435 protein-coding genes, 25 tRNA genes, 3 rRNA genes, 1 other RNA gene, 20 pseudogenes, 2 riboswitches and 4 other annotated features (2 of these 490 cut by a window edge) are annotated in these 461,373 nt (G+C 42.8%); of the genes and pseudogenes, 410 read left to right on the top strand and 74 right to left on the bottom strand.

The genetic code is table 11. The annotated features are described in order from the left end of the window. From LRC_RS07845 to trpX, 3 genes and pseudogenes are all read right to left on the bottom strand, one after another. A pseudogene (locus LRC_RS07845) lies at positions 1-448 on the bottom strand (ABC transporter ATP-binding protein) (it extends 318 nt beyond the left edge of the window). Further along, on the bottom strand, positions 445-1,341 hold the full coding sequence (locus LRC_RS07840) for an ABC transporter permease (RefSeq protein ID WP_014073897.1): 897 nt from the start codon (positions 1,339-1,341) through the stop codon (positions 445-447). Before LRC_RS07840 ends, LRC_RS07845 begins: the two are co-directional and overlap by 4 nt. Further along, positions 1,338-2,330: a tryptophan ABC transporter substrate-binding protein gene (gene trpX / locus LRC_RS07835; protein WP_014073896.1), complete on the bottom strand. Its 993-nt coding sequence runs from the start codon at positions 2,328-2,330 to the stop codon at positions 1,338-1,340. The genes LRC_RS07840 and trpX overlap by 4 nt, the downstream gene beginning before the upstream one ends. A 408-nt stretch (positions 2,331-2,738) precedes the next feature. On the opposite strand from trpX, the gene LRC_RS07830 reads away from it, so the two are divergent. The 4 genes from LRC_RS07830 to LRC_RS07815 all read left to right on the top strand — a co-directional run bounded on the left by LRC_RS07830 (position 2,739) and on the right by LRC_RS07815 (position 7,663). Further along, positions 2,739-4,130, top strand: coding sequence for a L,D-transpeptidase family protein (locus tag LRC_RS07830; RefSeq protein WP_014073895.1), 1,392 nt, complete (start codon positions 2,739-2,741; stop codon positions 4,128-4,130). 832 nt (positions 4,131-4,962) lie between these two features. After that, positions 4,963-5,332: a transfer-messenger RNA gene (ssrA, locus tag LRC_RS10700) on the top strand. Between the two features lie 100 nt (positions 5,333-5,432). Next, entirely contained in the window at positions 5,433-6,164 is a 732-nt protein-coding gene (locus tag LRC_RS07820) for a response regulator transcription factor (RefSeq protein WP_014073893.1), read from the top strand. Further along, the gene (locus LRC_RS07815; RefSeq protein WP_014073892.1) at positions 6,161-7,663 is read left to right on the top strand and encodes a sensor histidine kinase; all 1,503 of its coding nucleotides are present in this window, start codon (positions 6,161-6,163) and stop codon (positions 7,661-7,663) included. The genes LRC_RS07820 and LRC_RS07815 overlap by 4 nt, the downstream gene beginning before the upstream one ends. 235 nt (positions 7,664-7,898) lie before the next feature. Here the strand turns inward: LRC_RS07815 and LRC_RS07810 are convergent, their stop codons facing one another. Next, positions 7,899-10,103, bottom strand: a complete 2,205-nt coding sequence (locus tag LRC_RS07810; RefSeq protein ID WP_014073891.1) for an LTA synthase family protein — start codon at positions 10,101-10,103, stop codon at positions 7,899-7,901. Between the two features lie 250 nt (positions 10,104-10,353). Between LRC_RS07810 and LRC_RS07805 the strand changes: the two genes are divergently transcribed. From LRC_RS07805 to LRC_RS11275, 4 genes are all read left to right on the top strand, one after another. Beyond that, positions 10,354-11,217, top strand: a complete 864-nt coding sequence (locus LRC_RS07805) for a GRP family sugar transporter (protein WP_014073890.1) — start codon at positions 10,354-10,356, stop codon at positions 11,215-11,217. A 173-nt stretch (positions 11,218-11,390) separates the two neighbouring features. Beyond that, positions 11,391-12,743 (top strand): glucose-6-phosphate isomerase, encoded by a 1,353-nt coding sequence (locus LRC_RS07800; protein WP_014073889.1) that lies wholly within the window; start codon positions 11,391-11,393, stop codon positions 12,741-12,743. 207 nt (positions 12,744-12,950) lie between these two features. Further along, positions 12,951-13,640 carry a CPBP family intramembrane glutamic endopeptidase gene (locus LRC_RS07795; protein ID WP_243469552.1) on the top strand — a complete coding sequence of 230 codons (690 nt, stop codon included), beginning with the start codon at positions 12,951-12,953 and terminating at the stop codon, positions 13,638-13,640. Positions 13,641-13,743: 103 nt separating this feature from the next. After that, positions 13,744-13,896 carry a hypothetical protein gene (locus tag LRC_RS11275; RefSeq protein ID WP_167317001.1) on the top strand — a complete coding sequence of 51 codons (153 nt, stop codon included), beginning with the start codon at positions 13,744-13,746 and terminating at the stop codon, positions 13,894-13,896. Positions 13,897-14,180: 284 nt separating this feature from the next. Here LRC_RS11275 and LRC_RS07790 read toward each other — a convergent pair whose 3' ends face one another. Both LRC_RS07790 and LRC_RS07785 read right to left on the bottom strand, forming a co-directional pair. Next, positions 14,181-15,134 (bottom strand): Gfo/Idh/MocA family protein, encoded by a 954-nt coding sequence (locus LRC_RS07790; RefSeq protein ID WP_014073886.1) that lies wholly within the window; start codon positions 15,132-15,134, stop codon positions 14,181-14,183. Between the two features lie 165 nt (positions 15,135-15,299). After that, positions 15,300-16,037: an MIP/aquaporin family protein gene (locus LRC_RS07785; RefSeq protein WP_014073885.1), complete on the bottom strand. Its 738-nt coding sequence runs from the start codon at positions 16,035-16,037 to the stop codon at positions 15,300-15,302. Between the two features lie 278 nt (positions 16,038-16,315). Here LRC_RS07785 and cbpB point away from each other — a divergent pair, with 278 nt between their 5' ends. From cbpB to LRC_RS07770, 3 genes are all read left to right on the top strand, one after another. Beyond that, complete coding sequence (gene cbpB, locus LRC_RS07780) at positions 16,316-16,816, top strand: cyclic-di-AMP-binding protein CbpB (protein WP_014073884.1); 501 nt, start codon at positions 16,316-16,318, stop codon at positions 16,814-16,816. 23 nt (positions 16,817-16,839) lie between these two features. After that, the gene (dapD, locus tag LRC_RS07775) at positions 16,840-17,547 is read left to right on the top strand and encodes a 2,3,4,5-tetrahydropyridine-2,6-dicarboxylate N-acetyltransferase (RefSeq protein WP_014073883.1); all 708 of its coding nucleotides are present in this window, start codon (positions 16,840-16,842) and stop codon (positions 17,545-17,547) included. A gap of 65 nt (positions 17,548-17,612) precedes the next feature. Then, on the top strand, positions 17,613-18,752 hold the full coding sequence (locus LRC_RS07770) for an N-acetyldiaminopimelate deacetylase (RefSeq protein WP_014073882.1): 1,140 nt from the start codon (positions 17,613-17,615) through the stop codon (positions 18,750-18,752). A 65-nt stretch (positions 18,753-18,817) separates the two neighbouring features. Here the strand turns inward: LRC_RS07770 and LRC_RS11655 are convergent, their stop codons facing one another. Continuing rightward, complete coding sequence (locus tag LRC_RS11655) at positions 18,818-19,075, bottom strand: hypothetical protein (protein WP_014073881.1); 258 nt, start codon at positions 19,073-19,075, stop codon at positions 18,818-18,820. A gap of 148 nt (positions 19,076-19,223) precedes the next feature. Continuing rightward, positions 19,224-20,018, bottom strand: a complete 795-nt coding sequence (locus tag LRC_RS07760) for a mechanosensitive ion channel family protein (RefSeq protein WP_014073879.1) — start codon at positions 20,016-20,018, stop codon at positions 19,224-19,226. A 239-nt stretch (positions 20,019-20,257) separates the two neighbouring features. Between LRC_RS07760 and LRC_RS07755 the strand changes: the two genes are divergently transcribed. Together LRC_RS07755 and LRC_RS07750 are read left to right on the top strand one after the other, a co-directional pair. Further along, positions 20,258-20,668: a DUF948 domain-containing protein gene (locus LRC_RS07755; RefSeq protein WP_014073878.1), complete on the top strand. Its 411-nt coding sequence runs from the start codon at positions 20,258-20,260 to the stop codon at positions 20,666-20,668. 21 nt (positions 20,669-20,689) lie between these two features. Further along, positions 20,690-21,187, top strand: a complete 498-nt coding sequence (locus LRC_RS07750; protein ID WP_014073877.1) for a hypothetical protein — start codon at positions 20,690-20,692, stop codon at positions 21,185-21,187. Positions 21,188-21,697: 510 nt separating this feature from the next. On the opposite strand, the pseudogene LRC_RS12015 reads toward LRC_RS07750, so the two are convergent. After that, a pseudogene (locus LRC_RS12015) lies at positions 21,698-21,814 on the bottom strand (transposase); the annotation flags it as partial. Between the two features lie 73 nt (positions 21,815-21,887). Continuing rightward, positions 21,888-22,991: a M24 family metallopeptidase gene (locus tag LRC_RS07740; RefSeq protein WP_014073875.1), complete on the bottom strand. Its 1,104-nt coding sequence runs from the start codon at positions 22,989-22,991 to the stop codon at positions 21,888-21,890. 292 nt (positions 22,992-23,283) lie between these two features. On the opposite strand from LRC_RS07740, the gene ccpA reads away from it, so the two are divergent. From ccpA to LRC_RS07640, 20 genes and pseudogenes are all read left to right on the top strand, one after another. After that, on the top strand, positions 23,284-24,291 hold the full coding sequence (gene ccpA, locus LRC_RS07735) for a catabolite control protein A (protein WP_014073874.1): 1,008 nt from the start codon (positions 23,284-23,286) through the stop codon (positions 24,289-24,291). A 59-nt stretch (positions 24,292-24,350) separates the two neighbouring features. After that, positions 24,351-24,863 carry a VanZ family protein gene (locus LRC_RS07730; protein WP_014073873.1) on the top strand — a complete coding sequence of 171 codons (513 nt, stop codon included), beginning with the start codon at positions 24,351-24,353 and terminating at the stop codon, positions 24,861-24,863. Positions 24,864-24,943: 80 nt separating this feature from the next. Beyond that, positions 24,944-25,675 (top strand): YebC/PmpR family DNA-binding transcriptional regulator, encoded by a 732-nt coding sequence (locus tag LRC_RS07725; protein WP_014073872.1) that lies wholly within the window; start codon positions 24,944-24,946, stop codon positions 25,673-25,675. Positions 25,676-25,815: 140 nt separating this feature from the next. Next, a complete protein-coding gene (rbsK, locus tag LRC_RS07720; protein ID WP_014073871.1) occupies positions 25,816-26,730 on the top strand; it encodes a ribokinase in 915 nt (304 codons plus the stop codon). Positions 26,731-27,208: 478 nt separating this feature from the next. After that, on the top strand, positions 27,209-28,195 hold the full coding sequence (comGA, locus tag LRC_RS07715; RefSeq protein ID WP_014073869.1) for a competence type IV pilus ATPase ComGA: 987 nt from the start codon (positions 27,209-27,211) through the stop codon (positions 28,193-28,195). Next, positions 28,149-29,195 carry a competence type IV pilus assembly protein ComGB gene (gene comGB, locus LRC_RS07710; RefSeq protein WP_046921969.1) on the top strand — a complete coding sequence of 349 codons (1,047 nt, stop codon included), beginning with the start codon at positions 28,149-28,151 and terminating at the stop codon, positions 29,193-29,195. The genes comGA and comGB overlap by 47 nt, the downstream gene beginning before the upstream one ends. After that, positions 29,195-29,521: a prepilin-type N-terminal cleavage/methylation domain-containing protein gene (locus LRC_RS07705; RefSeq protein ID WP_014073867.1), complete on the top strand. Its 327-nt coding sequence runs from the start codon at positions 29,195-29,197 to the stop codon at positions 29,519-29,521. Before comGB ends, LRC_RS07705 begins: the two co-directional genes overlap by 1 nt. Continuing rightward, entirely contained in the window at positions 29,518-29,973 is a 456-nt protein-coding gene (locus LRC_RS07700; RefSeq protein ID WP_003691643.1) for a type II secretion system protein, read from the top strand. Before LRC_RS07705 ends, LRC_RS07700 begins: the two co-directional genes overlap by 4 nt. 116 nt (positions 29,974-30,089) lie before the next feature. Further along, positions 30,090-30,524, top strand: a complete 435-nt coding sequence (gene tnpA / locus LRC_RS07695) for an IS200/IS605 family transposase (RefSeq protein ID WP_014073866.1) — start codon at positions 30,090-30,092, stop codon at positions 30,522-30,524. Beyond that, on the top strand, positions 30,521-31,690 hold the full coding sequence (locus LRC_RS07690; protein WP_014073865.1) for an RNA-guided endonuclease TnpB family protein: 1,170 nt from the start codon (positions 30,521-30,523) through the stop codon (positions 31,688-31,690). The genes tnpA (LRC_RS07695) and LRC_RS07690 overlap by 4 nt, the downstream gene beginning before the upstream one ends. 171 nt (positions 31,691-31,861) lie before the next feature. After that, positions 31,862-32,149 (top strand): hypothetical protein, encoded by a 288-nt coding sequence (locus LRC_RS07685; RefSeq protein WP_014073864.1) that lies wholly within the window; start codon positions 31,862-31,864, stop codon positions 32,147-32,149. Further along, positions 32,112-32,618, top strand: a complete 507-nt coding sequence (locus LRC_RS07680; RefSeq protein WP_241480607.1) for a hypothetical protein — start codon at positions 32,112-32,114, stop codon at positions 32,616-32,618. The genes LRC_RS07685 and LRC_RS07680 overlap by 38 nt, the downstream gene beginning before the upstream one ends. Further along, entirely contained in the window at positions 32,596-32,910 is a 315-nt protein-coding gene (locus tag LRC_RS07675; RefSeq protein WP_014073862.1) for a CobD/CbiB family protein, read from the top strand. Before LRC_RS07680 ends, LRC_RS07675 begins: the two co-directional genes overlap by 23 nt. A 79-nt stretch (positions 32,911-32,989) precedes the next feature. Continuing rightward, positions 32,990-33,952 (top strand): class I SAM-dependent methyltransferase, encoded by a 963-nt coding sequence (locus LRC_RS07670; protein WP_258414281.1) that lies wholly within the window; start codon positions 32,990-32,992, stop codon positions 33,950-33,952. A gap of 163 nt (positions 33,953-34,115) precedes the next feature. Continuing rightward, positions 34,116-35,490, top strand: a pseudogene (locus LRC_RS07665) (amino acid permease). 459 nt (positions 35,491-35,949) lie between these two features. Beyond that, positions 35,950-37,533: an asparagine synthase B gene (gene asnB / locus LRC_RS07660; RefSeq protein WP_014073861.1), complete on the top strand. Its 1,584-nt coding sequence runs from the start codon at positions 35,950-35,952 to the stop codon at positions 37,531-37,533. An 80-nt stretch (positions 37,534-37,613) separates the two neighbouring features. Then, a pseudogene (locus tag LRC_RS07655) lies at positions 37,614-38,216 on the top strand (metallophosphoesterase). A 54-nt stretch (positions 38,217-38,270) separates the two neighbouring features. Continuing rightward, positions 38,271-38,867: a YutD family protein gene (locus LRC_RS07650; RefSeq protein ID WP_014073860.1), complete on the top strand. Its 597-nt coding sequence runs from the start codon at positions 38,271-38,273 to the stop codon at positions 38,865-38,867. A gap of 21 nt (positions 38,868-38,888) precedes the next feature. Continuing rightward, positions 38,889-39,662, top strand: a complete 774-nt coding sequence (locus LRC_RS07645; protein ID WP_014073859.1) for a TIGR01457 family HAD-type hydrolase — start codon at positions 38,889-38,891, stop codon at positions 39,660-39,662. Further along, the gene (locus LRC_RS07640; RefSeq protein WP_014073858.1) at positions 39,647-40,273 is read left to right on the top strand and encodes a TIGR01906 family membrane protein; all 627 of its coding nucleotides are present in this window, start codon (positions 39,647-39,649) and stop codon (positions 40,271-40,273) included. Before LRC_RS07645 ends, LRC_RS07640 begins: the two co-directional genes overlap by 16 nt. A gap of 40 nt (positions 40,274-40,313) precedes the next feature. Here the strand turns inward: LRC_RS07640 and LRC_RS07635 are convergent, their stop codons facing one another. From LRC_RS07635 to LRC_RS07625, 3 genes are all read right to left on the bottom strand, one after another. Next, a complete protein-coding gene (locus LRC_RS07635; RefSeq protein ID WP_014073857.1) occupies positions 40,314-41,582 on the bottom strand; it encodes an MFS transporter in 1,269 nt (422 codons plus the stop codon). A gap of 49 nt (positions 41,583-41,631) precedes the next feature. Beyond that, positions 41,632-42,288 (bottom strand): VTT domain-containing protein, encoded by a 657-nt coding sequence (locus tag LRC_RS07630; protein ID WP_014073856.1) that lies wholly within the window; start codon positions 42,286-42,288, stop codon positions 41,632-41,634. Between the two features lie 151 nt (positions 42,289-42,439). Further along, positions 42,440-43,447 (bottom strand): NAD(P)/FAD-dependent oxidoreductase, encoded by a 1,008-nt coding sequence (locus LRC_RS07625; protein WP_014073855.1) that lies wholly within the window; start codon positions 43,445-43,447, stop codon positions 42,440-42,442. A 198-nt stretch (positions 43,448-43,645) separates the two neighbouring features. Here LRC_RS07625 and LRC_RS07620 point away from each other — a divergent pair, with 198 nt between their 5' ends. The 31 genes from LRC_RS07620 to LRC_RS07470 all read left to right on the top strand — a co-directional run bounded on the left by LRC_RS07620 (position 43,646) and on the right by LRC_RS07470 (position 61,215). Continuing rightward, positions 43,646-44,230, top strand: a complete 585-nt coding sequence (locus LRC_RS07620; RefSeq protein ID WP_014073854.1) for a peptidylprolyl isomerase — start codon at positions 43,646-43,648, stop codon at positions 44,228-44,230. A gap of 5 nt (positions 44,231-44,235) precedes the next feature. Further along, positions 44,236-44,625: a CvfD/Ygs/GSP13 family RNA-binding post-transcriptional regulator gene (locus LRC_RS07615; RefSeq protein ID WP_041820054.1), complete on the top strand. Its 390-nt coding sequence runs from the start codon at positions 44,236-44,238 to the stop codon at positions 44,623-44,625. A 554-nt stretch (positions 44,626-45,179) separates the two neighbouring features. After that, a 16S ribosomal RNA gene (locus LRC_RS07610) occupies positions 45,180-46,742 on the top strand. A gap of 214 nt (positions 46,743-46,956) precedes the next feature. Beyond that, a 23S ribosomal RNA gene (locus LRC_RS07605) occupies positions 46,957-49,870 on the top strand. Between the two features lie 75 nt (positions 49,871-49,945). Continuing rightward, positions 49,946-50,062: ribosomal RNA gene (gene rrf, locus LRC_RS07600) — 5S ribosomal RNA — on the top strand. The 16S, 23S and 5S rRNA genes sit together here with 21 tRNA genes alongside, the layout of an rRNA operon. Next, positions 50,063-50,135 (top strand) — tRNA-Val (locus tag LRC_RS07595). 5 nt (positions 50,136-50,140) lie between these two features. Next, a tRNA-Lys gene (locus tag LRC_RS07590) sits at positions 50,141-50,213 on the top strand. Between the two features lie 80 nt (positions 50,214-50,293). Further along, positions 50,294-50,366: transfer RNA gene (locus tag LRC_RS07585), tRNA-Thr, on the top strand. Positions 50,367-50,369: 3 nt separating this feature from the next. Beyond that, positions 50,370-50,441: transfer RNA gene (locus tag LRC_RS07580), tRNA-Gly, on the top strand. Between the two features lie 28 nt (positions 50,442-50,469). Beyond that, a tRNA-Arg gene (locus tag LRC_RS07575) sits at positions 50,470-50,543 on the top strand. Between the two features lie 4 nt (positions 50,544-50,547). Further along, positions 50,548-50,621: transfer RNA gene (locus LRC_RS07570), tRNA-Pro, on the top strand. A 29-nt stretch (positions 50,622-50,650) separates the two neighbouring features. Continuing rightward, a tRNA-Met gene (locus LRC_RS07565) sits at positions 50,651-50,724 on the top strand. A gap of 20 nt (positions 50,725-50,744) precedes the next feature. Further along, a tRNA-Ile gene (locus LRC_RS07560) sits at positions 50,745-50,818 on the top strand. Positions 50,819-50,852: 34 nt separating this feature from the next. Continuing rightward, positions 50,853-50,942, top strand: a tRNA-Ser gene (locus tag LRC_RS07555). 9 nt (positions 50,943-50,951) lie between these two features. After that, positions 50,952-51,025, top strand: a tRNA-Met gene (locus LRC_RS07550). Between the two features lie 3 nt (positions 51,026-51,028). Continuing rightward, positions 51,029-51,101 (top strand) — tRNA-Asp (locus tag LRC_RS07545). Positions 51,102-51,118: 17 nt separating this feature from the next. Further along, positions 51,119-51,191 (top strand) — tRNA-Phe (locus tag LRC_RS07540). A 7-nt stretch (positions 51,192-51,198) separates the two neighbouring features. Beyond that, positions 51,199-51,269: transfer RNA gene (locus LRC_RS07535), tRNA-Gly, on the top strand. 14 nt (positions 51,270-51,283) lie between these two features. Continuing rightward, positions 51,284-51,357: transfer RNA gene (locus LRC_RS07530), tRNA-Ile, on the top strand. Positions 51,358-51,361: 4 nt separating this feature from the next. Continuing rightward, positions 51,362-51,449, top strand: a tRNA-Ser gene (locus LRC_RS07525). 11 nt (positions 51,450-51,460) lie between these two features. After that, positions 51,461-51,532: transfer RNA gene (locus LRC_RS07520), tRNA-Glu, on the top strand. A gap of 17 nt (positions 51,533-51,549) precedes the next feature. Further along, positions 51,550-51,623: transfer RNA gene (locus LRC_RS07515), tRNA-Met, on the top strand. A 3-nt stretch (positions 51,624-51,626) separates the two neighbouring features. After that, positions 51,627-51,699: transfer RNA gene (locus LRC_RS07510), tRNA-Asp, on the top strand. A gap of 43 nt (positions 51,700-51,742) precedes the next feature. Then, positions 51,743-51,815, top strand: a tRNA-Val gene (locus tag LRC_RS07505). Positions 51,816-51,863: 48 nt separating this feature from the next. Next, positions 51,864-51,936 (top strand) — tRNA-His (locus LRC_RS07500). Positions 51,937-51,965: 29 nt separating this feature from the next. Continuing rightward, positions 51,966-52,050 (top strand) — tRNA-Leu (locus LRC_RS07495). A gap of 222 nt (positions 52,051-52,272) precedes the next feature. Then, a riboswitch (SMK box riboswitch) is annotated at positions 52,273-52,362 on the top strand. After that, positions 52,360-53,553, top strand: a complete 1,194-nt coding sequence (gene metK / locus LRC_RS07490; protein ID WP_014073852.1) for a methionine adenosyltransferase — start codon at positions 52,360-52,362, stop codon at positions 53,551-53,553. (Overlaps the previous riboswitch by 3 nt.) Positions 53,554-53,793: 240 nt before the next feature. Beyond that, positions 53,794-55,971, top strand: coding sequence for a LysM peptidoglycan-binding domain-containing protein (locus tag LRC_RS07485; RefSeq protein ID WP_014073851.1), 2,178 nt, complete (start codon positions 53,794-53,796; stop codon positions 55,969-55,971). Between the two features lie 62 nt (positions 55,972-56,033). Continuing rightward, positions 56,034-56,240 (top strand) — a binding site (T-box leader). 55 nt (positions 56,241-56,295) lie between these two features. After that, the gene (gene leuS / locus LRC_RS07480) at positions 56,296-58,710 is read left to right on the top strand and encodes a leucine--tRNA ligase (RefSeq protein WP_014073850.1); all 2,415 of its coding nucleotides are present in this window, start codon (positions 56,296-56,298) and stop codon (positions 58,708-58,710) included. A 443-nt stretch (positions 58,711-59,153) separates the two neighbouring features. Further along, a complete protein-coding gene (locus LRC_RS07475; RefSeq protein ID WP_014073848.1) occupies positions 59,154-60,506 on the top strand; it encodes an amino acid permease in 1,353 nt (450 codons plus the stop codon). Further along, positions 60,493-61,215 (top strand): pseudouridine synthase, encoded by a 723-nt coding sequence (locus LRC_RS07470; RefSeq protein WP_014073847.1) that lies wholly within the window; start codon positions 60,493-60,495, stop codon positions 61,213-61,215. Before LRC_RS07475 ends, LRC_RS07470 begins: the two co-directional genes overlap by 14 nt. 76 nt (positions 61,216-61,291) lie before the next feature. On the opposite strand, the gene LRC_RS07465 is transcribed toward LRC_RS07470, so the two are convergent. Further along, positions 61,292-62,137, bottom strand: coding sequence for an NAD(P)H-hydrate dehydratase (locus tag LRC_RS07465; protein ID WP_014073846.1), 846 nt, complete (start codon positions 62,135-62,137; stop codon positions 61,292-61,294). Between the two features lie 117 nt (positions 62,138-62,254). Here LRC_RS07465 and pepV point away from each other — a divergent pair, with 117 nt between their 5' ends. Then, a complete protein-coding gene (gene pepV / locus LRC_RS07460; RefSeq protein ID WP_003698891.1) occupies positions 62,255-63,652 on the top strand; it encodes a dipeptidase PepV in 1,398 nt (465 codons plus the stop codon). A gap of 413 nt (positions 63,653-64,065) precedes the next feature. On the opposite strand, the gene LRC_RS07455 is transcribed toward pepV, so the two are convergent. The 3 genes from LRC_RS07455 to LRC_RS07445 form a co-directional block, all read right to left on the bottom strand. After that, entirely contained in the window at positions 64,066-64,431 is a 366-nt protein-coding gene (locus LRC_RS07455; protein WP_014073844.1) for a hypothetical protein, read from the bottom strand. 105 nt (positions 64,432-64,536) lie between these two features. Beyond that, positions 64,537-64,986 (bottom strand): universal stress protein, encoded by a 450-nt coding sequence (locus LRC_RS07450; protein ID WP_014073843.1) that lies wholly within the window; start codon positions 64,984-64,986, stop codon positions 64,537-64,539. Between the two features lie 48 nt (positions 64,987-65,034). Beyond that, a complete protein-coding gene (locus tag LRC_RS07445) occupies positions 65,035-65,346 on the bottom strand; it encodes a hypothetical protein (RefSeq protein ID WP_014073842.1) in 312 nt (103 codons plus the stop codon). A gap of 202 nt (positions 65,347-65,548) precedes the next feature. Here LRC_RS07445 and LRC_RS07440 point away from each other — a divergent pair, with 202 nt between their 5' ends. From LRC_RS07440 to LRC_RS07420, 5 genes are all read left to right on the top strand, one after another. Continuing rightward, on the top strand, positions 65,549-65,797 hold the full coding sequence (locus LRC_RS07440; protein WP_014073841.1) for a hypothetical protein: 249 nt from the start codon (positions 65,549-65,551) through the stop codon (positions 65,795-65,797). Between the two features lie 12 nt (positions 65,798-65,809). Beyond that, positions 65,810-66,091 carry a hypothetical protein gene (locus LRC_RS07435; RefSeq protein ID WP_003694594.1) on the top strand — a complete coding sequence of 94 codons (282 nt, stop codon included), beginning with the start codon at positions 65,810-65,812 and terminating at the stop codon, positions 66,089-66,091. Between the two features lie 63 nt (positions 66,092-66,154). Continuing rightward, positions 66,155-66,238 (top strand) — tRNA-Leu (locus LRC_RS07430). 354 nt (positions 66,239-66,592) lie between these two features. Further along, positions 66,593-67,168: a hypothetical protein gene (locus tag LRC_RS07425; protein ID WP_014073840.1), complete on the top strand. Its 576-nt coding sequence runs from the start codon at positions 66,593-66,595 to the stop codon at positions 67,166-67,168. A gap of 89 nt (positions 67,169-67,257) precedes the next feature. Then, the gene (locus LRC_RS07420) at positions 67,258-67,842 is read left to right on the top strand and encodes an LOG family protein (protein ID WP_014073839.1); all 585 of its coding nucleotides are present in this window, start codon (positions 67,258-67,260) and stop codon (positions 67,840-67,842) included. A 477-nt stretch (positions 67,843-68,319) separates the two neighbouring features. Here the strand turns inward: LRC_RS07420 and LRC_RS12290 are convergent, their stop codons facing one another. Beyond that, positions 68,320-68,484: an IS3 family transposase gene (locus LRC_RS12290; RefSeq protein WP_014073838.1), complete on the bottom strand. Its 165-nt coding sequence runs from the start codon at positions 68,482-68,484 to the stop codon at positions 68,320-68,322. Between the two features lie 145 nt (positions 68,485-68,629). Then, positions 68,630-69,172, bottom strand: coding sequence for a nucleotidyltransferase family protein (locus tag LRC_RS07410; protein ID WP_014073837.1), 543 nt, complete (start codon positions 69,170-69,172; stop codon positions 68,630-68,632). 225 nt (positions 69,173-69,397) lie between these two features. On the opposite strand from LRC_RS07410, the gene LRC_RS07405 reads away from it, so the two are divergent. Next, on the top strand, positions 69,398-70,603 hold the full coding sequence (locus LRC_RS07405) for an acetate/propionate family kinase (RefSeq protein WP_014073836.1): 1,206 nt from the start codon (positions 69,398-69,400) through the stop codon (positions 70,601-70,603). A gap of 35 nt (positions 70,604-70,638) precedes the next feature. On the opposite strand, the gene LRC_RS07400 is transcribed toward LRC_RS07405, so the two are convergent. Further along, positions 70,639-71,352, bottom strand: a complete 714-nt coding sequence (locus tag LRC_RS07400; protein ID WP_014073835.1) for a GntR family transcriptional regulator — start codon at positions 71,350-71,352, stop codon at positions 70,639-70,641. Between the two features lie 282 nt (positions 71,353-71,634). Between LRC_RS07400 and LRC_RS07395 the strand changes: the two genes are divergently transcribed. The 34 genes from LRC_RS07395 (at position 71,635) to trxA (ending at position 106,748) form a co-directional block, all read left to right on the top strand. Then, positions 71,635-71,838, top strand: a complete 204-nt coding sequence (locus LRC_RS07395) for a hypothetical protein (RefSeq protein WP_014073834.1) — start codon at positions 71,635-71,637, stop codon at positions 71,836-71,838. 609 nt (positions 71,839-72,447) lie between these two features. Further along, positions 72,448-73,242, top strand: a complete 795-nt coding sequence (locus tag LRC_RS07390; protein ID WP_014073833.1) for a TIGR00282 family metallophosphoesterase — start codon at positions 72,448-72,450, stop codon at positions 73,240-73,242. Positions 73,243-73,262: 20 nt separating this feature from the next. After that, complete coding sequence (gene mutS, locus LRC_RS07385; protein ID WP_014073832.1) at positions 73,263-75,890, top strand: DNA mismatch repair protein MutS; 2,628 nt, start codon at positions 73,263-73,265, stop codon at positions 75,888-75,890. A gap of 3 nt (positions 75,891-75,893) precedes the next feature. Further along, a complete protein-coding gene (gene mutL / locus LRC_RS07380) occupies positions 75,894-77,813 on the top strand; it encodes a DNA mismatch repair endonuclease MutL (protein ID WP_014073831.1) in 1,920 nt (639 codons plus the stop codon). 59 nt (positions 77,814-77,872) lie between these two features. Further along, positions 77,873-78,484, top strand: a complete 612-nt coding sequence (ruvA, locus tag LRC_RS07375; RefSeq protein WP_014073830.1) for a Holliday junction branch migration protein RuvA — start codon at positions 77,873-77,875, stop codon at positions 78,482-78,484. Between the two features lie 20 nt (positions 78,485-78,504). Further along, entirely contained in the window at positions 78,505-79,512 is a 1,008-nt protein-coding gene (ruvB, locus tag LRC_RS07370) for a Holliday junction branch migration DNA helicase RuvB (RefSeq protein WP_014073829.1), read from the top strand. Between the two features lie 14 nt (positions 79,513-79,526). After that, positions 79,527-80,570 carry a tRNA preQ1(34) S-adenosylmethionine ribosyltransferase-isomerase QueA gene (gene queA, locus LRC_RS07365; protein ID WP_041820049.1) on the top strand — a complete coding sequence of 348 codons (1,044 nt, stop codon included), beginning with the start codon at positions 79,527-79,529 and terminating at the stop codon, positions 80,568-80,570. Positions 80,571-80,587: 17 nt separating this feature from the next. Beyond that, a complete protein-coding gene (tgt, locus tag LRC_RS07360; protein ID WP_014073827.1) occupies positions 80,588-81,733 on the top strand; it encodes a tRNA guanosine(34) transglycosylase Tgt in 1,146 nt (381 codons plus the stop codon). Positions 81,734-81,819: 86 nt separating this feature from the next. Then, positions 81,820-82,164: a preprotein translocase subunit YajC gene (yajC, locus tag LRC_RS07355; protein ID WP_041820047.1), complete on the top strand. Its 345-nt coding sequence runs from the start codon at positions 81,820-81,822 to the stop codon at positions 82,162-82,164. Between the two features lie 813 nt (positions 82,165-82,977). Beyond that, on the top strand, positions 82,978-83,424 hold the full coding sequence (gene fabZ / locus LRC_RS07350; protein ID WP_014073825.1) for a 3-hydroxyacyl-ACP dehydratase FabZ: 447 nt from the start codon (positions 82,978-82,980) through the stop codon (positions 83,422-83,424). 77 nt (positions 83,425-83,501) lie between these two features. Next, positions 83,502-83,942, top strand: coding sequence for a MarR family winged helix-turn-helix transcriptional regulator (locus LRC_RS07345; RefSeq protein ID WP_014073824.1), 441 nt, complete (start codon positions 83,502-83,504; stop codon positions 83,940-83,942). Positions 83,943-83,959: 17 nt separating this feature from the next. Further along, positions 83,960-84,940 carry a beta-ketoacyl-ACP synthase III gene (locus tag LRC_RS07340; RefSeq protein ID WP_014073823.1) on the top strand — a complete coding sequence of 327 codons (981 nt, stop codon included), beginning with the start codon at positions 83,960-83,962 and terminating at the stop codon, positions 84,938-84,940. A 40-nt stretch (positions 84,941-84,980) separates the two neighbouring features. Continuing rightward, positions 84,981-85,226 carry an acyl carrier protein gene (locus tag LRC_RS07335; protein ID WP_003698835.1) on the top strand — a complete coding sequence of 82 codons (246 nt, stop codon included), beginning with the start codon at positions 84,981-84,983 and terminating at the stop codon, positions 85,224-85,226. Between the two features lie 11 nt (positions 85,227-85,237). Continuing rightward, on the top strand, positions 85,238-86,164 hold the full coding sequence (locus LRC_RS07330; RefSeq protein ID WP_014073822.1) for an ACP S-malonyltransferase: 927 nt from the start codon (positions 85,238-85,240) through the stop codon (positions 86,162-86,164). A gap of 14 nt (positions 86,165-86,178) precedes the next feature. Further along, positions 86,179-86,910 (top strand): 3-oxoacyl-[acyl-carrier-protein] reductase, encoded by a 732-nt coding sequence (fabG, locus tag LRC_RS07325; protein WP_014073821.1) that lies wholly within the window; start codon positions 86,179-86,181, stop codon positions 86,908-86,910. A gap of 14 nt (positions 86,911-86,924) precedes the next feature. After that, complete coding sequence (gene fabF / locus LRC_RS07320) at positions 86,925-88,157, top strand: beta-ketoacyl-ACP synthase II (RefSeq protein ID WP_014073820.1); 1,233 nt, start codon at positions 86,925-86,927, stop codon at positions 88,155-88,157. A gap of 2 nt (positions 88,158-88,159) precedes the next feature. Beyond that, positions 88,160-88,621 carry an acetyl-CoA carboxylase biotin carboxyl carrier protein gene (gene accB, locus LRC_RS07315; protein ID WP_014073819.1) on the top strand — a complete coding sequence of 154 codons (462 nt, stop codon included), beginning with the start codon at positions 88,160-88,162 and terminating at the stop codon, positions 88,619-88,621. Between the two features lie 2 nt (positions 88,622-88,623). Further along, entirely contained in the window at positions 88,624-89,052 is a 429-nt protein-coding gene (fabZ, locus tag LRC_RS07310; protein ID WP_014073818.1) for a 3-hydroxyacyl-ACP dehydratase FabZ, read from the top strand. Positions 89,053-89,070: 18 nt separating this feature from the next. Continuing rightward, positions 89,071-90,450 carry an acetyl-CoA carboxylase biotin carboxylase subunit gene (gene accC / locus LRC_RS07305; RefSeq protein ID WP_014073817.1) on the top strand — a complete coding sequence of 460 codons (1,380 nt, stop codon included), beginning with the start codon at positions 89,071-89,073 and terminating at the stop codon, positions 90,448-90,450. Then, positions 90,437-91,285, top strand: coding sequence for an acetyl-CoA carboxylase, carboxyltransferase subunit beta (accD, locus tag LRC_RS07300; RefSeq protein ID WP_014073816.1), 849 nt, complete (start codon positions 90,437-90,439; stop codon positions 91,283-91,285). The genes accC and accD overlap by 14 nt, the downstream gene beginning before the upstream one ends. Beyond that, a complete protein-coding gene (accA, locus tag LRC_RS07295; RefSeq protein WP_014073815.1) occupies positions 91,286-92,068 on the top strand; it encodes an acetyl-CoA carboxylase carboxyltransferase subunit alpha in 783 nt (260 codons plus the stop codon). It begins immediately after the preceding gene. Between the two features lie 18 nt (positions 92,069-92,086). Continuing rightward, a complete protein-coding gene (gene fabI / locus LRC_RS07290) occupies positions 92,087-92,851 on the top strand; it encodes an enoyl-ACP reductase FabI (protein WP_014073814.1) in 765 nt (254 codons plus the stop codon). A gap of 533 nt (positions 92,852-93,384) precedes the next feature. Continuing rightward, complete coding sequence (gene zwf / locus LRC_RS07285) at positions 93,385-94,845, top strand: glucose-6-phosphate dehydrogenase (RefSeq protein ID WP_014073813.1); 1,461 nt, start codon at positions 93,385-93,387, stop codon at positions 94,843-94,845. A 664-nt stretch (positions 94,846-95,509) separates the two neighbouring features. Next, complete coding sequence (gene dinB, locus LRC_RS07280) at positions 95,510-96,610, top strand: DNA polymerase IV (protein WP_014073812.1); 1,101 nt, start codon at positions 95,510-95,512, stop codon at positions 96,608-96,610. A 49-nt stretch (positions 96,611-96,659) separates the two neighbouring features. Continuing rightward, positions 96,660-97,616, top strand: coding sequence for a DHH family phosphoesterase (locus LRC_RS07275; protein WP_014073811.1), 957 nt, complete (start codon positions 96,660-96,662; stop codon positions 97,614-97,616). Beyond that, complete coding sequence (locus tag LRC_RS07270; protein WP_014073810.1) at positions 97,616-98,956, top strand: DEAD/DEAH box helicase; 1,341 nt, start codon at positions 97,616-97,618, stop codon at positions 98,954-98,956. The genes LRC_RS07275 and LRC_RS07270 overlap by 1 nt, the downstream gene beginning before the upstream one ends. A 283-nt stretch (positions 98,957-99,239) precedes the next feature. Further along, on the top strand, positions 99,240-101,882 hold the full coding sequence (gene alaS, locus LRC_RS07265; RefSeq protein ID WP_014073809.1) for an alanine--tRNA ligase: 2,643 nt from the start codon (positions 99,240-99,242) through the stop codon (positions 101,880-101,882). Positions 101,883-102,046: 164 nt separating this feature from the next. Continuing rightward, entirely contained in the window at positions 102,047-102,307 is a 261-nt protein-coding gene (locus LRC_RS07260; protein ID WP_041820043.1) for an IreB family regulatory phosphoprotein, read from the top strand. Beyond that, the gene (ruvX, locus tag LRC_RS07255) at positions 102,307-102,753 is read left to right on the top strand and encodes a Holliday junction resolvase RuvX (protein WP_004563438.1); all 447 of its coding nucleotides are present in this window, start codon (positions 102,307-102,309) and stop codon (positions 102,751-102,753) included. The genes LRC_RS07260 and ruvX overlap by 1 nt, the downstream gene beginning before the upstream one ends. 10 nt (positions 102,754-102,763) lie before the next feature. After that, positions 102,764-103,048, top strand: a complete 285-nt coding sequence (locus LRC_RS07250; RefSeq protein WP_003694544.1) for a DUF1292 domain-containing protein — start codon at positions 102,764-102,766, stop codon at positions 103,046-103,048. 136 nt (positions 103,049-103,184) lie between these two features. After that, positions 103,185-103,436: a cell division protein ZapA gene (gene zapA / locus LRC_RS07245; protein ID WP_014073807.1), complete on the top strand. Its 252-nt coding sequence runs from the start codon at positions 103,185-103,187 to the stop codon at positions 103,434-103,436. Beyond that, the gene (locus tag LRC_RS07240; RefSeq protein WP_014073806.1) at positions 103,433-103,972 is read left to right on the top strand and encodes a CvpA family protein; all 540 of its coding nucleotides are present in this window, start codon (positions 103,433-103,435) and stop codon (positions 103,970-103,972) included. Before zapA ends, LRC_RS07240 begins: the two co-directional genes overlap by 4 nt. A 19-nt stretch (positions 103,973-103,991) precedes the next feature. After that, positions 103,992-106,352 (top strand): endonuclease MutS2, encoded by a 2,361-nt coding sequence (locus LRC_RS07235; protein ID WP_014073805.1) that lies wholly within the window; start codon positions 103,992-103,994, stop codon positions 106,350-106,352. An 84-nt stretch (positions 106,353-106,436) separates the two neighbouring features. Continuing rightward, positions 106,437-106,748: a thioredoxin gene (trxA, locus tag LRC_RS07230; protein ID WP_014073804.1), complete on the top strand. Its 312-nt coding sequence runs from the start codon at positions 106,437-106,439 to the stop codon at positions 106,746-106,748. Positions 106,749-106,800: 52 nt separating this feature from the next. On the opposite strand, the gene LRC_RS07225 is transcribed toward trxA, so the two are convergent. Next, positions 106,801-107,280: a YslB family protein gene (locus tag LRC_RS07225; RefSeq protein WP_014073803.1), complete on the bottom strand. Its 480-nt coding sequence runs from the start codon at positions 107,278-107,280 to the stop codon at positions 106,801-106,803. A gap of 153 nt (positions 107,281-107,433) precedes the next feature. On the opposite strand from LRC_RS07225, the gene LRC_RS07220 reads away from it, so the two are divergent. The 5 genes from LRC_RS07220 to LRC_RS07205 all read left to right on the top strand — a co-directional run bounded on the left by LRC_RS07220 (position 107,434) and on the right by LRC_RS07205 (position 109,367). Beyond that, positions 107,434-108,030, top strand: coding sequence for an XTP/dITP diphosphatase (locus LRC_RS07220; RefSeq protein WP_014073802.1), 597 nt, complete (start codon positions 107,434-107,436; stop codon positions 108,028-108,030). A gap of 5 nt (positions 108,031-108,035) precedes the next feature. Further along, the gene (locus LRC_RS07215) at positions 108,036-108,566 is read left to right on the top strand and encodes a YfcE family phosphodiesterase (RefSeq protein WP_014073801.1); all 531 of its coding nucleotides are present in this window, start codon (positions 108,036-108,038) and stop codon (positions 108,564-108,566) included. Position 108,567: 1 nt separating this feature from the next. Further along, complete coding sequence (locus LRC_RS11575; RefSeq protein WP_014073800.1) at positions 108,568-108,732, top strand: hypothetical protein; 165 nt, start codon at positions 108,568-108,570, stop codon at positions 108,730-108,732. A 46-nt stretch (positions 108,733-108,778) separates the two neighbouring features. Beyond that, positions 108,779-108,851, top strand: a tRNA-Glu gene (locus LRC_RS07210). A 195-nt stretch (positions 108,852-109,046) separates the two neighbouring features. Continuing rightward, the gene (locus tag LRC_RS07205) at positions 109,047-109,367 is read left to right on the top strand and encodes a hypothetical protein (protein ID WP_014073799.1); all 321 of its coding nucleotides are present in this window, start codon (positions 109,047-109,049) and stop codon (positions 109,365-109,367) included. Between the two features lie 589 nt (positions 109,368-109,956). Here the strand turns inward: LRC_RS07205 and LRC_RS12285 are convergent. The 3 genes from LRC_RS12285 to LRC_RS07195 all read right to left on the bottom strand — a co-directional run bounded on the left by LRC_RS12285 (position 109,957) and on the right by LRC_RS07195 (position 111,172). Continuing rightward, complete coding sequence (locus LRC_RS12285; protein ID WP_144011404.1) at positions 109,957-110,079, bottom strand: transposase; 123 nt, start codon at positions 110,077-110,079, stop codon at positions 109,957-109,959. After that, the gene (locus LRC_RS07200; RefSeq protein ID WP_167317015.1) at positions 110,076-110,852 is read right to left on the bottom strand and encodes a transposase; all 777 of its coding nucleotides are present in this window, start codon (positions 110,850-110,852) and stop codon (positions 110,076-110,078) included. The genes LRC_RS12285 and LRC_RS07200 overlap by 4 nt, the downstream gene beginning before the upstream one ends. A 247-nt stretch (positions 110,853-111,099) precedes the next feature. Further along, positions 111,100-111,172 (bottom strand) — tRNA-Gln (locus LRC_RS07195). A gap of 200 nt (positions 111,173-111,372) precedes the next feature. Between LRC_RS07195 and tnpA (LRC_RS12280) the strand changes: the two are divergent. The 13 genes and pseudogenes from tnpA (LRC_RS12280) to manA all read left to right on the top strand — a co-directional run. Beyond that, positions 111,373-111,798, top strand: a pseudogene (gene tnpA, locus LRC_RS12280) (IS200/IS605 family transposase); the annotation flags it as partial. Between the two features lie 469 nt (positions 111,799-112,267). Further along, positions 112,268-113,206, top strand: coding sequence for a zinc ribbon domain-containing protein (locus tag LRC_RS10250; protein ID WP_014073795.1), 939 nt, complete (start codon positions 112,268-112,270; stop codon positions 113,204-113,206). A gap of 378 nt (positions 113,207-113,584) precedes the next feature. After that, entirely contained in the window at positions 113,585-114,244 is a 660-nt protein-coding gene (locus tag LRC_RS07180) for an amino acid permease (RefSeq protein ID WP_014073794.1), read from the top strand. Positions 114,245-114,275: 31 nt separating this feature from the next. Then, the gene (locus LRC_RS07175) at positions 114,276-114,494 is read left to right on the top strand and encodes a hypothetical protein (protein ID WP_014073793.1); all 219 of its coding nucleotides are present in this window, start codon (positions 114,276-114,278) and stop codon (positions 114,492-114,494) included. A 15-nt stretch (positions 114,495-114,509) separates the two neighbouring features. Then, positions 114,510-114,881, top strand: a complete 372-nt coding sequence (locus tag LRC_RS07170) for an acylphosphatase (protein ID WP_014073792.1) — start codon at positions 114,510-114,512, stop codon at positions 114,879-114,881. Between the two features lie 408 nt (positions 114,882-115,289). After that, the gene (locus tag LRC_RS07165; protein ID WP_014073791.1) at positions 115,290-116,738 is read left to right on the top strand and encodes an amino acid ABC transporter substrate-binding protein/permease; all 1,449 of its coding nucleotides are present in this window, start codon (positions 115,290-115,292) and stop codon (positions 116,736-116,738) included. After that, positions 116,738-117,478 carry an amino acid ABC transporter ATP-binding protein gene (locus tag LRC_RS07160; RefSeq protein WP_014073790.1) on the top strand — a complete coding sequence of 247 codons (741 nt, stop codon included), beginning with the start codon at positions 116,738-116,740 and terminating at the stop codon, positions 117,476-117,478. Before LRC_RS07165 ends, LRC_RS07160 begins: the two co-directional genes overlap by 1 nt. Before the next feature lie 89 nt (positions 117,479-117,567). Further along, a complete protein-coding gene (locus tag LRC_RS07155) occupies positions 117,568-117,831 on the top strand; it encodes a hypothetical protein (RefSeq protein ID WP_003698781.1) in 264 nt (87 codons plus the stop codon). A 118-nt stretch (positions 117,832-117,949) separates the two neighbouring features. Further along, complete coding sequence (locus LRC_RS07150) at positions 117,950-119,146, top strand: MFS transporter (RefSeq protein ID WP_041820041.1); 1,197 nt, start codon at positions 117,950-117,952, stop codon at positions 119,144-119,146. A gap of 53 nt (positions 119,147-119,199) precedes the next feature. After that, complete coding sequence (locus LRC_RS07145) at positions 119,200-119,529, top strand: hypothetical protein (RefSeq protein WP_014073788.1); 330 nt, start codon at positions 119,200-119,202, stop codon at positions 119,527-119,529. Positions 119,530-120,014: 485 nt separating this feature from the next. After that, positions 120,015-120,689 carry a histidine phosphatase family protein gene (locus LRC_RS07140; protein WP_014073787.1) on the top strand — a complete coding sequence of 225 codons (675 nt, stop codon included), beginning with the start codon at positions 120,015-120,017 and terminating at the stop codon, positions 120,687-120,689. Further along, positions 120,685-121,686, top strand: a complete 1,002-nt coding sequence (locus LRC_RS07135) for a serine hydrolase domain-containing protein (RefSeq protein WP_041820348.1) — start codon at positions 120,685-120,687, stop codon at positions 121,684-121,686. Before LRC_RS07140 ends, LRC_RS07135 begins: the two co-directional genes overlap by 5 nt. 87 nt (positions 121,687-121,773) lie before the next feature. Further along, complete coding sequence (gene manA / locus LRC_RS07130) at positions 121,774-122,739, top strand: mannose-6-phosphate isomerase, class I (RefSeq protein ID WP_014073785.1); 966 nt, start codon at positions 121,774-121,776, stop codon at positions 122,737-122,739. A gap of 390 nt (positions 122,740-123,129) precedes the next feature. Here manA and LRC_RS07125 read toward each other — a convergent pair whose 3' ends face one another. Continuing rightward, on the bottom strand, positions 123,130-123,834 hold the full coding sequence (locus LRC_RS07125) for a type 1 glutamine amidotransferase (protein WP_014073784.1): 705 nt from the start codon (positions 123,832-123,834) through the stop codon (positions 123,130-123,132). Next, positions 123,834-125,186 (bottom strand): Mur ligase family protein, encoded by a 1,353-nt coding sequence (locus tag LRC_RS07120; RefSeq protein WP_014073783.1) that lies wholly within the window; start codon positions 125,184-125,186, stop codon positions 123,834-123,836. The genes LRC_RS07125 and LRC_RS07120 overlap by 1 nt, the downstream gene beginning before the upstream one ends. Positions 125,187-125,343: 157 nt before the next feature. Between LRC_RS07120 and LRC_RS07115 the strand changes: the two genes are divergently transcribed. From LRC_RS07115 to sufB, 27 genes are all read left to right on the top strand, one after another. After that, positions 125,344-125,952, top strand: coding sequence for a thymidine kinase (locus tag LRC_RS07115; protein ID WP_039121705.1), 609 nt, complete (start codon positions 125,344-125,346; stop codon positions 125,950-125,952). After that, positions 125,945-127,027, top strand: coding sequence for a peptide chain release factor 1 (prfA, locus tag LRC_RS07110; RefSeq protein WP_003698768.1), 1,083 nt, complete (start codon positions 125,945-125,947; stop codon positions 127,025-127,027). Before LRC_RS07115 ends, prfA begins: the two co-directional genes overlap by 8 nt. Continuing rightward, the gene (prmC, locus tag LRC_RS07105; protein ID WP_014073781.1) at positions 127,020-127,859 is read left to right on the top strand and encodes a peptide chain release factor N(5)-glutamine methyltransferase; all 840 of its coding nucleotides are present in this window, start codon (positions 127,020-127,022) and stop codon (positions 127,857-127,859) included. The genes prfA and prmC overlap by 8 nt, the downstream gene beginning before the upstream one ends. An 18-nt stretch (positions 127,860-127,877) precedes the next feature. Further along, positions 127,878-128,897, top strand: coding sequence for an L-threonylcarbamoyladenylate synthase (locus LRC_RS07100; protein WP_014073780.1), 1,020 nt, complete (start codon positions 127,878-127,880; stop codon positions 128,895-128,897). A 348-nt stretch (positions 128,898-129,245) separates the two neighbouring features. After that, a complete protein-coding gene (gene upp / locus LRC_RS07095) occupies positions 129,246-129,875 on the top strand; it encodes a uracil phosphoribosyltransferase (RefSeq protein WP_014073779.1) in 630 nt (209 codons plus the stop codon). A gap of 288 nt (positions 129,876-130,163) precedes the next feature. Then, complete coding sequence (gene atpB / locus LRC_RS07090; protein ID WP_014073778.1) at positions 130,164-130,880, top strand: F0F1 ATP synthase subunit A; 717 nt, start codon at positions 130,164-130,166, stop codon at positions 130,878-130,880. A 31-nt stretch (positions 130,881-130,911) separates the two neighbouring features. After that, positions 130,912-131,136 carry a F0F1 ATP synthase subunit C gene (atpE, locus tag LRC_RS07085; protein ID WP_003694505.1) on the top strand — a complete coding sequence of 75 codons (225 nt, stop codon included), beginning with the start codon at positions 130,912-130,914 and terminating at the stop codon, positions 131,134-131,136. A 53-nt stretch (positions 131,137-131,189) separates the two neighbouring features. Next, positions 131,190-131,714, top strand: a complete 525-nt coding sequence (atpF, locus tag LRC_RS07080) for a F0F1 ATP synthase subunit B (RefSeq protein WP_003694503.1) — start codon at positions 131,190-131,192, stop codon at positions 131,712-131,714. Next, positions 131,701-132,243, top strand: coding sequence for an ATP synthase F1 subunit delta (gene atpH / locus LRC_RS07075; protein WP_014073777.1), 543 nt, complete (start codon positions 131,701-131,703; stop codon positions 132,241-132,243). Before atpF ends, atpH begins: the two co-directional genes overlap by 14 nt. A 21-nt stretch (positions 132,244-132,264) precedes the next feature. After that, positions 132,265-133,788: a F0F1 ATP synthase subunit alpha gene (gene atpA / locus LRC_RS07070; RefSeq protein ID WP_014073776.1), complete on the top strand. Its 1,524-nt coding sequence runs from the start codon at positions 132,265-132,267 to the stop codon at positions 133,786-133,788. 6 nt (positions 133,789-133,794) lie between these two features. Further along, complete coding sequence (locus LRC_RS07065; RefSeq protein WP_014073775.1) at positions 133,795-134,736, top strand: F0F1 ATP synthase subunit gamma; 942 nt, start codon at positions 133,795-133,797, stop codon at positions 134,734-134,736. A gap of 21 nt (positions 134,737-134,757) precedes the next feature. After that, a complete protein-coding gene (gene atpD / locus LRC_RS07060) occupies positions 134,758-136,161 on the top strand; it encodes a F0F1 ATP synthase subunit beta (protein ID WP_014073774.1) in 1,404 nt (467 codons plus the stop codon). Between the two features lie 14 nt (positions 136,162-136,175). Continuing rightward, positions 136,176-136,595 carry a F0F1 ATP synthase subunit epsilon gene (locus tag LRC_RS07055; RefSeq protein WP_041820038.1) on the top strand — a complete coding sequence of 140 codons (420 nt, stop codon included), beginning with the start codon at positions 136,176-136,178 and terminating at the stop codon, positions 136,593-136,595. A 240-nt stretch (positions 136,596-136,835) separates the two neighbouring features. Continuing rightward, positions 136,836-137,069 (top strand): DUF1146 family protein, encoded by a 234-nt coding sequence (locus LRC_RS07050; protein WP_003694492.1) that lies wholly within the window; start codon positions 136,836-136,838, stop codon positions 137,067-137,069. Between the two features lie 21 nt (positions 137,070-137,090). After that, positions 137,091-138,395, top strand: a complete 1,305-nt coding sequence (gene murA, locus LRC_RS07045; RefSeq protein ID WP_014073772.1) for a UDP-N-acetylglucosamine 1-carboxyvinyltransferase — start codon at positions 137,091-137,093, stop codon at positions 138,393-138,395. Between the two features lie 166 nt (positions 138,396-138,561). Beyond that, positions 138,562-139,554 carry a rod shape-determining protein gene (mreB, locus tag LRC_RS07040; RefSeq protein ID WP_014073771.1) on the top strand — a complete coding sequence of 331 codons (993 nt, stop codon included), beginning with the start codon at positions 138,562-138,564 and terminating at the stop codon, positions 139,552-139,554. Then, positions 139,554-139,838 (top strand): membrane protein insertion efficiency factor YidD, encoded by a 285-nt coding sequence (gene yidD / locus LRC_RS10665; protein ID WP_062370084.1) that lies wholly within the window; start codon positions 139,554-139,556, stop codon positions 139,836-139,838. Before mreB ends, yidD begins: the two co-directional genes overlap by 1 nt. Continuing rightward, complete coding sequence (locus tag LRC_RS07030; protein WP_014073769.1) at positions 139,838-140,062, top strand: DUF2969 domain-containing protein; 225 nt, start codon at positions 139,838-139,840, stop codon at positions 140,060-140,062. The genes yidD and LRC_RS07030 overlap by 1 nt, the downstream gene beginning before the upstream one ends. A 116-nt stretch (positions 140,063-140,178) precedes the next feature. Beyond that, entirely contained in the window at positions 140,179-141,390 is a 1,212-nt protein-coding gene (locus tag LRC_RS07025; RefSeq protein ID WP_014073768.1) for an FtsW/RodA/SpoVE family cell cycle protein, read from the top strand. A gap of 152 nt (positions 141,391-141,542) precedes the next feature. Then, complete coding sequence (locus LRC_RS07020) at positions 141,543-141,743, top strand: hypothetical protein (RefSeq protein WP_014073217.1); 201 nt, start codon at positions 141,543-141,545, stop codon at positions 141,741-141,743. Position 141,744: 1 nt separating this feature from the next. Then, the gene (tnpB, locus tag LRC_RS07015; protein ID WP_014073767.1) at positions 141,745-142,077 is read left to right on the top strand and encodes an IS66 family insertion sequence element accessory protein TnpB; all 333 of its coding nucleotides are present in this window, start codon (positions 141,745-141,747) and stop codon (positions 142,075-142,077) included. Between the two features lie 29 nt (positions 142,078-142,106). Continuing rightward, the gene (gene tnpC, locus LRC_RS10660; RefSeq protein WP_014073492.1) at positions 142,107-143,666 is read left to right on the top strand and encodes an IS66 family transposase; all 1,560 of its coding nucleotides are present in this window, start codon (positions 142,107-142,109) and stop codon (positions 143,664-143,666) included. Positions 143,667-143,871: 205 nt separating this feature from the next. After that, positions 143,872-144,651 (top strand): Fe-S cluster assembly ATPase SufC, encoded by a 780-nt coding sequence (sufC, locus tag LRC_RS07000; protein WP_014073765.1) that lies wholly within the window; start codon positions 143,872-143,874, stop codon positions 144,649-144,651. Between the two features lie 10 nt (positions 144,652-144,661). Further along, positions 144,662-145,948 (top strand): Fe-S cluster assembly protein SufD, encoded by a 1,287-nt coding sequence (sufD, locus tag LRC_RS06995; protein ID WP_014073764.1) that lies wholly within the window; start codon positions 144,662-144,664, stop codon positions 145,946-145,948. Further along, positions 145,929-147,167 (top strand): cysteine desulfurase, encoded by a 1,239-nt coding sequence (locus LRC_RS06990; RefSeq protein WP_041820036.1) that lies wholly within the window; start codon positions 145,929-145,931, stop codon positions 147,165-147,167. Before sufD ends, LRC_RS06990 begins: the two co-directional genes overlap by 20 nt. Then, entirely contained in the window at positions 147,154-147,615 is a 462-nt protein-coding gene (gene sufU, locus LRC_RS06985) for a Fe-S cluster assembly sulfur transfer protein SufU (RefSeq protein WP_014073762.1), read from the top strand. The genes LRC_RS06990 and sufU overlap by 14 nt, the downstream gene beginning before the upstream one ends. Further along, on the top strand, positions 147,612-149,012 hold the full coding sequence (gene sufB / locus LRC_RS06980; protein ID WP_014073761.1) for a Fe-S cluster assembly protein SufB: 1,401 nt from the start codon (positions 147,612-147,614) through the stop codon (positions 149,010-149,012). The genes sufU and sufB overlap by 4 nt, the downstream gene beginning before the upstream one ends. 97 nt (positions 149,013-149,109) lie before the next feature. On the opposite strand, the pseudogene LRC_RS06975 reads toward sufB, so the two are convergent. Together LRC_RS06975 and tnpA (LRC_RS06970) are read right to left on the bottom strand one after the other, a co-directional pair. After that, positions 149,110-149,424, bottom strand: a pseudogene (locus tag LRC_RS06975) (tyrosine-type recombinase/integrase); the annotation flags it as partial. A 386-nt stretch (positions 149,425-149,810) separates the two neighbouring features. Further along, positions 149,811-150,275, bottom strand: a pseudogene (gene tnpA, locus LRC_RS06970) (IS200/IS605 family transposase). On the opposite strand from tnpA (LRC_RS06970), the pseudogene LRC_RS06965 reads away from it, so the two are divergent. Together LRC_RS06965 and LRC_RS11260 are read left to right on the top strand one after the other, a co-directional pair. Beyond that, positions 150,265-150,666: pseudogene (locus LRC_RS06965) on the top strand (helix-turn-helix domain-containing protein); the annotation flags it as partial. The pseudogenes tnpA (LRC_RS06970) and LRC_RS06965 sit on opposite strands and share 11 nt — an antisense overlap. 110 nt (positions 150,667-150,776) lie before the next feature. Then, a complete protein-coding gene (locus LRC_RS11260; RefSeq protein ID WP_241531314.1) occupies positions 150,777-150,950 on the top strand; it encodes an EamA family transporter in 174 nt (57 codons plus the stop codon). A 145-nt stretch (positions 150,951-151,095) separates the two neighbouring features. Here the strand turns inward: LRC_RS11260 and LRC_RS06960 are convergent, their stop codons facing one another. Beyond that, the gene (locus LRC_RS06960; protein WP_476737626.1) at positions 151,096-152,250 is read right to left on the bottom strand and encodes an IS256 family transposase; all 1,155 of its coding nucleotides are present in this window, start codon (positions 152,248-152,250) and stop codon (positions 151,096-151,098) included. 217 nt (positions 152,251-152,467) lie between these two features. Between LRC_RS06960 and LRC_RS06955 the strand changes: the two genes are divergently transcribed. Beyond that, positions 152,468-153,187 (top strand): DMT family transporter, encoded by a 720-nt coding sequence (locus LRC_RS06955; RefSeq protein WP_241531249.1) that lies wholly within the window; start codon positions 152,468-152,470, stop codon positions 153,185-153,187. Between the two features lie 65 nt (positions 153,188-153,252). Beyond that, positions 153,253-154,098: a phosphotransferase gene (locus LRC_RS06950; RefSeq protein WP_014073758.1), complete on the top strand. Its 846-nt coding sequence runs from the start codon at positions 153,253-153,255 to the stop codon at positions 154,096-154,098. Positions 154,099-154,434: 336 nt separating this feature from the next. On the opposite strand, the gene LRC_RS06945 is transcribed toward LRC_RS06950, so the two are convergent. From LRC_RS06945 to LRC_RS06935, 3 genes are read right to left on the bottom strand one after another with little or no spacing between them, the layout of a single operon-like run. Further along, positions 154,435-155,385 carry a Ppx/GppA family phosphatase gene (locus tag LRC_RS06945; protein WP_014073757.1) on the bottom strand — a complete coding sequence of 317 codons (951 nt, stop codon included), beginning with the start codon at positions 155,383-155,385 and terminating at the stop codon, positions 154,435-154,437. After that, complete coding sequence (locus tag LRC_RS06940) at positions 155,385-157,541, bottom strand: RNA degradosome polyphosphate kinase (RefSeq protein WP_014073756.1); 2,157 nt, start codon at positions 157,539-157,541, stop codon at positions 155,385-155,387. Before LRC_RS06940 ends, LRC_RS06945 begins: the two co-directional genes overlap by 1 nt. Beyond that, the gene (locus tag LRC_RS06935) at positions 157,534-159,066 is read right to left on the bottom strand and encodes a hypothetical protein (protein ID WP_014073755.1); all 1,533 of its coding nucleotides are present in this window, start codon (positions 159,064-159,066) and stop codon (positions 157,534-157,536) included. Before LRC_RS06935 ends, LRC_RS06940 begins: the two co-directional genes overlap by 8 nt. 289 nt (positions 159,067-159,355) lie before the next feature. Here LRC_RS06935 and LRC_RS06930 point away from each other — a divergent pair, with 289 nt between their 5' ends. The 3 genes from LRC_RS06930 to LRC_RS06920 all read left to right on the top strand — a co-directional run bounded on the left by LRC_RS06930 (position 159,356) and on the right by LRC_RS06920 (position 162,776). After that, entirely contained in the window at positions 159,356-160,504 is a 1,149-nt protein-coding gene (locus LRC_RS06930; protein WP_014073754.1) for a D-alanine--D-alanine ligase family protein, read from the top strand. A 642-nt stretch (positions 160,505-161,146) separates the two neighbouring features. Further along, a complete protein-coding gene (locus LRC_RS06925) occupies positions 161,147-162,211 on the top strand; it encodes a glycerophosphodiester phosphodiesterase (protein ID WP_258414266.1) in 1,065 nt (354 codons plus the stop codon). Between the two features lie 10 nt (positions 162,212-162,221). Then, positions 162,222-162,776: a DNA-3-methyladenine glycosylase I gene (locus tag LRC_RS06920; RefSeq protein ID WP_014073752.1), complete on the top strand. Its 555-nt coding sequence runs from the start codon at positions 162,222-162,224 to the stop codon at positions 162,774-162,776. Between the two features lie 50 nt (positions 162,777-162,826). Here LRC_RS06920 and LRC_RS06915 read toward each other — a convergent pair whose 3' ends face one another. From LRC_RS06915 to LRC_RS06905, 3 genes are all read right to left on the bottom strand, one after another. Then, positions 162,827-163,309 (bottom strand): universal stress protein, encoded by a 483-nt coding sequence (locus tag LRC_RS06915; protein WP_003694453.1) that lies wholly within the window; start codon positions 163,307-163,309, stop codon positions 162,827-162,829. A 102-nt stretch (positions 163,310-163,411) separates the two neighbouring features. Next, on the bottom strand, positions 163,412-163,705 hold the full coding sequence (locus tag LRC_RS06910) for a hypothetical protein (protein ID WP_014073751.1): 294 nt from the start codon (positions 163,703-163,705) through the stop codon (positions 163,412-163,414). 283 nt (positions 163,706-163,988) lie between these two features. Further along, complete coding sequence (locus LRC_RS06905) at positions 163,989-165,263, bottom strand: replication-associated recombination protein A (protein WP_041820029.1); 1,275 nt, start codon at positions 165,261-165,263, stop codon at positions 163,989-163,991. Between the two features lie 121 nt (positions 165,264-165,384). Here LRC_RS06905 and LRC_RS06900 point away from each other — a divergent pair, with 121 nt between their 5' ends. After that, positions 165,385-167,442, top strand: coding sequence for a hypothetical protein (locus tag LRC_RS06900; protein ID WP_014073749.1), 2,058 nt, complete (start codon positions 165,385-165,387; stop codon positions 167,440-167,442). A 249-nt stretch (positions 167,443-167,691) separates the two neighbouring features. Here the strand turns inward: LRC_RS06900 and LRC_RS06895 are convergent, their stop codons facing one another. The 3 genes from LRC_RS06895 to LRC_RS06885 all read right to left on the bottom strand — a co-directional run bounded on the left by LRC_RS06895 (position 167,692) and on the right by LRC_RS06885 (position 169,519). Then, positions 167,692-168,138, bottom strand: coding sequence for a YueI family protein (locus LRC_RS06895; protein WP_014073748.1), 447 nt, complete (start codon positions 168,136-168,138; stop codon positions 167,692-167,694). 112 nt (positions 168,139-168,250) lie between these two features. Beyond that, on the bottom strand, positions 168,251-168,859 hold the full coding sequence (gene rpsD, locus LRC_RS06890) for a 30S ribosomal protein S4 (RefSeq protein WP_003694425.1): 609 nt from the start codon (positions 168,857-168,859) through the stop codon (positions 168,251-168,253). Between the two features lie 201 nt (positions 168,860-169,060). Then, entirely contained in the window at positions 169,061-169,519 is a 459-nt protein-coding gene (locus tag LRC_RS06885; RefSeq protein ID WP_014073747.1) for a GAF domain-containing protein, read from the bottom strand. A 111-nt stretch (positions 169,520-169,630) separates the two neighbouring features. On the opposite strand from LRC_RS06885, the gene LRC_RS06880 reads away from it, so the two are divergent. The 20 genes from LRC_RS06880 (at position 169,631) to LRC_RS06790 (ending at position 194,322) form a co-directional block, all read left to right on the top strand. Then, complete coding sequence (locus LRC_RS06880) at positions 169,631-171,334, top strand: septation ring formation regulator EzrA (RefSeq protein ID WP_014073746.1); 1,704 nt, start codon at positions 169,631-169,633, stop codon at positions 171,332-171,334. 119 nt (positions 171,335-171,453) lie between these two features. Then, positions 171,454-172,608: a cysteine desulfurase family protein gene (locus LRC_RS06875; RefSeq protein WP_014073745.1), complete on the top strand. Its 1,155-nt coding sequence runs from the start codon at positions 171,454-171,456 to the stop codon at positions 172,606-172,608. 19 nt (positions 172,609-172,627) lie between these two features. Beyond that, entirely contained in the window at positions 172,628-173,845 is a 1,218-nt protein-coding gene (gene thiI, locus LRC_RS06870; protein WP_014073744.1) for a tRNA uracil 4-sulfurtransferase ThiI, read from the top strand. Between the two features lie 60 nt (positions 173,846-173,905). After that, positions 173,906-174,113: a binding site (T-box leader), on the top strand. Between the two features lie 74 nt (positions 174,114-174,187). Then, positions 174,188-176,851, top strand: coding sequence for a valine--tRNA ligase (locus LRC_RS06865; protein WP_014073743.1), 2,664 nt, complete (start codon positions 174,188-174,190; stop codon positions 176,849-176,851). A 365-nt stretch (positions 176,852-177,216) separates the two neighbouring features. Next, on the top strand, positions 177,217-179,046 hold the full coding sequence (locus LRC_RS12200) for a restriction endonuclease (protein WP_338034074.1): 1,830 nt from the start codon (positions 177,217-177,219) through the stop codon (positions 179,044-179,046). Further along, positions 178,955-182,062, top strand: a complete 3,108-nt coding sequence (locus LRC_RS06860) for a type ISP restriction/modification enzyme (protein ID WP_338034073.1) — start codon at positions 178,955-178,957, stop codon at positions 182,060-182,062. Before LRC_RS12200 ends, LRC_RS06860 begins: the two co-directional genes overlap by 92 nt. 144 nt (positions 182,063-182,206) lie before the next feature. Further along, on the top strand, positions 182,207-183,520 hold the full coding sequence (locus tag LRC_RS06855; protein WP_014073742.1) for a bifunctional folylpolyglutamate synthase/dihydrofolate synthase: 1,314 nt from the start codon (positions 182,207-182,209) through the stop codon (positions 183,518-183,520). After that, positions 183,517-184,182 carry an HAD family hydrolase gene (locus tag LRC_RS06850; RefSeq protein WP_014073741.1) on the top strand — a complete coding sequence of 222 codons (666 nt, stop codon included), beginning with the start codon at positions 183,517-183,519 and terminating at the stop codon, positions 184,180-184,182. The genes LRC_RS06855 and LRC_RS06850 overlap by 4 nt, the downstream gene beginning before the upstream one ends. Before the next feature lie 51 nt (positions 184,183-184,233). After that, entirely contained in the window at positions 184,234-184,908 is a 675-nt protein-coding gene (gene radC, locus LRC_RS06845) for a RadC family protein (RefSeq protein ID WP_014073740.1), read from the top strand. Between the two features lie 18 nt (positions 184,909-184,926). After that, a complete protein-coding gene (locus LRC_RS06840; RefSeq protein WP_003698712.1) occupies positions 184,927-185,136 on the top strand; it encodes a cold-shock protein in 210 nt (69 codons plus the stop codon). A gap of 199 nt (positions 185,137-185,335) precedes the next feature. Beyond that, on the top strand, positions 185,336-186,340 hold the full coding sequence (locus tag LRC_RS06835; protein WP_014073739.1) for a rod shape-determining protein: 1,005 nt from the start codon (positions 185,336-185,338) through the stop codon (positions 186,338-186,340). A gap of 74 nt (positions 186,341-186,414) precedes the next feature. Next, positions 186,415-187,266: a rod shape-determining protein MreC gene (mreC, locus tag LRC_RS06830; protein ID WP_014073738.1), complete on the top strand. Its 852-nt coding sequence runs from the start codon at positions 186,415-186,417 to the stop codon at positions 187,264-187,266. Positions 187,267-187,276: 10 nt separating this feature from the next. After that, positions 187,277-187,798 (top strand): rod shape-determining protein MreD, encoded by a 522-nt coding sequence (gene mreD / locus LRC_RS06825; protein WP_014073737.1) that lies wholly within the window; start codon positions 187,277-187,279, stop codon positions 187,796-187,798. A gap of 20 nt (positions 187,799-187,818) precedes the next feature. Continuing rightward, positions 187,819-188,487, top strand: a complete 669-nt coding sequence (locus LRC_RS06820) for a septum site-determining protein MinC (protein WP_014073736.1) — start codon at positions 187,819-187,821, stop codon at positions 188,485-188,487. After that, positions 188,487-189,293, top strand: a complete 807-nt coding sequence (gene minD, locus LRC_RS06815) for a septum site-determining protein MinD (RefSeq protein WP_014073735.1) — start codon at positions 188,487-188,489, stop codon at positions 189,291-189,293. The genes LRC_RS06820 and minD overlap by 1 nt, the downstream gene beginning before the upstream one ends. Before the next feature lie 305 nt (positions 189,294-189,598). After that, complete coding sequence (locus LRC_RS06810) at positions 189,599-190,246, top strand: amino acid ABC transporter permease (RefSeq protein WP_014073734.1); 648 nt, start codon at positions 189,599-189,601, stop codon at positions 190,244-190,246. A gap of 11 nt (positions 190,247-190,257) precedes the next feature. Further along, positions 190,258-190,887: an amino acid ABC transporter ATP-binding protein gene (locus tag LRC_RS06805; protein WP_014073733.1), complete on the top strand. Its 630-nt coding sequence runs from the start codon at positions 190,258-190,260 to the stop codon at positions 190,885-190,887. A 36-nt stretch (positions 190,888-190,923) separates the two neighbouring features. Further along, positions 190,924-191,712, top strand: coding sequence for an amino acid ABC transporter substrate-binding protein (locus LRC_RS06800; RefSeq protein ID WP_420805676.1), 789 nt, complete (start codon positions 190,924-190,926; stop codon positions 191,710-191,712). A gap of 60 nt (positions 191,713-191,772) precedes the next feature. Then, positions 191,773-193,236, top strand: a complete 1,464-nt coding sequence (gene cls / locus LRC_RS06795; protein WP_014073731.1) for a cardiolipin synthase — start codon at positions 191,773-191,775, stop codon at positions 193,234-193,236. A 153-nt stretch (positions 193,237-193,389) separates the two neighbouring features. Then, complete coding sequence (locus LRC_RS06790) at positions 193,390-194,322, top strand: alpha/beta hydrolase (protein ID WP_014073730.1); 933 nt, start codon at positions 193,390-193,392, stop codon at positions 194,320-194,322. Between the two features lie 180 nt (positions 194,323-194,502). On the opposite strand, the gene LRC_RS10650 is transcribed toward LRC_RS06790, so the two are convergent. Then, positions 194,503-194,622, bottom strand: a complete 120-nt coding sequence (locus LRC_RS10650; RefSeq protein WP_014073729.1) for a DUF4044 domain-containing protein — start codon at positions 194,620-194,622, stop codon at positions 194,503-194,505. 195 nt (positions 194,623-194,817) lie between these two features. Here LRC_RS10650 and asnB (LRC_RS06780) point away from each other — a divergent pair, with 195 nt between their 5' ends. The 21 genes and pseudogenes from asnB (LRC_RS06780) to LRC_RS06680 all read left to right on the top strand — a co-directional run bounded on the left by asnB (LRC_RS06780) (position 194,818) and on the right by LRC_RS06680 (position 218,138). Further along, entirely contained in the window at positions 194,818-196,713 is a 1,896-nt protein-coding gene (gene asnB / locus LRC_RS06780; RefSeq protein ID WP_014073728.1) for an asparagine synthase (glutamine-hydrolyzing), read from the top strand. A gap of 16 nt (positions 196,714-196,729) precedes the next feature. Then, positions 196,730-197,926, top strand: a complete 1,197-nt coding sequence (gene dapG / locus LRC_RS06775; protein ID WP_014073727.1) for an aspartate kinase — start codon at positions 196,730-196,732, stop codon at positions 197,924-197,926. A gap of 10 nt (positions 197,927-197,936) precedes the next feature. After that, entirely contained in the window at positions 197,937-198,311 is a 375-nt protein-coding gene (locus LRC_RS06770) for a DUF3397 domain-containing protein (protein ID WP_003698700.1), read from the top strand. Between the two features lie 190 nt (positions 198,312-198,501). Further along, positions 198,502-198,933: a division/cell wall cluster transcriptional repressor MraZ gene (gene mraZ / locus LRC_RS06765; RefSeq protein WP_014073726.1), complete on the top strand. Its 432-nt coding sequence runs from the start codon at positions 198,502-198,504 to the stop codon at positions 198,931-198,933. Positions 198,934-198,944: 11 nt separating this feature from the next. Then, complete coding sequence (rsmH, locus tag LRC_RS06760) at positions 198,945-199,895, top strand: 16S rRNA (cytosine(1402)-N(4))-methyltransferase RsmH (protein WP_014073725.1); 951 nt, start codon at positions 198,945-198,947, stop codon at positions 199,893-199,895. Between the two features lie 15 nt (positions 199,896-199,910). After that, entirely contained in the window at positions 199,911-200,270 is a 360-nt protein-coding gene (gene ftsL, locus LRC_RS06755) for a cell division protein FtsL (protein WP_014073724.1), read from the top strand. After that, a complete protein-coding gene (locus LRC_RS06750; protein ID WP_014073723.1) occupies positions 200,271-202,427 on the top strand; it encodes a penicillin-binding protein in 2,157 nt (718 codons plus the stop codon). 15 nt (positions 202,428-202,442) lie between these two features. Then, on the top strand, positions 202,443-203,918 hold the full coding sequence (locus LRC_RS06745; protein WP_014073722.1) for a UDP-N-acetylmuramoyl-L-alanyl-D-glutamate--2,6-diaminopimelate ligase: 1,476 nt from the start codon (positions 202,443-202,445) through the stop codon (positions 203,916-203,918). Position 203,919: 1 nt separating this feature from the next. After that, positions 203,920-204,885 (top strand): phospho-N-acetylmuramoyl-pentapeptide-transferase, encoded by a 966-nt coding sequence (gene mraY / locus LRC_RS06740; RefSeq protein WP_041820025.1) that lies wholly within the window; start codon positions 203,920-203,922, stop codon positions 204,883-204,885. Positions 204,886-204,906: 21 nt separating this feature from the next. Next, a complete protein-coding gene (gene murD / locus LRC_RS06735) occupies positions 204,907-206,277 on the top strand; it encodes a UDP-N-acetylmuramoyl-L-alanine--D-glutamate ligase (protein WP_014073720.1) in 1,371 nt (456 codons plus the stop codon). Beyond that, a complete protein-coding gene (gene murG / locus LRC_RS06730; RefSeq protein ID WP_041820022.1) occupies positions 206,277-207,371 on the top strand; it encodes an undecaprenyldiphospho-muramoylpentapeptide beta-N-acetylglucosaminyltransferase in 1,095 nt (364 codons plus the stop codon). The genes murD and murG overlap by 1 nt, the downstream gene beginning before the upstream one ends. A gap of 22 nt (positions 207,372-207,393) precedes the next feature. After that, a complete protein-coding gene (locus LRC_RS06725; RefSeq protein WP_014073718.1) occupies positions 207,394-208,233 on the top strand; it encodes a cell division protein FtsQ/DivIB in 840 nt (279 codons plus the stop codon). Between the two features lie 144 nt (positions 208,234-208,377). Continuing rightward, the gene (gene ftsA, locus LRC_RS06720; protein WP_014073717.1) at positions 208,378-209,721 is read left to right on the top strand and encodes a cell division protein FtsA; all 1,344 of its coding nucleotides are present in this window, start codon (positions 208,378-208,380) and stop codon (positions 209,719-209,721) included. A 28-nt stretch (positions 209,722-209,749) separates the two neighbouring features. Beyond that, positions 209,750-210,966, top strand: a pseudogene (gene ftsZ / locus LRC_RS06715) (cell division protein FtsZ). A gap of 19 nt (positions 210,967-210,985) precedes the next feature. Then, positions 210,986-211,426 carry a cell division protein SepF gene (locus LRC_RS06710; RefSeq protein WP_014073716.1) on the top strand — a complete coding sequence of 147 codons (441 nt, stop codon included), beginning with the start codon at positions 210,986-210,988 and terminating at the stop codon, positions 211,424-211,426. Further along, positions 211,427-211,687 (top strand): YggT family protein, encoded by a 261-nt coding sequence (locus LRC_RS06705; RefSeq protein WP_014073715.1) that lies wholly within the window; start codon positions 211,427-211,429, stop codon positions 211,685-211,687. It begins immediately after the preceding gene. Positions 211,688-211,699: 12 nt separating this feature from the next. Continuing rightward, entirely contained in the window at positions 211,700-212,485 is a 786-nt protein-coding gene (locus LRC_RS06700; RefSeq protein ID WP_014073714.1) for a YlmH family RNA-binding protein, read from the top strand. 18 nt (positions 212,486-212,503) lie between these two features. Beyond that, a complete protein-coding gene (locus LRC_RS06695) occupies positions 212,504-213,244 on the top strand; it encodes a DivIVA domain-containing protein (RefSeq protein ID WP_003694364.1) in 741 nt (246 codons plus the stop codon). A gap of 301 nt (positions 213,245-213,545) precedes the next feature. Beyond that, positions 213,546-216,339, top strand: a pseudogene (gene ileS, locus LRC_RS06690) (isoleucine--tRNA ligase). A 258-nt stretch (positions 216,340-216,597) separates the two neighbouring features. Next, on the top strand, positions 216,598-217,578 hold the full coding sequence (dapF, locus tag LRC_RS06685) for a diaminopimelate epimerase (protein WP_014073713.1): 981 nt from the start codon (positions 216,598-216,600) through the stop codon (positions 217,576-217,578). Positions 217,579-217,595: 17 nt separating this feature from the next. Continuing rightward, complete coding sequence (locus LRC_RS06680) at positions 217,596-218,138, top strand: NUDIX hydrolase (RefSeq protein ID WP_014073712.1); 543 nt, start codon at positions 217,596-217,598, stop codon at positions 218,136-218,138. Positions 218,139-218,520: 382 nt separating this feature from the next. Here LRC_RS06680 and LRC_RS10645 read toward each other — a convergent pair. After that, positions 218,521-218,727 (bottom strand): annotated as a pseudogene (locus LRC_RS10645) (transposase); the annotation flags it as partial. Between LRC_RS10645 and LRC_RS10640 the strand changes: the two are divergent. The 8 genes and pseudogenes from LRC_RS10640 to recD2 form a co-directional block, all read left to right on the top strand. Then, positions 218,721-218,999 (top strand): annotated as a pseudogene (locus tag LRC_RS10640) (zinc ribbon domain-containing protein); the annotation flags it as partial. The pseudogenes LRC_RS10645 and LRC_RS10640 sit on opposite strands and share 7 nt — an antisense overlap. Before the next feature lie 171 nt (positions 219,000-219,170). Further along, complete coding sequence (locus LRC_RS06670) at positions 219,171-219,857, top strand: 5'-methylthioadenosine/adenosylhomocysteine nucleosidase (RefSeq protein ID WP_014073710.1); 687 nt, start codon at positions 219,171-219,173, stop codon at positions 219,855-219,857. Between the two features lie 12 nt (positions 219,858-219,869). After that, positions 219,870-221,024, top strand: coding sequence for a cysteine desulfurase family protein (locus tag LRC_RS06665; RefSeq protein ID WP_014073709.1), 1,155 nt, complete (start codon positions 219,870-219,872; stop codon positions 221,022-221,024). A 5-nt stretch (positions 221,025-221,029) separates the two neighbouring features. Continuing rightward, on the top strand, positions 221,030-221,371 hold the full coding sequence (locus LRC_RS06660; RefSeq protein ID WP_014073708.1) for a DUF1831 domain-containing protein: 342 nt from the start codon (positions 221,030-221,032) through the stop codon (positions 221,369-221,371). Between the two features lie 180 nt (positions 221,372-221,551). Continuing rightward, positions 221,552-222,679, top strand: coding sequence for a tRNA 2-thiouridine(34) synthase MnmA (mnmA, locus tag LRC_RS06655; protein WP_003694348.1), 1,128 nt, complete (start codon positions 221,552-221,554; stop codon positions 222,677-222,679). A gap of 134 nt (positions 222,680-222,813) precedes the next feature. Continuing rightward, positions 222,814-223,470 (top strand): histidine phosphatase family protein, encoded by a 657-nt coding sequence (locus tag LRC_RS06650; protein WP_014073707.1) that lies wholly within the window; start codon positions 222,814-222,816, stop codon positions 223,468-223,470. Between the two features lie 12 nt (positions 223,471-223,482). Continuing rightward, entirely contained in the window at positions 223,483-224,184 is a 702-nt protein-coding gene (locus tag LRC_RS06645; RefSeq protein WP_014073706.1) for a tetratricopeptide repeat protein, read from the top strand. Continuing rightward, positions 224,168-226,555: an SF1B family DNA helicase RecD2 gene (gene recD2 / locus LRC_RS06640; RefSeq protein WP_014073705.1), complete on the top strand. Its 2,388-nt coding sequence runs from the start codon at positions 224,168-224,170 to the stop codon at positions 226,553-226,555. Before LRC_RS06645 ends, recD2 begins: the two co-directional genes overlap by 17 nt. A 717-nt stretch (positions 226,556-227,272) precedes the next feature. On the opposite strand, the gene LRC_RS06635 is transcribed toward recD2, so the two are convergent. From LRC_RS06635 to LRC_RS06625, 3 genes are all read right to left on the bottom strand, one after another. Next, positions 227,273-228,262, bottom strand: coding sequence for a diacylglycerol/lipid kinase family protein (locus LRC_RS06635; protein WP_225354913.1), 990 nt, complete (start codon positions 228,260-228,262; stop codon positions 227,273-227,275). 126 nt (positions 228,263-228,388) lie between these two features. Then, positions 228,389-230,065 carry a ribonuclease J1 gene (gene rnjA / locus LRC_RS06630; RefSeq protein WP_014073703.1) on the bottom strand — a complete coding sequence of 559 codons (1,677 nt, stop codon included), beginning with the start codon at positions 230,063-230,065 and terminating at the stop codon, positions 228,389-228,391. 3 nt (positions 230,066-230,068) lie between these two features. Further along, positions 230,069-230,281: a DNA-directed RNA polymerase subunit epsilon gene (locus LRC_RS06625; RefSeq protein ID WP_003694336.1), complete on the bottom strand. Its 213-nt coding sequence runs from the start codon at positions 230,279-230,281 to the stop codon at positions 230,069-230,071. 165 nt (positions 230,282-230,446) lie between these two features. Between LRC_RS06625 and LRC_RS06620 the strand changes: the two genes are divergently transcribed. After that, complete coding sequence (locus LRC_RS06620; protein WP_258414254.1) at positions 230,447-230,986, top strand: hypothetical protein; 540 nt, start codon at positions 230,447-230,449, stop codon at positions 230,984-230,986. A 25-nt stretch (positions 230,987-231,011) separates the two neighbouring features. Here LRC_RS06620 and def read toward each other — a convergent pair whose 3' ends face one another. Continuing rightward, positions 231,012-231,566, bottom strand: coding sequence for a peptide deformylase (gene def / locus LRC_RS06615; protein WP_014073701.1), 555 nt, complete (start codon positions 231,564-231,566; stop codon positions 231,012-231,014). Positions 231,567-231,739: 173 nt separating this feature from the next. Between def and LRC_RS06610 the strand changes: the two genes are divergently transcribed. The 15 genes from LRC_RS06610 (at position 231,740) to holA (ending at position 248,362) form a co-directional block, all read left to right on the top strand. Continuing rightward, on the top strand, positions 231,740-232,030 hold the full coding sequence (locus LRC_RS06610) for a UPF0223 family protein (protein ID WP_014073700.1): 291 nt from the start codon (positions 231,740-231,742) through the stop codon (positions 232,028-232,030). Then, positions 232,027-232,809, top strand: coding sequence for an inositol monophosphatase family protein (locus LRC_RS06605; protein WP_014073699.1), 783 nt, complete (start codon positions 232,027-232,029; stop codon positions 232,807-232,809). The genes LRC_RS06610 and LRC_RS06605 overlap by 4 nt, the downstream gene beginning before the upstream one ends. Before the next feature lie 142 nt (positions 232,810-232,951). Then, on the top strand, positions 232,952-234,796 hold the full coding sequence (typA, locus tag LRC_RS06600) for a translational GTPase TypA (RefSeq protein WP_014073698.1): 1,845 nt from the start codon (positions 232,952-232,954) through the stop codon (positions 234,794-234,796). 279 nt (positions 234,797-235,075) lie between these two features. Further along, on the top strand, positions 235,076-235,366 hold the full coding sequence (locus tag LRC_RS06595) for an Fpa/YlaN family protein (RefSeq protein WP_014073697.1): 291 nt from the start codon (positions 235,076-235,078) through the stop codon (positions 235,364-235,366). Further along, positions 235,363-236,571: an FtsW/RodA/SpoVE family cell cycle protein gene (locus LRC_RS06590; protein ID WP_014073696.1), complete on the top strand. Its 1,209-nt coding sequence runs from the start codon at positions 235,363-235,365 to the stop codon at positions 236,569-236,571. Before LRC_RS06595 ends, LRC_RS06590 begins: the two co-directional genes overlap by 4 nt. Before the next feature lie 37 nt (positions 236,572-236,608). Then, entirely contained in the window at positions 236,609-240,037 is a 3,429-nt protein-coding gene (locus LRC_RS06585) for a pyruvate carboxylase (protein WP_014073695.1), read from the top strand. 16 nt (positions 240,038-240,053) lie between these two features. Then, positions 240,054-241,154, top strand: coding sequence for a CAP-associated domain-containing protein (locus tag LRC_RS06580; RefSeq protein ID WP_014073694.1), 1,101 nt, complete (start codon positions 240,054-240,056; stop codon positions 241,152-241,154). Positions 241,155-241,157: 3 nt separating this feature from the next. Next, positions 241,158-241,475, top strand: a complete 318-nt coding sequence (locus tag LRC_RS06575; RefSeq protein WP_014073693.1) for a YlbG family protein — start codon at positions 241,158-241,160, stop codon at positions 241,473-241,475. Further along, positions 241,472-242,062 carry a 16S rRNA (guanine(966)-N(2))-methyltransferase RsmD gene (gene rsmD / locus LRC_RS06570; protein ID WP_003694312.1) on the top strand — a complete coding sequence of 197 codons (591 nt, stop codon included), beginning with the start codon at positions 241,472-241,474 and terminating at the stop codon, positions 242,060-242,062. Before LRC_RS06575 ends, rsmD begins: the two co-directional genes overlap by 4 nt. Continuing rightward, positions 242,034-242,516 carry a pantetheine-phosphate adenylyltransferase gene (gene coaD / locus LRC_RS06565; protein WP_014073692.1) on the top strand — a complete coding sequence of 161 codons (483 nt, stop codon included), beginning with the start codon at positions 242,034-242,036 and terminating at the stop codon, positions 242,514-242,516. The genes rsmD and coaD overlap by 29 nt, the downstream gene beginning before the upstream one ends. Before the next feature lie 5 nt (positions 242,517-242,521). After that, the gene (locus LRC_RS06560) at positions 242,522-243,577 is read left to right on the top strand and encodes a SepM family pheromone-processing serine protease (RefSeq protein WP_014073691.1); all 1,056 of its coding nucleotides are present in this window, start codon (positions 242,522-242,524) and stop codon (positions 243,575-243,577) included. Positions 243,578-243,633: 56 nt separating this feature from the next. Then, on the top strand, positions 243,634-244,386 hold the full coding sequence (locus tag LRC_RS06555; RefSeq protein WP_014073690.1) for a helix-hairpin-helix domain-containing protein: 753 nt from the start codon (positions 243,634-243,636) through the stop codon (positions 244,384-244,386). A gap of 86 nt (positions 244,387-244,472) precedes the next feature. Then, positions 244,473-244,952: a ComE operon protein 2 gene (locus LRC_RS06550; protein WP_014073689.1), complete on the top strand. Its 480-nt coding sequence runs from the start codon at positions 244,473-244,475 to the stop codon at positions 244,950-244,952. Positions 244,953-245,200: 248 nt separating this feature from the next. Continuing rightward, positions 245,201-247,234 carry a DNA internalization-related competence protein ComEC/Rec2 gene (locus tag LRC_RS06545; RefSeq protein ID WP_258414253.1) on the top strand — a complete coding sequence of 678 codons (2,034 nt, stop codon included), beginning with the start codon at positions 245,201-245,203 and terminating at the stop codon, positions 247,232-247,234. A 120-nt stretch (positions 247,235-247,354) separates the two neighbouring features. Beyond that, positions 247,355-248,362 carry a DNA polymerase III subunit delta gene (holA, locus tag LRC_RS06540; protein ID WP_420805667.1) on the top strand — a complete coding sequence of 336 codons (1,008 nt, stop codon included), beginning with the start codon at positions 247,355-247,357 and terminating at the stop codon, positions 248,360-248,362. Between the two features lie 427 nt (positions 248,363-248,789). Here holA and rpsT read toward each other — a convergent pair whose 3' ends face one another. Then, on the bottom strand, positions 248,790-249,044 hold the full coding sequence (gene rpsT / locus LRC_RS06530; protein WP_003694299.1) for a 30S ribosomal protein S20: 255 nt from the start codon (positions 249,042-249,044) through the stop codon (positions 248,790-248,792). 309 nt (positions 249,045-249,353) lie between these two features. Between rpsT and rpsO the strand changes: the two genes are divergently transcribed. From rpsO to LRC_RS12000, 11 genes and pseudogenes are all read left to right on the top strand, one after another. Then, a complete protein-coding gene (rpsO, locus tag LRC_RS06525; RefSeq protein WP_041820020.1) occupies positions 249,354-249,623 on the top strand; it encodes a 30S ribosomal protein S15 in 270 nt (89 codons plus the stop codon). Positions 249,624-249,936: 313 nt separating this feature from the next. Continuing rightward, positions 249,937-250,809, top strand: a complete 873-nt coding sequence (gene dapA / locus LRC_RS06520; protein WP_014073684.1) for a 4-hydroxy-tetrahydrodipicolinate synthase — start codon at positions 249,937-249,939, stop codon at positions 250,807-250,809. 17 nt (positions 250,810-250,826) lie between these two features. Then, the gene (locus LRC_RS06515; RefSeq protein WP_014073683.1) at positions 250,827-252,599 is read left to right on the top strand and encodes a ribonuclease J; all 1,773 of its coding nucleotides are present in this window, start codon (positions 250,827-250,829) and stop codon (positions 252,597-252,599) included. Between the two features lie 93 nt (positions 252,600-252,692). Beyond that, a complete protein-coding gene (locus tag LRC_RS06510) occupies positions 252,693-253,541 on the top strand; it encodes a hypothetical protein (protein ID WP_258414251.1) in 849 nt (282 codons plus the stop codon). Between the two features lie 203 nt (positions 253,542-253,744). Next, positions 253,745-254,932 carry an elongation factor Tu gene (tuf, locus tag LRC_RS06505; RefSeq protein ID WP_014073681.1) on the top strand — a complete coding sequence of 396 codons (1,188 nt, stop codon included), beginning with the start codon at positions 253,745-253,747 and terminating at the stop codon, positions 254,930-254,932. Between the two features lie 163 nt (positions 254,933-255,095). Continuing rightward, complete coding sequence (tig, locus tag LRC_RS06500) at positions 255,096-256,391, top strand: trigger factor (RefSeq protein ID WP_014073680.1); 1,296 nt, start codon at positions 255,096-255,098, stop codon at positions 256,389-256,391. 155 nt (positions 256,392-256,546) lie between these two features. Further along, positions 256,547-257,779 carry an ATP-dependent Clp protease ATP-binding subunit ClpX gene (gene clpX / locus LRC_RS06495; RefSeq protein WP_014073679.1) on the top strand — a complete coding sequence of 411 codons (1,233 nt, stop codon included), beginning with the start codon at positions 256,547-256,549 and terminating at the stop codon, positions 257,777-257,779. Between the two features lie 101 nt (positions 257,780-257,880). Beyond that, entirely contained in the window at positions 257,881-259,305 is a 1,425-nt protein-coding gene (gene gndA / locus LRC_RS06490) for an NADP-dependent phosphogluconate dehydrogenase (RefSeq protein WP_041820018.1), read from the top strand. A gap of 226 nt (positions 259,306-259,531) precedes the next feature. After that, entirely contained in the window at positions 259,532-260,218 is a 687-nt protein-coding gene (locus LRC_RS06485) for a response regulator transcription factor (RefSeq protein WP_003694283.1), read from the top strand. Positions 260,219-260,232: 14 nt separating this feature from the next. Further along, positions 260,233-261,732: pseudogene (locus LRC_RS06480) on the top strand (HAMP domain-containing sensor histidine kinase). Between the two features lie 14 nt (positions 261,733-261,746). Beyond that, the gene (locus LRC_RS12000; protein WP_258414245.1) at positions 261,747-261,872 is read left to right on the top strand and encodes a hypothetical protein; all 126 of its coding nucleotides are present in this window, start codon (positions 261,747-261,749) and stop codon (positions 261,870-261,872) included. A gap of 264 nt (positions 261,873-262,136) precedes the next feature. On the opposite strand, the gene LRC_RS06475 is transcribed toward LRC_RS12000, so the two are convergent. Further along, on the bottom strand, positions 262,137-264,767 hold the full coding sequence (locus tag LRC_RS06475; RefSeq protein WP_014073676.1) for a YfhO family protein: 2,631 nt from the start codon (positions 264,765-264,767) through the stop codon (positions 262,137-262,139). 272 nt (positions 264,768-265,039) lie between these two features. Here LRC_RS06475 and LRC_RS06470 point away from each other — a divergent pair, with 272 nt between their 5' ends. From LRC_RS06470 to LRC_RS06440, 7 genes are all read left to right on the top strand, one after another. Then, positions 265,040-267,106: a peptidoglycan D,D-transpeptidase FtsI family protein gene (locus LRC_RS06470; RefSeq protein WP_041820017.1), complete on the top strand. Its 2,067-nt coding sequence runs from the start codon at positions 265,040-265,042 to the stop codon at positions 267,104-267,106. 160 nt (positions 267,107-267,266) lie between these two features. Further along, positions 267,267-267,416 carry a 50S ribosomal protein L33 gene (gene rpmG, locus LRC_RS06465; RefSeq protein WP_004563477.1) on the top strand — a complete coding sequence of 50 codons (150 nt, stop codon included), beginning with the start codon at positions 267,267-267,269 and terminating at the stop codon, positions 267,414-267,416. 66 nt (positions 267,417-267,482) lie between these two features. Continuing rightward, positions 267,483-268,067 (top strand): 5-formyltetrahydrofolate cyclo-ligase, encoded by a 585-nt coding sequence (locus LRC_RS06460; protein ID WP_014073674.1) that lies wholly within the window; start codon positions 267,483-267,485, stop codon positions 268,065-268,067. Continuing rightward, the gene (locus LRC_RS06455) at positions 268,051-268,710 is read left to right on the top strand and encodes a rhomboid family intramembrane serine protease (protein WP_014073673.1); all 660 of its coding nucleotides are present in this window, start codon (positions 268,051-268,053) and stop codon (positions 268,708-268,710) included. Before LRC_RS06460 ends, LRC_RS06455 begins: the two co-directional genes overlap by 17 nt. Before the next feature lie 34 nt (positions 268,711-268,744). Then, entirely contained in the window at positions 268,745-268,978 is a 234-nt protein-coding gene (locus LRC_RS06450) for a YqgQ family protein (RefSeq protein ID WP_003694266.1), read from the top strand. After that, a complete protein-coding gene (locus LRC_RS06445; protein WP_014073672.1) occupies positions 268,978-269,940 on the top strand; it encodes an ROK family glucokinase in 963 nt (320 codons plus the stop codon). The genes LRC_RS06450 and LRC_RS06445 overlap by 1 nt, the downstream gene beginning before the upstream one ends. Positions 269,941-270,089: 149 nt before the next feature. Further along, entirely contained in the window at positions 270,090-270,515 is a 426-nt protein-coding gene (locus tag LRC_RS06440) for a rhodanese-like domain-containing protein (protein ID WP_003694262.1), read from the top strand. Positions 270,516-270,554: 39 nt separating this feature from the next. On the opposite strand, the gene LRC_RS10630 is transcribed toward LRC_RS06440, so the two are convergent. Continuing rightward, entirely contained in the window at positions 270,555-270,731 is a 177-nt protein-coding gene (locus tag LRC_RS10630; protein ID WP_003694261.1) for a DUF3042 family protein, read from the bottom strand. Between the two features lie 167 nt (positions 270,732-270,898). Between LRC_RS10630 and miaA the strand changes: the two genes are divergently transcribed. The 4 genes from miaA (at position 270,899) to glnA (ending at position 274,951) form a co-directional block, all read left to right on the top strand. Then, positions 270,899-271,834 carry a tRNA (adenosine(37)-N6)-dimethylallyltransferase MiaA gene (miaA, locus tag LRC_RS06435; RefSeq protein WP_014073671.1) on the top strand — a complete coding sequence of 312 codons (936 nt, stop codon included), beginning with the start codon at positions 270,899-270,901 and terminating at the stop codon, positions 271,832-271,834. A 5-nt stretch (positions 271,835-271,839) separates the two neighbouring features. Beyond that, positions 271,840-273,102, top strand: coding sequence for a methionine gamma-lyase family protein (locus LRC_RS06430; protein ID WP_014073670.1), 1,263 nt, complete (start codon positions 271,840-271,842; stop codon positions 273,100-273,102). Between the two features lie 91 nt (positions 273,103-273,193). Beyond that, positions 273,194-273,580: a MerR family transcriptional regulator gene (locus LRC_RS06425; RefSeq protein ID WP_014073669.1), complete on the top strand. Its 387-nt coding sequence runs from the start codon at positions 273,194-273,196 to the stop codon at positions 273,578-273,580. A gap of 24 nt (positions 273,581-273,604) precedes the next feature. Then, positions 273,605-274,951, top strand: coding sequence for a type I glutamate--ammonia ligase (gene glnA, locus LRC_RS06420; protein ID WP_014073668.1), 1,347 nt, complete (start codon positions 273,605-273,607; stop codon positions 274,949-274,951). A gap of 259 nt (positions 274,952-275,210) precedes the next feature. On the opposite strand, the gene LRC_RS06415 is transcribed toward glnA, so the two are convergent. The 3 genes and pseudogenes from LRC_RS06415 to LRC_RS10620 form a co-directional block, all read right to left on the bottom strand. Beyond that, positions 275,211-276,347: an RNA-guided endonuclease TnpB family protein gene (locus tag LRC_RS06415; RefSeq protein WP_258414857.1), complete on the bottom strand. Its 1,137-nt coding sequence runs from the start codon at positions 276,345-276,347 to the stop codon at positions 275,211-275,213. 56 nt (positions 276,348-276,403) lie between these two features. Continuing rightward, positions 276,404-276,517 (bottom strand): annotated as a pseudogene (locus LRC_RS11255) (transposase); the annotation flags it as partial. Positions 276,518-276,660: 143 nt separating this feature from the next. Then, positions 276,661-276,804, bottom strand: a pseudogene (locus LRC_RS10620) (zinc ribbon domain-containing protein); the annotation flags it as partial. Positions 276,805-276,807: 3 nt separating this feature from the next. Here LRC_RS10620 and tnpA (LRC_RS06410) point away from each other — a divergent pair. Beyond that, positions 276,808-277,149: pseudogene (tnpA, locus tag LRC_RS06410) on the top strand (IS200/IS605 family transposase); the annotation flags it as partial. Here tnpA (LRC_RS06410) and LRC_RS06405 read toward each other — a convergent pair. Further along, positions 277,137-277,517 (bottom strand): hypothetical protein, encoded by a 381-nt coding sequence (locus LRC_RS06405; protein ID WP_014073666.1) that lies wholly within the window; start codon positions 277,515-277,517, stop codon positions 277,137-277,139. The pseudogene tnpA (LRC_RS06410) and the gene LRC_RS06405 overlap by 13 nt on opposite strands. A gap of 290 nt (positions 277,518-277,807) precedes the next feature. Between LRC_RS06405 and gmk the strand changes: the two genes are divergently transcribed. The 34 genes from gmk (at position 277,808) to LRC_RS06235 (ending at position 311,322) form a co-directional block, all read left to right on the top strand. Further along, a complete protein-coding gene (gmk, locus tag LRC_RS06400) occupies positions 277,808-278,434 on the top strand; it encodes a guanylate kinase (protein ID WP_014073665.1) in 627 nt (208 codons plus the stop codon). Next, the gene (gene rpoZ, locus LRC_RS06395) at positions 278,431-278,646 is read left to right on the top strand and encodes a DNA-directed RNA polymerase subunit omega (RefSeq protein WP_014073664.1); all 216 of its coding nucleotides are present in this window, start codon (positions 278,431-278,433) and stop codon (positions 278,644-278,646) included. The genes gmk and rpoZ overlap by 4 nt, the downstream gene beginning before the upstream one ends. An 88-nt stretch (positions 278,647-278,734) precedes the next feature. Beyond that, positions 278,735-279,925, top strand: a complete 1,191-nt coding sequence (gene coaBC, locus LRC_RS06390; RefSeq protein WP_014073663.1) for a bifunctional phosphopantothenoylcysteine decarboxylase/phosphopantothenate--cysteine ligase CoaBC — start codon at positions 278,735-278,737, stop codon at positions 279,923-279,925. An 11-nt stretch (positions 279,926-279,936) separates the two neighbouring features. Then, positions 279,937-282,354, top strand: a complete 2,418-nt coding sequence (priA, locus tag LRC_RS06385) for a primosomal protein N' (protein WP_041820013.1) — start codon at positions 279,937-279,939, stop codon at positions 282,352-282,354. A 17-nt stretch (positions 282,355-282,371) separates the two neighbouring features. Then, on the top strand, positions 282,372-283,319 hold the full coding sequence (gene fmt / locus LRC_RS06380; RefSeq protein WP_014073661.1) for a methionyl-tRNA formyltransferase: 948 nt from the start codon (positions 282,372-282,374) through the stop codon (positions 283,317-283,319). Next, the gene (gene rsmB / locus LRC_RS06375) at positions 283,319-284,662 is read left to right on the top strand and encodes a 16S rRNA (cytosine(967)-C(5))-methyltransferase RsmB (RefSeq protein ID WP_014073660.1); all 1,344 of its coding nucleotides are present in this window, start codon (positions 283,319-283,321) and stop codon (positions 284,660-284,662) included. The genes fmt and rsmB overlap by 1 nt, the downstream gene beginning before the upstream one ends. Before the next feature lie 9 nt (positions 284,663-284,671). Further along, on the top strand, positions 284,672-285,421 hold the full coding sequence (locus tag LRC_RS06370) for a Stp1/IreP family PP2C-type Ser/Thr phosphatase (protein WP_014073659.1): 750 nt from the start codon (positions 284,672-284,674) through the stop codon (positions 285,419-285,421). Beyond that, complete coding sequence (gene pknB / locus LRC_RS06365) at positions 285,418-287,427, top strand: Stk1 family PASTA domain-containing Ser/Thr kinase (protein ID WP_014073658.1); 2,010 nt, start codon at positions 285,418-285,420, stop codon at positions 287,425-287,427. Before LRC_RS06370 ends, pknB begins: the two co-directional genes overlap by 4 nt. A gap of 265 nt (positions 287,428-287,692) precedes the next feature. Continuing rightward, on the top strand, positions 287,693-288,580 hold the full coding sequence (gene rsgA, locus LRC_RS06360; RefSeq protein ID WP_014073656.1) for a ribosome small subunit-dependent GTPase A: 888 nt from the start codon (positions 287,693-287,695) through the stop codon (positions 288,578-288,580). A 15-nt stretch (positions 288,581-288,595) separates the two neighbouring features. Further along, positions 288,596-289,258: a ribulose-phosphate 3-epimerase gene (gene rpe, locus LRC_RS06355; protein ID WP_014073655.1), complete on the top strand. Its 663-nt coding sequence runs from the start codon at positions 288,596-288,598 to the stop codon at positions 289,256-289,258. Continuing rightward, positions 289,255-289,902, top strand: coding sequence for a thiamine diphosphokinase (locus LRC_RS06350; protein WP_014073654.1), 648 nt, complete (start codon positions 289,255-289,257; stop codon positions 289,900-289,902). The genes rpe and LRC_RS06350 overlap by 4 nt, the downstream gene beginning before the upstream one ends. 169 nt (positions 289,903-290,071) lie before the next feature. Next, complete coding sequence (gene rpmB, locus LRC_RS06345; protein WP_014073653.1) at positions 290,072-290,257, top strand: 50S ribosomal protein L28; 186 nt, start codon at positions 290,072-290,074, stop codon at positions 290,255-290,257. Between the two features lie 194 nt (positions 290,258-290,451). Next, a complete protein-coding gene (locus tag LRC_RS06340) occupies positions 290,452-290,814 on the top strand; it encodes an Asp23/Gls24 family envelope stress response protein (RefSeq protein ID WP_003694220.1) in 363 nt (120 codons plus the stop codon). A gap of 28 nt (positions 290,815-290,842) precedes the next feature. After that, positions 290,843-292,531, top strand: coding sequence for a DAK2 domain-containing protein (locus LRC_RS06335; RefSeq protein WP_014073652.1), 1,689 nt, complete (start codon positions 290,843-290,845; stop codon positions 292,529-292,531). A gap of 94 nt (positions 292,532-292,625) precedes the next feature. Continuing rightward, the gene (recG, locus tag LRC_RS06330; protein ID WP_041820011.1) at positions 292,626-294,668 is read left to right on the top strand and encodes an ATP-dependent DNA helicase RecG; all 2,043 of its coding nucleotides are present in this window, start codon (positions 292,626-292,628) and stop codon (positions 294,666-294,668) included. A gap of 19 nt (positions 294,669-294,687) precedes the next feature. Continuing rightward, complete coding sequence (plsX, locus tag LRC_RS06325; RefSeq protein WP_041820009.1) at positions 294,688-295,728, top strand: phosphate acyltransferase PlsX; 1,041 nt, start codon at positions 294,688-294,690, stop codon at positions 295,726-295,728. Positions 295,729-295,808: 80 nt separating this feature from the next. After that, entirely contained in the window at positions 295,809-296,054 is a 246-nt protein-coding gene (gene acpP / locus LRC_RS06320; RefSeq protein ID WP_003698607.1) for an acyl carrier protein, read from the top strand. 91 nt (positions 296,055-296,145) lie between these two features. After that, positions 296,146-296,838, top strand: a complete 693-nt coding sequence (gene rnc, locus LRC_RS06315) for a ribonuclease III (RefSeq protein ID WP_014073649.1) — start codon at positions 296,146-296,148, stop codon at positions 296,836-296,838. A gap of 16 nt (positions 296,839-296,854) precedes the next feature. Further along, positions 296,855-300,397 (top strand): chromosome segregation protein SMC, encoded by a 3,543-nt coding sequence (smc, locus tag LRC_RS06310; RefSeq protein ID WP_014073648.1) that lies wholly within the window; start codon positions 296,855-296,857, stop codon positions 300,395-300,397. 20 nt (positions 300,398-300,417) lie between these two features. Further along, positions 300,418-301,620 carry a signal recognition particle-docking protein FtsY gene (gene ftsY, locus LRC_RS06305; protein WP_014073647.1) on the top strand — a complete coding sequence of 401 codons (1,203 nt, stop codon included), beginning with the start codon at positions 300,418-300,420 and terminating at the stop codon, positions 301,618-301,620. A 6-nt stretch (positions 301,621-301,626) separates the two neighbouring features. Then, a complete protein-coding gene (locus LRC_RS06300) occupies positions 301,627-301,965 on the top strand; it encodes a putative DNA-binding protein (RefSeq protein WP_014073646.1) in 339 nt (112 codons plus the stop codon). Between the two features lie 16 nt (positions 301,966-301,981). Beyond that, entirely contained in the window at positions 301,982-303,427 is a 1,446-nt protein-coding gene (gene ffh, locus LRC_RS06295; RefSeq protein ID WP_041820007.1) for a signal recognition particle protein, read from the top strand. A gap of 140 nt (positions 303,428-303,567) precedes the next feature. Continuing rightward, a complete protein-coding gene (gene rpsP, locus LRC_RS06290) occupies positions 303,568-303,843 on the top strand; it encodes a 30S ribosomal protein S16 (protein WP_003698600.1) in 276 nt (91 codons plus the stop codon). 11 nt (positions 303,844-303,854) lie between these two features. Next, the gene (locus LRC_RS06285; RefSeq protein WP_014073644.1) at positions 303,855-304,103 is read left to right on the top strand and encodes a KH domain-containing protein; all 249 of its coding nucleotides are present in this window, start codon (positions 303,855-303,857) and stop codon (positions 304,101-304,103) included. A gap of 75 nt (positions 304,104-304,178) precedes the next feature. Continuing rightward, entirely contained in the window at positions 304,179-304,691 is a 513-nt protein-coding gene (rimM, locus tag LRC_RS06280; RefSeq protein WP_014073643.1) for a ribosome maturation factor RimM, read from the top strand. Continuing rightward, positions 304,691-305,437: a tRNA (guanosine(37)-N1)-methyltransferase TrmD gene (gene trmD, locus LRC_RS06275; protein WP_003694201.1), complete on the top strand. Its 747-nt coding sequence runs from the start codon at positions 304,691-304,693 to the stop codon at positions 305,435-305,437. The genes rimM and trmD overlap by 1 nt, the downstream gene beginning before the upstream one ends. Positions 305,438-305,680: 243 nt before the next feature. Beyond that, the gene (locus LRC_RS06270) at positions 305,681-306,544 is read left to right on the top strand and encodes a CvfB family protein (protein ID WP_014073642.1); all 864 of its coding nucleotides are present in this window, start codon (positions 305,681-305,683) and stop codon (positions 306,542-306,544) included. Positions 306,545-306,562: 18 nt separating this feature from the next. Further along, entirely contained in the window at positions 306,563-307,054 is a 492-nt protein-coding gene (gene fur / locus LRC_RS06265; RefSeq protein ID WP_014073641.1) for a ferric iron uptake transcriptional regulator, read from the top strand. Beyond that, entirely contained in the window at positions 307,020-307,922 is a 903-nt protein-coding gene (xerD, locus tag LRC_RS06260; protein ID WP_014073640.1) for a site-specific tyrosine recombinase XerD, read from the top strand. Before fur ends, xerD begins: the two co-directional genes overlap by 35 nt. 76 nt (positions 307,923-307,998) lie before the next feature. Beyond that, positions 307,999-308,379 carry a GNAT family N-acetyltransferase gene (locus LRC_RS06255; RefSeq protein ID WP_014073639.1) on the top strand — a complete coding sequence of 127 codons (381 nt, stop codon included), beginning with the start codon at positions 307,999-308,001 and terminating at the stop codon, positions 308,377-308,379. Further along, positions 308,366-309,142: a segregation and condensation protein A gene (locus LRC_RS06250; protein WP_014073638.1), complete on the top strand. Its 777-nt coding sequence runs from the start codon at positions 308,366-308,368 to the stop codon at positions 309,140-309,142. The genes LRC_RS06255 and LRC_RS06250 overlap by 14 nt, the downstream gene beginning before the upstream one ends. After that, positions 309,117-309,698, top strand: a complete 582-nt coding sequence (gene scpB / locus LRC_RS06245; RefSeq protein ID WP_174519767.1) for an SMC-Scp complex subunit ScpB — start codon at positions 309,117-309,119, stop codon at positions 309,696-309,698. Before LRC_RS06250 ends, scpB begins: the two co-directional genes overlap by 26 nt. Before the next feature lie 10 nt (positions 309,699-309,708). Further along, the gene (locus tag LRC_RS06240; protein ID WP_014073636.1) at positions 309,709-310,455 is read left to right on the top strand and encodes a pseudouridine synthase; all 747 of its coding nucleotides are present in this window, start codon (positions 309,709-309,711) and stop codon (positions 310,453-310,455) included. Between the two features lie 43 nt (positions 310,456-310,498). Then, a riboswitch (FMN riboswitch) is annotated at positions 310,499-310,618 on the top strand. 125 nt (positions 310,619-310,743) lie between these two features. Continuing rightward, positions 310,744-311,322, top strand: coding sequence for an ECF transporter S component (locus LRC_RS06235; protein ID WP_014073635.1), 579 nt, complete (start codon positions 310,744-310,746; stop codon positions 311,320-311,322). Between the two features lie 132 nt (positions 311,323-311,454). On the opposite strand, the gene LRC_RS06230 is transcribed toward LRC_RS06235, so the two are convergent. Beyond that, positions 311,455-313,032: an Nramp family divalent metal transporter gene (locus LRC_RS06230; RefSeq protein ID WP_014073634.1), complete on the bottom strand. Its 1,578-nt coding sequence runs from the start codon at positions 313,030-313,032 to the stop codon at positions 311,455-311,457. Positions 313,033-313,257: 225 nt separating this feature from the next. On the opposite strand from LRC_RS06230, the gene LRC_RS06225 reads away from it, so the two are divergent. The 15 genes and pseudogenes from LRC_RS06225 (at position 313,258) to greA (ending at position 328,322) form a co-directional block, all read left to right on the top strand. Beyond that, positions 313,258-314,301 (top strand): helix-turn-helix domain-containing protein, encoded by a 1,044-nt coding sequence (locus LRC_RS06225; RefSeq protein WP_014073633.1) that lies wholly within the window; start codon positions 313,258-313,260, stop codon positions 314,299-314,301. Continuing rightward, entirely contained in the window at positions 314,285-315,730 is a 1,446-nt protein-coding gene (locus tag LRC_RS06220; protein ID WP_014073632.1) for a RecQ family ATP-dependent DNA helicase, read from the top strand. The genes LRC_RS06225 and LRC_RS06220 overlap by 17 nt, the downstream gene beginning before the upstream one ends. A gap of 84 nt (positions 315,731-315,814) precedes the next feature. Continuing rightward, entirely contained in the window at positions 315,815-316,417 is a 603-nt protein-coding gene (locus tag LRC_RS06215; protein WP_014073631.1) for an SAG1386/EF1546 family surface-associated protein, read from the top strand. Between the two features lie 21 nt (positions 316,418-316,438). Beyond that, the gene (gene cmk / locus LRC_RS06210) at positions 316,439-317,107 is read left to right on the top strand and encodes a (d)CMP kinase (protein WP_014073630.1); all 669 of its coding nucleotides are present in this window, start codon (positions 316,439-316,441) and stop codon (positions 317,105-317,107) included. 76 nt (positions 317,108-317,183) lie between these two features. Further along, positions 317,184-318,376, top strand: a pseudogene (gene rpsA, locus LRC_RS06205) (30S ribosomal protein S1). A 116-nt stretch (positions 318,377-318,492) separates the two neighbouring features. Next, positions 318,493-319,803, top strand: a complete 1,311-nt coding sequence (der, locus tag LRC_RS06200; RefSeq protein WP_014073629.1) for a ribosome biogenesis GTPase Der — start codon at positions 318,493-318,495, stop codon at positions 319,801-319,803. A 170-nt stretch (positions 319,804-319,973) separates the two neighbouring features. Next, entirely contained in the window at positions 319,974-320,249 is a 276-nt protein-coding gene (locus LRC_RS06195; RefSeq protein WP_003694175.1) for an HU family DNA-binding protein, read from the top strand. A gap of 148 nt (positions 320,250-320,397) precedes the next feature. Continuing rightward, entirely contained in the window at positions 320,398-320,841 is a 444-nt protein-coding gene (locus LRC_RS06190; protein ID WP_014073628.1) for a hypothetical protein, read from the top strand. Between the two features lie 114 nt (positions 320,842-320,955). Then, complete coding sequence (locus tag LRC_RS06185; RefSeq protein ID WP_014073627.1) at positions 320,956-321,471, top strand: HD domain-containing protein; 516 nt, start codon at positions 320,956-320,958, stop codon at positions 321,469-321,471. Positions 321,472-321,539: 68 nt separating this feature from the next. Continuing rightward, complete coding sequence (locus LRC_RS06180) at positions 321,540-321,887, top strand: winged helix-turn-helix transcriptional regulator (protein WP_003698578.1); 348 nt, start codon at positions 321,540-321,542, stop codon at positions 321,885-321,887. A 48-nt stretch (positions 321,888-321,935) separates the two neighbouring features. After that, positions 321,936-322,137, top strand: a binding site (T-box leader). Between the two features lie 52 nt (positions 322,138-322,189). Beyond that, positions 322,190-323,236: a phenylalanine--tRNA ligase subunit alpha gene (gene pheS / locus LRC_RS06175; RefSeq protein ID WP_014073626.1), complete on the top strand. Its 1,047-nt coding sequence runs from the start codon at positions 322,190-322,192 to the stop codon at positions 323,234-323,236. A gap of 6 nt (positions 323,237-323,242) precedes the next feature. Further along, positions 323,243-325,658 (top strand): annotated as a pseudogene (pheT, locus tag LRC_RS06170) (phenylalanine--tRNA ligase subunit beta). 142 nt (positions 325,659-325,800) lie between these two features. Next, positions 325,801-327,093, top strand: coding sequence for an endolytic transglycosylase MltG (gene mltG, locus LRC_RS06165; protein WP_014073625.1), 1,293 nt, complete (start codon positions 325,801-325,803; stop codon positions 327,091-327,093). Positions 327,094-327,111: 18 nt separating this feature from the next. Then, on the top strand, positions 327,112-327,762 hold the full coding sequence (gene udk, locus LRC_RS06160) for a uridine kinase (RefSeq protein ID WP_014073624.1): 651 nt from the start codon (positions 327,112-327,114) through the stop codon (positions 327,760-327,762). 86 nt (positions 327,763-327,848) lie between these two features. Beyond that, complete coding sequence (greA, locus tag LRC_RS06155; RefSeq protein ID WP_003694161.1) at positions 327,849-328,322, top strand: transcription elongation factor GreA; 474 nt, start codon at positions 327,849-327,851, stop codon at positions 328,320-328,322. Positions 328,323-328,350: 28 nt separating this feature from the next. Here the strand turns inward: greA and LRC_RS06150 are convergent, their stop codons facing one another. Genes LRC_RS06150 through LRC_RS06140 form a run of 3 tightly spaced genes read right to left on the bottom strand, consistent with a single transcriptional unit; the run spans position 328,351 to position 330,448 of the window. After that, positions 328,351-329,109 carry a potassium channel family protein gene (locus tag LRC_RS06150; RefSeq protein ID WP_014073623.1) on the bottom strand — a complete coding sequence of 253 codons (759 nt, stop codon included), beginning with the start codon at positions 329,107-329,109 and terminating at the stop codon, positions 328,351-328,353. A 10-nt stretch (positions 329,110-329,119) separates the two neighbouring features. Then, positions 329,120-329,470 (bottom strand): hypothetical protein, encoded by a 351-nt coding sequence (locus LRC_RS06145; protein WP_014073622.1) that lies wholly within the window; start codon positions 329,468-329,470, stop codon positions 329,120-329,122. A gap of 18 nt (positions 329,471-329,488) precedes the next feature. After that, positions 329,489-330,448, bottom strand: a complete 960-nt coding sequence (locus tag LRC_RS06140; protein WP_014073621.1) for a nucleoside hydrolase — start codon at positions 330,446-330,448, stop codon at positions 329,489-329,491. 567 nt (positions 330,449-331,015) lie between these two features. Here LRC_RS06140 and LRC_RS06135 point away from each other — a divergent pair. The 15 genes and pseudogenes from LRC_RS06135 to LRC_RS06065 all read left to right on the top strand — a co-directional run bounded on the left by LRC_RS06135 (position 331,016) and on the right by LRC_RS06065 (position 344,254). Continuing rightward, the gene (locus LRC_RS06135; RefSeq protein WP_014073620.1) at positions 331,016-331,507 is read left to right on the top strand and encodes a DUF3013 family protein; all 492 of its coding nucleotides are present in this window, start codon (positions 331,016-331,018) and stop codon (positions 331,505-331,507) included. A gap of 14 nt (positions 331,508-331,521) precedes the next feature. Next, positions 331,522-332,415, top strand: coding sequence for a 50S ribosomal protein L11 methyltransferase (gene prmA, locus LRC_RS06130; protein ID WP_014073619.1), 894 nt, complete (start codon positions 331,522-331,524; stop codon positions 332,413-332,415). Then, a pseudogene (locus LRC_RS06125) lies at positions 332,415-333,171 on the top strand (RsmE family RNA methyltransferase). The gene prmA and the pseudogene LRC_RS06125 overlap by 1 nt, the downstream one beginning before the upstream one ends. A gap of 46 nt (positions 333,172-333,217) precedes the next feature. Next, a complete protein-coding gene (locus LRC_RS06120; RefSeq protein WP_003694142.1) occupies positions 333,218-333,544 on the top strand; it encodes a hypothetical protein in 327 nt (108 codons plus the stop codon). A gap of 97 nt (positions 333,545-333,641) precedes the next feature. Next, the gene (locus tag LRC_RS06115; RefSeq protein WP_014073618.1) at positions 333,642-335,861 is read left to right on the top strand and encodes a RelA/SpoT family protein; all 2,220 of its coding nucleotides are present in this window, start codon (positions 333,642-333,644) and stop codon (positions 335,859-335,861) included. A 12-nt stretch (positions 335,862-335,873) separates the two neighbouring features. Next, positions 335,874-336,320: a D-aminoacyl-tRNA deacylase gene (gene dtd, locus LRC_RS06110; RefSeq protein WP_003694139.1), complete on the top strand. Its 447-nt coding sequence runs from the start codon at positions 335,874-335,876 to the stop codon at positions 336,318-336,320. Positions 336,321-336,331: 11 nt separating this feature from the next. Next, complete coding sequence (locus tag LRC_RS06105) at positions 336,332-337,273, top strand: alpha/beta hydrolase (protein WP_014073617.1); 942 nt, start codon at positions 336,332-336,334, stop codon at positions 337,271-337,273. Positions 337,274-337,275: 2 nt separating this feature from the next. Next, entirely contained in the window at positions 337,276-337,899 is a 624-nt protein-coding gene (locus LRC_RS06100; RefSeq protein ID WP_014073616.1) for an HAD-IA family hydrolase, read from the top strand. Further along, a complete protein-coding gene (msrA, locus tag LRC_RS06095) occupies positions 337,899-338,429 on the top strand; it encodes a peptide-methionine (S)-S-oxide reductase MsrA (RefSeq protein ID WP_014073615.1) in 531 nt (176 codons plus the stop codon). Before LRC_RS06100 ends, msrA begins: the two co-directional genes overlap by 1 nt. Positions 338,430-338,440: 11 nt before the next feature. Next, positions 338,441-339,313, top strand: a complete 873-nt coding sequence (locus tag LRC_RS06090) for a YitT family protein (protein ID WP_014073614.1) — start codon at positions 338,441-338,443, stop codon at positions 339,311-339,313. A 10-nt stretch (positions 339,314-339,323) separates the two neighbouring features. After that, positions 339,324-340,250, top strand: coding sequence for a beta-1,6-N-acetylglucosaminyltransferase (locus LRC_RS06085; protein WP_014073613.1), 927 nt, complete (start codon positions 339,324-339,326; stop codon positions 340,248-340,250). Beyond that, on the top strand, positions 340,251-341,264 hold the full coding sequence (locus tag LRC_RS06080) for a glycosyltransferase (protein ID WP_014073612.1): 1,014 nt from the start codon (positions 340,251-340,253) through the stop codon (positions 341,262-341,264). It abuts the gene before it with no gap. Further along, on the top strand, positions 341,265-342,221 hold the full coding sequence (locus LRC_RS06075) for a glycosyltransferase family 2 protein (RefSeq protein WP_014073611.1): 957 nt from the start codon (positions 341,265-341,267) through the stop codon (positions 342,219-342,221). Between the two features lie 281 nt (positions 342,222-342,502). Beyond that, complete coding sequence (locus LRC_RS06070; RefSeq protein ID WP_014073610.1) at positions 342,503-343,273, top strand: hypothetical protein; 771 nt, start codon at positions 342,503-342,505, stop codon at positions 343,271-343,273. Positions 343,274-343,351: 78 nt separating this feature from the next. Next, a complete protein-coding gene (locus tag LRC_RS06065; RefSeq protein ID WP_014073609.1) occupies positions 343,352-344,254 on the top strand; it encodes a deoxyribonuclease IV in 903 nt (300 codons plus the stop codon). A 434-nt stretch (positions 344,255-344,688) separates the two neighbouring features. On the opposite strand, the gene LRC_RS06060 is transcribed toward LRC_RS06065, so the two are convergent. Then, positions 344,689-346,137 (bottom strand): APC family permease, encoded by a 1,449-nt coding sequence (locus LRC_RS06060; protein WP_014073608.1) that lies wholly within the window; start codon positions 346,135-346,137, stop codon positions 344,689-344,691. 448 nt (positions 346,138-346,585) lie between these two features. After that, positions 346,586-347,404 (bottom strand): pyruvate, water dikinase regulatory protein, encoded by an 819-nt coding sequence (locus tag LRC_RS06055; RefSeq protein ID WP_014073607.1) that lies wholly within the window; start codon positions 347,402-347,404, stop codon positions 346,586-346,588. A gap of 228 nt (positions 347,405-347,632) precedes the next feature. On the opposite strand from LRC_RS06055, the gene rpsU reads away from it, so the two are divergent. From rpsU to glyS, 9 genes are all read left to right on the top strand, one after another. After that, positions 347,633-347,818 (top strand): 30S ribosomal protein S21, encoded by a 186-nt coding sequence (gene rpsU / locus LRC_RS06050; RefSeq protein ID WP_003694124.1) that lies wholly within the window; start codon positions 347,633-347,635, stop codon positions 347,816-347,818. A gap of 22 nt (positions 347,819-347,840) precedes the next feature. Further along, the gene (locus LRC_RS06045) at positions 347,841-348,284 is read left to right on the top strand and encodes a GatB/YqeY domain-containing protein (RefSeq protein WP_041820003.1); all 444 of its coding nucleotides are present in this window, start codon (positions 347,841-347,843) and stop codon (positions 348,282-348,284) included. A gap of 191 nt (positions 348,285-348,475) precedes the next feature. Further along, on the top strand, positions 348,476-349,459 hold the full coding sequence (locus LRC_RS06040) for a PhoH family protein (RefSeq protein ID WP_014073605.1): 984 nt from the start codon (positions 348,476-348,478) through the stop codon (positions 349,457-349,459). A gap of 5 nt (positions 349,460-349,464) precedes the next feature. After that, entirely contained in the window at positions 349,465-349,944 is a 480-nt protein-coding gene (gene ybeY, locus LRC_RS06035) for an rRNA maturation RNase YbeY (protein ID WP_014073604.1), read from the top strand. Then, positions 349,928-350,341, top strand: coding sequence for a diacylglycerol kinase family protein (locus tag LRC_RS06030; protein WP_014073603.1), 414 nt, complete (start codon positions 349,928-349,930; stop codon positions 350,339-350,341). Before ybeY ends, LRC_RS06030 begins: the two co-directional genes overlap by 17 nt. A 26-nt stretch (positions 350,342-350,367) precedes the next feature. Then, positions 350,368-351,270, top strand: coding sequence for a GTPase Era (gene era / locus LRC_RS06025; protein ID WP_014073602.1), 903 nt, complete (start codon positions 350,368-350,370; stop codon positions 351,268-351,270). A gap of 58 nt (positions 351,271-351,328) precedes the next feature. After that, the gene (recO, locus tag LRC_RS06020; RefSeq protein WP_014073601.1) at positions 351,329-352,123 is read left to right on the top strand and encodes a DNA repair protein RecO; all 795 of its coding nucleotides are present in this window, start codon (positions 351,329-351,331) and stop codon (positions 352,121-352,123) included. Between the two features lie 282 nt (positions 352,124-352,405). Then, positions 352,406-353,323, top strand: coding sequence for a glycine--tRNA ligase subunit alpha (glyQ, locus tag LRC_RS06015; RefSeq protein WP_014073600.1), 918 nt, complete (start codon positions 352,406-352,408; stop codon positions 353,321-353,323). Beyond that, positions 353,323-355,401 (top strand): glycine--tRNA ligase subunit beta, encoded by a 2,079-nt coding sequence (gene glyS, locus LRC_RS06010; RefSeq protein ID WP_014073599.1) that lies wholly within the window; start codon positions 353,323-353,325, stop codon positions 355,399-355,401. Before glyQ ends, glyS begins: the two co-directional genes overlap by 1 nt. Before the next feature lie 129 nt (positions 355,402-355,530). Here the strand turns inward: glyS and LRC_RS06005 are convergent, their stop codons facing one another. Together LRC_RS06005 and LRC_RS06000 are read right to left on the bottom strand one after the other, a co-directional pair. Further along, on the bottom strand, positions 355,531-356,352 hold the full coding sequence (locus LRC_RS06005) for an IS3 family transposase (protein WP_041820002.1): 822 nt from the start codon (positions 356,350-356,352) through the stop codon (positions 355,531-355,533). A gap of 29 nt (positions 356,353-356,381) precedes the next feature. Then, positions 356,382-357,095 carry a helix-turn-helix domain-containing protein gene (locus tag LRC_RS06000; RefSeq protein WP_014073597.1) on the bottom strand — a complete coding sequence of 238 codons (714 nt, stop codon included), beginning with the start codon at positions 357,093-357,095 and terminating at the stop codon, positions 356,382-356,384. 132 nt (positions 357,096-357,227) lie between these two features. Here LRC_RS06000 and LRC_RS05995 point away from each other — a divergent pair, with 132 nt between their 5' ends. From LRC_RS05995 to LRC_RS05985, 3 genes are read left to right on the top strand one after another with little or no spacing between them, the layout of a single operon-like run. After that, complete coding sequence (locus LRC_RS05995) at positions 357,228-358,550, top strand: TrkH family potassium uptake protein (RefSeq protein WP_241531261.1); 1,323 nt, start codon at positions 357,228-357,230, stop codon at positions 358,548-358,550. Positions 358,551-358,568: 18 nt separating this feature from the next. Next, entirely contained in the window at positions 358,569-359,216 is a 648-nt protein-coding gene (locus LRC_RS05990; RefSeq protein WP_014073595.1) for a potassium channel family protein, read from the top strand. A gap of 51 nt (positions 359,217-359,267) precedes the next feature. Next, positions 359,268-360,014: a DUF975 family protein gene (locus tag LRC_RS05985; RefSeq protein WP_014073594.1), complete on the top strand. Its 747-nt coding sequence runs from the start codon at positions 359,268-359,270 to the stop codon at positions 360,012-360,014. 557 nt (positions 360,015-360,571) lie between these two features. On the opposite strand, the gene LRC_RS05980 is transcribed toward LRC_RS05985, so the two are convergent. Beyond that, entirely contained in the window at positions 360,572-361,300 is a 729-nt protein-coding gene (locus tag LRC_RS05980) for a deoxynucleoside kinase (RefSeq protein ID WP_014073593.1), read from the bottom strand. A gap of 255 nt (positions 361,301-361,555) precedes the next feature. Here LRC_RS05980 and purE point away from each other — a divergent pair, with 255 nt between their 5' ends. From purE to LRC_RS05960, 4 genes are all read left to right on the top strand, one after another. Next, positions 361,556-362,044 (top strand): 5-(carboxyamino)imidazole ribonucleotide mutase, encoded by a 489-nt coding sequence (gene purE / locus LRC_RS05975; protein ID WP_014073592.1) that lies wholly within the window; start codon positions 361,556-361,558, stop codon positions 362,042-362,044. Continuing rightward, entirely contained in the window at positions 362,037-363,158 is a 1,122-nt protein-coding gene (gene purK / locus LRC_RS05970; protein ID WP_014073591.1) for a 5-(carboxyamino)imidazole ribonucleotide synthase, read from the top strand. Before purE ends, purK begins: the two co-directional genes overlap by 8 nt. Positions 363,159-363,176: 18 nt before the next feature. Further along, positions 363,177-364,475, top strand: coding sequence for an adenylosuccinate lyase (gene purB / locus LRC_RS05965; protein ID WP_014073590.1), 1,299 nt, complete (start codon positions 363,177-363,179; stop codon positions 364,473-364,475). Positions 364,476-364,612: 137 nt separating this feature from the next. Further along, positions 364,613-365,545 (top strand): ROK family protein, encoded by a 933-nt coding sequence (locus tag LRC_RS05960; RefSeq protein ID WP_014073589.1) that lies wholly within the window; start codon positions 364,613-364,615, stop codon positions 365,543-365,545. Between the two features lie 390 nt (positions 365,546-365,935). Here LRC_RS05960 and LRC_RS05955 read toward each other — a convergent pair whose 3' ends face one another. Continuing rightward, entirely contained in the window at positions 365,936-367,315 is a 1,380-nt protein-coding gene (locus LRC_RS05955) for an amino acid permease (protein ID WP_014073588.1), read from the bottom strand. A 512-nt stretch (positions 367,316-367,827) separates the two neighbouring features. On the opposite strand from LRC_RS05955, the gene purC reads away from it, so the two are divergent. The 23 genes and pseudogenes from purC (at position 367,828) to LRC_RS05850 (ending at position 391,120) form a co-directional block, all read left to right on the top strand. Further along, positions 367,828-368,550 (top strand): phosphoribosylaminoimidazolesuccinocarboxamide synthase, encoded by a 723-nt coding sequence (purC, locus tag LRC_RS05950; protein ID WP_014073587.1) that lies wholly within the window; start codon positions 367,828-367,830, stop codon positions 368,548-368,550. Positions 368,551-368,552: 2 nt separating this feature from the next. Next, the gene (purS, locus tag LRC_RS05945) at positions 368,553-368,804 is read left to right on the top strand and encodes a phosphoribosylformylglycinamidine synthase subunit PurS (protein ID WP_003697995.1); all 252 of its coding nucleotides are present in this window, start codon (positions 368,553-368,555) and stop codon (positions 368,802-368,804) included. Continuing rightward, on the top strand, positions 368,804-369,490 hold the full coding sequence (gene purQ, locus LRC_RS05940) for a phosphoribosylformylglycinamidine synthase subunit PurQ (protein ID WP_014073586.1): 687 nt from the start codon (positions 368,804-368,806) through the stop codon (positions 369,488-369,490). The genes purS and purQ overlap by 1 nt, the downstream gene beginning before the upstream one ends. Beyond that, entirely contained in the window at positions 369,490-371,715 is a 2,226-nt protein-coding gene (gene purL, locus LRC_RS05935) for a phosphoribosylformylglycinamidine synthase subunit PurL (protein WP_014073585.1), read from the top strand. Before purQ ends, purL begins: the two co-directional genes overlap by 1 nt. Beyond that, positions 371,691-373,148 (top strand): amidophosphoribosyltransferase, encoded by a 1,458-nt coding sequence (gene purF / locus LRC_RS05930; RefSeq protein ID WP_014073584.1) that lies wholly within the window; start codon positions 371,691-371,693, stop codon positions 373,146-373,148. Before purL ends, purF begins: the two co-directional genes overlap by 25 nt. Beyond that, positions 373,145-374,182 carry a phosphoribosylformylglycinamidine cyclo-ligase gene (gene purM / locus LRC_RS05925; RefSeq protein ID WP_014073583.1) on the top strand — a complete coding sequence of 346 codons (1,038 nt, stop codon included), beginning with the start codon at positions 373,145-373,147 and terminating at the stop codon, positions 374,180-374,182. Before purF ends, purM begins: the two co-directional genes overlap by 4 nt. 11 nt (positions 374,183-374,193) lie before the next feature. Next, a complete protein-coding gene (gene purN, locus LRC_RS05920; RefSeq protein WP_014073582.1) occupies positions 374,194-374,796 on the top strand; it encodes a phosphoribosylglycinamide formyltransferase in 603 nt (200 codons plus the stop codon). Between the two features lie 3 nt (positions 374,797-374,799). Beyond that, entirely contained in the window at positions 374,800-376,338 is a 1,539-nt protein-coding gene (gene purH / locus LRC_RS05915; protein WP_014073581.1) for a bifunctional phosphoribosylaminoimidazolecarboxamide formyltransferase/IMP cyclohydrolase, read from the top strand. An 18-nt stretch (positions 376,339-376,356) separates the two neighbouring features. After that, entirely contained in the window at positions 376,357-377,622 is a 1,266-nt protein-coding gene (gene purD / locus LRC_RS05910) for a phosphoribosylamine--glycine ligase (protein ID WP_014073580.1), read from the top strand. Positions 377,623-377,738: 116 nt separating this feature from the next. Next, positions 377,739-380,282, top strand: coding sequence for a M1 family metallopeptidase (locus LRC_RS05905; RefSeq protein ID WP_014073579.1), 2,544 nt, complete (start codon positions 377,739-377,741; stop codon positions 380,280-380,282). Positions 380,283-380,477: 195 nt separating this feature from the next. Further along, positions 380,478-381,368, top strand: coding sequence for a LysR family transcriptional regulator (locus LRC_RS05900; protein WP_014073578.1), 891 nt, complete (start codon positions 380,478-380,480; stop codon positions 381,366-381,368). 123 nt (positions 381,369-381,491) lie between these two features. Further along, entirely contained in the window at positions 381,492-382,871 is a 1,380-nt protein-coding gene (locus LRC_RS05895) for an MATE family efflux transporter (protein ID WP_014073577.1), read from the top strand. A 104-nt stretch (positions 382,872-382,975) separates the two neighbouring features. Next, a complete protein-coding gene (locus tag LRC_RS05890) occupies positions 382,976-383,185 on the top strand; it encodes a hypothetical protein (RefSeq protein WP_014073576.1) in 210 nt (69 codons plus the stop codon). 47 nt (positions 383,186-383,232) lie between these two features. Further along, positions 383,233-383,303, top strand: a tRNA-Gly gene (locus LRC_RS05885). 251 nt (positions 383,304-383,554) lie between these two features. Further along, a complete protein-coding gene (argS, locus tag LRC_RS05880) occupies positions 383,555-385,252 on the top strand; it encodes an arginine--tRNA ligase (protein ID WP_014073575.1) in 1,698 nt (565 codons plus the stop codon). Positions 385,253-385,899: 647 nt separating this feature from the next. After that, entirely contained in the window at positions 385,900-386,034 is a 135-nt protein-coding gene (locus LRC_RS11985) for a hypothetical protein (RefSeq protein ID WP_258414232.1), read from the top strand. Then, the gene (locus tag LRC_RS11980) at positions 386,016-386,210 is read left to right on the top strand and encodes a hypothetical protein (RefSeq protein ID WP_225354869.1); all 195 of its coding nucleotides are present in this window, start codon (positions 386,016-386,018) and stop codon (positions 386,208-386,210) included. The genes LRC_RS11985 and LRC_RS11980 overlap by 19 nt, the downstream gene beginning before the upstream one ends. Continuing rightward, complete coding sequence (locus LRC_RS11975; RefSeq protein ID WP_225354868.1) at positions 386,161-386,487, top strand: ABC transporter substrate-binding protein; 327 nt, start codon at positions 386,161-386,163, stop codon at positions 386,485-386,487. The genes LRC_RS11980 and LRC_RS11975 overlap by 50 nt, the downstream gene beginning before the upstream one ends. Before the next feature lie 87 nt (positions 386,488-386,574). After that, positions 386,575-386,745 (top strand): hypothetical protein, encoded by a 171-nt coding sequence (locus tag LRC_RS11250; RefSeq protein WP_225354867.1) that lies wholly within the window; start codon positions 386,575-386,577, stop codon positions 386,743-386,745. A 291-nt stretch (positions 386,746-387,036) separates the two neighbouring features. Continuing rightward, positions 387,037-387,522 carry an arginine repressor gene (locus LRC_RS05865; protein WP_014073574.1) on the top strand — a complete coding sequence of 162 codons (486 nt, stop codon included), beginning with the start codon at positions 387,037-387,039 and terminating at the stop codon, positions 387,520-387,522. An 80-nt stretch (positions 387,523-387,602) separates the two neighbouring features. After that, positions 387,603-389,722 (top strand): annotated as a pseudogene (locus LRC_RS05860) (PBP1A family penicillin-binding protein). A 13-nt stretch (positions 389,723-389,735) separates the two neighbouring features. Further along, a complete protein-coding gene (locus tag LRC_RS05855; protein WP_014073573.1) occupies positions 389,736-390,077 on the top strand; it encodes a YlbF/YmcA family competence regulator in 342 nt (113 codons plus the stop codon). A gap of 83 nt (positions 390,078-390,160) precedes the next feature. Beyond that, positions 390,161-391,120: a 3'-5' exoribonuclease YhaM family protein gene (locus tag LRC_RS05850; protein WP_014073572.1), complete on the top strand. Its 960-nt coding sequence runs from the start codon at positions 390,161-390,163 to the stop codon at positions 391,118-391,120. 137 nt (positions 391,121-391,257) lie between these two features. Here the strand turns inward: LRC_RS05850 and LRC_RS05845 are convergent, their stop codons facing one another. After that, positions 391,258-393,423, bottom strand: a complete 2,166-nt coding sequence (locus LRC_RS05845) for a methyl-accepting chemotaxis protein (protein ID WP_014073571.1) — start codon at positions 393,421-393,423, stop codon at positions 391,258-391,260. Positions 393,424-394,036: 613 nt separating this feature from the next. Here LRC_RS05845 and asd point away from each other — a divergent pair. The 3 genes from asd (at position 394,037) to LRC_RS05830 (ending at position 397,461) form a co-directional block, all read left to right on the top strand. Continuing rightward, positions 394,037-395,128 (top strand): aspartate-semialdehyde dehydrogenase, encoded by a 1,092-nt coding sequence (gene asd, locus LRC_RS05840; RefSeq protein ID WP_014073570.1) that lies wholly within the window; start codon positions 394,037-394,039, stop codon positions 395,126-395,128. 178 nt (positions 395,129-395,306) lie between these two features. Further along, positions 395,307-396,221 (top strand): ABC transporter ATP-binding protein, encoded by a 915-nt coding sequence (locus LRC_RS05835; RefSeq protein ID WP_014073569.1) that lies wholly within the window; start codon positions 395,307-395,309, stop codon positions 396,219-396,221. Continuing rightward, positions 396,214-397,461: an ABC transporter permease gene (locus tag LRC_RS05830; RefSeq protein WP_041820000.1), complete on the top strand. Its 1,248-nt coding sequence runs from the start codon at positions 396,214-396,216 to the stop codon at positions 397,459-397,461. The genes LRC_RS05835 and LRC_RS05830 overlap by 8 nt, the downstream gene beginning before the upstream one ends. A gap of 92 nt (positions 397,462-397,553) precedes the next feature. Here the strand turns inward: LRC_RS05830 and LRC_RS05825 are convergent, their stop codons facing one another. The 4 genes from LRC_RS05825 to yidA all read right to left on the bottom strand — a co-directional run bounded on the left by LRC_RS05825 (position 397,554) and on the right by yidA (position 400,332). Further along, on the bottom strand, positions 397,554-398,570 hold the full coding sequence (locus LRC_RS05825; protein WP_014073567.1) for a LacI family DNA-binding transcriptional regulator: 1,017 nt from the start codon (positions 398,568-398,570) through the stop codon (positions 397,554-397,556). A 236-nt stretch (positions 398,571-398,806) separates the two neighbouring features. Then, positions 398,807-398,989 carry a hypothetical protein gene (locus tag LRC_RS10605; RefSeq protein WP_080876828.1) on the bottom strand — a complete coding sequence of 61 codons (183 nt, stop codon included), beginning with the start codon at positions 398,987-398,989 and terminating at the stop codon, positions 398,807-398,809. A 174-nt stretch (positions 398,990-399,163) separates the two neighbouring features. Then, positions 399,164-399,298: a DeoR family transcriptional regulator gene (locus tag LRC_RS10600; protein WP_080876829.1), complete on the bottom strand. Its 135-nt coding sequence runs from the start codon at positions 399,296-399,298 to the stop codon at positions 399,164-399,166. 218 nt (positions 399,299-399,516) lie between these two features. Further along, complete coding sequence (yidA, locus tag LRC_RS05815; protein ID WP_014073566.1) at positions 399,517-400,332, bottom strand: sugar-phosphatase; 816 nt, start codon at positions 400,330-400,332, stop codon at positions 399,517-399,519. Positions 400,333-400,463: 131 nt separating this feature from the next. Between yidA and LRC_RS05810 the strand changes: the two genes are divergently transcribed. Further along, a complete protein-coding gene (locus LRC_RS05810; RefSeq protein WP_041819998.1) occupies positions 400,464-400,955 on the top strand; it encodes a hypothetical protein in 492 nt (163 codons plus the stop codon). Between the two features lie 323 nt (positions 400,956-401,278). On the opposite strand, the gene LRC_RS05800 is transcribed toward LRC_RS05810, so the two are convergent. From LRC_RS05800 to LRC_RS05790, 3 genes are all read right to left on the bottom strand, one after another. After that, complete coding sequence (locus tag LRC_RS05800; RefSeq protein WP_014073565.1) at positions 401,279-402,175, bottom strand: peptidylprolyl isomerase PrsA; 897 nt, start codon at positions 402,173-402,175, stop codon at positions 401,279-401,281. A 131-nt stretch (positions 402,176-402,306) separates the two neighbouring features. Then, a complete protein-coding gene (locus tag LRC_RS05795) occupies positions 402,307-402,618 on the bottom strand; it encodes a hypothetical protein (RefSeq protein WP_014073564.1) in 312 nt (103 codons plus the stop codon). Positions 402,619-402,623: 5 nt separating this feature from the next. Next, entirely contained in the window at positions 402,624-403,049 is a 426-nt protein-coding gene (locus LRC_RS05790; protein WP_014073563.1) for an HIT family protein, read from the bottom strand. Between the two features lie 126 nt (positions 403,050-403,175). On the opposite strand from LRC_RS05790, the gene LRC_RS05785 reads away from it, so the two are divergent. From LRC_RS05785 to trmB, 4 genes are all read left to right on the top strand, one after another. Next, positions 403,176-403,910, top strand: coding sequence for an ABC transporter ATP-binding protein (locus tag LRC_RS05785; RefSeq protein WP_003698038.1), 735 nt, complete (start codon positions 403,176-403,178; stop codon positions 403,908-403,910). 1 nt (position 403,911) lies between these two features. Further along, positions 403,912-405,135, top strand: a complete 1,224-nt coding sequence (locus tag LRC_RS05780) for an ABC transporter permease (protein WP_014073562.1) — start codon at positions 403,912-403,914, stop codon at positions 405,133-405,135. A gap of 50 nt (positions 405,136-405,185) precedes the next feature. After that, positions 405,186-405,989, top strand: coding sequence for a phosphotransferase family protein (locus LRC_RS05775; protein WP_014073561.1), 804 nt, complete (start codon positions 405,186-405,188; stop codon positions 405,987-405,989). Between the two features lie 63 nt (positions 405,990-406,052). Beyond that, positions 406,053-406,691 carry a tRNA (guanosine(46)-N7)-methyltransferase TrmB gene (gene trmB / locus LRC_RS05770; protein WP_014073560.1) on the top strand — a complete coding sequence of 213 codons (639 nt, stop codon included), beginning with the start codon at positions 406,053-406,055 and terminating at the stop codon, positions 406,689-406,691. Positions 406,692-406,739: 48 nt separating this feature from the next. On the opposite strand, the gene LRC_RS05765 is transcribed toward trmB, so the two are convergent. Beyond that, positions 406,740-407,060: a hypothetical protein gene (locus LRC_RS05765; protein WP_014073559.1), complete on the bottom strand. Its 321-nt coding sequence runs from the start codon at positions 407,058-407,060 to the stop codon at positions 406,740-406,742. Between the two features lie 117 nt (positions 407,061-407,177). Between LRC_RS05765 and LRC_RS05760 the strand changes: the two genes are divergently transcribed. The 30 genes from LRC_RS05760 to LRC_RS05620 all read left to right on the top strand — a co-directional run bounded on the left by LRC_RS05760 (position 407,178) and on the right by LRC_RS05620 (position 432,343). After that, positions 407,178-407,498 (top strand): thioredoxin family protein, encoded by a 321-nt coding sequence (locus LRC_RS05760; protein WP_014073558.1) that lies wholly within the window; start codon positions 407,178-407,180, stop codon positions 407,496-407,498. Between the two features lie 44 nt (positions 407,499-407,542). Then, positions 407,543-408,190 carry a YtpR family tRNA-binding protein gene (gene ytpR / locus LRC_RS05755; protein WP_014073557.1) on the top strand — a complete coding sequence of 216 codons (648 nt, stop codon included), beginning with the start codon at positions 407,543-407,545 and terminating at the stop codon, positions 408,188-408,190. Positions 408,191-408,269: 79 nt separating this feature from the next. Continuing rightward, positions 408,270-410,411 carry a DNA translocase FtsK gene (locus tag LRC_RS05750; protein WP_041819993.1) on the top strand — a complete coding sequence of 714 codons (2,142 nt, stop codon included), beginning with the start codon at positions 408,270-408,272 and terminating at the stop codon, positions 410,409-410,411. A 77-nt stretch (positions 410,412-410,488) separates the two neighbouring features. Continuing rightward, positions 410,489-411,820, top strand: a complete 1,332-nt coding sequence (gene murC / locus LRC_RS05745) for a UDP-N-acetylmuramate--L-alanine ligase (protein WP_014073555.1) — start codon at positions 410,489-410,491, stop codon at positions 411,818-411,820. Positions 411,821-411,838: 18 nt separating this feature from the next. Next, positions 411,839-412,123 carry an AraC family ligand binding domain-containing protein gene (locus LRC_RS05740; protein WP_014073554.1) on the top strand — a complete coding sequence of 95 codons (285 nt, stop codon included), beginning with the start codon at positions 411,839-411,841 and terminating at the stop codon, positions 412,121-412,123. Positions 412,124-412,251: 128 nt separating this feature from the next. After that, the gene (locus LRC_RS05735; protein ID WP_014073553.1) at positions 412,252-412,743 is read left to right on the top strand and encodes a MaoC/PaaZ C-terminal domain-containing protein; all 492 of its coding nucleotides are present in this window, start codon (positions 412,252-412,254) and stop codon (positions 412,741-412,743) included. Then, positions 412,736-413,443 carry a Bax inhibitor-1/YccA family protein gene (locus LRC_RS05730; RefSeq protein ID WP_014073552.1) on the top strand — a complete coding sequence of 236 codons (708 nt, stop codon included), beginning with the start codon at positions 412,736-412,738 and terminating at the stop codon, positions 413,441-413,443. Before LRC_RS05735 ends, LRC_RS05730 begins: the two co-directional genes overlap by 8 nt. Positions 413,444-413,526: 83 nt before the next feature. Continuing rightward, a complete protein-coding gene (locus tag LRC_RS05725; RefSeq protein WP_241531262.1) occupies positions 413,527-413,820 on the top strand; it encodes a polysaccharide deacetylase family protein in 294 nt (97 codons plus the stop codon). 35 nt (positions 413,821-413,855) lie between these two features. Continuing rightward, the gene (gene polA, locus LRC_RS05720) at positions 413,856-416,513 is read left to right on the top strand and encodes a DNA polymerase I (protein ID WP_014073551.1); all 2,658 of its coding nucleotides are present in this window, start codon (positions 413,856-413,858) and stop codon (positions 416,511-416,513) included. Positions 416,514-416,522: 9 nt separating this feature from the next. Further along, on the top strand, positions 416,523-417,353 hold the full coding sequence (gene mutM, locus LRC_RS05715) for a DNA-formamidopyrimidine glycosylase (RefSeq protein WP_014073550.1): 831 nt from the start codon (positions 416,523-416,525) through the stop codon (positions 417,351-417,353). Further along, positions 417,350-417,940, top strand: coding sequence for a dephospho-CoA kinase (gene coaE / locus LRC_RS05710; RefSeq protein WP_014073549.1), 591 nt, complete (start codon positions 417,350-417,352; stop codon positions 417,938-417,940). Before mutM ends, coaE begins: the two co-directional genes overlap by 4 nt. A 157-nt stretch (positions 417,941-418,097) precedes the next feature. Beyond that, positions 418,098-418,583, top strand: coding sequence for a transcriptional regulator NrdR (gene nrdR, locus LRC_RS05705; protein WP_003693768.1), 486 nt, complete (start codon positions 418,098-418,100; stop codon positions 418,581-418,583). Positions 418,584-418,598: 15 nt separating this feature from the next. Continuing rightward, complete coding sequence (locus LRC_RS05700; protein ID WP_014073548.1) at positions 418,599-419,966, top strand: replication initiation and membrane attachment family protein; 1,368 nt, start codon at positions 418,599-418,601, stop codon at positions 419,964-419,966. A 5-nt stretch (positions 419,967-419,971) separates the two neighbouring features. Next, on the top strand, positions 419,972-420,913 hold the full coding sequence (dnaI, locus tag LRC_RS05695; protein ID WP_014073547.1) for a primosomal protein DnaI: 942 nt from the start codon (positions 419,972-419,974) through the stop codon (positions 420,911-420,913). Positions 420,914-421,243: 330 nt separating this feature from the next. Then, entirely contained in the window at positions 421,244-423,178 is a 1,935-nt protein-coding gene (gene thrS, locus LRC_RS05690; RefSeq protein ID WP_014073546.1) for a threonine--tRNA ligase, read from the top strand. A 56-nt stretch (positions 423,179-423,234) separates the two neighbouring features. Beyond that, positions 423,235-423,374, top strand: a sequence feature (ribosomal protein L20 leader region). Positions 423,375-423,420: 46 nt separating this feature from the next. After that, entirely contained in the window at positions 423,421-423,921 is a 501-nt protein-coding gene (gene infC / locus LRC_RS05685) for a translation initiation factor IF-3 (protein ID WP_003693776.1), read from the top strand. 30 nt (positions 423,922-423,951) lie between these two features. After that, positions 423,952-424,155, top strand: coding sequence for a 50S ribosomal protein L35 (gene rpmI, locus LRC_RS05680; RefSeq protein ID WP_003693779.1), 204 nt, complete (start codon positions 423,952-423,954; stop codon positions 424,153-424,155). Between the two features lie 102 nt (positions 424,156-424,257). Next, a complete protein-coding gene (gene rplT, locus LRC_RS05675; protein WP_014073545.1) occupies positions 424,258-424,617 on the top strand; it encodes a 50S ribosomal protein L20 in 360 nt (119 codons plus the stop codon). Positions 424,618-424,756: 139 nt separating this feature from the next. Continuing rightward, positions 424,757-425,290, top strand: a complete 534-nt coding sequence (locus LRC_RS05670; protein WP_014073544.1) for a YqeG family HAD IIIA-type phosphatase — start codon at positions 424,757-424,759, stop codon at positions 425,288-425,290. Continuing rightward, on the top strand, positions 425,283-426,401 hold the full coding sequence (gene yqeH, locus LRC_RS05665) for a ribosome biogenesis GTPase YqeH (RefSeq protein WP_003698076.1): 1,119 nt from the start codon (positions 425,283-425,285) through the stop codon (positions 426,399-426,401). The genes LRC_RS05670 and yqeH overlap by 8 nt, the downstream gene beginning before the upstream one ends. 12 nt (positions 426,402-426,413) lie before the next feature. Then, positions 426,414-426,725 (top strand): ribosome assembly RNA-binding protein YhbY, encoded by a 312-nt coding sequence (gene yhbY / locus LRC_RS05660; protein WP_014073543.1) that lies wholly within the window; start codon positions 426,414-426,416, stop codon positions 426,723-426,725. A gap of 32 nt (positions 426,726-426,757) precedes the next feature. Further along, positions 426,758-427,372, top strand: a complete 615-nt coding sequence (locus LRC_RS05655) for a nicotinate-nucleotide adenylyltransferase (protein WP_041820332.1) — start codon at positions 426,758-426,760, stop codon at positions 427,370-427,372. After that, a complete protein-coding gene (yqeK, locus tag LRC_RS05650; RefSeq protein ID WP_014073541.1) occupies positions 427,365-427,961 on the top strand; it encodes a bis(5'-nucleosyl)-tetraphosphatase (symmetrical) YqeK in 597 nt (198 codons plus the stop codon). The genes LRC_RS05655 and yqeK overlap by 8 nt, the downstream gene beginning before the upstream one ends. 13 nt (positions 427,962-427,974) lie before the next feature. Then, positions 427,975-428,331: a ribosome silencing factor gene (gene rsfS / locus LRC_RS05645; RefSeq protein ID WP_014073540.1), complete on the top strand. Its 357-nt coding sequence runs from the start codon at positions 427,975-427,977 to the stop codon at positions 428,329-428,331. Further along, a complete protein-coding gene (locus LRC_RS05640) occupies positions 428,331-429,065 on the top strand; it encodes a class I SAM-dependent DNA methyltransferase (RefSeq protein WP_014073539.1) in 735 nt (244 codons plus the stop codon). Before rsfS ends, LRC_RS05640 begins: the two co-directional genes overlap by 1 nt. A gap of 13 nt (positions 429,066-429,078) precedes the next feature. After that, entirely contained in the window at positions 429,079-430,227 is a 1,149-nt protein-coding gene (locus LRC_RS05635; protein ID WP_014073538.1) for a nucleotidyltransferase, read from the top strand. Positions 430,228-430,304: 77 nt separating this feature from the next. Further along, complete coding sequence (locus tag LRC_RS05630) at positions 430,305-430,859, top strand: YceD family protein (protein ID WP_014073537.1); 555 nt, start codon at positions 430,305-430,307, stop codon at positions 430,857-430,859. Positions 430,860-430,938: 79 nt separating this feature from the next. Further along, positions 430,939-431,115 (top strand): 50S ribosomal protein L32, encoded by a 177-nt coding sequence (gene rpmF, locus LRC_RS10595; RefSeq protein WP_003698087.1) that lies wholly within the window; start codon positions 430,939-430,941, stop codon positions 431,113-431,115. Positions 431,116-431,444: 329 nt separating this feature from the next. Next, positions 431,445-432,041, top strand: a complete 597-nt coding sequence (gene yihA, locus LRC_RS05625) for a ribosome biogenesis GTP-binding protein YihA/YsxC (protein WP_014073535.1) — start codon at positions 431,445-431,447, stop codon at positions 432,039-432,041. 2 nt (positions 432,042-432,043) lie between these two features. Further along, on the top strand, positions 432,044-432,343 hold the full coding sequence (locus LRC_RS05620) for a nucleoside triphosphate pyrophosphohydrolase family protein (protein ID WP_014073534.1): 300 nt from the start codon (positions 432,044-432,046) through the stop codon (positions 432,341-432,343). A gap of 87 nt (positions 432,344-432,430) precedes the next feature. Here the strand turns inward: LRC_RS05620 and LRC_RS11570 are convergent, their stop codons facing one another. Continuing rightward, positions 432,431-432,574 (bottom strand): SPJ_0845 family protein, encoded by a 144-nt coding sequence (locus tag LRC_RS11570; RefSeq protein ID WP_014073533.1) that lies wholly within the window; start codon positions 432,572-432,574, stop codon positions 432,431-432,433. A 191-nt stretch (positions 432,575-432,765) separates the two neighbouring features. Here LRC_RS11570 and LRC_RS05615 point away from each other — a divergent pair, with 191 nt between their 5' ends. The 5 genes from LRC_RS05615 (at position 432,766) to LRC_RS05595 (ending at position 439,176) form a co-directional block, all read left to right on the top strand. After that, a complete protein-coding gene (locus LRC_RS05615; protein WP_014073532.1) occupies positions 432,766-433,500 on the top strand; it encodes an amino acid ABC transporter ATP-binding protein in 735 nt (244 codons plus the stop codon). Between the two features lie 25 nt (positions 433,501-433,525). Continuing rightward, positions 433,526-435,310: an excinuclease ABC subunit UvrC gene (gene uvrC / locus LRC_RS05610; RefSeq protein ID WP_014073531.1), complete on the top strand. Its 1,785-nt coding sequence runs from the start codon at positions 433,526-433,528 to the stop codon at positions 435,308-435,310. A 211-nt stretch (positions 435,311-435,521) separates the two neighbouring features. Then, positions 435,522-435,845: a hypothetical protein gene (locus tag LRC_RS11970; RefSeq protein WP_014073530.1), complete on the top strand. Its 324-nt coding sequence runs from the start codon at positions 435,522-435,524 to the stop codon at positions 435,843-435,845. Positions 435,846-435,946: 101 nt separating this feature from the next. After that, positions 435,947-437,254 (top strand): GTPase ObgE, encoded by a 1,308-nt coding sequence (obgE, locus tag LRC_RS05600; RefSeq protein WP_014073529.1) that lies wholly within the window; start codon positions 435,947-435,949, stop codon positions 437,252-437,254. 23 nt (positions 437,255-437,277) lie between these two features. After that, positions 437,278-439,176 carry an acyltransferase family protein gene (locus LRC_RS05595; RefSeq protein ID WP_014073528.1) on the top strand — a complete coding sequence of 633 codons (1,899 nt, stop codon included), beginning with the start codon at positions 437,278-437,280 and terminating at the stop codon, positions 439,174-439,176. A gap of 45 nt (positions 439,177-439,221) precedes the next feature. Here the strand turns inward: LRC_RS05595 and LRC_RS05590 are convergent, their stop codons facing one another. Beyond that, positions 439,222-439,494 carry a hypothetical protein gene (locus LRC_RS05590; protein WP_003698105.1) on the bottom strand — a complete coding sequence of 91 codons (273 nt, stop codon included), beginning with the start codon at positions 439,492-439,494 and terminating at the stop codon, positions 439,222-439,224. Positions 439,495-439,657: 163 nt separating this feature from the next. On the opposite strand from LRC_RS05590, the gene rnz reads away from it, so the two are divergent. From rnz to LRC_RS05560, 7 genes are all read left to right on the top strand, one after another. Beyond that, a complete protein-coding gene (rnz, locus tag LRC_RS05585) occupies positions 439,658-440,599 on the top strand; it encodes a ribonuclease Z (protein ID WP_014073527.1) in 942 nt (313 codons plus the stop codon). A 2-nt stretch (positions 440,600-440,601) separates the two neighbouring features. Further along, a complete protein-coding gene (locus tag LRC_RS05580; protein ID WP_003693816.1) occupies positions 440,602-441,411 on the top strand; it encodes an SDR family NAD(P)-dependent oxidoreductase in 810 nt (269 codons plus the stop codon). Between the two features lie 17 nt (positions 441,412-441,428). Then, positions 441,429-441,716: a lipopolysaccharide assembly protein LapA domain-containing protein gene (locus LRC_RS05575; protein ID WP_014073526.1), complete on the top strand. Its 288-nt coding sequence runs from the start codon at positions 441,429-441,431 to the stop codon at positions 441,714-441,716. Positions 441,717-441,733: 17 nt separating this feature from the next. After that, the gene (locus LRC_RS11965; RefSeq protein WP_258414222.1) at positions 441,734-442,525 is read left to right on the top strand and encodes a single-stranded-DNA-specific exonuclease RecJ; all 792 of its coding nucleotides are present in this window, start codon (positions 441,734-441,736) and stop codon (positions 442,523-442,525) included. Then, positions 442,443-444,053: a single-stranded-DNA-specific exonuclease C-terminal domain-containing protein gene (locus LRC_RS05570; RefSeq protein ID WP_258414220.1), complete on the top strand. Its 1,611-nt coding sequence runs from the start codon at positions 442,443-442,445 to the stop codon at positions 444,051-444,053. Before LRC_RS11965 ends, LRC_RS05570 begins: the two co-directional genes overlap by 83 nt. A 32-nt stretch (positions 444,054-444,085) precedes the next feature. After that, positions 444,086-444,604, top strand: coding sequence for an adenine phosphoribosyltransferase (locus LRC_RS05565; protein ID WP_014073525.1), 519 nt, complete (start codon positions 444,086-444,088; stop codon positions 444,602-444,604). A 73-nt stretch (positions 444,605-444,677) separates the two neighbouring features. Next, positions 444,678-445,349, top strand: coding sequence for a potassium channel family protein (locus LRC_RS05560; RefSeq protein WP_014073524.1), 672 nt, complete (start codon positions 444,678-444,680; stop codon positions 445,347-445,349). 114 nt (positions 445,350-445,463) lie between these two features. On the opposite strand, the gene yidC is transcribed toward LRC_RS05560, so the two are convergent. Further along, the gene (gene yidC, locus LRC_RS05555) at positions 445,464-446,366 is read right to left on the bottom strand and encodes a membrane protein insertase YidC (protein WP_014073523.1); all 903 of its coding nucleotides are present in this window, start codon (positions 446,364-446,366) and stop codon (positions 445,464-445,466) included. A 69-nt stretch (positions 446,367-446,435) separates the two neighbouring features. Next, entirely contained in the window at positions 446,436-446,714 is a 279-nt protein-coding gene (locus LRC_RS05550) for an acylphosphatase (RefSeq protein ID WP_014073522.1), read from the bottom strand. Between the two features lie 142 nt (positions 446,715-446,856). Between LRC_RS05550 and LRC_RS05545 the strand changes: the two genes are divergently transcribed. The 11 genes from LRC_RS05545 to LRC_RS05495 all read left to right on the top strand — a co-directional run. After that, a complete protein-coding gene (locus LRC_RS05545) occupies positions 446,857-448,020 on the top strand; it encodes a hydroxymethylglutaryl-CoA synthase (RefSeq protein ID WP_014073521.1) in 1,164 nt (387 codons plus the stop codon). A gap of 61 nt (positions 448,021-448,081) precedes the next feature. Further along, on the top strand, positions 448,082-448,795 hold the full coding sequence (locus LRC_RS05540; protein WP_014073520.1) for a hypothetical protein: 714 nt from the start codon (positions 448,082-448,084) through the stop codon (positions 448,793-448,795). A gap of 137 nt (positions 448,796-448,932) precedes the next feature. Next, a complete protein-coding gene (locus LRC_RS05535) occupies positions 448,933-449,814 on the top strand; it encodes a hypothetical protein (protein WP_014073519.1) in 882 nt (293 codons plus the stop codon). 2 nt (positions 449,815-449,816) lie between these two features. Beyond that, the gene (locus tag LRC_RS05530) at positions 449,817-450,830 is read left to right on the top strand and encodes a hypothetical protein (protein WP_225354865.1); all 1,014 of its coding nucleotides are present in this window, start codon (positions 449,817-449,819) and stop codon (positions 450,828-450,830) included. Beyond that, entirely contained in the window at positions 450,830-451,294 is a 465-nt protein-coding gene (locus LRC_RS05525) for a hypothetical protein (protein ID WP_014073517.1), read from the top strand. The genes LRC_RS05530 and LRC_RS05525 overlap by 1 nt, the downstream gene beginning before the upstream one ends. 165 nt (positions 451,295-451,459) lie before the next feature. Continuing rightward, complete coding sequence (lepA, locus tag LRC_RS05520; RefSeq protein ID WP_014073516.1) at positions 451,460-453,289, top strand: translation elongation factor 4; 1,830 nt, start codon at positions 451,460-451,462, stop codon at positions 453,287-453,289. Between the two features lie 12 nt (positions 453,290-453,301). Next, entirely contained in the window at positions 453,302-454,000 is a 699-nt protein-coding gene (locus LRC_RS05515) for a tRNA (adenine(22)-N(1))-methyltransferase (protein WP_014073515.1), read from the top strand. Then, positions 453,993-455,108 carry a Nif3-like dinuclear metal center hexameric protein gene (locus tag LRC_RS05510; protein WP_014073514.1) on the top strand — a complete coding sequence of 372 codons (1,116 nt, stop codon included), beginning with the start codon at positions 453,993-453,995 and terminating at the stop codon, positions 455,106-455,108. Before LRC_RS05515 ends, LRC_RS05510 begins: the two co-directional genes overlap by 8 nt. A 30-nt stretch (positions 455,109-455,138) precedes the next feature. Continuing rightward, positions 455,139-456,377 carry a peptidase T gene (gene pepT, locus LRC_RS05505; RefSeq protein WP_003693831.1) on the top strand — a complete coding sequence of 413 codons (1,239 nt, stop codon included), beginning with the start codon at positions 455,139-455,141 and terminating at the stop codon, positions 456,375-456,377. 38 nt (positions 456,378-456,415) lie between these two features. After that, positions 456,416-459,931, top strand: a complete 3,516-nt coding sequence (locus LRC_RS05500) for a DEAD/DEAH box helicase (RefSeq protein ID WP_014073513.1) — start codon at positions 456,416-456,418, stop codon at positions 459,929-459,931. Positions 459,932-460,616: 685 nt separating this feature from the next. Next, positions 460,617-461,373 carry the start of a peptide ABC transporter substrate-binding protein gene (locus LRC_RS05495; protein ID WP_014073512.1) on the top strand. 884 nt of this gene lie beyond the right edge of the window, so 757 of the gene's 1,641 nt are visible here — the first part of the coding sequence; its start codon is at positions 460,617-460,619; the stop codon falls past the right edge of the window.

Raw genomic sequence — 461,373 nt, 5'->3', positions numbered from 1 at the left:
TGAAAGTGTTGAGCCTTTCTGAAAGCCCGTTTGGCAATTTTTTGGTCAGTTCGCTAAATTCAGGGAGCGCATTGTTCAGACCGCGCAGTTTCAAGCGGCGCTTTTGGCCGCGACGCTTTGCCAAAAGAAGATTTTCTGCCACCGTCATTCGTGGTGCCGTGCCTGCTTTGGGATCTTGGAAGACCTGCGAAATGAAGCGGGCGCGTTTGACGACTGAAAGTTTCGTGACGTCGTTTCCGGCAATTTTGAGCGAGCCGCTTCTTGGGGAAAGCGAACCGTTGATGACGTTTAAAAGAGTTGATTTGCCTGCCCCGTTCGTTCCCAATAAAGTAATGAAGTCGCCTCTTTTGACGTTTAGGCTGATATTTTTTAAGATTTCTTTTTCTTCGGAAGTTCCTTCATTGACGCAGGTCGTGACGTTTTGCATTTCTAAAATATTTTCGCTCATGGGCGCTCGACTCCTTTTTTCAAAATGATGCTTGTTTTGAATTTCTTTTCAAATAACGGAAGCGACAGGCAGATTGCAAGCACGAGCGCGGAAATCAGCTTGAAATCGTTCGTGCCGAATCCGAGTTTCAAAACGATCAGCAAAACGAAACGGTATAAGATGCTTCCGATGACGACGGCAATCAGGCGAACCGTCAAGCTGAGGTTTCCGAATGCGACCTCGCCAATGATGATTGCGGCAAGGCCGATGACGATCGTTCCGATGCCCATGTTGACGTCCGCATAGCCGTTGTTTTGCGAGATGATGCCGCCACAAAGCCCGATCAAGCCGTTTGAAATCATCAAACCGAGGATTTTCATGTCGTTGGTATTGATGCCTTGCGAAAGTGCCATTTTTTCATTGTCGCCGGTTGCGATCAGCGACTGTCCCAGCTCTGTATTTAAAAAGAGGGCAATCAAGATGATGACGATGACGGAAAATGCAGTGCCGACAAGGACCGACGGGAAGTTTTCAGGAAGGCTGGTCAAGAAGCTGCAGGAAAAAAGCGTCTTCTTGTGCAGCAAGCCGACCGTGGCCTTGCCCAAAACGCGCAGGTTGACGGAGTAGATGCCCGTCATGACGAGGATTCCCGAAAGAAGAATCGGAATGTGCAGCTTAGTATAAAGCAATCCGGTGACAAGCCCGGTCAAAAGTCCTGCCAAAAAGGCGAGCAAGGTGGCTTCGGCCGGGCCAAGGCCATGAGTGATCGCGCTGACGCAAACGGCAGCACCAAACGGGAAGGTTCCTTCGACCGTCATATCCGGGAAGTTCAAGATTCTGAATGTGATGAAAAGGCCGATTCCAAGCAAACCCCAGATCAGGCCTTGTCCGATTGCTGATACGATTAATGTCATTTGATGATGCTTCCTTTCTTTTGTGCTTGATTCAAAGCCGTCTTGGGAATGTCTAAGCCGAGTTCTTTAGCGTGCTTCAAATTGATGTGCGTTTGTCCGAGTTTGACATAGCGAAGCGCCATGTTGCCAGGCTTTTTGCCATCGAGAATTTCCGCAGCCATCTGCCCGGTCAGTTTGCCCAATTCGTACTGGCTGACGCTGACGGTGGCAATGCCTCCGTGCTTGATCATGGACGTGACTGAAGGAAAGACCGGAATTTTTTTGGCGTCGGTGTTCTTGACGACGGTCGAAAAGCCGGAGGCAACGGTGTTGTCCGTCGGAATATAGACGGCCTCGACTTCAGAGGCCATGGTCGAGCTTACCTGATCGATGTCGTTTGTCGAAGTGATCGTGTAGTCCTTGACCTTGATACCTTCTTTTTTGGCCAATTGTTTGAATTCTTTGAATTCGGCAGTCGACGAGTCGTCGCTTGAAGTATGCAGACCGCCGATGACCTTGACGTTTGGCATGATCGTCTTGATAAGTTTGACCTGCTGTTTGACCGGTTCCCTGTGAATGACGCCCGTAATGTTTGCACCGGGATGTTTGATGTTTTTAACGAGGCCGGCACCGATCGGGTCGCTGATGGCGCCCATGACGACGGGCGTTTTGCCGTTGGCAACGTTGGCAAGCGATTGAGCTGCCGGAGTTGCGATGCCGATCATGACGGCCGAATTTTCATTTTTGAAACGATCGCTCATCGTTTTCAGGCTGCTTTGGTCTCCTTCTGCATTCTGATAATCGAGCTTGATCGTTTTGCCGGGCACGTAGCCGTTTTCCTTCAAGGCGTCCACGATGCCGTGATGAATCGAATCAAGGGCGGGGTGCGTCATCAGCTGAAGGATGGCAACGGTCGGTTTTTCCTGTTTGGTTTCCTGCTTGCTTTCGTAAATGAAGGCATAGCCTAAAAAAATAACGAGTGCTGAAATTGCTGCGATAAGTCTTTTCATATTGTTTTTCCTTTCCTGATAAAATTCAGTTCGTCAGATCGGTCTGCAGAAAAAAATAAAACCCTGCATTTTCCATGCAGGGACAAAAAAATGCCTGCATGAACGTGTCAATCCATGCAGGCTATGCTGAAGAAACCGGCACAGATACGATCTGACGAGGTCGTATCTGCACAGACAGAAGCAACCTCAATTACCGGCTTTGCCAACGAGTATTCAAGTTGATTACTGATTCTGTCATAACTGTTCTTCCTTTCCGTTGATGTTGGTTCAATTATAGTTTGGTTAAATTACAATGTCAAGCATTAATTCAAATTTATCTTGTTTAATGAAAACCTGCAACTTGATATGAATGTGTGTTTGTTATATTATGGTACTTGTAATATTTCTGTAATAATTAAGGAGATATATATGGATAAGAGTACAAAAAAACTCCAGATAGGACTGTGGTCGATTGTCGCAGCGCTTGTGGTCGGCCTTTGCTGCATGTGGTATTATCAGGCGCATCATTTCAATGAGAATGTGACGATCAACGGCATCAGCGTGGGAAAAATGACGGCAAAAGATGCTGCCGATCACTTGAAAAACGTTACGCTGGATAACACGGTTTATGTTGGAAATGACGTGATTTATCGCGGCAAAAAGACTTCTGCAGGTTTTTCTTCAAAAGACGATGGCAAGATCGAAAAAATTTTGAAGAAACAATTTACGTTCGTTCCGTCTTCGGTTCAAAAAAATTACGAGGTTGCCCCAAGCAACGTCAGCGATTATCGAAAGAAGGAATTGAAAAAGAAAGTCAAGGACGCTTTGACCAAGGCAAACTTGAAAAGAAAAGCCGCGATCGACGCATATGCCGTCATGAAGGACGGCAAGGTTTCGATTGTTCCGGCAGAAAAAGGAACGCAGTACGACGTGCCGAAAATCATGAAGGAGTATGACAAGCATCTTGCTGATTCGACTCTGCATTTAAAAGAAAGAATCTTGCAGCCATTGGCGGCATCAAGCAAGGTTGTTCAAGCAGAAAAGCAAAAGCTCGATTCGCTTGCCAAAAAGGAGACGACCTATAACGTTCAGGGCAAGACTTACGAAATGAAGGCTGCCGAGCTGTTGAATTCCGCACGCGTCATCAACGGAAGATACAGCTATGACGACACGGGACTCAGAAACAAGATTGATGAAATCAATGCGGCACAGGCAACGCTCAACAAGCCGCTGGCGTTTAAAACGACCGGCGGAAGCACGGTCAGCGTTCCGGCCGGTACTTATGGCTGGGAAATCGGCAAGGATGATGCGGTCGACAGCATTGAAACTGCTTGGCAAAACGGCACCAAAGAAATCAAGGCCGAAAAAGACATTTATGGCAAAGGATACTATACTTACGGAACGGGCTATGCGACGACGCAAAATGGCGGAATTGGCGGAACATATGCCGAAGTTTCGATTTCGGAACAAAAGGTCTGGTTGTACAAAAACGGTCAGCAGGTTTATTCAGCGGACTGCGTGACGGGCAAGCAAAGCGCTAACGAAGGGACTCCGCGCGGCGTCTGGTACATAATGTACAAGCAAAGCCCGTCGGTTCTCAAGGGCAGCGAATCCGGAAAAGAAAACTATGAGGTCAAAGTCAAGTACTGGGCACAGTTTACCAGCAGCGGCTGCGGTTTCCACGATGCTTCGTGGCGCAGGAACTGGGATAAGAAAGCCTATATCAATGACGGGTCGGGCGGTTGCGTAAATCTGAAGGCTGATCAGGCCGCACCAATCTATAATCTCTTGGAGGTTAAAGAACCGGTCATCGTGTACTAAAAAATTTTGATGAATCGTTCGGACGTTTGGCGAAGATTTCATGGCGACGTCAGAAATAAGCAAAAAGAAAAGAGGCTGGGGAAAAAGTTCTGTTTTCCGCTTGAATTAAACGAAAAGACGAATGAAGGAGGTCGGGTTGCGACTGACTTTGTTCGTCTTTTTTAATTTTCAACGAAAAAACTGCTTTTTTCAAGCGGCAGTACTGCTCAACCAATCTATCCAAGATTTCACTCAAATTTACGGACAAAAGCTGCTTTTTGGAACGTTTGTCCGTAAAACCGGGTCCGAAACGAAACGTCTTAATTTTTAAGGACAACCGGCCATTTTTGTCCATTTTGTCCGTAATCGCCTTTTTTCGAGCAAGCTAATCACTGACAAAGGCTCCATTTTCATCGATGTATCCGTAAACGACGGTGATTTTGCCAACTGCAGCTCCTGTTCAATCAGCATGCTGAGCCATCAGGCAAAGTTACCACCAAATTATTTTTGGATATTTCCATCATGTCAGTTGCTTGTCACGCATACGCAAAACGCAGGATTAGATTTGCGCTTAATTGCAAATCATCCGGGGGTTTAATTTGAGGCAGATTTTTTCCAAGCCTCTTTTTTGATTAAAAGATATCTGTTGGCGCAAGTAGTTGTTTGAACCAATGTAAAAGAATAAGTAATTATTTTGATAATTTTTTTATGAAAATGAAGATGATTTATCTTCTTTTTGAAATTTGGGAAATTCGTGGAAATATTTTGTTGAGTTTTAAGTATAAATATGCTATTTTTGAATTTAAATAGCTTTCATTTATTGACATTTTATGCTATGATGAAGTTAATCAATGGGGATGTTTAGGATTCGACAGGTATAGGTCGGGCTCAAGTTGCGTCTGGTAGGTTGCGTCTACCCTAAAACGCTCAGTTAAATATAACTGCAAAAAATAACAACTATTCTTACGCTTTAGCTGCCTAAAAAACAGCGGGCGTAGATTCGCCCAACATCGTCCATGTGCTGTCAGCGAGTCTTAAATTAAGTGGACTTACGCTCAAGGCTCCCATCTGAAGCCAAGAGAAGAGAATAATCAGGTTAGTCAATCGTGTGTGCCTGGTTGCACGGCTTTGCTATTGATGAAACTTAAATAGTGTGACTATGGGCGTAGAAGCTTGAGTTGCGATATGCTTGGACGCGGGTTCAATTCCCGCCATCTCCATATGACGAACGTCGACGATGTGCAACTGACTGTATGTTGTCGTCGTTTTTATTTAAAAAAGTGTGCAATAATAAATTTTTACACGTGGGGAGCGGTTTTATCTATGAAATTGTTAATGATAGAAGATAACAAGTCAGTGTCAGAAATGATGTCGATGTTTTTCCGAAAGGAGAAGTGGGACGTTGAATATGCTTATGACGGACTTGAGGCAATTGACATTTTCAAAAAAGATCCGGAAAGCTGGGATATGATAACGCTTGACCTTAATTTGCCAGGAATGGACGGACTTCAGGTCAATGCCGAATTACGAAAGATTTCGCCAACTGTTCCGATTATTATTTTAACCGCCAGGGATTCCGAATCGGATCAGGTTTTGGGACTTGAAATGGGCGCTGATGACTATATCGTCAAGCCGTTCTCACCGATTACGCTGATTGCAAGAATCAAAGCGCTTCATCGTCGTGCAGAGATGCCACCGCTTGGAAAGAACGGCATCGTGGCTGAAGAAAGCAATGACGGCTACGATGTTGTGACGTCTCATTTCAAACTCAATTCAAAAACACGCGAAGCATATCTTTCCGGCAAGCCAATCAACGATTTGACGCCAAAGGAATTCGATCTGCTCAAGACGCTTGCGCAAAAGCCGCGTCAGGTATTTTCAAGGGATCAGCTGCTTCAATTGGTCTGGGATTATGAATATTATGGGGATGAAAGAACGGTTGATGCCCATATCAAGAAACTGAGACAAAAGATTGAAAAAGCTGGTCCGCAAGTTATTCAAACGGTATGGGGAGTCGGATATAAATTTGATGATTCTGGAGTATCTGATAAATGAAAATGTTCTATCAGCAGTTCTTGGCATTCTTCTTAATGATTACCATTACGCTGCTTACTTTGGGCATGACCTTTTTGGGGCTTTCTCGTTCCATGTTTTATCAGAATACCTGGGACAGATTACAAGATTATGCTTATGCGGTCAAGACTCAAGCAATGGACATCAGACAGGGAAAAGATTCGAAAGTCGTTGTCGATAAGAAAAAACTTGTGATTACGGAACAGATGCTTTCCGGGCGTCACATTAAAATCAGGATCTATACGGAACCTGATAAGCTCATTTTTCCTGATTCCAAGAAAGCAACGACCAAGATCAGTTCTAAATGCTGGTCCAAATTGAAAAGAGGCCAGTCCGTTCGAGCAAAAACGAGCGATTCGCGAGGATTTTTCAAGGACTCAAATCGTCAGCTGACAAACATCTATGAACCGTATCTTGATATCAAAGGAAATTTGATGGCGGTCGTTTCGGTTGGAACCGTGATGAATGGGATTGAGGAAAACTTAAAAGAAATCAAACGGAATCTGCTATATGCGTTCTTTACCGCAGTCGTGTTGGGAACGATTGTCATTTTTGTCTTGACGCATTATTTTACGAACAGAATCACTAAGATTCAACGAGCCACAAGACAGGTTGCCAACGGCGATTTTGATGTGCAGATTGATACATGTCATCATGATGAGTTGGATGATTTGGCTGAAGACTTTAACCTGATGACCCGGTCGTTAAAAGAATCTCAAGTCGAAATCGAGCGTCAGGAACAACGAAGACATGAACTGATGGCAAATGCAGCTCATGAAATGAGGACGCCTCTGACGACGATCAATGGTCTTTTGGAAGGGATGGCATATGGCGCATTGCCGGAAGAAGATCAAGAACAATGCATTAATTTGATGAGAAAAGAAACGACGCGTTTGATCAGGCTTGTGAATGAAAATCTTGATTATGAAAAGAGCAGGTCAGGCGAGCTTGTTTTGGCCAAGACCAATTTCGATGCGACGTCAGCCATTAATGACGTTGTCAGTCAGTTGCATAAAATGGCCGGAGACGTTGGCGACAGGTTCATCGTCAAACTTCCTCCGTTGCTTAACGTTTATGCCGATAAGGATCGTTTCATTCAAATCATCACGAACATCGGAAAGAATGCCGTGCAGTTCACAAGAGACGGCACGATTACGATTTCCGGAGAGAAGCATGGCAACGATACGATGATCAGCATTGCTGATACCGGAATCGGGATGACCGATGAGGAAATCAGCAATATGTGGGAGCGATATTACAAGGCCGATCCGTCTCGAAAGGTTGCCAAATATGGCGAATCAGGCATCGGCATGGCCATCGTTCACCAGCTTTTACAGCTTCACCATGCCAAAGTATGCGTTGACAGCGCACCGGGCAAGGGAACAACGTTTACCTTGCTGTTTCCTGGTGAGGCGATTGCAAGCGATGGCAGCGATCAGCCGCAAGATGACGGCAGCGTCGTTGTCGATAGTCGCGATTGAGATTTTGAGGCAGTCCCTCTTGATTAAACGAAACGCTGGACAAGGGAGTAGATTTAAGACTGCTTTTGTCCGGCATTTTTTTCAATTTTGATATCTGGGAACAGACTGCATTTAAAAAAGCTGGACGAATTCAGTCGCAAATCGACCGAATTCGTCCGGCTTTTCGTTTAACTCAAGGGATAAAAGAGACTTTTTTCCCAGACTCTTTTAAACTGAGGCATATTTTATTGTCAAATTATTTGGTTGAGGTTGCAACGCTCGTGTCTGATGATGCCGAGGACGACGAAGATGATGCCGCCGAAGGCAAATCCTCAGATGATGCTTTTTTATTTGCGCTTTCAAGGTTGGCTTTTTCAAAATCGCTGTTATCGACTTCCGGAGCATCGGTTTCATAATCGTTTAAAGTAGATTTGTCACCGTTTTGATGCCATAAGCTCTTGGAATTGTTGCCAAGAGTCTTTTCCAAATCTAAAAGCTTGCCATAGCAATTTTTGTAATTGTAGTCTGCCGGATTTACCGGCGTGAAACCTTCAGGAACGTAAAAACGCAAAAGATTTTGATTGTTGAGCGAGTCTGACAGCGCGAGTTTTTCGCTGACTTTCTTTTGAGCTCGGTCAATTTTTTCTTTGACTTCATCAGTCGGGTGGGTGACGACGTTGCCGGTTCCGTTTTCGTAAATGGTATTTCCGATAACGGTATAATGTGGAGTAATGAAGTTTTCATTGCGAAAGGCCACCGTTTGACTATGATCGGTTGAGAACAGGTCGGAACCAAACATCAAGTACTTTTTGGTGTCAATGCCGACAAGGTGAAGAAGCGTCGGCAAAACATCAATTTCACCACCATAGGTATCAAGAACCTTGCCGTCCGTCATGCCGGGAATGTGGATCATAAACGGCACGCGCTGAAGCTGAGCATTATCGTAGTCGCTCCACGTCGAACTGGATTTTCCAAGCAAAGGAGCAAGTTTCAAGTTGCGCGAATTGGAGATTCCGTAATGGTCGCCGTAAATGACGATGACGGAATTTTCGTACAGGCCTGATTTTTTCAGATAATCGAAGAATTCTTTAACGGCCTGGTCAAGATAATGCGCAGTCACGAAGTAATTGTCGACCGAACTGTCACCGGTATCGGCAGCCTTGAACGTTTTGTTTTGCGAATCAATCACGAACGGAAAGTGGTTGGAAACGGTAATGAACTTCGCATAAAACGGCTGCTGCAGATGTTCAAGATATTTAACGGAATCTCGGAAAAGCAGTTTGTCTTTGACACCGTACTCGGTCAAATTCTCCGAATCGGTATCATAATAGCTCGCATCAAAGAAATTTTGGTAGCCAAAGTTTTTATAAACGTTGTCGCGATTCCAAAACGAGCCTGAATTTCCGTGAAATACAGCGGAGGAATAGCCGCTTTGCTGGTTCAAGATGGCTGGTGCCGCTTCAAAGGTGTTGTCCGTTCCCAAAGCAGAGAATAGCGATCCTTGCGGCAGCCCGAATGCGCCCGTTTCAAGCATCGTTTCCGCATCCGAAGTTTTTCCTTGACCGACCTGGTTGAAGAAATTTGAAAAACTGTAGGTTTCCTTTCCGTTATACAAACTGTTTAAAAACGGCGTCACGGATTTGCCATTGAGTTTGTAGTTGATCAAAAACTGCTGAAAGCTTTCAAGGTGGATCACGATGATGTTTTTGTTTTTGGCAATTCCGAACATGCTTGGGTTAGGATGCGCATAATTTTTTTGCGTATAGGAAATCACCTTGCTCAAATCCGAGCTGTCAGCATTTGATCTTGCCTGGTTGTTTTTGGCTGTCTTAAGTCCGTCATAAACGGTAAAAGTATCGATTCCCAAATACTTTACAAGATAGTTGCGGTCGAACGTTCTCGTCAGAAGCTGCGGACGATCGATTTCTCCAAGCGTAATGTTCAGCATCAAAAAGAATAATGAAAACGACGTCATGGCGACAGCCTGTTTGCGGACAATCGGGCGTTCGTCAAGTTTGATTTTTTTAAGCAGGAGCAAGATCAAAACAACGATCAGATCCCCGATAATGGCAATATCCTGTGGTTTAATCATTGAAAATGAACTCGTGCTCAAGCCTTGAGAAACGGATGAGTAGCCGAAGATGACGTTGATGGTCATGAAATCGGTGAATTCACGGTAATAAATAACGGAAATCAAAAGCAGCACTGAATTTGCCGTATAAAGCAAAAACAAACACAGATATGCCGGCAATGTTCGCTTAATGTAAAGGGCAATCGAAAAAATCAGCAGAGTCGTCGCAATCGGGTTTATCAATAAAACGAAATATTGATAAATTCCGCTGACCCCTAAGTGGAAGTCGACCAAGTAAACAAAGATTGTTTTGGCCCAGAACAGGAATGCGCAGAGCGTAAAAAAGCCCCAGCGCGTATTCATGAAATTTCTAAATTTTGTCCAGCTCACAAACGCAAACCGTCCTTTCTTTGAGTCTAAACCTAAGATACAATTTTACTCCTAATATTTCGGGATAGTCAATCAAACGCTGATATCTTAGAAAATAGTTAACTTTAAAATCAGCCAGGAAAAGTTGATGATAGGAAAACTCATCAAAAGCACATAGACTTTCAAGAACATAATCTTGAAAATTAATAGATGTTATTGTTAAAATGTTATAGCAAAGAGAATTTTTTATATAAGAGAGGTAAAGAGAATAATGTGGATTGCACTTGTTCCCATGCTTGCATGGGGAAGCATAGGACTTGTCAGCGGAAAGATGGGCGGCGACGCTCATCAGCAGACGCTCGGAATGACGTTTGGCGCATTGATTTTTGCCATCGTCACGACGATTTTTTCATTTCAGCATTTTTTGCAATATAACTCGTTTAAGCTTTGGGCCGTCGGAATCGTTTCCGGACTTTGCTGGTGCTTGGGGCAAAACAACCAATTTAAGGCAATGAAGGCCATCGGGGTTTCTAAAGCAGTTCCGATTTCGACCGGTGCGCAGCTTGTGACGACGACAATTGCAGGCGCTATTTTTTTCCATGAATGGACGACGACAAGACAGCTCGGATTCGGTTTTTTGGCGCTTTTGTTCTTGGTTTTGGGCGTCGTATTTACGTCTTTGCGCGACAAGAGCAAAGCTGACGATGACGGAATCAAAGAAGATCGAACGGAAGGGGCAAAGACCATAATCATTTCGACGATCGGTTTTTTGCTTTATACCGTTGTGGTAACGCTTTTTAGCGTCAATACCCAGGCAATGATTTTGCCGCAAGCGGTCGGAATGGTTCTTGGCGGCTTCATCTTTTCATATCGCAAGAACTCGTTTGAAAAACCGATGTACAAAAACATGCTGACGGGACTTTTCTGGGGTGCCGGCAACTTTTGCATGTTCCAGGCAACGACATTGGTCGGACTTGCGATCAGTTTTTCGCTTTCCCAATCCGGAATCGTAATTTCGACGTTTGGTTCGATTTTCCTGCTTGGCGAAAAGAAGACCAAAAAAGAAATGGGTTATGTCACGATTGGATCGATTTTGGTAATCATCGGAAGCATCATTTTAGGGATGCTTAAATAATGGCATTTTAATTTTATGCTGGATATGTGAACACTGGATTTGACATAAACTTTACAAAAAATATAAGGATTTTTAAGTAAAAATCTTAAGATATCGGCGATTTTTACTTTTAAAAATCGAATAATATAGTATAATTGTAAGCGTAGATAAAATTTAAAAGGAGAGACTGGATAATGGCACATATTTCATTTGATAGTTCAAATTTGAAGAAGTTCGTTCAAGATAATGAATTGGGCGAAATGCAGGCAATGGTCACGGCTTGTGACGAAGAATTACGCAAAGGCACGGGTGCCGGCGCAGATTTTCGCGGTTGGCTCGATCTTCCCGTTGATTATGACAAGGAAGAATTCGATCGCATCAAGAAAGCTGCCAAGAAGATTCAATCCGATTCCGAGATTTTGATCGTTATCGGCATCGGTGGCTCATACTTGGGTGCACGTGCCGCAATTGAATTTTTGAATCATCAATTCTATAACCTGCTTCCTGCTGCAAAGCGCAACGCACCGCAAATTTTCTTTGTCGGCAACTCAATTTCCGGTTCATACGTTCACGACTTGCTGGATCTTGTTGATGACCAAGACTTCTCCGTCAACGTTATCTCCAAGTCCGGCACGACAACGGAACCTTCAATCGCATTCCGCGTCTTCAAGGAAAAGCTTATTGAAAAGTATGGCAAGGAAGGCGCAAAGGAACGCATCTACGCAACTACGGATCGCGCTCGCGGCGCTCTTAAGACGGAAGCGGACGCAGAAGGCTACGAATGCTTCGTAATTCCGGATGACGTCGGTGGTCGTTTCTCCGTTCTTACTCCGGTTGGCTTGTTGCCGATTGCCGTTTCCGGTGCAAACGTTGATGATTTGATGAAAGGTGCTGCAGATGCACGTGCCGACTATTCAGACTACGACCTTGAAAAGAATGAAGCATATCAATATGCCGCATTCCGCAACATTTTGTATCGCAAGGGCTACACGACAGAAATCCTTGAAAACTACGAACCATCTTTGCAATACTTCTCCGAATGGTGGAAGCAATTGATGGGCGAATCAGAAGGCAAGGATCAAAAGGGCATCTATCCTTCTTCAGCAAACTTCTCAACGGACCTTCATTCGCTTGGACAATACATCCAGGAAGGTCGTCGCAATTTGATGGAAACTGTTATTCACGTTGACAACCCGACGCATGATACGGACGTTCCAAAAGAAGCAGAAAATCTTGACGGCTTGAAGTATCTTGAAGGACGCACGATGAACTTTGTCAATGACAAAGCTATGCAGGGCGTTGTTTTGGCACATACGGACGGCAATGTTCCTAACATGATCGTCAATATTCCTGATCAAACTGCCTACACGCTTGGCTACTTGATCTACTTCTTTGAAGTTGCTGTCGGCATTTCCGGCTACTTGAACGGGATCAATCCGTTCAACCAACCAGGCGTTGAAGCATACAAGAAGAACATGTTTGCTTTGCTCGGTCGTCCCGGCTATGAAGAATTGACGAAAGAACTCAATGCTCGTTTGGATAAATAAGCATTTGTTCAAAAATGACTAAGATAAACAACCAAGGTTTCGACCTTGGTTGTTTTTTTGTTGTTTTGTGCGCGGTTACGGGCAAACCGGAAAAAATTGGTATTTTACGTAAATTTGGCAGCATGTTCGCTACATATCAAGCGATATGATATAATTGAAAGAAACATCAAATCTGATTGGAAAAAGGTGATGCGATTGAAAAATGCAGTGGCTAAAATAGAACTTTATGGTTGGCGCGCAATCAAACTATGCTTAATGTTAGGATTGATCGAGCTGCCGCAATTTGCGCTTTCTTTGCCAAAATTATTGCTTAAATACGTCAATGGGCCAATCGTCTATATTTTGACTTGGATGATTTTTATCGGAGGATACGTCGCAGTGACGTTTATTCTGTTTACGTATTTGCAACGACGACATCCTGAAAGAAAGATCATTTGGAGACCAAAGGGAAAAGAAATCAACACGATCATCATCGGATTCATCGTTCTGATGTCTGCCAAGATGATCATCGGATCTTTTATGACGCAGCAAACCGCAAACGATGCAGCAATTGAAAAGCTGTTCAAAATTTCGGTGAATACGAGTTTTGTGATGTTCTTTATGACTGCTATTGCTGCTCCGGTGGTTGAAGAATTGGTGTTCAGGGGATTTTTGATGGATTATTTCTTCACCGATCAGCCGATTTTTGCAATTTTATTGAGCGGATTGATTTTCGGATCGATTCATTCATCGACGAATTTCATCAGCTGGCTGATGTACGTGGTGATGGGAATTATTCTGGCGGCAACGTACAACAAGGAAAAAAATCTGGCAGCCAATATTTCGCTGCATTTCTTAAACAATTTGCTTCCGTCAATCGTTTTTCTGTTGTCCAGTCTGCATCAGATGCTGAAATAAAAGAGATTGAAAAAACTATGTCTCAATTGAAAATCCGGATGATTTGCAATTAATTGCAAATTCAATCCGGTTTTTTCGTATGCATCCCAATTTTTATTCTGTGATGGAATCAACTAAAAAGAGTCTGTCGGCAAACTCTTGGAGCACTGATTTAGCGGCGCTTCATTTGGCAAAATACATGTATCAAAAAATGCCGGACAAATCCAGTCAAAGTCGACTGCATTCGTTCGGCATTCAGTCAACCACCATCGGCTAAAGTCGATGGCTTGTGAGCAGACACCCTTATATTGAGTATCTGAACTACAATTTGCATAGATACAGATGGTTTGACCAAACAGCCGTAGTTGTTTGGTCAGTGACTATCCAATTACCAATGCCTTTTACATTCCCAGGTTGCCATAGGAATGATATATCAATAGTTGTTAGATATTGGTTCTTAGTGATGCAGTTACTAAGTCAATTACTAGCTACAAGTGTTATATCATAGTGAGCCTATCCATCCCATGACTAAAGTCACGGGATGGATAGGCATAATTAAAATCAGTTAAGCGGATCGCCATACCATTGACTATAAAGGCTGCTGATGATTTCAACGGTTTTGACCGTGATTTTTTTCGTGAGAACCGGACTTGACGTTTTTTGGGAAGAGATGCAGTCCGAAACGTGGTTAAGCACGTTGATGCCTGCATCAAGCTCATTTTGGTTCGTCAAGCGTTTGGTTACGTTTGGCGTCATCACGATGACGGCGTCCGGATCAAGGTAATTTTGAATGACGATTTTGCCATTTGTACCGACGATCGTCAATTTGTCGTCAAGGTCAAAGTCAAGACTGATGACGTTGTTGACCAAAACGTTTCCGCAACGAAAGTTCAAAGTGCAGCGGGTATCTGCTTCGCCGACCTTGTTGACGCCAAGTCCTGACCAGTCAGTCGGTTCAGTCTCCAAGAGAAACGGAATCAAGGTGAGCGGATAAGCTCCTCCGAGGTTTAATGCTCCGCCTCCTCGTTCAAGCGAGCGCGTCCAAGCAGCATCATATGGAAGGTGGGTGCGACTTTCAACGTAGCAGATTGTTCCGATTTCTTCATTTGCAATCATTTCTTTGATGCGGGCATAAGCCGGCAGAAAAACTGTCTGTTGTGCTTCCATCAAAAAGCAGCGCTGTCTTTCAGCAAGCAGAAACAATTCGTTTGACCCGACTTTGTGTTTGGTGAATGGGCTATCGATCAAAACGTGCTTTTTGTTTTCAAGCGCAAGTTTTGCTCCTTCATAGTGATTTGCGTTTGATGTCGGAACAAAAATTGCATCAACGTCGGGATTTTGGCAAAGTTCCGAATAGCTTTCAAAAACCGGGACATTGATGAGATTTTGCTTTGCCTTTGTTTTTTCGCAGGCAAGCGCAACAATTTCACTGTTCGGATTCGACGCTACCGCTTTGACGAACCAGCTCGAAGATTCAATTGGACCCAGGATACCATAACGAATTGACACGGTCATCACCTTCACTTTCAGTAATCATATTAATATTGTAGCAGAATTTTAACAGAAATTATAGCAAAACCCAATCATCACCATGTTGAAATGCAGAGAAACGGCAGTACTGCATTTAACAAAAAAAGAGACCGAGAAAAAATCTCGATCCCAGATGTCTGAATGTTAACATTAAAGTCCGAAGATAGCCTTATAAAGCAATGCACCGCAGATGCCGGCCAAAATAGGCGCAACGACCGGAATCCATGAATAATCCCACTGTGAGCTGCCTTTGTGCGGAATAGGCAGGAATTGGTGAACCAAACGCGGCGCAATGTCACGAGCAGGGTTCAACGCAGGACCTGTCGGGCCACCGAACGAAGTAACGATAACCATTACCAAAAGTCCGATGCCGATGAAGCCAGCGCCTTGGTTGCCGTGTTCGAAGATTGGCGCGTGCGTGATTGCAAGAGCACCGAAGACCAGGGTAAACGTTCCAAAGAATTCGTTGACAAAACCGTTGAGCTTGTTGCCCGTAGCATCGCTCGTCGAGAACGTGCCCAAAATGGCATCGGAATTTTCCGTCATGTCATAGTGAGGCTTGAAACAGATCCAGACGACCAATTGACCAACTGCAGCCCCGATTAATTGAGCTGCGATATATGGAAGTACTTCGTGCCACGGGAATGCGCCAGCAAAAGCCAAGCCAAGAGTAAATGCCGGGTTGATGTGGTTGCCTGAAACAGAGCCAAACATCAACGCAGGAATCATAACGGCAAAACCGTAACCGACAGAGATCGTGATCCAACCGCTTTTTGTTCCCTTCGTCCCCTTTAACTCAACGTCGGCAACCGAACCGTTGCCCAAAATAATCATGATAGCCGTGCCGAAAAATTCAGCGGCAAGTCTTGTTGCTAATGAAAAAGTCATTTCATCCTCCAAAATTTATAAAAAATAAGTGATACACTCTAACAATAATAATCATAGAAAAAACTATTGTCAATAAGGTTTTCAATGATTTTCAACAATTTTTGGCGAAAAATTTAAGAAAACGGAAAAGCATAATTAATATGCAATAAGATTGCCGGCTCTTTTGCATAAGGAAAAAGGCACTAAAATTATATCTTTACTAAGAATTCTCGTTATTGATGTTATTTTCGCCAAAATAAACTACAATGGTAATATAAACGAATTTGGGATGTGAAATTATGATCGCAAAAGCTGCACAGAGGATGATCGAAGAACGTGAATCCAAATTCCTGATTCCTTCTGAAATCGTTGCAAACGTTCAGGAAGACAATCACTTGGATCACGCTTTTCTCGTGCTTACCAAGGTCAAATATGCCAAGATTCCCGTTTTGGACAGCGAACAGCACTTCAAGGGCTTGCTTTCCTTGGCAATGATTACGGATACGATGCTTGGACTCAACGGAATCGATCCGAGCAGACTCAGCAGGATGAAAGTCAAAGAAGTGATGCAAAAAGACGTTCCGGTAATCACCTTGCCTTATAACATTGAAGAAATCATGCATCTTCTCATCGATCAACCTTTTTTGGTGGTCGTTGATGACGAAGGGTGCTTTACCGGAATCGTAACCCGTCGTGAGATCATGAAGAGCGTCAACTACATGATTCACAATCTTGAAAAACAATATTTGGTTGATGAAAAAATAGGCACAAAAGCAGATTTAAGTTATAATGATAAGTAAATGATGCAAAGGAAGTGGAATTGATGCCAAAATTAGATGCACGTGACATCATCAAAACAATTGCCGAATCAAAAAAGAAGACTCCCGTCAAGGTCTACGTCAAAGGTGACCTGGCCTCGCTTGAGGTTCCTGAAGAGCTCGATGCTTATTTTGGCGACAAGGCCGGCGTTTTGTTCGGCGACTGGAAAGATGCGGAAAAATTTTTAAAGAATCATTCTGAAATTACCGGATATCACGTTGAAAACGACGGACGCAATACCGGCGTTCCGTTGCTTGACAAGAAAAAATTCAACGCTCGAATCGAACCGGGCGCCATTATTCGCGATCAAGTCGAAATCGGTGACAATGCAGTCGTCATGATGGGGGCCGTAATCAACATCGGCGCAGAAATCGGACCGGGCTCGATGATCGACATGGGTGCCGTTTTGGGCGGACGCGCAATCGTTGGCGCAAACTGCCACATTGGTGCGGGAACCGTGCTTGCCGGCGTGGTCGAACCACCTTCTGCTCAACCGGTCGTTATCGAAGACGACGTTTTGATTGGTGCCAATGCGGTTGTTTTGGAAGGCGTTCGCGTCGGCAAAGGTGCCGTTGTCGGTGCCGGTGCCGTCGTGACGAAAGACGTTGCGCCGCATACGGTCGTAATGGGGATGCCCGCAAGGAAAGTCAAGGACGTTTCCGAAGTTAAAGAAGACAAGATCGAACTTGTCGATGATTTGCGCAAGCTCTGATATTTTTGAAATGCGGCCCCTGCAATGGGGCTTTTTTAGATATTTATACGGAAAAGGTGACGAAGATGGCACTTTCAGAAAAAGAATTAATTGAAATCAGAAGAAAATTGCATCAGATTCCTGAAATCGGAATGGAAGAATTTGAAACGCAAAAAATACTTTTGGCAATTATTGAAAAATTTCCACATGATTTCATGAAAATTAAAACATGGAAAACAGCGATTATCGTGCATTTGACAGGATCAAAAGGACAAACAACGATCGGATACCGGACGGATATCGACGGATTGCCGGTTGAAGAAAAAACCGGCTTGCCGTTTTCATCAAAGCATAAGGGGCGGATGCATGCTTGCGGACATGACATTCACATGACCGTCTGCCTGGGTATTTTGAGCTATTTTGCAGAACATCAGCCGAAGTGCGACATGACGTTTATTTTTCAGCCGGCAGAAGAAAATGCAAGCGGCGGCAAGCAGCTTTACGAAAGCGGGGCGCTTGACGAATGGATGCCTGATGAAATTTACGCATTTCATGACAACCCGCAGCTTCCGGCGGGAGCAATCGGCTGCTGCATGGGGACTCTTTTTGCCGGAACCTGCGAAATTCATGCCAAGTTCATCGGAAAGAGCGGACACGCTGCATTTCCGCATCTTGCAAACGATATGGTCGTTTGCGGCGCTCAGTTCGTAAATCAGATTCAAACGATCGTCAGCCGCAACATTGATCCGATTGAATCGGGCGTCGTGACTCTTGGTCACTTTGAAGCGGGAACGACGGGCAACGTGATTGCCGGATCATGTCAAATCGACGGGACGATTCGCGCTTTGACTCAAGTCAACAATTTGAAGATTCAAAAACGCGTGCGCGCGATTGCAGAAGGCGTGGCCAAAAGTTTTGACTGCGAGCTTGAACTTGATCTGCATCAGGGCGGATATCTGCCGGTTGAAAACAACGATGAAACGACGAAAAACTTTATTTCATACATGAAAGAAAATAAAGACGTTGAATTCATCGAAACAAAGCCGGCCATGACGGGCGAAGATTTCGGTTTTTTGATTTCCAAGATTCCGGGAACGATGTTTTGGCTTGGCGTAGATTCGCCTTATTCGCTGCATTCAGAACATCTTGCGCCAAAAGAAGAAGCGATTCAAAAAGGCGTCAGTGCCATGATCGGTTTTCTTGAAGATCGTCAGCGGCAATTATAAAAATAGGCTTTTGATTAAATGCTGGACAATACGGTCGATTTGTGACTGATTTTGTCCGGCATTTTTTAAACACAGTGCTGCTCAACTAATCCAGCCAAAATCTCATGCAAAATTACGGAAAAAAGCCGCTTTTTGGAGCATTTGTCCGTAAAATCGGTCCGAAACGTCTGAATTTTTACGGACAAACGGCTGGTTTTGCCCATTTTGTCCGTAATCGCCATGAGCAAGCCATTTATGGACAAATGCTCATTTTTATCGACGTGTCCGTAAACGGCAGTGATTTTGCCAAATGCAGCGCCTGATAAATCAGCACGCTGAGCCATCAGTCGAATTTACCGCCAAACTGTTTTGGGGTTATTTTCATCTTGGAAGGCGATTGTCATGCATACGCAAAAAACCGGATCAGATTTGCGATTGATTGCAAATCTGATCCGGTTTTTCGATTGAGGCATCGTTTTTCAACAGAAAAAGCTATTTTGTCAAAGAAAGCGGTGACGTCGGGATATTGAAGCCATGTTCTTTCAAATCGTCGAGATAGCGATCGCGCAAGGTGCGTGAGATGGCATACTGGGCACCATTTTTGGCGTATGCGACGACGCGCAGGACAAGATCTCCGGAGCCGAGGTCAACTGTTCCGAGAATTTGCGGCATTTTAGTCAGATCTTCCAGTGTCGGAACGAGTTCTTCGTTTGCATCCGCAATGATTTTTTTCATTTCGTTCACGTCTTTTGAAGGATCGAGCCGAATATCGACCAAAACGCGCATGTCATTGCGAGACATGTTGCTGACAATGGTAATGCTTCTGTTTGGGATGAAGTGAAGCGTTCCGTCATAGCCGATGATTTGAGTCGTTCTGAGTCCGATTGCTGAAACAGTTCCTTCAATCGTGCCGATTTTGACGTCATCGCCAACTGAATATTGCTGTTCAAGCAAAATGAAAAATCCAGTGACGACATCGCTGACGAGTCCTTGGGCGCCAAGGCCCAAGGCAACGCTGACGATTCCGGCGCTGGCTAGAAGCGTGCTGACAGGAACGCCAAAGATGGACAAAACTGCATACAGGTAGAAAAATAAAATGCAGTAGTGGAAAATATTTTGACTGAGAGTATAAATCGTTTCGAGTCTTCCTCGAGAAACGGTGCTGCTTTTGGCACGAGCTCCGGCAAAGCTTCTTTTGATCAGCTTTTTGCCGATTGAATGAATCAAGAAGAACAAAACCGAAATTACAGCGAGGGAGAAAATGGTTGAAAGAAAGCTTGAAATCATCTTGTTCCAGTCGAAATTTTCAATGTAGTTTGTCAGAATATGCGTATTTTTATCAGCAGAATTCGTAAGTTTAATGTCTGCAAGAAACGGAAAACATCACGTGCACCTCATTTCAAGTTAGTTCACTAGCCATTATATCAAAAATAGTTAAGTTAAACCTAAGCAAGGCCCAAATAAATTGAAGTTTTGACCAATGAATGATATTCTAAAGACATAAGAAATGTTAAGGAGGGTTTGTGATGGCGATTACATTTGGGCAAATAGCGGGTTTGATTGCCGCAATTGCATTTGCCGTTTTAGTTGTCTTCATGTGTCGCGTGCTGGCGCACTTGGTTCAGACCGTAAAAGAAATGAATAAAACCGTTGAACTTTTGACGCAGGACGTTGACAAGCTTGCCAACAACGTTGACAGAATTATGGATAAGACTAACACGTTGATGGAAGATGTAAATTCAAAGTCCAAGAAACTTGATCCGCTTTTCCAAACTGCGGCTGAACTAAGCGAAAGCATCGCTGATCTTAATCAGGCCACGAGAAAAACTGCGGAAAAAATTTCTGAATCGGCATCTGGTGCCGGCAAAGTAGCCTCTGCATTTAAAATGGGCAAAACGGTGTTAGGCTTTGTTTCTCGTCACCTCAACAAAGATTAATTCAGAATAGGAGCGATTCATATGGGTAAAAAAATGCTGCTTGGACTCGGTGCGGTTGCAGGCGCTTGTTTCATGGTTTCCAAAAAACTGACTGAAGAACAGCGCGAAAAGATTGCAATGAAAGTCGATGAGATCATTTTGGACGGGCGCGACAAGGCCCTCAAGTATGACTGCTATGCGCGCGAATTCATTAAAGAAAATGATTTTGGCGGTTTGAAGGATCGAATCATCGAAAAGACCAAAAAGTACGCAAGCGACAACAAGTCGGTCGATGATGCGCTTGAATCATTGAAAAGGGCCACGAAAGATCTGAAAGATCATCTTGAAGAAACCGGCAAAAATTTGAAAGATTTGGCCGACGTTGAAACAGAAGACGTTGAAATCGGATATGACGAGCCGGAAGACGACTGGAACGACGATATCGTCATCAACGGCAATACGGACTCTGCATTTGGCGAGGCTAAAAAAGCCGGCGATGAAAATGCGACGATAACTTTTTATCCGCACAAAAAAGATTAAAAAAGAGACTGGAAAAACCCTGCCTCAAATTTAAAACCCGGCTGATTTGCAATTAACTGCAAATCAGCCGGGTTTTTGGGTCTTTGTCAAAATGGTGTTGATGACCTCGAAAACTTCACTTCAGAAATGGAGTGGAGCTTTTTTGTTCCCGTCGGTTTCTTCTGTGTTTTTTCAAATTGGTACAGTTACGTATCAACACCGCCTGCGTTTCCGCTAGCGTGGATTCATGTATGAATTCCTGCCGTTGATTCGCAAAGCTCGAACGCGCTGCGACCTAACTGGGTTTCACCTCGCAGCCCGTTCCGCCCAGGTACTCTCACTTGGCAGGCTCGCCTGCTGGCGTTTTAGCAGGCCTGGTGCTCGCGGGCTAAGCGCTCGGTTCAACACCTTGTCTCTGTCGCGCGCTCCACGACTTTTCCCGGTTGCGGTTGACATCACAATGCTTACCCGCCGGAAACTACGGTTGGAGGAAGTGTATTCAGAGAGGCTGTCTCAAAAACACTTCCAGCGTCAGCTTCTGATCAGCGCAATGCGTTTTCTGAAGTTATCAAGATACCTGAATCCAAAGCAACTGCGTTTCAGACTCTTGATTCTGCGGTTTATTCCTTCAACCGAACCGTTGGAGAAATCATACTCGAAGAACAGCTGTCATGTTCTTCTTCAAGATGAAAACGGGACTTTTTTCCCAAGCTCTTTTTGACTAGTCAAGTTCAATGACGCGCAGTTCTTTTGACGTATGCGTAAACGGATCGCAACCGGTGTCCGTAATGTGAACGCAGTCTTCGATGCGGACGCCCGAAAATCCGGGAACGTAAATTCCGGGTTCGATTGAGAAGCACATCCCAGGCTCCAGGACGAGATCATTTCCTTCCATGATTGACGGGAATTCGTGGTCGCTTTGTCCGATGCCGTGTCCTAAGCGGTGAATGAAGTACTGACCGTAGCCGGCTTTGTCGATGACGTCGCGTGCGACTTTGTCCAATTCGGCAGCAGTAATGCCCGGTTTAGCGGCATCTTGTGCGGCAAGCTGAGCTTCTAAGCAGACGTCATAAATTTCTTTCGAACGATCATCGATTTTGCCAAAGGCAACGGTTCTTGAAGCATCTGACATATAGCCTTCAGAAACGACGCCAAGGTCAAAGAGGCAAAGCTCGTTTGGCTTGATCAGATCTTTTAACGGAGCTCCGTGAGGGTCGGCAGCATTTGCACCGCTTTGAACGATCGTATCAAAACTCATATGCATGATGCCTGCTTTCATCATCGCATATTCGATTTCGGCAACGACCTGTTGTTCCGTTCGTTTGGTCGAAAGTGCGGCAAAACCGGCTTCAAATGCTTTGTCGGCCCAGTCTCCGGCAACGTGCAGCTTTTTGATTTCGTCAGGCGTCTTGATAAGTTTTTCGCGTTCGATCAACGGAGAAAGGTCACCGACGAATTCTGCTTCATTAAATTGCGTCTTGATTGCTTCATAGCGCGCAACGGTCAGATTGCTCTTTTCAATTGCCCATTTCTTCGGATTCTTGCCGAGGTCTTCGATGTGTCCTTTAATAAGGGCGAACGGATCTTCATGATCCAGGTAGCCGTAAACCGGGTACTTCCAACCGGCTTTCTTAACTGATCCGACTTCAAGTGCCGGAGCAAAGATAAACGGATCTTTATCCGGGAAAATAAACAGCGCCAAAACACGTTCAATCGGGTCGCTTGAAAAGCCCGAAAAATATTCAACGTTCTTCCAGTCGCTGACATAAGCGATGTCATAGTTGTTTTGTGCCAACCAATTTTGAACAGTTGTGATGTGTGACATAAAATCTCTCCCTTAAAATTTAAATATAAACAACCTAATTATAGCACAGCTGGCTTTCTTCAAAGCATCAAGCACGGACTTTTTGCGCGGATTTTTTCAGAAAAATACAGTGCTTTTTTAAACGGTCAGTTTGAAACAGCGTATGGACGATTTCAGAAAAACCAGGTGAAAATATAATGAAAACTTATGAAAAACATCTTTGAAACGCTTGCAATTATAACAAAACTCTGTTAAATTAAATATCGTTAGACTGAAAACATATATGAAAATATATTTAAGGAAAGGGTTCACCATGGAAAAGCAAACAATTACAATTTATGATGTTGCTCGCGAAGCAGCCGTTTCGATGGCAACAGTGTCACGTGTCGTTAACGGAAATCCCAACGTCAAGCCTGCAACTCGCAAAAAAGTTCTTGAAGTAATCGATCGTTTGGATTATCGTCCCAATGCCGTTGCACGCGGTTTGGCAAGCAAGAAGACGACGACGGTCGGCGTGATTATTCCGGACGTGACGAACGTTTATTTCTCTTCTCTTGCACGAGGCATCGATGACGTTGCTGCAATGTACAAGTACAATATTATTCTTGCCAATTCTGACGGCAATGAACAAAAAGAGATTCAAATGCTCAATACTTTGCTTGCAAAACAAGTCGACGGCATCATCTTCATGGGCAATAATTTGACTGATGAACTCCGCACGCAGTTTGCGCGCTCAAAGACACCGATCGTTTTGGCTGGTTCGGTCGATCCGAAAGAAGAAGTCGAAAGCGTTCATATCGACTACGTTGCTGCAGTCGAAGAGGCTGTCAACGATCTCGTAAATCACGGCAACAAGCGAATCGCATTTATTTCGGGTCCGCTTGACGAACCGATTAACGGTGAGTATCGTCTCAAAGGGTACAAGAACGTTTTGAAGTCAAACGGCATCGAATTTGACGAAGAGCTTGTTTTTGAAACTGACAGCAGCTATCGTTCCGGTGAAGTTTTGTGGCCAGCGCTTTCTTCTGCAAACGTAACGGCTGCTTTTGTCGGCGACGATGAACTTGCCTGCGGCGTTTTGAACGGTGCAAAAGATGCCGGCGTCAAAGTTCCTGAAGAATTTGAAGTCGTTACGAGCAACAACTCCAAGCTTACGGAAATCGTTCGTCCGCAGCTTTCATCGATTACGCAGCCGCTTTATGATATCGGTGCCGTTTCCATGCGTCTGTTGACGAAGATGATGAACAACGAAGAAGAAGAAGGAGCACAAAAGACTGTCGAGCTTCCTTACGGCTTCATCAAACGCGCATCAACGAAGTGATTGAGCAAAGAGTTCAAGACTGGAAATTTTTCCAGTCTTGTTTTTGAACGGTGAAAGTAATGAAAATTAAAGTGCAAAAACAAGACGCGTTCATCATTCTTGCATTCGTCATGATGCTGATTTTGTTCATTTCATCATCAATGACTTATCATCAGCAGACTTCCGTGCCGTTTTTAGAGAAGTATTTGACGGGAAAGCCTTTTGAAACTTTTTTGGAACGTTTTTCGCTCGATTATTCCGGTTCTGAAATCAGCATTCAAGCAGTCGGCTATTATAAGTTTCTTGAATTTTTCATCAGAAAAGGAGCACATTTCGGAACGTACTTTCTTTTAGGAAGTTTTCTTTATCTGGGAATCAAAGATCGCATGAACGTAAAGTGGTTGGCAGCATTTTTGTGCGTGTTGGCTTCCCTTGGATATGCGGCAACCGATGAATTTCATCAAATGATTACCGGTGACAGAACACCGCTTTTTCAAGACGTGATGCTTGACGGAACCGGGGCTTTATGCGGCATTCTGCTCTGCATTTTATGTGAGCTCATCTATTTACGGGTCAAAAGAAAAGAGAATTGAGTTGCGCCAATGATGATGATTTGGTAAGATTACTTTGGTGCATAGGCACCATTTAATATATTCGGAAAGAGGTATTACAAATGTCAGGACATTCAAAATGGCATAACATCCAAGGCCGTAAAAACGCCCAAGATGCAAAACGTGGAAAGATTTTCCAAAAGTTATCACGAGACATATACATGGCGGCAAAGAGTGGCGGTCCTGACCCAGACGCTAATCCGCAATTGCGCTTAGTTATGGATAAGGCCCGTGCCGCCAATATGCCAAAAGACAATATCAAGCGTGCTTTGGACAAGGCAACTGGTGCAAACGGCGCAAACTACGAAGAAATTACTTATGAAGGATATGGTCCTGCAGGGGTTGCCATTTTGGTACACGCTTTGACGGACAATCGCAACCGTACAGCTTCTGCAGTTCGTGCAGATTTCAACCGCAACGGCGGAAATCTTGGCGAAACAGGCTCCGTTGCGTTCATGTTTGATCGCAAGGGATACATCGCGATTGATCGCGAAGACCTTGACGTCGACGAAGATTCAATGCTCGAAGATGCTCTCAATGCCGGTGCCGATGATCTTCAAGCTTCAGAAGAAGTCTTTGAAATCTATACGGATCCTCAAGCCTTTGAAGACGTTCGCAACGAACTTCAAAACAAATATGATCTTGATACGGCTGAAATTACGATGGTTCCGCAAAATACGGTACCGGTTCCGGCAGACAAGGTTGAACAGCTTCAACGTCTGATCGATCGTCTTGAAGATGAAGACGACGTTTCTGAAGTCTTCACTTCTGCCGAATTCCCGGATGAAGACTAATTAATAAAAATAATAAAAAGTCGAGGATTTCCTCGGCTTTTTTGTTTAAAGCAGCGTTTAGATCCGTGAATGCTGCTTTGCCAAATAACGCAAAATGTTATATGCTAGTAAAAGGTTTTAACATTAACGGAGGAATTAAGATGGTGAATAACGTTACGGTTTTGGGAAGTCTGAATGTCGACACGATATTGAGAATTGCTCGCTTGCCTAAGCCCGGTGAAACGATGCCGATGTCTGACAAAAATAATGCTGGTGGAGGAAAGGGCGCAAATCAGGCGATTGCCGCTGCACGTTGCGGAGCATCCACTGCATTTATCGGCAAAATCGGAGACGATGAAAACGGGAAAATGATGCTTGGGCTGCTGAACGAAAGCAACGTTTCAACTGAATACGTCGAAACTTCAAGCGAAGGAACCGGGCAGGCCTTCATCTTGCTGCAAGATTCAGGTGAGAACAGCATCTTGATTTATGGAGGTGCAAACCAGACAATTTCTGACGAAGATATTGAAAATGCGCGTGAAGTCATCTGTTCGGCAGATTTTTTGGTGACTCAGTTCGAAACGCCGATTTTGCCTGCTGCCAAAGCATTCGAGATTGCTAAAGAATCCGGAGTCGTGACGATTCTTAATCCCGCTCCGGCTAAACAGGTTCCGCAAGAGCTTTTGCAGCATACTGACTTGATTACTCCAAACGAAACCGAGGCTGAAATTTTGACCGGCGTTCACGTGGATAATCCGGCTTCGCAGCACGAAGCTGCCGTCAAGCTTCAAGAACTGGGCGCAAAAAACGTGATTATCACGTTGGGATCGAAGGGCGCATTTTATCGAGTCGGTGAAAAAGAAGGATTCGTCCCGGCATTTAAAGTTCGTGCAATCGATACGACTGCCGCAGGTGACACGTTCCTCGGGGCACTTTCTTCGCAACTTAAGAAGGACTTTTCAAATATTGAAGAGGCAATCGTTTTTGCAAGCAGAGCTTCATCGTTAGCCGTTCAAAAACTGGGTGCGATTCCGTCGATTCCGACAAAAAAAGCAGTTGAAGATGCTTTGAAATAATCAGCAATCAGGAGTCCAGGAAAAAAGTCCCGTTTCTTGCCTGAATTAAATGAAATACCGAACGAAGACGGTCGATGTGCGACTGACTTTGTTCGGTATTTTTTAATTTTTACGCGTAAAAAACTATCTTTTCAAAGGTGACACTGCGTAACCAATTCAGTCAAAATTTCATCCATATTTACGGACAGAGGATAATTTTCATTGATGTGTCCGTAAAAGGCAGTGATTTTGCTAAATACAGCGCCTGCTCAATCAGCCTGCCGAGCCATCAGTCAAAATTACCGACACGTTTTGTTTCGGGTTATTCCCATCATAAGCAAGCGATTGTCATGCATGCACAAAAAAACCGGATTAGATTTGCGATTGATTACAAATCATCCGGTTTTTCAATTTGAAGCATAATTTTTCCCGGCTTCTGTTTTTTGCAAAATTTTAAGGATGATTTGCGTCTTTATTTATTAGGAAGGAGGGAAAGAACATGGACAGCGTGCTTCATAAGATTTTAACGGATGCAATGGATAAAAAGGCCAGCGATGTCAGCTTTTTGCCACAAAAAAACAGTTATATCGTCAAGTTTTGCGTTGCCGGCAGGTTTGAAGCTTATGACGAATTTGATCTTGAACGGGCGAGTCAATGGATTGGATTTTTGAAATACAGAGCCGACATGTCGCTTGCTGAACAAAGAAGGCCTCAGCTCGGATCTTGGGAGCTTGAACATAATGGTCAGCCGGTTTATTGTCGATTATCAACGGTGGGTGATTTTTTAAATAGAGAATCGCTGGTCGTGCGTTTGATTTATCAAGAGGAATTGCAGAAAACAAAAAAATGCTTTTATATCGATCAATGGGACAGACTGTTTTCGGCGTGTCAGAAAAGAGGGTTGATTTTATTGTCCGGTCCGATGGGCAGCGGAAAGACGACGACCATGTATGAGCTTGCAAGAAAAATGACCGACAAGCAAATCATGTGCATTGAAGATCCGGTTGAAATTGCCGAACCGCGTTTTTTACAGGTTCAGGTTAACGAAAAAGCCAAGATGTCTTATTATGACTTGCTGAAAGTTGCCTTGAGACATCATCCGGATGTTTTCATCATTGGCGAAATCAGGGACGAACTGACTGCCAAAACAGCTGTCAACGCCGCATTAAGCGGGCATCTCGTGTTGAGTACCGTGCATGCGACGAGCGTTTACGGCATTTGGCAACGAATGATAAATCTTGGAATCAGTCCGGAAGAATTGGAACAGACAATGCGCTTGGCCAGCTATCAGCGTCTGATTCCGAGGAAAAACGGCGGCTCAAGCGTACTATTTGATTTTTTGGATATTGATGAGCTTGAAGAAAGCATTCGCGAAAATTCAGGCAAAAATCGGCAAATGACTAAAGAATGGGGGGAACGACTTGGAATCTGTGTCAAAAATGGTGAGATCGCAGAGGAAACGGCCAGCATGTTTTTACAAGGCTAAACGTTGGCGATCAAAAGAGCAGGCAGCTTTCTTCAGATTTTTGGGAGATATGCTGTCTTCAGGATTTTCAATGCAGCAGTGCCTGAAATGTCTCAGCATGATGGCTGAAAAAAGAAATGATGATATCGGTCTTGTTGAAGCAAAACTTGCTGAAGGTTCTGCATTGTCAGAGGCTTTGAAAGATCAGATTGACGTTTCGGCATATTTTCAGTTGGCAATCGCTGAAAAACACGGGAATGTTGAAAAAAGCATCAGGCAGCTTGGGGCATGCCTTGAACGCCGGGTAGAACAACAAGCGCGTCTGCGAGGGATTTTGGTTTATCCGATAATTTTGTTCGTCTTCTTAGCGGCAATTTTTGCGTGCATGAAGTTGTTTTTGATGCCCGAATTAAAGCGATTTGAAGCATCCGGAGGAAACGAGACGGTTTTTGATTGGCAAATTTTTTTGAAATGTGGGATTTTGGCGCTGATTTTGCTTTTGATCGCATATTTGTCCAAGGCATTCTATTGGTGGAGCAGACAAAAGGCTTTGACAAGACACCATTGGTATTGCGAATTGCCTTTGATTGGCAAAATTTATCGACAATATTGCTACTATTATCTCTCATTTAATTTAGGGATGTTTTTTCAAAGCGGTCTTGATTTCAGAGAAATTTGCGACTTGTTGCGACAGTTTGAAGAAAAAACGCTGCTTTATCAGTTGGGAGAACAGATTGATCTGTTCTTGAATCAGGGCAAATCACTGAATGAGATTGTTTCTTCCTATCCGTTCATGCCAAAGGAATTGAGCGCTTTTTTTGCTTCCGGGGAAACCAAAGATGAGATCAGCACAAATCTTTTGGTCTATTCTGAAGCTGCTTATAAGAAACTGGTTCGCCAGATTGATGGTCTGATATCGCTTGTTCAGCCGGTTTTATTTCTTGTGATCGCGCTCATTATTGTTGGATGTTATTTGTCGATGCTTTTGCCGTTGTATTCCAGTTTAGGGGGAATGTATTAATGTTTAAAAAAAATCAGAGCAAAAATAAATCTGCATTTACGTTAGTTGAAATGGCAATAGTACTTTTTATCATAAGTTTATTGATTTTGCTGATTGTTCCTAATCTTTCAAAGCAAAGAACGCATGCCGACAAGGTCAATACCGAAGCACTTCAGACCGAGCTTAATTCGCAGGCTCAGCTTTATGCCGACGACAAGAACGTCGCAATTGAAACAGTCAACGTTAAAATGCTTGAAAATGATAAATATTTGACAGAAAAGCAGGCTGAAAAAATGCAGGCTAAGCATTTAGAGCCGGAAACCTACGGAAAAAGCGAAAGCAAATGAAAAAAGCCGGTTTTACTTTAATTGAATCATGTTTGGTGCTTTTGATTGCGGCAATGGTCATTGCAATCGGAATTTTTCCTCAAAAGCAGACTGTTGAACGGCATCAGGAGAAAATTTTTTATGAAGAATTAAAGAACGGCTTTTCTTATGTGGCAATGAAAGCTTCCGTCAAAGGAACTCCAGGTCAAATCAGCTTTATGGTTGATGAGCCGCAACGAATCGTATTTTCATGCGGTCAAATGTCAAAATCACAGCGGGTAATCGTGAAATTACCTGAAACAATTAGATTTGACGAACCAAAAAACGTAGTGTGCGGCATTTCTGACAAAGGTTCGCTTACGCCGGCAACCGTGCGTTTTTCTTCCAGCTTGACCAAAACTTCATATCGGTTGACGCTTCAGTTGGGGTTTGGCGCACAATACCGAATTACGCCCGTGAGAAGCAAAAATTGACGCAAAATTTGTCGGTAATTTTTGAAAGTGTGCAAGGAAACACGTTCTTTTAAGGACGTGATGAATTGCCTGTTTTTTTGTCCTTATGACACACGAATACGAACATATGTGTTGTAATGATTGATATAAACAGACTTACGTATGGTAGAACATCGGTTTACAATCTTAATTATCATCTCATTTGGGGAATTAAGTATCGCAATAAATTGCTGAAAGGACACGTCGAAACAGTGAAGCGAACCTTATATGAAATTGCTTCAAAATACGGCTTTACGATTGCTCACATGGAGATTGGAAAAGATGACCACATTCACTTATTGGTGAGCGCACTGCCTGAATTGTCGGTAACGAATATTATGCGCTGGCTGAAGGAAATTTCAGCATGGCAATTGTTCAGGAAATGTCCGGAATTGCAAACCAGTCACCGGAAGAAGCAGGATCGTCATCTGTGGTCACCGAGTTACTATGTTGAAAGCATCGGCACAGTTAATGAACAGGCTGTTGCCAAGTACATTGATGACCAGCGTCGAAAAGTGGTGAACTTGAAATGAACAAAGTCATTAAGGGGATTAAGCTGCGATTGTACCCCAATCAATCCCAGCGGGAACAGTTATGGCAAATGTTCGGCAACGACCGTTTTGTCTGGAATCAGATGCTGGGAATGGCTAAGGAACGCTATCAGAACAATCCAAACAGTCTTTTCGTCAATGAGTATGGCATGAACTATCTTCTGAAACAGCTCAAGTGCGAGTATGCTTTTCTCAGGGAAAGTGATTCCACCAGTTTCCTGGTGGTGAACCACAATCTCGCTCAGGCGTTCAAAATGCTGTTCAGGCATCGGGGCGGTTATCCGCATTTCAAGAACCGGCACTCCTTACGCCAGTCCTATACAGGACGTTCGACCTGTAAGGTGCTCGCCCGGCGAAGAATGCAATTGCCCAAACTGGGCGGCATTCGTACAAGCAGGACAGGTCTTGTCGGTGATGCTAAAATCAAGCGTTACACCGTCAGCTATGAACCGACAGGCCGTTACTATCTGTCATTGCAGGTTGAAACTGAGGTTAATCAGCTGCCTGAGACTCATCAGTCGGTCGGACTGGACATGGGCCTCGCCGATCTGGTGATTAGTTCTGACGGTGTCAAGTACGGTACCTTTAACGCAGAATGGCTGGAAAAACAAGCCGTTAGGTGGCAACGTAAGTATGCCAGACGTCGTTACCTTGCTCAATGCCAGGTGTGGAAGTGGAATCATAACCGCTTTGATCATCTGGAAGAGCTTGATGGTTATTCCAACTGGCAGCGTGCAAGGGTCAATAAAGCCCGCTGCCAGAAACGGATTGCCAATAAGCGCAGAGACTACCTTCATAAGCTGACAACTGACTTGATCAGGAACTATGACGTGATTGTAATCGAAGATTTGAAAACCAAGAATCTGCAGAAGAATCACCACATGGCCAGGTCAATTTGGCATCAATTCCGCGCAATGCTGGAATACAAGTGCGCCTGGTACGGCAGACAATTAGTTGTAGTGAAGCCTGACTACACCAGTCAAACCTGTTCGAACTGTGGCTTTAGCAGCGGAAAAAAACCGCTGGAAGTCCGCGAATGGACGTGTCCGAAGTGCGGCATTCACCACGACCGGGATGTTAATGCGGCAGTTAACATCCTGCACAAAGGGTTAAAAGCCATTGGCCAGGGACTGGCCTTGGTAAAATAACGAAGTTCTGTAAGTCAGGTGGCTGGAATACCAGCGCAACATCCTGAATACTACTTCGTGTTCCCAGAAGCTCGGTCATTTATGGCCGAGTAGTTCACGAAACAGGTTAAATATTGAGGAAGGGATGGCGAGCAGTTTCCGGATGAAAAAACAGGTCTCGCAGAAAAATAGATGAAAAAAGAAGGATTTTTGATGATTGATGCCTTGTTTGGACTGAGCGTTACGGCAATGTGCGTTTGGCTTTTTTGCTACTGTCAGTCGATAAGCATCAAGCAGGAAAATCGGGCATATGAAGAAATGCAAACGGCGCTTTCTTTGCTTAAACAAAGCAATCGCTTGGAATCGCGCTATTTGTATCGTTACGATTGCGGAGAGGCGGATGATTGTGATTTTAAAAAAATCAAAGCGGGTAACAAAATGCTTGTTTTGGAAGAGAAAAACGGCATTCACGATGATTGAAACAGTGATGGCATTGTTGGTGACTCTTTCTGGGGTCGTTTTGTTATTCGGAGTGATGCGAGCCTGCAAGTTGCAATTGGACGAAAAAAAGATGACCAATCGCTTTCAGTATTCCAGAGTTTTGAACGTTCTTTACTCGGGTCAGCTTGATTTGACGGAATTGCTGCTGCAGGATTCGCAGAAAAGATGGACTGTGATGTACTATAGTTCTAAAACAAAAAAGTACTATGATCTTGAACGTTATTCATTAAGAAGCGCGCTGGTGATGGAGGCTTATGATGAATCTTCAGGCAAAATGCCCTTGATGTATGATGTTGAAAATTTCAAAACGGATGCATCTAAGGGAAAGTGGCCTGTGCTTACTTTGACCATGAAAGACGGAAATGTTTTCAGACACGTACTGATGCTTCCGACAAAATGTTCAAAAGACGGGAAGGATTTTTTTGATGAAACAAAGTCGACGGATTGATGGAACGTTTTTTGCGACCGCGCTGATCTTGTTTGTCTTGATAGCAAGCGTTTTTTGCATCAAAACAACAATTTATCGGGAACGCATTCATGATTATCAAGAGCAGGCAAGCTATTATGAAGCAAGAGCAATGGCTAAAATGGCTTTGGCAAACGAGATAAAGCATAATCAGATTTTTCGTTTCAATACCGGAACCGTCAGTCGAAACTATTTAAAGCTTACGGTAGAACTGAATGACAAGAAGACATACCAATTTAGCGTGCCAACGCGTTTTGCCAACTTCAAAAAGTAGTTTTGGTTGCATTTTGGACTGCAAATAGTTAAACTGTATCGAGTGAGAAACTATGTTTGAAGGAACGAGGGAATAAATTTTGGCACTGGCTGATATCGAAAAACAATATGATTTGATGAATGAAGCTTGCGAATTGCTGCAAGCAAAACTGCAAGACGATTGCTTGGATGCTTTGATTGAAAATTTTGACAATCTTCTGAATGACGGAAAAGTCCATGTCGAAGACGGCATTCCTGATGAAAAAACTGCTTCAAAATTAGCTGAGATTTATCGTGCCGTTCATTTGGATGAAATCAGCACGGAAGATCGCAGACTATTGTTGCAGCTCAGTCTGCTTACGGCATACCGCAAGGAAAAGATTCAGGCCAATCATCAGATGACGCCTGATTCGATCGGCTTTTTAACGGCTTATTTATTGCAGCAGGTTTACGAAAAAAAAGATGAAACGAATTTTTTGGATCTTTGCATTGGGACGGGAAACTTGGCGGCAGTCGTTATCAATGCATTGAAAAATAACGGCTTCAAAAACATTCATGGGTTCGGCATAGACAACGATGACACGCTGCTGACAATCGCAAGCATTGAATCTCAGCTTTGCGACCTTGATTTGAATCTTTATCATCAAGACGCTTTGGATAAAAGTTTGATTCCTCAGGCAGACGTGATCGTAAGCGATCTGCCCGTCGGTTGGTATCCGCTTGACGAACGTGCCGAAGGGTATGAAACGCATGCAAAAGAAGGTCACTCATTCGTCCATTTTCTTTTGATCGAACAAGCACTTGACAATTTGAAAGAAGGAGGAATCGGGATGTTTTTGATTCCTTCCTCCATGTTTGAATCAAAAGAGTCGCTTCCTTTGCTGAAGTTTATTCAAAAAAATGGCTATCTGCAAAGTTTGATTAATTTGCCAGGGGCGATGTTTGCGTCGAAAAAGTCTGAGAAGGCTATTTTTGATTCTGCAAAAAAAGGGTGCCAAAAGCAAGCAGGCAAATCCGGTTTTGTTAGGCGAATTTCCGCTCGTCAAAGACACGAAGAATTTTGAAAAATTCATGGCTGAGGTTGCTGTTTGGAAAGAAAAGAATTTCTGAGAAAGCTCTAGCGTGAATTATGTTCATCAATAAGTGAGTAAGTTGAATTTTACTAAAACCAAAAATTGCTCTATACTGAATAGATGTATTATTCAGTTTTTGATTGGAGAATTAATAATGGCTGAAAAAGACAAATACTCACGTGGATTGAAATCGCGTCACGTTCAGCTGATTGCGTTGGGTGGAACGATTGGAACCGGACTTTTTCTTGGATCCGGTAAGTCGATTCACTCGGCAGGTCCTTCGATTGTTTTGGCATATCTGATTACGGGAGTGATCTGCTTTTTGTTGATGCGTGCGATGGGAGAATTGCTTCTTTCGGATCTAAGTACGCACTCGTTTATTGATTTTATTGCTCGCTATCTTGGCGAAGACGTTGGCTTTGTCACCGGATGGACTTATTGGATCTGTTGGGTAACGATTGCGATGGCGGACGTTACTGCAAGCGGGCTGTATGTCAAATACTGGTTTCCGAGCGTTCCGCAGTGGCTCCCTGGATTCATTATCCTGGTGGTGCTGCTTTTTGCGAACCTGATTACCGTTGCTTTGTTCGGTGAGACGGAATTTTGGTTTGCACTGATTAAAATCGTTGCAATCGTTGCGCTGATTTTGGTCGGAATAGTATTAGTGGCAATTGGTTTTAAGACGCCGCAAGGACATGCTTCACTGACTAACCTGGTTGATTACGGCGGGGATTTTTCCAAAGGGAATCAAAGGGTTCATCATGTCGTTTCAGATGGTTACGTTTGGATTTATCGGGATTGAAATGATTGGCGTGACTGCCTCTGAGACAGAGAATCCTAAAAAAATCATCCCCAAGGCAATCAATGAGATTCCGCTCAGAATCATCATTTTCTATGTTGGATCTTTGCTTGCTTTGATGTCGATTTATCCGTGGAAGTCGATTACGATTTCTCAAAGTCCGTTCGTGCAAGTGTTTGAAAACGTCGGAATTGCAGCGGCGGCAGGCATTATCAATTTTGTCGTTTTGACGGCAGCTGCATCGGCGTGCAACAGTTCAATTTTCAGTACGGGACGGATGATGTTTTCATTGACGTATAAGGGAAGCTCAAAATTTGAAAAAAAGATGAGCACTCTTTCGAGAAGACAAGTGCCGGCAAATGCGATCAAGTTTTCAACTTTGGTAATTGCGATTGCTGTTTTGGCAAATTTCGTGGTTCCGAATACAGCACTTTTCCAATTTATCTCAAGCGCTGCGACAACATGTTTCTTGTTCATTTGGGGAGCAATTGTCGTTGCGCACTTAAAATACAAAAAGAGTTTGAAAGAGACAAAAAAATCTTCCGAAGCGAACTTTAAGATGCCGTTTTATCCGTTGTCTGATTATCTGGTTTTGGCATTCTTGGCTTTTGTGTGCGTTGTTATGTGTCTTGAAAAAACAACGCTGATTGCTTTGGGTGCATCGATTTCCTGGTTTGTCGTACTGATTTTGATCAGGAAACATCATCATCTGACGGTTCAAGGCAAATAAAATATTTTTTGTCATGTGGCTGGGAAGAACTATGTCTCGAATAAAAGCCCTGGATGATTTGCAATCAATTACAAATCATCCGGACTTTTGTATATATAGGATAATTTGCTGTAATGACGGAAATAAGCAAAAAATTCTGTTTCATTTGGCAAAATACATGTATCAAAATTGAAAAATGCAGGACAAAATCAGTCGACTTGCGCTTTTTCCCGTTAGACATTTCAGTTAATTGAAGATGGAAACTGGACTTTTTTTCAACCTCTTTTTGATTAGAGTTGAAAGAATAATGTCGAGCAAAGACAGGAAATGTTTTTTTGAGTATTTTCTGTGAATTTTTAATCCAAATTTAATTAGTCATTCAATAATGACAGAAAATGTGGTAAAATAAAAACACTAACTGTTAAAATTGATTCATAGTTAGCGAATAAAGATATTTTTTCAAGAAGGAGGAAGTTAATTATGTGTGGTTTTTTGAGCATTGATTCCAGTGAATACCCAATGGCGATCTTTGAAAAAGCTTTACATGAATTAGACGATCGTGGTCCTGACATGACCAGAACGCAAGAAGCAAACGGAGCGGTCTTTGGCTTCAATCGATTGTCTATTATGGATTTATCAGAAAAGGGGATGCAGCCATTTAATAATAATAATTGCACACTGGTTTGCAATGGCGAAATCTACAATTATCCTGCCTTGAAAGAAAATCTGGCAGATGACTATGAATGTCAAAGTCACAGCGACTGCGAAGTGCTGTTGCCTTTGTATCAAAAATATGGCTTGGACATCATGTGCAAGATGCTTGATGGTGAATTTGCTTTTTCAATCAAGGATGGCAACACCGGCAAAATGCTTGCCGGTCGAGATCCGATGGGAATTCGTCCGATGTTTTACGGCTATACTGAAAAGGGCAAGGTTGCTTTTTCCTCAGTTGCCAAGGCTCTTCTTCCGGTTTGCCACGATATCAAGCCGTTTCCTCCGGGATGCTATTATGACGGAGAAAAAATCGTTCGTTACAACGATTTGGGCGATGTTAAGCAATACGTTGAGGATGATGTGGATTTGATTGGTGTCAACTTGCGCGAAAAGTTGGTTGAAGCCGTCGACAAACGCTTGCAAAGTGATGCTCCCATCGGTTTTTTGCTTTCCGGTGGCTTGGATTCGGCACTTGTTTGTTCAATTGCGCAAAGAATCATGGACAAGCCGATCAAAACGTTTGCAATCGGGATGGACAGAAATCCGATTGATTTAAAGTATGCCAAAGAAGTTGCTGATTACCTCGGTACTGACCATACGGAAGTCATTATGACGAGAGAAGACGTTTTGGGACATCTGAAAGAGGTCATAAGAAAACTTGAAACGTGGGACATTACGACGATTCGTGCTTCGCTCGGGATGTACATCGTTTGCGAGTACATCCATCAGAACACGGATTTGAAAGTTATTTTGACCGGTGAATGTTCTGATGAAATGTTTGGTTACAAATATACCGATTTTGCACCGTCTCCCGCAGAGTTTCAGCAAGAGTCTCAAAAGCGTGTTCGCGAACTTTACATGTATGATGTGTTGCGTGCTGACCGCTGCATTTCATCAAATTCGCTTGAAGGCCGCGTTCCGTTTGCTGATACCGATTTCGTTCAATATGCGATGAGCATTGATCCGGCTAAAAAGATGAACGTTTATGGCAAAGGCAAATATCTTTTGCGTCATGCTTTTGACGGTCAGGACTATCTGCCTGAAGAAATCCTGTTCCGTGAAAAAGCCGCCTTCAGTGATGCTGTCGGTCACAGCATGGTTGATGATTTGAAGGAATATGCCGAAGGGTTGTATTCTGATGAGGACTTGGAAAAAGCAAAGAAGAAATATTCGTATAAAGCGCCGTTTACGAAGGAATCGTTGCTTTATCGTGATATTTTCGAAGAATACTATCCGGGCCAAGCAGCCTGGATCAAGGATTACTGGATGCCAAACAAGAATTGGGAAAACTGTGACGTTGACGATCCAAGCGCGCGCGTGCTTAAGAATTACGGTGATTCCGGAAAATAAAAATTAGGATTTTATTCGGGCCTGGAAGCAGATTTCAGGCCCTTTTTTAAATGCAGAGCACTGGATTTGACGGAGGGTATATGAACTATTTTACTGCCGATACGCACTTTTTTCACAAAAGCCTGATTCACGATCGAATATTTTCAAACAGAGATTTTTTGTGCGTTGAAGAAATGAACGAGCAGATCATGGACGCATGGAATGAAGTCGTTTGTGATCAAGATACGGTTTATCATTTGGGCGACATTGCTTTGGTTGACGGAAAAACCAAAGCATACGAAAAAGTTGACCAGTTGTTGAAGAGACTGAATGGTCAAATTGTTTTCGTCAAGGGAAATCACGATTCGCGCGCAATGTTCAAATATCTTGAAAAGCATAACGCAACATTGAAGAACGAGCGCAAAAAGTATCTGTTCAATGATGTTGGTCTGATTTTGAAATTTGACAAGAAGTAGTTTTTTTTGACGCATTATCCGCTGATTGTCGGAAACAAAGGAAATCGCATAAATCTTCACGGACATATTCACCGAAGCACCGTCAACTTATCGACATGCCTAAACGTTGGCATCGACTCGCCTGAAGCAGATTACCTTATGGGCGAACGCCCATTTGGACAGCCTTTTTCTGAAACGGAGATTTTGAAGATGATTAAAGCAAAGAGAGACGATTTCGGAAAGAGATAGGCGTGTTCGTGTGGTATAATTAAGTGATACTATTTTGGAACGGGAGGAATTTTTTTGAACAGCAGCAAACGCGAACGACGTGAAGATCAGCTGATGAAGAAGGCTGAAAAATTAGCCGAATACGCAAGCGAAATCGTGATGCAAAGCGATACGCAAATGCTGATAGACGGACATCCGTACGTTTTGGTCAAAAACTATCGGGACGGCTTTCGAACAGACAAGCTGAAAGAGCGTTTCAGCCAAATTCTGACCAAATATGACTATATCGTTGGAGATTGGGGATACAATCAGCTCAGGCTGCGTGGTTTTTACGAATCAGGAAGCAAAAAGGGGACACCATCGCAAAACATTGATCGCTTGATGGACTATCTCTATGAAAATTGTAATTTTGGCTGTGCCTATTTTGTCTTGCATAATCTTGACGTTCAAAAACCGACCCCCGTTCCCAAAGAGGAGCGGCGCAAGAATCGTGTCAGCTCAAAGCATCGCAAACGCAAACGGCAACGTCAAAACAATGTTTATGAGGAAAAAGTCTATGAAGTTCATAGCAGAAAACCTAATCGCAACAGTGACAAGAGAAACAAAATGAAGGCAAAGACCGTGGGCAAAAACTCGCGCATTCGCCATTTTACGATCAGACAGAAAGATTAAGAATTAAGAGGTTGATTTGAAATGAAGAAGTATGCTGGCTACATGATTGATTTGGACGGAACGATTTATCGCGGCAAAGAGAAGATTCCTGCAGCAAAACGATTCATCGAACGCCTGCAAGAACATGACATCCCGTTTTTGTTCGTTACAAACAACAGCACGCAGGCACCAATCAAGGTCGTTGAAAACCTTGCAAATAATTTTGACATTCACGTGAAAGAAGAAAACGTCTATACGTCAGCTTTGGCAACGGCTGATTACATTGCTGACCTTAACAAGGATAAGCGCAGCGTCTACGTAATCGGAGAAGTGGGGTTAAAGCAGGCTATTTTGGATAAGGGATTTCGTTTTGAAGAAACAAATCCTGATTATGTCGTCGTCGGCCTTGATTACGATGTTACCTATCATAAATTCGAGCTGGCAACTCTTGCAATCAAGCGCGGGGCAAAGTTTATCGGTACGAATGCCGATACCAATTTGCCAAATGAACGTGGTCTTGTTCCCGGGGCAGGTTCGGTGATTGCTTTGGTTGAATGTTCGACGCAGCAAAAAGCAACATATATCGGAAAACCGGAAACGATCATCATGGAAAAGGCGCTTGAACGTTTGGGACTTCCAAAAGATGAGGTTGTCATGGTCGGCGACAACTATATGACGGACATCAAGGCAGGCATCAACTTCGGAATTGATACGATGCTGGTCTATACCGGTGTTTCAACTCGCGAACTCGTCAGAAAGCAAGAGATTGCTCCGACGATTGAATTGGGGTCTTTGGATGAATGGAAAGTAGGTTAAAATTTCATCTGAAAAATGCAGTGCTGCTTTTGGCAATCGTTTCGCTGAGCGTTGCAATCACCATCAATTTTCGGCCATTGTATGCTTTTTTTGTCAATCGCTATCATTTGTATCAAGAGGTCGGATTGACCAAAAAACAGCTGCTTTCTGAATACGGTACGCTTCTGAATTACCTTAACTTTCCGTGGATCAAGCATTTGCAACTTTCGATTCCGATGTCTCAAAGTGGGATGAAGCACTTTGCCGATTGCAAAATATTATTCGTGTTTGACTATGCGGTTTGCCTTTTAACGGTTCCTTTTGCGACATTTTATGTCAGAAAGCTCGTCAAAAAAAGACAGACGTGGCGCTTGATTAATCCAATCAGATGGTGTTTCGTCGTTATGTTTGCGCTTGGACTTTTTTTGGTGACGGATTTTGAAGATTTTTTTGTCAAATTTCATGAGATGTTGTTTAGAAACTCCGATTGGATGTTTGATCCGGAAACTGACCCGATTATTTTGGCGTTGCCCGCTGAATTTTTCATGGCGTGTTTTATTTTATTCATAATATTGTTCGTCATTTTCCAAGTAATTCTTTTAGGACGCGGAAAATGGGAAATCAGACATTGATAAAAAGCCCTTGCCGTTTTGGCAAGGACTTTTTTGCATCTCAGACGTTTGTTGTTTGACCGCACTCGGAATTTTTTTGATTGAGTCTGACTGCTTTTCTGAACAGAAATAAGCCGATTAAAAACAGGCTCGAAAGGGCGCTGACGCTTAGGTTGAGATTTCCGGTCAACTGGCTGACGAGCGAAACGATAATCGTGCCGAGAATTGAGGCGCCTTTGCCAAAAATATCGTAAAGGCCGAAATACTCGCCTGATTTTTCAGCCGGGATGATTTTGCCAAAGTAAGAACGCGAAAGGGCCTGGATGGTACCCTGAAACATTCCGACGGCGATTGCCAAAATCCAAAAATCAAGCTGCGTTTTCATTATATAGGCGTAAAAAGAAATTCCAAGATAAGCGATGATACAAATCGTAATGATCGTCGTCGAAGAAATTTTTTTAGCCAATTCATTTAAAAGCAGCACTGATGGGAATGCAACAATCTGGGTGACGAGCAGCGCAAGCAAAAGACTGCTGCTGTCAAGACCAATCGCCTGGCCATATGCGGTTGCCATATCGATAACCGTAAAGACTCCGTCGATGTAGAAAAAATATGCCAAAAGGAACGTAAAAACTTTTTTATTGCTACAAACGTTCTTAATCGTTGTTGTCAAGCGCCTCAGGCTGCTGGAAACCATTTTTTCCGTTTTTTCGACATAATAGCGCTGCTGATATGCTTTTAATAACGGAAGCGTCGTTAAAAGCCACCAAAAAGCAGTGATGACAAATGCAATCGTCATGGCTTTCTGAAGCGAAATGCCTAATTTTGAAGAAAATAAAACGAATGCGAGCCCAATCGTAAAAGGGACGCAGCTTCCGATGTATCCCCAGGCAAATCCTTGAGAAGAAACGGTATCCATACGTTTGGGCTCAGTCACGTCGGTCAGCATGGCATCATAAAAAATCAGACTGGCTGAATACCCTGTATTTGTCAAAATAAAGACAATCAAAAAGAAAAACCATGACGGAACGAAACCGAGCATCGCACAACCGAATACTCCGAGCAAAAGAAAAAGTTCAAAAAGTTTTTTCTTCAGATCCTTGACATCTGCAATGGCCCCCAAAATCGGTCCCATAATTGCAACGAGCAGCGTGCAGATTGAAACGGCATATCCCCAGTACGCCAAGTAGTCGACTGAAGAAAGTCCCGCTTTTTTGGCAAGATAATTGAAGTAGATCGGCAGAATCGTTGCGGTCAGCATGGCAAATGCAGAGTTTCCGACATCATATAAAATCCACTTTTTTTCGAGCGGCGTCAACTTAAATTTCATGTTCATAACCTCGTATGTTTGATTAGGAGATTATGCAGTCATTTAAAGATTAGTTTTCAGCATCATCATGTTTGCCAAATTTTGTCTTCAATGCGCCAATCAAGGCAGGAATCAAGGAAACAACGATAATTCCGATGATAATCAGCGAGAAGTGTTGTTTGACGACAGGAAAATTCCCGAAGAAGTATCCCGACCCGCAGCAAAGCGTAACCCAAGCAGCTACGCCGGCAAGGCAGTACGGCAGAAAAGTCTTGTACTTTCCACCGGAACCACCGAAAACAAACGGTGACATCGTGCGAATGATTGGCATGAAGCGTGCCATCGAGATGGCCATTCCGCCGTGCTTTTCAAAGAATGCTTCCGTTTTTTTCAAATGATCCTCTTTAATGAAACGACCGAAAAACGAGTTCTTTGTCAATGATTTGCCGACCTTGTGTCCGATGAAGAAATTGAGCGAATCACCGAGAAACGGTGCAAGCAAAAACAAAATTACAAAAAACCAGATATTAAGGTTGTAATTGGGGTTTGCTGCCATTGCGCATGCGGCGAAAAGCAATGAGTCGCCAGGAAGAAAAGGCATGATCACGGCTCCAGTTTCAATGAAGATGATGGCAAACAAAATCAAGTACGTCCAATTGCCAAACGTGTTGACGATGGTTACAAGATGCGAATCGATATGCAAAACAAAATCTATTAAATAAGCCACTTTTTTCTCCTTTGTGCTATATACGAATTATATACGCTGATAAATGCAGAGTATACCGCATTTACCGAACGCTTACATTAGTTTACAAACAATTTGGCGTTAAAGCAAGCAATATCGGGAATATTGGTGAAAAGTTTACGATAAATTTACTTTAATTATTAAGGGATTCAAAGTTCTTAATCAGTTGAGTGCTGTGCGTCGGCTGCTTTTTTTCCGGATAAATCTGAACCAAAGCGTTGTTGACGGCGTTTGGAGCTTCGCCAAAGCCGGTAGCAATCAGGTTGATTTTTCCGGGACGAGACGCGATGTCACCGATGGCATACACCCCAGGAATCGAAGTCTGCTGATTTTGATCGACAACGAGAGTTTTTCGATTCATTTCAAGTCCCCAGGACGCCAGAATTTTTGTATCCGAAACAAAACCATAGTTAACGATCAGATCATCGACTGCCAATTGTTCTTCTTCGTCTGATTTGGCTTTCTTGAGCGTCAGACCAAGCTTGCCGTCTTCAAGTTCGTCAAGAGAGTCAACCGTGTACGGAGTATGAATTGAAACCGAGCTTTGGCGAAGCTTCTCGACGTTTCCTTCCATTGCGCGGAACTGATCGCGGCGGTGAATGATATGCACGCTCTTTGCAATGTGTTCGAGTTCCAAGGCCCAGTCAACGGCAGAGTCGCCGCCGCCTGCGATGGCAACGTCTTTTTTTACAAAATTCTGCGGATCTTTAACGAAATAATGAACGTTTTTGTTTTCAAAATCAGAAGAATTCTTGGCTGCAAGTCGGCGCGGTTCGAAAGCACCGACTCCGGCCGCAATGATAATAGCCTTTGAGTAAGTGATGCGTTTCGTTGTTTCGATTTTGAAGCCGAGCTCGTTTTTTTCAAAATTTTTGACAGTTTCGCCCAAGAAAACGTCAGGAGAAAAAGCCATCGTTTGCTTTTCCAAGCGCGCAATCAGTTCTGCCCCGGTGATTCCTTCGAATCCAGGGATGTCATAGATTTTTTTTGATGGGAAAAGCGCGCTGACCTGTCCTCCGAGTGAGTCCAAACTTTCGATAATCTGCGTTTTGGCAAGGCGCATGCGTGCGTAGGTTGCCGCAAACATTCCGACGGGACCGCCCCCGATAATCGTTAAATCATAATACTCTTGTTCAGTCATTTGTATTTCCTTTCATTAATTGAGTCTTAGCTTTAGGGTAGCATAATTTAACGCGAAAATAAATTGATTATCAATTAAAGTTTTTTTAAACACTGCTTTAATCGGTGCGAAAGTTCACCACGTCTATTGATAATAATTACAGCAGACATTATACTTAATAATGAGTATATATTATAAAGTAGAAACAGGAGGTTCAAGATGAGTTCATTTCCGCAATTAGATGCAGAAAACGCCACAATCAAGGCAACGATCAAGACCAATATGGGCGATATCAAGCTGGCCTTGTTCAAGGAACAAGCTCCGAAGACGGTCGATAATTTCATCGGTTTGTCAAAGGAAGGAAAGTATGACAACGTAATATTTCACCGTGTTATCAACGGATTCATGATTCAAGGCGGAGATCCGACCGGTACGGGCATGGGCGGCGAAAGCATTTATGGCAAGAGTTTTGAAGACGAGTTTTCAAATGAATTATTCAATATTCGCGGTGCCCTTTCAATGGCAAATGCCGGTCCGAATACTAACGGAAGTCAATTCTTTATCGTCCAGGCTAAAAACATTCCGGACGAAATGTTCGATCAAATGAAAGAAGCCGGCTACCCCGAAGAAATCATCGAAGCTTACAAAGAAGGTGGTACTCCTTGGCTTGATCATCGACACACTGTTTTTGGACAGGTTATTTCAGGGATGGATGTCGTTGACAAGATCGCAGCAGTTGAAACGACGTTTGGAGACAAGCCGAAAGATGATGTCGTAATTGTCAGCGTCGAGAGTGAAGAATAGAGGAAATGCGTGTGAATTATCGTATTGGGATGGTCCTTGATGGCAAAGTCACGGGCATTCAGCCATACGGTGCATTCGTCGCATTGGATGATAAGACGCAAGGCCTGATTCACATTTCAGAGTGCAGGCATGGCTTTATCGATGATATCCGTAGCTATCTCAAGGTCGGTCAGCGTGTTAAAGTCATGATCATTGATATTGACGAGTACACCCAGAAGATTTCGCTGTCAATGCGATGCTTAGAGAAGCCTTTTGATTTTGAAGTCCCGACAACACATTCGTCGCATAAAAAATATTGGACGAATCGTCACGTTCATGAAGGTTTTGCGCCGATTGCAAGCAGAATTGACGGATGGGTCAAAAGTGCCTTAGAGGATATCGCTGAGGGAAAATAACTTGGAAGGAAGCTAAAGAATGATATTCTTGGCTTCTTTTTTTGTAATGCAGTGCTAAAAATGCGAACTATTTTAGGAATTAAGGATAATTCCAAATAAATATTCAAGTAGATAAATTATTTTGAAGAAATGCCTTGTTATTTTTTCTTAACGTGGTATACTAAAAAGGTCGCCGATTGAGCAATCAACTTTTAAAATATTTGGTTCAAAAAGATGTTGACGCATATGTTTGAACGTGGTAAGATGTTAAAGTTGTTGTAATTGAGCAACGCAAAATTAAGTAAAATTATTATTGACATTTCTTTTGAAAGGTGCGATAATAATTTGGTCGGCAAATTGATTTTGTTAAATCGAATCGAAAATAACTTTTAAAAAGTTATTGACAAGATAATTTGTTGATGATATACTTAAGAAGTCGCAACGAGCGACTTACGAAACGGATCTTTGAAAACTGAACAAAGTTTCGATAAGCAAATGTGCAGGGCTTCTTGTTTCAAACAAGAGCGACAATATTTGCGAAGTCAATTCGCTAGTAAATTTTGAGTCACAAACTATAAATTGAGAGTTTGATCCTGGCTCAGGACGAACGCTGGCGGCGTGCCTAATACATGCAAGTCGAACGAAGCTTTCTTTCACCGAATGCTTGCATTCACCGAAAGAAGCTTAGTGGCGAACGGGTGAGTAACACGTAGGCAACCTGCCCAAAAGAGGGGGATAACACTTGGAAACAGGTGCTAATACCGCATAACCATGAACACCGCATGATGTTCATGTAAAAGACGGCTTTTGCTGTCACTTTTGGATGGGCCTGCGGCGTATTAACTTGTTGGTGGGGTAATGGCCTACCAAGGTGATGATACGTAGCCGAACTGAGAGGTTGATCGGCCACATTGGGACTGAGACACGGCCCAAACTCCTACGGGAGGCAGCAGTAGGGAATCTTCCACAATGGACGAAAGTCTGATGGAGCAACGCCGCGTGAATGAAGAAGGCCTTCGGGTCGTAAAATTCTGTTGTCAGAGAAGAACGTGCGTGAGAGTAACTGTTCACGTATTGACGGTATCTGACCAGAAAGCCACGGCTAACTACGTGCCAGCAGCCGCGGTAATACGTAGGTGGCAAGCGTTGTCCGGATTTATTGGGCGTAAAGGGAACGCAGGCGGTCTTTTAAATCTGATGTGAAAGCCTTCGGCTTAACCGAAGTAGTGCATTGGAAACTGGAAGACTTGAGTGCAGAAGAGGAGAGTGGAACTCCATGTGTAGCGGTGAAATGCGTAGATATATGGAAGAACACCAGTGGCGAAAGCGGCTCTCTGGTCTGTAACTGACGCTGAGGTTCGAAAGCGTGGGTAGCAAACAGGATTAGATACCCTGGTAGTCCACGCCGTAAACGATGAGTGCTAAGTGTTGGAGGGTTTCCGCCCTTCAGTGCTGCAGCTAACGCATTAAGCACTCCGCCTGGGGAGTACGGTCGCAAGACTGAAACTCAAAGGAATTGACGGGGGCCCGCACAAGCGGTGGAGCATGTGGTTTAATTCGAAGCAACGCGAAGAACCTTACCAGGTCTTGACATCTTCTGACAATTCCAGAGATGGAACGTTCCCTTCGGGGACAGAATGACAGGTGGTGCATGGTTGTCGTCAGCTCGTGTCGTGAGATGTTGGGTTAAGTCCCGCAACGAGCGCAACCCTTATTGTCAGTTGCCATCATTAAGTTGGGCACTCTGGCGAGACTGCCGGTGACAAACCGGAGGAAGGTGGGGATGACGTCAAATCATCATGCCCCTTATGACCTGGGCTACACACGTGCTACAATGGACGGTACAACGAGTCGCTAACTCGCGAGGGCAAGCTAATCTCTTAAAGCCGTTCTCAGTTCGGATTGCAGGCTGCAACTCGCCTGCATGAAGTCGGAATCGCTAGTAATCGCGAATCAGCATGTCGCGGTGAATACGTTCCCGGGCCTTGTACACACCGCCCGTCACACCATGAGAGTTTGTAACACCCAAAGTCGGTGGGGTAACCATTTGGAGCCAGCCGCCTAAGGTGGGACAGATGATTGGGGTGAAGTCGTAACAAGGTAGCCGTAGGAGAACCTGCGGCTGGATCACCTCCTTTCTAAGGAATGAATTACGGAATCTGCACATGATTCGAAACTTTGTTTAGTTTTGAGGGATTTGTTTCCTCAAAACTTGTTCTTTGAAAACTAGATAATATTTTATTTCTTTGTTAATTTTTATAACCGAGAACACCGCGTTTTAAAGAGTTTAAAACAAGAAATTAGTTCTTAATCGCAAAACTCATAACCGTTTATCGCAAGATAAATATTATAGGTTAAGTTATTAAGGGCGCATGGTGGATGCCTTGGCACTAGGAGCCGATGAAGGACGTGACTAACTGCGATATGCTTCGGGGAGTCGTAAGTAGACTGTGATCCGGAGATTTCCGAATGGGGAAACCCAACAGGCTTTGCCTGTTATCGCTCAATGAATTCATAGTTGAGCTGAAGGTAGACGCGGGGAACTGAAACATCTAAGTACCCGCAGGAAGAGAAAGAAAATTCGATTCCCTAAGTAGCGGCGAGCGAACGGGGAACAGCCCAAACCAGAGAGCCTGCTCTCTGGGGTTGTAGGACTGGACATCTGAGTTACCAAGAAATAACGTAGTCGAATGATATGGGAAGATCAGCCAGAGAAGGTAACAGCCCTGTAAACGAAACGTTGTTTCCTCAGTCCAGGATCCTGAGTACGGCGGAACACGTGAAACTCCGTCGGAATCCGGGAGGACCATCTCCCAAGGCTAAATACTCCCTAGTGATCGATAGTGAACCAGTACCGTGAGGGAAAGGTGAAAAGCACCCCGGGAGGGGAGTGAAAGAGTACCTGAAACCATGTGCCTACAAGTAGTCAGAGCCCGTTAACGGGTGATGGCGTGCCTTTTGTAGAATGAACCGGCGAGTTATGCTAACGTGCGAGGTTAAGGCGGAAAGGCCGGAGCCGCAGCGAAAGCGAGTCTGAACAGGGCGAACGAGTACGTTGGTGTAAACCCGAAACCAGGTGACCTACCCATGTCCAGGTTGAAGGTGCGGTAAAACGCACTGGAGGACCGAACCCGTGTATGTTGAAAAATGCTGGGATGAGGTGTGGGTAGCGGTGAAATTCCAATCGAACTTGGAGATAGCTGGTTCTCTCCGAAATAGCTTTAGGGCTAGCCTCGGAGTTGAGAATCGTGGAGGTAGAGCACTGTTTGGACTAGGGGCCCGTCTTGGGTTACTGAATTCAGATAAACTCCGAATGCCACTGATTTATATCCGGGAGTCAGACTGCGAGTGATAAGATCCGTAGTCGAAAGGGAAACAGCCCAGACCACCGATTAAGGTCCCTAAATATGTGTTAAGTGGAAAAGGATGTGGAATTGCACAGACAACTAGGATGTTGGCTCAGAAGCAGCCACCATTTAAAGAGTGCGTAATAGCTCACTAGTCGAGTGATCCTGCGCCGAAAATGTAACGGGGCTAAACACATTACCGAAATCGTGGATGCAGCTTTGCTGCATGGTAGGAGAGCGTTCTAAGGGCGGTGAAGCCGGACCGTAAGGACCGGTGGAGCGCTTAGAAGTGAGAATGCCGGTATGAGTAGCGAAAGACAGGTGAGAATCCTGTCCACCGAATGACTAAGGTTTCCTGGGGAAGGCTCGTCCTCCCAGGGTTAGTCGGGACCTAAGCTGAGGCCGAGAGGCGTAGGCGATGGACAACGGGTTGATATTCCCGTACCGGTCTGATTTGTTTGAGCAACGGAGGGACGCAGGAGGCTAACGATGCGCACTATTGGATGTGCGTCCAAGCAGCAAGTCTGTCGGCGAGTCAAATGCTTGCCGGCTCAAGGACAAGCTGTGACGGGGATGAACGATTTATCGTTCTAAGTGAGCGACGTCACACTGCCAAGAAAAGCTTCTAGTTAGAATCAGACCGCCCGTACCGCAAACCGACACAGGTAGTCGGGTCGAGAAGACCAAGGTGAGCGAGAGAACTCTCGTTAAGGAACTCGGCAAAATGACCCCGTAACTTCGGGAGAAGGGGTGCTGATCGCAAGATCAGCCGCAGTGAATAGGCCCAGGCGACTGTTTATCAAAAACACAGGTTTCTGCAAAATCGTAAGATGAAGTATAGGGGCTGACGCCTGCCCGGTGCTGGAAGGTTAAGAGGATGGGTTAGCGCAAGCGAAGCTCAGAATTGAAGCCCCAGTAAACGGCGGCCGTAACTATAACGGTCCTAAGGTAGCGAAATTCCTTGTCGGGTAAGTTCCGACCCGCACGAAAGGCGTAACGATCTGGGCACTGTCTCAACGAGAGACTCGGTGAAATTATAATACCCGTGAAGATGCGGGTTACCCGCGACAGGACGGAAAGACCCCATGGAGCTTTACTGTAGCTTGATATTGGGTGTTTGTACAACTTGTACAGGATAGGTAGGAGCCGTAGAAGTCGGGACGCTAGTTTCGACGGAGGCATCGGTGGGATACTACCCTCGTTGTATGAACACTCTAACCCACGCCGGCAATCACGGCGGGAGACAGTGTCAGGTGGGCAGTTTGACTGGGGCGGTCGCCTCCTAAAAGGTAACGGAGGCGCCCAAAGGTTCCCTCAGAATGGTTGGAAATCATTCGCAGAGTGTAAAGGCATAAGGGAGCTTGACTGCGAGACCTACAAGTCGAGCAGGGACGAAAGTCGGGCTTAGTGATCCGGTGGTTCCGCATGGAAGGGCCATCGCTCAACGGATAAAAGCTACCCTGGGGATAACAGGCTTATCTCCCCCAAGAGTCCACATCGACGGGGAGGTTTGGCACCTCGATGTCGGCTCATCGCATCCTGGGGCTGTAGTCGGTCCCAAGGGTTGGGCTGTTCGCCCATTAAAGCGGTACGCGAGCTGGGTTCAGAACGTCGTGAGACAGTTCGGTCCCTATCCGTCGCGGGCGCAGGAAATTTGAGAGGATCTGTCCTTAGTACGAGAGGACCGGGATGGACATACCGCTGGTGTACCAGTTGTTCTGCCAAGGGCATCGCTGGGTAGCTATGTATGGATGAGATAAACGCTGAAAGCATCTAAGTGCGAAACTCACCTCGAGATAAGATTTCCCACTCCTTTATGGAGTTAAGACCCCTGAGAGATGATCAGGTAGATAGGATGGAAGTGGAAGTGCGGCGACGCATGGAGCGGACCATTACTAATCGGTCGAGGACTTAACCAAAAAAACGCAGGTTCTTGAAAAGAGAAGTGAATATTGTCTAGTTTTGAGAGAACAAGGTTTTCTCAAGGAAAATAGTGTGGTGATGATGGCATGGAGGATATACCTGTTCCCATTCCGAACACAGAAGTCAAGCTCCATAGCGCCGAGAGTAGTTGGGGGATCGCCCCCTGTGAGGGTAGGACGTTGCCATGCGGAGGATTAGCTCAGTTGGGAGAGCGTCTGCCTTACAAGCAGAGGGTCACAGGTTCGAGCCCTGTATCCTCCATTTATGAGTCGTTAGCTCAGTCGGTAGAGCATCTGACTTTTAATCAGAGGGTCGACAGTTCGAGCCTGTCACGACTCATCTAATAAATAAATGCTTGACAGTTCTTGAATGATTTGATAAACTTAAGAAGTTGTCGATTATAAATTGTTTCAAGACATGCCGACTTAGCTCAGCTGGCAGAGCATCTGATTTGTAATCAGAGGGTCGGAGGTTCGAATCCTCTAGTCGGCATATGCGGAAGTAGTTCAGTGGTAGAACATCACCTTGCCATGGTGGGGGTCGCGGGTTCGAATCCCGTCTTCCGCTTAACCAGTTAATGGTTAAAAGTTAATATGCACCCATAGCGCAACTGGATAGAGTGTCTGACTACGAATCAGAAGGTTGTAGGTTCGACTCCTACTGGGTGCATCATCGGGAAATAGCTCAGTTTGGTAGAGCACCTGGTTTGGGACCAGGGGGTCGCAGGTTCGAATCCTGTTTTCCCGATAGGAGTAAATTTCTTGCTTCAATAGAATCGCGGTGTAGCTCAGCTGGCTAGAGCGTCCGGTTCATACCCGGGAGGTCGGGGGTTCGATCCCCTCCGCCGCGATATTTCGTACTTAACGTCTCGGACCTTTAGCTCAGTTGGTTAGAGCAGACGGCTCATAACCGTCCGGTCGTAGGTTCGAGTCCTACAAGGTCCATATGCTTTATGGATTAAAGTATGAAAGCAATTACGGAGGATTACCCAAGTCTGGCTGAAGGGAACGGTCTTGAAAACCGTCAGGTGGGTAAAACCACGCAAGAGTTCGAATCTCTTATCCTCCTTTTTATTATCGCGGGATGGAGCAGTCTGGTAGCTCGTCGGGCTCATAACCCGAAGGTCGTAGGTTCAAATCCTGCTCCCGCAATTTGGTCCTATGGTGTAGGGGTTATCACGCCTGCCTGTCACGCAGGAGATCACCGGTTCAAATCCGGTTAGGACCGTTTGAATATAATTTCATGGCTCGGTAGCTCAGTCGGTAGAGCAAAGGATTGAAGCTCCTTGTGTCGGCGGTTCGATTCCGTCCCGCGCCATTACCATGCGGGTGTAGTTTAGTGGTAAAACCACAGCCTTCCAAGCTGTTGTCGCGAGTTCGATTCTCGTCACCCGCTCTTTTTTTATTGATGGGCCTATAGCTCAGCTGGTTAGAGCGCACGCCTGATAAGCGTGAGGTCGATGGTTCGAGTCCATTTAGGCCCATTATGGAGAAATACTCAAGTGGCTGAAGAGGCGCCCCTGCTAAGGGTGTAGGTCGGTAACACGGCGCGAGGGTTCAAATCCCTCTTTCTCCGTTAGTTGGTATGGCCCGTTGGTCAAGTGGTTAAGACACCGCCCTTTCACGGCGGTAACATGGGTTCAAATCCCGTACGGGTCATCTTTTTAAGTTATTATCGCGGGATGGAGCAGTCTGGTAGCTCGTCGGGCTCATAACCCGAAGGTCGTAGGTTCAAATCCTGCTCCCGCAATTTGGTTCTATGGTGTAGGGGTTATCACGCCTGCCTGTCACGCAGGAGATCACCGGTTCAAATCCGGTTAGGACCGTTGTGACTTTAAAATTTCGGTCATCATTTTGATGACCTTTTATGGAGGATTAGCTCAGTTGGGAGAGCGCCTGCCTTACAAGCAGAGGGTCACAGGTTCGAGCCCTGTATCCTCCATATTTGCTAAGTGATTCAGCTGAATTATTTAACATTTGGTTGATGATGGCGGTAGTGGCGAAGTGGTTAACGCACCGGATTGTGGCTCCGGCACGCGTGGGTTCGATTCCCACCTACCGCCCTTGCTGATGTGGCAATTTCAAGTATTATGCCGGTGTGGCGGAATTGGCAGACGCGCTGGACTCAAAATCCAGTGTCCGTTGAGGACGTATCGGTTCGACCCCGATCACCGGTATCAAAATTTATCGTTAAATTGCTTAAACCCCGTTTTGACGGGGTTTTTGTTTTATAGTTAGCGTTAATTTTCGTTAAAAACTGTGAAGTTGTTGCAATTTTGTTGTCCTCCTGTTGTCTTCTGAACAATGCATGTCGGAATCATTTTTGATGAAAGTTATTTTAAATATCCCGTTTGAGACTTAAACTTTTTTACTAATTTCCGATACTTATGGTATAATCTAAGCGTTACAACTCATTCCCGATAGGATTCACGCTTTTAGTGAAGATGCCTTGTAACCACAAATATAATGAATGGGGGAATTTTATTATGTCAGAAAGACATTTGTTTACGTCAGAATCAGTTTCAGAAGGACACCCGGATAAAATTGCCGATCAGATCAGTGATGCAATTTTGGATGCGTTGCTTAAAAAGGATCCTAATGCCAGGGTCGCAGCTGAAACAACTGTAACAACCGGATTGGTAGTTGTTGTTGGAGAAATTTCAACAAGTGCCTACATTGATATTCAAAAAGTAGTTCGTGACACGATCAAGGGTATCGGCTACGTTGGCGGAAAATTTGGTTTCGATGGCGACAATTGTGCTGTTTTGACTGCAATTGACGAACAATCGGCCGATATTGCAATGGGCGTTGATACTTCACTTGAAATCAAAAACGGCGAGGTCGATCCGTTGGATCAGATTGGTGCCGGAGATCAAGGCTTGATGTTTGGCTATGCCATTGATGAAACGCCTGAATTTATGCCGCTTCCGATTGCGCTCAGTCATCGTTTGATGAGGAAAACAGCCGAGGTTCGCAAAAGCGGTGAACTTCCATATCTTGGACCAGATTCTAAAGCTCAAGTTACGGTGGAGTATGATGAAGATAATAAGCCTTTGCGAGTAGACACGGTGGTTTTGTCGACCCAGCACTTGGAAGACGTATCGTTGGATCAAATCAGAAAAGATATTAAGGAACACGTAATCAACAAAGTGATTCCGGAAGATCTTTTAGATGATAAGACGAAATATTTCATCAATCCGACAGGGCGTTTCGTAATCGGCGGTCCGCAAGGCGATGCCGGACTTACCGGGCGCAAAATTATCGTTGATACTTATGGCGGATTTGCACATCATGGCGGCGGTGCTTTCTCAGGCAAGGATGCGACTAAGGTCGACCGTTCCGCAAGCTATGCTGCACGCTATATTGCCAAGAACATCGTTGCTGCCAAAATTGCACCGCAGGTTGAAGTTCAGCTTGCATATGCGATCGGTGTGGCACAACCAGTGTCTGTTTCGGTTAACACTTTTGGAAAATGCAGCGTCAGCGATGACGAATTGATTAAGGCAATTCGAAAATGCTTCGATCTTCGCCCGGCCGGCATCATTGAAATGCTTGATTTGAGGAGACCGATTTATAAGCAGACAGCTGCTTATGGTCATTTTGGACGTACTGACATCGACCTTCCATGGGAACATCTCGATAAGGTCGACGAATTGAAAGCAGCACTGAATTTAAAATAAATAATGCTTGTTCAAGAGTCTTGGCTTCATGTTGAGACTCTTTTATTTTTTAGAAGTAAAAATAGATAATTGTGAATTAATTTAATTGCTTTAAATATAGTTGAGCTAATTATGAAGTTATGTCTAAATTATAAAGAATATAAAGTCAAGCAGTTTTTTTTTTTACTTTGATGCTTAAAAATCTGATATAATCTTTTTGTAGTGTTATTTACGAACGATAGAAAATAAGGTGGGGCTCAAATGAAAAAAAGAAAAGAGCGAATCGAACGTGAAAAGCAGGTCCAGGCATTGCAGAATATCCGATCTGTAAAAAAGGCTACGACCTATATTGGGACCACTGTTTTGATGGGGACCGCCGGTTTTGCGCTAAGCAGCAGGACCAAGGTTTCGGCTGATACGGTTCAAGTTGATAAGAACGGTCAAACAAACGGAAATCAGCAGGCTTCAAGTCAGTCATCTTCTGATGATACGCAGCAATCAGCGTCATCTTCGTCAGAGTCTCAAAATAATACGGTCGGACAAACGCAGCGTGCCGAACAGCAAGCACAGCAGACAACTCAGCAGCCTGCTGCTCAAAACCAACAGACCCAGCAGCAATCGATTCAGACAGATCAAACAGAGCAGGATCCTCAAACCGAGACTCAGGCCGACGTCAGCACCCAACAGGCAGTTGCCGACGTTCCGATGGTAAGGGCGGTTCAGGCGAATACGAGTTATTCAGGAAACGTGCAGAGCTTTTTAAACAACGTTGCTCCGGCAGCACGTCAAGTTGCAAGCGCCAGAGGCTTGTATGCATCATTGATGATTGCGCAGGCGGCCCTTGAAAGCGGGTGGGGCGGAAGCTATCTGTCGACTGCTGCTTATAATTTGTTTGGCGTCAAGTGGAACGGATCCGGTGCGTATATCAATCTGTCGACGCAAGAATATTATGGCGGTGCGTACCATACGGTAATGGCACGTTTTCAGCGTTATTCAAGCTATACGGAATCATTGAATGCTTATGCCGATTTGATTTGCAGTCATTTTCCGCGTTCGACCAAGGCTCAGGCTTCGAGTTACGCCGTGGCCGCGCAAAATTTGCGCAACGGCGTCTATGGGACATATGCAACCGATCCGAGTTATGCATCAAAGCTGATTTCCGTGATTGAAAGATACAATTTGACGCAATATGATACCGGAACTGTTATGAAACCAGTTTCGAATAATACGAACAGCAATAATAACAATAATTCAAATACAAGCGTTGCCACGAACGGAACTTACACGGCCGTTGCCGGTGACAGCTTGTGGGGGATTGCGCACAAATTCGGGATGACGCTTGATGAGTTGAAGAAGGCAAACGGCTTGACGAGCAACAATCTCTACGTGGGTCAGACGCTCAAGGTCAGAAAGTCTGCTCAACAAAATACGAATAACGAAACGAATCAAAATCAGAATTCGAACGGCAACAATAATGATCGTCCTCAGCAGACGGTTACGAGTGCCGAGACATATACGGTCAAGTCAGGCGACAGCTTGTGGGGCATAGCAACCAAACACGGCTGCAACGTAAATGATTTGAAGAGCTGGAATCATCTTTCATCAAATTTGATCCATGTCGGGCAAAAACTCGTCATTGGTCAGAAAAAATCGACCGTTCAGCAGCAACAAGGAAAAAAAGAACCTCAGCAGACGACGGGCAATGAAACTTATACGGTCAAGTCGGGCGACAGTCTCTGGAAAATTGCGACGAATCATAACATGAGCGTATCTCAGCTTAAAAATTTAAACAAGCTTTCCAACGATATGATTTTTGTCGGACAAAAATTGGTCGTATCCGAGAAAAAGCAAAGCGCACCGTCACAAAATCAAAATAAGCCGTCACAAAATCAGGTAACCAAGCCTTCGACTTACACGGTCAAATCAGGCGACAGCGTTTGGAAGATTTCGCATGAACATGGCATGAGCATGGATGAATTGAAGTCGCTGAACGGCTTAAAAGACAACCTGATTATTCCGGGACAGGTTTTGAAGATTAAGGGAACTTCTTCAGATACCAAGCAAAAAATCAAGACAAGCTCAAAGGAAACGGCAGAAGCGGGTGCGACATACGTCGTCAAATCAGGCGACAGTTTATGGGCAGTAGCCAACAAGCAAGGGTTGACGGTTGCAGAATTGAAGCGAATCAACGGGCTGTCTTCTGATACGATTTATGTTGGTCAAAGGCTTAAAGTGACGCAGAAATCTTCCGTAAATGCGAAAACGTATGCTAAGACGACTAATGTTTCTGATAAGTCCAAGAAAAAATACACGGTTAAAGCCGGCGACAGTTTATGGCGAATTGCGGCTGACAATAAGACGACCGTCAATAATTTGAAGGCCGTAAACCACTTGGCAAGCGATACGATTTACGTGGGTCAGACGCTGTATTTAAATTAGGTTTTGTCAATTCGGTTTAAAGACTTGAAAAAAGAGTCCGATTTTGCTAATATTAAAACAATATTTGAACGCTAAGAAGGATTATTAGAAGGACGAGATTTGTCAGAGAGCGTGTGGCTGGTGTGAACATGCAAATTTAGTACTTCGAACTCGCCTTTGAGTTTCTTGCTGAACATGGAGAGGTAGGCAAGGACGGTATCTCCCGTTACGAGAAAAAGCGTCAGCAATTGCTGGAACATAGGTGGTACCGCGATTTATTCGTCCTATATGAAGTGAAAACTTCGTGTAGGGCTTTTTTATTTATTACAAGGAGGAAGTTTCAAAATGGCTTACGATCACAAAGCAATCGAGAAAAAGTGGCAGCATTATTGGGAAGAACACAAGACCTTCAAGACAAGCGAAGATCCTGACAAGAAGAAATTTTATGCACTGGACATGTTTCCTTATCCGTCTGGTCAAGGACTTCACGTCGGACACCCGGAGGGATATACGGCAACGGATATTATTTCGCGCATGAAACGGATGCAGGGATACGATGTTTTGCATCCGATGGGATGGGACGCTTTCGGACTTCCTGCTGAACAATACGCATTGAAGACGGGAAACTCTCCGCGTGAGTTTACGAAGAAGAACATCAATAATTTCCGTCGTCAGATCAAGTCATTGGGCTTGTCGTACGATTGGGATCGTGAAGTAAATACGACTGATCCGTCATATTACAAGTGGACACAATGGATTTTTGAACAAATGTACAAGAAAGGCCTTGCATACGAAGCAGAAATTCCCGTCAACTGGTGCCAGGAACTCGGAACGGTCGTTGCCAATGAAGAGATCATCGACGGCAAGACGGAACGCGGCGGGTATCCTGTCGTCAGGAAACCGATGCGCCAGTGGGTTTTGAAAATTACCGCATATGCTGATCGTTTGATTGATGACTTGGATGACCTTGACTGGCCTGAAGCAATCAAGGATCAGCAGCGCAACTGGATTGGTCGTTCCGTTGGCGCTTCCGTAAAATTCAGCGTTTGCGGCCACGACGACAAGCAGATCGAAGTCTTCACGACTCGTCCTGATACGCTTTTTGGTGCATCGCTTTTGGTTTTGGCACCTGAACATGAATATGTAAGTTCTTTGACGACTGCTGAGCAAAAAGAGGCCGTTGAAGCTTATGTTGATCAATGTGCTCATAAATCGGATCTTGAACGTACCGATCTTGCAAAAACAAAGACCGGCGTGTTTACGGGAAGCTACTGCATCAATCCTGTAAACGGTGAGAAACTTCCGATTTGGATCGCCGATTACGTTTTGGCATCTTATGGCACCGGTGCAATCATGGTTGTGCCTGCTCATGATGAACGTGACTATGAATTTGCCAAAAAATTTGATTTGCCGATCAAACCGGTTATTGAAGGCGGCAACGTTGAAGAAGCAGCCTACACGGGTGACGGCAAGCATATCAATTCCGGCTTTTTGGATGGACTCGGCAAAAAGGAAGCCATCGACAAAATGGTTGAATGGCTTGAGGAAAAAGGCATCGGCAAGAAGAAAGTCAACTACCGTTTGCGTGACTGGACATTTTCTCGCCAACGCTACTGGGGAGAACCGATTCCAGTTATTCACTGGGAAGACGGTGAAACAACGCTTGTTCCTGAAGACGAGCTTCCGCTTCGTTTGCCAAAAGCAACGGACATCAAGCCATCCGGCACCGGTGAAAGTCCGTTGGCAAATCTTGACGACTGGGTAAATGTCGTCGACAAGAACGGGCGCAAAGGAAGGCGCGAAACGAATACGATGCCTCAATGGGCAGGCAGTTCATGGTACTTCTTGCGCTATGTTGATCCGCACAACCAAGGAAAGCTTGCAGATTATGACAAGCTCAAGCATTGGATGGCGGTCGATCTTTATGTCGGTGGTGCCGAACATGCCGTTTTGCACTTGCTTTATGCACGATTCTGGCATAAATTCCTGTATGATTTGGGTGTCGTTCCTACGAAAGAACCGTTCCAAAAGCTGGTCAACCAAGGAATGATTCTTGGAAACAACCATGAAAAGATGTCCAAGTCGAAGGGCAACGTCATCAATCCTGATGATATTGTTGAGCAATACGGTGCAGATACGCTTCGCCTTTATGAAATGTTCATGGGACCTTTGGAAGCATCCAAGCCATGGAGCGAAGACGGGTTAAACGGTGCTTACAAGTTCATCAATCGTATCTGGAATTTGATCATCGATGAAGATGACAACATGCGCGATCGAATTACGACGATCAATGAAGGCGAGCTTGACTTTGCCTACAACCAGACGGTCAAGAAGGTTACTGAAGACTTTACGAAGATGCATTTCAATACGGCCATTTCTCAAATGATGGTTTTCGTCAATGATTGTTATAAGGCAGATTCTTTGCCACTTGAATACGTTGAAGGATTCGTCAAGCTTCTGGCTCCGCTCGTTCCGCACTTGGCTGAAGAGCTTTGGACAAAGATTGGTCATGTCGGGAGCATCGCTTATGCAAAATGGCCTGAATATGACGAATCGAAACTTGTTAAAGATGAAGTCGAGGTCGTCGTTCAAGTTAACGGGCGCGTTCGCCAACACTTGAAGGTTTCAAGCAGCATCTCAAAAGAAGAGCTTGAAAAGTTTGCGATGGCAGATGAACATGTCAAGGAATTCGTTGAAGGCAAGAATGTGGTTCGTGTCATTTCCGTTCCGGGCAAACTGGTCAATATTGTCGTAAAATAATCAATATCGTTAAGAACCTGAGAAGAAAGTCCCGTTTTTCTCTTGAAATAATTAAATGCCGAACAACGGAAGTCGCAAGTCGACTGATTTTGTCCGGCATTTTTTTCAGTTTTGCTACATGAAAACAAACTTTTTCCTTATTCACATCATAGCAAGAAGCGATTGTCATGCATATGCAAAAACCCAGATTAAATTTGCAATTGATTGCAAATCATCCGGTTTTTTAATTTGAGACAGAGTTTGTCAGCCTTCTTTGTTAAAAACGAACTTTAATAATTGATAATACTTATTTTGAATATCAAAAAAGAAGGATTTGAGTTTTAGAGAGCCGATTTTCGCCATAAAACGAACAAAATTAGAATTACAGGCAGTCGATTAACCTTCTTTCCTTGATTAATGCATGAATATTTACTATAATGATAACAATTATAGGGGGTAAGGATTTGAACAACGAACTATCACGATCACTGACGCACAGGCACGTTCAGATGATTGCGATTGGCGGAGCAATCGGAACAGGACTGTTTTTGGGTTCAGGAACAGCAATTCAAAAGGCAGGTCCGGCAATTATTTTAGCGTATTTTATTGCCGGCATATTTTGTTTTTTCATGATGCGCGCAATTGGCGAATTGATCTTATCGGATCTTTCGAAGAATTCATTTATCGAATTCGTACGCGAATATTTGGGTCCGCGCTTCGAATTTATTGTCGGATGGACATATTGGCTTTGTTGGGAATCTTTGGCAATGGCAGATTTGACCGCAAGCGGGATTTATATCAGGTATTGGTTTCCGGGAATTCCGCAGTGGTTGACGGCATTTTGGATAATCGTTTTGCTATTGGCGTTTAATTTGCTCAGTGTCGGAGCATTCGGAGAATTGGAAACATGGTTTTCAAGCATTAAGGTTTTGGCAATTTTGGCGTTGATCGGAACAGGCGTCGTTTTGCTTGCGATGAATGCCAAGGTCGGAGGACACAACGTTTCGTTAAGCAACCTCGTCAGTTACGGCGGCTTTTTCCCGAAGGGGTTCAATGGGTTGCTGGCAGCATTTCCGATGGTTATCTTTGCCTTTACGGGAATTGAGATGGTTGGTCTGACTTCTGGCGAAACGGCTGATCCGAAACGTGATCTTCCGCAGGCAATCAATACTTTGCCGATCAGAATCGGACTTTTTTACGTCGGTTCGATGTTTGTTTTGATGTGCATTTATCCTTGGAATCAGATTGCAACAAATTCAAGTCCGTTCGTTCAGGTGTTCAGCGGCATTGGCATCAAGATTGCTGCCGGAGTCATTAATTTCGTTGTCTTGACGGCCGCTTTGTCCGCTTGCAACAGTGCGATTTTTAGCACGAGTCGGACGTTGTTTGTTTTGGCAAACAGCGGACAGGCTTCAAAAAAACTAGGCAAAAGCAATAATCGCAGCGTACCTGTCAATGCTTTGGTTTTTTCGTCTGTTATTTTGTTTGTGATCGTAATCTTAAACTTCTTTTTGCCGGCCGCAATTTTTGAAATCATTTCAGGCATTGCAACGGTCAGTTTTGTTTTCATCTGGATCGTTTTGGTTGTTTGTCATTACAAATATAAGAAACGTTGCAAAGGCGAACAGACGCTTTTTGCGATGCCGCTGTTCCCCGTTTCGAATTGGGTCACGATCATCTTTTTCCTGGCAGTTTTGATTTTGCTGGCATTTTCAAAAAGCACGCTGATGTCTTTGCTGTTTTCGCTTGTCTGGTTTGCATGTCTGGGAGCGGTTTACAATTTTTTCATAAAGGACAGTGAAAATGAGACTAGATAAATTTTTAGCTGAATGTAATCAGGGGACCAGAAGCGAGGTCAAAGTTCTTTTGAAGAGCAAACGAGTAACGGTCAACGGCGTGACTGAAAATTCAGGAAAAAGACAAATAAACGAGTTTTCAGACGTTGTTTGTCTTGATAAAAAAAAGCTGACGTATCAAAGTTTTGTATACTATATGCTGAATAAGCCAAAGAACGTCATCACTGCAACGGAAGATTCCGTTCAAAAGACCGTGCTTGATTTGATTGACAAAAAAGATCGCATCAAAGGACTTTTTCCAGTCGGAAGACTTGATAAGGATACGACGGGATTGGTGCTTTTGACGAATGACGGGGCGCTTGCGCATGATTTACTGGCACCAAAAAAGCATGTTGAAAAAGTCTATGAGGCAAAGATTGAAGGAATCGTGACCGAGGCTGAAGTCGAGCTTTTTTCAAAGCCGATTGAATTGAAGAACGGCGAAGTTACCAAACCTTCCAGGCTTGTCGTCAGGAAGGCTGATGAAGATGCCGGTATGTCAGAAATCGAGATTACGATTTCTGAAGGCAAGTATCACCAGATCAAGCGGATGTTTGCCAGCACGGGGATGCACGTGCTGGAACTTAAAAGGCTTAAGATGGGATCGCTTGAACTTGACGATCGACTTGATCCCGGGAAATACAGAGCCTTGACTCAAACGGAGATTGAAGAACTTAAAATCAGAGACTGATAAAAAAACCACCGTCAATTTGGCGGTGGTTTTTTGCAGTCAGAATCAATATGTTTTCAAAAACATGAATTAAGTTTCATAAAATCTGGCCATTGCATCTATGTTTCATGTATTTTTGCAAATTATCGGCGATTTCACTTGGCAAAACAACGTAGCGCTCTTTTGCAAGCAGATCCGCAATATCGGAATGTGTATAGACGGCGGCGTCCAGGATTTGATCCTGATCACCCTTGAACTGAGCCAAAAAGGCCGCACAGATTCCGGTAAGCGTGTCTCCCATTCCGCCGGTTGACATGTATGGACCGCCGATCGTGAGCTTTGAGCATTTTCCTGAAAGGTGGTAAATTTCCGTACCGTGTTTTTTTAAAACGACATCGGCATTCAATTCAAGAGCTTTGGCTGCATTTTTAGCAGGAGTCTGTTCTGCTTGACTTAAGCCGGAAAGCCTCTGCCATTCGATTTCATGAGGGGTAAAGATGATTTTTGCGCTTGGCGTCAATTTTTTTAGCTGATCGTCTTCTGCAAGCATGGTGATGGCTGAGCCGTCGATGATCAGCGTCTGGTTTGCATTTTTCAAGACGGAAGAAAAAACCTGCTTGGCCGTTTCATCCGTCCCAAGACCCGGTCCGACAACGACGACGTTTGATTGGAAAACGGATTTGCATAAGGCGTCATTGTCGAAATAATCAATGAACATTGCTTCAGGAACGCGCGCATGAAGCGCCGTGAGATTGGCTTTATGCGAAATGCAGGTGGTCAGTCCGGCTCCGGCCTTGACGGCAGCCTGCACGGCCATAATTGCCGCTCCTCCCATATTGGCATTGCCCCCGATGACTGAAACACGGCCAAAGGTTCCCTTGTGACCTGTCTCGATTCGTTTTTGGATAACGTTTTCAACATCTTTTTGCGTAATGACATGCATTTTACATCAGCCCTTTTTCGTTTTCTTATAACATAATTCTTTTGAAATCAAAAAGCAAACGCAAAAAGCAGAAATATGGTAAAATTATCGTATGTATTTCTATTAGGAGGAATAAAAATGTCAATTGATTGGAAAAAGGAAGCTGAGAATCGCAAGGATGAAATGCTTGCCGATTTGAAGACGATGCTTGAAATCGAAAGCGTCAGAGACGAATCAAAAGGAACGCCTGAAGCACCGCTTGGTCCCGGACCAAAGGAAGCATTGGACAAGTTTTTGGAAATCGGGAAACGCGACGGTTTTGAAACGCTTGAACTTGACGGATTGGCCGGTCACATCGAATTCGGTGAAGGCGATGAAACGATGGCGATGCTGGCACACGTTGACGTCATGCCTGCCGGCAAAGGCTGGAATACGGATCCGTTCAAACCGGTGATCAAAGACGGCAATCTTTATGCGCGCGGCGCACAAGATGACAAGGGACCCGGGATGGCTTGCTACTATGGTCTTAAGATTATCAAGGAACTCGGCCTTCCGGTTTCTAAAAAGGTTCATTTTATTTTGGGAACGGATGAAGAAAGCCAATGGCGCGGAATGACGCATTACTTTGAAAAGATGCCTCAACCTGATTTTGGATTTTCTCCGGATGCCTTTTTCCCGGTTATCAACGGTGAAAAAGGCAATGTCAGTTTCTTCTTGAACTTTGAGGGTTCAAACGGCGGCGATGTTGAGCTTTTGAGCTTTGAATCAGGTTTGCGTGAAAATATGGTTCCGCGCGATTGCGAAGTCAAACTGAATGCCAAGAATTCAGAAGAGATTATTGAGGCATTTGATGCGTATGTTGCAGGGCATCCGGTTGTCGGAACTGCCTTCATGGAAAACGGAACGCTGTTCTTGCACATGATCGGAAAAGCTGCCCATGCTCAAGAACCGCGCAAGGGTGAAAATGCCGGCACTTACATGGCAGACTTCTTGCAACGTTTCAATTTTGGCGGCGATGCCGAAAACTTCGTCAAATTTACTGCAGAGTATTTGCACAAGGATTCGCGCATGAAGAATTTCGGCATTGATTTCACGGATGACGTGATGGGCGATTTGACGATGAATGCCGGCATCTTCTCATTTGAAGCAGGAAAAGGCGGCAAAATCACGCTCAACTTCCGTTTTCCTAAAGGAATGGACGAAAAAACGATCGAAGCCGGTCTTGAAAAAGTCGTTGCTCCGATGAACGTTTCTTTGGAACAAGGAAGCGTAATGGTTCCGCACTATGTTTCACCTGACGATCCGTTGGTTTCAACGCTTCTTGACGTTTATAACCGGCAAATGGGAACAAAGGAAACCGGCAAAGTTGTCGGAGGCGGGACATACGGACGCTTGATGGAACGCGGTGTTGCATTTGGCGCCATGTTCCCTGATACGCCGGATACGATGCACCAAGCCAATGAATACGTTCCGGTCGACGTTTTGGTCAAGGCTTGCGCAATCTATGCCGAAGCAATCTACGAACTTATCAAGTAGGAAACGGACTGAAAAGAGGCTTAAAAAAACTCTGCCTCAAATTTAAAACCCGGATGATTTGCAGCTGATTGCAAACCTGATCCGGGTTTTTGTGTATACGTGACAATCGCCTGACGTGGTGGAAATAGTAAAAGGAATCGAAGACCGGCCTTTACGGACAAATCTTAAAAAAAGACGTTTTGCCCGTAACCGAGGGCTGGCTTTTACGGGCAGATTTCAAAAATCGACGTTTTACCCGTAAGACAGTCTTGACGCATTGATTGAGCAGGAGATGCTCAGCACTGCATTTGACAAAAAATTGTTTTCATGTAGCAAAATTGAAAAAATGCCAGGGCAAAATCAGTCGACTTGCGGCCTCCTTTGTTCGGCATTTAATTCAAGAGGAAAACGGGACTTTTTTTCCCAGGCTCTTTTTAACTATGTCTGTCCGCTCTGATAACGTTGAACGTCTGGGTGTTGTACTTTACGACAATGATATTGCAAACGGTGTACAACGTTAAGAAATATGCCAATTGGTTGAGCGTTCCTGCAAAAGCAAGTACCAAAGAGAGCACGAAAAAAATATTTCCGACGATGCTCCATTTTCTTCTGTCATGGTTTATTTTTTCAATTTCATTAAGTTCAAGAGATGACAAAGATTCAAACGGCTTGACTGCAACCGAGCTTTTGAGTTTGGCCAGATTCCAGCTTAGTCTGATATTATAGATTGTTAAAATTAAAAGCGCGACGTATACGAGCGTCGAAATCGGATCAAGTGACAAACTAATCGTTCCTTTCATTAACTAATCAAAAATCCTTGTAGAGAAGTGTAACTGATTTTTAGAATTAAAGCAAGTTTTGCAAAATATAAAAAAACTGGAATTAAGATTCCAGTTTCGAAGAGCTCATCTGGCAATGATGATGTCGCATGGAGCCGTTCTTGTAACATAGTCGGTAACTGATCCAAGGAAGAGTCTTTCAACCGGATTTGTGCCCGTGGGTCCCATGACGATCAAATCGGTACCGTGATCTTTGATGAATTCTTTGGCGATAACGCTTCTGGGAGAACCATAACGGACGTGCATCGAAACATCATTCAATCCGGCCTTATGAGCGCATTCGACAAGATCATTCAAGTAGTCGCTGACATCTTCAAATGCTTGATAAACAACGTCTCCGCCTGCATCAACCATACCGGCGAAGCTGACGGTAAACTGATTTAAGTCAATGACATTCAAAACATCAAGATGGGAATGGTTTCGTTTGGCAATTTCAACCCCGCGGTCAAAAGCAAGCTTTGCTGCCTTTGATCCGTCAACGGGTACCAGGATTGTCGTATACTTTTGTTCTGTCATATTGACCACTTCCTTTTAGAGGTTTCTTCCAGATTCATTATAACATTTTTATCGATTTGCGTCAGAAGAACCGGTTTGTGCGACGATGAATCTGAAGAAACCTTTGCGGATTATTTCAAGCTGAAAAAAAGCATCCTTTTTGCCGTCCAATTCTTGGTTGATGGTGACAAGCAGCTTTACATAGGCGGAATCCTCGTCATTAGACATGTTTATTTCCGCATTAATCGAGCGCTTGAGTGACTTCAAAATCAGCTTGGCCTTATTGAAATCATCGTTTGACAGAATGTATTCAATTGCCCGCTGAGCTTCAGCACGGTACGTGCGGGCACGTTCGAGCTGATAAGGAGTTGTTTGTTTCATAGGGAGTCCCTCCTTTAGTGGTTGCGCTTACATTAGTGTTGCCTTCATCATACTTTATTTTCAAGGGAAATTCAACAAGCGGATGATATGAAATACAGCGTTCATTAATTTCAATGTGTTTTGAAAAATTATGAAAAAAGGTGTAGAATATAATTAAACACAAGGAAGGGTTTCCATCTTAATCCTAAGGAGGAATCATAAAATGGCGAAAGGATTTGTAGAAGAGCTTGTGGACAACGTAATTGAAAAAGATGACGAACAGACGACTTTTCGTGTTCCAAGCAAGCGTGAGAATTTGGTTTTAAGGGTTGATAACGATCTTCTTTCGAAGTTTTCAAACGGAAATGCCAAGCTTGAAAAGATGTTGCGGAACTTGTTGCGCAATCGTTCAGCTAAAAACAAGCGCGAAGTAATCAATATTAACAAACGCAACTACAGAATCTTTCTTTAAAGGGGGATGTCCATGTTTCTTACGACAGGTGAAATCAATCGAACGTACACCATCAAAGGAATCGTAAACGCCACGGTCAAAAAAGAACTGACATCGGATCAGTTGGATCAAGTCGATGAATTTGATGATTTGTATACTGAGGTCAAAGGAAAACTGATTGAGCGTGCCGTAGCCAAGGGCGGTGAAGGTATTATTGCGGTCCGCTTTGAGCCGCAAGTGGTAAGAGTTTCCGTTGGTCCGAAGTATTTGATGCTTCACGGATACGGGACCGTTATCGGATTTCCGAGAAAGTAACAAAAAAATGCTTGATTAATTTGGGTTAAAGTGTATAATGATAAGAGTAGTCACTTATCAGATGCCGCTGTGGCGGAATTGGCAGACGCGCAACGTTCAGGTCGTTGTTTGGGTTTCCAAGTACAGGTTCGACTCCTGCCAGCGGCATAGTGGTCCTTAGGGACAAGACGCTGCTGTTAAGATAGTTGAAAAGCAGATTGTTGTTTTGTGTTTTCGACTGAGAATTGACAGCAATTATAATTTTTGAGAGATTCAGATGCTTTAGAAGGGTATCTGAATTTTTTTGTATGAATAAAGGTGCGAAGACCGGCTGCTTAACAAATTGCGAATAAGTTTTTTGGATAAATAACTTCAGACTACAACGTTTGCATTAGCTTTCTATTATATGTGATTGGATATTAGATATTTTTATGAAAAAAGTCGGAATTTAATGGTTAAATTCGTCTGAATTTGCTCAATCTGTGCTATGCTGATATTAACAGGTTATGAGAGGTGTTATTGGTGAAATATGTTAATGAAGCTTATGATTTTGTCAACCATGCCTGGTCAAAAGGTAAGATTCAGAAATTGATCGCACCGTTGGAAGGTTTAGCATACTGCACGACGGTAAAAGGATTCAAAGAGGTTGGTTTAGGAGTTCAGCCAGAGGAGAGCAACTATTTCAATTTCTTTTATCCGAAGGGAAGGTTTCACGATTCTTTGTATGGGGATGATTTTCCGGCAGAGGATTTGGTAAGCGATTTCATCTGTGAGGCGGTCAAGCAATACATAGAGGGCGCAAATAGCGAATTTAATGTTCCTTTCGTCAGAATTTTGATTGATTTGATGAGCAACCCTCGTTTTACATATTTAGGGGATGGCGAAACGGAAAAGAAATATGTTCACGTCATACCTGATGACGACAATGCTTACTTGTTGGCATTAAAGGGCGAATTTTTGGCTAAGTTTCATTTTGGCAGCAAATCGGATGCTGATGATGAATATCGTGCAGAATTCACGTCGGAAGAGATTGATGAAATGCGTAAAATGAGTGATTTGGCGATTGACTGGTCCAAGGTCAATTACGAATCGGCATAAAAAAGCCTCGTTTCAGAAATGAAACGGGGTTTTTGCTTTGTCTCGGAAATGTTAGAATAATTGTATCATCATTAAAGGGGGAATATGACATGTCAGTTTTAGCAAATAAAAAAGTCTGTGTTTTTTGCGGGTCAAATGCAGGAGCAGATTCAAAAACGCAGCAAGCATTGAAGACTTTGGCCGAGTACCTTGTTAAAAATGACGATACGCTTGTCTATGGAGGCGGGCGTCTGGGGCTTATGGGCATGCTTTATGAAGACGTTTCAAAAAGAAACGGGAAGGTTATCGGCATAATTCCTGAGATTTTGGAAGATCATGCGATTGATCCGGTGGGTCAAACGGAACTGATTCACGTATCCGACATGTCCGACAGAAAAAAGCAGATGATTGAATTGTCTGATTGCTTCGTAGTATTTCCGGGTGGACTTGGAACGATGGAAGAGTTTTTTCAAACGTATTCGTGGTTTCAATTAGGGATTGTTCAAAAACCGATTATCTTGGTAAACATTGATGGCTATTATAATGATTTGATTAATTTTTTGAAGCATTCTGCCGAAACGGGCTTTATGCCAAAAGAAAACGTTGATGCATTGATTATCGGTGATGATTTGCCGGATTTGTTCAGCAAGGCAAGCGAATTCAAATATGTAAAGGCGAATAAGTGGCGTAATTAGCAAGGTGTGAAGACCAGCCGCTCAACAAGGCGGTAGATAAGGAGGGGCGCGAGTGATCAGCGCAAGCGAAGTCACGACGCGGCACGAACTTATCATGAGCCTTGTTGCTGGTCTGAGCCTGATTAAGGCAAGGTGTGGAGCCGAACGGTCAGCCCCCGCGTATCCAAGTTGCGCTTGCGACGGGTAAGCTTGTCTTGCCCGAGCAAGGGTGCTTGGGACAAGGGGGTTGTGAGGCGAAACCCGATTAAGACAAGGTGTGGAAGCGAGCGCTTATGAGCCCGTACGCAAGCATTGGGCGACCGAAGGCGAGCTCGTCTCGTCTAGGAAGTCCTTGGTTGCGATAGGGGGAATGCGAGCTGGAACCCGATTAAGACAAGGTGTGGAAGCGAGCGCTTATGAGCCCGTACGCAACCGAATAATGATTAAAATCCGTGCCATCATTGAAGTGCAATAAAAAAGTTAGACAAAATTAAACAATTAAGCTGTCAGGGCATGATTTCGGTACTCTACCGGAGTCATGCCTTTTGTTTTTAAAGAAACCCGTTCGTAATTAAAGAAATGGATATAGTCTTGAACCATCATTTGAAATGCAGTAATGTCTTCAAATAACTGTACTTGGCCATAAAAATACCCCACAATCATTAGACTACTTTGTCTAACAATTATAGGGCACTTCATGGCGGCGCGGATTTTTTCTTAGTAAATGATTGATTTTTTGCTAAATTCAGCACTGTGCATCGCCTGATTAAGTCGGGGTTACGGGCAAGTGCGACCGTCAATCGGCAAGTTAGCCTAATTTCGAATTTTGAAAATTTGTCAGCCATTTTTTTCGTTCGATTCGGCGCTTGAATGCAAGTTCATCAATTGCTCCGGTAGGGACGATCGTTTCAGTGAACAAATAGTCCAGTCCATAGGGAGCAATTATCGAGTAGCTTCCGCCTAATTCGCGTGAAACGCCGACCGCACTGCATTTTTCAGGGAAATTGGCAATTGCTGCTTCAATCGTTGAACCATCAGGAGACTTGTCAGAGTGACGCTTTTTTAAACGAATATTTCGCAAGTCCCAAAGATACTTGGAATGACGCTGATTAAGCGTGCTTTGAATCGTCAGGTAATGTTCGTATGATTCGCCGGGATCGTTGTAGTAGACATCAAGGTTGTTTCGCAAAATAGAAGAAGGCTTGTTTTCCAGTTTATTCCAAACGAGTTCGCGAATTGAGCCCGCACACAGCGTTGCCTCTGTCAAATGATATCTGTCAAGAATATTGAAAATTTCCGTGAAATTTTTATCATGTGAAATCCAGTCAATTAATTGTTGTTGATGATCCATCATTGTTCCTCCATTCTCTCTATACTATTTTAACGAGGTTTTGTCTAAATAACCAGTCCAATAGCGAGAATTTAACAAAAATGAAGAAGGTCAGGTCCCTTTTTTTAGCGAAAACGCTAATTCAAAAAATCAGTGAATTTTTTCACAAATTCAGTGTGTCAAGCGGCCGAAAATTTGTTATAGTAGAGATAGTGAATTTCTTAACAAAAGGGGGACGCTAACATTATGGATAAGGTCTTAGCAGTTAATTCTGGCAGCTCCAGTTTAAAATTCAAACTTTTTGAAATGCCGTCCGAAGAGGTAATTGCTTCCGGTTTAATCGAGCGGATTGCGATTCCTGGATCTCAAACGACGATCAAGTATGGAAACGGCAAAGTCTATAAGCATCAGGGAACCGTCAAAAATCATGGAGAAGCGGTCAATAACCTGATGGAGCTGTTGATAAGTTTAGGAATCATCGAGAAATATTCTGAAATTACGGGGGTTGGTCACCGCGTTGTTGCCGGTGGCGAGTACTTCTCAAAATCAGTCGTCGTGACGGATGAAGTCATTCAAAAAATAAAGAACATTACAGAACTGGCACCTTTGCACAATCCGGCCAATTTGATCGGGATTCAGGCGTTTAAGGAAATGTTGCCCGATGCTTGTTCTGTCGTGGTTTTCGATACTGCATTTCACCAAACGATGCCGGAAGAGAACTTTTTGTACAGCGTTCCCTATGAATGGTACGAAAAACTCGGCGTCAGACGTTACGGAGCGCACGGAACCAGTCACCGCTACGTTGCGGGCGAGGCTGCCAAATTGATGGGGCGTCCATTAAAAGATTTAAAGCTCGTGACGTGTCACCTTGGGGCAGGGTCTTCTCTTTGCGCAATCAAGAATGGCAAATCGTTTGATACGTCAATGGGATTCACGCCGCTGACCGGCGTGACGATGGCCACGCGTTCCGGTGACGTTGATGTTTCGATGATTGCTTTTGTCATGGATAAGCTTGGAATCAATTCGATCAGCGAGATGGTCTATACTTTGAACAAGAAATCCGGGCTTGCTGGAATTTCAGGAGTTTCATCCGATATGCGCGACATTTTGGCGGTATCCCATGCCAAGCATCGCGCACGTCTTGCAATCGATATTTTTGTCAAGGATATCGTCAAATATATCGGACAGTATTATTTTGAGATGGGCGGAATCGACGGAATCGTGTTCACAGCCGGAATTGGCGAAAATTCTGCCGTCATCCGAAAGATGATCATGGAAAGACTCAGTTTCATGAACATTACGATCGATAATGAGAAAAATGAAGAGCAAGACGGCGCAACCGTTATTTCCGGTGAAGATTCAGCGATTACGATGATGAAGATTCCGACAAATGAAGAATTGATGATTGCGCGCGACGTAATGGAACTGAAAAGCAAAAAAAGTAAGTGCTAATAAAAAGCCTTGTCGTTTTTCGACAAGGTTTTTTATTAATCCAAGTAATTGCTAATATGGCTGTAAAACGTTAAATCCGGCAAGAAATACAGCGTCTTTGAGTAGTCATAGGGCTGCTCGTTTTTTTGACAGTTGATTTCTTCAATCATGAAGGCAGAACTGCCAACGTCTTTTCCGGTCAGCTCGGCTTCTTCTTCGTTCAAGCGGTGAAGCGACATGTACTCGTCAGCTGTTTTGCTCGTAACCTGGAAGTGTTTCTTGATAAATGCAGAGATTGATTCGTTGCAGATTTCTTCCGTCAGATAAGGAACAACGTCTTTTCTGTAAAATGATTCTTCCAGGCTGACGAGTTCATCTTTGCGTCTTCTGATGCGCTTGATGTGATAAACGGGATCTTTTGGATCGATTTTAAGATAGCTTCCGATCGTTTCGCCGGCAAGAATCGTTTCAAAAACCAAAATTTCGCTTAGAATCGCATCTTTTTCCTCTAAGTCGTGCAGACCGTTTTTGTTGGCCATGTTGACAATGTTTGCCTGATTATGAAGCGGGTGATTGATGAAATAGCCGCTTCCTTGAATTCTGCGCAAAAGTCCCTGATTGTAAAGAACGTTTAAAGCATTGCGAATCGTATTGCGACTGACGGAATACTCTTCCATCAGTTTTCCTTCGCTCGGCAGCTTTTTATCATATTCATGGGCTTTAATTTTGTCGGCTAAATTCAGTGCGACTTCTTGATATTTGAGTGCCAAAGGAACCTCCTTTTAAAAATGGTATTAATTAAATTGATACCAATTAGATTAATTATACATGAAAACGTTCGCACTCGCAACTGTAACCCTCATATTTCATGAGTATAATTTGAAAATTATAATAACTATTTGTTAATTTGCAAAGATATGTCAGCTTAGTTTCCATCGAAACAAAGTAACCAATTTGTAACAGAAACGTAACAGAAAGGGGTTAACAAATAAGGATAAAAGTGTTAAATTGTTCAAGTTAAGACTTTTATATGTTTTTAGGAGGCTTTTATCATGGGCAACAAGCTTGATATTTTAAACGATTACCAAGTTGCGGAAAAGAAAGCTGCTGAACTCAGCAGCGTTTGTGCCAAGCTGCATGACGGCGGTCGTACTCAACATCTGCAATCTGCTTACGATGAGAAACTTAGAAGCGTAGAACTTCAGCGCGATAACTTGGGGGTTATTTTAGAGGCAATTGATGCTGCTGAAGATTAGTTATGATTGAAGAAAGATAATTTATGGTTTTTGGAATTTTTCCAAAAACCTTTTTGCTTTGTAATTCGATTTTTTGAATGCGAATTCCTTGAGGCCGGGAAAAATTATGCCTCAAATTAAAAAACCGGATCAGATTTGCAATTGATTGCAAATCATCCGGTTTTTTTGCGTATGCATGACAATCGCCTTTCGTGATGGAAATAACCAAAAATAGTTTGGCGATAAATTTGACTGAGAGCTCGGTGTGCTGATTTATCAGGCGCTGCATTTGACAAAATCACTGCCGTTTACGGACACATCGATAAAAAATGGATTGTCCGTAAATTTGAGTGAGATCTTGGCGGAATTTATTGAGCATCGTTGCTTTTAAAGAATGGTTTTTTACGCAAAAAATTAAAGAAACGTCTTACGGATTCAAGCGAAAATTGACTGCCTTCGTTCGACATTTTATTTAATTCAAGAGATGAACGGACTTTTTCTCATCCTCTTTTTAATTTCGGGATGAGTTTTCCCCCGGATCTTTTAGCACCACTTTTTTTGAATGGTGATTAATGTTAAGATAAAAGTATCTGTACAGTCAAAATGACGTTAGAAGGGAACGTATTTTAGATGCGAGTTATTTTTGTTGGCGACGTCGTTGGAACCTCAGGCACGAAAATGCTTGAAGAATATTTACCGCAGTTGAAACGCAAGTATCGACCGCAGCTGACCATCGTAAACGGTGAAAATGCGACAAGGGGTCGCGGAATTAATGAAATATTTTATAAAAGACTGATGAAGGCCGGAGCCGACGTGATTACGATGGGAAATCATACTTGGGACAACCTTGAAATTCAACATTTTATTTCAGATGCCAAGAATTTGATTCGACCGCTGAATTTTTCAAAAGGAAAAGTTCCGGGAAAAGGTTGGATGATTCAACGGGTCAATGACAAGAAAATTGCTGTCGTCAACGTTCAGGGGAGAGTATTTATGAACCCTTCAGACGATCCGTTTGCGGAAATGGAAAAACTTTTGGACAAGATTTGTGTCGACTACGTTTTTGTTGACTTTCACGGAGAAACGACGAGCGAAAAAGAAGCCTTCTCATGGTATTTTGACGGACGAGTTTCAGCCGTAATCGGTACTCATACTCATGTTCAGACCAATGATGCAAGAATTTTGCCGAACGGAACAGCATATCTTTCTGACGTCGGTATGACCGGTCCTTATGACGGTATTTTGGGGATGAAACGAAAAAACGTGATCGAGCGTTTTCTGACGCAGATGCCGACGCGGTTTGAAGTTGACGAAGATGGGCGTCAGACGCTTGGCGCTTGTGTGATTGATTTGGATGATCGTTCTAATAAAGCAAAACGGATTACCCCCATTTTGATTAATGACGATCATCCGTTTTTCCAGTAAAAACGGACGGAGGATTTTTAATGGCTAAAACTCAAACTGAAACACCGATGATGAAACAGTATTTGGAAATTAAAGAACAGTATCCGGATGCTTTTTTGTTTTACCGATTAGGCGATTTTTATGAAATGTTCAATGAGGATGCGGTCAAAGGCGCACAATTGCTTGAGCTTACTTTGACAACGAGAAACAAGAAATCAAAAAATCCGATCCCGATGTGCGGCGTCCCGCACCATGCCGTGCAAAACTATATTGATATCCTGATCGACAAGGGATACAAGGTCGCAATCTGTGAACAGATGGAGGATCCAAAACTGGCAAAGGGCATGGTCAAGCGAGAGGTCATCCAGTTGGTGACCCCTGGGACAAATATTGACATGCGAACCGGAGAAGCGGGGGAAAACAACTATCTGACCGCACTTCATGAACAAGACGGAAAATATGGGTTTGCTTATGCCGATCTTTCAACCGGTGAGTTGAGATGTTCTATTTTAGAAGATGACGACAGTCTGCTCAATGAAATGATCAGTTTGAAAACAAAGGAAATCGTGATTGATGAAAGCGTTTCTGAAAAAACGGTTGAAAAAATCAAGAAGCTTCGCGTGCTTGTTTCCAGTCAAGAAAGCGTTGAACCGGCGTCAGAACTATCATATGCAGTTCAAGACGTTGAATCGGATCTTGAAAAAGAAGTTTTGAATCATCTGCTGACGTACGTGAAAAAGACCCAGAAAAGAACGCTTGCGCATCTTCAAAAAGCCGTTCACTATGAACCGGCGTATTTTTTGAAACTGGATCGTTATGCAAAACAAAATCTTGAGCTTTTGCAAAACGCACGGACCGGGAAAAAATCCGGCACGCTCTTGTGGCTGTTGGACGAAACCAAAACGGCCATGGGTGCCAGACTTTTAAAACAGTGGATCTCTCGTCCTTTAATCAATCCGGCACAAATCAAGGAGCGTCAACTGATCGTCAACGATCAGTTGGAACATTATTTTGAACGTTCAAGTCTGCAGGATGAGTTAAAACAGGTTTATGACATTGAACGACTGGCAGGACGCATCGCTTTTGGAAACGTCAACGGACGAGATCTGATTCAGCTCAAGACATCTCTTGCCCACGTTCCGCAGATCAGGTACGTTTTGGAAGAGCTCAACGAGCACGGAATCTATGACGGGATTTTAGCGCGCCTTGATCCTGTCGAAGACGTCTTTGAGCTTTTGGATCGGTCAATTGATGAAGAACCGCCGATTTCGGTGACGGAAGGCGGCGTGATCAAGCCTGGATACAATGAAGAGCTTGATAAATACACGGATGCAATGAAAAACGGCAAGCAATGGCTGGCTGAACTGGAAGCAAGCGAGCGTGAAAAAACTGGCATTCATAACCTCAAAATCGGGTTCAACCGTGTATTTGGCTATTATATCGAAGTCTCGAAAGCAAACGTAGCGAAACTTCCTGAAGGTCGATATGAAAGAAAGCAGACTCTGGTCAATGCCGAAAGATTCATCACGCCCGAATTAAAAGAAAAAGAGGCACTGATTCTTGGAGCGGAAAGCAAGACGTTTGAACTGGAATATCGTTTGTTCGTCGAAGTCAGGGAAAAGGTCAAAAAGCAGATTGAGAGGCTGCAAAAACTTGCAGCAGCCATTGCCGAGCTCGATTGCCTGCAAAGTTTCGCAAGCGTCAGCGAAGATAACCATTTTGTTTGTCCGACGCTTGTTTCAGACAGTCACGATCTTGAAATCAAAGCAGGGTGGCATCCCGTCGTTGAACGCGTTTTGGGCAAGCAAAGCTATGTGCCGAATGATGTTTCAATGCCGGAAGGACGCGATATTTTGCTGATTACCGGACCCAACATGTCAGGCAAGAGCACGTATATGCGACAGCTGGCTTTGACGGTAATCATGGCTCAGATCGGCTGCTTCGTACCTGCAAAGGAAGCAAAGATGCCGATTTTTGACCAGATTTTTACTCGCATCGGTGCAGCCGATGATTTGATTTCAGGTGAATCGACGTTTATGGTCGAAATGAAAGAGACGAATGAAGCTTTGCAAAACGCTTCAAAGAACAGCTTGTTATTATTTGATGAAATCGGACGCGGAACGGCAACTTACGACGGCATGGCGTTGGCTCAGGCAATTATCGAATACGTTCATGACAACGTGCAGGCTAAAACGCTGTTTTCGACGCATTATCATGAATTGACCGTGCTTGACGAAGAACTTGAGCATCTGGAGAACATTCATGTCGGAGCCGTCGAAAAAAACGGTGAGCTTGTTTTTCTGCACAAAATGAAGAAAGGTCCGGCCGATCGTTCATACGGGATTCACGTTGCAAAACTTGCCGGAATGCCGGAAAAGCTGCTTGAACGGGCCGATGTAATCTTGAAGAAGCTTGAAAGTACTTCTGAAACGCACGCGGAAACTCAAAAGACGACCAAAACCGAGCCGATTGAGGAACTCAGCGTTTCTGAAGGAGACGTTCAGCTTTCGCTTTTCAAAGAACCGGCTGAAAAAAAGGAAAGCACAAAAACAGGCAGGAAACAGTCAAAGATCGTTTCAGAATTGGAAAAAGCGGACTTGATGTCTTTAACGCCGATGGATGTGATGCTGATGGTTCACAAATGGCAGCAAGAATTGAAGAAGGGATGACGAATGGCAGAGATTCACGAACTGTCTGCCGTTTTGGCAGATCAAATTGCCGCAGGCGAGGTCGTTGAAAGACCGGCTTCGGTTGTAAAAGAACTGGTTGAAAATGCCCTTGATGCCAAAGCGGCACAGATTACGATTGAAACAAAAGAGGCAGGCCTTGAAATGATCAGAGTGACTGATGACGGTGAAGGAATCGAGGCAGACGATGTCGAAACGGCGTTTAAACGGCATGCCACGAGCAAAATCACCAGTCGAGAAGATCTTTTCAGGGTGGCCACGTTAGGTTTTCGCGGCGAGGCCCTGCCTTCAATCGCATCCGTTTCGGACGTTGTTTTGATGACCGCTCATGCAGGCGATGAAACTGGAACGACGATTCATATCAAGGGCGGAAAAATCGTTTCAAACGATGCAAGTCAGCTCAGAAACGGAACGCAGATAACCGTCAGCGATCTGTTTTTCAACACGCCGGCTCGTTTGAAATACCTTAGCTCGCTTGCGACGGAGCTTTCGCACGTTTCGGATATTGTGAATCGCCTGGCTTTGAGCCATTCGGACGTGGCATTTGTTTTGAAAAATAATGGCAAGACTCTGCTCAAAACAGCCGGGAACGGAAATCAAAAGCAGACTTTCAGCGCAATTTACGGGGTGAAGTCAGCAGCAAAGATGATTTATTTTAATGCCAAAGACCTGGATTTTGAAGTAGACGGAATGGTGTCATATCCGGAATTGACGCGGTCGAACAGAAACGGCATCAGTCTGATGATCAACGGACGCTATATCAGAAATTTCAAGCTGACAAAGGCAGTTTTGAACGGCTACGGATCAAAGCTGATGGTCGGGCGCTTTCCTTATGCTGTCATCAATATCAGGCTTGATCCGCTTCTTTGTGACGTCAACGTCCATCCGACGAAGCAGGAAGTCAGAATCAGCAAGGAACCTCAGCTTGAAAAATTGATTTCTGAAGGAATTTTTGCACGTTTGTCACAGGAAAATCTGATTCCGAATGCCGTTAAAAATCTCAATCATTCTAAGCGAACCGGATTTTCAGGCGAGCAGACAGACCTGTTGGAGAAATCTCCGAAGTATAAAGGTCCGGTTTCGGCTGAAGTTACGGCAGCTTTGGTCGGGGAAAGTCTTGATGATAAACTTGATGGAAAGCAAAACGTGCTTGCAAAAGACGTTAGGCCGATCGTGATTTCAAAGCGCACCGACCTTGAAAAAGCCGAATTGAAGATTTGGGATCAAAAATACATGCAAAGGAAAACGTCCGTAAAAGACCAGGAAATTTCTGCGGAATCTTCCAAAAAAAGGTTTCCGGAATTGCGTTATATCGGTCAGATGCACGGAACGTATCTTTTTGCAGAATCAGAAGACGGACTTTATATCATTGACCAGCATGCCGCTCAAGAGCGTTGCAAGTATGAGTATTACCGGACTGAAATCGGAAACGTTTCTTCAAATCAGCAGCGTCTGCTGGTGCCGATCGTGTTGACCTACCCGACGACCGATGCTTTAAAAATTGAGGAAAATCTTGATAAGCTTGCAAATCTCGGCATTGAATTGGAAGATTTTGGAAAAAACACGTATATTTTAAGGCAGCATCCGACATGGTTCAAGCAAGGCGAAGAAGAAGAAATCGTGCGTGAGATGATTGACATGTTTTTAAACGACGACAAATTGACAGTGGCAAAATTCAGGGAAAAAACCGCCATCATGATGAGTTGCAAACGTTCGATCAAAGCCAATCATCATTTGGAAGAAGAACAGGCGAAAGTTTTGCTCAAAAAACTTTCAACGTGTGAAAATCCGTTCAATTGTCCGCACGGACGGCCTGTTTTGGTTCATTTTACTTCAAAGGACATGGAGCATATGTTTAAGAGAATTCAGGACCCGCATCAAACGGGATTTAATGACGAATTATAAGCAAAAAATGCAAAAATATGTTACTATTATATGCGCAAGTTTAGAAGTGAGGATATGCAATGTATGAATATTTGATAGGCACGATTACGCAAGTTTTTCCCGCATATATCGTTGTTGAAAACAACGGCATCGGTTATCTGATCAATGTGGCCAATCCGTTCAGGTTCAAATCAGACGAAACTAAAAAGGAAAAAATTTATTTGCACCAGATTGTCCGCGAAAATGAAATCGTGCTATATGGTTTTTCTGATTTCAATGAAAAACAGCTTTTTTTGAAACTGATCAGCGTTTCAGGCATTGGGCCGAAGAGCGCACTTGCGATTTTAGCCAATGAGGATCACAACGGGTTCGTTTCAGCGGTCAATAACGATGACGATGCTTACTTGACCAAGTTTCCCGGAATCGGCAAAAAAACTGCCAAGCAGATCATCTTGGATCTCAAAGGCAAGCTTGGAGGACTTGAAAGCGGCAAGCCGCTTAAGGGACAACAAGATTTGGAAATCGTTGCAGAGCAGACATCCCCATATTTGAAAGAGGCACTGGAAGCGCTGCTTGCATTAGGGTATACGAAAACGGAAGTCAAAAAGACCGGCAGGAAGCTGTTGGACTTTAAGGGTGATTCAACCGATGAATATTTGAGACAAGCGTTGCGGTTGATGATGAACAAATAATTTTAACGGGAGGAGTCCATGTGACTGAAGACAAGCGAATCGTTTCGGGAGAAAATCTTGACGCAAGCGAACAAGCCGACTTGACGCTTCGTCCAAAGACTTTGAAAACATATATCGGACAAGAAAAAATCAAACGCGAACTTTCCGTTTATATTGCAGCAGCGAAACAACGGGAAGAATCGCTTGACCATGTTCTTTTATACGGTCCTCCCGGCTTAGGCAAGACCACGCTCGCCTGCATCATTGCCAATGAAATGCAGGTCGGCATCAAAACGACGACCGGTCCGGCAATTGAAAAGCCTGGCGATTTGGTGGCGCTTTTGAATGAACTGGAGCCTGGTGACGTTTTGTTCATCGATGAGATTCATCGTCTTCCCAAAAACGTTGAGGAAATTTTATATTCGGCGATGGAAGACTTCTACATCGATATTATCGTCGGACAGGATTCGTCGGCTCATCCGGTCAGATTTCCGTTGCCGCCGTTTACTTTAGTCGGGGCAACCACGAGAGCCGGAATGCTTTCTGCACCTCTAAGGGCACGTTTTGGAATCGTCGGTCACATGAATTATTACGAAGACGATGAGCTGACGCGGATCGTTCAGCGTTCAGCAGCTGTTTTTGCGGCTCAGATCAGTGCTGACGGAGCGTTTGAAATAGCGAGACGTTCGCGCGGGACTCCGCGCGTCGCCAATCGGCTTTTGAAACGCGTGAGAGATTTTGCCGAAGTTGCGCATAAAGATGAGATTGATACGCAGATCGTGTGCTATGCTCTGGATTTGCTTAGAGTCGACCAGTGCGGTCTGGATGACACGGATCGCAGACTTTTGAGAACAATGATCGAATTATACGGCGGAGGTCCGGTCGGACTGGCGACTTTGGCCGCCAATATCGGCGAAGAAACGGAAACGGTCGCTGATATGATCGAACCATACTTGATGCAGCGCGGTTTCATCAAGCGAACTCCAAGAGGTCGCATGGTGACGCCACTCGCATACAAGCATTTGAACTTGAAAATTGATAATAATTGAGAAGGGTGACTATTTTGTCAGAAAAACACTTAACGACTGAAGACTTTGATTATGATTTGCCGCAGGAATTGATTGCGCAGACTCCTTTAAAGGAACGAGATCAATCGCGTCTGCTCGTGCTTGATTCAAAGACGGGCAAATATCAGGATGATTATTTTTATAACGTCATCGATCGTTTGAATCCGGGAGATGCCCTGGTTATGAACGATTCTCGCGTCATGCCGGCCCGTCTTTACGGAGTCAAGCCTGAGACCGGAGGACACGTTGAAGTCTTGTTGCTGAACAATACTGACGGAGATAACTGGGAAACGCTCGTCAAGCCTGCCAAACGTGCAAAAGTCGGTACGGAAATTTCTTTTGGCGACGGCAAGCTGACTGCAACCGTAACGGAGGAACTGGAGCATGGCGGCAGGATGATCGAATTTCATTATGACGGCATTTTTATGGAAATTCTCGATCAGTTAGGAGAAATGCCGCTTCCTCCTTATATCAAGGAAAAGCTTGACGACCCTGAAATGTATCAGACGGTATATTCAAGAGAAATCGGCTCTGCTGCTGCGCCGACTGCCGGACTGCATTTTACAAAGGAATTACTAAAAAAAATTGAAGACAAGGGCGTAAAACTCGTTTATCTCACGCTTCACGTCGGTCTTGGCACGTTCCGTCCGGTCAGTGAAAAAAATATCGAAGATCACAAGATGCACAGCGAATTCTATCGTTTGACGGAGGATGCCGCTAAAACGTTGAATGAAGTCAAAGCAAACGGCGGCCGCATCGTTGCAACGGGGACGACTTCAATCAGAACGCTTGAAACGATCGGGACGAAATTTAACGGTGAAATTCGTGCCGACAGCGGTTGGACTGATATTTTCATCAAACCAGGCTATAAATGGCAGGTCGTTGATGCATTCATTACGAATTTCCACTTGCCGAAGTCGACTTTGGTAATGCTCGTTGCATCATTTACGGGACGCGAAAATATTTTGAACGCATATCGCCATGCCGTTTCAGAGAAGTATCGTTTCTTCAGTTTTGGCGATGCGATGTTTATTTATTGATACGGAGGAATTAACATATGAGTGAACCAGCTGTCAAATATCGGCTGATTAAAAAAGAAAAGCATACAGGGGCACGTTTGGGAGAATTGATCACGCCGCACGGAACTTTCCCGACGCCAATGTTCATGCCGGTCGGCACGCAGGCAACCGTCAAGTCGATGTCGCCAGAGGAACTTAAAGAAATGGGTGCCGGAGTGATTTTGTCAAACACCTATCACCTTTGGCTTCGTCCAGGCGAAGATCTTGTCAAAGAAGCCGGCGGTCTGCACAAGTTTATGAACTGGGATCGGGGAATTTTGACTGATTCGGGCGGATTCCAGGTGTTTTCCTTGGCTGAAATGCGCAACATTACGGAAGAAGGCGTTCATTTTAGAAGTCATTTGAGTGGAGAACCGCTCTTCTTGTCACCTGAAAAGGCAATTCATATCGAAAATTACCTTGGATCTGATATCATGATGAGTTTTGATGAATGTCCGCCGTTTTTCGAATCATACGACTACATCAAAAAATCGATCGAACGTACGAGTCGTTGGGCCGAACGCGGGCTCCGCGCTCATGAAAATCCAGAGACGCAAGCCTTGTTCGGAATCATTCAAGGCGGAGGTCACAAGGAACTTCGTGAACAAAGCGCAAGAGACCTTGTCTCGCTTGATTTTCCGGGATATTCGATCGGTGGTCTTTCCGTTGGCGAATCAAAGGCTGAGATGAATCATGTTTTGGATTTCACGACGCCGCTCATTCCTGAAAACAAGCCGCGCTATCTGATGGGCGTCGGTTCTCCTGACGCTTTGATCGACGGTGCGATTCGCGGAATCGACATGTTTGACTGCGTTTTGCCGACGAGAATTGCAAGAAACGGAACATGCATGACTTCGCACGGCCGTTTGGTGGTTAAAAACGCAAAATATGCGCGCGACTTTTCGCCAATTGATGACAACTGCAATTGCTACACGTGTCGAAACTATACCCGTGCTTACGTTCGTCATCTGTTCAAGGCTGATGAAACGTTTGGACTGCGTCTTACGAGCTATCATAATCTTTATTTCCTGCTCAATCTGATGAAACAGGTGCGCCAAGCCATTATGGATGACAATCTGCTCGAATTCAGGCAGGATTTCTTCGAGCGCTACGGGTTGAACGTGGCTAATCCGAAGAACTTTTAAGTTTTGGTAAAAGCCATTAAAAGACTGGAAAAAATTCGTTATTTTTGATACAGTGTACTGTAGTATTTTTCTAAGGAGTGAATAATTTGTCATCTTCAATTTCAACAATCGTTATGTTCGTCGTTTTGATTGCTTTGATGTATTTCATGATGATCAAGCCGCAAAAAAAGCAGCAGCAACAACATCAAAAAATGTTGTCTGAGCTTAAGCCTGGCGATGAAATCACGACAATCGGCGGACTTCACGCTGTCGTTTCTGAAATCGATAAGGAAAAAGCGCTTGTCACGCTTGATTGCGACGGCGTTTATCTGGACTTCTCAAGAAACGCGATCGCACGCGTGACTAAGAAGGCTGAAAGCCAACCGACAGCAGCTGCTGAAGAAGAAAAAGCACCTGAAACAGAAGAAACAACTGAATCAGAATCCAAGTAATTCTTGGTTGCAAAAAGACCTCGTCTTGTCAGAAGGCGAGGTCTTTTTGTCATGCGTTTTGTGAATTGTCCCCCTTGTCAAGGACACCGTAAAATGTTTTTTCACAATAATTTGGAAGTTAAAAATTTTCGTTCCGTGTTTTTGGACAATGCATATTTCTTAACTCTTTAATCTGGACAACCTGTTTTTTATTAATAATGTGTTTCATTCATGGTGCAGGGGCAGAATATTTTATCCAAATTCCCTTTGTCCATGAAAATGGGACAATCATTTTTATGACTAAAAAACGTGATTGAAACAATGGATTGTGAAATTACGGTGTCTACTGTTATGGGGAGAGTATATTGCAAAAGCATTTTTTGACCGTTGATAAAAAAATCCGGTCTTGCATCATGAGCTATGTTTACATATGAACATCTATTTTCGCATAAACTTCATAATTAAAACATATATACAATAGTGCCCTTTTGATTAAAAACAGATAAGAATTTTGAATATCAAAATAGCTTAAAAATTCTTTTTTCTAAAGCGAGAATCTGTTGTCTAAATTATAGCTTATTTATCCATAATTTTTTCACTATCAATACTTTTTCTAAATGAATCTTAATAATGCATAACAATACTGTATTTATCATGATACTTTGAATAGTCAAAGCATCTTTGCGAAATTTTGAGGCAACTGAGCAAATATAAAATTGAGGAAACTCTAATCGTAGAATTAGTTTAGTTTGACACTGAATATTAAATATAATATGATTCATTCATCGAATAGTTTGATATTCGAAATAATTTGAATTAAGTGAGGTGACACGCGTGAAGGTAATGGATGCACAAGAGATCATGGACATGATTCCAAATCGCTATCCGATCTGTTACATCGATTATGTCGATGAACTCGTTCCTGGTGAAGAAATCACGGCAACAAAAAACGTAACGATCAATGAATCCTTTTTCCGTGGACATTTTCCGAATAATCCAGTCATGCCTGGAGTTTTGATCATTGAAACGCTTGCTCAGGCAGCGTCGATTTTGATTTTGAAATCTCCTGAATTTGAAAACAAGACGGCCTATTTGGGTGCCATTCATCAGGCAAAATTCCGCAAGGTAGTTCGCCCTGGTGATGTCTTGAAGCTTCACATCGTGATGGAAAAGAAGAAGTCCAACATGGGCATCGTCAAGGCTGCCGCGCTCGTTGACGGCAAGAAGGCCTGCACTGCAGAGCTGATGTTTGCTGTTTATGACAGGGATGAAAAGATTTAGTGGAAAGACCGCTTTTTATTTGTTATTATTTTGATAGTCAAAATATTTGGAAAGCAAAAAGATAGGCGGTATGAATTATGGATGAACGCAGTCAATATATCAATGATGCCCTAATTCGAATCTACAGTGATATCTTATGGATTGAAGAAAAAGAGCTGCGCAAAAGCAGGTTTAACGACTTGACGATCAAGGAAATGCATGCGATCAACGCCATTTCGATGTATGATCACAAAACGGCGACAGAGGTTGCAAATGAGCTGCACCTGACCCCGGGAACTTTGACGTCGACGATTGACCGATTGGTTAAAAAGGGTTATGTTGAGCGAATCCGCGGATTGGACGACAGACGCGTGATCAGACTCGGACTGACCAAAAAGGGGCGAGTGATGTATCGTGCTCACGATGCATTTCACCATAAGATGGTTGAGGGGTTTTTGAAAGATATCAGTCCCGAAGAAATGAAAATCGTTGAAAAGGCGATTCGAAATCTTGAAGACTTTCTGAATGAAAATTCTTAGAACAGGGTGTTTAAGAAATGAAACGTTTGAAAATTGAGGCATTGGCAAAAAGTGTTCCCGAAATGCGGGTGTCAAATGACGATTTGGCAGAATTTATCGAAACGTCAGATGAATGGATCAGCCAAAGAACAGGAATTAAAACCAGACGAGTCAGTCTTGGCGACAACACGTCCGATCTTTGTGCCAAAGCGGCAGAAGAGCTGCTTTCAAAAACGTCGACGGAGGCTTCGGAAATTGATTTGATTATCGTCGCAACGATGACTCCTGACAGTGCAACGCCTTCGACGGCTGCAATCGTTCAAGGCAAAATCGGTGCCAAAAATGCGGTTGCCTTCGATATCTCAGCTGCTTGTTCAGGTTTTGTATATGCATTGGTTACGGCAGCATCGATGCTTGATTCAAAGCATGCCAAAAAAGCTTTGGTAATTGGCGGAGAGGTGCTTTCAAAATCGCTTGACTGGAGCGATCGCACGACATGCGTCCTGTTCGGTGACGGAGCGGCCGGAGCATTGATCAATTGCGATTTTGACGGAGATTCCGCTTTGCTTGGCTACAGTTTGAAGAGCTTCGGCGAAGACAGCGATAAGCTTTCATGTCAAAAGACGCTGCCGCTTGCAAAATTTCCGCCCGAATCGAACAAGAAAACGGCAACTCCGTTTGAAATGGACGGCAGAGCGGTTTATAATTTTACGACCAAAATCGTTCCGACGGTGATTAAAGCTGCCGTTGAAGACAGCGGACTCGGGTTGGATCAGATCGATCGTTTCGTCTTGCATCAGGCAAATGCGCGAATCATCAAAGTGATTGCCAAAAAACTGCATCAGCCGTTGGAAAAATTTCCTGAAAACATTTCGGAATACGGGAATACGTCAGGGGCCAGCATCCCCCTGCTTTTAAGCGAACTTTCCGAACAAAAAGAACTTGTTCGCGGTGAAACGATGCTTCTTTGCGGATTTGGCGGTGGCCTTTGTGCTGGAGCCTGCGTGATTCGCTACTGAATTTTAAATCAATTACACATTATTTTAAGGAGAAATTATCATGACAAAAGAAGAAGTTTTAGCAAAAGTACAAGAAATCGCAGCAGAACAATTGGACGTCGACAAAGAAGAAATCGTGCTGACGGCAAATATCAAGGATGATCTTGATGCTGACAGTCTCGATGTTTTTGAAATCATGAACGAACTTGAAGACAGTTTCGATATTCAGCTTGATGCCGATGAAGGCATTCAAACGATCGGTGATGTCGTTGACTATGTTCAAAAGCAATTGGAATCAAAGGATTAAGAGGTGTTTTTTTGACAAAAGTCGGACTTTTATTCAGCGGACAAGGCGCACAAGTTCCGGGAATGGGAAAAGATTTCTATGAGAAGATTCCGGTCTTTGCCGAAACGATCGACCAGGCTTCAGAAATTTGCGGCTTTGATCTGACGGGGTGCTTTGGAAGTTCTGAAATGCTCAAGCAGACGAAGTACGTTCAGCCGGCGCTTTGCGCATTTTCTTACGGGGTTTTTAAAGCTTTGAAAAATGCAGCACCGGATCTGAACGTCGTCGGCGGAATCGGACTTTCGCTTGGCGAATATCCGGCTTTGATTGCTTCTTCAATGCTTGATTTTGAAACCGGCATGAAACTCGTGTCGAAAAGAGCAGAGTTCATGCAGGAAGACTGCGATCGTCATCAAAGTTCAATGGCTGCAATTTTGAAACCTGACGTCGAGCTTGTTGAAAAAATCTGTGCCGAAATTTCGACGGACGAAAAGCCGGTTTCGATTGCCAACTATAATTCGCCAAAACAAGTCGTCATCGGAGGCGATGATGAAGCCGTAAAAAAAGCATCAGAGAAACTGTCTGAGGAAGGCAAAATGCGCGTAGTCGAGTTAAACGTCAACGGCGCGTTTCATACGCCTTTGTTCAGGACGTCTTCTCAAAGACTTGGCGAAGTCTTAAAAGCCGTTTCGTTCAAGGATCCTGAATTTGTCATTGAGAGCAATACCGACAAGATTCCGTTCACGAAAGAAAATGCAGCCGAAATTTTGCAGCGACAAGTCATGTCGCCAACACATTTTGCTGCTTGCGTTGAAAAAATGATCAAAGATTGTGAAATTGAAACTTTTATTGAAATCGGACCCGGCGAGACGCTGTCGAAATTCGTCAGGCAAATTGATCGAAACGTTGGACGCGCCTCGGTTGAAACGCTTGAAAAAATGCAGAAATTTTCGCTTTAACGAGGAGGAAAAAGATGAATCTTAAAGGAAAAACGGTTTTTGTAACCGGATCTTCTCGAGGCATCGGTGCTGCTTGTGCGGAAGCATTTGCTAAAAAGGGTGCCAACGTTATCGTTAACGGGCGTCACGGCGTAAGTGACGAGTTGGTCAAAAAAATTGAAGCAAACGACGTCGTCTGCAAAACGATCATTGGAGACGTTTCCGTTGCAGAAGACGTCAAGAGGATGACGAAAGAGGCCTATGAGGCATTTGAAACGATTGATGTTCTGGTCAATAATGCCGGGATTACGAACGACAAGCTTTTAATCGGCATGAAAGACGAAGATTTCGATGCCGTTGTCAACGTCAATTTGCGCGGAACGTTTTTGATGACGCGTGCTTTTTTGAAGAAAATGTACAAAAAAAAGAGCGGAGCGATTATCAATCTTGCATCAGTCGTCGGATTGCACGGAAATATCGGTCAGGCAAATTATGCGGCTTCAAAAGCCGGCATAGTCGGTTTGACCAAAACTTGCGCAAAAGAGGGTGCTTTGCGCAACATCAGATGCAACGCGATTGCGCCGGGAATGATTGAAAGCGACATGACCAGTGTATTAAGCGATAAGGTTAAGGAAGAAACATTGCGAGACATTCCGCTCGAACGTTTCGGCAAGGTTGAAGAAGTTGCTGAAACGGCGGTTTTCTTGGCCGAAAATGATTATATTACGGGCCAGGTAATTCCGGTTGACGGCGGAATGACGATTTAGGAGGGAGTTAGTCCATGACAAGAGTTGTAGTTACCGGAATGGGAACAGTTAACCCTTTGGGAAACGATGTTGTCGAATTTAAGGAAAATCTGTTTGCGGGAAAGCTCGGGATTGCTCCTATTACGAAATTTGACGCATCCGAAACGGGGATTACGAATGCCGGTGAGGTCAAAAATTTTGATCCAACGTTAAGAGTCGGCAAAAAGGCCGCCAAACGGATGGATCTTTATTCTCAATATGCGGTTGACACCGCGCTTCAAGCAATTGAGGATGCGGGCATAACGGAGGAAAATACCGCATCTGAAGATATGGGGGTTATTTTTGGATCAGGCATCGGGGGACTGACGACGATTCAAGAACAAGTCATCAAGATGCATGAAAAAGGTCCGAAACGAGTTTCGCCGCTTTTTGTTCCGACAGCGATTGCAAACATGGCTGCGGGAAACATTGCGCTTAGAGTCAAGGCAAAGAATATCTGTACGTCAATCGTGACGGCCTGTTCTTCCGGAACGAATTCGATTGGCGAAGCATATCGTCAGATTAAAGAAGGCAGAGCCAAGGTAATGCTGACCGGTGGCGCCGAAGCTTCGGTAAATGAAATCGGAATTGCCGGTTTTGCGGCATTGACGGCACTGTCTGATCAAGTCGATCCGACCAAGGCTTCAATTCCGTTTGACAAGGAACGCTCTGGATTTGTCATGGGCGAAGGCTCGGGCTGTCTTGTTTTGGAAGAATTAGAACACGCAAAAGCACGTGGTGCGAGAATTATTGCCGAAATGGTCGGTTATGGCAGCACTTGCGACGCATATCACATGACAGCGCCCGATCCGACCGGGGAAGGGGCTGCACGCGCGATGAAGCAGGCAATCGATGAAGCCGGAATCAAGCCGGAAGACGTCGGATACGTCAATGCTCACGGGACGGCAACCAAAGCAAATGATGCCGGCGAAGCCAAGGCAATCAACCTGGTCTTTAAGGATTATCAGGTTCCCGTCAGTTCAACCAAATCAATGACGGGGCATCTGCTTGGTGCCGCTGGTGCAGTTGAAGCCTGTGCAACGATTCTTTCCTTGCAAAATGGCAGGTTACCTGTCAATATAGGAATGACGACTCAAGACGAAGAGTGTAAAGTTAACATTGTAACAAAGGATAAAGAATCAGCCCCTGATCTTGAGTATGCGATTAGCAACTCATTAGGCTTTGGCGGGCACAATGCCGTTGTGGCGTTCAGAAAATGGAGTGAATAATTTTGTTGGACTTTAATGATATTCAAAAATTAATGGATGAATTCAACGGTTCTGACATGCGTGAACTGGAAATCACCAGCGAGGGGTTTCACATTCATTTAAGCAAGAATGAAGTTTCTTTCGAAAAACCTGTGATTGCCAAAGAAAGCAGCGAAAAGCCGGCAATCGAAGCTGTTGAGGACGTTTCCGCTTTGGAAAAAAGCGAAGCGTCTGAAAAAGATGACGTAAAAGCAATCAGGGCCCCAATGGTCGGGACGATTTATCTTAAACCAGAACCGGACAAAGATCCGTATGTGACTGAAGGAATGCGCGTTCACAAGGGTGACATCGTCTGCATCATCGAAGCAATGAAAATGATGACCGAAATCAAAAGCGACCTTGATGGAGTTATTTCTGAAGTTCTGGTCGAAAACGAAGATCTTGTCGAATTCGATCAGCCATTATTTAAAGTTACGGAGGGATAGGCATGGTTGTTTTAGATTCAACACAAATTCAAAAAATCATCCCTCATCGATATCCGATGCTTTTGATTGACCGCGTCGATGAGCTTGAACCTGGTAAAAAGGCGGTCGCAACGCGCAACGTGACGATTCATGAAGAAGTGTTCAACGGGCATTTTCCTGACAATCCGGTCATGCCTGGCGTATTGATCGTTGAGGCGCTTGCCCAGACCGGAGCCGTTGCATTGCTTTCGATGCCTGAATTCAAGGGCAAGACGGCTTATTTTGGCGGCATTCGTCAGGCAAGGTTCAGAAAGGTCGTCCGTCCCGGCGATACGCTGAGACTTGAGGTTACGCTAGACAAAATCAGAAACAACATAGGGACGGGCAAGGCTGAAGCAACGATTGACGGCAAAAAGTGCTGCAGCGCGGAGCTGACGTTTATGATCGGATAACAAGAGGTAGGTAAAGCGATGTTTTCAAAAGTTTTAGTAGCCAATCGCGGCGAAATTGCGGTTCGGATCATTCGCTCTTTAAAAGAGCTCGGGATAAAATCGGTGGCAATCTACTCAACCGTTGACCGTGAGAGCCTGCATGTTCAGCTGGCTGATGAGGCCGTTTGCGTCGGCTCGGCCAAACCGCAAGATTCTTATTTGAACATGAAGAATATTTTAGCGGCGGCAATCGGGACCGGGGCTCAGGCAATTCACCCCGGATTTGGTTTTCTTTCTGAAAACAGCCGTTTTGTCGAGATGTGTGAAAGCTGCGGAATTACTTTCATTGGTCCAAAATCAGAGACAATTTCACTGATGGGGAACAAGGCCAATGCCAGAATCCAGATGCAGCAAAGCGGCGTTCCCGTTATTCCGGGGAGCGAAGGCTTTATCGACAACGTTGAAGAAGCCAGAAAAATCGCCGAAAAAGTCGGATACCCGGTTTTGCTGAAAGCAGCGGCCGGTGGCGGCGGCAAGGGAATCAGAAGGGTCAATAATGAAGAAGAGCTTACGAATGCTTATGAAGAGGCACGGCGTGAAGCTTTGAGCGCATTCGGCGATTCCAGGATGTATCTTGAAAAAATCATGGAAAACGTCAAGCATATCGAAGTCCAGGTCTTCAGAGACGAATTCGGTCATTCCGTGTATTTCCCGGAACGCGACTGTTCGATTCAGCGAAACAAACAAAAGATGATTGAAGAAAGTCCATGTTCTCTCGTTACGCCCGAGCAAAGAAAACAGCTTGGCGAGATTGCGGTTCGTGCGGTCGATGCGATCGACTACAGGAATACCGGAACAATCGAGTTTTTGATGGACAAGAATCACAGATTCTATTTTATGGAAATGAATACCAGAATTCAGGTTGAACATACCGTAACCGAGATGGTGACAGGCGTTGATCTTGTCAAGGCACAAGTCAGGGTTGCTTCGGGAGAACCGCTTCCGTTCAGGCAAGAAGACATCAAACTGTTGGGCAGCGCGATCGAATGCCGCATCAACGCTGAAGATCCTGCTAAAAATTTCATGCCGTCGATCGGCAGAATCAACTACTTGTACTTCCCGGTCGGAAACCTGGGGATGAGAATCGATTCCGACCTTTATGCCGGGACAGAAATTTCTCCTTATTATGATTCGATGATTGCCAAGGTGATTGCTCTTGGACATGATCGCCATGAAGCGGTCGAAAAAGTCAAACGCCTGTTGTCGGAAATGATTATTTCAGGCATCACGATCAACCGCGATTTCCATCTGGCAATCTTAGAGGACCCTGAATTTTTGAGCGGAAAGACGACGACCGATTATTTGGAACGCGTCTTTTTGCCAAAATGGAAGCGAAGTGAAAAGAATGCAACTGTTTAATGAATTAAAGACGTTGGGACAAAGACACGTCAAGGCTGATAAAAAGGCAATGGCAAAGGTTCCTGACGGGATGTGGATCGAATGTCCCAAATGCGGACATCCGATCTACCACAAAGATTTTGACTGTTACAAAGAATGTCCGGAATGCAGCTACGGCTTTCGAATGCGGGCCAAAGAACGGCTGTCATGGCTGGTTGATGAATTCGAGGAAACGGATGGCAACCTGCAAACGACAGACCCGTTGGATTTTCCTGATTATGACGAAAAGCTTGCCAAGGGAAAGAAAAATTCGGGGATAAATGAATCTGTTTTGAGCGGAATCGCAAAAATCAACAAGCAAAAATTTGCGCTCGGAATCATGGATCCTTACTTCGTAATGGGGTCGCTCGGGACCGTAGCCGGCGAAAAATTGACGCGTTTGTTTGAAACCGCGACTTCACAAAAACTTCCGGTGGTTGTTTTTACGGCCTCTGGCGGTGCCAGGATGCAAGAAGGAATTTTTTCTTTGATGCAAATGGCAAAAGTTTCCCAAGCAGTTAAAAAACACGGCGATTGCGGCTTGCTGTATGTCAGCGTGCTGACGGATCCGACAACGGGAGGCGTGACGGCGAGCTATGCGATGCAAGGCGATATTATTTTGGCTGAGCCACATGCTTTGGTCGGTTTTGCCGGCAAGCGGGTAATTGAGCAAACGATGCACCAAAAGATTCCCGATGATCTTCAAAGCGCTGAAACGTTGCAAAAAAACGGCTTTGTTGATGCCATCGTCAAACGGCATGATGAAAAACAGCTGCTTGAAAAGATTCTGATGATGCACGAGAGAGCGGGTGAGTAATTGAAATCAAAAAAAGATAAAACGGCCGCTCAGATCGTTGCCTTGTCCAGAGCACCGGAAAAAATCACGACTCCGGAACTGATAAAGGGCTTGTTTGCAGATTTTATCGAATTTCACGGTGATCGCAATTATCAAGATGATCAGGCGATCGTAGCCGGCATCGGAACGTTCAAAAAAAAGCCGGTGACGATAATTGCGACCGATAAAGGCGTTTCTCCCAAGGAACGCATTGCTAAAAATTTCGGCTGCCCGTCTCCTGGTGGCTACAAAAAGGCGCTGCGTTTGGCAAAACAGGCAGAAAAATTTAATCGACCGGTGATTGCATTTGTCAATACGTCTGGTGCATATCCGGGCAGGAGCGCAGAGGAACACGGGCAAGGTGAAGCGATTGCACGCAATCTGCTGGAATTTTCAACCTTGAAAGTACCGTTTGTCACGGTTATCTTTGGCGAAGGCGGAAGCGGCGGAGCATTGGCCCTTGCTTGCGGAGACGAGGTCTGGATGCTTGAAAACAGCATGTATTCCGTTTTGTCTCCTGAAGGTTTTGCCTCGATTCTTTGGAAAGACAGTAGGAGAAGCGATGAAGCCTGTGAAATCATGCAGCTTACGCCCGCATCTTTGCTTAAAAATGACGTGATTGAAGGAATCATTCCTGAACACCGTAGCCATCGTCAAACCATTGCCGAAATTGCAAAAGTATTAGATGAAAGACTGCAAAAACTTGAAAAATTAACGCCGGAACAGCTGCTCAGCAAGAGGCATTCGCGTTTCCGGAAATTTTAGAGAAAGAGATGAGTTAAAGTGGGAAATTTGTTGGAAGGCAAAAAAATTCTCGTGATGGGCGTTGCAAATCGTCGTTCGATTGCATGGGGCTGTGCTTCAGTCATGCAGGAACAAGGCGCTCAATTAATTTACACGTACCAAAACGAACGTTTGAAAAAGAGTCTGCTCAAACTTGTTGGCGATGAAGAACGCTTGGTTGAATGCGACGTTTCAAGCGATGAAAGCATTCAGGCGGCTTTTTCAATCGTCAAGGAACGTTTCGGCACGATCGACGGCATTGTTCATGCGATTGCATTTGCCCCTAAACAGGAGCTTGAAGGCAACATTTTGAATTCCACTCGTGCTGGTTTTGCTCAAGCATTGGACGTTTCAAGCTATTCCTTTTTGGCCGTTGCAAAGTTTGCGGTTGAAAAAGAACTTCTTAATGAAAATGCAAGCCTTGCGACTTTGACGTACATGGGTTCGACTCGTGCCATTCCAAGCTACAATACGATGGGAATCGCAAAAGCTGCTCTTGAGGCTGAAATGCGTTATATGGCACGCGATCTCGGTGCGCAAGGAATCAGGGTCAATGCGATTTCGGCGGGAGCCGTTAAGACTTTGGCCGTTACGGGCATCAAAGACCATTCAAAACTGCTCGATATGTCGCAAAATCGCGCAGTTGACTGCGTTTCAGTGACAACGTCGCAAATAGGCGGGATGTGCGCATTTTTGATGAGCGATCTTTCGACAGGCGTCGTCGGAGACGTATTATACGTGGATAAGGGCGTTCATTTGATTTGATTATGTCTAGCCGGAAATCCCGTGACTTTAGTCATGGGATGGATAGACATAATGTGTTCTAATAATTATAGACAGCGAACAGCTTGGCAATTGCATCATGTACGAGCTGGCTGTCTATGACTGTATCGTCTCTATGGCAACCTGGGGACATAAAAGACATTGGTAATTAGACGACCGCTGCTTGATTACGGCTTCGACTGGTCAGACAAGTTGTTTGTATCTATGTAATTTGTGGTCTGAAATCCGTTAGGGTTCATAGCTCACAAGCCGCTGACTTTAAGTCGGTGGTGGTTGATAAAATGATTCAGATAATCAGAATTGCATGCGGAGCCGAGTTTTTCTTGGCTCTTTTTTGAACATCGAAAGGCAAAATCCTTGTTAAAATCTGTTCAGATTAGTAAAATATAGATTGTGGTACCTTGAGATAAAACAAAAAGGCAGATTGAAGGACTCAAGTCAAAATTTTGAAAGAAGGGAGCGCGGGATACCGTGGTTCACCACGCCTCGTATTGGGGCATCTCGCCCAGATATCAATGAATAATACTGAACAACAGGCACTGTTTATCATTTTTGGCGGAACGGGGGATTTGGCACAAAGGAAATTGTACCCGTCGCTTTTTAATTTGTATAAGCGCGGCTATTTGAAAAACCACTTTGCCGTTATCGGAACGGCCCGCCGCCCTTGGACGGATGAACATTATCATGAAGTAATCAAAGAATCAATCGCAGATTTGTCAGATGATGAAGAAAAGGCCAATGATTTTGCAAGTCATTTCTATTATCAATCGCATAACGTAAATGATACGAATCATTATGTCACGCTTCGAGATCTGGCAGACAAGCTTGATGAAAAATACGGCTTATGTGGAAATCGCCTGTATTATCTGGCAATGTCGCCGCGCTTTTTCGGGACGATCTGCGAGCACTTGAAAACGCAGGAAATCATTACGAAGAACGGTTATAATCGAGTTGTTGTCGAAAAACCGTTTGGTCATGATTATGAAAGCGCCAAGGCTTTGGACGATGAAATTGGTTCCGTTTTTCCTGAACGGGACGTTTTTCGAATCGATCACTATCTCGGCAAGGAAATGGTGCAAAATATTTTGGCGGTTCGCTTCGGAAACAGCATGTTCAATGCGATGTGGAACAATCGTTATATCAGCAATATTCAGATTACTTTGAGCGAAGCACTCGGCGTTGAGGAACGTGCCGGGTATTATGAAACATCCGGTGCGTTGCGCGATATGGTTCAAAATCATATTTTGCAGATTGTGACGCTTTTGACGATGAATGCGCCTGTTTCTTATTCTGCAGAAGATATTTCAAGAGAAAAGATCAATGCGTTAAAATCCTTGAAGGTTTACAATGCTGATGAGGTCAAAAAAAATTTTGTCAGGGGACAATACGGCAGTGACGCTGGATTGAAAGCATACCGAGATGAAGATCAGGTTGCGTCTGATTCGATGACGGAAACGTTTGTTGCCGGCAAGCTTGCAGTTGAGAACATGGATTTTGCCGGTGTGCCGATTTATATCAGAACAGGCAAGCGCATGAAAGAAAAGGCAACCAGAATCGATGTCGTCTTCAAGCAGATGCCGGTGGTAGTTTTCAAAGACAGCTGTCTTAAAAGCGATGTTTTGACGATCAACGTCGATCCCGAACCAGGAATTTCGATTCAGCTGAATACCAAAAAGGTCGGACAAAACTTTGATACTGAATCGATTGACATCGGATACAGTCTCAGCGATGAGCAAAAAGCGGAGATGCCTGAAGCCTATGAACGTTTGATTTTGAATGCCCTTCGCGGCGAAACGATGAATTTTGCTCGTTGGGACGAACTTTCATATTCATGGAAGTTTCTTGATTCGATCAGAAAAGCTTGGGACGATGAAGATCTTTCGGTTGACGCTTTTCCGAATTACGCATGCAAGACGATGGGACCGAAAGCTTCCGACGAATTGCTTGAAAAAGACGGAAATCATTGGGAATTTTAACAGTTCTTTCAGTCAGCTAAAAATAGTTTACAAGAGACATCGGATTTGTGGCCGGTGATGCTTGGAAAAACTCTTCCTTAAAAGCCCGGATGATTTGCAGCCAATTGCAAATCTCATCCGGGCTTTCGCATATGCATGACAATCGTCTGCCATGGTGGAAATAAGAAAGAGTCTGTTTTCATTTTCGTGTATCAAAACGTTCTGTATGCAATCGAAGGAAGTTTGAGGGGGAGCTGCATTTTACGGGCAGATCTCAAAAATCAGACTTTTGCCCATGACTATGATTTAGCGCAGCCTCGAAAGTAGATAAAAACTGGGATAAATGCCTCATTTTTGTCTATCTGCTATCCTAAACTGTTCAGGCTTTTACGGACAAATTTCAAGAATCGCCGTTTGGCCCGTAACTGATGGCTTGGCATATTGATTGAGCAGGAAATGCTCAGCACTGTATTTGACAAAAAAAGTTTGTTTTCATGTATCAAAATTGAAAAAATGCTAGACAAAGCAAGTTGCAAATCGATCGTCTTCGTTCGGTATTTCGTTTAATTCCGGCGGGGAGAAGGACGTTTCCCCAGGCTAGACTCGGTTTAAGGATCCGGCACATATGTTTGCTTTTTTGAGCGGAATTAATGTATAATTAAAATAACGGACAGGGGGGATTTTCATGGCTCGCAAAATCATTCATGTCGATATGGATTGTTTTTATGCCTCGATTGAAGTAAGAGACAATCAAAAATTGGCAGGCAAGCCGGTGGTGATTGCAAGAGACCCTAGACATTCAGGCGGCAAAGGGGTCGTTTCAACGGCTAATTATGTTGCAAGATCTTTTGGAGTTCATTCTGCCATGAATGCGAACGAGGCATTGAATCTTTGCCCGGATGCCGTTTTCGTGCCGCCGGACTTTAAGAAATATCGCCAGGTTTCAAAAGAGATTCATGAAATTTTCCATGAATATACTGATAAGGTTGAGCCAATTGCATTTGATGAAGCGTATCTTGACGTGACGGAGTGCAAGCTTGGCTTTAAATCGGCAACGATAATCGCGCACCGGATCCAGCAAGAAATTTTTGAAAAGACAGGCCTGACCTGTTCGACCGGAATATCTTATAATAAATTTTTGGCCAAGCTTGCTTCCGATTATGCCAAGCCGGTCGGGATGACGCTTGTCAGAGAAGATGAGGCACTGGATTTTTTATTGCCGTTAAAAATTGAAAAATTCAGAGGCGTCGGCAGAAAAACCGTGATCAAAATGCATGAGCTGGGAGTTTATAACGGTTATGACCTTTACGGGCTTTCGGAACTGGATCTGATTCACTATTTCGGTAAAATGGGACATTTTTTCTATGAGCAGGTCAGAGGAATTGACGACAGAGAGGTTGAATGGCAAAGAGAACGCAAATCTTTTGGAGTTGAACGGACTTTTAACATGCCGCTTGTTTCAAATGAAGAAATAGATGAGCAGCTCAAATGGACGGCGCAAAAATTGGCAGATGATCTGACACGGGCGCAAAAACATGGCAAAACATTGGTAGTCAAGGTTCGAAACTCTGAATTTGAAACAAAAACCAAGCGGCTGACTTTGGCTGATTACTTTCAAAACGATGCGACGATGATTGCGTATTACGGGCGCCAATTGCTTGACGAACTTTATTCTGAAGGCGAGTCAATTCGTTTGATGGGACTTTCGATGACGTCAATCGATTCAATCGAGTATGAAAACATCGCTTTGGATTTGTTTGGCCGAAACGACGTGCATAATGACTAAAAGACATGTTATACTGAATAGTTGGCAACAGAATGCGAGGAACGTAATCATGACAATCGAAGAAAAAATTATCAATAAAATTAAAGAATTCGACAAAATAATCATTCATCGGCATCAAAATGCAGATCCTGATGCCTTGGGATCTCAAGGTGGATTGGCTGAAGTCATCAAAGCGGCTTTTCCCCAAAAATCGGTCAAAGTCGTTGGTGAAGACGTCAAAGGACTAAAGTGGATCCTGACTGAAGACGAAGTTTCGGACGAGGAGTACGCGGATGCGCTGGTAATCGTGACAGATACCGCAAATACTCCGCGGATTGACGATGAAAGATATGATAAAGGAACATGCCTGATCAAGATTGATCATCATCCAAATGATGATGCATACGGAGATATTCTTTTGGTCAGACCCGAGGCATCCAGCTGCTCCGAAATCATCGTTGATCTAGTCAATGCTTCTGACGGCGAACTCAGCTTGACGAAAGAAGCCGCAAGGAGACTTTATGCGGGCATTATCGGCGATACGGGCAGGTTCATGTATGATTGTACTACGCCGCACACGATGCGGGTTACGGCTCAATTGCTGGAACAAGGAATCGATGCTGCGCTGGTGAACCGTAAAATGGATGAAATCAACGAAGCTGAAGCAAAACTTTCAGCTTATGTCTACCAAAACCTTCAAATCACGAAACATCACGCCGCATACGTCATCATTAAAAATGCGGTTTTATCAGAATTGGGTGCAGAGGACAGCGGAACTGCGCACGTTGTTTCGCTTCCTGGGAGAATTGAAGGAATTGCCTGCTGGACGATTTTTGTCGAGCAGGAAGACGGAACGTATCGATTGCGAATTCGTTCCAAAAAACCCGTAATCAATGAACTGGCCAAAGAATACGGCGGCGGAGGCCATCCGTTGGCAAGCGGGGCCAGGTTGGAAGATGCAAGCGGAATTTTGGAATTTGTTGAAAAGCTTGATGACGTGGCCGCAAAATACACGGAGGAAAAATAATGACACAAACATTTGCGCAATTTGGGTTTAAGCCGTTTATCAATGCGGCTTTGAAGGAAATCGGCTTTAAAGAACCGACAGAAGTTCAGGCACGCCTGATTCCGATGATTTTAAAAAGGCGAAGCGTTGTCGGACAGTCTCAAACGGGAAGCGGCAAGACGCACACTTTTCTGTTGCCGATTTTTCAAACGATTGATCCGGAACTGACGGAAGTTCAAGCAGTCATTACGACTCCTAGCCGTGAATTGGCATATCAAATTTATGATGCTGCCAAGCAAATTGCAAAACACAGCGAAAAAGAAATACTGGTTCACAACTATGTTGGCGGAACGGATAAACAGCGCCAGATCGAAAAACTTGAACACAGGCAGCCGCAAATCGTCATCGGAACTCCTGGACGCGTGCTTGATTTGATGAAATCACAAGCACTTGACGTTCATAATGCCTCCGTTTTGGTGGTTGACGAGGCTGACATGACGCTTGATCTTGGCTTTTTGAAGGAAACGGACGCAATAGCTTCTGCGATGCCAAAAGAGTTGCAGATGATGGTCTTTTCAGCAACGATTCCTGATAAGCTCAAGCCGTTTTTGAGAAAGTACATGACGGATCCGATAGTTGAAGTCGTTGAGAATAAAAACGTCATCAGTCCGACAATTGACAATTGGCTGATTTCAACCAAGGGGCGCGACAGAAATCAGTTGATCTATCAGCTTTTGACGATGGGTCAGCCTTATTTGGCGCTGGTCTTTGCGAATACCAAGGAACGCGTGGATGACTTGACGAGATATTTGCGTTCGCAAGGATTGCGAGTTGCAAAGATTCATGGCGGAATTCCGCCAAGAGAACGCAAAAGAACCATGCGCGAAATTCAAAATATGGAATATCAATTCGTAGTGGCAACGGATTTGGCGGCTCGCGGAATCGACATTGAAGGAGTTTCTCAAGTCATCAATGACGATATTCCGGAAGATCTTGAATTCTTTATCCATCGCGTCGGCCGAACGGGGCGCAACGGCATGGAAGGAACGGCGATTACGCTGTATGCTCCAAGTGAAGACAAGATGATTGCCGAATTGGAAAACCTTGGCATTTCTTTTGAAGAAAAGAAACTTTCAAACGGAGAACTCGTCGCTTCTTATGATCGCAATCGTCGTTTCAAGCGCAGAACAAGGAGTAATAAGCTTGATCCGAAAATTGTCGGAATGGTTAAAAAAGAAAAGAAGAAACGCAAGCCTGGCTATAAAAACAAGATTAAACGCGCAATCAAGCGTGATGAGCAGCAAAAACGCAAACTTGCGCGCAGACAAGAAATGCGCAATGCCAGAAGGGGAAACAGGTAGTTTTAAACGTTACTTGACATTTTGGCGAATATTTTCTATACTTTGAAAAGTAATCGGGATATGTCTGAATGCATTTCACGTCTAAGAGAGGACTTGGGAGGTGTGAAAGTCCGTCTGAATCATTTGGATGCTCCCCGATGATGAATTACGAATAAAACGTGCTCACGTTAATTGAGCAATTAAGAGGTAAACGATTAAGCATCGTTGCAATCGGGGTGGTACCGCGCAGACAGCGTCCCCGTTGGCAACGGTGTTTTTTGCTTTCAGAAAGGATTTTTTAACGATGAAGGAATTATCTAGCGCACAAGTGCGTCAAATGTATCTGGATTTCTTTAAGGGCAAGGGTCATGATGTGATGAAAAGTGCCCCGCTCATACCGCATGACGATCCGACGCTTCTTTGGATCAATTCAGGCGTTGCGACAATGAAAAAGTATTTTGACGGAACGGTCGTACCAAAGAACCATCGCATCACGAGCTCGCAAAAATCAATCAGAACGAACGATATTGAAAACGTCGGGCATACTGCCCGCCACCATACGCTGTTTGAAATGCTCGGAAACTTTTCCGTTGGTGACTATTTCAAAAAAGAAGCCATTACTTGGGCATGGGAACTTTTGACAAGCGAAGAATGGTTTGCCATGGATCCTGAAAAACTCTATGTGACGGTTTATCCAAAGGACGACGCTGCTCGTGAATGCTGGAAAGAAGTCGGCGTCGAAGACAGTCATATTTATGAAGCAGAAGACAACTTCTGGGATATCGGCGAAGGCCCATCAGGTCCTGATTCTGAAATTTTCTATGATCGCGGTCAAGAAATGAACAACGTTTCAGAAGATGATCCTGAAAATTATCCTGGCGGAGAAAATGAACGCTACCTCGAGATTTGGAACATCGTGTTTTCTGAATTTAACCATAAACCGGACGGAACCTATGAACCGCTTCCGCATAAAAACATTGATACGGGCATGGGGCTTGAACGTGTCGTTTCCGTCTTCCAACATGCCAAAACAAACTTTGAAACGGATTTGTTCATGCCGATTATCGATGAGACGGCCAAGATGGCAAAAGGAGACGTTCATTACGGCGACGATGCCGAAAAGGACATTTCGTTCAAGGTTATTGCAGACCATGCGCGTGCCGTGACGTTTTCAATCGGTGATGGCGCGCTTCCTTCAAACGAAGGACGCGGCTACGTCATTCGTCGTCTGATTCGTCGTGCCGTCATGCACGGCCAAAAACTTGGCATTGAAGGAGCATTCCTCTACAAACTTGTTCCAATCGTCGGCAAAATCATGGAATCCGCATATCCTGAAGTTTTGGAACAGTCCGAGTATATCCAAAAAGTCATCCGTAACGAAGAAGATCGCTTCAATGAAACGCTCAAAGACGGTGTTGGTCTGCTTGAAGACCTTATTTCTGAAACAAAGGCAAAGGGCGAAACGAAACTTGCCGGAGCGGGCGTTTTCAAACTCTATGATACTTATGGATTCCCGTTGGAGTTGACAAAAGAAATTGCAGCCGATCAAGGTCTTGATGTCGATAAAGCAGGCTTTGACGAAGAAATGCAAAAACAAAAGGAGCGTGCAAGATCTGCCCGTGGCAATGCAAAGTCGATGGGCGTTCAAAACGGATTGCTGACCGACATTAAAACGCCAAGCGAATACGTTGGTTACGAAAAACTTGCCGCAGACGGAATTTTGAAAGATATTATCGTTGACAACAAGCTTGTTAACGTCGTTTCTGAGGGAGAAGCACAAGTCATCTTTGACAAGACGCCGTTTTATGCCGAAATGGGCGGACAGGTTGCCGATAAAGGCATCATCAAAAATGAAGACGGAAAAGTCGTGGCTGAAGTCAAGGACGTTCAGCATGCGCCTAACGGTCAAAACATGCACACGCTCAGGGTTTTGGCAGAAATGAAGAAAGATGCGAAATATCGCCTGGAAGTAAACGTTGAATTCCATGACAAGGTCAAGAAGAATCATACGGCGACTCATTTGCTTGATCAGGCTTTGAGGGACGTTTTAGGCGAACACACGCATCAGGCCGGATCGCTTGTTGAGCCAAACTATTTGCGTTTCGATTTCACCAAGATGGGAGCAACGACTCCTGAAGAACTTGAAAAAGTTGAAAAAATCGTTAACGAAAAAATTTGGGCAAACATGCCTGTCGAAACGGTCGTGACGGATATCGAATCGGCCAAAAAGCTTGGCGCGATTGCACTCTTTACCGAAAAGTACGGGGACACCGTGCGCGTTGTCAAAGCAGGCAATTATTCAATGGAATTTTGCGGAGGCAATCACGTTGAAAATACGAACGAAATCGGTTTGTTCAAGATTGTTTCCGAATCAGGAGTTGGCGCTGGCGTTCGCCGAATCGAAGCCGTGACGTCAAAAGAAGCATTTGAGTATTTGGAACGTCGCAACGTTCTTCTGAAAGAAACCGCAGCTGAAATGAAAGTTGCGCAAATCAAGGAAGTTCCGCACAAAGTTCAAGGATTGCAGGAGCAAATCAAAGAGCTTGAAAATAAGGTGTCTGCACTTGAAGACAAGTTTGCAAGTCAACAGGCAAAAGATGTCTTCAAGAATGTTCAAACGGTTGCCGGCAAGACTCTGATTGCTGCTACGGTTAAAGTTTCCGGCATGAACCAGTTGCGTTCTTTGGCAGATCAATGGAAAGAAAAGAGTCTTTCAGACGTTCTTGTCTTAGGTTCTGCATCCGGTGACAAGGTCAACTTGATCGTTGCTGTTTCTGATGATGCCATCAAGTCCGGAATCAAGGCCGGTGATTTGATTAAGGCGATTGCTCCGCTTGTCGGCGGTGGTGGCGGCGGTCGTCCGAACCTCGCACAGGCCGGTGGCAAGAAGCCTGAAGGATTGCCTGAAGCGTTGAAGGCAGCAGAAAAGTGGCTTGCTGAAAAATAGTCATTTAAAGGGACAGGGTCAAACCTGGCCCTTTTTTGTGATATTTATGTAAGTGCTTTCCAAAATTCTGATTACGATTCGTTTACAATAAGATTTATTGATTGTGACATTCTGAATTGTTTAGTAAAATATAATTGATGAATAGATCCGCGGAGGTGTTAAAGATGAGTTCGTTGGATAAGACAATGTACTTCAATTTTGAAGATAATAATCAAAAAGATGTTCGTGAGACGCTTGAAACCGTCTATGATGCTTTAGAAAAAAAGGGATACAACCCGATCAATCAGATCGTCGGCTATCTTCTTTCGGGTGACCCGGCCTATATTCCGCGGCTCAATGATGCCCGAAATCTAATCAGAAGACATGAGCGTGATGAGATTATTGAAGAATTGGTACGTTCATACCTTGATAAGGAGGAGAAATAGTGGCGCGACTAATGGGACTTGACGTTGGTTCGAGGACGGTCGGCATAGCCGTCAGCGATGAGCTTGGTTGGACTGCGCAAGGTGTTGAGATCATCAAAATCAACGAGGAAGAAGCAATTTTTGGGATTGAGCGAGTCAAAGAACTTGTTGAAAAATATGATGTTTGCGGTTTTGTTTTGGGACTTCCGAAAAACATGAACAATACGCTCGGTCCGCGGGCAGAGGCTTCAAAGGCATACGGAGAGCTTTTAATTGAAACGTTCGGCTTGCCGATTGATTTTCAAGATGAGCGATTGACGACCGTCGAAGCCGAAAGGATGCTGGTTGAGCAAGCTGATGCTTCAAGAAAAAAACGCAAGAAAGTTATCGATAAGCTGGCAGCAAGTCTTATTTTGCAAAATTATTTGGATGCTTCCGGAAAACTTTTGGCAGAAATTAAGAAATGAGGTAACGTGCATGAGCGCATATGAAGAACAATATATTACTGTATCAGATGACAACGGCAATGAAACGCTTTACGAAGTTTTGTTCACGTTTGATTCTGAGGATTACGGCAAGTCATACATTTTGTTGATTCCTGCCGGTTCGGAGCCGGGAGATCAGGTTGACGTTCTTGCCTATTCCTTTGATTCCGAAGCAGAAGGCGAAGATGTTGATTTGAATGAAATCGAAAGCGATGAAGAATGGGACATGGTCGAAGGTGTTTTGGACACGTTTTTGAATGACGAGAACATGCAATAAAAATTTGAGCGAGGGTCAATGTTGGCACTCGCTTTTTTTACGGGCATTGAATTTCGCATTCGCACAGTGGTTGTGATAAAATTAAAAGTGGTATAGCCTGAAGGGCTTTGTGATAATATTTTATGAGGTGAAATCGATGTCTGATATGAAGAGACGGTTCAAGATTAAGCTTGGCGGAAACGAATATACGATTATCGGAAACACGACCCCCAAAAAGATGGATGCGGTTTCCAGACTGCTTAATGAGCAATTGGCAGAGATTTCCAAACAGATGCCGTCATTATCAACTGAAAAAGCGGCAATACTTTTGGCAATCAATGCAATGTCAGATTGTCTTGAAAAGCAGGAAGAACTTGATAGATTAAGGGAAGAGAAAGGAAGCAAATGAGCGTTTCGCTGATTATTGTTTTATTGCTGATAATCGCATATCGTGCAGGAGCCAGGAGGGGATTGGTTCAAACAATCGTGAATGTCGTCGGTTACGTTGCGGTCGCCTTTGCTGCCGGCTATTTAGCACATGAGTACGGACCCTGTTTTGCAGAAAAAATGCCTCAGATTGCTAATGAAGGAAACGGTTTTTTAGCAGTTGCCGGGATTAATCTCAACAGTTCATTTTATCAGATTATGCTGTTTTGGATCTTTACAATCGGTTTAGGAATCGTTTTTCGTATGATGTCTGGTTCAATCGGAATTTTTGCGAAAATACCGGTCGTTTCATCGGTTAATCGGATTTTGGGCGGATTGGCATCATTTTTAATGATGTATGCCGTCATCTTTTTTGCATTGCTTTTCGCTGCTTCTTGGCCAAATGCAAGGGTGAGAAATTCAATCGATGACTCAACGATCGCAAGGTTTATTTTGAACAAGACGCCTGGTCTGTCCGAAAAAATAATTTCCGATTGGCTTCCGATAAAAGACGTCTGATTTATGAAAGGAGTTTGCCGTGAACGAAAAGGGTTTAAAAACGCTTGAATACGATAAGGTCAAGAATATGCTATTGGCGTATGCAACGACCGAAATGGGGAAAAACATGGTTTTTGAGTTGGCTCCGTCATCTGATTACGAATGGATCGAACAAGCGTTGGATGAAACAAAGGATGGGGCTGACATATTGAGACTCAAGGGCGGAATTCCGATTCCGAAACTTGAATCCGTAAAAAAACATTTAAAAAGACTTGACATCGGTGCTTCGCTCAGCGCAAAAGAACTTGCGGAAATAGGACGTGTTTTGCGCGTTACGAATGAAACGAAGCGGTTCTTTCGAGATCTTGAAGCGGATGAAATCGAACTGAATCATCTTTATGACGAAGCAGACATGTTGGAGACGCTTCCTGACGTATCAAGACGTTTGTTGATGTCGATTGAAAATGACGGGCACGTAACTGATGAGGCTTCGTCTCTTTTGGCAAGTCTGAGACGTCAGATTACGACAACGGAAGGAGAAATCAGAAATCGGCTTGGTAATTTCGTACGGGGCAAGTCTTCAAAATATTTGAGCGACTCGCTGGTCACAATCAGAAACGAACGCTACGTAATTCCCGTTAAAGCAGAATATAAGAATGCTTTTGGCGGAATCGTTCATGATCAAAGTTCTTCCGGGCAGACGTTGTTCATCGAACCGAAAGAAATCGTTGAGCTGAATAATCGTTTGCGTCAACAGCAGATTGCTGAAAAAGAAGAAATCAAGCGGATTCTTGAAGAATTATCCGAATTGATTGCTCCTTATACTGAAGAAATTGAAAACAACGCCAAAATTTTGGGCAAATTTGATTTTATAAATGCCAAGGCCAAACTTGCGCATGATCTAAAAGCAACTCAGCCGTTGATTTCAAGAGAAAATGACGTCTACCTGCGACAAGTATGGCATCCTTTGCTTGATTCAAAAAAGGCCGTTCGAAACGATGTTGCAATCGGCAAAGATTACCAGGCAATCGTGATTACCGGACCAAATACCGGTGGCAAGACGATTACGCTCAAAACGCTCGGATTGGTCAGCATGATGGGACAGTCCGGCTTGTTTATTCCTGCGTTTGAAAATAGTCGAATTGGCGTATTCGATGATATTTTTGCGGATATCGGCGATGAGCAATCGATTGAGCAGAGCTTGTCGACGTTTTCGTCACATATGACGAATACCGTCGAAATTTTGAAAAGCATTGATGAACGTTCACTGGTTTTGTTTGATGAGCTTGGAGCCGGGACAGATCCTCAAGAGGGTGCGGCCTTGGCAATCGCGATTTTGGATGCGGTCGGTGCCAAGGGCAGCTATGTTGTTGCAACGACTCATTATCCGGAACTTAAGGCCTATGGTTATGAGCGCCCGCAAACGATCAATGCTTCAATGGAGTTTGATGCTGAAACGCTCAAGCCAACGTATCATCTGCTGATCGGCATTCCGGGACGAAGCAATGCTTTTGACATTTCCAAACGACTTGGACTTGATGATGAAATTGTGGAGGCAGCAAGGAAGCTGACGGATCAGGACAGTCAGGATTTGAACGAAATGATTGCCGATCTTGTTCAGAAACGTCATGAAGCAGAAGAGGAGAAGGCAAGATTTAAAAAGTATCTTGATGAATCAGAAAAGCTTCATGCTGATTTGGAAAAAGGCTACGGAACCTATGTTCGCGAACGTGACAATATGATTGAGAACGCTAAAAGGAAAGCTAACGAAATCATCGAGAATGCTCAAAAGAAATCAGAAGAAATAATTTCTGAACTTCACAAGATGAAACAAAGCGGGGCGTCTTTAATCAAAGAAAATGAGCTGATTGATGCAAGATCGCGTTTGAATGACCTTGAGCAGCCGATAATGCTCAAAAAGAACAAAGTGCTGCAGCGTGCCAAGAAACAGCAGGAATTTCATGAAAATGACGACGTGCTCGTCAAAACGTATGGTCAACGCGGTGTGTTGACGAAACGCCTCGGGAAACACGAATGGGAAGTTCAGCTTGGCATTTTAAAAATGAAAATCGATGAAGACGATCTTGAGAAGATAAAGGTTGAAGAAAATAACAGGCGTGGAGCCGGAACCGTTCTTAAGTCGTCCGGGTCAAGTCACGTTTCACCGCAGCTCGACCTCAGGGGGCAGCGATACGAAGAAGCGATGGTCAACGTTGACCGCTATATGGATGCTGCAATTCTTGCAGGCTATCCATCGGTTACGATCGTTCATGGCAAAGGGACTGGTGCTTTGCGCCAAGGAATCATCAAATATCTTCAGCAGCATCGTACCGTCAAGCATTTTGAATTCGCTTCTCCAAGCAACGGCGGAAACGGTGCAACCGTTGTTTATTTTAAGTAAGCAAAAACTTCGCACCTTTTTTGGCACTGTGTTACAATGAACTCATGAATCAGGATTCACCAAATTTGAGAGGAGAAACGAATAATGATTGAAAATTTGACGAATGACAATTTTGCGGAAAAAACGGCTCAAGGATTGACTTTTACTGATTTTTGGGCAACATGGTGCGGACCCTGCCGGATGCAAGGACCGGTTGTCGAACAATTGTCAGAAGAGCTTGACGGAAAGGTTTCCTTTTTCAAAGTTGACGTTGACGAAAATCAGGTAACTGCTGAAAAATTCGGCGTTATGAGCATTCCGACGATGATTATTCAAAAGGACGGCAAAGTGGTCGACACGGTCATTGGATATCACGAAAAAGATGCTTTGAAGAAAATCATCGAAAAGTACCTTTAATCAGAAAAAATGATGATTTAAAAAGCTTCCCCGTTTAATGAGGAAGCTTTTTTTAGTCTTTGTTCAAATGCAGAGGAGATGCCGCTTCTTGTTCGTAATCCGCAAAATCAATCGGGTCTTTCGAATCTACCTGAACCAAAAAAGTTACGGTATTGCTTGTTTGTTTTTCGATGATTGCTTCAGTTACGAAACCTAGCTGCAATTGAATCGTTTCAGCCAAAAAGCCGGCTTCGAGCAAGAAATCAGCCTTGGGGTTTAATTGCATTCGCAAGGCAACGGGTTCTCCGCTGAGTTCGAAATACTGGTTGTCATGTTTAGCTTTTGTTCTTTTGAGCGTTCCCCACTCTGCTTGTTCAAAAAAGATCGGAAGGTCTTCATCTTTTGCGAGCGGAAAGATTCGCGCCAATCGTTTTCCTGACCAATATAAAATATTGTTTTCTTTGCCCAAAAGTTCCGGCAAAAGTGCATCTCTTAAAAGTTCTGATGAAAATTTTCCCTTTGAAGATGCGATATTGTAAAAATTTTCCTGCATGTCAGATTTGTTCTCCCTTATTGAAGTCTCTACATAACATTATACATTGTAACAGAGTGATTTTCGAATATTTTTGCAGCGATTAAAGTCAGCTTGCAAAAGACGTAAAAATTGAGCATAATTAACGTAAATAAAAAATTGAGGTAAAGTTTTATGACTAAGATTTTGATAGCAACCAAAAATGCCGGCAAGGCTCGTGAGTATCGCAAACTTTTTGAACCAAAAGGGATTGAGGTTATTACTTTGAAAGACTTGAATGAACAAGTTGAAATCATTGAAAATGGCAAAACTTTTTCAGAGAATGCTTTGATTAAGGCACAAACGCTGACTGATAAACTCAACATTCCCGTTTTGGCTGATGATTCCGGATTGGTCGTCGATGCGCTGAATGGAGCGCCTGGAATCTATTCTGCAAGGTATGCGGGTGATCATGATGATGAAGCTAATAACAAAAAGCTTTTGAAAGCATTGAAGAAAGTTCCTGACGAAAAGCGTACGGCACATTTTCATTGTTCAATCGTGGCTACTGCGCCTGACAAGACTCCGTTGGAGGCAAACGGTGACGTCTATGGCCTGATTGCGCATGAAAAGCATGGCGAAGACGGTTTCGGCTACGATCCGTTGTTTTACTATCCTGAATTTGGCAAGACTTTTGGCGAAATCGGGATGGAAGAAAAAAATAAGGTCAGTCATCGTGCAAAGGCAACCGAAAATTTGTTGGAAAAGTTTGACGAATGGTGGAACGAATAGGGGGCATGGAGATGCTTTATTTAATCGTAAGCGACAGTCACGGAGATCGCGATATTTTATGCAAACTTGTTAAAAATTATACAGGAAAAGTTGATGCGATGTTTCATTGCGGCGACTCAGAACTCAAATCTGACGACGAACTGTTTGATAAAATGATCGTCGTCGGGGGAAATTGCGACTATGATCCTGAATTTTTAGGACAAGCGGTAAAGCAGGTCGGCCCCGATCGAATGCTGCTTGTTCACGGACATCTTTTGGGCGTGGGCTTTGGTTTGAATCGGCTTGATTTTAAAATGCAAGAGGAAGGCTGCGGAATTGCATTTTTTGGTCACACTCATCAGTTGGGCGCAAGTTTTAATGATGAACGCTTGATGATCAATCCGGGAAGCATCAGTTTTCCAAGAGGAAAATACGCATCAATCGGAGGAACGTACGCGCTTCTTGAAACGGATGAGGATTATTATCGAATCCAGTATTATGATCGTGACATGAAACCGATTAAAGAATTAAAGGTCGTGTTTGAACGTGGAAAGTAGTTTGGAAAAGCTGATAGTTTGGAGCGTGATTGACGTCTTGCTTTTCGTTTCGAGAAGTTTTTTTGATTCAAAGCTGATATCTTTGGTTTTCGTGTTCTGCACCATATGGGTGTTCATCTTGTTCGTCGGATATGCGATTCAGGCGTTTGATCGTTTAAAAAAATAGTTGACTTTTCAAATTAACAGAGTATAATAAAAAAAGTAAGTTATTTTGCCCGTTGGTCAAATTGGTTAAGACGTCGCCCTCTCAAGGCGGAGTTACGGGTTCGATCCCCGTACGGGTGATATTGAGGCTGGGAAGGTTATCCCAGCCTTTGTTATTATAGCGATGTTTAAAGTCTGGGGACGTTCTTTGATGAAAAGGATGTGTTCAAGGACTTAAAAAGCAAAACGCTTTTTCAGGATTGATATTTTTGAGATAAATGCTATAATAAAGCAAAGAAAAACACGGAAAACTGTCAAAAAGGAGGAAACATGCTAATGTTGAGAAGAACTAAAAATTTTTTAAATGCTCATGGTGTCGAGTATGAAAAAGAGCACGTTAATCCGTTGATGGTGCCTGAGAGAGTCTATGTGTTGAAGTTTGGAAAGCGTGACGGCGAGTTTTTGAATCGTTTCATCGTAGAACATTCGTATACATGGACCGGTCGCGACAAAATCAATAAGATTACGTTGCGTTTGCACGGTCAAAAGCACCCGCGTGAATTTGCAAATGAAGCAAAGTTGTTGCAGTACTTGGAAAAACATGCCGATCGTTATGTCAAAAAACAAGGAAACAAAAAGGCGGGAAAAAATTCCTAGTACCGAACGGTTTTGGAAATATTCAAAATAACAAAGAGACTGGGAAAAAAACTATGCCTCAAATTGAAAAAACGGATGATTTGCAATTATTTGCAAATCATCCGTTTTTTTGCGTATGCATGACAATCGCTTGCTATGATGGAAATAAGAAAAAAGTGGGTCTTTGTCAAATGGTGTTGATGACCTCGAAAACTTCACTTCAGAAATGGAGTGGAGTTTTTTTGTTCCCGTCGGTTTCTTCTGTGTTTTTTCAAATTGGTACAGTTACGTATCAACACCGCCTGCGTTTCCGCCGGCGTGGATTCATGTATGAATTCCTGCCGTTGATTCGCAAAGCTCGAACGCGCTGCGACCTAACTGGGTTTCACCTCGCAGCCCGTTCCGCCCAGGTACTCTCACTTGGCAGGATCGCCTGCTGGCGTTCTAGCAGGCCTGGTGCTCACGGGCTAAGCGCTCGGTTCCACACCTTGTCTCTGTCGCGCGCTCCACGACTTTTCCCGGTTGCGGTTGACATCACAATGCTTACCCGCCGGAAACTACGGCTGGAGGAAGTGTATTCAGAGAGGCTGTCTCAAAAACACTTCCAGCGTCAGCTTCTGATCAGCGCAATGCGTTTCCTTAAGTTATCAAGATACCTGAATCCAAAGCAACTGCGCTTCAGACTCTTGATTCTGCGTTTTATTCCTTCAACCGGACCGGTTGGAGAAATCAATACTCGACGCTGTTAAGAACGGCTGTCATGTTCTTCTTCAAGGTGGAAATGGCTGTGTCCATGTTCTGACCCGAACGACGGTAGTTTTCCAGGACATCAATGAGCCTCTCCCTGTTTTTTTCCTTCAGTGCATTGAATACATCCTGATACGCATCGTAGACCTTTTCAAACTGCGGGTGATTTTTGACAATCAGGTCAAGGGCATTCTGTTGCGTCATGTATTCATTGACTCCCCGTAAATAAACCGACCTGGCAGCTTCAAGGTCAGCGGAATCCTTGTGAAACAGCCGCCAGTGTGCCTTCAGTATCTTGTATTCCCTGCAGTGGCAGTCGTTCATCTTCTTCATCAGGCTTATCCTTGCATTGCCCAGCGCTCTTCCGACCAGCTGTACGATGTGGAAGCGGTCGATGATGATCCGGGCATTCGGAAACAATGCCTTGATGAACTTGATGTACTGGGCATTCAGGTCGACAACTACGGATTTCACCGCAGCTCTTTCCCGGTTCGTATAGCGGTTCATGAAGTGCTCCCTGATTGTCTTCGTCAATCTGTTTTCAAGAATAGCCACGATGTCATGACTTCCTTCAGTGTCGCAGCAGGTGAATGACATGGTGCTGTTCACGGAACGGAATTCATCAAAGCAGAGATTCTCGGGCAGTCTTGCGACTCTTGACTTCAATTCAACGGCTTCGTCAATTATTCTGATGACGCTTGAAGGCGAACAGTGACAGATTCTGGCGATGCTTGTCGCAGTGATTCCCTCCCGTGCCATGTGCAGGACGCTTCGCTTCAGCTGCATTTGTATAGTTTCATTTTAGAGCATTGCGAAGATATTTTGTGAATACAAAAAATGGTGTTGAAAAATCATCATCAACACCATTTAGTATAGACCCAGAAATTTCGCGAATGAATGACATGTATGTCAAAACAAGGCGTTGTTGATGAAACGGCGCCTTGTTTTTAAGCGGACTATACAAAAAAAGCCAGGCATAAACCTGACTTTAAAAATATCAAAGAGATTGGGCATACAGGGTTCGAACCTGTAAATTATGGATTCAGAGTCCACTGCCTTACCAATTTGGCGAATGCCCAATAAATCAACCAACTTCTATAGTATATAAAAATGGCGAAAAAATGTCAATGGTAAATTGGAATTATTCCCAGATATTTTTCGCGTAGCGCGCGTGGAAACTCGGTAACTTATTACCGAGAGGAACGCGCCTTTTTTTAGTGCTCAATAATTGACAATGCAAATAATTAATTATAAGTTATAATAAACAATGATAAGGTTGATGACAATGCAAAAGCATTCCAGCGAATTAAATTATGCTAGAAGTAGCGTTTATTCTTTACAATATCATTTGATTTTAGTCACGAAATATAGACGCGATGTCTTAATTACTGATATAAAAACAGAATTAGAAGAATTATTGAAGAGTATGACAGAACAATTTTCGGGTAAAATAATAGAAATCAATATCATGCCCGACCATGTGCATATGTTAATTGATGCGAGTCCTAAACATTCCATTTCTTCAATGATGAAAGGATATAAGGGAGTCTCAGCCAGAATGCTGTTTATGCACCACCCGGAAATAAAAGAAAAATTATGTGGAGGTCATTTGTGGCAACCAAGCTATTTCGCATGTACTGTGAGTGAGCGTTCTGAAGATATGATTAGAGAATATATTAGAAAACAAAAGAAAAGTAAAGTAAAGGGAAGATATAAAATGCTAAAGCTGCCAAAGACAACTGAATATATTAGAGTAAGACGATATCGTTTAGTTGCCACTAATGATTTGACAGCTAAATTTGAAAGAAATATTGAAGCGAAAAACAAAATATACAATTACGTACTTAAATACTTAGAGAAGACCTATGGTGTTAAAAATTTAAAACGACCATATCCGAACAACAAAAAAGCTAAGTTATTTTTAGCTAAAGATGTTTTGATTCCGAAAATCTTAAAAGACTTATATGGATTATCCAAATGGGATGGCAAAAAAGTCGGGATTCACTCACGAGCGTTAAGAGACGAATACTTAGTATCTATTTTAACTAACTTTGGTGAATACCGAAAAAATTTAATATCTGCGTCTAAGATGTCTAAACAAAATTAAAAAGGATTATCAAAATAATTTACATGATAATAATCCTAAACATAAATCATGGTATCGTAAAAGGTCTTTGAATTATTTGCGCCCCAATCAAAGTAAAAACTGTGTATCTCTCCCTTCAAGCGGACAAGCCAAGATTATTTCAGCACATTTTATTAAAATTCAAGATTACGGCACTATTCAAGTTGTTGAGAACATTAAAAATATGAAAAATACCAAGATTGTCACAACTAAAATCAAACGCAAAGCTAACGGGCAGTTTGAGCTTCAGATTGTATTCAAAACTATTAATGAACGTAAAGGAATTGTTAATATGATTGGTGCCGATTGGAATATGAAGAATAATAAAATTTGGCATACATCTGATAATGATGAGTTGTATCTTAGTAAGAACGTATCGGATAAAGCTGACAAATTAGAAGCTGAAATCAACAAGTTGAAATCTCAAAGAGATTTAATAACTTGGTTGTCCCAAAAATCCCAAAGGATAACTAAATTAAACGAAGATATACGATATTTAAGCAGCAAACGCAGTCACATTCCAACTGCAGAATATAAGCGAATGGCAAAAGAACTATTTGCTGAAAATGATTTAATTGCGATTGAAAATTTAAACGCAAAGAAAATGAGGAAGCGAAATCAAATTAACGTTAAGCAAAACAAAGCTAAGAATCGTAAATTAGCGAAGATAAAGCCGTATGAAATGGGACGATTACTGATTCAAATGGCTAACCGTTTAGGGAAAACGGTTATCTTAGTTGACAGTTACAAAACTAGTCAAGCGGAATACGGGACCAAATACCAGGAAAAACATGATGTAAATGATGGAAAATGGGTGTCGAAGCATACTGAAGCAATTATCGAACGGGATTTAAATGCAAGCAGGAATATTTTAGCATGGGCGTTAAATCCCAAAGAACATATCAAATATAAAGAAAGCTTGAAATTATACAAAGAAGGCAAAATAAAAACAGCAATTAAACCATTGAATTTAATTACTGTTAATTAGAAATATAGGCGAGACAGAACCTTGTCGTCTTAAATGGCTATAAGATTTGATGTAGGCGTATCACTCTGAGCTTGCGAAACGAGTGCGATATATCGTTGGAGAGTCTTAAATGACTACCGTATTTTAAATACGTATTGCCTAAACGTTTTTAGGAATAATAGCTAAAAAGTAGCTATTGCCACTAGGAAGCTCGGTACTTTAGTGTCGAGTTCCGTTCACATAATATAAAATATCAAGAAAGCGGTCGGCTGAAAAAAGCAGGAGCGTATGCAAAAAAAGGCCTGCGACAGCTGGAAAATATTGAGAAAGGAGCATCGAGACGTCTTTTGATCTTTTATGCGTCTTGCTTGAAGTAATGAAAAAGAAACAAAGTTTGATTTGACCACCAGCATTGTCGGATCTTCAATCGGCACCGGTATTTTTGGACTTAGCAACGATTTGGCAAAGGCAGCGGCACCGGGACCAGCATTAATTGCGTGGCTGATTGTTGGTACCGGGACGTTTTGCCTGGTTGCTTCGCTGAATAATTTGGGACAAAAACAATCTGAATCAGGGATTTTCGGCTATGCAGGCAAATGCTTCGGGCCAATGGGAGAATTCATGTCAGGATGGACCTATTGGATATCGGGATGGATGGGCAACGTTGCTTATGCGATGATTCTGATGAGCGCAATCGGTTTTTTTATGCCTGAATTGAGGGGGATGGGCAACTTTTTAAAAAGCGTCAGCTCAATTTTTATCCTGTGGTTTTTGTCTTTTTTGGTAAATCGCGGTATAAAATCCGCATCATTCATAAATGCGATCGTGACTTGTGCCAAAGTCATCCCTTTGACCTTGTTTATCGTTGTAATGGCAGTCAGTTTCAAAGCAGGAATCTTAACAGCGGATCTTTGGGGAAAAGTCAATGGCCGCACTATTTCTGGTACATATCAGTCAACAAGTGTTTTTAAGCAGATTTCATCATCTTTAATGGTGATGGTGTGGGCATTTTACGGACTTGAAGGGGGCTTCTCTTTTTGTCGGACTGGACCAAATTAAATACAGCTACGAGCACGAGGAATATGGGAACTTGTTGATTGGGATCGGTGTCATCGTGCCGCAGATCTGGGCACTTTTGATGTTTAGATATTGGCAGGCATTGGGACTGTTCGTACTGTATTTGCCAGGACTGGCACTTTATGCATATGCGAGAAAAGAATACGGAAAACGCTTGGAAATAAAAGAAAAGGTCGTCATAGTTCTGAGCGTGCTTGCCGGTATTGAGATAATTTCAATGGCATTTTTCTAAAGCGAGGTAATCAAAATGTTTGATGGAATTAAAAAGTGGTTCGGACAACTGTCTGAGCCGGTTCAAAAAGAAAAGGCAGTTTTGCAAAAATTCAGCGCAAAATATCAAGATTGCGATAAAGTAAGGCTTCATTTGATTTTTTACGGAAAAGTTCAAGGCGTGGGGTTCAGGTATCGTTCGACGATGCTCGCAAACGAACTTGGACTGACCGGATGGGTTAAAAATCTTGCAGACGGAACGGTCGAGATGCAGGTACAAGGATCGACGCGAGCAATTGATAAATTGGTTGAGGAACTCTCAGACAACCAATTTATTAAAATTGACAAAATCGATGATCAAAAGATTTGCATTAATAATTCTGAAAGAAAATTTGAAATGGCTAATTAAAATCAACGAACAAAACGATGAAGTATGAAACTGTTTGTTTTGCACTAAATTATATATAGATTAATTCAAGGCTAGTTAGGCAAAAAATGACTAATTTAAAAGAAAAACAGTTTCGAAACGGTTTTTAAATGTCATAAAAAGTAACGCCTTGTCGGCAGTTGCTTTTCATGCAGCATGCAAAGACTTCGTGCTGTGTTTAATAAAAATTCAATTTTTGAATAGTCCAAAAAGAAGCTCGATGATTTCAAGAAGAAAATTTTTAAAGATGCAAAAAATCACACAAACATGAAAAGATAGCGGGTTCCGTAGATTATTAAAAAAAGATTATAATGCTTTAATGTAGCATTTTGTGACAATCATATGCTATACTGAGACCATACCATTTTTTAGAGAAGGGGAAGTTCGCTAATGAAAAAAATTGTTTCAATGCTATGTGCTTTTTTAGGGTTGTTCATGATAGGGTTCACGGTCCAGCCGTCTTCGACTGCGCAAGCATCTGAAAAGACTTACGTTATTGATACTGATGTTACCTTTCCCCCATTTGTCTATGCCAACGAAGACAATAAATACGTCGGAATTGACATGGATTTGATTCGTGCGATTGCGAAAGAGGAAGGCTTCAAAATTAAGATTCGTCCTGTCGGATTCAATGCTGCCGTTCAATCGGTCAGTTCCGGCCAGGCGGACGGCGTAATTGCCGGAATGTCGATTACGGACGAACGCAAAGCCAAATTTGATTTTTCCGATCCTTATTATTCATCGGGAATCGTCATGGGCGTCAAGCCTAATGGCGACTTTAAATCCTTAAAAGATTTGAAAGGCAAGAAAGTTGCCGTAAAAACCGGTACTTCCGGTGCTGATTATGCCAACTCAATCAAGGACAAATACGGATTCAAGGTCGTAACTTTTGATGATTCCGACAATATGTACAACGATGTCAAAAACGGAAATTCGGCTGGATGTTTTGAAGACAGCGCCGTTTTGGCCTATGGAGTTAAAACCGGTTTGGGACTTAAAATTGCAACCAAGTCGACAAATATTGGAGATTACGGATTTGCGGTCAAGAAAGGCCATAACAAAGAACTTATGAAAATGTTCAACGAAGGTTTGGCCAAACTTAAAAAGAACGGTGAATACGACAAGATCATCGAACGCTACACTGGCGAAAAGGCTACGCATGCCAAAAAGGAAAAAGCTGCAAACAGTCATACGATTATCGGATTGCTTAAAGAAAACGGCGGAGTAATCGTTTCTGGTTTGTTTGAAACAATCAAGCTTACGGTTATTTCAATTATCTGTGCGACGCTGTTCGGAATTTTGATCGGTTTCTTAGGAGTTGTTCCGAATAAGATTGCCCAAGGAGTTTCAGGGGCGGTTATTTATATTTTCCGTGGCTTGCCGTTGATTGTTTTGGCGTTGTTCATATATAACGGAATTCCAAGTTTGACCGGCAGCAAGATTCCGGCATTCGTTGCGGGCGTGATTACGTTGATGCTGAATGAAGGCGCATATATTGCGGCATTTGTCAAAGGCGGAATCGAAGCCGTTGATTCAGGACAGATGGAAGCTGCCAGGAGTCTTGGCCTTCCGTTTGGAAAAGCGATGCGCAAGGTTGTTTTGCCTCAAGGAATCAAAATCATGATACCTTCATTTATCAATCAATTTATCATTACCTTGAAGGATACTTCGATTCTTTCTGTTATCGGTTTGCTTGAACTGACGCAGACCGGCAAGATTATTATTGCACGTAACCTTGAAGGGTTCCGTGTTTGGACGATCGTTGCAGTAATCTACTTGGTTCTCATCACAGTGTTGACGCTGTTATCAAAGTGGGTAGAACGGAGGATTAAAGACTAATGGCAGAATTGAAAGTTAACGTTACAAATCTTGTTAAAAACTATGGATCAAATCATGTTTTAAAAGGAATTGATTTTAAAGTAGCAAACAATGAAGTCGTTGTTTTGATCGGGCCTTCCGGGTCGGGCAAAAGTACGCTTCTAAGATGTCTGAACAAACTTGAAGAACCTACTTCCGGAACAATCGTGATTGACGGTCAGGACATCAGTGATCCGAAGACCGATATCGATAAGGCTCGTGAAAACATCGGCATGGTTTTTCAGCATTTCAATTTGTTCAACAATTTGAGCGTCAGCAAAAATATTACGCTGGCACCTGTTGAACTTGGCAAAATGTCTGAAGAGGAAGCAGAAAAACAGGCACGGAATCTTCTTGAAACTGTTGGTTTGGAAGATAAGTTTGATGCAATGCCAGCCTCGCTTTCAGGCGGACAAAAGCAGCGCGTTGCAATTGCTCGTGCTTTGGCAATGAAACCTGATATCATGTTGTTTGATGAACCCACTTCAGCACTTGATCCTGAAATGGTCGGGGATGTTTTGAACGTAATGAAGAAATTGGCCAAAGAAGGAATGACGATGGTCGTTGTTACCCACGAAATGGGTTTTGCAAAAGAAGTCGCCGATCGAGTCGTTTTCATGGCTGATGGAAACGTTGTCGAAGAAGGAACGCCTGAAGAGGTCTTTGATCATCCGCAAAACGAACGGACGAAATCTTTTTTGGAAAAAGTCATCAATGTTTAATTATGTCTAGCTGCTTTTAGGATATTAGCGGCTTCATGAGCCGTTTCATAAAGAGGCGGCTCTTTTTTCAAGTCAAGGAGGGTTTTTGAATGAATAAAGTTTTGCTTGTAATGCATGACTCATCCGGTTCGTTTTATCGGATGAATAAGACTGCTTTTGAGACAATGCCTGTTGCAGGACAGTATATCTACAATTCCGACGGCTTGGCATACGTTGTTGAAGAAGTCTGCCTGTTTGCTGGATACGTTTCGGAAAAAGGTGCAATTGCAATTTTAGTAGTTCATCCTGCACCGAGCGATTCCCCGGAAGCTGAAATTTTCGGACTTAACATTGAAGAAGATCTTGATGATTAGAATTTTAATGTTAAAGGAAAACTAATCTTAATAAGAAAGCGCTGCACAAGAGATTGGATATTGAAAAATTTTTGAGTAAGAGTGATAATTGAAAGTATCTAGCGAGGAGTGATGTTTTTTGATTTACAAGGATATGCCGGCTTCTTGGCGAAGAACTTTTTTGACTCTTTGGCTAGGGTGTTTCATCACTGGACTTGGTTTTTCGATGACAATGCCGTTTATGGCTCTTTACATTGAAAGTTTCGGCCATTACAGCCGGACGCAAATCAATTTTTATTCCGGATTGGCATTTTCGGTTACTTATTTTGCTCAGGCCGTTGTTTCTCCTTATTGGGGCAATCTGGCAGATCGAAAAGGACGCAAGCTGATGTGCCTGCGTGCTTCCGGCGTGATGACGTTTACCGTTTTTTTGACCGGGCTTGCAACCAACGTCTACATGATTATCTTTTTGAGACTTTTGCAGGGAGCTTTTTCTGGTTACATCAACAACTCGACGGCCTTTATGGCCGGTGAAGCTCCAAAGGGACATTCTGGGGCCATCATGTCGCAAATGATGACTGCCAGCGTGACCGGCAACTTGCTTGGTCCAATGTTTGGAGGCGCGATTGCTGGTATTTTCGGATATCGTGCCCCGTTTATGATATTTGGCGTCTTGATGGGAATCGTCTTTTTGATGACTTTGACGACAAAAGAGCACTTTACGCCGATTCCTGCTAAAGAAATGAAGCCGATGAAGGAAGTTTTTGCAGGTTTGAAAAATCGTCGCCTGATTTTCTTCATGTTTGCAACTACGCTGTTGGTTCAAATGTCATTGATGTCAATTTCGCCAATCATAAGCTTATTGGTCAAACAATTAATGCATGGCGTCGGCAATATTTCGTTTGTTAGCGGCATCGTTGCTGCAATGCCCGGATTTGGCACTTTGCTTGTTGCATCGAGATTAGGAAACAAGATGGATGAGGTCGGACCGCTAAAAATTTTGATGCTTGGTTTGATTTTGGCAACTTGTTTGTTTATTCCGATGTATTTTGCATCGAGTCCGGTTTCGCTCGGAGGTTTACGCTTTGCTTTAGGCATGGCGAATGCAGCAATGCTTCCGGCCGTTCAGACCGTTTTGACGATCTCGGTTCCGCACGAGGCGTTTGGCAGAATATTCAGTTGGAATCAGTCGTTTCAAGCGGCAGGAGGGATGTTTGGACCAATGATCGGTTCTGCGGTTTCAAGCATATTCAGTTATCAGAGCGTCTTTTTGGCAACGTCAATTTTTGTTTTCATCGATTTTTTGATCGTATTCTCAGTGAGAAAAATGGCTTGAAATTAAGCGGCCATTTTGAGATTCAGCATGTTTTTTAAGAGAGAAGGGCAGACATGGCAAGCAATTCAGATTCTATTTTCAATCTTCTTTCGTATTTGAAGCGACATCCAGAGGAACGATATATTGTCAAATCGCATTGTACGAACGTGGTTCAGATTTTTGTCAAAGATACCGTCAAAGTTTCCGATGCGGATATTTATTTTCCGGACAATAAGCTGATGGTCAATCGTTTGGAAGACAGTTTTTTAGAGCAGCATGGAAGCCTGCTTGATTATTATTGGAATCAGCTTGGCAAAAAAAGCATCGGCTTTCACGAAATTTGGGCAACGACTTCACACTTAAAAAAGCGGGCCGCGTATTTTGTAGAGCTGTCATATGAATAGAATAAGATTGATAAGCGTTTTTTCGACTTCGATCGTTGACGTTTCAATCTGAAAAGAGGCTGGGAAAAACTATGCCTCAAATTGAAAAACCGGATGATTTGCAAGCAATCGCAAGTCTGATTCGGTTTTTTTGTATGCATGACAATCGCTTTCCGTGATGGAAACAGCCGAAAAGAGGCCGGTGGCAAATTTGAATGAGATTTTGACTAGATTAGTTGAGCAGCACTGTATTTAAAAAATGACTGACAAAAGCAGTCGCAAATCGACCGTCTTCGTTTGGTATTTCATTTAATTCAAGAGAAAAACTGGACTTTTTTTCCAGCCTTTTTTTTGATAAACGCATTTCGAATCAACTCGGATGCGCTGTTTTTAAAATTGAATTTTTGATGCCGCAAGCACTGGATTTTGAAAAAAGAATGAAACGTTTTGCATGTCGTACTATAATATAATTAGACACGATTCCAAGAAATGAGGTGAGAAGATTCATGGCTACGATTCATTTTTATTTGGTTCGTCACGGACAAACGAGATTAAATCGCTCAAGAAGACTCCAAGGAACAACCAACTCGCCGTTGACCAAAAAAGGCAAACGAATGGCGAAGCGACTTGGCAAGGAGTTGCAAAATATTCGATTTACGGCCGTTTATACGAGCGATCTTAAGCGAACTCATGAAACTGCCGAATTGATCCTTTCGGAAAACAAGCGAGGATGTCCGCCCGTATACCGTGATCCAGACTTGCGTGAACTGAGCTTTGGAAAATTTGAAGAAGCAAACAACATGACGGTAATTCCGACTGCGCTCAGAACGCTTGGATTGCGCAGGATTTTGCGTGCTTTTGCAAATGATGAGCACGTGGCAGAGCTGACCGAGCTGTTCAGAACAATGGATGGCGAAGAAGAAATCGAAACCTCGGTTCATTTGGAAAAACGTTTCAGGCGGGCGCTTGAAACGATTGCGCAAGAATATCCTGATCAGAATGCGAATATTTTGATCGTTACGCATGGCCTGATTCTTTCCAACTTCATTGAAAGTTTGAAAGGCGAGGTGCCGTTATTTTTGGTCGATAATTCGCGAGCCAGCCTGATAGATTACAAAAACGGCAATTTCGAAATAAAATATGTAAACCAGATTAAGCAAGAGAGTGAAAAGATTGATTAATGAAAAAACAACGTCCTTGATTCATAAATTGGCTGAGGAAGGCATCGTTCCTGGCGTCTCGTATGCTATGATCAAGGACGGATACGTTCAAAGCGAAGTTTTTGGAATGGAACAGGTGGTTCCGTTCAAAAAGAAATTGACGTATGGCAAGCTGTATGATGTTGCATCTTTGACCAAAGTCATCGGGACGACGACTTTGATTTTGCATTTGCAGGAGATTGGAAAGTTAACGGTTGATGATCGGGTATGTGACTATCTTGAAAAATTCAGTGACAAAAGAGTCACCCTCAGGCATTTATTGACTCATACGTCGGCGCTTACCGGATATATCAAAAATCGCAATGGACTTTCTGCAACCGAGCTGATGGATGCTTTATATACGTTAAAAGTCGGCGACTGGTTCGAAAAGAAAGTCGTCTATGCAGATATCGGTCCGATTCTTTTGGGACAGATTATTGAAAAAATATACGGGATGCCGGTCCAGGATGCGATTGAACAAGAAGTTCTCAAACCGCTCGGATTGAAAGAAAGTACTTTTACCCCTTCAAGCGACAAATGCGTACCGACGGAATACACTGAAAAACGTGGATTGATTCAAGGCATCGTTCATGATCCAAAGGCGTTTATTCTTGGCAAACATTGCGGATCTGCCGGATTGTTTATGAGTCTCAATGATTTGGTGCGTTTTTCGAACTGGATGCTTGAAAATGATCCGCACAAGCCGGTCGTGTCTGATGCAACGATCAGGAGCCTGTTCCAAGATCATACTCCAAACAGACATCTTGGCCGCTCTTTAGGATGGGATCTGCGTTTTTCTTATGATGGAACACCTTGTCTTTACCATACCGGCTTTACCGGAACGTTTATTTTGATTGACAAGAAACGGCAATCAGCATTGATTGTTTTGACCAACCGCGTGCATCCGACTTCGGACAATCAAAAATTTCTTGATTGTCGCGATAAGATCATCGAGTGTTATTTAAAAGAAAATCAATAAAAGTAGATGAAAATGTTTACAAATATTTTGTGCAAAAACAAGAAAGCCATGCTATAATATGTATATACATTTTTAGAGGTGATTTTGATGACGGAACCAATGTTTTTAAAGCCTGTCTTCCAGGAAAAAATATGGGGCGGCAATCGTTTAAATACTGTTTACGGATACGACATTCCAAGTGATCATACGGGTGAATGCTGGGCAATTTCAGCACACAAGCATGGCCCTGCAACGGTCATTAACGGACCATACAAAGGGATGACTCTTGACGAAGTTTGGAATAAGCATCGCGAAGCATTCGGGAATGCTGAAGGTGACGTTTTTCCGCTTTTGACAAAGATTTTGGATGCCAAAAAAGATCTTTCCGTTCAAGTCCATCCTGACGATGCTTATGCCGAAGAACACGAACACGAACTCGGCAAAACGGAATGCTGGTATGTTTTGGCTGCTGATGAAGGAGCGCAGATGTACTATGGTCATCATGCGAATAGTCGTGAAGAATTAGCTGAAATGATTGAGAATCACGAATGGGACAAGCTTTTACGCAAAGTTCCCGTTAAACCTGGTGATTTTTTGTACGTTCCTTCTGGTACGATTCATGCAATCGGTGCCGGTATCATGGTGCTTGAAACGCAGCAAAGCTCTGACACGACATACCGTCTTTATGATTTTGATCGCGTTGATGCAACAACGGGGAAAAAGCGCGAACTTCACATTAAGCAATCAATCGACGTTACGAACGTTCCGCATGTGGATCCAAAGATTGACCGCAAGGAATATAAAGTTGGCGATGCTGAGGTTACGCGTTTTGTTTCGACTGACTTCTTCGCCGTCTACAGATGGGTTCTTAAGGGCGGCAGCGCAACGTTCAAGCGCGAAGAAGCACCTTATACGCTCGTATCCGTTTTGGACGGCAAAGGCAAGCTGACGGTTGACGGCAAGGATTATGAAATTGAAAAAGGCGTTCACTTCGTTCTTCCATTTGATGTTAAGGAATGGACCGTTTCAGGCAACGTCATGATTATCGCTTCTGAACCTGGTCAAAAAGCTTAATTTAAATATTTGAATTTGAACAGGCTTGAAAAACTATGCCTCAAATTTAAAAACCGGATGATTTGTAATCAATTGCAAATCTGTTCCGGTTTTTTTGTGTATGCTTGACAATTGTCCGTGATGATGGAAATAACTCAAAGCAACACGTGTCCGTAGATTTGAATGAAATCCTGGATGGATTGTTTGAGCGGCACTGTATTTAACTAAAAAGAGTAGTTTTATACATCAAAATTAAGGGGATGCTGGACAAAATCAGTCAGAAACCGACCGCATTGTTCGATATTTCATTTAATTCAAGAGGAAACGTGACTTTTGCAGCCTCTTTTTAGCATTTAGAGACGCAAAAAAGACGAGAAAACAAATTCCTCGCCCCGAAACGTTTACGTTCCATTAATAAGTTGCCTTGATTTCCAACGCTTCCTGTTTTGAAAAATCATCATTCGGATATTTGCGTTTTAACGCAGCGAGCAGCAAACGCTTGGCCAAAAGACCGTTTCTTGCAAGAATCGGTCCATGGAAGTATGAGCAGCAGACGTTTTTGTAGATGGCTCCTTCAGTCTTGTCGCTTCCGTTGTTGCCATTTCCTGAAATGACGATTCCGAGCGGCTTTTCATCTTCTCCAAGAAAAGTCAATCCGTTGTGGTTTTCGAAACCATGGTATGTTTCGCCGGTTTCTTCGTTTTTAATCGTAATGTCACCGATGAAACGATGGTTGATCTGACTTTCAGTATGATGGCTCAAGGCATGAATACCTTCGATTCTTTCACCGTGAGCACCGATATAGTATTGACCAAGAAGCTGATAGCCACCGCAGATGGCAAGCATCGGGCCATCGTCTTCAATGAATGTCGTCAAAGATTCCTTCATGCGCTGAATGTCTTTTGAAACGATTGCCTGCTCAAAATCCTGACCGCCGCCGAAAAAGGCAAGATCAAATTTTTTTTCATCGAAGTCCTGTTCAATCGAGACGATTTCGCTGGTAAACTCGATGCCCATTTGTTTTGCATAATACTCAAGCACCAAAACATTGCCGATGTCTCCGTAAGTGTTCAAAAGATCGCCGTATAAGTGTGCCAAATGAAGCGAGTAGCCCATCAGTCCATCCCTCCTTTGATATATCTTTGTTCGCTCAAAAGCTTGCGCAACTGCAAAACGGCAGTATATGTTGCCAAAACGTAGACATGATCAGTCGGCATCTGTTTGATAAACGAAACAACGTCTTCGAGCTTTTCGCGCTGACTGAAGTTTTTTTCAGGAACGCCGGCAACTCGCAAACGGAAAGTGATATCCTTATAGCGCTCTCCGCCCGTTAAAACGGAAGGAATTCTGTCAAACGGCAGTCCTTCGAAGTTACCGTCCCAAATCCAGCTTGTATCGATTCCGTCAGCATAATTGGCATTAAGCAGGACTGCCAGTGAAAAGGGTTCCTTGTCGGTTGAAATCATTTCAAGAACCTGGTCGAGCCCGACCGGGTTCTTGACCAGGATCAAAGTCGTCTGTTTGTCGTCAATGTTGATGACTTCCTGTCTGCCAAAGACTTTTTCATCGTTATCGCTCAGAGCTCGTGCGGATTCATCTCCTGAAAGTCCCAGGGTTCGGCCGACTGAATATGCTGCCAGGGCATTGTAGATATTATAGGTTCCGCCGATATGCAGCTCGACTTTTGCGCTGTCAATTTCAAAAACAGATGATTGTGGCGACTGAGAACTGATCTGATTTAGCGAATACGTCAGTTCAGGTCGTTTAAAACCGCATTCGGGACAGAAATATTTGCCAAGGTTGCTGTAGGTTCTGTATTTAAAATGCAGAATATGGTGGCAGCGCGGACAAAGCAGACCATCGGTATTTGCGGGAGCTTTTTGATCTTCTTCTTCTTTGTCTGCAAAACCGTAGTAAACGACCTTGTTTTTCAATTCTTTGCTGTTGAAGATCGGAGCATCTCCATTGGCAATCACGAGCGCATCAGGATGCATGCGAATTCCGGTCAGAATTTTATCATAAGTCGTGTAGATTTCACCGTAGCGATCCATCTGATCGCGGAAAAGATTGGTCAAAACAAAAATTGAAGGACTTACGTAGCGACAGATAATCGGAACATTAGCTTCGTCCGTTTCGAGGACGGCCAGCTTTTTGCCGGATTTTTCTGAAACTTTATCCGATAAAAATGCAGTGACGATACCTTGTTTCATGTTTGAACCGCTCTTATTGGTCAGAACGTGACCGAATTTTGATTCAAGGACTTTGACCGTCAAAGCCGTGGTCAGAGTTTTGCCGTTCGTGCCTGTGATGACAATGATTTCGTAGTCTTTGGCAAGGGTTTGAAGCACGTTCGGATCAATTTTGAGGGTCAATTTGCCGGGAAGAGAGGTTCCTCCGTGCATAAAGTTATGCAAAAACCAGCGGGAAGACTTTCCGGCTAGAATTGCAAGTGAACTTCTGAAAGACATTTTACTTCCTCCAATTCTAGATACATCAAAAACATTTTACCATGAATTTTGCATAAGGCACGTATTTTGTTCGGACAAAAAATTTTTAGTGATGAAATTTTTGCGCGAATAATATATACTTGAAAGGAACGAATTTTTTCAGATGGGGGCTTATCAAGTGGCACAGCTTTTTTTTCGTTACGGCGCAATGAACAGTGGCAAAACGATAGAAATCCTTAAAGTTGCTCATAATTATGAGGAACAAAACAAGAGCGTCATCATCATGACAAGCGGAATCGATGACCGCGATTCGGTCGGATACGTTTCGAGTCGAATAGGGATGAAACGCAAAGCAGTTCCGGTGTTTGACGAAGACGATCTGTATGAAAAGGTCGTTTCGATCAATCCCGACGCATCGTGCGTGCTGGTGGACGAAGCCCAGTTTCTGTCGAAACACCATGTATTGGAATTGACGAAAGTCGTTGATGAGCTAAAGATTCCCGTAATGACTTTTGGATTAAAAAACGATTTCAGAAACGAATTGTTTGAGGGATCAAAATATTTATTGCTCTATGCAGACAAAATAGAAGAAATGAAAACGATTTGCTGGTTTTGCTGCAAGAAAGCAATAATGAACCTGCGTGTTAATGATGGAAAGCCCGTTTATGACGGAGAACAGATTTTAATCGGCGGAAACGAATCGTATTATCCGGTTTGTCGCAAGCATTATTTCTTTCCGCCAATGAAAAACGCACATATTATTGAAAAGGAGAATGAAAATGGATAAACTATTCGACAGGCTTCAAATGCTGGCAGATCGCTATGAAGAATTAGGCGAACTTTTATCGGATCCTGACGTGATTGCAGATTCCAAGCGTTTTATGGAACTGTCCAAGGAAATGGCCGATTTGCGCGAAACGGTTGAGAAATATGAAAAATATAAACAGGTCGTGCAGCAGATAAAAGACGATGAGGAAATGCTTTCTACAGGGCTTGATGACGAAATGGCCGCAATGGTCAAGGAAGAACTTTCTGATTCAAAAAATGAAAAGCAGAAACTTGAACAAGAGATCAAAATTTTGCTTTTGCCAAAAGACCCTAACGATGGCAAAGACCTTATCATGGAGATTCGCGGTGCTGCCGGCGGTGATGAAGCAAGTCTGTTTGCTGCAGATCTGTTTTCGATGTACAGCAAATATGCCGAACGGCAAGGATGGTCGATTGAAGTCATTGACAAAAATATGACTGAGGTCGGGGGATTTAAAGAAATTGCGCTTACCATCAATGGCAAAAACGTTTGGTCAAAGCTCAAGTACGAAAGCGGAGCACACCGTGTTCAGCGAGTTCCAGTAACGGAATCGGCAGGACGCGTTCATACTTCGACTGCAACTGTCGTTGTGATGCCGGAAGAAGAAGACGTTGAAATCGATCTTGATCCAAAAGATATCAGAGTTGACGTCTATCGTTCGTCCGGTGCCGGCGGACAGCACATCAACAAAACCAGTTCTGCCGTTCGAATGACTCACCTCCCAACGGGAATCGTTGTTGCGATGCAAGATCAGCGTTCGCAGCAGCAGAACCGTGAGAAGGCAATGAAAATTTTGAAAGCGCGCGTTTACGATTACTACAAATCGCAGGAACAAAGCGAATATGACGAAAATCGCAAGTCTGCCGTCGGAACCGGTGATCGTTCCGAGAGAATCAGAACCTACAATTATCCGCAAAATCGCGTGACGGATCATCGCATCGGCTTGTCGCTCAACAAGCTCGACAGAATCATGAATGGCGAGTTGGATGACGTTATCGATGCGCTCGTGCTCTATGATCAGACCAAAGCTTTGGAAGAATTGCAAAATGGCTGATAAGATGAATGTTTTTGAAGCCCAGAAATGGGCTTTTTCTTTTGCTGACGATCACGGAATGGAACGCAGCACGATCGATATGCTGATTTGCGGTCAGATGGACTGGGACGTTACGCATTTGTTGATGCACTATCGCGATGAATTCTCGAAGGAAGACTTTGAGGTCTTCAGGCAAAACGTTGGAAAATGCGCCGAAGGGATTCCTCCGCAATATGTGCTTTCAAAAGCGGTCTTTTTCAAGAGGACTTTTTTTGTCAATGAAAGCACGCTTATTCCGAGGGTTGAGACTGAAGATTTGGTGGAATGGATTCTGCATGATAATCCTGGGACGGATGCTGAATTTTTAGACATCGGAACCGGAAGCGGAGCAATCGGTTTGACGCTTAAGGCCGAAAAGCCTTTGTGGAAGGGAATGCTTAGTGATGTTTCTTCGGAGGCTTTGGGGGTTGCCAAAAAAAATGCCAAACGATTGAAGCTTAAGGCTGAATTCAAATTGAGCGACGTTTTTGATGAGATTGACGGCAAATTTGACATCATCGTGTCAAATCCTCCATACATTGCCGAATCAGAAAAAAAGTACATGGATAAGAGCGTGTTTGAACATGAACCCACGCTGGCCTTGTTTGCTGAAAACAATGGTCTTGCGATTTATCAAAAAATTTGTCGCCAGCTAAAAGATCACCTTAAAAATGGTGGCAGCTTATATCTTGAAATTGGATTTTTACAGGGAAAAGCCGTGGTTGAAATGTTTGAAAAGGCTTATCCGAAAGCAGAAGTTACGCTTAAAAAAGACGAAAGTGGACATGATCGGATGGTCAGAGTTCGTTTTTGAGCTTGGAAAGGGAAAAAGATGCTGATTACTAAAATTTATACAACCGACGAAATCGAAAAAGCGGCAAATGAACTGTGCCTTGGCGAATTAATCGCGTTTCCCACAGAAACCGTGTATGGTCTCGGTGCAGATGCGACAAATGAGCAGGCAGTCAAGAGAGTGTATTTGGCAAAGGGAAGACCCTCTGACAATCCTTTGATTGTAACGGTTTCTTCACGAAAAATGGTTGAGGAGTATGTCGAAAGCTTGCCTGAAAGAGCGGTTAAGCTGATGGATGCTTTTTGGCCCGGACCGTTGACGATGATTTTGAAAATCAAAGAAGGGGCACTTTCAAAAGCAGTCACTGGCGGACTGGAAACGGCCGCTTTTCGCATGCCTCAAAACAAAGCAACGCTTAAGCTGATCGAATCGGCAGGCGTTCCCATTGTCGGTCCTTCCGCCAATTCTTCCGGAAAGCCTAGTCCGACGACCGCACAGCATGTTTATCATGATTTGGAAGGACGAATTGCCGGGATTTTGGATGACGGACCGACTCAGGTCGGAGTCGAATCAACAATCATCGATCTGAGTTCGGAGCATCCGGTTATCTTGAGACCTGGTGCAGTGACCGTTGAGCAGCTTGAAGAAGTGCTCAAGGAAACTGTTTTATCAGACAAACACAAGGTCGGCATGAAAGAAGTTCCAAAAGCCCCTGGAATGAAGTATAAGCACTATGCTCCGGATGCTCAGGTTCTGATCGTCAAAGCAGGGGATTGGGACAAGGCTCTTTTGTGGCGCAAAAACAAGCAGGAAAGAGTCGGCGTGATGGCATTCAATGAAGTTTTAAAAAATGCAGATCTTCCAAAGAAACTGTCATATAGCTTGGGGGACACGGTTTTTGATGCCAGTCGTCGCCTGTTTGCCGGGTTGCGTTATTTTGATTCAGAAGAAAAGGTCGACTTTATTTTGTGTGCAGGAGTGAAAGAAGCAGGACTTGGCGAAGCATACATGAATCGACTGAAAAAGTCTGCCGGAAACGTTTTTTTTGACAAAATTTGATTTGGGGGGAGTGTCTGATGATTTGGAGACTCTCTTTTGGTATAATTTTATAGAAAAAAAGTTTTGTTTCGGCTAAAATTATTATGTAAAAGCAGGACCGGAAAGAGGTCATAGTCAAAAAAGTCGATATCCACAGAAAGAGCAGAATGCGGGGTGGATATTACTGCTGGTTACAATCATGCAAAAACGGATTCCGACCAATTTTTAAGGACTTCGATCGGAATATCGGATGCGATGTTTGCGGCAAAAACAATTAAGGAAAGGAAAAGTCGTATTTTCTTTCTCAAGCATGGCCGAATAACCACACGGGGCCATGATTGTCCGTATTTTATACGACAGGTGGATATCATGGGAAAATTCGAGGTCTTGGACCATCCATTGATTCAACACAAATTAACGATTATTCGAAAAAAGGATTGCGGAACGCGCGAATTTCGACAGGTCGTCGATGAAATTGCAACGCTGATGGCATATGAAGTTTCAAGAGACATGCCACTTGAAGACGTTGAAATCGAAACACCGATGGGCAAGACGGTCAAGAAGCGTCTTGCCGGAAAGAAAGTCGTCGTTGTTCCGATTCTTCGCGCGGGCCTTGGAATGGTCGAAGGGATATTGAATTTGATTCCGGCGGCAAAAGTCGGACATATCGGGATGTACCGTGATGAGGAAACTCTTCAGCCGCACGAATATTTCGTGAAGATGCCCGGTGATCTTGGTGATCGAGACATGTTCATCGTCGATCCGATGCTTGCGACGGGCGGATCTGCAATCATGGCCGTTGATGCTTTGAAGAAACGCGGTGCCAAGTCCATCAAGTTCGTTTGTCTGGTAGCGGCTCCTGAAGGTGTCAAGGCTTTGCGAGAGGCGCATCCGGACATTGATATTTTTGCTGCTTCTTTGGACGATCATTTGAATGAAGACGGTTATATCGTTCCGGGATTGGGAGATGCAGGCGACCGTTTATTTGGAACAAAATAAACAAAATGTCAGAAAATTCTGAAAATAAGAAATAAATTTGAAATTACCTTGGAAGCGCTATAAGCCTTTGAAAATACACATTTTCATCAGTCTTTATACGTATTTCTTCACAACTTTTCGCGAAAATGCCATGAAAAACCTGTTTTTTCTGCTTTGTATTTTCACGTAAATGGTGGTATTATTTCAGTTGTATTCAAAGATATTTTTGTGTCTTTGTCTTGCTTTATCCTTATGGTTCGACCAAGATGTTTGACCGTATTGATCACATTTGAAAAGAGGTGAGACTTTGTGAGTGAAGAAGCTCAAGTATTGAAGCTTTTTGGTATTCCTTTCAATGTCGGAAACTGTCTGTCAGGTTTCGTTGCAGCACTTATCGTATTTTTCTTAGTCTTTTGGCTGTCTCGAAAGGTGGAGATGAAACCAAACGGAAAACAGAACGTTCTTGAATGGGCAATTGATTTCACCAACGGAATTGTCAAAAGTGCAATTCCTGATGAAGAGGGCAAGAAGTATGGCGTTTTGGCGTTTACGCTTTTTATGTTCATTTTCATCTCCAACCAGCTTGGTTTAATTTTCCAGGTCAACGTTGGTGGCATTACCTACATCAAGAGTCCTACTGCTTCTACGGCGACAACTTTGACACTTGCCTTCGCTGTATTGCTGCTGTCCCACTTGATGGGTGTCGTGAAATTCGGGTTTAAGGGTTATGTAAAGAATTCTTATTTCAGCCCGATGCCCGCATTGTTCCCGATTAATATCATCGAACAATTTACGAATTTCTTGACATTGGCTTTGCGTCTTTACGGGAATATCTATTCTGGTGAAGTTTTGCTGACCGTAATTTATCAACAATTGGGAAAAGCGGCTGCACCATGGACATTGATTCCGGCCTTTCCGCTTGAGATGGTTTGGCAAGGTTTCTCAGTATTTATTGGTTCAATCCAGGCCTACGTCTTTGTAACGTTGACAATGGTTTATATGTCTCAAAAGGTCGAAAAAGAATAACACATAGGAAAATCGAGGAGGATTTTATATTATGGCAACAGGTTTAGCTTTATTTGGTGCGGGTCTTGCCGCAGGTTTCGCTGCTATCGGTACAGGTATTGGTAACGGTCTTGTAATTTCCAAGACTCTTGAATCAATGGCACGTCAGCCGGAACTTTCCGGTCAATTGCGTACGACGATGTTTATCGGTGTTGGTTTGATTGAAGCCGTTCCTATCATCGCCGTTGTTATTTCATTCATGTTGTTGAACAAGTAATCCTATTCTATCAATATGTTTTTAGATATTGTCAGATTAGGAGGTGTCAATAGATGAATGCAACATTTTTAATCGGTGCTGCTGAAGGTGTTCAATGGGGCGACTTTCTCTTTTATTTGCTGACATTTGTAGTCTTGATTGCAGCCGTTAAGCATTTTGCTTGGGGTCCCGTAACTGAGATGATGGAAAAGCGTGCAAACAAAATCGCAAACGATATCGATTCTGCGGAAGATGCGCGCAAAAAAGCTGAGGAATTGGCTGCACAACGTGAAGAAGCTTTGAAAGATTCTCACGTTGAAGCTTCAAAGATTATCGATCGTGCGAAGCAAAACGGCGAACAGCAAAAGGCAAGCATCGTTGATTCTGCTCAATCGGAAGTCATGACGATGAAAGACAATGCCAAAAAAGACATTGAGCAACAGCGTCAAGAAGCTATGTCCGGAATTAAAAACGACGTAGCTGAATTATCTATTGAAATTGCTTCTAAGATCATTCAAAAAGAATTGAATGCTGAGGATCAAAAAGCCTTGGTAGACTCATACATCGAAGGGTTGGGGAAGCAAAATGGCATTAGATAGACAAACAGTAGCTAAGCGCTATGGCAAAGCCTTGTTTGAAGTCGTTCAGGAAAAGGACGTTCGTTCGGATGTTCTTCTTGAATTGGCGGAAATCAAGAAAATTATCGACGCAGAACCAAAATTTATCACGTTCATGACGAGTCCTTCAATTAAACAAGAAGAAAAGCTTGCCATGATCAAGAATATTACAGATGGGGCTTCAGAGGTTACAACGAATCTTTTGGACATGTTGTTTGACTATGGACGAATTGCAAACCTTGAAGACGTCATCGATGAATTTAACAGATTGAACGACGAATTCGAAAAAACAGTACGCGTAAAAGTGACGACTGCGATCGAATTGGATGAAGATCAAAAAGAAAAACTTGCATCTTCGTTTGCTAATGTTGTTGGTGCCGAAAAAGTCCTGGTTGATTCAGTGATTGATCCTGATATCATCGGCGGCGTGGTGATGCAATCAGAAAGCTGCGTTTATGATGGTTCGATCAAGTCAAGGATTGAAAGCATCAAGCGTCTGTTAATTAAGTGATTTTTAAGAGGTGAGACTTTTATGAGCATTAAGGCTGAGGAAATCAGTGCTCTTATCAAGCAACAATTAGCAAATTACAAAGATGAGCTTACCGTTGATGAAGTTGGTACCGTAACATACGTCGGTGACGGTGTTGCGCGTGCAAACGGGCTTGATAATGCCTTATCCGGTGAACTGCTTCAATTTGAAGACGGTACATACGGAATGGCTCAAAACTTGGAAGCCAACGATGTAGGTATCGTTGTTCTCGGTAGTTTCAAGGGTATTCGCGAAGGCGATACCGTTAAGCGTACCGGCCGCATCATGGAAGTCCCTGTAGGCGATGCTCTTATCGGGCGCGTTGTTAACCCATTGGGACAACCTATCGACGGTTTAGGAGAAATCAAGACAGATAAGACACGTCCAGTCGAGCATAAAGCTCCCGGCGTTATGGACCGTCAATCTGTTACGGAACCTTTGCAAACAGGTATTAAAGCAATCGATGCCTTGGTTCCGATCGGTCGCGGCCAACGTGAATTGGTTATCGGTGACCGTAAGACAGGTAAGACTTCAATTGCTATTGATACGATCATCAACCAAAAAGGTCAGGACATGATTTGTATCTATGTTGCAATTGGTCAAAAGGAATCAACCGTGCGCACGCAGGTTGAAACTTTGCGCAAGTACGGCGCAATGGACTACACGATCGTTGTTTCTGCCGGTCCTTCTTCACCGGCTCCGTTGTTGTGGCTTGCTCCATATGCCGGTGCGGCAATGGGGGAAGAATTCATGTTCAACGGCAAGCATGTTTTGATCGTTTATGATGATTTGTCCAAGCAGGCTGACGCTTATCGTGAACTTTCACTTATTTTGAGACGTCCGCCTGGTCGTGAAGCTTATCCTGGCGATGTCTTCTACTTGCACTCACGTTTGCTTGAACGTGCGGCCAAGTTGAGCGATGAGCTTGGCGGAGGTTCGATGACTGCTCTCCCATTCATTGAAACAAAGGCTGGCGACGTTTCGGCATACATTCCGACAAACGTTATTTCGATTACTGACGGACAAATTTTCTTGGATAGCGATAATTTCTATTCAGGCGTTCGTCCTGCGATCGATGCCGGAACTTCTGTTTCCCGTGTTGGTGGGGATGCGCAAATCAAGGCGATGAAGAAGGTTGCCGGTACGCTTCGTTTGGATCTTTCATCATATCGTGAACTTGAATCGTTTGCTCAATTTGGTTCAGACCTTGATGAAGCTACGCAAGCTAAATTGAATCGTGGTCGTCGGACTGTTGAAGTATTGAAACAGCCGTTGCACAAGCCGCTTCCCGTTGAAAAACAGGTTGTCATCTTGTATGCATTGACACACGGATATCTCGATTCCGTTGCCGTTGATGATATTTTGGCTTACCAAGATTCATTGTTTGATTTCTTCGATAACAATTACAAGGATCTTTTGGATGAAATCAAGACAACTGGCAAGTTGCCAGATACGGAAAAGCTTGATGCTGCTATCTCTGAATTTGCAGAAACTTCCAACCAAGCGCAGAATAAGAAAGGATGGTGAGAACTGATGCCTGCTTCTATGCAAGAAGTTAAACGTCGAATCGTTTCGACCAAGAAGACGGGACAAATCACGGGTGCGATGCAGATGGTTTCAACGGCAAAGCTTAATCAGATTCAAAAGCATGCCGCCAACTATCAGATTTACTCATCCAAGATTCGCAGTGTCATCACCCACTTGGCAAAATCTCACCTGCTGGATTCTTCCGCAGTCAGCGGAGAGGTTGGGAAGAGCCAAGATGGCAAAGTCAATACGTTAAGCATGATTAAGCAAAGACCGGTCAAAAAGACCGGGATTGTCGTTATCACGTCTGATCGCGGTTTGGTAGGCAGCTATAACAGCAATGTCATCAAGTCGACTATGGATTTGATTAAAAACGGCAACCACAACACAGAAGATACTGTGATTATCGCTATTGGCGGCACAGGTGCTGATTTCTTCAGCAAGCGTGGATACAACATTGTTTATGAATATCGTGGCGTCAGCGATGTACCGACGTTTAAGGAAATTCGTCCAATCGTTGAGACAATCGTTTCGATGTATGACAATGAAGCTTATGACCAATTGGTCGTTTGCTATAGCCACTTTGTGAACACTTTGACTTCTGTTTTCCGTGCTGAACAGATGCTCCCGATTTCTGCAGAAAACATGGGAACTGATGATTTGACGGAACAAGATGAAAATGATTATCAGATCGAATATGAGACCGAACCGTCTCAGGATGCAATCTTAGAGGTTATTTTACCTCAATATGCGGAGAGTTTGGTTTACGGCGCAATTCTTGATGCCAAGACTTCTGAACATGCATGCAGTTCGACTGCGATGAAGTCCGCAACGGATAATGCCAAAGACGTTATTTCATCACTTGAATTGCAGTTCAATCGAGCTCGTCAAAGTGCAATTACGACTGAAATTACGGAAATCACAGGTGCACAGGCTGCCTTAGATTAGAATAGTAGGAGGAATTAACAAATGAGTTACGGTAAAGTAGTTCAAGTTATCGGCCCTGTTGTCGATGTCCAATTCCCTCTGAGCGAGTCTTTACCTGATATCAACAATGCTTTAAAAGTTAAGCGCGAAGATGGTACTGATTTAATCATCGAAGTTACGCTTGAACTTGGCGATGGAGTTATGCGCACGATTGCAATGGATTCCACGGATGGTTTGAAGCGTGGCGCAGAAGTTGTTGATACTGGTCGCTCTATCAGTGTGCCCGTTGGTAAGGATACTTTGGGACGTGTTTTCAACGTTTTGGGGGAACCAATCGACAATGGGCCGGAATTTGAAGAAGATCATCGTCGTGATCCTATTCACCGCGATGCACCTTCATATGAAGAATTGAGTACGGGTACTGAAATTCTTGAAACGGGTATCAAGGTTATCGATCTTTTGGCACCTTATATCAAAGGCGGCAAGATTGGTTTATTCGGTGGCGCCGGTGTTGGCAAGACGGTTCTTATTCAGGAATTGATTCACAACATTGCGCAAGAACATAATGGTATTTCCGTTTTCACCGGTGTTGGCGAACGTACGCGTGAAGGCAATGACTTGTATTATGAAATGAAAGAGTCAGGCGTTTTGGAAAAAACGGCCATGGTCTTTGGTCAGATGAATGAGCCGCCTGGAGCACGTATGCGCGTTGCTTTGACCGGCTTGACGATTGCGGAATATTTCCGTGACGTTGAAGGCCAGGACGTGTTGCTCTTCATTGACAATATTTTTCGTTTCACGCAAGCCGGTTCCGAAGTTTCCGCTTTGCTTGGTCGCATTCCGTCAGCTGTTGGTTATCAGCCAACATTGGCTACTGAAATGGGTCAATTGCAAGAACGAATTACTTCGACAAAGAAAGGGTCCGTAACATCTATTCAAGCTGTATATGTTCCAGCCGATGACTATACTGACCCTGCGCCTGCAACAACGTTTGCTCACTTGGATGCTACGACCAACTTGGAACGTTCTTTGACGCAGCAAGGTATTTATCCGGCCGTTGATCCATTGGCATCAACTTCAAGTGCTCTTTCGCCTGAAATTGTTGGTGAAGAACACTATCAGGTTGCTACGGAAGTTCAACATGTGCTTCAACGCTATCGTGAATTGCAAGACATTATCTCTATTTTGGGGATGGATGAATTGTCTGATGAAGAAAAAGTTATCGTTGCTCGTGCACGTCGTATCCAATTCTTCTTGTCACAAAACTTCCACGTTGCCGAACGTTTCACTGGCATTCCTGGATCATACGTACCTGTTGAAGAAACTGTTAAAGGCTTTAAAGAAATCCTTGAAGGCAAATATGACGATCTTCCTGAAGATGCGTTCCGTCAATGCGGTCCGATTGAAGACGTTGTAGAAAAAGCAAAGAAAATGACAAGCAAGTAAGGAGGTAGCGTCCAATGGATGATAAGTCCTTATTAACTGTGAATGTCGTTACTCCGGATGGCGTCGTGTATGATAACACGACAGATTTGGCAGTTTGCAAGACTACTCTTGGTGAAGTAGGTATCATGCCGAATCGAGTTCCGTTGCTCGCTTCGCTTGCAATTGATGAAGTACGCGTCAAGACTGGAGAAGACAGTTTTGATGAAATTGCCGTCAGCGGCGGTTTTATTGAATTTTCAAACAACGTCTTGTCCGTTGTGGCATCATCTGCCGAGCGAAAGGAAAATATTGATGCATCGCGTGCTGAACGTGCGCGTGCACGTGCTGAAAAACGGATTGCGACGGCTAAAGAAACGCATAATGTCGATGATCTTCGTCGTGCTGAAGTTTCGTTACGCCGTGCGATGAACCGTCTGAATATTTCAAAGCACTAAGAGGTAAAGAAGTCAGGTTTGTAACCTGGCTTTTTTATTTTGTTCAAAAAATACAGTGCCTTGATTTAGATTGATTCAATGATTACTGGACGAAAATCCAGTGACTTCGGTCATGGGAGAACCATTATGAAAAAAATGGCATACAAGTCGAGTTATTTAAAATTCAGTTAGATTCAGTGACTATTAAAGAAAACTATGCTATGATTAGTTCGAATTGATTGAAAGGTTTAAATTAGATAAATGCAAGATATCGGAGTAATGTCGCTTTTAACAATCATTAGTCACTTTGTTTTTATTGCCTTAAGTTTTAACGCGTTTCAGTCTTTGAGACTTGATCGGTATTTTACTCAAGAAAGGCAAAACAAGTTTAAAGTAGCATTGGTTTTATTTTCAGTAGCGGTAGGATATGGAGTCAGCTCATTTTTTTTGAGCTTTTTGAACAGTCTGACAAATATGACTTACTTGATTAAATAATTTGTTCATGGAGGGTTTTTAGTGGAAAAAATTATTGTACACGGTGGGCATCGACTTGAGGGAACTGTTGAGATAGAAGGCGCAAAAAATGCGGTTTTGCCGATTTTGGCTGCAAGCATCCTTGCGAGCGAGGGCAGAACTTTTTTGTCAAACGTTCCGATTCTTTCTGATGTCTATACAATGAGCAACGTAATTAGATTTTTGAACGTTCAGGTCGGCTTGGACGAATCGACGAAGACCATGGTGCTTGATGCAACGGGAAATCTTTCATATGAAGCCCCGTTTAAATATGTTTCCAAAATGAGAGCATCAATTGTCGTGCTTGGACCGTTGCTGGCACGTTTGGGGCATGCAAAAGTTGCAATGCCGGGCGGATGTGCAATCGGCTCAAGACCGATCGATCTGCATCTTAAAGGTTTAGAAGCCATGGGAGTCGAGATTGAACGTCATGACGGATATATTGAAGCAAGAACCGACTGCTTAAAGGGTGCCAATATTTATTTGGATTTTCCAAGCGTTGGAGCAACGCAAAACATTATGATGGCAGCAACGCTTGCCAAGGGAACGACCATAATCGAAAATGTTGCTCGTGAACCCGAAATTGTTGATTTGGCCAATGTTTTAAATAAGATGGGGGCCAAAGTCTATGGTGCCGGTACCGAAACAATTAAAGTCGTCGGCGTTGATCATCTTCACGGAACGGAGCATACGATTATTCAAGATCGCATTGAGGCCGGAACTTTCATGGTGGCAGCAGCTTTGACGAAAGGCAACGTTTTGATTAAAGATGCAATTGTCGAGCACAACAAGCCGCTTATTTCAAAATTGGAGGAAATGGGCGTTAGAGTCATAGATGAAGAAAAAGGAGTAAGGATTATCGGGCCCGAAAAATTAAAGCCAACGACGATCAAGACGTTGCCGCATCCTGGTTTTCCAACGGATATGCAGCCGCAAATGTCAATTTTGCAATTAGCTGCCGACGGGACGAGTATTTTGACCGAAACCGTTTTTGAAAATCGATTCATGCATCTTGAAGAACTCAGGCGAATGAATGCTGACTTCAAAATTGAAGGAAATTCCGTAATTTTGTATGGTCCGACTGATTTTTGTGGAGCAGAAGTTGCTGCAACGGATCTTAGAGCAGCTGCAGCGCTTGTCTTGGCAGGACTTGTTTCAAGAGGAATTACGCAAGTTACTCATTTGAAGTATCTTGATCGCGGTTATTACAGGTTCCATGAAAAGCTGGCATCGCTTGGTGCTGAAATTAAGCGTGCAAATGATGTTACTAATGGAAAGTTTTTTATGAACGAAACAGAAGAGGTATGAGTTTCAAGCGGGCTTTTTCGGCTCGCTTTTTAGCTTGAGCAATGATTTGCAGTGCTGACCAGTTTTTTTGAAATCACAGTTTTTTCTATGGCCAATTGTGATATAATATCACTGTATATTGACTTTTAAACAATGAAATAATATTTGAAATAAAAGGAGAACGGCTATGGCTAAGGATATCGGTATCGATTTGGGTACTGCAAACGTTTTGATCAATGTTAAAGGGAAGGGAATCGTTTTGAACGAACCTTCTGTTGTTGCGGTTGATACGCAAACCGGCAAAGTTTTAGCGGTCGGATCGGAAGCCTATAAAATGGTCGGACGTACGCCAAGCAACATTCGAGCAATCAGGCCGATGAAAGATGGAGTAATTGCTGATTTTGACATGACTGAGCAGATGCTTTCCTATTTCATTAAAAAGCTTAACGTCAAGGGTTTCATGGCAAAGCCGAACATTTTGATTTGTGCCCCGACCAATACGACTGATATTGAGCGCAAAGCGATTCGTCAAGCAGCAGAAAAGTCAGGCGGCGGCAACGTTTATTTGGAAGAAGAGCCAAAAGTTGCTGCAATCGGAGCCGGTCTTGATATTTTTGAGCCTTGCGGAAGCATGGTTATCGATATTGGTGGCGGCACGAGCGACATCGCCGTTCTTTCCTTGGGCGACATCGTGGTTTCAAGCTCGCTCAGAAGTGCCGGTGATCGACTTAACCAGGATATTGCGTCATACGTTAAGAAAAAATACGGCTTGCTGATTGGCGAACACACTGCTGAAACGGTCAAAATTGAAATCGGCAGCAGCGTTGTTGGAAATCGTCAAAAGGAAACTCAGGTCAGAGGTCGTGACGTTGTTACCGGTTTGCCGAAAACCATCACGCTGACGTCTGACGAAACTGCTGAAGCCATGAAGGATACGATTGATTCGATGATTGCATCTGCGCATGACGTTTTGAGCGAAACGCCTCCGGAACTTGCATCAGATATCATTGATCGCGGAATCGTCATCACAGGTGGCGGTTCATTGCTTGACGGAATAAGCCAGCGATTCTCAGAAGTTTTGACTGTCCCCGTAATGGTTGCGGAAACACCGCTTGATGACGTGGCTATCGGTTCAGGCAAACTCCTTGAGCATATTGAAGAGTTGTCAAAGGAAAAATAATGCTCAAAAGAATTTTGATTGCACCCATCTTGTTTTATAAAAAGTGTATCTCACCGCTTCTACCTCCGAGTTGTCGGTATTATCCGACATGTTCGACTTATATGATTGAGGCCATCAAGAAGCATGGTGCTTTTTTAGGCCTGATAATGGGATGCAGTCGTATTTTAAGGTGTAATCCGTTTATTCGCGGAGGATATGACCCGGTGCCGGATCATTTTACGCTCAGACGAAACCGAAATCCAAAAGACGAGAGCTCATACGAACAGCAGGAGTTGAAAAAATAATGTCAAAAAAAGATAAAAATATTCAGATTACCGAACGCGAAAAAATGGTTGACGGAAAGCTTATATCAGAGCTTGTCACGGCTCGTGGAGATGTCATCGGGACAGTGTTGGAGAATGAAGCTCGTTTTAAAGCAGTTCTTCCTGAGGGTGAAGATTTCGTGTTGCCAACCAGAGAAGAAGCATATGGCTGCATTTTGCGCGAATATCATCTTCATCACGGATAATTTGAACGCTTATCTTAGACGTGCTTTGATTGATAAAATGAGGGAGTGGGACAATGTATATGCAGTCTCACTCCCATTGTTTTAATGCTTGTTTGGAAGGAAGGTTTTTTAATATTATGGAGAGCAAAGAGTATTTAAAAAGATCTGATACGGATGATGATGCAAGAATTGACTGGGGCATCATCTTCTGTGTGCTCGTTTTGGCAGTTATCGGGATGACCGCGCTTTATGTGGCTCTCAGTCATGATAATATTGCTAATCCGACAAAAGTTTTACTTAGTCAGGCTATCTGGTATTTTATCGGCATCGGTGCCGTCCGGTTTATTATGCAGTTTGATGCCGAACAGTTGTGGAAGATAGCACCAGTTGCATATGGAATCGGAATAGTGCTGCTGATTTTGGTTTTGTTCATGTACAGCAAGACCTATTATAATCATAGCGGGGCCAAAAGCTGGTTTGCATTCGGGCCTTTGACGTTTCAGCCGTCTGAGGTCATGAAACCGGCGTATATTTTGATGCTTGGGAGAGTCGTTTCGACGCACAATTCGGAATATGCGACGCACACGCTTCAAAACGATGCGATTTTGCTTGGGAAAATGTTTGCTTGGACGATTCCCGTGGCTGTTTTGTTAAAGCTTCAAAACGACTTCGGAACAATGCTTGTTTTCTTTGCGATTCTTGCCGGCGTTGTTTTGGTTTCCGGCATTTTATGGAGAATAATCGTGCCCCTGGGCATTGCAGCCACTGTTGTCGGCGGTACGGCAATTTTTCTGGTAATTTATAATCGTGATATTTTGACGAAAATTGGCTTTAAAGCTTATCAGTTTAGTCGAATCGATTCATGGCTGAATCCTTCGGCTGCTTCCGGTTCTGACAGTTATCAATTATGGCGAAGCATGAAGGCAATCGGATCCGGTCAGCTTTTAGGGAAAGGATTCAACGTTTCGCACGTTTATGTTCCGGTTCGCGAATCCGACATGATTTTCTCGGTAATTGGCGAGAATTTTGGGTTTATCGGCTGCTGCCTGCTGATTTTCATTTATATGCTTTTGATATTCCAAATGATTCAGATAACTTTTGATACTAAGAATGAATTTTATGCGTATATCTCAACTGGCGTCATCATGATGATTTTGTTCCACGTATTTGAAAACATCGGGATGAATATCGGCTTGCTTCCGTTGACCGGGATTCCGTTGCCTTTCGTCAGCCAAGGCGGTTCCGCTTTGGTCGGAAACATGATCGGAATCGGGATGATCATGTCGATGCGTTATCATAATAAGAGTTATATGTTCTCAAACGAAAAAGATTTTGAAAATATAAACTAAACCGTTAAGAGACTGGAATTTTTTCAGTCTTTTTTTCATGTTATAATTAACATTGTTCTCATAATTTTGTAAGCGGTCGTTAAAATAGCGTTCTTCATAAACCTCCGATATCTTGGTATGCTTTAGACATCAAGTATATCGGAGGTTTAATTATGAAATTGGATGACGTCGTGGAAGTCAACCTTGTTGACCTAAGCCCTAAAGAAACATATCGACCGGTCAGGGAAATGGCTGCGAAAATTATTACGGAAGATGTTGAAATCCGAATCTACAACGGAGCTTCGAGAGAGATTCTCAAAAATTTGAACAACTATCTTTGGTATCGTGATCAAAATGTTTCCAAATATAAATAATATGAAAATCTATCTCATTTGCGGTAAGACCGATCTTCGCAAAGGGATAGACGGATTGGCTGCTCTTGTTACCGAGGCGTTCAGTTTGGACGCCTATGATAATGCGATTTTTCTGTTTTGCGGTACACGTTCCGATCGTTTCAAGGCTCTTTACTGGGACAAAACAGGATTCGTGCTGTATTACAAGCGCATCGAAAACGGACGCTTTCAGTGGCCGAGAAATCAGAGCGAGGTCAAAAAGATAAACGCGCATCAATTGCGCAGACTCTTGGCCGGATTTTCCGTAGAGGAAAAGAAAACCATTCTTCCTTGTGAAAAAGGGCTGCTTTGTTAAATATTGATACTCCTGCCTTACATTTTTATATGGATTTGGCAGGAGTTTTCATGTATAATTCAATTCATGCATACGGAACGGAGGTGAACGAGATGGACGAAAAAGATAAGCGTATCAAAGAGCTGGAACAACAAGTCGCTGAACTGAATGAACGAATTGCTTTTCTGACAAGCAAACTTTTTGGAAAAAAAACTGAAAAAACGCGCCGTCTTCAAGAAGATGACAGACAATTAGACCTGTTTGATCTGGAAGAAGAACAAAGCGAAAAGACTGAAGATTCCAAAGAGGCTTCGGTAAAATCGTATACCAAAAAGATTCGCAAAAAAAACCGGAAGATTGATACTTCAAAAATTCCGGTCGAAATTGTGAATCATGTGATGCCTGATGAAAAATGTTCCTGCCCTAAGTGTTGTGCCCGTCTCGTTCAGGTCGCGAATCCTAAGATTCGTGAAGAGGTGAAGTTCATACCGGCAAAACTCAGGCTTCTCGAACATCATCAGGCAGTATACAAGTGCCCTGAATGTTCTTCGGACGATCATTCGAAAATTTCAAAAGCTCCGATGCCCCGTTCGCTCATCAGTCACAGTAAGACAGGATCTCCTTCGATCATTGCGCATATTGCCGCGATGAAGTACGTCTACAAAGTTCCTTGCTATCGCCAGGAGGCAATGTGGAAGCTTAGGGGATTGCCGTTGACTCGTCAACAAATGTCAAAATGGATGATCGACGTCTTCAACAATCAGCTTTCGCCGCTGTATGATCTTTTATTGAAAGAGCTGAAAAGGCAGCGATTTCTTCATGTGGATGAAACACCTTATAATACTTTGGCTTCAGAAAAAGCAAACACTTATTATTGGGTTGTCACAAGTGGAAAATTTGAAGAAAAAAATATTGCCGCATTTACTCACAGTGACGGAAGATCATCCGATACTGCCAAGAAATTGTTGAGCGATTTTAATGGTTATGTCCAAACTGACGGCTATGCCGGATATAATTTTCTCGACAGGACCAGACACCTGGGGTGCCTGGCTCATGTTCGTCGCTATTTTGTCGATTCTTTGAAAAACAGCAGCTACAAAGCCTCAAAATCTTTTAGCGGAGAAATAGTCAAAGACATCGATGAAGTCTTTGAATTGGAAAGAAAACTCTCAACCAAATTCAATGATGACGAACGCTTGAACTATCGAAGAAGAAAACTCCTTCCTGTAGTCAAGCGGGTATTTTCCAAGATAGCTTCAGTTACCGCATCTGCCAAGTCAGCATTGGGAAGAGCCAAAAACTACGCCTTGGGCCAAGAAAAGAATATTCTGAACATCTTTGAAAAAGGATATTTTGAATTGTCCAACAACAGCGCAGAACGTGCTGTCAAAGAGAGCGTGATGGGGAGAAAAAACTGGCTGTTTTCATCAACTTTTGAAGGCGCAAGGGCTAATGCCGTTGCGTTGTCGCTGATATATACGGCCAAACTTAATCAGTTGGATCCTGAAAAATACTTGAGAAAAGTATTAACGGAGATTACCAACATTGAGGTATTTGATCCTGAAAGGTTCCGCCAACTTCTCCCATGGAACATCGATCTTACCTCATAAATAAGAAAATAAAAACGATGCATACGCAATAACCTGAGATAATAATACTATCTCGGGCTATTTGTGTACACACCGCTGTTTTAACGACCGCTTACATAATTTTTAATAAAATTCAATTTTATGAACAACTTTCCGGTTAAGATAATTGAAAATGATTCTCAATTATCTTAAAATAAATTTATCGACTTGATGGAGGGATGAAAGAATGTCAACACTTGAAATTAAAGATTTGCATGTAACCATTGAGGGAAAAGAAATTTTAAAGGGCGTAAATCTGACGATGAAAACGGGTGAAATCCATGCAATCATGGGTCCTAACGGAACGGGTAAATCAACTTTATCCGAGTCTATCATGGGCAATCCGGCTTACAAGATTACTCAGGGCGACGTTTTGCTTGACGGTGAAAGCCTGTTGGACAAGCCGGTTGACGAACGTGCACGATTAGGGTTGTTTTTGGCAATGCAATATCCGGCAGAAATTCCTGGCGTAACGAATGCTGAATTTATCCGCGGAGCAATTAATGCGCGTCGCCCAAAAGAGGACCCGATTTCGATTCGCAAATTTTTAAAAGAGCTTTCAAAGATAATGAATTTTTTGGATATGACCGATGAAATGGCTGAGCGTTACTTGAACGAAGGCTTTTCAGGCGGTGAAAAAAAGCGCAATGAGATTTTACAGATGATGATGATCAAACCTAAATTTGCAATTTTGGATGAAATTGATTCGGGTCTTGATATCGATGCTTTGAAAGTTGTTTCAAAAGGTGTCAACGAGATGCGCGGCTCTGAATTTTCAGCATTGATCATAACTCACTATCAGCGTTTGCTCAATTACATCGTTCCTGACGTCGTTCACGTAATGATGGGCGGCAAGATTGTAAAAACGGGCGGTCCTGAACTTGCCAAAAAGCTTGAAGATGAAGGATACGCAGGCCTTCGTGACGAGCTTGGACTTGATATCAAGCTGACTGACGAAAACGCATAGGAGGGCTGGCATGAGCGAAATGACAACGGAAAAGTTTGAGACGTATGCAAAAAATGCCGGCGAACCGAGATGGTTTACTGAAAAGAGAAGTGCTGCTTTTGATAAGGCAAAAGAACTTCCCATGCCTTCATTTCAAAAAATAAAGTATCATCGCTGGCCGATTCAGCTTGAAAAAGAACTCATTTTCAGCAAGAGCGAGCTTGACGAAAATGAAAAATCCGTCATCGACGACAGTGAAAATCTTTTGATTGAGTTTGGGCAATCAACGGATACCATCAAAATTTCAGAAGAACTTAAAGAAAAAGGCGTGATAGTTGCCGATTTAAAGGCAGCGTTAACCGAGCATCGCGATCTTTTTGAGCGATACTACATGCAAAAGGCGGTCAAAGTTGACGAAAATCGGTTAACCGCACAGCACGCGGCCAAGGTTACGAGCGGTGCTTTGATTTATATCCCGAAAAACACGATTATCGAAAAGCCGATTACGACCTACTTTATTCAGGATGCGACAAAAGCCGAGGATTACGTGCACCATGTATTGCTGATTGCTGATTCCTGCAGCGAGGTTTCATATCTTGAAAACTTGTTGACGGTCGGAAACAACGAAACAACAGCGAACATCATCGTTGAAGTAATCGCTCGTCCTGGTTCGCACGTTAAGTTTGCAAGCTTTGATCGTTTGGGCGAAAATACGACCACGTACCTTAATCGTCGCGGATATCTCGAACAAGACGCCAAAATCGACTGGTCAATGGGGATGATGAACGACGGCAATATCGTTGGCGATTTTGATTCTGATTTGATTGGGAACGGATCGCATGCAGAGGTCAAGGTTGTTGCGATTACGACCGGCAAACAAGTTCAAGGAATCGACACGCGCGTTACGAACTATGGTAAGCATTCCATTGGTCATATTTTACAGCACGGTGTTATCCTGGCTAAATCATCATTGATCTTTAACGGCATCGGTCACATTATTCATGGAGCAAAAGGAGCAGATGCCCAACAGGAAAGCCGCGTTTTGATGCTTTCAACCAAAGCAAGAGGAGATGCAAATCCGATCCTCTTGATTGATGATAACGATGTTTCTGCGGGTCATGCCGCAAGCGTTGGACGCGTGAACGAAGAACAATTGTATTATTTGATGAGTCGCGGACTGCCGAAAAAACTTGCTGAAAGATTGGTTATCAGAGGCTTTTTAGGTCCGGTTTTGACTGCGGTGCCAAGCATCTCTGTCAGAAAGAGACTTTCAGACATGATTGAGGAGAAATTGATAGATGGTCAAGAAAATGAATGAAATTTGCAGAGATTTCCCGATTTTGAATCAGATTGTAAATGATGAACGTCTGGTTTATCTTGACAATGCGGCAACGTCGCAAAAGCCAAAAGAGGTTATCGATGCCGTCAGCAATTACTTTTTAAGAGACAATGCAAACGTTCACCGTGGCGTTCATACTTTGGCTGAGCGCGCGACTGAACAATTTGAGCAGACAAGATTTAAAGTAAAGAACTTGATTAATGCCAAAAGCGAACGCGAAATAGTCTATACCAAAGGGACGACCGAAGGATTGAACTGGGTTGCTGTTTCGTTTGGAACACAAGTTGTCAAATCAGGCGATGAGATTGTCGTTTCCTACATGGAACATCATTCAAACATCGTTCCCTGGCAGATTTTGTGCGAAAAAACGGGTGCCAAACTAAAGTATGTCAAGTTAACGAAAAATGGCGAACTTGATTTTGAAGATGCCAAGGAAAAAATTACAGCGAAGACAAAAATCGTATCAATAGCTCAGGCGTCAAACGTTATGGGAGTTGTCAATCCCATCAAGGAATTGGCAAAATTGGCGCATGAAAACGGAGCTTATATGGTTGTCGATGGTGCGCAGTCCTTGCCGCACATGAAAGTTGACGTTCAAGATCTGGATGTTGATTTCCTGGCTTTTTCCGGTCATAAGATGCTTGGTCCGACTGGAATCGGGATTCTTTTTGGAAAAATGGAATTGCTTGAACGAATGAGTCCGCTTGAATACGGTGGTGAAATGATTGACTTTGTCGAATTGGACCATTCAACTTTTAAAGAAGTTCCTTGGAAATTTGAAGGAGGAACCCAAAATATTGCAGGCGTCATCGGGTTAGGTGCCGCAATCGACTACTTGCAAGACGTGGGGTATGAGGAAATTGAAAAAAAAGAGCATGAGCTGGTTGAGTACGTGTTGCCCAAGCTTCTTCAAATTGATGGTCTGACTGTTTATGGCCCTAAGGAACCAGATAAGCATACCGGCGTGATTTCATTCAATCTTGACGGAATTCACCCGCATGACGTCGCAACCGCGCTTGATATGGAAGGCGTGGCAGTCAGGGCCGGGCATCATTGCGCTCAGCCTTTGATGAAGTATCTGAAGATTCCGGCAACGGTCAGAGCAAGTTTTTATTTTTACAATACTAAAGCTGATGCGGATCAACTGATAAAAGCAATTTTAGCAACGAAGGAGTTCTTCAAACATGGCACTATCTAGATTGGACAACTTATATCGACAGATGATCCTTGAGCACGCGGATCATCCTCATCACCACGGAGTGCTTGAAAATTCCGATCATCAACTGGAATTGCGCAATCCGACTTGTGGGGACGTTTTGATTTTGCAGCTGAAGATGGAAGACGGCAAGGTTTCAGATATTGCATTTTCCGGTGAAGGATGCACGATTTCCCAAGCTTCGGCATCGATGATGACAGATGAGGTTATCGGCAAAACTCCGAATGAGATTGAAAAGATGGTTGTGGCTTTTTCCAACATGGTCACAGGAAAAGCTGAAACTGAAGAAGATTATGAAGAAATTTTGGGCGATGCTTCAATTTTGGAAGGCGTTGCACAGTTTCCTGCACGAATTAAATGTGCCACTTTGGCTTGGAAGGCAATCTATCAAGCTTTAGGAGAAAACAACAAGGGGGTCGACGGGCAATGACAGAAAAAATTCCAGAACTTGGCGGTGAATATAAATACGGGTTCAAAGACGATATTAAGCCTATTTATACGACCGGTGAAGGATTAACCGAAGAAATCGTCAGGAAGATTTCTGAGGCCAAAAATGAACCGGAATGGATGCTTGATTTCAGATTGAAAGCTTATGAGACATATAAAAATCTTTCAATGCCTGATTTTGGCCCGGATTTGAGTCCGCTTGATTTTGAACACATCAATTATTTTCGTCGTGATTCAGAAGGCGTCGCCAGAGATTGGGATGAAGTTCCTGAAGAAATCAAGAAGACGTTTGATCGTTTGGGCGTGCCTCAGGCAGAAAGAAAGTATTTGGCAGGTTCATCCGCACAGTATGAATCAGAAGTCGTTTATCACAACATGCGTGAAGATTTTGACAAATTAGGCATTGTTTTCATGGATACCGATTCTGCCGTCAAAGAATATCCAGAACTTGTGAAGAAGTACTTTGGAAAGCTGGTTTCGCCGTCAGACAACAAAATGGCTGCTTTAAATTCTGCCGTCTGGTCAGGCGGTTCGTTCATCTATGTTCCGAAGAACGTTAAAGTCAACGTTCCTATCCAAAGTTATTTTAGAATCAATGCCGGAAATTCAGGGCAATTCGAACGGACGCTGATTATTGTCGATGAAGGCGCAAGCATCAACTATGTTGAAGGATGCACCGCTCCGAATTACTCAAAAGACAGTCTTCATGCTGCGGTCGTTGAGGTTTATTGTCTGAAAGATTCTTACTGTCGTTATACGACGATTCAAAATTGGTCCGACAACGTTTACAGTTTGGAAACGAAACGTGCCAGAGCTCTTGAAAATGCCACAATGGAGTGGGTTGACGGAAACCTTGGTTCAAAAATCACGATGAAATATCCGAGCGTCTACCTTGACGGCAAAGGTGCGCGCGGAACAATGCTGTCAATTGCGTTTGCCGGAAAAGACATCGATTCAGACACCGGTGCGCGAATGATTCATAATGCGCCCAATACGACGAGTTCAATCGTTTCGAAATCGCTTTGCAAAGATGGCGGACGCGTAGATTATCGCGGACACGTTCGTTTCGGACGCAAATCTGACGGATCATTTGCCCATGTCGAGTGTGACACGATCATCATGGATGATAAATCTGCAAGCGATACGATTCCGTACAATGAAATTTTGAACGGCAACGTTTCAATGGAGCATGAAGCCAAGGTCTCAAAGATTTCAGAAGAACAGCTTTATTATTTGATGAGTCGCGGTATTCCTGAAGAAAAGGCCACTGAGATGATCGTCATGGGATTTGTTGAACCTTTTACGAAAGAGCTTCCGATGGAATATGCAGTTGAGCTCAATCGCCTGATCAATTATCAAATGGAAGGTTCTGTGGGATAAGGATGATACAGGTTGCTAAACCCTTGATATGGCAAGGGTTGCTGTATCTTGAATTTGATCAAAAATGTAAAGTGGGGACAAAAATGGGGACAACCAGTCACAAGTCAATATAATTGGCAAATTTTTGAGCTACTTCCTGCTTCTTGTATTGCGTGACATGAGTGTAGATATCCAAAGTAGTTTTTGAACTGGAGTGTCCCAGTCGAGTTTGGACTTCTTTGATGGTAGCTCCTGCTTCGAATAGAAGGGATGCATGCGTGTGTCTAAAACCATGCAATGTAATTTTCTTTTGCGGGTACTTCTTGTAAATCCATTTGAGCCAGTCGTTAGCTCGTGCCGGTATCAATTTCTCGTTTTCCGCAAATGTTGTAAATAGATACTGTTCCTCGTTGTTGGTATTGATACCGACGGCGAGGAATTTTTTTGTCTGCGCAAATTTCCATGATTATGCAGATGAAATGACAACTCATTTTGAATCTGTAACATATAGATTTATCCTCAAATCTATTGAGCTTGATAATTATCCAAAGTATGCGTATGAATGTTGAGGATAAGACATGAGCATCGATAAACCGGTGTTTTTTGTTACAAAAAACTCTAATATTTGACCCCGAAAAGTCGTAAAAAGGATTATTTTTTATGCGATCAGATCAGCGTGGAGCGGGTTTCTTTTTTTAGTGAGTATTTTTTTGAACCGTTGAAACTTACTGAGATGCGGTCATCTTAAATTCAGAGCATCGAAAAGAACTTGAATCAATGCCTGTTTTTTAATTATGCCTGGCCGGAAATCCCGTGACTTTAGTCATGGGATGGATAGGCTCCATTTGGGCGCTTTTTCTTTTGCAGTGCATTATATTTTTGATTGTTGATATAGTTTTCCGCTACATCTTTATTCATATTGCCGAGCGTACTCATATAGTAGCTGGGAGACCATAAATGACTACCCCGATATTGTGATTGTCGAATTTCTGGATGTCGTTTGAGAAAGATGAATGCACTACGTCCCTTTAGTGCTTTGATAGCGCTGGTTGGCGCCTTGCTGGGTGGAAAACTGATCAGTACATGAACATGATCCGGCGTTACTTCCATCTTTTCGATTACAATTTCGTTATCTTTTGCAACCATTCGCAATATGTCTTTCATTTCGTCTGCCAGTTCCCTAGTTGAAAAAGTCTGGTGGCGATGCTTAGTTGCTCAGATTAAATGGTAGATGATTATAATATTATTATAGCAATAAAGGAGGTGAAATAAAATGAAATCAATGGCACAATTGGAATGCCATTATGGATTGAAGGTTCGCATTTATCCAAGTGATCATCAGAAACAAATAATCAGGGTTAATAGTTATGCCAGTCGTTTTATCTACAACGAAATGGTCGCAATCGGCAAAGAGCTTTGTCAATTAAGCCGAGTCAGACTGCCGATTGATACGGTACAAGATCGCATCCAACAGCTGAAGCTTCGACGAAATGCCAGACAAATGTCGAATCATTTCCAATTTTTGGAAGACAAGCGCATTGACAGTCTCGCAAAAGCTAATGCAATCCAAAACTATTACAAGGCTTGGAAAGCCTTTCGGAAGGTACATGAAACCGGCGTTCCAAAGTTCCATCGTAAAAGTTACGCATGGCGGTATCAGACCAATTGCCAATACCTATACTCAATACAGGGGTGTCTGTTCACAAGCCATCGACTTTAGCCGATGGTGGTTGACTTCAATCGTATGTTAGAATTGCATATAAACAAATTTATCGAGGTAGAGAAATGTCTAAGAGAAATCAGGGAATCATGCTTGCAATTATCGGAACGATGTTTTGGGGAATTTCGGGTCCGTTTGCACAAGCATTGTTTGCACAAAACGTTAAACCGTTATGGCTGGTTGGTGCACGTTTGTTGTTAGCAGGAATTTTGCTAAGTCAAGTCCTAATTTGTGTGTAAAATATTTTTTCCCAGGCACCAGTTGTGCAGGGGATGCGAATGCATCCATGTCTGTCCACTATCACTCTTGAAGGAGCTGTCAAGGGTGCGCCATCTGCGCACCTCGAAGAGGTTCCCTTGACAGCTTCGGAAAGAGTGATACACCTTACGCAGCTCTTAGTTTTTGTTGTTCCTCTGCCAATTTTTTGAGTTCAGCAACTGTCTCGGACTTGATCATTTTTGCGTAGGTTACCGGACTGAATATGGCTTTCTTGGAGATCACGACATCGTTTCTTTCCAACAGAACGGAACCCATCAGCCGCATCAGCGAGTTTTTATTTGGGAAGATTCCAATGACGGAAGAACGTCGCTTCAGCTCTTTGTTTAGTCGTTCTATATGGTTCGATGTTCTGAAATATCTCCGCAAATTCTTAGGAAGCGCCATGACGGTCATGGAACTTTCAAAGCCTTCATCGAGGCATGACATGGCAGCTTCAGCAACGTCTCTGTAATCAGCGATGATTTCGTCCCGCTTTTTCCGTGCGTCTTCTATAGTTTCGCAGTTCCACATTTCCTGAAGTTCGGCTCTGATGCCTGCCTGATATTTTTTTGGTGATTTTCCCGAAATGTTTCTGGCAAAATGAAACTGGCACCTTTGCCATGGAACATCAGGAAATACCTTACTGACGGCATCCTGAATACCTTCATGAGCATCAGAAGTGATCATCAAAAGTCCTTGGAGACCACGTTTTTTCAGTTTTTGGAGAAAGGAATTCCAAGTTTCTTTGGATTCGTTGTCATATACTTCAAATCCGAGTATTTCACGGTGTCCTTCCTGATTTGTACCGTAAGCGATCATAAACGCTTTGGAAACAATTCTGTGTTTTTCCCTGACCTTGAAGTAGGTTGCATCCACTATTAGAAACGGGTAGTCTCCGGTCAAGGGTCTGTCCTTGAACTCATTGACCTTTTCAATCAGATCCTTGCATACTTCTGAAACTGAGGACTTAGAAAATGTCGTTCCGCACAAAGTTTCCATGATATTCGACACTTTACGCGTCGCTACTCCGCTGACGACCATCTCCGCCATACTGGCGATCAAGGCAGCTTCGCTTCGGGAATAGTTCTCGAAAACAAGAGTCTTAAAGGGAACATTGCGATGTCTCGGCACGGTTAAGGTGATTTTGCCTATCCGTGTCTTGAGCTCGCGTTCTCGAGTGCCGTTGCGGCTGTCCGTGCGTTCTTCTGACCGTTCGTAAGGCTCAGCCTTGAGTTGAGCAGTGGATTCCGCCATCAAAATACTATTGAGACTTTTACGCAGCAGTTAGCGAAATGCCTGATCGTGATCCTTTGAAAGAAGTTGTAGAATTTCCTCTTGATTTAAGGTAATATTTAATTGAGCCATTTGTTTGTCCTCCTAGTATTATTTTGTTAGGTGATTTAATTATACCTGGGAGACGAGCACTTGGCTCTCTTTTTTTTATCAATTTACACCATTATACGGGCATAACCTTTTGCTATCGGTCTGGGGGGGTATTGTGACTGATAAAGAGCAGCATAAAGAAATTTTTAAAAAGAAAAATTTGATTTTGCTGATTTTGTTTGCTGTTTTCGGGATGGTTCCTTCGCAATTGACCTTTTTTTTGGCAATCAGATACGGAAATGCGGCGACCGCAACGATTCTGCAGTTTTTAGGCCCTGTATTTATCATTGTCTGTCTTGCGATTCAGTATCGCAAGCTTCCACGGAGAATCGACGTGATTTCATTGATGATTGCGGTATTGGGAACGATTCTTATCGTTACGAACGGAAAAATCGGCACGTTGGCATTATCCGCTGCGGGCATTTTTTGGGGAATCATGGCAGGCGTCAGTCAAGCTTCTTATACTTTGATTCCAAGACGGCTGCTTGAGCAGTTTGATGCGCGTCTCGTGACGGGATTGGGAATGGTTATCGGCAGCGTTTTGTTTTGGCCGCTGATTTTGACCACGAAGATTCCTTCAATAACTCCGTTTACTGTGGGATCGTTTGCATATATCATCATTTTTGGGACGATGGCATCCTATTTGTGCTATCTTCAAAGCGTAAAATACATTCCGGCTTCAACGACCGGGATGCTGAGCGCATTTGAGCCTTTGACGGCCAACGTTTTATCGGTGATTTGGTTTCATGAGACTTTGGGGGCTTTTCAGACAGCGGGGGCCGTTTTGATTTTGTCGACCGCTTTTTTGCAGGCAATGGCTCTGAAAGGCAAATAGTAGCTTGCATATTCTGAGATGTTTTCTTAAAATTAAAGTTAAAGATATCTTAAGGTGGGATTTTTATGCTGATTGAATTTTTAAACGACTATTATGCAGCAGATTTTAAGAAGATACACGACATTGCCGGCAATCAGCATCTTGTTGGGCACAGCGTTCGTTTTGACAAAGATTTGTTCGTAAAAATTTTCACTGAAAGCGAAATGTTTTATGCAGAACAAAACGTCAATCAGGTCTACTGTCCGGAGATATATCTTGACAGCGTGATTTTTGGCGACAAATATATTGTTGTTTTAATTGATCGTGAGTTGCATGATACGGATGCTGAGCCGGTTGATGAACAGCGGGCAGCTCAATACGGGGAGATGCTGGCAAGGTTTCATCAAAAAGTTACTGACAAGGTGCTTGTTGCAGACTATACGAAGACGAAGCTGTCCGATCGAATCTTAAATGCCGCTGACGGCTTAAAGAATACCAAATATGAAGAAGACGTCAAAAAGGCCATGGAAATTTTGAGACCGGATTTTGATCAGGCTGATGAAGAATATAAACAGTTGCCGCATGTTGTTTTGCACGGAGATTTCAGCTTGAGAAACATTAAGCGTTATAAGGATTCTGAAGTTCTGATTGATTTTGAATGGGCTTCTGTCGGCGTTGCATATGAAGATTTCATTAAATTTTTTTACAATGAGGTTAAGAATCCTAAACTAAGATCAAGCTTTATCGAAGGTTACAAGAAAGTTTGCGACTTTGAGGTTCCAGGGTCCGGATTGCAGCGTTGCCTATTGTTCCTTTGTGCTTTGAATATCTGTCGTTTCCATGTTACGCATGAACGCGAAAAATTTGGCGATATGCCGGACAGAATGCTGAAGACGATCGAAAACAGAAACGCCATTGTTGAGTTGGATTAAAGAAATATTTTTTATCTGAAAGTCTGAACTGAGGACCTGCTAGAAAATGAAGACGAAAAAAATTTCCGTTTGCTCTTGAATCAAACTAATTGCCGAACGAAGGAAGTCGCAAGCAGACTGACTTTGTCCGGCATTTTTTCAATTTTGACACGCGGGAAATGACTCTTTTTGCCAAATACAGTGCCGCTCAACTAATCTGGTCAAAATCTAAGTCAAATTTACTGATTCGTTTTGTCCACCATAGGCGACTGTCACGCATACGCAAAAACCCGGATGATCTTGCAATTGGTGCAAATTATCCGGGTTTTTAATTTGAGACATACTTTTTTTCAAGCCTCATTTGCGTACTTTCCAAGATAGTTGTTTTTTATTTTCCAAATATTCAAACAGGCTTCCTTCTCGCAAGCCATGATTTGAAAAGAGTATCTCGTCGATATGACAAGTTCTCAGAATCAAAACGAGCGGCGTTAATCCGCCAACGACGACGTCGGCTCTGGATTTTGCCAGACCAGGAACGCTTTCACGCTGCTTCTTGTCCATATCGATCAAGTCACCGACAATTTCAAATGCTTTATCTGAAGGAAGACGGTATCCGTGAAGTTCGGGAAGATTATCAGCCTGAAATTCGCGTCTTCTGGCAATTTTGGCTAAAGTACGGTTGCTTCCTCCAAGACAGATCAGCGGAATCTTATGTGCTTCCGTCAGCCAATCGACGTTGGTCAGTTCCTTTTCAACACTGGTCATGGCATCAAAAAGATGGCGAGCTGAAATTTTGTCGTCAAGGTGATGGGCGGCAGAAATAGTGACCGAACCAAACGGGAGGCTGATCAGGTTTTGGACCTGACCGTTTTTTGCCAAAATAAGCTCGGTACTTGCGCCACCAGTGTCCATAATCAAGCAATCTTTGACCGGTAGCGTTTTGGTAACGCCTAAAAAGTCAAGGTAGGCCTCGCGTTCGCCGGTAATGACGTTAAATTCAAGATCAAGCTTTTTTTTGACAAGATCTAAGAAATCTTTCTGATTGGCTGCCTGACGAACGGCAGCAGTTGCGATGGCATTGACGTTTGGATTTTCCAATTTTGAATAGATATCTTTAAAAGATTTCAAGGCCTGCAGTGTCCGCTTGATTGGTTCTTGCTTTAAAGTCTTTTCCTGACCCATATTTTCCGAAAGCCGAACGTACTCTTTTAGTTGATGCGTAACGGTGAGAGTTCCGTCATCTGCAATGTTCGTGATTCGCAAACGGACTGAGTTGGAACCAAGGTCAATCACAACGTAATTTTCCATCAATCATCTTCCTCGCTTTCAAAAGGAAGGCCTGCTTCGTGTTTTGTCATTGGTTGAAAAGCGTTCTGACCGTTCAAGGCTTCCTTTTTCATTTTTTTAAGTCTCGCATTTTTTTGTTCTGCATCTTGAATGAACCTTTCCTGCGAGTTGTTCGGAATCAGTCCGCGACGATCGATTCGGCTGAACTTGTCGCCATGAAGAATGCGAGTCTTGATGTTATCTTCCCACATTTCGTTGTAGATTGCAATTGCGCGCTTTTTTGTGTCGGACTGAATCAGCGGAAAGAGAAGCTCAACGCGACGATTAAGATTTCGTGTCATCATGTCTGCTGAGGAAAGGTAGATGTCTTCGTTTCCGTTGTTGTAGAAATAATAGATGCGGCTATGTTCAAGAAAACGACCAACGATGGAATGAACCTCAATGTTTTCGGAAATGCCCGGAATATCGTTTTTTAAACAACAGATGCCACGGATGATCAGTTGAATTTTAACGCCGAAGGAGGAGGCTTCATAAAGTTTTTCAATAATTTGGGGATCTGACAAAGAGTTCATCTTCATTTTGATGAAAGCAGGACGTCCATTCCTGGCAGCATCGATTTCATCATCTATTTTTTCATTGATAAACTTGCGGATGTTGTTGGGGGAATTGCGCAACAGGTGGAAGTAAGGAGGTTTGGAAAAACCTGAAAGCATGTTGAAAAGATTGGAAGCATCGATTCCCATATCTCTGTTGCACGTCAAAAGCCCCATGTCCGTGTAGAAGTTGGCGGTAACGTCGTTGTAGTTGCCGGTTCCCAGATGAAGATAGCGTCTGATTCCGTCATCATCTCTTCTGATGACGAGTGCAATTTTAGAATGTGTTTTGAGACCTATCAGCCCGTAGATGACGTGACATCCCATTTTCTCAAGGTGTTTTGCCCATCTGACGTTGTTTTCTTCATCGAATCGAGCCTTGACTTCAACGAGAACGGTAACCTGCTTGCCGGATTCGGCAGCCATTCCCAGATATTTGATAATCGGAGAATTGCCGGAAACCCGGTAAAGGGTCATCTTGATGCCCAAGACATTCGGATCCGTGGCAGCCTGATGGATAAAGTTCGTTACGGCATCAAACGAATCATAAGGGTGTTGCAGCAGATAGTCTTTTTTTCTGATTGAATCAAAGATATTTTCGTTCATTGACAGGCTTGGATCAAGATGCTTTTTAAATGCAGGGTATTTTAAATCATCGTGTCCTGAAACAAGACGCGGCAACTTTTTCAAAAACGTCAGATCGATTGGTCCATTGATGAGATAAATGGCAGTTTTGTCGACTTTCAGCGTTTTGATCAGGCGTTTCTTCAAAACGTCCCCGATCGTATTTTCGATTTCAAGGCGTACCACGCCGCCATGTTCACGTTCTTTAAGCTGATTTTGAACGGCACGCAGCAAATCGGAAGAGTCTTTTTCGGCGACATCAAGATCCATGTCGCGAATTACTCTGAAGACTGCCGTTTCTTCGACTGAAAATCCGATAAAAAGCTGCCCGATGTATTCTTTGATGATATCTTCAATCAAAATGAAATCATTGTTCTCACCCGGAAGCCTGACGATTCTTGAAAAAACGTCAGGAATGCGTAAAGTTGCAAACAATTTGCCGGTGTTCTCTGCATTTTTCAGCATAATTGCAAGGTTGAGCGAATTGTTGCTGATGAACGGGAACGGTCTTGAAGAATCGTCTGCCATCGGGGTCAAAACGGGATAGAGTTCATCTTCAAAATAATTTTTGATGAAATCCTGTTGTTCTTCATTTAAATCGGTTGGTTTCAGCAAAAAGATATCGTTTTTTTCAAGCAGCGGCAAAAGCGAGCGATTGAGCGTCGAATAGCGTTTTTCGACCATATCGTGTTCTTTTTCATTAATTGCATCGATTTGTTCTTTCGGGGTCATGCCCGATGGATCAGTATCATTGATTTTGACTGACACGAGCTTATTGAGCGATGCGACGCGAACCATGAAGAATTCATCGACGTTGCTTTGAGTTATCCCAAGAAAATTGATGCGCTCAAGCAGCGGATTGTCCGCGTCTCTTGCTTCTTCGAGAACGCGGCCGTTAAAGTCAATCCAGCTTAGTTCACGATTTTTGAAATATGAATTTTTAGAAAATTTTTTAGCCATTGTTTCCAATCCTCCGTTGTTTCAAGACAGGTTTGATTCCGAAGACTTCTTCAAACAGTTTGGCTTTGTGGTTGAAAGCCCATTTTTCAAGGGCAAGGTTGTGTGAAGAAGAGGCCGTGATAACGAGCGAATCTTTTTTTAAAGAAACCGAGATTTTTTGAATCTTTTGCTTGCCGGAATCATCCAATGCGTCTGCCAGTCTCAAAATGGCAGCCAATTTAGCGACGATAATTTGCGAATCCGCTTCGATGTGACGATAGTGTGCCTGTTCAAATGCAGGGGATTCGACCGAGTGGTAACGAGCGATATCCGCAATGATTTTATTTTCTTCATCAGAAAGGCCAATCAGCTTCGTTGCCTGTAAAATATAGGCAGAGTGGCGGTAATGCCCGTGCGAATTGATGAAATTGCCGATGTCGTCCAGTGAAGATGCGATTTGAAGGAGCAATCGCTCACGTTTGCCAAGACGATGAAGCTTTTTTAACTGGTCAAACAGGTGGAGGGCAAATTTAACGGTGCTTTTGCGATGTTTTTCGTTTGTAAGATATCTTTTGGCAAGATTTTCAGCAGAGGTAAGAATTACGTCGTTGAGATCGATGTCAAGATATCCGAGTTCATTTCTGATTTGCATGGCAATTCCGTCCGGAACGGACATATTCGTCAAAATAAGCTCTTTTGAACCGGCGAGCTTTAAAAGTTTTCTGACAAGCAAAATATCCGGAACAATCCTGTTTACCAGGCTTTCATCGATTCCGAGACGCTGACTTAGAAACTGGTCCGGAGAATCGATTGCCTCATCGGCGAACGTATTGAAATCTTTTAAGGAAATGCTTTGAAGAGCTTTGGCATCCTCATCAGTATCCATTAGTTTGTTGAGAACAAGCGAATCTTGAACGAACACGTGAATGTTCCCATTTTCTTTGTTAAATTCAGGGCGCAGGAACGCAAATTTGCTGTCTATATAGTCTTTAACGACCTCAACGGGGTTTCCGGCCATATTTTGGAGTTCCTTTGTGATATCGTCCAATTCCTGATAGCCGATTGCGATATTCCATGCGGTTTGGAATTTTTGATGACTGAATTTTGAAAGGGTGATCGTTGCAGATCCAATGTTCATCAAATAAATCGTATCTTTGCTCAAATCTTCAAAGCGTTTTGAGCATTCCAGCGTTGCAATCGTTTTGTAGTATGTAATCTGACTTGTATTGAGCCATTTGACGCTTAATTTGGTTCTGACGTAAATCTGGTCGCTCAGATAGCGAGCGGAAACATCGTCAACGAGCTGCTGATTGGCCCAAAAATCATAATCAGCAACATGATAGTCTTTTAGCAATTGCAAAAAGCCGTCAAGAGCAGCAACGATTTTTTTAAGTTCATGTCGATAAATTGAAGATTTGTGCTTCTCCTGAACGAAAACGGCCGAGCTTGCCGTTTCAATGATTTCTTGCGTTTTAAGATCGATGATATTCAGTTTCAATTTGAGCGGAGACATGTAAATAATGCCGTACAGTTTGTTTGCAGCCACAAAATCACCCCTATTTAATTATGTCTACTACTTAATCATAGCAGAAAAAATATTACATAAAGTAACTTTTTTGTAAAGATGCAAAGTTGAATGGAATTTTTGAAATGCAGTGAGGGCATTTGAAGTCTTTGACATAAAGCGGTAACAAAAAGAGTGACATCGCAGAAGATATCATGTATTATCGTAATAGGTGTTAAATGGAAATTTTTTAGTGCTTTAATCAAATACTTATTGTATAATAAAAATGGCCGTATAAGAAATTTATATCTACAGAGGATGATTTAAGATTATGTCAGAAAAGAAGTTACACATTGCTTTGCTTTTTGGCGGCAATTCATCAGAACACGACGTTTCAAAACGTTCCGCTCACACGGTTTTTGATGCATTGGACAAAGATAAGTACGAAGTTTCGGTATTTATGTTCACCAAGCAAGGATTTTTGCTCGGAAACAAAGATTCTATGAGAATTTTTGACGGCGAGCCTGAAGATGCCGTTGTGGCAGAAGCAATTAAAGATGTTGATTTCTCAAATCCTTTGGCTAATATTCAAAGCCTTTCAGAAGTCAAGGATATTGATTTGTTCATTCCGGTCATTCACGGAAATATGGGTGAAGACGGAACGGTTCAAAGTTTATTCCGCTTGCTTAACAAGCCGTATATCGGCAGCGGCATCGCTTCTTCGGCAGTTTCCTTCGACAAGGATCTGACGAAGCAGCTCTTGACGTATCATGGCATTCGCAATACGAAGTATGTTGTCGTTACACCGGAGAACCAGTCTGAATATACTTATGAAAAATGTGCTGCCGAACTTGGAGAAACGTTGTTCGTCAAACCTGCTCGTCAAGGCTCATCCGTCGGAATTTACAAAGTTTCAAACAAAGAAGAATTCGATAAGGCGATTCAAGACGGATTCCATTATGATTTCAAGGTTCTGGTTGAAGAAACGATTGCCAATCCGCGTGAAGTCGAATGCTCCGTTTTGGGAAATCGTGACATCAAGGCATCAAAACTTGGAGCTATCCGCATTCCTGCAGAAGATGCGTTTTATGACTACAACAACAAGTTTGTTGATGCGTCAGGCGTCGTTTTCGAAATTCCTGTCGAATTGCCAGAAAAGCTGACGAAAGAGATTCAACAGATGTCACTTGATGCTTTCCGCGTTCTTGGAAATCGCGGACTTGCACGAATGGACTTCCTTGTTGATGAAAATGACGTGCCTTATTTCGGTGAAGTCAATACTTTGCCAGGATTTACGAATATTTCGCTTTATCCGCAATTGTGGGCCGTTTCCGGCATCAGCTATAAAGATCTGCTCGACCGTTTGATTCAGTTGGCCTTTGATGAATTTGAAGACAATGCCAAACTTCATTATGATTTTGTTGAACTTGGATCAGAAAAACTCGGTAAAGGTCTTTTGACTGACGAAGATAAAAAGTAAACAGATAAGTCATCGATTCGATTTTTAGTGGTCAGAATCGGATATTTGCAAAAAACTCTGAGAATCGCGGGTTCCCAGAGTTTTTTGCATTTAAGGACAGTTTTTTGACAAATCTCAAGGAAATTTTTTGACTTGACTGCTCTTTTTTTCTAAGATATTAGTAATTAATAGTCAGGGGTGTTTCGATTGACGAACGGCATAGCATTTTTAAGAGAATTAACTGCAAAATTGGACAAACGTCCTGAATTGGCGCTATTGTGGTCATTATTATGGATGTTTATGATGCTGTCGCTTAAATTTGATGGCATGTTTTTTATTGTTTTGCTGTTGATTTTGTTTTTGGCTCTGGATTTGACAACGGCATATTTATTTGGCGACGTCAGACCTGAGAGAAGGCATCTCATTCGTTTCGTTTGTGTCAGTCTGCTCAGCTTGAGCTGGAGGGGGATGCCGTTCATATTTCGAGCATTGTCGCAAATCCCAATCCCGATTGCGATTCAAAATGCGATTTTTGATCATCGAAGGCAGTTTATTTTAATAGTTGTCTGTTGTTTCTTTGGCATGATTTGGCTTTTTTGTTCCGTGTCTGATGAAACCGTCGGGGTATTTTTTTCAAAAAAAATAAAAAGTAAACGTCTTTTTTTGCGCATATTATTATTGGAAACGGAATTTATCTTTTGGTCAGCGTTTCTTTTTGCGATCGGATATTGGCTGTGCGAGAATTTGCTTGGCAATGCGCAGTTTCTTTGGGAAATATTGATTCTTATGCTTAAGTGGATTTTGCTGATCATGTATCAAATGGCGTGTTTTCAGCTTTACTTTGGAAATCGTTCGTTCGATTCACGTGTTTCAGAAATCAGCGGGCCTGTTGCGATTTGCTTTTTGATTGCGGCCGTCGTGCAGTTGATATTTGTCAAAAATTCACTTGTTCCGAATCTTCAAAGCGATTTTAAAATAGTTGCGCATCGTGGGTCCGACGGAAACAACGGTGTCCCGAATACCGTTCCAACGCTTAAGGATTCGAAAAAAAAGCTTTCTCCTGATTATTCAGAGCTTGACGTCAGACAGACGGTGGATGGACGTTTCGTCGTTATTCACGATGCAATGTTGGCAAATTCTTCAGGAAAAGAACGTGAAGTAAACAATCTTAGTTTGGGTGATCTGATAGGGCACAAAGTAAAAGAAAGCGGTCATGCCGCATATCTTTCAGGATATAGTCAGTACCTTGAAGCAGCTCATCAAATCAAACAGTCGCTGATTACCGAAATCAAAACGGATGAACATGATAATTATGATTTGGCTGCTGAATTCTGTCATTTGTATGCTGATTCGATGATCGATCACGGCGACATGGTTCATTCGATGGACTATCAGATTATTGCCAACGTAAAAAAATCTGAAAAACGCTTAAAGTGCGGGTACGTTTTGCCGTTTGAAATTTTTTCAATGCCCAAAGGTGCGATTGATTTTTATTCAATCGAATATTTAACGATGAATCGCTCATTTATCAAGGCTGCGCATGACCAAAAAAAGAAGGTCTATGTTTGGACCGTCAATAACAAGCTGGACTGTCTTCGCGCTTGCGCAATCGGTGCCGATGGCGTTATTACCGACAACGGCAGCAAGCTTAAACGCTTTTTAAAAACGGCAACAAAAGATGATTTTTCTTTAGGATGTTTTATTAATAGTTACGCTACGCTGAAATAGGGGTGTTTGAATGAATAGTTGTCCTTGGGGATTGAATAAAGCAAATTTGTCAAAATTTCACGAAGAAGAATGGGGTCGACCCGTTCATGAAGACAATAAGCTTTTCGAGTTTTTGAGTCTTTCCGTCTTAGCGGCCGGATTGTCATACGGTACCATCCTTGATAAGCGAGATGATTTGTGCTTGGCATTTCATGATTTCGAAATTGATAAAGTTGCGCAGATGTCACCAGAAGAAATCGAAAGAATTCTTTGCGATAAAAAAATGATTCGAAACAAAAAGAAAGTTTCAGCCGTTGTTTGCAATGCGACGGTCAGTCAAAAAATGCGCGCAAATGGGCAGACATTGGATGATTTTTTCTGGAGTTATACCGGTTTCAGAACAATTGACAATAAGTGGCTTCATGCAGAGATGATTCCAGAACAAACCTTGTTGTCAAGAAAAATTTCGGATGAGATGCATGAAAGAGGTTTTATCATGGTCGGGCCTGTTTTAATCTACAGTTTTTTAGAAACTGTCGGAATCGTCAATGATCATTTGATTGATTGTCAGGCAAGAATATCATAAAAAACAGAAACCCAGAAGAAGGTTTCTGTTCTGTACGTCAAAGATTAAGCTTATTTGGCATCTTTTTTAAGTGCCGGTTTATTATCGAGATCAGTTCTGACGACCAAAACGTCGCATGGAGCCGTACGCGTAACGTACTCCGTAACCGAACCAATCAACAAGCGTTCAACGGCATTCAGGCCAGTAGCACCGATAACAATCAAATCAATCTTTTGATCTTCAGGAATGTCTTTTGCGATAACGGCTTTCGGAGCGCCATATTCAACCGTGAAGTCAATATTCTTAACACCGTCTGCTTTGGCGGATTCAACGTAACCTTCCATTGTCTTTTTGGCGGTTTCGGTTACTTGATCCACCATTGCCGTGTCAAAGCTTGAAATATTTTGGAAAGCACGCGTATCGACAACGTGAACTAAATGAAGAGTCGTTTCATCACCATTTCTTTTTGCGACAGAAACGGCTTTCTTGAATGCTAATTCAGCTTCGCGAGACCCGTCGACAGGAACAAGAATGTTTTTGTATCTTTGTAACATTTGACTCACCCTTTCTTTACTTTCATATTTATTTTACTTTATTTATACGGAAAAATAAAGTGAAAACGCTCACTTTTTTGTGAACAAAAGCGCCAATAAACATCAGTTGCCGATTGAGTACGCAAGCATCAAAAAGGAAAGGCTTGAAACAAAAACGGCATCACAGATCAGGAGGATGATTTTGAAAATCACAAGTGTGGTAAAAGCTGAAATAATACTCAAGCTTCCACAGATAATCAGGACGATTCCCAAAACCAACATAATTTTTGAAAGCGATCGATCTTTTTCCGGATGAAAAATGATGACGGGCTTGTTTCTGTGGCTAAAAACGTACCAACCTAAAAAAACAACGATTAGGCCAAGGCCGATGAATAAAGCCGTTGCTATATTTTGCATTGTAAAAGTCCTCAGTTAAGTCTTTGTCTAAAAAAGGGCCAAAGCAAAAACTTTGGCCGGTGAAAATCCGATGGTGCCGATTTAAGTCCTTGCAGTTGAACCCGCGTTTATGCAGGAAAAAGTGTCCATACCGAGGTTTTTTGGACGCCACGTGAAATGGTCTGCCAGCCGCCTCGAGATCCGGTCACAAATATATCAGTTGTTCGGTCAACCATACGATAGGACGACACGTACACTTCAGAATTCCAATTTCATCTTAGCATAGGTTTTGAATAATTACAAATCACTTGCGCCATCTGGAATTTTGCAATGCCGAATATTGTTGTTTCAAAGCTTGTTCGTAACGACCGTTTTCTTTTGGAACGTAGTAGGTGCGGTCAAGCAGGGAATCGGGAAGATATTGTTGTTTGACCCAGTCATGCGGATAGTCATGTGGATACTTGTAACTCGTCCCGTGACCGAGTTTTTCTGCTCCTTTATAGTGAGCATCCTTCAAGTGATTTGGGACCTCACCTCCGTGGCCCTTTCTGATATCGTCAAGAGCAGCATCAATTGCCTGAATTCCTGAATTTGATTTTGGCGAAATGCAAAGCTCAATTACGGCATCGGCCAAAGGAATTCGTGCTTCAGGCAATCCCAATCGTTCAGCTGCGAGCACGGCAGAAACGGTTCTTGAACAGGCAGGGGGATTGGCTAATCCGATATCTTCATAGGCAATGGTCAGCAATCTTCTCATGACGCTGATCAAGTCGCCCGCTTCAAGCAATCGGGCCATGTAGTGCAAGGCCGCATTCGTATCGGAACCGCGAATCGATTTTTGGAATGCCGAAATCACGTCATAATGCGCATCACCGTCCTTATCATGCGTGAGCGCTTTTTTTTGAATGCATTCCTCAATGATTTCAAGCGTGACGTGAACATGATTGCTTTCATCCGTTGGCGTTGACATTACGGCCAATTCCAGTCCGTTCAGCGCGCTTCTCAGATCGCCGTTCGTTGCCCGCGCCAAGTGAATCATGGCATCATCGTCCAATACGACATGGTATTTTCCGAGACCGCGCTCATCGTCTTGGAGAGCCCTGTTAATGGCAGTTTTAATATCTTCTTCCGAAAGTTTTTGGACTTCAAAAATCTGCGTTCGACTGCGAATGGCAGGATTGATGGAGATATAAGGATTTTCTGTTGTCGCGCCAATCAAAATGATTTTGCCGCTTTCAAGCAGCGGCAACAAAAAATCCTGTTTAGGCTTGGTCAGGCGATGAATCTCATCGAGCATCAAAATGACCGTTCCGCTCATTTTTGCCTCCAACGCAACCTGTTCAAGCTCTTTTTTGGAGTCGGTCGCTGCATTTAAAATGCGAAAAGCATATTTCGTCGAACCGGCAATCGCACTTGCAATGCTGGTTTTGCCTGTTCCGGGAGGACCGTAAAGAATCATTGATGATAAAAGTTTTGCCTGAACCATTCGGCGAATAATCTTGCCTTCTCCGACAAGGTGACGTTGTCCGACGATTTCGTCAATGTCTTTTGGACGCATGCGAAATGCGAGTGGTTTCATCGAATCACTTCCTTATGCTTATATTTTACGCCAACGCTTGTTCGAAAGACAACTTAAAGAGACATGATAGTGATGAAAACTGCATGTTTTGGTATAATATAGATAACAATTTTTGCAAAGGATGAGAATCGTGAAATTTGACGAAATCGGAAATGTAATTGAAAAAGAGAAAATGACGGGGGCTTTGTTTAATATTGCATGGAAGGTTTCAAGGCCGCGTCAGGTCGTCAGAAGAGACGGATCGCTTGGAAATGCAGAGCTTGAGCAAAAGGACAATCCCTATTTGAAAGTTTCAAAGGGGGTAGTCGAGCTGACCACTCGTTCATGGCTTTCGGCATCAAAACTTTTCTTCGACATGAAGCTTCAAGAGCATACGCTGAGAAAAGCAATCGGAGACGATGCTTATTTATGGCCTTTTTCTTGCGGAATTAAAAAAGATTCAAAACTTGACCCTAAAATTCTTTTGCGATTTCCGGAAGGGTTGTTCAAGGAACTTTACGAATCTGAGTTTAAGCGAAGCAAAATTTCTTATATGACCTTCAGAAATCAGGTTTATATGAAAGTTTTGCGCGGTTTTGTCTCAAAAAGGTGGTTTTTGGAATACCTTTTTGGAGCAACTCCGTATGATTTTGCAGCGGGTGAAGTCGAGGGAAAAAGTTCACCGAAACGTTCCGCTTCAAACAACATAAATCCTGTTGTCCAAAAACAGGCGGACAATTTAAATTACTTGAGTCTCAAAAAATACCTTGAAACGTCTGATCGAACAAATCCGGACGGAATCATGCCGAACGGAAACTATGCAGATCTGAACGAAATGAAGGATCAAGGAATTCATTATCTGCAGATCGAAACGGTAGATTATGATCCACGCAGCATTTTAGGAGTGACTCCGCTCATGATTTCAACGTTAGAGCTTATGGCAGGGTATTTTTTAATGACCGAAAACGTTGATGAAAGCATTTTAAACGATTCAAGAAGTTTCAGCCTTAATGTGGCAAAAGAAAGTCCCTATGCTAAATCGGACGTGGTTACCAAAGCCCGCTTGTTTATGCAGGACATTTTGCGCTTTGGAGAAAAATTGGGCTTTTCAAAGATGCAAAGCGTTTCTGATGCTTTGAAAATAAGGATTGAAGAACCGGAAAATACTCCGGCCGCAAAACTGATCAGGCTGCAAGGAAACCAAAGCCTGTTTGATTACGGCATAAATTTGATGCAAAAAAATCAAAATGAGGTTTTAGATACCGGATTTGACGACGGAAGCGCTCGTTTGATTGAAGAGTCAATTTTAAACGGAATTTCATATCAGCCGGTAATTCCTGAAGCAAATATCGTGCAAATCGGCTCCAAAATGATCAAAAGCGGGATTCAGACAAGTTCAGACAGCGCGCTGATGAAAGAAATCTGGGATAAAAAATCGGTTGCCAAACAATTCGTTGAACAGTTCGGTTTCACCGTTTTGTCTGATTACATCGTCGGCAATCGCAGAAAGTTTGATGAGATTTTTCCGCGCGTCAAAGGAATGGCCGTTTCTGTCAAAAATGCTGAAGGTCCTTCAGATGAAAAAGCCTCCCTGTTCAGGTTGGCACCGACTAAAGAAGAGTTGTGGGATGCTGTTTCACGCATCATTCGCGATGGGAAAAAGGCGATGATCGAACTGGTGGTTCCAGGGTCCGTTTATCGGGCATTATTTTTCCAGGATCGAATTTTAAGCGTAATCGAACGCTTGCCTGCGGGAGTCGTCGGTGACGGAAGAAGAACGATCAAACAGTTGATCGACAGCAAAAATTTGTCTGACAAGACAAACCAAATCATCATCGGACCTTCCGAAAAAGAAACGATGGATGTTCAAGGAGTGACGCTTGAGACGATACCAGGGCGCGGAAACGAGGTTTTGCTTCGTTATGATGCGACAAGCGGGACCGGAAACCGCAGCTTGGAAGTTCTCGATGAAATTGATTCAAGCTATCTGGATGAGCTTTGCCGTTTGGCCAAGGCGTTGAGACTTCATGACGGAGCGCTTGACATTGTGATTCCAAATATCTATCAAAGATATGATGCCGACCATCCGGAGGCATTGATTTTCTTGAGTGCCCATGCAACTCCGAAACTTTCGATGCACGAAAACGTGCTCTTGATTGGAAATCAAAATATCGCAAAAAAAATCGTTATGATGCAGTAAAAAAGAGGCTTGGAATAATTATGCCTCAAACTAAAAACCCGGATGATTTGCAGTTAGTTGCAATCATTCGGGTTTTTAGTTAGTATTCATGACAATTCCCATGCTACGATGGAAATAAGCAAAAAAGTTTGTTTTCATGTATTAAAATTGAAAAAAGCTGGACAAAATCAGTCTCAAGCGGATTGTACTATGTCCGGCATTATGTTTAATTCAAGCCGGAAACGGGGCTTTTTTCTCCCAGTCTCTTTTTTAGCCGAAAAGTCTTTCCAGGAGAGAACGATGCTTAGGATGAGACGAATTCTCCGTTTTCTTAGGGTAGCACTCAAAAATATCAATTTTTTCTTTGTGAATGGCTTGAGTCTTGTCGCAAAAAACAACCGCGAAATCGGTTGAATCATTCGGGAGATTGTGATCGGACGTTGCAGTGAAATCAATGCCGTGATCATTTGCAAGCTTGACCAGTTTGGAAAGAGAAGCTGCATCGACCTGACCGTTGATAATCAGGCGGAAGTCCGGATGAATCGACATTTCTTGTGACAAATCAAGCAAACTTTCCGGGTTGTTTAGTTCTTCAAACGTGATGACGACATCGACTCTTTCGCGAAAAGTTCCAAGGTATTTGCGGCGTTCGTCAGGATTAATCTGGGGAGTTCCATACATTCCCTTGTTCATATGGTTTTGTAGTTCATCAGACATCGTTCAACCTTCTTTCTTGTTTTCATTCTAAAGTGTAACATGAAGAAGATAATTCAGACAACAAAAAACAGCCCCCATAAAGAGGACCGTTTCAACAAATTCACTTTGAAAATTAAAGTTTGTTGTAGTATTCAACGACAAGAGCTTCATCGATGTTTGCATCGAGTTCTTCACGTTCAGGAAGACGTACCAATGAGCCTTCCATCTTGTTTTCGTCGAATGAAACGAATGGTGCACGACCGACAACGGCTTCCAAAGCATCCTTAACGACTTGAAGGTTCTTTGAACGTTCACGCAAGGAAATAACTTGGCCAGGCTTTACTTCGTATGACGGAATGTCAACGCGCTTGCCATCAACCGTGATGTGACCATGGTTTACCAATTGGCGAGCTTGACGACGTGTCGTAGCTAATCCAAGACGGTAAACAACGTTGTCCAGGCGACGTTCCAAAAGAATCATGAAGTTATCACCGTGCTTGCCTTCGCGAATCTTGCCAGCCTTAACGAAAAGGTTAGCAAATTGACGTTCTGACAAACCGTACGTCATGCGAAGCTTTTGCTTTTCACGCAATTGCAAACCATATTCGGAAAGCTTGCGACGGTTGTTTTGACCGTGTTGACCTGGTGCGTAAGGACGACGTGCTAATTCTTTGCCTGTGCCTGAAAGGGAGATGCCTAAGCGACGTGAAACCTTCCAGGAAGGACCTGTATAACGAGACATTTAAAATTCCTCCAATTAAATAATTTGGAGTAAAATAATCCGTGCGAGTTTAGTATTCGTGCATTTCATTTTGCGATTTTCACCCTTGCAGCCGAAGGGTTACTCATACGAACCAAAACGGCAATGAAATGTTGACGTTCTTACCGCTCGCTGCTGCATTATTTTACACAACTGACATCGTATCAGATTGAATCTTTTGTGTCAAGACCATTTTGTGTTTTTAAGCAAGACTTCGACAAATCCGGAAAGTGCCGTTTCGTCTTCTTTGCTGAAACGATTTTTTGAAGGCGAATCGATGTCGAGCACACCAATCATTTGATTGTCTTTGATCAAAGGAATGACAATCTCAGAATTTGAGGCAGAGTCGCATGCGATGTGTCCCGGAAATTCATGGACGTTTGCGACGCGCAGGGCTTTTCTTTGTGAAAATGCAGTTCCGCAGACACCGGTGCCGTTTTTAATGTGCATACAGGCAACTTTCCCTTGAAACGGTCCAAGATCTAATGAATCGGTTTGTTCGTCATAAAGGTAAAAACCGGCCCAATTGACGTCTTTTAAGCTACTGTACAGGAGCGCCGACGCATTTGCCAGATTTGAAACGGGGTTATGCTCATTGAACAAAAGCGCGTCAAGTTGTTTCGACAACAGATTATCGGTCATAATTATTGAGGCCTCCAAGCGGTTATTTTTTATGTATCATATGTTATAATATAAGCAATTGTATTTAAATGCAAATTCGATGATTTGAAAGTAAGGGGCGGAATTCACATTATGATGGCAATTTTAATGACGATCATTGCCTTGGCGGTGGTGCTTTACGCTGCAGCAATGGTTTTCAAACGACGATATAAGATGCAGGCAGAAGAGGTAAGAAATCAAGTTGAAAGCATTGAAAAAGCGTCATTGGATGCGGATTTTGCCAATCTCAGCCGGATGACTCTTTCAGGCGAAAGTCTGACGGAAGTTGAAAACATGGATAAATCGTACCATTATCTGATGAATCGACGTTTGCCGGAGATTATCGAGGAATTGGATGAAATTGATGAACAGATTGAGGGATATCATGTTTTTTTGTCTAAGACGGGGCTTGAAACAACCAGGAAAAAGACCATGGACGCAATTTCTCAGTACCGTGAACTGGCAGCAAAGGTTTCACGAATTAAAAAACAGGCCGAAAGTCATCAGGAAGCAGTCAAGGAACTTAAAGACAAGTATCAAAGGATCAGAAAGATTTTGCTGACAAAAAATTTTTCGTATGGTCAAAGCATTGATGCCTTGGAATCAAGCATGCAAAATCTTGAGAATCTTTTTGAAGACTATATGAAGGTGCTTGAAAAGGGCGATTTGAAGAAAACGGATGAAATTCTCTCAGAACTTCGTCAAAAAACGCACGTGCTTGAAACAGCTCTTGATAAAATTCCGCCAATTTATAAGAACTACAAGAACGTTTATCCGGAACAGATGACAGAAATCAAAGAAGCCATCAGAAAGATGAAAGAAGAACGCTATGAGTTTGAGTTTGACTCTGAAAAGGTCATTTCTGAAACGGATGACCAAATAAAACGACTTGATGAAGGACTTGCAAAAATCGAAGTTGAAAATTGCGAATTACTCGACAACAAAATTTATGAAAATATCGAAAAACTGTATGATGCAATCGAAAAAGAATATAATGCCAAACTTCGCTTTGACAAGCGACTTTCCTATTTCAAAGACTTTATGGAACACGCTCGCAAACAGGAACGAGAACTGCTGATAGAGTTGGATCGACTTTCGATGAATTACGTATTCAATCACAATGAACCCGAAAACGCGCATAGTTTGGACGATATGCTGAAACGCATCGAAAAATGGTATCAGGGCTATGAGAACCGTGATGAAGAAATGAGCATCTGTTATTCCGAATATTACTCGCGGATGCTTGAAAATTTGAAGGATCTGGCTAATATTGAAAAGCGACAAAAAGAAATTTTCGACAGCGTGGCATCGCTTTTCAAGGATGAACAAGATGCAAAACGAGCCATTCAGAATTTTGATGCTGAAATGCATCGTTTGAAACGATCAATCGACAACCTCAACTTGCCTGGTCTTTCCAATGAATATCAGCAGTATTTCTTGAAAGTTTCAGCTGAAATCGTTGATTTGGCAAACGATTTGGGCAAGATTCAAGTCGACATGGATCAGATTGAGCATGATTTGATCAATACTCAATCCGATCTTGACGTTTTGGAGAAAAAGACTCAGGAAATAATCGATGCGTCAACATTGGCCCAGGAGTGCATCCAGTATGCCAATCGATATCGAGGCGAGTCAGAAGAAGTGGCCAATGCACAAAAAGAAGCAATCAGCCTGTTTGAAAAGTGCGATTACATAAAATCGCTTGACACGATTGCGCATATTTTGGAAAAAGTCGATGAAAACTCGTATCGCAGAATTGAAGCAAGCTATAAGAAAAAGAGCAAATATCAAAGTTAGATGCATGAAAATCGGAAATTTTGCTTTATAAAGGGTGACAATTGCGTCATCCTTTTTTGCTTGTATTTTGATAGTTGATTGGTTAGAATTAAAAGGAATGTCAATGTAAAAGAGAGGGTATGCAGAAAATGTACTTTGACAATAGTGCAACGACAAAAATAGATCCGCAAGTTTTGCAAACGTATCAGACGGTTTGTGAAAAAGTTTGGGGCAATCCCTCATCTTTGCATAATCTGGGAGAACATGCCTTTAATCTGCTTGAACAGGCAAGAAAGCAGGTTGCTGATTTGATCGGAAGAAAGCAAGATGAGATCTTCTTTACCAGCGGCGGGACTGAAAGCGACAACTGGGCAATCAAAGGAACTGCCATTGAAAAGCATATTTACGGAAAACATTTAATCACGTCAAGCGTTGAGCACCCTGCAGTCATCAATACGATGAGACAATTGGAAAAGCTGGGTTTTGAAGTGACCTATCTTCCGGTTGACAAGGAAGGACGAGTCAGCTGCGAGGATTTGAGAAAATCAATCAGGAAAGATACGATTCTTGTTTCAATCATGGCAGTCAACAATGAAGTTGGGTCTATTCAGCCGATTGATGAGATTGCTGAAGTTTTGAAAGACTATCCTAAAATTCATTTTCACGTCGATGCCGTTCAGGCGGTCGGAAAGGGGCTTGGCAAGATGCTTAAAAATGAGCGGATTGACCTGATGTCGTTTTCCGGTCACAAATTTCATGCACCGCGCGGGATTGGATTCATGTATAAAAAAGAAGGCAGAATGATTGCTCCGCTATTGACGGGCGGTGGACAGGAAAAAAATCTGCGAAGCGGAACCGAAAATCTGCCTGCGATTGCGGCAATGGCAAAGGCTTTGAGACTTGTGGTCGAAAATGAGGACGAATATTCAAAGCGTCAGCAAAAAATTAAAGAAAAAATCTACGATCACGTGGAAAAATTCGACAAAGCAGTCATCTTTTCCGGACGCGACAAGAATTTTGCCCCACACGTGCTTTGTTTTGCAATCAAGGGCGTCAGGGGCGAGACGATTGTCCATGCTTTTGAAGACAATGACATTTACATTTCAACGACAAGCGCATGTTCATCTAAGAAACATACGGTTTCATCGACGCTCCGTTCGATTGGAATTGATGACGGAATTGCAACTTCTGCGGTTCGAGTCAGTCTTGATGAAAACAATACGCTTGAAGAGGCGGAAGAATTCAACAATGTTTTTGATGAATTATATGAAAAATTTCGGATGATCAACTCTTAAATCATTGAAAGGAAACAATATGCAATATACTGAAATTATGGTTCGTTACGGCGAACTGTCAACAAAAGGCAAAAACAGGCGAAACTTTATCGACCGTTTGGGATTCAACGTGCGTTCCGCAATGCACGATTTTCCGAAATTGGTCGTCAAGGCACATCGTGATCGAATGCACATTTATTTGAACGGTGAGGATTCCGACAAAGTCATCGAACGTTTAAAACAGGTTTTTGGAATTCAGAATTTTTCACCATCGGTCAGGGTCGAACGCGATGTCGAAGCTGTAAAGGAAAAAGCCGTTGAAATGATCAACGAAAAGTTCTTCGACGGAATGACGTTCAAAGTAAATACGAGACGCTCCGATCACCATTTTGTCTATGATACGAACGAATTGAATGAAATGATCGGCGGATACGTGCTTCAAAACGTCCCAGGACTCAAGGTTAAAATGAAAAATCCGGATATTACGCTGCGAGTCGAAGTTCGTTGCGACGGCATCTATTTGTCTCATGAAAAGATCCAGGGGGCCGGCGGACTGCCTGTCGGCACCGCCGGACGCGCAATGCTGATGCTTTCAGGCGGCATTGATTCGCCGGTTGCGGGCTATCTTGCAATGAAACGCGGCGTTGATATTGAAATGGTTCACTTCTTCAGTCCGCCATATACGAGCGAACAGGCTTTGAACAAAGCCAAGGAACTGACAGCCAAGCTGACGCCTTACGTTGGAAGAATACAGTTTATCGAGGTTCCGTTTACCGAAATTCAGGAAACGGTCAAACATGACGTTCCGTCCGGATATCTGATGACGATTCAGCGACGGTTCATGCTCAGGCTGACGGAGGCATTAGCCAAAAAACGCGGTGGTCTGGCAATTTTTAACGGTGAAGCTTTGGGACAGGTTGCTTCCCAGACGCTTGAAAGTATGGCGGCCATCAACGATGTGACGACGATGCCTGTTTTGCGGCCGGTTGTTTCAATGGATAAAAATGAAATCATCAAGATTGCTCAAAAGATTGATACGTTTGATCTGTCAATCATGCCGTTTGAGGATTGCTGTACCGTTTTCGCTCCTCCTGCTCCGAAGACGAAGCCGAAAATTGATCGCGCGCGCTATTACGAAAGCCGCTTAGATGTCGATGGATTGATTCAGCGTGCTTTGGACGGCGTTAAAGTGACGAATATTCAAATTGGCGATTCTTTCTTAAATGATTCCGAACAGGCATTTTCAGAATTGCTTTAATTCTGCATGATTAAATTTAATTTTAGCTTGACGCACTGTGCCAACAAGGCTAAAATACTCGTATAAGCTTTGAACAAGAGGGTTCAGACATGACGATTTGAAGAGAGAAACGGGTTGGTGGAACGTTTTACTCGTCGTTTGAATTGTAGCTTGTGAGCTGTCGGACTGAACCAACAGTAGGTCTGACCGGATATCAGTTCGTTAACATGAATTAAAGCGGGGCATTAAAGCCCAATTTAGGTGGTACCACGGCACTGTCGTCCTATTAGAGGACGGCAGTGTTTTTTGTTTGAATGAACTGGTAAGGAGCACTGCATTTGACAAAGGAAAGGAAGAAACTCAATGGCAAAAGATATTGAAATGTCAACAAAATACGATCCGAGTCAAGTTGAACCCGGACGTTACGGACAATGGGTAAACGACGGATTGTTCAAGCCGAGCGGCGACAAAAAGGCCAAGCCTTATTCAATCGTGATCCCGCCTCCGAACGTAACCGGCAAGCTTCACTTGGGCCATGCCTGGGACACGACTCTGCAAGACATGCTGATCAGGCAAAAACGCATGCAAGGGTTTGATACTCTTTGGATTCCGGGAATGGATCATGCCGGAATCGCAACGCAGGCAAAAGTTGAAGCTCGTCTTGCAGAACAAGGAATCTCACGCTATGATCTGGGACGAGAAAAATTTGTTGACAAAGTCTGGGAATGGAAAGACGAATATGCAAGCATTATCAAGCAGCAGTGGGCAAAACTTGGTCTTTCGCTTGATTATGATCGCGAACGTTTTACTTTGGACGAAGGATTATCCAAGGCAGTTCGCAAGGTGTTTGTTTCCCTTTATAAAAAAGGCTTGATTTATCGCGGTGAATATATCATCAACTGGGATCCGAAGGCAAGAACTGCTCTTTCAGACATCGAAGTCATTCACCAAGATGACAAAGGTGCTTTCTACCACGTGAAATATCCGTTCGTTGATCCGGAGTATACTTTCAACGGGAAACATTATATTGAGATTGCGACGACGCGTCCGGAAACGATGATGGGCGACGTTGCGGTTGCCGTTAATCCGAGCGATGAACGCTATAAGGATCTTGTCGGCAAGGAAGTCGTTCTTCCGCTTCAAGGGCGCCATATTCCGATTATTGCCGATCAGTACGTTGATCCCGAATTCGGGACGGGGATGGTCAAGATTACGCCGGCCCACGACCCTAATGACTTTGAAGTCGGCAATCGTCATAATCTGGAACGAATCAATACGATGAACGATGATGCGACGATGAATGAAAATGCTGGCAAATATTGCGGACTCGATCGCTTTGAAGCTCGCAAGGCAATCGTTTCCGATCTTCAAGATCAAGGATATATGATCAACATCGAACCGATTGTTCATAGCGTCGGTCATTCGGAACGGACCGGGGTTCAGGTTGAAGCACGTCTTTCAACTCAATGGTTCGTCAAGATGAAACCATTAGCGGAAGCCGCTTTGAAAAATCAGGAAACTGATGATGCCGTTAAATTTGTTCCCGAACGCTTTGAAAAGACGTTTACGCAATGGATGGAAAACGTTCATGATTGGGTTATTTCGCGTCAGCTTTGGTGGGGACATCAAATTCCTGCCTGGTACAATAAGAAGACGGGCGAGACTTACGTTGGTGAAGAAGCACCGGAAGACATCGAAAATTGGGAACAGGATACAGACGTTTTGGATACTTGGTTCTCAAGCGCTTTGTGGCCGTTTTCGACAATGGGTTGGCCGGATACCGAATCAGAGGATTTTAAGCGCTACTTCCCAACGGATACTTTGGTTACCGGTTATGACATCATCTTCTTCTGGGTATCCCGCATGATTTTCCAAAGTCTTGAATTTACGGGACGCAGGCCGTTCAAGCACGTTTTGCTGCATGGTTTGATTCGTGACGAACAAGGACGCAAGATGAGCAAGTCTCTCGGCAACGGAATCGATCCGATGGACGTTATCGACAAATACGGTGCCGATGCGCTGCGCTGGTTCCTTTCAACCGGATCGACTCCTGGGCAAGACGTTCGTTTCTCATACACCAAGATGGATGCCGCATGGAATTTCATCAATAAGATTTGGAATGCGAGTCGTTTCGTAATCATGAACCTCGATGAAGAGACGACAAAAGATTTACCTGACATTAAGGAATGGCAGCTTTCCGACAAGTGGATTTTGAGTCGATTGAACAAGACGGTCAAAGAAGTTACGCGTTTGTTTGACGGCTTTGAATTTGGCGAAGCCGGACGTGCTCTTTACAATTTCATTTGGAACGATTTTTGTGACTGGTACATCGAAATGGCCAAGGAAAATCTGAATGGTTCCGATGAAAAGCTCAAGCACAATACTCAAAACATCTTGTGCTACGTGCTTGATCAAACGCTGCGTCTGATGCACCCGATCATGCCGTTCGTCACGGAAAAGATCTGGCTGACGATGCCGCATGACGGAAAATCGCTCGTTACGGCCGCATATCCTGTTGAACATCCGGAATTCGACAATCCGGAAGCAGAAAAGCAGATGGATAACCTGATTGAACTTATCAAAGCGGTCAGAAACAGCCGCGCTTCAGTTAATGCGCCGATGTCGAGCGCAATCGACATTTTGATCAGGACGACTTCGGAAGACACAAAGTCGGTTTTCGATGCAAACGTTGAATACATCAACCGCTTCTGCCATCCGAAGAAGCTTGAGATTTCAGCTGACGTGGAGGCTCCTGCCCTTTCAATGACATCCGTCATCACCGGCGCCGAAGTCTATCTGCCGCTTGCCGACCTGATTGACCTCAACGAAGAGCATGCCCGTCTTGAAAAAGAAGCATCAAAACTTGAAAAAGAAGTCGAACGCGGTGAAAAGAAACTCTCAAACGAACGTTTCGTCGCAAACGCTCCAGCAGAAGTCGTAAACAGCGAAAAAGAAAAACTTGCCGGCTACAGGAGCAAGCTCGAGGCGACAAGGATCCGAATCGGGGAACTGGAAAAGGAAATGTAAGAACAAGGTGTGGAGCCGAGCGGTCAGCCCGCAAGCACCAGGCCTGCTCGAACGCCAGCAGGCTCGTCCTGCCAAGCGAGAGTACCTGGGCGGAACGGGCTGCGAGGCGCAACCCGATTAGACAAGGTGTGGAGCCGAGCGGTCAGCCCGCGAGCACCAGGCCTGCTCGAACGCCGGCAGGGCTCGTCCTGCCAAGCCGAGGGTACCTGGGCGGAACAGGCTGCGAGGTGCAACCCGATTAGACAAGGTGTGGAGCCGAGCGGTCATGAGCCCGTGCACAAGCATGAGGATGACTGAAGGCGAGTGGCTTTCTGAATGAACAATGGATGCGCTTCACGTATATTATGATACGTGAGGCGTTTTTTTTGATTATTTCGCATCTTGTTTCGGCAAGCGGCTCAATAATTGCCGGCGAGCAGTTCAAGGACAGGGTCCTTTTGGGCATGGAACTTAGGAAATTCAAGGGAAAGGCAGATATTATGAATGCATTTAATCATTTAATTGAACATATTAATAATGACATGACCAATCAAAGAGACAGGGGAACGGCCTTTGAAAAGCTGGCCGTTGCATATTTCAAGAATGAGCCCGCCTACAGGAACAAGTACAGCGATGTCTGGATGTTGAGTGATCTTCCGGAGGAGTATGATATCCCGCATCAGGATACAGGTGTGGACATTGTTGCCAGGGACCGTAATACCGGCAAGCTGACTGCAATTCAGGCCAAGTTCTACAAGAACAAGGTTGGCAAGGACACCATCAACTCATTTGTCGCTGAAGCTGCCAAAGACTATTACGCTGACGGCATCATCATCTCAACAACCGATGAATGGAACCGCAATGCCGAAAGGGCGCTGGCGGGATTGTCAAAGCCGATTGCGCGTATCGGGCTTACGGATCTTGAGAACGCTGATATCGACTGGGGGATGTTTGATTTTGGCAGCGCTGATGCCATTGACAAAAAGCCTGCCAAGAAACTTCGTGACTATCAGAAGGAAGCAATTGAAAAATCAGTTGAATATTTCAGGGATAATGAGCGTGGCAAGCTCATTATGGCACCCGGCACCGGCAAGACGTTCACCAGTCTCAAGATTGCCGAGGCATTGTACAGGGAAAAGGGAGGCAGCAACTACAACATCCTTTACCTGGTTCCGAGCATTCAGCTTCTTTCGCAGACGCTCTTCAACTGGAATTCCGATGTTTCCGATGACATCAACATGATTTCCTTCTCCGTCGTGTCTGACAGGAAGGCCACGAAGAAGAAGACCGGCGATGACAATCTGACTGCCAAGGACGTTGGCTTTCCCGCTACGACAAATGTCAGTGAACTGATGGAAAACTATGAGACCATAGATACTTCCAAAGGCAGGGACATGACAGTCATTTTCTCAACTTATCAGTCGATTGACGTCATTCATCAGGCACAGGAGGCAGGCTATCCGGAATTTGACCTGATCATTGCAGACGAGGCGCACAGGACAACAGGTTCTTCCAAGCTTGGTGAAGACAGTATGTTCACAAAGGTTCACGGCAATGACAACGTAAAGGGCAGGCTGCGTTTGTATCAGACTGCAACGCCTAAGGTTTACGGACCCGATGCCAAGAAGAAGGCTGAGTCAAACAGTGTCGAGCTTGCTTCAATGGATGATGAGAGCATCTACGGTCGTGAAATTTTCCGCCTTGGCTTCGGTGAGGCGGTAAACCGCGGCTATCTCACTGACTACAAGGTTTCCGTCCTTGCAGTCAACGAAAAGTATGTTGACAGGAACATGCAGAATATCATGGCTTCCGAGGACAATGAACTCAATACCAGTGACATTGGCAAGATCATCGGCATCTGGAATGCGATGACGAAGCGCAATGGAATGAACGGGGCGATTTCAGGAGCACCGATGAAGCGCGCCATCGCGTTTACTGACACCATTGAGCACTCAAAGCAGATTGCCGATGAGTTCAATGACGTTGTCAATGATTATCTCGGGGAGTATGCAGAGGGAAGCTTTTCCGTTGACGTTCATCATGTCGACGGCGGTCTGAATGCCATGGAGAAGAAGACGGAACTGGACTGGCTGGCAAGTGACATGCCTGAAAATACGGCTCCGTGTGCTCTCCAATGTCCGTTTCCTGACGGAAGGAATCGATGTTCCCAATCTGGATGCAATCATTTTCATGAGTCCCAGGAAGTCGCAGGTTGACATTGTCCAGGCCGTCGGGCGCATCATGCGCCGCTATGAGGGTAAGGAGTACGGTTATATTATCCTGCCTGTTGTCATTGATGCCGATGCTGATCCGGAAACTGTGCTTGACAACAACCAGAAGTATCAGGAAATATGGCAGGTTCTCAACGCCCTGAGGTCAATTGACGAACGGTTTGAATCTGAAATCAACAAACTGGAACTCAACAGGAAGAAGAGCAGGAAGATCAACCTTATCGGTGTTTCCACCAAGCCTGGTTCTGAAGTCACTGAAGAAGGCGGAAAAGCCGGTGAAGGCGAAAAGGGTGAAAATGGTCCGAACTATGTTCAGACTGAGCTTGACCTCGGAATGGATATGGGTGCCATAGAGCAGGCATTCTACGGGAAGATTGTCCAGAAGGTCGGTGACCGTCGCTACCTTGAGGACTGGTCAAAGGACGTTGCCGATATTGCCAAGAGGCATATCAACAAGATCAACACGCTGATTGATGAGAAAAAGGGTGCCAGAATGGCATTTGACCAGTTCATGAAGAGCCTGCACTATAATATCAATGATTCAATTGACAGGAATCAGGCCGTTGAAATGCTGGCTCAGCATCTGATTACCCAGCCTGTCTTCTCGGCCTTGTTTGATGAATACAGCTTTGTCAACGACAATCCCGTCTCTCATGCGATGAATGACGTCATTTCCGCCTTCTCCGTCTTCGGCTTCGACAAGGAGCAAAAGGAACTTGAACCTTTCTATGAGTCAGTCAGGCTTCGTGCATCGGGAATTGACAATGCCGAGGCAAAGCAGAAGGTTATCGTGACTCTTTATGACAAGTTCTTCAGAACAGGGTTCAAGAGTACGACGGAACAGTTGGGGATTGTGTTCACTCCTGTTGAAATCGTCGACTTCATCATCAGGTCGGTTGACTATGCATTGAACAGGTATTTCGGCAAGCGGATTTCAAGTGAGAACGTGCATGTTCTGGATCCGTTCACGGGTACAGGTACCTTCATCACGCGGACGCTGCAGTATCTGAAGGAGCAGATGGATGCCGGAGAAATTACGTATGATGATATTTTGAGAAAGTACATGCATGAACTTCACGCCAATGAAATCGTGCTTCTGAGTTACTACATCGCCGCCATCAACATCGAATCGGTCTTTGACGAAATAAACGGACCTGGCCGTGGCTATCAGCCGTTTGAGGGCATTGTTCTTACGGATACCTTTGAAAGCACCGAACGTGAAAATTCATTTATGGATGAACTGCTTGGCGAGAACAATGAGCGCCTGAAGAAGCAGCAGGAGCAGCCGATTACGGCAATTGTTGGAAATCCTCCGTATTCAGCCAAGCAAGACAATGAAGACAAAAACTATACCAGAAACAATTATCCTAAGCTTGAACACGCGTTAAGGAAAATGTGGGTTGACACATCGAAGGCTGTTAATAGAAATGGATTGATGGATTCTTATATAAAGGCATTGAGATGGGCCGCAGACAGATTATCTGACAAGGGTGTTATTGGCTTTATTACAAATAGTTCCTATATTGACGGTGTGGCAATGGATGGAATGAGAAAGAGCTTGATGGAAGAATTTGCAGATATCTATATAGTTAATTTAAAAGGGCAAATCAGGCGCCGTTCTAAAGAACAAATTGCCAGAGAAGGGGAAAATATATTTGATATAATGACCGGTGTGGCAATAATATTGTTGGTCAAGGATGATTCAAGGAACGGAAAGGAAACTCTGCATTATTATGACATAGGTGATGGTCTGTCAAAGAAGGAGAAGCTTGAAAAGATAAGGAATTTTCAAAGTATCCAGAGTATTGAAGAAGAGAACTTATTTGAAAATATAATCCCAAATGAAAAGGGTGACTGGATAAACCAGAGAAATTCTAATTTTGACAGTCTGATTAAACTGGGGGATAAGAAAAGTAAGGAAGCTTTATTTGTAGACTATACAGGTGGAATTAAAACTGGTCGTGATGCCTGGTCGTGGGGATTTTCGAAGTCACGGGTTAGAGAAAAAATAGAGGGGACGATTAAGTATTACAATGATAATTTAGGGGATAAAACTGTTTATTCAGAAGACAGCAAGGAAATTTCATGGACGCGTTCATTGAAGAGGGAATTCGAAAAGGGGGAGAAACTTGATTTTAAGGATAATCGCATATATTTAGGAATGTATCGCCCGTTCACAAAAAAGTATGTTTATTATTCTAAAGAATTAGTAGACCAGCAATATCGTATGGCCAGCGTATTTCCAACAAAGGATGCAAGCAATCTTCTTATTGCGTTGTCAAATAAAACCGAGGGAAAGAGATTTACCTTACTAACAACTGATGTTGTTACAGATGTCAATTTATTTGCTGGTGGTTCACAGAATTTACCGAAGTATCTGTACGATGATTTGGGAGAGTATTCCTCAATAAGACTTGATGTACTTAGGAAGTTGGATGATTTGAATGATGATGATGTGCTTCCTTATGTTTATGGTGTGCTGAGTTCCAATGAATATGAAAGAATGTATGCCATGGATTTAGCCAAGGAATTTCCTAGGATTCCCAACGTGAAACACAAGGAGGATTTTGTAGATATTGGCAGAAAATTGATGGACTTGCACATCAATTATGAAAATGTTCCTGTCTATGATGGTGTTGACATTGAGGAAAAGTCAGATCCAAGCTATGTTGTCAAGAAGATGAGATTTGCCAAGGTCAAAAGCCCTGAAACAGGAAAATTTGAAAAGGACAGGTCGACTATCATCTTCAATGATGACATAACCATCAGAAACATTCCTGAAAAAGCTTATGAATATGTTGTCAACGGTCGCTCGGCAATTGAATGGATTGTGGACCAGTACCAGATTAAAACTGATAGGAAGTCAGGGATTACAGACGATCCCAACGACTTCAGCGATGATCCGAAGTACATTTACAATCTTCTTCTGCGCATCATTAACGTATCCATTCAGACGGTCGACCTTATCAACAGTCTGCCGGAACTTGAGATAAGCAAGTGATGCGCATTCAGATGAAACGGATGATCTGCGTCTTCGTACAGTCCGGGAATTATGATTGGGCCCCCGTTTCTTGAGTTTCTTTCGGTTACGGCTCAGCATTTCACGTGATATAATGGAGCCATGACACAGATACGGAGGCGGAACATGGCACAGATGAATTATGACGAGGCGGTCTCGTTTATTCACGGCAGAAGAAAATTTACGAAGGATCCTTCACTGGTCAAAATGAGAAGGATGGCTGAACTGATGGGAAATCCTCAAAAAAAACTGAAATTGATTCACGTTACGGGAACGAACGGGAAAGGGTCAGTGACCGCATATCTGCGAGAGTTGCTGATGTCTCACGGATATCGCGTCGGGACGTTCACGTCTCCTTTTATCGTCAGGTTCAACGAGCGAGTCGCAATTAACGGTGAGATGATTCCTGATAATGAGCTGGTTGAAGAGGTCGAACGCATCAAGCCTGTCATCGAAAGGATTGATGACGAGTTTGACAATGACGGTCCAAAAGAATTTGAAGTTTTAACGGCAATAATGCTTGATTATTTTGTAAAAATGGAAGTTGATTATGCAATCATTGAGGTCGGAATCGGCGGAACGTATGATTCGACCAACATTATCGATCCGATCGTTTCAGTCATTACGACGGTTGCGATGGATCATGCAAATATTTTGGGAGACACGATCGCAAAGGTTGCGGAAAACAAGGCCGGAATCATTAAGAAAAAGCGCCCGGTCATCATCGGAAAACTTCCAAAAGAAGCGCTTGAAGTCATCTTAAGCAAAGCAAAAGAACAAGACAGTCGCATTTATCAGCCTGAAGTTGACTATCGGGCCAGGCTTGAAGAAGGCTGCGATCATTTTTGGGGAGAAAGCTTCGCATATGAATTTGAAGAGGAAAAATGGCCGCTTCAAAGGACGGGCTTGTTCGGTAATTTTCAAGTTGACAATGCTGCCTGCGCATTAACGGCATTCAATGTTTTGTCAGAAATCGAAGGAATCAAAATCGATCGGAGAAAGGCTGGTGAAGCCTTGGAAAATACCAGGTGGCCGGGTCGATTTGAAAAAATTCAGGAAGATCCGCTGATTGTTTTGGACGGCGCGCATAATCCTTCCGCTATGGAAGAAGTTGAAAAAACGCTTGAAACAAATTTCAAAGGCAAGAAAATTACAGTTATTTTGGGTATTTTAGCTGACAAAAATTCAGGTGAGATGATTGATGTATTGCTTAAAAATCCAAAAGCAAGTATAATTTTGACTGGATTTGACGGTCCAAGACAAGTGGCCAGTCCGAAAAAACTGCATGAAAATCATCCACGGACGATTGAAATCGATGATTGGAAAGAAGCGCTTGAAGCAGCGCTTATGCAAAAAAGCGATCTGATTTTGGCGTCCGGATCGCTGTATTTCATATCGGACGTGAGAAAGCACATACTAGAACGAGGTGGACTCAGATGAGTGTAAAATTGGTGATTTTTGACATGGACGGAGTTGTGATTGATTCCGAGAAGGTTTACTTCAGGTCGAATCAGCTTGCGGCTGAGGAACTTGGAATCAAGGGCTTCACGATGGAATATTACCGTCAGTTCATCGGTGCCGGAACGGAGCACATGATTGAGAAGATGACGGAGGACTACGGTGACAGGAACCTGGTGGAAAGGTTCGTCAGGCTCAGCATGGACAAGATCTATCCGGTCGTTGAGGCGGGCGAGCTTGAGCTTCGTCCGGGCTTCACGGAGCTTTCGGCCTATCTTAGGGAAAGCGGCATTCCGTTCACGCTGGCTTCAAGCAACTACAGGAAGGACATTCTGTACTATCTTGACAAGGTCGGCGTGAGAGACGACTTCAAGCGCATCGTTTCCGCCGATGACGTCGTGGAGGCCAAGCCGGCTCCGGACATCTTCAACACGGCCTGGGAGATTTCCGGCAGCCCGGCCAAGGACGAGGCATTGATCATCGAGGATTCCCATAACGGCATTCTGGCCGCCAACAATGCCGGCATTCCCGTCATCATGGTTCCGGACGTCATCCCCGCCGGCGAGTTCGAGCGCGAGCACACCGTTGCGGTGCTTGATGACCTCGTCTGCGTGAAAAATTATATCGAAAAAGAAAATAAATAAAATATTTCCCTTTCGATTTACGAATTTATGTATTGAGAGGGGGAAATAATCATGAGTTTGGTCAATGAGGTTTCAAGCAAGTATTTAACGGGACGAATAAAGCGTTTTGGCGTGCAGTCTTTGTCAGACAAGGAGTTGTTATATTATTTGCTCAACGTAAAAATGCAGGGCAAAAGGGCTTCAGAAGCATGCAATGCATTTTTCAAGGACTTTTCAGGCTTATTTCAGATTAAAGATTTTGTTCCTGAAAATTGGGAGCTTTTGCTTGGAAATGACGAGCAATCGCTTTTGATGGAGGCTATCTGCGAATTTTCCAAAAGAATGAAATGTCAGTTTAATCTGCCTTTGGGACAGTTTTGTTCAAGTTCAGTGGTCGGAAAATACATGATTGATGTTTTGGGTGATGAAAAGCAAGAAGCACTGGTCTGTTTTTTTCTTGATACCAAAAATCAGGTTTTGGAGCAAAAGAAAATCTTCAAGGGGACTCTGAATTCGGCAACTGTTCATCCAAGAGAAATTTTCAAAGAAGCTTTGAGACTTAGTACTGCCCGCATAATCGTCGTGCACAATCATCCGAGCGGGGATACGACGCCTTCTGAAAATGATCTCAGTTTGACAAAGAGACTGGAAGAATGCGGACATCTTTTGGGAATTGAACTATTGGATCATATCATTGTCGGAAACAGCTCATATCTCAGCATGCGTGAAGAAAATATTATCGGATAAGCGAAAGAGAGGATTTTAATGCTTAAAGGAACTGTTCATTTTTTTGATAAGAAGAAAGGGTACGGATTCATTACGCCGGACGAAGGAAACGAAGATGTTTTCGTACATTTTTCAGCGTTGGTCGGTTCAGGTTTCAAAACTTTGGAAGAAGGACAGCGCGTTGAATTTTGCGAAGTTGAAGGCAAAAAAAGTTTTCAGGCAGCAATGGTGACGGTCATTAATGATTAAGTTTTCTTAAAATATTTTAAAGATAGGCCTTTCAGAACGATTTTCAAGTTTCAGCAATTCAATTAGAGCCGGATCTATGCTATAATAAACCGCGTGAATTATTTTGAAAACGTATTGGAAACAATAGGTTTCAATGATACAATTGAAATAGACTGAAATTATTGCTCAGATAATGAGAAACATGAAGGGATGGAACATCGTGTTCGGAATCGGAACAAAAAATATTGGTATCGATTTAGGTACAGCAAATACAATCGTTTATGCTGAAGGAAAGGGAATCGTTTTGCGCGAACCTTCAGTCGTAGCTAAGAATACAAAGACAGGCGAAATCGTTTCCGTCGGTTCAGAAGCCCGTGCCATGATTGGTCGCACGCCCGCAAGCATTGTGGCTATTCGCCCAATGAAAGACGGCGTTATTGCTGATTATGATACAACTGTTGCCATGATGAAGTATTATATCGAAAAAGCACTTGGTCACAAGGGGTCAAAGCCATATGTGATGGTATGCGTTCCTAGCGGGGTTACGGAAGTTGAAAAGCGCGCCGTTATCGATGCAACAAGAATTGCCGGTGCTCGTGATGCTTACGTTATTGAAGAGCCCTTTGCAGCAGCTATCGGGGCAGGCCTTCCTGTGATGGATCCTACGGGCAGCATGGTTGTTGATATCGGTGGCGGTACGACTGACGTAGCAACGATTTCGCTTGGAGGAATCGTTTCAAGCCGTTCGATTCGCATGGCTGGTGACAAAATTGATGATTCGATCATCTACTACGTGCGCAAGAATTACAATTTGCTGATTGGCGAAAGAACGGCCGAACAGCTTAAGATTGACGTTGCTTCTGCTTCGGTCGAGTCTGCAAAACAGCTTGATTCGCAATCGATTCGCGGTCGCGATCTTGTTACGGGACTTCCCAAGACGATTGAAATCAAGGCTGAAGACGTTGCTGAAGCCATTCAAGAAGTCGTTGAAGAAATCATTACGGCAATTAAAGAAACGCTTGAAGAAACGTCTCCTGAAATTGCAGCTGACGTTATCGATCACGGGATCGTCCTGACGGGTGGCGGCGCATTGCTTCGTCATTTACCTGATGTTATTTCTGAAGCAACAAAGGTTCCGGTATTCGTTGCACAAGATCCGCTTGACTGTGTTGCGGTTGGCACCGGTGAATCATTGAAAAATATCGATGTAATGAAGAAAAACTAGGATTGACGATTAAGTCGTTTCATTAGGAGGTTGGGTTTGATCGTCCAACCTCTTAATTTTTATGAGGTGAAATTATGCAGAAGTTCTTTTTCAATAAAAAACTTGTTGTGACACTGCTTGGCTTGATTGTCAGCTTTTTGCTGATTGCATTTTCAATCAGTGTGCGCAATAATCGTTCAATGCCGCCGTTTATCGTTCAGTTCGGAAACGAAGCCGCCGGAGTTGTCAACACGGTAGTCAGCTATCCGGTTAATGGTGTTGCCAAAGTAGGCAGTAACGTATCTGACTTGTTAAATACGTACGAAGAAAATCAGAAACTGAAAAAAGAAGTCGACAGTTTGGCCTCACAACGCGTTGAAAATCAAACATTGGCAAAAGAAAACAAACAGCTCAAGCGTCAGCTGAAACTTAACAAGAGTTTGACTGATTATGATAAAATCAGCGCTTACGTTCTTTCAAGAACGCCTTCAGCATGGCAAAATCAAGTCATTATTTCGAAAGGCAAAACGGCGGGCGTCGTCAAGAATGCGGCCGTTATGTCAAAGGAAGGTCTTGTTGGCCGCGTCGTTGAAGTCAATCAGACAAACAGCAAAGTTGAACTTTTATCGACCGAAAATGATGATGCAAATCGTTTTGCCGTCCAATTGATCAATTCCAAAGACGAGACGGTAAACGGCTTGATCACGGGCTACAATTCTGAAAAAAATGAGCTGATCATGGGACAGGTCACGTCAAAGGTCAAAATCAAAAAAGGCACGAGCGTCATTACGTCAGGAATGGGCGGAAATACGCCTAAGGGCCTTTTGGTCGGGAAAGTTGTCCGAGTAGCCGATGATGATTACGGCCTGCCTTCAAAAATTTACATCAAACCCGCAGCTGATATGGCTGATCTTAGTGTCGTTACGGTTGCGAAAAGGATAGATTAGGGGTGAGCAGATGGAAACGTCAAAAATGAAGTACGTCTTTCCTGTTGGCTTGTTTCTGGCATTTTTGCTTGACGGAACGCTTTCGAGCATTCTTGCGAGTCAAATGTTTACCTCCAATGTCGCAATTGAAAGTCGATTAATTTTACTTTGGTTCGTGATGGCAATTTTTTATGGCGATGAAAAAGTCGAGCATATCTACGTTTGGGCTTTTCTTTCAGGATTGCTTTTTGATGTGTACTATACTGGCTTTTTGGGGATAATGACCATCATTGTTCCTTTCATCGTTTATTTGAATCGCGAAGCGACGCAATTTTTCGGAAAAGCCCCATTTATTATGGTACTATTGATATATCTGATAGATATTACGATTTTGACTGCGATGAATTATTTTGCATTTTCGTTGATCGGACAAGCTTCGACGCAATTTGACGAATTTGTTATGCGTGTTCTTTGGCCGACTCTGGTCTATAATATCGCACTATTTGTAATTTTGTTCGTTCCTGTCAAAAGGGTTTTTACGGACATATCGTAATTGATGAGGGGGAATTTTGAATGCCGTCAGTTATTTTAAAAGGTCACAAAGAAGGGTATGAGTTTATTCTTAAAGATGTGAGCTCATTTAACGAAATAAAAAATGAAATTGATGAAATTTTAAAAAAGGTTCAAAATGAGAAAACTTCAAAGGGTGACAAGCTGACTTTTGCATTAAACACGGGCAACAGGCTGCTCAATCAGGAGCAACAAACAGAGATTGAGGAAATATTCGAAAATTATCCGCGGTTTTCAATTCGCAAACTAAATGCTGACGTTCTTTCCAAAAGAAGCTTTCTTGAATTTTTGGATAACAGAACGATTCATCTTTGTTGCGAGATCATCAGAAACGGCCAGATTAAGGAAATGAACGGTGACGTTTTGTTTTGCGGATCAGTTCACAAGGGCGGCATTTTAAAAGCGACCGGCAGCATTTTTGTTTTGGGAAGAGTTGAAGGAGTTATTCATGCAGGGGCAAAAAATGATGCTCTTGCTGTCGTGTGCGGCAATATGGCCCATGCGCAACAAGTAAGAATTGCCGACTTGGTTGAGATCGTTTCTGAAACCGATTATGAGGACATGCAAAAATTGATTTACGTAAATGATTTGCACGCGCTTGATACGGCTGATGTTACCGAACTTAAGACGATTCGGCCAAAAGTATTTACACAAAATGGAGGCTTGATTTGATGGGAAGAGCAATTGTAATTACGTCCGGAAAGGGCGGCGTCGGTAAAACGACGACAACGGCCAATCTTGGTTCTGCTTTGGCTCTAATGGGCAAAAAAGTTATCATGCTTGATCTTGACATCGGTTTGCGCAATCTGGACGTTGTGTTGGGACTTGACAATCGCATTATTTATGATATTGTTGACGTTGCCAAAGGAAGGTGCAAGCTGCATCAGGCCATTATCAAAGATAAACGCTTTGAAGACAAGCTTTTCTTGCTGCCGGCTGCACAAAATACCGATAAGTCTGCGATTGAGCCGGAGGAAGTCAAGGCAATCGTTGCTGATCTGAAGAGTGATTTTGACTATATTTTGCTTGATTGTCCGGCTGGGATTGAACAAGGTTTTGCCAATTCGGTTGCTGGCGCTGATGAAGCTATCGTTGTTTCGACACCCGAAATTTCAGCTGTCAGGGATGCTGATCGAGTAGTCGGTCTGCTGGAACAGGCTGATCTTGATGAACCGCCGATGCTTATTATTAATCGTATTAAAAAGCGAATGGTTAATGACGGAACGATGATGGATGTTGATGAGATTACTCACCATTTGTCGATTAAATTGATTGGAATCGTCTTTGACGATGATGAGGTTATCGGAACTTCCAACAAGGGCGAACCAATCGTCTTGAATGAAAAGAGTCCGGCGTCAAAAGGGTATCGAAACATAGCCCGTCGGCTTGAGGGGCAGACGGTTCCTTTGATGACGCTGAAAGAAAGCGATGAAAGCGGATTTTTTGGCAAGATAGCGTCATGGTTTCAAAAAAAGTAATTTGACAAACTGATGATTGAATGTTAGTCTGTATAAAAATTCATATTTAGAATAATGTTGAGCGGAAGAGTAGGTTGATGAGTCGCTAAGAGAGTTCCTGTTGCTGCAAAGGAATCGATGAATTTTCCGAACCACACCCGTGAGTTAGCGAAGAAATTTGCTCGGATGCCCCGTTATCGGCAACAAGTCATCGACTTGCTGAGGCCGGCTTCGTGAGAAGTTGGTAAATCGGAGGTGGAACCGCGCAACAACGCCCTCTTGGAATTTTCCAAGAGGGCTTTTTCAATTTTTCGGAGGGTTCACGTATGAATTATATATTCGAAATTATGCCATCTTTATTGGACGGAACGGAGATGACGCTTTCTATTTTCGTGTTGACGCTTGTTTTTTCATTGCCGTTGGGTTTGATTTGCGCACTCGGAAGATGCTCAAAATTTAAGATATTAAATGCAGTCCTGCGTTTTTATATTTGGTTGATGCGCGGAACGCCGTTGCTTTTGCAATTGATTTTTGTGTTTTACGGACTTCCGCTGTTGGGAACGGGAATCGTGCTTCCAAGATATGCAGCAGCTTTGGTAGCGTTTGTTTTGAATTATACGGCGTATTTTGCAGAAATTTTTCGTGGCGGTCTGCAGTCGATTGATCGTGGTCAGTATGAAAGCGCCGGGGTGTTAAGGCTGACTTATTGGCAAACCATCAGGAAAATTATTGCGCCTCAGGTTATGAAAATCGTCGTTCCTTCAATCGGAAATGAGGTAATCAATCTTATCAAAGATTCAAGCTTGGTTTATGTGATAGGACTTGGCGATCTTCTTCGTGCCGGGAACGTTGCTTCCAGTCGGGATGTTTCTTTAATTCCCCTTGTTTTGGTCGGAATAATCTATTTGGCGCTGACGGCCGTCTTTACCTGGATGTTGCAAAATGTTGAAGCAGTATACGGAAAATGGAAGTAAGGGTGATTTGAATGCTTGAGCTTAAGAATATTAAAAAGAGTTTTTCCGGACGAAAGATTCTTGACGGAATCAGTCTTAAAGTGACCGATGGTGAGATTATGTGCATCGTCGGACAGTCCGGTGGCGGAAAAACGACGCTTTTAAGGTGCATCAGCGGATTGGAACGCATTGACGAAGGAGAGATGATGCTTGACGGAAAGAAGTTTGATCCAATGTCTTCAAAAGAAGCGCTCATTGGAGTCGTCTTTCAGGAGTACAACCTTTTTCCGCATTTGTCGGTTTTGGAAAACGTGACTCTGGCTCCAAAGATCGCTTTGAAAAAAGATCCGCAGGCAGTTGAAAAAGAAGCACGACAATTGTTGAAAAAGCTGGCTTTAGAGGGTAAGGAGAATCTTTATCCGTATCAGCTTTCAGGCGGTCAAAAGCAACGTGTCTCGATTGCGAGGGCGCTTGCGATGCATCCTAAAATTTTGTGCTATGACGAACCGACAAGTGCGCTTGATCCTGGGTTGAGGGACAAGGTCAGGGACATTATTTTAAGTTTAAAAAAAGAATCGATGACTCAAATTATAGTGACTCATGATCTTAAGTTTGCAAGGGAGATAGCTGATGATGTTTTGAAAGTCAGACCTGTTTCATAGAGGTGAATTGATGTGAAAAGGAAAAGTCGTATCGGAATATGCTTGTTTTTTGCTCTTTGTTTGTTGGGAGGATGTTCGAATTCAAAATTAAGGGCTGAAAAAGTAGATAACTGGGCTAGGATCAAACATCACGGAATGGTCGTCGTCGGTTTGGACGATAGTTTCGTACCAATGGATTTTCGTCAAAAAAACGGACGACTTGCCGGATATGACGTTGATTTGGCCAAAGCTGTCTTTAAAAAATGCGGATTAAAACCTGATTTCCAAACGATTGACTGGTCAATGAAAGAAACCGAGCTGATGAACGGAACGATTGACGTTATTTGGAACGGATACAGCAAAACTTCAGAACGGATGAAAAAAGTCGCTTTTTCAAATTCGTATCTTGCAAACGACCAGGTGCTCGTGACAAAGGAAAAGAACGTCAAAAATGGGGCAGACATGAAAGACAAGGTGATTGGCGTTCAAAGCGGATCATCGGGATACGATTGTTACGTTGGATATCCTGATCTGCTTAAAAAGCATGCTCGCAAAACGATTCAATATGATACTTTCAACGATGCTTTTTTGGATCTTGATGCCAAAAGAATTTCGGGAATCGTGATTGATAAAGTGTATGCGTCATACGTTATATCACATAAAAGCGATCCTTTGAGCTATCATGAAGTTTCCATCGGCTATCCTAAAGAAGAATTTGCGGTTGGAATCAGAAAGGGCGATAAAAAACTCAGATTGAAAATCAATCGTGCGCTCAAAGAGCTAAAAAAGGACGGTACGATTAAAAAAATTAATCATAAATGGTTCGGGAAAAATTTTATTGACTGACAAATATCGATTTTTGGGCTAAAATTAACTGTATAGTCTTTTTAGAAGGGGGATGTGACGGTGGGTACAGTAATTTGGATAATCATTTTGATTTTATTGTTAAATACGACTGCGGCAATCATTACTGTATTTAAAGAAAAAAGAGACATCGCAGCGACTTGGGCCTGGCTTTTGGTTTTAAATCTTTTGCCTGTGGTTGGATTTGTGATTTACCTGTTTGCCGGAAAGAAAATTTCGAAAGAAAAGATTTTTGATTTGCGGACTCAGGAACGGACCGGAATCAGCCAGCTTGTTGCTTTGCAAAAGGAGCTGTGGAACGAAAAAGAGCTAATGCCAAGCGATTTGCTGACAGATGAGGCAAGGCAGACCGTCAGAGCTTTGCTTGTGGCTGACGATGCGATTTTGACGAAACATAACGAAGTCAAGGTTTATACGGACGGTCATGAAAAATTCAAAGCGCTGATTGAAGACATCAAAAAGGCCAAAGATCACGTGCATGTCGAATATTATTCGTTTTTTTCGGATCAAATCGGGACGGAACTTTTGCATTCGTTGGAGGATGCATGCTCTCGCGGAGTCGAAGTTCGCATTATCTATGACAGTATGGGTTCCAGGGGCCAACGTCGCGGCTTTTTCAAGCGCCTTGAAAGTTTAGGCGGAAGGGCAGAGGTGTTTTTTGGATCAAAAGCGGCTCCCATTCACAGTCCGCGGCTGAATTATCGGTTGCACCGTAAAATTGTCGTTATTGACGGAAAAATTGGCTATATCGGAGGCTTTAACGTTGGTGATCAATATTTGGGGCTTTCGAAAAAATTTGGCTATTGGCGCGACACGCATCTAAGAATTGTTGGAAACGCCTGTGCCGTTATGCAGTCGAGATTTTTTATGGATTGGAACGCGACGATTGCCAGGACGCGTGAAAAAGATCGGCTTGAATATTCAAATCATTATTTTCCGCTTGAAAAAAGCAAGGGTCAAACGAGTATTCAAATTGTATCATCCGGTCCTGATTCTGAGACTGAGGCAATCAGGCTCGGATATTTGAAAATGATCAGTTCGGCCAATGAATATATTTGTATTCAGACTCCTTATCTCATTCCGGATGATGCCGTGATGGACGCGTTGAGACTGGCTGTTTATTCCGGCATCAAAGTAAGAATCATGATTCCTTCGATGCCGGATCATCCGTTTGTCTATCGCGCAACGGAATATTATGCAAGAGAACTTATTAATAAGGGAGTTGAACTCTATCGTTACGACAACGGTTTTTTGCATGCAAAGACGATGGTAATTGACGGGCAGATTTCATCGGTCGGGTCGGCAAATCTTGATTTCAGAAGCTTTAAACTTAATTTTGAGGGAAATGCTTTTTGCTATGACCGTGACTTGGCAAAGCATCTAACCGATATTTTTGATGAAGATACAAAAAAATGTACAAAACTGACTGAGGAGTATTTTTTGAATCAGTCTGCTTGGAGGAGATTCAAACAATATTTTTCAAGGCTTTTGTCGCCAATTTTATAACCAACGGGTGTTTTGCCACGTAACCTGCGGATAAAGCAGGGGACATGAAGCGAAAACCGTGCCGGCTGATCAAATAATTAAAATTAATAGAAAGGGGTGCAGCGGGAAGATTATGGCGATGGAAAAATGTTGCCTTCTCGCCTCAAAAAATAAATGAAAAAACGTTCAATATTGAAAAAAATCGCTTTAGCAGTCATTGTTGTGATTATTGCTGTTTATGCAGCAGCCAATGCATACCTGATCAACTATGCTTTCGTACGTCCGAGCGACGGTGACGGAAATGACAGACCGTCAAAAGTATTGGTCAAAAACCAAAAATGGCTTTCAAAGCAAAAGACTTATCTTTGGGAGCAAAAAGCCGTCGGAACGGACATCAAACTCAAAGCGGTTTATTTGCCGGCTGAAACAAAGACGAATAAGACAATTATTGTTGCGCACGGATATCACGGCAGTTCATACAATATGGCAAGCTATATCAGGATGTTTCACAACCAGGGCTATAACGTGCTTTCTCCTGATGACAGGGCCTCTGGCAAAAGCGGAGGCAAGTTTATTACCTTTGGGTGGAAGGATCGTTTGGACTATTGCCAATGGGTCAGGCAAGTCATCAGAAAAAACGGAAACGATTCGCGCATCGGACTGTTCGGTGTCAGCATGGGCGGTGCAACCGTAATGATGGTCAGCGGTGAAAAACTGCCGAAACAAGTTAAGGCAATCGTTGAAGATTGCGGTTATTCCAGCGTTTATGATGAATTGAGCACTCAGCTGACGGAGCAGTTCGGACTTCCGAAGGAGCCGATTTTAAGCACGACGGCTTTGTTTGCCAGTCCTTTTATCGGCTACAACTTTGCTAAGGAAGGAAGTTCCGTTGCGCAGCTTAAGAAAAACAAACGCCCGATTTTTTTGATTCACGGTGATTCTGATGATTTTGTGCCGACTTCAATGCTTCAGAAAAATTATGATGCCGTCAAGTCGACAAAAGAGAAATGGGTCGTGAAAAATACGCGTCACGCTAATGCTTATTATACTCATCCGAAAGAGTATGCCAGGAAAGTCGGGAAGTTTTTTGGCAAATATCTTGATTAAACAATGATTTCGTGAATCGTTCATCACGAAACCATCGCGACATAGCGATTAAGACAAAAAAGTCGAGGAATTGACACGCACTCTTGAAGCTTTATTTTTGACTTCAAGGGACGAATCGATTCCTCGACTTTTCAATTCAGATTTCAGTATCAATCGTTGTTTTCTTTGATAGGAAGATAATCATCCTGTGATAAATTGGCCCAAGGCTCCCAAAATTACGGCTCCGACCGTAAAAATAAGCATCAGCCAAACAACGACCATGGTGATTTTTTGGAACGTTGACTTTTTTTTCTTTTCCAAATTGCATTTTCCTTTCAGAACAGACTTTTAAGTTAACTATACCCTTGATTAAGGTGCTCTGTCAAATTGACGATCAGCATAAAATCTTTCTTAATAGTTTCTGAAAGTTGCACAAAAAAATTGAATTTAGAAAAATTAACACTTATAATTGTACAAGTGTTACTGTATTATGAAGAAATGAAGGGGGCTTATGTCATGTGCGGTTTTGTAGGATGCCTGACAGATGTTGAAAAAAATACCGAAAGTAACTGCAAAGATAAAATTAAAAAAATGAATGACATGATTGTTCACAGAGGTCCTGACGATGAGGGGTATTTTGAAGACAAGAACATTACGATGGGATTCAGAAGACTGTCGATCATCGACCTTGAAGGGGGGCATCAGCCGTTATCTTATGACAATGGCCGTTACTGGATGACGTTTAACGGTGAAATTTACAACTATATCGAATTGCGCCAAGGCCTCATTGAAGACGGCTACGAATTTAAGACCGACTCTGATTCAGAAGTTATTTTGGGCATGTATGCCAAATACAAGGAGAAGTGTCTCGACTATTTCCGCGGGATGTTTGGCTTCGTAATTTGGGACAAACAGGAAGAAACGCTTTTTTGTGCCCGTGATCAATTTGGAATCAAGCCTTTTTATTATGCGGAATCGGGTAATGATTTCTACTACGCTTCTGAAAGCAAAGCCATTTACAAGGTTTTGGAAGATAAGAAATTCGACAAGGATGCATTGCAAGATTACATGACTTTCCAGTTTGTTCCTGAACCGGAAACTTTGACTAAAGAAATCAAGATGCTTGAACCTGGTCATTATATCGTCAAGAAGCTTGGCCAAAAACCTGTAATCAAGCGTTATTACTATGCACAGTTTTCACCCGTCGTTCGTCCTGAAGAAGAGTACATTAAAAAAGTTCGCGAAATCTTGTTTGATTCCGTTGAAAAGCATATGCGTGCAGACGTTCCTGTCGGATCATTTCTTTCAGGCGGAATTGATTCGTCAATCGTCGTTGCGATTGCCAAGAATTTCAATCCTAATCTTGAAACGATTTCAGTTGGCTTTGAGCGTGAGGGCTATAGCGAGCTTGACGTTGCCAAGGAAACGGCCGACAAGCTTGGCGTCGACAATTTCAGTTCCGTGATTACGCCGCAAGAATTCATGAAGGCTTTTCCTCACTTTGTTTGGAGCATGGATGATCCGTTGGCTGATCCGGCTGCCGTCCCTCAATATTTTCTTGCAAAAGAAGCCAGAAAGCACGTTAAGGTTGCCTTGACTGGTGAAGGAGCGGATGAGTTGTTCGGCGGCTATACGATTTATCACGAACCTGAATCGTTGAAGATTTTTAATTACTTAAAGCCGATCAACAAAGGTTTGAACGCGATTGCTCGTTTGATACCGGACGGGGTCAAGGGAAAGAGCTTTATTTTGCGCGGGACGACCCCGCTTGAACAGCGCTATGTCGGTAATGCGTTTATTTTTAATGAAAGCGAAAAAAAGCAGTTCTTCAAGGAATATAATGAAAGTCATCCGTTTGAAACGATGACTTCGAAACTTTATTCAGATTCAAAGAATTATGATCCGATTACGAGGATGCAATTTGTCGACATGCATCATTGGCTGAATGGTGACTTGCTGCACAATGCCGACAGAACGACATTGGCGCACAGCCTTGAATTACGGACGCCATTTTTGGATAAGGAAGTCTTTGAGGTTGCAAGTCATATTCCGGCAGATCTCAGAATTGCTCATAATACTACCAAATATATTCTGCGCAAGGCGGCAGAAGGGGTCGTTCCGGAACATGTTTTGAATCGCAAAAAATTAGGGTTCCCTGTGCCTATTCGTTTCTGGCTGCGCGATGAAATGTACGACTGGGCTCGTCAAATCATTAATGAATCACAAACGGATCAATATTTCCGCAAGGATTACTTCTTGAAACTGCTTGAAGATCATAAGAATTTGAAAGCTGACAATTCTCGCAAGCTGTGGACGGTTTTGACGTTTATGATGTGGCATAAAATTTACGTTGAATCCGATCATTTGATGAATTCAGCAGAATCAAGGGCTTTGATTGATCAAGACGTTTAAGGAGGTCAGTTAGCTGATGAAAATTGTAGTTCAGAAATTCGGCGGGACTTCTGTCAAGGACGATGAGTCAAGACATATGGCCATGAAGCACGTGGCATGTGCGGTTAAGAAAGGATTCAAAGCGGCAGTCGTGGTTTCAGCAATTGGTCGCAAGGGAGCTCCTTATGCTACCGATTCTTTGCTTGAACTTGTCGGAAACGAAAAATCGAAGCTCTCTCCGCGTGAAATGGATATGCTGGTTTCGGTCGGAGAAGTTATTTCAGCTGCAGTTTTTTGTGAGATGTTAAAAGAAAACGGACTGAAGGCCACGGCAATGACCGGACCTGATGCCGGATTCAAGACAAATAACGACTATCGCAATGCCAAGGTTATTGACGTTGAAAAACAAAATGTGATGGAGGCTTTTAAGTCTTTCGATGTCGTTGTCGTTGCCGGATTTCAAGGTCTTTCGAAATCAGGGCATGTCACAACGCTTGGAAGGGGCGGTTCGGATACTTCTGCAGCGTTGCTCGGAGCAGCTCTCGGAGCGGAATATTGTGATATTTTCACTGATGTTTCAGGAATGATGACGGCTGATCCGCGGTTGGTTGAAAAGGCAAAGTTTTTAAAGAACGTTTCTTATGAAGAAGTTGCCAATATGGCACATGAAGGTGCAAAAGTCATTCATCCGCGTGCGGTTGAAGTTGCGCAACAGGCACATCTGCCGCTAAGGATTCGCTCGACTTGGGATGACGTTGATGAAACCGGAACAGTTATTTCAGATAGAAATTTGGCAATCAATCATTATCGCACGGTGACGGGAATCGCTCATCAAACGGGATTGACACAGTTCACGGTCAAGTCTGAGGATTGTTCTGCTGACAGATTGTTTGATTTGTTGGCAGTTAACGACTTGAGCGTTGATTTTATCAATATTTCGCCGGAGAAATACGTTTTTAATCTTAATCGTGAACATAGTCTCGTTGCAAAAACGGTGCTTTCAGAAGCCGGGATTCCGGTTTCAATCGTCGAAGACTGCGTCAAAGTTTCAATCGTCGGAGCCGGAATCATGGGGACTCCAGGCATTACAGCCAAAATGGTCGGTGCTTTGATGAGAGAAAAGATTGAAATTTTGCAAACGACAGACAGCTATACGACAATTTGGGTGCTGGTTCATGGCAAAGATCTCAAGCGAGCGGTAAACGTTTTGCATGAGACGTTTTTAGGCGAATAGGATGGGTTGAATGAGATTTTTGATTCACTCATGGGCGGGGCAGATTATTTTGCCGCTGCTTGTTTTCATGATGCTTTATTTGATAAAGTTTGCTTTGGGCAAAAAAATAAAAATCAGATTGGCCGACTTTCTGTTGCCTTTTCTCTTTTTTTCGATTCATTCGCTCTCCGTGAATGTTTTTGGGATTTCAATTTTGCCATTCGTTATTTTTGCTTTTTCAGCATATGGTTTTTTGAAGATAGTCATCATGGCTTTTTATGAAGGAAAATTCATGATTGACAAGTTCTTTGATCGATACTTGTATATTTGGGATTTGATTTCGATTTTTCTGTATGCATTATTGGTTGTTCTTCAGCTTTCCAAGATAATAAATACCGTTATTTGAAAAAGCGGCATGAATAAATTTTAAACCAAACGATGTTTTTGACGTCGTTTGGTTTTTTTATTCTTCTAAAAGCTATGGAAAACAAATTTTGGGGCGTTCAAATTTAAAAGTGGCGTCTTATGTATAATTGGTGGTACAAAGTGGTGAGTTGTGGTAATATTAACTATGTTGAAAAATGGGGGTGGTAGATGTGTTTTTTGGTGAATATCGACACAATTTGGACGCCAAGGGACGCATCATCGTCCCAGCAAAATTCAGAGAGGGACTTGGAGAAAAGTTCTACGTGACTCGCGGAATGGACGGCTGCTTGTTCGTTTATGCCGAAAACGAATGGAATCTTTTGCAAGAAAAGCTTCAAAAATTACCGCTTGCCAGGAAAGAGGCTCGTGCATTCGTGCGTTTCTTTTATTCGGCTGCGACTGAGTGCGTGCTTGACAAGCAGGGACGAATCAATCTTCCAAAAACGTTGTGCGATTATGCCGAACTTGTCAAACCTTGCGTTTTTATCGGTGTCTCGAATCGAATTGAAATTTGGTCTGAACAACGTTGGGAAAAAGCATCGGAACAGGCAGCAGAAAATTTTGACGATATGGCAGAAAATCTGCTTGATTTTGGATTGTAGGTGAAAAATGAATGGCGGGATTTGAACACGTAACGGTTCTTTTAAATGAAGCTGTCGAAGGATTGAATATAAAGCCTGACGGAGTGTATGTTGACTGTACGCTGGGCGGAGGAGGACATACGAAGAAGATCTTGTCTGAATTATCCGAGAAAGGTCGGCTTTATTCGTTTGATCAGGATCAGACTGCGATTGATTACAATGAAGAACAGCTGAAAAATGAAATCGAAAAAGGTCGGCTGACCCTTATCAAGAGCAATTTCCGAAATATCGCTTCAGAACTTGAAAAACGCGACGTTCCTTCGGTTGACGGAATCGTTTACGATTTAGGCGTTTCGTCGCCTCAATTTGATGTCGGCGAACGGGGGTTCAGTTATCAGCATGATGCAGTCTTGGACATGCGCATGGATCAAACGAATGACTTGACTGCGGAAACAATCGTCAACGAGTGGAGCTATAACGATTTGGTACGGGTTTTTGTCAGATACGGTGAAGAAAAATTTGCCAAATCAATTGCTAGACGGATTGAAAAGGCCCGTCAGAATGAAAGAATCAAAACGACTGGGCAACTTGTCGAGCTGATTAAAGAAGGGATTCCGGCTAAAGCCAGGAGGAAAGGCGGTCATCCGGCCAAAAAGGTCTTTCAGGCGATCAGAATAGCAGTCAATGATGAATTGGGAGTTTTAGAAGAATCCTTGGAAGAAGCATTCGGACTTTTAAGTCTTCACGGAAGAATCAGCGTTATCACGTTTCAGTCGCTTGAAGATCGGCTTGTCAAATCAATGTTTAGGGAAAAGACGAGTTTACCCGAGCTGCCGCCTGGTTTGCCCGTGATTCCAAGGGAAATGCAGCCTGAGTTTAAATTAATCAACAAAAAACCGATTCTTCCGACTAAAGATGAATTGGAAAATAATCACCGCGCACACTCTGCCAAGCTTCGAATAATTGAAAAAACGGTAATCTAATTAGGGAGATATCATATGAACAATACTGCAATCAAGAAAGTAGAAAAAAAGCAATCAATTAAACAAGCTTCAAGGAAAAATCAGCAAAAACTGGTTTATCAAATCGACGTGATGTCAGTCAAGATGTTTTTGATGTCGGCAATCGTTGCAATCGTAATCTTGGTTGTTGCAACAACAATTATCAGCATGAACAACAGGATTACAAAGACTCAAACGGAAATTGCAAAGATTGAGCAGAAGACAAAGGCACTGAACAATGAAAATGAAGATTTGAAGCTGAAAGCTGCTGACCTGATGAGCAATTCGCGTTTGGAGAAGATTGCTGAGAAAGCAGGTCTCAATTTGAACGATAATAATATGAGGAATGTAAAATAAATGAATAAATATGGAAAACGGCGGATGGCTGAGAAAAGGGATGTACAAAACCAGCGTGATTTCGGAAAATATTTTGCGCTCATTGTAGTGATTGTCTTTACGGTCTTTATCGGGCGTTTTCTTTATATTGCCGTGACGAAGAAAGTGTCCGGCAACAATCTGGTTGAAATCGCAAATCAAACGTATCATGAAAAGAGCACGCTCAAGGCCAGCCGCGGAACGATCTACGATGCTTCAGGCCAACTGATCGTTGAAGATACGAAAAGGTATTCGATCTACGTCGTTCTTTCTAAAACGGCAGTTGCGTACGGTCAGAAGCTGTATTTAAAAAACAGCGATAAAAAAAAGGCTGCAGAGATTTTGCATGAATATTTGGGAATGGACGTTGACAAGTTGCTGTCATTGTTCAGTCAGCCGAAGTATCAGGTCGAACTCGGAAAAAAGGGACAAGACATTTCTCTTTCAACAAAGAATCAAATTGTTAAAGAAATGAAAAAAAGCAAAATTACCGGAATCAATTTCAGTGAATCGACTGATCGAATGTATCCAAACGGAATTTTTTCATCTCATTTGATTGGCGTCATTTCCAAAGACAGCAGCGGGAATTTATACGGCACGATGGGACTTGAAGCACTTTATGACAACTATCTCAAAGGAAGAGACGGTTATGACATGCGCTCAACAGACAGTCACGGAATCAAACTTTCCGGGATGAAAAGCAGACTGGTCAAGGCAAAAGACGGCGACAACATCTACACGACGTTTAATTCACGGGATCAAAGCTATCTCGAAAGCCTCCTGAATAAAGCGCAGGAAACCTATCATCCTAAATCGATGAATGTGGTGCTGATGAATGCCAAAACGGGGGCAATTCTCGCAGCAAGTCAACGGCCGACATTTAATCCTCAGACAAGAGAAGGAATTGAAGATCAATGGAAAAATACCTTGATGGAAGATACTTACGAGCCGGGATCCGTCATGAAGATTCTAACCATGTCTGCAGCCATCGACAGTGGAAATTATAATGAAAACGAATATTTTAAATCAGGATCAATGAAAATAGGCAACAGTCAGCGGGTCAATGACTGGGAAGTTGCCGGTTGGGGATACTTGAACTATCGTCAAGGGTTCATTCGTTCCTCAAATGTCGGAATGGCAAAGCTTGAGCAAAAGATGGGCGCAAAACTTTGGGAAAAATACATTAAGAAATTCGGCCTTTTGAAATCTACTGATTCAGGGCTCAGCAGCAACGAGTCCAGCGGAAGCATCGAGTATAAATATCCGATCGAGCAAGCCAACACTGCATTTGGCCAAGGCATCAACGTCACCGTCCTTCAAATGATGCAGGCTTTTTCTTCCGTGGCAAACAACGGTGAGATGGTAAAACCGTATCTTATTGAAAAAATCGTCAATCCGACAAGCGGAAAGACGATCAAAACAGACAAAAAGACCGTCGTAGGTCATCCAATCAAAAAGTCAACGGCAGAAAAGGTTCGCGACATGATGCAAGACGTCGTAAACGATCCTAACGGAACGGGCAATGCTTACAAAATCAACGGATATGATATTGGCGTCAAAACAGGTACTGCTCAAATTTCCGGAAACAACGGGTATTTGACCGGGGAGACGAATTACATCTTTTCGGTTGCGGGGATGGCACCAATCAAAAATCCTCAATACGTGCTTTACGTGACGATGAAGCAGCCGGCGGGATTCGGAGGAAAAACGTCAAGCGAGATGCTTGCAACGATTTTTAACCCGTTGATGAAACGAGTGCTTGATGAAAGCCAAAACGAATCGACACCAAGCGAAGCAATCGATGTTAAAAGCGTTGTCGGCCAAGAAACGGGAAATGCCGTTAAATCGTTTTCAGACAAAGACTTGGTAGTGACCGCAATCGGAAATGGTGCTAAGATTATAAAGCAGTCTTCTGATGCGGGCGAAGAATTGCTGCCCGGGCAACGGATAATTCTCGTGACTGATTCGGGACAGACGTTGCCAGACTTGAAAGGATGGACAAAATCAGATATGTTTAAACTGAAGAATCTGCTTGGCATCAATGTCAAATTCAAGGGATCCGGATTTGTCGAAAATCAAAGCGTCAAGCCCGGAACCAAGATTGCTGATATCAAAGAGCTTACAGTAGAATTGAAGTAGTGAAAGAGGGATAAAATGTTAGCAAGCACACTAATTTCCGAAATAAAATTCAAAGTCGTTTCTCCGAAAAATTATGACGATTTTGAAGTTTCGAGTCTTGTATCCGATACGCGAAAAGTTGAAGAGAACAGCATCTTTGTAGCAATCAAAGGATACACGGTGGATGGACACGAGTTTATTCCGGAGGCAATCAGAAAGGGCGCCAAGGCAATTGTCGTTCAAGAAGAAATAGACGATATCAAAGGCGTAACGATTGTTCGTGTAAATAATACCAATCGAGCTTTGGCTATTTTGGCCGATAAGTTTTATGGATCTCCTTCAAGTTCGATGAAGGTCATCGGCGTAACCGGAACAAATGGAAAAACGACCGTAACCCACATGATTGAAGCAATTTTCAGAGATCAAAAAGATCGGACCGGATTGATTGGAACCATGTATCGCAGAATCGGAGAAAAAACTTACCCGACTGCGAACACGACTCCTGACATCTTGACGTTACAAAAGACTTTTGCAGAAATGAAAAAGGAAAACGTCAAGGCCGCTGCAATTGAAGTTTCCTCAATTGCCCTTATTCAAGGGAGAGTATGGGGAATTGACGTCGATACTGCGGTCTTTACCAATTTTACGCAGGATCATTTGGACTACCATAAAACGATGGCAGAGTACGCGCACGCTAAAAGCCTGCTGTTCGCTCAGTTGGGAAACACTTACGGAAATGATAAGACTGCCGTCATAAATATTGACGATGAAATGGGGAAGAATTTTGCTCAGGATACCTCAGCTCAAGTCTTGACTTACGGAATTAAAAATGATGCGATGATCAAAGCGTCAAACGTCAAAATTCATTCTCAGGGAACCGATTTTGATTTGAAAGTTTTTGAAGATGAGTACCATTTACACGTCAAAACAGTCGGAATGTTTAACGTTTACAATCTTTTAGCAGCCTTCGGGGCGGCCTATGCAAACGGAGTTTCCATACATGCAATCATTGAAAGTCTGGAGAAATTTCCCGGCGTCAAAGGCAGATTGCAACTGATTTCTTCTGACTGCGGCATTAGCGCAATCGTTGATTATTCGCATACTCCGGATGGGTTGCTTAATGCCCTGGAAACAATTAACGAATTTGCTTCAGGCGATGTTTATTGCGTTGTCGGATGCGGAGGTGATCGCGATGCGACAAAACGTCCAAAAATGGCTCAGATAGCCGTTGAATATAGCAATCATCCTATTTTTACGTCAGATAATCCAAGAACTGAAGATCCTGAGAAGATTCTCGATCAAATGCTTTCAGGGGTTCCCGAAAAAAACGTCCCGGTCTACCTTGACCGCAGGGAGGCCATTCAGGCTGCCGTAAATGCGGCAAATCCTGGTGATATCATTTTGATTGCAGGCAAAGGCCATGAGGATTATCAAATTATCGGGCATACGAAGCATCACTTTGATGATGCTGAAAAAGCCACAAAAGCTTTGGACAGCAGGGAAGGAAGATAGCATGACCATTTTTCAAATATTGACGAGCGCGTTGTCAAGTTTCATTTTAACCGCTCTGTTTACGCCGTTATTCATTAATTATGCGCATAAAAAAAATCAGGGACAGATGATCAGAGAAGAAGGTCCGAAGTGGCATCAAAAAAAATCAGGAACACCGACGATGGGCGGGTTCGTATTCAATATTGCGATTCTGATTACGGGATTATGGGTGCCACTTTGCTTTGATCATTTAACGCCCGTTGTTTTGGCCTTGGACGTAACTTTGATTTTATACGGATTGATCGGTTTTTGGGATGATTCGATCAAACTCTTAAAAAAACAAAACGAAGGTTTTACTCCTGGGCAGAAATTATTGTGTCAAATTATCGGTGCTTTGATTTTTTTGGCATTTTACCATCATGAAAAATTACCGTATTCGTTGGCCTTTTTTGGACATGAAGTCCAAGTTGGATTGATTGTTTATGGATTATTCGTTATTTTCTGGCTGGTCGGCTTTTCAAATGCGGTAAATCTCACTGACGGATTGGATGGTCTTGTATCCGGTCAAGCAATTATTGCGTTCGGGGCTTATGCGATCATTGCCTATCATCAAAGGCAATATGACGTCGTCATCTTTTGTTGGGCCGTGATTGGTGCCTTGCTTGCATTTCTTGGGTTTAATCACAAGCCGGCCAAAATTTTCATGGGAGATATGGGCTCTCTTGCGTTAGGCGGTGCGTTGGCGGCAGTTTCAATCATGGTTCATCATGAGATGCTGTTGCTTTTAATTGGCATTATTTTTGTTTGCGAGACATTGAGCGTTATTTTACAGGTTGCTTCATTCAAATTAACCGGCAAACGAATTTTTAAGATGAGTCCGATTCACCATCATTTTGAATTGTGCGGTTGGAGCGAATGGCGCGTCGATTTGACTTTTTGGGCTGTCGGTCTCATAGCGGCCGTGATCGGCGTGCTGACAACAATCTGAATTTTATAGGAGTCATTTAAAATGAAAGATATAAAAGATTATCAAGGTAAGAACGTTTTGGTCGTTGGTTTGGGAAAAAGCGGAATCAGTGCAGCTTATTTGTTGAAAAGACTTGGCGCAAACGTTACGATCAACGATAAGAAAAAGCTTGAAAACGAAGATCAGCTTGCAGCTTTTTCAAAAAGAAACATTAAGTGCGTTACGGGTTCTCATCCCCTCGAGCTTTTGGACGATACCGATTTGATCGTTAAAAATCCAGGGATTCCGTACGAAAATGAGCTGATTTCTGCTGCGGTCGAAAGAAACATTCCGATTATAACGGAACCGGAACTTGCGTATCGAATTACCGAATCGCAGCTTATCGGAGTTACCGGAACAAACGGAAAGACAACAACAACAACGATGATTGCGCTCATGCTCAATCAAAATCGTGAAGAGGGCAAAGCTTACACGTGCGGTAACATCGGCATTTCTGCTGCCAAGGTTGCGCAAGAAGTCGGAGAAAAAGACGTAATGGTGACCGAACTGTCCAGTTTTCAGCTGATGGGCATTGAAAAGCTCAGACCTCATATTGCAGTTTTGACCAATATTTATGAAGCGCATACCGACTATCACGGATCGAGAGAAAATTATGTCAAAGCCAAGATGAGAATCGTGAAGAATCAAAAAGAAGACGATTACTTTGTCGTCAACTGGGATTCTGAAGAATGGCGCAATCTTTCCAAGCTGACAAAGGCCAAAATCGTTCCGTTTTCACGTCAAGACACGACTGAAGAAGGGGCATACGTCAAAAACGGAGTGATTTTCTTCAGAGGAGAAGAGATCATGCATGTTGATGAAATCAAGGTTCCCGGTTCACACAACGTTGAGAATGCTTTGGCAGCAATTTCCGTTGCCAAGATTGAAGGCCAAAGCAACGAGAATATTGCCGAGGTTTTAAGAACGTTTTCCGGTGTTCGTCACAGAACACAGTACGTGACGACCTTTAACGGGCGCAAATTTTATAATGACTCCAAAGCAACGAATATGGAAGCAACTGAGAAGGCCTTGTCAGGTTTTGAAAATCCGGTCGTTTTGCTATGCGGGGGATTGGATCGAGGCTTTACTTTCGAGCGACTCGTTCCGTATCTTAAAAAGCACGTCAAGGCAATGGTCGTCTTCGGACAGACGGCCGATTTATTGGAGGAAGCAGGCAAGCTTGCCGGCATTGGTCAGATCGAGCATGCAAAAGATTCCTCAGCCGCCGTTTCAGCTGCTTATGAGATGAGTTCTGAAGGAGATATCATCTTGCTTTCTCCTGCCTGCGCAAGCTGGGATCAGTGGCCGACGTTTGAAGCGCGCGGGGATGCATATATTGAAGAAGTCGAAAAATTGACACGGGAGGAAAAATGATGCGTTTGTTAGTTTCTGGCGGCGGGACGGGTGGACATATCTATCCTGCACTGGCATTGATTGAAGATTTGAAGGAAAAAGATCCGACGGCTGAAATTTTGTATGTCGGAACGAGCAGGGGACTTGAATCAAGAATCGTTCCTGATGTCGGAATTGATTTTAAAACAATTGAAATTCAAGGATTTAAGCGTTCGCTTTCTTTGAAGAATCTCAAAACGATTTATCTTTTTTTAAAGAGCGTTCATGATTCAAAGAAAATCATTAAGACCTTCAAACCGGATGTTGTTGTCGGAACGGGCGGATATGTTTGCGGTTCAGTTCTTTACGCGGCTGCCAGGATGAAAATTCCGACGGTGATTCATGAGCAAAACAGCATCGCAGGCGTTACGAACAAATTTTTGGGACACTTTGTCGATAAAATCTGCATTTGCTTTGATCATGCAAAAGATGATTTTCCGGAAAAGGAAAAAATTGTCTTTACGGGAAATCCTCGAGCACAACAAGTTGTCAAAATCAAAAAGTCGGATCGACTGAAAGAGTTCGGTCTTGATCCTTCCAAAAGGACTGTCTTGATTTTTGGAGGTTCACGCGGAGCAAGAAGAATCAACGAGAGTGCGCTCGAAGCAATCAAATATTTTAAAGGACAGCCATGGCAGGGTCTTTTTGTCACCGGGCGCGTTCATTATGACAAGATTATGGCAAGCCCATCGGCAAAAGATTTGCCGCAAAATGTTGCAATCGTACCCTATGTTAACGACATGCCGTCGATTTTGCCTGAAATTTCACTGATTGTTGGACGGGCAGGTGCAACGAGCCTGGCTGAAATCACCGCACTCGGGATTCCGTCAATCCTGATTCCGAGTCCTTACGTTACGCACGATCACCAGACTTATAACGCGATGAGTCTGGTTGAAAAGAAAGCGGCTTTGATGATCAAGGAAGCAGAACTTGATGGCCAAAAGCTGTTTGATGCCGTTTCTGAGCTTGAAAATGATGCAGAATTATCAGAAAAGATGGCGTCAAATGCAAAAGCTGCCGGCGTTCCCGATGCTGCTGATCGATTGCTCAGCGTATTGGAATCTCTTGTGAGATAATAACGATTAGGGAGGAGCAAAATTGTTTAAAAAAGAAAATAACAAGAGCTCCTCGTCGAAGTTTAAAAAATGGAGGAAGCTGCAAGAAAAACGTCGACTTAAGCATGAAAAAGTGCAGCACGTTGGACGATATCATCCGGATCCTGGCTTGAAGATGACGAACTCTATTCAAAAAAGGCGTTTATTTCGAAAAACGATTCCGCTGCTGACGATTTTTGGATTGACTGCGCTTATTTCGCTTTATTCGATTATGCCGATCAGCCGTTTGGCGTCATTAGACGTTTCTGGCGGCGACAAGCAAACGAAAATCGCCGTCATCAAGGCAAGCGGACTTAACTACTATGAATCGCTTTTTTCGATATGGCCCGATAAGTCAAAAATTGAAAAACGAATTTCGGATAAAGTCGGAAACGTCAAATCGGTCAAACTTAGCATCAGTCGATTCAATCACGTAAATTTAGCAATCACGGAATATCGAACCATCGGATATGTGGAAAGAGACAACTTGTACTATAAGCTTTCGAGTTCCGGCATGACTGTCAATTACGGCGTTGAAGATTTTGACGGCAGCTACCCTGTATTTTACGGCTTTAACAACAATCGCAGGTTGCTAAAGGACATGGCTCTTCAAGTTGACAGCATCGACAAGAAAGTCCGCGGGTGCATCTCTGAAATTCACTTTGAGCCATCCAAGGTTGATCCGGAAAGGGTTCACGTTTATATGAATGACGGAAATGAAGTCATTGCGCAAATTTCGACATTTTCCAGGAAAATAAACTATTATCCTCAGTATACTGCCAAAATGAAATTTAAAGGAATCATTGATTTAGAAGTCGGAGCTTACGCATATCCTAAAAATTAGAGAAAATAATTGAAGTTTAATTTAAAAAAATTTGATAATTGTATTGACAAACAAGAAATACTTGATTTTTTGTGGTAAAATTATACCATATGGATGGATTTGTATATTTAAAATGTTACAAGATTATTAAAGGGAGGCAAATCGATGGATAATTCTGGTACTTATGTCGGTTTAGACATCGGCACAACATCAATCAAAGTGGTGATTGCCGAGTATGCGAAAAACCAGATGAACATCATCGGTTATGGCAATACCCGCTCTGCAGGGTTGAATCGTGGGGTAGTCGTCGATATTGATCAGGTGGTCCAGGTAATCAAAGAAGCAGTTGACCAGGCCAAAGAGAAAGCATCGCACCCGATATCAGAGGTAAGCGTAGGCGTGCCTGCGAATCTCTTGTCGATTGAACGCTGCAAGGGGATGATTGCTGTTGGAAAAGATGATGGCAATTCAAAGGAAATCAGCGATAAAGACGTCAGGAGAGTAACCGAGGCAGCGTTAGTCCAAAATCTGCCTCCTGAACGCGACGTGATCGATATCGTTCCTGATGAGTTCGTCGTCGACGGTTTTGACGGAATCAAAGATCCGCGCGGAATGGTTGGCGTCAGAATGGAAATGCAAGGGATCATGTATACTGGTCCGAAGACTATTTTGCATAATATTAAGAAGTGCGTCGAAAGGGCAAACCTCAAAGTTCGTGATTTGGTCGTTGCGCCTCTTGCATTGGCGACCGTTGCTTTGACTGATGGGGAACAGGATTTCGGAGCAATTTTGATTGATCTTGGCGGCGGTCAGACGACTGCCGCAGTCGTTCATGATCATAAACTGAAGTACACTTACGTCGATCAGGAAGGCGGAGATTTCGTTACGCGCGACATTTCGATCGTTTTGAATACTTCAATTGAAAATGCAGAGGTTTTGAAACGCAATTATGGTTATGCGACGACTTCAATGGCATCTCCAGATGACGTCTTCCCGGTAACCGTCGTTGGACAACAGGAACCTCAAATGGTTAATGGAATGCAGCTTGCCGAAATTATTGAAGCTCGCATGCGGCAAATTTTTGAAAAGCTCAAAGACGATTTGGAAGGGATCAAAGCTTTTCAGCTTCCAGGCGGTGTCGTGATTACCGGTGGTTTGGCTGCATTGCCGGGAATCAAAGAATTAGCAGAGGAAGTTTTAGGCGTGCACGTTTCGATTTATGTTCCGCAAGAAATGAATTTGCGGATACCGTCATTTTCTCAGGTAATCGGAATCGTCGATTATATTACCCATGAAAGTGAAATTGAACGAATCGTTCGTCATACTCTTGACGATCAGGATGAATTCTTAGTTTCAGAATCTGAAGAGCATAAGGACTATGATAACGAATATCATGAAAAAGAGACAAACGGATACGACGAAGAATATTTAGAAGAACAGGATTCAAATCAAGACAAAAGCTCATTTGCCTCTAAGATAGCTGGATTTTTTAAGAGCTTCTTTGATTAACGATGATTGAATGACGGAGGATTTTATTATGGACTATTCAATGGATGATACGGAAACATTAAACAGTGCAACTATCAAAGTAATCGGCGTTGGCGGTGCCGGCGGAAACGCCGTCAATCGAATGATTGAAGATGACGTTAAGGGCGTCGAATTCATCGTGGCCAATACTGACGTTCAGGCACTCAAAAGCTCACGTGCCGAAACGAAGATTCAGCTTGGACCAAAATTGACGCGAGGACTCGGTGCAGGCTCAAATCCCGACACGGGCAATAAGGCCGCTCAAGAAAGCGAAGAAGCTATTTCTCTGAAGCGCTTGAAGGTGCAGACATGGTCTTTGTTACGGCCGGCATGGGCGGCGGGACTGGTACCGGTGCTGCTCCGATCGTGGCTAAAATGGCCAAGGATCAGGGAGCATTGACGGTCGGAGTTGTTACGCGTCCGTTTACGTTTGAAGGACCGAAGCGTGCCCGTTTTGCCGCTGAAGGTCTTGCACAGCTCAAAGATCAAGTGGATACGCTGGTTGTCATTGCCAACAATCGCTTGCTTGAAATTGTTGATAAAAAGACCCCTCTTCTGGAAGCGTTCAAAGAAGCGGATAATGTTTTGCGCCAAGGCGTGCAAGGCATCTCTGATTTGATTACTTCGCCGGGAATCGTCAACCTTGATTTTGCGGACGTCAAAACCGTTATGCAAAATCAAGGATCGGCTTTGATGGGAATCGGGACCGCAACTGGTGAAAATGCAGCGGCTGAAGCTACGAAGCAGGCAATTTCTTCACCGTTGCTTGAGGTTTCGATTGACGGTGCCGAAAACGTTTTGCTCAATATTACGGGTGGACTCAACTTATCGCTTGTTGCAACGGAAGAAGCTTCGAATATCGTTTCTCAAGCAGCAACAAAAGATGTCAACATCATCTTTGGAACGTCAATCAACCCTGATCTTGAAGATGAGGTAATCGTGACTGTCGTTGCAACCGGAATCGATAAAAAGGAAAAGCAGGGAAAGAAAAACGGCATTCGTCAGGAAACTCCTTCTGACGTTAATCAGGCCAAAAAATCTGATCCTTTGAGGGATTGGGACATTACGCGCGAAATTAACGGGGTATCCAAGTCTCCGGTTCGCGGGAACGAATTTGAAAATGTTGAGAAAAAAGAGTTCAACGTTTTTGGTTCAAATTCTGACTTTAGCGATGGAGACGATGATCTCAGCATGCCGCCATTTTTGAATCACAGAAATAATCAATAAAGCTGATTTCAGTCAAAAAATGATCAAAGGAGGGATTTCTATGAAAATAAGCGAATTTTTCAGATCGGACGAATATGATGAGGACGAAACCGATTATGATGAAGAAGATTATCGCACGGCACAGGCTGAAACCCAGGGCAACGGTTCCAAAGTCATGGAATTGGTCAACAAGAATCATGAAAAAAAAATCATGCTTTTTGAGCCTCGCATTTTCTCAGATGTGAAGGCAATTGCACAAAGATTGTTGGACGGACAGGCTGCGGTCGTTAATTTTCAAAGAATCGATGACGGGCAGGCCCATCGCGTGGTTGATTTCTTATCTGGGGTAACTTTTGCAATTGACGGAAAAATCCAGCGAATCGGCGAAAAGATTTTCCTTTGTACGCCTGATGATTTTATCGTTGAAGGCAACTTGACTGATACGAGACAAGATGATGAATTTAAAATGCGAGGTATTTAATTGCTTACACTATTAGTAGTTGATATTTTTAGAGTTTACGAGTTTTTGATTGTTGCATATTGCCTTCTTTCATGGTTTCCTGGGGCATATGAGAGCAAGATCGGTCAGCTTTTGATAAAGTTGTGTCAGCCATATCTTGATCTCTTTGACTTTATTCCCCCGATTGCCGGAATCAGTTTTTCTCCGATTGTCGCTTTAATTGTTTTGGAGTTTGCCGAAAAAGGCGCGTTGTTCTTGATGAGAATCTTTGGAATATATTGATCGGAGCAGCAAATGGATGGAATATATCAGCATTTCAGACCGGAAGAAGCATCGGTCATCGATAGCCTAAATGAAGCAATCGTACGTGCAAAAGATGAATACCGCCCGATTTTGACTCATTTTTTGAATCCGCGGCAGCATTTTATTGCAGACGTGCTTATCGGACGTTTCGATGACGTTAAGCTGAAAACGTTTGGCGGCTTTTTAGGAAGCGAAAGAAAAAGAATTTTGTTTTATCCGGAATATTACGAACCCCAAGACAATGATTTTTCAATGTCGCTTCTTGAAATCAACTATCCCGTCAAGTTCGCCAAACTGGAACATCGGACGATTTTAGGCACGCTTGCAAACTGTGGCCTTGAACGCGATGTCATAGGCGACATCATTACGGACGGCACTAAGTGGCAGTTTTTTTGCGAAAAGGAAATTGAGCCGTATCTGCTTGAAAATATCGACAAAGTCGGCAAGGTCAAGGTAAAGCTTGGGGAAATTCCACTGCAAAATGCAGTGTCTCCAATTGAAGAATGGGATCATGCAACGGTTATCTTGAGTTCGCTCAGATGCGACGTGCTGATTTCTTCGGTGTACAATCTTTCAAGGAAACATGTAAAAGATCTTTTGCAGACCAATAAAGTGTCGTTAAATTGGATGATTTTTTCAAAAGCTGATTTTGAGATCAGAGTCCATGACGTTTTATCCGTGAGAGGATATGGGCGAGTAAGGATGGACGAACTCACCGGTGTTTCTAAAAAAGGCAAATTTATAGCAAAAGTTTCTGTTTTGAAAAAATTACGATAATTTTGGAGGTGAAGGGGAATGGCATTAACCCCATTGGATATTCACAATAAAGAATTTGATGTAAAGCTTCGCGGCTATGACAAAGATGAAGTCAATGACTTTTTGGATCAAGTCATCAAAGACTACGAAGCTGTGCTTAAAGAAAACGATCATTTGACTGAAAGCTTGAAGCAGAGTCAAGAAAAGCTCAAGTATTTCAATGATTTAAAAGACTCATTGAATCAGTCGATTATCGTTGCGCAAGAAGCGGCTGATAAGGTTAAAGCTAATTCCCAACGAGAAGCCGAAATTATCAATCGTGAAGCCCAAAAGCAAGGCCAAGATATTATTGACCAAGCAAACGATAAAGCACGCCACATCATCGAAGAGGCCTCAAAAAAGGCCAAGAAGCTGGCACTTGAAACCGATGATTTGCGCAAGCAGGCAAGAATTTTCAGACAAAAGCTCCAAGTCATGATGGAATCTCAGCTTGAAGTAGTTAAGGGAAGCGAATGGGATGAAATTTTGCAACAAGGCGAAACAACGAGCTACGAAGCAATTCAGGAAGCAATTCGTCGCGATGAAACTCTTGACAAAGAGGCCGCTAAAGAAGTAAAATCATTCTCAAACGACAGTGAAGATGATGTTTATTATCAAAACGCCGTTGAAGACGGCGAAGTTGACGATAGCGAAGAAGCTGATGCTGTCGTCGTTTTCCCAGAATCAGACGTTGATGCTGGCGGTCAGCATTTTGCTGATGAAGCAGAAGAAAATATGTAAAATTTTATGAGAACGCAAGCGTTGCGTGAGATGCAAAAGCGAGTCGACGAAATGGTGAAAGGTCGATTGTTTTGATGCAATGCTTATCATCTCGGTTTTGCTCAGCTGAATCAAAGTAAGCTGAGTCGGGTGGTGCCGTTATTGACCCAAAGGGAGTCATTGATTTGATTCTGAATTTGGGTGGTACCACGAAAACTCGTCCCTGTTGGGGCGGGTTTTTATTTTTTGATGAAACAAGCATCAAAATCTGTTTTGGAAAATAAGATTAAGAAAGGATGGCTGTTTATACAGCGGGTGTAACATGAGAGTTAAAGATACATTGAACTTAGGCAAGACCAAATTCCCAATGCGCGGTAATTTGCCTGTTCGTGAAGCAGAACGCCAAAAAGATTGGGAAGAAAACAAGGTTTACGAACGTCGTCAAAAATTAAATGAAGGCAAGCCTTCATTCGTATTACATGACGGACCTCCATATGCAAACGGCAAATATTCATATGGGACATGCAATGAACAAAATTTCAAAGGATATCATCGTTCGTTCCAAGTCGATGATGGGCTTTAGAGCTCCTTACGTTCCCGGCTGGGATACTCACGGCCTTCCAATCGAACAACAATTAAAAAAAGCAGGCGTTGATCGCAAGGCGCTTACAGTCGCCGATTTTCGCGAAAAATGTCGCGAATATGCTTTGAAACAAGTTGAAGGGCAAAAGAAAGATTTCAAACGACTTGGAATTGCGGGAGAATGGGATAACCCATATTTGACACTGCATCCTGAATTTGAAGCTGCGCAAATTCGCGTTTTTGGCAAAATGGCAGAAAAGGGTCTGATTTACAAAGGCTTGCGTCCCGTATACTGGTCATGGTCATCTGAATCTGCGTTAGCAGAAGCAGAAGTCGAATATCACGACGTCGTGTCACCATCTGCATTTTACGGCGTACAGGTCAAAGATGGCAAGGGAGTTCTTGATACGAACACATACCTTGTCGTATGGACGACTACTCCTTGGACTATTCCGGCTTCTGAAGGCGTAACGGTTGATGCCAAATTCGACTATGCGGTTGTTAAACCGGAGGGCGATGATCGCAAATTTGTTTTGGCTGCAGAACTTGTCAAAGAAAATGCCGAACGATTTGGCTGGAAAAACTATGAAGTTCTTGAAACGTTGAAGGGTGCTGACCTTGAGTATGTCACGGCACGTCATCCTTTCTATGACGACAAGGAACTTTTGACGATGATCGGTGATTTCGTAACGCTTGATGCAGGTACCGGTTTGGTTCACACGGCTCCCGGCTATGGCGACGATGATTACAAGGTCGGAATGAAGTACGGCTTGCCGATTTATGCACCTGTCAACGATCAAGGATATTTGACGGATGACTGCGGCCCTGATTTTGCCGGCGTTTTCTATGATGATGCAAATGAAGTATCTTTGAAGAAACTTGAAGAAGCAAACGTTTTGCTTAGGCAAATGGATTACGAGCACAGCTATCCGTTCGATTGGAGAACGAAGAAACCGATTATTTTCCGTGCAACTCCTCAATGGTTTGCATCTGTCGACAAGATTCGTTCAGAAATTCTTGATGCGATTGATGAAGTCAAATTCTTGCCTGATTGGGGCAAAGTTCGCTTGCACAACATGATTCGCGATCGCGGCGATTGGGTAATTTCGCGTCAACGCGTTTGGGGCGTTCCGCTGCCGATTTTTTATGCGGAAGACGGAACGGCAATCATGGACAAAGAAACAATTGAGCATGTTGCAAAATTGATTGAAAAATACGGTTCGAATATTTGGTTCCAACGTGAGGCGAAGGATCTTCTTCCGGAAGGATATACGAATGAGCATTCTCCAAACGGCGAATTCACAAAAGAAATGGATATTATGGACGTTTGGTTTGATTCCGGTTCTTCTCATCAGGGTGTTTGCGCACAGCGTGACTATTTGACCTATCCGGCAGACATGTATCTTGAAGGGTCCGACCAATATCGCGGCTGGTTCAATTCAAGTTTGATTACAAGCGTTGCCGTTTCCGGTCATGCTCCATACAAGCAGATTATTTCTCAAGGCTTCACGCTTGACGGAAAAGGACGCAAGATGAGCAAGTCACTTGGCAACACGATCGTTCCGAGCGAAGTCGTTGACAAGATGGGAGCTGAAATCATTCGCTTATGGGTTCTCAGCGTTGATACTTCGGCTGACGTTCGTGTTTCGATGGATAGTTTCTCGCAAATTTCTGAAAGCTACCGCAAGTTCAGAAATACGATGCGTTTCATGCTGGCCAACACGACGGATTTTGATCCTGCTGAAAATACCGTTGCATATGATGATCTTGAAGCATGCGACAAATACATGGAAGTCTTGGCCAATAAGTTCACGAAAGAAATTCTTGATGACTATGCAAACTATAATTTTATGGACATCTATAAGAAATTGATCAACTTCCTGACAACTGATCTTTCAGCATTTTACCTTGACGTTGCAAAGGATGTCGTTTACGTTGAAGCTGAAGATTCGCACAAGCGTCGTTCGATGCAGACGGTACTTTATGACGTCTTGGTTCGTCTGACGAAACTCATGACGCCTGTTTTGCCGCATACGACTGAAGAAATTTGGGAATACCTAAAAGAACCTGAAGATTATGCTCAACTTGCAGAAATGCCGGAAGTTGCACACTATGACGGTGAAGTTGAACTTTTGGAAAATTGGAAACGATTCATGAAAGTTCGTTCTGACGTCTTCAAGTCATTGGAAAACGCACGCAATGAAAAGCTGATCGGCAAGTCATTTGAAGCCCATGTCGAACTTTATGTTTCGGATGGCGTCAAAGCCGAACTTGAAAAGCTTAATGCAAACGTTCGTCAGTTACTGATTGTTTCCGCTTTGGACGTTTTGCCAAAGGACCAAGCTCCAGAGGATGCTGATGATTACGATGAAATCAAGGTAGTAGTCAAGCATGCCGATGGCGAAGTCTGCCCACGCTGCCGTCGCACGACGACAACCGTCGGAAGCGATGCACGTTTGCCGCAATTGTGTGATGAATGTGCCAAAGTTGTTTCCAAAAATTACCCTGAAGCTTTGACTGAAGGATTGGAATAGTTCGCTTTTCGGTTAATGTCGGAAAATTGACGAAATCAGACAAGTATTTTATCAAAATCTAAAAATTAAAGCAAAGCAGCTGAGAATCAGAAATTTGTTCTCAGCTGTTTTCTTTTTTACGCTGACGAGGCGATTGACGCTGAATTTTGCAAAAACATGAAAATATGTGCGACATGAAAATATGTGCGACAACTTTGCCGAAAAGCCACATAGATGATAAGATATATTCAGAAGAATTTTCGTAAAAGAGGTAAGCCCATGGAATTAATCAAAGTTCATGGTTCAGGAAATGATTTTTTCATTTTGGATCAAGAAAAACTTGGAAGAAAAATATCTGAAACGGAGCTGAAACGGCTAGCAATCAAAGTCTGTGATCGCAAGCACGGTTTTCACGGCGGAGCGGACGGAATCTTATGCGTCTTGCCTGAAACACGTGACGATGTTTTGGGGAGAATGCGCGTCATCAATGCAGACGGAAGCGAAGCAAGCATGTGCGGCAACGGTCTCAGAACGGTTGCGCGCTATCTAAGCGAAAAAAACGGCAAGAAATCTTTTAAAGTCGCAACGATGTATGCCGATCTTGAAGTCGAGCAGGCAAATGAACTCGCACCAGGAGTAAAGACTTTTTCGGTTGAGATTTCACCGGTCAGTTTTTCGGCTGATGATTTGAAGATGCACGTCGGTAAAGAAGAATTGCATGAAGATAAATTGGAAATGCTGTCTGGTGAATTGAAATTCAGTGCAGTTGCCGTGCCCAACCCGCACCTGATATCATTTGTTGATCATGAAACGCTTGTTTCAGAAGATCTCGGGAGAATTGCTTCGTATCTGAATGACGGAAAAAATGCTTTATTTCCAGACGGAGTAAACGTCAGTTTTGTTGAAATTCTTTCGGAAAACGAAATTTTCGTTAGAACGTATGAAAGAGGAGTCGGATATACGAATGCGTGCGGAACGGCAATGTCTGCTTCCAGTCTGATTTATGTGCTCGAAAAAACTGACGGAAAGGGATTTGAAAAAACCTTGTCGGTAAAAAATCCTGGCGGCATGGTCAAAACGATCGTTCATCGAAAAGAAGACGGGAACTACTTCATGTCTTTGATTGGGAACGGGACTTTTGTCGCAAAATGCACGGTTTCATTGGACGAAGCGCTTCTTGGCGATTTTTCGGCCGCAACTTGGGAAGAAACAGGCGAGCAGGCAAGCTATGAGAAATTTGTCAAGAAAATTTGCGAATAATTTTTGGAGGAATCAGAATGAATTTTGAAGAAAAAGTATTATCAACTGAAAATATTTTTGATGGCAAGGTTATCAAGGTCGATAAAGAAACAGTTGAACTTCCGAACGGGAAAAAAGCTTTTCGCGAAATCGTGAGACATCATGGCGCGGTTGCGCTGATTCCGATTACTGACGACGACAAAATCGTAATGATTAAACAATGGCGTGAGCCGATGCGAAAAGTCACGCTTGAAATACCTGCCGGAAAAATCGAACCTGGAGAAGAAAGCGATCCCCTTCAAACGGCAATTCGCGAGTTGAACGAAGAAACTCGGTATGAGGCAGAAAACATCGAGCTGGTCACTCCTTTTTATACTACCCCGGGATTCAGCGATGAAGAAATCTATCTGTATCACGCTTCAGGATTAAAGCCGGTTTCAACTGAGCTTCCGCAAGATGATGATGAATTTCTTGAGCTTGTTGAGCTGACTTTGCCGGAAGCAATGTCTGCGATGAAAGAAGGGCTCGTTTGCGACAGCAAGACGATCATGGGTCTTTTGTTTTGGCAATTGATGCAATAATTGAGGAATAAGATGAGCGATAAAGACAACGAAAGAGAATTTTTTGATCAGGACAGGGTCGAACCTTTGAGACGATCGGACAGAAGGCACCGGCAAAAGTTCGCAAATCCTTTCCGGAATGTACGGAAAAAAGATAATTTTCAAAACGAGTCGCAGCATTTTGATGAGCAGAAAGATTCAGTGAGCAGAAGTCGGGTGCTGGCGGAAAATCATGAAAACATGGTTGAGAAAAAGACGAAAAGTTTGAAGAAAAAACTTGATATTGCCATTGTTTTCTTAATTGCGGCAATTATTTTGGCCTTTTTATTCATGCGATTCGTTAATTTTTAATTATGTCTAGCCGGAAATCCCGTGACTTTAGCCATGGGATGGATAGGCCCTATCAAACTTTGCAAGGAGCTTTTTTCATCTCATTATATTTTTGATCGTTTATATATTTCTCGACTGTTTCTTTACTCATATTACCTGACGTGTTCATGTAGTAGCCAGGCGACCATAAATGACCATCCCAGGATTGGGACCGCCGAATTTCCGGGTGTCGACGCAATAAAATAAAGGCGCTTCTGCCTTTGAGCGCTTTGATGGCGTTCCTTTCTCGGCATATTGACTTATAAATCAGATCCTTATGGTCATCAATTCATCAAAATCAGCCCAAGAAATACTACTCAAACGTGTCACGACTGCGGCTTTGTGATGGGGACTAATGATACTAAAAAGCTAACCTTGGCTGGTCGTGAACGGACGTGTCCTGACTGTGGCACTCGCCATATTTGTGACTGGAACGCCGCTAAAAATATTCTTGATAAGGGAATAGCTAAACTATCCTGGCTTATCTGTCTCTATGGCAACCTGGGGACATAAAAGACATTGGTAATTAGACGATCGCTGCTTGATCACGGCTTCGGCTGGTCAGGCAAGTTGTTTGTATCTATGTAAATTGTGGTCTGAAATCCGTTAGGGTTCATAGCTCACAAGCTGCTGACTTTAGTCGGTGGTGGTTGACTGCTTAAAGCGATGAAGGGAAATGATAATATGCGTTACGGAATCATCTGCGCAATGGATGAAGAGTTGAAAGACCTGCTTGAAAATTTGGAAGATCGAACTGATAAAAAGGTCGGCGGCACTGAATTTTATACGGGAAAAATCAAAGGGAAAGAAGTTGTTTTGGTACGTTGCGGAATCGGCAAGGTCCAGTCAGGCATTACGACGGCGTTGATGATTGTCGAATTTAATGTCGATTGCGTCATCAACTCCGGCTCAGCCGGCGGAATCGGGAACGGGCTGCATGTTGGCGACGTTGTTTTGTCAACCGGTGCTGCGTACCATGACGCTGATGCGACTGCGTTCGGATATAAAAAGGGACAGCTTCCGGGCCAGCCGCAAATTTTTGAAGCCGATAAGAAACTTGTTTCAAGACTTGAGAAAGCAGCCCAAAAAACAAATCTGAACGTCAAAACAGGTTTAATCGTCACCGGTGACCAATTTGTCAGTTCCGATGAAGCAATTGCTCAAATCAAGGCAATTTATCCTGACGCGCTTTGCTGCGAAATGGAAGGAGCTGCCATTGCGCAAGCGGCATATCAGCTTAGGACACCGTTCGCCGTCGTCAGGGCAATGTCTGATAACGGCAATGGCGACGCGGCACAATCATTTGACGAGTTCATTATTGATGCAGGCAAGCGTTCGGCCAAGATGATCATGGCTTTGCTTGCGGATTAGGGGGCGTTTTTCGTGGAGAGAATTTATGCAGATAATGCCGGGACGACTCCAATGGCTGCCGAGGTAATCGAAACCATGACGGAGATGATGAAAAACGTCTTCGGCAACGCTTCTGCAGTTAGCAGCTTCGGTCGTGAAGCGCGGCGCGTGCTTGATGAAAGCAGACATGTGATTGCCGAATCAATCAACGCAAAAAGCGATAACGAAATCGTTTTTACGAGCGGAGGAACCGAAAGCGACAATACTGCCATCATGCAGACTGCTTTTCTTCGGAGAAATGAAGGTCGACACATTATTACGACTGCAATCGAGCACGAGGCGGTTTTAAAACCGATGGCTTTTTTGGAAAGCCAGGGATACGAAGTAACGTATCTTTCGGTTGATGAAAACGGAATTATTGATTTGAATGAATTAAAAGATGCATTACGTGACGACACGATTCTTGTGTCCGTCATGATGGGCAATAACGAAGTCGGAAGCAGGCAGCCCATTCATGAAATCGGCGAAATCGTTTCGGAGTCGAATGCATGGTTTCATACAGATTGCGTGCAGGCCTACGGAATTTTGGATGTGGACGTTCAAAAAGACAAGATAGATCTGTTGTCGACGTCTGCACACAAATTGAACGGTCCGAAGTTTTTGGGATTTTTATACGAACGAGAAGGATTAAATCTTAAAGCGTATTTGCGCGGCGGAGATCAAGAACTGAAGCGTCGTGCCGGAACGGAAAATGTTCCGGCCATTGCCGGTTTTGCCAAAGCAGTTGAATTGGCGAGTGCCGATAAAAAAGAACTGCGAGAAAAATTTCAGAATTTGAAGAAAAAACTGGTGGAAGGCTTGGAGCATCAAGGAATCGATTTTGAAATAAACGGGTTGCATGATGGAAGCGAGCTTCCTCAAATCGTCAGTCTTTGGTTCAAAGGGTGTCAAAGCGATGCCTTGCTGACCAATCTTGATTTAAATGGAATCGCTGCTTCTGCCGGGTCTGCATGCACGGCAGGTTCGCTTGAGCCGTCCCACGTGCTGACTGCGATGTACGGAAAAGACAGTCCAAAAGTTTCTGAATCATTGCGTTTCAGTTTTGGAAGATACAATACTGAAGAAGAAGTTGAACGCATTATCGAGGTATTGTCAAAAACGATTAAGAGAATTAAAAAAGGCAGGTAATAAACATGGCATACGGACAAAAAGCAAAGTTGCAAGGCGATACGAGAACTTTTGAATTATCGCCTGAAATTAAACGTTATTCGTTGCGAGACGTTGGTTTTGTCGAATCAAAGGGCGGAAAATTCACATTGGAGCGTTCGCTTGATCCAAATTCTCCTTATAATCAAGGTTTCAAGTTCAAGATGACTGTAACGTCTGCGTTGGACGGATTTAAAATGGTGACGACGACCGCAAACGGGATCAAGGAAGTCAACGTTTTTAAGGGCAATAATGCTGAAACTCACATTGAGCAGTTAAATTACATTTTGAAAGACTTGATGGATCACAACATCATCGTAGAAGAATAAACGATAATGACGAAATATTGATAAATTTTTTGGAAATTGCAGTTGTACCTTTTGGGTGACTGCTTTTCTTTTTTGTACAGCTTGTGTTTTCCAAAATTCTTTGCTATCATAGGAAACACTGAAGAAAACAACCTTCAATTGTTAATTCAGAATTTAATAAAGCGATGGTGAGTTTTTATTATGACAGATAACAGCAGGATTCGGGTCGTTGTCGGAATGAGCGGCGGCGTAGACTCGTCTGTTTGTGCGTATTTGCTCAAACGTCAAGGCTATGACGTTGTCGGCGTCTTTATGAAAAATTGGGACGAAAAAAAAGACAGCGGCGTTTGTACGGTGACGGAAGATTACCAAGATGTTGCCAAGGTTGCTAACGAAATCGGTATCCCGTATTATTCAGTCAACTTTGAAAAAGAGTACTGGGATGGTGTCTTCACGTATTTCTTGGATGAATATCGTCACGGCAGAACGCCAAATCCGGACGTCATGTGCAATAAAGAAGTCAAATTCAAAGCCTTTTTGGACTATGCAATGGAACTGGATGCTGACTATATTGCGATGGGACATTACGCTCAAATCAAGCGTGATGATGACGGAACCGTGCATTTAATGAGAGGTGCTGATCAAAATAAGGATCAGACGTATTTTTTGAGCCAACTGTCAGGCAAACAGCTTGAAAAAGCAATGTTTCCGATTGGAGGCATGCAAAAATCGGAAGTGCGCGAAATTGCCAAAAAAGCAGGCTTGGCAACGGCTGATAAAAAAGATTCAACGGGTGTTTGTTTTATTGGCGAAAGAAACTTCAGCAAATTTCTGAGTGAATTTTTGCCTGCAAAACCAGGCAAAATGATGACCTTTGAAGGCGAATATAAAGGTGAACATTTCGGTTTGATGAATTATACGATTGGACAGCGTCGCGGACTTGGAATCGGTGGCGACGGCAAGTCAAACGAGCCGTGGTTTGTCGTCGGAAAAGATTTGAAAACGAATACTCTGTACGTTGGTCAGGGATATCATAATGAACATCTTTATGCAACGAGCCTTGATGCAACGAAACTGAGCTTTGTGGCACCGATTGAAGACCGCGGACAAAGTTTTCACTGCACCGCAAAATTCAGATATCGCCAAAAAGATTCCGGCGTTACAGTGAATTTCAACGATGAAAGAAACAAGGTCGAAGTAGTCTTTGACAATCCGGTCAGAGCAATAACTCCCGGACAGGAAATCGTTTTTTATGACGGTGAAGAATGCCTTGGAAGCGGAACGATTGATCACGCTTATCAAAATGGGCGGCTTTTGCAATACGTGTAGTCAAGGAATGATGACTAAGCCGGGAATTTCCCGGCTTTTTTGTTTGCAAATCAAAAACACCGTTGTTCATTAATGGCGTAAAATGTGAGATAATAACTGTATAGCATACTATAATTGGAAAAGGGTGTCGGTTGATGACCAGATTATATTTTGTTCGCCACGGTAAAACTGAGTGGAATCTTGAAGGAAGATATCAAGGAGCACACGGTGATTCGCCATTGCTTGCGCAAAGCTATCTTGAAATCGGATTGTTGGCTGAATATTTGAATAACGTCAAGTTTGCCAAGGCTTATTGCAGTCCGATCAAGCGGGCGCGGGTCACGGCACAAAAGCTTGTCTCTTTGTTGGATCAACCCATTAAGCTTGAATCTGATCGTGCATTTCAGGAATTTGATTTAGGCAAAATGGAGGGAATGAAATTTACTGAGGTTGCTAAGCAGTTTCCGGAAGAGCTTGATGCATTCAAACATCATCCCGATCGATACGACGGTGCTAAAATCAACGGTGAATGCTATCAAGACGTGATTGAACGAATGACTCCCAAAATAAAGGCAATCTGTGAAAGATATCCAAAGGAAAATATTCTGATCGTAAGTCACGGGGCGGCTTTATGTGCTGAAATAAGACATTTGATGGGAATTCCGCTTTCAAAAATCAGAGATAAGGGCGGCCTTGCGAATACAAGTACTTCAATTCTTGAAACGACCGATAATGGTCAGACATTCAAATGCATCGAATGGAATAAGAATGATTATTTGAAACGCGATATTGATCCAACGGATGTTGTCTGAGGCGGTGATTTTTTGGACAAGGAAAAAAATAAGCGAGATCGATTGGAAGAAAAGACCAAAGTAAAGATTGAGAAATTAATCGAAAAGGTTGATGAAAATCCATATGACCCACAAAGATATTATGCTTTGGGATGCTATCTGACCGAACTGCAAAGTTTTGAACAGGCGGAAGAATTGTTTAAAAGGGCGTTGAACGTCTTTAAAGGGCAGGAAGACAAGCAGGCACTGCTTCATTATGGATTGGGCAACGTTTTTTATGCGACGGGATTATTTAAAGAAGCATCGGTTGAGTTTAAAATGCTTAACGGATCGAAATATGAGTCTGATGCAATGCTGATGATGGCACAGACTGAGCTTTCAAACGGAAACTATCAAAGGGCATTGGCATATGCCTTGACCGCATTTGAAAAAGGAAATAATCAGACGAGGCTGGATTCCTGCATCGTTTTAGGAGATTCGTTTTTGGCACTTGGATGCTTTGACCAGGCATGCGAGTATTATGATCTGTATCTGAAAGACAGACCAAATGACAAGCACGCGGTTTTCATGCGTGGCGTCGTTGAAACAGGATTGGGAAAAGCTCCGGATGCTTATTTTGGCCGAGCAAAGCAGCTTGATAAGGAATATTATTCCAAGATGATTGAACGTTTGGACGATATTTCAAAGGTTATCAACAAAGGGAAACAGGGGGGAAAGGATGACCGAACACGTTAAGGGAAAAGCGGTGCATATCTTTTTTGAAGCACCAAACAGTTTTTACAAGGTTCTTTTGGTGAAAATTAAGGAAGCAAGTTTTCAATGGAGCGAAAAGCAAATAACCGTAGTCGGAAATTTTGCTGACATCATTGAAGGAAACGAGTATTCGTTCGAAGGGCGTTTAACCAAACATGCACGTTATGGAATGCAGTTTCAAGCACAAAATTATAAATCTGAAACGCTTGCGACGACCGATGGGGTGGTTTCGTATCTGTCATCGGATATTTTCCCCGGAATCGGCAAAAAAACAGCTGAACATATCGTGAACGTTTTAGGAAAAAACGCAATCAACGTGCTTCTTTCAGACGAGGACAAGGTCGAAACGCTTGGCTTGAGCGAACGCCAAAAAGGCGTTTTGATGCAGGGAATAATTGAAAACAACGGGACTGAACAAACGATAATCGAGCTCAACAATCTGGGTTTTTCAAGTCGGATTACCGAAGACATCTTTTCGCGTTACCAGGAAAAATCGTTGGAAGTTATCCGGAAAGATCCATACAGTTTGGCAACCGAGATTCGCGGATTGGGATTTAAGCGCATCGACCAGATCGCGCAAGGAATGGGGATTTCATTTGATGATCAAAAGCGAATCCTTGGTGCCGTTTTAACTTCCTTGTATGAAGAATGCTATTCAAATGGCAACACTTATGTCAATGATAAGCTTTTGCTCGAAAAATCCTTGCAGCTTTTGGAAGGAGCACGTTCTGAAAAGGTTGATCCCGAAAAAGTAGCTGATACGATTATCGAAGCAGGACATAAACGCAAAGTAGTAATCGAAGGAAAGAGAATATATCCGAAATCCCTTTACAATTCCGAACAAGAGATTGCTTATGATCTTTATCGCTTGATGAATAATCGCGATGAACCGATTGAATATGACGAAGATGAAATTGATCGTTGTCTTGAAGACGTCCAGGCTGAACTTAGCATTACCTATGGTCAAGATCAGCTTCAGGCAATCAAGGATGCCATTAAATCACCGGTTTTTCTTTTGACTGGCGGTCCAGGTACGGGGAAGACAACGATACTTCGAGGGATTACCGAAGTTTATATGAAACTCAATAAAATTGACAGGGAAGACGCAAAGGGGATAAAGCTGGCTGCGCCGACAGGACGGGCTGCGCAAAAAATGGCCAATGCGACCGAGATGGATGCTTCGACGATTCATCATCTGCTCGGAATTACTGGAGGCAATGAGATTTCCGCAAATGATTTAGATTATTTGAATGGGACGTTGCTGATTATTGACGAGTCATCGATGGTCGATACGGAATTGATGCATATGCTTCTTTCCTGCATTCCTGACAGCATGCAGGTCATCTTTTGCGGTGATAAAAATCAGCTTCCTTCGGTCGGACCTGGCCGAGTTTTTGCCGATATGCTTGAAAGCATGCAGATCCCGTCAAAAGAATTGACGCATATTTACCGTCAAGGCGACGGTTCTTCAATCGTTAAACTGTCGCGCAGTATCGTAAATGGCGAAGTTCCATCGGATCTTTTGGAAAAAACCGGTGACCGTTCTTTTATAAAATGCAGTGGCGAGCAGGTCTGCAGCGTGACGAAGAGAATCGTTCAGATTGTCTTGAAGAAGGGACAAAATGCGGATGATATTCAAGTTTTGGCACCGATGTACATGGGACCCGCCGGAATCAATCAATTGAACCGCACGCTTGCCCCGTTGATGAATCCAACAAGACTGAATGCTAAAAGCGTAGAGTCTGGGGAAAATGAATTTCATATCGGTGACCGTGTTTTGCAATTGCAAAATAATCCTGAAAAGAATATTTTTAATGGTGATATCGGCAAGATCATTGCAATCAATGAGCCGCAAAAAGGACGCGGGACAACGATGACGGTCAGATTTGAAGGACGTGAAGTCGAGCTCGAACAAGCTGACTTTTTAAATTTGACTTTGGCCTACTGCATGTCGATTCACAAATCTCAAGGCAGCGAATTTCCGATTGTGATTTTGCCAATGGTCAGACAATATTCGCGGATGTATGCAAGAAACTTGCTTTATACGGCTTTGACGCGTGCTAAGCTCAAATTAATGCTGATTGGCGAGCCGAGTGCTTATGTCAATTGTATTCGTGCTGAAGCTTTGAATCGTGAGACGATGCTGAAACAACAGATTGTTTTTCAATTTACCGGAAAAAAATCTAAAACGAATCCTCAGGAAAAGTCGGTTCAGCTTGAAGCCAAAAATGATTTTGCTGATGTCGATCCTAGTCGTGGCAGTATTCAAAAGACGATTTTGAATTTTGACAATATTGAGAAAATAGATCCATTAATCGGAATGGAAGGGATTGATCCTTATCAGTTCATATAAAAATATATTTATTTCATTTGGCTGACAGCGAAATTTTTAATTATGTCTAGCCGGAAGAGACTTGGAAAAAGTCTCTTTTCTCTCTTGAATTAAACGAAAAGCCGAACTCAGGCGGTCGATTTTCGACTGACTTTGTCCGGCTTTTTTAATTTCCAATGAATAAAAACTATTTTTTCAAGCGGCAGTACTGTTCACCAATCTATCCAAGATCTCCCTCAAATTCATGGACAAAGTGCCTTTTTTGCTGATTTTTTTAATGTCAAGCGAATCTGTCCTTGATATTTTAACGCTTACATATTGCGATGTAGACAGGTATTATAAAAGAGCATCTATTAAAAACAATCATCATAAACCAATGCATAATTTTGGTTTACGAACTTTACGAGCATCTATGATTAGGGGGATTGAGCATGGGAGATTTATTTTCTAATATGTATATAATTGCTGTTGTAGGAGATATCTTATTTCCGGAAAAGGCAATGTCGTGGCCGGATGGGTTCTTCCGGTAATATCTCTTGCTGTCGTGACTTATTTGCAATTATTCGTATGGCTTACTAAAAGTCACGGATCTGATTTGCCGATCATCTACAGATCGGTCAATTACTTGGCTATGGTTGGTTTTAGTGCTTATTTTTTGTGCTCGAGGGCGATATAAAAATTCTCAAAAATAAAAAAGACGAACCGATTTTCTGATGATTGAAAGCCGGTTCGTCTTTCTTATCTCCTTTTTGCTGGAGAAACGCTGGAAATGTTCATCCAAAAAGGGTATTGTGATGTTTTGTAGAAGATGTCAAAGTATTCGTTTCCGATTTCTTCGCCATCGATTTGACCAAATTCAAGGGAATTGATGATAAGGTGAATCTGATCGCTCTTATAGTGGTGCAAATATGGCAGTTTTAATTGCTTTTTGAAGTAAATCGAAATTGCCAGAATAATAAACTTGAAGAAACCGAGATTATCAGCAATGAGCAGGTCAAGTTTATGATCATTGACGTTTGCGGTCGGAGATAAAACGATGCCGTTATCAAAGTAAGGATGATTGGCAACGTTGACGAATGCAACATGTTTGAAAAATTCGTATTTTTCACCGATTCTGATTGTTGCTGAGAAAGACTCTTGGTTGATTAGAGCTTCAAGCGCACTGACAATGTAAGCGAGAAATTTGAGATGAAATTTATTCAAGATTTTTTGCAAGCGCTTATGTTTATGTGCCTGCGTATTTAAACTGATTACAAATGCATCAAGGCCGATTCCGAAGTCATTAAAAAAGTAGCCGTGACTTTGGTGTGTTGTTTCCGTGTACTCGCCTATATCATAATAGACGGGTTCGGTTGCTGAAAGAATTTGCTCCAAAGCAGTCATCGGATTTGATGCAATGCCTATTCCTTGAGCAAAGCCGTTGTTTTCACCGATGGGAATGAAGGCAAGCGGAACGTGTTTATAAGGAGTCTCTTTGATTCCGTTGAGAACTTCGGTCAGAGTTCCGTCACCGCCAATGACGATAACAACGGTTTCATCAGCTTCTTCTTTGGTAAGATGAGAAACATATCGTTTGGTCAGAGACTTAGCGTTTCCAACCTGTTTTGTTTTACGGAAGATATATGAAATCTTTCGCGAATCAAGCCGCGTCCTGATATTTTGCCAAACATCGGCTTTTAAACCGTTAGAGGCTTGATTATTGACGATGATGAAAAATGTCTTCACCATTCTTTCCTCCATTCGAACGTTCTTCTAAAAATTTTATACCAAAAATGTAACTTATACAAGTTAACTTTATGCTAAGTTTATCAAGAAACAAAAGAAGGAGCCAAAAAGTTAGGCTCCTCCAATATTTTAAACGGTAACGAGCATCGTGATAATCAAAGGATGCCGCTCTGTCTGCTCAAATAAGAATGACTGCAAATCAGATACGATGGCATCTTTGAGCATAGTCTCTGAAATTTTCTCATTCTTCAAGGTTCGTTTGATTGAACGGAAAACTTGTTTACGACCTTTGTTGATCAATTCGCCTGATTCACGCATATAGATGAAACCGCGTGACAATAAATCCGGTCCCGACAATACCTCGCGATTCTTCATGTCAATCGTGGCAACAACGACAACAAGTCCTTCTTCAGACAAAATTCGGCGATCTCTCAAAACAACGTTGCCGATGTCCCCGATGCCGGAACCGTCGATATAGACATCATCAGCATTGAAGTGACCGGCAATTCTGGCTGAATCATGCGTCAAAGCCAAGACATCGCCATTTTCAAGAATATAGCAGTTCTCCTTTGGAACGTCGCAATTTTGTGCCAGGCGCGTATGAATTTTAAGCATGCGATATTCGCCATGAACCGGCATGAAGAATTTGGGTTTCATCAAGCGAAGCATCAGCTTTTGTTCTTCTTGTCCGCCGTGTCCTGATGCGTGAATATTGTTCACTTTGCCGTGGATAACGGTTGCGCCGGCTTCTTCAAGCTCATTGATAACCTTGTTGACGCTAAGCGTGTTTCCCGGGATCGGTGAACTTGAGAAGACAACCGTATCCCCCGGCTGGATTGAAACCTGTCTGTGAGTACCATTTGCAATGCGACTCAACGCAGCCATCGGTTCACCTTGGGAGCCGGTGCAAAGAATCATGACCTTGTTTGCCGGAAGGCTGTTGATTTCCCTTGCATCAACAATCGCATCTTCCGGAATATTAAGGTAGCCGAGTTCGCGACCGTTGACGATTGCCGCCTCCATGCTTCTTCCGAAGACGGCAATTTTACGACCCTTGTTGACGGCAGCGTCAGCGGCCTGTTGTATACGTGAGATGTTTGATGCAAAAGTTGCAAAAATGATTCGACCTTCGACTTTTTCGAAGATGCGTTTAATTGATTTTCCGACCCAACGTTCTGATTTTGTAAAATTGGGAATTTCAGCGTTAGTACTATCGGAAAGCAGACACAAAACGCCTTCTTCGCCCAATTTCGCCATCTTCTGCAGGTTAGGCGGCTGATTTGTAATCGGTGTCAAATCGAATTTATAGTCGCCTGTGCAAACAATTGTTCCTGAAGGGGTCTTGATTGCTGCTCCCAAAGTGTCCGGAATAGAGTGAGTCGTTCTGAAAAACGAAACGCTTGTCTTCCGGAATCTCAAAACAGTATCTTCGTTTATTTCGTGAAGCTCCGTTGTTTTAAGCAATCCGTGTTCTTCAAGCTTGCTTTTGATCAATGCAAGCGCAAGCGGACCAGCGTAGACAGGAACGTTAACTTGTTGAAGTAAGTAGGGGATACCGCCGATATGATCTTCGTGACCATGGGTGATAACCAAAGCTTTAATTTTTTGCTGGTTTGCAACTAAATATTGATAATTTGGAATGACGTAGTCGATACCCAAAAGATCGTCTTCGGGAAATTTGATGCCAGCATCAACAACGATTATTTCGTCCTGAAATTGAATGCCATAGGTGTTTTTCCCGATTTCTCCAAGGCCGCCGAGTGCAAAAACGGCAGTCTCATTATTTTTGACATTGAGTTTTTTCATTTATTAAAACTCCGTTATTTTGTAGTTGGGGCTGTTCTTTTCGTATTCCAAGGCAGCTTCGTCAAGTTGTTCAATGAATTCAACGTTATGATCCGTATTCGACTCAACGAGAATTCGCGCCTCTGGTTCAGAAGCAGCTTCAAGATACAATACTTCCGTGTTTTCGCGACGAGGATTGATCCGTTTTGTTGGTTGATAATATACTTTAAAAATCATTGTAAATCTCCTTAGTGGTTAAATATTTGCCAAAAGGCATTGCAAAAAATCAGCTTTCCGAACATTGATTGTTTTTCAACAGTTACTACTATTCTACCATATTTTAATTCTTAAGTATACAAAGCAATCTTCTAAGAAGGAAATGTCAGCTATATTGTCAGCTATATGCTGAAAAGATCAAGAAGAATGAGGTATAATTATCGTGGAAGGAAAGTGATGATGATGATGATTGCGATTATCGGCTTGTGCCTATTGATTTTTGCAATCGTATTCGCTGTTTTTAGAATCAGAAGAAACAAAGCGCTTACGATTATGCAAAATGCCAGTCTTGAGATTACCAATCAAGCATTCAAAGAAACAATCGCGATGATTTGCGTCCCTGAATTTGACGGTAAAAATGCAAAGGAGACCCATAAAGCGGAAATGATTTCCGATATTTGGGGAAAAGGCGTCATGGCCTTTGAATACTCCCTTGACGCTCCTAAGGTCAAGACAAATGAACTTGACGCAATAAGAAACAAGCTGGCTGAGGCATTGAATGAGTATGCTGAAAGAAACAAACTTAAGGGGCTGAACGGACTTCCGTGCTTCGTGGCTTCTGATATTTGGACTTTTGCAGGGGTTCTTCATATTGATATTTCACATGTCATCAATCAAGCAACGGTTGATTATTTGCACGACATTACGAAAAGTGAAAAAGACTGAAACTTCTGTTCCAGTCTGAAAATTTTTAAAGCAAGACCAAATCGTTCGGCTTAAAGAACGGGTTTTCTTGATTGATATGGTCATAAAACATGATGCCGTTTAAATGATCTATTTCGTGTTGGACAACGATTGCAGTATAATCGCGCAGACGTTCGACATGCTCATTTCCGTCAAGGTCATACCAACGAAGTTTGATTCTTTCATGACGAGGAACATATCCAGGAACTTCACGATCAACGGAAAGGCAGCCTTCTCCTTCCGAAAGTGCTGCCATCTGAACGGATTCGCTCAAAATGGTCGGATTTACCAAAACATGCTTAAAAAACGGCGGTTTTCCTTCTTCGTCCGGAACCAAAACAGCGGTCATTCTCTTTGATGCGTCAACTTGCGGAGCCGCAAGTCCGACTCCAGCGCGAAGCTTGTATTTTTTTGCGATTTTTTCGTCTTGGCTGTTTTCGAGAAATTCCATCAGATCATGAGCCAATTTCAAATCTTCATCAGATAACGGGAAAGCAATTTTTTCCGCACGCGCACGCAACGTAGGGTGGCCTTCGCGGATAATATCATCCATTGTTAGCAAAATTAATCCCTCCAATTTATTTTCTACATTACAGTTTAGCACATTTTCAATTTAGATTTCATTTTTTTGCAGCGTTTTTTTCTGGACATGATGTGTTATAATGTACTGATTATATTCTTAAGGATAAATGAGACGTATCTTGTTGGATCCTTGCTGAAAAGGTGGTGAACTGAATGAATCAAGAGAAGGGAAGCTTCAGCTATCCGTTAATGCCGGAATGGTCAACGCAAGAAATCATTGACGTTTCAGCGTTTTACGAAGCGGTTGAAAAACTCAATACGGTCGAAATCAAGCGAGCAGATTTTATGAAGCTTTACGGAAGATTCTGCGAAATCGAGCCTTCAAAAGCGGCTCAAAAGCAGCTTGATTCACGGTATGAAAAAGAATCGGGCTTTTCAATCTATCGTTCCGTCCGATTCGTGCTTGAAAATGATAAAGAAAATTTAAAATATAAACGGAGGTGATCTTATTGCAGTGGGAAAAAATCAATGTCTGCGTTCAAAAATGGATGAAGCAAGCGCGCAAAATAATTTTAGAGGGTCGTACTAAGGAACTTTGCGTTGAAGAAAAAACAAGTCGGTGCGATTTGGTCACCAATGTCGATAAGTTCATTGAAAAATTTTACGTCGATCGTATCAGAGAAACGTTTCCGAATTCTAAGATACTGGGTGAAGAAGGGGAGGCCGACAAAGATCTTGATAATTTTAAAGGACTGCTTTGGATAATCGATCCGATCGACGGGACAATGAATTTCGTCAAGCAGCACGATCATTTTGCAAGCATGATTGCCGTTTGTGAAAACGGTATTGAAAAACTCGGATATATTCTAGACGTGACAGAGGACAAACTTTACTGGGGAGGACCCGAATGCGGTGTATTTTGCAATGATCAAAAGGTGGAACCTCCGAAAAATCTTCCTTTGGAGGAGGGATTGTTCGGAGTGGGCGGCAAAATGTTGCTGAGCAATTACCGCAACGTTCAAAGCGCTGCGAAAAAAAGTCTTGGCGTTAGAATTTATGGCAGTTCAGGGATTGAATTTATTCATGTTTTGACCGGAAAGAACGTTTCATATCTCTCGCATTTGCGCCCGTGGGACTATGCTGCCGGAAAAATATTGGCGGAGACGCTGGGTTTAGTTGTGAAAACGATTGACGAGGAGTCACTTGATATGCTATCATCAAGTGATGTATTAGTAGCGACGAAAAATGCACATCAGGGTATTATCAAATTGATGAATAGTTGATTTGGAGCTGTGGCAGTGAGTCACAGTTTTTGTATGCCACGTTATGAAAATGTTTTTCTTTTTTCTTGAATAAAATGAAAACGGAACAGGTGGTTTCCTGAAGACATTTTTTGAGCATACCGTTTGAAAGGAAGAAAAAACTTTGGAAACACGTGATGATATTCGCAACGTTGCGATTATTGCCCATGTCGATCATGGTAAGACAACGTTAGTCAATGAATTGTTGAAACAGTCCGATACTTTGGATTCACACACGGAAATTAGCGATCGTGCAATGGATTCTAACGATATTGAAAAGGAACGCGGTATCACGATCCTTTCCAAAAATACTGCTGTCAAGTATAAGGGAAAACAAATCAACATTTTGGATACGCCCGGTCACGCCGATTTTGGCGGTGAAGTAGAACGTATCATGAAGATGGTTGATGGCGTTTTGCTTATCGTTGATGCTTTTGAAGGTACCATGCCTCAAACGCGTTTTGTTTTGAAGAAAGCTTTGGAACAACATTTGACACCAATCGTTATCATTAACAAAATCGATCGTCCCGGTGCTCGTCCTGAAGAAGTCGTTGATGAAGTTCTGGATCTGTTCATTGAATTGGGTGCTGATGAAGATCAGCTTGATTTCCCTGTTATCTATGCATCTGCCATGAACGGAACGACCTCGTTTGATCCTGATCCGGCTAAGCAGGAACACACGATGGATCCGATTTTTAATACAATCTTGGATACGATTCCTGCACCGGTCGACAATTCTGATGAACCATTGCAATTCCAAGTGGCAATGCTTGATTACAATGAGTTTGTAGGTCGTATCGGCATCGGCCGCGTTTTCCGCGGCAGAATCAAGGTCGGCGATCAGGTTACGGTTATGAAGCTTGACGGAACACAAAAGAATTTCCGTGTAACCAAGCTGTTTGGTTTCTTTGGACTGCAACGTTTGGAAATCCAAGAAGCAAAAGCTGGGGACTTGATTGCCGTTTCCGGAATGGATGATATTTTTGTCGGGGAAACGGTTTGCCCTGTAGATCATCCTGAAGCATTACCGCTTCTGAGGATTGATCCGCCTACTCTTCAAATGACGTTTATGACGAATGATTCCCCATTTGTTGGACGTGAGGGCGATTCCGTTACGGCTCGCAAGCTTGAAGATCGCTTGAAAGTTCAGCTTCATACCGACGTTTCGCTGCGTGTTGAAGATACCGATTCTCCTGACGCATGGACCGTTTCGGGTCGTGGTGAACTGCATTTGTCGATTTTGATTGAAATGCTTCGTCGTGAAGGTTTTGAATTGGCAGTGTCTCGTCCTAAGGTTATTTATCGTGAGATTGATGGAAAGCTTTGCGAACCGTTCGAAAGCGTCATTATCGATACGCCTGATGAATATTCTGGTTCCGTCATCGATTCGATGGCACAACGCAAAGGCGAAATGCTTAATATGGAACCTAGCCAAAATGGCACGACGCGTTTGGAATTCTCAACACCGACGCGTGGTTTGATCGGATATGATTCACAATTCCTGTCAATGACTCGCGGGTATGGTATTTTGAATCATACTTTTTCCGAATACAAGCCGGTTATTCGCAATTGGGAACCGGGTCGTCGCAATGGTGCGCTCGTTTCAATCAACCAAGGCAAAGCAACCACTTATGCTATCATGGGTGTTGAAGGTCGCGGAACGATTTTTGTTGATCCGGGTACGGAAGTTTATGAAGGAATGATCGTTGGTCAATCTTCTCGTGAACGCGATATTTCCGTTAACGTTACGAAAGGCAAGAACATGACAAATGTTCGTTCTTCAAATAAGGATCAAACTGCTACGATTAAGAAACCGACTCATTTAACTTTGGAAGAGTCGCTTGAGTTCTTGAATGAAGACGAACTTTTGGAAATTACTCCGGAATCCATTCGTCTTCGCAAACGTATCCTTGAGACAAATGCGCGTGAAAAGGCTGCAAAGAAAGCAGCACGTCAGACACAAGAATAAAAAAACAAGATGTTTCGTCTTGCCAAGTCTCGCTGTTCGTTGATCAGCGAGACTTTTTCTATTTCTAAAACACTGGATCGGCTTTGGCAAAATGAAACGGATTTGTAATTTTGCATACTGATTAAACTTGCTTTTTATTATTTAAACAAGGATAATTAAAACGGGATGGATTTTTTGTTTAAAATGGCTTGATTGATTTGATAAAATATCAAATAACTTGTTTGAGAATAACATATCAAGGCTCATTTATGATATAATTCGGATATAGGAGGAAATATAATGAGTGAAACTGTTTCAAAACAGAAAGCACTGGAAAATCTCCAAAAAGATGCTGATAATATTCGGTATTTGCTTAAAAAGCAACGCAGTTTTTTATGTTTGACGGAATGCCCGGCATTTGAAGAAGTTGCTGACACAAGAATCTATGGTTTCACTTGTGAGGTGCATTTTGCGGTCTCATGCGGTTTTTTGACGCTTGCAAACGGAAAGAAAATGATTCGCGAACTTGAAGACGACTTGGATGATATTCGTGATGAGGCGTTTAGAGGTCAAGAAGGTCGGAATGAATGATGAAATTTAGTTCTCGTTTAAAAAGAGCCTTTGTAAATTGTGATTGTTTGATTGTGATCCCCACCATCGTCTTGTGCATAATCGGGGTTTTGATGGTCTATTCTGCAAGTTCGACCAATTTGGCATATTCAAACGCAAGCACCACTTCGTATTTTAAGCGCCAGGTCATCTTTGACTTTGTAGGACTGCTGATAATGTTTGGAATTTTGGTACTCAGGGAAAATGGATTGAAGAAGTTAGGGACCAATTTGTTGAAATTTATCACGATTTTTTTGCTGATATATGTTTTGTTTTTCACGGCTCCGGTCAATGGCGCCAGAGCATGGATCAGCTTAGGAATAGTCAGCGTTCAGCCTTCAGAGGTTTGCAAATTTATGATGGTTTTGTGGCTTTCAAGGGAACTGAATAAAAGACACAGAAGTAAAAAGATAGGCAATAAGTTTTATCTTTCTTCCGTCATTGTCACGCTGCTTGTCATTGGAATGCTGATTATTTTTGAACCTGATTTTGGCGGATTTTGCATCAATTTTTCAATTGTGCTCGTCTTGTTTGCAGTGTCTTTTCTTTGTTCTGGAAAAAAAGGAAAGGTTAACAACATCTTGTTTTTCGTTTTTTCCTCTTTAATTGTAATGATGGGGTTGTTTTTGCTTAAGGCGGACAGCGTTGTTTCATGGATGAAAGAAAACATTCATTCTTACGCGATTCAAAGATTCATAGGCTATCAGGATCCGTTTGGGCATGTTGCGACTTCAGGCAAACAGTTGGTCAATTCGTACGTTGCCATCAGCAATGGCGGAATTTTCGGGCTAGGAATCGGCAATGGCATTCAAAAAAGAGGCTATCTGCCCGAGTCCTATACTGATTTTGTCCTTTCGGTGACAGCTGAAGAGCTTGGTTTTATCGGGGTTCTGGTTATTCTGATAGCCCTGGCAACTTTGATTATCCGAATCATTGTCATCGGCGCAAAAGAAAATGAATTGTATTACAGACTGATTTGCTACGGAACGGCAACGTTATTTTTTACTCAGTCATTTTTAAATATTGGCGCCGTCTGCGGGTTAGTACCAATCACGGGGGTGACGTTGCCGTTTGTTTCATATGGCGGATCCAGCGTATGGATTCTTTCTGCTTGCTTGGGTTTTGTGCTGATGATATCAGCAAAGCAAAAAGATCGAAGGAGACAGAAAGATTTAGAAGTTATGTAAATTATTTAATTTAAATTTTTTGAAAGTGGTGTTATCGATGAAGAAAATCTTGATTGCTAACCGTGGAGAAATTGCGATTCGCATTATCCGCGCGTGTCATGAACTCCATCTCAAAACAGTTGCAATCTATGCAAAAGAAGATGAGTATGGTGTTCATCGTTTTAGAGCCGATGAAGCTTATTTGGTCGGTGCCGGCAAAAAACCGATTGATGCCTATCTTGATATGGATGACATCATCAGAATTGCCAAGATGACGGGGGCTGATGCCATTCATCCCGGTTACGGTTTCTTGTCTGAAAATGAAGAGTTTGCACAAAAATGTGAAGATGCAGGCATTATATTTATCGGGCCAACGGTTAGGCAGCTCCAAATGTTCGGCGACAAGGTTGAGGCAAAAGAAGTTGCTCATGCTGCAGGGCTTGAAACCATTCCGGGCACTGAAAATCCGGTAAAATCATTGGAAGAAGTTCAGAATTTTGCGCATAAATACGGCTATCCTATTATGGTCAAAGCCGCAATGGGCGGCGGTGGTCGTGGCATGCGCGTCGTCAACAGCGATGATGAATTGCCTGATGCATACAATCGGGCACGTTCGGAAGCAAAGCAGTCGTTTGGCGATGACGAGCTTTACGTTGAAAAATATCTCGAAAATCCGAAGCATATTGAAGTCCAAATCTTGGGTGACAAGCATGGCAATGTTTTGCATTTGTTTGAACGAGATTGTTCAGTTCAAAGGCGCCATCAAAAGGTTATCGAATTTGCACCAAGCATTGTTCTTTCTGATGACCGACGCAAAGAAATTTGTGATGCTGCAGTTCGTTTGGCAAAGAGCATTCATTATCAAAATGCAGGAACGGTCGAATTTTTGGTTACGGATGATGCGTTTTATTTCATCGAAGTCAATCCGCGGATTCAGGTTGAGCATACGATTACTGAAATGATTACCGAAATCGATTTGGTACAGTCTCAGATTTTGGTTGCGGCGGGGAAGGATTTGTTCAAAGACCTTCATTTGCCGAAGCAAGAAGACATGGAGTATCGAGGTTGTGCCATTCAATGTCGCATAACTACTGAAGATTCGGAAAACAACTTTATGCCGGATACCGGCAAGATTGAAACATATCGTTCACCAGGCGGGTTCGGAGTTCGTCTCGACGGTGGGAATGCCTATGCTGGTGCCGTTATCACTCCTTATTTCGATTCGTTGCTGGTCAAGGTTTGCGTTCAGGCAAAAACCTTTGGAGAAGCCGTCGATAAGATGGATCGCGTCCTTGGCGAATTCAGAATCAGGGGCGTCAAAACAAATATCGAATTTATGCGCAATGTTATCAACAATCCTGTCTTTAGAGCCGGGGCAGCACATACTACTTTTATCGACAATACGCCGGAACTGTTCAAAATCAAGAAGAGCAACAACACGAACAATCAATTGCTTAAATATATCGGTGAAGTCACGGTCAATGGTTTCCCAGGCGTAACGCGGCATGATAAGCTTTTTGTTCCGGATATCAAATTTGTAGATAAGCTCAACATTGAAGAAGGTGTCGTGAATGCCAAATCTGTTTTTGATGCGGAAGGCGCAGAGGCTGCAATGCAGTGGGTCAAGGATCAAAATCGGGTTCTCCTGACCGATACTTCGATGCGTGATGCTCATCAAAGCCTGTTTGCCACAAGAATGAGGACTAAAGACATGGCTCCCGTAATTGATGTTTACGACAAAGCGTTCCCGCACGTCTTTTCTGCAGAATGTTGGGGCGGTGCGACGTTTGACGTTGCATATCGTTTCTTGAACGAAGATCCTTGGGAACGTTTGAAATTGATGCGCAAAAAGATGCCGCATACGTTGTTGCAAATGCTTTTGCGCGGTTCTAACGCAGTCGGCTACAAAAATTATCCTGACAACGTTCTTAAGGCTTTTATCGAAAAAAGTGCAGAAGATGGCATCGATGTTTTCCGCGTTTTTGACAGCCTGAATTGGGTCGAACAGATGGAAAATCCGCTCAAGTACGTCCGGGATGCCGGAAAGATTGCCGAAGGAACGATGTGCTATACCGGTGACGTTTTGAGCAAAGAAGAGACAAAATATACGCTTGATTACTATAAGCATTTGGCAAAACAGCTTGTTGATTGCGGTTCTCATATTATCGGCATCAAAGATATGGCGGGACTTCTCAAACCAAAGGCGGCTTTCGAGCTTGTTTCTGCCTTGAAAGAGGAAGTTGACGTTCCTATTCATTTGCACACTCACGATACGACCGGCAACGGCATACCGACATACATTGCTGCAACAAAGGCTGGCGTAGACGTCGTTGACGTTGCGGCAAGCGCTCTTTCGGGAACAACGAGTCAGCCAAGCATGGGGAGCCTGTATTATGCATTGGAGGGCGATGTTCGCCAACCGCAGCTTGACATGGAAAATCTTGAAAAGGTCAATAAATATTGGGCCGGGATCAAGCCGTTTTATCAAGATTTCATGAACGGAATCAACGCTCCTCAGCCGGATATTTATCAAACAGAAATGCCTGGCGGTCAATACTCGAATCTGAAACAACAGGCTTTGGCTCTCGGAATCGAGGATTTTGATCTTGTTAAGGCAAAATATCGCGAAGTGAACAAACTTTTAGGCGATATTGTCAAGGTTACGCCTAGTTCAAAAGTTGTCGGTGATTGTGCAATCTTCATGATTCAAAACAATCTTGATAAGAATAATATTCTTGAACGCGGCAAGGTTCTTGACTTTCCTGCTTCCGTCGTGAACTTTTTTGCTGGCGGATTAGGCCAACCATACGGTGGTTTCCCTAAGAAACTGCAAGAGGTTGTTTTGAAAGGCAAGAAGCCGATTACGGTTCGCCCGGGAAGTTTGGCAGAGCCTGTCGATTTTAAGGCCGTTAAGTCTGAGCTGGAACAAAAGATCAGACGCGAAGCAAGTGAAGAAGAAGTCTTGAGTTATGTTTTGTACCCGGATGTTTTCTTGACCTATAACCAAAATTCTGAAAAATTTGGTTCGATGCATTCGTTGGCAACGACAGTCTTTTATCAAGGGATGCGTCAGGGCGAGACGATCCATGTCGATTTTGCACCAGGACGTTCAGTAATCATTCGGCTTGATTCGATTTCTGATGCTGACGAAGACGGAAATCGCGTTGTCTTCTTTTCGCTTAATGGGCAAAATTTGCGGATTATCGTGCACGATAAGAGCAAGAAGGCAAAAGTCAAGGCGATTCCGAAGGCAGAGCCGACGAATTCCAATCACATCGGCGCAACGCTCAGCGGGTCTGTAACGGAGGTTCTTGTTGAGAAGAATCAAGTTGTCAAAAAAGGCGAGCCTTTGATTGTCACGGAAGCCATGAAAATGGAAACTACGATCAAGGCGCCGCATGATGGCAAAGTCACTCATATTTATGTCAAAGCTGGAGATCTTTTGCAAAGTCAGGATCTTTTGATGGAACTGGAACCGGTAAAATAAGCAGAAGGTTTTGCGGATGAAAAGGCTTCTTTTGAGATTTATGCTTGTTTTTTCGGCAGTTTTAATGATTAGTTATGCCGCAGCTCTGTTTGATTCATCAGACGGAGGACATGAAAAAACTGAGCGATCAAGAATCAGAAACTTGACGTCTCCAAAGATTCAATCGCTTCATACAGAGGGTTTGGCACGCTATATCGGCGTGTCAAATTCTTATTTTAAGGATAAATTCGGAGAACCGGACGAAAAAATTGATTCAATTGAAGGTGTTGAGTGGTGGAATTATGATGTTAATCAAAATGATTATTTGAGGGTCGGAATCGATAAATATACAAAAAAAGTCTGCGACATTATTGAATTAAGTGCTAAGCTAGGGCAACAGCTCAGCGTTGGGATGAGCATGGAGCAGGTTTTGAAGAAGACAACGCTTTATGCTAACTTTGCATTTGACGTTAACGAACAAACGGCACAAATTGAACTTTCAGAATATGATTTAAATAATCATCCTTTGGTATCGTTTGATAATGGCAGTTATGCAATTCTTGATTTCACGCCGAGAAAAAAGAAGGTCATCTATGCGATTCATTATCTTGACAAAAATGAGCTTCTGAGAGGAAAATATTACAGGGTTCTTTCAAAAACGCCGTTACCGTCGAGATATGTCAGCAAAATTAACTGGGAAAAACATGATGGTGATTTCAGCAAAGATCTGATCAGTCAGTTGAACGTCAAACGATTGCAAGAAGGAAACGTTCCGGTAGAGTATGACTACAATGCCGAATGTGTGGCACTGGATTTGATGAATAGTCTTGAAGCTAATCCCAGAAAGTATCTAAGCAAAAAAGAATTTGAAGAATATCGGCTGATTAGAGCGGAAACTTTTGAAAATACACGGATATTTTATCGTGTTCCCAAAAATATTTCGAAAGACCTTATGAAGGATGCGGATGTTTCTAGCGATTATCGTGTGTACATTGCGGGTCCAATCTTGACAAATACGTTATTTTATACTGATAATAATTTATACGAAAATATTTGGAAAACTTTAAGCGACTCAAAGACGGAAAAAATCAGCGTGGTTTTCAGAAAAACTTTGGTTGTTATTGTGGTCGAGAATTAGGAAGTGATTATTTTGGAATTTGAAATCAAGAGTCGTCAAGGCGTCTTTGTCTATCTTTATCACCTCAAACAAAGCAAACAGCTTCGCAGATTCGGTACGATCAGCTATGTTTCTCGCAGAATGAAGTATGTCGTTTTGTATATGGATTCGGTAGACGTTTCGGAAAATGTTAAAAAAATTGAGAAACTTCGCTTTGTCAAAGGCGTTGAATTGTCAGAGCGCCCAAATTTGAGAACGGAGTACGAAAGCAATCTCGATTCTGGATTCAAACAGACTGAGGAAGATTGCGAAAAAAATAACGAAGCAGGTAGAATCGTATGAGAGTTGTAGCAGGTGAATTTGGTGGCAGACGTTTGAAAGCCGTACCCGGGATGAAGACTCGCCCGACAACGGATAAAGTTAAAGAATCAATGTTCAATATTATTGGGCCATATTTAAATGGAGGAAACGTTTTAGATTTGTTTGGCGGAAGCGGAGGTTTGAGCATTGAAGCAGTATCACGCGGAGCTGATTCCGCAACGCTGATTGATCGACAGTATCAGGCAATCAAAACGATTAATGAAAATATTGAAGTAACCAAGTCAAAAGAAAAGTTTCGTATAATTAAGGGCGATACGAATAAGGTTATTTTTAAGCTTGCAAAAGAATCAAAGCGTTTTGACTATGTTTTTTTGGATCCGCCATATAAAAAACAAGAAATAGTCAAGCTCTTGGGTGAAATTTTTGAATTAAGGCTTTTGAATAAAGGTGCTTTGATAATTTGTGAAACGGATCAAGAGGCAAATCTTCCCGAAGAACTCACGGGGTATGAATTTATCAAAAAATCAGATTATGGGATTACCGAATTAACATTTTATCGTTATCTCGGAGGTGAACAGCATGAAGGTCATATTTCCGGGAACGTTTGATCCTTTGACGAACGGCCATCTTGATTTGATCGTGCGTTCAAGCAAAATGTTTGATGAAGTCATTGTCTTGCTTGCTGAAAATACAAGCAAAAAAACGTTGTTTTCTTTTGAGGAACGGAAATTGCTGATTGAAGATGAAATCAAAGCTTTGGGAAATGTTTCAGTCATATCATCACCCCATGAGTTGACGGTTGATGCTGCGCGAAGACTGGGAGCTTGCGGGATTGTTCGCGGAGTCAGAAATGCTGTCGATTTTGAGTATGAAAAATCGATTGCGTCGATGAATCGTCACCTGGCACCTGAGATTGAAACGATTCTTTTGACGACGGATGAAAAATATGGTTTCGTTTCGTCAAGCATGATTAAAGAAGTCGCTGGATTCGGAGGAGACCTGTGCGGTTTAGTTCCGGAAAAAACTGCGTTGGCATTGAAAAATAAGCTGAAAGAGGTTTAATCGCAATGGCAAAGAACAAGAAGATAAGAACCAAAATCATGCTGATTTTTGCAGCAATTGTTTTATTGCAGGCATTCTTGTTTATGCCCGTTCCATATTATCTTGAAATGCCAGGATCTGCTGAAAGCATTTCTGACTATATTAAAATTGACGGTAAAAAAGACAAGCAAAAGGGAAAATACATGCTGGTCTATGTTTCAATATGTCAGGCATCCCCGGCAAGTTTTTTAGCAAGTTTTTTCATGCCCTTTACGGATCGTCTTTCAAAATCAGAATTGCTTGGCGACTCAAATGCAAAAGAGTACGACATGGTTCAGCAATATTATATGGATGATGCGGTTAACGAAGCACAATATGTTGCTTTGAAAAAAGCAGGCAAACAGGTATCAAGAAAATACGTCGGAATGTATGTCATGTCGGTTGCAAAAAATTCTAATTTCAAGAACAAATTACAAATCGGAGACGTTGTGACCGCTATAGACGGAAAACATTATAACAGTTCGCAAGAATTTATCAAGTTGATTTCAAAATATAGAAGCGGAAAAGAAATCACCGTGACTTACCTTCATAACGGAAAGCCTAAGCAGGCAAAGGGGCAAACAATTATGTTAGACAGCGTTCATCGAGCAGGAATCGGGATTACGTTAGCTGACAGGACTGAGGTTTCGTCACCAATCAAGGTTTATGCCGATATGGAGGGAATCGGAGGCCCCTCGGCAGGGTTGATGATGACTCTAGCGATATATCAGCAGGTGACGGGATTGAATTTACGACAAGGGCAAAAAATAGCAGGAACTGGGACAATGAATTCTGACGGAAGCGTCGGCGATATCGGTGGAATTGATAAAAAGGTCGTTTCCAGCTCAAAAGCGGGAGCAAAAATTTTCTTTGCGCCAAATAACCCTGTTTCCAAGGCTGAAAAAGAGTATGATAAAAACGCAAAGACAAATTATCAAGAAGCCGTTGCCGCTGCTAAAAAAATCAAGACTAAAATGAAAATCGTTCCTGTCAGAACTTTTGATGATGCCGTAAGATATCTTGAAAAAAATAAAATTAATTAGAAATTAAAGAAAAAAATTCCATCTTTTTGCGCCCTTAATAATAGGGAGGTGACAAGATGGATTTTTTTGAGCAGTTGAAAGATTTTTTGGAAGAACACAAAAAATTAATGGTGGCTTTGGCTGTTTTGGCAACTATTGGAGGAAGTCTGCTGATTCCTGATCTTTGTTCATTGCTAAGCAATCAGACGAAATTTTCAATGGACAGCCAGTCAAAGAGTGCTTTGAGCAGTTTTTCCGCAAACTGGTCAAGTGCTTCGACTATTTCAGCAACAAATTCGGTAAATTCTGATTATATCTATGTTGACGTTAAAGGAGCAATCAAGCATCCTGGTGTATATAAAGTTCCGAACGGAAAAAGAGTGGGGGACGTTTTGAGCCTCGCCGGCGGACCGCTTGAAGGAGCCGATACGACTCAAATCAATTTCGCGCATAAGCTTGAAGATCAGATGGTAATCTATATTCCCAAATTCGGAGAAAGTTCTCCGATTGAAAATATGGTCGGAGTTTCTGGTTCTGATGGCAAAAGCAATCAAAATGAAGCGAATTCCGCAGCTGAAAAGATATCTTCTGCTCAGACGCAAACTGATTCGACAAGCCAAGATCAAGGCGGAAATGATGGTAAAATTAATCTCAATACTGCAAGCAAGGAGCAATTGATGCAATTGACGGGCATCGGAGATAAAAAAGCTGACGAAATCATTGCGTATCGTCAGCAGAACGGAAACTTTAAAACAATTGATGATTTGAAAAACGTTTCAGGCATCGGAGATAAAACATTCGAAAAAATTTCATCACAAATAACGGTTTAAGGACGTGCAATCTCAAAAAGATTACTTTCTTTTTGGTTGCTTTGATATAATGAATAGTAAGATTAATGATAGATGAGGTGTAGAAAATGGCACAAGAGAGGATTTCATGGAATCAATATTTTATGTTGCAGGCAATTTTGCTTTCTTTGCGGAGCACGTGCACCAGATTGGCAGTGGGAGCAATTTTGGTTCGCGACAATCGTATCATAGCAGGCGGTTATAATGGATCCGTGTCAGGGGACGTTCATTGTCTTGATGAAGGATGCTACGTAGTTGGCGGTCATTGCGTAAGAACAATTCATGCTGAAATGAATGCAGTTTTGCAGTGTGCTAAATTTGGCAGCGGAACTGACGGAGCTGTTATTTACGTAACTGATTTTCCGTGTCTTCAGTGTACGAAGATGCTCCTTCAGGCAGGGATAAAAAAAATCTACTATCTGCGTAATTATCACAATGATCCTTATGCGGTTAAGTTATTAAAATTGAAGAATGTTGAAATTGAACAAGTTGAAGTTGATCTAGAAAACCTTGATGCAGTTTTGAGAAGAATTGAATCGGATGAATAAGAACGGAAATTAAAAGTTTTTTCATCGCTTTGTGTCTGGCTGTGACAAGTTTTGCGATTGCTGGAGAAAACCGGATTTGGTGGGTTGTCTTAGCTCTTTTAATCATAAGGATCATCGTACTTGGAAACAAGCGGACTTTGTTGTTATGTCTTTTGAGCTGTTTTATTTTTGCCTTCAGGTTCGAGCAATGGCAACGTAATTATCACGAAGTCATCAAAACCTGTCAGGTGAATTCAGCCCAACATTTTTTGATTTATGCAGATAAAATAGCGGTTGACGGAAACATGATGAAGTGTGATGCTTTTTGGATTGAAAAGCGTGAAAAATTAAAATTGACTGCATTTTTAAAAAATAAGGAACAGCAAAAAGAGCTTAAGTCAATTGATGATTCTTTTACGATTGAATGTCAAGCCGATATTTCTCCTGTCAATCAGCCAACGAACGAAAACGAATTTGACTATCGAAAGTATTGTCAATCACAAAACATCTTCTTATCTGCTTTCATCAAGGATTGGGGCAGCGTGCAAAGGGTTGAAAACTTCCAATCTTTTGTACCGGTTTTGTTTTTGCACGATTTCAGAAAAAAATGTGCGCTTTCTTTTCAGAAACTGCCCGAACCGCTTGATTGGTATGCGATGATTTTGTTGTTGGGAATGCGAACCGATGATTTGTCAGACGTTTATTCATCAATCAAAAAGTTGGGACTGCTGTATATTTTTTGTCTATCAGGGATGCATGTTTTTTATCTGTCAAACTTTTTGTGTAGATTCGTTCAAAAGTTTGGTATCGACTATGAAACGGGACAGTTGTTAAATCTGATCGTGCTACCGTGTTTTATCTTTGTCGGAGGAGGGTCTCCCAGTCTTATCAGAGCAGTCATGATGAATGTTCTGGTGATTGGTTGTAATCGATTATTGAAGATTAAATTGACATCGTTAACCGCATGGTCATTTGTTCTTTTAATCAATCTGATGTCATGCCCCAAACTTCTGCTGAGTTTTGGAACTCAGTTGAGCTATTTGTTAACGCTCGCAATCATTTTGTGGCAAGATGAAAATCAGATAGCGGCGAGTTTGAAAATCAATCTTCTCAGTCTGCCGATAATTTTGTATCAGACGTATCAATGGAATCTTTTTACATGTTTGTTTTCATTGATGATTTTGCCGCTTTTTGAGTGCATGATTTTGCCTGCGACTGTTTTGGGCGTCATTATCCCCGGTCATTTTTTATCGAGACCGTGTGCTTTGATTCTCAGAACGATTTCAAATTTTTTGCAATTTTTGTCTAGGCTTCCAGGAAATATCGTATTCGGGAAACCTTCTTTGACATTCGTTTTAATAGTGCTGTTTTTAGCTGTGATGACTGAAACTCAAAAAAACGGACTGAAATTGTGGATTGTAATGTTTACGTGCTATTGTGCGATGTTTTTGGCAATCCATTTTCCGCCTTCATCTGAGATTGTGTATTTTGATATCGGCCAAGGAGACTGTACTTTAATCAGAAGTCAGTTTAATAGAGAAGTCATCATGATTGATACTGGCGGAAAAGTCAGCTTTAATACTCAGAAGTGGCAAAAGCGAAAGGGACGCACGAATGGAGAAACGATTGTAGCCAACTACTTGTTAAGCAAAGGAATCAAAAAGATTGACCGTCTTTATCTGACTCACCAGGATGCTGACCATGTTGCTAATTTTCCTAGCATAAGCCAGACTATCGAAATCAAACAGGTAATTGTTCCTAAAGGGATGGAAAATCTTGAAAGTTTCAAAAAAAGACTTGAAGAATCGACAATTGATCTTGAAAACGTTATTGGCGTTACGACTCAAGATGATGGCGTTGATAATGATTTAAGATTGCTTCATCCGTTTGAAAGCGGTCAAGGGACCAATGACGATTCGTTGGTTTTGTGGTACGATTTTAACGGTATTAAGTGTATTTTCACGGGCGATTTGCCTCAAGTAGGGGAAAAAGAAGTTATCACAAAGTATCCGGAAATAAATGCAGACATCTTAAAAACAGGGCATCACGGAAGCAAGACTTCAACGTCACCAGAGTTTGTCAGGAAAATGAACCCTGGGCTTGCGATAATTTCATGTGGCAGGAATAATCGTTACGGCCATCCAAATCAGGAAACGTTGGAAACGCTAAACAATAACGGAGTTCCATATTTATCAACCGCAAATTGCGGAATGATCAAACTAAGGAAAAGTTTTGGGGAGATGCCGTATATATGTGTGTACGGTGATGGTACAGCAAGTCGACTTAACTTGCCGTTAAGGTAGCCTTTGCGACACAATTCAAAAAAATAAAGATTGCAAGAACTAACGCGGCAGATAATCAAGCAAGGATATTTCGCCAAAAACAATAAAGGAAGTGATAAATTGTCAACAGTTGCAGAAGTTATGAATCAAATTAAAAATGATAAGATAGGTTCAATCTACCTTATTTTAGGCAAAGAAAGATACTGTTCAGAGGAGATTAAGAATGCTTTGCTTGGAAAACTTTCTCCTCAGGAAAAAGAATTTAATTCAAGCATTTACGATATGGAAGAAACCCCCCTGGCATCTGCATTGAACGATGCGATGTCGGTGCCCTTTTTTGGAGATCGAAGAATCGTCATCGTCAATAATCCGTATTTTTTAACCGGAGAAAAAAAGAAGAACAAAGTTGAGCATGATATTGACGGATTATTGAAGTATTTGGAATATCCGCTTGAAACAACGACTCTTGTGTTTATTGCTCCTTATGAAAAACTTGATGAACGCAAAAAAGTCGTCAAAACATTGAAAAAAGTCGCAGATGTGGTTGAAAATCAACCATTGAAGGAAATACAAGTACGCCAAATAATCAATCAACGTCTTAAGAAAAATGGTTTGTCAATTGAGCCAAAAGCTTTTGATACTTTGATGGAACGTACTAATGCAGAGATATCATTGGCAATGAACGAGCTTGATAAGCTGATTCTTCTTTGCAAGGATGAACAAGTTATCTCAGAAGCTGAAGCAGATCGAATGATTTCAAGGAGTCTGGAGCAAAATGTTTTCGACTTGGTTTCGCTTGTTTTGAGTAGGAATACTCAAAAGTCGATTGAGATGTATCACGATTTGCTGCTTTCAAAAGAAGAACCGATTGCGATCAATGCGATTTTAATTGGGCAGTTCAGACTGCTTTTGCAAGTTTCCATATTAAAAAGGCATGGTTTCTCTCAAGGAAGTATTACAACTTCTTTAAAAATCCATCCTTATCGTGTCAAATTGGCTTTGAGAACCGTCCAAAGATTTCAACAGGAAGATTTAAAAAATGCATACCTTGGTTTGGTAAAGGTTGAAAAACGCCTTAAGTCGACGGATCAAGATTCTGAATTGTTGTTTCAGCTTTTCATGCTCCAATTTTGCCAGCATGCAGCTTGATAAAAATAAATCGGATACAATTGTGAAAAGACTGGAAAAAACTATGCTTCAAATTAAAAAAGCCGGATTATTTGCAATTGCATTTATAATCCGGTTTTATTATATTAATAACGATCTTTTGCTATGATGGGAATAATCAAAAAATCGAGCTTTCCATGTATCAAAACGTCCAGAAGAGAACGTTGTCAGCAATAAATTATTGGCGTAAGATTGATCAGGTGATGCATTTTGAAAAAGTCTTGCTTATTAAAATTAAGAAAATTCCGGACAAAGTCAGTATGAATCGACCGACATTGTTCGGTGTTTTGGTTAATTCAAGAGGAAAACGAGCTTTTTTTTCCACTGCTTTTAATTGATTAAGCAAGGCTTTTTAATAATTTTTGGAAATACAAAAAAGACCGGAACCCCGGTCTTCTCAATAATAAGCTTATTTAGCCAAACGAGCAGCCATGCGTGACTTGTCACGAGCAGCCTTGTTAGCCTTAATCAAGCCTTTTGATTGAGCCTTGTCAACGGCAGAAACTGCTTCGCGGTAAAGTGCTTCAACGTTGTCAGCACCAACAGTCTTAGCTTTTTCAAATTTCTTAATTGCTGTACGCATCTTGCTCAATTGTGAAGAGTTGCGAGCGTTTGCTTTTTCGTTTGTTTTAACACGTTCAATTGCGGATTTGATAATTGGCATCTACTTTCACCTCCACTAAAATGATCCGTAACGGATATCATATAATTTTTCAACATATTTCATTATACAAGAGCAAATTCAACAATGCAATAATAAAATGAAATGTTGTCAAGAAAATTTCCTTGACAGCTATCAAAATACGATGAAACAATGGTGTTTTCAGGTGAAAATAAATTTTTCTTGCAATTGAAAAAGATATCTAGTATATTATTCACTGTACGTTAGAGTACGGACCTTGATCCTGGTTTGGCGACGGCCACCGACGTCTTACTCGGTTCAAGGCAACATTTTTGAAAGGTGGGAAATACATTGGCTATTTCAAATGAAAAGAAAAACGAAATTATGAAGAAGTATGCTCGTCATGAAGGCGACACTGGTTCTGCAGAAGTTCAAATTGCTGTTTTGACGGCAGACATCAACGAACTTAATGATCATATTCGTTCACACAAGAAGGATTATGCTTCACAACGCGGCTTGATGAAAAAGATCGGTCATCGTCGTAACTTGCTTGCATACTTGCGTAGAACAGATATCCAACGTTATCGCGAATTAATCAAGAGCTTGGGCTTGCGTCGTTAATTTGCCAAAAGAGATCGGAATGTCCGATCTCTTTTTTTAGTTGTTTAATAAAAAATGTTATTGCCGGTGTGAATAACAATTTGCTGATTAGAAAAAGGACATAAGCGAAAAGATATTTGAAATCAAGCATAATTTCAGGTTGGAACGAGCAAAAAAAGCGAGCATGTGTTATAATTAAGGTTCGATAACTAGGTTTTAGCAGATGCATTATTTTTTTAAATGTGGGACGAACGTGAATGACGTTCGGATTGCATAAAAAAAGAAACAGCTTGGTTTTTTGCCAAATACAGAACTGATGAAAGGTAGATAAGCTATGGATTTAAAAAATAGCCACATTATGACTGCAATGGTAACACCGTTCGACAAGGACGGAAACGTTGATTATGAATTATTGAAAAGATTGATTGACCATTTGCTTTCAACTGGAACGGACGGGATCTTGGTATCGGGAACGACGGGAGAAGGCCCGACTCTGACCGAAGAAGAAAAAATAGAATTGATTGAAAAGACGGTTGAATATGTCGCGGGACGTGTTCCGGTTGTGGCGGGAACGGGTTCGAACAATACGAAAACAACAATTGAGTATACGAACAAGGTTGCTAAAATCGATGGGGTTGATGCAGCGCTCGTTGTCGTTCCTTACTATAACAAACCTGATCAGGCCGGAATGATTGCTCATTTTACTGCTGTTGCCGATAACGTTGATTTGCCGATTGTCATGTACAACATTCCCGGACGCACGGGCGTGACGATGGAAGTTAAAACGATTGCTGAGCTTTCAAAGCATCAAAATATCATTGGCATCAAAGATTGTACCGGAATCGTCAATATGGCAGAAATCGTTGCAAATACTCCGGATGATTTCTTGGCATTTACTGGCGAAGATGCTGATGCCTTGGCTGCCAGAAACGTTGGCGCACAAGGCGTTATTTCCGTTGCAAGTCATTTATTCGGAAAAGAAATTAGTCAAATGTATGCCGCAAACTCAAAGGGTGACAACGAACTTGCCGGCGAGTTGATGAGAGATCTTACGCCAAAGATGAAGGCTTTGTTTTCTCATCCGTCTCCGTCACCAGTAAAAGCTGCTTTGAATCATGTCGGAATCGAAGTCGGCGGATGCCGTCTGCCGATTCTTGCGCTTGATGATGCTCAGGCATCAGTTTTATTCAATCAGTTGGGAATTTGAAAAATCGAGGTGGAAAAATGAGTGACATTAAGATCATCGCACTTGGCGGCGTTAGAGAAAATGCGAAGAACATGTATGTCGTTGAAGTTGATGACAATATTTATATTTTAGACTGCGGTTTGAAATATCCTGAAAATGAATTGCTCGGAATTGATACCGTAATTCCTGATTTTGAGTATCTCAGACAAAATGCGAGAAGAATCGTTGGAGTCTTTTTAACTCATGGTCATGCAGATGCGATTGGTGCTTTACCTTATTTTGTGAGTGAATTCGACGTTCCGGTCTTTGGTTCGGAACTTACGATCGAACTTGCCAAGATTGCGTGCGCAAATGAAGATGCGGCAAAAGATTTTGATGATTTTCACATTGTTGACGAAAAAACGGAGATTGATTTTGAAAGCGCAACTGTATCATTTTTTAAAACGACACACTCTGTTCCCGAAAGTTTCGGGATTGTTGTCAAGACTCGCAAAGGCAACATTGTTTACACGGGTGACTTTAAATTTGATCAAACTGCTGCAGTCGGATATAAGACTGATTTGGGACGTTTGGCTGAAATCGGTCATGAAGGTGTTTTGGCGCTTCTCAGCGATTCGGCGAATGCGGAAAATCCCAAAGAAACAGTTGACGAGCACGTTATTTTCGATTTTATCAGTGAAACCTTCGAATATCACAAGGGACGGATTATCGTTGCGTGCGTTGCCTCAAACATTTTGCGCGTGCAACAAATTTTTGAAGCAGCGAATGCAAACGATCGTAAGGTTGTTTTAACCGGGCATGATGCGGAAAAAATCGTCAAAACGGCAATGAGACTCAATAAGCTGCATTTGCCAAGCGACGATTTATTGGTTCCGCTCAAGGATATTAAAAAATATAATGATGATGAAGTTGTTATTTTAGAGACTGGTCGATCAGGAGAGCCACTTAAGTCATTGCAGAAGATGGCTTTAGGAAGACACCGTGCGGTCAACATTCACGAAGGAGACCTCGTGTTCATCACGACTACGCCGTCACATGCGGTTGAAACAACGGTTGCAAAGACGCGCGACATGATTTATCGTGCTGGCGGTACGGTCAAGGCAATCTCTGATGAATTCAATTCGTCAGGCCATGCAAGCAAAAACGATCTTGAGTTGATGATGAATCTGCTTGAGCCTGAATATGTTTTCCCGGTTCAGGGCGAGTATCGTTTGATGTCCGCAAATGCTGATTGCGCAAGTGCCATCGGAATTGACAATGACCACATTTTCTTGCTCAATAAAGGCGACGTTGCTGAATTTGAAAATGACAAAATGATAGTTGCGTCATCTGTTGAGTCCGGAAATACGATGATTGACGGAAGCGGAATCGGTGATATCGGAAATATTGTTCTTCGAGATCGCAAAATTCTTTCAGAGGACGGGATTTTTATTGCTGTTGTAACGATTGATCGCAAAAAGAACAAGATTGTCGATGTTCCAAAGATTGCAACGCGCGGCTTTGTTTATGTTAAGACGAGTCGGGATTTGATGGCCGAAAGTTCAGAACTTGTTGCAAATGTCGTTCAGCAAAATCTTGACAACAAGGAATATGACTGGAGTCACTTGAAACAGGACGTTCGCGATCAGCTAAATCATTTCCTTTACGAACAAACAAAGCGCCATCCGGTTATTTTGCCGGTAATTATGGAGATCAACGCACGTCGCGGTGGAAGACAAGGCAAAAAGAAAAAAGCAAACTCCAAGAGCGAAAAGAAACAGACAAAGGCTGCTCGAACGGAAAAGAAAAATAAGAAAAAGAGCAGTAAGTGATTTAGTGGGGCCGGAGAAAACTTCGGTTCCATTTTTTTAAGAGAGGTACGTTATTTGGAAAAAGGATTGCTGTATAAGAGTGCGGAAAAGTCTTTGGCTAATAAAGACTATTTTAAAGCTGCTGAAGAATTGTCAAAACTTTATGTTGAATACGGCGAAAAAAATTTTCGGATAAATTATTTATTGTTCATTTCTTTCAAAAATTTAAATGAACATGAACGTGCAGTTGAAACAGCTGAGGAATATTTAGAAAGCTATATCAGAGATAATTGTAAATTTAGCCAATATCTAAGCGAAAAGATTCTTTCCGGTGGGATGATTCAGGCACTGCAGCTGAAAAAACAGCTGGAACCTTATATGAAAGAACCAGAACAAAAATATTTTTCACAAGAGATTTCCGAAGCATTTGAAAAGTTTCTTGAAGGGAATGAAAAAAACTTCCAAAAAGTCAACAAGAGATTTGCGCATTGCGGATCTTTGGATTTTCATGAGCAATCTGATGCGGTTAAAGAGGCATGCTGTTTGGATGAAAATTCTTATGTCAAATCCGCCAAGAGAGCCTGCTCTGATGAATATTTGCATCCGATGATATGCGGAAGCATTTTAAGCGAACTAAAAAAACTTGGGTATTCTGAAAAGATCCAGTGTTTCTGTCCATTGTCAAACGAGGTTTGCGATGTCATCCCAAGCAAATTATGTGAAATTGATGAAAGCGTTCTTTACATGAGCATGAAAAAAAGACTTGAAGAAGATTTGACGATTCCCTTTGATTTAAAAGCAAGGTATCTTGATGAAATAAAGATCAAACTGATGATGATCTGGCCGCAAATGCAAGAATTTAATGAAACGAGCGGTGAAGTTTTATATTCTGAATTTATCGGTAAACGTGTTTCAAAACGTTCCGAATGGTTTGAAAAACAGCTTAAAGTCCTGGAAAAATAAGAATTTGTTTAAAATGAACACAAATTTTGCGTTTGGTATTTACAAAAAGTGTTCTTGAATATATAATAATTCAAGGTTTTCAACGAAGGAGGTTCAAAGTGAAATTAATACTTTGAATTCTTTGTTGAAAGTAGTATAATAATACTTAAAGGATTATCGGCGTCATGCGGATTATCTTTGCAAATTAACAGGAGGTTCTATTAATGGCTAAAGAACATTACGAAAGAACAAAACCCCATGTAAACATTGGTACAATCGGACACGTTGACCATGGGAAAACAACTTTGACAGCAGCTATTACGACTGTTTTGGCTGAAAAAGGTTTGGCTAAGGCTGAAGATTACGCTTCAATCGATGCTGCTCCAGAAGAACGTGAACGTGGTATCACAATCAACACAGCACACGTTGAATACGAAACAGAAAAGCGTCACTATGCGCACATCGATGCTCCAGGTCACGCTGACTACGTTAAGAACATGATTACTGGTGCTGCACAAATGGATGGTGCTATCTTGGTTGTTGCCGCAACTGATGGCCCTATGCCACAAACACGTGAACACATCTTGTTGGCTCGTCAGGTTGGCGTTGAATACATCGTTGTATTCTTGAACAAGTGTGATTTGGTTGACGACGAAGAATTGCTTGACCTTGTTGAAATGGAAGTTCGTGATCTCTTGAGCGAATACGATTTCCCTGGCGATGACATTCCTGTTGTTCGTGGTTCTGCTTTGAAGGCATTGGAAGGCGACGAAGATGCTAAGAAGAAGATTCTTGAATTGATGGATATCGTTGACGAATATATCCCAACACCAGAACGTCCTACAGACAAGCCATTCTTGATGCCTGTCGAAGACGTATTTACGATTACTGGTCGTGGTACGGTTGCTTCTGGTCGTATCGATCGTGGTACGGTTAAGGTTGGCGATGAAGTTGAAATCGTCGGCTTGAAGGAAGACGTTATCAAGACGACTGTTACGGGTGTTGAAATGTTCCGTAAGACTCTTGATCTTGGTGAAGCTGGTGACAACATCGGTGCATTGCTCCGTGGTGTTGACCGTTCACAAGTTGAACGTGGTCAAGTTCTTGCAAAGCCAGGTTCAATTCAAACACACAAGAAGTTCAAGGGCGAAGTTTACGTTCTTACAAAAGAAGAAGGTGGCCGTCATACAGCCTTCTTCTCAAACTACCGTCCACAATTCTACTTCCACACAACTGACGTTACGGGTGTTATCGAATTGCCAGAAGGCGTAGAAATGGTTATGCCTGGTGATAACGTTACATTTACAGTTGAATTGATTGCACCAGTTGCTATCGAAAAAGGTCTTAAGTTCACTGTTCGTGAAGGTGGCCGTACTGTCGGTGCCGGCGTTGTTTCCGAAATCGAAGATTAATATTCAATCGAATGTTAAGAGAGAAGCTGAGGTTAGACTCGGCTTCTTTTTTTGGATTTTTAGAGTTATAAACATTTACAAATCGGCATTTCTAGGTTAAACTAGTTGAGTATGCAATTACAATAACAGAATTGTAGAAACTATTTTACTCGGAGGGAAAATAATGTCTGTAAAATGGGAAAAAGAAGAGGGTACAAACAACGGTAAGTTGACCTTTGAAATCGAACCTGCAAAAATCAAGGAAGGTTTGGACGTTGCATTCAATCGCGTTAAAAAATCTTTGAATGTTCCAGGCTTCCGCAAAGGAAAGGTTCCTCGTCAAATCTTCAATAAAATGTTTGGTGAAGAATCATTGTATCAAGATGCTTTGAATGCTGTTCTTCCTGAAGCATATACGAATGCTGTCAAGGAATCTGACATCAAGCCTGTTGATCAACCTGAAATCGATGTTGAATCAATGGAAAAAGATTCTGCATGGGTTTTGACTGCTAAAGTTACTGTTGAACCAGAAGTAGAACTTGGTGAATACAAAGGCCTTGAAGTGGCTGCACAATCAACAGAAGTTACGGATGAAGACGTTGACGCTGAATTGAATCGTATGCGTGAACAACAAGCCGAACTTGTCTTGAAAGAAGATGCTCCTGCAGAAAAAGGTGATACGGTCGTTATTGGTTTTAACGGTACGATTGATGGCGTTCCTTTTGAAGGCGGCAAGAGCGAAAACTATTCTCTTGAACTTGGCTCAAACACGTTCATTCCAGGTTTCGAAGATCAGTTGGTAGGTCATAAAGCTGACGAAGACGTCGATGTCAAGGTAACGTTCCCTGAAGACTATCAAGCAAAGGATCTTCAAGGCAAGGAAGCTGTTTTTGCTACAAAGATTCATGAAGTTAAGGCTAAGGAATTGCCTGAACTTGACGATGATTTTGCAAAGGACGTTGATGAAGAAGTTGAAACTTTAGTTGAACTTAAAGCTAAAGTTCGTGAAGAACTCGAAAACAACAAAAAAGAAGCTGCTCACGAAAAAGTTCAAGACGAAGCAATCGAAAAGGCTGTTGAAAATGCAAAGATCGGTGAAATTCCAGCAGTCATGATTGATGAAGACGTTCATCGTCAAATGGAACAATATCTCGGAGGCATGCAACAACAAGGCATCAGTGCTGACATGTATTATAAGCTCACTGGCACAACGGAAGAAGATCTTCATAAGCAGTTTGAAGAAGGCGCTGAAAAGCGTGTCAAGACCAATCTTGTTCTTGAAGCAATCGTTGCTGCTGAAGGCGTAACGGCCACTGAAGAAGAAATTGACAAAGAAATCAAAAAATTGGCTGCTCAATACGGCATGGATGAAAAGGCAGTTCGTTCTGCATTGTCAGATGATATGCTCAACCATGACATTTCAATCAGAAAAGTTGTTGATGAAATCACAGATTCTGCAAAGCAAGTCGAAAGGGATTAATTTCTGTTAATCAGAATTGAGAATACGGTGATTGCGGTAATTTGTCTGCAATTGCCGTATTTTTTTGGTTGCTTCAATCAAAATTGAGCCAACTATTAGCGTTTATTCTCAATCTCTGATAAAATGGAGTAAATAAACTACTAAGGTGATAATAAATGTACGACAATACAGATCAAAGTGAATCAGCAATCTGCTCGTTTTGCGGTAAAAGCGAACACCAGGTCAAAAGCATGATTTCCGGACCGGGAGTTTACATCTGCAACGAATGCGTTGAGTTGGCACAGTCAATCATCAGTGAAGAAAACAAGGTTTCTGCACAGCGCGAATTGACTGATGTTTTGACGCCAAAGGAAATCGTAAAAACTTTAAATCAGTACGTCATTGGTCAAAACGAGGCCAAGAAGACATTGGCGGTTGCGGTTTACAATCATTACAAGCGCATCAACGCAATGCTTGAAGATGAGAACGAAGATACGGAACTTCAAAAAAGCAATATCTGCCTGATTGGACCAACCGGGTCCGGCAAGACGTATCTTGCGCAAAGTTTGGCGAAATTGCTGAACGTTCCTTTTGCAATCGCTGATGCTACGACGTTGACTGAAGCAGGTTACGTTGGCGAAGACGTTGAAAATATTTTGCTGAAGCTCTTGCAAAATGCGGATTACGATGTAGAGCGTGCACAAAGAGGAATCATCTACATCGATGAAATTGACAAAATTGCTAAAAAGAGCGAAAACGTTTCAATTACGCGTGACGTTTCTGGTGAAGGCGTTCAACAATCTTTGCTTAAAATTTTGGAAGGAACGATTGCGAACGTTCCTCCGCAAGGAGGCAGAAAGCATCCGCAGCAAGAATTTATACAAATAGATACGACCAACATCTTGTTTATTGTCGGTGGTGCTTTTGATGGTATTGAAAAAATCGTCAAGAACCGCTTAGGCGATAAAACAATCGGATTTGGCGTTGAAGCACGCAAGAACTACGATGAATCAAAGAGCTTGATGCAACAGATTATCCCGGAAGATTTGCTTAAATTTGGTTTGATTCCTGAATTTATCGGACGTTTGCCAATTATAACCGCTCTTGAAAAATTGACGGAAGATGATCTGGTTCGAATATTGACTGAACCCAAAAATGCTTTGGTTAAGCAATATGCTAAACTTCTGTCGTTCGATGACTGTGAATTGGTTTTTGAAGACGATGCTTTGCGCGAAGTTGCGCGTTTGGCAATCAAACGTAATACCGGCGCACGCGGATTGCGTTCGATCATTGAAGCAACGATGCGCGATGTTATGTTTGACGTTCCGAGCGATAAGGATATCGCCAGGGTTGTTATTACGAAAGAGACTGTTGACGGTACGGGAAAGCCTGAAATCGTCAAAAAGTAATTGGTATCTAAAAATTAAGTTATTCGTAATGTATTTTATTTAATTTTGCCGGTTTTTTTGATAAAATTAACGCGAATAGTTTTTTCAGGAGGGTTCTACAGATGGATAAACCACAAATTGGTGTTATTGGTATGGCCGTAATGGGCAAAAATTTGGCTTTGAACATAGAAAGCCGCGGATTTACGGTTGCAATTTTCAATCGGTCAGGTTGGAAGACAGAAAAGGTTGTTGCAGATCACCCGGACAAAAATCTTGTTCCGAGTTACACGATTGAAGATTTTGTCAACTCTTTAGAGAAGCCGCGTCGGATTATTTTGATGGTTAAGGCCGGTGCTCCGACGGATGCGACAATTGCCAAATTGCTTCCGTTCCTTGAAAAAGGCGATGTTTTGATTGATGGCGGCAACACGTTCTTCGAAGACACGGTGCGTCGCAATAAGGAACTTGACAACTCTGGAATCAACTTTATCGGCATGGGCGTCTCAGGCGGTGAAAAGGGTGCTCTTGAAGGTCCGTCGCTTATGCCCGGTGGTCAAAAAGAAGCCTATGATCTTGTTGAGCCAATCTTGAAGAAAATTGCTGCCAAGGCAGAAGACGGTGAACCCTGCGTATCTTACATCGGTCCTAATGGTGCCGGTCACTACGTAAAGATGGTTCATAACGGAATTGAATATGGAGATATGGAGCTTATCTCTGAAAGCTATAACCTTTTGCGCAATTTGTTAGGGCTTTCCGTCGAAGAAATCGCAGACATCTTCCATGAATGGAAAGACGGTGAACTTGACAGCTATTTGATTGATATTACTGCGGATATTTTGACGCGCAAAGATGATGAAGGAACAGATAATCCGATTGTCGATATGATTCTCGATCGTGCTGGAAACAAGGGAACGGGCAAATGGAGTTCACAAAGTGCGCTTGAACTTGGCGTACCGCAATCATTGATTACGGAATCTGTTTACTCACGTTATATTTCAGCATTGAAAGATGAGCGCGTTGCTGCTTCTAAGGTTTTAAAAGCTCCTGCTAAGGTTGAAATTACGGATGACGAAAAGAAGGAACTGATTGAAAAGATTCGTCAAGCGCTCTATTTCAGTAAGATTATGAGTTACGCTCAAGGTTTTGAACAAATGCGCGTTGCTTCAGAACATTATGACTGGAATTTGAAGTATGGCGAACTTGCTATGATTTGGCGTGAAGGCTGCATTATTCGTGCACAATTCCTACAAAAGATAACTGATGCGTTTACTGCTAATCCTAAACTTAAGAATTTGCTTCTTGATTCGTATTTTACGGATGTTGCTGCTAAGTATCAGTCTGCCGTTCGTGATGTTGCTGCGCTTGCAATCCGTGCCGGCATTCCGTGCCCTGGATTTACCAGCGCAATCACCTATTACGATCAATATCGCTCAGAAGTTCTTCCGGCCAACCTTATTCAGGCTCAACGCGATTACTTTGGTGCTCACACATATGAACGTACTGATAAAGAAGGCATGTATCATTACGAATGGTACCATGAAGAGTAATCATCCGTATGATTGTTCAACGTCAGCCCAGGAGGTTGGCGTTTTTTATTGTTTTTATAGTTGAAATATTATAAAATGATTAGAGGGGCACCTTAATCATTGTTGGTATTCGCAACTAAATACTTTTTAAATGGTGCCTAAACGTGTATACTATAAGTTAGCTTAAAAGTATAAAAGAGTGTATGGAATGCTTATTTCAAAAAATATTTTTTTAGGAGTGTAATAGATGAGCAGAATTTTGATTATTGAGGACGAAGATAATTTGTCCAACTTCGTTAGCCTTGAACTTCAACATGAAGGATATGAAACAAAGGTATGTGAAAATGGTCGTGAAGGCTTGGATACTGCATTGAATGAAGATTGGGATGCAATTTTGCTTGACTTGATGCTCCCAGAACTGAACGGATTGGAAGTATGCCGTCGTCTTCGTCAATCAAAGAGCACGCCGATTATTATGATGACTGCGCGCGATTCTGTCATCGATCGAGTTTCCGGGTTGGATCACGGAGCTGATGATTATGTCGTTAAGCCATTTGCAATTGAAGAATTGTTGGCACGTTTGCGTGCCGTTTTGCGTCGCGTTGATTTCGAAAATGACAATGGAACGACAAAGCAAACAACCGTAACTTATCGTGATTTGACAATTGAAAAGGAAAACCGCGTCGTACGTCGCGGTGACGAAATCATCGAGCTTACTAAGCGTGAATATGAATTGTTGTTGACGCTGATGGAAAACATTAATGTTGTTTTAGCGCGCGACGTTCTTTTGAAAAAAGTTTGGGGATATGAATCTCAAATCGAAACCAACGTTGTTGACGTATATATCCGTTACCTACGCAATAAGATCGACCGTCCAGGCGAAGACAGCTACATCCAAACTGTTCGTGGTACCGGGTATGTAATGCGTTCCTAAGGTTTTGTAAAAAGATGTCAAAACTTTGTAACGAAAAAAATGGCAGCAGATCCTTTTTCTCGCTTAAAGCAAAGTGGTCGATCGGTACGGGAATTGGGGTTTTGATAATTTTTGCGGTTTTCTCGGTAATGCTTTTTCAAAGTTTTTCAAGTTTGCTGATGAATCAGGAAAAGCAATATGCAGAAGATTCTTTACGGACTGCAATCGGAAAGCTGGCGGACAACGAAGGTGAGTTAACTAAGCAGGATGTTGTAAAAAGTCTAAGTCTTAAGATAACTCCAAGCGACAACCAGAATTTGTATACGAATTCCGTTTATACATCGCTGACTCGTGAAAATATCGGAATCAGTGTCTATGATTTATCAGGAGATCTTGTATTCGCCTCAAGGAACGTTCCTGTCAAATTCAGTTCTGGCAGCTATCAATAGAGTCGTCTGGCTAAAGACAAGAACGGACGGTCAATCTATGTTTTGAGTCATTCCGTTTATTCCAAGACAACTCACCAGACGATCGGATATGTTCAGGTTACGAATAGTTTAATCAGTTATGATCGAACAAGGAAAAGACTGGTAATTATTTTTCTTGTCTTTGGTTTGACTGCGGCTTTTGCGCTCGCGCTGCTTGCTTATGGACTTTCATCGTGGCTTTTGCGGCCAGTCGACGACATTCATGACGTTATCGGAAAAATTACCCAAGGTGATGAAAGCGAGGCATTGGCCAACGTCAGAGTTCCCGAATACAACTACAAAGATGAGCTCGTTGAATTGGGCGAAATGTTCAACGGCATGCTTGATCGAATGGAGAGGTACGTTGAACAGCAGCAACAATTTGTTGAAGACGTTTCTCATGAATTAAGAACGCCTGTAGCTATCATTCAAGGACATTTGGAAATGCTTAACCGTTGGGGAAAAGATGATCCTAAAGTCTTGGATAATTCAATCAAGGCTTCATTACAAGAAATCAATCGAATGAAAAGTTTGGTTCAGGAAATGTTGGATCTGTCAAGGGCTGAACAAGTTGAAATCCAGTTTGCAAATGAGGTTACGGACGTCAAGGAAGTCGGCATGCAGGTCTACAGCAATTTTAAGATGATTCATCCTGAATTTACGTTTGTGATGGACTGTGATTTGAAAGAAGCGACTAAAGTTCAAATATATAGGAATCACCTGGAACAAATATTGATAATTTTAATGGACAATGCCGTTAAATATTCAACAAATCGACCTGAAGTTCATATGTCGCTTGCAAAGACCTCGAGATATGCGCAAATTGTGGTGCAGGATTTCGGTGAGGGAATTTCGCAAGAAAACGCAAGCAAGATTTTTGATCGATTCTATCGTGTCGATAAGGCCCGTAGCCGTGATAAAGGCGGAAACGGTTTGGGACTTGCCATTGCCCATCGCTTGATTGAGGGCTACCATGGAAAGATGACCGTTGAAAGCGTCCTGGGCCAAGGGTCTGTTTTTAGGATTTCTTTGCCATTGATTCGCGAAGAAGAAAAGGTTATAAAATAAAGGGAGCGTTCATTATGACTGGGATTATTGAATTTTCCGTTAATAGCAAAGATGCAGGCAACCTTATCTTGGAACTGAACCAAAGCTTGATCGAAATTACTGGGGATGATGGGACGTCAAGTTTTAAGAAAGCTTTCTGATAACGTTGTCGGAATAAAGCGGATATATTCCAAGGAAAATTGCGTCGGCATCGGGCGTGCGATTATAGAAAAGCTGGAAGCAAAAGCCGTGGATTTTGCTTGAAACCAGGAAACAGAACGCGCATGCAATCAAGTTTTACGATAAGTGCGGATACGTTCACTGTGAAACGTACTGGAAGTATCGCATAAATGATAATGCATACTATTTTGAAAAAATTGAATATGTAAAAAACACTCGCCTGAATGACGAGTGTTTTTTACATATTAGACGAATCCCCGCTTTTTAAGTCTTGAAAAGTTGCAAATTACTATAAGCAGACCGCAAGACAGTAATGAAACGATACAGCCGATGCCGAGATACGGAGGAACGTATTTTAAAACGATTCGATGCTTGCCGGAAGAAAGTATCGCACCGATAAACGTATTTTGGATTTTAATGATCGAAGTCGATTTTCCGTCGACCGTCAAATGCCATCCTTGGTTGTAAGGAATGGTCGTTGCCATCATCTGATTTGAGTCCAGACTCAAATCACCTTTGATTAAAGTTGATGTTGCTTTCATATTGGTCAAGCTGTTGATTTTGACCTGTTCCAGCTTATTCAAGACCGCCTGCGTATCCATTTGATATAAAACAAAGTTGTTGAGCCAGAGACTGTCCTTTTTAAAACGTGCCGTAAGAACGATTTCATTGCCTTTATCGTGGTTGGCAACGTTTATGACGACCGTATGTCTGAATGTTCCGTAATGATTTAACAAGCGGTTTCCGCGGTACCACGTAACGTTATCGCTGTTGAGACACGGACCAAGCGTGATATAGTAAGAGTCGTCTGTTTTAGGCGTAAATTTAAAGATTATTTTGGCTTCCTTGCTGCATTTGATTTTTTTAAAGGATGAATTGGTCAAATTTACCTGTTTAGGCGTATTTTGGAAGATGACCTCATTGAAATTGCAAGGATAGAAATATCTCGTTGACGGCCATGTCGAAGTTGCCGAATTCAACCAAGAAGTCTGATAATTTATCGGATCGTTGTAAAGAATTTTTTGATTAAGCAAGGATCTGTTGGACGCATAGATAATATTTGCCGAATAAGGATTTCGGTAGATTCTCGTACTTTCCGTCTCCTTGACCAGATTGTATTCTGCTGCATCGGGACGCTCGCTGACGATGTTCAGATCCGTTTTTGGCTGTTCTATTTCTGCTGAGTCTTTTGGTTGAATCAAGTATTTCATGTCAAGCAATCCATCGGTAATCAAAGTTCCGTTCGTGTAGGCCACATAGTTGTCGCCATCAGGATTTCCGATCTGACCGTAAAAGTCAGGGATGCTTTTTTCAAGTGCGGAACTGAAATATGAGCCAAAATTCATGTTTTGTGCAAGACCGTCGTTTTTTGTGCGACAATAAAGCGAGGCGACACGATAAAGCGACTTGTCCAAAGAATCAAGTGCCTTTTTGTCTTGAGCCAGCGTTTTTGTCGGATCGGCAAATTCTTTTTGAGTCAAATAGCTAAGATTGTTAAGCGACATACAGGCATTAATGCTCATTTCAAAAATGACAACGATCAAGAGCAGGAAATCTTTTGAATCAAAGTCTAACAATTTGTCTGTCAGTGACATCAAAATAAGCGTCAGCAAGGCAAAAACGACTGAAATAATCAAAGTCTGTTTTGATGCAAAACTAAATTTTTTAAGGTTGGTCGCAACGTAAATAATGACTCCGGCATACAGAATTCCTGGAACTGTCAAGAAAATCCTTGTTTGACGAGATCTTTTTGACAGTGCGGTATGCGCAAGAAAAATCATCCAAAAACTGACAATGAAAGAAAATCGATACGGATACCAGACCGGAAATTGCATCCCATGCCAAAATAAATCAAGCGGTTCAAAGCACATCGACAAGATGAGAAAACAGGTAATGAGAAAAGCCGTAATCCTTGAGCGCAGTTTGATTTTTTTGCAAAAGAAGAACAAACAAAATGCAAACAATGCCAAGCTTGAGATAAATAAATTCGGCTGACCCGACGGCAGCTGATCGAAATTAAAGGCACCCATTGTCAGTTTGGAAACCATTTTAATCGGGTCATATTCAAGCTTAAAATTGATTTTTTCTTGCATGTATTGGCCCTTGCTTACTGACAGGGTGTAAAGAGTAGAAAGAAGCGTCAAACAGCCAACGCCAACGGCAAGCAAAGAGCTTCCGACAAAAATTGCGGCTTTTTTAAGCATGATTTTTGGAGTTTCGAAGTTGTCGAAAGCATACCAGATGAAAAAAAGTACTAAAAAAATACAGATCATATAAGCCATGTAATAGTTGACGATGATCATAAAGCCGAGAAAAAGAACGTAGCAAGCAGGTTTTGCAGTTTCCATCAGATTATAAAAGCCGACAATTATCAGCGGCAAAAAGACGCAAGCATCAAGCCACAACAAATTGAATTGGTTGGCAACGAACCATCCCATCATTGCATATGTAATGGCAAGCGCTGAATTGACGAGCCTTGTTTTTTTATTTCGTTTTTGAAGCAGCCATGCCATTGCAAGGCCGGAACATCCATACTTCAAGAGCGTGACGAGCATAATGCCTGCAGTGAGCGTTTTTCCTTTAAAAAACAAGAAAATCAAGTTGAACGGACTTAAGAGATAGTAGGCAAATTCTCCGAGCATTTCCCCGCCAATGGCTTTTGAAAACGAATAAAAGATTTTTGTCGGATCGTGAAGCAGCGTGTCGCGATATGCAGCGAAGAAGTCGACGTATTGCTGTCCCAAATCAACGGTTAAAAGGCTGCTTTTGCCAAATGGATACATTCCTCGATAGATAAAGTATCCAAGCATGATTGTGACAGGAACGAAGAATCCGATGAATAACGGATAATTTTTTTTAATGAATTCTTTTTTCATGAATTTCGATTCCCTTCGAATTAATTACGTATAGCATAACACCATAAAGCTAAAAAAGATGTTTAAAATCATAAATATGAAATAATTTTAAAAATTAGATAAGTTTGAGCAAATTTACTCAAATTTTATAACTAATATAGGCTATTTTAGCATATAATGAAAGGAACATGCAGAATATGAATTGTTTCAGATCAGATATTTCACTGACTTGCTAAAATAGCGTATAATAAGCTGATGGGAACATCATAATGAAAAGATAGGAGTTTTTGGCGGTGAATTTTTTAAAAAAAGCCAACAGCAATCACGATAAGAAAAATAAATCACATATTCCTTTCAGATTAAACTTTCTTTTTTTCGTCGTTTTTATTTTGTTTGCGGCTCTGATTGTCCAACTTGCATATTTGCAGATAGTTTTTGGACCACGTTTTGAGTCTGAAGCTCAAAGCGGTGACACAAGGACCGAAACAAAAAATGTTCAACGCGGGATGATTTATGATTCGACCGGTAAAATCTTAGTGGCAAACAATACTTCAAGGGCGATTACCTATACCAAGCCGCTGATGATTTCTTCTTCTGACATGTTCAAGATTGCCAATAACTTGATAAAATATGTTGAGATTGAACCAAGCGAATTGTCCGATTCCAATAAGGAAGACTATTATTTGGCTAATCCAAAGCATGAAAAGTTCGTCAAAAGTCAAATCAAAGATGCAAACAAAATTACCAATTCATCCAAGCTGTATCACATGGAACAGGATTATGTCAAGAAACACAAACTTGGAACGAAACTAACTGACAGCCAAAAGCGAGCAGCAACCGTTTATGCAAAAATGAACGGTGCCTATTCGCTGTCGACTGTTTATATCAAGACAAAAGACGTGACCGATAATGAAATGGCCGTCGTTGGCGAAAATCTCTCAGAGCTTCCGGGAATCAAAATCGGAACAAGCTGGACGCGTTCATATCCTAACGGTGATTCCGTCAAAAGCGTTATCGGAACCGTTACGACTGAAAAGCAAGGCCTTCCGAGCGATATGATCAATACTCTGTTGGCAGAGGGATATTCGCGAAATGACAGCGTTGGTTCGAGTTATGTCGAATCACAATATGAAAACGTCCTGAAGGGAACCAAAGAAGTCATCAACGTTGAAACCAGAAATGACAAAATTGTCAAAGAAATCAAGCAATACGGCGGCAAAGCCGGTGACAACGTCGAATTGACGATTAATTCCGATTTTCAAAACAAGGTTCAAAAGATCATGAACGATTGCGTCAAATCGATTGTCGGAGGCAATCCTTATTCTCCTGGTGGTTATGCCGTAGTGATGAATCCGAACACCGGCGGCATCTACGCTTTGGCAGGCGTCAGCCGTAACGTGAAAACAGGTAAAATTACCGACAACGCCCTTGGAGCAATCAATCAGACTTATGTAATGGGATCCGTCGTTAAGGGTGCAATGGTGCTCGGAGCTTTGAAATCCGGCGTGATCACGCCATCAAATAATACGTTGACGGACGAGCCGATCAAACTCAAAGGGACGGCAACCAAATCTTCTTGGTTCAATAAGACCGGCGGGGCAAACATGTCTTTGACGGCATCCGATGCGTTGGAGGTTTCTTCCAACTCGTATATGATGAAGCTCGCCATGATGGAAGGCGGATTCAACTATGTTCCCGGATCAGCGCTGTCGCTTTCAAATTCGATTTTTGACAAGCTTCGTTCCAATTTCAAGCAATTTGGACTTGGCGTTAAGACCGGAATCGACATTCCGGGAGAAGCAAAAGGCTTTGAAGGACCTGCTAATCAGTCTCACATCGGTAATGCGCTCGACTTGTCTTTTGGCAACTACGATTCGTATACGACGCTTCAGCTGGCACAGTATATTTCAACGATTGCAAACGGAGGATACAGGTTGCAGCCGCATTTGCTTAAATCCATTCGCTCCACCAATCGTGATGGATCGCTCGGAGAAGTTAAGTATGAATTTGAGCCGAATGTTTTAAACGTCGTTGGTGCAACCGATTCACAGTGGAACGTCGTCAAAGAAGGTCTCTGGAAGGTTGTTCATGGAACCAGTTCCTACAGAACGGGGACGAGGCTTGCGGATATCAAACCAGCAGTATGTGCCAAGTCAGGTACTGCGCAGACTTTCTATAATACTGCAGAAACCGAAACGCTTAGTCTTGTTACCTATGCTCCGCAGAAGAATCCTCAAGTTGCAATTGCCGTAGCTTTCCCTAATATCAGCGATAGTTCCTCCAGCATCAATTCAACGGCAGTTAAAGAAATTTACGATGCTTATTGGAAAACCGTGCAGACAAGTGATGGTTTAAAGTAGCAAAAGCGCTAAGTTGATCGTATTTTTACTGTCAAGTAAAAATACTTAACGAAAAACTGAAAAAATACTGGTAATCAAGCCGAAAAGATGATATGATATTAAGCGTTGGAGTTGCACCTTTGCAATTCGTTAAATGATACGTAAGTTTGGAGGTTTGAAAATGCGCGTAAACATCACATTGGAATGCACGGAATGTCATGAACAAACATACTTGACAAACAAGAACAAGCGTAACAATCCTGATCGCCTTGAGCTTAAGAAGTATTGCCCACGCGATCGCAAGGTTACATTACATCGTGAAACAAAATAACAACAGGCTTAAAACCCTGTTGTTTTTTTGTTAGTGAATAGAACCGCTTACAAGGATGTGATTTTAATGAAGAAGACTTTTAGAAACAAACAGATTGAAATAATCAGACGTCACGTTGGAGAGTCCGGATATTTAGCGGAAGAATTTAAGCTTTATGCTAAGCTTCGCGCAGAAGACAGCTGGAAAAATGCAAGGATAATCGCTTTGACAATCAGCACAGGGATTGAAATTGATACCAAGCCTTTGATATCCTTGGCGTGGGCAGATAAAAAGAAGGTCGTCGTGCCCAAAACTTTTCCGGGAAGAAAAATGGAATTTTTTGAAATCGTTCCGGAAAGCGAATATGAATTAACTTCCTTTGGCCTTCTGGAGCCAAAAGATGAAACGAAATTCGTGTCCGGTGATCAAATAGACTTGATTGTTGTTCCGGGAGTCGCATTTACTCTTGAGGGGCAAAGGCTCGGATACGGCGGGGGGTTTTACGATCGCTATCTGAGCGGATATCGCGGAAATACGATTGCATTGGCTGATAGTTCAAGGTTGTACGAAAGACCTGAATGGGGAGAAGACAAGTTTGACATCGCAGTTCAAAAAAGTTTTGAAACCATAATGGTTCAAGAAAGGAATTGGCTCAATGAATTACAAGTTTAAAAATTTTCCGGTAACCTGTGTTTTGATCGGGATCAACGTCGCAATCTACTTGCTGATGACTTTTGCCGGAGGCAGCCAGAACCCGAGCGTTTTGGTTCGATTCGGAGCAAATTTCGCACCGTATGTTTCCAATGGCGAGTATTGGCGGTTGCTGACAGCGATGTTCCTGCACATCGGTCTGGAGCATTTGGCATTGAATATGCTGACGCTGTATTTTATCGGTGCTTCGCTTGAACCGATTCTTGGTTCGGTTCGTTTTGCTGTTTTATATCTCGTGAGCGGAATTTGCGGGGATGCGGCAAGCTATTCTTTGACGAATGGCTTGTCTGCCGGAGCCAGTACTGCGCTGTTCGGATTGTTCGGCGCATATTTGATGCTTGGAGAATCATTCAGAAACAATGCCTACATTAAGATGATGTCACGCCAGTTTTTACTGTTGGTCGTTTTGAATATTTTCATTGATTTTTTCAACAGCGGAATCGATATTTGGGGGCATATCGGCGGTTTGCTCGGTGGCTTTTTGTTCGGATACGTCATCGGAGCTCCGAAACTTGGAGAAATCCCGGTGGGTAAACGAGTCATCTGTGCAATAGCAATTTTAATGTTTTTGTTTGTTATATTCAAATCGGGTTTCGTTTATTAGTATTTTAAAGTATAATTATTTTCGGAGGACTTTTATGAAGACTTTGTACGATGTCCAACAGTTGCTTAAACGTTTTGGAATATTTGTCTATGTTGGAAAAAGACTTTGGGATATTGAGCTGATGGCTTTGGAATTGGATAATTTATACAAAGCCCAGGCAATCGACCAAAAAACTTTTCTTAGCGCGAAGCTTGTTTTAGAAAGAGAGCATCGTTACGAGGAAAAACGTGAAAGGACGAAAAAGAACATAATGGAGGATGAAGTGTAATGGATAAGAAACTTATCGGTGTTGACCTTGGCGGGACGACAATCAAATTTGCGATTTTGACGCAAGATGGCGAGGTTCAGCAAAAATGGAGCATCAAGACTGATATTTTAGATGAAGGTTCACATATCGTTCCTGATATTATCGAATCAATCAACCATCATCTTGATTTGTATGAAATGAAGCCGGAACAGTTTATCGGCATCGGAATGGGAACTCCCGGGACGGTTGACGTTGAAAAGGGAACCGTTATCGGTGCTTATAATTTAAACTGGAAAACGTTGCAAAACGTTAAAGATGAAGTAGAAAAAGGCACTGGCATTGCTTTTGCCCTCGACAACGATGCCAACGTTGCAGCTTTGGGCGAACAATGGAAAGGTGCCGGCGAAAATGCGGCCAATGTTGCTTTTATTACTTTAGGAACTGGCGTTGGCGGCGGCATCATCGCTGACGGGAAGCTTCTTCACGGTATGGGAGCTGCTGGTGAAGTGGGTCACGTTAACGTTGAACCTGGCGGATATCTTTGCACTTGCGGAAATCGTGGATGTCTTGAAACATATGCGTCAGCAACAGGCGTTGTTCGCGTTGCGCGCGATATGGCAGAAGAATTCGCTGGAAAGTCCGCACTTAAAGATTCCGTTGACAATGGTGATGACGTTACGTCGAAGATGGTTTTTGATTTGGCTAAAGAAGACGATGTCTTGGCTGTCAAAGTCGTTGATCGCGTTTGTCGCTACCTCGGGCTTGCATGCGCAAATATCAGCAGCATTTTGCATCCGGAATATATCGTCATCGGTGGTGGTGTATCTGCTGCCGGAAACTTCTTATTGGAACAAGTCGCCAAATATTTCAAGCAATATGCTTTTCCAACGATTCGCAACACGACAAAGATCAAATTGGCACGTCTTGGCAACGATGCCGGCGTAATCGGTGCAGCTTCTCTTGCGCTTAAATTTAAAGATTAGGACAAAACGCGTTTGCATCATCCCCGTTGCAGAAATGTAGCGGGGATTTTTTGTATCATAGACTTGATTTTATCATCATAATATGCTGATATTATATTAGACGCTTTTTTAGTCTAGGAATCTGGAAAGAGGGATTAATCGTGAATTTAATGTTAGGCGCGGCGCATTCGGTATTTTTCTATATCAACATCGTTTTGATCACAATTCTTGTCTTGATGATCGGAACGCAGCTTTATTGGTTTGTTCGTTCTAAAATTTCCGGCAACGTGATTGACGGTGAGGAATTCGCAAAGGGCATCCATCGTGGGCAGGTGGTTGATTTGCGCGATGAGAACAAGTTTAAAAAAGACCATATGCTTGGAGCGCGCAACATGCCTTTTATGCAATTCAAGATGTATAAAGATGCTTTGAGAAAAGACATGCCTGTTTATTTATATGATGAGGGCGTGCAATATCCGATCAAAGTATCCTCAAAGCTCAAAAAAGAGGGATTTAAAGAAGTGTATATTCTCAAGGGCGGCTATTCTGCATGGGAAGGCAAAAAGAAGGGAACGAAAGTTTCTTCTGACAAATAAAAAAAGCGAGCGGGATTTTGCCGCTCGCTTTTTAATTTTTTAGTTTTGGTGAGCAGAACGACGCTTGCGCATTGCGCGCTTGCGATGTTCGTCTAAAATTGCTTCGCGTTCCTCGATTGGTTCGACAACGGTCTTTTTGAATGCATAGACGCAACCTGCGACTGCACTGATCGTAGCAATGGTGCCGAAAACGAACCCCTTGCCAAATGATTTCATGGGTGATTCCTCCCTTGTTTTATTTACTACTATTATGAACGAAACTCGTAAAAAATTCCAGTTAAATCACTCAAAATTATAATTGCTTCTGACAGAAGAAATAATTTGTGAAATGTTGTAAAATGGTTGTTGTGAGTTGCTCAGAAATATTGCAAAGGAGAGTTCTGATGAAACAAAAGCTTCTTCCGATCGTCGGACCTACGGCGGTGGGAAAAACAGCTCTTTCAATCGAGTTGGCCAAAAGATATCAAGGCGAAGTCATTTCGGGAGATTCGATGCAAGTTTATCGAACGCTTGATATCGGAACGGCAAAGGTGATGCCTGATGAAATGCAGGGCATAAAACATCATTTGATTGATATTTTGGATCCGTCCGAGCGTTTTTCATGCGCCGATTTTATTTTACGATGCAAAGAAAGCTGCCAAGAAATTTCAAAACGAAAAAAGCTTCCGTTGCTTGCGGGCGGTACAGGATTTTACGTTCAGGCTTTGTTGGACGGATTCAAATTGGGGCAAGACGAATATTCAGCGGATGAAAAAGAAAGAGCCAAATGGCATGACTATGCTGAAAATCATGGACGTCAAGCACTGTGGAACAAATTGAACGAAGTTGATCCGATTGCTGCTGCAAAAATTCCGGTCGGAAATGAAGTGCGCGTCGTCAGGGCGTTGGAGGTTTACGAAAAGACGGGCAAGAAATTTTCGGAACAAAACGATGTTCAAGACGGCGAATTTGATGCTTTGATAATCGGGTTGACGACCGACAGAACGCTGCTTTATGAAAGAATCAATCAGCGCGTCGACTTGATGATGAAACGAGGCTTGGAAAAAGAAGCAAGAAGTCTGTACGAAGCAGGGGGATCTTTGCTTCCTGCCGGCAAAGGAATCGGATATAAGGAATTTTACCCTTATTTTGCCGGTGAAAGCACGTTGGAAGAATCTGTCGATCTTGTTAAGAAGAATTCGCGTCACTATGCTAAGCGTCAGCTGACATGGTTCAGAAACAAGATGGACGTCGTCTGGTTTGATTTGGTGCAGCACCCTGAGCAAATTAAGAATATATGTGCAGTCGTTGATGATTGGCTGCTCAATAAGGAAAGGTGAATGTAATGAATTCATGGAAAGATAAATTTCCAAAAGATTTGCAGGAAAAGATTGCCGAAGTTGATGAGATGATTTCGGGTCGTTTGAACGAAATCACGGAACAGGAATTGTACAATCAGCAGCGTGTTTTGGAACTTTACCGAAAACATCGCGTTGCTGAAGAAGATTTGGTCGGTTCGACCGGTTACGGATACGATGACGTCGGTCGTGACAAGCTTGAAAAAATTTTTGCCGAGTATTTTAAGACGGAAGATGCGTTGGTAAGACCGCAGATCGTTTCCGGAACTCATGCAATCAAGACATGTCTTTTTGGCGTTATGCGTCCGGGAGATACGCTTTATTATATGACCGGAATGCCTTATGATACGATCCAGGAAGTGATTGGCATTGCCGGAGACAATCCCGGAACGTTCAAAGAATACGATATGCATTTTGAATACACGCCGTTGCTTGAAAACGGTGAAGTTGACTATGAAAGCTGCGGAAAATTTCTTGAGGAACATCCGGACGTCAAGGTAATCGCGCTGCAACGATCACGAGGATATGCTACGAGGGACAGCTTTACGATTGAAAAGATCAAGCGGATGATTGCATTCATCAAAGAGCGCGCTCCTAAAGCAATCATTTTTGTCGACAATTGTTACGGCGAATTTTCTGAAACTGAAGAGCCGACTTTCTTTGGAGCTGATTTATTGGCAGGATCCCTCTTTAAAAATGCAGGGGCGGGCATCGTCAAGGGCGGGGCATTTATTGTCGGTCGTAAGGATTTGATTGCTAAATGCGCAGCGCATTTGATTGCTCCCGGCTCAGGCAAGTCTGAAGGACCGACGTATGCATATTTAAGAGATTTTTATCAAGGATTTTTTATGGCTCCGCATACGACGGGACAAGCAATCAAGGGCTCGATTTACGCTGCTGCCTTATTGGAAAAACTTGGCATGGACGTTTCTCCGAAGTGGGATGCTCCGCGCACGGATCTGGTTCAAACGATTACGTTTGGGGCGCGAGAGCCGATGATCAAGTTTTGCGCTGCAATTCAGCATAATTCAGCTATGAATGCATTCGTTGATCCGGTTCCGAGTTACATGGATGGTTATGAAGACGAGATAATCATGGCATCCGGCAGCTTTACGGAAGGATCGACGATTGAGCTTTCGTCTGATGGTCCGCTTCGTGAACCGTATTGTTTGTATATTCAGGGCGGTTTGTCGTATGAGCACGTAAAAAATGCGATTACTGAGGCTGCTTTTGAAACTTTTTACAAGTAATTACATTCATGTTATAAAAAGTAACATTAAAGGGTTGACAAGGGCGCATTAAGTTGTTATCATAAACTTGTAATTTTTAAGGAGGATGGATATGAAAGAAAAAGAACTGAGACGTTCTTTAGCCGTTCTTCCGATTGGAACGGTCATGAAGTTGACGAGTCTTTCAGCACGTCAAATCAGATATTATGAAGAGCAGGGTTTGGTGATTCCTGAACGCAACGAAGGCAATCGCCGGATGTACTCTTTAAATGATATCGATACTTTGCTTGAAATCAAGGATTACTTGACTGAAGGCATAAACATGGCCGGCATAAAGCACATTTACGAAGAAAAGGCGAAAGAAGAAGCAGAAAAAAAGGCACGCATGGAACAGCCTTTGACGGATGCTGATGTTCGCCGGATTTTGAGAGATGAGTTTCTTTCGGTTGGCGGTTTGAAGAAAGAAGATCAGTTTACTTTCCGCAATCGTACCCTCTAATACACTTACAAGGAGCAAACCGACATGGCAAAACCTAGCTACACAAAAGACGATATTCGTCGTATTGTTAAAGAAGAAAACGTTCAATTTCTGCGTTTGATGTTCACTGATTTGTATGGCACGATCAAGAACGTTGAAGTCCCTATCAGTCAATTAGACAAGCTGCTTGACAACAAGCTGATGTTTGACGGTTCATCAATTGATGGTTTCGTTCGTATTGAAGAAAGTGACATGTGGCTTTATCCAGATCTTTCGACATGGATGGTCTTTCCATGGGATAACGGACACAATGGCAAGATTGCTCGCGTCATCTGTGAAGTTTATAATGCAGATCGCACGCCGTTTATGGGCGATCCTCGTAACCAATTGATGCATATTCTTGATGAAATGAAGGAAATGGGCTTTACTGATTTCAATATCGGGCCTGAACCAGAATTCTTCCTGTTTAAGATTGATCCTGAAACCGGCAAGCCAACGACACATTTGAATGACCAAGGCAGCTACTTCGATTTGGCACCTGTTGATTTGGGTGAAAACTGCCGTCGCGACATCGTTCTTGAACTTGAAAAACTCGGTTTTGACGTTGAAGCTTCTCACCACGAAGTTGCGCCTGGTCAGCATGAAGTTGACTTCAAGTACGCTGATGCTTTGCATGCTTGCGACAACATCCAAACATTTAAGCTTGTTGTCAAAACAGTTGCGCGCAAGCATGGTTTGCACGCAACGTTCATGCCAAAGCCGCTTGATCGCATCAACGGTTCCGGCATGCATATGAACATGTCATTGTTTACAAAGGACGGCAATGCGTTCTTTGATGAAAACGGAGAAGACCAGTTGTCACAAAATGCTAAGTACTTCTTGGGCGGCTTGTTGAAGCATGCACGCAGCTTTACGGCTGTTACAAATCCGACGGTCAACTCTTATAAGCGTCTGGTTCCTGGTTATGAAGCACCTGTTTACGTTGCATGGTCCGGACGCAACCGTTCACCGTTGGTTCGTGTTCCGATTGCTCGCGGATTGTCAACACGTTTGGAGCTTCGCAGCGTTGATCCTTCGGCCAATCCATATTTGGCGGTTGCGACAATCCTTGCAGCCGGCTTGGATGGCTTGAAGAACAAGATTGAAGCACCAAAGGCAATCGATCGCAACATCTATGCAATGGATGACGATGAACGCAAGGCAAATGGCATCGTTGATCTTCCTTCAACGCTTCATAATGCTTTGAAGGAATTGACGTCTGATGAAGTTATCAAGAAGGCCATGGGTCCGCACTTGTATTCTAACTTCGTTGAAGCAAAACGTCTTGAATGGGATGCATATCGCCAAGAAGTTTCTGAATGGGAACGTCAGCAATATCTTGAACTTTACTAAAAAGAATTTGCAAGATATGTCATTGCCAGTCGGTTTTCAATCAGTAATTTGAAAAAATAATGGATATTACTTCAGTCATGCAGATTTGCATGGCTGTTTTTGTTTTTATTTGAACTACCCCAACTTAACCTGAAACTTCGTTTTTTACCGGTTTGAAGTTGGGGATTCCAGGAACACGGCAAACTTGCCAGTCTAGTTCTTCACTAAGTTGGTAGAGGTCACCGCTATTTACCAAGGTACGTTCCATACCTGTTTATTATTAAGCCAGAGTTTCTAATCCTTTAGCCAAGATATTTTTAACTGCGTTTACATCTCTATCGAGATGCGCATGACAATTAGGACAGTCCCATTCACGAGCAGCTAGCCATTCTGACTGAGAAAGGCTGTCAAACTCGTGATTTTTTTGTTTGCATTCATGACAAATACGACTGGTATTTTTAGGGTCTATGATAATTAATTTTTTGCCATACCATGCACATTTATATTTAAGCTGACTGATTAAAGTTCCCCAGGAAGCATTGGCAATTGAGGCAGACAGATGATGATTTTTTATCATGTTCTTTACACTTAAATTTTCAACTACAATAGTGTCATAATCTTTAACCAATCTAGTTGTCAACTTGTGCAGATTGTCTCTTCTTCGTTCAGCAATATGTTTCTTAAGTTTGGCTACAGTTCTCACAGCCTGCTGATAGCGCGGAAATTGCTTTAAGTCCGTTCTGGGAAATAAGACTTTATCATGCTCATCAAAAGCCATCGCTTTTTTAGCATTTTCATAGCGTCTGGATTTTTTACGTTCCCAAATTCTTAATTGTTTATTCAGCCTGTCATCAACTTTGAGAATGTCTTCTTTTTGACCGTCAGAAGTGACAGTGAGACTTTTTAACCCTAAATCAATCCCGACAGACTTCTTAGTCTTTTTGAAAGTTTGGTTTTCACTTTCAACTAAGATACTGGCCTGATATTGTTTTCTTGAATTAACGCGAACTGTAACAGCTCTAATCTTGCCATTTAATATTCTGCCGGCTTTAAAGTACACTAAGCCTAGTTTAGGCAGTTTAATGTGATGTTCATCCACAATTCTAATATTATTATTGACAAATTTAGAAGTATAGCTTTGGTTAGTGTTTTTCTTTGATTTAAACCTTGGAAAACCATTTTGAAGGCTATGATTGAAAAATTTTTGAAAAGCGTCGTCCAAATCTCGATTTACTCTTTGAAGAGACGTAGACTCTGCCTGTTTTAACCAAGGATATTCTATTTTTAAAGCTGTCAGCATGACATCCATTGAATATCTGCCTTGGAATTTAGCCTTTTTATTGTTTTTATAGCGTTCAATGTGCATATTAAGCATTTGATTCCACACAAAACGAGCACAACCAAAATTAACATGAATCTGATTGCGTTACGTTTTATTAGGATATAATCTCAATTTGAACGCTTTTAAAACCACTATTTTTGACCTTGCCTTTCAATATATTGTTTAATTACGTCAATTGAAACTCCGCCAGTGGAAATCAAACAGTAGCTTTTAGTCCAAAAAGCTTCCTTAAAAAAGAAGCGCTGAGTGCTTCAAAAGAGGCGATTCATCCCCCACTTAGAGAAGTGGGGGCATTCTCGCCCCTTCAGGGTAAATTGTTAAAAAATCCCGTTGCCAAATGCAGCGGCAATGTCTTTTATGTCCCCGGGTTGCCATAGGTACAGATAAGCTAGGATAGTTTAGCTGTTCCCTTATCAAGAATGTTTTTAGCTGCGTTCCAGTCACGAATATGGCGAGTGCCACAGTTAGGACACGTCCATTCACGATCAGCCAAGGTTAGCTTTTTAGTATCATCAGTCCCCATCACAAAGCCGCTGATGAGTTATCAAACGAAATGAAGAAGATCCTATGGCGGGTGGCTGAGGATAACGAAATCGTAATCGAGGAAACGGAAGTTATGCCTGACCATGTTCATGTCTTGATCAGCTTTCCGCCTGGCAAGGCACCGACCAGCGCCATCAAAGCGCTCAAAGGCAGAAGAGCCTTTATTTTCTTGCGTCGACACCCGTAAATTCGGCAGTCCCAATCCTGGGATGGTCATTTATGGTCGCCTGGCTGCTACATGAGCACGTCAGGCAATATGAGCAAAGAAACAGTCGAGAAATATATAAACGATCAAAAATACAATGAGATGAAAAAAGCTCCTTACAGAGCTTGATAGGGCCTATCCATCCCATGACTAAAGTCACGGGATTCCCGGCCAGACATAATTAAAGACAGGTAATTGATTTGTTCAATTCTGATCGGATATCCCATAGAATGATCAGCCTTATTTTTGAGAAGAATGGCATCGGTGCGTGAATGCAGCAAAGTGATTGTTCCGCTGACCTCTTCGATTTCTCCGTCTGTCCAATTAAGCTGCAAGATGACCTCTTGTTTGTTCTGAGCGGCTTTACTGATGAACAGACGCAGCTGTTCTTTTGGCATGCTTGGTTCCTTTTTGATATCTTTGCCGTTTTCAAAGATAGTTTTGAATGTCTGCTTGATTTTAGATATTTTTTCCTGAGAAAGGAATGCTTTAAGCATATTTCTGATCCCCCTTAAAGTCCAATAGGAACGTTTGTTTACTATAAGCTTATTATATAAACATAAGTTCGAAAAATCAAGAATAAAACAAAAATACGTTCACTTATTTTAGGCGGTAATTTTGGCAAAGATATTTGTTGCTTTTTCTCTCTTTTCCAAAATCCTTAAATTAAAATTAAAAAACAAGTTAAAATATGTAAAAATGCGACAAATATCCGCTGATGGGTTGAAAATACTTCGTAAAAAGTGCAATATAATAATTAATACTATTTTTGGAGGGGTTAGCAGCAATGGCTAAAAGAGGTATGCTGATCGTCTTGTCCGGTCCGTCAGGCGTCGGTAAGGGCACTGTTCGAAAAGAAATTTTTTCTCAAGATGATAACAACTTTCACTATTCAATTTCGATGACGACGAGGAAGATGCGTCCCGGTGAAGTGAATGGCAAAGACTATTATTTTGTTTCAAAAGAAGAGTTTGAAAAAGAAATTGGGTCCGGTGGCATGCTTGAATATGCCAAATATGTTGACAACTACTATGGAACACCGTTAAAATACGTTAATGAAATGTTGGATGCTGGCAAGGACGTTTTTTTGGAAATTGAAGTCAACGGTGCAATGCAGGTTCGCAAAAAAGCTCCGGACGGATTGTTCATCTTTTTAACGCCGCCTGATTTGATGGAATTGCGTCAACGGATCGTCAATCGCGGAACGGATGACCTTGAAACAATCGACAAGCGAATGAAAAAAGCCGTCGGTGAAATCGAAATGATGCAAAATTATGATTATGCGGTCGTAAATGACGAAGTACCAAAAGCAGCCGAAAAAATCAAGACGATTATTCGTGCCGAACGTTGGCGCGTAAAGCGTTTCTTGCCTGATTACAAAAAACAATTAAAACTGGAGGGAACGGAGATATGATTTTATATCCATCAGTCGATGAGTTGCTTGAACGCGTTGATTCGCGCTATTCGCTTATTTTGCTTGCTTCCAAGCGTGCGCATGAACTGGATGCCGGTGCATCCCCGATGCTTGAGGAAAGCGAATATAAGTCAGTTAAAAACGTTGGTCGTGCTTTGGAAGAGGTCGTGGCCGGAAAACTCAGGATTAAATCTGAAGGTCAAGAAGGATAAATGCGTTTCAAGAGACTAAGCAATTTCTTAGTCTCTTTTTTTGCGCTTCAATGTGGTAAAATTAAAGCATGAATGAGGGGGGCTTATTTTGACTTCAAAACACGTAGCATTTTATATTACAGGCGGAATCGCAGCATATAAGGCTGCTTATTGCGTCAGAGAATTTGTAAAGCATGGATATGAAGTTCGTTGCGCAATGACGAAAAGCGCGGCTGAATTCGTAAGTCCGCTGACGTTCGAAACGCTTTGCAAAAACAAAGTCGTATCGGATTTGTTTGATCAGAATAATGATTCTCAGGTTGCACACATCGATCTTGCCGATTGGACCGATTTGGCAGTCGTCGTTCCGGCAACGGCCGACATTATTGGGAAGATGGCAAACGGAATTGCAGACGATGCGGTTTCGACGTCTTTGCTCGCAACGGATGCGCCTGTCTTCGTCGTTCCCGCGATGAATGAGAAAATGTTGACAAATCCTGCCGTCAAGAGAAATTTGAAACGTTTGAAAGCAGACGGCATTGAGATTATTGAACCTGATTACGGCTTTTTGGCGGAAGGCTATTCCGGAAAGGGACGAATGAAGGAACCAAAGGAAATTTTTTCGTATATCGATGAAAAATGCAGAGCTGAGCAACTAATTGATCTTAGTGGGGAAAAAATCATTGTCACTGCTGGCGGAACTGTCGAACCGATTGATCCGGTGCGCTTTTTGACGAATCGTTCGAGCGGCAAGATGGGCTATGCGCTAGCTGAAAATGCGGCTGCATTTGGTGCTGACGTCACGCTCGTTCACGGCCCGGTCAGATTGGCAGATATTCCCGGCGTTGAGATGGTCGAAACGGTTACTGCCGATGAGATGGCTTCAGAAGTTTTGAAACGTTACGAAGAAGCTGATGTCGTAATCATGGCGGCTGCAGTTGCCGATTATCGTCCTGAGAAGTTTTATGACGAAAAGGTCAAAAAATCTGACGGTGACTGGAATCTTAGGCTGGTTCGAAACGTTGACATCTTAAAGCTTTTGGGCGAAAGGAAAACAAAACAAAAATTAGTCGGATTTGCGGCTGAAACAGAAAATCTGCTAGAAAATGCTCAAAAGAAACTGACTGAGAAAAACGTCGACTTGTTGGTCGCAAATGACGTTTCAAGAAAGGACGTCGGTTTTGGTTCTGATGAAAACGAGGTTTTTTTGCTGTTTAGAAACGGTGCTAAAAAGAAGATCTCCAAAACTTCCAAAGAAAAAATCGCGCAAGACGTCTTGAGCGAGCTGTCCAGTCTATGAGGGGTGAACGGATGAGTCTTTACGCACAAGTAATCGTTGATGTTCCGACGATGCAGACGAACAAACCCTATACTTATCTTGTTCCGAGCGAATTGGAAGAGCAGATTCAGGCAGGGATGCGTTGCGTTGTTCCTTTCGGAAAAGGATCGCGAAAGATACAGGGATTCGTGCTTGATGTCTCAAATCAAAAGCCGGATGAGGATTTTGAAATCAAAAAAATAATTTCTTTGATGGACTTTGTGCCGGTTTTAAACGAAGAAGCCTTGCAGCTTGCGGATTGGATGGCAAATTACACGTTTTCGTTCAAAATTTCATGTCTTCAGACGATGCTGCCGAACGTTATGCGTGCCGGTTATGAAAAGAGCATTCGTTTGCTGGATGAAAACGTCGAACCGGAAATCAAGAAGTTATTTGATCAAAACAACCTTTTGGCTTTTGACGACAAGATGGACGCAAAAATCAGGCGGAAAATTTATGGACTGCGCAAAAAAGATAAAGTTGAGATCGTCTATCACGTAAATGACAGGGCACGAGTCAAAGAAACTGAATTTATCAAGTCAAAAATTACTGCGGAAAACATCTCTGCATTTTTAAACGCCCAAAGAAAGACTGCAACCAAAAAGAAACGGATGCTTGAAAAGCTCTTGGATCTTGGAAATGATTCGGTTGAAAGAATCAAATTTCAAAAACAAAACAGCTTTACGTCAAATGACGTCAAACAAGCCGAAAACTCAGGCTGGCTGAGTCTTGTTTCAAAAGAGACCTATCGAAATCCTTCAGAAAACGCAACAACAGAATCATCTTCGCCAAGGAAGCTGACGGCCGAACAAAACGTTTGCGTTACAAGGATAAATCAGGCAATTGAGCAAGAAGAAAGCGATGTTTTCCTGCTTCAGGGCGTGACGGGAAGCGGAAAGACGGAGGTTTATCTTCAAACGATAGCCCACGCTCTCAAGCTTTCAAAAAAGGCTTTGATGCTTGTTCCGGAAATTTCGCTGACGCCGCAGATGGTCCGACGCGTCAAAGGACGTTTTGGACCAAAGGTGGCAATGCTTCACAGTGCGCTTTCCGATGGTGAACGTTTTGACGAATGGCGCAGAATCGAACGCGGTGAAGCGCAAGTAGTTGTCGGGGCACGCTCTGCTGTTTTTGCGCCGCTTGACCGGATTGGCATAATTATTATGGATGAAGAGCATGAAACCAGTTATAAGCAAGATGAAATGCCGCGTTATAATGCGCGCGAAGTGGCAATTTGGCGCGGAAAACATCATCATTGCCCGGTTGTTTTGGGTTCTGCAACGCCTTCTTTGGAGTCGAGGGCACGTGGTCAAAAAAGCGTCTATCAGCGTTTGCTTTTGACGAAACGCATCAACGGACGTCCGATGCCTCACGTAGAACTTGTTGACATGCGCGAAGCTTTAAAAAGCGCGCCATCGCCTGATTTTTCAGCTGAATTACTGACGAAAATCAAAGAGCATCTTAAAAGAGACGAACAAGTCGTTTTGATGCTTAATCGAAGAGGATACTCTTCATTTGTCATGTGTCGAGAATGCGGCTTTGTCTTAAAGTGTCCGAATTGCGACATTTCGTTGACGCTTCATATGGATACGCACAGTATGAAGTGTCATTATTGCGGGCATGAGGAGTCAATTCCAAGAATTTGTCCGAGCTGCCGAAGCAATAAGATTCGCTATTATGGAACGGGCACGCAAAAAGTCGAGGAACAACTGCATGAATTGCTTCCAAATGCCAGAGTTCTGCGAATGGACGTCGATACTACGCGACGCAAAGGAGCGCATGAACGCCTTCTGGAGCGTTTCGGCCGGCACGAGGCCGATATTTTGCTGGGAACGCAAATGATTGCCAAGGGCCTTGACTTTCCCGACGTCACTCTCGTTGGGGTTTTGAATGCCGACACTGCCTTGGGACTGCCTGATTTTCGATCAAGCGAAAAGACTTTTCAGCTTTTGACGCAGGTCAGCGGTCGCGCCGGACGTGCGGATAAAAACGGCGAAGTCGTGATTCAGACTTTTAACAAGGAGCATTATGCGATTCAATTTGCGTGCACGCAGGAATATGAGCGTTTTTATGCTTATGAAATGCAGCTCAGGCATCGTTTGGGGTATCCGCCGTACTATTTTACGATCAAAATTACCGCAAGCTATGACAATGAAGCTGATGCCTGTAGGAAGATGTATGAAATAAGAAGGGAACTGAGCCAGGTTTTGAGCAAATCCGCAAAGATTCTTGGGCCTACGCCAAAGGCCATCATGCGCGTGAATAATCGCTACTATTATCAGATTGTGATTGAATATAAAAAGGAACCTCGACTTGAAGAGTATTTGCAGGATCTTTTGGTCAGAAGTCAGACGGATGAACCGAAGGGCCTGAAATTGATTATTGACCGTGATCCGATCAGCTTTATGTAACAGGAAGGAAAGATAAAATGACATCAATTGTTTTTATGGGAACGCCGAAGTTTTCCGCACCGATCTTGGAGGGATTGATCAGGGGAGGCTATGACGTGAAAGCCGTCGTGACCCAACCTGATCGATATGTTGGCCGCAAGCACGTTTTGACTGCTTCCCCGGTTAAAGAAACAGCGGTAAGACACGGAATAGAAGTTTTGCAACCGGAAAAAATTTCCGGAAGCGCTGAAATGGACCGAATTATTGAATTGAAACCAGATTTGATCGTCACGGCCGCATTTGGTCAGTTTTTGCCGAACAAGCTGATTGAAGCCGCAAAAGTGGCCGCAATCAACGTGCATGGATCGCTTTTGCCAAAATATCGCGGCGGGGCTCCAGTACAGTATGCGATTATGAACGGTGACAGTGAAACTGGCGTGACGATCATTTATATGGTCAAGAAAATGGATGCCGGCGCAATGCTTGCGCAAGCAAAAATGCCGATTGAAGAAAATGATGATACGGCAACCGTTTTTCAAAAAATGAGCATCCTTGGACGCGATACATTGCTTGAAACGATTCCCAAAATTTTGGACGGAACGATCAAACCGATTGCTCAAAATGAAGAGAGGGTCGTTTTTTCTCCGACCATCAAACCGGAAGAAGAAGAATTGTCGCTTGAGTCAACCGCGCGCGAGCTTGATTGGAAAATCAGGGCGCTGCGTCCGACTCCGGGTGCTTATTTTGCTGATTTTTTGGGAAAGCGCACGAAACTTTGGGATATTTCCGTTTTGGATGAAAAAACTGCCTTTGCCAGCGGGACGGTCGTTGAAGCCGGAAAGCACGTTTTGAAGATGGCGGCAGCAGACGGTACCGTTTACAGGATAAATGAGCTGCAGCCGGCCGGGAAACCGAAAATGAAGGCAACGGATTATCTGAACGGAATCGGCAAGGGACTTGAGGCTGGACAAAAGGTGATTGTTTAATGAAAAAACTTGATAGAAACCCGCGCTTCTTGGCGGTCAAACTGTTGGAGCGAATCGAAAAAAACGGCTCATATTCCAACCTGGCATTGAATCAGACAATAAAAAAAAGCCAGCTTGATGAAAGAGACGTCGGTCTTTTGACAAACATCGTCTATGGAGTCATTCAACGAAAGCTCACCTTGGAATTTTATCTTGACGGTTTCATAAAGAACGGGCGCAAGGTGGAGCCGTGGGTTTACGAACTTTTGAAAACGGCTCTCTATCAGCAGCTGTATCTTGACAAGATCCCGAAACGTGCCATTTTCAACGAAACGATTGAAATTGCAAAGGTCAACGGTCACGAAGGAATCAGACGATTCGTGACCGGAATTTTGCACGAAATCGAGCGCAAAGGTCTTCCCGATCCAAGTAACGTCAAAGATTCTGCGGAAAAAATCAGTATTGAATCAAGCACGCCAAAATGGCTCGTTGAAAAACTGACTGAAGAACTTGGTTTTGAAAAAACCATCAGTCTCTTAAAATCGATCAATGAGCCACCGGCCCAAAGCATTCGGGTCAATCTTGCGAAAAATACGGTTCATCAAGCCGTCTCAGCATTGGAAAAAGAGGGTTTCAAGGTTTCAAAAAGTCTTGTTTCACCGCTTGGACTGCGCGTAAGCGGTGGTTTTATTCCTCACAGCGATGCTTATAAAAGAGGTTTGGTGACTGTTCAGGACGAAAGCGCCATGCTTGCAGTGGATTCAATGGACGTTAAGTCAACGGACGTTGTCTTGGATGGTTGTGCTGCCCCAGGCGGAAAAACGATGCAGATTGCAGCCGTTCTCGACAGCGGAAGGGTATATGCTCTTGACATCCACGCCCATAAGGTCGGATTGATTGAGAAAAATGCCGAACTTTGCGGCGTAACCAATTATGTGACGGCTAAAAAAACGGATGCCAGAAAAGCAAAAGAGGAATTTGATGAAGAAAGTTTTGACAAAGTTTTGATTGATGCGCCATGTTCAGGACTCGGATTGATGAGAAGAAAGCCTGAGGTAAAATATGACAAGCATTTTAAAGACTCGCTTTCTTTGCACGACGTTCAGGTCGGAATTCTCGATCAGGTTGCAGAACTAGTCAAACCGGGAGGGAGACTGACATACAGTACCTGTACGATTTTGAATGAAGAAAATCAAGCAACCGTGGATGCTTTTTTGAAACGGCATCCTGAATTTTATCAGATCAAGACAGAAACAAGCTTTAAAATCAAAGATGAAAGAAAAACTTTAGGGTTGACTATATATCCGGATGATTTCGGATCGGACGGGTTCTTTATCGCAACATTGATGAAAAAAGAGGAATGAGGTGATTAGATGAGAATAGCATATGGCAGCGATGTCGGCAGAAAACGTGCCAAAAATGAAGATAGCGTTGGAAATTTCAAAAATAGATTCAACGTTGTTTTTGTAATTTTGGCTGACGGACTTGGGGGCTATCAAGGCGGTGAAGTTGCTTCTGAAATGGCTGTTTCTCATCTTGGGTATCTGTTTGAACAAACTGAGCTCAATAATTCTAATGATGCCAAAGTCTGGTTGGAAGAAAAGCTTTCATGCGAAAATCAGATGATTATTGAGCGATCGAAACAATATCAAGATCTCGAAGGAATGGGGACGACCGTTGTTTGTGCCATGTTTTTTGAGAACAAGTGCCTGATTGCCCATCTCGGCGACAGTCGCGCATATATTTTGCATGATCAAAAACTTGTACAGCTTACTGAAGACCATTCTCTTGTCAACGAGCTGGTCAAACGAGGAGAAATCAGTGCAGATGAAGCAAAACACCATCCGCAAAAAAATATTGTGACAAGGACGTTGGGAATTTCTGAGAACGTTTCGCTTGATTTTGATGAACTGATCTTGGGTTCGGGAGACAAGGTGATGCTTTGTTCAGACGGACTGACCAATATGGTCGATGATGACGCAATTGAAAAAGTTCTTCAAAAAGATGAATCGTTGGATGATCAGTGTCAAGAACTGATCGCAAAGGCGAATGAAAACGGTGGTAATGACAACATTACTGTTTTGCTAGCTGATTTTTCCTCAAAGGACGGTGACATGCCATGAGAGAAGGATATGCTTTAAGCGGGCGCTACAAAATTGTCAGATTGCTTGGCGAAGGAGGCATGGCCAACGTTTACCTGGCACGTGACCTGATTTTGAATCGTGATGTTGCCGTTAAGATTTTGCGTCTGGATTTGCGTGACGATCAAGCGGCAATCAGGCGTTTCAGACGTGAAGCCAACTCTTTGACCGAACTCGTAAATCCCTACATTGTCAATATCTATGACGTTGATGAAGACAACGGGATGCAGTACCTGGTAATGGAATATGTTGACGGAACGGACCTCAAGGAATATATTGCCAGAAATCACCCTGTGCCATATGCAAGAATTATCGAAATTTTCTTGCAGATTTTGTCCGCCGTCGATGAAGCTCATGCCCATGGAATCATCCATCGCGATTTGAAACCTCAAAATATTTTAATGGATAAGAACGGCAATGTTAAAGTCACGGATTTCGGAATTGCGGTTGCTGCGGCTGAAGAAACGATGACGCGTACCAATACGCTGATGGGGTCCGTTCACTATATTTCTCCGGAGCAGGCGAGAGGAAGCATCATTACCAAGCAATCTGACATCTATTCGTTGGGAATCGTATTGTTCGAGATGTTGACCGGTCATGTTCCTTACGAGGGAGAAACGGCCGTTTCAATTGCTTTGAAGCATTATCAAAACGAAATGCCGTCGGTTCGAAAATATGACAAGAAGATACCGCAAGCTTTGGAAAACGTTGTTTTGCATGCAACGGCCAAAAATTTGAACGATCGCTATCAAAACGTTGCAGAAATGGAAAGGGATCTGAGAACATCACTTTCTTCAAATCGCATCAATGAACCGAAGTGGCATTCTGCCACTGTCGTTGACGGAGAAACCAAAGTTTTGCCGACATTGGACAAATCCGTCACGGAACAAGAAGAATCGGATCAGGTTAAAGAATTAGAAGCAGAAGTGTCAGAAGTCTTAGGTACATCTGTCAAGTCCAAATGGTGGTCATTTTTGATGAAGGGCAAGCACAAGTGGTTTTTATTCAGCGCAATCTTGATCTTGTTCATTTTGGTATTCTGTTTGACGCTTAGACCAAAAGACGTTGCGGTCCCTGACTTGCGAGGAATGACGCGCTCGGAAGCTTCCAGAATGCTGAAAGATGAGAAGCTTTCTTTAGGCAAGGTTTCCTATCGCTACAGTGAAAAATTCAGCTATAATCAGATTATTACGAGCAATCCGGAATACGGAACGAAGGTTAAAGAAAATACCGCCGTCAACGTCGTTGTTTCTAAAGGCCTTGAAAAAGTCAAATTTGGCAACTATCGCGGCAGAAGCTATAATTCGGTCAAGAAATTTTTGCAAAAAAGGGGCGTGACCGTCTACAAGGAAACGAAGTATTCAAATAAGTATGCCAAAGGCGAGATTATTGATCAATCGATTCCGCCGAAAGAAAAAATCGTACTGTCTCAAGCAACGGTTTCCTTTACCGTCAGTCTTGGGGCCAAAAATATTATGGTTCGTGATCTTAGGGGGTACTCCCTTAAAGAAGTTCAGGACTATGCCGAAGAAAGCAGCCTGAATCTCATTATCAGGCGAATTGATTCTGACGAACCGGTTAATACCGTCGTTGCTCAGTATCCTATCGCCAATACCTATGTTGGTCGCGGAAGCAACTTGACCGTGTCGATTTCGACCGGAAAAAAGGAGGAGTTTTCGGCTTCATCATCATCTTCAAGTTTTTCATCATCATCTTCAAGTTCTTCAAATAAGCAAGAAGACAGGGGGCTGAATTTCACGAAGAGCATCTCGATTCCTTACAAAGGAAAAGACGGTCATCCGGTTACGGTCATCATCTATGTTTCCGATAAGAATCATAATTTCAATAAAGTGTACAAAACGATGCCGATCAGTGCCGATGCCAGTGAAACAGTAAACTTTAGCGTTGATTCAGGCCAGGTCGGCAAGTACAAGGTGGTTGCGTCTGACGGAACCGTGCTTGTCGAAGACGACAACGTTACGCCATAAAAAACGGAGGCTTGGAAAAAACTCTGCCTCAATTAAAAATCCGGATTAGATTTGCAGTTGATTGCAAATCTAATCCTTTTTTCATGTGCATGACAATCACCTTCCATGATGGAAACGTTCCAAAAAATCAACCTTTTGACAAATAGACAGCAGCCTTTTCCTCAATCAGTCATAAACGCAACGACAAAAGCCATGGACATGAATCTTGTTTTAACCCCTTTCTTTGGTGTAAAATTAAGTCTGACAAGAAAGGCAGGTTGAAAATTTGGCAAAAGGACAGATCAGACAATCATTAAGCGGATACTACGATATATTTTCAGAAGGTAAAACGTATCGAACCAGAGCTCGCGGAAACTTCAGAAAAAAGGGTCAGACGCCTTTGGTCGGTGATTACGTCGAATTCAAAGCTGATAATGAAAATGAAGGGTACGTGCTTAAAATCTTGGAACGCAAAAACCAGCTGGTTCGCCCTCCTGTGGCAAATGTTGATTGCGCGATCGTTGTTACGGCTTGCATTGAGCCTGATTTTTCGAGCAATTTGCTTGATCGTCAATTGGTGATGCTGTCCGAAAACGAGATCGTTCCGATACTGTATTTTTCTAAATCCGATCTGATGGATGAAACGACAAAAGAGCGCATGCTGCCTGTTTTTGACTACTATTCAAAGTATTATCGAACGGTGGTTTCTGAAAAGAACATGGCTGATGAAGAACTGGTCTCGGCCTTGTTTGAAGAAGCAGGAAATGTTTTGGTCGTCATGGGTCAGACCGGTGCCGGGAAGTCGACCTTGCTGAACAGACTTGATCCGAAACTAAAACTTGAAACAGGCGAGATTTCAAAGGCTTTGAGTCGAGGCAGGCATACTACGAGGAAGGTTTCTCTGATGGATGTCAAGGGTCATCTGATTGCTGATACGCCCGGCTTTTCATCGTTTGAACTGCGTGAAATCGAAAAAGAGCGTCTTTCGAGTCTGTTTGAGGATTTCAATGAATACTCACCGCAGTGTCGTTTCAGAGGCTGTCTGCATCTCAATGAACCTGATTGTGCGGTCAAAGCGGCCGTTCTGGAAGGCAAAATTCTTGAAAGTCGTTATGAAAATTATAAATTGTTCCAAAAAATGATTCAGGAACAAAAGCCAAGGTATAAACGCTAGGTTGGAGGGGTTTTTGTGATTATAGCACCATCAATTTTAAGTGCCGATTTTGCCAATTTGGCAGCCGACGTCAAGGCTGTCGAAGAAGCCGGCGCAAAATATTTGCACATTGATATTATGGACGGACACTTCGTTGACAATCTTACGTTCGGACCAAACGTCGTCAAAGCTTTGAGACCGTTGAGCAATTTGTTTTTTGACTGTCATCTGATGGTTGAGAATCCGGAGAAATATCTTCAAGATTTTGCCGCTGCGGGAGCCGATTTGGTCGGCGTGCACATTGAAGCAACCAAGCATGCCCATCGCGTCATTTCAAAGATTCATCAATTGGGAATGAAGTCTGAAATCGTGCTTAATCCGGGAACTTCGATCGAATTTGCCAAAGAAGTGCTGCCGTTGGTTGATTCGGTTTTGATTATGACAGTTGATCCCGGGTTTGGCGGACAGGCTTTTTTGGAAGAGACCGTTTCTAAGATTGCTGAAGCTGAAAAATACAGAAAAGAACATAATTTGAATTATCAGATTGAAGTGGACGGCGGAATCAACGATCAGACGATTAAAACGGCTAAGGCTGCCGGTGCAACGATCGCAGTCGCCGGTTCGTACGTCTTTTCCCAAAATACGCCTGAAGAACAGATTAAAAAGCTGATTGAAGCTTCAAAACAGGTGGAAAAATGAAAATTAATCTTCTGGTTGGCGGTCCAATCGAAAACTATCCCGAAAGACTGCTTGAAAAGCGTGGTCAAGACGAGTTGTGGGTCGGAGCAGATAAGGGAGCGGTCAGACTTTGCGAGGCCGGAATCAAACCGATTCTTTCAATCGGAGACTTCGATTCATCAACGAATCGCGAACGATATTTGGTAGACGTCATGAGCAAGGAAGTGATGACTTCGGTTCCTGAAAAAGACGATACTGATACCGAATTGTGCCTTCGGTTGATTGAACAACGTTTTCATCCGGATCTGATCAGCATTTACGGGGCTACCGGCGGCAGAATCGACCATCTGTTGGCAAATCTTTTTTGCTTGCTTCGACCTGAATTTTTGAATATGATTTCCAAGGTTGAATTCATTGATAAAAACAACGTCATTCGCTTCTATAATCCCGGAGAACATGAAATAAAGCAGATTGAAGGCATGCGCTACTTGGCATTCGTTTCAATGGGGCCGGTAGATGATTTGAATCTGTATGATGAAAAATACAGACTTCGTCATGCCAATCTTTCGCGCGTTATTTCGCTTGCAAGCAACGAATTTGTTTCCGAAACGGCCCATTTCAGTTTCAAGAACGGAAACGTTTGTGTTATTTGGAGCAAGGATTGAAGCAGTGCTATTTTTTGATTGAACAGAATGTTGATATGACAACGTTTCTAGCTATCAAGTGATTTTCCTTGACAGAAAACTCTTGCAATCATGCAATTTCTATGATAATTTTATTTAGTGAATGAGCTTATTAAAGTGCTCCTAATATGATTCGAAGGAGGAAATAAAAATGGCAAAAGATTTTGTAACAGGCCGTAAGACAACTTTCGGCAAAAAGCGTTCACACGCTTTGAACCAAACAAACCGCAGCTGGAAGCCGAATTTGCAAAAGGTTCGCGTTTTGGTTGACGGCAAGCCTAAGAAGGTTTGGGTTTCTACGCGTGCATTGAAATCCGGAAAAGTTACTCGCGTTTAATTATGGCGTATGTTGTCTTTGACAACGCAGGACCCGCATGTAAAATGCAGGGTTCTTTTTTTGTGCTTTTTTAAGGGGATGACCTCGCTTTTTGCGAAAGTTGCAAAACGTTGAGTGTTCGGGTATAGTGGTGAGTGGATGTTTGTGGTAAAATTAAAGATAATTGACGTTTAATCTAAGGAGGCTGTTTTTCAATGGCTGTAAAAATTCAAAACCAATTTGGGAACATCGATATCTCAAATGACGTAATTGCCACTGTCGTTGGCGGAGCCGCAACCGAAATTTTTGGAATTGTCGGAATGGCAAGCAAAAATCAGATTCGTGATAATTTGAATGAAATCTTAAAGCGTGATAATTACGCAAAAGGCGTCGTTGTTCGTCAGGAAGATGAAGGCATTGCAGTAGATGTTTATATCATCGCAGGCTATGGCACGAAGATTTCAGAAGTGTGCCGCAATGCTCAAGACAAAGTCAAGTATAATCTGGAAACCATGCTTGGAGTAACGGCCAAGTCTGTGAACATCATCGTTCAAGGCGTGCGCGTTATTGGAGACTGAGCTTGGATAGCCAAGGAGGATTTTTAAGTTGAAAGTTGAAAAGATCACTGAAACGGAATTCAGAAAAATGATTTTGACGAGTTCTGACAGGTTGAACAAGAATGCGGAATTCATTAACTCTTTGAACGTATTTCCGGTTCCGGATGGTGATACGGGCACGAACATGAGCCTGTCATTTGCCAGCGGTTCGAAATACGTTTCAGAGTCAACATCAGCAAGTGTTGGTGATTTGGCTCAGGCACTCGCCAAAGGTCTTTTGATGGGCGCTCGTGGAAATTCCGGCGTTATCTTGTCGCAGGTTTTCAGAGGATTTGCTAAAAGCGTTTCAAATAAAAAAGAATTGACGCCGCAAGATTTGGCTCAGGCGCTTCAGGGCGGTGTCGAGACGGCATATAAGGCCGTAATGAAACCTCAGGAAGGAACGATTTTGACGGTTGCAAGGAAGTCGGCAGAGGCTGCCAAGAAGGTTGCCAAAGACGGCGGTGATATCGTTGCCGTCATGAAAGACACTTATGAAGCTGCAGAAGCTGCTTTAAAAACAACCCCTGACTTGTTGCCCGTCTTAAAGGAAGTCGGCGTCGTTGATTCCGGTGGGCAAGGTTTGACGTTTGTCTACCAGGGATTTTATGATGCGTTGTCAGGAAACGTTCGCGATGATGAAGTTCATAAGCCGTCTCCCGTCGAAATGGACGAGATGGTCAGCGCTGAGCATCACAAGAGTGCCCAAGGCAAACTCAATACGGAAGACATCAAATACGGCTATTGTACGGAAATCATGGTTCGTCTGGGAGCAGGCCGACTTGTCGAAAAGAAGTTCGATTATGATGAATTTCGTGGTTATTTGGCTGAAATCGGCGATTCGCTGCTTGTTATCGCTGATGACGAAGTCGTTAAGGTCCACGTTCATACCGAACATCCGGGCATGGTCTTATCATACGGTCAGAAGTTTGGCTCGTTGATCAAGGTCAAGGTTGACAATATGCGTCTTCAGCATGAAACAATCCTTGAAAAGGATGAGGAGGAAGAACGAGAGGAAGAAATCTCGAAAAATGAAATTTCCGGAGATTACGGAATCATTGCAATCGCATCGGGAGAAGGGGTTGCGGAAATTTTCAAGAATCTTGGAGCAACGTACGTCTTGAGCGGCGGACAAACGATGAATCCTTCGACGCAGGATATCGTTGATGCAATCTCCAAAACCAAAAAAGACAAGGTCATTATTTTGCCAAACAATAAGAACATCTTCCTTGCCGCAGATCAGGCTGCAGAAGTATGTGACGTTGACGCGGTCGTCGTGCCAAGCAAGACGATTGCTCAAGGGATGGCCGCAATGCTTGGGTTCAGCAAAGACGCAGATCTCGAAGAAAACAAAGAGGCAATGACGGATGAGCTTGATACCGTCATCTCGGGTCAGGTTACGATTGCCGTTCGCGATACGACGATTGAAGGGCGCGAGATCAAAAAAGACGATTATATGGGAATCGTTGACGGAAACATTGTCGTGACAAACCCGGATCGAAAGGAAGCCGCAATCGAAATGGTGAAAGCCATGCTTGATGAAGACAGCGAAGTCGTAACCATCATTTATGGCGAAGACGGAAATAAAGAAGAAGCAGAAGCAATTGAAACAGCAGTAAGTGAGCTTGATGAAGATCTTGAAATTGAGATTCATGAAGGAAATCAGCCGGTTTATCCATATTTGATTTCCGTAGAATAGTTCGTGTTCTGCACCCAGGGTCACAGAGGAACGCGCGCGTTTTTCCGTGACCCTGTTTTTTTGCTAAATATCAAAGAAGAAGGTGAATTTGTCGATGAGGTCATTGCAAGACAAAGTTTCAAATCTTTCGGGAATCGGTCCGAAAAAGGAATTGGCGCTGAAAGCACTAGGAATTGAAACGATTGAGGATCTTTTGTGCTATTACCCATTCAGATATGAGGATATGGCAACAAAAGAAGTTTCAGAACTTGCTGACGGGCAAAAGGCGGTAATTCAAGGTGTTGTTGCAACCGCTCCGGTCGTCGTTCGTTTCGGCAGGGCCAAAAATCGTCTGAATTTCAAACTGTTGGCAGGTCATGACGTCATTCAGATTACCTTCTTTGGACAGGCTTATTTAAAAGACCGGGTTCAGCCGGGCTCAGACGTAGCCGTTTACGGAAAATACGATACCGCAAGGCAGAGCATGACTGGAATGAAACTTTTTTCAAATGGAGGGAGTCAAGAAGATATTGCAGGAGTTTACCGTGCGTCAAAAAAAATCAAAGCTCAAATGATCAAACAGCTGGTTAAAAAAGCATATGAAGAATATCAGGATGTGGTCGAAGAAATCGTTCCCGAGTCAACGAGACGCAAATTTCGATTGCTCAATCGAAAAAAAATGATTCATGACATGCATTTTCCAAAGACGACTCAGGAGTTTGAAATTGCCAGACGATCTGCCATCTTTGACGAGTTTTTCAAGTATGAGGCAAGGCTTGCGCTTCTTAAAAAACTTGATCGAAATGACGCCGGTCTATTGATCAAGTACGATAATTCCATGCTCAAACGTTTTATTTCAGCGCTTCCCTTTGAATTGACAAATGCACAAAAACGCGTCGTGAACGAAATTTGCAGGGACATGCATCGTCCTCTTCATATGAATCGACTCTTGCAAGGCGACGTCGGAAGCGGGAAAACGGTAATTGCGGCAATTGCGATGTATGCTGCAGTTACTGCCGGATTTCAGGCTGCTTTGATGGCTCCGACTGAAATTTTGGCTCAGCAGCATGCCAAAAAACTCAGTGATTTGTTTCAAGATTTTGGTGTCAGCGTTTGTCTTTTGACGGGAACCGAAGCTTCCAAGACAAAGGTCAAGCATGATATCCTGGAAAGACTTGCAAATAAAGAAATCGATATTTTGGTCGGAACTCATGCTTTGATTCAAGATCCGGTCATTTTTAAAAAGCTGGGGCTTGTCGTTACCGATGAACAGCACCGTTTCGGCGTTAATCAAAGAAAAGCATTGAGAGAAAAAGGTGAAAATCCTGACGTTTTGGCAATGACCGCCACCCCGATACCCAGGACGCTTGCAATTACGACGTACGGAGAGATGGACGTTTCCGTAATCAATGAGCTGCCGAAGGGAAGAAAGCCGATCAGGACTTCCTGGGTTAAGCAAAATCAAATGAATGCGACCCTCGATTTTGTAGAAAGACAGCTAAAAGACGGGTCACAGGCATATGTCGTTTCGCCTTTGATTGAGGAGTCTGAAGCCGTTGATTTGAAAAATGCTCAGGAAGTTTTTGAAAAACTTGAAAAAAGATATGCGCCATATTATAAAGTCGGCTTGCTTCATGGTAGAATGAAAAGTGACGAAAAAGATGAAATCATGAAAGATTTCAAAGAAGGAAAGTACGATATCTTAGTTTCAACGACCGTGGTTGAAGTCGGGGTCGATGTTCCGAATGCGACCGTCATGGTGATTCTTGATGCCGATCGTTTTGGCCTGGCACAGCTCCATCAGCTCAGGGGACGCGTCGGGCGCGGAAGCAAGGCTTCATATTGCATTCTTTGTGCAGATCCCAAGACTGATTACGGAAAAGAAAGAATGCAGACAATGGTTGAAACGACCGATGGTTTTGTCATTTCGCAAAAAGATCTTGAGTTGCGAGGACCAGGTGAAGTTCTTGGATCAAGGCAATCAGGACTGCCCGATTTCAGAATTGGCGATCCGGTTGCAAATTTCAATACGCTGCAGGCTGCAATGGAAGAAGCGCGTGCGATTATTTTAGACGAAAACTTTGAATATCGAGCAGAAAATGCCGGTTTGATCCGGTATTTGCGCGCTGTTGTATTGGCTGGCGCAAACTTTGATTAAGAAAACGGAGGAATTATTGATGAAGATTGCTGTTGACGCAATGGGCGGAGATTATGCGCCAAAAACGGTTGTTGAAGGCGTGGAAAGAGCACGGGACGAATTTTCTGATACGGAATATCTGCTTTTCGGAGACGAAAAGCAGATTAATGGATTACTCAAAAACAAGGACAGGATTACCGTTGTTCATTCAAGCGAAGTAATCGGGATGAATGACGAGCCTGTCAAGGCCGTCAGAAAAAAGAAGGACTCCTCTCTTGTGATGGCTGCCCAGGCAGTAAAAAGCGGGGAGGCGGATGCATTGTTTTCATGCGGAAATACAGGGGCGCTGCTGGCGGCAGGCTTGCTGATTGTCGGGCGCATCAAAGGGATTCCGCGTCCGGGACTGCTCTCGACGCTTCCAATGGTTTCAGGAACGTCTGGTTCGTTTAATCTGCTTGATTCAGGTGCAAATGCCGACAGCAAACCAGAACATCTTTATCAATATGCTCTTTTGGGAAAATACTATGCTGAAAACGTTCGCGGCATCCAAAATCCGCGTATCGGTCTGCTGAATAACGGGACGGAACCGCATAAAGGCAGCAAACTTACCCTTGAAGCGCATAATCTGATTGAAGCCGACAAATCGCTGAATTTTGTCGGAAACGTTGAAGCTCGCGATTTGATGAACGACGTCTGTGACGTGGTCGTGGCTGACGGATTTACCGGTAACGCTGTTTTAAAGGCAATCGAGGGAACTGCTTCAGCCGTCATGCACCTTTTGAAAGATTCAATCATGAATTCAGGAATCTCAGGGAAACTTGGTGCATTGATGCTCAAATCGACTTTTAAAGATATTAAAGGTCGCATGGACCAATCGCAATATGGCGGAGCCGTTTTGCTCGGAGCCAAATCACCGGTCGTCAAGGCTCATGGGGCAAGCGATGCAAAGACGGTTTACTTTACGTTGAAGCAGATCAGAACAATGGTTGATGGGCGCATGGTTGAAGACTTTACGAAATATTGGGAAGATTTGAGTGCTAAAAAAGCGGCTGAAAGCGACTCAGACACACCTCAGAAGTAGTTGCAGGCGCCTTTACAAGCAAACGAAAAATCGGTAAAATTGGTGTTGTTGTTAATAATTTGAAAATGAGGGAAAACGTTATGACTGAAAATGAAGTTTTTGCAAAAATTCAAAAGCTGATTGAAGAACATTTCAGCGTTTCTGCTGACAAAGTCACGAAAGAAACTGTCTTTACGGAAGATCTCAATGCTGATTCGATTGACTTGGTCGAATTCGTTTTGGAACTTGAAGACGAGTTTGGTTCGGAAATACCTGATGAGGATGCTGAAAAGCTTAAGACAGTTGGCGATGCAGTGTCATATATTATGGCTCGTCAAAACAATTAGAAATATTCGGGAGAGGTGGAGCGTTTGGGCAAGGCCTCTTCTTTTTGATATAATCAAGTGAGACTCAATTTTTAAATGAGGATGGTTTAATATGATAATCGGTTTAACAAAAAAATTAAAGGATGATTACGGAATCAACGTCAAGAATGCGGAACTGTTTGATGAAGCATTCACGCATGCATCATATGTCAACGAGCATCCTAAAGAACATTTGAAATATTATGAACGAATCGAATTTCTTGGAGATGCGGTCATGCAGCTTTGCGTTTCGGAGTATTTGTTCAAACGTTACCCTTCTTTGCCGGAAGGAAAACTTTCAAGACTGCGCGCGGCAATGGTTTGTGAAGACAGCTTCAGCAAATTCGCCAAAGAATGTCATTTTGATGAATATATTCGCCTGGGCAAAGGTGAAGAAAAAGCCAACGCCAGGAATCGACCATCGCTTTTATGCGATATTTTTGAATCTTTTATCGGTGCTCTGTATTTGGATCAAGGAAAAGACAAGGTCGTTGAATTCATCAGTGCCGTTGTTTTTCCGAAACTTGACATGGGCTGGTTTGATCATCTTCTTGATCATAAGACGGAACTTCAAGAATATCTGCAACAAAACGGTGATTGCAAAATCGAATACAAGATGTTGGATGAAAAAGGCCCGGACAACGATAAGACATATACTATGGCCGTTTACGCCGACGGCAAAAAAATCGGTGAGGGTGTCGGTTCCTCGAAAAAAAATGCTGAACAGGCAGCTGCATATCAAGCATTGAAAGTTGCCAAGCAGTAATTGAGGGGGAAATTTAATGAGGATCAAATCGTTAACTCTTAGCGGCTTTAAATCGTTTGCCGATAAGACGACGATCGAATTTCAGGATGGACTCACTGGGGTAGTCGGTCCCAACGGAAGCGGAAAAAGCAACATAATAGAAGGCTTGCGCTGGGTTTTGGGCGAGCAGTCTGCCAAAAATTTGCGTGGCGGAAAGATGCCTGACGTGATTTTTGCAGGTTCGCAGACACGGGCTCCGCTTAATCGTTGCATGGTTCAGGCCGTTTTTGACAATACGGATCATTATTTGAAAAATCAGCAAGACGATGTTACGATTACCCGCAAGATTTATCGAAACGGCGACAGCGAGTATTTAATCAACGGAAAGCAGGCCAGGCTGAGGGATATTGTTGATCTTTTTACCGATACTGGCGTTGGACGCGAAAGCTTTTCGATCATCTCACAGGGAAGCGTTGAGGAAATTTTTAACAGCAAGCCTCAAGACAGGCGAATGTTGATTGAAGAGGCTGCCGGAATTGTCAAGTATAAAAAAGAAAAAAGCAAGGCGAAAACGGAACTCAGCGAAACCACGGATCACCTTGACCGGGTTTCAGACATATTGTTGGAGCTTGAACGGCAAAAAGATCCTTTGGAAGAGCAAGCAAGCATTGCCCATGATTATTTGGAGCAGAAGAAGCAGTATGAGCATTATGAACTTTCAAGGCTCGTGCTGGAAATTAAAGAGACCTCTGCTTTAAAAGAAGAGGTTCAAGGCAAGCTTGAGGAAATTAGGTCGATTGCTAAAAAACATCAACGAAATGCGAATCTTTCAGAAGAGAAGAATCGGCGTTTGCATGAAAAGCAGCAAACGTTGGAAGAAAAGCTTGACGAAGCCCAAAAGGAGCTTATTGAGTTGACGCGGCAAAAAGAAAAGCTCGCAAGCAAGCGAGATTTGTCTGATCATGACAGCGAATTTTTTGAACAAAGGATTGCAGAACAAAAAGAAGCCGTAAAAAATGATCAATTCGCACGAAAAGAGGCAAGCGCTTCTTTAGTCAAACTTAAAAGAACCGTCCAATCCGAATCTGAAGAAAAAGCCAAACTTGAAGAAAAACTCGAAAAGTTGAGAGAAACGAGGAATTCAAGCGATTCTGATCTGGAATCGCAAATTGAAGACGTTCGTAACAAAATTATGGTCATGCTTCAAGCAAAAGCAACTTTTGAAAATCAGCTTGAATATAATGAAAAAGAAAAATTGCGGGTTTCAGATACGAAAGAAGCAGCAAAGAAGCGTTCTGGCGAGTTATCGACGCATCTTAAGGAATTAGAGCAAAAAAAGGAGAGTCTTCAGCAGAAATTTGATTTAAAAGACGAGGAGCTGAAAAGTTTTACGGAAAATTACCAAAACGATCAGCAATTGCAGCTTAAGATTTCAAGACGCCATGAAGATGCACAGAGACGATGGCTTGAAGCGAGTGGGGTTTTTCAGCAGGCAAAAGCCCGCTATGACAGCAAAAAGCAGATTCAAGCCGATTATTCCGGGTACTACCAAGGAGTAAAAAGCGTCATGCGCGCCAAAAATCTTAATGGAATCATCGGTCCGGTAGCTGAGGTTTTCGAGGTTCCGAAGAAGCTTGCGAAGGCCGTTGAAACGGCTTTGGGTTCAAGCCTGCAAAATATCGTCGTTCGTGATGTTTCTGATGCCAAGGCCGCAATCAGGTATCTCACTCAAAACAAGCTCGGGCGTGCAACTTTTTTGCCGCGAACAACTGTCAAACAACGTTTTCTAAGCGGCAATCAGGTTCGCCTCGTTCAAAACGTTGAAGGATTTATTGGTGTCGGGTGTGATCTGATTGCTTGCGACGATGATGATCTGCCGGTTTTAAGACACCTGCTTGGAGCGGTTATTTTTGCTGAAAATCTTGACAGCGCAACAGAAATTGCCAAAATTTTGAATCATTCCGTTAAAGTCGTCTCGCTTGCCGGCGACGTTGTCAATGCCGGTGGTTCGATGTCGGGGGGAGAAAACAAACATCAAGGCGAAGGGCTGATCGAGCAAAAGCAAAGTTTGGAAAAGCTCGGAGCAGACATTGAAACGATGACGCAAAAACTTGCCGAAATGGAGATTGACGGAGCAAAATTACGCAAAAGGCTTGAAGAAATAAATGAGAAATTGGGTCGATCGCAAACAGAACGTGAGCGGCTTGAAAAAGAACGGTCTGAGGCCAAAACTCTTTTGGATGAAATTTTATTGGAATATGCCAAAAAAGAACAGGAAAAAAGCGTCTATGATGCTGATTTAGAGAATAGTCGCGTCAATGAAACAAGATTTTTGGAGGCAAAGAAAGCGGCTCAAGCAAAACTTGAAGAACTTGAGGTAAAAATCAAGGCAAGTCAAAATTTGCTTGAAGAAAAAAGCGCGTTTCAAAAAAACAAGGCATCTGAACAGGCGAAACTTGATGCGGAAATCGCTGAAGATGCCGGTCGCCTTGCCGTTTTGACCGAAAGAATCCAGTCTCTTTCGATTCGCGTCAAAGAAAACGAATTTCAGATTGCTCAAGCAGACGAACGGATTGAGAAAAACGGTGAAAGAATCAGACAGCTTGAAAATGAAAGCAAGAGTATGCTTCTTTCAAAAGATGAACTCATTGAAAAGGAAAAGGAAGCAGACGAACGCTGCTTGAAATTGGAAAAAGAAGTTTCAAGGATGCAAGAGGAGCGATCCGCTTTGCATGAAAACGTCAAGAAATCGGAAACTGAGCTGACGCGAGCAAATGAGCTTTTGCGGGCAGCAATGGACGAAAGAAGCACGCTTTCTGCAAAAGACGGAAGTTTGCAGGCAACATTGCGTCAAAACCTTGACGAATTGGCCGAACATTATGCGATGACTTATGAATCTGCCGAGCAAAAAAACACCGAAGAGGATCTTGATTTTGTTAAGAAGAAGGTCAAACTCTTAAAACTTGGAATTGACGAATTGGGCGACGTCAACGTTAATGCAATTGCGCAATTTGAAGAAGTTAACGAACGCTATGAATTTTTGCGACAACAACAAGACGATCTGCTGGAAGCAAAAGAGCAGCTGCTTCTCAGTATGGAAGAAATGGATGAAGAAGTTAAAAGGCGTTTTAAAGTCACGTTTAACAAGGTATCATCTGCATTTACCGAAATTTTCCCAGAAGTATTTGGCGGCGGTCACGCCGAACTGAGCCTGACCGATCCTCAAAATCTGCTGGAAACCGGGATTGAAATCATGGCAGCACCGCCGGGAAAGAAATACAGACAGTTGAGTCTTCTTTCGGGCGGTGAGCGTTCTTTGACGGCAATCGTGCTTTTGTTTGCAATTTTAAAGGTCAAGCCTGTTCCGTTTGCGATTCTTGATGAAGCGGAAGCGGCATTGGATGATGCAAACGTCGCGCGTTATTCGCAGTATCTGCGTAAATTTGACGGGCAAACGCAATTCATCGTGATTACGCACCGCAAAGGAACGATGATGCAGGCGGATGTTTTATATGGCGTTACGATGCAAGAGTCGGGCGTTTCAAAGATGGTTTCCGTATCGCTTGATGATTATGACTGATTATGGAAGGAATGATTGAAATGGGATTTTTTGATAAGCTGAAAAAAGCTTTTTCTTTTGAACCGGAAAAGGAAGAAAACGAAGCTGAAAAAGTTGCAGACAAAGCGGAAACGGAGACGTCAGGTGCCAATGTCGCAGATTCTGCTGAAGAAACTTCAAAATCTGAGCTCATTGAAAAAAAAGCTCAACCAGAGCCTGATCAAGCAGGTGAAGAAACTCATAAAACAGATGGCGAAAATGATTCGGAACAGTCAGCTTCAAAAGATGTTTTGGAAGAAAAAACTGAAGAAGAGCGCTATGACAAGGGACTTGCCAAATCTCGCAAGGGCTTTGGCGCAAAAATCAATGCGCTTCTTGCAAATTTCAGACACGTTGATGAAGATTTCTTTGATGATTTGGAAGAAACGCTGATTGAAGCAGACGTTGGTTATGAAACCGCTATGAATATCAGTGATGAGTTAAGAGATGAGGTCAAACTCAGAAATGCAAAAAAGAAGTCGGACGTTTCGGATGCAATCATTGAACGATTGGTGAACTTGTATGAAGAAAGCGGCAAAGGTGAGGACAACGCCCTGCATTTTGCCAAACAAGGTCCAACGGTCTTCTTGTTCGTCGGTGTCAACGGCGTCGGCAAGACAACGACGATCGGGAAATTGGCTCATCGCTATAAAGAAGAAGGCAAAAAGGTTCTTTTGGCTGCTGGCGATACGTTTAGAGCAGGAGCAATTGAGCAATTGGCAGAATGGGGCAGAAGAGTCGGGGTCGACGTTGTCAAAAAACCTGAACAAAGCGATCCGGCAGCCGTGGTTTATGATGCGGTCGTCAAAGCCAAACAAGAAAACTACGATATTTTGCTGGTTGACACGGCAGGGCGTCTGCAAAACAAAGTCAATCTGATGAAGGAGCTTGACAAGATCAAACGTGTCATTACGCGTGAAATTCCCGATGCTCCGCACGAAGTCCTGCTTGCGCTTGATGCAACGACAGGACAGAATGCGCTGACGCAGGCCAAACAGTTCAAAGAGGTAACGGACGTTACGGGCATTGTTTTGACAAAGCTTGACGGAACGGCTCGCGGCGGCATCGTGCTTGCAATCAGAAACGAATTGAAGCTTCCGGTCAAACTTGTCGGCCTTGGCGAGCAAATGGATGATTTGCGCGACTTTGATCCGCAAGAATTTGTCATTGGATTGTTCAAGGGACTTGTTGCAAAGGACAGGTGATTTTTGGTGGCAATCGAAAAAACCAACCGAATCAATGCTTTGTTTGATTTTTACGAACCTTTGCTGACCGAAAAGCAGATGACTTATATCGCGCTTTACTACAGAGATGATTATTCTTTGGGAGAAATTGCAGAAAATTTTGAAGTTTCAAGGCAAGCGGTATATGATAATATCAAGCGAACAGAAAAAATTCTTGAAGAATATGAGGAAAAATTGGGATTGTATCGCCAATTTGAACAGCAAAGTCAAAAAACGGATGAGGTTTTGGATTATGTCAAAAATAAATATCCGGATGACAGGAAACTGATCGAGCTGGTCGAAAATCTTGAAAAAATGGAAGAATAAAAATCAGGAGGCCCTTATGGCATTTGAAGGTTTAACCGAACGTTTGCAAAATGCAATCAGCAAACTGAAACGAAAAGGAAAAATTAGCGAATCAGACGTTAAGGAAGTCATGCGCGAAATCAGGCTCGCACTGTTGGAAGCCGATGTTAATTTTAAAGTCGTCAAAGATTTTGTTAAGGAAGTCAAAAACAGGGCGGTCGGTGCAGAAGTTCTCGAAAGTCTGACGCCGGCACAGCAAATAGTAAAAATCGTCAATGAAGAACTGATCAAGGTTATGGGTGAAAGTGCCGTTTCCTTGAACAAATCCAAAAAGATTCCGACAGTCATCATGATGGTCGGACTTCAAGGTGCCGGCAAAACTACTACGGCAGGAAAACTTGCATACAAACTTAAAAAAGAAGAAAATGCGCGTCCTTTGATGATTGCAGCCGACGTCTATCGTCCTGCTGCCGTCGATCAGTTGAAAACGGTCGGAAAAAGCATCGATGTTCCCGTGTTTGAACTCGGCACGGACGTTGATCCGGTTGAAATCGTTCGTCAAGGGATGAAACTGGCTGAAGAACAAAAAAATGACTATGTGATTATTGATACGGCAGGTCGTTTGCAGATCGATGAAAAGCTGATGAACGAACTTGCAAGAATCAAAGAGCTGACGCATCCTGATGAAATTTTGCTGACCGTCGATTCGATGACGGGTCAAAATGCAGTGGAAGTTGCACAAGGGTTCAACGATACTTTGGACGTGACAGGCGTTGTTTTGACCAAACTTGACGGTGATACGCGCGGCGGTGCCGCACTTTCCATCAGAGCGGTTACCGGCAAGCCGATTAAATTTATCGGTCAAGGCGAAAAAATGACGGCACTTGACGTTTTTTACCCTGATCGAATGGCTTCAAGAATCCTTGGCATGGGCGATATGCTGACTTTGATCGAAAAGGCTCAACAGGATTTTGATCAAAAGAAAGCAGAAGAGCTTGCCGATAAGATGCGTGAAAACACATTTGATTTCAATGATTTTATTGAACAAATGGAGCAGGTGCAGAACATGGGGCCGATTGAAGATATCATGAAGATGATTCCTGGAATGGCCAATAATCCTGCTTTGAAGAACGTTAAGGTTGATCCAAAAGATATTGAGCATACGAAAGCCATCGTCTATTCGATGACGCCTGATGAACGTGAAGATCCCGATATGCTCAATCCAAGTCGCAGAAGAAGAATTGCTGCAGGGTCGGGACGACCGATTCAGGAAGTAAATCGCATGATCAAACAGTTCAAGCAAATGCGCGATATGATGCAAAAGATGACGAACGGAAATTTTGGCGGCATGGAAAACATGTTTGGCGGCGGCGTTTCAGGAAAGCTTGCGAAAATGTCAGTCAATCGCATGATTAAAAAGAACAAAAAGAAGAAGCGCGCCAAGATTAAAAAGCAAAAACAACAAAAGAGACGCAAAAAATAATTCGGCAAAATTGTTGATATGACGGTGTTTTTATCATAAATCGCAAAAAAAAGCAGACTGTCAAGAAATTTTACTTTACACGGAGCAAAAATACTGGTATATTAGTAATCGTTGAGAAGATAACTAGGAGGTGTAAATGCATGTCAGTTAAAATTCGTTTAAAGCGTATGGGTTCTAAGAAGCGTCCATTCTACCGCATCGTTGTGGCTGATTCACGTTCACCGCGTGATGGCCGTTTCATCGAAACGGTTGGTACGTACAACCCATTGACAGAACCAGAACAAGTAACGCTTAAAGAAGAAGCAATCATGAATTGGTTGAGCAACGGCGCTCAACCTTCAGATACTGTTCGTAACATTCTTTCGAAGCAAGGTGTTATGAAGAAGTTCCACGAAGCTAAGTTTTCAAAGAAGTAAGGTAGATTATTATGACAGAAGCAGATGTGAAGCAATTAATTGTCACTATTGTCAAGCCACTAGTTGCTGATCCTGATGCGATTAAGATTGAGACCGATCGGGATGCACATTTCCTTAATTTTAATCTATCCGTTGCGCCTGATGACGTTGGGCGCGTAATTGGAAAACACGGGCGGGTTGCTCAGGCAATTCGAACCATCGTTTATAGCGTTCGTGTTGGCGACTCTTTAAGAGTTCGTTTAAATATCGTAGACGATTAATCGGGACCTTTGGTGAAACAGTGATGATTTCATCAGAGGTTTTTTTGTTAAGATATTTTTGAAAGGAATTTACCAATGAATTACTATCAAGTAGGCAAAATTATCAATACGCACGGCATCAGAGGCGAAGTTCGCGTGTTGTCGACGAGCGATTTCACTGATGAACGTTTTATGCCTGGCAATTCTCTGTATTTATTCGATAAAGGGTCGCTTGTAAAAGAAGTGGTCGTTAAAACTCACAGAAAGCATAAGCAATTTGATCTGTTGTCGTTTGAAAAATTGGAAGATATCAATCTTATTGAAGGTTTTAAAGGATTCGACATCAAAATTTCTGAAGATCAGCAACAAGACTTAGAAGATGGATCTTATTACTATCATCAGATCATCGGCCTTGATGCGGTCACTTTGGACGGCGAAAAAATTGGCAAAATCAGCGAAATCCTTGCCCCTGGTGCAAATGACGTGTGGGTCGTTAATCGAAAAGGCAAAAAGGAATTGCTGTTGCCTGTGATTGATGACGTAATCAAAAAAGTCGATCTCGAGCAAGGAATGGTCGTGGTTGATTTGTTGGAAGGGTTGGACGATTAGTGAAGATTGATATTTTAAGTCTGTTTCCTGAAATGTTCACGGGGCCTTTAAACGAATCAATCGTAGGCAAAGCCGTAGAAAAAGGTCTTCTGAACATCAGCGTAACAGATTTCAGAGATTACACGACAAACAAGCAGCATCATGTCGATGATACGCCGTATGGCGGCGGAGCAGGAATGCTGCTTCAGGCACAGCCGATTTTTGACGCGCTGGATGCGGTTTCGGAACGTGAAAACGGACTCGGAAGGGTTATTTTGCTTGATCCTGCCGGAAAAAAATTTAACCAAAAGATGGCAGAAGAATTGTCCAAAGAACAGCATCTGACGTTTATCTGCGGACATTATGAAGGTTATGATGAGCGAATCAGAACGCGCGTGACGGATGAAATTTCACTTGGAGATTTCGTTTTGACGGGCGGTGAGCTCGGTGCGATGGTCGTGATTGACGCAACCGTCAGATTGCTTCCTGACGTTTTGGGAAATTCAGAGTCGGCACCGGGCGATTCGTTTTCAACGGGATTGCTTGAGTATCCTCAATATACGCGTCCAGCAGATTTTAGAGGAATGAAAGTGCCAGAGGTCCTGACCAGCGGCAATCATCAAAAAATTGCGGAATGGCGCAACAAAGAATCTTTGCGACGGACGTTTTTGAGGAGACCCGATCTGCTTGAGGGGTACGAATTATCCAAGCAGGAAGAAAAATGGCTTCGTGAATTTAAAACAAAGTATCAGGATGATCAAATCTGATTTTTGAGGACCGAGTTTGGACTCAGTCCTTTTTTACGTGCATTTATAAGGATAAAAATGTAAAATGAAGAGTGTTGTTGTTTTTTAAATCGTGACGTGAATTATGAATAATATTTTAAAATAAATAGATAATATAGTGCATATTTATTAAATCAGTTTAAAATTGCTCTAAGCCGGTCGATATTCTGTGATGTAGGAGTTTTGGGCTGATTTGCTATATTGTGCATTTTAAGGAGAATTAGGATGCTTAAAGATATAATTGGCCGAAACATTACTGCGATGGTTACTGATGAAAATGAGAAGTTTGTTTTTGCACAAAAAGATGGCATGACGTTTCGTTTGGATAAATCTGAATTGATAAAGCTCCCTAAGCTTGGCTCGATGATTACCGGCTTTGCATATGAAAATGAAAAACATCAGTTTCAACTGACAAAAAATCCTCCTCGTTGCGGTTTTGATCGCTATGCTTGGGGAACGGTCAAAGATGTTCAGCGTGGCTTGGGTGTTTTTGTCGATATAGGTTTGAAAAATAAGGACGTTGCAGTTTCTTTGGATGAACTTTCAGAACTTTTTGAGCTGTGGCCTAAGAAAGGCGATCGGTTGATGATTGCTTTAAAAGTTGATGAAAAAGGACGTCTTTGGGGAACGTTGGCGACAAGCGAAATGTTTCAAGCAGTGAGTGTCAGGGCAGATGCAAAAATGAAAAACAAGAACGTTGAAGCAACTGCTTATCGCTTGAAAATTGCCGGAACATACGTGATAACTTCGGATTATTATTTGGGATTCATTCACCCGACTGAGCGGGAAAAAGAACCGCGTCTGGGCGAAGTACTGAATGCAAGAGTTATCGGCATCCGTGAAGACGGGGTGTTGAATCTGTCGCTTCTTCCAAGAGCCTATGAGGCAATTGATGACGATTCCGAGATGTTGTTGGCAGCTTTAGAGCATACAAGAGACGGGCGCTTGCCTTTGTGCGACAAGAGTTCCCCTGAAGAAATCAGAAGTTATTTCGGAATCAGCAAGTCTGGATTCAAACGTGCAGTTGGCCACCTGCTTAAAGCCGGAAAAATTAAGCAAGAAGCCGGTTTTTTGATTTTGATCAGATGACTTTAAGGGGGCCTTAGGATGAATGAATTAGAAAAGATTGAAGACAAACTGCATGAAGCAGGCTTCAAACTGACACCCCAAAGGCGCGCAACGATCGAACTTTTGCTCAATCACCATACTGAGCATTTAACGGCTGAAGAAATTTACGCATTGCTCAGGGACAAGCACCCTGACGTAGGGTTGGCCACCGTCTATAGGACGTTGGATATTTTAACCGATATTCAAGTTTTAAACAAAATCAGTTTTGAAGACGGAATGTCTCGTTTTGATCTGAAAACGGATGACAGCGGCCATTTTCATCATCATCTCGTCTGTAGTGTCTGCGGCAAGGTTCAAGAGATTCACGAGGATTTGCTTTTAGACGTTGAAAAGCGTGTCGATCATCAGTTCCATTTTGCAGTATCTGACCATCGTTTGACATTTTTAGGAGTTTGTGAACAGTGTCAGCGAAAAGAAAGATTAGCAAGAATTGAGGGTGGACGTCATAGAACTTCAAAGAATATTAAATGATTATCTGCACTACTTGAAAGCCGAGCGAGGATTATCCGAAAATACGGTTTCAAGCTACGGATTGGATTTGCAGCAGTTCATCAATTATTTGAGCGAACGTAAAATTACGGATCTGAATGATGTGGATAAGCAAGTAATTGTTGATTATTTGGATTGTTTGATGAATAAGGGGAAGGCGAATGCATCAATTATTCGATGCGTTACGAGTTTGCGAAAATTTTTCCAGTCGATGAAACAAGACGAAAAAATTCAGGATGATCCGATGATTTCGATTGAAACACCGAAAGGTGAAAAGCATTTGCCTGAGGTTCTGTCGACAGAAGAAGTTGAAATGCTGCTTAATGCTCCGGATACGTCACAAACTTTGGGAATACGCAACCGTGCGATTCTTGAGCTGATGTATGCGACCGGACTGCGGGTCTCCGAAGTCGTCAACCTCAAACTTGAGGATCTGCACCTTGATGTCGGCATAATTCAGACCATGGGAAAAGGACGAAAAGAACGAATCGTTCCGATTGGAGACGAGGCAATCGTCTGGATTAACAACTATCTCAATGATGCCAGACCCGAGCTTTGCAAAAGCAAGCGCAGTCCGTTCCTGTTCGTCAATTTTCATGGCGAACGTCTGACACGACAAGGAATATGGAAAAACCTCAAAAACGAGGTCAAGAAGGCAGGAATCACCAAGAACGTCACGCCTCATACTGTGCGGCATTCTTTTGCGACCCATATTCTTGAAAACGGAGCCGATTTGAGAATCGTTCAAGAACTTTTGGGACATTCGGATATTTCGACAACGCAGATTTATACGCATATTTCTAAGAAACGTCTGTCTAAAATCTATGATGAGTCACATCCCCATGCATAGCTGTTTGTTTTAGTCGTCAAATTGTGGTAAAGTATTGTAGAGTACGAAAATGGCAAGTTTGCCACGGAGGGATTAAATGCTTTATAAGTATAAGAACGACTATGAAAAAATAGCTATGGGTTTGTTGTCGTTTATTCCTGATTTGAAAGAAATCTCGCATCTTAAATCCTGTTTTGAATGGTATCGTGCTGAAGATGACAGACACCTTTATTTATGGAAAAATGAAAATGGTGATTTTATTGCAATTGCCGGCATTGAAGTCGATGATGCTTCGAAACTGGTGATGCTGCGTCATATTTCAGTTACGCCTGCTGAACGGAACCATGGGGTGTGTTTCAAGGTAATGGATGCATTATCCAAGCTTTACCCTGATTATGAGCTCATGGGCAGTTTGGAAACGGCGGGGTTGCTTTCCAAATGGGAGAATCAGAACGGAGTAGCCGATGAAAATAAGTGATGATGGCAAGTTGACTTTCAAATTACCGACTTTTGAAGGACCATTGGATCTTTTGCTCCATCTTATCAAAAAGAATGAAATGGATATCTATGATATTCCGATGTCAAAGATTACTTCTCAGTATATCGACTACCTGCATCAGATGCAGAGTTTAGAGCTTGATATTGCTGGGGAGTATTTAGTTATCGCTGCAATGCTGGTTAACATAAAAAGCAAAATGCTTCTTCCAAGCACCAATGCTGAAACAATGATCGATGATGAAGATGTGATTGATCCGCGTGAAGAACTTGTCGCACAGCTTGTTTTGCACCAGACGTTTCAAGAGGCAGCAGGCAATTTGCGTTTGTTGTCGGACGAACGGATGAAACAATATACGCGTGAGATGGAAGATCCGCCTAAAGAGTCTTTAAAAGATCACCTTGAGCCAAACGGGGGAAATTTGAAGGCTCTAGGAAAGGCTTTTGCCAAGTTAATGATGAAGCGAAAATTAAAAGAGCCGGTTAAAAGGAAAATCAATCTTGAAAAATACAGGTTAAAGGACGAAATCGAGATTCTTGAAAAAAAGATCAGGGAAAACAAGGAACCGATCATTTTTGAGGATCTTTTTCCAAAAAATGCCGAAGTGGAACTTGTGGTAACGATTTTCATGGCGATGCTTGAATTGATGAAACGGCATGAATTGAAAGTTTTACAGGAAAAAAATTTTGGCTCAATTATACTGACGGGTGGTGATGCAAGTGCTGTCGAATCAGGCGAAGATTGAAAGTCTGTTGTTCGTTAGCGGAAGCGAGGGAATTTCTTTAACAGAAATTTCACAGCTTATCGGGTTGCTCAAACCGGCTGTCCACGATCAGATACTGCGCCTAAACAAAAAGTATCAAGAGGACAGTTCATGCAGTTTTGAAATCATCGAAGCTGGCGAACGATATCGTCTTGCTACGAAAAAGGTTTTTTCGAATCTTCTTAAGCAATATTTTGAGGCTCCGTCGATGATCGAGATTTCCGGAGCTTGTCTTGAAACGTTGTCGATTGTTGCATATAAGCAGCCGGTGACAAGAATTGAAATTGAAGAAATTCGCGGCGTTCAATCCGGTGGCATGATTCAAAAACTGCTTTTGCTGGATTTGATAAAAGAAGACGGAAGGCTTGATGCCCCGGGACGTCCGATTCTTTATTCAACGACGACGAACTTTTTGGATTATTTTGGAATCAAGACGCTTTCCGAGCTTCCGGAACTTCCAAAAGACAAAGATGAACAGGCATCGGATGAAGACGTTTTGGAATTGTTTAATGCAAAATTGTACGAGGAAGAACAATAAGGAGGATCATATGGCAGAGGTCAGATTACAAAAAGCGATGGCTGATGCGGGCGTTGCCTCGCGACGTGCAAGCGAAAAGCTGATTCTTGAAGGACGAGTCAAAGTCAATGGCGTTGTTGTCAAAGAGCTCGGGACCAAGGTCAAAGGCGACGATGCGATTGAAGTGAACGGAACGCTGATTGAACGCGAAAGAAACAAAGTATACTATCTTTTTTATAAGCCGCGCGGCGTTATCAGTGCCGTTAAAGATGATAAAGGCCGCAAGGTCGTTACTGATTATTTTGAAGGTGAGAAGAATCGGATTTATCCGATCGGACGTTTGGATTACGATACTTCGGGCATTTTGCTTTTGACAAATGATGGAGAACTGGCAAACTTGCTGATGCATCCGCGCTATAAAGTCGACAAGACGTATGTTGCAAAGGTAGAAGGACTTGTCCAAAGCGATGATTTGAAACGTCTTCGCAAAGGCGTCAAAATGAAAGACGGGCATTACAGCGCAAGAGCAAAAGCCAAGGTGATTTCAAGCGATCGTGCCAAAAATCATTCAATCGTTTCTTTGACGATTCATGAAGGAAGAAACCATCAGGTCAAGAATATGTTTGAGACGATCGGACATCCGGTAATGAAACTCAAACGAGAGACATACGATTTTTTGACGCTGAAAGGGCTGACTTCGGGGCAATACCGCGAACTTAGCAATGAAGAAGTCAAAACGTTGTATGAGAACGCGAGAAAAAATAGCAAGTTGAAATAAGCGGCAAACTGTGCTACAATCAATATCGTTAAAATATAATCAAGTTAATCTTCAGGGCAGGGTGAAAATCCCGACCGGCGGTATAGTCCGCGACTCTCTTATTGAGATTGAACTGGTTTGATTCCAGTACCGACAGTTATAGTCTGGATGAAAGAAGATAGGGCTTTTTTTGTGCAGTTTTAAGGCCGTTTTTGGCAGATGAGATTGAACATGATTTAACCCCTGTTGCTCTGTTGAGTGGCAGGGTGTTTTTGTCCTTCTTTGGGGGTTAACGTGGGAGGAATTATTATGAGAAACAGTATTTCTGTTCGCCGCGGCGCAATTGCCGCATGTCTTGCCGCAATTTCTTACGTGTTGATGTATTTTTCGTTCGTCATCATCCCGATCGTTCCGTTTATGAAGCTTGACTTCTCCGATATCCCGATTCTTCTGGGATTGTTCATTTTGGGACCATGGGCCGGACTTGAAATTGCCGCGATAAGGTCGATCATCTATTTTGTGCTCACGGGCGTTTCTTTGCCGCATATGATCGGAGTCGGACTGAGTTTTGTTGCAACGATGGTCTTTTGCTATCCTTTGTATTTTATGATGAGGGATAAGAAGTTCACGTTGAAAAATGCAGTGCTTGCTATCGCTGCTTCGATGATCAGTTTGACGGTTGTTTTATCCTTAACCAATTTTTTCGTGACGATTCCGCTTTACATGAACCTGCTCGGCATGAAGCTTGGCATGCCGCTTTCCAAGATGGTCTTGTTCGGCGTAGTTCCGTTCAACCTGATTAAGGGAGCAATTATTGGCGGTTTGTTTGCTTTAGTTTATTGCAGATTGGAATCATGGGTTTCGGTTCAAGCACATAAATTTGTTTAATAAAATCGTTTTTGAAAGTCTGAAAATATCATCATTTTGTAAAAAAAACCGATGTTGTTGGCATATGCCAACAGCATCGGCTTTTTAAAATGCTGTATTTTAACGATTCTTTATACGATGAATCTGATCAATCTAATCTTTGTTTTTCATTTCTGCCAGATGTGCTGCTAAACGTTTATCTCCTTTTCTGAGTTCGATCAGCGTCCAAATCAGCAATGCCAAAATTGCGACGATTAAAAAATAGGCAATCATGTGAGCATCTGAAAGCTGTGCGGCAGTCGGATGGTCACCGTAGAAGTCCGCAATGGAATCCGGAAGTCCTTTTAAGTTGAGGAACGTCAGCGCAATGACCGAGAACCATCCCAACAGTTTGACCCAGAACTTATTGGCAAAACGTTTGCCCATGCTGTCTTCACTGTTGGTCATGATCAGCAGCGGAAGCATTGAAAACGGCAACGCTAAAGCCAAGAAGACCTGTGAGTTGTTCATCAGGGTATTTAAGGCTTCGTGCTGCTGAAGTTCGCTTTGACCGGCAGTCAGCGTGACGCAAAAGAGCACAGGAACGACTGAAATCAAACGCGTAATCAAGCGTCGTGCCCAAAGCGGCATTTTCATATGAATGAACCCTTCCATGATGACTTGTCCGGTCAGAGTACCTGTGATGGTTGAATTTTGACCGGATGCAAGCAATGCAATGGCAAAAAGAACAGACAAAGCTCCTGATTTGGCAACTGAAACCAAAAGGCCGTTGCTAAGCGTCGACGTATCAGACAAGGCTTGATAAAGTCCGAAGAACGAAGGATCCTTAACCGCACCGTCCTTGAACACCGCAACGCCCATAATCAAAAGCAGGCAGTTGACGACGAAAGCGGCAGATAATTGAATATTGGAATCCCAAGTCGTAAAACGAACTGCTGATGCGACATCATCATCATCATCATGATTGATGTTGCGGGTTTGCGAAATCGCAGAGTGAAGATAAAGATTATGAGGCATGACGGTTGCCCCGATGATTCCCAAGGCGCCCTGAATAGGCGTCATGCCACCGACAGAAGGGCCTGAAGCAAATGTTTTTGATGTCGGAATGAAACCGGCAAAGACTGCTCCCCAGTCAGGATTGGACAAGGCAACTTCATAGACGAAAACAAAAAGGATTACCAAGATGAGCGCAACAACGATTGCTTCAATTTTTCGAAAACCGATCTTAGTCAATAATAGCAATAACAAAACATCGAGTACCGTAATGAAGACGGCATAAATCAACGGAATTCCGAATAAAAGATATAAGGCAATCGCAGCCCCGATGACTTCAGCAATATCGGTGGCCATGATGGCAAATTCGGTTAAAATCCAAAGGATGATTCCAAGCGTGCGACCGGTTCTTGCCCGAATGGCTTGTGCCAGATCCAAACGAGTCACAATGCCAAGTTTAGCCGCCATGTATTGCAAAAGCATCGCAATCAAACTTGACATCAATATAACTGACATTAGCGTATATTGAAAGTTTTGACCGCCTGTAATGGACGTTGACCAATTGCCGGGATCCATATATCCGACAGCGACAAGCGCACCGGGACCTGAATAGGCAAGCAGGGTTCTCCAAAAACCTTTTCCCTTTGGAACTTTAACGGTACCGTTGATTTCTTCAAGGGACGGACCGTTTGCATATTGAATAAGTTTATGCTTATTCTTATTTTCAGTGTTATTCACAATGAAAACCACCTTTCCTCGAATTACATTTCAATTTTACAACAGGTTAAGCGAAATTAAAAGTATTTTTAGGGTAACCTTATAAAATATTTTCATAGTCTTTGAAACGTGTCTGAAAAAATAGCCGTAAGGGCAATTTAAAGGATTTGAAATACTTTTTGAAAATCGTTTCATGAAAAAAGGACGTATGTTATAATGAAAAGAACTTAAAATGGGGGAATCAAAATGAGCAACTCATTAGCCGTGCAGCGCGTCTTGATTTATTATGATGATGAATCTGCCAGACGATCAACCGTAATCAGGCAGCTTTTGACAAATCGCCTGACGACTTCGTCACGTTTTTGGGGGATGTGCTACGAGTTATTGGATGTCGTCAATACTGATTATGAGTTGGGAATGAACCTTGAAAGGATTTCTGATCTTGCGGTGGACAAGGGATGGCTTGAAAAAGATTCAGATTCTGCTTATTTGCTGACGCCTTTTGGCAAAAAAGTTCGTGATGATTATCTCAGTCTGCATAAAAAGTTGAAAAAACCGGAACTTTTTGCCAAATACAGCTATCGAAAATTCTCCGCTTTGGTGACTTTATGCGTTCAAGTGGCGTCCGAATTAAGCTTTGGCAACAGAAGCTACGTTCCAATCACGACGGATTATCATCTGTTGCAGATGTTCAAGGCATGGTATCTTGCATATGGCAAAGCCGGAGCGGCTGAGGTCAGGATTGATTTGGAAAAATTTTTGAAAGAAGAAGATGAAACTGATGCCGCGGTTTTCATGTCAAGGTTTGCGGGACATGAAACGTCCGGTCGAACCAAAGAACAAATTGCGGACGACTATAATCTCGAGGTAAGCGACGTTGTGATAACGGAACGAGATTTGATGATTCGGTTCGGTGAATTCGTCATCAACGAAGGTGGAAGCTTGGCCGAGCTTTTCAAGCACGAATTAAACGAGGGACTTGTCTCTTCAAGTGCTTTGAAAACTTATGAAATGGTTTGTCAGGGAAAAAGCGCGGATGAAGTTGCGAGATTCAGAAGACTGAAGAGTTCAACCGTAATCGAGCACTTGTTGGATTGTGCAATCGTTTTTGACGAATTTCCGTTTGAAAGATTTGTCTCATCGGAAAAGAGATCACGAATTGAAGAGGTTTACGTAGGTCAAAAAACTGTTTGCTGGGATTTTCACAAGCTGGAAGGAACCGGAATTTCTTTTTATGAATATCGTTTGGTTCAGATAGAAAGGATAAAGGAAAATGGATCTGCATACTAAGCTGCTTGAAGAATTGCATAAGCATTTTGGATATGATTCCTTCAAGCAAGGGCAGGAAGAGATCATTATGAATCTGATCAACGGTAAAAACGTCCTTGGAATTTTGCCGACCGGAGTGGGAAAATCGCTTTGCTACCAATTATATGGATATGCAACAAAGAGCCGCATTTTGATTGTTTCTCCGCTGATATCTTTGATGCAGGATCAGGTTGCAAATTTGCGCCTTCTAGGCGAAAAAAGGGCGATTGCCATTAATTCCGAATTGAATCCGGCCGATAGAAACAACGTTTTGGCAACGCTTGATGCGTATCGATTCGTGTTCGTGTCGCCTGAGATGCTGAATTCCGAAACGGTTTTGCGAAGGCTTAATCGTTTTCATCCGTCGCTTTTGGTCGTTGATGAGGCTCACTGCATTTCAACGTGGGGACCGGATTTCAGACCGGACTATCTGTTTTTGGGAACGGTGGTCAAAAAACTTGGAACACCGCTTGTTTTGGCGTTGACTGCAACCGCAACCAAAAAAGTCGAAGCGGATATTTGTCGGATTTTGTTTTCGGGTCGAAAAATCGACAAGGTCAGATGTTCGGTCGACCGCCCCAACATCTTCCTTGACATCGAAGAAGTCGAAAATGATGCTCAAAAGGACGAACTTCTGATTGGGCTTGTTGAAAAGATGAGAGGACCGGGGTTGATTTATTTTTCAAGCAAGAAGAAGGCTGATGAAACAAGCCGCATGATTGGGAGAAAGACCGGTTTGCGGGTTGCCGCCTACCATGCCGGGATGCTTTTTGACGAACGATACAGCGTTTTGCAACAGTTTTTGCACGGGGACCTGGACGTTGTTTGTGCTACGAGTGCTTTTGGCATGGGCATCAACAAACCGGACATTCGTTACGTCATCCATTACCATATTCCGCTTGATTTGGAGAATTACGTTCAGGAATTCGGACGATGCAGCCGTGACGGCAAACAGGGGATTGCAATTTTGCTTTATCAAAGAAAAGATCTCAAACTTCAGGAGTATTTGATTGAAAATTCTCTCCCGACTGCATGCGAAATTGATTCATATTTCAAAAGCAATGCCAGGAACAAGGCTCTTTTGAGACAAGAAGAGCGTTATTTGCTGATTGAAAAGTATCTTAGAAACGGTCTGAGCCAAGAAGAAATGAAGAATTTTGCGGCCAACCGTCTGGTTGAAAGAAAAAAATCTTTGGCTAAGATGCGAAACTATGCCGAAACAAAGGGATGCTTGCGCAAATTTATCGGTGAATATTTCGGAGATGAGGTTTTGCCAAAGAAGGATTTTTGCTGCAACCATTGCAACAGAGAAGACAGTTTCGAAAAGATGGGGTTGCTTTTTGAAAAAAAGGTGTCAAAGCATTCAAAAGCACCCGGATATGAAGAGATTTTAAGAAAATTATTTGCATAAAAACATGCAAAGCACATAAATTCTACTATTCAGACGGCAATTATGGTATCATGAAAAATGATACTGGTCGAGGGGGCATTATTTATGGGTAATAGAAACGATAATCACGATGACAAGCCCTGGGAAAAAAAGTTCGAAGACGGCAAGGATGAGAACGGGCTTTACTCACGTCGTGCAAGCAAGCGAAAAGACAAGTTGAATTCGCGTCTGCCTTTGTTGTTGCTTTTGGTTTTTTGCTTCGTGATTGTAGCAACAATCGCACTGTATTTCATATCATTAAAAACTGCGGCACAACCCACAAATGACGATGGCAGAAATATTGAAGTCGTGACTTCCAGTTCCTCGAAGAGTTCTTTCAAGAAATCTTCAGCAAAGAAACACAAGAAGTCAAGCTCAACCAAAAAAGAGGCGGAGTCTTCAAGCTCGCAGTCTGAAAGTTCTTCACAGTCGGAATCTTCAAGCGAATCAGAATCTTCGAGCGCAGCGGAATCTTCATCTTCCGTTTCAGAAGAGTCTAGTTCTTCCAGTCAAAGCGAAGGGTCACAATACGTAACGGTTGCTGCCGGTCAGGGACTTTACCGCATCGCGGTCAACAACGGCCTGACGGTTGATCAGCTGGTTCAGCTTAATCCCGGTTTGACTCCGAGTTCGACGGTGACTCCGGGGCAGCAGCTGCGCGTAAAATAATTTTTAGGAGTTATCATTAAGATGAAATTGCAAATTGCCATTGACGGTCCGGCATCAGCCGGCAAAAGTACCGTCGCTAAGCTCGTAGCCAAGAAGCTCGGCTACGTTTACTGCGATACGGGAGCCATGTATCGCGCCACCACATATGCTGCCAAGAAAAATCACGTTGCATATGATGATGATCAAGGATTGAAGGAAATGCTTGAAAAAACGGAAATCAGATTCGTTCCGGCTGAGCCGGAGCAAAAAGTTTTTGTAAATGAGACCGAGGTTACGAAAACAATTCGCCTTCCGGAAATTGCAAACAATGTTTCAACCGTTTCTGCACAAAAAAGCGTTCGTGCGGATTTGACGGAACGTCAGCGCATGATTGCCGAAAAAGGCGGAATCGTAATGGACGGCCGTGACATCGGGACAACGGTGCTACCAAATGCCGAGGTTAAAATTTTCCTGGTTGCAAGCGTTCATGAGCGTGCCGTGCGGCGTTTCAAGGAAAACGTTGAAAAGGGCATCGATACGCCATTGGATGTCTTGGAAAAAGAGATCGAAGAACGAGATTACAAAGATTCTCATCGAAAAATTTCACCGCTCACGCAAGCAAAAGATGCAGTTTTGGTTGACACGACGTCGCTTTCGATTGAAGAAGTCGTTGCCAAAATCATGGAAATAATTGAAAAAGTGCAGAAATAGTGTGTTAATACTGGAAATTTTTTCATCAATCAGTTAAAATGGTAAATAGAGTTAGTCGTTAAGGAGGACATGGTCCATGAGTGAATCAGAAAACAAGGATTTATTGGAAGCTTTGAACAGCGTTAAAACCGTTGAAGTCGGTGACGTTGTCAAAGGCGAAATTTTGGCATTCGATGATCAAAAACAAGTCATCGTGGGTATTGAAGGTACAGGTGTTGAAGGCGTTGTGCCTGCTCGTGAATTGACATCTGGCGTCGATGAAGGAGCATATAAGGTAGGAGACGAACTTGATCTTGTCGTTATTTCGAAGATCGGTTCCGATAAGGAAGGCGGCAGTTTCTTGTTGTCACAACGTCGTTTGGCAGCCCGCAAGGTTTGGGACGACATCGAAAAGAAATTTGAAGCAGGCGAAACGATTAAGGCCCCTGTTACGCAAGTTGTTAAGGGCGGTTTAGTTGTTGATGCCGGTGTTCGCGGATTCATTCCTGCATCCATGGTCTCCGATCATTTTGTTGAAGATCTCAACCAATACAAGGGTCAAGAACTTGAACTCAAGATTGTTGAACTTGAACCAAGCGAAAATCGTTTGATTCTTTCACATAAGGAAATCGTTCAACAAGAACACGAACGCAAGCAAACAAAAAGGCCGTTTTGGACAAGCTTGTCGTTGGTGACGTTGTTGAAGGCAAAGTTGCTCGTTTGACGAACTTCGGAGCATTCATCGATCTTGGCGGCGTTGACGGTTTGGTTCACGTTTCAGAAATTTCATTCGAACGCGTTGGCAAGCCTTCTGACGTATTGAAAGTTGGCCAGGACGTCAAGGTTAAGGTTCTTGCCGTAGATCCTGAAAGAGATCGTATTTCGCTTTCAATCAAGCAAACATTGCCTCAACCATGGGACAACATTACTGAAAAAGTTGCTGAGGGTGATGTTTTGGAAGGTACCGTTAAGCGTTTGACGAGCTTTGGCGCTTTTGTCGAAGTGTTCCCAGGCGTTGAAGGCTTGGTTCACATTTCACAAATTTCACATAAGCATATTGCTACGCCTAATGAAGTTTTGGCCTCAGGCGAAAAGGTTAAGGTTAAAGTTTTGAACGTTAATGCCGAAGAACATCGTTTGGCTCTTTCAATCAAAGCTTTGCAAGAAAAGCCTGCTGCTGAAAAGAAGCAAGAAGCTCCTGTTGAAGAAGAAAAAGTAGAAATTCCTGAAGAAGATACAGGCTTTACGATGGCCGATCTTGTCGGGGACGAATTGAAAGATCAAGACTAAGATTGATCGCTGAATGTTTCAGCATGGCTGGCCCGTTGATTTCTTCGGGCCAGTTTTTTTCTGAAAACGATCTAGTCATTTTATGATTAATAATTATCAGAAAGCGAGGCGTTATTATGGCAAACCCAGTAGTTGCGATTGTCGGTCGTCCTAACGTTGGCAAATCGACCGTTTTTAATCGAATTGCCGGTGAAAGAATTTCAATTGTTGAAGATACTCCAGGAGTGACGAGAGATCGAATTTATGCTCGGAGCGAATGGATGGGACAGGCATTCAACTTGATCGATACTGGCGGAATTGATATCGGGGATGAACCTTTTGTCACCCAAATTACGGAGCAGGCAGAAATCGCAATCGATGAGGCTGACGTGATCGTTTTTGTCACAAGCGTCAAAGAAGGCGTGACGGATGCGGACGAAAAGGTAGCGCGCATTTTATATAAGACGGATAAGCCGGTTATTTTAGCCGTAAACAAGGTCGATAATCCCGAAGTAAGAAGCGAGATTTATGATTTCTACTCGCTCGGATTCGGTGATCCGGTTCCGATTTCAGGGACGCATGGCATCGGAACGGGTGATTTGCTGGATTTGATCGTCAAGAATTTTCCTGAAGATGCGACCGAAGAGATTGATGATTCTATCAAATTCAGTTTCATCGGGCGTCCGAATGTCGGCAAATCGTCTCTCGTTAATGCGATTTTGGGCGAAAACCGCGTGATTGTTTCTAATATTGAAGGAACGACTCGTGATGCCATCGATACGAAATTTACGACTGATGACGGATCGGTTTACACGATGATTGACACTGCTGGAATTCGCAAGAAGGGCAAAGTTTATGAAAATACGGAAAAATATTCCGTCTTGCGGGCAATGCAGGCAATTGATCGTTCCGATGTCGTTTGCGTCGTGTTGAATGCCGAAGAAGGAATTCGTGAACAAGATAAGCACGTCGCAGGCTATGCGCACGATGCCGGTCGCGGAATCGTAATTGTCGTCAATAAATGGGATACGCTCCAAAAGGACAGCTATACGATGAAAGAATTTGAAAGTCATATCAGAAGCGAGTTTCAGTATCTCAGCTATGCACCGATCGTTTTTGTTTCGGCTAAAACACATCAAAGGCTGAATGAATTGCCCAAGCTGATCAGACGCGTTGATGAAAATCATTCCAAGCGCGTTTCTTCAGCAGTCTTGAATGACGTCATCATGGATGCGATCGCGCATAACCCGACACCGACCGATAACGGCAAAAGATTGCGCATTTACTATGCGACACAGGTTGCAGTCAAGCCGCCGACGTTCGTCATTTTCGTCAATGATCCTGAATTGATGCATTTTTCATATGAAAGATTCCTGGAAAATCAGTTGCGGGCGGCATTTGATTTCGAAGGGACACCATTGCACCTGATTGAAAGACGAAGAAAATAAGTAAAAGCAATGTAAATGAATGAAAAGTAAAAAAAGTCTGAAATATGCTGAAAAACGTTGCTATATGGGGCTTTCTATGCTAAATTAATAACTGAGCAATGATTTGTTAGACGTTGTTGCTTCAAGTGATATTTCATATATCATGACTTCATTATGGAGGTGAAGTATTTATGGCAAACAAAGCACAATTGATCGAAACTGTTGCAGAAAAGACAGGTTTGACAAAAAAGGATGCTACTGTTGCAGTTGACGCCGTTTTTGGTTCAATTCAAGATTTTCTTGAAAAGGGCGATAAGGTTCAATTGATCGGTTTTGGCAACTTTGAAGTACGCGAACGTGCAGCACGCAAAGGTCGCAATCCGCAAACGGGCGCAGAAATCGAAATTCCTGCAAGCAAGGTGCCGGCATTTAAGCCTGGTAAAGCTCTTAAGGATGCAGTTAAATAATTAACTGGAGATTCTGCGTAAGGGGAGATGGAGTTACCATCTCTCTTTTTTTATGCAAATTCTTATTATTTTGATTTGATTTGATTTGCATAATACCGGCTCTTAGTATTATTATAGGCTCTGTACATGATATTTGGAGAGATATGTGATGGAATTATATGAAGCAATTATAAACGACGTGCTTTGCTATAATTTAGAGCAGCATGTTGCATTTGTCGTCAGAATCAAGGCACCGGCCTACCAGATGTTTAATGAAAATACGGATGCCGAATTCAAAAAATTGGATCTTACGGGGGTGAAACTTGACGTTCGCTATAACGAAGGCAAGTTCACGCGTTTTAATTTGGTATGCGAAACTAAGGATTCAAAGAGTCCTTATATCGTCAATCTGTTGGTGCATTATGATTTGATCGAAATTTTAAAGTTGAATCTGATCATGGCAGAAGTCAAAAAGAACCTCAATGAATCACCTGAAAACAAGGCTCCTTATCAGGTCGTCACTCTTGATGAATTAGAAAAAAATTTTGCCGGAAGCAAGCTTGTCAATCACCGCGTTGGAATCGGATACGAGCTTGTTGCGGCAAAAAGCTGACAGCATTTCCTATTTTTAAATTTTCTTCGTTATTAATTCAATAAAATACAGTATGATATAGTTATAGAGTTGATTAGTCGCATGGTACAACGATAAAAGAGGTAACAGAACTGAATGAATAAAAATAAATGGTGCAATGATCGTGAGTATATGAGTTATGTGGGCGAACTTTTGGAACGACCGGAAGTTTTGGCATTGGACAACTTTACCCAGCATCATTTTTCAACGAGACTGGAACATTCGATTGCTGTTTCATATGAAAGCTATAAGATTGCCAAAAAGCTGCACTTGAATGCCAAAGCGACTGCTCGTGCCGGCTTGCTGCACGATCTCTTTTACTATGATTGGCGCGTTACGAAGTTTGACCTCGGAACGCATGCATGGGTGCATCCTCGGATTGCGTTGAGAAATGCAGAGAAACTGACGCCGCTTTCTCCGCTTGAAAAAGACATCATCATGAAGCATATGTGGGGTGCAACTGCGTGCCCCCCGAAGTATCCGGAAGGTTATATCGTAACGTTGGTCGATAAGTATTCTGCAACTGAAGAATATGGCAAACATTTATGTCTGAAGTTTTTCGGCAAAGCCAAGCAGCGCTTGGAACGCAAGAAAGCGGACGGCATTCGCTGATTTGTTGTTGAGATTAAAAGGCCTGCGATTTGTAGGCCTTTGTTATTTTGTTAAGGTGGTTAATTTTTATGTCAGTCGAATCAAAAAAAGCAGATGATTTTTGTTTGTGTCCAAAGTTTGAAAAAACATTTGGAATTTTAGGCAAGAAGTGGAATGGTTTAATTTTGGAAGTTTTACTTGCTGAAGGTGACCAACGTTTTACCGATTTGGCTCAAAAAATTCCTCAATGCAGCGATCGCGTCCTGGTTGAACGATTAAAAGAACTTGAAAAGGAAGGCTTGATTGAAAAGGTTTATATGCGAGATTGTGCCAGAGGATTTTATCGCTTGACTCGTTGCGGTGAGGACTTAAAAAAGATTATGAAAGAGATACACTCATGGTCCGAAAAGTGGATTTTGGAAACGGACAAGAATTAAAGCCTTGACTGAATTGAAAAACAAGATTAAACTTGAAAGTATGAAGAATGAAAGACGTTGACGGAAACTAGTAGGTCAAAGTTTGAAGAAGAGAAGGGCTCGCAGCTGAGAAGGCCCGTTTGAATGATGACCGAATTTCACTTCCCGAGTTGGCATTGAGAGATGCACCGTTTCATGGACGTTATCCCATGAAAAGCGTCATGTGCCTGCACATGAAACAAGGGTGGTACCGCGAAGCCTCGTCCCTTTTGGGGACGAGGCTTTTTCAATGTTTTGAAAAAGCTTTTGAAAGGAATGGAACAATGAATCTGAAAGATAAACTGGAAGAGCTCAAAGAAAAGGGCTTGGAAGAAATCAAAAATGCAGATAATTCCCAAAAGATCAACGAAATTCGCGTTAACCTTTTGGGAAAAAAAGGACCTATTACTGAAGTGCTCCGCGGGATGCGCGATCTGTCTGCCGAAGAACGCCCAAAGGTCGGCAGTTTTGCCAATGCAATCAAAGAAGAACTTGCAACGGCAATTGCCGAAAAATGCGAAAAAATTGAAATTGAGCGCACGGCAAAACAACTTGAAAAAGAAAAAATCGACGTTACAATGCCAGGTTTCCCTGTTGAGGAAGGTCAGCCTCACGTTTTGATGCAAGTCATCGACGAAATTGAAAAGCTGTTCATCGGAATGGGCTTTCAAATTGTTGACGGACCTGAAGTTGAAGAAGACCATTACAATTTTGAAATGCTGAACCTTCCGCCGGATCACCCGGCTCGCGATATGCAGGATACGTTTTATATCAATGATCGTTTGCTCATGAGAACGCAGACGTCTCCTGTTCAGGCAAGGACGATGGAAGTCCATGATTTTTCAAAAGGCCCGCTCAAGATGATTTCTCCGGGCAAGGTTTATCGTCGTGATACCGATGATGCTACTCATTCTCATCAGTTCCATCAGGTTGAAGGGCTTGTGATCGACAAAAACATCACGATGGGTGATTTGAAAGGAACTTTGGAACTTGTGGCCAAGACGATTTTTGGCGAGAATCGCGAAATCAGACTTCGCCCGAGCTACTTCCCATTCACAGAGCCTTCCGTTGAAGTCGACGTGTCATGCTTCAAGTGTGGTGGCAAAGGCTGCTCCGTTTGCAAGCAATCCGGTTGGATCGAAGTTCTCGGTGCCGGCATGGTTCATCCGAATGTTTTGAAAATGGCCGGAGTAGATTCGGAAGTTTATGGCGGATTTGCATTTGGTCTTGGACCGGACCGTTTCGCAATGCTTAAGTACGGCGTTGATGATATTCGCGAATTTTACCTTAACGATGTCCGCTTCTTAAGTCAATTTTCACAGAAAGGTTAGTCACAAATGAAAGTTTCAACAAAATGGTTAAATGATTACGTCAAAGTTGACGATCTCGATCCGTTGGCTTTGTCAGAAAAAATTGAACGGACGGCAGTCGAAGTCGATGATACTTACAGGATGCAGGACGGACTGAAAAAAATCGTCGTCGGGCACGTGCTTGAAACAAAAGATCATCCGGATTCTGATCACTTGCATATCTGCCAAGTGGATATTGGCGAAGAAGAGCCTTCACAAATCGTTTGCGGTGCTCCAAACGTTGCAGCCGGCCAAAAAGTTATCGTTGCTTTGCCAAATTCACGGATAGCAGACAATGTAAAGATTAAAAAGTCAAAGATGCGCGGCGTTGTGTCCGAAGGCATGATTTGTGCCTTGCAGGAAATCGGTTTTTCAGAAACCATTGCTCCGAAAGCATATGCTGAAGGAATTTATGTCTTGCCGGAAGATGCCAAGCCTGGAGATCCGGTTTATCCGTATCTTGGCATGGATGAAGACATTATTGACGTTGATATTACGCCAAATCGCGGCGATATGCTCAGCATGCGCGGCGTTGCTTACGAAGTCGGAGCAATTTACGACAGGAAAGTAACTTTGAGTCATCCTGAAGTCAAGGAAGCATCGGATGAAAAAATTGAGGACTATGTTTCAATTGAAGCTTCGGAAGAGCTGGTTGCTCCATATTTGATGAGAATCATCAAGGACGTCGAAGTCAAAGACAGTCCGCTTTGGCTTCAAAAACGCTTGTGGAACGCAGGCATTCGACCGATCAACAACGTTGTTGACGTGACGAACTATATTTTGCTCGACTATGGACAGCCATTGCATTCATTTGATTACGATAAATTGGGTTCAAAGAAGATTGTCGTTCGTTTGGCCGAAGAAGGCGAAAAGATGACGACGCTTGACGGTGAGGAACGTGAATTGAAAGCAAACGACATCGTCGTAACGAATGGCGAAGTTCCGGTTGCTCTTGCCGGAATTATGGGCGGTCTTGATTCGGAAGTCGTTCCTGAAACGACGACGATTGCGCTTGAATCGGCCGTCTTTAACGGACACAACATTCGCAAGACTTCGCGGCGCGAAAACCTGCATTCGGAAGCATCGATGCGCTTTGAACGCGGCATCAACAAGGCAACGGTTGCTGAAGCGCTTGATGCTGCAGCACAAATGATTGCAGAACTCGGCAACGGCCAGGTTGTTTCAGGCGTTGCCAAGGACAATGACAAAAAAGCAGAAGCAAAAGAAGTCAAAATTACGTTGAAGAAGATCAACAAGGTGCTTGGAACTTCTCTGACGGAACAAGAAGTCGAAGATATTTTCCGTCGCCTTGGTTTCGGTACTGCATTTTCCGAAGATACGTTCACGGTTTCCGTTCCGCCGCGTCGTTGGGATATCGAAATTGATGCCGATCTTATCGAAGAAGTTGCTCGCATTTACGGCTATGACAACCTGCCGACAACGCTTCCTCAGGGACCGACGACACCGGGACACTACACCTACAAGCAAAAGATCATTCGTCAAACTCGACGTTTGCTTGAAGGTGCCGGATTGACGCAAGCTATTTCTTACGGCTTGACGACGGCTGAAAAAGCTCGCCGCTTTGCAATGGAACCCGCCGAAACGACTGAACTTGCCTTTCCGATGACGAGCGATCGCACTACTGCTCGCATGAATCTTGTTTCAGGCTTGCTTGATGACGTTGCCTATAATGCTGCTCGTAAAGTTGAAAATGTTTCTTTGTATGAACAAGGTCGCGTATTTTTGCGCGATAAGGACAATGACCGTCCTCGTGAAGTTGAACATGTTGCCGGCGCGCTGACCGGTTTGTTCAGAAAGTCCACATGGCATGATGACAAACTTGCGGCAGGGTTTTTATTTGGCAAAGGGAATTGTCGACTTCTTGCTCAATTCGTTGGCTGTTTCAGGTCGAATCGAATATCGTGCAACGGCTTCTCACGAGGCAATGCATCCTGGGCGCACGGCCGATATTTATCTTGATGACGATTTTATCGGATATGTCGGCGAAGTTCATCCAAGCGTTGCCAAAGAATATCGCCTGAAACGCGTTTACGTGTTCGAGCTTAATCTGCAAAAGATCATTGATGCTCCGAAGAAAGAATCAATTTACGAACCTGTTTCCAAGTATCCGACCGTCAGTCGCGATATTGCTTTGATCGTTCCGATTGAGGTTACGAATCAGCAAATTGTCGATTGCATCAAGAAAAACGGTGGGGCTTATCTTAAAGATATTCGCCTGTTTGACGTTTACAAGGGCGAAAATATCGGCAAGGGTTTCAGATCTTTAGCTTACACGCTTCAATTCAGCAATTCGAAGCAAACGCTGCAAGATGAAGAAGTTTCTCGTCCGTTCGATAAGATTAAAAATAAGCTGAAAGAAGAATTCCATGCGGTAATTCGCTAAAATAAGAATGATTCATCAAAAGCAAGGCTGTCGTCCGATTTGGACGACGGCTTTTTGTTTGTCATTGAATGTCTTGTCTTGCACTTCACGTCCCTTATTTGGTATAATTGGAAAGATAGAGTTTTGGTAGGAGGAGACACTCTTGGGCAAGAAAGATACTGAAAATGAAAACAAGATTGATGAAATGCTTGAAACATCAGGAATAAAAAATGAAAAGCAAGAAACGTCAAATAAGGATGAAAAACATCAAGAAGCTGAGTCCATATCCGTGAAAACAGAAGAAAAACCAGCAGATGATTGCAAAAAAGTTGAAAACGAACAGGAAAATTCCGAGAAAACAACGAAGGACTCACCTAAGAATCCAATGGGCAAGAAGATTATAGTCGGCGTAGTCTTGATGATCATGATTCTGGTTGCCGTCGTCGGGTCAGTCGGCTATCGTTATTTTGAATCGGCCAAAAAGCCGCTTGATCCAAAATCAACGAAAGCAATTGAAGTCAAAATTCCGATTGGGAGCACGAACAAGCAGATCGGTTCGATTTTGGAAGACAAAAAAGTCATCAAGAGTGGTTTTGTTTTTGATTATTATGCCAAAACATCGAAAAGAAGCGGATTTAAGGCCGGCTACTACCAATTGAAACCATCGATGAGTCTTGGAAAGATTGCAGACGAGCTTGAAAAGGGCGGTTCAAGTCATCCGTTCGGATCTGGCAAAGTTCTTGTCAGAGAAGGCATTACGGTTGACCAGGTCGGTGACGTGATTCAAAAGAATACGCGTTTCAAAAAGAAAGAGTTTTTGAAACTGGTAAACGATCGGGAATTTTTGAATGATCTAAAGCACAAGTATCCGGCACTTTTGACGTCTGCCGTCGATGCTAAGGGAGTTCGCTACAAGCTTGAAGGTTACCTTTATCCGGCAACCTACTTCGTTCAAAAAAATGAAACCTTAAAGCAGCTGGTTGAACAAATGGTTTCCAAGACAAATGAGGTTTTGACTCCTTATTATGGACAGATTTCACAAAAGAAGATGAGCGTGCAGCAGGTCTTGACGCTTGCTTCCCTGGTTGAAAGGGAAGGCGTTACGCCCGAAGACCGTTATAAGATTGCAGGCGTCTTTGAAAACCGCTTGGAAAAAGACATGATGATCCAATCTGATATTTCGGTTCTTTATGCACTCGGAAAACATAAGGCACACGTAACTTTCAAAGATTTGAAGGTCGATTCACCTTATAATCTTTACAAGAACAAAGGAATGGGGCCTGGACCTTTCAACAACCCGAGCGTTGATTCGGTTAAGGCAGTGCTTAATCCGGTCGATAAAGACAAGGAATACCTGTATTTTATCGCCAACATGAAGACCGGTAAGGTATACTTCAGCAAGACGTATGCTGAACACTTGGCGCTTACCAAAAAATTGGAAAAAGACAACAACTAGTTTAAGGAGAGACAATCAATGTCAGCAGCAACACACAAACGTCCCGTAATCATCGGTGTGACCGGGGGATCCGGCAGCGGGAAAACCTCCGTTTCGCGCGCGATTTTCGATTCTTTGAACGGTCATTCGCTTTTGATGATTCAAGAAGATTCATATTATAAGAATCAAGACGACATTTCTTTTGACGAAAGGGTCAAAGTCAACTATGATCATCCGAATGCGTTTGACACGGATCTTTTGATTGAACAACTGGGCGATCTGCTTGAATGGAAGGCAATCGATATTCCCGTCTACGATTACGTTCAGCACACTAGAAGCAAGCAGACGGTTCACGTTGAACCAAAAGAAGTAATCATCGTTGAAGGAATTCTTGTTTTGAATGATCCTCGTTTGCGTGATTTGATGGATATCAAGATTTTTGTCGATACTGATGATGATATTAGAATCATTCGTCGCATTCAGCGCGATATTGAAGAACGCGGTCGTTCCCTTCAATCTGTCATTGATCAGTATTTGTCAACGGTCAAACCGATGTATCACCAGTTTATCGAACCAACGAAACGCTATGCCGACATCATCGTGCCGGAAGGCGGCGAAAATCAGGTTGCGATTGATATTTTGGTAACAAAGGTTCGCGACATCATCAGCAAGACGAACGTTAATGATTAATTCTGACAATTTTTAATGATTGTGATATAATTATCCTTGTTTATAGGCATTTGAAGAGCCTAATTTAATAGTTTTAGAGGTGTGCTATGGCTGAAGAAAAAACATTTCCAATGACGTTGGAAGGAAAAGAAAAGCTTGAAAAGGAACTTGAAGAATTAAAGACAACGAAACGTGCAGAGATTATTGAACGAATCAAAATCGCACGTTCTTTCGGCGATCTTTCCGAAAATTCAGAATATGAGGCTGCAAAGAACGAACAATCCATTCTTGAAGGTCGCATCAAAGAAGTTACGAACATGCTCAACCATGCCGAGATTATCGACAATGGCGCCATTGCAGAAGATGAGGTCGCAATTGGCAAGACCGTAACTTTCCAAGAAGAAGACGACGAACCGGAAACATACCAAATCGTTGGTGCTGCAGAATCAGATCCGTTCAATGGCAAGATTTCAAACGAATCTCCGATTGCCAAAGGATTAGTCGGACATAAGGTCGGTGAAACGGTGACCGTTGAAACTCCTGGCGGAGACATGCAAGTCAAAATCATTTCAGTGGAATAATAACCAAAATAAGGATTGAGGGAAAGCCTCAATCCTTATTTTTTTCGCGTTCGTTTTTATGTAGCTGCTGCTCAAGCGCTGAGATTCTGGTTGAAAGTTCCCCATTTTGGCGCTCGAGCTTGTGAAGCACATGCATAATCTGGACAAATTCGCTTTTTTTATGCTCTTCGGTAAAGAATTTGGTCAAAGTGCTCGTCAGCATCCCGATAAAACCTACGCCCAAGATCATCAGCAGGGCAGCGGCAAAGCGACCAATGAAGGTATGCGGCGAAATGTCTCCGTAGCCGACGGTCGAAACGGTTGCAAGTGCCCACCAGAATGCATTTCCCAACGAAACGTGCTCTGAAAGCGAGTAGATGAATGATGACACCAGCAGCATGAGTCCGCAGACGTAAAAGAGATAGACAATATTGTTTGTTTTCAAAAATGTTTTTAGTTTAAGTTGTAGCTTGCCGATGATTCCGGCCAAACGCACGAATCGAAAAACAAGCAGGATGCGCTGCATCGAAACGAGCTTGAAAATTCGGTTGAAACGGAAAAATGAGAAGAGCGCATTCAGCGGGATGATTGCCAGCAAATCCCAAATATGGGTCCTGAAGTAGAAACGTTTGTCTTTGGCGACCATCAGTCCGTAGAAATAGTCGAAGACAAACATCAGCCAGATTGAAGCATCGACGTAGACGTAAGGCTTCTGAACGATGCTGATTATTCCGCTGATGTCAAGCATGCTGAGAATAATTGAAATTGTGGCAAGAATGATGATCAAAGCATTATAGCTTCTACGCATAAAATCCCTCCTACAATTTTAGCGTCAGCGTTGAAAGAACGATCAAAAGGACCGCGCTCGACAAAACGATCAGCAGATCAACGTACGGATTTGCAATTAGCGAAAAAAAGTTTCTGAGCGAAAGCAAAAGAAGAATCGCCAAACTGAGCAGCAACAGCAAAAAGACCGTTTTTAACGGTGCAAAGACGAAAATCAGGTACAAGGATGCCAAAAGCATCAGGTTTCTAAGGTTGGTAAACCATAGCTTTGATCCGAAAAAGGCCTTTTTGTATGAAAATTTACGGTTTTGAGGTTGATTGCTGATTTTAAGAATCGCCAACAAAAACCATGCGACATAAAGGGCAATTCCCGCAATGTACAAATTGAGGTCCCCTTTCTGTCAGTTTTGGGCAAACAAATCGGTCAGATGCTTCATGAACGTTTTGACGAATCGTTCCTTGTCGACGTTTACGGCAGCCTGCGTTTGCCTTGCTTCATCGTTGATTCTTGTTTCGTCACCGATCGTGCGGCCGGCATAAGCACCTTTCGTATCAACTTTCATGTTCAGGTAGATCGTGTCGACGAGACTCGGATCGACTGCTGCGGCAGCTGCCAAAGGATCATGCAAAGCGCAGCCGCCAAGATGGGGACTCGTGACCTTGTAGGCATCGATGTAGTAATCGGTGATGTCAGCGTACTTTTCCCCGGCAACGGTGCCGAGTTCGCGCCACTTCTTCGTATCTTCCTTCGTCAGCAGTGTTCTTGTCGTCACGTCAAGACCGATCATCGTCAAAGGAAGATTGCTTCTGAAGACTTCATCGGCAGCTACCGGATCCTGATTGATGTTTGCTTCCGTTACGGGCGTAACGTTGCCCGGAACCGTCAGAGCACCGCCCATCAAAGTGACGTGGCCGATCAGATCGATGATCGACGGATCTTTTTTGATGGCAGCGGCAAGATTGGTCAAAGGACCGGTCGGAACGATCAAAAGACGTCCCTGATATTTGTGAGCCGCTTCGATGAAGAAGTCGACGCCTGACATTTTTTCGACCTGGCGCTTGGCCTTCTTTAATTCGACCTCGCCAACACCGTTTTTGCCGTGAATCTGCGCGCTGATCGGCATGACGGAAAAGCTCTTCGTCGTTGAAGAGTGCGAAAGACCGCAAAAGACCGGTACTTCGGGATGCCCGAGCATTTCAAGCAGGTTCAGGCTGTTTTGGGCGCTGTTTTCGACCAGAACGTTGCCGTACGAGCCGACGATTCCGATCAGATCGCATTCGGGTGCGGCCAACGCATATGCGATGGCAAGCGCGTCATCGATCCCGGTATCGAGATCGAGAATCATTTTATATTTTGCCAAAGGAAATCACTCCCATAAATTTGTTTATCACTTTTAGTTTATCAGAAAACAGGGAAGAAAACAGTTGTTTTTTTTGAGAAATGCAGGGCGTCGGGAGAAAATGGAACATTTTATCAAGACGACAGATTGAGTCGCTTGTAATCTTTATAATATAATTAAAGGATGTAAACAATACTGTTCCAGTCGGCAAAAGTTTTGCAGAGCTATTGTCATAGCTGAGCTGGGTTATCCTTCTTCGGCTTCTTTTTACATAGATTTGATCTAATATTTCGGCAGGAGAATATCAGTCTATATCGCCATCCCAATATTCAGGATGATTTGTACCAGGTGTCCCTCCACCGATTATTTCTGATACATCTCCCAACTTACGCTGCTTCCAAGCGATAATTTGCTCAAATTAGCCATTAACAAATATAACTTCATTTAAAAAACATCTTCTTTTTCAAGCAAAAATAATCTCATACTTTTTATTATTCTCGTTTTCATTATTTTCTCCCTATCTCCTTGTCATTTTCGTCATGTTTAAGGTATCATTAAACTATCTATATGTGCAGAAGGGATGTTTTTATGGCACGGCAGGATCTTTTGGAATTTTTGAAACAGGGGTTGGACGCTCTGGATTTCAAAGGCGACGTTTCGCTTGACTGGGACAAAAAGAGTCATTCGTTTGTCGTCGATCTGGTTTTTTACATCGAAAACAAAGCAGGACAGCAGATGGAAGATGCGGACGGAATATTGTCGGATGAACCGATTATCGCATTCAGTGATGCGATTTTGATCTATGACGGAAAAAAAGGCCTTGCAGGATACGATGCGGATGATTTTCTGGCATGTCTTGCGTTTGACGGCAAGGAAGGTTGGAGTCTTGCGTACGGAAAGGCTTTTTTGACCTATTTACAGATCATTATGGACAACGGGACAAGAGATCTCTTGAAGTTTTTTGCAGACGATGAAGATGAAATTTTTGAACTCGAATGGTCAGATGAAGAATTCAGCCGATTATTGAAAAATGCAGAGTCTGAATATCCAAGACAGTCTTTGCATTATCCCAAATTCTAACTGGAGGAATTATTTTGGAATGGACAGAACTGGTCGTTGAAACGACCCTTGAAGCAAGCGATGCAGTCGTTGAAATTTTGATGCAAAACGGTGCAGGCGGCGTGCGGTTTGATGATGAAAACGGAAATGACGATTTAAAGATTATTACTTATTTTCCTGAAAGCAAACCAGTCGTTGAGCTTTCGCGCGATTTGAAGCAAAAAGTTTTGGGGTTGGCAGAATTCGGTTTGAATCCTGGCAAGGCGAACGTTTTCGTAAAGACAAACGATGACGCAAGCTGGGTTGACGCCTGGAAAAAGTACTATCATCCCGTCAGAGTGACGCGTTATCTGACGATCGTGCCGAGCTGGGAAGAATACGTGCCGCAAAGCGCTGACGAACAGGTGATTTTGCTTGATCCCGGCAAGGCTTTCGGAACGGGCACGCATCCGACGACGAAACTTGCTTTGCTTGGACTTGAGTCAGCGATTCGCGGCGGCGAAAAGATGATTGACGTCGGCACCGGTTCCGGCGTTTTGAGCATTGCTGCCTGCAAGCTCGGTGCAAAGGAAGCGTTGGCCTATGACGTTGACGATGAAGCCATCAAGGCTTGCGACGTTAATCTGAAGCTCAATCCTGAAGAAAGATCGAAGATTCACGTTGCGACAAATGACCTGCTGAACGGAGTCGATGAAAAGGCTGACCTGATCTGCGCGAATATTTTGGCGGAAATCATCGTTCCGCTCATTCCGCAAGCATTCAATTGCTTAAATGACGGCGGAATCTTCATCACGTCCGGCATCATCAGCGACAAGGCCGATTTGATCGAAGAAAAATTGCAAAATGAAGGCTTTGTCATCGATCAGATTTCACGGATGAAAGACTGGTTTTCAATTGTTGCGCACAAGCCAGGCGAGGGTGAAGAATAATGCAGCGCTATTTTTCAGAGCAGAATTTTTCCGGAAATACATTGAATCTATCGGAAGACGTTTACAAGCATGCAGTCGTTGTCATGAGGATGAAAGCAGGCTCAAAGTTTGAGCTCGTGACGCCGGACAAAGTCGTTCACGTCATGGAGCTGGTTACGGTCGATCGATTCGGCCAAAAAGCAGGCGGTTGCCCATGAATGCGAGCGTTTTGAGCATCAGGTCGAACTTCCGGTTGAAGCAACGATCGTTTGCGGATTGCCTAAAAACGACAAAACGGATCTGATCGTCATGAAAGCTACGGAACTGGGAGTTTCAAAGATCGTCTTTTTTGCCGGCGACTGGTCCGTAGCGCGCTGGGCCAAGCAAAAGCAGGCCAAAAAATTGGAACGCCTGCAAAAAATTGCCAAGTCGGCGGCAGAACAGTCGCACAGAACGACGATCCCTGAAGTTTCTTATCTGGACGGCTTGGAAGATCTTTTGCCGGATGAAGATACGATCGGACTTTGCGCCTACGAAGAATCGGCCAAGGCCGGTGAAAAAGGGATGCTGGTCAAAATTTTCGACGTGCTTAAGACCGGTGAAAAGAAGAAAGTCACGGCTGTTTTTGGCCCGGAAGGAGGAATCAGCCCCAAAGAAGTCGAACTGCTGAAGAAAAAAGGATTTTCCTTTGCCGGATTAGGCCCAAGGATCATGCGAGCGGAAACGGCTCCGTTATACTTTTTATCGGCTCTTTCATTTGCATTGGAACTAGAGTAAAATAGTAGACAATAAACGAATTAATTTTTGCGAAGAGAGGTCAGTTATGGAAAATCGCAGTCTCAGTATTCAACGCATCGTCTGGTATTTGGCGATTGCTACAGCCTTTGCATTCGTCGTTCCGATCCTGTTCACATATTTAAATACGACCGACGTACATCGAATCGGAATAATTTTATTTGGAATCTACGTTGTTTATGCCGTTGTTGTCGGACTTTATGCGGGAAAATCAAATGAGCATTTTTGGGTACTGCTGTTTTTCCCGATATTGTATCTTATCGGATATCGATTTTTCTTCGATGGATATGCAAGATACTTTACGGTTGTTTACCTTGGCTTGAGCTTTGCGGCATACGGCATAACGAAAGACTGAAGCCGCGGTAAGAAGTGTTTTCTTGCCTGCTCGGGCGGGACGACACGGTTGTTCCGCCTTTTTTAAAATCTTATTGGGATTGCTAGGAGTGGTTGTTATGGAAAAAGAAAACATCTGGAGTGCACAGGACGTGATTGGAATGTGCGAAAAATACATGAATGAAGAGCATGTGGCAATGGTTCGCAAGGCTTGCGACTTTGCATCGTACGTTCATCGGGAACAATTCAGAAAATCTGGGGAACCCTACATTATTCATCCGATTCAGGTTGCCGGAATTCTGGCAGATTTGAAAATGGATCCTGAAACGGTCAGTGCAGGCTTTTTACATGACGTTGTCGAAGACACGCCCGTTACTTTGGGGGATGTCGGCGAACTTTTCGGAAAAGACGTCGAGGTCATCGTTGACGGCGTAACCAAGCTCAGCAAGATTCGCTACAAATCGCATCAAGAACAGCTGGCTGAAAATCACCGCAAGCTGCTCTTGGCAATGTCAAAGGATTTGCGCGTGATTATCGTCAAACTTGCAGACAGGCTCCACAACATGAGGACGCTGGGGCATCTGCGTCCCGACAAGCAAAGAAGGATTGCCAACGAAACGCTTGAAATCTATGCGCCGTTGGCAGATCGACTCGGGATCAGCACGATCAAATGGGAATTGGAAGACATTTCGCTGCGCTACCTTAATCCTCAACAATACTATCGCATCGTTCATTTGATGAATTCAAAGCGTGAAGAACGCGTTCAGTATATCGACGAAGCCATTACGGAGATTAAAGAAGCCATCGCAGATCTGCATTTGGACTGCGAAATCTACGGACGACCAAAGCACATCTATTCGATTTATCACAAGATGCGTGATCTTCACAAGCAATTCAGTCAAATTTATGACTTGCTTGCAGTGCGCGTCGTGGTTAAGTCGATCAAAGACTGCTATGCCGTTTTGGGAGCAATTCATACCAAGTGGAAACCGATGCCTGGTCGCTTTAAAGACTATATCGCGATGCCAAAGGCCAACATGTATCAGTCGCTTCATACGACGGTCATCGGGCCAAAAGACAAGCCGTTGGAAGTTCAGATCAGAACTGAGGAGATGCACCGCGTGGCCGAATACGGGATTGCTGCTCATTGGGCCTATAAGGAAGGCAAAACGAACGGCGTCAAGCAGACGACGACAGGAGACAAGCTGAATCTGTTTAAGGAAATCATCGAGATTCAAAATGAATCAAACGACGCGAAAGAATTCATGGAAAACGTCAAAGGCGATCTGTTCAGCGACCGCGTCTACGTTTTCACGCCAAAGGGCGACGTTTACGAATTGCCGAAAGGATCAGGACCGCTTGACATGGCCTATTCGATTCATACCGAGGTCGGCAATCATACGACCGGAGCCAAAGTCAATGGCAAGATCGTTCCGCTCGACTATCAGGTCAAGAACGGTGATATCGTTGATATCTTGACGTCGCAAAATTCAGCGGGACCAAGTCGCGACTGGCTTGATCTGGTGCATACGAACAAGGCCAAGAATAAGATCAAGCGTTTCTTCAAGCAGCAGGATCGCATCCAAAACATCGATCGTGGCCGCGATATTCTTGACCAGGGCTTGATTGAAGGCGGGTATCAGCCGCATGACGTGATGAGCAGCAAGAAAAACATTGAGCGAGTGCTTAACAAGAAACAACTGGCAACGCTTGACGATTTGTACGCTGCCATCGGTTTCGGAGAAATTCCGCCTGCAGGCATCATTAACGTCTTGACGGAAGACATTCGTGCCAAGCGCGAGCAGGAAAGAAAAGAAGCGCAGGAAAAGGCTCTGCTTGAAGATCATCAGGAAATCAACAACGTCAAAACAGGCAAGAGGAAAAATGAAGAAGGCGTCATGATTGAGGGAATCGACAATCTGCTGGTTCGCTTGAGCCATTGCTGCAGTCCGATTCCGGGAGACGAAATCGTCGGCTATATTACAAAAGGGCGCGGCGTTTCGGTACATAGAATCGACTGTCCGAACGTCAAAAGCGCCGAACAGCATGGGACAAGGCTCGTCGACGTTACCTGGAACGTTATTCCGGACGTCAGAGCCACCTATAATACCGATCTTGAAATTGAAGGATACAACCGCTCCGGTCTTTTGAATGATGTTTTGCAGGCAATCAACAATACCACGAAGGATTTGAACTCCGTCAACGGACGCGTTGATCACAACAAGATGGCGACGATTGACGTTACGGTCGGAATCAGAGACAGAATTCATCTGCAGCGCGTAATCGACAACATCAAGCGAATCCCTGACGTCTACGTGGTCAAGCGAATCATTCACTAATGAGGTGAGGAAATGAGAACAGTATTGCAGCGGGCCAAGAATGCCCAGGTTGAAATTGACGGCAAGGTAAACGGAAAAATTGACCACGGTTTGGTGCTTTTGGTCGGCTTTGAAGAAGGCGACGGGCAAGAAGAAATCGACTATACGGTCAGAAAAATCGTCAATTGTCGAATTTTTTCAGATGAGAACGGCAAGATGAACCTTAGTCTTAAGCAGATTGGCGGACAGATTTTATCCGTTTCTCAGTTTACGCTTTATGCCGATACGAAAAAGGGCAATCGGCCGAGTTTTACTGACGCGCAAAACCCGAATGAAGCTTCAAAAAATTATGACAGATTCAATGAAAAGCTGCGCGAGGAAGGCGTAATCGTTGAAACCGGAGTCTTTGGCGCAGATATGAAGGTTTCGTTCACAAATGACGGCCCGGTGACGATTATTTTCGATACCGACAACAAATAGGTGGTGATAAAATGGGATTGATTTCGCTGGAGGAACAGGCAAGGGAGCTTTGTCTTTCGAATCACAGTTTTATTCCGACGACGATAGGCTTGAAGACTTGGCGCGAACGTTTAAGATTTGATCAAAAAATGCTCGTTCAGGATCAAAGCGTGAAAATCGTCAAAGAACGGGTCGAAATCGATGAAGAACGCTCCTTTGACGAATATCTGTATTTTCCAAAAGATCAGGCCAAAAATCTGCGCGTAATCTACTATATTCATGGCGGACAGTTCATCTCCGGCGGAGTCAATGAATATCACAAGCTGTTGGCAGAACTTTCGAGAAGATGCCATGCCTGCGTCGTTTTTCCGGAGTATGCACTGGCACCTGAACGCAAGGCACCGGCTCAAATGGTTCAGCTGCGGGCCGGGTATCTTGATTTACAGCGACTGGCGATAAAATATTCACTGGATCTATTGCATCTGACAGTTGCGGGCGATGATGTCGGCGGCGGAATGGCGGCAACGCTTGCGATGCTTTCTGAGGCGCGTCACTTGCCCTTGGAAAAGCTGCTGTTGTTTTATCCGGTCGTCAATGCTAATTTTGACAACCAGACTTATTACGAATTTGCCGGCGGATATCGAATTACGCGCGAACAGATGAAATGGGCCTGGCAGCAGTATTTGGGCGGGCTGTCGCCGACCGATGTCATGTATTCTCCTTTGCTTAGAAAATTCAGTGAACTGGCCGTTTTGCCCAAAACATTGATTTTGACCGCAGAGGCGGACGTTTTGCGAAATGAAGGCGAAGCATTTGGGCGAAAATTGCGTGATGCGGACGTTGACGTTTCTGTCGCTCGAATTTTGGGAACGATTCATGATTTCGTTTTGCTCAATGCATTGGATGAGACAAACGCTTGCCGATTGGCGATGGACATGGCAGTAGAATTTATCGAAAGAGACAGTGAGGTGTAGTTTTGTATCAGAATTATTTTTTTGACTTTGACGGAACGTTGTACGACACGTATGGCGGAATGGTATCAGCATTTGTTTCGGCCTTTGAAAATCAAGGCATAAAACTTGACAAGATTGAGACGTATCGCTTGATGCGAGTTGAATCGGTAAGGTATTGCTTTGCTCTTTTGAAAGAGAAATATCCGAAACTTGATGAAAAAAAGCTGCATGAGGACTATCACTTTTTTGAAAAGGGAAACCAGGAGCTGGCTGAGCCGTTTGACTTTGCAGGCAAAGTGCTTGAAACGATTCAAACAAGCGGCGGACAAAGCTTTTTGTTGACGCATCGCGATGAATCTGCAAAGGAAATTTTAAAAAGGGACGGTCTGCTTGAATATTTTAAGGATTTTGTGACTGCGGATGATAATTTCAAGCGCAAGCCGGATCCGGAGTCTCTTGATTATCTGCTTGACAAGCATCAAATCGACCGCAAAACGGCTGTGATGGTCGGAGACAGAACGCTCGACGTCGATGCGGGGCACAATGCCGGCATTGCCGGAATTCTGTTTGATCCGGACGGGTTGATCAAAGCAGACTCATGCCGTCCGGAGCAGCAGATAAAAACGTTGAAGGAATTGATTGGATAGTGGAAAACAAGAAAATTGAGACCGCAATTTTTGCGGGCGGCTGTTTTTGGTGCATGACCAAGCCGTTTGATCAGATGCCTGGAATAATTTCGGTTCGTTCAGGATACACGGTCGGAGACGTCGAAAATCCGACCTACGAGCAGGTCAAATCGGGAACCACCGGACACACCGAAGCAGTCAAGATCGTCTTTGACAAGACGATCATTTCATATGAGGAACTGCTTGAGATTTATTGGCATCAGACCGATCCGACGGATGCAGCGGGACAGTTTCAGGATCGAGGTTCGAATTATCGGCCGGTAATTTTCGTTAAAAATGAGACGCAAAGGCAAGCAGCAGAACTCTCCTTGAAAAATCTGATTGTGAGCGAGCGTTTCAAAAAGCCGATCGTAACCAGAATCGAATCAGCTTGTCCTTTTTATGAAGCGGAAGAAGAGCACCAGCAGTTTTACAAAAAAGATCCAAAGAGAATGGAATTTGAGGAATCGCAGGGAAGAAAACAGTTTATTGAAGAAAACTGGGGAATTTGAAAGGATAAAAAATGGATGAATTACAGGACGTGCTAAAGCAGCACGCGATGATCATGAAGGCAACGACAGCTCTTTTCTACGGGATTTTAGTGTCGATTGCCATGAATTTTTTCTGGGAACCAGGGCATATCTATTCATCCGGCATCACCGGCTTGGCACAGCTGATCGGGACACTGACCAAAAACTGTCCCGTGCATTTGTCAACGGCTCTGATGCTGTTTGTTTTGAATATCCCGTTGTTTGTTTTGGGATGGAGACAGATTGGGCACAGGTTTACTCTGTTCACGATTTTGGCGGTTTTTTGCTCATCGGTCATGATTAAGGCAATCAATCCCGTTCCGTTAACAAAAGACCCGATCATCTGCGCAATTTTTGGCGCAACGATCAATGGGTTCGGAACCGGCTTGGCGCTTAAAAACGGAATTTCGACCGGTGGCTTGGATATTTTGGGGCTGACGATCAGAAAACATACCGGTAAAAGCATCGGAACGATCAATCTGATTTTCAATTTCTTCATCATCCTTGCCGCAGGGGAGGTTTTCGGCTGGCCTTATGCTTTTTATTCGGCACTCAGCATTTTTATCAATGCGCGCGTAATGGACATGGTTTACACAAAGCAGCAAAAGATGCAGGTCATGATTGTGACCACGAAGCCAAAGAGCGTAATTGACTGTATCCAAAATCGAATGCGTCGCGGAATAACGATCGTTCACGGTGCCGAAGGGGCATACAAGCATGATGAAAAAACGATTCTGTTTACGGTCATCTCGCGTTACGAACAGCCTGAATTGAGGAGAGCGATGATCGAATCGGATCCCGCTGCATTTGTCAGCATTGCAGACAACGTCCATATCATGGGACGTTTCTATGAACCAGAACCATGAGGTAAGCCAAATGAAACATGCATATTTGATCATGGCAGCAAATGAGTTCGAAGAAATCTTGGTCTTGCTCAAAGCGCTTGATTATGAAGACAACGCAATATTCTTGCATATTGACAAAAAGGCCGCGCTTTCTCCTTTGCAGCTGGAACGCTTCAAACAAAGGCTTTCAAAGGCTGATTTTTATCTGGCGCCGCGCAGGAAAGTCAGCTGGGGCGGACGCGACATGCTCGAATGCGAATTTTCGTTGTTCTCGTTTGCGCGCTCCGTTGGTCCGTTTGACTACTATCACTTGCTTTCCGGCAAGGACTTGCCGCTTTTGAGTCATAAACGGATCAATGAGTTTTTTGAAAAAAACAAGGGCAGGGAATTCGTCGAGTACAAACAGATCAGAGAGAAGGAAGTCTATCAAAGAGTTCAGGTCTGGCATGCATTTCCTAATGTTTCGGCATATCGTTCGGTCAAAAGCGCTCCGTTGAAACTGATGATTCGTGCTTATCGCAAGCTTGAGCGAACGTTGGCCAAGGCTTTGAAGCTTGATTTTTTTAAAAATACAGGGCTGAAGCTCGGTTTTGGTTCACAATGGCTCAGTCTGGACGATTTTGCCGTGGAACGCATTCTGAAAAAAGAAAAAAGCATTATGAAAGTTTTCAAGCATGCCATCGTAGCCGATGAGCTGTTTTTGCAGACGTTTATTTTAAATGATGAAGTTTTGAAAAAACGTCTGTATCGAGATGAAAAAGGACGTCCGGGAAATCTTCGTTTCATCAAGATTGATGAAAGAAAGAGCAGTCCGTGCGTTTGGGAAATTTCTGATCTGGAAACGCTTAAAAAGGCACGGAACGAGGGCTATCTTTTCTCGCGCAAGTTTGACGTCGCAGAAGATGATGAAATCGTTTCGTCAGTATTGAAAATGACAGCAGAGGAAGAGTATTTTTAAATGGAAAATGTTATTTTGTATTCGGTTTTGAGAAGTCTCAGAGCAAAAAATGATGCTGGTCCCAAGGCCAAAACCGATATTAACGAATTTTTGACTGAGGAAGGCTTTAAGGTCATGGATCTGGATTTGCCGGAAAAGCGTCTTGAAAAGTTCCTGTTCGTTCATTTGAAACTCAAACGACTTTTCAAGGGCAGACAATTTGACAACGTCATTTTGCAATACCCGTTTTACTCGGTCTTCTTGACGAAAAAAATCATTGAAAATGCCAAGAAAGTCACGCACGGAAAATTCCTGATCATGGTTCACGACGTTGAAACGCTGCGTGTTTATGACGGCAACAAGCAGTTTGAAAAAGATGAAATGGAAATCTTTAATTCTGCCGACGGTCTGATCGTGCACAATTCCAAAATGTCCGAATGGCTCAAACAACACGGCGTAACGGTTCCGATTACGATTTTGGGAATTTTTGATTATCGTAACGATTGCCCAAAAAATGACCGGTTCGAGTATCAAAAAAGTATTTGCTTTGCGGGAAATCTTGAAAAATCGACATTTTTGAAGAAGGTCAAGCTAAATAATGCCAAACTTGACGTTTATGGACCGTCTCCTGCTCAAGAATATCAAAAAGGCGTAACCTATTGCGGGGTATATACTCCTGACGATCTGCCGAATCATTTGAATGAAAACTTCGGCCTGATTTGGGACGGAGACGAAATGTCTGCTTGTACTGGGGTTTTCGGCAACTATATGCGTTACAACGCTCCGCACAAGACGTCGCTTTATCTGAGCTCCGGAATTCCGGTGATTATTTGGAAGGAAGCCGCAATGGCCGAATTCGTGTCTGAAAACGAAGTTGGAATCGCGATCGAAAATCTGAATGATTTGGACAATGTTTTGCAGAAAGTTGATGACGCAGGCTACAAGAAGATGAAGAGCAACGCCCTGAATTTGGCAGAGAGATTAAGACGCGGATCTTATGTCAAAGAGGCAGTCAGAAAGGCACTTGGTGATTAGATGAGACAAGTTGACGTAATCGTTCCGGTCTACAATGTTGAAAAATATCTGAAGCGCTGTTTGGAAAGTTTGATCAACCAGACGTTGTCTTCTGAAAAATACAGAGTGCTGCTTGTTGACGACGGCAGCACCGACGGTTCGCCGACCATCTGTCAAAAATATGCAGATGAGAATCCGAATCTGGTGGAGTATCTACCCAAAGCAAACGGCGGCTTGTCTGACGCAAGAAACTATGGATTGCAGCATGTCGATGCAAGTTACGTGCTGTTTATCGATTCGGATGATTACGTTGAGTCGGGAATGCTTGAGAGGATGCTTGAAAAAACCTGCAACGGTCAAAAGAAGGTCGTGGAATGCAATTTCTTTTGGCAGTATCAGGACAGAATGGCAAAAGACGTCGTGACGGGATATGATTCAATCGAAGATTACCTTGTCAAAGGACGCGTCGTCGCATGGAACAAACTGTATCGAACGGATTGGCTCAAGCAATGCGGAATTACGTTTCCGAAGGGGCTTTTTTATGAAGATCAGTGCTTTTTCTTTGAATTGATGCCGTTTCTTGAATCAATTGACGAAGTTGCGGTTGATGAGGTTTGCGAAGTTCATTACGTTCAAAGAAACGATTCGATTTCGTATCAAAATACGAGTCGTTTGGCCGATCTTTTCAAAATTTACGTAAGGATTCTGAATTTTCATGAAGAAAAGGGCTGGATCAAAACGTATCATGATGAACTTGAATATCGTTTCGTTCGCAACTTGTTGGGCAACGTCATGCTGAGAAAAATCAGACCGATCAAAGACGTAAAAGTAAAGCGCGACTTGGTTGTAAAAGTCATGGAATTTATTGATATTCATTTTAAAGGGTGGAAGAAGAATAAATATATAAAGTGGGATTCCCCGCAAAATATTTATTTGAAGACGTTCAATAAATTAATTATCAAAATGTTAATAATTTAAAAGGTATCTGTAACTCCTGTTTTAGCGGTATTTATAGGTACCTTTTTTGATGTGCTGATCAGCAGAATATTACGTAATTGTGAATTTAAAACGATTATCAGCAGCTTTTTCAAGCAGCTATGCAACTTTTATTTCGAATTTGCATCGATAATAAATTGAATATGGCATTTTTAACTAAAATATTCACTATAAAATTGTTATTTGCATTCACGTTTTCTTAACTTTGACTTGGCATAATAAGACTTGTAAAAAGATATGAGATTAATCGGGAGGTATTTGTTATGAATGTTTTAAAGAATACAAAGGCGCTCATCGCACTCTCGGTTGTAGTTGCTGCAATCGGAGGATCGCAAGTCTATGCATGTCGTGACACGTTTGCCGCACTCGCTCATGAAGAAACAGGGACGAAGAGCGTTGCTAAGAAAGAAACGTCTGAAAAAAAGGTCAGTCCTTCGGTTAAGAAGGAGTCAAGTTCTGAAAGCTCGGCAACTGAGACGTCATCTGTTTCCAAATCTTCAAGCAGCGTTGCTCAAAGTTCATCGGCTGCAAGCTCAAGCAGCGATGCCCAAAGTTCTTCTCAGGCAACGACGCAAGCTCAAACGGCAACGCAGCAATCTTCGCAAACGGCACAGAGTCAGACGTCATCGTCTCAGACGACGCGGACGCAGTCCCAGACGCAACAGTCTTCTTCGCAGCAACCGGCTCAAATGAGCGGATTTTGCCTGAACGGACATTCATATCCGATTAGAAGCTTCAGCGGTACGGGTTCTGTTCCGGCAGACGGCAACGTTTATGCTTGGACATCTCTTCCGAACTATTATTTGTTTGAAATGATGGGTGCGGCACACAGCCAGTTGGGCAGTCTGCACGTCGGCAGCGAAGTCGTCATCAACGGTCGCGTGCTTCATGTTTCTGAGATCATGTACGGCGTAAAAAATGACGGAACGGGCTTGGAAGTTGTTTCAAACAAGTTGGCACAACACAGTGCTGGTTGGCAAACGTGCGAACAGGCTTGCTACAATTCGACTTTGACCGTATGGTTCGCAGATTAGCAAAATTTTAAGTTAAATGTTAGAATGAATCCAGGAAGAAGGCTTCCTGGATTTTTTTACATGAAAGGCGGTTAAATAATGAAACTTGGATCGCATGTCAAAATGCGCGGCAAAGAGATGTTTCTTGGATCCGCAAAAGAAGCGGCATCGTATGGGGCAAATGCCATGATGATTTATACCGGTGCACCTCAAAACACTGTCAGAAAAGATCTGTCCTTGATGAAAATCGAAGAGGGAAAGAAGTATATGGAAGATCACGGCATCGAAGAAGTCGTCGTGCATGCGCCATATATCGTCAACCTTGGCAATAACAAGGATCAAAGCAAATATGAATTTGCAATCGAATTTTTGGCAAACGAACTCAAGCGGGCAGATGCGCTCGGAGCAAAACAGGTCACGCTTCATCCCGGAGCTCACGTTGGCCTTGGAGCAAAGGCTGCCATCGAAAACATTGCGCATGGTCTGGATGAAGCGCTGAAGGCGTCAAAAGACGTCAGCATTGCGTTGGAGACGATGGCGGGCAAAGGAACGGAAATTGGGCGAACGTTTGAAGAGTTGTCCGAAATCATTGAAAAATGCAGTGAAAACGACCGCCTGAGCGTTACATTCGATACTTGTCACGCAAACGATGCCGGCTATGACGTCAAAAACGGCTTTGACGATGTTTTGAGTGAATTTGATCAAATAATCGGTTTGAACAGGCTGAAAGTCGTTCATCTCAATGATTCAAAAAATGAATGCGGCGCACATAAAGATCGGCACGCAAACATCGGTTTTGGAACCATCGGCTTCGATTCTTTAAATTATATTGCGCATCATCCGCAGCTGGAAGACGTTCCCAAAATTATGGAAACGCCGTACGTCGGAGAAGACAAGAAGAATTCTTTTGCTCCTTACGCATATGAGATCGCAATGCTCAAAAACCAGGCATTTGATTCTAAGATGCTGGACAAGGTGAAAGACGGCCAGGGAATTTTGTAAGAAGTTGCGCATAAAAATATGTGTGTACCCAGAATGTTTGACACATATAAAAATTAACATTAGCCCATGGATGTCATTCTGGATTGAACGGGCATCATCCATTTTATTTTCTTTTGAATCAAAGTTGGCAGGATTTTTGCGTAAAAAAGAGGCTTTGAAAAAAAGTCTCTTTCCCACTTGAATTAAACGAAAAGCCGAACGAAGTCGGTCGGGTTACGATTGGTTTCGTCCGGCACTTTTAAATGCAGTGCCTGATAAATTAGCGGCCAAACTCTTAGTCAAATTTACCGCCAGACTCTTTTTGCTTATTTCCATCACGGAAAGCAATCGTCCTGAATGAGAAAAAACCGGATTAGATTTGCGATTGATTGCAAATCTAATCCGGTTTCTTGATTTGAGACAGAATTTTTCTCAGGCTCTCTTATAATTTATATTTAGGCACTTTCTTTCTTGCGTTTTTCAAACCATGACATGATTGGCATGATAGCTCCGGCTCCGAATAAGACACCGACTGATAAGAAGTTCAGAAACAATTGGTGATTCCAGGCCTTTGTCCCAAAGGCCAGATCTTGTGGCAGAAAGGACATCACGGCACAGATGAAGGAGAACAACATGCACCAAGTCCCAACAGCAATAGCGAGCTTTCGTCTTTTGATGAAGACAAAGACTGATGGAAATTTGTCCTGTTTGACTCGTACGGCGATGAAGGCTAAGAACAGCCAGCAGTTCTTGAAAGGAAAGACAATTCCGTTTAGGTTCAACAACCAATTGAAGACTGCGTTGATATCAGGCAAAGTCCCTGATAAAAGCAGCAAGAACAAGGTCAACCCGGTGGTCAAGACGTAGGAGTGAATAGGGCGATCGTTCTTATTGCGTTTGCGCATCCATTTTGGCATGAAGCGTTCAGCAGTATCGGCCGCCAAAACCCAACTGGTGGAGTCTAAGAAAACGGCTAACTGTGCCATCATATAGATAGCCTGGACAATAGCGAAAATGTACATCAAAACATTGCCCATACCCATGCGTTCACCTAAAAGCTGGAAGGCATAGTATGATCCGTTCATCTTCAAGTCGTGCGGGAGGTTGTTTGCATCAAAGAAGATGGACAAGGAGAAAGTTCCGAAGACCGTCAGAAAAGCTGTCATGAATGCGATTAGGTACATGGCCTTGCGGAAGTCGCGGTTAGGATTCTTCATCCGTTTCAGGTAAGGGGCAACCAATTCGGCTCCACAGACGGCAAACATCAAAAGCCCGGTGGTAGAGAAGTAAGATAACGAAAAGTCAGGGATAAATGCTTTAAGGTTGAAAGGTTGGGTGGCAATTTTGCCACCGTTTAATAGTGTCCAGCCTGTCATGACAACGAACAAGATGGTCATTCCGAACATGGCCCATCCGCCGATTGTGGCCATGACTTCAAGGGATTTCTTGATTATATTTTCCAGTAAAATAAAAACTAAAATAATAACAAAGGTCCATACGCCAAACCAAAAGCTTGACATTCGGCTAGATAAACTGGCATCCCCTAAAATCAGCCAACTGTAGGACACGATGGTTGAGTTGGCTACGTCGACAATGTAAGGCAGGCAGGCAGCCCAATACATCCAGGCCGTCCAGTAACCGGCAGCATCCGAATTCAGACTATGCCGAGCCCAAGATGCCAGTCCCCCTTCCTGGTGGCCGTTAAAAACCGAACCCAGGTGGGCAACGGAAAGTTCATAGGGAATAACGAAGAAAAACACCATAAAAATCCAGGTGAAAACAACAGACAACCCCTGGTTTTGCAAAGGGTATAAGATATCATCAAAACAGATGATGGTGACGAAGCCAATCATGGCAATGACAGGCCAGCTTATGTAGGATTTTTTCTCTCCTAGTTCTTGCATGATTTTTCTCTCTTTCTTATCAAATTTAAAAATAACACCAATGGTTTAAATCTTAACTATTTTTTAACCTTTTTGTCAAGGGAAAATACGATCGGAAAGGAATATTAACATTATCATATATAAGTTTGAATCCATTAACCTGGACCTTATCTCCGTCAAATTCGATGCATTTATTACGATAACAAACGAGAGGGAGCATGATGGACAGAATTTACGGAATCAGAATGGATTGTAAGCATTGTCTACGAAAACAGGCTGTTGTTTTTGCTTAAAAATATGACTCAGTTCGTTCAAATTATTTCTTGCAATCTGCCGGTCATAGAAATAACGCATAAAAATGCCCTCCTTACCAGTGGTCCGGTAAAGAAGGCACATCTTAAGATTCATGACGGCATTTTTATTCCTGGGGTTTCATTTTGAATCGGAACTGCATTTTAATTATGCGAAATCATTCTTCGTTTTCTTTGAGACTTTCCATGATGAGAGTTGCGGTTTCTTCAATCGACTTGTTGGCAACGTTGATAATCGGGCATCCGAGCTTTTTGTAAAGCTCCATGGCAAAATCAAGCTCGGCCTGAATATTGTCCATATTGGAATAAGTGGTGTCGGGATTCAAGCCGTAGGAAATCATGCGCTCCCTTCTGATGTTGTTCAAAATCGACGGATCATTGGTCAGACCGAAGATTTTATTTGGGTCAACCTGATAGATCTGATCAGGAATGCGGGTCTTAGGCACCAACGGAAGGTTGGCAACCTTATAGCCGTGGTTTGCGAGGAACAAGGACAACGGGGTTTTGGAAGTTCTCGAAACGCCCAAAAGGACGATGTCTGCTTTCAGGAAACCTGACGGATCTTTGCCGTCATCATAAGTCACGGCAAACTCAATGGCTTCAATGCGCTTGAAATATTCGTGATCCGTGTTGTGGTTGATGCCGGCCTCATGGAGCGGTTCGTCTCCGGTGCGCTCCGCCAAAATATCGATGATGCCGCTTAACGCATCGATGACTGCAAGATTGTTTTCTTTGCAGTAGTCATTTGCAAAAGCCGAAAGCTCACTATCTGAAAAAGTGTGCACGATAATCGCATTTTCACGTGTGGCTTTATGCAAAATACCCGTCAAAATCGAAATCGTTTTGATCAGCGGATAGCGATGAACTTTAAAATCTGCTTTCGGAAATTGAACGATGGCTGCTTGAGCGAGGTTGTTGCCCGTTTCACCAAGAGAATCGGAAATAATATAAACATTGATTGCGTTGTCATTTGACATAGGGGGTCTCTCCTTTCAGTAAACGCTTTCTTTAATTCTATTATACTATATTTGCCGGAAATATTCATCAAAATAAATGAATTTTGCTGAATAAACTAAGAAGTTGTTAAAGTTATATTGACGCGATATTCTCATTTATGTATAATGAAAAGGAACTGTTGATGTTTGTGATATTACAAAATAGACAATAAGACGGTTACATTTAAGCTCGGAGGGAGGGAAACAACCATGTCAAAGACAGTCGTTCGTAAAAACGAATCTCTTGATGACGCTCTTCGTCGCTTCAAACGTTCCGTTTCAAAAACAGGTACTTTGCAAGAATATCGGAAACGTGAATTTTACGAGAAGCCAAGTGTAAAACGTAAGAAAAAGTCCGAAGCAGCAAGAAAGCGCAAAAATAAGCGTCGTTTCTAGTTTCTAGAGGAGGCAGGTTGTGATGAGTTTATTGGATTCATTGCAAAAAGATATGGTTGCAGCCATGAAAGCCAAGGACAAGAATCGTTTGAAGACTGTTCGAATGCTTAAGGCTGCGGTTCAAAATGAGCAGATTAGCGTTGGACACGATTTGACTCCTGACGAGGAAGTCGGCGTGTTATCTCGTGAATTGAAGCAACGTAAGGATTCTCTTGAAGAATCGAAAGCTGCTGGACGTGACGATTCAGTCCAGGAACTTGAGGGCGAAATCGCAGTTGTGCAAGGCTATATGCCTGCTCAATTGAGCGCGGATGATGTAAGGGCCGTTGTTGAAGAAACGATCAAAGCGGTTGGAGCAACGTCTAAAGCCGATTTCGGCAAGGTCATGGGTGCCGTGATGCCAAAGCTCAAGGGCAAGGCTGACGGCAAGCTGATTAACGCCACGGTTAAGGAATTGCTCGGTTAACGAGCGTCCTGGAGTCAGGGAAGAAATTCCCTGGCTTTTTTTGTCTGCGGTTTGCTAAAATGGCTTACTGTAAGTATAATACATATAGGTGAGAATCATAATTCAAAGAAGCAACGGTCGCGTTGGTGTCTGGAAGATTCAGCGGCTTCATTTCCAGGCTGACGCTGCCGCGGCAAAAGGGGTGCTCTTATTTGTCAGAAGGAACCGTAATTGAAGAAGAATTTACGCTCGCTGATCCGCAGATGGCAGTTTCGCTTTTCGGAATCAATGATGCTTATTTGAAACTGATTGAAGAAGGAAAAAACGTTATCGTCAGCTCGTTCGGAAATCATGTCAAGATCAAAGGCAGTCAAGATGACGTTTCGGAAACGAAGGAAATTTTCGCACAGCTGGCTGAACTTTTGAAAAAGGGCGTTACGATCAGCAATGCTGACGTTGTTTCGGCGATGACGATGGCCGAAAAAGGAACGCTGGAGTATTTTCAAGACCTTTATACGGATACTTTGATCAGAGATCGCAAAGGCCGAAGCATCCGCGTGAAAAATTACAGTCAACGTCAATACGTTCAAGCGGTCAAGCATAACGATCTCGTCTTCGGAATCGGTCCTGCCGGCACGGGAAAGACGTATCTGGCCGTCGTAATGGCGGTTGCTGCATTAAAACGGCATGAAGTTGAACGTCTGGTACTGACGCGACCCGCAGTCGAGGCCGGGGAATCGCTTGGCTTTTTGCCGGGGGATCTGAAAGAAAAGGTTGATCCTTATCTGCGTCCGATTTACGATGCGTTGAATTCGATTCTTGGTGCGGAACATACTGAACGATTGATTGAGCGCGGAGTCATCGAAATTGCTCCTTTGGCTTATATGCGCGGACGGACGCTTGAGAATGCCTTCGTGATTTTGGATGAAGCGCAAAATACGACAAGGGCACAGATGAAGATGTTTTTGACGCGTCTTGGTTTTGGTTCGAAAATGATCGTTAACGGCGACAAGACACAAATCGATTTGCCTGCCGGACATAAGCAAAGCGGACTTGTCGATGCGGAGCACGTGTTAAGCAATCTTGCGCATATCGGTTTCGTTCATTTTGATGCTGCTGACGTCGTGCGGCATCCGGTGGTTTCGGAGATTATCAGTGCCTACGAAAAGAATAATAAAACAGAAAATGAGGACTAGCATCAATGGATTTGGAAATTTATGACGACACGAAGAATGTTCCAGAAGAAAAAATCAAGCTGATTGAAGATATTTTGAACTTTGCGGGCAGCTATCTCAAGCTTCCTGAAAATACAGAGATGTCGGTTACTTTGATGGATAATGAACATATTCATGAAATCAATAAAAAATATCGCGGAGTCGACAAGCCGACGGATGTCATCAGCTTTGCGATCGAAGAAGACGATCCCGACGAAGTTCCGATTATTTTGCCGGAAGATGAAGAGCTTGACATCCCCAAAAATATTGGCGACATCATGGTTTCGATGGACAAGGTTAAAGAACAGGCCGAATATTTGGGACATTCGGAGGATCGTGAACTTGGTTTTCTGGTTGTCCACGGATTTTTGCATTTGAACGGATACGACCACATGAAAGAAGAAGACGAAAGGGAAATGTTTGGTCTTCAACGAGAGATTCTTGACTCCTATGGGCTTACGAGATAGCAAAAAACGTTCAAAGTTCGTTAGCCGTTGGAAAAACCGTCACTTTGTCAGCTCTTTCAAATATGCGGTAGAGGGATTGGTGACAGCTTATCGTGAGGAACGCAATCTGCGTTTCCATGTTGGCTCAGTGATTTTGGTCGTAATCATGGGGTGTTTGTTCCATGTTTCGGCAAACGAGTGGCTTTGGCTTTTATTGAGCATCTTTTTTGTTTTGGCAAGTGAGGTCTGGAATACGGCGATTGAAAATGCCGTTGACCTCGCCAGTGAATATAAAAAGCATCCCCTGGCAAAAAAGGCCAAGGATACCGCTGCGGGCGGGGTGCTTTTGGCAGCCGTGTTTTCAATGATTGTCGGTGCGATTGTTTTTGTGCCGAAAATTTGGCAACTGCTGTTTTAGATTAATAAATGTGAGGAAGAAAATTTTTGAACAATAAATTTCATTCGGGCTTTATAGCCATATTAGGACGTCCCAATGTCGGAAAATCGACTTTTTTGAATCGAATCATCGGTCAAAAAATCGCCATCATGAGCGATAAAGCTCAAACTACACGCAACAAGATTCAAGGGATTTATACGACTGATGATGCTCAGATCGTTTTCATCGATACACCGGGCATTCATAAACCGCAAAGCCGTCTGGGCGATTTTATGGTCGAATCGGCTCTTTCGACGTTAAATGAGGTCGATGCGGTGATTTTCATGGTAAATGCAGAGCAAAAACGCGGCCGCGGCGATGATTTCATTATTGAGCGTCTCAAAAACGTCAAAAAACCGATTTATCTGGCAATCAACAAAATTGATCGGATACATCCTGATCACCTTTTGGAAGTGATGGACGACTACCGCGGAGCACTGGATTTTAAAGACGTTTTCCCGATTTCTGCGCTTCAGGGCAATAATTGTCAAGAGTTTATCGATACACTGATCAAAGACCTGCCTGAAGGTCCGCAATACTACCCGACGGATCAGGTTACGGATCATCCGGAAAGATTTATTGCCGGCGAACTCATCCGCGAAAAAGTCTTGGAACTCACGAGAGAAGAAGTTCCGCACTCGGTTGCGGTCGTTGTCGATCGTATCAAGCGTCGCGACGAGGGAAAAATTTTGATTCAGGCCACGATCATCGTTGAACGCGCGAGTCAAAAAGGCATCATTATCGGAAAGGGCGGCAAGATGCTCAAGACGATCGGAGTCAAGGCAAGAAAAGACATCGAGCTTATGATGGGCGACAAGGTTTATCTGGAACTTTGGGTCAAGGTCATGCCAAATTGGAAAGATCGCCAGATAGACTTGAGATCGCTCGGATACAAACAGGACGATTATTAATTTTTTGCGGAGTTGAAACGATGTTTTGGCTCCGCTGTTTTTAAAAGGAGGGGTCATCGTGGTTTTGCATCAGGGCGAAGAGTTTTCAGGCATCGTGGTTTCAAAAAGAGACTATAAGGAAAGGGATCTGCTTGTCAAAATTTTGACGAATCGCTATGGTTATAAGACCTTTTATATTCGCGGCGCTAAAAAACGCGGGTTCAGACTTGGCGCAATTATTTTGCCTTTTTCGCATGGACGCTATCTCGGAAGCATTAATGATGACGGTCTGTCATATCTTAGCACCGGAAAGGAAATTGATCAATATCAAAATATTTTTAACGATATCATGCTGAATGCCTATGCGTCATATGTTTTGGGGTTGGGTGAAGCCGCAATTAAAGATGACTGCATTTTGGCATCTCAGTGGTACAGGAAGATAGAACGAGCGCTGCAACTGATCGACCAGGGAGTTAATCCGTTGATTATCGTAAGCATCATGGAAATTCAGATGCTGGAACTTTTTGGCGTTGCTCCTGAATGGCGCTTTTGTGCGGTTTGCGGAAATCAGCGTTCTTCTTTTGACTATTCCGAAAGTTATGGAGGAATTCTTTGCAAAAATCATTGGCATCTTGATCCAAATCGGCTGCATCTTGACGAAAAAACGATGTACTTCTTACGCTATTTGTCTGATATTGACTTGGACGTTTTGAAAAGCGTCAATCTTAGCGAAAAAACGAGCATAAAAATCAAGCGGGCACTTGACGTGATCTATGACGATCAAGTCGGACTTTACGTTCCTGCCAAGAAATTTTTAAATGAGATGACTTCTTTTGACTTTGCTTTTGAAAAAGGACTTGACAAAACTGAATAATTAAACTATTCTAAGGTCAATCGAATAGAAAGACGTTGAGAAAAGAAGGTCGGCGACGTGTCATGCCAAGCGAGTCTGAGAAGGTGTGAGCAGATGATGACTGTCGTTTGATTGGCGCTTTTTGAGTCTTGACGAAATTAAGCTGCTAGGCAAAACTAGAAGTAGGGTGGAACCGCGATTTGCGAAAAGTCGTCCCTATGTGACCACAGGCGTCGCATAGGGACTTTTTTATGCGATTGAGCTGGTTGTTTTCGCAATAAATTTTTAGGAGGACTTTGCCTTATGGCTAAAAAATTAGCAATGCAAGATATTATTTTGACCTTGCAACAATTCTGGGCTAAGCAAGGCTGCATGCTCATGCAGGCTTACGACAATGAAAAGGGTGCCGGAACGATGAGCCCGTACACGTTTTTACGTGCAATCGGACCCGAACCGTGGAACGTTGCTTACGTTGAACCGTCACGTCGGCCGGCTGACGGACGTTATGGAGAAAATCCCAATCGTTTGTTCCAGCACCACCAATTTCAGGTAATCATGAAACCGAATCCTTCAAACATCCAGGATCTTTACTTGGATTCGCTCAAGGCTTTGGGAATCAATTCAAAGGAACACGATATTCGTTTTGTTGAGGACAACTGGGAAAACCCTTCAATGGGATGTGCCGGAGTAGGTTGGGAAGTTTGGCTTGACGGAATGGAAATCACTCAGTTTACTTATTTCCAACAGGTCGGAGGTTTGGAAGTTCGCCCCGTTGCCGTTGAAGTAACGTATGGACTTGAAAGACTTTCGTCTTACATTCAAGAAGTCAACTCGGTCTTTGATCTTGAATGGTCAGACGGCGTCAAATACGGCGACATCTTTAAAGAACCGGAATATGAGCATTCAAAATATGCTTTTGAAGAAAGCAATCAGGAAATGCTTTTGAAAATGTTTGATACGTATGAAACGGAAGCCAAAAAGCAGATTGCAAACGGCTTGGTTCACCCGGCTTATGATTATATCCTGAAATGCAGTCACACGTTCAATCTGTTGGATGCTCGCGGTGCGGTTTCGGTTACGGAGCGTGCCGGCTACCTTGCTCGAATTCGCAACATGGCTAAATCAGTCGCAAAAGCATTTATTGAAGAACGAAAGAAACTTGGCTTCCCGCTCATCAAAGATGAAAAACTTCGTCAAGAATTGTTGAAGGAGGATAAATAATGTCACAAAATTATTTGCTTGAGATTGGTCTGGAAGAAATTCCGGCACATGTCGTCACGCCAAGCATCAATCAGCTGGTTGAACGCATGACCTCCTTTTTAAAGGAAAATCGTCTCAGTTTCGATAAAATAGAAGCATACTCAACGCCGCGTCGTCTGGCTCTCAAGGTTATCGGTCTTGCCGACAAGCAAGAAGACATCGAGGAATTGGCTAAAGGTCCTGCAAAAAAGATTGCCTATGACAAAGACGGCAACTGGTCGAAAGCCGCCCAGGGATTCGCACGCGGACAAGGCGTGAGCGTCGATGAACTGTTCTTCCAAGAATTAAAGGGCGTTGAGTACGTCTACGTTAAAAAATTCATTGCCGGCAAGTCCGCAAAAGAAGTATTGACGTCTGTCAAAGAAGTCGTAATGGAGATGAAATTCCCGACAATGATGCGTTGGGGTTCAAATGATTTCGAATACGTTCGTCCGATTCGCTGGATCGTCTCATTGCTTAACGACGAGATCGTTCCCTTTAAGGTTTTGGATCTTGAAACTGGTCGAAAATCGCAAGGACACAGATTCCTGGGAAAAGAAGTCGAAGTAAAGAATGCGGATGCGTATCCTGAATGCTTAAAGCAGGAAATGGTTATTGCCGATGCCAAGGAACGCAAGGAAATCATCATGTCTCAAATCGACGAACTCGCCAAGAAGAATTCGTGGAACATTGTCGTTGATCCTGATCTTTTGGAAGAAGTCAACAATTTGGTCGAATATCCGACTGTTTTTGCAGGTTCTTTCGATGAAAAATATCTTTCGGTTCCTGATGCCGTTTTGATTACTTCAATGAAGGACAACCAAAGATATTTCTACGTTGAAGACTCTGACGGCAAACTTTTGCCGCACTTCGTTTCCGTAAGAAACGGAAACAGTGCTTATCTCGAAAACGTCGTTTCAGGCAATGAAAAAGTGTTGACGGCTCGTCTTGAAGATGCCAAGTTCTTCTATGAAGAAGATCAAAAGAAAACAATTTCAGACTATGTCGAACGACTGAAAAAAGTCATGTTCCATGATAAGATCGGAACGATTTATGAAAAAATGGAGCGTGTCGCTTTAATTGCGGCTTATCTTGGCAAGCATCTCGGACTCAGCAAAACACAGCTTGCGGATTTAAAACGTGCTGCAATGATCTACAAATTCGATCTTGTAACCGAAATGGTCGGCGAATTTTCTGAACTGCAGGGCGTGATGGGCGAGATCTACGCTTCCTTGTTCGGTGAGACGGATGCCGTTGCTTCAGCAATGCGTGAAGAATACATGCCGACGAGTTCTGAAGGAGATTTGCCGGAGTCGACGATTGGAGCAGTTCTTTCGATTGCCGATAAAGCAGACAGCATTCAAGCATTCTTTTCTGCAGGGATGATTCCGAGCGGTTCAAACGATCCGTATGCTTTGAGACGTCAAGCCCTTGGCATCGTGAGAATCGCGCTTGACAAAGGATGGAACCTGTCCGTTCCTTTGCTGCATGAGGCAATCATGTCCGCATTCAAAGAACGCGGAGATCTTTATGCAAACATCGATCCTGAAAAGAATTACGCAGGCGTTAAAGATTTCATGTTTGATCGCGTTGCTCAAATCATTGGTTCAAACAATGACGTCGGCCGAGATGCTTTGGAGGCTGCGCTTGCAAACAAAGACAATGAATTCGTTTCGGTCCTTGAAGCTGCAGAAACGCTGACAAAACATGCTTCAGATGATGATTTCAAGGAAACGATCGAAGCTTTGACGCGCGTTTCTCGTTTGGCGAAAAAGGCTGATTTTGAAGCTGCCTCGGTCGACGAATCGTTGTTTGAAAACGATTCGGAAAAGAAGTTGTATGATGCTTGCTCAAATGCTCAAAAAGGATATTGCTGCAAGTCATATGAGGACAAGTATCAAGCTTTGCATGGCTTGAAGGGTGCAATCAGCGAATATTTCGATGCAACGATGGTCATGGCTGATGATGAGAAAGTCAAGCACAATCGTTTGAGTCAGCTTGTTTTGCTTAGCAATCTGACAACTGCTTTCGGATCGCTCGAAGAATTAAACGTCAAATAATCAAGCTAAATAAGAGAGAATGGGTAAAATCCCGTTTCTTGCTTGAATTAATTAAATGCCGGACAAGGGCGGTCAGCTTAAGACTGTACTATGTCCTGTCAAGTATACAGTTCAAATATAAAATTTTAACTAACAAGATACGGCTTGATTGCGGAACTGTTCTGCGGTCAGGCCGTTTTTTGACGCATAGGCACGTTTCCTGTTGAAATAGTCTATTGCTCCCTGAACTAATGTTTCAAGCTCTTCAAGGTTGGCAGGCCGCGGATGATGATCCATCCAGATGTGCTTGAAATCGTTCCACCAGCGTTCCATAGGTGAATTCTCCCATGGATGCCCGGGATGAGACATACTGTGAACACATTTATTCTCTGTCAGATAATTATTGAAATCCATTGAACAGTATGCTGCTCCGCGGTCCGTATGAACCATCGGATGGGCGTCCGGCTCATATTCAAACGCCCGCTTAAAGGTGTCGATTACAGCCGACGATGTCTCTGTTTCCGAAATGTTGTAACTTAATGCATAACGGCCGTATAAGTCCAGAACAACATGCACTCTTGCCTTGTGACCGGAGTTGCCGTACTTGATTTCAGTAGTGTCAGTAACCCAGACTTCATTTTTTCCTTTCCTGTCGAACTGTCCCTTCAACAGGTTGTCATTGATGTATTCTTCGTGTCTCTTGATACGGTTGCGTTTCTTTCTTCTCACGTTGGATGTGATTCCGTTGCTTCTCATACAGTTGGTGACGCGGTTGATGCCGGCCTTGAAGTACAGCCTGTTTTCCGAGGCAAGCTGCGTGGTCATTCCCAGATATCCCAGAGTACCCTTGTGTTCCTTCTCCAGATCCATAATTGCTGAAAGAAGGTCTGACTGTTCCTGTTGGTTATTACTTGTTCCACGCTTGAGCCACTTATAGTATGCATCTCTGGTTATACCGACTGTTCTGCACAGTTCACTGATTGACCAGCCGTATTCCTCGTTCAGTTCCCTGATAGTCTTCTGCCTAATTCCTTTTTCGCCTCCCTGTTGCTTATTTCGACGAATTTTTTTGCGACGGCTATCTCCATTTCCTGCTGATGAAGTCTGGCCTCGAGAAGTTTGTTTTCCCTCTTCAACCGGTCCATTTCAGTGAGTTCTGATTCCGGTTTGGCCTTTCCCCTGCGGTCACGCAGCGATTCCGGATTGTTGCCGCTTCCGGTGTACTTCCGATACCATCCGTAGACCTGATTATAGCTGACATTGTAATGTTCAGCCGCCCAGTTGTAGTCAACATCGTGTCTTATCAGCTGTTCAATGATCTCCAGCCGTTCGTCAAAAGTTGTCTTTCTGCCCTTCATTCCTGAATCTCGCTTTCCGGATCTGTGATCCTCTAAGATAGATTCATTATACCTCATAATCCATTGACTTAGCTGGGTACGGCCTCTCAGCCCGTGGCTGATGGCGAACTCTTCAAGCTTCTCATCTGACTTCTGATATTCTTCAACCAGTGATGCCTTGTATTCACTGGAATATGTGTTATTTGAATGTGTGGGTTCCAGGCCCTGAATACCCTGATACTTATAGATGAGCTTCCAGGTTCTGATGGTATGGTCTGATATGGAATACAGCCTTGATGTTCTGGTGATTCCCAATGTTTCTGCTTCATGAATGATCATCAGCTTAAAATCAGCAGAATATTTCGATTTTTTTCCCATATGAAAATGCCCTCCAAGCATACAGCAAATTTTCTTTTTTACCTGTATACTTAAAGGACATTATAACCGTTTGTTAAAATAGCCGGGCTTTTTTGTGGTAGAATGAACTTTAATGAATGTTGGGGTGGTTTTTTGAAAAAAGTCAGATTAACGTCTTTTCAGATAATTATTCTTGGTTTTTTATGCCTGATACTTTTAGGTACGCTACTGCTGATGCTGCCGATTTCACAGGCAAACGGAAACGCGACGTCTTTTAAAGATGCCTTGTTTACGTCAACGTCGGCAACAAGCGTTACGGGTCTGGTCGTTAGGAATACGGCAACATACTGGAGCTTATTCGGAAAGTGCGTTATTTTATGTTTGATACAAATCGGAGGACTTGGCATCGTGACCGTCGCAATGGCATTTTCGCTGTTGGGTCGAAAAAAAATTGGTTTGATGCAACGAACGGTGATGCAAGAGTCGATTTCTGCTTTTTATGTCGGCGGAATCGTCAAGTTTACCTCTTTTATCATTAGAACGGTCGTTTGTTGCGAGCTTTTAGGGGCTTTGCTGATGCTGCCGGTATTTTGGCATCAGTTTGGCGGGATTCACGGTATTTTTTATGCGGTTTTTCATTCGATCTCTGCATTTTGCAATGCCGGTTTTGATCTTTTTGGAAGAACGCATCCTTATGCGTCATTGGCGAGATACGTCGATAATTTGCCAATCAACCTTGTAATTATGAGTTTGATTTTGATTGGCGGACTAGGTTTTCGCACGTGGGAAGACGTTCGCCAAAACAAGCAGCATTTTTCGCGCTACTGTTTGCAATCAAAGCTTGTTTTGGCCACAACTGCTATTTTAATCATTATTCCGTTTTTATATTTCTTTTTTGCCGAATTCGGCCACTATCCGTTAAAGGAACGAATTTTGGCAGCCCTTTTTACGACCGTCAGCCCGAGAACTGCGGGGTTTAATACGGTCGACTTGAATAGATTGAGCGATGATGGTGTCGTGATGAATATTATGCTGATGCTGATTGGAGGAGCTACGGGATCCACTGCGGGTGGGATGAAACTGACGACGGTTGCTGTTTTGGCAATTTCTGCACATTCTGTTTTGCATCGTAAAAAAGACGCCACTGCATTTGGCAGAAGGATCGGAACCGGCGTAATTTTTGATGCGGCAGCAATTTTCAGTTTATATTTTGTAACTTGCGTCATCAGCGCAATGGCTATCAGTGCGATTGAAGGACTTCCTTTTTTGAAATGCATGTTTGAGACCGCCTCTGCAGTGGCTACCGTTGGATTGACTCTTGGAATCACGCCGCATTTAAGCACGCTTTCGCAGTTGATTTTGATTGTTTTGATGTTTATGGGGAGAGTCGGAGGAATGACGCTCGTTTTTGCGACGATTGCAAGAAGGCACGTCGTAGATCCGCTTAAACCGGAAGAAAAAGTTCAAGTTGGATAAAGACAGGAGGAAGATTTTTTGAAATCAGTTTTAATCGTTGGAGCAGGTCGTTTTGGAAGACATATGGCGCAAAAGCTGAATCAGCTTGGTCATCAGGTAATGATCGTTGACGGTGACGAAGAAAGGGTCAGAGTGGCACTTCCTTACGCTACGCGTGGGTTGATTGGAGATACGACAAGTCCGGAATTTATGAAAACGCTTGGCGTAAATGATTATGATCTGTGCGTTGTCGCAATCGGTGATGATTTTCAAAGTTCGCTTGAAACGACGCTGTTATTAAAGGAATTAGGCGCAAAAAAGGTTGTTTCAAGAGCCGCACGCGGGATTCATGCCAAATTTTTGCTGCGAAACGGTGCGGATGAAGTCGTTTATCCCGAAAAAGAACTTGCCGAATGGTCCGCAATCAGATATATTTCTGATCATATTTTTGATTACATCAAACTTGATGACGAGAATTCGATTTTTGAGATTGACGTTCCTAAAGCTTGGCTGTACAAAACGCTGTCCGATTTGAACATCAGGAGGAAGTACAAAATGAACGTTGTTGGCTATCGCAAAAATGGACAACTTTCGATGAATGTTGATCCGTATATAACGTTGGAAGAAGATATCAGATTGTTTGTAACGGGGACGCCAAAAACAATCCAAAAATTGTTTAAAGATTGAAATTTATTTTTAAGTAGAGTATTATGGTGCTTATGGAGAAGGGGGATTTAAATGAAAACCAGAAGCGAATTAAAAAGCGAATCAAAAGAACTTCTCAAGGGTCACTGGGGAAAAGCAATCTTGCTCAATATCATTCCTATTGTCGGATCAATCATCAGCATGTCGCTGATCGGATTATGCGTCTTTTTGATCGCATCGTTTGTTGATTCGGATTCTGCAAGGCATGTTGCTGAAGCAATCGATTCAACAAACGGCAACGTGTCTTCAGGAAGCTCCGTTACTTCGATTATCGGAACGTTGCTGACTGTTGGCGTAATGTTTACGACGATTGATTGGCTGAGGACCAAGAAAGCCGATTTCAATACCGCTAGCGGCATTTTTGCCGTTTTTTGCAAAAAATATTTTGTCGGTACGATTATTTTGGTCATTTTGACGACAATCTTCAAAGTACTATGGACCCTGTGCTTTGTTGTTCCTGGAATCATCAAATCTTATTCATATTCGCAGACCTACTATATCTATAAGGATATAACGGACAGCGGTCAAGATGAGAATTTGAATTTTCTTGACTATATTACCCTTAGTCGTTCTCTGATGAAGGGACATAAGCTCGACTATTTCGTGCTTCAGCTAAGTTTTGCCGGTTGGTTCATTTTATCCTGCATAATTCCATTTGGAATCGGGTTCATCTGGTATTGGCCGTATTATACGACAACGAAAGCCGCATTTTATAAGGATCTTTCGCAAGACATGTTTTTGAGAGAAAAAAACGGCTACAGGCAGCTGTTAGGAAAATAATTTTAATTATGTCTAGCCGGATGAGGATGGGAAAAAGCTCTGTCTCAAATCGAGAAACCGGATGATTTGCAATTAATTGCAAATCTGATCCGGTTTTTTTGTATGCATGACGCCTGATATAATGGAAATAACCCAAAAATTTTGGGTCTGTACTAAATGGTGTTGATGATGATTTTTCAACACCATTTTTTGTATTCACAAAATATCTTCGCAATGCTATAAAATGAAACTATACCAATGAAGATGAAGCTATCATTCCCACCTTCGTTTCCGTCTAACGTTGCGTGACGTCCACCGTTGATTCGCAGCGCGTTCGAGCTTTTGCGAATCAACGGCAGGAATTCATACATGAATCCACGCTAGCGGAAACGCAGGCGGTGTTGATACGTAACTGTACCAATTTAAAAAAACGCAAGAGAATCCGACGGGAACAAAAAAACTCCACTCCATTTCTGAAGTGAAGTTTTCGAGGTCATCAACACCATTTGACAAAGCCCCGATTTTTGTTACGTCAGATTAAGACCATTCCTTGTTTGGAAAAGCTAATAATTAAATAATCAGCCCAAACGTTTCTGACGGAGCGTTTCATATTCGTTGCAATCAATGTTCCCAAGATCAACCAGTTTCATTTCAATCATGTCTAAAATATGGTTTCGATCATCGATGTTTTCAACAAAATCAAATTTATCGCCGTCAATGACAAGCATGTCGGATTGATTGTAGTTTTTTTCAAATTCTTCATAATATTTAAGCAAACGACCGTAATAGTCGATTAGCGAAGGATCGTTTTCAATTTGTTCATATTCGCGACCGCGTTTTTTGATTCTTGAAACCATCGTATCATATGAAACCTTGATCAAAATCATCAGATTATAATCGTTTGAAGGAACGACATGGTTCAATTCTTCCAAAACATTTGTCAAAAGTTCTTGATAGATGGAATATTCAACTTGGGTAGCATTTCCCATTTCGGTATTCATTCGCATAAACATCGCATCTTCATAAATTGAGCGATCCAAAATATTGTTTCTTGATTGCAGAGCTTTTTTCATCATCATGAAACGCCTGTTTAAAAAGAAAGTCTGAAGCAGATAGGCGTAAGGATTAGTTGCATCTTTTTCGCCTGCTTGTCGTTTTTTAGCAGCGAGTTCGTTTCCCTTGTAAAACAGCGGAAGAACGGGATTGTCTTCGACCGGTTCATAAAAAGGAATGCTGCCCAATTCGCGTGAAAGAATTTCGGTCAGGCTTGATTTTCCAGAACCGATGATGCCGGCTAACGTAATCATTTCAATCGACTCCTTTGTTTTGAGTACCAACTAATGTTACAGCGTTTGCGCACAATGCGCAAGCTGTTTTGAGAAAGGACGAATGTCCGTTAAATTACGTGATTAACGTTTTTTTTTAATCGATAGCAAGTCTATCACATTAAAACACGAACGTTATGCCGATTTTTAGGTTATAATTTGCTAAAATAGTTCGATTTTACTTTGACATGACCCTTCCTTTTTGTTATGCTTAAATCAATTGGGAGGTATCGCAACATGAGTAACGAAATCAGTCTTGTAATGGGCAGTTCCTCTGATTGGAGCACGATGAAAGAAGCTGCCAATATTTTGGATGAATTCGGCGTTAAATATGATAAAGCAGTAATTTCAGCACACAGAATGCCGCAGGAAATGTTTGAATTTGCACAGGGTGCGGTTTCTGCAGGCATAAAAGTCATTATTGCCGGAGCTGGCGGTGCGGCTCACTTGCCTGGAATGATTGCTGCCAATACCGTTTTGCCGGTTATTGGCGTGCCGGTGCAGTCACATGCTTTAAGTGGGATGGATTCATTATTGTCGATCGTGCAAATGCCGGCTGGCGTACCTGTTGCTACGACGGCAATCGGTGTTTCAGGCGCCAAGAACGCTGCTTTGTTGGCTTTGGAAATTATCGGAACCACAAATCCGAGAATTCAGCTTAAAATGACCGAGTATCGCAAACAAATGCACGACAAGGCTGCAGAAAGCGGTGATCAGCTTGTCTGAACTCATTGAGCAAGGTAAGACGATTGGAATCATCGGGGGAGGACAGCTCGGACAAATGTTGACGTTTGCTGCCAAGCAGGCGGGAATGAGAGTGGTTATTTTAGATCCTGATCCCGATTGCTCGGCTGCGCAGGTGGCTGATTCAAGCATTGTGGCTGAATATTCCGATAAAAAGGCAATCGAAGAATTGGCAAGACGCAGCGATGTCTTGACTTATGAATTTGAAAACGTTGATTTGGAAGCTTTGGAAGATGTTTCCGACAAAGTTTTGATTCCTCAAGGGACGGAGCTTTTAAGAATTACCAAAGATCGACTTCGCGAGAAAACTTTTCTTAAAGAGCATGGACTGCAAGTCGCTCCGTTTGCTGCTGTTAGCTGCGAAGGAGATCTTGTTTCGGCCATTGAAGAAATCGGTTATCCGAGCGTTTTAAAAACTTGTGAAGGCGGATATGACGGAAAGTCTCAATTGGTTCTTCACACTAGAGAAGATTTAAAAAAAGCTGATGAATTGCTTGAACAAGGAAGATGCATTCTTGAAGGATGGGTCGAATTCTCAATGGAATGCTCAGTGATGGTTGCACGTAACATGGACGGAGCGATTTCTGTATTTCCGGTGAGCGAAAATATTCATCGCAATCAGATTTTGCATGAAAGTATTGTACCTGCCAGAATGAGCGGGGAATTGCAGTCGAATGCAAAGAAAATGGCCGAAAAAATTGCAAATTCATTGAATCTTTGCGGAATTTTAGGCGTTGAGATGTTTGTTGGGTCTGATGGTCGCTTATATGTCAATGAACTTGCGCCGCGGCCGCATAATTCCGGACACTATTCAATCGAAGCATGCAATTTCTCTCAATTTGCGGTTCATAATCGTGCTATTTGCAACTGGCCGATGCCCAAAATTGATTTGCTCAGTCCGGTCGTGATGGTCAATATTTTGGGGCAGCACGTTGACGGATGCAGAAAACTTGTTTTAAAGAAGCCGCAATGGCATTTCCATGATTACGGCAAGGGCGAAATTCGCATTGACCGCAAGATGGGACATGTTACAATTTTAACTGATGATATTGAAAAAACACTTGCTGAAGTAGAAGATACTTCAGTTTGGGATTAATCAAAGGAGCAAAAAAGAATGATTTCACGATATACGCGTCCAGAAATGGCCGAAATTTGGACAGATGACAAAAAATATGATTGTTGGCTTGCTGTTGAACTTGCTGCAGATGAAGCCTGGTCCAAACTTGGTCATATTCCGGCAGAAGACGTTGAAAAACTTAAAAAGAATGCTAAATTTAACGTTGAACGCATTCAGGAAATCGAAGCCGTTACTCACCATGACGTGATTGCCTTCACGCGTTGCGTATCTGAATCTTTGGGTGATGAGAAAAAGTGGGTTCACTATGGCTTGACGAGTACTGATGTCGTTGATACGGCCTATGGCTATCAGCTTAAGCAGGCAAACGATATCTTGCGTCAAGATTTAAAAGATTTTACACAAATCGTAGCTGATCAAGCCAAAAAGTATAAGCACACTGTCATGATGGGTCGGACTCATGGTGTTCATGCCGAACCGACAACGTTTGGGTTGAAGCTTGCTCGTTGGTATTCTGAAATGAAACGCAACATGGAACGTTTTGAACATGCTGCAAAGGGTGTTGAAGCCGGTAAAATTAGCGGTGCCGTAGGAACGTTTGCAAACATTGATCCATTCGTTGAAAAGTATGTTTGCGAAAAGCTGGGCATTCGCGCACAGGAAATTTCCAGTCAGGTTCTTCCGCGTGATTTGCATGCTGAATATTTGGCTTGTCTCGCTCTTATTGCGACAAGTCTTGAAGAATTTGCGACGGAAATTCGCGGTTTGCAAAAATCAGAATGTCGTGAAGTTGAAGAACACTTTGCAAAGGGGCAAAAAGGCTCTTCGGCTATGCCGCATAAGCGTAATCCAATCGGTTCTGAAAACATTTGCGGATTGGCACGCGTTTGTCGCGGACATATGCTGACTGCATATGAAGACGTTGCTTTGTGGCATGAACGCGATATTTCTCATTCAAGTGCAGAACGCATCATTTTGCCCGATACAACGATTTTAATTGATTATATGCTGCATCGTTTCGGAAATATTTTGAAGAACCTGACAGTTTTCCCTGAAAACATGAAACGCAACATGAACCGGACGTTTGGTTTGATTTACAGTGGTCGAGTTTTGTTGAAGTTGATTGACACGGGAATGAGCCGCGAAGATGCATACGATTTGATTCAGCCGTATACGGCAAAATCATGGGATGAGCAGGTTCCGTTCCGTCCGTTGCTTGAAGCTGATCCAACGATTTCAGCTCGACTTACAAAAGAAGAGCTTGATGATGCGTTTGATTATCATTGGCATTTACGTCATGTTGATGACATTTTTGAACGTGTCGGGTTATCAGATTAAAAAATGAAGATTTAGAAGCCGAAATTAATATTTCGGCTTTTTTTGTGAATAATTATTGGATTTTTAATCAAACTAGGAATAGAAATGATGTTTTGTTATATAATTGTCTGTGATCAAAATGGAATGAGGTGTGAAAAATGGCATTCTTATGCGTTGACATTGGCGGTACGCTTATCAAATACGGACTGTTGAGTGAAAGCGGCAAGCTTCTTTCAAGGAACACTGTCGAAACGCCCAAAAACTTGAATGATTTTAAATTATTGCTCCGGTCTCTTGTTGAAAGCTATCGTCAAAGGATTGATGGTATAGCGCTCTGCGCACCCGCAATGGTCATTTATGATGAAAAAGCCTTTTATAATTGCGAGGGCCTGCCGTTTATCAACGGAATTTCAATGAAAGAAATTTTCGGACCTGAAAACAAAGATTTGCCCATTACGGTTGAAAATGAAGGGATGGCCGCAACAACCGCAGAACTTTGGAACGGTTCGTTGAATGGGATTGACAGCGGAATTTTGCTGACGCTTGGCAGCGGCGTAACCGGTGGTTTCGTCGTTAACGGAGAATTGGTTCGCGGTGCTCATCATCAGGCAGGTTTGTTTTCGTTGATTCGGGATGAATTAAACGTTCGCGGAACTCAGGGGTTAGTTCGATCGAATTGTTCTGCTGTCAATATGATCAGGGCGATTAATCGCGTTGCAGGAAACGAAAATGAATTGGATGGCATTGCCGCATTTGAAAAAATCAAATCAGAAGATAAAAATGCCTGCGATATTTTTGCTCAGTTTTGCAAAAATATCGCTCAGCTTCTTTTTAATATGCAATTGACGATGGATGTTCAGCGTTTTGTTATTGGCGGTGGCATCAGTAACGAGGAAATCGTGCTTAAGACGATCAAGCAAAAATATACTGAAATTGTCTCTGAATTCCCGCAAGCACAGCAAGTATTGATTTATCCTGAATTGGTTAAATCAGAATATAGCAACGGAATCGGTCTTTATGGCGCTTTTTACAGCTACATGCAGCAGATGAACGGAGAAATCAGGCAGGAAACAAAAAAAGAACTGAAATAAGTTTTTAGAGGCTGGGGAAAAACTATGCTTCAAATTGAAAAACTGGATTAATTTGCAATTAATTGCAAATTAATCCGTTTTTTTGCATATGCATGATAATCGATTGCTATGATTAAGAAAAAAGATAAACTTTTGGAGCACGGGCAATGCATCTGACAAAGCAATTGGGATGAGATCTTGGCTGGGTTTTACGGGCATATTTCAAAAATCGCCGTTAATCGATGGCTTGGCATACTGATTGAGCATGAGATGCTCAGCACTGTATTTGACAGAAAAATTTGTTTTAGTATCGGCAAACAAAAATACCTTTCAAACACAAGAATAATTTCCTGTTCATCCTATGCTCAAAGGGTATTCGTTATAGTTGATTATTCGAGTCAAAATTGTTTTTTAAACGATGGTATCAGGAGATTCTTTGATTTTTCTGAACTTGACGACCGTCAAAAAGACGATGAGCCAAATCAATGCTCCGACTGCAGGGATGACGTTTTCCTTATTGAAGAACATGGTGATAAAGACAAACGAGAAAAATGCAATCGTCAACGGGTTCAAGATTTTATATGCCGGCATCTTGAATCCGTCTTCCATAAAGTCGCTTGATTGACGATAGCGATAATGAGCAATCATCGTCAGAATGCAAACAAGAATATAGATGTCGCCGCAAATTGAAGCAACGAGTGAAAAGGCTGCTGATAAAGCTTTGAAAGCACTAAGTACTGGTCCGAACAGCATCAGGCAGGCTGAGAACAAAACGGCATATGATGGGATGCCTGATTTCGAAACGTGTCGTAATTTTGAAAGAAATTTAGAATCGGATTCCACGGCAAGCTGGTACAAATGTCTCCCGGATGAAAAAATTGCTGAATTAAGGGCGGAGGTCGCAGCAACGATTACCACAAAATTGATTATCTGCGATGCGGCCGGCATTCCTGCAATTTGGAAAACCTGAACAAACGGGCTGCTTGACTGTGAAATTTGCTGCCAAGGGGTAATAGCCATGATTACGAACAGGGCACCGATATAAAAAATCAAAATTCTGAAAACAACTTGTTTAACGGCAAGCGGAAGAACCTGACGCGGATTTTTCGTTTCGGCAGTCGTGATACCGATAAATTCCATTCCTTCAAATGAGAAGAAAACCATCGGAAAGGCATTGAGAAATTCACGGAATCCATGCGGAAATGCTGTATAGTCTTTTGTGACATTCCCAAGACCGGCAGAAGTTCCGACGGGATTTTTATGATGAACGGCAATCATCCAAATGCCAACAAATATTAAAGCAATGATTGCGATGATTTTAATGATTGAAAGCATGCTTTCGGTTTTTCCGAAAAGACGAACAATACTTAAGTTGATAATCGACAAGATTCCAAGAATCAAAATTTCGATCAGCCATGCGGGAACGTTCGGAATCCATAAGCGAATATATGTAGCAATCGCAATTAATTCTGCCATGCCTGCGAGAATCAAAGTCATCCAATAGCTCCATTCTGCAAATTTGCCAAAATCGGCTCCCAAATATTGATGAATGAATGCGACAAAAGTATGCTGGCTCGGGTCTTTATACATCATTTCGCCAATGGCCCGCATCATTACTGAAAAGAACAGGCCGACAACAAGATAAACCAAAAGGATTGACGGACCTGTTCGGTGAATCGTCTGCCCGGCACCAAGGAATAAGCCGGTTCCGATTGCGCCGCCAAGCGCAATCATTTGGACGTTGAAATTGGTCAGTTCGCGTCTGGTACCATCTTTATTAATTTGTTCCATAAGAATACCCCAAATATTAATGACTTTTGAGATAATGTCTGCGATACAAATTAAAATTATACTGCATTGTTCACATCCCTTAGTAGATTCATGGAAGATTTTATAACGCATAAATAAGGCTAATAACCGACAATTGTGTTAAATTCTTCGCTTTTAATGGATTGACTGTATTTTAAAGCTCAAAAAGATAATTGTCAAATCGTTTTGTAAGAAAAAACTAATTCGATGTTAATTAATGTGACATAAAAGGGAGGCTGAAGTCATCTTTGCAAAAATGATAATTGCTTTTTATCGTTAAAGTTCGCTTTTCTAATGTTTTGGAAGTTATCTTTAATGGAGCATGAGACATATTTCGTAATTTACTGATAAAAATCGATAATATAGCTTGATAGTTCGTGAAAAACTCTTGACGAAAGCCTGGATTATTGTTAATCTTAAAACGTAAATTAACGAATGTTTCTCGGTTGTGTTCGTTGATAAATTCGTTTTTTTAAAGGAGACCTTATGTTATCATGGCAAAATTGATTTATGAAGGCAAGGCCAAGCAAATGTGGAGTACGGATGATCCAGAAGTTTTACGCGTGGTTTACATGGATCAGGCAACAGCGTTGAACGGAAAGAAAAAGGATCAGATCAATGGCAAAGGAATCGTCAATAATGAAATTTCATCGCTTATTTTCCAGTATTTGATGAAAAAAGGCATCGAAACTCATTTCATTAAGAAGCTTTCTGAAACTGAAGAGTTGGTTAAAAAAGTTGAGATTGTTCCGCTCGAAATGGTTACGCGAAACGTGTCTGCGGGTCATTTTGCTACACGCTTCGGGGTTGAGGAAGGCATCTGCTTCGAAAAGCCTGTTGAAGAGACATATTACAAGAGCGACGAATTGGATGACCCTTTTATCAATGAATCACAGTCTTTGGCATTGAAAATCGTTAAAAAAGAAGAACTTGACGCGATGTGGGATATTTCTCGGCGAGTGAACGAAATTTTGACTGCCTTATTTGACCGGATGGGACTTATTCTGGTTGATTTCAAACTTGAATTCGGGCGCTTGTCAAACGGACGCATCGTTTTGGCTGATGAATTTTCGCCTGATAATTGTCGTTTGTGGGACAAACAGACGCGTGCTCATATGGACAAGGACGTTTATCGACGCGATCTCGGCGATCTCACATCAGTATATGAAGAAGTTCTTCGTCGCTTAAAAAATGAATTATCCAAGGAGGAAGCATAAAAATGGTCAACGTACGCATCTATGTCACATATAAGGAATCTGTTTTCGATCCTCAGGGGGATACGATCAAGAATGCGATTCATGCTCTTGGACATGATGAGGTAGAAAACGTTAAAGTCGGAAAATTCTTTGACGTTGTAATCAATCCTGAAAAAAAGGACGTTGAAACGTCGGTTAAGGAAATTTCTGAAGAGCTGCTTGTAAACTTTAATCTTGAAACGTATCGTTATGAAGTTTTGGGAGGTCTTGATTAATGAAAATTGCAGTCGTAGTCTTCCCGGGATCAAACTGTGACATTGACATCTACGAAGCATTGCATACGGTTTGCGGTGCAGATGTTGAATACGTGTCGCATAAACGCGACAATTTGGACGGATTCGATGCAGTCATGCTTCCTGGAGGATTTTCCTATGGTGATTACCTGCGCTGCGGTGCGATTGCTCGGTTTGCAAACATTATGCCCGCAATCGTCAAAATGGCTGATGAAGGCAAGCCTGTATTTGGCACGTGCAACGGGTTTCAAATTCTTACCGAAGCCGGTTTGCTTCCGGGTGCGCTTAAGCAAAATGACAGTTTGAAGTTTGTTTGCAAGACGGTTGAACTTCAAGTTGAAAACAACAAAACTCCGTTTACGACAAAATATGGAGAAAAAGAGCATGTCAAACTTCCGATTGCGCACGCTGACGGAAGCTACTATGCGGATGACGAGACGCTTCAGAAATTGGAAGAAAACAATCAGGTCGTCTTCCGCTATGCGAATGAAAATCCGAATGGCTCGTTGCATGACATCGCCGGGGTGTGCAACGAACGCGGCAATGTTTTAGGCATGATGCCGCACCCGGAACGTGCCGTTGAGGCATTGCTCGGAAATACTGACGGATTGAGATTGTTTCAATCCTTGCTTGAAAACGGAACGGTAAAAACGGAGGTTGCAAACTAATGGCTGAAATGACCCCAGAAGAAATCAAAGAAAAAAAACCATATCTTGATTGGAGTTTGACGGAGCACGAATATGATTTTATTTGCGAAAAGCTGCTGCACCGCTTGCCCAACTATACTGAAACGGGTTTGTTTTCGGTTATGTGGAGCGAGCATTGCTCATATAAAAAGTCAAAACCGGTACTGCGCCTGTTTCCTAACAAGAATGAAAGAGTTTTGCAAGGACCTGGTGAAGGTGCGGGTATTATTGATATTGGCGATAATCAGGCAGTTGTCTTTAAAGCTGAAAGTCATAATCACCCTTCAGCCGTTGAACCATATGAAGGTGCTGCAACAGGCGTAGGCGGAATCTTGCGCGACATTTTCAGCATGGGCGCTCGTCCGATTGCATCGCTTGATTCTTTACACTTCGGCGAAATCGATCGTCCAAGAACTAAGTACCTGATCAATGAAGTCGTTGCCGGCATCGGCGGGTACGGCAACTGTATGGGAATTCCGACGATTGCCGGTGAAATGACGTTTGATGAATGTTATACGGGCAATTGCCTTGTCAATGCGATGAGCGTTGGCTTGATGGATCAGGCAGATATGCAAAAGGGTCGAGCTTCCGGGATCGGAAATGCAGTCATTTACGTTGGTGCAAAAACCGGACGTGACGGCATCCATGGTGCAACGTTTGCTTCTGCTGATTTTGACGATGAAAAAGAAACTCAGCGTTCAGCAGTTCAGGTCGGCAATCCGTTTATGGAAAAGCTTTTGATGGAAGCTTGTCTCGAGTTGACTCATGATCATGCGGATTGGCTTGTCGGGATTCAAGACATGGGTGCCGCAGGCATCGTTTCTTCATCTTGTGAAATGGCTTCAAAAGCTGATTCCGGCATGGAACTTGATTTGGATTTTGTTCCTCAGCGCGAAACTAACATGTCCGCATATGAAATCATGCTTTCAGAATCTCAGGAACGCATGCTGCTTTGCGTTCGCAAGGGACATGAAGAGGACGTCATCAAACTTTTTAAAGAATATGACCTTGAAGCAGTTGTGATTGGTCGCGTTACGGAAGGGCATCAATACGTATTGCGTCATCATGGCAAGGTTGTTACCGATATTCCGGTCTCCAGTTTGACGGAAGACGTTTTGGAAGAGCCAAGCGAAGAACGCGTTCCCCAACGCATTCTTGACGCAAAAAAGGCGCCTGAATACGTTCCTGAAGTTGAAGATGCAAATGAGATGCTCAAAAAAGTCTTGGCCCAACCAACGATTGCTTCTAAAGAAATGTTTACTCAAACATATGATTCGCAAGTCAGAACTTCAACTGTTGTCGGACCTGGCTCTGATTCCGGCGTATTACGCGTGCGCGGAACAAAGAAAGGACTTTCAATGACGACTGACGGAAACGGTCGTTTTGTCTATCTTGATCCTAAGATTGGCGGCAAGCGTGCCGTTGCTGAAGCGTGCGCAAACATTGTTTCATCTGGTGCTCTTCCGCTTGGAATGACTGATTGCTTGAATTACGGTGATCCTAACGTTCCGGAAATTTATTGGGAACTTCATCAGTCAGTCGAAGGAATGGCAGAAGCATGCAAAGTATTTGATACACCGGTTATTTCAGGCAACGTCAGCCTTTATAATGAAAATAACGGTGAAGCCATTTACGGAACGCCAATGGTCGGAATGGTCGGATTGATCAAAGACATCAAGCATGTGATACCTTCGTTCGTTCAAACGGAAGGGGCAAACGTCTACTTAGTGGGAGATAAGACCGGCAATGATTTTGCAGGGTCGGAAATTCAAAAGATGCTGACCGGCAAAATCAATGGTGCTTTGAACGATTTGGATCTTGAACATATGAATCTTTATATGAGAAATCTTTTGAATGCGATGGAACAAGGATTGGTTCAAAGTTCACATGATGCAAGTGAAGGCGGTTTAGCCGTTGCAATGGCAGAAACGGTCTTTGGAACCGAATTTGGTTTGAAACTTGATCTTGATTTGACAAAAGCACAGTTGTTCAGCGAAACTCCGGGACGTTTCATTGTTACTGCTGCACCGGAAAATGCAGCGGCATTCGAAAATATTCTTGGCGATGATGCCGTAAAAATCGGTGTTGTCACATCCAAACATGAGATTAAGGCAGAACTTGCTGACGGAAAGCTTGATGTTTCTGCCGATGAAGCACAAAAGATTTGGGAGGAAGCATTACCGTGCCTTATGAAATCAAAGGATTAAATGAAGAATGCGGTGTTTTTGGTGTTTTTGGATCGCAAGAAGCTGCTCATATGACATACTTCGGACTTCACAGCTTGCAGCATCGCGGTCAAGAAGGTGCCGGCATCGTTTCAAGCGATGGCATCAAGCTTCGTCAATATCGCAATCGCGGATTGTTGTCAGAGGTTTTTGCAAATCCGCAAGACCTTGATCGCTTGGAAGGAACAAGCGCAATCGGTCACGTTCGCTATGGAACGAGCGGCAATAATTCAATTTCAAACGTTCAGCCGTTTTTGTTTCATTTTCATGACGGCGACGTTGCTTTGGCTCATAACGGGAATTTGACCAACGCTAAAAGCCTAAAGCAAAAACTTGAGGATGAAGGTGCTGTTTTTCAATCTAATTCTGATACTGAAATTTTGATACATTTAATCAGGCAGAAACAGGATCTTGATTTTATTGATGCGCTAAAGTTAAGCTTGAATGAGGTTCACGGAGGATTTGCCTTCGTCATTTTGCGCAAGGATCAATTGATTGCGGCCCTTGATCCGAACGGTTTCAGACCCCTTTGCATCGGTCGTCTTTCAGACGGAGGGTACGTCGTTGCAAGCGAAACATGCGCCTTGGATATGGTCGGTGCTGAATTTGTCAGAGACGTGCTTCCGGGCGAACTGGTCATCATTGATGAAAACGGCCTTCGGATTGAACATTTTACGACAGATACGGAATTGGCTATTTGTTCAATGGAATACATTTACTTTGCGCGGCCGGACTCCATTATTCACGGAGTAACCGTTCATAATGCAAGAAAGCGGATGGGAAAACTGCTTGCAAAGGAACAGCCGGTTGATTGTGATATGGTCATCGGCGTTCCGAATTCATCTCTTTCAGCGGCTTCAGGTTTTGCAGAAGAATCAGGACTGCCGTATGAAATGGGACTCATTAAAAACCAATATGTTGCCAGAACGTTTATTCAGCCAACGCAAGAATTGAGAGAACGCGGCGTCAAAATGAAACTTTCAGCCGTTCGGGGCGTTGTAGAAGGAAAGAGAGTCGCAATCATTGATGATTCGATCGTTCGCGGGACAACGTCGATGCAAATCGTCAGAATGCTCAAGGAAGCAGGCGCAAAAGAGGTTCATATGCGGATTGCTTCGCCTCCGCTTAAATTTCCTTGTTTCTACGGAATCGATATTTCGACTCGTTCCGAATTAATGGCTGCAAACTACAGCATTGATGAAATGTGCAAGATGATCGGTGCTGATTCGCTTGGATTTTTGAGCGTTGAAAGTTTGATTGAAGCAATCGACATTCCTGATGCGGGCAACGCTCCTAACGGCGGCCTGACCGTTGCTTATTTTGACGGAAAATATCCAACGCCGCTTTATGATTACGAAGAAGGCTACCTGGCCTCGTTAAACAAACAGCATCAACGAGAGGAGAAACAGCAATGAGTCGATATGCTGATGCCGGTGTTGACGTCAACGCCGGATATGAACTTGTGCGTCAAATCAAAGATAACGTCAAATCAACTGCACGTCTTGGCGTGATGGGGGGACTTGGAAGTTTTGGCGGAATGTTTGATCTTTCAGAACTGCAGCTGAAACATCCAGTACTTGTTTCCGGTACCGATGGTGTCGGAACAAAACTGATGATTGCACAAAAAATGAATAAGCATGACACGATCGGAATTGACTGCGTGGCAATGTGCGTGAATGATATTTTGGCCCAAGGTGCGGAGCCTCTGTATTTTTTAGACTATATAGCAACCGGAAAGAATACACCAGAAAAAATGGCACAGATTGTTGCGGGAGTTGCCGAAGGTTGTCGTCAGGCGGGATGCGCTCTTATTGGCGGCGAAACGGCCGAAATGCCGGATATGTACGATGAAGATGAATATGATCTTGCTGGGTACTCGACCGGTGCCGCCGAAAAGGAAAATCTTTTGACGTCTGACAAACCGAAAGCAGGCGACGTTTTGATCGGGCTTCCGTCAAGCGGACTCCATTCAAACGGTTTTTCTTTGGTGCGTCAAATTTTGTTCAAGGATCATTCCGTCAAATTGGATGCCGAACCTGTCGAATTGGAAGGAAAAACCGTTGGAGAGGCAATTCTTGAACCGACCAAAATTTACGTTAAGGCAGTTTTGCCATTAATCAGGCGAGGATTGGTAGATGGAGTCAGTCATATCACTGGCGGTGGATTGATTGAAAATCTTCCGCGAATGTATTCTGATGATCTTCAGGCTGAAATCATGCTCGGTTCATGGAAGGTCTTGCCAGTGTTCAGATATCTTCAAAAAATGGGCGAACTTGCCGAAGACGATATGCGCGAAACGTTTAACCTGGGTTTGGGGATGATTTTGGCCGTCAAACCCGAAAACGTTGATGCTCTTGTTGGGTTGCTTGAAGATGAAAACGAATCTTGGTATAAGGTCGGCCAATTGAAAAAACGTCCAGATGGTGAAGAAAAAATTATTTTCAGGTAAGGGGCAGAATTATGAAAATTGCAGTTTTGGCTTCCGGAAACGGAACTAATTTTCAAGCTTTGGCTGAAAAATTTCAATCAGGTGAAATTCCCGGCGAATTGGCGTTGCTTTTTTGCGATCATCCTGATGCTTATGTGGTTGAACGTGCCAAAAAGCTCAACGTTCCTTATGAATCTTTTACGGTGAAGGAATGCGGCGGCAAGAAGCCATATGAAGAAAGACTTTTAGATTTGCTTAATGCGAATCAGATTGACTTTTTGATCTTAGCAGGATACATGCGCGTAATCGGTGCAGAGATTATCAAAACGTTTGAAAACAGCATCATTAACCTTCATCCTGCTTACCTGCCGGAATATCCCGGACTTCATTCGATTGAGAGGGCTTTTGAAGATCATGTTCAAAACGGCAGGACAGAAACCGGCGTAACCGTTCATTATGTTGATTGCGGCCTTGATTCGGGTCCGATTATCGCACAGCGTCACGTTCCGATTTATGATGAGGACACGGTTGATGAGTTGGAAGAAAGGGTTCATGAATGTGAGCACATTTTATTTCCGCAGACGATCAAAAGAGTGTTAAATGACAGAATTGCATACGAGAAAGGAAGTAATTGAAAAATGAGACGAGCACTTGTCAGTGTTTCCGATAAAAATGATCTGGTACCTTTCGTAAAGGGATTGGTTGAAAATGATTTTGAAATCATTTCAACAGGCGGGACAAAAAAGGTTCTTGATGAAGCAGGAATTAAAACGATTTCAGTTGAAGAAGTTACCGGTTTTCCTGAAATTTTGGATGGTCGCGTCAAAACGCTCAACCCATATATTCACGGAGGGCTGCTCGGACGTCGAGATGTTCCCGAACACGTTGAGACGATGAAGAAACTCAATATTCATCCGATTGATTTGGTTTGCGTCAACTTGTATCCTTTCAAGCAAACGATTGAAAAACCGGATTGCACGTTGGCTGATGCGATTGAAAACATCGATATTGGTGGCCCGAGCATGGTTCGTTCTGCAGCTAAAAATTATCACGACGTTACGATTGTGGTTGACAAAGCCGATTATCAAACGGTGTTGGACGAATTTAACGAAAACGGCAAAACAACGCTTGAAACGCGGGCAAAATTGGCTGCCAAGGCATTCAGACACACGGCTGCGTATGATGCGCTCATTTCACAATATTTATCTGAAAAAGTCGGGGTTGAAGCACCTGAAAAGCTTACTTTAACGTACGAGCTCGAAGATACGATGCGGTATGGCGAAAATTCTCATCAACGCGCTTGGTTTTATCGGGATGCATTGCCGAAGAAGTATTCGGTTTCCAGTGCAAAACAGCTTCACGGAAAACAGCTTTCTTATAACAATATCAAAGATGCTGATGCTGCAATCAGAATTGCGCGAGAATTCAATGAACCGACCGTCGTTGCTTTGAAACATATGAATCCGTGCGGAATCGGACGTGCTGATAATATCGAAACAGCTTGGGATCGTGCCTATGCTGCTGATCCGATTTCGATTTTTGGTGGAATTATCGTCTTGAATCGAAAAGTCGATCTCAAAACGGCTGAAAAGATGCATGAACTCTTTTTGGAAATCATTATTGCTCCTGGTTATGACGATGATGCGTTTGAAGTTTTGGCCAAAAAGAAGAATATCCGTCTGCTGCAGCTTGATTTTGAAAACAAGGATGAAAAGACTCGTTTTGAAACGGTTTCGATTATGGGCGGGCTTTTGATGCAAGAGCAAGACGTCATCGAAGAAAATGAATCCGAATGGAAGGTCGTAACTAAGAACAAGCCGACGAAAGAACAGCTTGAAGCATTGATGTTTGCTTGGAAGGCAGTTAAACATACGAAATCAAATGCAATCGTTGTCGCTGATGACAAGCAGACGCTAGGAATCGGAGCGGGACAGCCGAACCGCATCGATTCAACGAAGATTGCCATCAAGCATGCCGGAGACAAGATTACTGATGCTGCCGTGATGGCATCCGATGCGTTCTTCCCGATGGATGATTGTGTCCAATATGCCGCAGAACACGGCATCAAGGCAATCGTTCATCCTGGTGGATCGATTCGTGATCAAGATTCCATTGATATGGCTGACAAGTATGGCATCACGATGGTTATGACAGGCATTCGTCACTTCAGACACTAAGATTTTAGGTGATAATTGATGAAAGATAATCTGAATTTGTTAGTCGTAGGTTCCGGAGGACGTGAACATGCGATTGCCAAGAAGCTGCTTGAAAGTTCGCATGTTGAGCATGTTTACGTTGCGCCAGGAAACATCGGAATGGAAAGCGAAGGCATTTCAACGGTTGCAATCGAAGAAACCGATTTTGACGCTTTGAAGGGGTTTGTTTATGACCACGGAATCGAATGGACGTTTGTCGGTCCGGAAGATGCTCTTTGCGCTGGCATCGTTGATTCGTTCAGAAAAGACGGCTTGAAGATTTTTGGACCCGACAAAGAAGCGGCACGTCTTGAAGGTTCGAAGGATTTTGCTTTGGAATTTATGGAAAAGCATCATGTTCCTACCGCAAAATACAGTACGTTCCGTTCATCAGAAGATGCGATCAGCGGTTTGGAAAAATTTGAAGAACCGGTCGTTATCAAAGCTGACGGTCTTGCTGGCGGTAAAGGCGTCGTTATCGCCAAGACGAAGGCGGAAGCTGAAGAAGAAATCAAGACGATGTTCAGAAAAGGACAAGAGCAAATCGTTTTGGAAGAATTTCTTTCCGGTGACGAATATTCGATGTTTGTCGTGATTGGTGAAGAAGATTATCGCATTCTTCCGATGGCTCAAGACCACAAGCGAGCATATGATCGCGATGAAGGTCCAAACACGGGCGGAATGGGGGCCTATAGTCCTTTGCCTCAGCTTTCCGAATCAGACTATGAGCGAATGGTTGAAGAGGTTGTCGAACCGACCATTAATGGTTTGCGCAAAGCCGAATTCAATTATATCGGCTTGATTTATATCGGGATGATTTTAACGGGGCAAGGACCAAAAGTAATCGAATACAACGTCCGTTTAGGCGATCCGGAAACGCAAGTTGTTTTGCCGCGAATCGATTCCGATTTTGCCGAGTTGGTTGACGCGGCCATCAACGGTAATCCGCTTCCAGAAGTTAAGCAAACTGAAAATGCCGTTATAGGCGTTGTTTTAGCTGCTGAGGGCTATCCGAAATCTCCTGTCAAAGGCCATAAATTGCCTGAACTTGAAGAATCAGGCGATATTTCAATCGATTATGCAAACGTTGCGGGCGAATTTCCAAACGTTACCGCAAATGGAGGGCGTTTGCTGACGGCAATCGCAACTGCTGAAACGATTGAAGATGCTCAACAAAAGATTTATCGATATCTTGAAGAGCATGAATTTGACAAGTGCTTTTATCGTAAAGACATCGGCTATAAGGCAACAGGAAAAAGGTTTTAAAAGTATTTTGCAAGCGGGCTCGTTTGATGCTGAGTCCGCTTTTTGTGCAATTAATTATCTAAAGGCGTATAATTGATGTGTGTGATTAATTTGTCATGAAAGTTGAGGAAGTTACAATGGCTGAACTATTAAGATTTTATAATGATTTTCAACCAAGTCACTACGATTTGTATATTGATATCAATCGTTCAAAGAAAACGATTGTCGGGAAAACAACAATTGTCGGCGAAGCCAAAAAGACCGATATTGCAATTCATCAAAAATATTTGAACGTTAAGAGCGTTAAAGAAAATGGTAAAAATGCGGAATTTAAGGTTGACGATGCAAACGATGCGATTTTGATCAAACTTGAAAATGCAGGGAAAACAGAGCTTTTCATCGAATATGATGCTGAACTTACCGACACGATGATGGGGATTTACCCATCATACTATGAAGTCGATGGTCAAAAAAAGCAGATTATCGGGACTCAATTCGAAACGAACGCTGCTCGTCAAGCATTTCCTTGTGTTGACGAACCTGAAGCCAAGGCAACGTTTTCTCTTGCGCTTAAATATGATGAGCATGAAGGCGAAACGACTTTGAGCAATATGCCGGAAATCAAATGCGAAGACGGCGTCCATTATTTTCAAGAAACAGTTCGTATGTCTACATACCTTGTGGCATTTGCCTTTGGCGAACTGCAAGGCAAGCTGACTGAAACGAAAAGCGGCGTCAAGATCGGTGTTTTTGGAACGAAAGCACATAAATCCAAAGAACTTGATTTTGCTTTAGACATTGCCAAGCGCTCAATCGAATTTTATGAAGATTACTATCAAACTCCTTATCCGTTGCCTCATTCCTGGCAGTTGGCACTGCCTGACTTTTCAGCAGGCGCGATGGAAAACTGGGGACTCGTTACTTATCGCGAAGTCTATTTGATGGTTGATCCCGACCACACGGCCTTGGATCAAAAAAAGCTTGTTGCGACCGTTATTGCGCATGAGCTTGCTCATCAATGGTTCGGAGATCTTGTCACGATGAAATGGTGGGATGATTTATGGTTGAATGAAAGTTTTGCCAACATGATGGAGTACGTTGCCGTTGATGCTCTTGAACCGGATTGGAATATTTGGGAAATGTTCCAAACGTCAGAAGCGGCTGCAGCACTTTTGCGCGATGCAACCGATGGGGTTCAGTCAGTCCATGTCGAAGTTAACGACCCTGCCGAAATCGATACGCTTTTTGATGGTGCAATCGTTTATGCTAAGGGCTCAAGGATGCTTGTCATGGTTCGTTCTTTGATCGGTGATGACGCTTTGCGCAAAGGATTGAAAAATTATTTTGCGGAACATAAGTATTCCAATGCTGCTGGAGCAGATTTATGGAAGGCGCTCGGAGAAGCTTCCGGAATCGATGTCGGCACGATCATGAATTCATGGCTCGAACAGCCGGGATACCCTGTCGTTTCGGCAAGGGTTGACGATGGAAAACTCGTCCTGACGCAAAAGCAATTCTTCATCGGCAAAGGAAAAGAAGTTTCTCGCAAGTGGCAAATTCCGCTCAACAGCAATTATGAAGAAGTTCCGGATCTCATGGCGGATAAAGAGCTTGTTGTGGGCGATTATGCTGAAATGAGGCAAAAAGAAGGCAAGCCTTTCCGCTTGAATCTGGAAAACAATGCGCATTTTATCGTTGAGTACGATGATGAATTGTTCAAGGATATTTTGGAAAATACTGAAGAACTAGATGACATTTCCGAACTCCAACTGATGCAGGATCTTTACTTGTTGGCAGAAGGTCAAAAAATTGACTATAAGGAACTTGTGCCGTTGCTTCCGCTATTTGCGAACAGCAAATCCAGCATGGTCAACCAATACTTGTATTCGGTTGCAAACGGTTTTAAGAAGTTCGTTGAAGCCGATACGAAAGAAGAAAAAGAACTGCGTCGCTATTTTGAAACTCTGAGTTCGGAAAACTTCAAGCGTTTGGGCGTCTTGCCAAAGGATGGCGAAACGGCAGAAGACGAATTGTCTCGTCCGTTCGTATTAAGTGCCGCATTGTATGCCAAAAATGAGGATGCAATCAAAGAAACGCATGATTTGTTCGTTGCGTCAAAGGATAATCTGCTTGAGGTTTCAGCAGGAATTCGACCTTACGTTTTGATGAACGAAGTCGTCAACTTCAGTTCTGATGATTTATTCGACAAGCTTCTTGAGGAATATCGCAAAACAGCTGACGGCGGGTATAAGGCCGATATCAGATATGCGTTGACAAAGACGCCGGACATCAAATCGGCAGAGAAAATCGTTTCTTATTTTGAAGATGCCGATACGATCAAGCCGCAAGATCTTCGCGGATGGTTCCAGGGAGTTTTGGCCAATGAAAAAGGGCAAGAAGCCGCTTGGAATTGGATTTGCGATGAATGGGGCTGGCTTGAAAAAACGGTCGGCGGCGATATGGAATTTCCGACATATGTTACGGTTATCTCCAAAGTATTCAAAACCAGGAAACGTCTGGAAGAATTCAAGCGATTCTTTGAGCCAAAACTTGACAATCCGGGACTGGCTCGCGAAATTAAGATGGATACGGAAGTTATTCAAAGCCGCATCAATCTGATTGAAACACAAAAAGCCGGTCTCAATGCGGCAATTGAAAAGGAAATCGCTAGATTGAGATAAAGTTACGGTTGGATGTTTTTGATCGTTTCAAATGAAAAATTTGCTAAAAATCTTCGGGAAAAGTTGTCTCGAAGATTTTTTTGATGAATAAAATTTTTAAAGATTGTGAATTCGTGTTAATTTAGACTCTTGAAATTTGTGCTAACAGGTGATAACGTTATCAAGTAAACAAGAATGTAAAGGTGGTGGTAGACTATGGCTAATTTTGCGTATCGTGTATTTAGCGAGGTTGCCAAGCAAAAGACGTTTGTCTCAGCGGCAAATATATTGAACGTTACACCGTCGGCAATCAGTCACTCGATTTCCGGATTGGAGGAAGAACTGGGTTTTGCATTGTTTGTCCGCAACAGAACCGGCATAATGTTGACCCCTGATGGAGAAAAGGTTTTGCCGATCGTTCAGGAAATACTTAACTCGGAAGCTAAGCTTAATGAAGAAGCCGCGAGAATCAAAGGACTGAATCAAGGATCGATCAGAATCGGAGCCTTCAGCAGCGTCTGCATCAATTGGCTTCCTGACGTTATCAACGCATTCAAGAAAAAATATCCTGAAGTTGAGATCTCAGTCAGACAGGGGGCTTTCAATGAAGTTGCAGAGTCAGTCAGGTTCGGCAGCCTTGAAATCGGTTTCTCAGCTTTGCCGATTCAAGAAAAGCTTTCGGTTTTGCCGCTTTATAAAGACAGAATTTATTGCGTTGCTCCTGAAGGTTTCGTTCCTGAAAACGGAAAAACGGTCGTTGCTTCCGACGTTTGCGACGAAACGTTTATTTTGCAGCAAATCGACTATGACAGGGACACCAAAAAAGCTTTGGATGCCTTTCATGTTTCGCTGAACTCTATTCAGTACAGTATCGACGATGCTTCGATTATTGCAATGGTCGAATCAGGACTCGGATTTGGTATTTTGCCGGAGCTTGCGCTGCAAAAACTTTCGGGTCGGGTGGTTTGTTATCCGTTTGATGGAAATTTTTATCGGACGATTTGTTTGGTTTCGCACGCTAAGAGCCAACAGACCCCGTCAACCCAAGTATTTATCGAAGAAGTTCAGACATATCTTGATAAGCGTTACGGAAAAAAACGTCTTTAAATGAAAGGAGAAAGGGGGCAAGCTGACTCTTGGATTTAAATGCAGCGCACGATTGATACGGTGCAAAGCATGGAAAAGGGAAGTCTGTTTTTGGCATCGACGTCGCATTTGCCTCAAAGAAAAATGAAAACACTAACAAAAGGAAATCCGATCAAACTAATCTTGCTGTTTGCCGTTCCGTTGCTTATCGGCAATCTTTTTCAACAGCTTTACAGCTTGTCTGATACGATTATCGTCGGACAAACGCTTGGAGTTGACGCATTGGCAGCGGTTGGCTCGACCGGCAGCATTCAGTTTTTGATTATCGGTTTTGCGCAAGGGCTTACCGCAGGATTGTCAATCTTGACTGCACAATATTTCGGAGCAGGCGATTACCAAAAAGTTCGCCAAAGTTTCGTGACCAGCATCGTGATTACTGTCATAGTAACCGTGCTGTTGACGATTTTTAGTTTGACTTTCGTCGGCAAGATCTTGGAATTGATGCAAACACCGGCAGAAATCAAAAATGATGCTCAAACGTTTATCTCGGTTATTTTTGCAAGCATGGTAGTATTGATGGCATACAATCTGCTTTCAAACATTATCAGAGCATTGGGAGACAGTAAGACGCCGCTTTATTTTTTGATTTTTGCAACTATTGTCAATGTTATTTTGGAACTGTTGTTTCTTTTGGTATTTCATTGGGGAATTGCCGGTGCAGGTTTTGCAACCGTGCTTGCACAAGGAATTTCGGTGGTTTTATGCATAGTTTATATCATCAGAAAACTGCCTTTGCTCCAAATTGAATGGAAGGATTTCAAAACGATTACCAAAGAATCGCTTGGCAAGCATCTTTATGTTGGACTTCCGATGGCATTTCAGATGTCGATCATTGCAATCGGGGCGGTGCTGCTCCAGTCGGCTTTAAACGGTCTTGGAACGACTGCCGTCGCCGCTTCGACGGCCGGAGGAAAAATCGATCAGCTCGCAACGCTGCCGATGATGTCTTTGGGGGTTGCGATGTCGACGTTTACGGCCCAAAATTATGGTGCCAAAAAATGCGGCAGAATTTTGCAAGGTGTACGACAAACAATTATCGTTTCGATTACCGTGGCAATTATCGGTGCGGTTTTAATTATTATTTTTGGCAAACAGCTCGTTACATTGTTCGTCGGTAATCAGGCACCGGCGGTTTTGAAGCTTTCGCAAACATACTTTAACATAACGTGTACTTTTTACTGGGTGCTTGGTATTTTATTCGTTATTCGCTATACTCTGCAAGGATTGGGACAAAGCATCGTGCCGACGCTTGCGGGAATTGCTGAACTTGTCATGAGAAGTTCAGCCGCATTGTTTCTGGCAAAAGCATTGGGTTATGCCGGTGCGTGCTGCGCCAATCCGATGGCTTGGGCAGGATCTTGTTTCGTTTTGATTCCGTCATACGTCAAATCTTACAAAATGTTGAAACAACGTGAAAAAGAACAAGACAATAAAAGCAATGAAGAAAGCGGCACTGAATTTTAAAGAAACGGCTAAAATTAAGAGTTTCTATATTTCGTTAAAAAGACTTGCAATTTGTTTGAAAGTTTGATACTATTCATATCATTGTAGGCGAAGTAGGTGAGATGATGGAAACAAATTTTCAGATCGGTGACCGTGTGGCATGCGATAAGTTCGCATCAATGAGTCATGATTTTGTTGGCTCAATTGAAAGAATCTATGAAAATTCAGCAGTAGTTGAAATTATTGAGCATCATAAAGACGATAATGTTGCCGTAACTGATTTTCATAATCGGACAGTAGTTAGTCTCAAGCATATGAAGAAAATTACTGCATAAAAATTAATGACAATTAAACAGAGATGTGATATAATAATCTCTGTTATGCGGGTGTAGTTTAGTGGTAAAATCCCAGCTTCCCAAGCTGATGTCGCGAGTTCGATTCTCGTCACCCGCTTAAGACTTCGGATATAGCGGTCTTGTCCAATAATAAAAGAGGAGTAGCCTGCGGAAACTTGCAGCGAGTTCGGGGGGATGGAAGCCGAGCAGCGGAAACTGGCGAAGCGCACTTTTTAGGATGCATTTTAATATTGAGTGGATGATTCAATTAGAGTGGTACCGCGGGGAAATCTCGTCTCTTGTTTTTTGACAGGGGACGTTTTTTTTATCCGTTTTATTCTACTAAAATTCAGGAGGAATCAATTATTTATGAAAGACTATAAAAAAGTTGTCGCTTCTGCAGTGAGTCAAGCGGTTGACGGTCAGCTCAGCATTGATGAAATTACTGCAAAAATTGAAACGCCAAAGTCGTTGAACCTTGGTGACTATGCGTTTCCAGCTTTCGTACTGGCGAAGGTTCTCAGAAAAGCTCCGCAAATGATTGCACAAGATCTTGTTGAAAAAATCGACCATGCCGGTTTTGAAAAAATCGAAGCTGTTGGACCATACGTGAATTTCTTTTTGGATAAAAAGGATTTTTCTGCGGATGTTTTGGGAGACGTGATTTCAAAAGGAGCAAGTTTTGGCGACGCTGACGAAGGGAAGGGCGGCAACGTACCGATCGACATGTCATCGCCGAACATCGCCAAGCCGATGTCCATGGGTCATCTTCGTTCAACCGTCATCGGCAATTCGATTGCGCAGCTGCTCGAAAAGACTGGATACAAGCCTGTCAAAATCAATCATTTGGGCGACTGGGGCACCCAGTTTGGCAAATTAATGTGCGCCTATAAGCTTTGGGGTTCAGAAGAAGAAGTCAAAAAAGACCCTATTGACTCGCTTTTGCGCTATTACGTTCGTTTTCACGAAGAAGACGTCGATCATCCTGAGCTTGACGAAAAGGCGCGCGAATGGTTCAAACGCTTGGAAGATGGTGATGAAGAGGCTACAAAGCTTTGGAAGTGGTTCCGTGAAGAATCACTCAAAGTGTTCATGCGCGTTTACGACCGTTTGGATATTAAATTTGATTCGTACAATGGCGAAGCATTTTACAACGACAAGATGGATGAAGTCGTTGAAATGCTTGAAGCAAAGAATCTTCTTCATGAAAGTCAAGGTGCTCAAATCGTCGACTTAAGCAAATATGATCTCAATCCTGCTTTGATTAAGAAAACAGATGGAGCAACCTTATACATTACGCGTGATTTGGCTGCCGCCATCTACAGAAAGCGTACGTATGAATTTGCACAATCGCTTTATGTTGTCGGCAATGAACAAAAGAATCACTTCAAGCAGCTTAAGGCCGTTTTAAAGGAAATGGGTTATGACTGGTCTGATGACATTCACCACATTCCGTTCGGCTTGATTACAAAAGACGGCAAGAAGCTCTCGACTCGTTCAGGCAGAATCGTTTTGCTTGAAGAAGTGCTTGACGATGCCGTCAAGTTGGCGCAAAAACAAATCGAAGAAAAGAATCCTGCACTTGAAAACAAGGCTGAAGTTGCAGAAGCTGTCGGCGTCGGAGCCGTTGTGTTCCACGATCTTAAGAATGATCGCTTGAACAATTTCGATTTTAATCTGGAAGAAGTCGTACGTTTTGAAGGCGAAACTGGTCCTTACGTACAGTATTCGCATGCAAGAGCAATGAGTATTTTGCGCAAAGCAGGCAATCCTGGACTTGATGCTGCAGGCAATTATCGTCTTGACGATTCTGAAGCATGGGAAACGTTGCGTCTGTTGGCTGATTTCCCTGCAACGGTGTTGAAGGCGGTTGAAGAATATGAGCCGTCAGTTATTGCAAAATACGGGATTCATTTGGCCAAGGCCTTCAATCGTTACTATGCGCATTCAAGAATTTTGGAAGACGATGATCAAAAAGAAGCGCGACTTGCCTTGGTTAAGAGCGTTGCCGAAGTTTTGAAAGAATCATTGCGTCTGCTTGGCGTTAAGGCACCCGATGAAATGTAGTTTTTACTTTGAATTTAATTATGCCTAGCCGGAAATCCCGTGACTTTAGTCATGAGATGGATAGGCTCACTATGATATAATACTTGTAGATAGTAATTGACTTAGTAACTGCATCACTAAGAACCAAAGTGAGTAATTACATCATTGTAAAACTATCCAACAACTATTGATATATCATTCCTATGGCAACCTGGGAATGTAAAAGGCATTGGCAATTAGATAGTCACTGACCAGACAACTACGGCTGTTTGGTCAAACCATCTGTATCTATGCAAATTGTGGTTCAGATACTCAATATAAGGGTGTCTGTTCACAAGCCATCGACTTTAGCCGATGGTGGTTGACAGATGATTGAATAATCATATCGTTAACAGACAGAATGCTTTGAAGAGAAGATTGCTTGAAGATTCGCCTAAAGAGAACGTGGGTTGGTGAGAACACGGAGGAAAACGACAAGCGAAGATGAGTTCTGAGCAAGATAAACGGTGCAAGCTGTTTATCCGGTGCGGGACCGATAACTTCCGCAGCTTTGAATACGAAGCTGGTGAGGCTGCAAGCTTGAGTTTGTGGCGAATTAAGGTGGTACCGCGCGGAAACGTCCTTAGTGTCTTCAGTAGAAGATGCTGAGGACGTTTTTTTATATTTTTTTGGAGGGGATACATAAGAAAAAGAGCAACGTTTTAGCAATCGGTGCGACAGTCTTGCTGCTTGCCGGATGCGGAAATGGAAAAAGCAGTGATGTTTCCAAGAAAGCAGGCGGCAAATGCGCTGCAAAGCAGTGAACTGGACCGAAAGCAATACGTTGGCAACGGCTGATTTGTCAAATGCAACGGATACCTTGAGTTTTAACGTTTTGATGAATACTCAGGAAGGATTGTATCGTTTGGACAAAAACGGCACGCCGCAACTTGCTTTGGCAAAAAAAAGCCAACGTTTCAAAGGACGGCAGAACTTATAATTTTGAGCTTCGCAAAGGCGTCAAGTGGTCAAACGGTGAAGATGTTACTGCAAAAGATTTTGTTTATTCATGGCGAAGGACCGTTGATCCTAAGACGACTTCACAGGATGCCTTTTATTTGAATCAGGTTGAAAATGCCAGTGAAATCATCGCAAACAAAAAGGATCCGAAAGAACTCGGAATAACTGCCAACGGAAAGTATAAGCTGACGGTCAAGCTGACAAAAGCCATACCATATTTTAAACAATCAACAGGCAAAATCGCAGCTTTTGCGTGAAAACGTCAAAAACGTCGTTTATAATCCGGCCGAAGTACCTTATGACTGGAAGACCGTATACATTGCAAAACAGGCGGGGAATGAAACATGGAATTAGATCAACGATATATTGAAGACTGTTTTATCAAATATGCCAAAGTCGATATGCGCTCAGACGTTTCAAGCAAACAGGTTCTGACGACTCCGGGGCAAAAGAAACTTGCGCTGATCGTGTGCGATGACTTGAAAAAGCTGGGGGGTGAGGCTTGGAATTTTTGAAACATCCAGGATACCAATGTTTGATAAGCCAAAATCAAAAGTTGCATTAGCAGCAATCAAAGAGCTCAGCGATAAAATCGAGGCAGTTGACGGGGCATCATTGCAATGCCAAATATGATTACTCCGCTCCGGTGGCCTTGCTGAGCGTTTTGCAATGGCTGGCATACACAAGCCGCGCATTTAAATTCACCTTTTTCCAATATTATTTGCTATATGCTATAATAGAAATGATAGGTAAATGTATTAAAAAACACTTGTGCCTATAGCAGATGAAACAGGAAGTGAATATTCGTGAAAAAAGAGCTTAGACAAGCTAAGATTGAACAGTTGATTACCAAGCAGATAATTTCAAATCAGGATGATCTGTTAAAGGCTTTAAAGAAAGCGGGAATTTCAGCTACTCAGGCAACAATCTCGCGTGATATTCGCGAAATGCAGATTGTTAAGCAGCAGGACGGCGATGGTCATTTGCGTTACGTTGTCTTCAAGGAACAAAATCAAGCCGAATGGCTCAGACTTTATAAGGCAATTTATGATTTTGTGATCGAAATTACTCAAGTCGAATTTGTCAATGTCGTTAAGACGATGCCAAGAAATGCAAACGTTTTGGCGGCAATAATCGATGATTTGAAACCTGAATGCGTTGCCGGAACGATTGCCGGCTATGATACGATGGTAGTAATCAGTCCCTCCGCAGATGCTGCTTTAGAGTTCAAAAAGATGGCTATTGAACATATCAATCATGATGCGATCGGAATTGCGCCTGAAGATGATTAAGTTTCTCTTATAAAACTCCTTTTATCAGAGCAAATGTGATAATATTTCTTAAGTATAAAAGAGCATGGAAGAGGATCTGAATGGACAAATCTTTTTTTAAAAAAATAACAGAATCGCTTAAACGGTGTTTGAGTTTGTTTGGAAGCTGGTTTAAGGAAAAATGTCATCGTTACCAAGTGATCAGATGGTTCATCGTGGTATGTTTGAGCATTTTTTTAGCAACAAGCATTTATTTGATTTACGTAGCCAAGACAGCCAACGTCAAGGGCCTCGAGAATGCCTTGGAGAGACCGACGACGATTTATGACAAAGACGGTGACAGGGCAGGATATCTGTATTCTCAAAAAGGGACATGGGTTTCTCTTGACAAGATTTCGCCAAATGTTGCCGATGCGGTTTTGTCAACTGAAGATCGCAATTTTTACCATGAATACGGCTTTTCCATCAAGGGGATGGTGCGCGCGCTATTGCTCAATCTGAAAAATAGGATCATGGGCAGCAGCGATATTGCGGGCGGAGGAAGCACGTTGACGCAACAGCTTGTCAAAAATGCCTTTTTATCGCAAGAGCAAACAATTTCCAGAAAGACCAAGGAAATTTTCATTGCGATGCAGGTTGAAAATACGTACAGCAAAAAGCAGATTTTGGCGATGTATTTAAACAATGCGTATTTTGGAAACGGTGTTTGGGGCATTGAGGATGCGTCAGAAAAATATTTTGGCGTTCATGCTTCGCAGCTGACGGTTCCGCAAGCGGCAACAATTGCCGGAATGCTAAAAAATCCGAACGGAGATATAATCCAAAGAATCACCCGGCAGAATCAAGACAAAGGCGCAACGTTGTCTTGACTTTGATGAAAGACAATGGCAAATTGACTCAGGAGCAGATGAAATCGTATCAAGACAGTCCGATGATTACAAGCGATAATTATCAGTACGATTCAGGGTATCGTTATCCGTATTTCTTCGATGCGGTCATTGACGAAGCAATCAAAAAATATGGTCTTAGCGAAGAAGATATCATGAATCGAGGATATAAGATCTATACAACGCTTGATCAAAACTATCAGTCAACGATGCAAACAGATTTTGCCGACAGTTCGCTTTTTCCTTATGATGCGGATGACGGGACTCGCGCGCAGGGGGCTTCGATTGCCATCGATCCAAAGACAGGCGGCGTAACGGCTTTGGTGGGTGGCAGAAACGACAGTCATGTTTTTCGCGGATACAATCGTGCAACGCAGCTCGTTCGTTCGCCCGGATCGACGATCAAGCCTTTAGCCGTCTATGCTCCGGCTCTTCAGCATGGCTATCATTATGATTCGATGGTTGAAGACAAGTATCAGGCTTATGGTTCCAATAAATACAGTCCCAAGAATGCGACGGGGACGTATCAAGGCAAGATCATGCTTTATCAGGCTTTGGCCGAAAGTAAAAATACGACTGCAGTATGGTTGTTGAATAAAATCGGAGTCTCGGAGGGATATCGTTCAGCCGAAAAATTCGGGTTGAAACTATCAGATTCCGATAAAAATCTGAGCCTTGCTTTGGGCGGATTGGAAAAAGGCGTCTCTCCAATGACGATGGCATCTGCCTACTCTGCATTTGCCAACGGAGGCGTGAAGTATGATGCGCACTTTATACGAAGAATCGTCGATGCTTCCGGAAAAACGATTGTTGACGAAGAAGATGCTGATTCGACCAGAGTGGTTTCGGAAAAAGTCGCCAATGAGATGACAAGCATGATGATTGACGTTTATAAAAACGGAACGGGGGCTTCTGCAAAACCGTACGGCCATACGATTGCAGGAAAAACCGGTTCGACTCAGGGAAACGGAGTTGATCCAACCGCAGCCGATACTGACAGATGGTATATCGGCTATACGCCGGACGTTGTTTTGGCAACTTGGGTCGGGTTTGATTCAAATAAAAATTCGATTGAAAATGCCGGTACCAGAGGCGGCGCAGCGTTGTTCAAGTCGGAAATGGAAGGCATTTTGCCGAAGACGAAGCAAAGTCAATTTAAAGTCAAGGCAGCATCGACCTTGGCATATGAAAATATAAGCAGCAGTTCAAATCTTTGGGATTCGATTAAAAATGCCGGAGCCAACATTAAAAAATCAGGTTCCGGAATTAAGCAAAAGGTCGACTCATGGATTGATGATGGCAAGCAGAAATTACAACAGATTTTCGGAAATTAACGGAGGAATCAGCATGATCAATATTTACGATACGGCCAATCAGATGGAGCAGGATTTAAGAAAGACCAGTCAATACCAGGAGCTTAAGACGGCTTATGAAGCCTTGAAAGCTGATGAGACGGCTTTTAGGTGTTTCAATGAGATTCATTCTTTGCAAGAAGAACTTCAAAAAAAGCAAATGTCTGGACAAAAGCCGACTGAAGACGATTTTAAGAAACTTCAGGATTTAGGCAAAGAAGCAGACGGATATGAGACTTTGCAAACGCTGATGCAAAAGGAGCAGGCTCTGAGCATGATGATGGATGAACTGAGCAAGATTATTTTTCGTCCGATTCAAGAACTTTACAAGGATTAATTACGGAGCGGGACATGGCTTTTTGTCTCGCTCTTGTTTTCGTGTTAAAGTAGTAAGGAACATTCGAATCAGATGGAGGAAATATGACGAAAAAACTATATGACTATGACGTAGGCGAAAATGTTTCTTTGTTTGTTTTGATTAAAACATCGGAAACCAGGATTGCCAAAAACGGTAATAAATTTATTGCAATCAACTTTTCAGATAAATCTGGCGTAATCAGCGCCAAATTTTGGGATGCGTCCGCAAAAGATATTGAACAGTTCAAAGCTGGCAATGTCGTTTATTTGAAGGGAAAGCGCGAAAACTATCAAAATAATCCGCAGATCAAGATTGCTCATCTGCGTTTGGCAAAAGAGGATGAGCCAAAAGATCCGAGGCTTTATGTTCCGGATGCACCGGAGGAAACTCGCAAAATGAAAGAGGAACTGGAAGGGTATTTGGAGAAAATTGAAAACAAAACGTGGCATGACGTGGTCAAGCTGCTTTTTCAAGAAAATTCAGAGCAGTTTTTGTCTTTTCCTGCTGCCAAGTCAAATCACCATGCCTATTCAGGCGGATTAGCCTATCACACGCTTTCAATTTTACGCATGGCAGAAGCCGTTTCCGGAGAATACCCTGAGGTAAATAAATCTTTGCTTTATGCAGGTGCAATTTTGCACGATATGGGCAAGACGTTGGAGCTTTCAGGACCGGTAGCAACGACATACACTCTTGAAGGAAATCTTCTCGGACATATCGTTTTGATTGATGAGCAGATTGTCTTGGCAATGAAAAAACTAGACGTTGATTTGGATTCTGAAGATGCAGTTTTGTTGAGACATATGATTGTTTCACATCACGGTTTGCTTGAGTATGGTTCGCCGGTTAAGCCGCTTTTGCTTGAGGCCGACGTTCTTCATCAGCTTGACAATTTGGACGCGTCGATTCAAATGATCAGAAATTCAGTTTCAAGAACTGAAGGCGGAGCTTTTACTGAAAGGCTTTTTGCAATGGATGGAAGAATGTTCTATCATCCGAAATTCAAAGAAAAAAACGATTAAAATTAAATTGCTGTCCTGATTTCATGATTTTGAAGCGATTAGGATATGCTAAAATGCCCATGACATGGAAAGGGTGATTTCCTGTCACGGGCATTTTTTATTTTATCTTAAAGTCGCTTGGGGGCAGATAAAGTTGTTTATAATTTGAATTTATCTGTTTCTTCTCTGAGAGTTTCCGAAATATCTCGGAGGTCGGAAACGTGTTGCGTAAATTCGTCCATCGTTGCAAGAACTTCTTCCGAGTTTGCTGAAACTTCTTCTGTACCGGCAGCATTTTCCTGGGTCGATGCAGAGATGTTCTCGAGTCCCTCAAGAACTTTATTTTGAACGTTTTCGATATTTCCGCTAGCTTGTTCGACATTGGAGATGCCGTCTGCCATTGATTGATTGCGTTTAAAGACTTCCATAGTTGACTTGATTGCTTTCTGAATGAGTTTGGACTGCTTTTTTCCTCCTTCAAGCGAGGCGTTCGTTTGATCGACCATGCTGCTTGATCGTGCTTGGATATCGGCAATGATTGCTTCAATTTCCTTGGTTGATGCAGCGCTTTGTTCTGCCAGTTTGCGGATTTCTGCGGCAACGACCGAGAATCCTTTGCCTGCTTCACCGGCACTCGCAGCCTCAATTGAAGCATTTAAGGCAAGCAGGTTGGTTTGGCGAGAAATTTCGTTGATGACGTTGATGATTTTGGTAATGTCTTGGACGTTGGCATTCATTTCTTCAACGCTGTGCATCAATTTTTCCATGGCACTCAGTTCTTCTGACCAGCTGCTGTTGACTTTATCCATCGTGTTCATATTTTCCTGATTGATTTCTGAGCTTTGTTTTGCTTCTTCATTCATGTTAATGACGTTTGTGTGAAGCTGATCGATAATTTCTGAAAGTTCTTTCAGTTTTGTTACGTTTTCTTGTGTTTCTTCGGCCTGTGAACTTGTGACGTCAGCAATTCCGGTGATGGTTTGAGATACTTCTTCAGTAGCTTTTCCGGTTTGTTTGGAAAGCTCAAGCAATGAATCGGACATTTGTGCAACGTTTTTGCTTTGCTTTTGAACATTATGAATCAGTTCAACCATTGATTTGACCATCATGTTGTATGCATAGACGATCTGACCGAATTCATTGCCATCCTTTGTTGGAACAAACAATTTTCTGCCGAAGCGCTCTGCTCCTGCAACGTCATTTCCGATATCTTCTGGAACGAGTGAAAGATTTCCTTTAGCACTGGATGCAAAGACGTCGACAAAATATTTTGTGCCGGAACGCAGAGTTTTTTTGATGAATTCTGATAAAACGACGATGATGAGCATGATAACGAATGCTATGATGATAATCCATTTTTCAAGATTATAGCGTTCACGGTACAGATCATTTTGGGCAACGGCTGCTACTGCCCATGCATTGCTGCCTTTTGCTCCCTTATCGTAGTAGACGTCGGCAATTCCGGCGTCGGGAGTCAATAAACATAAGATGTTTCCCGAATTTTCTTCGGCACTGTTGAGGTATTCTGCTTTACCGTTTGAAACTCTGATATAGCCTTGTCTTGTCGGAGCATTTTTAATTGTCTTGAAGACGGAATCGTTTGAAACGTCATTGCCGCGCTTGAATGCATTGATTTCGGTCGGAACTTTTTTATTGATGTCGCGGCTCGTAGTATCTCTTGAGGCCAGGACGCGTGCTGATTTTGAAACAAGTGCGACGCGTCCTGTGTTGCCGACTTTCATTTTTTTAACGACAAATTCGATGTTTTTGTATGTGATTTCAAGACTGACGACGCTTAGCTGATTGCTTTGATTACGAACCGCAATGGCACAGCTCGTAACGTAACGGTCAGTTTGGTCATCGAGGTATGGGCTTGTCCAAATGATTTTACCTTCGTTGTTGACGGCTTTTTTATACCATTCGGTATTTTTGGCATTGGCATAGGTTTCTGATTTTGTCGTGCTTATGGCGTGATTTTTCGAATCCACAAATGTTGCTCCGACGATGTCCTTGTTACTGTTTGCAACAAGCTTTAAGATGCCTCCGATTTGGACTGCGTCAAATTTTGCTCCGTTGAGTATCGTTCCCTTTGCGACCGATTCTAGCGTTGAAGCTGTCTGGTTAGTCAGTTTCAGATTTTCTTTTTGAATGATTCCGACGGAACTTGTCTTGATCGTGTTGTTTCGGGTGATCAAGATATTCGAGAACGTGAGATAGGAGACGGCGAATATAATGAGGATGGGAATGAAACTGCAAAAAATAAGCAGCTTGACTAAAGTATGAGCAATCGATTTGTTTTTGCTCTTTTTTTGAGTATGATTCATGAATAATACTTTCCTTTCAGTTTATTTCATGTTTGATTGGTGTATTAACAACCTACGTCTTACATAATCGGATTAATGATACTTATTTTTAATATCTTCAATTAAATCCAATTTAAACAGGTATATTGCGGTATGTATAATTGTTTTTGGTACAGCTTAAAATATTTAGTAAATTAAAATAGCAAACTTTTGCAGTGATGATTCAAAATGATGCTTGACCTGAAGTCAACTTAATTCAATACCCTTGCATGTAACTGACAGATTTCGGATGACACCATTTTCATGAAGTGTCTGTTTTTGTTCAATCGCGTAAAATGGTTGGAGGAAAATTTAACAATGCGTGCGCACATGGGGATTGTTTTGGGATGAACAGTTCGAATGTTTGGAATGAAAAGTTGATGCTTCAAAAACAAATTCGGTCAAGTGGGACGTCAAAGACTTTGAAGTTCCGATGTGAGTTGCGGACATGGATTTTAAGGGCAATCACAATTGATGCTTGATGTTTGCATTTGTCGGAAAATATCGAAAAAATTCGTCAAATACTTGTATTTCAGCCATTATTCAACTATCATTATGTAAAAGACACTCTGAAAATGTGAAACGGGGTATGATTATGAGTGAAAAGTTAAGAGTAGGTGTCATCGGGGCTACAGGGATGGTAGGACAACGTTATATTTCTTTGTTGGAAGATCATCCGTGGTTTGACGTGACTTGCGTAGCAGCGAGTCCGAGAAGTGCGGGCAAAACTTATGCCGAAGCAGTCAAGGGACGTTGGCGCATGGATAAACCGATTCCTGAAAAAGTTCGAGACCTTGTTGTGCTGAATGCAAATGAAGTTGAAAAGGTTGCTTCGGAAGTAGATTTCGTATTTTCTGCCGTAAGCATGTCAAAAGATGAAATAAAAGAAATTGAAGAAGAATACGCAAAGACCGAAACTCCGGTTGTTTCGAATAACAGCGCTCATCGTTGGACGCCAGACGTTCCGATGATTGTCCCGGAAATTAATCCTGACCATACGGCCGTTATCAAGTACCAACGTGAACGCTTAGGCACAAAGAAGGGTTTTATCGCTGTAAAGCCCAACTGTTCGATTCAAAGTTATGCTCCAGCATTGTCTGCGTGGCTGAAGTTTGAACCTTACGAAGTGATTGCAACGACATATCAGGCAATTTCCGGTGCCGGAAAGACGTTTGCTGATTGGCCTGAAATGGAAGGAAACATCATCCCGTTTATTTCGGGCGAAGAAGAAAAGTCAGAAAAAGAGCCGCTCAGAATTTGGGGACATGTCGATGATGCAAAAAAGGCAATCGTTCCGGCGGAAAGTCCGGTAATTACGACGCAATGTGTCCGTGTTCCTATTCTTTACGGGCATACGGCCGCTGCTTTCGTTAAGTTCAGACAAAATCCTTCGAAAGAAGAATTGGTGCAATCATTGCTTGAATATAAAGGAGTTCCGCAAGAATTGGGACTTCCAAGCGCTCCTAAGCAATTTATCCAGTATATGACGGAAGACGATCGTCCTCAAGTCAAATTGGACGTAAACTTTGAAAAGGGAATGGGAGTTTCAATCGGACGTCTGCGCAAAGATAAGGTGTATGATTGGAAATTCATCGGATTGTCTCATAATACTGCCCGTGGTGCTGCTGGTGGCGCAATTGAGTGTGCTGAGCTTTTAAAAGCACAAGGATATATTACCAAAAAATAACATTAACTATTATCAAAATCTCGCAAGTGTTTTTGTTTTCACTGCGAGATTTTTTGTTTAGCAAGCAATATGTATCAATTACATATTTTTAGTTATGAATCATATACATGATAACATTTTTATTGATGATTATTTTTTTGTATGATAAATTGTATTTTAATAAGAAAGGAGGAAAATCATGTCATTAGAAATCACAAATTTAAACAAGCATTTCGCAGATAAACAGCTAGGACAAAAACATGTTTTAAAAGACGTGACTTTTAATGCGGAAAATGGTCGAATAGTTGGCTTGATAGGGAAAAATGGTTCGGGAAAAACCACGACGTTTCACTGTATTTTAAACTTTATTAAGTATGACGGTCTTATCAGACTTGACGGCAAAGAGATTAACGAAAACACTTATAATCGAATCGGATATCTTCCGGAGGAACGCAGTCTGATGCCAAAATTAACTGTCTATGAGCAAGTGCGTTTTTTGGCCAGACTCAAGGGAATGTCCAATCAAAGCATCAAAGATGAGTTCCCTAAGTGGATGGATCGGCTTGGCGTCGTCGGAAAACCAAATGACAAAATTAAAAGCTTATCAAAAGGAAATCAGCAAAAGGTGCAGCTGATTGCGACTTTGATTCATAAGCCTGACTTTATTATTTTGGATGAACCTTTTAGCGGACTGGATCCGTTGAATACGGATATTTTGAAAAAAGTTATCTTTGATGAGCAAAGGCGGGGTGCAACGATTATTTTTTCAGATCATTCCATGAGCAACGTTTCTGAGTTATGCGATGACGTCGTCATGATCAATGACGGAAGAATCGTTTTGAACGGACCGATTCAGCAGGTCCGCGACAGTTACGGCCTGACAAGAATTATTGTCAGATGCGCGCTTTCGACAGAAGAGCTGCGTGCGGTGCCGCACGTCCTTTCAGCAGACAGACGCAAAGACGGCGGCGTTGAATTGAGAATTGAGGATGAAAAATACGGGTCTGAAATATTTAATTTTATTTCAAAGGGATCATATGTCAGAACGTTTGACCATGAGCCACCGACGCTTGATGAGATTTTTAAAGAGAAGGCCGGTGAAAAAAATGAATAAGATCGTTTTGGTATTTTTGGAAACTTTTAAGCGACAAGTCAAGTCATGGAGTTTTCTTATCATGGTGCTGGCACCGTTTCTCGCCATAGGTCTTGGACTTTTGTTAGGCAAAGTCAGTTCCGATAATGCAGAAGATATGGTAAAAGACGTTACTGAAATTGCCGTTGTTGCGACAAGCAAGAATCTTCAAAAACAATTCGAAAGTCAAACGAACGTCACCATCAGATATGAAAGTCTTGATAAAGCAAAGAAGGCCCTTAATAAAGATAAAATTGCAGGATACGTCAGCGTGTCATTAAAAAAAGGAAGATACGAGGCAAGATATCATGGCAAGGGATCGATTGACGAAACGTCAAAGGCCGGAATCATGAACGTCCTCTCAAGACTTCAGTCATCGCAAAATATCGTTGCGGCGCAATTGAATAACGATCAGCTTCATAAGCTTCAGGTTCAGCCAAATTTTGTTGAAATTAAAAATTCGGCATCAAAACAAAATCAGATTGATAAAAAGCAGCAGGAAAAGTTTGCGAATAAAACTGCCTACATGATTTTGCTATTTGTGATGTATTTTATTTTGATAACCTATTCAACAACGACCGCACAAGAAATCGGTTCCGAAAAGGGGACGAAGATAATGGAAGTTTTATTTTCAAGCATGCCCGCAAAGAACTATTTTTATGGCAAAATGCTTGGATTGACGATTGTTATTGTTTTGCATATCTCAATCTATGCAATCGGCGGCGGAGTGATATACGCTTTGGCTCCAAGACTTTGGGGGGATGAAGCCTTGTTTAAAACGGCATATGAAATGATCAATATCATATTTAAACATCTTATCTCAATCAACTTGGTCTACGTATTGTTGATGATCATCCTTTGTACGGTTTTAGCCGCGCTTTGCGGGGCTTTGGTTGTTCGGATCGAGGATTCAAATAAGGCTGTTCAGCCAGTTATGTACCTGATTATTGCAGGCTTTATAGCTTCAATGGCATTTCAAGGAAAGCCCGAAAGCGTTATTGTTGTCGCTTTATCCTATATTCCCGGCGTTTCAGCGTTTTTTATGCCCCTCAGAATTATTAATGGTACCGTTGGAACGATTGGAATCGGTGTTTCGTTAACACTGTTTTTGGCGACCGTCATCCTTGCAATCGTATGGTGCGCCCGGGTTTATCCAGGACTCATTCTTCAAACGGATGATGAACCGTTATTGAAAAATTTGAAAAAGGCATCGAATAAGTAAAAATTCAGAATTTCAATTTTGAGTTTTTCGACATTCAAAAAGAACACATTAAAAGGCCATCGTAATTTTAGATGACCTTTTTTAATTTGGATTTAATTTATGCTTGAACCGCGTTCAATCAAGCAGGTAGCCAGCGTTGTCATCTGCGGAACGCTGATTTCTTCGTTCAGTCCATCGACCAACATCCTGGCAGCGACCGCACCCATTTCTTCCGTAAAGACTTTTACTGCTGAAAGCGAAGGAAAGGCATATTTTGCAAGTGAAGTATCATTAAATGAAATAAGGCTGACTCTGTCAGGGACGCTGATTTTGTGCTCGTTTAACGATCGCAAGGCACCCAAAGCAATAGCATCATTAGCTGCAAAAAAGGCTTGAGGCAAATTTTCGCCAAGTTCTTCAATAGCCTGGTTCATCATTTCATACCCTGATTCCGGGAGAAATTTTCCGATAAAAACGTATTGGGGATTGTATAGATTAAGTTCTGATAAACGATGCTTAAACTGTTTGAAACGCGGATCGATTAATGAATCTTTTTGATCCGAGGTATGTTCTTCGCCCACAAGCATTCCGATTTTACGTTGTCCGTGTGAAAGAAAATGATCAATGACGGAATCAACGGAGCCTGCAAAATCGGAAAGAACGCAGCTGCATCCGTATTTTAACGTATCGCTGTCAACAAAGATGACGTTATCGTTTGTTTTGATGATATCCTCAATTTGCTCTTCTGAAAACTTGCCGATTGCAATAACTCCGTCCGCACTACCGGCCTTATCCAACGGATCGTCCTGATAGATGCGAGTCACGTCGCATCCCATGAGATGTGCTTTTTTTTCAATTCCGATGCGAATTGCATAATAATAAAGGTCATTGATCTCTTCTTGTTCGGTATACCATTGGATAACCGCAATCGTATGCGTTGGCTCGGATGATTTAGAATTCTTCTTCTTATTTTTTGATTTGTATTTAACGTAATTTAGTTCTTCTGCTACTTGAAAAATCCGGTTGCGCGTTTCAATACTGACGGACATGGTTTCATCATAGTTAAGAACTCTTGAAACGGTTGCGGGGGAAACTTGTGCGCGCTCCGCAATATCTTTGATTGTTGCCATTTCTATCAAACCTCTCGCTATTAATAGATAAATATATTATAACAGAATTCAGTAAAGAATCGCAAATTTTAGTAAAGATAGTATGCTAAGATAAAACAAGACAACCACTCCCGTTTGACTTGAAAGGGGGAATGGTTGCTCAAAAAACTATTCAAACTTTAGATAATATTCAAGCGCTTGGATGCAATGCATCCGCTTAACTTATTTATGCATGAATTCATCGTCCTTTGCACTGATCAGAATTGAGGAGAAACCAACGATGCATAACAAAAAATATTGAACCATAAATAAGTTCGCAAGGACTTGACAGAACTTGCCACGATGGTGGCAGTTTCTCCGCCCATGCTCTGTTCAACGAAAATATTACTCGTAAGCGACAGCGTGATTGCGATAATAAGCAAGGCCACTGCAATTCCCATGGTTATGACTCCGATAGTAAACAATAGCTTTGAGCGTTCCTCCAGTTAGCATAAAATCATAAGCAAAAGGCTAGTAATAAGAATCAATCCTGCATTGATAAGATTAATATTATTTTTCAAAAACCAAAAAATGTTCAGTGCTTTTTTTCTTGTGGAAGGGTTCAGGCTGGCAAGTCAGAAAGTCCTGATCACCAATCCTTTTTCTTCGAGCATCTTTAAATCATTGCGCACGGTTTTGGGGGTTACGTTGAACTTGTTTGCAAATGTTGAAATCTTGATGCTGGGTTGTTCTTTTAACATTTCGAGCATAATTTATGCGTATGTGTGACAATCGCCTGGTATGACGGAAACATTCCAAGATAGTCTTCCGTTAAATTTGACTGAGATATGGGGTCATGGTCAGAGCGATTCGTTATGTGTCAAAATTGAAAAAATGCCGGACAAAATCAGTCGACTTGCGACTTCCTTTGTTTGGCATTTCAATTAATTCAAGAGGAAAACGGGACTTTTTTCGACCTTTAAAAATTTTAAAGCGCCCATTTTTCAATTGCTTCTGCGACTCCGTCATGATCGCAATCGGATGTCACGTGTTGTGCGCATTCTTTCAGTTCATCGATGGCATTTCCCATTGCAATACCGGTTCCGGCAAATTTGACCATGGACAAATCGTTGCCTTGATCTCCAATTGCCATGACGTTTGCCTGTGTCAGTCCAAGCTTGTCAATCAGAATCTGTAAAGCGCTGCCCTTGTCCGTGCCTTTCGGGTTCGCTTCATAATACATCGGAGTGCTTCTCGTAAAGGTGATCCGGTCACTAAGTTGATTGAAGAGTTCTTCGTGTTTAACAGCTTCTTCAATTCTTTCTGGATCGTCAATGTACATTGCTTTGATCAGCGTTTCGTCGCGTAATTCGTCCGGCAAACGGAAACAAACTGGAATATTGACCAGATAGCCCTCAACAATCGTGTATTTTCCAAGATCTCGATCGGACGTAAAAAGCCTTTCTGATGATTCGACATGAAAATGCAGTCCAAGTTTTGTCGCAATGTTTTGCAAGTCAAGGTAATCATCATATGAAAGCGATCGTGCGGAGATAATCCTGCCTGAAGTCGTTTCGACTACGCCTCCCCCAAAAGAGATGACGTATTGATCGTTTCTGTCATCCAAATCAAGCTGTTTAAGAAAAGGTCGAATTCCTGAGATTGGGCGACCGCTTGTTAAAACAACTTTGATGCCTTTTTTGGAAGCACTTTTAATTGCGTTTTTAACGGTATCCGTTAATTGATGATTCGAATTCAATAATGTTGCATCGATGTCAATTGCGATAATTTTAATAGCCGACATGAAAATCCTCCAAATTTAATTTTGTTATCTTTATTTTAACATATGGCAAAATAATTTAAGCCAAAGAATTGATAGCTGAAGTTAAAAGGTTTAAGATATGCTTAAAGATATAGGCGAAAGAAGGGGTTCCCATGGATGACAAGGTTAGAAAGCTGATTGATGAGACAAATGACAGGCTTCGAATGCTAAATAAACAAGAAGATGATTACCCGGCTTGGATTGTCGATTATGATTTTTTGGAACGTGGGTTAATCCAAGGGAATAAATGGTATGGTGCGGAAAACGAGGAGCAAAAGAAGGCTTTGAAGGATGATACCTGGGCATACGGAGTTTTGACGGGTAGCATTAAAGATAATAACGATGAACTGAATGCTTTGAAACAATTGGATAAAAGGACGCTTTTCATCGTATTTTTTGATTATGTGTTCAGCTCTGAGGACGACGAGGCACTGAATTTTGATACGGTAATGCCGCTTAAGAAAATGAGAGAACTTGAAAGCATGGGCTTTGGCACGGCGCGAGAAGCAGCAATCCATGAATTTTTCAAATCCTTGCCGCAAGATTACCAGTTGGTTAACATGCCTTATTTTACGATCAGATGGACGTTTGATTATCGTGGGTGATTTAGATGATAAGCTCTCTTTAATTATGTCCAGCCGGAAAGAGGCTGGGAAAAAACTTTGTCTCAAATCGAAAAACCGGATGATTTGCAATCAATTGGAAATCTGATCCGGCTTTTTCGCATACAGGACGATTGCCTTCCATGATGGAAATAACCAAAAATAGTGTGGCGATACATTTGATTGGGAGCTTGGCGCGCTGATTTAGCAAGCACTGCATTTAAAAAAGCCGGACGAAGTCAGTCACAACTCGACCGCCTTCGTTCGGCTTTTCGTTTAATTCAAGCAAGAAACGGGACTTTTTCCCAGACCCTTTTAAATCATGCTTATTTTGAGCTTGAAGAAGATGATGATGAAACATAGTCGGACAAGACGTCTTTCAAGTCGTTGTCCTTGATGGAAACATTACCATTCTTGAACTCTTTTGACAAAATCTTTTGCATGTACGAAGAATCGCTTGCCTTGGCATTGATGATTTGATCTTTAAGTTCCTTCTTGTGATCGGACATCTTGCCCTTTCCAGGGTTCTTCACGGAATAAATGATGTGATAGCCATAAGACGTCTTGACCGGTTCCGTTGTAAACGTGCCTTGCTTAAGCTTGAAAGCAGCTTTCTTGAACGTTGAATCAAGCGAGGTATCCGTATTGTCAAATGCGGACAGCTTGCCGCCGTTGCTCTTTGTTCCCGTGTCGGTCGACTTTTCTTTGGCAAGTTTTGCAAAATTCTTGTACGAGCCGTCCTTCTTTAATTCATTGATGATGGCTTCTGCATCGGACTTTTTAGCAACAAGGATATGTGCAACCGTAATCTTTGGTTCATATTCCTTCCACTGCGTTTTAAGCATCTTGTCAGTAATCTTTGTGTTGGCTACGAGAGCTTCATGCAAAAGCAGCGAAGAGCGAATGTTCTTCTTGAATGAAGATTTCGTATAATTATTCTGTGCAAGAACGGTTGAAAATGAAGAGCCGTATTGCTTCTTGTACTTGTTGTATTCAGCATCAACTTTTTTGTCCGTAACCTTGTCGCCGTATTCCTTGTCCAGGACTTTGTTTAAAATCATTTCCTGGAGCACTTGCTTGCCGGATGAAGTCTTCTTCAAACTGCTGTAGTACTCACTTTCTGTAATCTTACCGCCAGACGTAGTAGCGACGGTCTTAGAACCACAGGCTGCTAACGAGAGAGTCATTAAGACGCTGGCAGCAGCGACAAACCATTTCTTCATGTTAAATAACACATCCATTTCGTAAAAATTGCTTGTAAAACAAGCTTAACACGTACTACTATACCACACTATGGGTAATAATAAAGAAGCGATTTAGAAAATTTAATAATTCATAAAAAATAATTGGGAAATCAATTTTGGGAATCAAGCGAAGAAATGTTTTGACCCAACTTTTTTGTAAGCGGATTGATCTCTTCTTCAAATTTCTCAAAACTTTCCGTTAACTCGGACAAGACGACGCCTGAATCGGATAGGGCGTTCATGAAAGCGTCCGTTTTTTGTTTTACGCGGCTGGCGCTTTGACTCCAGCTATTGACGGACGAAACCAATTCATCGAATTTTTGCGTTCGACTAACCACGGAATTTAAAATTTCTTTTCGCTTAGCAAAGGCAATCGTTCCCAAAATGCAAGCACCGATCAATTTGCAGGTTGTTTTTTTCATTGAGATCACCCCAAATGCTGCCTGATGTTTTCTGCAATCTTCTTCAAATCCTCATTATCGTAGCTGTCAGAGTTGTCTTTAAAGGACATGCTGAAACCGTCTCTTTGCGTATAGCGCGGAATCAGGTGAACATGCGAATGGAAAACGGATTGATATGCGATCTCACCGTTATTGTTGACGATGTTTAAGCCTTTGATTTCAGGATCGCTTTCTTTAACGGCACGAGCAATCATCGGAATTTTTGCAAAAACGTCTTTTGCAAGTTCTTCGTCATATTCAAAAATGTCTTTGACATGCTTTTTGGGAACTACCAAAACGTGTCCCTTGGTTGCTTGCGAGATATCCAAAAATGCTTTGACGTTGTTGTCTTCATAAACCGTAATGCTTGGGATTTCTCCCTTGATGATTTTGCAAAAAATGCAGTTGTCCATTTAAATACCTTCTTTCGAGATTACATAACCATATTATAACATGTTAAATATTTTCCACCAATTGGGATATTGGCTTAAAATTTTGATATAATCGTGAGTAGCTAGATATTGAAAGGATTCGATAATATGATTTTAACGGTTGATGGACTGACCGGGGGATATTCTGCCGTCCCTGTTTTAAAAAAATTGTCGTTTACGGTCGACCAGGGTGAGCTGGTCGGCTTGATCGGATTGAACGGGGCCGGCAAGTCGACGACGATTAAGCACGTTATCGGCTTGCTTAAGCCTAAGAAGGGCAAAATTACGCTCAATGATTGTTCCCTTTTGGACAATCCGGCAAAATACAAGCAGCAATTTGCATATGTTCCGGAAACACCCGTGCTTTATGAAGAACTTACTTTAAAAGAGCATCTTGAAATGACGATTATGGCATACGGGCTTGAACGAAAAAAGGCCATGAAAAAAGCTTCGGAACTTTTAAAAATCTTTAGGCTGGAAAACAAATTGGACTGGTTCCCGGCCAATTTTTCGAAGGGAATGAAACAAAAGGTGATGATCGTCTGCGCATTCATGACGGACGCAAAGCTTTTCATCATCGATGAGCCTTTTCTCGGACTCGATCCTTTGGCGACAAGAGATTTGCTGAATCTGATTGAAAAGGTCAAGGAAGAAGGCGCCGGTGTTTTAATGTCGACGCATGTTTTGAGCACGGCGGAAAAATACTGCGATCGTTTCGTCATGATCGATCACGGAAAACTTCAAGCATCCGGAACTTTGGAAGAATTAAAACAAAACTATGGCCGAGAAGATGCGACTCTTTCTGATGTCTATCTTGGAATGGCCGACCTGGAAGGTGAATAAGATGGATGGACTCTATAGAAAACGTCAAAGTGACTATTTTAAGCAAATATTCAAGTATTTGCGTTATGTCTTGAATGATTTTTTCGTTTTATCGGTTTTGTTCGCATTGGGCGGTCTTGGATTGGCATATTCTGATTATGTCAAAAGCTTGAGTCATCCGAGCAATCTTTGGTATTCCAAACCGCTGTTGGTTTTAATTGCCATCTTTTTGCTGCAGATTGGCAAACCGAAGACGCTTCTGAAAAAAGCAGATGCGGTTTTTTTGCTCGCCAAAGAATCAGAAATGGGACAATACCTCAAAAGAAGTTTTTTTTCATCTTATCTGAGCGGTGCTGCCATTGTTTTCGTAGGGGGCTTGGTGCTCGTCCCGTTCATGCTCTTTGCCTGTAACGTTCCAAAGTCAGACGTGTGTTTGATCATTTTTTTGATGCTTACAAGCAAGACGTTCGTGCTTCTTGCTGAATTTGCGGAATTTTACGATGAAAAATTTTCTTCGTTGTTATTTGAACTGATTTTCAGAGTTTTATTGCCGGTTTTGGCATTATTGCTTGCGATTTTTTTAAATGCAGCGCTCAGCCTCTGTTTGATGTTAGGTGCAATTTTCTTTTTGATTCAAAACATCAGGCAAAGCGCTCATCAAAAAATGTTCAGATGGAATTTCGCAATTGAAAAAGAAACCGCCAGGATGATGGAACTTTATCGTTTTTTCAATCTTTTTTGCGACGTGCCGTATGTGGTTGCCAAGGCTAAGAGAAGGCGTTTTTTGGATGCTTTTTTGCCAAAACCGAATCCTGAAAATCCGTACAGATATCTGTATGTCAGATGTTTGGCCAGATCAGGCGAATACAGCAGTTTGTTGATACGGCTGCTTGTTTTGGGAAGCGTAGTTTTAGCATTTCTGGATACGTATTTGTCTCTGTTGATAGCAGCGGTTTTCTTGTACATGCTGGGATTTCAGCTGATACCTTTGGCAACCAATTACGATGAAATTGTTTTCATGCATATCTATCCGCAGGGATTTGAGAAAAAGATAAACGATTTCAGATGGGTCTTGAGAACGGTTATGCTTTTTGCCGCCTTCATCTTCGCCATCTTTTGTCTGATTGGTACCAGACAGCCTCTGATGGCTTTAGAGGCATTAGCAATCATGCTTGTTGAAACTTTCTTTGTCACCGGAAACTATCTTGAAAAGAAGCTTAGCATCAACTTGACATATAGGAATTAATTGGGTAAAATACCACTAGTTATCGATATTTTCGAAAAGGAGAGCCTGCGTTGAACCTTAATTTGGAGAATGGTTGGCAAGTTCTTCCGATTGATGGCGACACTGGCACGGCCTATATGGGCATCAACAAAGATGAGCGTGTTTTTTTGAAACGAAATTCGTCTCCCTTTTTAGCAGCGCTTTCGATTGAGCACATCGTTCCGCGACTGATTTGGACCAAGACGATGGTCTCGGGAGATACTCTGACTGCTCAAGAATGGATGAATGGTCGTTGCCTTGCAAAAGATGAAATGTGTTCTGAAGAGGTTACGTCATTATTGTATCGCGTGCATCATTCGGAATTACTGAAGAAGATGTTGCTGCAGATAGGCGGACAGATAGTTACGCCGTACGAGCTGCTGAATCGTTATTTCAGAGGATTGGATTCCGATTTGAGACGACATCCGCTTTTGAAGAGTGTTGCCAATCAGTTGAGGGCATGTCAACCTAAACTTGAACGCTCGAATTACGAAGTATGTCATGGCGATTTGAATCATAAGAACTGGCTGATGTCCGACTCTGAAAAACTGTATCTCGTAGACTGGGAGTCGGCGATTATTGCAGATCCTGCGATGGATATCAGTATGTTAATGTGTCAATATGTCCCGCGCAATAGCTGGTATCAGTGGTTAAATCAATACGCAAAGGGAAATCTTACGGAAGATTTGTGTGAGCGCGTTGAATGGTATGCAAAACTCTACCTGCTGCTGAATATCAAGAATAGCCGAATGCGTGGTCGTTTCCATGAAATGAACCAAGACATTGTAAAGCTTAATGAGTTTTCAAATAAGAAATTATCTAATGGCAAGGGATAAAAGGATGGCCTTTTATCCCTTGCTTATTGAATGTAACTATGTATCTGGAGGAAGAAAGAAGATATGAGGTTAAGAAACAAACCTTGGGCTAAGCCGCTGATAGATGCCAATCCTCAATATGTCGTGACGGAACCGGAAAAATTTGCCGGAAAATGGCAGGAACGTTTTGAAAAAGAGCAGCCGATTTTTGTTGAAGTTGGAACGGGCAAGGGGCGTTTCATCGTCGAAATGGCTGAAAAATATCCTGACAGAAATTTTATCGGCCTTGAAATGCAGACCGTTGCAGTCGGTATTGCTCTTAAAAAGCAGATTGATGCCAAGCTTCCTAATTTACAGCTTGTTTGCGCAAACGGAAGCGGTTTGACTGAATTTTTCAATGAAGGTGAGGTTTCCGGAATTTATCTTAATTTTTCCGATCCTTGGCCCAAAAAACGCAATGAGAAACGTCGTTTGACATATAAAACGTTCCTTGAATCATACGAGAATGTTTTGAATGGAGATGGAAGAATCGAATTCAAGACGGATAATCGCGGACTGTTCGAATATTCTCTTTGCAGCATGAATGAATTTGGAATGCATTTTGATGGCGTTTGGCTTGATTTGCATGACTCTGAAGAAGCAAAAGAAAACGTCATGACCGAATATGAAGAAAAATTTAGTCAAAAAGGTCAACCTATTTATAAGCTGACGGCGCATTTCTGATAAAAAAGCCGGGAAACCTCGGCTTTAGTGCAATGTCGTTCAATCATTTTAAAATTGATCGGTTCGACAGATTTTTAAAATGCTGCCTGTTTTAGAGTCGACCCAAAATTCGTAGCATGCAAGCCTGGCATTTTCTTTCTTTAGGATACCGCCGTGATAAGCGTCATGTGTCAATGCAAATTTTTTAAATGGGACGGTTTTATGTTCGATCCAGCCGTCATAGAAGCCCTTATCTTTTTTCAGTTCTTTCTTGATGTCAAAAAGGACTTTTCTTGGCGACAGCCTGGCATGTTTTTCAATCGTTTTGGTAAATAGGTTTGCGACGATAAATCCTGACGCTGCTAAAAGTAGGATGTTTTCTTTTTTCAATTTGTTGCCTCCTGAAGCATTTCCTAGATTATAACATAGTTCAGCAAGCAAAGATGGTGTATTTTTTTAAGCGATGCGTTATAATTGTTGCATCAACCGATATGGAGGGTATTGAATATGGAAAAACTGGCAAAAATGACAAAGACGGAATTTGAACAAAAGCATGATAACGGAAAGTATGTGTTGTTTTTTACGGCAGACTGGTGCCCGGACTGTCAATTTATCAAGCCTGCAATGCCGGAAATTGAAGCAGAATTTTCTGATTTCAAGTTCTTGTTGGTCGATCGTGACGAAAACATTGATTTTTGTCAAGAGATGTTCGTCATGGGAATTCCGAGTTTTATTGTCTATGTTGACGGTAAAGAAAAAGATCGATTCGTCAACAAGGATCGCAAGACAAAAGAAGAGGTCGAAGCATTTCTAAATAATGTTGAATAGTTCTGGGGTTTTCCCAAATAATTTGAGAAGGAAGTATCATATCAATGTTGATTGCAAGTTACAATAAAGAGCAGTTGGGGGACGTTTTGCTGACGGTCGTTGCTCCCGATGCTGCAACCCAATCTTGTGAAAAGAAGGGTGACATTGTCAGGATTTTTGATGTTGAATCGGGCCAAACGACAGGCTACAATTTTTTCAATGCTTCTAAGATCATTAGCGGTCTTGAAACTAAAAAAGGTCAAATCTTTTTGGATAATGGTCAAGTTGATGCATTGAATGAAGCATTGAAGGAGAATGGTTTTTCATCAGAACTTGTTGTTGATGCAAAGCCAAAGTTTGTTGTCGGATATGTCGAAAAATCAGAGGAACATCCTGATTCCGACCATCTTCACGTAACAAGCATCAAGGTTGATGATGGCCATTTGCAGATTGTTTGCGGTGCTCCGAATATTGAGCAAGGACAAAACGTTGTTATTGCCAAAGTTGGGGCAATGATGCCGGACGGTACGCTGATTTTCCCGGGAAAATTACGCGGAATCGACAGCTTTGGCATGGTTTGTTCTGCGCGTGAGCTTCAATTGCCAAATGCACCACAAAAGCGTGGAATTCTGGTTTTGAATGCTGATGATTATCCGGTCGGGTCAGCCTTTGATTTTGACAAGGCCGCGCATTTATTCCAAACGGAAGCATAATTTTATGTTAAAATTGAGGGGTCGGGAAGTTTCTCGAGCCCTTTTTTATGGGCAAATCAATTCAGTTAGGGTGGAATTCATGAAGTATTATGATGGACCGGCATTTTATCGCAAAAATGATTTGGTCAAGCCAGAAGACAAATTAAAAAAGCATTCAAATAGGGAATCGGGAAATGCTTCACATTCGCGTTATTTTCATCCGACGTATATTCCAAAAGTAATCGGTCAAAAAATAATCACGACGGAACCTGATTATTGCCGTTTGGCAACTGAATTGCTCAAAAGTCCAAGCAACTATCTGCTGTTTGACGATGACGAAAAAGATGCCATTGATTTGACTAACGGATTAGAGAATAATTTTAAAGAAGAAACTTCGGAAGAAACATCCAGTGAGCAAGCCGATATGATTAAAAAAGAACTTGTTTCGGATGACGGTGTCGCATCGTTTGAAAAAGACGAAACGTTTTTTTCAAACGATGAAACAGAAAAATCATCTCATCTTAAGGTTGAAACTTTTTATCCAAAGAAAAATTTTGATGATAATCAGGAAAATGCGCCAAAAGAAAACAACGAAACGTCTCCGGTCGAAAAAGACGTAAGAATTTCAGAGTTTGTCAAAAACAAAAAAGATCCGAAACCTTTCTGCAAAAATGACGGCACAACTGGAGAAACAGCGGTAATCGAAGCGGCTAATGAAAACGAAGATGCATCAGAAACTGCTGCAATCGATAAAGACTCGTTAGAAAAAAGCATTGTAAACGTGTCGAACCAAAAGAAACAGTCAACTGAAAAAATGACGGAAGAAATCGGTTATCAATTGCCACCGCTTTCGCTTTTGCCGGAACCGATTGAAGAAAACGATCCTCAAAGCGACGAATGGGTTTTGAATCAAGCAGAAACGCTGAACGAAACTCTGAAGGCTTTTAAGGTCGAAGCGTCTGTTTCAAACTGGACGGTTGGACCGACGGTGACGCAGTTTGAACTGAGCTTGGGACGAGGAGTCAAGGTCAATAAGATTACCAATCTCAATGATGATTTAAAATTGGCGTTGGCGGCAAAAGACATTCGAATCGAGGCACCGATACCGGGAAGAAGCACCGTTGGAATCGAAATTCCAAACAAAAAGTCAAGACCTGTTTTATTGTCTGAAGTTTTAGGGTCTGACGAATTTCAAACTGCCGAGTCTCCTTTGACAACCGCGCTTGGAGTTGATTTGTTCGGGCGTGCTTGCGTAACCGATATTCAAAAGATGCCGCACGGATTGATTGCCGGAGCAACCGGTTCCGGTAAATCGGTCTTTATCAACAGCATGCTGATGTCGATTCTTTACAAGGCAAAGCCTTCAGAAGTCAAGCTTTTGCTGATTGATCCCAAGGCTGTTGAGATGGCACCGTACCAAGGCTTGCCGCATCTTCTTTCGCCGGTTGTTTCCGATCCTCAGGCTGCAACTGAGGCTTTGAAGTGGGTTGTCGAGGAGATGGAAGAAAGATATCAAAAACTTGCCGCCCTTGGCGCAAGAAATCTTGAGAGTTATAACAGTAAGCTCGAAGAAAAAGGACATTATGCCGGCAAGTTGCCGTATATTGTAATCGTGATTGACGAATTGGCAGATTTGATGATGGCTTCATCTTCTGAAGTTCAGGAGTACATTGCACGAATTACGCAAAAAGCACGTGCTGCCGGAATTCACTTGATCGTTGCGACGCAGCGACCAAGCGTTGATGTCGTGACCGGTCTGATTAAAAACAATATCCCGACAAGAATCGCATTTATGGTTTCAAGTTCAACCGATTCCAGAACAATTCTCGACTGTTCCGGAGCAGAGCGATTGCTTGGGCGTGGTGACATGCTATATTTGGGCAACGGATCAAGTCAGCCGCTTCGCTTGCAAGGAACTTATATTGAAGACGAAATTGATGATGTCTGTGATTTTATCAGAAAGCAAGCCAAGCCGCATTATGCATTCAATCCTGAAACTTTGAAGAAAAAAGCCATTGTGGCGGAAAACCAGGATGAATTGATGCCGCGTGTCTTGGATTACATCGTGAATGAAGAAACGATTTCTACTTCGAAGCTTCAGCGAATTTTTTCAATTGGATACAACCGTGCCGCATCGATTATTGATGATCTTGAGAGCAAGGGGTATATTTCGCAGGCAAGGGGTGCAAAGCCCAGAATCGTACATTTGACGCAGGAAGCACTTAACAATATGCGCTTTTAGATAAATTGGCTTTTATTTATGCGCATCATTATGGTAAACTTAACGTGATTGTTGATTATGAAAAGAGGACGTTTGACATGGATATGAATACCACATATTTCTTTGTAGGTATCAAAGGCACGGGCATGAGTGCCCTGGCATTGATTTTGAATGACAAGGGCTGCAATGTTCTTGGATCTGATATTGAAAAATATACGTTTACCCAACGTGGGCTAGAACAAGCCGGAATTAAAATTCTGCCTTTTGATAAGGATAATATTCAGGCGAATATGACGATTGTTGCCGGGAATGCATTTTCTGACGATCACGAAGAAATTGCCAAGGCAAAAGAAATGGGACTTAAAGTTTTGACATATCCGGAAGTAGTCGAAATGCTGGTTGAAGAAACGACAAGCATCGGTGTTGCTGGAGCTCACGGAAAGACGAGCACCACGGGTTTGCTTTCTCACGTGCTTAGCGGAGTTTCTCCGACAAGCTACTTGATTGGTGACGGTACCGGTAAAGGGGTGCCAGATGCGCGCTTTTTTGTATTTGAAGCAGATGAATACCGGCGCCATTTTGCAGGATATCATCCTGATTACACGATTATGACGAACATCGATTTTGATCATCCTGATTATTTTACTGGGATTGAAGATGTCTGTGATGCTTTCCAAGAACTTGCCAATCACACCAAGAAGGCATTGTTTGTCTGGGGGGAAGACAAACACTTGCAAAATATCAAAGTCGATATTCCGGTCTATAGTTATGGAACGGAAGAAAACGATGACGTGCGTGCCGAAAACATCAAGCGCACGACCAAGGGATCAAGTTTTGACGTTTATTTACATGACGAATTTTTAGGAACGTTTGACATCCCGTTGTTTGGCAAGCATAACGTTTTGAACTCTCTTGCCGTAATTGCGGTTTCTCATCTTGAAAAGATTGATGCTGAAGAAGTCAAACGCGAACTTTTGACATTTAAAGGCGTAAAGCGTCGTTTTTCCGAAAAGAAAGTCGCTGACATGGTCATCATTGATGATTATGCACACCATCCGTCAGAAATTGCTGCAACGATTGATGCGGCAAGACAACAATATCCGAAGAAGAAAATCATCGCGGTTTTCCAACCTCACACCTTTAGCCGCACCGTTGCGTTGATGGATGACTTTGCCAAGAGTTTGGATCTTGCTGATAAGGTGTATCTGACTGAAATTTTCAGTTCGATTCGTGAACAAAACGGTGAAGTTTCTGCTAAGGATCTTGGTGAAAAGATCAGCAAGGGCGGAGAAGTTCTCAGTTTGGACAATATGTCGCCGCTGCTTGATTTTCACGATGATGTCGTCATCTTTATGGGTGCCGGAGACATTCCGAAGTATGAGCATGCATATGAGGAACTTTTGTCCAATCTCAGTTTAAAGAACAATTGATTCAGGAGGTTTCATTGCATGAAACGGTATGATAGTATCGGCAAAATTGGTCACATTTTTGAAACTGATCAACAAGTCGTAACTGATTTGGTGATTCCGTCCGGAAAAGAGATTCCGGAGCATCATGTTGACTATACTGTCGTAGTCGTTCCAATCAAGGGAAAGGTTATCTTTTCCGGTCATGATTTTGAAACGGAACTTGCGCCTGGCAGTTTCGTGCGCATGCTTCCGAATGAGTCTCATAGTTTGAAGGCAATTGAAGACAGCGAACTTTTTGTGATCAAGTCAAAATTGGAGAAATGACGTGAATTTTTAAAGTCGAGGAGAACCTCGGCTTTTTTTAAATAATTTTAAATTTTTGTGGTATGATTGAGAAGATTAAATGATTGTGATAATATGTACTTGAAGTTGAAAGTAGGAGAGTGAGTTGTATGCAAGATGATGCGCATAGGCGTGGAAAATCAATCGATGAAATTAAAGAAGGAGATTCTTTAACCGTCACGGAATGTATTTCAGAGCGTGAATTACTGATTTATCTTGGACTTACAAATGATTCCAATCCGTTATACGTTCAAACTGCGTTTGCACAGTCAATGGGATACAAAGCACCCGTTGTGCCCCCGGTCATGTTGTCAGGAATTTTGACCAGTTCGATTTCGAAGCTTCTTCCTGGTCCGGGAAGCGAAATTGTAAATGTAGCGACAAATTTCATTGAACCGGTTTATCATGAAGAAACGATTACGTTTACCTTTGAAGTCATCAAAGTTGATTTGATGAAAGAGGTAATCATGATTTCGGTTGAAGGAACAAACGAAAACGGCAATCGTATTCTTGATTCAGTGATCATGGTTCGTCCCCCGCGTCGTTTCAATCATCAGCAACTCGAAAATAATTTGGAAAAAGAGGTTGAAAAAAATGAATAACGATCCTAATTTATATGAAGGGCAAAAATTAGTCAAAGACGCAAACGGTTTCTTTATGAAAATGTATGGTTACATGGCTGCTGCCGTAGGTATTTCTGCCGTAACGGCATTCATGGCCGCCAACGTTCCGTCGGTTGTTAGTTTATTGTCCAACGGACTCGTGATGAGCATTTTGTTTATCGTGCAATTGGTGCTTGTCTTCAGAATGTCTTCGCTTAAAGCCATTCGGACTTCAGGCAAGGCTTTGTCTTCATTGGTTTTTTATTCGATGATTGAAGGTCTGTTTTTAAGCGGTCTGCTTTATAAATACACGGCAATGGACATTACGCGTGCATTCATTGCTGCAGCAGTTCTGTTTGTTGTTTTGGCCGTCATGGGAACAAGCACCAAAAAAGATCTTTCTGGAATCGGACGACAGGCATTGGCTGCTTTGATTGCCTTGATTATCGTCAGCATCGTTAATTTGTTCTTGCACAGCACGATGATTCAGTATGTCTTTTCGTTTATCGGAATCGTTGTTTTCTCAGCCTTGACGGCTTATGATTCGCAGACTTACAAGGTGATGTACTATCAATATGGATCGCAAGTCAATACTGATTCTTTGGCTGCAGTCGGTGCTTTGAACCTTTACCTTGATTTTCTCAATATTTTCTTGTATCTGTTGCAAATTTTTGGCATCGATTCAAGCGACAATAATTAAAAAGCAAACGAATTCCCGTTGTTACGGGAATTTTTTATATGTCAAAAAGCAGCAGAACGTCTTATGAGCAGCGGTTCCGGGAAATGAACGATTCAAAGTCTTGGCTTGATCAAAAGCTTGGTCAAAAAACGAAGTATCTGTGCTATCCGGTCGGAAGATGCAATAATCAAACGGCGATTGCTGCGCAAAAGTCAGTATATGCCCGGGCAACGACGACGCGGCCTGGATCGGCAAATACCGGTGAAGGAACATACGGTTTGAAGAGAGTCAGGATCGTTTCAAATATCAGCGACAGCGGCTTTGTTCAGTTGATATCGACAGGATGCTGGAAACATGCGGTCGCTCTTTTTGGAGTTGATTGCATTTTTTTGCTATAATCTGAGTTGGAATCTAAATTGAAAGGGTGCAGACAATGACAGAAAAACAAAAACTACTCCTGATTGACGGCAATAGTATTACGTTTAGGGGTTTTTATGCATTGTTTATGCAAACGGAACGTTTCGTTAACCATGACGGTCTTCATACGAGCGCGGTTTTTTCATTTAAAAGAATGCTCGACAAAATTTTGGATGACGTAAATCCTGATAAAATCCTGGTTGCGTTTGATGCTGGCAAGAAGACTTTTCGGACTGAAAAATACAGTGATTACAAGGCCGGCAGAAAAAAGACGCCAGAAGAATTGTCGGAACAGTTTCCTTATGTCAAGAAGCTTCTTGACTGCTACGGAATCAAACATTATGAATTGAAAAATTACGAAGCAGACGACATAATCGGAACGATGTCAAAGGAAGCCGAGAAACATGGTTATGAAACAACGATCGTGACCGGCGATCGAGATTTGACGCAGCTTGTGACGAATCAAACGACGGTTGCTTTGACTGTTAAAGGCGTTACGGAAATAGAATATTACACGCCAAACCATTTGAGTGAAAAGCTTGGCATCTCGCCCTCTCAAATTACCGATCTCAAAGGACTTGCGGGTGATACTTCGGATAATTACCCCGGGGTGTCCAAAGTTGGCGAAAAGACGGCACTAAAGCTTTTGAATCAGTACGGAACGATTGAAAATCTTTATGAACATATTGATGAATTCAAAAAATCAAAGATGAAGGAACATTTGATCGAAGACAAAGAGATTGCGCTGACGTGCAAAAATCTGGCAACGATCAGGCGTGATGCTCCGCTTGAAATCGGGTTGGCCGATATCGATTTTGCAGGCAAAGACATTGAAAAATTGCGAGAGTTTTATCAAAGCATGGATTTTCATAAATTTTTGAGCGAACTGAATGATAAAAAATCCGAAGAAGTCTCAAATGAAGAAGAACTTCCTTCGATAGTCGAATTGACTTTTGAAAACATTGATGGTCAGCGGCTAAACGCTGATAATGCTAGTTTTTATCTTGAACTTGCCGATGAAAACTATCATACCTCTCCTTTTTGGGGATTTGCGCTTTTGACCGATGGTCAGTGCTATGTTTCAAAAGACGTTTCCTTGTTAAAAAGAGAACCTTTAAGAGAATTTCTTGAAAATAAAAATAAGACTCTTGACGTGTTTGACGGAAAGAAAACTTATGTCTCGCTCAAACGTTTGGGAATTGAAGCAGAATCAATCGATTTTGACCTGTTATTGGTATCTTATCTTTTGAATAATACCGACAACAGCAACGATTTGGGGCAGCTTTGCCAAAAACAAGGCTATTTTGGCGTAAAAAGCGATGATGAAGTTTATGGAAAAGGTGCTAAAAAGGAAATTTGCGCTGATGAGACGTTTTTTGAGCATTTGAGAAGCAAAGTTTTTGCGATTGCCTTTTTGAAACAAAAATTAATGCAAAAATTAAAAGATAATTCTCAAGATCATTTATATTTTGAAATCGAACGCCCGCTTTCAATCGTGCTCGCTAAGATGGAAATTGCCGGAATCAAAGCCGACAAAGAGACGCTTGAAACGATGGGAAGTCGTTTCAAAGAAAAGATAAGCGATCTTGAATCATTGATTTATCAAGAAGCCGGAGAAACATTCAACATCAATTCACCTAAGCAATTGGGAATGATTTTGTTTGACAAACTAGGGCTTCCAGGTGCCAAGAAGACAAAGACCGGCTATTCAACGGCAGTCGGTGTCTTGGAAAAACTCAGAGGAAACGATATCGTTGATAACGTGCTTTTATATCGTCAATTTGCCAAGCTCAAGTCGACTTACATTGACGGACTCATCAAAGTGATGGATCAAGATGAGAAGGTGCACACGCGCTACACGCAAACGTTGACGACAACGGGAAGGTTGTCTTCGGTTGAACCCAACCTTCAAAACATCCCCGTTCGCTTGGAAGAAGGAAGAAAAATCAGGCAGGCTTTCATTCCGAGTCACCAAGGATGGGAAATTTTTTCATCAGATTATTCGCAAATTGAGTTGAGGGTCTTGGCACATATTTCAAAAGACGAGAATATGCAAAAAGCATTTAAAGACGATTTTGATATTCATGCCAATACGGCGATGAAAATTTTTGGATTGAGCAGTCCTGACGAGGTAACGCCGAATATGCGTCGTCAGGCTAAAGCCGTCAATTTTGGAATCGTCTACGGAATCAGTGACTTTGGACTTGCACAAAGCATCGGATGCAGAAGAGATCAGGCTAAAACGTTTATGGAAACGTATTTTGAATCTTTTCCCGGCGTTAAAAGATATATGACGGAGATTGTGGAGCTTGCAAGAAATCAAGGATACGTTGAAACGCTTTTCAAACGTCGCCGCTATCTTGAAGGGATTCGTTCAAAAAATTTTAATCAGCGTTCGTTTGCTGAAAGGACGGCTATGAATACTCCGATTCAGGGAAGTGCTGCTGATATTATCAAGGTTGCGATGATTAAGATGCAGGAGACGCTTGAAAAAGAAGAACTTAAAGCCAGAATGCTTTTACAGGTTCATGACGAACTGATTTTTGAAGCGCCTGAAGAAGAAATTCCCGTGCTTGAAAAACTTGTTCCGAGCGTGATGGATTCTGCAGTTAAGTTGGATGTTCCGCTTAAAGTTGAAAGCGGACATGGCAAAACATGGTTTGATACGAAATGAGGTAGAATTATGCCTGAATTACCGGAAGTTGAAACGGTCAGACGTGGCCTTAACAGACTGATCAAGGGCAAAACGATTAAGGACGTCAATGTTTTATATGACAAGATAATCGTGGGTTCCAAGGATGAATTTTGCAAAAAACTCAGCGGGAAAAAATTGCTTGATGTCGATCGACGCGGAAAATATCTGTTATTTCGCTTTTCAGGCGAATTGACGATGGTTTCTCACTTGAGAATGGAAGGAAAATACTTTGTCAGGCGAAAAGGAGAGCCGGTTGAAAAGCACACGCACGTGATCTTTTATTTGATGGACGGAAGCGAGCTTCATTATAACGACGTTCGCAAATTTGGGAGGATGGAACTGTTTAAGACAGGTGAAGAAACCACTCTTTCCGGGATTTCTAAGCTTGGTCCCGAACCGACCGAGAAAAATTTTGATTCTCAAAAATTCTATGAAGGACTTCAAAAAAAGAAAAAGCCGATTAAGACGGCTCTGCTTGATCAAACGCTTGTTGCAGGGGTCGGGAATATTTATGCTGATGAGGTGCTTTATATGGCAAAGATTCATCCTTTGACGCCTTGCAATGAGCTCAGCAGAAAGCAGGCCGATTGTTTGAGAAATTCAATCATCGATGAGCTTGAAAAAGCGATCGAGAAAGGCGGGACGACGATCAGGAGCTATGCCAACGCCTTCCTTGAGGAAGGATCATTTCAGTTCTTTTTGCAAGTCTATGGAAAGACTGGTGAAAAGTGTGGACGATGCGGTACTCCGATTGAAAAAATAGTCGTCGGACAGCGCGGTACGCATTATTGCCCGAATTGTCAGGTGATGAAAAAATGAGCAAGATATTGGGCCTGACAGGCGGGATTGCTTGCGGAAAATCAACGATCAGCGCCTATTTGAAAGAGTTTGGTCTTCCCGTGATCGATGCTGATGAGTGTTCAAGAGCCGTTGTTGAAAAAGGCTCAATCGGACTTGAAAAATTAACGGAAATATTTGGCAACAAAATTTTAAAAAACGACGGAACGCTTAATCGAAAAGCTCTTGGTCAGATCGTTTTTTCAAACAGCGAACAGCTTTCATTGCTAAACTCTGTTATGGAACCTCTGATCAGAGAGGAAATTTCTCGAAGGCTGAATCAAGAAAATAATGCCGATCTCGTTGTTTTGGATGCTCCGTTGTTGATTGAGCAGCATTACGATAAAATTTGCAATTTTATAATGACGATTGATGTTCCGAAAAAAATTCAGCTGGAACGTTTGATTGAACGAGACAAACTTTCTGAAGATGAGGCAAAAAGTCGAATCGAGAGCCAATTGAGCTCACGGGAAAGAAACGGTTTTGCAGACGTAGTGATTGATAGTTCAGGAACGGTTGAACAGACCCGCAAACAAGTGATAAAATGGCTAAAGACGATAAATGTTTAGATAAACGGATATGTGGGGTATAAAGAAGACAATCCGAAAATGCTTGCAAACTGAACTGCAAGCAACTAAAAAAGAAGAAAGGAGAGGCGGGGCGACTTTTTAAGTTGCGGATTATCCTTCCAACGGTCAAAGACGTTGGTATCCCGCCCTTAAACTAATGAAATGTCCACATTGCCATAAGAACGGCTCGCGAGTAGTCGACAGTCGTCCTGCTGATGACGGTCATGCCATCAGACGACGTCGCGAGTGTGAAAATTGCGGTTATCGCTTTACGACTTTTGAAAGAATTGAAGCAGCTCCGTTGCTTGTCGTAAAGAAAAACGGACTTCGCGAAGAATTCAATCGCGAAAAAATCATGCGCGGAGTGATGCGTGCTGCAGAAAAGCGACCGGTACCGATGGATGATATTCAAAATTTGGTTGATCAGGTCGAAAGCAAAGTTCGGGCAGCGGGAAGCAACGAGGTTTCCAGCCAACTGATCGGTGGCTACGTAATGGATCTTTTGGCCAAGGTTGACGATGTTGCCTACATTCGTTTTGCCAGCGTGTACCGCGAATTTAAAGACATGGGTGCCTTCGTGAACGAGCTTCAGGAGTTGATGGCTCGCGAAGATCAGGAAAAAGGTTCGGATGCCAAAAAGTAAAAGGGATGTGAGTCGATGGAAAATGGGTTGAATATTCTTTCGCCGAAAGACAGATGCGTAATTTGTTCTGAGGAAAGAAAGAGTTTGCTGTCTTCCGAAACGGTGATCTTTCTGTATCAGCCGATTATGGGTGCAGATGCAGCAGCAGTTCACGCTGTTTTGGCATCTTCAGCGACAACCGTTCCGAGAAAAAGCGGACATCTGCCTGAAATCGGTGATATCCTAAAAACCTTGGATATGGAAATTCCGCGGTTTTATGAGGCTTGCTGCAAATTGGAAGCACTTGGATTGCTGCGGACTTTTGTGCACGATGTCTCCAATGAACGCAGAATGATCTATCAGTTGCTTTTGCCGCTTAGCGGGCAGGAATTTTTTAAGCAGACCGTTTTAGATACGTTGTTGCTGTTAAGCGTCGGAAGAAGACGCCATGCCCAGCTCAAGCAGTTGTTTGCACCAAATGTCTTTGCCTATTCCGAAAATTCAAAGGAAATTACCAAGACCTTAGCTGATGTGTTTGACGTCAGAAAAGAAAATATTCAAAATTTGCAGATCAATCGCGTCAAGAACGAATCTCTTTTGGAGAAAAGCGAACTGAACTTTGATCTAAAATACTTCAAACAGCTATTGAAACATTCTTTTGTTGAAGAAAAGGAAGTAATGGAGCATTTGGATGAGGTGAAGACGATGGTTTTACTGTATGGTCTGGATGAACTTCAGCTTGTCAAGCAGCTTGAAAAAAGCTTCAACGTTGCAAACAACAGGGTCGACTTTTCTTTATTCAAGCGGTATGTCAACGAAGAATTTGAATCAGCTCTTGAAAAGCCTGCTCGCAATGAAAAAGAAATCAGCGCAGAATCAGCTAAAAGTACATCGAGGTTATCATCTGAAGATCGTCAGCTTGTCGAAGCTTGCAATTACTATGCCCCGCTTGAATTTCTGGAAGCGTTGAAGAACGAGCAGGGCGGTTATGCTTCTAATATCGAAAAATATGTTGTCGGAAACGTCGTTAAGGCCAATGTTTTGCCGGGTTCCGTCATAAATGTCATTTTGCACTATTTTTTGTGTGACGAAGACAATGATCAGCTTAGCGGAAAAGTCAGCACTCGGTTTGAAGAATTCTGCAACCAATTTGCTAAAAGAAAGATCAGCGATCCCGTAAGCGCAATGGACTATCTGAAAGGCGAAGTCGAAAAAAACAAGCAAAAGAAACAGCAAAGGCGGATAAGTGCCCGTAATGGTCAAACGAGAAAAAAAGTTCAAAAAGCAACATTGACCGATTGGGACGAACTTGCACAAAAACAGAATGCTGATTTGGACTACAAACATGATTTGGATGAGATTGAGAAGTTGCGGAATCAGATTAAAAATGCCAAAGGCAGGTGAACTTGATGGAAGACGTAGGTCAAAAGATGACGGAATTGATGGAAAAATACCACTGGGAAGAAAAAGTCAGGTCCGTTTACAAAGAAGTATTGAAATCCCCAGAAATTGTCGCATTTATCAAAGAGCATCATGATGAGCTGGATGCTGACGAAATCAGGAGGAGCATGTCAAAGTTTATCGAGTACTTGAATTTTAAAAAGGATCGTGATGCCGGAAAGAAAACGTTTATGCCAGGATACTGTCCAAAGTTAATCATGAGCTCCAAACACGTTCAAATCGTGTATTTGCCGACAAAAGAAAACCTGAAACAAAAGCAGCAGCGCAAAATCAAGCAACGCGTAAGGGCAATCAGCGTCCCGAGGTCGATCAAAAATGCAAGCTTGCAAGAATACGGAACAATGACGAAGGGAAGAGCGGCAGCTTTGAAACAGGCATTGATTTTTGTCAGATCTTATGCGGAAAATCCAAACGAATTTCACAAGGGACTATATCTTGAAGGAAAATTTGGCGTTGGAAAGACGTATCTTTTGGGAGCAATCGCAAACGATTTGGCAGAAAACGGCTTTTCAACAACAATCTTGCATGTCCCGACATTCATCTCTGATCTTAAGGCGCTTCTTGGCGATAAAACAACTGGCAGGACGGTTGCGGACGCCGTTAACGAAGTCAAAAATGCTCCAGTGCTGATGCTTGACGATATTGGCGCGGATTCTCTTTCCAATTGGTCGCGCGACGATATTTTAGGCGTCATTTTGCAGCATCGGATGCAAGAAGAGCTACCGACGTTTTTTTCATCAAATTTGTCAATGGAAGAACTCGAAAGCAGTTATTTGACGTTTAACAATCGGATGGAATCAGACCCTCTCAAGGCCAAGCGGATAATGGAGAGAATCAAATTTTTGGCGACTGAAATCATTGTTGACGGTCCGAATCTCAGAAATAATTGAGTATTTTTGAAAAAACACTTGAAAAAGGCGGAACTTAGTGTTTAAATAAGAGATACATTAGTGAAAGACAAACGGCAACCCATTCAGGGAGAGAGGTCACGACTGAAAGCCTCTCGTGCGGGCGAGCTTACCGCTTTCATGGAGAGCTTACTGCAAAGGTAAGACGGATCGCATCCGTTATCAGCGGTTTTTGAGGACATCTGGTTTTTGCAAAAGGATGTCGAAAATGGGTGGAACCGCGTCAATGACGTCCCTGGCATGACACAATTCATGTCGGGGACGTTTTTTTGTGCCTTTTCACATAAGCAAAAATTATCGGAGGTAATACTAATGGAACTTAAATTTCCAGATGGCACCGTTAAAGAATTTGAAGACGGTGCAACAGTTAAAGACGTCGCAGCTTCGATCAGCATGAGCCTTGCTAAAAAGGCTGTTTGCGGCAAGCTTGACGGTAAATTAGTTGACTTGAATCAAAAACTTTCAGACGGTTCAATTGAAATCGTAGCGAAGGATTCCGATGACGGAAGAATTGCTTTGTGGCATACTGCAGCAGTTGTTTTGGCAGCTGCCTTGCACGATCTTTATCCAAACATCAAATTTGGCGAAGGCGGAGTGACGGAACATGGTTTTTACTTCGATACTGATAAGGAAGATGGTCAGGTCGGCGAAGCAGATTTTGAAAAATTGACGAAGAAGATGGAAGAAATCGTCAAGGCAAAAGAAAAAATCGAATTTGTGGAGTACGATCTGGACGAAGCTTTGAAACTTGTCGAAAATGATGAATATCAAACTGAAATCGTCAAAGAAAATGCAGAAGATGGCAAGGTCTACGGACACAAGCTTTTGAATCATGTTGACTTTACTTCTCCTGTTTCACTTGAAGATGCTGGCAAGGTCAAGGTCTTTAAAGTTCTTTCAGTTGCCGGCGCATATTGGAAAGGCGCTTCATCAAATCCGATGCTGCAACGTATTTACGGTACGGCTTTCAGCAAACAAAAAGAACTTGATGAAGAATTGAAGCGTCAGCAGGAAGCGCATGAACGCGATCATCGCGTCATCGGCAACAATCTTGATCTCTTCTTCGTGGATCCAAAGGTCGGTGCAGGTCTTCCGTATTGGATGCCAAACGGTGCAACGATTCGTCGCACGATTGAACGCTACATTATTGACAAGGAAGTTTCATGGGGTTACGAACATGTTTATACTCCAATTCTTGCCAATGTTGATTTGTACAAACAATCCGGGCACTGGGATCATTATCGCGAAGACATGTTTCCTCCAATGGATATGGGTGACGGAGAACTGCTTGAGCTTCGTCCGATGAATTGCCCGTCGCACATTCAGATTTATAACCGTCATATTCGTTCTTATCGCGATCTTCCGTTGAGAATTGCCGAACTTGGCATGATGCACCGCTACGAAAAATCAGGAGCATTGACAGGCTTGTCGCGTGTTCGTGAAATGACTTTGAATGATGGTCATACTTTCGTGACACCGGATCAGATTGAAGCGGAATTCAAACGGACGCTTCAGCTTATGGTTGAAGTTTATCATGACTTCAATATCAATGATTATCGTTTCCGTCTCAGCTATCGCGATCCAAAAAATACTCACAAATACTATGATGATGATGAAATGTGGGAAAAATCTCAACGCATGCTGAAAGCTGCGATGGATGATCTTGGACTTGAATATTTCGAAGCAGAAGGCGAAGCTGCATTTTACGGTCCTAAGCTTGACGTTCAAACAAAGACTGCACTTGGCGGCGAAGAAACACTTTCGACGATTCAATTGGACTTCCTTCTTCCTGAACGCTTCGATCTCAAGTATGTCGGAGCCGATGGCGAGGAACATCGTCCGGTTATGATTCACCGCGGTATCGTTTCAACGATGGAGCGCTTCACGGCTTACCTGACCGAAATGTACAAAGGTGCTTTCCCAACATGGCTTGCCCCAAAGCAGGTCGAGGTCATTCCTGTCAATTTGAATCTCCACACGGATTATGCAAGAAAACTTGCAAGTGCTCTTGCTGCTCGCCAAATTCGCGTTTCCGTCGATGATCGAAACGAAAAGATGGGTTACAAGATTCGCCAGGCACAAGTCAACAAGGTTCCTTATACTCTCGTTGTCGGTGATAATGAAAAAGAGCAGGGAACAGTCACGGTTCGTCGTTATGGTCAAGAAAAGACCGAAACAATGGCATTTGATGATTTTAAGAAGATTTTGGATCACGATCTTGAAACATATAGCCGCAATGAAGATTAAAAAATCGTTTAAACAGTTGACAATCTTAAATAGGACTGTTAAGATATAAAAGTTGAGAAAAAAAGCAGAGGCTCCCGCTTCTCGCCTGAGGGACACAGGTTCCTGGGCAGAAATAAGAAATTAATTTCCGATTGAACGGATTTTTTACGGGTGCTTTGCGTTTGGTTTATGCGAGCACCCGTTTTTTTTCTGCATTTTCTCTGAAATTTTTTTGGAGGTGAAACGCCATAGCAGTTGATAAAATGGTAAACGAAGGCATTCGCGCACGTGAATTGCGCTTGATTGCTGATGACGGCGCTCAGCTTGGAGTTAAGTCTAAGCAAGAGGCGTTGCAGATGGCAGAACAAGCCAATTTGGATCTTGTTTTGGTTGCACCGAAAGCGAAACCACCTGTTGCCAAAATCATGGATTATGGGAAGTATCGTTTTGAGTTGCAGAAGAAACAGCGTGAAGCTCGTAAAAAGCAAAAAGTGATCAACGTTAAAGAAGTTCGCTTGAGCCCAACGATCGACACGAATGACTTCAACACTAAGATGAAGAATGCACGCAAGTTCCTTTCAAAAGGGGACAAAGTGAAAGTCTCCATCCGTTTTAAGGGTCGTGCGATTACTCATAAAGAGATCGGCCGCGAAGTTCTTGATCGATTCGCTGAAGAAACATCCGATGTTGCTACAGTTGAATCCAAGCCAAAAATGGATGGTCGCAGCATGTTCTTAATGCTTGCACCAAAAGCCGAAAACTAGGCTTAAATCACATAGGAGGAATATGGTATTATGGCAGCAAAACAAAAAACACACCGCGCATCAGCAAAGCGTTTCAAGCGTACGGGTAATGGTGGTTTGAAACGTAATCATGCTTACACATCACACCGTTTCCACGGCAAGACGGTTAAGCAACGTCGCCAATTGCGTAAAGCTACAATGGTATCCGGCTCTGATATGAAGCGTATCAAGCAGATGCTTTCACAAATGAAATAATCATTCATTTATTCAAGTTTTGAATGTCGCACCATTTTGGTCGGTGCGCATGCACGATTTTGTTTTTTACCCGAAGAGTCGGGATACTAAGGAGGAATTATCATGCCACGTGTTAAAGGTGGAACAGTTACGCGTCAACGTCGTAAGAAAGTCTTGAAATTAGCTAAAGGATATCGCGGTTCAAAGCATACTCAATTCAAGGTTGCTAAGCAACAAGTAATGAAGTCATACCAATACGCTTTCCGTGATCGTCGAAAGAACAAGTCCAACTTCCGCAAGTTGTGGATTGCTCGTATCAACGCTGCAGCTCGTATGAACGGCATCAGCTACAGCCAATTGATGCACGGCTTGAAACTGGCTAACATCGAAGTTAACCGCAAGATGTTGGCTGATCTTGCTATTACTGATGCAGCAGCATTTACGGCCGGTGTTGAAGAAGCAAAGAAGGCTTTGGCAAAATAATTAGCTAACCAAAAGGAGCTGGGAAGATTTTTTCTCCTGGCTCCTTTTTATTGCTGATTGGACTGATTCGGGTTTCTTGCGTAAACAGGCCCGATTAATCTATAATTGTAGTAGTAAGATTTCAGAAGGGAATTAGAGCATGTTTTCAAAATTTCAACCAACATGGCAAGTTGAGTCAATTTACGATCTACCTCCAGAGGAATTGAGAAAAAAAGGAATCAAGGTGGTGCTGACTGATCTTGATAACACCTTGATTGCCTGGAATAATCCAGATGGAACGCCCCAGCTTCGCGAATGGCTTCAGAAAATGGAAGAAGCAAAGATTCCTGTGGTAGTCGTTTCAAATAATAGTTTTAAAAGGGTGGAACGGGCGGTTCGTTCTTTAGGGTTGCCATTTGTTTCGCGTGCGATGAAACCTTTTGCACGTGGTCTCAAAATTGCGGTGAAGAGGTACGGACTGGAAAAACACGAGACTGTTCTCGTTGGCGACCAACTGATGACCGATGTGGCATCGGCAAATAATTTTGGAATTCGCTGCATTTTGGTGAAGCCCTTAGTGAAATCGGATGCATGGAATACTAAAATAAATCGTTTTTTGGAAAATATCGTTAAAAAGCGGTTGCTGAAAGAAAATAAACTAAGCACGACATGGAGGCATGATTTGAATGACTGAAAATTCAGACGAACTGTACTGTATCGGTTGCGGTGCAAAAATACAGACCGTTGATCCGCAAGAACCCGGATTTATGCCGCAGTCTGCCTTGGAAAAACGGACTGACGATGAAGATCTTTATTGCAAACGTTGCTTCAGATTAAGGCATTACAATGAAACGGCGGACGTTTCATTGACGGATGACGATTTTTTGGCGTTGCTTAATCAAATTGGCGAATCGGATGCATTGATCGTCAACGTTGTTGATATTTTTGATTTCAGCGGTTCGATTATTCCGGGACTTCATCGTTTTGTCGGCAATAATCCGATTTTGATGGTCGGAAACAAAGAAGATCTGTTGCCGCGCTCGCTCAAACGCTCAAAAATCAGGGACTGGCTGCGTCAGTCTGCAAATGCGCAAGGATTGCGACCGGTTGAAGTTTGCTTGACGAGTGCTTCAAAAGGTCATGAGATTGATCGTCTGATGGAATTGATCGACAAGTATCGCGAAGGAAGAGACGTTTATGTCGTTGGCGTCACAAATGTCGGAAAATCGACTTTGATCAATCAGATTATTAAGCATCAAACCGGCATCAGCGATTTGATTACGACATCGCGTTTTCCGGGAACGACGCTGGATCGAATTGAAATTCCGTTTGGCGATGGCCGTTTCTTGATTGATACTCCGGGAATCATCCATAAGGATCAAATGGCGCACTACCTTTCGCCTAAAGAACTCAGACTGGCTTCTCCTCAAAAGGAAATCAAGCCTAAAGTCTATCAGCTGAATGAAGGACAGACTCTGTTTTTAGGGGCATTGGCACGCTTTGATTACGTTTCCGGAGAAAAACAAGGCGTTGTCGTATATCTGGACAACAATTTGATGATTCACAGAACCAAGACCGAAAATGCCTCTGCATTTTATGAAAAGCATGCCGGAAAACTGTTGAATCCTCCTTCAGAAGAAGAGATGAAGACATTTCCGAAACTTGTCAGATTTGAGTTCAAGGTCACTGAAAAAAGCGATCTGGTTTTTGCAGGACTCGGATGGATTTCCGTCAAGGCCGGCAGCATCGTTGCCGGTTGGGCTCCTGAAGGCGTCAGCGTCGTTTTGAGAAAAGCAATGATTTAAGAGGTTGAAAAAATGAAACTAAAAGGAAAGCAAAAACGCTATTTACGTTCGCAGGCTCATGGGATGAGACCGCTTTTTCAAGTCGGAAAAGAAGGTTTGACCGCAAACTGGCTCAAGCAAGTCGAAGATGCGATTGAAAAGCGCGAACTGCTTAAAATCAACGTTTTGCAAAACGCGATCGTGGAAGACGAAGAAGTTATTGAGTATATCGAAGATAATTCTCAGATTCAGGTCGTTCAAAAAATTGGTCACGTTCTCGTTTTGTTCAAGCAGGCCGATAAGCGTGAAAATCGCAGCTATTCGCTTGAAGCAGCCAAAATATAGGAGGCCTTTTCGTGGTTATCTCTAAAAAAAAGATGCCTGAGATCCAGATCAAGGTTGAGTCGATCAGCGGAATCAAGAAGAAACGTGTCGGAATTTTGGGCGGAACGTTCAATCCGATTCATCACGGTCATCTGATTATGGCGGAGCAGGTTAAAAGTCAGCTTGACCTTGACAAGGTCATGTTCATGCCGGACAATCTGCCGCCGCATGTCGATGCCAAAAGCGCAATCGATGCAAAATATCGTTTGAAGATGGCGGAACTTGCAATCGAAAACAACCCTGATTTTGAGATAGAAGACATCGAACTGAAACGTGGCGGCGTAAGCTATACTTATGATACGATGAAAGAGCTTACGCTAAGAAATCCTGAAACGGAATATTACTTCATTATCGGCGGCGACATGGTGGAGTATTTGCCAAAATGGCACAGGATTGCCGATTTGATCAAACTGGTCAAATTTGTCGGTGTCGAACGTCCAGGTTACAGGCACAGAAGCGAGTATCCGATCGTTTGGGTGGACGTTCCGCACATTGAAATCAGCTCATCGATGATTCGGGAAAAAATCAGGCATGATTGCTCAATCAAATATCTTGTTCCCGATGCCGTTGAGGAGTATATCAGAGAGGAAGGCTTATATCGTGAGTGAAATAAAACTAAGCAATCGTTTCTACCATGGCACAAAAGAAGAATTGTTGGAGAAAATCAAAAATCAATTGAGCGATTTTCGTTATAAACATATTTTGGGCGTTGGACAAACATGTTATGAACTTGCCAAATTGAACGGAGTCGATCCGGAACAGGCAATGATTGCAGGCTTTGTTCACGACTATGCCAAAGAAAAAACGGATGAACAGTTTATCGAAAAAATCAAGGAAAAAAAGCTTGATTCTGATTTGCTGAACTGGGGCAATTTCATTTGGCATGGTGTCGTCGGCGCTGAATTTATCAAAGATGAGCTGAAAATTACGGATGAAGAAATTCTGAATGCCGTAAGACGTCACACGGTGGGAGCTCCTGAAATGACGACGCTTGATCAAATTGTTTACGTTAGCGATTACGTCGAACCGAATCGCAGTTTTCCAGACGTTGAGATTGCAAGATCCTTGGCTTATGCAAATTTAAAACAGGCCGTAATTTTTGAAACCAAACATACGCTGCAGTTTTTGATGAGCAGCAGTTCTAAAATTTATCCGGACGCTATTTTGACTTATAATGCGTTCGTTGCAGAAAATTAAAGCGAGGTATTTTATGGATAGCAAAGAATTATTAAAAGTTGTCGTTGAAGCAGCTGACAGCAAACGTGCTGAGGATATTGTCGCTTTGGACGTTCAAGGAATCAGTCTGCTTGCGGATTATTTCGTAATCATGCAGGCGAATTCGGAACGCCAGGTCAAGGCAATCGCTGATGTAATTGAAGAAAAAGTTGAAGAAGCAGGTTTTGAAGTCCGAAACGTCGAAGGAAAAGACGGAGCAAACTGGATATTGCTTGATTTGGGAGACGTTGTCGTTCATGTTTTCAAAACTGAGACGCGACAGTTTTACAATCTTGAAAAGCTTTGGTCTGACGCACCTTTGGCAGATATTGACGATTGGATCAAGGAATAATGATTTACACGACATTTGCCAAATTGTACGATGACTTGATGGATCCTGAGATGTATGCCAACTGGCTTGATTTTGCCGAAGATGAGCTTGTTTCGGGGAATGTTTTGGACCTTGCATGCGGATCGGGGAAATTTGCCGTAAAACTTGCTGAACGCGGATTTGAAACGTCAGGTTTTGATTTGTCGGAAGACATGCTGAGTCTTGCTTTGAAACATGCTGAGGAAGCTGGAGTCGACCTTCCGCTTTATCAGGGCGATATGCTTGATTTAAGCGATCTTTCCGAAAAATTCAGCAACGTGACCTGCTTTGCTGATTCGTTTTGTTATCTGCCTGATGAAAAAAGCGTTGAAAGAGCATTTGTTGAAGTTTTTCAGCACCTGAAACCTGAAGGAAAATTTATCTTTGACGTGATTACGCCTTATCAAACCGACGTGGTCTATCCGGGATACATGTACAATTACACCGATGAAGAGCAGGCTTTCATTTGGACAAGTTTTGAGGGTAAATATCCTCACAGCGTCGAACATGAACTGACTTTCTTTATCTGGGACGAAAAAGAAGACGGATACGATCGAATTGAAGAGCTTCATTATGAAAGAACCTATGAGCTTGACGTTTATCTTAAAGCTCTTAAACATGCAGGGTTCAATCAGGTCAAGGTCAGTGCAGATTTTGGCAAGAGCAAACCGAATGAGCAAACAACACGTTGGTTCTTTGCTTGTCAAAAAGACTGAGAGGTGCGGTGTATTGAAGATCGCAGGCGTAATAGCCGAGTATAACCCGTTTCACAATGGTCATCGCTATCAGATCGAGCAGATCAAAAAAGAGCTAAGCGATGCGCCATTAATTGTCGCAATGAGCGGAAACTTTCTTCAACGCGGAGAACCTGCGTGTTTTGACAAATGGACCAGGGCAGGCGAAGCCTTGCAAAACGGTGCTGATTTGGTCGTTGAAGTTCCGGTTGCTGCTTGCATGCAGCCGGCGGATCGCTTTGCGTTTGGCGGCGTGAACGCATTGAGTTCGCTTGGCGTAACCGATTTGTTTTTTGGTGCGGAGCATGCCGAATACGATTTTAAGAAATATGCAGAACTTGTCGCAGACGTTCACGGCGATTTTAAAAAATACGATCAGTCGTATGCCGCATCGTTTCAACAGGCAATTGCGCAAAAAATCGGACATAGCGTTGATCAGCCAAACGATTTGTTGGCACTGTCATACGCAAAACAGTCCCTTTTAATGAAAGACGAATTGGAATTGCATCCCGTTCAAAGGATCCAAGCCGGATACCATGATACGACTTTTGGCGATAATTCAAAAATCGCAAGTGCAACGGCAATCAGAACTTCCGTTGCAAGCGGTGCTCGTTCTCAAATAGATCGGGTCGTTCCCGAAGCGACGGCAAACGATTTGAAAAAAAGCCCATTTGTTTCGTGGAATGATTTTTGGCCTGATCTGCATTACCTGTTGCTTAGTCAGTCCGTAAATTCACTTGGAAAAATCTACGGGATGGCCGAAGGAATCGAGTATCGTTTGAAGGATTGTGCTCAAAAAATGCCGTATGATGCTACTTTTGACGAATGGATCAAGCTTGTCAAAAACAAGCGTTTCACGTATACGAGACTGTCGCGCCTGGCTTGCTCATGCCTTTTGGGGATTAAAAGCGATGAAATTGAAGCTTATAATGACAATCCGTACGTCAGGGTGCTTGGATTCAATGAGCGTGGTCGCGACGTTTTACATTTGGCGAAGAAACGCGATGAAATTGATATTTTCGCAAAGGTCGGCCAAGATGATCGCAAAAAACGCTTGGAACTTGATTATCGTGCGGGAAAGATTTATCAGCTTAAAAATGGATGCGAGCAAGATTTGAAGCGTGCTCCGTTAAGATTTTATTAGCTGTCAAGTAAAACGGGTTGACAAACTCTTGGTTGACAGGTTATAATCAAATTTGTTGCATTGGGAGGAAATACAGCATGAAATGGTCGCTGAATGAGTTACGCCAGACTGTCGATGAACCGTTGACGTTTTCTGAAACGCTTGATTTGAAAGATGAGCTCATGGCTCGAAATTCAGATATTATTGAAGTTTCTCCCGTTGAAGTCAAGGGAATTTTTTCCGTTGACGAATTGGGAGTCTGCGGTTATGTTAAAGTTAAAACAAAGCTTGTGCTTCCGTCTTCTCGTTCGTTGGAAGCAACGGAAGTTCCGCTTATTTTTGATTTTACTGAGCATTATGTCAGTCAGCACGAACATGATTTGTCGCGTTTTGAAGATACTGATGTCGTTATGATTTTGCCAAATGATATTTTGGATCTTGATAATGCGATTTGTGACAATATTTTGTTGCAAATTCCTATGCAGGTTTTGACTGCTACTGAACAGAGCAGCGATGAGTCGATGCCTTCTGGCAATGACTGGTCTGTTGTTTCCGAGAGTCAGTTAAAAAAATCTCGAAAAGATGAGGACGGAGTTGATCCGCGTTTGTCCAAATTAAAGGATTTTTTCAAGAATTCCGAGGAAAATTCCTAAGATTTGTTGCAAATTTCTTGAATAACAAGTACAATTCTTTTTGTTGAGTCATTTTGAAAGTTAAAGGAGGTGCCCCGTAATGGCTGTACCAGCACGTAAAACATCAAAGACACGCAAAAGATTACGTCGTACGCACTACAAGCTGTCAGTTCCTGGCATGAGCGCATGCCCTAACTGTGGTGAACTCAGAAAGTCACATCACGTATGCTCAGCTTGCGGTTACTACGGTGATAAGGAAGTCGTAAAGACAAAGTAATATATTTATAAGATATACCAGGGACCATGGCCCTCTTATTTCTTATCAGAAAGCACCTCAAACGATACGTTGTGGGGTGTTTCTTTTTTATCCAAAATGGCAGAAAGACATCCGCTCCTGTAAGCAGCGGATGAATCGCCCCATTCTAAAGCATTTTGGTGCTTTCTTTGCATCATTTAAATTCAGATAGTATAATTAGCATATGTATAATATGCACGTTCTGTTTAAATGCAATCATAAAATTGCTTTGGAAAATTTTATCAATGCTTATAAATCAACCAGTTCAGGAGATGATATCCAAGGATGATTTATGAAGGGTGGAAGAAAAAATGAAAGTTCAAAACGTCGAGCTGACGATCAGCGCAGTTTCTCCTGCGCAATACCCCAATGAGGGGTTCCCGGAAATAGCTCTGTCAGGCCGATCGAACGTCGGTAAGTCTTCTTTGATTAATACGTTGATCAATCGCAAAGGGTTGGCAAGGACATCAAGTCAGCCCGGAAAGACGCAGACGCTTAATTTTTACAATATTGAATCCGAACTGTATTTTGTGGACGTGCCAGGATATGGGTACGCAAAAGTTTCGAAAAAAGATCGTGAAAAATGGGGACAGATGATTGAAAGGTATTTTTCCGATCGTCCCGTTCTGCGCGGCGTGATTTCGCTAGTTGACGGGCGCCATGAGCCAACGGAGCTTGATTGTCAGATGATTGATTTTTTGCACTACTATGATTTGCCGATTCTTGTCTGTGCAACGAAAATGGACAAAATACCGCGCGGAAAGTGGAACAGGACAGAGAGCCAAATCAGGAAAAAACTCGCTTTGAACCCGCAAGACGAAATCGTTCTTTTTTCATCCGTCACAAAGGCCGGCAAAGAAGAAGTCTGGAACTGGGTTGAAAAAATGAGCGGTATTAAGGGGGATTAACGATGGAATTCAATGAGTATCAAAAAGCTGCCAATCGCACTCTTTACGGAAATGAACAGGTTTTGACGAATTGTGCGTTAGGATTGGCTGGAGAGAGCGGTCAATTGATTGATCTGATTCAGGACTATACTTTTAAAGGAAAAGATCTTGATAAAGAAAAAATGATCGATGAGCTTGGGGACGTCCTGTGGTACCTTTCCCAGATTGCGCAATGGGCCAATGTTGATTTCGACGACGTTGCCAAGGCAAACATCGAAACTTTGAATAAACGCTACCCCAATGGTTTTACGGCTGGGATGTAGGAAGCTTGCACCTCATCTTTGAGGTGCTTTTTTATCAAGTGCAGTGTTTTTGAAGTAAAAAAGGAATCATCGCTGATTCCTTTTTAGTTATTTCTTGTCTTCTTTTTTAGATTCAGTCTTTTTAGACTTATCAGCCTTTTCTTTGTTCTTCGCAGTCTTTTCTGGTTCTATGACTGCGAATTGATCAAAAAGCTTTTCAAGATTTGTTTGACGGTTTACTTTAAGACCCATGTAATCACCTCTTAACATTGAAAGCATAACAGATTTGGCACGTAAAATGCAAGAGCATGGTCACAATGCAATTTTATGCACTTCATTTGAATATATAACGGGTGATTCAGCTTTAAATTGCATAAAGAAAGCAAAAGATGTATAATTTGAGCATCGGAAATTTTTAGGAAGAATCGGAAGGAAGTTTAGTTATGACGAAAATGATCGAAATTAAAAACCTTATGAAAAAATATGGCAAAAATATTGTTTTAAAAGGCATCACAGAAAACGTCAACAAGGGACAAGTTATTTGCGTAATCGGTCCTTCAGGGTCAGGCAAGAGCACTTTTCTTCGCTGCTTGAATGTGCTTGAAAAGCCAAACTCTGGGAAGATCTTGTTTGAAGGCAAAGATTTGACGAATATATCTGAAAAAGAGCTTTGCGCTTTAAGAGAGAAAATGGGGATGGTATTTCAAAGTTTTAATCTGTTTCCTAACATGACGGTGCTCGAAAACATCAAAGTTGCACCGATGAGGGTCAAAGGAATTGCTGAAGATGAAGCCGAAAAAAAAGCCAAACAGCTGCTTGAAAAGGTAGGTTTGTCTGATCACGAAAATCAATATCCTGCGAGTCTTTCAGGCGGCCAACAGCAGCGTGTCGCAATTGCACGCGCATTGGCGATGGATCCTGAGGTGATGCTCTTCGATGAACCGACAAGCGCGCTTGATCCGGAGATGGTCGGTGAAGTTTTGAAGGTTATGCGTGATTTGGCCGATTCCGGAATGACAATGGTGGTTGTCACGCACGAGATGGGCTTTGCCAAGGAAGTTGCTGACGAAGTCTGGTTCATGTCTGACGGCTATATTCAAGAAAAAGGCAATCCGAAAGATTTCTTTAATGCACCTAAGACTGATCGTGCAAAGGAATTTTTGGCGAAGATATTGTAGCATTTAACGAAACGGAGGGATTTCAATGACGACGCAGCACATCGAAAACAAGCTGAAACTATTGCCTGATCAGCCTGGATGTTATTTGATGAAAGACGTCAATGCAAAGATTATCTATGTTGGCAAAGCCAAAAATTTGAAAAATCGCGTTCGTTCATACTTTAAAAGTTCACATGAAGGCAAAACGGCCAAACTTGTTTCTGAAATTCATGATTTTGAGACGATCGTAACGTCGACTGACAAGGAAGCGTTTTTGCTTGAAATTACTTTGATTCAAAAACATAAGCCTTATTACAACATAAAACTTAAGCGCGGAACCGGCTATCCTTATATAAAAATAACGAATGAGCGCGATCCGCAAATAATGATCGTAAGTAAAGTTTTAAATGACGGCGGTTATTATTTTGGACCGTATCCAAATGTTTACGCTGCACAAGAAACTTTACAGCTGCTTCAAAAAGTCTATCCGCTAAGACGGTGCCCCGGGCATCAGAAGAGACCATGTCTGTACTACCATATGGGGCAATGTCTGGGCGCATGTTTTAAAGAGGTTCCGGTTGAAGCTTATGAGAGAAATATTCGCAAGATCAAATCATTTTTAAACGGCAACGTTTCACAGATTAAGCGCGAATTGACTGCAAAAATGAATGATGCGGCAGACAAACTTGAATTTGAAAGAGCTGCTGAAATAAGAGATCAAATCCGTTATGTTGAAATGACGGTTGAGAAGCAAAAAATTATTTCAAACGACAATACGCCAAGGGACTTGTTCAACTTCTTCATGGACAAAGGGTGGATTTCGATTCAAGTCTTTTTCATCAGGCAAGCACGTTTGATAAAGCGTGAAAAGCGCTTGTTTCCTTGCATTGACCTTCCGGAAGAAGAACTTGCTTCATTTATCCTCCAATTTTATAATCAGAAAAACCGCATTTTGCCAAAGGAAATCCTTGTTCCGCCAGGGATTGACAAAAAAGTTTTAAATGAGATTCTCGGAGTCTCGGTTAAAACTCCTAAAAGGGGTCAGAAACGAGACTTATTGGAAATGGCTCATAAAAATGCCCAGCTTGTCTTGGAAGAAAAATTTCGACTTCTTGAACTTGATGACAGAAAGACGGTTGGTGCGATGAACGAGATTACCGATGCATTGGGCCTTCCGAACGGACATCGCGTGGAAGCATTTGACCACTCTCATCTTCAGGGGACAGACATCGTGTCGGCAATGGTCTGCTTTGTCGATGGTCGTCCTGAAAAAACTCTGTATCGCAAGTACAAACTGAAAAATACTGATCATGCAGATGAAGCTGCAAGCACGAGAGAAGTAATCTATCGCAGATACAGTCGCCTGTTGAAGGAGCATGAAAATCTTCCTGATCTGATTTTGATGGACGGTGCGAAAATTCAGATCGATGCTTGCATCGACGTGCTTCAAAATCAGCTTGGGTTAAACATACCGGTTGCCGGAATGGTCAAAAATGAGCATCACAAAACGGCCGACCTGATGACCGAAACCGGCGAAAAAATCGGGCTGAATCCTAAAAGTGAGGGATTCTATCTGCTGCAGCGCATTCAAGATGAAGTGCACCGATTTGCAATTACTTTTCACAGACAAGTGCACAGCAAGAACTCACTTTCTTCAAGACTGGAGCGAATCAAGGGGGTCGGCCCCAAAACACGAACGAAGCTGTTGCGCAATTTTGGTTCTTTGAAGCGGCTGTCTGAGGCCAGCGTTGAAGAATTGATTGGTTTGGGAATTCCTCAAAAAACGGCGCAAACGATCAAAATCAGCTTGGCAAAGGAAAATGAGACATAATCATGAATTTGATGGTATGAATTTGAAACAAGCGCTTGAAGTTGTGTTATAATTTGGTCATAAAATCAATAAAAGCTAAACGGTTGTTTTCATCTGATCGGGGGAATTTTCCATGAATAAAAACGTGTGCCATCATAAGTTGTTTATGCTTATGATTATTTGTGTCATGATTTGCGGAATTTTCTTGCCGGTGTTTTCCTTTTCGTAAAGCATGCCTAAAAAGCAAAGTAGCCTGAAGCCGACTGAGATAAGAACCGTAATTCTTAAGCCGGGTTTTGAAAAACGCTTTATGAAAAAAACTGCTGAAATCTCAGGCGTTTCAGGAATTATTTTTTGGTGTGGCGTCTTTATTTATGGACATTGCAAAGATGAATCAAGATCAGCTAAAAAAATCTTTGATTTTGTCAAAAAGTTTATGCTAATTTTTAGAAGTTTGCAGGTCGAGAGAATCTCTTGGCCTTTTTTAACTAATTTTTACAAATTCTTTGACCCTGGTTCGCAAAACTGTTATATTAAAGCATGGTACTATGCTTGACGGGTTTAACGTTCGTATAAAAATTCAAAAGCATAGCGCAGAACTATGATTGATTGTTAGTGTTTGACTAAGATGCACTCAATTAAGTAAGGATGAAAAAAATGTTTGTAGATCAAGTGAAAATACAAGTAAAGGCCGGAAAAGGCGGGGATGGAGCTGTTGCTTTCCGGCGTGAAAAATATGTTCCGAACGGAGGTCCTGCCGGTGGTGACGGCGGCAAGGGCGGAAGCGTCATTTTGAAGGTGGACGAAGGCTTGAGAACTTTGATGGATTTCAGATTTCATCGAATTTTTAAAGCAAAACCAGGGCAAAATGGGATGATCAAGGGAATGTATGGTCGCGGAGCAAATGACCTTTATATTGACGTTCCGCAAGGCACGACGGTCACGGATGCTGAAACCGGAGAAATCTTGGGAGACCTGATAGATGCAGGTCAGGAACTGGTTGTTGCGAAAGGCGGTCGCGGTGGTCGCGGCAACATTCATTTTGCTTCTGCAAAAAATCCTGCTCCCGAAATTGCCGAAAACGGCGAGCCGGGAGTTGAACGCACGATTCAGCTTGAACTCAAGGTCTTGGCAGATGTCGGCTTGGTCGGATTTCCTTCCGTTGGCAAATCGACGCTTCTTTCCGTTGTAACGAGTGCCAAGCCGAAAATCGCCGACTATCATTTTACCACGCTTGTTCCAAATCTTGGAATGGTTCGTTTGGACGACGGTCGCGATTTTGTAATGGCTGATTTGCCGGGATTGATTGAAGGTGCCTCCCAGGGCGTCGGTTTGGGAATTCAATTTTTGCGTCACATTGAAAGAACGCGGGTTATTTTGCATTTGATCGATATGTCGGGCGTTGAAGGACGAGATCCGTTTGACGATTATAAAAAGATCAATGCTGAACTTGCCACGTATGATCCGTTATTGCTCGAACGCCCGCAAATCGTCGTTGCTTCAAAGATGGACATGCCTGATTCTTCTGACAATCTTGAAAAATTCAGAGCCAGGCTTGAAAACGATGACACGTTGAAGCATATACCGGAAGTTATGGCGATTTCATCGCTGACGCACCAAGGTCTTGATGCATTGATGCAGAGGACGGCAAATGTTTTGGAAGAAACTCCTGCATTTGCCACGCTCACCGATCGCATTCAAGAAAAGAAGCGAGCTGAATACGGCTTTGAAGCTGATGACGATAAGCCGTTTACGCTTACTCGTGATTCTGATGCCGTTTGGATCCTTTCGGGTGAAAAACTCGAAAAACTCTTTAAGATGACAAATCTTGAACATGATGAAAGCATGATGAGATTTGCAAGACAGCTTCGCGGAATGGGAGTTGATGATGAATTAAGAGCAAGAGGCGCAAAGAATGGAGATCTTGTAAGAATCGGCGACTTCACGTTCGAATTTGTTGAATAATCAATTTTATAAGGTGAGTAATAATGGGAAAGAGACTAAAAAAGAAGCGATACATCAAAGGACTTGACGGAATTCGCGCAATTGCGGTCGTGGCGGTCATTTTGTATCATTTGGCACCGTTCAGCTTTCAAGGCGGTTTCTTGGGGGTTCCGATATTTTTCGTTGTTTCGGGGTATTTGATTACTGACCTGCTTTTTCAGGAGTTCCAACAAAACGGGACGATTGATGTCAAGGCCTTTTATATCAGAAGAATCAAGCGGCTTTATCCAGGATTGGTTGCAATGGTTCTATCAACGGTCGCATATATCACTATGTTTTCAAGAGGATTGGCTGAAAATTTAAAATCAGTAATCGGAACTAATTTTTTATATGTTTATAACTGGTATCAGATCAATCATCATGAATCGTATTTTGACAAGTTCGGCAATCAGTCGCCGTTTACGCATTTGTGGTCATTGTCGATTGAAGGACAATTTTACTTGTTGTGGCCAATTTTCATTTTTGTCATGATTAAGTTCTTTAAGAAAAAACAACCGATTATCGATACGATTTTGATCATGATTCTATTTTCAGCCCTTGAGATGGCATTTATGTACCATGTCGGCGAAGATCCTTCGCGTGTTTACTATGGAACGGATACTAGAATGTTCTCGATTTTGATTGGTGCAGGTTTGGCCGTCGTCTGGCCAAGCACGTCATTAAAAAAACAGCTTCCGTCAAGGCCACGGCTGATCTTGGACGGCATCGGTCTTGGATCTTTTCTTTTACTTGCTTTGATGTTTACGAAGATGACGGGTGAAAACGAGCTTGTTTATCGTGGCGGGATGTTCTTTTTCTCGCTTGCTGCCATGATTTTAGTGGCGGTCGTAGTCCATCCCGGTGCCGATTGGGGTGACTGGCTCGATAATTCGATTTTCAGGTGGATCGGAAAAAGAAGCTACGGAATATATCTTTATCAGTATCCGGTAATGGTTTTTTATGAGTCCAAGATTCAAAACATCGCTGCACATCCTGTGATGCATGGCTTGATTGAAATTGTTATTATTTTGGCAATCAGCGAATTGTCGTACCGTTTTTTGGAAGTTCCGTTGAAAAAATTTGATTATTCAAAGACGTCAAGCGTCGTCAAAGAATTCTTTAAAGTGGATTCTTCATATGGATGGAAACGCGTTTATGTCGCAATTCCGCTGCTGATTTTTGTTTTGGCGGCAGTCGGGTCGTTTATGCCATCATCTGTTGCCGCATCGGACAGCAAAGATGATGGGCAGCTTGAAAGCGTCATAAAAAATAATCAAAAGAAGGCGTCTTCGGTCAATCAAAAAGCTGACAAGAAAACTTCCAAATCATCATCTGGCAATTATTCTGTTTCAGAGTCATCGAATTCTTCATCAGGATCAAAAAATGATGGGAAAAGTCCGATTGCATTGACTGAAAGCGAGCGAAAAAAAGCTCAAGGCCTTCAGATAACTTGCGTTGGTGATTCCGTGATGGCAGACGCTTCTGCTAAGATGCAGGAGATTTTTCCGAATATGTACGTTGATGCCAAAGTTGGTCGTCAGGTTTCAGAAATCGTACCGATTCTCCAATCTTTGAATTCTTCAGGAAAGCTTGCACAGACCGTTTTGATCAGCGAGGGAACGAACGGACCGTATGATGAAAATACGATGGAAAAGATTATGCAAATTCTTGGAAAGCAACGAAAGGTTTATTGGATCAATGTGTTTGTTCCGACAAGAAGATGGCAGGATCAGGTAAACCAGGAGCTGAAAGATGATGCTAAAAAATACGGTAATCTGACGGTCATCGATTGGTATTCGTATTGCAAAGATCATCCTGAATGGTTTTATGATGATCATGTTCATCCTAATCCTGACGGCTTGAATTACTTCGGATCTTTTATTGCACATGAGATATTAAAGTAGATGAATAGTGGCCGCAGCTTATGAATTAAAGTTGCGGCTATTTGTTTAATTAAGCAAAATTTTATCATTGGAAATTTTTAAGCCAAATACGTATTGCGGTGTTTCATTGACGAAAAACATCAATTTTTGCTCTTTTTTTAGAAAATTCAGTTGCTTTTTTGCGTCTTTAACAGTAAGAGGCTTTTTTGTTTCCAAAAAGACAGCTGCCCCATCCGTAACGCGAAGGATTCCTGCAGGAACGGGCGGAGTTTGATCGATATAAATACGGTAGTTTTCATTCAGGTCAGCTGTCATTGTTAAAAAATCTCTGATTTCCAAAAAAAGTCATCTCCTTATGTCTGTATTTTATCAGAATATACGTTCGCGAGCACGCAATTTGTTTTTTTTAAGAGGATTTGATGATAAAATAGAGTCAGAAAGGGTTTTTGAAGGGTCATACTTTCTTGAACTCATAATTCATGAATAGATAGGACATTTTAGTATGGAAATTGAATTTTTAGGAACAGGTGCCGGATCGCCGTCAAAGTTCCGCAACGTGTCTTCGCTTGTCTTGAAACTTCTTGACGAAAACAATTCCGTTTGGATGTTTGATTGTGGTGAAGGAACTCAGCATCAGATTTTACGAACAACGATCAGGCCGCGAAAAGTTGATAAAATTTTTATCACTCATCTTCACGGTGATCATCTTTTTGGCCTTCCGGGTTTTCTCAGCAGTCGTTCTTTTCAAACGGGAGAAGAAACGCGTCCTTTGACGATTTATGGTCCAAAGGGGATTGCAAGCTATGTAAGGGCATCGATGCAGGTAACGCAGACAAGATTGTCATATCCGCTTAAATTGGTTGAACTGACTGATGAAGGAACTGTTTTTGAGGATGATAAATTTAAAGTCGAGTGTCGTTTTTTGGAACATCGAATTCAGTGTTTTGGTTATCGAATTGAAGAAAAGCCTCATCCAGGGGAACTTCTGATTGATAAGCTGCGTGAAGACAAAATTCCGGAAGGCCCGATTTACGGTCGCCTAAAAGCAGGAGAAACGGTTAAACTTGATGACGGTCGTGAAATATGCGGTCAAGATTACGTTGGTGCTCCGCAAAAAGGACGGATAGTGACAATTTTGGGTGATACTCGTCAGACACCAGCGATTTTTGATTTGGCTAAAAATGCGGATGTCTTGGTTCATGAATGTACTTTTGGTCGCGGAGACGCAAGGCTTGCCCGCAATTACTATCATTCGACTTGCATTCAAGCGGCAAACGTGGCTTTAAAAGCTGACGTTTCAAAACTGTTGCTTAATCATGTTTCGGCACGTTATGTCGGACCAAGTCTTCATCAGTTGGAAAAAGATGCAAGGAGCGTTTTTCAAAACTGTCGCATTGTTAAAGATTTTGATGTTTACGATATTCCGTTTAAGAAGGGGGTATAACAATGGTGGGTTATAAGGAATTGAAAAATTTGCAGGGGCGCATTGTTTTGATAACCGGCGCTTCTTCCGGAATGGGTGAGCAGATTGCTTATCAGGCTGCAAAGAAAGGAGCCATCGTCATAGGTTGTGCGCGCCGGATAGAAAAGCTGGAAGAAGTGGTGGCAACTTGTCGAAGGATATCGGGGAATGACGCATATGCTTTTCAGGTTGACGTATCGATTCCGAATCAGATTGAGCGTGTCGTTGAAAAAGTCGAATCAAGCATCGGACCGATTGACGTCTTGGTAAACGATGCAGGTTTTGGATTGATGAAAGAGGCTTTGGACTTTGACATGGCAATTGCCGAAAGAATGTTTCGCGTGAACGTTTTAGGATTGATGTATATGTCCAAATACGTCGCGCTTCATATGGCCGAACGAAGGCGTGGCGCGATTATCAACATTGCATCGATTGCCGGGAAGATCGCAACGCCTAAGGCCTCCGTTTATTCTGCAACAAAATTTGCGGTGTTGGGATATTCAAACGCGCTTCGTTTGGAGTTGAAACCTTTGGGAATCAGTGTCCTGACTGTAAATCCGGGACCCGTAAGAACCGATTTCTTTGATATTGCCGATGAGTCAGGACATTACCTTGATTCAATCGGGGCGCTTTCTCTTAACCCGGAAATCGTTGCCGAAAAAGTCGTCAAATCGATCGGAACGTCTAGAAGAGAGCTGAATCTGCCTGAATATATGCAGTTGGCTCATCATCTTTATGAGTTGTGCCCTCGCCTTGGCGACTATTTGGCAGGCGGAATTTTCAACAAAAAATAATTCATAGGGGGATTATTATGAAAAAACAAGGAAGGTTGATTCTGGTTATCGTCTTATTGCTGATTGTTGTCATTTTCTCCTGGCTCAACGTCAGGAACGTGACCGTCAGTTTTGGTTTTACTAAGGTGACGATGCCGTTAGTGATTTTGCTCGTGCTCGCGATTTTGATTGGTGCGATAATTGCAGCTTCTTTGTCCGTTTCAACGATCGTGTCTCAAAAAAAGAAAATCAATGAGCTTGAAAAACGCCTTAAAGCCAATCAGACGATGAGACGCACCGATGCTTCAACAACAAGTACAAAATAGATAATTGAGGGATTAGTTTGATTGATTCAAGATACGAATGGAAAAAGGGACCGCAAACTGATCAGGATCAAACGAAAAAATTAGCCGAGGCACTAAATTTGTCAGAGCTGGTGGCCGAAATCTTGATTAATCGCGGTTATGATACAAAAGAAAAAGCAGAGAATTTTTTAAAACCAGGGCCGGAAAATCTGTACGATCCTTATTTGATGCATGATATGAAAAAAGGAACCGACAGAATCAGGACCGCAATTGTTGAAGGACAAAAAATTACAGTTTATGGCGATTATGATGCTGACGGATTGACGAGCACGTCAATCATGTATGAAGCATTAACGCAACTGGGGGCGGAATGCGACTATTATATTCCGAATCGCTTTGATGACGGCTATGGACCAAATAAAGACGTTTACAAACGTTTGATTGACAACGGAACTCAATTAATCGTGACCGTCGATAACGGGGTTGCAGGTCATGAGGCAATTGAATTTGCCAAAGAACAAGGTGTTGACGTCGTAATTACCGATCATCACGAATTGCCGCAAGAGCTGCCGGATGCGTATGCGATTATTCATCCGAAAATTCCGAATGATGACGGGGACTATCCTTTTGAAGGACTGTCTGGTGCCGGAGTAGCATTCAAGGCGGCAACGGCATTGCTTGAAGAGATTCCGCAAGAAGCTTTGGATCTTTGTGCGATAGGAACCGTTGCTGGATTTGGTTCCGTTGGTGGACGAAAATCGCGTTCTTGTCAAGTACGGCTTGGAGGCTTTGCGTTCAACGGAACGGATAGGACTGCTTGCTTTATATGAAGAATGCGGATTAAAGCAAGATGAAGTCGATGAAGAAACGATTGGGTTCAGTATTGCGCCAAATCTTAACGCCTTGGGGAGAATTTCTGATGCGACAGTTGGGGTAGAGCTGTTGACGACAATGGATGAACAAAGGGCTTCAGAAATTGCCAAAAACGTGCTTCAGCAAAATATGGAACGTCAAAATCTTGTCAAAGACATCACTGACCAGGCACAAGATCTTTTGAACGAAGAATCAAAAAATCATCTTGTGAATCTTGTTTGGGGTGAAAAATGGCATGAAGGCGTTCTGGGAATTGTTGCCAGTCGTTTGGTCGAATCAACCGGGAAACCGACGATCGTCTTGGGTGTTAATCGCGATTCCGGTCTTGCCAAGGGATCAGGTCGTTCCGTTGAAGCGTTCAACCTTTTTGATGCATTGGATGGGCACCGTGATTTTTTGGAAAAATTCGGAGGTCATCACATGGCATGCGGGCTGACCGTTTCAGCGGATGAACTTCCGAAGCTTCAAGAAATTCTTGACCAAGAAGCCAAAAAGCAAAATTTGGAATCTGCAGCAAAACAAGTGAAAATTTTGGACGGTGACATTGATTTAAGCGAGATTAATCCTGAAATGATTCAGGAACTCAGCGTAATTGGTCCGTTCGGGACGAACAATCCCAAACCTGTTTTTTCATATCGGGGATATGTCGTTGAAGATGCAAAGCCGATGGGAAACGGAAATCACTTGAGATTAAATCTCTTAAATGAGGAGCGGACAGTGAAAGTAGCGGCCGTTTGTTTTGGGGTTGGCAACAAGATTGCCGAACTTTTAGCAAATCCTGAAGCGATTAAGTTTATCGGATCGTTGTCGATCAACGTTTGGCAAAATCAGCGCTATCCGCAAATCATGATTGAAGATTTAAAGAAAACTGGTATCTCGGTTGAGCTTTTAAGAACCAATAGGCTGAAACAATCAATGTTTGCTGATAATATGACTTATGTTTTTTTCACAAAAGATTTATATGGAAAAGCCAAGCCTTATCTTTCAAAGGGGGCAAAAAGCGTGCTTGTCTGCAGAAATATGGATGACGTTTCGGCAGACAAGGTTGCTTTTGTCGATTGTCCTATCAATTACGCACAGCTGATGCATGGAATAAGGCATGTCAAAGCCAAGAGCGTGCGCGCTATTTTTTACCAAAATGACAACGTGTATATAGACGGAATTCCTTCACGCGAGGTTTTTGCCCAAGTGTATCGTAAGATCCGTAATTTGGATAATTATCCGATCACTAAAAACCTCGACAGGATCAGCGCGTATTTTAAAATAAAGAAATCGGATTTGATTTTCATATTAAAGGTGTTTTTTGACGCTGGATTTGTTAAAATAGAAAATGGGTCTTTAAGTGGGATGAAGCAAATTAAGCACCATAATCTTGAAGACACCAAAACTTACCAGGCGCGTAAAAAGCGCATGGAAGTGGAACGGCTGCTTATAGCTGGTTCAGAAGCCGACGTGAAAGCCTGGCTTCTTCAAAACATGCAGTAATTGCAGCTGTTGGTGAAAGGAAGATTTACAAAATGGCATTAGATTTAAACAACTACATCGCAAGCATCCCGGATTATCCTGAAAAAGGAATTATTTTCCGAGATGTTACTCCATTAATGGCTGACGGTGAAGCATATCGTCAAGCAACGGACAGAATCGTTCAGTTTGCAAAGGACAAGGGCGTTGAAATGGTCGTGTGTCCCGAAGCAAGAGGCTTTATCATCGGATGTCCCGTTGCATATGAACTCGGTGTTGGTTTTGCGCCTGCAAGAAAAGCCGGAAAGCTCCCAAGAGAAACGGTTGAGGCTAAGTATACGCTTGAATATGGTACTTCAGCGCTTTATATGCATAAGGATGCAATCAAACCGGGGCAAAAAGTTTTGGTCGTAGATGACTTGCTTGCAACCGGCGGCACGATCGGTGCGACGATTGATCTGGTCAATCAGCTTGGCGGTGAAGTTGTTGGGTGTGCCTTCATTATTGAGCTCAAGGCCTTGAACGGTCGCGAAAGGCTTAAAGGCTTTGATACTTTGGCGTTGTTGGAATATTAGCAATTAAAACGACATTGGCGAGGCGGAAGGACTTTTGGTCATTCCGCCTTTTTTGAAAGGGTGAACCGTCACAATGAAGAAACAAACCTTTGCGGTTATCGGATTGGGACGTTTTGGAGGAAGCGTCTGCAAAACTTTGGCTGATGCGGGACAAGAAGTTTTGGCAATTGACAAATACGAATCTCGTGTCAATGATTATAAAGATATTGCGACTCAAGCCGTTGTAGCTGATGCACAGGATGAAGACGTGCTTCGTTCGCTTGGAATAAGAAACGTTGACCACGTAATCGTTGCAATCGGTGAAGATATTCAGGCAAGCATTTTAGTAACTTTGATGGTCAAAGAGCAGGGCGTTAAATATGTCACGGCCAAAGCTCAAAATGAGTATCATGCAAAAGTGCTGGAGAAATTAGGCGTTGATCGGGTAGTTCATCCTGAACGCGACATGGGGGTTCGTATCGGGCGGAGTCTGACATCAAAAAACATGGTTGACTATCTTGATCTGGACTCCAATTTCAAATTGGCGGAGATATTGATTACAAATCCAGAGTTTGTCGGCAAATCATTGGCTGAAATGGATTTTCGCGATCGCTACGGGCTGAATGTCATTGCTTTGGCACATAGCAGACAAGAGATGGTGCTTCCGTCTGCTGGAGACGTTTTGACTGAAAATGACAGCATTTTGGTTGCCGGACCGACAAGAGCGATTGATAAATTTGAAGAATTGATGCAGAAAGGAAAATAGCTGAAAAGCGATTTCTGTTGCTGCATTTTACGGACGATATTCTGAAGAAGCATTTTTACGACAATTTAAAAAGACAGTGCCGCACGTCAGGCGTGACACTGTCTTTTTGCTGTCTTATTTGCGCTTTCTCTGTTTTCCGGCATTACGATTGGCTTTTGCATGTTTTTTTGCAACGTCTGCTTTTGACGGAGCAGGCTTTTTTGGCAAGACAACCTTCTCAGGCTGATTCTTCTTGAGTTCTTCAGCAATTTGCTGTTTGATTTTTGGTCGCATTGCATTGATAAGCAATGTTTGAATGCAGGCGAACACGCCGCCGACGAAAAAGTATAGTCCAAGTCCGGCAGGTGAAATAAAAGTCATCACCGTAATCATTGCAGGACTCATGAACATCATCATTTGCATTTGTTTGTGCTGTTCTTTAGGCATGCCAAGCATTGAGAGCCATCCTTGCAAGGCGTAGGCCGCAAATGAAAGTATCGTTAAGATAATGCTGCTGTGTCCCAGGTTTATGCCGTAGAAATATGACTTGGAAAGCTCAGGCGAATACTGGATGGCAGCATATAAAGCGGCAAAAATCGGCATCTGAATCAATATAGGCAGGCACCCGATTCCGCCGGTCATTGAAATGCCGTTATCACGGTAAAGCGACATGAGTTCCTGACTGATTGCCATTTTTTCAGCGTCTGTTTGCGCTGCTTGTTGGCGCTTGGCGATATCATCCATCAATGGTTTGAGATGACTGATTTTTTCTTGCTGAATCGTTGCGTTTCTTGATTGTTTCAGCATGACGGGCATTAAAATCAAACGGACGACGAACGTCAGCAAGATAATTGCCCACCCAAGGCTTCCACCCATGAGGTTTGAAAGCCAAACCAGGAAATGCTGCGTCGGAACAGCCATGTGGTCATATACAAATCCGTATGGTTTTCCTGAACTCGTACGTTGAACACAACCGGACAAGACAACAGAAGCTGCAGTCAAAGTCGTGGCAATGGCCAACAATTTCTTCTTTTTCAAAGTATCATTATCCTTTCATAATTACAGGTATCCCTATAAATATATCTTAAAAAATGAATATTTTCAAGTTCATCGATATATGACGCTGAAACGAGAGTATTCCTTTGGTTTCATCTCTGAAACTTCCATCTCATCAACACGTCCTGCCGGAGAAGGAGAAGATTCCACCCCGGCAATAAATTGTTCCAAAGAAGCTTCGTCAGTGCTTTGCGCTTCGATATAGACCGATCCGTCAGGCATGTTGACGACTTTTCCTTTGATTTTCAATTCATCTGCCAACATCTTAGTGGTGTATCTGAAACCAACGCCTTGAACGAGGCCTTTGACAATAATTTTTACAGCTTTCAAAAAATCACCTCAAGCTAAATATCTTCGATTAAATTCTAACATTAAAGAATGCTGCAATTCAAAAGAAAACAACAGGGTAGTTGACCTTTAGGACATGTGATACAATTTTAGAAGAGAAAATGAAACGAGGTAAAGGATTCTAATGAAGATTGGAATAGATAAAATCGGCTTTTATACGTCAAACATGTATGTTGATATGACAGAATTGGCAAATGCAAGAAACGAAGATCCAAATAAGTATCTGATCGGAATCGGTCAGGAAAAAATGGCTGTCATTCCTCCGACGCAAGATGCGGTTACCTTGGGCGCAAACGCTGCATTTAAAATTCTGACGGAAGAAGACAAAAAAACAATCGATCTGGTTATTTTTGCAACTGAATCCGGCATTGATAATTCAAAATCCGGTGCGATATACGTCAGTCGCTTGCTTGGCCTTTCGCCTTATCTTAGGGCCGTAGAGTTAAAACAGGCATGCTATGGAGCAACTGCGGCTTTGCAGCTTGCAAAGGGCCACGTGGCGCTCAATCCGGATAATAAAGCACTCGTAATCGGTTCCGACATCGCACGCTATGGTTTGCGCACTAAAGGCGAGCCTACACAAGGGGGCGGTGCATGCGCAATGATCGTGGGACAAAATCCGCGCATCCTGGAGCTTGGAGAAACGAGTGCATGCTACATGGAAGATGTGATGGATTTCTGGCGTCCGTTCAATCATACAGAAGCGCTCGTCAATGGCAAATTTTCTGCAAATATTTATGTTGATTTCTTCAAAAAAGTTTTTTCGATATACCGGGAAAAAACTGGTGCCGAGCTTGAAGATTTTGCCGCTTTGCTGTTTCATTTGCCGTACACTAAGCAAGGACTTAAGGGATTGCGTGCTGCCATTGAAGGTGCGGATCCCAAAATCAGCTCGGAGCTTTCGCGTCAATTCGAGTTTTCAAGAAAGTACGGGAGACTTGTCGGCAATTTGTATACGGGTTCGCTTTATTTGAGCCTTCTTTCCTTGTTAAACAATTCAGACAGTCTCAGAGCAAATCAGCGTTTGGGAATGTTCAGCTACGGATCGGGAGCGCAAGGCGAATTTTTCACTGGAAGACTTGTTCCCGGATTTGAAAAAATGCTTGATAAAACAGGCTATGAAGAGATGCTCGAAAAAAGGGAAAAAATTTCCGTTTCAGAATATGAAAAAGTTTTTTCTTCGCTTGAGATGCGTGCAGAAAATCTTGAATTAAACATTGACGATGATCCGGCGGTATTTGTTTTTGCAGGAATTGAAGAATATTCAAGAAAATATTTGAAAAAATAAAATAAATTCCCCTTTATTTGCGTCTTTATCAATATAGGAACTTATAAAGGGGGATTTTTAAATGACTGTTTTAAAAGAGGAGTTTTCAAATAAATTAGGCCGTTTGTTCAGCCTCAGCCTGCGAATCAAGCAAGAATACGAGTATTTAACGGAAAACATGGACTGCACGCATGCAAGAGACATCCTTGAGCGCAAATACTTCAATCGTGCCAACGGCAAACATGATGAAAGTTTTTATCTGACGGTGACGGCATCGCTTAACTTTTTGGTTGAGAATCGTTTCCCGGAAGGCGGATTGGCAAGCGCTGTACCGATGACTGAAACTGATATAGTTTTTGTCAACGAGGAAAACATGGTGTCTCCTGTCAAATTCACTCAAAGATCTCATTCCGTCTATCCTTTCGAACCTTTGATCTTAAGACTTTCAAAACGTAATCTCTTTGAAACCAATGATGGTTTTCATTATCCTTACTTCGATCATTTGAGCAAAAAACAGATTCGTAATTTTAAACAAAGGTTTGGAAAAAATGCCATGGAATATTATCATGCCATGTTGATTGAAAAATTGTTAAAATACAGGCGGTTTTTCGTTTGCGTCATCGTCGAAGAAGATGCGACCGATCGATATCTTGGAGAGCAGTCTGCATTCGGCGCAATGGTCGCATTGACATGTCAACGTGAAAAAATTCCGTGCAAGCTGTTTTTTTGTGTCGGCGACGGAGCTGTTGACTCGATTATTCCGGAAATTGATGATTCGGGGGAAATCTCCGCATAATTCTTAAATTTTTATTCCTAATCTAAAAATATCATTAAATTAAACGCCAGAATTTTGTTTTTTGAGCTATTTTTTTTGAGCTATTAACGATAAAATAGTATTATGAATACTGTATTTATGAATCGAGGGGAAAAAAGATGGATAACTCAAACCAATTTGTTTTGGCTGATCATAAACAGGCAACAATCGATTTGACAAATGAAATCAAAAATAAACTGGACTACTTGCAGTCGTTAGGAAGGGCGGTCCAAGCACAGGACGATCGCCTGGTTTATCAGCTGATCGACAGTGAAAAATATTCAACTGAAATTTTGAAAGCACGACATTCATCGTATGACAAATCGAACGAACGTCTTGTTGAAGATGCATACGGTCTTGTCAGCGAATATCTCAGCAGTAACCTGATTGAGTTTTTGCGTGAAAGATATCCGTTCTTTTATTTTGAGGAAACGGAAACGGGAAAGTTTCAATTTTACTTCGGAAACTGGTGGGGACGTCGTTTGTTCGGAACGCTCGATGTTTTGAACGTTAAATTTAATTTTGATGAAAATGAATATCAAAAACTTGTTCGTTCTTTTGAATTTGAAGCAGAAAACAAACGATTGAACACCGACACAATCGAACGACTTTCTCAAGAAAACGATGAATTGCAGGAGCTGCTTGATTCTCAGAGCAACCGTGAAGCGGAAAAGGAACGAATGCGAAAGAAGCTAAAACAGCTTAATCAGGAAAAGGTGATGCCATGGGATGCCGGCAAACAAAGGGAAATGAAACAAAGACTGACCGATGAACTGAGTCGAATTGCAGAAATTGACGAAAAAGCGGCCAATGGTTATCAGCGGATCCATGAAAATGAAAAGCGGGTTTTGGAACTTTCAAAAGAAGACACTTTGCTTGGTTATGAAAAACAAAGCATCATTGCCAAATTTGGAAGTTTTGAGAACTTTAAAGAAAAGAATGCCGCTTTGTATCGTGATTACATTACTGATTTGATTGCGACGGGAAATCGGAGGAATTAATGATGAGTGAATATGAAAATCCTACAATAACGTTTTATCCGCATGAGTCTGAATTTGACGTAAATCCTGAAGAACAAAAGCCTGCGCTTTCGACCAATGAGCGTTTGATGAATTATAACGGCAGATTAAAAGAAAGTCTGAACAACGGAATCCGTTTTACCGAGGTCTTTGATACGCTGATTAATACGACCGATCTGAATGAATTGTTTCAATCAATCAAAACGCTTGCTTCATATCAGCTTGATGATGATTATCTGGTTTATCCGATTCAGTACAGTCGTGCCGACTTTTACTTGATTTTCATCAATCGTTTGCTCAGTTTGAACGATAAAGAAACGGTTATTTTGATGTCGAGCGAAAAAGACAGAGCCTTGTATCATGAATTTCCGGGAATCAATGCTTGCGGCAGATTTAAATTCAAAGTTGATTCTGCAGATGAACAGCGAGCATTCTACATTGACGAACGGACGGGCCTGAGCTTGTTTTATATCGATTTTTCAGACAAGGTTCTGTATTTCAACAGTCGCGATATTGTGGAGCTGCTTATTGCAAATGATGCAGAAAACGACAAGGAAGATTTGATTCGTTTTGAAAAGTATCTCGTTTCGATCGGAGAATGCGTCGAACAAGCTTACGGATACGAAGTTGATTTCAATCTGCTAAATGCAAGAAGGAATGCCGTTTATCCGATTGTTTCCGAAACGGAGCCTGAAGTTGCATTGGATCGCCTGTTTATCATGGGTTCAGAAGCAGGATGCATGCTTAAATCCGGCATGAACGGCGAAGCAATCATGAATTTGTCAGACAGCGTCGTCTTGACTTTGTTTGATGAAAATCTTGCCGGCGGAAATTCTCCGAAATGGGTCATTACCGTCAAAGATGATGAAGACAAGATTTCTTTCTTTGATTTACTGGTCAGATATGATTTCTTTAAGGACTGGTATCTTGAAAATCTCCAAAGCGTTGAAATCAGACGCGCAAGATGTTTTTGGAAAGAAGACGATGGTGAAGCATGATGGATTTTGCAAAAATGGCTAAAGATGCGCTTCACGTTTACCCAAGAAGGGTTTTGCCCGTAGCAAGATACAGCGACCAGGAAAGAATAAACGGGTTATATGCGGATTTGACCTGCAGTTGGTGTGATTTGATAGAAGCGTCAGGAAAAGCCGATGATGAAGAAACAGTTTATGATGCGTTTTCTTCCGTTATGCTAGGTTTTTTCATGATTTCAAACGAACAGAAGACGACATATAAGCTGTTGATGACAAAAGAGGAACTGGACAGCATGAAAGACAAATGGAAGAGCGCATCGTTTAATGCGGTTTGTCTGATTATGCAGCAGCAGCTTTTAAAAAGCCATTTTGAGCATAAAATTGATGCTTTTGTTCGTGCTTGGCATATTGCTTTGAAATTCGGGTTGACCGATCTGGGTTTGGATGAGGCAGTAATTGTCAAACACTATGACAATTTAATCAGGTAAGATGAGCCTTGCTGATTGAAAAATCGGCAAGGCTTTTGAGGTTCGGATGTAAAAAGCGATTCAATCTTTTTGGAATAAACCAAATCTACGGCTTTCTTGCTATGATTACCGCCCTATATTATAATTAAACGTTAGAGACTATTTTAAGAAAGTAGGAAGAACTGAATGGATTTTGAACAAATGAAGGAGCGCCAAAAACACATTCGGAATTTTTCGATTGTGGCACACATCGATCACGGCAAGTCGACGTTGGCGGACCGCATCCTTGAATTGACGGATACGGTTTCAAAGCGTGAGATGAAAGATCAGCTGCTCGATTCGATGGATTTGGAACGTGAGCGCGGGATTACGATTAAATTAAATGCAGTTGAATTGCATTACAAAGCCAAAAATGGCGAAACGTATATTTTTCATTTGATCGATACGCCTGGACATGTCGATTTCTCATATGAAGTTTCAAGATCCCTTGCTGCTTGCGAAGGAGCAGTTCTTGTTGTTGATGCCGCCCAAGGAGTTGAAGCACAGACGTTAGCCAACGTTTATCTTGCACTGGATGACGATTTGGAAATCGTGCCCGTAATCAACAAAATCGATTTGCCGTCTGCCGAACCGGAAAAAGTTCGCCAAGAAATCGAGGACGTGATTGGTCTCGATGCATCAGAAGCGGTTCTTGCTTCTGCAAAGGCGGGAATCGGAATCGAAGAGATGCTCGAACAGATCGTGTCAAAGGTTCCGGCACCGAACGGCGATTTGAAAGCGCCTTTGAAGGCCTTGATTTTCGATTCCGTCTATGATGACTATCGTGGAGTTGTTTTGAGCATTCGCGTAGTTGAAGGCACCGTCAAACCAGGTGATCGCATCAGACTAATGAACAGCGGCGCAGAGTATGAGGTTGTAGAAGTCGGGGTCAATTCCCCAAAACCTTTGAAACGCGATTATTTGATGGCAGGTGACGTCGGCTATCTTACGGCCAGCATCAAGGATATTCAGGATACGCGCGTCGGTGATACGGTGACGAATGCCGATAACCCGACCGATAAGCCTTTGTCAGGATATCGTGAAATGAATCCGATGGTTTATTCAGGCCTTTATCCGACCGACAATGCCAAGTATAACGATTTGCGAGAAGCACTGGAGAAGCTCAAACTAAATGATGCAGCGCTTGAATTCGAACCGGAAACATCTCAAGCTCTGGGATTTGGATTCAGGTGTGGTTTCTTGGGACTGCTGCACATGGATGTCATTCAGGAGCGTTTGGAACGCGAATTTGGCATGGATCTGATTACGACGGCACCCTCCGTCACCTATGACGTTGAATTGACGGACGGAAGTCATATCAGCGTCACGAACCCTTCCGAAATGCCGGAAGCGCCTAAGATAAGACAAATCAACGAGCCCTTCGTCAAAGCTGAAGTCATGGTTCCAAACGAATACGTCGGAGCCGTAATGGAGCTTTGTCAACGTAAGCGCGGCAATTTCAAGACCATGGAATATTTGGACGATTATCGCGTCAACGTGATTTATGAAATGCCGCTTTCAGAAATTATTTTTGATTTCTTTGACAAATTAAAATCCAGCACTCGCGGCTACGCATCGCTTGATTATGAGCTTGACGGAACACGACCGAGCGATCTGGTCAAAATCGACATCTTGCTCAACGGTCACAAAGTCGACGCATTGAGTTTCATTTCGCACAGAGAATTTGCGCCGCAGCGCGCCAGAGTAATTACCGACAAGCTTAAGACGATTATTCCGCGTCAAAACTTTGAAATTCCGATTCAGGCTGCAATCGGAGCCAAAATCATTGCCAGAACAAACATCAAAGCCTACCGCAAGGACGTTACAGCAAGGATTCATACCGGTGACCCCGACAGACGCGCCAAGCTGCTCGATAAGCAAAAGCGCGGCAAGAAACGCATGAAAGCCGTCGGTCGAGTGGTTGTTCCGCAAGAAGCCTTCATGGCGGTTCTCAAAACTGATGAAGAGGTCAAATAAAGGGGGATAAAATTGGACGCACGTCAATTATCAAAACGCTTGGAAGAAGTCGCCTCTTTTGTGCCTGACGGGGCGCGTTTGGCCGACATCGGCTCAGATCATGCCTATCTGCCGGCCAATCTTGCCTTGAACGGAAAAATCGCATTTGCAGTTGCGGGCGAAGTCGTCAAGGGACCTTTTGAAAATGCAGAGCATGAAATCAAAAAAGAAGGTCTTGAAGCAAAAGTCAAAGCACGTTTGGCAAACGGACTGGCAGCAATTGAAGCAAACGATCAGATAGATACCGTTACAATCTGCGGAATGGGCGGACCGCTCATCTGCGAGATTCTTGAAAGCGGCAAAGAAAAGCTTTCAAATCATCCATTGCTGATTTTGCAGCCGAATGTCGGCGAAGAAAACGTCAGAGTTTTTTTGCAAAAAAACGGATATTGGATTGAAGACGAACGAATTCTTGAAGAAGACGGGCATACGTATGAAATCATCGTTGGCAGATATCATGGCGAAAAACAGCCGTTGACGAAAGAAGAGCTCATGTTTGGTCCGTTTTTGATGAGGAATCAAAGCCCTGTATTTGTCAGAAAATGGCAAAAAGAGATTGAAAAGACCAACAGGGTTTTGAGTCAGCTGCAAAAAGCAAATCAGGTTCCTGTTGAAAAGAAGCGGGAACTTGAAACAGAAATCAAACGAATCGAAGGTGTCATCAATGGTTAAAGTCAAAGAAATCATCAACCGCTTTTACCGCTTTGCGCCGCGGTTTATTGCCGAGCCGAACGATCCTGTCGGATTACAGCTCGGAGACATGGAACATGAGGTCAAAAAGATGATGCTGACGCTTGACGTCAGACCGGATGTCGTCAAAGAAGCAATAGAAAATGACGTCGACTTCATTTTTGCACACCATCCGGCAATGTTTGTGCCCGTTCATCAAATCGACTTGAGCAATCCGCAGCAGAAGATGTATGCTGATATCTTAAAACATGGGATTACCGTTTTTGGAGCGCATACGCTGCTTGACAATGCCAATGGCGGGACAAGTGACTGGCTTGCCGAAGACTTAGGTCTGAAAGATTGCGAAATTTTGCTTTCGGAAAAGCAAGAGACTTGGTATAAGCTGGCTGTTTTCGTACCTGAAAACGATGCTGAAAAACTGAGGAACGCTTTAGGTGCAGCTGGTGCCGGCAAGCTGGGCAACTATTCTCATTGCTCGTATTCGCTCAAGGGAACTGGACGTTTTTTGCCTGAGGATGCCGCAAATCCTTATATCGGCACTCCCGGCAAAGCAGAAGAGGTTGCAGAACAAAAAGTTGAAGTCGTTTTTCCGGCTCATCTGAAAGAAAAAGTCTTGGATGCGATGCGAAAAAATCATCCGTATGAAGAAATCGCCTTCGACCTTTACCGTGTTGAAGGATTAGGCGAGAAGTACGGGATGGGGCGAATCGGCAATTTGAGACATCCGATGACCGTCAAGGAATACGCTGAATTTGCCAAAAAAGCACTAAACGTCGAAGGCGTGCGTCTGATTGCCAAAGATCAAAACAAGCTGGTCAAGAAGGTCGCCGTTTTAGGCGGATCAGGTTCCAAATTTTATGGCGATGCGCTAAAAAAAGGTGCTGACGTCTATGTTACGGGCGACGTGACGTATCATACGGCGCACGATATTTACGAATCGGGGCTGGCCGTGATCGATCCGGGACATTATTTCGAATCCGTTTGCAAATATCGTTTGACGGACATTTTCAAAAATTGGACAAAAGAGGAAAATTGGCCGATTGAAGTCATGACGTCAAGAATTAATACGAATCCGTTTAAATTGATTTAAAAAAATTTATGCATAGAAAGGGTTTTTTAAATGACAAAATATGAAACGCTTGTACCACGCTTTATCAAATACGTAAAAAAGGAAACTCGTTCCGATGAAAATTCGACAACGGTGCCTTCAACGGCAACGCAGGTCGAATTTGCCAAGGAAATTGCCGAAGAGCTCAAAAATTTGGGTATGTCAAATGTTCGAATCTCGCCTGAAAGCGGCTATGTTTTTGCAACGCTTGAAAGCAATCTGGACAAGGACGTCAAAAAAGTCGGCTTTATCGCGCACATGGATACGGCCGATTTCAACGCGACAAACGTCAATCCGCAGATCGTTGAAAATTATGACGGCAAAAGCGACATCAAGCTTGATCATGACGGCAAATACGTTTTGACGACTTCCGAATTTCCGAATCTTAAAAATTACAAGGGGCACAATCTGATTACGACGGACGGCACGACGCTTTTAGGTGCCGACGACAAGGCCGGCGTGGCCGAAATCGTAACGGCAATCGAATACCTGACGAATCATCCTGAAATCAAGCACGGCGAAATCGAAGTCGGAATCGGACCTGATGAAGAAATCGGGACCGGCGCCGACCGTTTTGACGTCAAGGATTTTGGAGCGGATATCGCATATACGGTTGACGGCGGACCTTTGGGAGAATTGGAATATGAAACGTTTAACGCTGCTGCAGCCAAGATGACGTTCATCGGCAAGGACGTTCACCCCGCAACGGCCAAGGGCGTGATGGTCAATGCCATTCAGCTTGCGATGGATTTTCATGCAGCGCTTCCTAAAGACGAGGTTCCTGAAAAAACGGAAGGAAGAGAGGGCTTCTATCACGTTTTGTCGATTGACGGAACCGTTGATGAAGCACACAGCCAGTATATCGTGCGCGACCATGATCGTGAAAAATTTGAAGAAAGAAAGCAAGTGATGAAAGATATCGTCGAGAAGATGAACGCAGATCTTGGCGAAGAACGCGTCGTCATGAACATGTTTGACCAGTATTACAACATGCGCGAAGTAATCGAAAAGGATATGACGGTCGTTGATCTTGCCAAAAAAGCCATGGAAAATCTTGACATCGCACCGGTCATCTATCCTGTTCGAGGAGGCACCGACGGATCAAAGATTTCATTTATGGGCCTGCCGACGCCGAACCTTTTTGCCGGTGGCGAAAACATGCATGCGCGTTACGAATACGTTTCAGAACAGGTTATGGAAAAAGCTGCGGACGTCTTGCTTGAAATCGTGAAGCTGGTTGCGGAAGATTAATCGTTTGTAAAATTCAGTGTCGCAATTCGAGGTGGAAAATGAATGAATGGAAGAACAGGTTTTCTTCGCTGACGATTCAGATGGCTGGCAGTATTTTGCGCACAATGAAAGAGATTCCGCTTGTCAGCGTTGACGACAGAAACATATTTTTTACGGTGGTTTTCAGTCAAAATATCAAGACAACCGTCACGCTGACGGAAGAAAGAAACGACATCGAACAATCGACTTGCCAGTGCGGTCGCAGGAATTGCATTCACCTGGCGATGCTGATGACTATTCTTGAGCATAAAAAATTGCTTGGAGAGGACAATTCTTCTGAAAGCAGGAATTTCGATAAAAGCACGTTTAAATGGCTGAGAGATTGGGATGAAGAAACTTATTACTACAATCTTCCCAAGCTCTTTTCCGACCTTCCGTTCAGCGAATATGATTGGAACCAAGCCCTTAAAAAGCGTGATGAAAATGCTGCTTGGTGTCATTTTGAAATCAAAAACGGCTGTTTTTGCATGACCATGGACAAAGGTTGGGGAATCACTGAAATTCGTTTCAACCGAGAAAAGATCGTCAGTTACGATTGTTATAGCAATCCTGGCGATTGGTGCAAACATTTGACTGAGTGCTGCGTAATGGTTGCAAAGGATGTTTTGGAAAACAACGTCAATCCCGAAGAAGAAACGTTTGGCAAAGATTTCGTCTGCATGGATCTTGGAGGAGAAAAAAAGACGCCGACGCTGAAATTGTATCCGGAAATCTCCAAAAAATATACCAATGATTACGATGAATTGTCATTCAGGGTCGGAAGAATCGATGAGAAAAAAAGTTTTGTCGTTAAGGACATCAAAGATTTTTATGAAAAGCTTGTCGCTGAAGATGAGTATCAGATTACGCCTAACAAATCGATTTTTTTTGATGAAGAAAGCTTGAACGAGCAGGATGAAGAACTGATCAGGTTCGCATACAACGAAAAAATCGAAGAGGATTACGGGCGCGGCTATTCCAGGATTGAATCAAAGGCGCTTGCGATGTCGCCTCCAAGATATGATGGCTTGTTCGACAGGACAAAAACGGTAAAAATCGATAAAAACGTCTATTTTAAAAAAGATGACGAATTTGATTTTTTGTTTGAATGCAAAAGAGATGACAAAAGAAACGGCTATCACTTTCTTTACTCATTTCCGTCGAAGATGATTGAAGGGTCAGAGCGAATCTATTATTTTAATCGCAACGATTTTTCCATGTGCGGAAGCAGCGTTACCGATACAAAGAGAAGACTTATCAGAAAACTTGAAAAATATTGCGCATATCCCGGAGAAAGACAGGACATCTTTATCAGTGATGCAAACAAGCATGAATTGAGCGATCTGATCGGAAAAATCGAAAAATTGGGAATGAAAGTCGAAGGAAAGCCTGAACTTTCAAAAGATGAGGCAAAGAAACCAGAAGTTTCCTATTATTTCGATGCTGATAAGGAAAATTTCTTCTGCAAGGTCGAATGCACGTACGGTGGTGAGCACTATCCGATCGAGCTGAACGATTTCGGAATAATCAAAGGTCAGAAAAATCGAAAGCGCAGCGAATATTTTGAAAAAAAGGCAATCGAACATTTGCGCGGCAAGTTTGTTTTTGATGAAGAAGCTTTCGTCACGGAACGCGACACGGAAAATACTGAGATGATTTTTGAAAGATTGCTTCCAAAACTGAAAAAAACAGGCAGTGTCATGGGAACGAGGGCCTTTCAAAATGCTCGCATTTACCGCCAGCCTAAATTTAGCGTCGGTTTGTCGTTTAACAACGATTTGCTGAACATTGAAGTGACCAGCTCTGATTTTTCGCCGGAAGAACTGTCCGAAATTTTAGGCAGCTATACGCCCCAAAAGAAATTCTATGTTCTTAAAACGGGGAAGAGGCTCAAATTTGACGATGAAGACAAAACGTTTGAAGAATTATTTAAAACGATGAAAATGATCGGTGCAACGCCCGAAGAATTTGTTAAAGGCAAGCTTGATCTGCCGCTTTATCGTGCCTTTTATTTGGAATCAGTGCTTCAGGAAAAAGAAAGATTGACCGTTTCTTCCGATGAGCGAATCAAAAGCTTTGTAGAGAGTTTTGAAAGCTTTACGGAAGAACAACTGCCTCTTCCCTCGGGATTGAACGCCAAACTGCGTCCTTATCAAGAAGAGGGCTATCGGTGGATGGCTTCGCTTGCGAACGGAAATTTCGGCGGAATCCTGGCCGATGAAATGGGGCTTGGCAAGACTTTGCAGACAATCACTCTTTTGTTGGCCGCCAAAGACGACAAAATCAGTCAGGTCGGTTCCGGTCAGGCTTTAATCGTGACACCGGCTGCTTTGCTCTACAACTGGCAAAACGAGCTTGAAAACTTTGCGCCGACGCTCAAGACATTGGTGATCAATGGCACTAAAAAACAGCGTCACGATCTGCTTGCAGACGTTGCCGACTATGATATCGTTTTGACCACTTATGATCAGCTCAAGCGCGACTTTGAAGATTATCTTGAGCTTGAATTTGAATACGAAATCATTGATGAAGCTCAAAACATCAAAAACAGCACGACGCAGGCTTCGAAAGCAGTCAAAACGATTGATGCCAAAACGCGCTTTGCTTTGACGGGAACTCCGATCGAAAATCGTTTGAGCGAGCTTTGGAGCATTTTTGATTACGTCATGCCGGGATATTTGTTCAGCTATAATGAATTCAGAGAACAGTTTGAACGTCCGATCATGATCGATGAAGAAAAAGGCATGCAGAAGGCTTTGATCAAGATGATTGTGCCGTTTGTGCTGCGCCGAAAAAAAAGCCAGGTTCTAAAAGACTTGCCAGAGAAGATTGAACGGCCATATTATGCTGAAATGTCTAAAAAACAGGCCGGCTTGTATCAGGCAATGGTTAATGAATTGAGAACGGAGCTCAGTCAAAAAAGTGCTGATGAATTCAAGCAGTCAAAGATTGAGATTTTGGCGAAACTGACCAAAATTCGACAGATTTGTTGCGACCCAAGTCTGGTCTATTCTGATTATGACGGAGAATCGGGCAAAACGGACACCTGCATGGAGCTGATCGAATCGGCTCTTTCCGGGGGACACAGAATTATTGTTTTCTCGCAATTTGTTTCGATGCTTTCGATTCTTGAAAAGAAACTCAAACAAAGAAAGATTGAGTTCTATAAGATTGTCGGTGAAACACCTAAGGAAGAGCGATTCAAGATGGTCGAGGAGTTTAACCAAAACGACGTGCCGATTTTTTTGATTTCGCTGAAAGCAGGAGGAACGGGACTAAATCTTGTCGGGGCCGACGTCATCATTCACTATGACCCGTGGTGGAATGAGGCGGCGCAAAATCAGGCTACGGACAGGGCGCATCGAATTGGTCAGACAAAAAACGTCTTGGTTTATAAGCTGATCGTCAAAGATACGATTGAAGAAAAAATTCTTAAAATGCAAGAGCAAAAATCAAAGCTTGCAGATGACATCTTGTCCGGCAAGGGCATGCAGAGCGGGATTATTGATAAAGATGATCTGATGAATCTGTTGTGAAACTAAAAAAGGCTTTGAAAAAACTCTGTCTCAAATTGAAAAACCGGATGATTTGCAATTAATTGCAAATCTTATCCGGTTTTTTTGCGTATGTATGACAATCGCCTTCCAAGACGGAAATAGCTGAAAAGCGACTGTCGGCAAATTTGAATGCGATTTAGCGTGCTGATTTAGCGAGCACTGCATTTGGCAAAATCACTGCCGGTCACGGACACATTGAGTAAAATGCAGGATTTGGCCGTAAAATTTGAATGAAATTTTGAATAAACTGGTTGATCAGCACCGTTTTAAAAACGATAGCGCGTGAAAAATTGAAGAAAATCCGGACAAAGTCAGTCGCTTATCGATCGTCTTAGTTCGGCTTTTCGTTTAATTCAAGAAAGAAAAGAGACTTTTTTCCCAGCCTCTTTTGGTTACAAGCAAACGGCAATGGCCTAAGCAATTTTATTGACAAAAATTAAGCGTCAAATTATGATATAGATAACAAATTTCAATGGAAGGAAAGAATACGATGATAAAACGTTCAACGTGCAGAAATTGTTATTTAAATAAAGGCGGAATCATTTGTCAGATAAAGGTCTGTTGCAGAAATCATCCTGCAGAAGAAACTTTTAAATGACCCGTGTTTCCGTTTTGCATTGCGGAAAGCACGGGTCTTTTTTTAATCATATAAGGGGTTTTTACTATGAATGATAAGAAAAAAAAACTATTTGCGGCATCAATAATGCTATTGATCGGGGCGGGACTTGCCGGATGTGCAAAATCAAGCGATGATGCGAGTCAAAAGCAGGTTTTGAAGCTTTCTGCAAGCGCTCCGCTTGATACGATCGATATTTCAAAAGCAACCGGATACGGACAAACAGGCAATATCTTTGAAAGTTTTTACCGTTTGGGAAAGGACGGGAAAGCAACTCCGGGATTGGCGAAATCCGGCAAAGTTTCAAAGGACGGACTGACATGGACTTTTAAACTCAGGAATGCCAAATGGAGCAATGGTGACAAGATTACGGCTGACGATTTCGTCTATTCTTGGAGGAGGTCGATCGATCCGAAAACCGAATCTCCGTACGCATATTTGTTTTCAGGCGTCAAAAATGCTGATGAAATTGCGGCCGGAAAGTTGAGCACCGACAAGCTCGGCATCAAAGCGCTTGACAAAAATACCGTTCAGGTTGAGCTTGACAAGCCGATTGCCTATTTCAAAGTTCTGCTCGCTTATCCGCTTTTTGGACCGCAAAATCAAAAGTTCATTGAAAAATACGGCAAAAAATATGCAACGCGTTCAAAATATATGGTATATTCCGGTCCCTTCAAAATGACGGACTGGAACGGAACTTCCGACAAGTGGAATTTTGTCAAAAATGATCAATATTGGGACAGGGGTTCGGTCAAACTCAAAAAGATAACCTATAAGGTCGTCGGAAACACAAATACGGGCTATC

Source organism: Ligilactobacillus ruminis ATCC 27782 (assembly GCF_000224985.1).
Taxonomy (GTDB): Bacteria; Bacillota; Bacilli; order Lactobacillales; family Lactobacillaceae; genus Ligilactobacillus; species Ligilactobacillus ruminis.
This window is presented reverse-complemented; position numbering and strand designations above follow the sequence as displayed.

Coding starts and splice junctions, on each gene's coding strand:
- LRC_RS07840 (WP_014073897.1), bottom strand. CDS start 1,341: ATGACATTAATCGTATCAGCAATCGGACAAGGCCTGATCTGGGGTTTG.
- trpX (WP_014073896.1), bottom strand. CDS start 2,330: ATGAAAAGACTTATCGCAGCAATTTCAGCACTCGTTATTTTTTTAGGC.
- LRC_RS07830 (WP_014073895.1), top strand. CDS start 2,739: ATGGATAAGAGTACAAAAAAACTCCAGATAGGACTGTGGTCGATTGTC.
- LRC_RS07820 (WP_014073893.1), top strand. CDS start 5,433: ATGAAATTGTTAATGATAGAAGATAACAAGTCAGTGTCAGAAATGATG.
- LRC_RS07815 (WP_014073892.1), top strand. CDS start 6,161: ATGAAAATGTTCTATCAGCAGTTCTTGGCATTCTTCTTAATGATTACC.
- LRC_RS07805 (WP_014073890.1), top strand. CDS start 10,354: ATGTGGATTGCACTTGTTCCCATGCTTGCATGGGGAAGCATAGGACTT.
- LRC_RS07800 (WP_014073889.1), top strand. CDS start 11,391: ATGGCACATATTTCATTTGATAGTTCAAATTTGAAGAAGTTCGTTCAA.
- LRC_RS11275 (WP_167317001.1), top strand. CDS start 13,744: ATGGAATCAACTAAAAAGAGTCTGTCGGCAAACTCTTGGAGCACTGAT.
- LRC_RS07790 (WP_014073886.1), bottom strand. CDS start 15,134: ATGACCGTGTCAATTCGTTATGGTATCCTGGGTCCAATTGAATCTTCG.
- LRC_RS07785 (WP_014073885.1), bottom strand. CDS start 16,037: ATGACTTTTTCATTAGCAACAAGACTTGCCGCTGAATTTTTCGGCACG.
- cbpB (WP_014073884.1), top strand. CDS start 16,316: ATGATCGCAAAAGCTGCACAGAGGATGATCGAAGAACGTGAATCCAAA.
- dapD (WP_014073883.1), top strand. CDS start 16,840: ATGCCAAAATTAGATGCACGTGACATCATCAAAACAATTGCCGAATCA.
- LRC_RS07770 (WP_014073882.1), top strand. CDS start 17,613: ATGGCACTTTCAGAAAAAGAATTAATTGAAATCAGAAGAAAATTGCAT.
- LRC_RS11655 (WP_014073881.1), bottom strand. CDS start 19,075: ATGGCTCAGCGTGCTGATTTATCAGGCGCTGCATTTGGCAAAATCACT.
- LRC_RS07760 (WP_014073879.1), bottom strand. CDS start 20,018: ATGATTTCAAGCTTTCTTTCAACCATTTTCTCCCTCGCTGTAATTTCG.
- LRC_RS07755 (WP_014073878.1), top strand. CDS start 20,258: ATGGCGATTACATTTGGGCAAATAGCGGGTTTGATTGCCGCAATTGCA.
- LRC_RS07750 (WP_014073877.1), top strand. CDS start 20,690: ATGGGTAAAAAAATGCTGCTTGGACTCGGTGCGGTTGCAGGCGCTTGT.
- LRC_RS07740 (WP_014073875.1), bottom strand. CDS start 22,991: ATGTCACACATCACAACTGTTCAAAATTGGTTGGCACAAAACAACTAT.
- ccpA (WP_014073874.1), top strand. CDS start 23,284: ATGGAAAAGCAAACAATTACAATTTATGATGTTGCTCGCGAAGCAGCC.
- LRC_RS07730 (WP_014073873.1), top strand. CDS start 24,351: ATGAAAATTAAAGTGCAAAAACAAGACGCGTTCATCATTCTTGCATTC.
- LRC_RS07725 (WP_014073872.1), top strand. CDS start 24,944: ATGTCAGGACATTCAAAATGGCATAACATCCAAGGCCGTAAAAACGCC.
- rbsK (WP_014073871.1), top strand. CDS start 25,816: ATGGTGAATAACGTTACGGTTTTGGGAAGTCTGAATGTCGACACGATA.
- comGA (WP_014073869.1), top strand. CDS start 27,209: ATGGACAGCGTGCTTCATAAGATTTTAACGGATGCAATGGATAAAAAG.
- comGB (WP_046921969.1), top strand. CDS start 28,149: ATGGTGAGATCGCAGAGGAAACGGCCAGCATGTTTTTACAAGGCTAAA.
- LRC_RS07705 (WP_014073867.1), top strand. CDS start 29,195: ATGTTTAAAAAAAATCAGAGCAAAAATAAATCTGCATTTACGTTAGTT.
- LRC_RS07700 (WP_003691643.1), top strand. CDS start 29,518: ATGAAAAAAGCCGGTTTTACTTTAATTGAATCATGTTTGGTGCTTTTG.
- tnpA (WP_014073866.1), top strand. CDS start 30,090: ATGATTGATATAAACAGACTTACGTATGGTAGAACATCGGTTTACAAT.
- LRC_RS07690 (WP_014073865.1), top strand. CDS start 30,521: ATGAACAAAGTCATTAAGGGGATTAAGCTGCGATTGTACCCCAATCAA.
- LRC_RS07685 (WP_014073864.1), top strand. CDS start 31,862: ATGAAAAAAGAAGGATTTTTGATGATTGATGCCTTGTTTGGACTGAGC.
- LRC_RS07675 (WP_014073862.1), top strand. CDS start 32,596: ATGAAACAAAGTCGACGGATTGATGGAACGTTTTTTGCGACCGCGCTG.
- asnB (WP_014073861.1), top strand. CDS start 35,950: ATGTGTGGTTTTTTGAGCATTGATTCCAGTGAATACCCAATGGCGATC.
- LRC_RS07645 (WP_014073859.1), top strand. CDS start 38,889: ATGAAGAAGTATGCTGGCTACATGATTGATTTGGACGGAACGATTTAT.
- LRC_RS07640 (WP_014073858.1), top strand. CDS start 39,647: ATGGAAAGTAGGTTAAAATTTCATCTGAAAAATGCAGTGCTGCTTTTG.
- LRC_RS07635 (WP_014073857.1), bottom strand. CDS start 41,582: ATGAAATTTAAGTTGACGCCGCTCGAAAAAAAGTGGATTTTATATGAT.
- LRC_RS07625 (WP_014073855.1), bottom strand. CDS start 43,447: ATGACTGAACAAGAGTATTATGATTTAACGATTATCGGGGGCGGTCCC.
- LRC_RS07620 (WP_014073854.1), top strand. CDS start 43,646: ATGAGTTCATTTCCGCAATTAGATGCAGAAAACGCCACAATCAAGGCA.
- LRC_RS07615 (WP_041820054.1), top strand. CDS start 44,236: ATGCGTGTGAATTATCGTATTGGGATGGTCCTTGATGGCAAAGTCACG.
- metK (WP_014073852.1), top strand. CDS start 52,360: ATGTCAGAAAGACATTTGTTTACGTCAGAATCAGTTTCAGAAGGACAC.
- LRC_RS07485 (WP_014073851.1), top strand. CDS start 53,794: ATGAAAAAAAGAAAAGAGCGAATCGAACGTGAAAAGCAGGTCCAGGCA.
- leuS (WP_014073850.1), top strand. CDS start 56,296: ATGGCTTACGATCACAAAGCAATCGAGAAAAAGTGGCAGCATTATTGG.
- LRC_RS07470 (WP_014073847.1), top strand. CDS start 60,493: ATGAGACTAGATAAATTTTTAGCTGAATGTAATCAGGGGACCAGAAGC.
- LRC_RS07465 (WP_014073846.1), bottom strand. CDS start 62,137: ATGCATGTCATTACGCAAAAAGATGTTGAAAACGTTATCCAAAAACGA.
- pepV (WP_003698891.1), top strand. CDS start 62,255: ATGTCAATTGATTGGAAAAAGGAAGCTGAGAATCGCAAGGATGAAATG.
- LRC_RS07455 (WP_014073844.1), bottom strand. CDS start 64,431: ATGAAAGGAACGATTAGTTTGTCACTTGATCCGATTTCGACGCTCGTA.
- LRC_RS07450 (WP_014073843.1), bottom strand. CDS start 64,986: ATGACAGAACAAAAGTATACGACAATCCTGGTACCCGTTGACGGATCA.
- LRC_RS07445 (WP_014073842.1), bottom strand. CDS start 65,346: ATGAAACAAACAACTCCTTATCAGCTCGAACGTGCCCGCACGTACCGT.
- LRC_RS07440 (WP_014073841.1), top strand. CDS start 65,549: ATGGCGAAAGGATTTGTAGAAGAGCTTGTGGACAACGTAATTGAAAAA.
- LRC_RS07435 (WP_003694594.1), top strand. CDS start 65,810: ATGTTTCTTACGACAGGTGAAATCAATCGAACGTACACCATCAAAGGA.
- LRC_RS07420 (WP_014073839.1), top strand. CDS start 67,258: ATGTCAGTTTTAGCAAATAAAAAAGTCTGTGTTTTTTGCGGGTCAAAT.
- LRC_RS12290 (WP_014073838.1), bottom strand. CDS start 68,484: ATGATTGTGGGGTATTTTTATGGCCAAGTACAGTTATTTGAAGACATT.
- LRC_RS07410 (WP_014073837.1), bottom strand. CDS start 69,172: ATGGATCATCAACAACAATTAATTGACTGGATTTCACATGATAAAAAT.
- LRC_RS07405 (WP_014073836.1), top strand. CDS start 69,398: ATGGATAAGGTCTTAGCAGTTAATTCTGGCAGCTCCAGTTTAAAATTC.
- LRC_RS07395 (WP_014073834.1), top strand. CDS start 71,635: ATGGGCAACAAGCTTGATATTTTAAACGATTACCAAGTTGCGGAAAAG.
- LRC_RS07390 (WP_014073833.1), top strand. CDS start 72,448: ATGCGAGTTATTTTTGTTGGCGACGTCGTTGGAACCTCAGGCACGAAA.
- mutS (WP_014073832.1), top strand. CDS start 73,263: ATGGCTAAAACTCAAACTGAAACACCGATGATGAAACAGTATTTGGAA.
- mutL (WP_014073831.1), top strand. CDS start 75,894: ATGGCAGAGATTCACGAACTGTCTGCCGTTTTGGCAGATCAAATTGCC.
- ruvA (WP_014073830.1), top strand. CDS start 77,873: ATGTATGAATATTTGATAGGCACGATTACGCAAGTTTTTCCCGCATAT.
- tgt (WP_014073827.1), top strand. CDS start 80,588: ATGAGTGAACCAGCTGTCAAATATCGGCTGATTAAAAAAGAAAAGCAT.
- LRC_RS07345 (WP_014073824.1), top strand. CDS start 83,502: ATGGATGAACGCAGTCAATATATCAATGATGCCCTAATTCGAATCTAC.
- LRC_RS07340 (WP_014073823.1), top strand. CDS start 83,960: ATGAAACGTTTGAAAATTGAGGCATTGGCAAAAAGTGTTCCCGAAATG.
- LRC_RS07335 (WP_003698835.1), top strand. CDS start 84,981: ATGACAAAAGAAGAAGTTTTAGCAAAAGTACAAGAAATCGCAGCAGAA.
- fabG (WP_014073821.1), top strand. CDS start 86,179: ATGAATCTTAAAGGAAAAACGGTTTTTGTAACCGGATCTTCTCGAGGC.
- fabF (WP_014073820.1), top strand. CDS start 86,925: ATGACAAGAGTTGTAGTTACCGGAATGGGAACAGTTAACCCTTTGGGA.
- fabZ (WP_014073818.1), top strand. CDS start 88,624: ATGGTTGTTTTAGATTCAACACAAATTCAAAAAATCATCCCTCATCGA.
- accC (WP_014073817.1), top strand. CDS start 89,071: ATGTTTTCAAAAGTTTTAGTAGCCAATCGCGGCGAAATTGCGGTTCGG.
- accD (WP_014073816.1), top strand. CDS start 90,437: ATGCAACTGTTTAATGAATTAAAGACGTTGGGACAAAGACACGTCAAG.
- zwf (WP_014073813.1), top strand. CDS start 93,385: ATGAATAATACTGAACAACAGGCACTGTTTATCATTTTTGGCGGAACG.
- dinB (WP_014073812.1), top strand. CDS start 95,510: ATGGCTCGCAAAATCATTCATGTCGATATGGATTGTTTTTATGCCTCG.
- LRC_RS07275 (WP_014073811.1), top strand. CDS start 96,660: ATGACAATCGAAGAAAAAATTATCAATAAAATTAAAGAATTCGACAAA.
- LRC_RS07270 (WP_014073810.1), top strand. CDS start 97,616: ATGACACAAACATTTGCGCAATTTGGGTTTAAGCCGTTTATCAATGCG.
- alaS (WP_014073809.1), top strand. CDS start 99,240: ATGAAGGAATTATCTAGCGCACAAGTGCGTCAAATGTATCTGGATTTC.
- LRC_RS07260 (WP_041820043.1), top strand. CDS start 102,047: ATGAGTTCGTTGGATAAGACAATGTACTTCAATTTTGAAGATAATAAT.
- LRC_RS07250 (WP_003694544.1), top strand. CDS start 102,764: ATGAGCGCATATGAAGAACAATATATTACTGTATCAGATGACAACGGC.
- zapA (WP_014073807.1), top strand. CDS start 103,185: ATGTCTGATATGAAGAGACGGTTCAAGATTAAGCTTGGCGGAAACGAA.
- LRC_RS07240 (WP_014073806.1), top strand. CDS start 103,433: ATGAGCGTTTCGCTGATTATTGTTTTATTGCTGATAATCGCATATCGT.
- trxA (WP_014073804.1), top strand. CDS start 106,437: ATGATTGAAAATTTGACGAATGACAATTTTGCGGAAAAAACGGCTCAA.
- LRC_RS07225 (WP_014073803.1), bottom strand. CDS start 107,280: ATGCAGGAAAATTTTTACAATATCGCATCTTCAAAGGGAAAATTTTCA.
- LRC_RS07220 (WP_014073802.1), top strand. CDS start 107,434: ATGACTAAGATTTTGATAGCAACCAAAAATGCCGGCAAGGCTCGTGAG.
- LRC_RS07215 (WP_014073801.1), top strand. CDS start 108,036: ATGGAGATGCTTTATTTAATCGTAAGCGACAGTCACGGAGATCGCGAT.
- LRC_RS07205 (WP_014073799.1), top strand. CDS start 109,047: ATGTTGAGAAGAACTAAAAATTTTTTAAATGCTCATGGTGTCGAGTAT.
- LRC_RS07200 (WP_167317015.1), bottom strand. CDS start 110,852: ATGGCACGGGAGGGAATCACTGCGACAAGCATCGCCAGAATCTGTCAC.
- LRC_RS07170 (WP_014073792.1), top strand. CDS start 114,510: ATGTTTGATGGAATTAAAAAGTGGTTCGGACAACTGTCTGAGCCGGTT.
- LRC_RS07165 (WP_014073791.1), top strand. CDS start 115,290: ATGAAAAAAATTGTTTCAATGCTATGTGCTTTTTTAGGGTTGTTCATG.
- LRC_RS07160 (WP_014073790.1), top strand. CDS start 116,738: ATGGCAGAATTGAAAGTTAACGTTACAAATCTTGTTAAAAACTATGGA.
- LRC_RS07155 (WP_003698781.1), top strand. CDS start 117,568: ATGAATAAAGTTTTGCTTGTAATGCATGACTCATCCGGTTCGTTTTAT.
- LRC_RS07145 (WP_014073788.1), top strand. CDS start 119,200: ATGGCAAGCAATTCAGATTCTATTTTCAATCTTCTTTCGTATTTGAAG.
- LRC_RS07140 (WP_014073787.1), top strand. CDS start 120,015: ATGGCTACGATTCATTTTTATTTGGTTCGTCACGGACAAACGAGATTA.
- manA (WP_014073785.1), top strand. CDS start 121,774: ATGACGGAACCAATGTTTTTAAAGCCTGTCTTCCAGGAAAAAATATGG.
- LRC_RS07125 (WP_014073784.1), bottom strand. CDS start 123,834: ATGGGCTACTCGCTTCATTTGGCACACTTATACGGCGATCTTTTGAAC.
- LRC_RS07120 (WP_014073783.1), bottom strand. CDS start 125,186: ATGTCTTTCAGAAGTTCACTTGCAATTCTAGCCGGAAAGTCTTCCCGC.
- prfA (WP_003698768.1), top strand. CDS start 125,945: ATGGATAAACTATTCGACAGGCTTCAAATGCTGGCAGATCGCTATGAA.
- prmC (WP_014073781.1), top strand. CDS start 127,020: ATGGCTGATAAGATGAATGTTTTTGAAGCCCAGAAATGGGCTTTTTCT.
- LRC_RS07100 (WP_014073780.1), top strand. CDS start 127,878: ATGCTGATTACTAAAATTTATACAACCGACGAAATCGAAAAAGCGGCA.
- upp (WP_014073779.1), top strand. CDS start 129,246: ATGGGAAAATTCGAGGTCTTGGACCATCCATTGATTCAACACAAATTA.
- atpE (WP_003694505.1), top strand. CDS start 130,912: ATGGCAACAGGTTTAGCTTTATTTGGTGCGGGTCTTGCCGCAGGTTTC.
- atpF (WP_003694503.1), top strand. CDS start 131,190: ATGAATGCAACATTTTTAATCGGTGCTGCTGAAGGTGTTCAATGGGGC.
- atpH (WP_014073777.1), top strand. CDS start 131,701: ATGGCATTAGATAGACAAACAGTAGCTAAGCGCTATGGCAAAGCCTTG.
- atpA (WP_014073776.1), top strand. CDS start 132,265: ATGAGCATTAAGGCTGAGGAAATCAGTGCTCTTATCAAGCAACAATTA.
- LRC_RS07065 (WP_014073775.1), top strand. CDS start 133,795: ATGCCTGCTTCTATGCAAGAAGTTAAACGTCGAATCGTTTCGACCAAG.
- atpD (WP_014073774.1), top strand. CDS start 134,758: ATGAGTTACGGTAAAGTAGTTCAAGTTATCGGCCCTGTTGTCGATGTC.
- LRC_RS07055 (WP_041820038.1), top strand. CDS start 136,176: ATGGATGATAAGTCCTTATTAACTGTGAATGTCGTTACTCCGGATGGC.
- LRC_RS07050 (WP_003694492.1), top strand. CDS start 136,836: ATGCAAGATATCGGAGTAATGTCGCTTTTAACAATCATTAGTCACTTT.
- mreB (WP_014073771.1), top strand. CDS start 138,562: ATGGCTAAGGATATCGGTATCGATTTGGGTACTGCAAACGTTTTGATC.
- yidD (WP_062370084.1), top strand. CDS start 139,554: ATGCTCAAAAGAATTTTGATTGCACCCATCTTGTTTTATAAAAAGTGT.
- LRC_RS07030 (WP_014073769.1), top strand. CDS start 139,838: ATGTCAAAAAAAGATAAAAATATTCAGATTACCGAACGCGAAAAAATG.
- LRC_RS07025 (WP_014073768.1), top strand. CDS start 140,179: ATGGAGAGCAAAGAGTATTTAAAAAGATCTGATACGGATGATGATGCA.
- LRC_RS07020 (WP_014073217.1), top strand. CDS start 141,543: ATGAAATTGGATGACGTCGTGGAAGTCAACCTTGTTGACCTAAGCCCT.
- tnpB (WP_014073767.1), top strand. CDS start 141,745: ATGAAAATCTATCTCATTTGCGGTAAGACCGATCTTCGCAAAGGGATA.
- tnpC (WP_014073492.1), top strand. CDS start 142,107: ATGGATTTGGCAGGAGTTTTCATGTATAATTCAATTCATGCATACGGA.
- sufC (WP_014073765.1), top strand. CDS start 143,872: ATGTCAACACTTGAAATTAAAGATTTGCATGTAACCATTGAGGGAAAA.
- sufD (WP_014073764.1), top strand. CDS start 144,662: ATGAGCGAAATGACAACGGAAAAGTTTGAGACGTATGCAAAAAATGCC.
- LRC_RS06990 (WP_041820036.1), top strand. CDS start 145,929: ATGGTCAAGAAAATGAATGAAATTTGCAGAGATTTCCCGATTTTGAAT.
- sufU (WP_014073762.1), top strand. CDS start 147,154: ATGGCACTATCTAGATTGGACAACTTATATCGACAGATGATCCTTGAG.
- sufB (WP_014073761.1), top strand. CDS start 147,612: ATGACAGAAAAAATTCCAGAACTTGGCGGTGAATATAAATACGGGTTC.
- LRC_RS11260 (WP_241531314.1), top strand. CDS start 150,777: ATGTCTAAGAGAAATCAGGGAATCATGCTTGCAATTATCGGAACGATG.
- LRC_RS06950 (WP_014073758.1), top strand. CDS start 153,253: ATGCTGATTGAATTTTTAAACGACTATTATGCAGCAGATTTTAAGAAG.
- LRC_RS06945 (WP_014073757.1), bottom strand. CDS start 155,385: ATGGAAAATTACGTTGTGATTGACCTTGGTTCCAACTCAGTCCGTTTG.
- LRC_RS06940 (WP_014073756.1), bottom strand. CDS start 157,541: ATGGCTAAAAAATTTTCTAAAAATTCATATTTCAAAAATCGTGAACTA.
- LRC_RS06930 (WP_014073754.1), top strand. CDS start 159,356: ATGTCAGAAAAGAAGTTACACATTGCTTTGCTTTTTGGCGGCAATTCA.
- LRC_RS06920 (WP_014073752.1), top strand. CDS start 162,222: ATGAATAGTTGTCCTTGGGGATTGAATAAAGCAAATTTGTCAAAATTT.
- LRC_RS06915 (WP_003694453.1), bottom strand. CDS start 163,309: ATGTTACAAAGATACAAAAACATTCTTGTTCCTGTCGACGGGTCTCGC.
- LRC_RS06910 (WP_014073751.1), bottom strand. CDS start 163,705: ATGCAAAATATAGCAACGGCTTTATTCATCGGCCTTGGCCTAATCGTT.
- LRC_RS06905 (WP_041820029.1), bottom strand. CDS start 165,263: ATGAAACCACTCGCATTTCGCATGCGTCCAAAAGACATTGACGAAATC.
- LRC_RS06900 (WP_014073749.1), top strand. CDS start 165,385: ATGAGAATCGTGAAATTTGACGAAATCGGAAATGTAATTGAAAAAGAG.
- LRC_RS06895 (WP_014073748.1), bottom strand. CDS start 168,138: ATGTCTGATGAACTACAAAACCATATGAACAAGGGAATGTATGGAACT.
- rpsD (WP_003694425.1), bottom strand. CDS start 168,859: ATGTCTCGTTATACAGGTCCTTCCTGGAAGGTTTCACGTCGCTTAGGC.
- LRC_RS06885 (WP_014073747.1), bottom strand. CDS start 169,519: ATGACCGATAATCTGTTGTCGAAACAACTTGACGCGCTTTTGTTCAAT.
- LRC_RS06880 (WP_014073746.1), top strand. CDS start 169,631: ATGATGGCAATTTTAATGACGATCATTGCCTTGGCGGTGGTGCTTTAC.
- LRC_RS06875 (WP_014073745.1), top strand. CDS start 171,454: ATGCAGAAAATGTACTTTGACAATAGTGCAACGACAAAAATAGATCCG.
- thiI (WP_014073744.1), top strand. CDS start 172,628: ATGCAATATACTGAAATTATGGTTCGTTACGGCGAACTGTCAACAAAA.
- LRC_RS06865 (WP_014073743.1), top strand. CDS start 174,188: ATGGCAAAAGATATTGAAATGTCAACAAAATACGATCCGAGTCAAGTT.
- LRC_RS06855 (WP_014073742.1), top strand. CDS start 182,207: ATGGCACAGATGAATTATGACGAGGCGGTCTCGTTTATTCACGGCAGA.
- LRC_RS06850 (WP_014073741.1), top strand. CDS start 183,517: ATGAGTGTAAAATTGGTGATTTTTGACATGGACGGAGTTGTGATTGAT.
- radC (WP_014073740.1), top strand. CDS start 184,234: ATGAGTTTGGTCAATGAGGTTTCAAGCAAGTATTTAACGGGACGAATA.
- LRC_RS06840 (WP_003698712.1), top strand. CDS start 184,927: ATGCTTAAAGGAACTGTTCATTTTTTTGATAAGAAGAAAGGGTACGGA.
- mreC (WP_014073738.1), top strand. CDS start 186,415: ATGCAGAAGTTCTTTTTCAATAAAAAACTTGTTGTGACACTGCTTGGC.
- mreD (WP_014073737.1), top strand. CDS start 187,277: ATGGAAACGTCAAAAATGAAGTACGTCTTTCCTGTTGGCTTGTTTCTG.
- LRC_RS06820 (WP_014073736.1), top strand. CDS start 187,819: ATGCCGTCAGTTATTTTAAAAGGTCACAAAGAAGGGTATGAGTTTATT.
- minD (WP_014073735.1), top strand. CDS start 188,487: ATGGGAAGAGCAATTGTAATTACGTCCGGAAAGGGCGGCGTCGGTAAA.
- LRC_RS06810 (WP_014073734.1), top strand. CDS start 189,599: ATGAATTATATATTCGAAATTATGCCATCTTTATTGGACGGAACGGAG.
- LRC_RS06805 (WP_014073733.1), top strand. CDS start 190,258: ATGCTTGAGCTTAAGAATATTAAAAAGAGTTTTTCCGGACGAAAGATT.
- LRC_RS06790 (WP_014073730.1), top strand. CDS start 193,390: ATGAAAAAACGTTCAATATTGAAAAAAATCGCTTTAGCAGTCATTGTT.
- asnB (WP_014073728.1), top strand. CDS start 194,818: ATGTGCGGTTTTGTAGGATGCCTGACAGATGTTGAAAAAAATACCGAA.
- dapG (WP_014073727.1), top strand. CDS start 196,730: ATGAAAATTGTAGTTCAGAAATTCGGCGGGACTTCTGTCAAGGACGAT.
- LRC_RS06770 (WP_003698700.1), top strand. CDS start 197,937: ATGAGATTTTTGATTCACTCATGGGCGGGGCAGATTATTTTGCCGCTG.
- rsmH (WP_014073725.1), top strand. CDS start 198,945: ATGGCGGGATTTGAACACGTAACGGTTCTTTTAAATGAAGCTGTCGAA.
- ftsL (WP_014073724.1), top strand. CDS start 199,911: ATGAACAATACTGCAATCAAGAAAGTAGAAAAAAAGCAATCAATTAAA.
- LRC_RS06750 (WP_014073723.1), top strand. CDS start 200,271: ATGAATAAATATGGAAAACGGCGGATGGCTGAGAAAAGGGATGTACAA.
- LRC_RS06745 (WP_014073722.1), top strand. CDS start 202,443: ATGTTAGCAAGCACACTAATTTCCGAAATAAAATTCAAAGTCGTTTCT.
- mraY (WP_041820025.1), top strand. CDS start 203,920: ATGACCATTTTTCAAATATTGACGAGCGCGTTGTCAAGTTTCATTTTA.
- murD (WP_014073720.1), top strand. CDS start 204,907: ATGAAAGATATAAAAGATTATCAAGGTAAGAACGTTTTGGTCGTTGGT.
- murG (WP_041820022.1), top strand. CDS start 206,277: ATGCGTTTGTTAGTTTCTGGCGGCGGGACGGGTGGACATATCTATCCT.
- ftsA (WP_014073717.1), top strand. CDS start 208,378: ATGGATAATTCTGGTACTTATGTCGGTTTAGACATCGGCACAACATCA.
- LRC_RS06710 (WP_014073716.1), top strand. CDS start 210,986: ATGATCAAAGGAGGGATTTCTATGAAAATAAGCGAATTTTTCAGATCG.
- LRC_RS06700 (WP_014073714.1), top strand. CDS start 211,700: ATGGATGGAATATATCAGCATTTCAGACCGGAAGAAGCATCGGTCATC.
- LRC_RS06695 (WP_003694364.1), top strand. CDS start 212,504: ATGGCATTAACCCCATTGGATATTCACAATAAAGAATTTGATGTAAAG.
- dapF (WP_014073713.1), top strand. CDS start 216,598: ATGGAATTAATCAAAGTTCATGGTTCAGGAAATGATTTTTTCATTTTG.
- LRC_RS06680 (WP_014073712.1), top strand. CDS start 217,596: ATGAATTTTGAAGAAAAAGTATTATCAACTGAAAATATTTTTGATGGC.
- LRC_RS06670 (WP_014073710.1), top strand. CDS start 219,171: ATGCGTTACGGAATCATCTGCGCAATGGATGAAGAGTTGAAAGACCTG.
- LRC_RS06660 (WP_014073708.1), top strand. CDS start 221,030: ATGGCATACGGACAAAAAGCAAAGTTGCAAGGCGATACGAGAACTTTT.
- mnmA (WP_003694348.1), top strand. CDS start 221,552: ATGACAGATAACAGCAGGATTCGGGTCGTTGTCGGAATGAGCGGCGGC.
- LRC_RS06650 (WP_014073707.1), top strand. CDS start 222,814: ATGACCAGATTATATTTTGTTCGCCACGGTAAAACTGAGTGGAATCTT.
- recD2 (WP_014073705.1), top strand. CDS start 224,168: ATGACCGAACACGTTAAGGGAAAAGCGGTGCATATCTTTTTTGAAGCA.
- LRC_RS06635 (WP_225354913.1), bottom strand. CDS start 228,262: ATGGTGAAGACATTTTTCATCATCGTCAATAATCAAGCCTCTAACGGT.
- rnjA (WP_014073703.1), bottom strand. CDS start 230,065: ATGAAAAAACTCAATGTCAAAAATAATGAGACTGCCGTTTTTGCACTC.
- LRC_RS06625 (WP_003694336.1), bottom strand. CDS start 230,281: ATGATTTTTAAAGTATATTATCAACCAACAAAACGGATCAATCCTCGT.
- LRC_RS06620 (WP_258414254.1), top strand. CDS start 230,447: ATGCTGAAAAGATCAAGAAGAATGAGGTATAATTATCGTGGAAGGAAA.
- LRC_RS06610 (WP_014073700.1), top strand. CDS start 231,740: ATGAATCAAGAGAAGGGAAGCTTCAGCTATCCGTTAATGCCGGAATGG.
- LRC_RS06595 (WP_014073697.1), top strand. CDS start 235,076: ATGAGTGAAACTGTTTCAAAACAGAAAGCACTGGAAAATCTCCAAAAA.
- LRC_RS06590 (WP_014073696.1), top strand. CDS start 235,363: ATGATGAAATTTAGTTCTCGTTTAAAAAGAGCCTTTGTAAATTGTGAT.
- LRC_RS06585 (WP_014073695.1), top strand. CDS start 236,609: ATGAAGAAAATCTTGATTGCTAACCGTGGAGAAATTGCGATTCGCATT.
- LRC_RS06580 (WP_014073694.1), top strand. CDS start 240,054: ATGAAAAGGCTTCTTTTGAGATTTATGCTTGTTTTTTCGGCAGTTTTA.
- rsmD (WP_003694312.1), top strand. CDS start 241,472: ATGAGAGTTGTAGCAGGTGAATTTGGTGGCAGACGTTTGAAAGCCGTA.
- coaD (WP_014073692.1), top strand. CDS start 242,034: ATGAAGGTCATATTTCCGGGAACGTTTGATCCTTTGACGAACGGCCAT.
- LRC_RS06560 (WP_014073691.1), top strand. CDS start 242,522: ATGGCAAAGAACAAGAAGATAAGAACCAAAATCATGCTGATTTTTGCA.
- LRC_RS06555 (WP_014073690.1), top strand. CDS start 243,634: ATGGATTTTTTTGAGCAGTTGAAAGATTTTTTGGAAGAACACAAAAAA.
- LRC_RS06550 (WP_014073689.1), top strand. CDS start 244,473: ATGGCACAAGAGAGGATTTCATGGAATCAATATTTTATGTTGCAGGCA.
- holA (WP_420805667.1), top strand. CDS start 247,355: ATGAATCAAATTAAAAATGATAAGATAGGTTCAATCTACCTTATTTTA.
- rpsT (WP_003694299.1), bottom strand. CDS start 249,044: ATGCCAATTATCAAATCCGCAATTGAACGTGTTAAAACAAACGAAAAA.
- dapA (WP_014073684.1), top strand. CDS start 249,937: ATGGATTTAAAAAATAGCCACATTATGACTGCAATGGTAACACCGTTC.
- LRC_RS06515 (WP_014073683.1), top strand. CDS start 250,827: ATGAGTGACATTAAGATCATCGCACTTGGCGGCGTTAGAGAAAATGCG.
- tuf (WP_014073681.1), top strand. CDS start 253,745: ATGGCTAAAGAACATTACGAAAGAACAAAACCCCATGTAAACATTGGT.
- tig (WP_014073680.1), top strand. CDS start 255,096: ATGTCTGTAAAATGGGAAAAAGAAGAGGGTACAAACAACGGTAAGTTG.
- clpX (WP_014073679.1), top strand. CDS start 256,547: ATGTACGACAATACAGATCAAAGTGAATCAGCAATCTGCTCGTTTTGC.
- gndA (WP_041820018.1), top strand. CDS start 257,881: ATGGATAAACCACAAATTGGTGTTATTGGTATGGCCGTAATGGGCAAA.
- LRC_RS06485 (WP_003694283.1), top strand. CDS start 259,532: ATGAGCAGAATTTTGATTATTGAGGACGAAGATAATTTGTCCAACTTC.
- LRC_RS12000 (WP_258414245.1), top strand. CDS start 261,747: ATGACTGGGATTATTGAATTTTCCGTTAATAGCAAAGATGCAGGCAAC.
- LRC_RS06475 (WP_014073676.1), bottom strand. CDS start 264,767: ATGAAAAAAGAATTCATTAAAAAAAATTATCCGTTATTCATCGGATTC.
- rpmG (WP_004563477.1), top strand. CDS start 267,267: ATGCGCGTAAACATCACATTGGAATGCACGGAATGTCATGAACAAACA.
- LRC_RS06460 (WP_014073674.1), top strand. CDS start 267,483: ATGAAGAAGACTTTTAGAAACAAACAGATTGAAATAATCAGACGTCAC.
- LRC_RS06455 (WP_014073673.1), top strand. CDS start 268,051: ATGAATTACAAGTTTAAAAATTTTCCGGTAACCTGTGTTTTGATCGGG.
- LRC_RS06450 (WP_003694266.1), top strand. CDS start 268,745: ATGAAGACTTTGTACGATGTCCAACAGTTGCTTAAACGTTTTGGAATA.
- LRC_RS06445 (WP_014073672.1), top strand. CDS start 268,978: ATGGATAAGAAACTTATCGGTGTTGACCTTGGCGGGACGACAATCAAA.
- LRC_RS06440 (WP_003694262.1), top strand. CDS start 270,090: ATGTTAGGCGCGGCGCATTCGGTATTTTTCTATATCAACATCGTTTTG.
- LRC_RS10630 (WP_003694261.1), bottom strand. CDS start 270,731: ATGAAATCATTTGGCAAGGGGTTCGTTTTCGGCACCATTGCTACGATC.
- miaA (WP_014073671.1), top strand. CDS start 270,899: ATGAAACAAAAGCTTCTTCCGATCGTCGGACCTACGGCGGTGGGAAAA.
- LRC_RS06430 (WP_014073670.1), top strand. CDS start 271,840: ATGAATTCATGGAAAGATAAATTTCCAAAAGATTTGCAGGAAAAGATT.
- LRC_RS06425 (WP_014073669.1), top strand. CDS start 273,194: ATGAAAGAAAAAGAACTGAGACGTTCTTTAGCCGTTCTTCCGATTGGA.
- glnA (WP_014073668.1), top strand. CDS start 273,605: ATGGCAAAACCTAGCTACACAAAAGACGATATTCGTCGTATTGTTAAA.
- LRC_RS06405 (WP_014073666.1), bottom strand. CDS start 277,517: ATGCTTAAAGCATTCCTTTCTCAGGAAAAAATATCTAAAATCAAGCAG.
- gmk (WP_014073665.1), top strand. CDS start 277,808: ATGGCTAAAAGAGGTATGCTGATCGTCTTGTCCGGTCCGTCAGGCGTC.
- rpoZ (WP_014073664.1), top strand. CDS start 278,431: ATGATTTTATATCCATCAGTCGATGAGTTGCTTGAACGCGTTGATTCG.
- priA (WP_041820013.1), top strand. CDS start 279,937: ATGAGTCTTTACGCACAAGTAATCGTTGATGTTCCGACGATGCAGACG.
- fmt (WP_014073661.1), top strand. CDS start 282,372: ATGACATCAATTGTTTTTATGGGAACGCCGAAGTTTTCCGCACCGATC.
- rsmB (WP_014073660.1), top strand. CDS start 283,319: ATGAAAAAACTTGATAGAAACCCGCGCTTCTTGGCGGTCAAACTGTTG.
- LRC_RS06370 (WP_014073659.1), top strand. CDS start 284,672: ATGAGAATAGCATATGGCAGCGATGTCGGCAGAAAACGTGCCAAAAAT.
- pknB (WP_014073658.1), top strand. CDS start 285,418: ATGAGAGAAGGATATGCTTTAAGCGGGCGCTACAAAATTGTCAGATTG.
- LRC_RS06350 (WP_014073654.1), top strand. CDS start 289,255: ATGAAAATTAATCTTCTGGTTGGCGGTCCAATCGAAAACTATCCCGAA.
- rpmB (WP_014073653.1), top strand. CDS start 290,072: ATGGCAAAAGATTTTGTAACAGGCCGTAAGACAACTTTCGGCAAAAAG.
- LRC_RS06340 (WP_003694220.1), top strand. CDS start 290,452: ATGGCTGTAAAAATTCAAAACCAATTTGGGAACATCGATATCTCAAAT.
- recG (WP_041820011.1), top strand. CDS start 292,626: ATGAGGTCATTGCAAGACAAAGTTTCAAATCTTTCGGGAATCGGTCCG.
- plsX (WP_041820009.1), top strand. CDS start 294,688: ATGAAGATTGCTGTTGACGCAATGGGCGGAGATTATGCGCCAAAAACG.
- acpP (WP_003698607.1), top strand. CDS start 295,809: ATGACTGAAAATGAAGTTTTTGCAAAAATTCAAAAGCTGATTGAAGAA.
- rnc (WP_014073649.1), top strand. CDS start 296,146: ATGATAATCGGTTTAACAAAAAAATTAAAGGATGATTACGGAATCAAC.
- smc (WP_014073648.1), top strand. CDS start 296,855: ATGAGGATCAAATCGTTAACTCTTAGCGGCTTTAAATCGTTTGCCGAT.
- ftsY (WP_014073647.1), top strand. CDS start 300,418: ATGGGATTTTTTGATAAGCTGAAAAAAGCTTTTTCTTTTGAACCGGAA.
- ffh (WP_041820007.1), top strand. CDS start 301,982: ATGGCATTTGAAGGTTTAACCGAACGTTTGCAAAATGCAATCAGCAAA.
- rpsP (WP_003698600.1), top strand. CDS start 303,568: ATGTCAGTTAAAATTCGTTTAAAGCGTATGGGTTCTAAGAAGCGTCCA.
- LRC_RS06285 (WP_014073644.1), top strand. CDS start 303,855: ATGACAGAAGCAGATGTGAAGCAATTAATTGTCACTATTGTCAAGCCA.
- rimM (WP_014073643.1), top strand. CDS start 304,179: ATGAATTACTATCAAGTAGGCAAAATTATCAATACGCACGGCATCAGA.
- LRC_RS06270 (WP_014073642.1), top strand. CDS start 305,681: ATGCTTAAAGATATAATTGGCCGAAACATTACTGCGATGGTTACTGAT.
- fur (WP_014073641.1), top strand. CDS start 306,563: ATGAATGAATTAGAAAAGATTGAAGACAAACTGCATGAAGCAGGCTTC.
- LRC_RS06255 (WP_014073639.1), top strand. CDS start 307,999: ATGCTTTATAAGTATAAGAACGACTATGAAAAAATAGCTATGGGTTTG.
- LRC_RS06250 (WP_014073638.1), top strand. CDS start 308,366: ATGAAAATAAGTGATGATGGCAAGTTGACTTTCAAATTACCGACTTTT.
- LRC_RS06240 (WP_014073636.1), top strand. CDS start 309,709: ATGGCAGAGGTCAGATTACAAAAAGCGATGGCTGATGCGGGCGTTGCC.
- LRC_RS06235 (WP_014073635.1), top strand. CDS start 310,744: ATGAGAAACAGTATTTCTGTTCGCCGCGGCGCAATTGCCGCATGTCTT.
- LRC_RS06225 (WP_014073633.1), top strand. CDS start 313,258: ATGAGCAACTCATTAGCCGTGCAGCGCGTCTTGATTTATTATGATGAT.
- LRC_RS06220 (WP_014073632.1), top strand. CDS start 314,285: ATGGATCTGCATACTAAGCTGCTTGAAGAATTGCATAAGCATTTTGGA.
- LRC_RS06215 (WP_014073631.1), top strand. CDS start 315,815: ATGGGTAATAGAAACGATAATCACGATGACAAGCCCTGGGAAAAAAAG.
- cmk (WP_014073630.1), top strand. CDS start 316,439: ATGAAATTGCAAATTGCCATTGACGGTCCGGCATCAGCCGGCAAAAGT.
- der (WP_014073629.1), top strand. CDS start 318,493: ATGGCAAACCCAGTAGTTGCGATTGTCGGTCGTCCTAACGTTGGCAAA.
- LRC_RS06195 (WP_003694175.1), top strand. CDS start 319,974: ATGGCAAACAAAGCACAATTGATCGAAACTGTTGCAGAAAAGACAGGT.
- LRC_RS06190 (WP_014073628.1), top strand. CDS start 320,398: ATGGAATTATATGAAGCAATTATAAACGACGTGCTTTGCTATAATTTA.
- LRC_RS06185 (WP_014073627.1), top strand. CDS start 320,956: ATGAATAAAAATAAATGGTGCAATGATCGTGAGTATATGAGTTATGTG.
- LRC_RS06180 (WP_003698578.1), top strand. CDS start 321,540: ATGTCAGTCGAATCAAAAAAAGCAGATGATTTTTGTTTGTGTCCAAAG.
- pheS (WP_014073626.1), top strand. CDS start 322,190: ATGAATCTGAAAGATAAACTGGAAGAGCTCAAAGAAAAGGGCTTGGAA.
- udk (WP_014073624.1), top strand. CDS start 327,112: ATGTCAGCAGCAACACACAAACGTCCCGTAATCATCGGTGTGACCGGG.
- greA (WP_003694161.1), top strand. CDS start 327,849: ATGGCTGAAGAAAAAACATTTCCAATGACGTTGGAAGGAAAAGAAAAG.
- LRC_RS06150 (WP_014073623.1), bottom strand. CDS start 329,109: ATGCGTAGAAGCTATAATGCTTTGATCATCATTCTTGCCACAATTTCA.
- LRC_RS06135 (WP_014073620.1), top strand. CDS start 331,016: ATGGCACGGCAGGATCTTTTGGAATTTTTGAAACAGGGGTTGGACGCT.
- LRC_RS06120 (WP_003694142.1), top strand. CDS start 333,218: ATGGAAAATCGCAGTCTCAGTATTCAACGCATCGTCTGGTATTTGGCG.
- LRC_RS06115 (WP_014073618.1), top strand. CDS start 333,642: ATGGAAAAAGAAAACATCTGGAGTGCACAGGACGTGATTGGAATGTGC.
- dtd (WP_003694139.1), top strand. CDS start 335,874: ATGAGAACAGTATTGCAGCGGGCCAAGAATGCCCAGGTTGAAATTGAC.
- LRC_RS06105 (WP_014073617.1), top strand. CDS start 336,332: ATGGGATTGATTTCGCTGGAGGAACAGGCAAGGGAGCTTTGTCTTTCG.
- LRC_RS06090 (WP_014073614.1), top strand. CDS start 338,441: ATGGATGAATTACAGGACGTGCTAAAGCAGCACGCGATGATCATGAAG.
- LRC_RS06085 (WP_014073613.1), top strand. CDS start 339,324: ATGAAACATGCATATTTGATCATGGCAGCAAATGAGTTCGAAGAAATC.
- LRC_RS06080 (WP_014073612.1), top strand. CDS start 340,251: ATGGAAAATGTTATTTTGTATTCGGTTTTGAGAAGTCTCAGAGCAAAA.
- LRC_RS06075 (WP_014073611.1), top strand. CDS start 341,265: ATGAGACAAGTTGACGTAATCGTTCCGGTCTACAATGTTGAAAAATAT.
- LRC_RS06070 (WP_014073610.1), top strand. CDS start 342,503: ATGAATGTTTTAAAGAATACAAAGGCGCTCATCGCACTCTCGGTTGTA.
- LRC_RS06065 (WP_014073609.1), top strand. CDS start 343,352: ATGAAACTTGGATCGCATGTCAAAATGCGCGGCAAAGAGATGTTTCTT.
- LRC_RS06060 (WP_014073608.1), bottom strand. CDS start 346,137: ATGCAAGAACTAGGAGAGAAAAAATCCTACATAAGCTGGCCTGTCATT.
- LRC_RS06055 (WP_014073607.1), bottom strand. CDS start 347,404: ATGTCAAATGACAACGCAATCAATGTTTATATTATTTCCGATTCTCTT.
- rpsU (WP_003694124.1), top strand. CDS start 347,633: ATGTCAAAGACAGTCGTTCGTAAAAACGAATCTCTTGATGACGCTCTT.
- LRC_RS06045 (WP_041820003.1), top strand. CDS start 347,841: ATGAGTTTATTGGATTCATTGCAAAAAGATATGGTTGCAGCCATGAAA.
- ybeY (WP_014073604.1), top strand. CDS start 349,465: ATGGATTTGGAAATTTATGACGACACGAAGAATGTTCCAGAAGAAAAA.
- LRC_RS06030 (WP_014073603.1), top strand. CDS start 349,928: ATGGGCTTACGAGATAGCAAAAAACGTTCAAAGTTCGTTAGCCGTTGG.
- glyQ (WP_014073600.1), top strand. CDS start 352,406: ATGGCTAAAAAATTAGCAATGCAAGATATTATTTTGACCTTGCAACAA.
- glyS (WP_014073599.1), top strand. CDS start 353,323: ATGTCACAAAATTATTTGCTTGAGATTGGTCTGGAAGAAATTCCGGCA.
- LRC_RS06000 (WP_014073597.1), bottom strand. CDS start 357,095: ATGGGAAAAAAATCGAAATATTCTGCTGATTTTAAGCTGATGATCATT.
- LRC_RS05985 (WP_014073594.1), top strand. CDS start 359,268: ATGAAAACCAGAAGCGAATTAAAAAGCGAATCAAAAGAACTTCTCAAG.
- LRC_RS05980 (WP_014073593.1), bottom strand. CDS start 361,300: ATGATTACGTTAGCCGGCATCATCGGTTCTGGAAAATCAAGCCTGACC.
- purE (WP_014073592.1), top strand. CDS start 361,556: ATGAGTAACGAAATCAGTCTTGTAATGGGCAGTTCCTCTGATTGGAGC.
- purB (WP_014073590.1), top strand. CDS start 363,177: ATGATTTCACGATATACGCGTCCAGAAATGGCCGAAATTTGGACAGAT.
- LRC_RS05960 (WP_014073589.1), top strand. CDS start 364,613: ATGGCATTCTTATGCGTTGACATTGGCGGTACGCTTATCAAATACGGA.
- LRC_RS05955 (WP_014073588.1), bottom strand. CDS start 367,315: ATGGAACAAATTAATAAAGATGGTACCAGACGCGAACTGACCAATTTC.
- purC (WP_014073587.1), top strand. CDS start 367,828: ATGGCAAAATTGATTTATGAAGGCAAGGCCAAGCAAATGTGGAGTACG.
- purS (WP_003697995.1), top strand. CDS start 368,553: ATGGTCAACGTACGCATCTATGTCACATATAAGGAATCTGTTTTCGAT.
- purQ (WP_014073586.1), top strand. CDS start 368,804: ATGAAAATTGCAGTCGTAGTCTTCCCGGGATCAAACTGTGACATTGAC.
- purL (WP_014073585.1), top strand. CDS start 369,490: ATGGCTGAAATGACCCCAGAAGAAATCAAAGAAAAAAAACCATATCTT.
- purM (WP_014073583.1), top strand. CDS start 373,145: ATGAGTCGATATGCTGATGCCGGTGTTGACGTCAACGCCGGATATGAA.
- purN (WP_014073582.1), top strand. CDS start 374,194: ATGAAAATTGCAGTTTTGGCTTCCGGAAACGGAACTAATTTTCAAGCT.
- purH (WP_014073581.1), top strand. CDS start 374,800: ATGAGACGAGCACTTGTCAGTGTTTCCGATAAAAATGATCTGGTACCT.
- purD (WP_014073580.1), top strand. CDS start 376,357: ATGAAAGATAATCTGAATTTGTTAGTCGTAGGTTCCGGAGGACGTGAA.
- LRC_RS05905 (WP_014073579.1), top strand. CDS start 377,739: ATGGCTGAACTATTAAGATTTTATAATGATTTTCAACCAAGTCACTAC.
- LRC_RS05900 (WP_014073578.1), top strand. CDS start 380,478: ATGGCTAATTTTGCGTATCGTGTATTTAGCGAGGTTGCCAAGCAAAAG.
- LRC_RS05895 (WP_014073577.1), top strand. CDS start 381,492: ATGAAAACACTAACAAAAGGAAATCCGATCAAACTAATCTTGCTGTTT.
- LRC_RS05890 (WP_014073576.1), top strand. CDS start 382,976: ATGGAAACAAATTTTCAGATCGGTGACCGTGTGGCATGCGATAAGTTC.
- argS (WP_014073575.1), top strand. CDS start 383,555: ATGAAAGACTATAAAAAAGTTGTCGCTTCTGCAGTGAGTCAAGCGGTT.
- LRC_RS11980 (WP_225354869.1), top strand. CDS start 386,016: ATGCGCTGCAAAGCAGTGAACTGGACCGAAAGCAATACGTTGGCAACG.
- LRC_RS11250 (WP_225354867.1), top strand. CDS start 386,575: ATGGAATTAGATCAACGATATATTGAAGACTGTTTTATCAAATATGCC.
- LRC_RS05855 (WP_014073573.1), top strand. CDS start 389,736: ATGATCAATATTTACGATACGGCCAATCAGATGGAGCAGGATTTAAGA.
- LRC_RS05850 (WP_014073572.1), top strand. CDS start 390,161: ATGACGAAAAAACTATATGACTATGACGTAGGCGAAAATGTTTCTTTG.
- LRC_RS05845 (WP_014073571.1), bottom strand. CDS start 393,423: ATGAATCATACTCAAAAAAAGAGCAAAAACAAATCGATTGCTCATACT.
- asd (WP_014073570.1), top strand. CDS start 394,037: ATGAGTGAAAAGTTAAGAGTAGGTGTCATCGGGGCTACAGGGATGGTA.
- LRC_RS05835 (WP_014073569.1), top strand. CDS start 395,307: ATGTCATTAGAAATCACAAATTTAAACAAGCATTTCGCAGATAAACAG.
- LRC_RS05830 (WP_041820000.1), top strand. CDS start 396,214: ATGAATAAGATCGTTTTGGTATTTTTGGAAACTTTTAAGCGACAAGTC.
- LRC_RS05825 (WP_014073567.1), bottom strand. CDS start 398,570: ATGGCAACAATCAAAGATATTGCGGAGCGCGCACAAGTTTCCCCCGCA.
- LRC_RS10605 (WP_080876828.1), bottom strand. CDS start 398,989: ATGGGAATTGCAGTGGCCTTGCTTATTATCGCAATCACGCTGTCGCTT.
- LRC_RS10600 (WP_080876829.1), bottom strand. CDS start 399,298: ATGCTCGAAATGTTAAAAGAACAACCCAGCATCAAGATTTCAACATTT.
- yidA (WP_014073566.1), bottom strand. CDS start 400,332: ATGTCGGCTATTAAAATTATCGCAATTGACATCGATGCAACATTATTG.
- LRC_RS05810 (WP_041819998.1), top strand. CDS start 400,464: ATGGATGACAAGGTTAGAAAGCTGATTGATGAGACAAATGACAGGCTT.
- LRC_RS05800 (WP_014073565.1), bottom strand. CDS start 402,175: ATGAAGAAATGGTTTGTCGCTGCTGCCAGCGTCTTAATGACTCTCTCG.
- LRC_RS05795 (WP_014073564.1), bottom strand. CDS start 402,618: ATGAAAAAAACAACCTGCAAATTGATCGGTGCTTGCATTTTGGGAACG.
- LRC_RS05790 (WP_014073563.1), bottom strand. CDS start 403,049: ATGGACAACTGCATTTTTTGCAAAATCATCAAGGGAGAAATCCCAAGC.
- LRC_RS05785 (WP_003698038.1), top strand. CDS start 403,176: ATGATTTTAACGGTTGATGGACTGACCGGGGGATATTCTGCCGTCCCT.
- LRC_RS05780 (WP_014073562.1), top strand. CDS start 403,912: ATGGATGGACTCTATAGAAAACGTCAAAGTGACTATTTTAAGCAAATA.
- trmB (WP_014073560.1), top strand. CDS start 406,053: ATGAGGTTAAGAAACAAACCTTGGGCTAAGCCGCTGATAGATGCCAAT.
- LRC_RS05760 (WP_014073558.1), top strand. CDS start 407,178: ATGGAAAAACTGGCAAAAATGACAAAGACGGAATTTGAACAAAAGCAT.
- ytpR (WP_014073557.1), top strand. CDS start 407,543: ATGTTGATTGCAAGTTACAATAAAGAGCAGTTGGGGGACGTTTTGCTG.
- LRC_RS05750 (WP_041819993.1), top strand. CDS start 408,270: ATGAAGTATTATGATGGACCGGCATTTTATCGCAAAAATGATTTGGTC.
- murC (WP_014073555.1), top strand. CDS start 410,489: ATGGATATGAATACCACATATTTCTTTGTAGGTATCAAAGGCACGGGC.
- LRC_RS05740 (WP_014073554.1), top strand. CDS start 411,839: ATGAAACGGTATGATAGTATCGGCAAAATTGGTCACATTTTTGAAACT.
- LRC_RS05735 (WP_014073553.1), top strand. CDS start 412,252: ATGCAAGATGATGCGCATAGGCGTGGAAAATCAATCGATGAAATTAAA.
- LRC_RS05730 (WP_014073552.1), top strand. CDS start 412,736: ATGAATAACGATCCTAATTTATATGAAGGGCAAAAATTAGTCAAAGAC.
- LRC_RS05725 (WP_241531262.1), top strand. CDS start 413,527: ATGAACGATTCAAAGTCTTGGCTTGATCAAAAGCTTGGTCAAAAAACG.
- polA (WP_014073551.1), top strand. CDS start 413,856: ATGACAGAAAAACAAAAACTACTCCTGATTGACGGCAATAGTATTACG.
- mutM (WP_014073550.1), top strand. CDS start 416,523: ATGCCTGAATTACCGGAAGTTGAAACGGTCAGACGTGGCCTTAACAGA.
- coaE (WP_014073549.1), top strand. CDS start 417,350: ATGAGCAAGATATTGGGCCTGACAGGCGGGATTGCTTGCGGAAAATCA.
- nrdR (WP_003693768.1), top strand. CDS start 418,098: ATGAAATGTCCACATTGCCATAAGAACGGCTCGCGAGTAGTCGACAGT.
- LRC_RS05700 (WP_014073548.1), top strand. CDS start 418,599: ATGGAAAATGGGTTGAATATTCTTTCGCCGAAAGACAGATGCGTAATT.
- dnaI (WP_014073547.1), top strand. CDS start 419,972: ATGGAAGACGTAGGTCAAAAGATGACGGAATTGATGGAAAAATACCAC.
- thrS (WP_014073546.1), top strand. CDS start 421,244: ATGGAACTTAAATTTCCAGATGGCACCGTTAAAGAATTTGAAGACGGT.
- infC (WP_003693776.1), top strand. CDS start 423,421: ATGGTAAACGAAGGCATTCGCGCACGTGAATTGCGCTTGATTGCTGAT.
- rpmI (WP_003693779.1), top strand. CDS start 423,952: ATGGCAGCAAAACAAAAAACACACCGCGCATCAGCAAAGCGTTTCAAG.
- rplT (WP_014073545.1), top strand. CDS start 424,258: ATGCCACGTGTTAAAGGTGGAACAGTTACGCGTCAACGTCGTAAGAAA.
- LRC_RS05670 (WP_014073544.1), top strand. CDS start 424,757: ATGTTTTCAAAATTTCAACCAACATGGCAAGTTGAGTCAATTTACGAT.
- yqeH (WP_003698076.1), top strand. CDS start 425,283: ATGACTGAAAATTCAGACGAACTGTACTGTATCGGTTGCGGTGCAAAA.
- yhbY (WP_014073543.1), top strand. CDS start 426,414: ATGAAACTAAAAGGAAAGCAAAAACGCTATTTACGTTCGCAGGCTCAT.
- LRC_RS05655 (WP_041820332.1), top strand. CDS start 426,758: ATGCCTGAGATCCAGATCAAGGTTGAGTCGATCAGCGGAATCAAGAAG.
- rsfS (WP_014073540.1), top strand. CDS start 427,975: ATGGATAGCAAAGAATTATTAAAAGTTGTCGTTGAAGCAGCTGACAGC.
- LRC_RS05640 (WP_014073539.1), top strand. CDS start 428,331: ATGATTTACACGACATTTGCCAAATTGTACGATGACTTGATGGATCCT.
- LRC_RS05630 (WP_014073537.1), top strand. CDS start 430,305: ATGAAATGGTCGCTGAATGAGTTACGCCAGACTGTCGATGAACCGTTG.
- rpmF (WP_003698087.1), top strand. CDS start 430,939: ATGGCTGTACCAGCACGTAAAACATCAAAGACACGCAAAAGATTACGT.
- yihA (WP_014073535.1), top strand. CDS start 431,445: ATGAAAGTTCAAAACGTCGAGCTGACGATCAGCGCAGTTTCTCCTGCG.
- LRC_RS05620 (WP_014073534.1), top strand. CDS start 432,044: ATGGAATTCAATGAGTATCAAAAAGCTGCCAATCGCACTCTTTACGGA.
- LRC_RS11570 (WP_014073533.1), bottom strand. CDS start 432,574: ATGGGTCTTAAAGTAAACCGTCAAACAAATCTTGAAAAGCTTTTTGAT.
- LRC_RS05615 (WP_014073532.1), top strand. CDS start 432,766: ATGACGAAAATGATCGAAATTAAAAACCTTATGAAAAAATATGGCAAA.
- uvrC (WP_014073531.1), top strand. CDS start 433,526: ATGACGACGCAGCACATCGAAAACAAGCTGAAACTATTGCCTGATCAG.
- LRC_RS11970 (WP_014073530.1), top strand. CDS start 435,522: ATGCCTAAAAAGCAAAGTAGCCTGAAGCCGACTGAGATAAGAACCGTA.
- obgE (WP_014073529.1), top strand. CDS start 435,947: ATGTTTGTAGATCAAGTGAAAATACAAGTAAAGGCCGGAAAAGGCGGG.
- LRC_RS05595 (WP_014073528.1), top strand. CDS start 437,278: ATGGGAAAGAGACTAAAAAAGAAGCGATACATCAAAGGACTTGACGGA.
- rnz (WP_014073527.1), top strand. CDS start 439,658: ATGGAAATTGAATTTTTAGGAACAGGTGCCGGATCGCCGTCAAAGTTC.
- LRC_RS05580 (WP_003693816.1), top strand. CDS start 440,602: ATGGTGGGTTATAAGGAATTGAAAAATTTGCAGGGGCGCATTGTTTTG.
- LRC_RS05575 (WP_014073526.1), top strand. CDS start 441,429: ATGAAAAAACAAGGAAGGTTGATTCTGGTTATCGTCTTATTGCTGATT.
- LRC_RS05565 (WP_014073525.1), top strand. CDS start 444,086: ATGGCATTAGATTTAAACAACTACATCGCAAGCATCCCGGATTATCCT.
- LRC_RS05560 (WP_014073524.1), top strand. CDS start 444,678: ATGAAGAAACAAACCTTTGCGGTTATCGGATTGGGACGTTTTGGAGGA.
- LRC_RS05545 (WP_014073521.1), top strand. CDS start 446,857: ATGAAGATTGGAATAGATAAAATCGGCTTTTATACGTCAAACATGTAT.
- LRC_RS05540 (WP_014073520.1), top strand. CDS start 448,082: ATGACTGTTTTAAAAGAGGAGTTTTCAAATAAATTAGGCCGTTTGTTC.
- LRC_RS05535 (WP_014073519.1), top strand. CDS start 448,933: ATGGATAACTCAAACCAATTTGTTTTGGCTGATCATAAACAGGCAACA.
- LRC_RS05530 (WP_225354865.1), top strand. CDS start 449,817: ATGAGTGAATATGAAAATCCTACAATAACGTTTTATCCGCATGAGTCT.
- LRC_RS05525 (WP_014073517.1), top strand. CDS start 450,830: ATGGATTTTGCAAAAATGGCTAAAGATGCGCTTCACGTTTACCCAAGA.
- lepA (WP_014073516.1), top strand. CDS start 451,460: ATGGATTTTGAACAAATGAAGGAGCGCCAAAAACACATTCGGAATTTT.
- LRC_RS05510 (WP_014073514.1), top strand. CDS start 453,993: ATGGTTAAAGTCAAAGAAATCATCAACCGCTTTTACCGCTTTGCGCCG.
- pepT (WP_003693831.1), top strand. CDS start 455,139: ATGACAAAATATGAAACGCTTGTACCACGCTTTATCAAATACGTAAAA.
- LRC_RS05500 (WP_014073513.1), top strand. CDS start 456,416: ATGAATGAATGGAAGAACAGGTTTTCTTCGCTGACGATTCAGATGGCT.